423 protein-coding genes, 13 tRNA genes, 3 rRNA genes and 1 other RNA gene (2 of these 440 running past the window's edge) are annotated in these 461,373 nt (G+C 34.7%); 207 read left to right on the top strand and 233 right to left on the bottom strand.

The features are described 5' to 3' along the window. The 5 genes from PGH12_RS09765 to rplK form a co-directional block, all read right to left on the bottom strand. Positions 1-155 carry the 5' portion of a hypothetical protein gene (locus PGH12_RS09765; RefSeq protein WP_267599506.1) on the bottom strand. 280 nt of this gene lie to the left of the window's left edge, so 155 of the gene's 435 nt are visible here — the first part of the coding sequence; its start codon is at positions 153-155; its stop codon lies beyond the left edge, outside the window. Between the two features lie 283 nt (positions 156-438). Continuing rightward, complete coding sequence (rplL, locus tag PGH12_RS09770; RefSeq protein ID WP_267599505.1) at positions 439-807, bottom strand: 50S ribosomal protein L7/L12; 369 nt, start codon at positions 805-807, stop codon at positions 439-441. Positions 808-852: 45 nt separating this feature from the next. Further along, entirely contained in the window at positions 853-1,446 is a 594-nt protein-coding gene (gene rplJ / locus PGH12_RS09775) for a 50S ribosomal protein L10 (RefSeq protein WP_267599504.1), read from the bottom strand. Positions 1,447-1,463: 17 nt separating this feature from the next. Continuing rightward, on the bottom strand, positions 1,464-2,156 hold the full coding sequence (gene rplA / locus PGH12_RS09780; RefSeq protein ID WP_129535973.1) for a 50S ribosomal protein L1: 693 nt from the start codon (positions 2,154-2,156) through the stop codon (positions 1,464-1,466). An 11-nt stretch (positions 2,157-2,167) separates the two neighbouring features. Beyond that, on the bottom strand, positions 2,168-2,611 hold the full coding sequence (rplK, locus tag PGH12_RS09785) for a 50S ribosomal protein L11 (RefSeq protein WP_047444876.1): 444 nt from the start codon (positions 2,609-2,611) through the stop codon (positions 2,168-2,170). A gap of 270 nt (positions 2,612-2,881) precedes the next feature. On the opposite strand from rplK, the gene PGH12_RS09790 reads away from it, so the two are divergent. The 5 genes from PGH12_RS09790 to PGH12_RS09810 all read left to right on the top strand — a co-directional run bounded on the left by PGH12_RS09790 (position 2,882) and on the right by PGH12_RS09810 (position 6,221). After that, positions 2,882-3,262, top strand: a complete 381-nt coding sequence (locus PGH12_RS09790) for a hypothetical protein (RefSeq protein WP_324290988.1) — start codon at positions 2,882-2,884, stop codon at positions 3,260-3,262. A 108-nt stretch (positions 3,263-3,370) separates the two neighbouring features. Beyond that, on the top strand, positions 3,371-3,817 hold the full coding sequence (locus PGH12_RS09795; RefSeq protein WP_267599502.1) for a thioredoxin family protein: 447 nt from the start codon (positions 3,371-3,373) through the stop codon (positions 3,815-3,817). 7 nt (positions 3,818-3,824) lie between these two features. Next, positions 3,825-4,751, top strand: a complete 927-nt coding sequence (locus PGH12_RS09800; protein WP_267599779.1) for an FAD:protein FMN transferase — start codon at positions 3,825-3,827, stop codon at positions 4,749-4,751. A 41-nt stretch (positions 4,752-4,792) separates the two neighbouring features. Next, positions 4,793-5,020: a DUF4266 domain-containing protein gene (locus tag PGH12_RS09805; protein WP_267599501.1), complete on the top strand. Its 228-nt coding sequence runs from the start codon at positions 4,793-4,795 to the stop codon at positions 5,018-5,020. A gap of 31 nt (positions 5,021-5,051) precedes the next feature. After that, positions 5,052-6,221, top strand: a complete 1,170-nt coding sequence (locus PGH12_RS09810) for a DUF3570 domain-containing protein (RefSeq protein ID WP_267599500.1) — start codon at positions 5,052-5,054, stop codon at positions 6,219-6,221. 104 nt (positions 6,222-6,325) lie between these two features. Here the strand turns inward: PGH12_RS09810 and nusG are convergent, their stop codons facing one another. From nusG to tuf, 4 genes are all read right to left on the bottom strand, one after another. Continuing rightward, a complete protein-coding gene (gene nusG / locus PGH12_RS09815) occupies positions 6,326-6,868 on the bottom strand; it encodes a transcription termination/antitermination protein NusG (protein ID WP_267599499.1) in 543 nt (180 codons plus the stop codon). An 18-nt stretch (positions 6,869-6,886) separates the two neighbouring features. Then, positions 6,887-7,090 (bottom strand): preprotein translocase subunit SecE, encoded by a 204-nt coding sequence (gene secE / locus PGH12_RS09820; RefSeq protein WP_267599498.1) that lies wholly within the window; start codon positions 7,088-7,090, stop codon positions 6,887-6,889. Positions 7,091-7,103: 13 nt separating this feature from the next. Then, positions 7,104-7,174: transfer RNA gene (locus PGH12_RS09825), tRNA-Trp, on the bottom strand. A 55-nt stretch (positions 7,175-7,229) separates the two neighbouring features. Next, positions 7,230-8,444 (bottom strand): elongation factor Tu, encoded by a 1,215-nt coding sequence (gene tuf, locus PGH12_RS09830; protein ID WP_047444879.1) that lies wholly within the window; start codon positions 8,442-8,444, stop codon positions 7,230-7,232. Between the two features lie 250 nt (positions 8,445-8,694). Between tuf and PGH12_RS09835 the strand changes: the two genes are divergently transcribed. Next, positions 8,695-10,197 (top strand): DUF4394 domain-containing protein, encoded by a 1,503-nt coding sequence (locus PGH12_RS09835; protein ID WP_267599497.1) that lies wholly within the window; start codon positions 8,695-8,697, stop codon positions 10,195-10,197. A 156-nt stretch (positions 10,198-10,353) separates the two neighbouring features. Here the strand turns inward: PGH12_RS09835 and PGH12_RS09840 are convergent, their stop codons facing one another. The 15 genes from PGH12_RS09840 to rpsU all read right to left on the bottom strand — a co-directional run bounded on the left by PGH12_RS09840 (position 10,354) and on the right by rpsU (position 20,922). Further along, a complete protein-coding gene (locus PGH12_RS09840) occupies positions 10,354-13,455 on the bottom strand; it encodes an efflux RND transporter permease subunit (protein WP_267599496.1) in 3,102 nt (1,033 codons plus the stop codon). 102 nt (positions 13,456-13,557) lie between these two features. Further along, positions 13,558-14,640: an efflux RND transporter periplasmic adaptor subunit gene (locus PGH12_RS09845; protein ID WP_267599495.1), complete on the bottom strand. Its 1,083-nt coding sequence runs from the start codon at positions 14,638-14,640 to the stop codon at positions 13,558-13,560. After that, positions 14,641-15,882 (bottom strand): TolC family protein, encoded by a 1,242-nt coding sequence (locus PGH12_RS09850; RefSeq protein ID WP_267599494.1) that lies wholly within the window; start codon positions 15,880-15,882, stop codon positions 14,641-14,643. It lies immediately after the preceding gene. A 276-nt stretch (positions 15,883-16,158) separates the two neighbouring features. Beyond that, a complete protein-coding gene (locus PGH12_RS09855; protein WP_267599493.1) occupies positions 16,159-17,523 on the bottom strand; it encodes a sensor histidine kinase in 1,365 nt (454 codons plus the stop codon). Then, a complete protein-coding gene (locus PGH12_RS09860) occupies positions 17,524-18,204 on the bottom strand; it encodes a response regulator transcription factor (RefSeq protein WP_267599492.1) in 681 nt (226 codons plus the stop codon). A 292-nt stretch (positions 18,205-18,496) separates the two neighbouring features. Further along, positions 18,497-18,568 (bottom strand) — tRNA-Thr (locus PGH12_RS09865). 40 nt (positions 18,569-18,608) lie between these two features. After that, positions 18,609-18,681: transfer RNA gene (locus PGH12_RS09870), tRNA-Gly, on the bottom strand. 86 nt (positions 18,682-18,767) lie between these two features. Beyond that, positions 18,768-18,848 (bottom strand) — tRNA-Tyr (locus PGH12_RS09875). Positions 18,849-18,868: 20 nt separating this feature from the next. Continuing rightward, positions 18,869-18,942, bottom strand: a tRNA-Thr gene (locus tag PGH12_RS09880). Between the two features lie 91 nt (positions 18,943-19,033). Continuing rightward, positions 19,034-19,106: transfer RNA gene (locus PGH12_RS09885), tRNA-Gly, on the bottom strand. A gap of 85 nt (positions 19,107-19,191) precedes the next feature. Further along, positions 19,192-19,272 (bottom strand) — tRNA-Tyr (locus tag PGH12_RS09890). Between the two features lie 20 nt (positions 19,273-19,292). Further along, positions 19,293-19,366, bottom strand: a tRNA-Thr gene (locus PGH12_RS09895). Positions 19,367-19,473: 107 nt separating this feature from the next. Beyond that, complete coding sequence (locus tag PGH12_RS09900; RefSeq protein WP_267599491.1) at positions 19,474-19,764, bottom strand: HPF/RaiA family ribosome-associated protein; 291 nt, start codon at positions 19,762-19,764, stop codon at positions 19,474-19,476. After that, on the bottom strand, positions 19,761-20,648 hold the full coding sequence (locus PGH12_RS09905; RefSeq protein ID WP_267599490.1) for a tyrosine-type recombinase/integrase: 888 nt from the start codon (positions 20,646-20,648) through the stop codon (positions 19,761-19,763). Before PGH12_RS09905 ends, PGH12_RS09900 begins: the two co-directional genes overlap by 4 nt. Positions 20,649-20,724: 76 nt before the next feature. Beyond that, a complete protein-coding gene (gene rpsU, locus PGH12_RS09910) occupies positions 20,725-20,922 on the bottom strand; it encodes a 30S ribosomal protein S21 (protein WP_034723363.1) in 198 nt (65 codons plus the stop codon). A 158-nt stretch (positions 20,923-21,080) separates the two neighbouring features. Between rpsU and ssrA the strand changes: the two genes are divergently transcribed. From ssrA to pyk, 7 genes are all read left to right on the top strand, one after another. Further along, positions 21,081-21,479, top strand: a transfer-messenger RNA (tmRNA) gene (ssrA, locus tag PGH12_RS09915). Between the two features lie 128 nt (positions 21,480-21,607). Continuing rightward, a complete protein-coding gene (locus PGH12_RS09920; RefSeq protein WP_117584646.1) occupies positions 21,608-21,778 on the top strand; it encodes a lmo0937 family membrane protein in 171 nt (56 codons plus the stop codon). Positions 21,779-22,286: 508 nt separating this feature from the next. Further along, positions 22,287-22,526 (top strand): acyl carrier protein, encoded by a 240-nt coding sequence (locus PGH12_RS09925; RefSeq protein WP_002976354.1) that lies wholly within the window; start codon positions 22,287-22,289, stop codon positions 22,524-22,526. A 29-nt stretch (positions 22,527-22,555) separates the two neighbouring features. Continuing rightward, complete coding sequence (gene fabF / locus PGH12_RS09930; protein ID WP_267599489.1) at positions 22,556-23,800, top strand: beta-ketoacyl-ACP synthase II; 1,245 nt, start codon at positions 22,556-22,558, stop codon at positions 23,798-23,800. A gap of 11 nt (positions 23,801-23,811) precedes the next feature. After that, positions 23,812-24,576, top strand: a complete 765-nt coding sequence (gene rnc / locus PGH12_RS09935) for a ribonuclease III (protein ID WP_267599488.1) — start codon at positions 23,812-23,814, stop codon at positions 24,574-24,576. Further along, positions 24,554-25,027 (top strand): IPExxxVDY family protein, encoded by a 474-nt coding sequence (locus PGH12_RS09940; RefSeq protein ID WP_267599487.1) that lies wholly within the window; start codon positions 24,554-24,556, stop codon positions 25,025-25,027. Before rnc ends, PGH12_RS09940 begins: the two co-directional genes overlap by 23 nt. Next, the gene (gene pyk / locus PGH12_RS09945) at positions 25,020-26,465 is read left to right on the top strand and encodes a pyruvate kinase (RefSeq protein ID WP_267599486.1); all 1,446 of its coding nucleotides are present in this window, start codon (positions 25,020-25,022) and stop codon (positions 26,463-26,465) included. The genes PGH12_RS09940 and pyk overlap by 8 nt, the downstream gene beginning before the upstream one ends. Before the next feature lie 57 nt (positions 26,466-26,522). Here pyk and PGH12_RS09950 read toward each other — a convergent pair whose 3' ends face one another. From PGH12_RS09950 to hutI, 5 genes are all read right to left on the bottom strand, one after another. After that, positions 26,523-27,815 (bottom strand): aldehyde dehydrogenase family protein, encoded by a 1,293-nt coding sequence (locus PGH12_RS09950; protein WP_267599485.1) that lies wholly within the window; start codon positions 27,813-27,815, stop codon positions 26,523-26,525. Positions 27,816-27,942: 127 nt separating this feature from the next. Next, the gene (hutG, locus tag PGH12_RS09955) at positions 27,943-28,857 is read right to left on the bottom strand and encodes a formimidoylglutamase (RefSeq protein WP_267599484.1); all 915 of its coding nucleotides are present in this window, start codon (positions 28,855-28,857) and stop codon (positions 27,943-27,945) included. A gap of 5 nt (positions 28,858-28,862) precedes the next feature. Next, on the bottom strand, positions 28,863-29,177 hold the full coding sequence (locus tag PGH12_RS09960; protein WP_267599778.1) for a DUF695 domain-containing protein: 315 nt from the start codon (positions 29,175-29,177) through the stop codon (positions 28,863-28,865). Between the two features lie 27 nt (positions 29,178-29,204). Next, complete coding sequence (locus PGH12_RS09965; RefSeq protein WP_267599483.1) at positions 29,205-29,972, bottom strand: hypothetical protein; 768 nt, start codon at positions 29,970-29,972, stop codon at positions 29,205-29,207. 2 nt (positions 29,973-29,974) lie between these two features. After that, positions 29,975-31,201, bottom strand: a complete 1,227-nt coding sequence (hutI, locus tag PGH12_RS09970) for an imidazolonepropionase (protein WP_267599482.1) — start codon at positions 31,199-31,201, stop codon at positions 29,975-29,977. Between the two features lie 196 nt (positions 31,202-31,397). Here hutI and ruvB point away from each other — a divergent pair, with 196 nt between their 5' ends. The 4 genes from ruvB to coaE are packed head-to-tail and all read left to right on the top strand — an operon-like array spanning position 31,398 to position 34,547. Continuing rightward, positions 31,398-32,420 (top strand): Holliday junction branch migration DNA helicase RuvB, encoded by a 1,023-nt coding sequence (gene ruvB / locus PGH12_RS09975; protein ID WP_267599481.1) that lies wholly within the window; start codon positions 31,398-31,400, stop codon positions 32,418-32,420. Between the two features lies 1 nt (position 32,421). Continuing rightward, on the top strand, positions 32,422-33,033 hold the full coding sequence (locus PGH12_RS09980) for an FMN-binding negative transcriptional regulator (protein ID WP_267599480.1): 612 nt from the start codon (positions 32,422-32,424) through the stop codon (positions 33,031-33,033). A 15-nt stretch (positions 33,034-33,048) separates the two neighbouring features. Continuing rightward, the gene (locus PGH12_RS09985) at positions 33,049-33,915 is read left to right on the top strand and encodes an MBL fold metallo-hydrolase (RefSeq protein WP_267599479.1); all 867 of its coding nucleotides are present in this window, start codon (positions 33,049-33,051) and stop codon (positions 33,913-33,915) included. Between the two features lie 2 nt (positions 33,916-33,917). Continuing rightward, entirely contained in the window at positions 33,918-34,547 is a 630-nt protein-coding gene (gene coaE, locus PGH12_RS09990; protein ID WP_267599478.1) for a dephospho-CoA kinase, read from the top strand. A 128-nt stretch (positions 34,548-34,675) separates the two neighbouring features. On the opposite strand, the gene PGH12_RS09995 is transcribed toward coaE, so the two are convergent. The 12 genes from PGH12_RS09995 to lpxB form a co-directional block, all read right to left on the bottom strand. Beyond that, on the bottom strand, positions 34,676-39,352 hold the full coding sequence (locus tag PGH12_RS09995) for a fibronectin type III domain-containing protein (protein ID WP_267599477.1): 4,677 nt from the start codon (positions 39,350-39,352) through the stop codon (positions 34,676-34,678). Between the two features lie 322 nt (positions 39,353-39,674). Next, the gene (locus tag PGH12_RS10000; RefSeq protein ID WP_267599476.1) at positions 39,675-42,623 is read right to left on the bottom strand and encodes a reprolysin-like metallopeptidase; all 2,949 of its coding nucleotides are present in this window, start codon (positions 42,621-42,623) and stop codon (positions 39,675-39,677) included. Positions 42,624-42,816: 193 nt separating this feature from the next. After that, entirely contained in the window at positions 42,817-43,479 is a 663-nt protein-coding gene (locus PGH12_RS10005; RefSeq protein WP_267599475.1) for a DUF6048 family protein, read from the bottom strand. Further along, positions 43,445-43,909, bottom strand: coding sequence for a DUF6452 family protein (locus PGH12_RS10010; RefSeq protein WP_267599474.1), 465 nt, complete (start codon positions 43,907-43,909; stop codon positions 43,445-43,447). The genes PGH12_RS10005 and PGH12_RS10010 overlap by 35 nt, the downstream gene beginning before the upstream one ends. A 5-nt stretch (positions 43,910-43,914) precedes the next feature. Then, positions 43,915-46,389: a zinc-dependent metalloprotease gene (locus PGH12_RS10015; protein WP_267599473.1), complete on the bottom strand. Its 2,475-nt coding sequence runs from the start codon at positions 46,387-46,389 to the stop codon at positions 43,915-43,917. A 38-nt stretch (positions 46,390-46,427) separates the two neighbouring features. Then, positions 46,428-47,834, bottom strand: a complete 1,407-nt coding sequence (gene rlmD, locus PGH12_RS10020) for a 23S rRNA (uracil(1939)-C(5))-methyltransferase RlmD (RefSeq protein WP_267599777.1) — start codon at positions 47,832-47,834, stop codon at positions 46,428-46,430. Positions 47,835-47,990: 156 nt separating this feature from the next. After that, a complete protein-coding gene (locus tag PGH12_RS10025; protein WP_271286766.1) occupies positions 47,991-49,583 on the bottom strand; it encodes a TlpA family protein disulfide reductase in 1,593 nt (530 codons plus the stop codon). A gap of 137 nt (positions 49,584-49,720) precedes the next feature. Further along, positions 49,721-50,488 carry a succinate dehydrogenase/fumarate reductase iron-sulfur subunit gene (locus tag PGH12_RS10030; RefSeq protein ID WP_267599471.1) on the bottom strand — a complete coding sequence of 256 codons (768 nt, stop codon included), beginning with the start codon at positions 50,486-50,488 and terminating at the stop codon, positions 49,721-49,723. Positions 50,489-50,512: 24 nt separating this feature from the next. Next, on the bottom strand, positions 50,513-52,525 hold the full coding sequence (locus PGH12_RS10035; protein WP_267599470.1) for a fumarate reductase/succinate dehydrogenase flavoprotein subunit: 2,013 nt from the start codon (positions 52,523-52,525) through the stop codon (positions 50,513-50,515). Between the two features lie 15 nt (positions 52,526-52,540). Continuing rightward, on the bottom strand, positions 52,541-53,203 hold the full coding sequence (locus PGH12_RS10040) for a succinate dehydrogenase cytochrome b subunit (RefSeq protein ID WP_267599469.1): 663 nt from the start codon (positions 53,201-53,203) through the stop codon (positions 52,541-52,543). Between the two features lie 143 nt (positions 53,204-53,346). Continuing rightward, the gene (locus tag PGH12_RS10045; RefSeq protein WP_267599468.1) at positions 53,347-55,149 is read right to left on the bottom strand and encodes a ComEC/Rec2 family competence protein; all 1,803 of its coding nucleotides are present in this window, start codon (positions 55,147-55,149) and stop codon (positions 53,347-53,349) included. Positions 55,150-55,173: 24 nt separating this feature from the next. Then, positions 55,174-56,280: a lipid-A-disaccharide synthase gene (gene lpxB, locus PGH12_RS10050; protein WP_267599467.1), complete on the bottom strand. Its 1,107-nt coding sequence runs from the start codon at positions 56,278-56,280 to the stop codon at positions 55,174-55,176. 109 nt (positions 56,281-56,389) lie between these two features. On the opposite strand from lpxB, the gene PGH12_RS10055 reads away from it, so the two are divergent. Together PGH12_RS10055 and PGH12_RS10060 are read left to right on the top strand one after the other, a co-directional pair. Further along, on the top strand, positions 56,390-56,899 hold the full coding sequence (locus tag PGH12_RS10055; protein WP_267599466.1) for a DUF2480 family protein: 510 nt from the start codon (positions 56,390-56,392) through the stop codon (positions 56,897-56,899). Positions 56,900-57,010: 111 nt separating this feature from the next. Continuing rightward, complete coding sequence (locus tag PGH12_RS10060; protein ID WP_267599465.1) at positions 57,011-57,667, top strand: DUF937 domain-containing protein; 657 nt, start codon at positions 57,011-57,013, stop codon at positions 57,665-57,667. A gap of 56 nt (positions 57,668-57,723) precedes the next feature. Here the strand turns inward: PGH12_RS10060 and PGH12_RS10065 are convergent, their stop codons facing one another. Beyond that, a complete protein-coding gene (locus PGH12_RS10065) occupies positions 57,724-57,840 on the bottom strand; it encodes a 30S ribosomal protein THX (protein ID WP_267599464.1) in 117 nt (38 codons plus the stop codon). 80 nt (positions 57,841-57,920) lie between these two features. Further along, on the bottom strand, positions 57,921-59,315 hold the full coding sequence (locus tag PGH12_RS10070) for an MATE family efflux transporter (RefSeq protein ID WP_267599463.1): 1,395 nt from the start codon (positions 59,313-59,315) through the stop codon (positions 57,921-57,923). 124 nt (positions 59,316-59,439) lie between these two features. Here PGH12_RS10070 and PGH12_RS10075 point away from each other — a divergent pair, with 124 nt between their 5' ends. The 11 genes from PGH12_RS10075 (at position 59,440) to PGH12_RS10125 (ending at position 68,247) form a co-directional block, all read left to right on the top strand. Then, positions 59,440-60,030 carry a DUF2975 domain-containing protein gene (locus PGH12_RS10075; RefSeq protein ID WP_267599462.1) on the top strand — a complete coding sequence of 197 codons (591 nt, stop codon included), beginning with the start codon at positions 59,440-59,442 and terminating at the stop codon, positions 60,028-60,030. Between the two features lie 10 nt (positions 60,031-60,040). Next, entirely contained in the window at positions 60,041-60,589 is a 549-nt protein-coding gene (locus PGH12_RS10080; protein ID WP_267599461.1) for a DUF2975 domain-containing protein, read from the top strand. Between the two features lie 3 nt (positions 60,590-60,592). Then, entirely contained in the window at positions 60,593-60,796 is a 204-nt protein-coding gene (locus PGH12_RS10085; protein ID WP_267599460.1) for a helix-turn-helix domain-containing protein, read from the top strand. Between the two features lie 26 nt (positions 60,797-60,822). After that, positions 60,823-61,248: an ankyrin repeat domain-containing protein gene (locus PGH12_RS10090; protein WP_267599459.1), complete on the top strand. Its 426-nt coding sequence runs from the start codon at positions 60,823-60,825 to the stop codon at positions 61,246-61,248. 108 nt (positions 61,249-61,356) lie between these two features. Continuing rightward, complete coding sequence (locus PGH12_RS10095) at positions 61,357-61,794, top strand: ankyrin repeat domain-containing protein (RefSeq protein WP_267599458.1); 438 nt, start codon at positions 61,357-61,359, stop codon at positions 61,792-61,794. A gap of 164 nt (positions 61,795-61,958) precedes the next feature. Then, a complete protein-coding gene (aspS, locus tag PGH12_RS10100) occupies positions 61,959-63,713 on the top strand; it encodes an aspartate--tRNA ligase (RefSeq protein ID WP_267599457.1) in 1,755 nt (584 codons plus the stop codon). Between the two features lie 205 nt (positions 63,714-63,918). Further along, the gene (locus PGH12_RS10105; RefSeq protein WP_267599456.1) at positions 63,919-64,305 is read left to right on the top strand and encodes a hypothetical protein; all 387 of its coding nucleotides are present in this window, start codon (positions 63,919-63,921) and stop codon (positions 64,303-64,305) included. 57 nt (positions 64,306-64,362) lie between these two features. Then, positions 64,363-65,148, top strand: coding sequence for a non-homologous end joining protein Ku (ku, locus tag PGH12_RS10110; protein WP_267599455.1), 786 nt, complete (start codon positions 64,363-64,365; stop codon positions 65,146-65,148). Between the two features lie 2 nt (positions 65,149-65,150). Beyond that, positions 65,151-65,750, top strand: coding sequence for a DNA polymerase ligase N-terminal domain-containing protein (locus PGH12_RS10115; protein WP_267599454.1), 600 nt, complete (start codon positions 65,151-65,153; stop codon positions 65,748-65,750). A 77-nt stretch (positions 65,751-65,827) separates the two neighbouring features. After that, entirely contained in the window at positions 65,828-67,684 is a 1,857-nt protein-coding gene (gene ligD, locus PGH12_RS10120; protein WP_267599453.1) for a DNA ligase D, read from the top strand. A 29-nt stretch (positions 67,685-67,713) separates the two neighbouring features. Continuing rightward, positions 67,714-68,247 carry a hypothetical protein gene (locus PGH12_RS10125; RefSeq protein ID WP_267599452.1) on the top strand — a complete coding sequence of 178 codons (534 nt, stop codon included), beginning with the start codon at positions 67,714-67,716 and terminating at the stop codon, positions 68,245-68,247. Here PGH12_RS10125 and PGH12_RS10130 read toward each other — a convergent pair whose 3' ends face one another. The 5 genes from PGH12_RS10130 to PGH12_RS10150 all read right to left on the bottom strand — a co-directional run bounded on the left by PGH12_RS10130 (position 68,248) and on the right by PGH12_RS10150 (position 72,674). After that, positions 68,248-68,979 (bottom strand): SDR family NAD(P)-dependent oxidoreductase, encoded by a 732-nt coding sequence (locus PGH12_RS10130; protein WP_267599451.1) that lies wholly within the window; start codon positions 68,977-68,979, stop codon positions 68,248-68,250. It abuts the gene before it with no gap. Positions 68,980-69,129: 150 nt separating this feature from the next. Beyond that, positions 69,130-70,680: a hypothetical protein gene (locus tag PGH12_RS10135; protein ID WP_267599450.1), complete on the bottom strand. Its 1,551-nt coding sequence runs from the start codon at positions 70,678-70,680 to the stop codon at positions 69,130-69,132. A 200-nt stretch (positions 70,681-70,880) separates the two neighbouring features. Further along, positions 70,881-71,240: a preprotein translocase subunit YajC gene (gene yajC / locus PGH12_RS10140; RefSeq protein ID WP_267599449.1), complete on the bottom strand. Its 360-nt coding sequence runs from the start codon at positions 71,238-71,240 to the stop codon at positions 70,881-70,883. A gap of 1 nt (position 71,241) precedes the next feature. Further along, positions 71,242-71,757, bottom strand: coding sequence for a DUF1573 domain-containing protein (locus PGH12_RS10145; RefSeq protein ID WP_267599448.1), 516 nt, complete (start codon positions 71,755-71,757; stop codon positions 71,242-71,244). 11 nt (positions 71,758-71,768) lie between these two features. Then, positions 71,769-72,674 (bottom strand): transcription antitermination protein NusB, encoded by a 906-nt coding sequence (locus tag PGH12_RS10150; RefSeq protein WP_267599447.1) that lies wholly within the window; start codon positions 72,672-72,674, stop codon positions 71,769-71,771. Positions 72,675-72,764: 90 nt separating this feature from the next. Here PGH12_RS10150 and PGH12_RS10155 point away from each other — a divergent pair, with 90 nt between their 5' ends. Both PGH12_RS10155 and PGH12_RS10160 read left to right on the top strand, forming a co-directional pair. Further along, positions 72,765-74,426 (top strand): ABC transporter ATP-binding protein, encoded by a 1,662-nt coding sequence (locus PGH12_RS10155; RefSeq protein ID WP_267599446.1) that lies wholly within the window; start codon positions 72,765-72,767, stop codon positions 74,424-74,426. A 99-nt stretch (positions 74,427-74,525) separates the two neighbouring features. Continuing rightward, positions 74,526-74,861 (top strand): DUF3276 family protein, encoded by a 336-nt coding sequence (locus PGH12_RS10160; RefSeq protein WP_191179159.1) that lies wholly within the window; start codon positions 74,526-74,528, stop codon positions 74,859-74,861. 100 nt (positions 74,862-74,961) lie between these two features. Here PGH12_RS10160 and PGH12_RS10165 read toward each other — a convergent pair. The 11 genes from PGH12_RS10165 to PGH12_RS10215 all read right to left on the bottom strand — a co-directional run bounded on the left by PGH12_RS10165 (position 74,962) and on the right by PGH12_RS10215 (position 85,668). Further along, positions 74,962-75,037: transfer RNA gene (locus PGH12_RS10165), tRNA-His, on the bottom strand. Between the two features lie 36 nt (positions 75,038-75,073). After that, positions 75,074-75,793, bottom strand: a complete 720-nt coding sequence (gene bshB1, locus PGH12_RS10170) for a bacillithiol biosynthesis deacetylase BshB1 (RefSeq protein ID WP_267599445.1) — start codon at positions 75,791-75,793, stop codon at positions 75,074-75,076. A gap of 136 nt (positions 75,794-75,929) precedes the next feature. Then, positions 75,930-77,576: a tetratricopeptide repeat protein gene (locus PGH12_RS10175; protein ID WP_267599444.1), complete on the bottom strand. Its 1,647-nt coding sequence runs from the start codon at positions 77,574-77,576 to the stop codon at positions 75,930-75,932. A gap of 92 nt (positions 77,577-77,668) precedes the next feature. Next, the gene (locus tag PGH12_RS10180; protein ID WP_267599443.1) at positions 77,669-78,538 is read right to left on the bottom strand and encodes a PstS family phosphate ABC transporter substrate-binding protein; all 870 of its coding nucleotides are present in this window, start codon (positions 78,536-78,538) and stop codon (positions 77,669-77,671) included. Positions 78,539-78,542: 4 nt separating this feature from the next. After that, a complete protein-coding gene (locus PGH12_RS10185; protein ID WP_324290987.1) occupies positions 78,543-78,728 on the bottom strand; it encodes a C4-dicarboxylate ABC transporter in 186 nt (61 codons plus the stop codon). A gap of 71 nt (positions 78,729-78,799) precedes the next feature. Then, entirely contained in the window at positions 78,800-79,642 is an 843-nt protein-coding gene (locus tag PGH12_RS10190) for an energy transducer TonB (protein ID WP_267599442.1), read from the bottom strand. A 24-nt stretch (positions 79,643-79,666) separates the two neighbouring features. Next, the gene (locus PGH12_RS10195) at positions 79,667-80,236 is read right to left on the bottom strand and encodes an ExbD/TolR family protein (RefSeq protein ID WP_267599441.1); all 570 of its coding nucleotides are present in this window, start codon (positions 80,234-80,236) and stop codon (positions 79,667-79,669) included. 12 nt (positions 80,237-80,248) lie between these two features. Continuing rightward, positions 80,249-80,857, bottom strand: coding sequence for an ExbD/TolR family protein (locus PGH12_RS10200; protein WP_267599440.1), 609 nt, complete (start codon positions 80,855-80,857; stop codon positions 80,249-80,251). 62 nt (positions 80,858-80,919) lie between these two features. Beyond that, positions 80,920-81,783, bottom strand: coding sequence for a MotA/TolQ/ExbB proton channel family protein (locus PGH12_RS10205; RefSeq protein ID WP_267599439.1), 864 nt, complete (start codon positions 81,781-81,783; stop codon positions 80,920-80,922). Between the two features lie 239 nt (positions 81,784-82,022). Next, positions 82,023-85,010: a leucine--tRNA ligase gene (locus PGH12_RS10210; RefSeq protein WP_267599438.1), complete on the bottom strand. Its 2,988-nt coding sequence runs from the start codon at positions 85,008-85,010 to the stop codon at positions 82,023-82,025. A gap of 184 nt (positions 85,011-85,194) precedes the next feature. Beyond that, positions 85,195-85,668 carry a lipocalin family protein gene (locus PGH12_RS10215; protein WP_267599437.1) on the bottom strand — a complete coding sequence of 158 codons (474 nt, stop codon included), beginning with the start codon at positions 85,666-85,668 and terminating at the stop codon, positions 85,195-85,197. A 147-nt stretch (positions 85,669-85,815) separates the two neighbouring features. Here PGH12_RS10215 and PGH12_RS10220 point away from each other — a divergent pair, with 147 nt between their 5' ends. Both PGH12_RS10220 and PGH12_RS10225 read left to right on the top strand, forming a co-directional pair. Beyond that, positions 85,816-86,568 carry a glycosyltransferase family 2 protein gene (locus PGH12_RS10220; RefSeq protein WP_267599436.1) on the top strand — a complete coding sequence of 251 codons (753 nt, stop codon included), beginning with the start codon at positions 85,816-85,818 and terminating at the stop codon, positions 86,566-86,568. After that, complete coding sequence (locus PGH12_RS10225; RefSeq protein WP_267599435.1) at positions 86,568-87,194, top strand: deoxyuridine 5'-triphosphate nucleotidohydrolase; 627 nt, start codon at positions 86,568-86,570, stop codon at positions 87,192-87,194. Before PGH12_RS10220 ends, PGH12_RS10225 begins: the two co-directional genes overlap by 1 nt. On the opposite strand, the gene PGH12_RS10230 is transcribed toward PGH12_RS10225, so the two are convergent. From PGH12_RS10230 to PGH12_RS10245, 4 genes are all read right to left on the bottom strand, one after another. Further along, entirely contained in the window at positions 87,186-88,421 is a 1,236-nt protein-coding gene (locus PGH12_RS10230; protein WP_267599434.1) for a 3-deoxy-D-manno-octulosonic acid transferase, read from the bottom strand. The genes PGH12_RS10225 and PGH12_RS10230 overlap by 9 nt on opposite strands. Further along, entirely contained in the window at positions 88,418-88,894 is a 477-nt protein-coding gene (locus PGH12_RS10235; protein ID WP_267599433.1) for a DUF1648 domain-containing protein, read from the bottom strand. Before PGH12_RS10235 ends, PGH12_RS10230 begins: the two co-directional genes overlap by 4 nt. Then, a complete protein-coding gene (locus PGH12_RS10240; RefSeq protein ID WP_267599432.1) occupies positions 88,894-89,610 on the bottom strand; it encodes a C40 family peptidase in 717 nt (238 codons plus the stop codon). Before PGH12_RS10240 ends, PGH12_RS10235 begins: the two co-directional genes overlap by 1 nt. Positions 89,611-89,671: 61 nt before the next feature. Further along, positions 89,672-90,319 carry an O-methyltransferase gene (locus PGH12_RS10245; RefSeq protein ID WP_267599431.1) on the bottom strand — a complete coding sequence of 216 codons (648 nt, stop codon included), beginning with the start codon at positions 90,317-90,319 and terminating at the stop codon, positions 89,672-89,674. 129 nt (positions 90,320-90,448) lie between these two features. On the opposite strand from PGH12_RS10245, the gene PGH12_RS10250 reads away from it, so the two are divergent. Continuing rightward, the gene (locus PGH12_RS10250; protein WP_267599430.1) at positions 90,449-90,619 is read left to right on the top strand and encodes a hypothetical protein; all 171 of its coding nucleotides are present in this window, start codon (positions 90,449-90,451) and stop codon (positions 90,617-90,619) included. 56 nt (positions 90,620-90,675) lie between these two features. Here the strand turns inward: PGH12_RS10250 and PGH12_RS10255 are convergent, their stop codons facing one another. After that, entirely contained in the window at positions 90,676-91,509 is an 834-nt protein-coding gene (locus tag PGH12_RS10255; RefSeq protein ID WP_267599429.1) for an OmpA family protein, read from the bottom strand. A gap of 86 nt (positions 91,510-91,595) precedes the next feature. Between PGH12_RS10255 and tilS the strand changes: the two genes are divergently transcribed. The 7 genes from tilS to PGH12_RS10290 all read left to right on the top strand — a co-directional run bounded on the left by tilS (position 91,596) and on the right by PGH12_RS10290 (position 98,748). Continuing rightward, entirely contained in the window at positions 91,596-92,912 is a 1,317-nt protein-coding gene (gene tilS / locus PGH12_RS10260) for a tRNA lysidine(34) synthetase TilS (protein ID WP_267599428.1), read from the top strand. A 1-nt stretch (position 92,913) separates the two neighbouring features. Continuing rightward, positions 92,914-94,977 (top strand): protein-disulfide reductase DsbD family protein, encoded by a 2,064-nt coding sequence (locus PGH12_RS10265; RefSeq protein ID WP_267599427.1) that lies wholly within the window; start codon positions 92,914-92,916, stop codon positions 94,975-94,977. Positions 94,978-95,183: 206 nt separating this feature from the next. Further along, positions 95,184-95,708: a biopolymer transporter ExbD gene (locus tag PGH12_RS10270; protein WP_267599426.1), complete on the top strand. Its 525-nt coding sequence runs from the start codon at positions 95,184-95,186 to the stop codon at positions 95,706-95,708. 63 nt (positions 95,709-95,771) lie between these two features. Beyond that, complete coding sequence (locus PGH12_RS10275; protein ID WP_267599425.1) at positions 95,772-96,287, top strand: hypothetical protein; 516 nt, start codon at positions 95,772-95,774, stop codon at positions 96,285-96,287. A 10-nt stretch (positions 96,288-96,297) separates the two neighbouring features. Then, positions 96,298-97,080, top strand: coding sequence for an alpha/beta fold hydrolase (locus PGH12_RS10280; RefSeq protein WP_267599424.1), 783 nt, complete (start codon positions 96,298-96,300; stop codon positions 97,078-97,080). A 45-nt stretch (positions 97,081-97,125) separates the two neighbouring features. Beyond that, on the top strand, positions 97,126-97,908 hold the full coding sequence (locus tag PGH12_RS10285; RefSeq protein ID WP_267599423.1) for a hypothetical protein: 783 nt from the start codon (positions 97,126-97,128) through the stop codon (positions 97,906-97,908). Positions 97,909-97,956: 48 nt separating this feature from the next. Next, positions 97,957-98,748 carry a patatin-like phospholipase family protein gene (locus tag PGH12_RS10290; protein ID WP_267599422.1) on the top strand — a complete coding sequence of 264 codons (792 nt, stop codon included), beginning with the start codon at positions 97,957-97,959 and terminating at the stop codon, positions 98,746-98,748. Between the two features lie 30 nt (positions 98,749-98,778). Here the strand turns inward: PGH12_RS10290 and PGH12_RS10295 are convergent, their stop codons facing one another. Further along, the gene (locus PGH12_RS10295) at positions 98,779-99,783 is read right to left on the bottom strand and encodes a DHH family phosphoesterase (protein WP_267599421.1); all 1,005 of its coding nucleotides are present in this window, start codon (positions 99,781-99,783) and stop codon (positions 98,779-98,781) included. 203 nt (positions 99,784-99,986) lie between these two features. Between PGH12_RS10295 and rpmH the strand changes: the two genes are divergently transcribed. Together rpmH and PGH12_RS10305 are read left to right on the top strand one after the other, a co-directional pair. Further along, positions 99,987-100,145, top strand: coding sequence for a 50S ribosomal protein L34 (rpmH, locus tag PGH12_RS10300; protein ID WP_034679005.1), 159 nt, complete (start codon positions 99,987-99,989; stop codon positions 100,143-100,145). 157 nt (positions 100,146-100,302) lie between these two features. Then, positions 100,303-101,013, top strand: a complete 711-nt coding sequence (locus tag PGH12_RS10305) for a cell division ATP-binding protein FtsE (protein WP_267599420.1) — start codon at positions 100,303-100,305, stop codon at positions 101,011-101,013. Between the two features lie 122 nt (positions 101,014-101,135). On the opposite strand, the gene PGH12_RS10310 is transcribed toward PGH12_RS10305, so the two are convergent. From PGH12_RS10310 to PGH12_RS10320, 3 genes are read right to left on the bottom strand one after another with little or no spacing between them, the layout of a single operon-like run. Then, entirely contained in the window at positions 101,136-101,831 is a 696-nt protein-coding gene (locus PGH12_RS10310; RefSeq protein WP_267599419.1) for a tRNA1(Val) (adenine(37)-N6)-methyltransferase, read from the bottom strand. Continuing rightward, positions 101,831-103,285: a sensor histidine kinase gene (locus PGH12_RS10315; protein ID WP_267599418.1), complete on the bottom strand. Its 1,455-nt coding sequence runs from the start codon at positions 103,283-103,285 to the stop codon at positions 101,831-101,833. The genes PGH12_RS10310 and PGH12_RS10315 overlap by 1 nt, the downstream gene beginning before the upstream one ends. Continuing rightward, positions 103,275-103,871, bottom strand: coding sequence for a riboflavin synthase (locus tag PGH12_RS10320; protein WP_267599417.1), 597 nt, complete (start codon positions 103,869-103,871; stop codon positions 103,275-103,277). Before PGH12_RS10320 ends, PGH12_RS10315 begins: the two co-directional genes overlap by 11 nt. A 49-nt stretch (positions 103,872-103,920) precedes the next feature. On the opposite strand from PGH12_RS10320, the gene pdxA reads away from it, so the two are divergent. The 11 genes from pdxA (at position 103,921) to PGH12_RS10375 (ending at position 114,516) form a co-directional block, all read left to right on the top strand. Beyond that, entirely contained in the window at positions 103,921-105,012 is a 1,092-nt protein-coding gene (gene pdxA / locus PGH12_RS10325; RefSeq protein ID WP_267599416.1) for a 4-hydroxythreonine-4-phosphate dehydrogenase PdxA, read from the top strand. A gap of 83 nt (positions 105,013-105,095) precedes the next feature. Beyond that, the gene (locus tag PGH12_RS10330) at positions 105,096-105,617 is read left to right on the top strand and encodes a YceD family protein (protein WP_267599415.1); all 522 of its coding nucleotides are present in this window, start codon (positions 105,096-105,098) and stop codon (positions 105,615-105,617) included. Between the two features lie 69 nt (positions 105,618-105,686). After that, positions 105,687-105,893: a 50S ribosomal protein L32 gene (gene rpmF, locus PGH12_RS10335; protein WP_050377526.1), complete on the top strand. Its 207-nt coding sequence runs from the start codon at positions 105,687-105,689 to the stop codon at positions 105,891-105,893. 124 nt (positions 105,894-106,017) lie between these two features. Beyond that, positions 106,018-106,500 carry an acetyl-CoA carboxylase biotin carboxyl carrier protein gene (gene accB, locus PGH12_RS10340; RefSeq protein WP_267599414.1) on the top strand — a complete coding sequence of 161 codons (483 nt, stop codon included), beginning with the start codon at positions 106,018-106,020 and terminating at the stop codon, positions 106,498-106,500. Between the two features lie 92 nt (positions 106,501-106,592). Beyond that, positions 106,593-107,948 (top strand): acetyl-CoA carboxylase biotin carboxylase subunit, encoded by a 1,356-nt coding sequence (gene accC, locus PGH12_RS10345; protein ID WP_267599413.1) that lies wholly within the window; start codon positions 106,593-106,595, stop codon positions 107,946-107,948. 108 nt (positions 107,949-108,056) lie between these two features. Further along, positions 108,057-109,307, top strand: a complete 1,251-nt coding sequence (gene rocD / locus PGH12_RS10350; RefSeq protein WP_267599412.1) for an ornithine--oxo-acid transaminase — start codon at positions 108,057-108,059, stop codon at positions 109,305-109,307. A gap of 1 nt (position 109,308) precedes the next feature. Then, complete coding sequence (locus tag PGH12_RS10355; protein ID WP_267599411.1) at positions 109,309-110,319, top strand: glycosyltransferase family 9 protein; 1,011 nt, start codon at positions 109,309-109,311, stop codon at positions 110,317-110,319. A 4-nt stretch (positions 110,320-110,323) separates the two neighbouring features. Further along, a complete protein-coding gene (locus tag PGH12_RS10360) occupies positions 110,324-111,283 on the top strand; it encodes a WaaS/CpsH family glycosyltransferase (RefSeq protein ID WP_267599410.1) in 960 nt (319 codons plus the stop codon). Between the two features lie 86 nt (positions 111,284-111,369). Continuing rightward, entirely contained in the window at positions 111,370-112,356 is a 987-nt protein-coding gene (locus PGH12_RS10365) for a hypothetical protein (protein ID WP_267599409.1), read from the top strand. Further along, the gene (locus tag PGH12_RS10370; RefSeq protein WP_267599408.1) at positions 112,356-113,300 is read left to right on the top strand and encodes a WaaS/CpsH family glycosyltransferase; all 945 of its coding nucleotides are present in this window, start codon (positions 112,356-112,358) and stop codon (positions 113,298-113,300) included. The genes PGH12_RS10365 and PGH12_RS10370 overlap by 1 nt, the downstream gene beginning before the upstream one ends. A gap of 4 nt (positions 113,301-113,304) precedes the next feature. After that, the gene (locus PGH12_RS10375; RefSeq protein WP_267599407.1) at positions 113,305-114,516 is read left to right on the top strand and encodes a glycosyltransferase; all 1,212 of its coding nucleotides are present in this window, start codon (positions 113,305-113,307) and stop codon (positions 114,514-114,516) included. Between the two features lie 2 nt (positions 114,517-114,518). Here PGH12_RS10375 and PGH12_RS10380 read toward each other — a convergent pair whose 3' ends face one another. Continuing rightward, a complete protein-coding gene (locus tag PGH12_RS10380) occupies positions 114,519-115,409 on the bottom strand; it encodes a glycosyltransferase (RefSeq protein ID WP_267599406.1) in 891 nt (296 codons plus the stop codon). A 328-nt stretch (positions 115,410-115,737) separates the two neighbouring features. Here PGH12_RS10380 and PGH12_RS10385 point away from each other — a divergent pair, with 328 nt between their 5' ends. After that, positions 115,738-116,769 carry a glycosyltransferase gene (locus PGH12_RS10385; RefSeq protein ID WP_267599405.1) on the top strand — a complete coding sequence of 344 codons (1,032 nt, stop codon included), beginning with the start codon at positions 115,738-115,740 and terminating at the stop codon, positions 116,767-116,769. A gap of 146 nt (positions 116,770-116,915) precedes the next feature. Here the strand turns inward: PGH12_RS10385 and PGH12_RS10390 are convergent, their stop codons facing one another. Then, positions 116,916-117,260: a phosphomannose isomerase type II C-terminal cupin domain gene (locus PGH12_RS10390; protein ID WP_267599404.1), complete on the bottom strand. Its 345-nt coding sequence runs from the start codon at positions 117,258-117,260 to the stop codon at positions 116,916-116,918. 92 nt (positions 117,261-117,352) lie between these two features. Between PGH12_RS10390 and PGH12_RS10395 the strand changes: the two genes are divergently transcribed. The 3 genes from PGH12_RS10395 to PGH12_RS10405 all read left to right on the top strand — a co-directional run bounded on the left by PGH12_RS10395 (position 117,353) and on the right by PGH12_RS10405 (position 120,848). Beyond that, positions 117,353-118,261 carry a glycosyltransferase gene (locus tag PGH12_RS10395; protein ID WP_267599403.1) on the top strand — a complete coding sequence of 303 codons (909 nt, stop codon included), beginning with the start codon at positions 117,353-117,355 and terminating at the stop codon, positions 118,259-118,261. Between the two features lie 74 nt (positions 118,262-118,335). Further along, entirely contained in the window at positions 118,336-119,844 is a 1,509-nt protein-coding gene (gene gltX / locus PGH12_RS10400; protein ID WP_267599402.1) for a glutamate--tRNA ligase, read from the top strand. A 47-nt stretch (positions 119,845-119,891) separates the two neighbouring features. Continuing rightward, positions 119,892-120,848, top strand: a complete 957-nt coding sequence (locus PGH12_RS10405; protein ID WP_242803636.1) for an acetyl-CoA carboxylase carboxyltransferase subunit alpha — start codon at positions 119,892-119,894, stop codon at positions 120,846-120,848. A 102-nt stretch (positions 120,849-120,950) separates the two neighbouring features. Here PGH12_RS10405 and PGH12_RS10410 read toward each other — a convergent pair whose 3' ends face one another. From PGH12_RS10410 to PGH12_RS10430, 5 genes are all read right to left on the bottom strand, one after another. Then, positions 120,951-121,286: a hypothetical protein gene (locus PGH12_RS10410; RefSeq protein WP_267599401.1), complete on the bottom strand. Its 336-nt coding sequence runs from the start codon at positions 121,284-121,286 to the stop codon at positions 120,951-120,953. A gap of 87 nt (positions 121,287-121,373) precedes the next feature. Continuing rightward, complete coding sequence (locus PGH12_RS10415) at positions 121,374-121,934, bottom strand: DUF6705 family protein (protein WP_267599400.1); 561 nt, start codon at positions 121,932-121,934, stop codon at positions 121,374-121,376. Positions 121,935-122,128: 194 nt separating this feature from the next. Continuing rightward, positions 122,129-122,689 (bottom strand): DUF6705 family protein, encoded by a 561-nt coding sequence (locus PGH12_RS10420; protein WP_267599399.1) that lies wholly within the window; start codon positions 122,687-122,689, stop codon positions 122,129-122,131. Between the two features lie 188 nt (positions 122,690-122,877). Continuing rightward, positions 122,878-123,447: a DUF6705 family protein gene (locus tag PGH12_RS10425; protein WP_267599398.1), complete on the bottom strand. Its 570-nt coding sequence runs from the start codon at positions 123,445-123,447 to the stop codon at positions 122,878-122,880. 19 nt (positions 123,448-123,466) lie between these two features. Continuing rightward, on the bottom strand, positions 123,467-124,807 hold the full coding sequence (locus PGH12_RS10430; protein ID WP_267599397.1) for a hypothetical protein: 1,341 nt from the start codon (positions 124,805-124,807) through the stop codon (positions 123,467-123,469). 167 nt (positions 124,808-124,974) lie between these two features. On the opposite strand from PGH12_RS10430, the gene PGH12_RS10435 reads away from it, so the two are divergent. Next, a complete protein-coding gene (locus tag PGH12_RS10435) occupies positions 124,975-125,331 on the top strand; it encodes a helix-turn-helix transcriptional regulator (RefSeq protein WP_267599396.1) in 357 nt (118 codons plus the stop codon). Positions 125,332-125,403: 72 nt separating this feature from the next. Here PGH12_RS10435 and PGH12_RS10440 read toward each other — a convergent pair whose 3' ends face one another. Then, a complete protein-coding gene (locus PGH12_RS10440; protein ID WP_267599394.1) occupies positions 125,404-126,093 on the bottom strand; it encodes a DUF6759 domain-containing protein in 690 nt (229 codons plus the stop codon). Positions 126,094-126,242: 149 nt separating this feature from the next. Between PGH12_RS10440 and tsf the strand changes: the two genes are divergently transcribed. The 9 genes from tsf (at position 126,243) to PGH12_RS10485 (ending at position 140,993) form a co-directional block, all read left to right on the top strand. Continuing rightward, positions 126,243-127,070: a translation elongation factor Ts gene (gene tsf, locus PGH12_RS10445; protein WP_267599393.1), complete on the top strand. Its 828-nt coding sequence runs from the start codon at positions 126,243-126,245 to the stop codon at positions 127,068-127,070. A gap of 446 nt (positions 127,071-127,516) precedes the next feature. Beyond that, the gene (locus PGH12_RS10450) at positions 127,517-130,681 is read left to right on the top strand and encodes an FIDD domain-containing protein (RefSeq protein ID WP_267599392.1); all 3,165 of its coding nucleotides are present in this window, start codon (positions 127,517-127,519) and stop codon (positions 130,679-130,681) included. Between the two features lie 140 nt (positions 130,682-130,821). Next, complete coding sequence (locus tag PGH12_RS10455) at positions 130,822-133,650, top strand: T9SS type B sorting domain-containing protein (protein WP_267599391.1); 2,829 nt, start codon at positions 130,822-130,824, stop codon at positions 133,648-133,650. A gap of 113 nt (positions 133,651-133,763) precedes the next feature. After that, positions 133,764-137,183 (top strand): FIDD domain-containing protein, encoded by a 3,420-nt coding sequence (locus tag PGH12_RS10460; RefSeq protein WP_267599390.1) that lies wholly within the window; start codon positions 133,764-133,766, stop codon positions 137,181-137,183. Positions 137,184-137,317: 134 nt separating this feature from the next. Then, positions 137,318-138,106 (top strand): hypothetical protein, encoded by a 789-nt coding sequence (locus PGH12_RS10465; protein ID WP_267599389.1) that lies wholly within the window; start codon positions 137,318-137,320, stop codon positions 138,104-138,106. A 174-nt stretch (positions 138,107-138,280) separates the two neighbouring features. Then, positions 138,281-139,057: a DUF6759 domain-containing protein gene (locus tag PGH12_RS10470; RefSeq protein WP_267599388.1), complete on the top strand. Its 777-nt coding sequence runs from the start codon at positions 138,281-138,283 to the stop codon at positions 139,055-139,057. Between the two features lie 102 nt (positions 139,058-139,159). Next, complete coding sequence (gene trmB, locus PGH12_RS10475; protein ID WP_267599387.1) at positions 139,160-139,837, top strand: tRNA (guanosine(46)-N7)-methyltransferase TrmB; 678 nt, start codon at positions 139,160-139,162, stop codon at positions 139,835-139,837. A gap of 17 nt (positions 139,838-139,854) precedes the next feature. Further along, entirely contained in the window at positions 139,855-140,580 is a 726-nt protein-coding gene (locus PGH12_RS10480; RefSeq protein ID WP_267599386.1) for a DUF6759 domain-containing protein, read from the top strand. A gap of 2 nt (positions 140,581-140,582) precedes the next feature. Continuing rightward, positions 140,583-140,993 carry a DUF6759 domain-containing protein gene (locus PGH12_RS10485; protein WP_267599385.1) on the top strand — a complete coding sequence of 137 codons (411 nt, stop codon included), beginning with the start codon at positions 140,583-140,585 and terminating at the stop codon, positions 140,991-140,993. Between the two features lie 70 nt (positions 140,994-141,063). Here the strand turns inward: PGH12_RS10485 and rpsB are convergent, their stop codons facing one another. From rpsB to PGH12_RS10505, 4 genes are all read right to left on the bottom strand, one after another. Then, positions 141,064-141,831, bottom strand: a complete 768-nt coding sequence (gene rpsB / locus PGH12_RS10490) for a 30S ribosomal protein S2 (protein WP_047445142.1) — start codon at positions 141,829-141,831, stop codon at positions 141,064-141,066. A 208-nt stretch (positions 141,832-142,039) separates the two neighbouring features. Further along, complete coding sequence (rpsI, locus tag PGH12_RS10495) at positions 142,040-142,426, bottom strand: 30S ribosomal protein S9 (RefSeq protein ID WP_267599384.1); 387 nt, start codon at positions 142,424-142,426, stop codon at positions 142,040-142,042. 5 nt (positions 142,427-142,431) lie between these two features. Beyond that, positions 142,432-142,887: a 50S ribosomal protein L13 gene (gene rplM / locus PGH12_RS10500; protein WP_267599383.1), complete on the bottom strand. Its 456-nt coding sequence runs from the start codon at positions 142,885-142,887 to the stop codon at positions 142,432-142,434. A 167-nt stretch (positions 142,888-143,054) separates the two neighbouring features. After that, positions 143,055-143,387, bottom strand: coding sequence for a hypothetical protein (locus PGH12_RS10505; RefSeq protein ID WP_267599382.1), 333 nt, complete (start codon positions 143,385-143,387; stop codon positions 143,055-143,057). Positions 143,388-143,725: 338 nt separating this feature from the next. Here PGH12_RS10505 and PGH12_RS10510 point away from each other — a divergent pair, with 338 nt between their 5' ends. From PGH12_RS10510 to PGH12_RS10615, 22 genes are all read left to right on the top strand, one after another. Continuing rightward, a complete protein-coding gene (locus PGH12_RS10510) occupies positions 143,726-147,073 on the top strand; it encodes a methylmalonyl-CoA mutase family protein (RefSeq protein WP_267599381.1) in 3,348 nt (1,115 codons plus the stop codon). A gap of 108 nt (positions 147,074-147,181) precedes the next feature. After that, positions 147,182-148,252: a LysM domain-containing protein gene (locus tag PGH12_RS10515; protein WP_267599380.1), complete on the top strand. Its 1,071-nt coding sequence runs from the start codon at positions 147,182-147,184 to the stop codon at positions 148,250-148,252. Between the two features lie 15 nt (positions 148,253-148,267). After that, positions 148,268-149,068, top strand: a complete 801-nt coding sequence (locus PGH12_RS10520; protein WP_267599379.1) for a DUF4280 and LysM peptidoglycan-binding domain-containing protein — start codon at positions 148,268-148,270, stop codon at positions 149,066-149,068. 17 nt (positions 149,069-149,085) lie between these two features. Next, positions 149,086-151,143: a M23 family metallopeptidase gene (locus PGH12_RS10525; RefSeq protein WP_267599378.1), complete on the top strand. Its 2,058-nt coding sequence runs from the start codon at positions 149,086-149,088 to the stop codon at positions 151,141-151,143. A 10-nt stretch (positions 151,144-151,153) separates the two neighbouring features. Then, positions 151,154-152,104 (top strand): hypothetical protein, encoded by a 951-nt coding sequence (locus PGH12_RS10530; RefSeq protein WP_267599377.1) that lies wholly within the window; start codon positions 151,154-151,156, stop codon positions 152,102-152,104. A 10-nt stretch (positions 152,105-152,114) separates the two neighbouring features. Next, on the top strand, positions 152,115-152,531 hold the full coding sequence (locus tag PGH12_RS10535; RefSeq protein ID WP_267599376.1) for a hypothetical protein: 417 nt from the start codon (positions 152,115-152,117) through the stop codon (positions 152,529-152,531). 14 nt (positions 152,532-152,545) lie between these two features. After that, positions 152,546-153,691, top strand: a complete 1,146-nt coding sequence (locus tag PGH12_RS10540; protein WP_267599375.1) for a hypothetical protein — start codon at positions 152,546-152,548, stop codon at positions 153,689-153,691. A 310-nt stretch (positions 153,692-154,001) separates the two neighbouring features. After that, positions 154,002-154,310, top strand: coding sequence for a hypothetical protein (locus tag PGH12_RS10545; protein ID WP_267599374.1), 309 nt, complete (start codon positions 154,002-154,004; stop codon positions 154,308-154,310). Between the two features lie 197 nt (positions 154,311-154,507). Next, positions 154,508-155,260 carry a hypothetical protein gene (locus PGH12_RS10550; protein WP_267599373.1) on the top strand — a complete coding sequence of 251 codons (753 nt, stop codon included), beginning with the start codon at positions 154,508-154,510 and terminating at the stop codon, positions 155,258-155,260. A gap of 26 nt (positions 155,261-155,286) precedes the next feature. Continuing rightward, positions 155,287-156,258, top strand: coding sequence for a DUF3828 domain-containing protein (locus PGH12_RS10555; RefSeq protein WP_267599372.1), 972 nt, complete (start codon positions 155,287-155,289; stop codon positions 156,256-156,258). Positions 156,259-156,448: 190 nt separating this feature from the next. Next, positions 156,449-156,748: a hypothetical protein gene (locus PGH12_RS10560; RefSeq protein WP_267599371.1), complete on the top strand. Its 300-nt coding sequence runs from the start codon at positions 156,449-156,451 to the stop codon at positions 156,746-156,748. Beyond that, positions 156,745-157,491, top strand: coding sequence for a M23 family metallopeptidase (locus PGH12_RS10565; RefSeq protein ID WP_267599370.1), 747 nt, complete (start codon positions 156,745-156,747; stop codon positions 157,489-157,491). Before PGH12_RS10560 ends, PGH12_RS10565 begins: the two co-directional genes overlap by 4 nt. After that, positions 157,492-158,034 (top strand): M23 family metallopeptidase, encoded by a 543-nt coding sequence (locus tag PGH12_RS10570; protein WP_267599369.1) that lies wholly within the window; start codon positions 157,492-157,494, stop codon positions 158,032-158,034. A gap of 828 nt (positions 158,035-158,862) precedes the next feature. Next, entirely contained in the window at positions 158,863-159,114 is a 252-nt protein-coding gene (locus tag PGH12_RS10575) for a hypothetical protein (RefSeq protein WP_267599368.1), read from the top strand. 8 nt (positions 159,115-159,122) lie between these two features. Continuing rightward, positions 159,123-159,623, top strand: a complete 501-nt coding sequence (locus tag PGH12_RS10580; protein ID WP_267599367.1) for a hypothetical protein — start codon at positions 159,123-159,125, stop codon at positions 159,621-159,623. A gap of 66 nt (positions 159,624-159,689) precedes the next feature. Next, the gene (locus PGH12_RS10585; RefSeq protein WP_267599366.1) at positions 159,690-159,896 is read left to right on the top strand and encodes a hypothetical protein; all 207 of its coding nucleotides are present in this window, start codon (positions 159,690-159,692) and stop codon (positions 159,894-159,896) included. After that, positions 159,883-160,206, top strand: coding sequence for a M23 family metallopeptidase (locus PGH12_RS10590; RefSeq protein WP_267599365.1), 324 nt, complete (start codon positions 159,883-159,885; stop codon positions 160,204-160,206). Before PGH12_RS10585 ends, PGH12_RS10590 begins: the two co-directional genes overlap by 14 nt. A gap of 3 nt (positions 160,207-160,209) precedes the next feature. After that, positions 160,210-161,172 (top strand): DUF5991 domain-containing protein, encoded by a 963-nt coding sequence (locus PGH12_RS10595; RefSeq protein ID WP_267599364.1) that lies wholly within the window; start codon positions 160,210-160,212, stop codon positions 161,170-161,172. A gap of 433 nt (positions 161,173-161,605) precedes the next feature. Continuing rightward, positions 161,606-161,902 carry a hypothetical protein gene (locus PGH12_RS10600; protein ID WP_267599363.1) on the top strand — a complete coding sequence of 99 codons (297 nt, stop codon included), beginning with the start codon at positions 161,606-161,608 and terminating at the stop codon, positions 161,900-161,902. Between the two features lie 179 nt (positions 161,903-162,081). Further along, entirely contained in the window at positions 162,082-162,351 is a 270-nt protein-coding gene (locus PGH12_RS10605; protein WP_267599362.1) for a hypothetical protein, read from the top strand. A gap of 274 nt (positions 162,352-162,625) precedes the next feature. Beyond that, the gene (locus tag PGH12_RS10610; RefSeq protein WP_267599361.1) at positions 162,626-163,330 is read left to right on the top strand and encodes a Dph6-related ATP pyrophosphatase; all 705 of its coding nucleotides are present in this window, start codon (positions 162,626-162,628) and stop codon (positions 163,328-163,330) included. Between the two features lie 50 nt (positions 163,331-163,380). Continuing rightward, entirely contained in the window at positions 163,381-164,481 is a 1,101-nt protein-coding gene (locus tag PGH12_RS10615; protein ID WP_267599360.1) for a serine hydrolase domain-containing protein, read from the top strand. Here PGH12_RS10615 and PGH12_RS10620 read toward each other — a convergent pair whose 3' ends face one another. Genes PGH12_RS10620 through PGH12_RS10630 form a run of 3 tightly spaced genes read right to left on the bottom strand, consistent with a single transcriptional unit; the run spans position 164,482 to position 166,154 of the window. Next, the gene (locus PGH12_RS10620; RefSeq protein ID WP_267599359.1) at positions 164,482-165,210 is read right to left on the bottom strand and encodes a hypothetical protein; all 729 of its coding nucleotides are present in this window, start codon (positions 165,208-165,210) and stop codon (positions 164,482-164,484) included. It lies immediately after the preceding gene. Between the two features lie 12 nt (positions 165,211-165,222). Beyond that, positions 165,223-165,834: a hypothetical protein gene (locus PGH12_RS10625; RefSeq protein ID WP_267599358.1), complete on the bottom strand. Its 612-nt coding sequence runs from the start codon at positions 165,832-165,834 to the stop codon at positions 165,223-165,225. Next, positions 165,831-166,154 (bottom strand): PadR family transcriptional regulator, encoded by a 324-nt coding sequence (locus PGH12_RS10630; protein ID WP_267599357.1) that lies wholly within the window; start codon positions 166,152-166,154, stop codon positions 165,831-165,833. Before PGH12_RS10630 ends, PGH12_RS10625 begins: the two co-directional genes overlap by 4 nt. Before the next feature lie 88 nt (positions 166,155-166,242). Between PGH12_RS10630 and PGH12_RS10635 the strand changes: the two genes are divergently transcribed. Continuing rightward, positions 166,243-166,770: a 2'-5' RNA ligase family protein gene (locus PGH12_RS10635; protein ID WP_267599356.1), complete on the top strand. Its 528-nt coding sequence runs from the start codon at positions 166,243-166,245 to the stop codon at positions 166,768-166,770. A gap of 49 nt (positions 166,771-166,819) precedes the next feature. Here the strand turns inward: PGH12_RS10635 and PGH12_RS10640 are convergent, their stop codons facing one another. Together PGH12_RS10640 and PGH12_RS10645 are read right to left on the bottom strand one after the other, a co-directional pair. Then, a complete protein-coding gene (locus tag PGH12_RS10640; protein ID WP_267599355.1) occupies positions 166,820-168,184 on the bottom strand; it encodes a T9SS type A sorting domain-containing protein in 1,365 nt (454 codons plus the stop codon). A gap of 2 nt (positions 168,185-168,186) precedes the next feature. Beyond that, positions 168,187-168,666 carry a hypothetical protein gene (locus PGH12_RS10645; RefSeq protein WP_267599354.1) on the bottom strand — a complete coding sequence of 160 codons (480 nt, stop codon included), beginning with the start codon at positions 168,664-168,666 and terminating at the stop codon, positions 168,187-168,189. An 88-nt stretch (positions 168,667-168,754) separates the two neighbouring features. Here PGH12_RS10645 and ruvC point away from each other — a divergent pair, with 88 nt between their 5' ends. The 3 genes from ruvC to PGH12_RS10660 all read left to right on the top strand — a co-directional run bounded on the left by ruvC (position 168,755) and on the right by PGH12_RS10660 (position 170,822). Beyond that, positions 168,755-169,309 carry a crossover junction endodeoxyribonuclease RuvC gene (gene ruvC, locus PGH12_RS10650; protein WP_267599775.1) on the top strand — a complete coding sequence of 185 codons (555 nt, stop codon included), beginning with the start codon at positions 168,755-168,757 and terminating at the stop codon, positions 169,307-169,309. Between the two features lie 135 nt (positions 169,310-169,444). Further along, positions 169,445-170,515: a DUF4407 domain-containing protein gene (locus PGH12_RS10655; protein ID WP_267599353.1), complete on the top strand. Its 1,071-nt coding sequence runs from the start codon at positions 169,445-169,447 to the stop codon at positions 170,513-170,515. Positions 170,516-170,624: 109 nt separating this feature from the next. Continuing rightward, positions 170,625-170,822: a KTSC domain-containing protein gene (locus PGH12_RS10660; protein WP_267599352.1), complete on the top strand. Its 198-nt coding sequence runs from the start codon at positions 170,625-170,627 to the stop codon at positions 170,820-170,822. Between the two features lie 154 nt (positions 170,823-170,976). Here the strand turns inward: PGH12_RS10660 and guaB are convergent, their stop codons facing one another. The 7 genes from guaB to PGH12_RS10695 all read right to left on the bottom strand — a co-directional run bounded on the left by guaB (position 170,977) and on the right by PGH12_RS10695 (position 177,468). Beyond that, complete coding sequence (guaB, locus tag PGH12_RS10665) at positions 170,977-172,437, bottom strand: IMP dehydrogenase (protein ID WP_267599351.1); 1,461 nt, start codon at positions 172,435-172,437, stop codon at positions 170,977-170,979. Between the two features lie 153 nt (positions 172,438-172,590). After that, a complete protein-coding gene (locus PGH12_RS10670; RefSeq protein ID WP_267599350.1) occupies positions 172,591-173,091 on the bottom strand; it encodes a DUF4252 domain-containing protein in 501 nt (166 codons plus the stop codon). A 10-nt stretch (positions 173,092-173,101) separates the two neighbouring features. Further along, positions 173,102-174,370, bottom strand: coding sequence for a DUF4252 domain-containing protein (locus PGH12_RS10675; protein ID WP_267599349.1), 1,269 nt, complete (start codon positions 174,368-174,370; stop codon positions 173,102-173,104). 72 nt (positions 174,371-174,442) lie between these two features. After that, positions 174,443-175,102, bottom strand: a complete 660-nt coding sequence (locus PGH12_RS10680) for a hypothetical protein (RefSeq protein WP_267599347.1) — start codon at positions 175,100-175,102, stop codon at positions 174,443-174,445. Further along, entirely contained in the window at positions 175,077-175,586 is a 510-nt protein-coding gene (locus tag PGH12_RS10685; protein ID WP_267599346.1) for a GFO_1088 family ECF-type sigma factor, read from the bottom strand. Before PGH12_RS10685 ends, PGH12_RS10680 begins: the two co-directional genes overlap by 26 nt. 258 nt (positions 175,587-175,844) lie before the next feature. Further along, on the bottom strand, positions 175,845-177,005 hold the full coding sequence (locus PGH12_RS10690) for a GlmU family protein (RefSeq protein WP_267599345.1): 1,161 nt from the start codon (positions 177,003-177,005) through the stop codon (positions 175,845-175,847). Between the two features lie 211 nt (positions 177,006-177,216). Further along, complete coding sequence (locus tag PGH12_RS10695) at positions 177,217-177,468, bottom strand: type B 50S ribosomal protein L31 (protein WP_047445187.1); 252 nt, start codon at positions 177,466-177,468, stop codon at positions 177,217-177,219. Between the two features lie 255 nt (positions 177,469-177,723). Here PGH12_RS10695 and PGH12_RS10700 point away from each other — a divergent pair, with 255 nt between their 5' ends. The 7 genes from PGH12_RS10700 to PGH12_RS10730 all read left to right on the top strand — a co-directional run bounded on the left by PGH12_RS10700 (position 177,724) and on the right by PGH12_RS10730 (position 184,428). Beyond that, the gene (locus PGH12_RS10700; RefSeq protein ID WP_267599343.1) at positions 177,724-179,136 is read left to right on the top strand and encodes a hypothetical protein; all 1,413 of its coding nucleotides are present in this window, start codon (positions 177,724-177,726) and stop codon (positions 179,134-179,136) included. Positions 179,137-179,138: 2 nt separating this feature from the next. Next, entirely contained in the window at positions 179,139-179,465 is a 327-nt protein-coding gene (locus PGH12_RS10705) for a nucleotide pyrophosphohydrolase (RefSeq protein WP_267599342.1), read from the top strand. A 30-nt stretch (positions 179,466-179,495) separates the two neighbouring features. Then, positions 179,496-180,725, top strand: coding sequence for a carboxyvinyltransferase (locus PGH12_RS10710; RefSeq protein WP_267599341.1), 1,230 nt, complete (start codon positions 179,496-179,498; stop codon positions 180,723-180,725). Continuing rightward, the gene (locus PGH12_RS10715) at positions 180,722-181,162 is read left to right on the top strand and encodes a hypothetical protein (protein ID WP_267599339.1); all 441 of its coding nucleotides are present in this window, start codon (positions 180,722-180,724) and stop codon (positions 181,160-181,162) included. Before PGH12_RS10710 ends, PGH12_RS10715 begins: the two co-directional genes overlap by 4 nt. A 16-nt stretch (positions 181,163-181,178) precedes the next feature. Then, positions 181,179-181,847 (top strand): hypothetical protein, encoded by a 669-nt coding sequence (locus PGH12_RS10720; protein WP_267599338.1) that lies wholly within the window; start codon positions 181,179-181,181, stop codon positions 181,845-181,847. Further along, positions 181,847-182,641 carry an SDR family oxidoreductase gene (locus PGH12_RS10725; RefSeq protein WP_267599337.1) on the top strand — a complete coding sequence of 265 codons (795 nt, stop codon included), beginning with the start codon at positions 181,847-181,849 and terminating at the stop codon, positions 182,639-182,641. The genes PGH12_RS10720 and PGH12_RS10725 overlap by 1 nt, the downstream gene beginning before the upstream one ends. A gap of 212 nt (positions 182,642-182,853) precedes the next feature. Beyond that, the gene (locus PGH12_RS10730) at positions 182,854-184,428 is read left to right on the top strand and encodes a BamA/TamA family outer membrane protein (protein ID WP_267599336.1); all 1,575 of its coding nucleotides are present in this window, start codon (positions 182,854-182,856) and stop codon (positions 184,426-184,428) included. A 740-nt stretch (positions 184,429-185,168) separates the two neighbouring features. On the opposite strand, the gene rrf is transcribed toward PGH12_RS10730, so the two are convergent. The 19 genes from rrf to PGH12_RS10825 form a co-directional block, all read right to left on the bottom strand. Further along, positions 185,169-185,276 (bottom strand): 5S ribosomal RNA (gene rrf / locus PGH12_RS10735). 201 nt (positions 185,277-185,477) lie between these two features. Further along, a 23S ribosomal RNA gene (locus tag PGH12_RS10740) occupies positions 185,478-188,237 on the bottom strand. A gap of 297 nt (positions 188,238-188,534) precedes the next feature. Further along, a tRNA-Ala gene (locus PGH12_RS10745) sits at positions 188,535-188,611 on the bottom strand. Between the two features lie 82 nt (positions 188,612-188,693). Next, positions 188,694-188,767: transfer RNA gene (locus PGH12_RS10750), tRNA-Ile, on the bottom strand. A 219-nt stretch (positions 188,768-188,986) separates the two neighbouring features. Continuing rightward, positions 188,987-190,503, bottom strand: a 16S ribosomal RNA gene (locus PGH12_RS10755). Together the 16S, 23S and 5S rRNA genes with 2 tRNA genes alongside form the textbook arrangement of a ribosomal RNA operon. Positions 190,504-191,351: 848 nt before the next feature. Continuing rightward, complete coding sequence (locus PGH12_RS10760; RefSeq protein ID WP_267596925.1) at positions 191,352-192,029, bottom strand: hypothetical protein; 678 nt, start codon at positions 192,027-192,029, stop codon at positions 191,352-191,354. A 10-nt stretch (positions 192,030-192,039) separates the two neighbouring features. Beyond that, on the bottom strand, positions 192,040-192,900 hold the full coding sequence (rfbD, locus tag PGH12_RS10765) for a dTDP-4-dehydrorhamnose reductase (RefSeq protein ID WP_267596924.1): 861 nt from the start codon (positions 192,898-192,900) through the stop codon (positions 192,040-192,042). A 3-nt stretch (positions 192,901-192,903) separates the two neighbouring features. Beyond that, positions 192,904-193,389, bottom strand: coding sequence for an acyl-CoA thioesterase (locus PGH12_RS10770; RefSeq protein WP_267596923.1), 486 nt, complete (start codon positions 193,387-193,389; stop codon positions 192,904-192,906). Between the two features lie 72 nt (positions 193,390-193,461). Further along, positions 193,462-193,962 carry an OmpH/Skp family outer membrane protein gene (locus PGH12_RS10775; RefSeq protein WP_267596922.1) on the bottom strand — a complete coding sequence of 167 codons (501 nt, stop codon included), beginning with the start codon at positions 193,960-193,962 and terminating at the stop codon, positions 193,462-193,464. Positions 193,963-194,037: 75 nt separating this feature from the next. Beyond that, complete coding sequence (locus PGH12_RS10780) at positions 194,038-194,586, bottom strand: OmpH/Skp family outer membrane protein (RefSeq protein ID WP_267596921.1); 549 nt, start codon at positions 194,584-194,586, stop codon at positions 194,038-194,040. A gap of 4 nt (positions 194,587-194,590) precedes the next feature. Beyond that, complete coding sequence (gene bamA, locus PGH12_RS10785; protein ID WP_267596920.1) at positions 194,591-197,131, bottom strand: outer membrane protein assembly factor BamA; 2,541 nt, start codon at positions 197,129-197,131, stop codon at positions 194,591-194,593. A gap of 26 nt (positions 197,132-197,157) precedes the next feature. Further along, the gene (gene uppS, locus PGH12_RS10790) at positions 197,158-197,907 is read right to left on the bottom strand and encodes a polyprenyl diphosphate synthase (RefSeq protein WP_267596919.1); all 750 of its coding nucleotides are present in this window, start codon (positions 197,905-197,907) and stop codon (positions 197,158-197,160) included. 6 nt (positions 197,908-197,913) lie between these two features. After that, positions 197,914-198,807, bottom strand: coding sequence for a DUF6089 family protein (locus PGH12_RS10795; protein ID WP_267596918.1), 894 nt, complete (start codon positions 198,805-198,807; stop codon positions 197,914-197,916). Between the two features lie 210 nt (positions 198,808-199,017). Next, positions 199,018-201,513, bottom strand: a complete 2,496-nt coding sequence (locus PGH12_RS10800) for an exopolysaccharide transport family protein (RefSeq protein ID WP_267596917.1) — start codon at positions 201,511-201,513, stop codon at positions 199,018-199,020. 2 nt (positions 201,514-201,515) lie between these two features. Beyond that, positions 201,516-202,364, bottom strand: a complete 849-nt coding sequence (locus PGH12_RS10805; protein WP_267596916.1) for a polysaccharide biosynthesis/export family protein — start codon at positions 202,362-202,364, stop codon at positions 201,516-201,518. Positions 202,365-202,393: 29 nt separating this feature from the next. Continuing rightward, complete coding sequence (locus PGH12_RS10810) at positions 202,394-203,524, bottom strand: glycosyltransferase family 4 protein (protein WP_267596915.1); 1,131 nt, start codon at positions 203,522-203,524, stop codon at positions 202,394-202,396. A gap of 104 nt (positions 203,525-203,628) precedes the next feature. Continuing rightward, positions 203,629-204,627 (bottom strand): glycosyltransferase, encoded by a 999-nt coding sequence (locus PGH12_RS10815; RefSeq protein ID WP_267596914.1) that lies wholly within the window; start codon positions 204,625-204,627, stop codon positions 203,629-203,631. A 3-nt stretch (positions 204,628-204,630) separates the two neighbouring features. After that, entirely contained in the window at positions 204,631-205,701 is a 1,071-nt protein-coding gene (locus PGH12_RS10820) for a formimidoylglutamase (protein WP_267596913.1), read from the bottom strand. Between the two features lie 125 nt (positions 205,702-205,826). Next, on the bottom strand, positions 205,827-206,915 hold the full coding sequence (locus PGH12_RS10825; RefSeq protein ID WP_267596912.1) for a glycoside hydrolase family protein: 1,089 nt from the start codon (positions 206,913-206,915) through the stop codon (positions 205,827-205,829). Positions 206,916-207,120: 205 nt separating this feature from the next. Here PGH12_RS10825 and PGH12_RS10830 point away from each other — a divergent pair, with 205 nt between their 5' ends. Both PGH12_RS10830 and PGH12_RS10835 read left to right on the top strand, forming a co-directional pair. Then, on the top strand, positions 207,121-207,795 hold the full coding sequence (locus PGH12_RS10830) for a hypothetical protein (RefSeq protein ID WP_267596911.1): 675 nt from the start codon (positions 207,121-207,123) through the stop codon (positions 207,793-207,795). A 130-nt stretch (positions 207,796-207,925) separates the two neighbouring features. Next, complete coding sequence (locus PGH12_RS10835) at positions 207,926-208,630, top strand: hypothetical protein (RefSeq protein WP_267596910.1); 705 nt, start codon at positions 207,926-207,928, stop codon at positions 208,628-208,630. Positions 208,631-208,753: 123 nt separating this feature from the next. Here PGH12_RS10835 and topA read toward each other — a convergent pair whose 3' ends face one another. From topA to PGH12_RS10855, 4 genes are all read right to left on the bottom strand, one after another. Then, the gene (gene topA / locus PGH12_RS10840) at positions 208,754-211,324 is read right to left on the bottom strand and encodes a type I DNA topoisomerase (protein WP_267596909.1); all 2,571 of its coding nucleotides are present in this window, start codon (positions 211,322-211,324) and stop codon (positions 208,754-208,756) included. A 334-nt stretch (positions 211,325-211,658) separates the two neighbouring features. Further along, a complete protein-coding gene (locus PGH12_RS10845; RefSeq protein ID WP_267596908.1) occupies positions 211,659-215,117 on the bottom strand; it encodes a T9SS type A sorting domain-containing protein in 3,459 nt (1,152 codons plus the stop codon). Between the two features lie 274 nt (positions 215,118-215,391). After that, positions 215,392-216,531, bottom strand: coding sequence for an EpsG family protein (locus PGH12_RS10850; RefSeq protein WP_267596907.1), 1,140 nt, complete (start codon positions 216,529-216,531; stop codon positions 215,392-215,394). Beyond that, positions 216,528-217,538: a hypothetical protein gene (locus tag PGH12_RS10855; protein WP_267596906.1), complete on the bottom strand. Its 1,011-nt coding sequence runs from the start codon at positions 217,536-217,538 to the stop codon at positions 216,528-216,530. The genes PGH12_RS10850 and PGH12_RS10855 overlap by 4 nt, the downstream gene beginning before the upstream one ends. A gap of 188 nt (positions 217,539-217,726) precedes the next feature. Between PGH12_RS10855 and PGH12_RS10860 the strand changes: the two genes are divergently transcribed. From PGH12_RS10860 to PGH12_RS10885, 6 genes are all read left to right on the top strand, one after another. Continuing rightward, entirely contained in the window at positions 217,727-221,380 is a 3,654-nt protein-coding gene (locus PGH12_RS10860; protein ID WP_267596905.1) for an MMPL family transporter, read from the top strand. A 42-nt stretch (positions 221,381-221,422) separates the two neighbouring features. Then, positions 221,423-222,337: a dialkylrecorsinol condensing enzyme DarA gene (locus tag PGH12_RS10865; RefSeq protein ID WP_267596904.1), complete on the top strand. Its 915-nt coding sequence runs from the start codon at positions 221,423-221,425 to the stop codon at positions 222,335-222,337. 2 nt (positions 222,338-222,339) lie between these two features. Next, positions 222,340-223,479 carry a dialkylresorcinol biosynthesis protein DarB gene (gene darB / locus PGH12_RS10870; protein ID WP_267596903.1) on the top strand — a complete coding sequence of 380 codons (1,140 nt, stop codon included), beginning with the start codon at positions 222,340-222,342 and terminating at the stop codon, positions 223,477-223,479. Continuing rightward, positions 223,479-223,910 carry a hotdog family protein gene (locus PGH12_RS10875; RefSeq protein WP_267596902.1) on the top strand — a complete coding sequence of 144 codons (432 nt, stop codon included), beginning with the start codon at positions 223,479-223,481 and terminating at the stop codon, positions 223,908-223,910. Before darB ends, PGH12_RS10875 begins: the two co-directional genes overlap by 1 nt. 148 nt (positions 223,911-224,058) lie before the next feature. Next, entirely contained in the window at positions 224,059-224,502 is a 444-nt protein-coding gene (locus tag PGH12_RS10880; protein WP_267596901.1) for a hotdog family protein, read from the top strand. A 254-nt stretch (positions 224,503-224,756) separates the two neighbouring features. After that, the gene (locus tag PGH12_RS10885; RefSeq protein WP_267596900.1) at positions 224,757-225,026 is read left to right on the top strand and encodes a hypothetical protein; all 270 of its coding nucleotides are present in this window, start codon (positions 224,757-224,759) and stop codon (positions 225,024-225,026) included. A gap of 77 nt (positions 225,027-225,103) precedes the next feature. On the opposite strand, the gene PGH12_RS10890 is transcribed toward PGH12_RS10885, so the two are convergent. Then, positions 225,104-225,466: a helix-turn-helix domain-containing protein gene (locus PGH12_RS10890; protein ID WP_267596899.1), complete on the bottom strand. Its 363-nt coding sequence runs from the start codon at positions 225,464-225,466 to the stop codon at positions 225,104-225,106. 250 nt (positions 225,467-225,716) lie between these two features. Here PGH12_RS10890 and DarG point away from each other — a divergent pair, with 250 nt between their 5' ends. The 16 genes from DarG to PGH12_RS10970 all read left to right on the top strand — a co-directional run bounded on the left by DarG (position 225,717) and on the right by PGH12_RS10970 (position 238,496). Then, positions 225,717-226,121: a flexirubin biosynthesis protein DarG gene (DarG, locus tag PGH12_RS10895; protein WP_267596898.1), complete on the top strand. Its 405-nt coding sequence runs from the start codon at positions 225,717-225,719 to the stop codon at positions 226,119-226,121. Next, positions 226,121-227,116: a BtrH-related acyltransferase DarH gene (gene darH, locus PGH12_RS10900; RefSeq protein ID WP_267596897.1), complete on the top strand. Its 996-nt coding sequence runs from the start codon at positions 226,121-226,123 to the stop codon at positions 227,114-227,116. Before DarG ends, darH begins: the two co-directional genes overlap by 1 nt. 1 nt (position 227,117) lies before the next feature. Then, a complete protein-coding gene (locus PGH12_RS10905; RefSeq protein ID WP_267596896.1) occupies positions 227,118-227,870 on the top strand; it encodes an ABC transporter ATP-binding protein in 753 nt (250 codons plus the stop codon). Next, the gene (locus tag PGH12_RS10910) at positions 227,860-229,122 is read left to right on the top strand and encodes an ABC transporter permease (protein WP_267596895.1); all 1,263 of its coding nucleotides are present in this window, start codon (positions 227,860-227,862) and stop codon (positions 229,120-229,122) included. The genes PGH12_RS10905 and PGH12_RS10910 overlap by 11 nt, the downstream gene beginning before the upstream one ends. Positions 229,123-229,582: 460 nt before the next feature. After that, positions 229,583-230,002: an acyl-CoA thioesterase gene (locus tag PGH12_RS10915; RefSeq protein WP_267596894.1), complete on the top strand. Its 420-nt coding sequence runs from the start codon at positions 229,583-229,585 to the stop codon at positions 230,000-230,002. A 39-nt stretch (positions 230,003-230,041) separates the two neighbouring features. Continuing rightward, positions 230,042-231,175: a beta-ketoacyl synthase N-terminal-like domain-containing protein gene (locus tag PGH12_RS10920; RefSeq protein WP_267596893.1), complete on the top strand. Its 1,134-nt coding sequence runs from the start codon at positions 230,042-230,044 to the stop codon at positions 231,173-231,175. A gap of 9 nt (positions 231,176-231,184) precedes the next feature. After that, positions 231,185-231,724 (top strand): 3-oxoacyl-ACP synthase, encoded by a 540-nt coding sequence (locus PGH12_RS10925; protein ID WP_267596892.1) that lies wholly within the window; start codon positions 231,185-231,187, stop codon positions 231,722-231,724. A 103-nt stretch (positions 231,725-231,827) separates the two neighbouring features. Continuing rightward, the gene (locus PGH12_RS10930; protein WP_267596891.1) at positions 231,828-232,085 is read left to right on the top strand and encodes a phosphopantetheine-binding protein; all 258 of its coding nucleotides are present in this window, start codon (positions 231,828-231,830) and stop codon (positions 232,083-232,085) included. Positions 232,086-232,167: 82 nt separating this feature from the next. Beyond that, positions 232,168-233,364, top strand: a complete 1,197-nt coding sequence (locus PGH12_RS10935; protein WP_267596890.1) for a beta-ketoacyl-[acyl-carrier-protein] synthase family protein — start codon at positions 232,168-232,170, stop codon at positions 233,362-233,364. Beyond that, the gene (locus PGH12_RS10940) at positions 233,364-234,425 is read left to right on the top strand and encodes a beta-ketoacyl synthase N-terminal-like domain-containing protein (RefSeq protein WP_267596889.1); all 1,062 of its coding nucleotides are present in this window, start codon (positions 233,364-233,366) and stop codon (positions 234,423-234,425) included. The genes PGH12_RS10935 and PGH12_RS10940 overlap by 1 nt, the downstream gene beginning before the upstream one ends. 56 nt (positions 234,426-234,481) lie before the next feature. Then, the gene (locus PGH12_RS10945) at positions 234,482-235,231 is read left to right on the top strand and encodes a polysaccharide deacetylase family protein (protein WP_267596888.1); all 750 of its coding nucleotides are present in this window, start codon (positions 234,482-234,484) and stop codon (positions 235,229-235,231) included. Then, positions 235,231-235,857 carry a flexirubin biosynthesis/transport protein LolA2 gene (gene lolA2, locus PGH12_RS10950; RefSeq protein WP_476384859.1) on the top strand — a complete coding sequence of 209 codons (627 nt, stop codon included), beginning with the start codon at positions 235,231-235,233 and terminating at the stop codon, positions 235,855-235,857. Before PGH12_RS10945 ends, lolA2 begins: the two co-directional genes overlap by 1 nt. Beyond that, positions 235,823-236,458, top strand: coding sequence for a flexirubin biosynthesis protein LolB2 (gene lolB2 / locus PGH12_RS10955; RefSeq protein WP_476384858.1), 636 nt, complete (start codon positions 235,823-235,825; stop codon positions 236,456-236,458). The genes lolA2 and lolB2 overlap by 35 nt, the downstream gene beginning before the upstream one ends. A gap of 2 nt (positions 236,459-236,460) precedes the next feature. Continuing rightward, positions 236,461-236,835: an ApeI family dehydratase gene (locus PGH12_RS10960; RefSeq protein WP_267596885.1), complete on the top strand. Its 375-nt coding sequence runs from the start codon at positions 236,461-236,463 to the stop codon at positions 236,833-236,835. Between the two features lie 2 nt (positions 236,836-236,837). After that, the gene (locus tag PGH12_RS10965) at positions 236,838-237,323 is read left to right on the top strand and encodes a hypothetical protein (protein ID WP_267596884.1); all 486 of its coding nucleotides are present in this window, start codon (positions 236,838-236,840) and stop codon (positions 237,321-237,323) included. Continuing rightward, on the top strand, positions 237,324-238,496 hold the full coding sequence (locus PGH12_RS10970; RefSeq protein ID WP_267596883.1) for a DUF2062 domain-containing protein: 1,173 nt from the start codon (positions 237,324-237,326) through the stop codon (positions 238,494-238,496). A gap of 3 nt (positions 238,497-238,499) precedes the next feature. Here the strand turns inward: PGH12_RS10970 and PGH12_RS10975 are convergent, their stop codons facing one another. From PGH12_RS10975 to flxA, 7 genes are all read right to left on the bottom strand, one after another. Then, on the bottom strand, positions 238,500-240,158 hold the full coding sequence (locus tag PGH12_RS10975; protein WP_267596882.1) for a C45 family peptidase: 1,659 nt from the start codon (positions 240,156-240,158) through the stop codon (positions 238,500-238,502). Beyond that, positions 240,148-241,680 (bottom strand): phytoene desaturase family protein, encoded by a 1,533-nt coding sequence (locus PGH12_RS10980; RefSeq protein ID WP_267596881.1) that lies wholly within the window; start codon positions 241,678-241,680, stop codon positions 240,148-240,150. The genes PGH12_RS10975 and PGH12_RS10980 overlap by 11 nt, the downstream gene beginning before the upstream one ends. Positions 241,681-241,915: 235 nt before the next feature. After that, on the bottom strand, positions 241,916-242,800 hold the full coding sequence (locus PGH12_RS10985; RefSeq protein WP_267596880.1) for a lysophospholipid acyltransferase family protein: 885 nt from the start codon (positions 242,798-242,800) through the stop codon (positions 241,916-241,918). 71 nt (positions 242,801-242,871) lie between these two features. Further along, the gene (locus PGH12_RS10990; RefSeq protein WP_267596879.1) at positions 242,872-243,126 is read right to left on the bottom strand and encodes an acyl carrier protein; all 255 of its coding nucleotides are present in this window, start codon (positions 243,124-243,126) and stop codon (positions 242,872-242,874) included. 6 nt (positions 243,127-243,132) lie between these two features. Then, positions 243,133-244,353 (bottom strand): beta-ketoacyl-[acyl-carrier-protein] synthase family protein, encoded by a 1,221-nt coding sequence (locus PGH12_RS10995; RefSeq protein ID WP_267596878.1) that lies wholly within the window; start codon positions 244,351-244,353, stop codon positions 243,133-243,135. An 87-nt stretch (positions 244,354-244,440) separates the two neighbouring features. Beyond that, positions 244,441-245,172 (bottom strand): flexirubin biosynthesis SDR family reductase FlxB, encoded by a 732-nt coding sequence (gene flxB, locus PGH12_RS11000; protein ID WP_267596877.1) that lies wholly within the window; start codon positions 245,170-245,172, stop codon positions 244,441-244,443. A 42-nt stretch (positions 245,173-245,214) separates the two neighbouring features. After that, positions 245,215-246,735: a flexirubin biosynthesis tyrosine ammonia-lyase FlxA gene (flxA, locus tag PGH12_RS11005; RefSeq protein WP_267596876.1), complete on the bottom strand. Its 1,521-nt coding sequence runs from the start codon at positions 246,733-246,735 to the stop codon at positions 245,215-245,217. A gap of 97 nt (positions 246,736-246,832) precedes the next feature. On the opposite strand from flxA, the gene PGH12_RS11010 reads away from it, so the two are divergent. Beyond that, positions 246,833-248,077, top strand: coding sequence for an NAD(P)/FAD-dependent oxidoreductase (locus tag PGH12_RS11010; RefSeq protein ID WP_267596875.1), 1,245 nt, complete (start codon positions 246,833-246,835; stop codon positions 248,075-248,077). Between the two features lie 32 nt (positions 248,078-248,109). Here PGH12_RS11010 and PGH12_RS11015 read toward each other — a convergent pair whose 3' ends face one another. The 4 genes from PGH12_RS11015 to dinB form a co-directional block, all read right to left on the bottom strand. Next, positions 248,110-248,715, bottom strand: a complete 606-nt coding sequence (locus PGH12_RS11015; protein ID WP_267596874.1) for a hypothetical protein — start codon at positions 248,713-248,715, stop codon at positions 248,110-248,112. 51 nt (positions 248,716-248,766) lie between these two features. Continuing rightward, a complete protein-coding gene (gene flxY / locus PGH12_RS11020; protein ID WP_267596873.1) occupies positions 248,767-250,059 on the bottom strand; it encodes a flexirubin biosynthesis putative acyl-CoA ligase FlxY in 1,293 nt (430 codons plus the stop codon). A gap of 123 nt (positions 250,060-250,182) precedes the next feature. Continuing rightward, the gene (locus PGH12_RS11025) at positions 250,183-253,245 is read right to left on the bottom strand and encodes a DNA polymerase III subunit alpha (protein WP_267596872.1); all 3,063 of its coding nucleotides are present in this window, start codon (positions 253,243-253,245) and stop codon (positions 250,183-250,185) included. An 18-nt stretch (positions 253,246-253,263) separates the two neighbouring features. Then, positions 253,264-254,412, bottom strand: a complete 1,149-nt coding sequence (gene dinB / locus PGH12_RS11030) for a DNA polymerase IV (RefSeq protein ID WP_267596871.1) — start codon at positions 254,410-254,412, stop codon at positions 253,264-253,266. 61 nt (positions 254,413-254,473) lie between these two features. Between dinB and PGH12_RS11035 the strand changes: the two genes are divergently transcribed. Both PGH12_RS11035 and PGH12_RS11040 read left to right on the top strand, forming a co-directional pair. Further along, complete coding sequence (locus PGH12_RS11035) at positions 254,474-255,247, top strand: XRE family transcriptional regulator (RefSeq protein WP_267596870.1); 774 nt, start codon at positions 254,474-254,476, stop codon at positions 255,245-255,247. Positions 255,248-255,309: 62 nt separating this feature from the next. Next, positions 255,310-255,726: a hypothetical protein gene (locus PGH12_RS11040; RefSeq protein WP_267596869.1), complete on the top strand. Its 417-nt coding sequence runs from the start codon at positions 255,310-255,312 to the stop codon at positions 255,724-255,726. Between the two features lie 47 nt (positions 255,727-255,773). Here PGH12_RS11040 and PGH12_RS11045 read toward each other — a convergent pair whose 3' ends face one another. Continuing rightward, positions 255,774-256,607 (bottom strand): M23 family metallopeptidase, encoded by an 834-nt coding sequence (locus tag PGH12_RS11045; RefSeq protein ID WP_271286767.1) that lies wholly within the window; start codon positions 256,605-256,607, stop codon positions 255,774-255,776. Positions 256,608-256,907: 300 nt separating this feature from the next. Between PGH12_RS11045 and PGH12_RS11050 the strand changes: the two genes are divergently transcribed. Continuing rightward, positions 256,908-257,678, top strand: coding sequence for a type III pantothenate kinase (locus tag PGH12_RS11050; RefSeq protein WP_267596868.1), 771 nt, complete (start codon positions 256,908-256,910; stop codon positions 257,676-257,678). 53 nt (positions 257,679-257,731) lie between these two features. Here PGH12_RS11050 and PGH12_RS11055 read toward each other — a convergent pair whose 3' ends face one another. From PGH12_RS11055 to PGH12_RS11115, 14 genes are all read right to left on the bottom strand, one after another. Further along, positions 257,732-258,163: a nucleoside deaminase gene (locus PGH12_RS11055; RefSeq protein WP_267596867.1), complete on the bottom strand. Its 432-nt coding sequence runs from the start codon at positions 258,161-258,163 to the stop codon at positions 257,732-257,734. A 53-nt stretch (positions 258,164-258,216) separates the two neighbouring features. Further along, on the bottom strand, positions 258,217-258,765 hold the full coding sequence (locus PGH12_RS11060) for a DUF3575 domain-containing protein (protein WP_267596866.1): 549 nt from the start codon (positions 258,763-258,765) through the stop codon (positions 258,217-258,219). A 54-nt stretch (positions 258,766-258,819) separates the two neighbouring features. Beyond that, on the bottom strand, positions 258,820-259,449 hold the full coding sequence (locus PGH12_RS11065; protein ID WP_267596865.1) for an energy transducer TonB: 630 nt from the start codon (positions 259,447-259,449) through the stop codon (positions 258,820-258,822). Between the two features lie 45 nt (positions 259,450-259,494). After that, positions 259,495-260,418 (bottom strand): helix-turn-helix transcriptional regulator, encoded by a 924-nt coding sequence (locus tag PGH12_RS11070; protein ID WP_267596864.1) that lies wholly within the window; start codon positions 260,416-260,418, stop codon positions 259,495-259,497. 306 nt (positions 260,419-260,724) lie between these two features. Continuing rightward, positions 260,725-261,234, bottom strand: coding sequence for an SMI1/KNR4 family protein (locus PGH12_RS11075; protein WP_267596863.1), 510 nt, complete (start codon positions 261,232-261,234; stop codon positions 260,725-260,727). Positions 261,235-261,254: 20 nt separating this feature from the next. Next, positions 261,255-261,857: a deaminase domain-containing protein gene (locus tag PGH12_RS19150; RefSeq protein ID WP_442867870.1), complete on the bottom strand. Its 603-nt coding sequence runs from the start codon at positions 261,855-261,857 to the stop codon at positions 261,255-261,257. 59 nt (positions 261,858-261,916) lie between these two features. Then, positions 261,917-262,306 carry a hypothetical protein gene (locus PGH12_RS11080; protein WP_267596862.1) on the bottom strand — a complete coding sequence of 130 codons (390 nt, stop codon included), beginning with the start codon at positions 262,304-262,306 and terminating at the stop codon, positions 261,917-261,919. Between the two features lie 7 nt (positions 262,307-262,313). Next, positions 262,314-262,970 (bottom strand): CdiA C-terminal domain-containing protein, encoded by a 657-nt coding sequence (locus PGH12_RS11085; RefSeq protein WP_267596861.1) that lies wholly within the window; start codon positions 262,968-262,970, stop codon positions 262,314-262,316. Between the two features lie 8 nt (positions 262,971-262,978). Then, positions 262,979-264,718 carry a phage tail family protein gene (locus PGH12_RS11090; protein ID WP_267596860.1) on the bottom strand — a complete coding sequence of 580 codons (1,740 nt, stop codon included), beginning with the start codon at positions 264,716-264,718 and terminating at the stop codon, positions 262,979-262,981. 132 nt (positions 264,719-264,850) lie between these two features. Then, positions 264,851-268,966: a hypothetical protein gene (locus tag PGH12_RS11095; RefSeq protein WP_267596859.1), complete on the bottom strand. Its 4,116-nt coding sequence runs from the start codon at positions 268,964-268,966 to the stop codon at positions 264,851-264,853. A gap of 192 nt (positions 268,967-269,158) precedes the next feature. After that, positions 269,159-272,836: a hypothetical protein gene (locus tag PGH12_RS11100; protein WP_267596858.1), complete on the bottom strand. Its 3,678-nt coding sequence runs from the start codon at positions 272,834-272,836 to the stop codon at positions 269,159-269,161. Between the two features lie 308 nt (positions 272,837-273,144). After that, the gene (locus tag PGH12_RS11105) at positions 273,145-273,315 is read right to left on the bottom strand and encodes a hypothetical protein (RefSeq protein WP_267596857.1); all 171 of its coding nucleotides are present in this window, start codon (positions 273,313-273,315) and stop codon (positions 273,145-273,147) included. Positions 273,316-273,643: 328 nt separating this feature from the next. Continuing rightward, positions 273,644-274,681 carry a patatin-like phospholipase family protein gene (locus tag PGH12_RS11110; protein WP_267596856.1) on the bottom strand — a complete coding sequence of 346 codons (1,038 nt, stop codon included), beginning with the start codon at positions 274,679-274,681 and terminating at the stop codon, positions 273,644-273,646. Between the two features lie 84 nt (positions 274,682-274,765). Next, complete coding sequence (locus PGH12_RS11115; protein WP_267596855.1) at positions 274,766-275,266, bottom strand: M15 family metallopeptidase; 501 nt, start codon at positions 275,264-275,266, stop codon at positions 274,766-274,768. Positions 275,267-275,717: 451 nt separating this feature from the next. On the opposite strand from PGH12_RS11115, the gene PGH12_RS11120 reads away from it, so the two are divergent. Beyond that, on the top strand, positions 275,718-278,246 hold the full coding sequence (locus PGH12_RS11120; RefSeq protein ID WP_267596854.1) for a DUF5686 family protein: 2,529 nt from the start codon (positions 275,718-275,720) through the stop codon (positions 278,244-278,246). 317 nt (positions 278,247-278,563) lie between these two features. Here the strand turns inward: PGH12_RS11120 and PGH12_RS11125 are convergent, their stop codons facing one another. From PGH12_RS11125 to PGH12_RS11140, 4 genes are all read right to left on the bottom strand, one after another. Further along, positions 278,564-278,881: a hypothetical protein gene (locus PGH12_RS11125; RefSeq protein ID WP_267596853.1), complete on the bottom strand. Its 318-nt coding sequence runs from the start codon at positions 278,879-278,881 to the stop codon at positions 278,564-278,566. A gap of 80 nt (positions 278,882-278,961) precedes the next feature. Further along, on the bottom strand, positions 278,962-279,321 hold the full coding sequence (locus PGH12_RS11130) for a DoxX family protein (RefSeq protein ID WP_267596852.1): 360 nt from the start codon (positions 279,319-279,321) through the stop codon (positions 278,962-278,964). 66 nt (positions 279,322-279,387) lie between these two features. Then, positions 279,388-280,146: an SDR family oxidoreductase gene (locus PGH12_RS11135; RefSeq protein WP_267596851.1), complete on the bottom strand. Its 759-nt coding sequence runs from the start codon at positions 280,144-280,146 to the stop codon at positions 279,388-279,390. 73 nt (positions 280,147-280,219) lie between these two features. Continuing rightward, positions 280,220-280,396 (bottom strand): hypothetical protein, encoded by a 177-nt coding sequence (locus PGH12_RS11140; RefSeq protein ID WP_267596850.1) that lies wholly within the window; start codon positions 280,394-280,396, stop codon positions 280,220-280,222. 313 nt (positions 280,397-280,709) lie between these two features. On the opposite strand from PGH12_RS11140, the gene PGH12_RS11145 reads away from it, so the two are divergent. After that, entirely contained in the window at positions 280,710-282,320 is a 1,611-nt protein-coding gene (locus PGH12_RS11145; RefSeq protein ID WP_267596849.1) for a helix-turn-helix domain-containing protein, read from the top strand. A gap of 298 nt (positions 282,321-282,618) precedes the next feature. On the opposite strand, the gene rpmA is transcribed toward PGH12_RS11145, so the two are convergent. Both rpmA and rplU read right to left on the bottom strand, forming a co-directional pair. Further along, positions 282,619-282,876 (bottom strand): 50S ribosomal protein L27, encoded by a 258-nt coding sequence (gene rpmA / locus PGH12_RS11150; protein ID WP_034677604.1) that lies wholly within the window; start codon positions 282,874-282,876, stop codon positions 282,619-282,621. Positions 282,877-282,904: 28 nt separating this feature from the next. Further along, positions 282,905-283,282, bottom strand: coding sequence for a 50S ribosomal protein L21 (gene rplU / locus PGH12_RS11155; RefSeq protein ID WP_263002820.1), 378 nt, complete (start codon positions 283,280-283,282; stop codon positions 282,905-282,907). A gap of 162 nt (positions 283,283-283,444) precedes the next feature. Between rplU and PGH12_RS11160 the strand changes: the two genes are divergently transcribed. Further along, a complete protein-coding gene (locus PGH12_RS11160) occupies positions 283,445-283,987 on the top strand; it encodes a hypothetical protein (protein ID WP_267596848.1) in 543 nt (180 codons plus the stop codon). Position 283,988: 1 nt separating this feature from the next. After that, positions 283,989-285,077 (top strand): acyltransferase family protein, encoded by a 1,089-nt coding sequence (locus PGH12_RS11165; RefSeq protein ID WP_267596847.1) that lies wholly within the window; start codon positions 283,989-283,991, stop codon positions 285,075-285,077. 34 nt (positions 285,078-285,111) lie between these two features. On the opposite strand, the gene PGH12_RS11170 is transcribed toward PGH12_RS11165, so the two are convergent. After that, positions 285,112-285,345: a hypothetical protein gene (locus PGH12_RS11170; RefSeq protein ID WP_267596846.1), complete on the bottom strand. Its 234-nt coding sequence runs from the start codon at positions 285,343-285,345 to the stop codon at positions 285,112-285,114. 641 nt (positions 285,346-285,986) lie between these two features. Between PGH12_RS11170 and PGH12_RS11175 the strand changes: the two genes are divergently transcribed. From PGH12_RS11175 to PGH12_RS11195, 5 genes are all read left to right on the top strand, one after another. Then, complete coding sequence (locus tag PGH12_RS11175; protein ID WP_267596845.1) at positions 285,987-286,568, top strand: MiaE family protein; 582 nt, start codon at positions 285,987-285,989, stop codon at positions 286,566-286,568. Between the two features lie 8 nt (positions 286,569-286,576). Then, positions 286,577-287,194, top strand: coding sequence for a DUF502 domain-containing protein (locus PGH12_RS11180; protein ID WP_267596844.1), 618 nt, complete (start codon positions 286,577-286,579; stop codon positions 287,192-287,194). A 77-nt stretch (positions 287,195-287,271) separates the two neighbouring features. Further along, positions 287,272-288,270: a DsbA family protein gene (locus PGH12_RS11185; protein ID WP_324290978.1), complete on the top strand. Its 999-nt coding sequence runs from the start codon at positions 287,272-287,274 to the stop codon at positions 288,268-288,270. A 1-nt stretch (position 288,271) separates the two neighbouring features. Further along, a complete protein-coding gene (locus tag PGH12_RS11190) occupies positions 288,272-289,357 on the top strand; it encodes an FAD-dependent oxidoreductase (protein WP_267596843.1) in 1,086 nt (361 codons plus the stop codon). Position 289,358: 1 nt separating this feature from the next. Continuing rightward, on the top strand, positions 289,359-290,516 hold the full coding sequence (locus PGH12_RS11195; protein ID WP_267596842.1) for a pyridoxal phosphate-dependent aminotransferase: 1,158 nt from the start codon (positions 289,359-289,361) through the stop codon (positions 290,514-290,516). A 113-nt stretch (positions 290,517-290,629) separates the two neighbouring features. On the opposite strand, the gene PGH12_RS11200 is transcribed toward PGH12_RS11195, so the two are convergent. Further along, positions 290,630-291,829, bottom strand: a complete 1,200-nt coding sequence (locus PGH12_RS11200; protein WP_267596841.1) for a PQQ-dependent sugar dehydrogenase — start codon at positions 291,827-291,829, stop codon at positions 290,630-290,632. Positions 291,830-291,937: 108 nt separating this feature from the next. On the opposite strand from PGH12_RS11200, the gene PGH12_RS11205 reads away from it, so the two are divergent. The 3 genes from PGH12_RS11205 to uvrB all read left to right on the top strand — a co-directional run bounded on the left by PGH12_RS11205 (position 291,938) and on the right by uvrB (position 296,325). Then, the gene (locus tag PGH12_RS11205; RefSeq protein ID WP_267596840.1) at positions 291,938-292,309 is read left to right on the top strand and encodes a BlaI/MecI/CopY family transcriptional regulator; all 372 of its coding nucleotides are present in this window, start codon (positions 291,938-291,940) and stop codon (positions 292,307-292,309) included. Between the two features lie 2 nt (positions 292,310-292,311). Then, positions 292,312-294,126 carry a M56 family metallopeptidase gene (locus PGH12_RS11210; RefSeq protein ID WP_267596839.1) on the top strand — a complete coding sequence of 605 codons (1,815 nt, stop codon included), beginning with the start codon at positions 292,312-292,314 and terminating at the stop codon, positions 294,124-294,126. A gap of 207 nt (positions 294,127-294,333) precedes the next feature. Next, positions 294,334-296,325, top strand: a complete 1,992-nt coding sequence (uvrB, locus tag PGH12_RS11215; RefSeq protein WP_267596838.1) for an excinuclease ABC subunit UvrB — start codon at positions 294,334-294,336, stop codon at positions 296,323-296,325. 36 nt (positions 296,326-296,361) lie between these two features. Here the strand turns inward: uvrB and PGH12_RS11220 are convergent, their stop codons facing one another. The 6 genes from PGH12_RS11220 to PGH12_RS11245 form a co-directional block, all read right to left on the bottom strand. Further along, the gene (locus PGH12_RS11220; protein ID WP_267596837.1) at positions 296,362-297,426 is read right to left on the bottom strand and encodes a hypothetical protein; all 1,065 of its coding nucleotides are present in this window, start codon (positions 297,424-297,426) and stop codon (positions 296,362-296,364) included. Then, a complete protein-coding gene (locus PGH12_RS11225; RefSeq protein ID WP_267596836.1) occupies positions 297,426-297,671 on the bottom strand; it encodes a hypothetical protein in 246 nt (81 codons plus the stop codon). The genes PGH12_RS11220 and PGH12_RS11225 overlap by 1 nt, the downstream gene beginning before the upstream one ends. Before the next feature lie 136 nt (positions 297,672-297,807). Further along, a complete protein-coding gene (locus PGH12_RS11230; RefSeq protein WP_267596936.1) occupies positions 297,808-298,062 on the bottom strand; it encodes a DUF3820 family protein in 255 nt (84 codons plus the stop codon). 15 nt (positions 298,063-298,077) lie between these two features. Then, positions 298,078-299,172 (bottom strand): AI-2E family transporter, encoded by a 1,095-nt coding sequence (locus PGH12_RS11235; RefSeq protein ID WP_267596835.1) that lies wholly within the window; start codon positions 299,170-299,172, stop codon positions 298,078-298,080. Next, the gene (locus PGH12_RS11240; protein WP_267596834.1) at positions 299,172-299,906 is read right to left on the bottom strand and encodes a beta-carotene 15,15'-monooxygenase; all 735 of its coding nucleotides are present in this window, start codon (positions 299,904-299,906) and stop codon (positions 299,172-299,174) included. Before PGH12_RS11240 ends, PGH12_RS11235 begins: the two co-directional genes overlap by 1 nt. Before the next feature lie 68 nt (positions 299,907-299,974). Beyond that, positions 299,975-300,697, bottom strand: a complete 723-nt coding sequence (locus tag PGH12_RS11245) for a hypothetical protein (protein ID WP_267596833.1) — start codon at positions 300,695-300,697, stop codon at positions 299,975-299,977. A 47-nt stretch (positions 300,698-300,744) separates the two neighbouring features. On the opposite strand from PGH12_RS11245, the gene PGH12_RS11250 reads away from it, so the two are divergent. Further along, complete coding sequence (locus tag PGH12_RS11250) at positions 300,745-301,722, top strand: aminodeoxychorismate synthase component I (protein ID WP_267596832.1); 978 nt, start codon at positions 300,745-300,747, stop codon at positions 301,720-301,722. After that, positions 301,706-302,332 (top strand): aminotransferase class IV, encoded by a 627-nt coding sequence (locus PGH12_RS11255; RefSeq protein WP_267596831.1) that lies wholly within the window; start codon positions 301,706-301,708, stop codon positions 302,330-302,332. Before PGH12_RS11250 ends, PGH12_RS11255 begins: the two co-directional genes overlap by 17 nt. Positions 302,333-302,495: 163 nt before the next feature. Here PGH12_RS11255 and menD read toward each other — a convergent pair whose 3' ends face one another. Continuing rightward, positions 302,496-304,166, bottom strand: coding sequence for a 2-succinyl-5-enolpyruvyl-6-hydroxy-3-cyclohexene-1-carboxylic-acid synthase (gene menD / locus PGH12_RS11260; protein ID WP_267596830.1), 1,671 nt, complete (start codon positions 304,164-304,166; stop codon positions 302,496-302,498). A 140-nt stretch (positions 304,167-304,306) separates the two neighbouring features. Here menD and PGH12_RS11265 point away from each other — a divergent pair, with 140 nt between their 5' ends. The 8 genes from PGH12_RS11265 to PGH12_RS11300 all read left to right on the top strand — a co-directional run bounded on the left by PGH12_RS11265 (position 304,307) and on the right by PGH12_RS11300 (position 309,310). Further along, positions 304,307-304,759 (top strand): hypothetical protein, encoded by a 453-nt coding sequence (locus PGH12_RS11265; RefSeq protein ID WP_267596829.1) that lies wholly within the window; start codon positions 304,307-304,309, stop codon positions 304,757-304,759. Positions 304,760-304,813: 54 nt separating this feature from the next. Then, positions 304,814-305,473 carry a hypothetical protein gene (locus tag PGH12_RS11270; protein ID WP_267596828.1) on the top strand — a complete coding sequence of 220 codons (660 nt, stop codon included), beginning with the start codon at positions 304,814-304,816 and terminating at the stop codon, positions 305,471-305,473. After that, positions 305,424-306,779, top strand: a complete 1,356-nt coding sequence (locus PGH12_RS11275) for a zincin-like metallopeptidase toxin domain-containing protein (RefSeq protein ID WP_267596827.1) — start codon at positions 305,424-305,426, stop codon at positions 306,777-306,779. The genes PGH12_RS11270 and PGH12_RS11275 overlap by 50 nt, the downstream gene beginning before the upstream one ends. A gap of 5 nt (positions 306,780-306,784) precedes the next feature. Further along, on the top strand, positions 306,785-307,099 hold the full coding sequence (locus PGH12_RS11280; RefSeq protein ID WP_267596826.1) for a hypothetical protein: 315 nt from the start codon (positions 306,785-306,787) through the stop codon (positions 307,097-307,099). A 53-nt stretch (positions 307,100-307,152) separates the two neighbouring features. Next, positions 307,153-307,512: a hypothetical protein gene (locus tag PGH12_RS11285; RefSeq protein WP_267596825.1), complete on the top strand. Its 360-nt coding sequence runs from the start codon at positions 307,153-307,155 to the stop codon at positions 307,510-307,512. Between the two features lie 11 nt (positions 307,513-307,523). Continuing rightward, positions 307,524-307,853: a hypothetical protein gene (locus PGH12_RS11290; protein ID WP_267596824.1), complete on the top strand. Its 330-nt coding sequence runs from the start codon at positions 307,524-307,526 to the stop codon at positions 307,851-307,853. Then, positions 307,835-308,104, top strand: a complete 270-nt coding sequence (locus PGH12_RS11295; protein ID WP_267596823.1) for a hypothetical protein — start codon at positions 307,835-307,837, stop codon at positions 308,102-308,104. Before PGH12_RS11290 ends, PGH12_RS11295 begins: the two co-directional genes overlap by 19 nt. Before the next feature lie 255 nt (positions 308,105-308,359). Continuing rightward, entirely contained in the window at positions 308,360-309,310 is a 951-nt protein-coding gene (locus tag PGH12_RS11300; protein WP_267596822.1) for an isopenicillin N synthase family dioxygenase, read from the top strand. 36 nt (positions 309,311-309,346) lie between these two features. On the opposite strand, the gene PGH12_RS11305 is transcribed toward PGH12_RS11300, so the two are convergent. The 7 genes from PGH12_RS11305 to PGH12_RS11335 form a co-directional block, all read right to left on the bottom strand. Continuing rightward, complete coding sequence (locus PGH12_RS11305) at positions 309,347-310,651, bottom strand: HlyD family secretion protein (RefSeq protein WP_267596821.1); 1,305 nt, start codon at positions 310,649-310,651, stop codon at positions 309,347-309,349. Further along, positions 310,641-312,836, bottom strand: a complete 2,196-nt coding sequence (locus PGH12_RS11310) for a peptidase domain-containing ABC transporter (protein ID WP_267596820.1) — start codon at positions 312,834-312,836, stop codon at positions 310,641-310,643. Before PGH12_RS11310 ends, PGH12_RS11305 begins: the two co-directional genes overlap by 11 nt. Before the next feature lie 283 nt (positions 312,837-313,119). Next, positions 313,120-315,279: a peptidase domain-containing ABC transporter gene (locus PGH12_RS11315; protein WP_267596819.1), complete on the bottom strand. Its 2,160-nt coding sequence runs from the start codon at positions 315,277-315,279 to the stop codon at positions 313,120-313,122. After that, positions 315,279-316,376 (bottom strand): HlyD family secretion protein, encoded by a 1,098-nt coding sequence (locus PGH12_RS11320; RefSeq protein ID WP_267596818.1) that lies wholly within the window; start codon positions 316,374-316,376, stop codon positions 315,279-315,281. The genes PGH12_RS11315 and PGH12_RS11320 overlap by 1 nt, the downstream gene beginning before the upstream one ends. Positions 316,377-316,567: 191 nt before the next feature. Then, entirely contained in the window at positions 316,568-317,365 is a 798-nt protein-coding gene (locus tag PGH12_RS11325) for a CPBP family intramembrane glutamic endopeptidase (RefSeq protein WP_267596817.1), read from the bottom strand. 48 nt (positions 317,366-317,413) lie between these two features. After that, positions 317,414-317,572: a hypothetical protein gene (locus PGH12_RS11330; RefSeq protein WP_267596816.1), complete on the bottom strand. Its 159-nt coding sequence runs from the start codon at positions 317,570-317,572 to the stop codon at positions 317,414-317,416. 9 nt (positions 317,573-317,581) lie between these two features. After that, positions 317,582-317,749 carry a hypothetical protein gene (locus PGH12_RS11335; protein WP_267596815.1) on the bottom strand — a complete coding sequence of 56 codons (168 nt, stop codon included), beginning with the start codon at positions 317,747-317,749 and terminating at the stop codon, positions 317,582-317,584. A 385-nt stretch (positions 317,750-318,134) separates the two neighbouring features. On the opposite strand from PGH12_RS11335, the gene PGH12_RS11340 reads away from it, so the two are divergent. The 5 genes from PGH12_RS11340 (at position 318,135) to PGH12_RS11360 (ending at position 325,407) form a co-directional block, all read left to right on the top strand. Beyond that, on the top strand, positions 318,135-319,790 hold the full coding sequence (locus PGH12_RS11340) for a helix-turn-helix domain-containing protein (RefSeq protein WP_267596814.1): 1,656 nt from the start codon (positions 318,135-318,137) through the stop codon (positions 319,788-319,790). 140 nt (positions 319,791-319,930) lie between these two features. Next, positions 319,931-320,107 (top strand): hypothetical protein, encoded by a 177-nt coding sequence (locus PGH12_RS11345; protein ID WP_267596813.1) that lies wholly within the window; start codon positions 319,931-319,933, stop codon positions 320,105-320,107. An 8-nt stretch (positions 320,108-320,115) separates the two neighbouring features. After that, positions 320,116-322,296: a prolyl oligopeptidase family serine peptidase gene (locus tag PGH12_RS11350; protein ID WP_267596812.1), complete on the top strand. Its 2,181-nt coding sequence runs from the start codon at positions 320,116-320,118 to the stop codon at positions 322,294-322,296. Between the two features lie 3 nt (positions 322,297-322,299). After that, positions 322,300-324,492 carry a lantibiotic dehydratase family protein gene (locus PGH12_RS11355; RefSeq protein ID WP_267596811.1) on the top strand — a complete coding sequence of 731 codons (2,193 nt, stop codon included), beginning with the start codon at positions 322,300-322,302 and terminating at the stop codon, positions 324,490-324,492. A gap of 36 nt (positions 324,493-324,528) precedes the next feature. Further along, positions 324,529-325,407 (top strand): thiopeptide-type bacteriocin biosynthesis protein, encoded by an 879-nt coding sequence (locus PGH12_RS11360; protein ID WP_267596810.1) that lies wholly within the window; start codon positions 324,529-324,531, stop codon positions 325,405-325,407. Between the two features lie 30 nt (positions 325,408-325,437). Here the strand turns inward: PGH12_RS11360 and PGH12_RS11365 are convergent, their stop codons facing one another. The 6 genes from PGH12_RS11365 to PGH12_RS11390 all read right to left on the bottom strand — a co-directional run bounded on the left by PGH12_RS11365 (position 325,438) and on the right by PGH12_RS11390 (position 331,582). Next, complete coding sequence (locus PGH12_RS11365; protein ID WP_267596809.1) at positions 325,438-327,087, bottom strand: DNA repair protein RecN; 1,650 nt, start codon at positions 327,085-327,087, stop codon at positions 325,438-325,440. 62 nt (positions 327,088-327,149) lie between these two features. Then, a complete protein-coding gene (gene porD / locus PGH12_RS11370; RefSeq protein ID WP_267596808.1) occupies positions 327,150-328,049 on the bottom strand; it encodes a type IX secretion system protein PorD in 900 nt (299 codons plus the stop codon). Between the two features lie 119 nt (positions 328,050-328,168). Continuing rightward, complete coding sequence (coaBC, locus tag PGH12_RS11375; RefSeq protein WP_267596807.1) at positions 328,169-329,371, bottom strand: bifunctional phosphopantothenoylcysteine decarboxylase/phosphopantothenate--cysteine ligase CoaBC; 1,203 nt, start codon at positions 329,369-329,371, stop codon at positions 328,169-328,171. Between the two features lie 123 nt (positions 329,372-329,494). Next, positions 329,495-329,818, bottom strand: coding sequence for a DNA-directed RNA polymerase subunit omega (locus tag PGH12_RS11380; RefSeq protein ID WP_050377732.1), 324 nt, complete (start codon positions 329,816-329,818; stop codon positions 329,495-329,497). 41 nt (positions 329,819-329,859) lie between these two features. Beyond that, positions 329,860-330,855, bottom strand: a complete 996-nt coding sequence (locus PGH12_RS11385) for an outer membrane protein assembly factor BamD (RefSeq protein ID WP_267596806.1) — start codon at positions 330,853-330,855, stop codon at positions 329,860-329,862. A 97-nt stretch (positions 330,856-330,952) separates the two neighbouring features. Then, a complete protein-coding gene (locus PGH12_RS11390) occupies positions 330,953-331,582 on the bottom strand; it encodes a TetR/AcrR family transcriptional regulator (protein ID WP_267596805.1) in 630 nt (209 codons plus the stop codon). Between the two features lie 141 nt (positions 331,583-331,723). On the opposite strand from PGH12_RS11390, the gene PGH12_RS11395 reads away from it, so the two are divergent. From PGH12_RS11395 to PGH12_RS11410, 4 genes are all read left to right on the top strand, one after another. Then, on the top strand, positions 331,724-332,350 hold the full coding sequence (locus PGH12_RS11395; protein WP_267596804.1) for a TatD family hydrolase: 627 nt from the start codon (positions 331,724-331,726) through the stop codon (positions 332,348-332,350). After that, a complete protein-coding gene (locus PGH12_RS11400; RefSeq protein ID WP_267596803.1) occupies positions 332,343-333,080 on the top strand; it encodes a tRNA threonylcarbamoyladenosine dehydratase in 738 nt (245 codons plus the stop codon). The genes PGH12_RS11395 and PGH12_RS11400 overlap by 8 nt, the downstream gene beginning before the upstream one ends. Further along, complete coding sequence (gene rnpA, locus PGH12_RS11405; RefSeq protein ID WP_267596802.1) at positions 333,067-333,441, top strand: ribonuclease P protein component; 375 nt, start codon at positions 333,067-333,069, stop codon at positions 333,439-333,441. Before PGH12_RS11400 ends, rnpA begins: the two co-directional genes overlap by 14 nt. A 225-nt stretch (positions 333,442-333,666) precedes the next feature. Continuing rightward, a complete protein-coding gene (locus PGH12_RS11410; RefSeq protein ID WP_267596801.1) occupies positions 333,667-334,278 on the top strand; it encodes a DUF4126 domain-containing protein in 612 nt (203 codons plus the stop codon). 58 nt (positions 334,279-334,336) lie between these two features. On the opposite strand, the gene PGH12_RS11415 is transcribed toward PGH12_RS11410, so the two are convergent. From PGH12_RS11415 to PGH12_RS11485, 15 genes are all read right to left on the bottom strand, one after another. Then, positions 334,337-336,478: a DUF8458 domain-containing protein gene (locus PGH12_RS11415; protein ID WP_267596800.1), complete on the bottom strand. Its 2,142-nt coding sequence runs from the start codon at positions 336,476-336,478 to the stop codon at positions 334,337-334,339. 1 nt (position 336,479) lies between these two features. Then, positions 336,480-336,998, bottom strand: coding sequence for an LPS assembly lipoprotein LptE (lptE, locus tag PGH12_RS11420; RefSeq protein WP_267596799.1), 519 nt, complete (start codon positions 336,996-336,998; stop codon positions 336,480-336,482). After that, entirely contained in the window at positions 336,995-337,690 is a 696-nt protein-coding gene (locus PGH12_RS11425) for a hypothetical protein (protein ID WP_267596798.1), read from the bottom strand. The genes lptE and PGH12_RS11425 overlap by 4 nt, the downstream gene beginning before the upstream one ends. A gap of 5 nt (positions 337,691-337,695) precedes the next feature. After that, positions 337,696-338,979: a sigma-54 interaction domain-containing protein gene (locus PGH12_RS11430; RefSeq protein WP_267596797.1), complete on the bottom strand. Its 1,284-nt coding sequence runs from the start codon at positions 338,977-338,979 to the stop codon at positions 337,696-337,698. A 38-nt stretch (positions 338,980-339,017) separates the two neighbouring features. Beyond that, a complete protein-coding gene (locus PGH12_RS11435; protein WP_267596796.1) occupies positions 339,018-339,818 on the bottom strand; it encodes a tetratricopeptide repeat protein in 801 nt (266 codons plus the stop codon). Beyond that, positions 339,790-340,305 carry a hypothetical protein gene (locus tag PGH12_RS11440; protein WP_267596795.1) on the bottom strand — a complete coding sequence of 172 codons (516 nt, stop codon included), beginning with the start codon at positions 340,303-340,305 and terminating at the stop codon, positions 339,790-339,792. The genes PGH12_RS11435 and PGH12_RS11440 overlap by 29 nt, the downstream gene beginning before the upstream one ends. A gap of 27 nt (positions 340,306-340,332) precedes the next feature. After that, positions 340,333-341,109, bottom strand: a complete 777-nt coding sequence (locus tag PGH12_RS11445) for a Fic family protein (protein ID WP_267596794.1) — start codon at positions 341,107-341,109, stop codon at positions 340,333-340,335. Position 341,110: 1 nt separating this feature from the next. Further along, entirely contained in the window at positions 341,111-342,214 is a 1,104-nt protein-coding gene (locus PGH12_RS11450) for a PDDEXK nuclease domain-containing protein (RefSeq protein ID WP_267596793.1), read from the bottom strand. A 43-nt stretch (positions 342,215-342,257) separates the two neighbouring features. Then, a complete protein-coding gene (gene miaB / locus PGH12_RS11455) occupies positions 342,258-343,694 on the bottom strand; it encodes a tRNA (N6-isopentenyl adenosine(37)-C2)-methylthiotransferase MiaB (protein WP_267596792.1) in 1,437 nt (478 codons plus the stop codon). A gap of 138 nt (positions 343,695-343,832) precedes the next feature. Then, entirely contained in the window at positions 343,833-344,555 is a 723-nt protein-coding gene (locus tag PGH12_RS11460; protein ID WP_267596791.1) for a hypothetical protein, read from the bottom strand. A 191-nt stretch (positions 344,556-344,746) separates the two neighbouring features. Next, positions 344,747-345,979 (bottom strand): MFS transporter, encoded by a 1,233-nt coding sequence (locus PGH12_RS11465; RefSeq protein WP_267596790.1) that lies wholly within the window; start codon positions 345,977-345,979, stop codon positions 344,747-344,749. Positions 345,980-345,990: 11 nt separating this feature from the next. Further along, positions 345,991-347,724: a thiamine pyrophosphate-dependent enzyme gene (locus PGH12_RS11470; protein WP_267596789.1), complete on the bottom strand. Its 1,734-nt coding sequence runs from the start codon at positions 347,722-347,724 to the stop codon at positions 345,991-345,993. Between the two features lie 231 nt (positions 347,725-347,955). Then, positions 347,956-349,155, bottom strand: coding sequence for a diaminopimelate decarboxylase (lysA, locus tag PGH12_RS11475; protein WP_267596788.1), 1,200 nt, complete (start codon positions 349,153-349,155; stop codon positions 347,956-347,958). 254 nt (positions 349,156-349,409) lie between these two features. Next, positions 349,410-350,633: a 3'-5' exonuclease gene (locus PGH12_RS11480; RefSeq protein WP_267596787.1), complete on the bottom strand. Its 1,224-nt coding sequence runs from the start codon at positions 350,631-350,633 to the stop codon at positions 349,410-349,412. Positions 350,634-350,750: 117 nt separating this feature from the next. Continuing rightward, positions 350,751-352,277: a helicase HerA-like domain-containing protein gene (locus tag PGH12_RS11485; protein ID WP_267596786.1), complete on the bottom strand. Its 1,527-nt coding sequence runs from the start codon at positions 352,275-352,277 to the stop codon at positions 350,751-350,753. A 286-nt stretch (positions 352,278-352,563) separates the two neighbouring features. Between PGH12_RS11485 and PGH12_RS11490 the strand changes: the two genes are divergently transcribed. After that, entirely contained in the window at positions 352,564-353,973 is a 1,410-nt protein-coding gene (locus PGH12_RS11490; RefSeq protein ID WP_267596785.1) for an MBL fold metallo-hydrolase, read from the top strand. Between the two features lie 54 nt (positions 353,974-354,027). Further along, positions 354,028-354,327, top strand: a complete 300-nt coding sequence (locus PGH12_RS11495; protein ID WP_267596784.1) for a thioredoxin family protein — start codon at positions 354,028-354,030, stop codon at positions 354,325-354,327. Positions 354,328-354,444: 117 nt separating this feature from the next. On the opposite strand, the gene PGH12_RS11500 is transcribed toward PGH12_RS11495, so the two are convergent. Beyond that, positions 354,445-355,206, bottom strand: coding sequence for a nitrilase-related carbon-nitrogen hydrolase (locus tag PGH12_RS11500; RefSeq protein WP_267596783.1), 762 nt, complete (start codon positions 355,204-355,206; stop codon positions 354,445-354,447). A 90-nt stretch (positions 355,207-355,296) separates the two neighbouring features. Between PGH12_RS11500 and PGH12_RS11505 the strand changes: the two genes are divergently transcribed. The 11 genes from PGH12_RS11505 (at position 355,297) to trpS (ending at position 364,639) form a co-directional block, all read left to right on the top strand. Continuing rightward, positions 355,297-355,737 (top strand): DUF6646 family protein, encoded by a 441-nt coding sequence (locus PGH12_RS11505; RefSeq protein WP_267596782.1) that lies wholly within the window; start codon positions 355,297-355,299, stop codon positions 355,735-355,737. 105 nt (positions 355,738-355,842) lie between these two features. Continuing rightward, the gene (rseP, locus tag PGH12_RS11510) at positions 355,843-357,189 is read left to right on the top strand and encodes an RIP metalloprotease RseP (RefSeq protein ID WP_267596781.1); all 1,347 of its coding nucleotides are present in this window, start codon (positions 355,843-355,845) and stop codon (positions 357,187-357,189) included. 80 nt (positions 357,190-357,269) lie between these two features. Then, positions 357,270-357,343: transfer RNA gene (locus PGH12_RS11515), tRNA-Asn, on the top strand. Between the two features lie 181 nt (positions 357,344-357,524). Next, positions 357,525-357,598, top strand: a tRNA-Asn gene (locus tag PGH12_RS11520). A 232-nt stretch (positions 357,599-357,830) separates the two neighbouring features. Beyond that, positions 357,831-361,229: an isoleucine--tRNA ligase gene (ileS, locus tag PGH12_RS11525; RefSeq protein WP_267596780.1), complete on the top strand. Its 3,399-nt coding sequence runs from the start codon at positions 357,831-357,833 to the stop codon at positions 361,227-361,229. Between the two features lie 59 nt (positions 361,230-361,288). Beyond that, positions 361,289-361,669 carry a TraR/DksA family transcriptional regulator gene (locus PGH12_RS11530; RefSeq protein WP_267596779.1) on the top strand — a complete coding sequence of 127 codons (381 nt, stop codon included), beginning with the start codon at positions 361,289-361,291 and terminating at the stop codon, positions 361,667-361,669. Positions 361,670-361,754: 85 nt separating this feature from the next. Next, complete coding sequence (locus tag PGH12_RS11535; protein WP_267596778.1) at positions 361,755-362,000, top strand: DUF6576 domain-containing protein; 246 nt, start codon at positions 361,755-361,757, stop codon at positions 361,998-362,000. Between the two features lie 57 nt (positions 362,001-362,057). Beyond that, complete coding sequence (locus PGH12_RS11540) at positions 362,058-362,252, top strand: DUF2683 family protein (RefSeq protein WP_267596777.1); 195 nt, start codon at positions 362,058-362,060, stop codon at positions 362,250-362,252. Next, the gene (locus tag PGH12_RS11545; protein ID WP_267596776.1) at positions 362,252-362,890 is read left to right on the top strand and encodes a lipoprotein signal peptidase; all 639 of its coding nucleotides are present in this window, start codon (positions 362,252-362,254) and stop codon (positions 362,888-362,890) included. Before PGH12_RS11540 ends, PGH12_RS11545 begins: the two co-directional genes overlap by 1 nt. 3 nt (positions 362,891-362,893) lie before the next feature. Then, positions 362,894-363,535 carry a SanA/YdcF family protein gene (locus tag PGH12_RS11550; protein WP_267596775.1) on the top strand — a complete coding sequence of 214 codons (642 nt, stop codon included), beginning with the start codon at positions 362,894-362,896 and terminating at the stop codon, positions 363,533-363,535. Between the two features lie 135 nt (positions 363,536-363,670). Beyond that, positions 363,671-364,639 (top strand): tryptophan--tRNA ligase, encoded by a 969-nt coding sequence (gene trpS, locus PGH12_RS11555; RefSeq protein WP_267596774.1) that lies wholly within the window; start codon positions 363,671-363,673, stop codon positions 364,637-364,639. 71 nt (positions 364,640-364,710) lie between these two features. Here trpS and PGH12_RS11560 read toward each other — a convergent pair whose 3' ends face one another. From PGH12_RS11560 to PGH12_RS11580, 5 genes are all read right to left on the bottom strand, one after another. Then, entirely contained in the window at positions 364,711-365,406 is a 696-nt protein-coding gene (locus PGH12_RS11560) for a YjjG family noncanonical pyrimidine nucleotidase (protein WP_267596773.1), read from the bottom strand. A 198-nt stretch (positions 365,407-365,604) separates the two neighbouring features. Further along, complete coding sequence (locus PGH12_RS11565; RefSeq protein WP_267596772.1) at positions 365,605-366,192, bottom strand: RNA polymerase sigma factor; 588 nt, start codon at positions 366,190-366,192, stop codon at positions 365,605-365,607. Between the two features lie 189 nt (positions 366,193-366,381). Then, positions 366,382-366,873 (bottom strand): hypothetical protein, encoded by a 492-nt coding sequence (locus PGH12_RS11570; RefSeq protein ID WP_267596771.1) that lies wholly within the window; start codon positions 366,871-366,873, stop codon positions 366,382-366,384. Between the two features lie 82 nt (positions 366,874-366,955). Further along, the gene (metK, locus tag PGH12_RS11575) at positions 366,956-368,236 is read right to left on the bottom strand and encodes a methionine adenosyltransferase (RefSeq protein ID WP_267596770.1); all 1,281 of its coding nucleotides are present in this window, start codon (positions 368,234-368,236) and stop codon (positions 366,956-366,958) included. Between the two features lie 232 nt (positions 368,237-368,468). After that, on the bottom strand, positions 368,469-369,419 hold the full coding sequence (locus PGH12_RS11580; protein ID WP_267596769.1) for a LysR substrate-binding domain-containing protein: 951 nt from the start codon (positions 369,417-369,419) through the stop codon (positions 368,469-368,471). Between the two features lie 129 nt (positions 369,420-369,548). On the opposite strand from PGH12_RS11580, the gene PGH12_RS11585 reads away from it, so the two are divergent. The 5 genes from PGH12_RS11585 (at position 369,549) to PGH12_RS11605 (ending at position 373,813) form a co-directional block, all read left to right on the top strand. Then, the gene (locus PGH12_RS11585; protein WP_267596768.1) at positions 369,549-371,036 is read left to right on the top strand and encodes a catalase; all 1,488 of its coding nucleotides are present in this window, start codon (positions 369,549-369,551) and stop codon (positions 371,034-371,036) included. Between the two features lie 99 nt (positions 371,037-371,135). Next, complete coding sequence (locus PGH12_RS11590; protein WP_267596767.1) at positions 371,136-371,903, top strand: enoyl-CoA hydratase-related protein; 768 nt, start codon at positions 371,136-371,138, stop codon at positions 371,901-371,903. Positions 371,904-371,938: 35 nt separating this feature from the next. Then, entirely contained in the window at positions 371,939-372,364 is a 426-nt protein-coding gene (locus PGH12_RS11595; protein ID WP_267596766.1) for a deoxycytidylate deaminase, read from the top strand. A gap of 19 nt (positions 372,365-372,383) precedes the next feature. Beyond that, on the top strand, positions 372,384-373,301 hold the full coding sequence (gene xerD, locus PGH12_RS11600) for a site-specific tyrosine recombinase XerD (RefSeq protein ID WP_267596765.1): 918 nt from the start codon (positions 372,384-372,386) through the stop codon (positions 373,299-373,301). Then, on the top strand, positions 373,298-373,813 hold the full coding sequence (locus PGH12_RS11605) for an NUDIX hydrolase (protein ID WP_267596764.1): 516 nt from the start codon (positions 373,298-373,300) through the stop codon (positions 373,811-373,813). Before xerD ends, PGH12_RS11605 begins: the two co-directional genes overlap by 4 nt. Positions 373,814-373,854: 41 nt before the next feature. Here the strand turns inward: PGH12_RS11605 and PGH12_RS11610 are convergent, their stop codons facing one another. The 8 genes from PGH12_RS11610 to PGH12_RS11645 form a co-directional block, all read right to left on the bottom strand. Beyond that, positions 373,855-374,313, bottom strand: coding sequence for a heme-binding domain-containing protein (locus PGH12_RS11610; RefSeq protein ID WP_267596763.1), 459 nt, complete (start codon positions 374,311-374,313; stop codon positions 373,855-373,857). Next, positions 374,313-376,073, bottom strand: coding sequence for an Ig-like domain-containing domain (locus PGH12_RS11615; protein WP_267596762.1), 1,761 nt, complete (start codon positions 376,071-376,073; stop codon positions 374,313-374,315). Before PGH12_RS11615 ends, PGH12_RS11610 begins: the two co-directional genes overlap by 1 nt. A 25-nt stretch (positions 376,074-376,098) precedes the next feature. Next, positions 376,099-377,361, bottom strand: a complete 1,263-nt coding sequence (locus tag PGH12_RS11620; protein ID WP_267596761.1) for a serine hydrolase domain-containing protein — start codon at positions 377,359-377,361, stop codon at positions 376,099-376,101. Between the two features lie 93 nt (positions 377,362-377,454). Next, positions 377,455-378,387: a 2-hydroxyacid dehydrogenase gene (locus tag PGH12_RS11625; protein WP_267596760.1), complete on the bottom strand. Its 933-nt coding sequence runs from the start codon at positions 378,385-378,387 to the stop codon at positions 377,455-377,457. Between the two features lie 111 nt (positions 378,388-378,498). After that, a complete protein-coding gene (locus PGH12_RS11630; protein ID WP_267596759.1) occupies positions 378,499-379,020 on the bottom strand; it encodes an acyl-CoA thioesterase in 522 nt (173 codons plus the stop codon). Then, positions 379,008-379,769 carry an HU domain-containing protein gene (locus PGH12_RS11635; protein WP_267596758.1) on the bottom strand — a complete coding sequence of 254 codons (762 nt, stop codon included), beginning with the start codon at positions 379,767-379,769 and terminating at the stop codon, positions 379,008-379,010. Before PGH12_RS11635 ends, PGH12_RS11630 begins: the two co-directional genes overlap by 13 nt. A gap of 352 nt (positions 379,770-380,121) precedes the next feature. Next, the gene (locus tag PGH12_RS11640; protein WP_267596757.1) at positions 380,122-382,221 is read right to left on the bottom strand and encodes a TonB-dependent receptor; all 2,100 of its coding nucleotides are present in this window, start codon (positions 382,219-382,221) and stop codon (positions 380,122-380,124) included. 224 nt (positions 382,222-382,445) lie between these two features. Then, positions 382,446-383,186 carry a WG repeat-containing protein gene (locus PGH12_RS11645; protein WP_267596756.1) on the bottom strand — a complete coding sequence of 247 codons (741 nt, stop codon included), beginning with the start codon at positions 383,184-383,186 and terminating at the stop codon, positions 382,446-382,448. A 389-nt stretch (positions 383,187-383,575) separates the two neighbouring features. On the opposite strand from PGH12_RS11645, the gene PGH12_RS11650 reads away from it, so the two are divergent. The 3 genes from PGH12_RS11650 to PGH12_RS11660 all read left to right on the top strand — a co-directional run bounded on the left by PGH12_RS11650 (position 383,576) and on the right by PGH12_RS11660 (position 392,042). Further along, positions 383,576-386,356 carry a bifunctional aconitate hydratase 2/2-methylisocitrate dehydratase gene (locus PGH12_RS11650; RefSeq protein WP_267596755.1) on the top strand — a complete coding sequence of 927 codons (2,781 nt, stop codon included), beginning with the start codon at positions 383,576-383,578 and terminating at the stop codon, positions 386,354-386,356. 298 nt (positions 386,357-386,654) lie between these two features. After that, positions 386,655-388,922, top strand: coding sequence for an aconitate hydratase (locus tag PGH12_RS11655; protein ID WP_267596754.1), 2,268 nt, complete (start codon positions 386,655-386,657; stop codon positions 388,920-388,922). A 108-nt stretch (positions 388,923-389,030) separates the two neighbouring features. Then, positions 389,031-392,042, top strand: a complete 3,012-nt coding sequence (locus PGH12_RS11660) for an Eco57I restriction-modification methylase domain-containing protein (protein WP_267596753.1) — start codon at positions 389,031-389,033, stop codon at positions 392,040-392,042. A 171-nt stretch (positions 392,043-392,213) separates the two neighbouring features. On the opposite strand, the gene PGH12_RS11665 is transcribed toward PGH12_RS11660, so the two are convergent. Further along, positions 392,214-393,599: a mercuric reductase gene (locus tag PGH12_RS11665; protein ID WP_267596752.1), complete on the bottom strand. Its 1,386-nt coding sequence runs from the start codon at positions 393,597-393,599 to the stop codon at positions 392,214-392,216. A 216-nt stretch (positions 393,600-393,815) separates the two neighbouring features. On the opposite strand from PGH12_RS11665, the gene PGH12_RS11670 reads away from it, so the two are divergent. Then, complete coding sequence (locus PGH12_RS11670; protein ID WP_267596751.1) at positions 393,816-396,047, top strand: outer membrane beta-barrel protein; 2,232 nt, start codon at positions 393,816-393,818, stop codon at positions 396,045-396,047. A 108-nt stretch (positions 396,048-396,155) separates the two neighbouring features. On the opposite strand, the gene PGH12_RS11675 is transcribed toward PGH12_RS11670, so the two are convergent. From PGH12_RS11675 to PGH12_RS11695, 5 genes are all read right to left on the bottom strand, one after another. Further along, the gene (locus PGH12_RS11675; RefSeq protein ID WP_267596750.1) at positions 396,156-398,855 is read right to left on the bottom strand and encodes a fibronectin type III domain-containing protein; all 2,700 of its coding nucleotides are present in this window, start codon (positions 398,853-398,855) and stop codon (positions 396,156-396,158) included. A 165-nt stretch (positions 398,856-399,020) separates the two neighbouring features. Further along, complete coding sequence (locus PGH12_RS11680; protein WP_267596749.1) at positions 399,021-399,698, bottom strand: RluA family pseudouridine synthase; 678 nt, start codon at positions 399,696-399,698, stop codon at positions 399,021-399,023. A gap of 2 nt (positions 399,699-399,700) precedes the next feature. After that, on the bottom strand, positions 399,701-400,027 hold the full coding sequence (locus PGH12_RS11685; RefSeq protein WP_267596748.1) for a hypothetical protein: 327 nt from the start codon (positions 400,025-400,027) through the stop codon (positions 399,701-399,703). Beyond that, a complete protein-coding gene (panB, locus tag PGH12_RS11690; protein ID WP_267596747.1) occupies positions 400,027-400,842 on the bottom strand; it encodes a 3-methyl-2-oxobutanoate hydroxymethyltransferase in 816 nt (271 codons plus the stop codon). Before panB ends, PGH12_RS11685 begins: the two co-directional genes overlap by 1 nt. A 60-nt stretch (positions 400,843-400,902) precedes the next feature. Next, a complete protein-coding gene (locus tag PGH12_RS11695; protein WP_267596746.1) occupies positions 400,903-401,616 on the bottom strand; it encodes a Crp/Fnr family transcriptional regulator in 714 nt (237 codons plus the stop codon). A gap of 90 nt (positions 401,617-401,706) precedes the next feature. On the opposite strand from PGH12_RS11695, the gene PGH12_RS11700 reads away from it, so the two are divergent. The 8 genes from PGH12_RS11700 to PGH12_RS11735 all read left to right on the top strand — a co-directional run bounded on the left by PGH12_RS11700 (position 401,707) and on the right by PGH12_RS11735 (position 410,646). After that, a complete protein-coding gene (locus PGH12_RS11700; protein ID WP_267596745.1) occupies positions 401,707-404,085 on the top strand; it encodes a heavy metal translocating P-type ATPase in 2,379 nt (792 codons plus the stop codon). Between the two features lie 109 nt (positions 404,086-404,194). Beyond that, positions 404,195-404,422, top strand: coding sequence for a cbb3-type cytochrome oxidase assembly protein CcoS (ccoS, locus tag PGH12_RS11705; protein ID WP_267596744.1), 228 nt, complete (start codon positions 404,195-404,197; stop codon positions 404,420-404,422). Between the two features lie 5 nt (positions 404,423-404,427). Continuing rightward, positions 404,428-406,689, top strand: a complete 2,262-nt coding sequence (gene ccoN, locus PGH12_RS11710; RefSeq protein ID WP_267596743.1) for a cytochrome-c oxidase, cbb3-type subunit I — start codon at positions 404,428-404,430, stop codon at positions 406,687-406,689. A 13-nt stretch (positions 406,690-406,702) separates the two neighbouring features. Further along, entirely contained in the window at positions 406,703-406,900 is a 198-nt protein-coding gene (locus tag PGH12_RS11715; protein ID WP_267596742.1) for a cbb3-type cytochrome oxidase subunit 3, read from the top strand. Positions 406,901-406,994: 94 nt separating this feature from the next. After that, positions 406,995-407,873, top strand: a complete 879-nt coding sequence (locus PGH12_RS11720; protein WP_267596741.1) for a c-type cytochrome — start codon at positions 406,995-406,997, stop codon at positions 407,871-407,873. A gap of 99 nt (positions 407,874-407,972) precedes the next feature. Then, positions 407,973-409,427 carry a cytochrome c oxidase accessory protein CcoG gene (gene ccoG, locus PGH12_RS11725; protein ID WP_267596740.1) on the top strand — a complete coding sequence of 485 codons (1,455 nt, stop codon included), beginning with the start codon at positions 407,973-407,975 and terminating at the stop codon, positions 409,425-409,427. Positions 409,428-409,438: 11 nt separating this feature from the next. After that, entirely contained in the window at positions 409,439-409,891 is a 453-nt protein-coding gene (locus PGH12_RS11730; protein ID WP_267596739.1) for a FixH family protein, read from the top strand. Further along, the gene (locus tag PGH12_RS11735; RefSeq protein ID WP_267596738.1) at positions 409,882-410,646 is read left to right on the top strand and encodes a sulfite exporter TauE/SafE family protein; all 765 of its coding nucleotides are present in this window, start codon (positions 409,882-409,884) and stop codon (positions 410,644-410,646) included. Before PGH12_RS11730 ends, PGH12_RS11735 begins: the two co-directional genes overlap by 10 nt. A 261-nt stretch (positions 410,647-410,907) precedes the next feature. On the opposite strand, the gene serS is transcribed toward PGH12_RS11735, so the two are convergent. The 11 genes from serS to PGH12_RS11790 form a co-directional block, all read right to left on the bottom strand. Next, positions 410,908-412,176 carry a serine--tRNA ligase gene (serS, locus tag PGH12_RS11740; RefSeq protein ID WP_267596737.1) on the bottom strand — a complete coding sequence of 423 codons (1,269 nt, stop codon included), beginning with the start codon at positions 412,174-412,176 and terminating at the stop codon, positions 410,908-410,910. A gap of 96 nt (positions 412,177-412,272) precedes the next feature. Then, positions 412,273-412,782 carry a hypothetical protein gene (locus PGH12_RS11745; protein ID WP_267596736.1) on the bottom strand — a complete coding sequence of 170 codons (510 nt, stop codon included), beginning with the start codon at positions 412,780-412,782 and terminating at the stop codon, positions 412,273-412,275. Positions 412,783-412,815: 33 nt separating this feature from the next. Further along, positions 412,816-414,714, bottom strand: a complete 1,899-nt coding sequence (gene asnB, locus PGH12_RS11750; protein ID WP_267596735.1) for an asparagine synthase (glutamine-hydrolyzing) — start codon at positions 414,712-414,714, stop codon at positions 412,816-412,818. Positions 414,715-414,781: 67 nt separating this feature from the next. Further along, a complete protein-coding gene (locus PGH12_RS11755; protein ID WP_267596734.1) occupies positions 414,782-416,041 on the bottom strand; it encodes an MATE family efflux transporter in 1,260 nt (419 codons plus the stop codon). Further along, on the bottom strand, positions 416,038-417,180 hold the full coding sequence (locus PGH12_RS11760) for a glycosyltransferase (protein ID WP_267596733.1): 1,143 nt from the start codon (positions 417,178-417,180) through the stop codon (positions 416,038-416,040). The genes PGH12_RS11755 and PGH12_RS11760 overlap by 4 nt, the downstream gene beginning before the upstream one ends. A gap of 84 nt (positions 417,181-417,264) precedes the next feature. Further along, the gene (locus PGH12_RS11765; protein ID WP_267596732.1) at positions 417,265-417,753 is read right to left on the bottom strand and encodes a hypothetical protein; all 489 of its coding nucleotides are present in this window, start codon (positions 417,751-417,753) and stop codon (positions 417,265-417,267) included. A 25-nt stretch (positions 417,754-417,778) separates the two neighbouring features. After that, positions 417,779-418,915, bottom strand: coding sequence for a hypothetical protein (locus PGH12_RS11770; protein ID WP_267596731.1), 1,137 nt, complete (start codon positions 418,913-418,915; stop codon positions 417,779-417,781). Between the two features lie 32 nt (positions 418,916-418,947). Continuing rightward, the gene (locus PGH12_RS11775) at positions 418,948-419,733 is read right to left on the bottom strand and encodes a (Fe-S)-binding protein (protein ID WP_267596730.1); all 786 of its coding nucleotides are present in this window, start codon (positions 419,731-419,733) and stop codon (positions 418,948-418,950) included. A 132-nt stretch (positions 419,734-419,865) separates the two neighbouring features. Then, positions 419,866-421,200, bottom strand: coding sequence for a 4Fe-4S dicluster domain-containing protein (locus tag PGH12_RS11780; RefSeq protein ID WP_267596729.1), 1,335 nt, complete (start codon positions 421,198-421,200; stop codon positions 419,866-419,868). Positions 421,201-421,208: 8 nt separating this feature from the next. Then, positions 421,209-422,159: an MlaD family protein gene (locus PGH12_RS11785; protein WP_267596728.1), complete on the bottom strand. Its 951-nt coding sequence runs from the start codon at positions 422,157-422,159 to the stop codon at positions 421,209-421,211. Positions 422,160-422,288: 129 nt separating this feature from the next. After that, entirely contained in the window at positions 422,289-424,430 is a 2,142-nt protein-coding gene (locus tag PGH12_RS11790) for a SurA N-terminal domain-containing protein (protein WP_267596727.1), read from the bottom strand. 256 nt (positions 424,431-424,686) lie between these two features. Here PGH12_RS11790 and lon point away from each other — a divergent pair, with 256 nt between their 5' ends. From lon to PGH12_RS11805, 3 genes are all read left to right on the top strand, one after another. Further along, positions 424,687-427,092: an endopeptidase La gene (lon, locus tag PGH12_RS11795; RefSeq protein ID WP_267596726.1), complete on the top strand. Its 2,406-nt coding sequence runs from the start codon at positions 424,687-424,689 to the stop codon at positions 427,090-427,092. Positions 427,093-427,162: 70 nt separating this feature from the next. Beyond that, positions 427,163-428,275 (top strand): AI-2E family transporter, encoded by a 1,113-nt coding sequence (locus tag PGH12_RS11800; protein ID WP_267596725.1) that lies wholly within the window; start codon positions 427,163-427,165, stop codon positions 428,273-428,275. Between the two features lie 111 nt (positions 428,276-428,386). Further along, entirely contained in the window at positions 428,387-428,764 is a 378-nt protein-coding gene (locus PGH12_RS11805) for a MauE/DoxX family redox-associated membrane protein (protein WP_267596724.1), read from the top strand. Between the two features lie 82 nt (positions 428,765-428,846). On the opposite strand, the gene PGH12_RS11810 is transcribed toward PGH12_RS11805, so the two are convergent. Further along, positions 428,847-430,205, bottom strand: a complete 1,359-nt coding sequence (locus tag PGH12_RS11810; protein ID WP_267596723.1) for an acyl-CoA dehydrogenase family protein — start codon at positions 430,203-430,205, stop codon at positions 428,847-428,849. A 202-nt stretch (positions 430,206-430,407) separates the two neighbouring features. Between PGH12_RS11810 and PGH12_RS11815 the strand changes: the two genes are divergently transcribed. The 10 genes from PGH12_RS11815 (at position 430,408) to PGH12_RS11860 (ending at position 438,924) form a co-directional block, all read left to right on the top strand. Next, the gene (locus PGH12_RS11815; RefSeq protein ID WP_267596722.1) at positions 430,408-431,331 is read left to right on the top strand and encodes a DUF4349 domain-containing protein; all 924 of its coding nucleotides are present in this window, start codon (positions 430,408-430,410) and stop codon (positions 431,329-431,331) included. Between the two features lie 230 nt (positions 431,332-431,561). Further along, positions 431,562-433,202 (top strand): glucose-6-phosphate isomerase, encoded by a 1,641-nt coding sequence (gene pgi, locus PGH12_RS11820; protein WP_267596721.1) that lies wholly within the window; start codon positions 431,562-431,564, stop codon positions 433,200-433,202. A 41-nt stretch (positions 433,203-433,243) separates the two neighbouring features. Continuing rightward, on the top strand, positions 433,244-433,462 hold the full coding sequence (locus PGH12_RS11825; protein ID WP_267596720.1) for a hypothetical protein: 219 nt from the start codon (positions 433,244-433,246) through the stop codon (positions 433,460-433,462). Beyond that, complete coding sequence (locus PGH12_RS11830) at positions 433,452-433,742, top strand: type II toxin-antitoxin system RelE/ParE family toxin (RefSeq protein ID WP_267596719.1); 291 nt, start codon at positions 433,452-433,454, stop codon at positions 433,740-433,742. Before PGH12_RS11825 ends, PGH12_RS11830 begins: the two co-directional genes overlap by 11 nt. A gap of 32 nt (positions 433,743-433,774) precedes the next feature. Continuing rightward, positions 433,775-434,659 carry a bifunctional 5,10-methylenetetrahydrofolate dehydrogenase/5,10-methenyltetrahydrofolate cyclohydrolase gene (locus tag PGH12_RS11835; RefSeq protein ID WP_267596718.1) on the top strand — a complete coding sequence of 295 codons (885 nt, stop codon included), beginning with the start codon at positions 433,775-433,777 and terminating at the stop codon, positions 434,657-434,659. 6 nt (positions 434,660-434,665) lie between these two features. Then, on the top strand, positions 434,666-435,295 hold the full coding sequence (locus tag PGH12_RS11840; protein WP_267596717.1) for a 7-carboxy-7-deazaguanine synthase QueE: 630 nt from the start codon (positions 434,666-434,668) through the stop codon (positions 435,293-435,295). 40 nt (positions 435,296-435,335) lie between these two features. Then, positions 435,336-436,706: an exopolysaccharide biosynthesis polyprenyl glycosylphosphotransferase gene (locus PGH12_RS11845; RefSeq protein WP_267596716.1), complete on the top strand. Its 1,371-nt coding sequence runs from the start codon at positions 435,336-435,338 to the stop codon at positions 436,704-436,706. A 28-nt stretch (positions 436,707-436,734) separates the two neighbouring features. Then, positions 436,735-437,487 (top strand): MlaE family ABC transporter permease, encoded by a 753-nt coding sequence (locus PGH12_RS11850; protein ID WP_047443524.1) that lies wholly within the window; start codon positions 436,735-436,737, stop codon positions 437,485-437,487. Then, complete coding sequence (locus PGH12_RS11855; protein ID WP_267596715.1) at positions 437,487-438,302, top strand: ABC transporter ATP-binding protein; 816 nt, start codon at positions 437,487-437,489, stop codon at positions 438,300-438,302. Before PGH12_RS11850 ends, PGH12_RS11855 begins: the two co-directional genes overlap by 1 nt. Then, positions 438,286-438,924: an outer membrane beta-barrel protein gene (locus PGH12_RS11860; RefSeq protein WP_267596714.1), complete on the top strand. Its 639-nt coding sequence runs from the start codon at positions 438,286-438,288 to the stop codon at positions 438,922-438,924. The genes PGH12_RS11855 and PGH12_RS11860 overlap by 17 nt, the downstream gene beginning before the upstream one ends. A 34-nt stretch (positions 438,925-438,958) precedes the next feature. On the opposite strand, the gene PGH12_RS11865 is transcribed toward PGH12_RS11860, so the two are convergent. Next, the gene (locus PGH12_RS11865) at positions 438,959-439,270 is read right to left on the bottom strand and encodes a hypothetical protein (RefSeq protein ID WP_267596713.1); all 312 of its coding nucleotides are present in this window, start codon (positions 439,268-439,270) and stop codon (positions 438,959-438,961) included. Positions 439,271-439,315: 45 nt separating this feature from the next. Beyond that, positions 439,316-440,119 (bottom strand): M48 family metallopeptidase, encoded by an 804-nt coding sequence (locus PGH12_RS11870; protein WP_267596712.1) that lies wholly within the window; start codon positions 440,117-440,119, stop codon positions 439,316-439,318. 103 nt (positions 440,120-440,222) lie between these two features. Between PGH12_RS11870 and PGH12_RS11875 the strand changes: the two genes are divergently transcribed. Then, positions 440,223-440,768: a DUF4251 domain-containing protein gene (locus PGH12_RS11875; RefSeq protein ID WP_267596711.1), complete on the top strand. Its 546-nt coding sequence runs from the start codon at positions 440,223-440,225 to the stop codon at positions 440,766-440,768. Here PGH12_RS11875 and meaB read toward each other — a convergent pair whose 3' ends face one another. Continuing rightward, complete coding sequence (gene meaB, locus PGH12_RS11880) at positions 440,769-441,752, bottom strand: methylmalonyl Co-A mutase-associated GTPase MeaB (protein ID WP_267596710.1); 984 nt, start codon at positions 441,750-441,752, stop codon at positions 440,769-440,771. It lies immediately after the preceding gene. A gap of 178 nt (positions 441,753-441,930) precedes the next feature. Here meaB and PGH12_RS11885 point away from each other — a divergent pair, with 178 nt between their 5' ends. Then, positions 441,931-442,224, top strand: a complete 294-nt coding sequence (locus tag PGH12_RS11885) for a c-type cytochrome (protein ID WP_267596709.1) — start codon at positions 441,931-441,933, stop codon at positions 442,222-442,224. Positions 442,225-442,351: 127 nt separating this feature from the next. Here the strand turns inward: PGH12_RS11885 and PGH12_RS11890 are convergent, their stop codons facing one another. The 10 genes from PGH12_RS11890 to PGH12_RS11935 form a co-directional block, all read right to left on the bottom strand. Beyond that, on the bottom strand, positions 442,352-442,861 hold the full coding sequence (locus tag PGH12_RS11890; RefSeq protein WP_267596708.1) for a tetratricopeptide repeat protein: 510 nt from the start codon (positions 442,859-442,861) through the stop codon (positions 442,352-442,354). Then, complete coding sequence (gene prfH, locus PGH12_RS11895) at positions 442,848-443,546, bottom strand: peptide chain release factor H (protein ID WP_267596707.1); 699 nt, start codon at positions 443,544-443,546, stop codon at positions 442,848-442,850. The genes PGH12_RS11890 and prfH overlap by 14 nt, the downstream gene beginning before the upstream one ends. Before the next feature lie 212 nt (positions 443,547-443,758). Beyond that, positions 443,759-445,150, bottom strand: a complete 1,392-nt coding sequence (locus PGH12_RS11900; RefSeq protein ID WP_267596706.1) for an RtcB family protein — start codon at positions 445,148-445,150, stop codon at positions 443,759-443,761. 530 nt (positions 445,151-445,680) lie between these two features. Beyond that, a complete protein-coding gene (locus PGH12_RS11905; protein WP_267596705.1) occupies positions 445,681-446,181 on the bottom strand; it encodes a hypothetical protein in 501 nt (166 codons plus the stop codon). Positions 446,182-446,289: 108 nt separating this feature from the next. Next, positions 446,290-448,416 (bottom strand): methylmalonyl-CoA mutase, encoded by a 2,127-nt coding sequence (gene scpA / locus PGH12_RS11910; protein ID WP_267596704.1) that lies wholly within the window; start codon positions 448,414-448,416, stop codon positions 446,290-446,292. A gap of 121 nt (positions 448,417-448,537) precedes the next feature. After that, positions 448,538-450,583: a prolyl oligopeptidase family serine peptidase gene (locus tag PGH12_RS11915; protein WP_267596703.1), complete on the bottom strand. Its 2,046-nt coding sequence runs from the start codon at positions 450,581-450,583 to the stop codon at positions 448,538-448,540. A gap of 443 nt (positions 450,584-451,026) precedes the next feature. After that, positions 451,027-452,112, bottom strand: coding sequence for a peptide chain release factor 1 (prfA, locus tag PGH12_RS11920; RefSeq protein ID WP_267596702.1), 1,086 nt, complete (start codon positions 452,110-452,112; stop codon positions 451,027-451,029). 83 nt (positions 452,113-452,195) lie between these two features. Next, positions 452,196-455,033, bottom strand: a complete 2,838-nt coding sequence (locus tag PGH12_RS11925) for an alpha-amylase family glycosyl hydrolase (protein WP_267596701.1) — start codon at positions 455,031-455,033, stop codon at positions 452,196-452,198. Between the two features lie 345 nt (positions 455,034-455,378). Next, positions 455,379-455,669 carry a hypothetical protein gene (locus PGH12_RS11930; RefSeq protein WP_267596700.1) on the bottom strand — a complete coding sequence of 97 codons (291 nt, stop codon included), beginning with the start codon at positions 455,667-455,669 and terminating at the stop codon, positions 455,379-455,381. A gap of 181 nt (positions 455,670-455,850) precedes the next feature. Continuing rightward, a complete protein-coding gene (locus PGH12_RS11935) occupies positions 455,851-457,458 on the bottom strand; it encodes a fumarate hydratase (RefSeq protein ID WP_267596699.1) in 1,608 nt (535 codons plus the stop codon). 205 nt (positions 457,459-457,663) lie between these two features. Between PGH12_RS11935 and fumC the strand changes: the two genes are divergently transcribed. Next, entirely contained in the window at positions 457,664-459,058 is a 1,395-nt protein-coding gene (gene fumC / locus PGH12_RS11940; RefSeq protein ID WP_267596698.1) for a class II fumarate hydratase, read from the top strand. A gap of 507 nt (positions 459,059-459,565) precedes the next feature. Here the strand turns inward: fumC and PGH12_RS11945 are convergent. The 3 genes in view from PGH12_RS11945 to PGH12_RS11955 are tightly spaced (at most 30 nt apart) and all read right to left on the bottom strand, a layout consistent with a single transcriptional unit that may run on beyond the window. Next, positions 459,566-460,603, bottom strand: a complete 1,038-nt coding sequence (locus PGH12_RS11945) for a porin family protein (RefSeq protein WP_267596697.1) — start codon at positions 460,601-460,603, stop codon at positions 459,566-459,568. A 30-nt stretch (positions 460,604-460,633) separates the two neighbouring features. Then, positions 460,634-461,251: a hypothetical protein gene (locus PGH12_RS11950; RefSeq protein ID WP_267596696.1), complete on the bottom strand. Its 618-nt coding sequence runs from the start codon at positions 461,249-461,251 to the stop codon at positions 460,634-460,636. Next, on the bottom strand, positions 461,238-461,373 hold the 3' end of the coding sequence (locus PGH12_RS11955) for an RNA polymerase sigma factor (protein ID WP_267596695.1). 425 nt of this gene lie beyond the right edge of the window; the window shows 136 of its 561 coding nt (coding positions 426-561); its start codon lies off the right edge, out of view — the gene reads right to left on this strand; its stop codon occupies positions 461,238-461,240. The genes PGH12_RS11950 and PGH12_RS11955 overlap by 14 nt, the downstream gene beginning before the upstream one ends.

The raw sequence follows: 461,373 nt of genomic DNA on the forward strand, positions 1-461,373 counted from the left end.
GCGGGTTCATTCTTTTTTTGAACTTCTGAATTCTGACCATGCAGAAAAGAAAATTGGAAAAAGAATAAAATAATGATGATATGAAAAATCTTTAGTTTTAATGAAAAATTTACAAATCTGTCATTAATAGCAAACGGAAAGAGAATTGTCTTCAATTATAATAATTTATATAACAAAATTAGTTAAAAACATGATGAGGCTCATATTATATTTTTGTTAATCGTATGATATATCTCACATTTGGATTATGCTTCTCGGCTAAATATATAATCTACAATGCCTGAAGTTCTAAATACAACCAACTTCATTCTCCAAAACGGAATGACAATCATCATTTTTTGAAAGCAATCTAGACTTTAATAGTTACATTTTAAACTAACCTAAATAAAAAAGCCTGAGCAAATTGCTCAGGCTTCTATTTCTAATAAGTGAAATGAATTATTTCAATTCTACTTCAGCACCAGCTTCTTCTAATTGCTTCTTAAGAGCTTCAGCTTCGTCTTTAGAGATACCAGTTTTGATTGCAGCAGGAGCTCCATCTACGATATCTTTAGCTTCTTTAAGACCAGCACCAGTTAAATCTTTTACCAATTTAACGATAGCTAATTTAGAAGCACCAGCAGCTTTAAGAATTACATCGAATTCTGTTTTTTCTTCAGCAGCTTCACCTGCACCACCTGCAGCCATAACTACAGCAGCAGCAGCTGGCTCGATTCCGTACTCATCCTTAAGGATAGTAGCTAATTCATTTACGTCTTTTACTGTTAAGTTTACTAGCGTTTCAGCTAAATTTTTTAAATCTGACATTGTTGTAATGTTTTTGTTGATTATTTATTTAATTTTTTGAGAGTCTTATTCAGCAGCTGGCGTTTCGTCAGTGCTTTCTGCAGCAGGAGCTTCTGGAGCCGCTTCAGCAGGAGTTTCTTCTACCGCAGGTGCAGCTTCTTCAGCTGTAGCTTCTGTAGTTTCAGATTTGTTTTGAAGAGCAGAAACAACTCTTTGAATTGGAGACTGAAGCAATCCGATGATTTCACCGATCATTTCTTCTCTAGACTTAATGCTTACTAATGCATCAAGGTTGTTGTCACCAACATAGAAAGTTTCTTGTACAAAAGCAGATTTTAGAGCCGGCTTTTCTTCTTTTTTTCTGAAGTCTTTGATTAATTTTGCTGGAGCGTTAGCCGTTTCAGCAATCATTAATGCAGAGTTTCCTTTGAATGTCTGGAACATTTCAGAGAAATCTACTCCTTCAGTCTGTTCCATTGCTTTTTGCAAAAGTGTATTTTTCACCACTTTCACTTTAATATTTTGCTTGAAAGCCTGTCTTCTGAAATCAGAAGATTTAGCAGCGTTCAAACCGTCTAGATCTGCTACATAAACTACTTTAGCATCCTGAAGCAAATCTTTGATCTCTTGTATTGCTACAACTTTTTGGTCTTTTGTCATTGTCTTAAGGATTATAATTAGTTAACAGATTTACTATCAATTGCAATACCCGGGCTCATTGTAGAAGACAAATAGATGCTCTTCACATAAGTTCCTTTAGCAGCAGTTGGTTTCATTTTGATCAAAGTAGAGATTAATTCCTGAGCATTTTCCTTGATTTTAGCAGCATCGAAAGATACTTTACCAATACCAGCGTGGATAATACCGTATTTATCAACTTTGAAGTCAATTTTACCAGCTTTTACTTCAGTTACTGCTTTACCAATTTCCATAGTTACAGTACCTGATTTTGGGTTAGGCATCAACCCTCTTGGTCCTAATACTCTACCCAATGGTCCTAATTTACCCATAACAGCTGGCATAGTAACGATAACGTCAACATCCGTCCAACCATCTTTTATTTTTTGTAAATATTCGTCAAGACCCACATAGTCTGCACCAGCAGCTTTTGCTTCAGCTTCTTTATCTGGAGTTACTAAAGCCAAAACTTTAACATCTTTACCAGTACCATGAGGAAGAGATACTACACCTCTTACCATTTGGTTAGCTTTTCTAGGGTCTACACCTAATCTTACAGCGATATCTACAGAAGCATCAAACTTTGCAGTGTTCACCTCTTTTACAAGAGCAGAACCTTCTTCAAGGTTATAGATTCTTCCTTTTTCTACTTTGCTTAAAGCTTCCTTTTGCTTTTTAGTCAATTTTGCCATTTCTCTTAGTTTTAAGCGTTAGTTGGTTTAGTTCCTGTTACTCTTAATCCCATAGATCTAGCAGTACCTGCAACCATAGAAAGAGCTGAGTCCAAAGTAAAACAGTTAAGATCTGTCATTTTATCTTCAGCGATTTTTTGAACTTGCGCCCAAGATACAGCACCTACTTTGTTTCTGTTTGGTTCACCGGATCCTCCTTTGATTTTAGCTGCATCCATTAACTGAATTGCTGCAGGTGGAGTTTTAATAACGAATTCAAAAGATTTGTCTTCGTACACTGTAATTACTACAGGTAAAACTTGACCTGGCTTATCCTGAGTTCTTCCGTTAAATTGTTTACAAAACTCCATGATGTTCACACCTGCAGAACCTAATGCCGGACCTACTGGTGGAGATGGGTTTGCTGCTCCTCCTTTTACTTGGAGCTTAACCATTTTAAAGACTTTTTTAGCCATTGTTTGTTTTTTAAAAATTGAATAATTAATGAGTTTGGAAGCATTTATTATTCAGCAGGTTACCGCACTCACATAAAGTAAACCTACTTTTCGGACTGCAAAATTATGAAATATTTTTTAATTAGCAAACACTTAACTCATTAAATTCCAGAAATAACCAAATTTATTTTAAATCGAAAACAATGAAATCAATATTAATTCTAAAGTTTCAGATCAATATTTGTAATCGTTCTTAACAAAAGAATTAATAATTTTGATAGAGTGAAAAAGATGATTTCGATATTGCTGCTATGCTTTTATTTGGTTTCTACAACCGAAGCATATCAGTTTTTGAAAATCCCCGATTTGATTGAGCATTACGTTGAACACAAAGCTTTGAATCATAAAATGTCTTTCGTCACATTTCTCAAAACTCACTATGACCATCCTGCTAAAAATGGAGATTATAATAAAGATAAGAAGCTGCCCTTCGTCATTCACTCGCCACTTCTTACAATATTTTTCACGATCGAAAAGGGATATTGTTTCGAAATAAAAAACGAAAGTTTTCGACTGCGTACATCCCACAAAATACCTTCACATGATGAGAACTTTTGTTTCAAAGGTTTTATAAATTCTGTTTGGGAACCACCAAAAGGCAATCAAATATAACATCACATTCTCACGTTTGATCATTTCTGATCATACAACAAAATCGTTAAGTAAAGTTGATTTTCACCTTTATTAATATTCTTATTTATCAATCAATTTTCAAAAAAAATGAAAACAGTAATTTCAGCTTTGCTACTTGCTCTACTTTCTATAGGCATGCAGGCTCAAAACCGTCTTGAAAATGCTAAGAAAAAAGCCTCAGAAAGCCATGCACTTATAATGCTTAATTTTTCGGGTTCAGATTGGTGCATTCCGTGTATAAAACTTCACAAAAACATTATAGAAACAGAAGATTTCAAAAAAATGGAAACTGAAAAAGTGATTATCTATATCAACGCAGATTTTCCAAGAAATAAAAAAAATCAGCTTCCTTTAGATTTGAAAAAAGAAAACGCTTTGCTTGCTGATCAATATAATTCAAAAGGTATTTTTCCTTACACCATTGTTTTAGATTCGGGAGGGAAAGTATTGAAAAGTTGGGAAGGTCTTCCCTCCGAAAACGCTTTGACTTTTAGTAAAGAAATCAGAGAAATCAGAGAAAATCAAAAAAAGTAATATAATGATGTACCAAGAGTTCAAAAGATCTCAAAAATTAATGGGAAATGCTTTTGAAATTACGGTGGTATCTCATGACGAGAAAAAAGCGAGATATCATATAGATTCTGCGATAAATGAAATCCGTAGAATTGAAAACTTACTGACCACTTTCAGTGAAAAAAGCCAAACCCATCTTATCAACGAGAAGGCGGGAATACAGCCTACAAAGGTTGACAACGAAGTTTTTGAGCTTATCGAAAGAAGTTTGAGAATCAGTAGAATTACAAATGGTTATTTTGATATTTCGTATGGCGGAATCGACAAAAGCTTTTGGAACTTCAATAGAGAAATGAAATCTCTACCAGATCCGAAATCAGTTCTTGATCATTTAAAACTTGTCAATTATCAAAATATTCTGCTCGATAGGGAAAATCAAACTGTATTTCTAAAAGAAAAAGGAATGAGAATAGGTTTCGGAGGGATTGGAAAAGGATATGCGGCAGAAATGGCAAAAAGACTTCTTCAAAAAAGTGGTGTTCCTGCTGGTATTGTAAACGCCTCCGGGGATTTAACGACTTGGGGAAATCAAGCTGATGGAAAACCATGGACTGTAGGAATTGTCGATCCGAACAACAAAAACCAACCATTTTCATATATGAATATTACCGATACGGCAATCGCTACATCTGGAAATTATGAAAAATATGTAGTGATCGATGGCCAAAAACATTCTCATACCATAAATCCAAAAACAGGGATGCCTGTTACGGGTATAAAAAGCGTTACCGTTTTTTGTCCGAATGCAGAAATCGCTGATGCAATGGCAACACCCATTAGTATCATGGGAATAAATTCTGCCCTTCTTATGGTGAATCAAATTAATCATCTTGAATGCATCATTATCGATGAACAAGACAACATTTATTCTTCACAAAATATTAGTTTAAAGTAATTCTGTACTTCAATTAAATTTTAAAAACAAACATAATGAAAATGAAAAATTTCATAAAACCAATAACCATAGTATACCTTTTTGCAACAAGTGTATGCCTCTTATCTTGTACAACCGTAAAAGAATATGAAAAAAACAAACTGAATGATGCCGAAATGGCTCTTGGAAACAGAACAATCGAAAAAACAGAACTAAGTTTCCAGTCTTACCGAGAAGGCTCTTCAGGCGCCAATGCCGGTAAGGTCGGCGGCGGCTGTGGTTGTAACTAAATGCGTAATTGTAAAAGCAACTGTAATTAAAATGAAAAAAATTATAATCAGTATCATTGCTCTTTTCGGTATTTTCAACACAAAAGCGCAAGAGAATACCAGCAACGAACAATCAAAAAAACTGACACTCGATGAAATTAATCTGGTGTCTAGCTATTATAAACAGGACGGTAACAACTCTGCCGTAACAGGCGGAACTGGCTCTGAAAAGCTGACTGACGTTTCTAATACTATAGATGTTACGATGGTAAAATATGACAAAAAATTGCGGAAAAACAAATTTGATTTCAGTGTAGGAATAGATCATTATACATCGGCATCTTCTGACATGATTGATCTTAAAGCCAATTCGTCAGCTTCTTCTGCCGACAATAGAATTTACCCCGCCTTAAACTGGAGCAGAGAAAATGAAAACAAAGGAACTACCATACTAGCTGGCGTTTCATCTTCATTCGAGTATGATTACCAATCATATGGTGCAAATATTGGATTTGCTCAAAAAACTCCTAATAAAATGGGAGAGATTACAGCTAAATTTCAAGCCTTTATGGATCAGGTAAAATTAATTGCGCCAATAGAGTTGCGAACCGGAGAGAGTAATATGACCAGTGGCAGAAACACCTTTGCACTTTCCCTTTCATATTCACAGATTATTAATCAGAACTTTCAAGTGGAACTTTTAGCAGATGGAATACAGCAAACCGGATACCTTAGTTTACCTTTTCATCGTGTTTATTTTACTGATAATTCTGTACATCAGGAGGCCTTACCCGATAAACGTTTTAAAATTCCCTTAGGTGTAAGAGCAAATTATTTTTTGGGTGATAAAATTATTTTGAAAGCATATTATCGTTACTATACAGATGATTGGGGATTGAGATCTAACACAATCAGCCTTGAAACGCCTGTAAAGATCTCTCCATTTCTTTCAGTGAGTCCGTTCTACAGGTACTATTCACAGAGCGCAGCAAACTATTTTGCGTCTTATCAGCAGCATACTGCTTTCGATGATTTCTATACCAGTAATTATGATTTATCAAAATTTAATAGTCATTTTTACGGAGCAGGAATCAGATTAAATCCAAAGAATGGTTTATTTGGAATAGAACGTCTGAATATGCTAGAAATCCGGTATGGTCATTACACAAAATCTATAGGGATGAAGTCTGATATTATTTCATTAAACATAAGATTTAAATAAACTTAATAATTTCTCTTTTGTTTATATCTATTTAACGCCAAGATTCATTAAACAAAAAATACCGCTCATTTCTGAACGGTATTTTATTTTATATAAAAAAAGTATTACACTTTTTCTACTTGCATAAAGCTTAACTCCATCGGAGTTTTTCTTCCGAAGATTAAAACAGAAACTTCTACTTTTTTCTTATCTTCCAAGATTTTCTCAACAGTACCATTGAAACCATTGAAAGGTCCGTCGATTACTTTTACGTTTTCACCAACGATGAACGGAATTTCTGCGTCAGAAGCAAACTCTGAAAGCTCATCCATTCTTCCTAGCATTCTGTTGACCTCAGATTTTCTCATCGGAACAGGATCTCCACCTTTAGTTAAACTTAAGAAAGAAATCACGCCGGGAATATTCTTGATAACGTGAGGAATCTCCCCCATCAGATCAGCTTCCACCATAAGATAACCAGGATAGTAAGGTCTTTCTTTAGGAACTTTTTTGCCATTTCTAAGCTGAATAACCTTTTCCATAGGAATAACTACCTGAGTAACATACTGCTCAAACCCTAAACGTTTGATCTCTGTCTCAATATAGTTTTTCACTTTATTTTCCTGTCCGCTGATTGCTTTCAGCACATACCATTTCAATTCGCTCATTATGGAAAAAATACTTTTTTAGTTGAAGGTATTGATTAATATTCCGATGATGTTGCTGATTGCCTTTGAAAACAACTCGTCAACTCCGAATGTAAACAATGCCAAAATCACTGTAGCAATAGTAACTACGATCGTAGACGATTGCAAATCTGACCATTTCGGCCATTCAACTTTGTGTCTGAATTCGTTATAAGAACCTTTTAAAAATTCTACTAAGCTCATTATTTTCTTTTTGCACGGGCACAAGGATTCGAACCCTGATCAACGGTGTTGGAGACCGGTATCCTACCATTGGACGATGCCCGTAGATTAAAAAAGGTTCCGTAAGTTTCCTTACGGAACCTTTTATATTATTTTAGAATTAATCTAAGATTTCAGTAACCTGACCTGAACCAACTGTTCTACCTCCTTCTCTGATCGCAAATCTAAGACCTACGTTAAGAGCGATTGGTTGTAACAATTCTACAGTGATCTCTAAGTTATCACCAGGCATTACCATCTCTACACCTTCTGGTAAGAAGATCTCACCTGTAACGTCAGTAGTTCTTACGTAGAACTGAGGACGGTACTTGTTGTGGAATGGAGTGTGACGTCCACCTTCTTCCTTAGAAAGGATATAAACAGATGCTTTGAATTTTTTGTGTGGTTTAACAGAATCTTTCTTAGCGATTACCATACCTCTCTTGATGTCAGTTTTTTCAATACCTCTCAACAATAGACCTACGTTATCTCCAGCTTCACCTCTGTCTAGGATTTTTCTGAACATCTCAACTCCTGTAATAGTAGAAGTTAATTTTTCTTCACCCATACCGATGATATCTACAGGATCTCCTGTATTGATAATACCAGCTTCGATTCTACCAGTTGCAACAGTACCTCTACCTGTAATAGAGAATACGTCTTCGATTGGCATCAAGAAAGGCTTATCAGTATCTCTTGGTGGTTGCTCGATCCATTCGTCAACAGCATCCATCAATTGCTCAACAGATTTGAACCATTGGTCATCAGTTTTAGCACCTCCTTCTGCAGTAGCAGCAGTAAGAGCACCAAGTGCAGAACCTTGAATTACCGGAGAGTTATCTCCGTCAAATTCGTAAGTAGACAATAAGTCTCTCAATTCCATTTCAACTAACTCTAACAATTCAGCATCGTCTACCATGTCAACTTTGTTCATGAAAACAACGATTCTAGGTACGTTTACCTGACGACAAAGCAAGATGTGCTCTCTAGTCTGAGGCATTGGTCCGTCAGTAGCAGCACATACAACGATAGCACCATCCATCTGAGCAGCACCAGTTACCATGTTCTTAACATAATCGGCGTGACCTGGACAGTCTACGTGAGCGTAGTGTCTTTTTTCAGTTTCGTATTCGATGTGAGCAGTATTGATAGTAATCCCTCTTTCTTTTTCTTCTGGAGCAGAGTCAATAGATGAGAAATCTTTTTTCTCAGCAAGACCTTTGCTAGCCAATACAGCAGAAATTGCTGCAGTAAGTGTAGTTTTACCATGGTCAACGTGACCAATAGTACCAATGTTCAAGTGTGGTTTGTTACGATTAAACGTTTCCTTTGCCATGATTTAAATTATTTATTTTATTGTTTTATTCAAATTTTCGGTGTGCAAATATAATGAATTTTTAAATACTAAAATCTTTTTATGAAAAAAAGTTTAATATTCAAATCCAAAAACTGCAAACTGCTATTTTCTCTGTAATAGAATTGCAAATTTATAACAAAAAAATGAATTAAAAAAAAACACTTTACAAATCCATGATCATTTTTCTCTCGTATATTTGAGTTGAAACTGTTAATTAAAATAAATATTTATGAAAAAACTATTCAACTTTTGTCTGGCTACATTTGCATTCGTCACGGTATTCTCGTGCGACGACGATGAAAACAGTATGCCCGAAATGTCCGTAACCGGTCCTGATATGATGGTTTACGGATTGACCGAAAACAATCAGCTTGTTGCTTTCAATGCAAACAACTCTTCATCTTTTGCTTCTACAAAAGCAATTATGGGTATTCCTTCCGGAGAGAAATTAATGAGTATCGACTTCAGACCTGCTACCGGCGAACTGTATGCGGTATCGAATGCGAGCAAATTTTACATCATTAATACCTCAACTGCAAATACAAGAGCTGTAAACACAACGGCATTTGCTCCGGTTATTTCCGGTACGATTGCTTCAATAGATTTTAACCCTACTGTTGACAGAATTAGACTGGTTACCAATACAGGACAAAATCTTCGATTGAATCCTGAAACCGGTGGTTTTGTCGCAACAGACGGTAGTATTGCTACAACATCGTCAATTGCAGGTGTTGCATATACAAACAGTAAATCTGGCGCTTCGACTACGATATTGTATGATCTTGATGCAACTTCAGGAAAATTATTTAAACAAGATCCTCCCAATAACGGAACATTGGTAGAGGTTGGAAGCCTGGGTATCACCTTCACAGGTCAGGCAGCATTTGATATTAATCCTGACAATACGGTTGCTTTAATGGCAGCGACTACGGGCTCTCAAAACAATCTTTATACTGTAAATCTTACTAGCGGAAAGGCTACCAACGTAGGAACTTTATCTCAGAAAGTAATTGATCTGGCTATTCCTACCAATCCTGTAGCATACGCAATTGATAACGCAAATGCTCTTCAGATTTTTGATCCGAACAATCCGATACCTGTCACTAAACCGATCACAGGGTTACAATCTGGCGAAGGAGTTTTAGGAATCGATTTCAGACCATTGAACGGACAATTATATGCGTTAGGAAGTTCTAGCAGAATTTACACAATAAATTTAGGCAACGGTGCAGCTACTCAGGTTGGCACAGGAACACTTTCCACTCTTTTGACGGGAACTGAGTTTGGCTTTGATTTTAACCCTACAGTTGATAAGATAAGAGTGGTAAGCAATACAGGGCAAAACTTAAGATTAGATCCTGTAACAGGAGGCGTAACGATGGTTGATATGCCATTGAATCCTACACCTGTATCGGTAGGCGCAGCAGCTTACAGTGACAATTTTGCTGGTACGACGACGACATCGCTGTTTGTGATTGATAACAGTACAGATAAATTATATCTTCAGAACCCGCCAAACAACGGAACTTTAGTTGAAAGAGGTGCTTTAGGAATCAACATAGACGGAGCCAACGGTTTTGATATCGGAAGCACAAGCCAAAAAGCATATCTTGTAGCAGCAGTTGGCGGAACTACAAGAATTTATACAGTAAACACTACAAATGGGTCTACAGCTTCCCTCGCTATCTACCCAAATCCTGTAAGAGGATTCGCGATAGGTTTAGGATTCTAGAAACAGACTTGATTTTCATATAAAGAAGCCCGAGATAGATTTTTCTATTTCGGGCTTCGGCTTTTTATTTATAAAATAATTTTACAAATTAAATTTTTATTAAATGACGCATATTAATTTAATCCTTTTCATATGTTTATCGGAAGTAATTTTCAGTTATTTTGGAAGTTCAATTTTCTTAGTTTTATTAAAAATCCAGAAGATGATCGGGAAGATCAGTAAAGTAAGTATTGTGGCTGTAATTAATCCTCCGATAATGACAATGGCCAGAGGTTTTTGAGATTCTGAACCAATTCCTGTGGAAAGCGCTGCCGGCAACAGACCGATAGAAGCCATCAAAGCCGTCATAATTACAGGCCTTGTTCTGGATTTTACTCCATTAAAAATTGCTTCATCTAAAGGCGATCCCAATTTGACATTCTGATGAAATTCGGTTATTAAAATGACTCCGTTTTGTATGCAGATTCCCAGGAGTGCAATCATTCCTACGCCTGCGGAAATTCCGAAATTCATTTGGGTAAGATGCAGGGCGATAATTCCGCCAATCAGTGCAAACGGAACATTTGCCAAAACCAAAAGTGAATCTTTCATGTTTCCAAAAAGAATAAACAGAAGAAAAAATATTCCCAAAATACTGATCGGGACGATCTCCGTAAGTCTGGATGTTGCTCGCTGTTGATTTTCAAACTGCCCCGTCCAGCCAAGTTTGTATCCTTCCGGCAAATCTATTTTTGCAACTTCTTTCTGCGCATCAGCAATGGTGCCACCCAGATCACGATCGCGAATTGAGAATTTAATTCCGATATACCTTTTTATATCATCACGGTAGATGAAAGCAGCTCCGTTATTCTTCACAATATTTCCTATTTCCTTCAGTGGAATCATAGAGCCGTCCTGCGTAGGAATCATCAGTGAGGCAATATCATTTTCATCTTTTCTGTACTCTTGAGAATATCGTAGACGGATGGGGAATTTTCTTTCACCATCATACATTTCAGAGGCTGTTTTTCCGCCAAAAGCCATTTCAAGAACTGTCTGTGCATCTTCCGGCATCACGCCATAAGCCGCCATCTTATTTCTGTCCCAGACGACATTCACTTCCGGCTGTCCTATATTTTTGATAATTCCTGCATCACGCACACCGTCAACATCCTTTATTGACTTCAGCACCTTATCTGCCAACTGATCTAAAGTCTGCAGGTTGTCTCCATAGATCTTGATTCCGTTTTCAGCCTTAAAACCAGCCACTGCTTCTGCAACATTATCTGAGATTGGCTGAGAATAGTTGAATGTTATTCCCTGATAATTTCTTAGTTTTTTATCTATTTCCTCTACCAACTGATCATAACTGATTTTACGCTTCCATTCATCTTTCGGCTGAAGATTCACCGCAAACTGCACAAAACCAAACCCGTTGGGATCTGTACCGTCATTACTTCTTCCTGTTTGTGCCAAGACATCTGTAACTTCCGGTACGCTCATGATGTCTTTCTTCAAGATATCTGTAGTCTGTAAAGATTCTTTCAAAGAAGAACTCATTGGCATTTCTGCAGTTATCCAAAGCGATCCTTCATTCAGTTGCGGTAGAAATTCTGTTCCCAAAAACTTTCCCGAAAAAAGAGCAACTGTCATGAATGAAAGTGCAACTATCAAGCTCAGTTTTTTATATTTAAATGTAAAACTGAAACCTTTTAAGACAATTCTATCCCAAAAACTGACAAACGGATTATTCTTTTCTTTCACATTTTTATTTAAAAGCAAATGCGTAAGCACGGGAACGAGCGTTAAGGTAAAAATTAAAGCCCCAATCAGCGCAAAGCCCAAAGTAAATGCCAACGGTGAAAACATTTTACCTTCTACTTTCTGAAAAGAAAATATCGGGATCAGCGATGTAATAATAATTAATTTTGAAAAGAAAATTGCTTTTCCCAACCCTGTACCTGTTTGTTTTATCCAGCCAGCCTTTGCCATTTTGTTAAACTTTTCGGGTCCGTATTTTTTTGCTTTATGATCGAGCATTACAAAAATACCTTCCACCATGACAACGGCGCCATCGATGATGATCCCGAAATCTACAGCTCCCAGTGAAAGTAAATTAGCACTCATGCCGGCAAGTTTTAAGCACAAAAAGGCAAAAAGCAATGACAGCGGAATGATGATCGAGACGATGAGTGTCGTTCGCCAATCTGCCATAAAAATCAATACAATAACGGTTACGAGAATGATTCCTTCCAATAAATTGTGCATTACGGTTTCTGTGGTAAAATCCATAAGGTTGTCACGATCATAAAAAGTAACCATTTTTACATCTTTCGGAAGTATTTTCTCATTTAGTTCTTTAATTTTTGCTTTCACGCCTACCAAGACATCGCGCGGGTTTTCACCTTTTCTCATGACAACAATTCCTTCTACAGTATCATCGTGATTATTGAGACCAGCCTGCCCTACTCTCGGGCGTGAACTTTCATGAACCTCAGCTATATATTTTACTAAAATAGGATTTCCGCTGTCACTGTGAATGGTAATATTCCCAATATCTTCCGTAGACTGCACCAGACCAATGCCGCGAACCACATACGCCTGTCCGTTTTTTTCTATGACATCTCCGCCTACATTCAGATTGCTTTTCGTAACAGCTTCATATACCTGCAACGGAGTAAGATTGTATTTGTCTAAAGCTCTCGGATCGATACTCAACTCAAAAACTTTGTCCTGCCCACCAAAAACATTCACATCGGCAACTCCCGGAACTCCTCGAAGCGCCCGATCGATCACCCAATTCTGAAGCGTGAGAAGTTCACGAGAATCTTTATTTTTACTTTCTAAGGTATATCTGAATACCTCACCAGTCGGTCCGTAAGGTGGCTGCACTTCAGGATCTATATTTTCCGGCAAGCTGACGTTTCTCAGCTGATTGTTTACCTGATTTCTCGCAAACATATCGTCAACACCGTCATCAAACAGAATCTTCACGATCGACAACCCAAACATTGTGGTACTTCTTACACTCGTTTTTTTCTGAACAGGACTCATCGTAAGCTCGATCGGCGTTGTGACAAAGCGTTCTACCTCTTCTGCACTTCTGCCATCCCACTGCGTGATGATAACGATCTGTGTATTGGTAACATCCGGAAATGCCTCAATCGGCATATTTTTGAAGCTGATAAAACCTGCAACTGCCAAAACTGCTACCCAAATAAACGTAAAGGCTTTATTTTTAAGCGAAAAAGAAATAATATTTTTGATGAATTTATTCATGCTGAATAAGATTTGATAATAGATTTCAGACAATAAAGATTTAAATTTTACAAATTCTTTATTTTTCTGACTGATGATTTAAATTTAATGTTGAACAGTTACTCACTCATTTAAAGAGCGGTAAATAAGCAGTTGATTATTTGTGATTACTTGCTCACCTTCTTTGAGACCTTCAGCTATATATGTGATATCACCCAGTTGTTTCAATACTTTAATTTCTCTGATTTTTACATCAGTGCGTGATTTAAAAACGACCACAAAACTTCTGTTATCATCAAAAATAATTGCTTTTGATGGTACTGTGATTGCTGTGGAACTGTCAGATTTTGATACTTTGATAGTTGCTTTACTGTCCGGAATGAGTAATCCTGCAGCGTTATCAAGAACCACTCTCGCCTGCATAGCGTTGGTTTCAGGATCGATAATTTTAAATATTTTATCGATTTTACCATGAAAAATTTTATCCGGATAAGATAAAGTGGAAACCTGAGCCGGCATTCCTAGACTTATTTTGTCAATATCTGCCTCATTAATATTCATAATCGCCCAAACGTTTGTGGTATTGGCAACGTCAAAAATATTTTCGCTTCTATCGCTTCTCAGCTGCATGTCTTTATTAATGTTTTTGTGCACAATAAAACCGCTGATAGGCGCAAGAACGCTGTACAAATTACCTTTTTTTACATTGTAAACGGTACTCACCGCCGACGATCTTTGCATCTGATCTTGGGCTTTCTGAACATTGCTTTTCGCTTCCAGAACGTCTCTTTCTGTATTCAGCTTTCCTTCATACATTTCTTTAGCAACCCGTAAGTTATTCTGAGCCACCAGCAAATCATTTTTTGCATCACTGGCATCTTTCTGTATCTCTGCCAGTTCGGTACTTCTTATTGTTGCCAAAACCTGACCTTTTCTTACATAATCGCCCAGTTCTACATTGACACTCATCACATTGCCGCCAACCAAAGGAAAAACATCAATGTATGAATTTTTGTCAGCCGATATTTTTCCGTAAAAACTGTAGACATCTTCAATATTTTTATATTCTGCTTTTGCTGTGGTAATTGATTTTAGCATTGTATTACTAAGTTCAAATCCTTTAGTCGGCGTTTCTTTTTTCACCTCTTTCTGCGAACATGAGATCATCAAAAGTGAGATAAACAAGGGTATAATATTTTTTTTCATTTAAAAGAAAATTTTCGTTTGTATAAGTTGATTGAGTTGCTCGGCAGATTGTATTAATTGATTTTTCATATCGTAAATCTGCAGTGAAGTCTGACGGTAACTTTCCATAAAGTCTGTAAAATCTATCAGATTTACGTTTCCGCTTCGGAAATTCTTCAGCATTCCGTTATACACGAGATCAAGATTATCCAGATCAGTAGATTTTATTTCCAGCAATTGATCATATTGATTCTTCCAGATCTGGAAGGACGACTGTACTTTCGTTTCAAGATTCAGCCTTTGAAATTCTGCATTTTTGTGATTCTGCTGAATGGCATAATTTGCTTTTTGTACATTTCCTTTATTTACTTTCCAGAGCGGTATGGGAATTCCAACTTTTAGGTTGACCTCATTTCTGAATGTTCCCGAATTCTGATCATATTCTGCTCCCACGTTCAGATCCGGAACATTGAGAGATTTTTGCCATTGTGCATAGAGCTTAGAATTATCAATAAGTTTTAAATAAAATAAATAGTCTGCGTTGTTCTCAATAGCTTTTCTCTTCAAATCAGATTCGTCCCCGAAAGGTTGTAATGCAAGAAGGCTTTTAGCATCCACATCAGACATCTCCGGCTCTATATTTTCTGTAATTCCTGTGATAACCTTTAAGCTTTGCTCAAACTCAAGAATATTTTTTGTAATTCCCAGTTTATCATTATTCAACTGAATGACAATACTTTGCAACCTCACCTCGTCTTTTAAAGATACATTTCCTTTGGCAGACTGATTTTTGTAAGCTTTCAAAAGGTCATTCATATAACCTAATTGCTTATTTGTATTTTGAAGTTTTAATTTTTCGTAGTATAGATTGTAATAATTGGTATGTAGTTGAGTTCTCAGCTCAACAAGAAGTTGAGAAAACTGAAGCTGCGCCAATTCTTTATTAGATTTTGCAAAAGCGATCTCATTTTTCTTTTTTCCACCCATGTAGATCAGCTGTGTCACTTCAAAACCTTTTGCTTTACCTGCATCTAATATTTTTCTGTCTTCCGGATTATACGCATTGATGTAGCCGCTCATTTGTGGAAGTTCCCAGATTTTGGCTTGCAGAATATCCGCATCGGCCATGTTGATATTGTACTGCTCGGCAAGAAGCTGAAGATTATTTACCTGAAAGGCATTTTCGCAATCCAAAAGCGTCATTTGCTGTTGCGCTGTTATTATTGTAGATATAACAACGAACAACCCTGCAATTTTGTTCATTCTCTTAATTTTGATGACAAAAGTGCGATTGCTCGATTAAAACGACCTTAAAGGAGACTTAAAAAAAAATTAAATTGATTTTTGATTAGTGGGAAATTTGAAAAGTCTTTTAAAGTTTTAGGACAATTCATTTTTTAAATACAAAGTGAAACAATGTCCTTTTTTTAATTCTATATGAAACTTTTAGGATAAACAATGCCGTTTCACTTAACGAAGTAATACGATTTATTTCTGGGCAAGCTATCTTGATATTCTTAAATCTTAATCTTTTAATACCTATTTATTAAAAGTAACGCTAAATTTATTCATACGTTGTGTGGCCGAACTGTATATAATTTTCGCATTATGATACTCCAGGATTCTTTTTGCAATTCTTAGTCCGAGCCCTGAACCTGTAATATTTTGAGAATTATTTCCGCGCATAAAGGCATCGAATAGTCTTGGCTGTTCTTCTGGTGAAATTGTGTTCCCGGCTGAAACAACGTCAACAGTAAGTTGAGATTCTGTTTCTGTAATTAAAACTTTAGCCTCAGCATTGTCAGAATATACGGCAGCATTTTTAAAAAGATTAATAAAAACTATGTTGAGTAATGACTGAACTCCGTTGATGGTAAGAAAAGATTGGTCAGAAGTATTTTCTGAGATCAGAAAATCCATCGTAAGATTAGGAAAACTTTTTTGAACACGCTCGAAAGCTTCAAAAATCACCTCGTCAATCCTTACTTCTTCATAAATTGTCTGAATATTTTCTTTGTCAAATTTAGTCAGAAGCAAAAGAGAATTCGTAAGATCTGAAAGTTGGTAGACATCTTTCAGCATCTGTTTTAATGCTGATAACGTTTCCGGAGCATGCTGTTCGAGCTTAATTAAATTTTCCAGCTGGAAAGCCATTCTCGTGATCGGAGTCCGAATTTCGTGGGAAGCACTTGCTGTAAAGTCTTTCTGTGACTGAAAAACATCGTTCAGCCGCATGATCATTGTATTAAAAGATCTCGCCAGAATACTTATTTCATCATTCGACTGTTCTACGACAACCTGAGTAGTAAGTTTGTGGGCTGTAATTTCAGAAATTTCATTATTCAGATCTTCCAACGGACGAAGAAACCGTCCCATAAAATAGTAACTGAAAAAACCTATAAGTAAGGTACAGGTAATGTAAGCTGTGATCAAAAGATATTTTAGATAGTCTAATTTTGACTGCCCATTGGTATCAAAAGCACTTGTGAGGATGTAGTAATTTTCACCATTAATGTTTCGTAATGCCGCATAAACTTCGGGATATTTTTTCTCAAGATGTACAGACTTTTTCTGATCTACCTCTTCCAGCAAATGTTTATCCCAAGTGACTTCCCTATCTTTTACCGTACTGTAAATGAGCTCTTTTTTTGAATTAAAAATAAGAATGGTTTCGTTCAAAAGTATGTTATCCGAGTTTTCATTAAAAAAAATAGGAGCTTCTTCCTCAAAATTCTTAGATTTTGATATGAAATTTGTCGTAAAATCTAATCTCCGTACAAATCTTTCACGAAATTCTTCTTTCCTGAAATCATTAAAAGAAACATAAATAATAATGAGAACAATACCAAAAAGTAATGAGAACGAAATGCTGATCGTAAGCGCAATTTTCCTTTTTAAAGACATCTATAAAGGATTTAGATAATATCCGAAACCTGAACGCGTGTGGATAAGCTTAATTTTAAAATCTTTATCTATCTTTTTTCTGAGAAAATTGATATAAACTTCGACCGTATTTGTATTGGTATTAAAATTATGCTCCCAAACATTTTCTGTAATTTGCTGTTTAGAAACCGTTCGCCCTTGTGCTTCTGCAAGATACGTCAGCAACTGAAATTCTTTTAAGGTAAGAGCAATTTCGTTTCCCGCACGAAAAACTTTGTGCTCGGTCTTATTGATAATTAAATCGTCTATTCTGATAATATCCAGATCAGCACTTTCTGACGGCATTTTTCTTCGCAAAAGCGAATTTATTCTCAGCAAAAGTTCCTCAAACTGGAAAGGTTTAACTAAATAGTCATCTGCCAATCTTGTAAAAGCATCTTTCTTATCTGAGAGATCACCATAAGCCGAAATAATAATGATCGGTGTACTCTTATCAAAAGTTCGTATCGTCTGACAAACATCTAAACCGTTAATTTTAGGAACATTAATATCTAAAAGAAAAAGGTCATAGGAATTGTTTTTTATCTGGCGCAACAAAGTTTCTCCGTCATAAATTCTGTCGGTCGAAAAATGGTTTGATTCTAAAAATTTACTCAGTTCTGCGGAGAGAATGAGATCGTCTTCCAAAAGGAGAATGTTCATCAAAAATTATTTGTTACGAATTTAGCAAAAAAAATAATGAAGCATTCGTCAAGAAATCATCTCAACCCCGGAGTTTTTTTGAAATGTTAAAAATTATTATCTGTAGAACTGCCGTCTGAAATACTTTTGCTTTTTGTATTATGATTAATTAAAAAATAATTAAATTTAAAATACGTTTAATAACTTATAAGAATTGACTGTTTTTAAAGAAATTATTTAAGAGGCTCTGCTGCGGAGTGTCATCATCTAAAAATCCTCAAAAAAAAATCCCGAAAAATCGGGATAAGAAGTGAGCCAACTACGGGACTTGAACCCGTGACCTCTTCCTTACCAAGGAAGCACTCTACCGCTGAGCTAAGTCGGCCTTAAATAAAAAATCACACTGAAAGCGTGATTTTTTATTGAGCGGAAGACGAGGGTCGAACTCGCGACATTCAGCTTGGAAGGCTGACGCTCTACCAACTGAGCTACTTCCGCAATTTTGTTTCCAAAACTATTGGTAAACGCTTTGTAAATTTAGGAACAAACCTTTGTATCTACAACATTTTTTGTAATATAAAACGTGGGGAGAGCAGGATTCGAACCTGCGAAGCCGAAGCAACTGAGTTACAGTCAGTCCCATTTAGCCACTCTGGAATCTCCCCAGATATTTTATATTAAATTGAGCCTCCAGAGGGACTCGAACCCACGACCTGCTGATTACAAATCAGCTGCTCTAGCCAACTGAGCTATGGAGGCAATTTAATAAAAACTGAAAGCTATCAGAGAAATTCTACTCTGTGCTGCATCAGCAGTTAAAAAAAATCACGCCAGAAGCGGTGTGAAATTGAGCGGAAGACGAGGGTCGAACTCGCGACATTCAGCTTGGAAGGCTGACGCTCTACCAACTGAGCTACTTCCGCAATTTTGTTTCCAAAATCATTGGTAACGGTCTGCAAATCTAGAAAAATTCTTTTAAACCTGCAAGACTTTTTTTAATATAAAATGTGGGGAGAGCAGGATTCGAACCTGCGAAGCCGAAGCAACTGAGTTACAGTCAGTCCCATTTAGCCACTCTGGAATCTCCCCAGATATTTTATATTAAATTGAGCCTCCAGAGGGACTCGAACCCACGACCTGCTGATTACAAATCAGCTGCTCTAGCCAACTGAGCTATGGAGGCAAAATAAAAAAGATTTCAAAAGATCGATGTTCCTTTTTGCGAGTGCAAATATAGAACAGATTTTTTGAAATCTCAAACTTTTTGGTAAACTTTTTTTACTTTATTTTTTAAGCTAATTCTTTTTTCTTGATTAACAGTTTCTTAGCGGCATCCACGCATTGATCTAAACTTTCTTCAAAACTCGAACTTGTCTTTTTTACTACAATATCTTCGCCCGGAACAACCAAAATAAGCTCTGTTGTTTTGTTGGCCTTATCAGAATTATTTTCAACTTTCAAAAACACTTTGCATTCCTGAATCTTGTCATAAAACGTATTAAGCTTACTTACTTTTTTGTCAACATGTGACTCTAGCGGTTCGTGCGGAGTTAAGCCGATTGCTTGTACTGAAATCTTCATAATTCTTCTTTTTTGACAGCTCTTGGATGAGCCTGATTAAACACTTTTTTCAACTGTTCTATATTGGCATTGGTATACACCTGTGTGCTTGCAAGACTAGAATGCCCTAATATTTTCTTTACTTTAGAAATTTCAGCTCCGTTATCTAAAACATGTGTTGCAAAGCTATGTCTAAGAATATGCGGACTGGTTTTTTCCTTCGAAGTAACAAGACTAAGGTACTTATTAACTACCACATAAACAAATTTCTCAGTGAGTTTTTTACCTTTCTTATTTACAAAAAAATAAGACCTATACTCTTCCAAGGGTTTTCGTATTTGTAGATATTTTAAAAGCAATTTAGCCAAATCTTCGGATATGGGAATGTATCTTTCTTTATTTCCTTTTCCTAAGATTTTGAGCTGTTGAACTTCTAGATTTACACTTTCAAATATTAAGCCACAAAGTTCAGCCTTTCGTATGCCGGTTTGATACAAAACTTCTATGATGCAGCGATCTAATATATCATTACTTTTTTCTAAAATATCGTCCTGAAGATTCTGCATTTCTTCCTGAGACATGGGAATTTGTTTTTCAGCGTAAAATTTCAGAGAGTTGATTGTTTCCAGAGGTGAAATTTCGATTTCGCCCAATCTTAAGAGAAATAGATAAAAACTTCGAAGTGATGACAATTTCCTGTTAATCGTCCTTTTAGAAATACTGTTTTCGCTCAATTCAACAATGAAGTTTCTGATTACTTTTTTATCAGCATTCATTACATTTTCTGAACCTTCTGTTTTAAGGTAAAATGAATAAAAATCGTCGAGATCTCTACGGTAGCTTGTTATAGTATGAGGCGAATACCTCTTTTCGAGCTGTAAATAGTCTAAAAATTTCTCCCGCATAATTATATAAAACAAAAAATCACTTCTCAAATATAACTATTTAAGAAGTGATTTAGTATGTGATTAAGAAAATTTCTTAAGCTTGTTCTTCCTTGCTTAATCCTCTTTGCTTATAAGCTGCTTTCAGTCTAGATTGTCTAAGAGTTACAGAAGGCTTAATAAAAGCTTGTCTAGATCTTAATTGACGAACTGTACCAGTTTTATCAAATTTTCTCTTGTATTTTTTAAGTGCTCTATCGATGGATTCACCATCCTTTACAGGTATTATTAACATAATTTACATCTCATTTTGGATTGCAAAAATATAACTTTTTTCCTGATTACCAAATTATTTTTAAATTTAAATTGATATTATTCGTCATCAATTTAGATAGTATCTTTCAAAATGAAAAAAATTTAAACAAAATATCGTATATTTGCATTGCTAAACATGGGGTTGACTGGTTTCGACAGCAAGACCAATGGGTAAGTAAGCATGCAGAGAACCGTAGCGCGATCTCTTTAATCCCTTGCTACAAACTTTTAACTGGCAACGAAGAGTTCGCTCTTGCAGCTTAATCCGAATAAAGTAAGATTCAAGCGCTTTCCCGAAGATAGTAAGGAAGCAAGATGTCTCACAAATGCTCTGTTCTGCGGCGTTTGATTCTGAGATATAGTAATGCAGAAATAAGGTTTTGGGAGCTTTGACCAAGACTCGAAAATTTCAGAAGCTAAGGTTTAAGTTGGGTGTTTGCTCTCTGCTTAAGCTCGAAAATCAATAGTAAAATAAGCATGTAGAAATCTTATGTATTGCTTGTTTGGACGAGGGTTCGAATCCCTCCAACTCCACATTAAAACTAAAAAGAACTCAGGAAAACTGAGTTCTTTTTTTATCTTATTTTTATCATAATTTAATTATCGTTGTAAAAAAGGCACAGTATATGCTAATATAAAATTATAACACCCAAAAAATAATTATTATGAGAAGTTTACTATGGTTAGTCGCAGTTATTTGTATCATTGTTTGGCTATTAGGAATGCTGAATGTAGTACCTGGAATTGGTACAAGTTCATTAGTTCATGTATTACTGGTAATTGCCATTATTGTGGTTCTTTACAATATTATTAGCGGAAGAAAACCACTTGACTAAGAGTTGAAAGCAAACTAGAACTATTACATTAAAAACAAAAAAATACCAACAGTAATGTTGGTATTTTTTATTTTTAAGATAAAATAGAAAAAGGAATTGCTCATTTTTATAATAAACCTTAATAAGATATAGAATTTCAAAAGCCAGTCTAGTTTAAGATTGTTGAGATTTATATATAGAAAAGAATCTGGTTACTATTAATAAGGTCAACAATGAGCTAAGTATCGAATCCATTACAGATTTCTCTTCACTCAGATGAAGCCCAAAAAAATTAATCCTATTTGAGATTTTAATAAAAATTTAAACTAATATATTTTGCTAGACGAAAAATAAAATTCTGGTACGGAAAATTACATTTAAATTTAATGATAAACCGTTGAAAACGAAAATAATAAAGTTTAAGACAATAAAATAAGCTCTTTTGGAGGACAAAAAAGAGTAAAAAAATGTTTTATCGTCAGGAATTTTATATATTTGCACAATCTAACAATTAAAAAAATAATTTACTATGTCAGACATTGCATCAAGAGTAAAAGCTATCATCGCTGATAAGCTTGACGTTGAAGAAACAGAGGTAACTCCAGAGGCTAGCTTCACAAATGATTTAGGAGCTGACTCACTTGATACCGTTGAGTTAATCATGGAATTTGAAAAAGAATTTAACATTCAGATCCCTGATGACCAAGCTGAAAAAATTACTACTGTAGGGCACGCGATTGCTTACATTGAAGAAGTAGTAAATAAATAATATTCTTCAATAAGAAATTTACAAAGTTTATGGAATTAAAAAGAGTAGTTGTAACCGGTTTTGGCGCCTTAACACCCATCGGTAATAATGCGAATGAATACTGGGAAAACCTTATCAAAGGTGAGAGCGGAGCCGCTCCGACTACTCTTTTTGATGCCACAAACTTTAAAACAAGATTTGCCTGCGAAGTGAAAAACTTCGATCCTTTACAGCACTTTGATAAAAAAGATGCTAAAAAGATGGATCGTAACACTCAACTTGGGATGGTCGCTGCTCGTGAGGCAATTGCTCACTCCAGGATTATGGAAGACAATGTAGATAAACACAGAGTCGGAGTAATTTGGGGTTCAGGAATTGGTGGTTTAGAAACTTTTGAAACTGAGGTTTTAGGGTGGGCAAACACAGATATTCCTAGATTCAACCCGTTTTTTATTCCGAAAATGATTGCGGATATTACACCTGGACATATTTCTATAGAGTATGGTTTCCACGGTCCCAATTATACGACGGTTTCTGCTTGTGCTTCATCTGCAAACGCATTGATTGATTCTAAAATGCTGATCCAGCTGGGAAAGGCAGACGTTATTGTTTGCGGAGGCTCAGAAGCTGCCGTTACAGCAAGTGGCGTTGGTGGTTTCAATGCGATGATGGCACTTTCAACAAGAAATGATGATCCGAAAACAGCATCAAGGCCTTTTGACAAAGACAGAGATGGTTTTGTTTTGGGCGAAGGTGCAGGAGCAATTATTCTTGAAGAATATGAACACGCGTTAAAACGTGGTGCAACGATATATGCAGAATTATTAGGTGGCGGTATGAGTGCTGATGCACATCACATGACGGCGCCGCATCCTGAAGGTTTGGGAGCTTATTTAGTAATGAAAAATTGTTTGGAAGATGCAGGTTTAACTGCTGATGAAGTAGACCATATCAATATGCATGGTACCTCTACTCCATTAGGAGATCAGGCAGAATCTAGTGCAATTTCTAAATTATTCGGTGAGCACGCTTATAACATTCAGATTAATTCTACAAAATCAATGACAGGTCACCTTTTGGGTGCAGCCGGAGTTATTGAGGCTATTGCTGCTTTGGGATCTATCATCCATGGTATTGTTCCTCCTACAATCAATCATTTTACCGATGATGAAAAAATCGACAGTAGATTGAATTTTACATTCAATAATGCTGTAAAGAAAGATGTGAAAGTAGCTATGAGTAACACTTTTGGGTTTGGTGGGCATAATGCTTGCGTTCTTTTCAAGAAAATCTAATTATCAAATGAATGGAGTTACAGAAATACTTTTCTAAATTCCTTCTCAAACAAAGAAAAAAAGTATTAACGGAAAGAGATTACTTTCTGAGCATTGAGCTTAATAAAATTTTAGGCATCCCTGTTCAGAATATAGACTTTTACCGCGAAGCATTTTCTATTAAAAGTTCTTCTAAAAATCAAGACAGTAATTACGAAAGGCTGGAGTTTTTGGGAGATTCTGTTTTGGGTACAATCGTCTCATGCCATTTGTTCAGTACCTATCCTAAAGGAAACGAGGGATATATGACTCAGATGAAATCTAAGATTGTAAATAGGAAAAACCTGAATAAATTAGGAGAAGATTTAAAACTTACCGACCTTTTACAGAAAAACAACAATACTGTTGCTTTAGGAGAAAATATTGCCGGAAATCTTTTTGAGGCCCTGGTTGGTGCTGTTTACTTAGATTTTCAATATGATACATGTAAAAAAATCGTATTGGAAAGACTTCTTACTCCATCAGAAATCAACAAGCTTGAAAACAAAATTGTAAGCTATAAAGGTCTATTACTTGAATGGAGCCAAAAGAAAAAGCTCAACATTAAGTACGAAACCTGTGAAGAAATTCAGGTGAACAAAAGTATTGTTTTCCGCTGTCATGTATGGTTGGGCGAAGAAAAAATCGCCAACGCCACAGAAACTTCTAAAAAGAAAGCAGAAGAAAAAGCAGCGCAGAGAGCATTTTATATTTTGAATAAAAAAGAAAATATACTTGGAAATCCAAAAACTGTATGATCTAGACGATATAGAATTTGAAGATATCACCATAGGTTTGGTGAGATTAGCCAAAAATATACCCGATCACGAGTTTTTTTTCAAAATAAATATCAATAACGATCTTAAATTTTCTAGAATTAAAGATCTCGTTTTTAACGGCATTTACTATGATTATTTTTTTCCAAGATATGAAGGATACCACAAGTATACAAAGACTTGCTTCACATTCATAGCAAACAAATCTTCAGAAAGTAATCAAAAAAAATTACAAACTGAACTCTTCGCAGAAGAAGATAACATTAAATTTTTATTAAATAATCAGACAGAAGTGGAATATATTCTGCACAGTTCGGAACAATTCCCTGATTTTTCCGTAATTTTGCTGCCTGAAAATCTTGTGTTTCCAATTCAAGATTACAATTTGAGTTCCGAAGAAGAACTTTATCAAATAATACAATATTATGAATAAGTATTTAAAGAAGACAAAAATTATTGCAACGCTTGGGCCAGCTTCCTCTTCGAAGGAAGTGATGTTGGGATTGATGAAAGCCGGTGTTGACGTATTTAGAATAAATTTTTCGCACGCCGACTACGATCTTGTTCGTACCAATATTCAAAGCATTAGAGAACTAAATAAAGAGTATGGATATTCTGTTGGTATTCTGGCAGATTTACAGGGGCCTAAACTTAGAGTTGGTGTTGTAAAAGAAGGTTCATATTTGAACCCAGGAGATATCTTGACATTTACAAACGAAAAGATCGAAGGTGACTCAACAAAAGTTTATATGACTTATCAGCAGTTTCCTCAAGATGTAAATGTTGGTGAAAGAATTTTGATTGATGACGGTAAATTGGTTTTGGAAGTTCTTGAAACCAACAAAATAGATACTGTAAAGGCTAAAACGATCCAGGGTGGACCACTGAGTTCTAAAAAAGGAGTTAATCTTCCTAACACCAATGTTTCGCTTCCGGCACTGACTGAAAAGGATATTCTTGATGCCAACTTTATGCTGGATATGGAAGTGGACTGGATTGCCCTTTCTTTTGTACGTCACGCACAGGATATCATCGATTTGAAAGAATTGATTTCTAAGCATCCAAAGGGAAAACTGAAAACTCCTATTATTGCAAAGATTGAGAAACCTGAAGGTGTAAAAAATATTGATCAGATATTACTAGAATGCGACGGATTGATGGTTGCCCGTGGTGATCTTGGAGTAGAGGTTCCGATGGAAGAAGTTCCTGCGATTCAGAAAACTCTGGTTGAGAAAGCGAGATTCTACTCTAAGCCGGTAATTATTGCTACTCAGATGATGGAAACGATGATCAACAGTTTAACACCAACAAGAGCTGAAGTAAATGATGTTGCCAACTCTGTATTGGATGGAGCTGACGCAGTGATGCTTTCCGGTGAAACGTCTGTAGGTAGATATCCTATTCAGGTGGTAGAAAATATGGCGAAAATTGTTCAGAATATCGAACAGACAAATTTTTATCAGCACAAAAACGAGCCGATCGAAAAAGATTTCAACTGTATAGACGAAAGATTTATTACAAACAGAGTCTGCCTTGCTGCCGTAAGAATTGCAAAAAGCACCAATGTTTCTGCAATCGTTACACTTACAAATTCAGGATATACAGCATTCCAGATTTCTGCTCACAGACCCAATTCTCATATCATCGTTTACAGTGCCAACAAGCGTGTTATTACAATGCTAAATCTACTTTGGGGAGTTCGTGCTTATTATTACGACATGCATAAATCTACGGATGAAACTATCATTCAGGTGAATATGTTGACGCACAATCACGGTTATATTGAAACCGGCGACTTTGTCATCAACATTAATGCTACACCTTCGTACGAAGGCGGAAAAACGAATACTTTGAGATTAACAACCATTTAATCTCTTTCTATATAAAAGCAAAACTCTCGAGAATATCGAGAGTTTTTTTTTATATTTTTATTTTCCTAAGATTGTTTTAGCGGTAACAAATTCTTTTAAAGCTAATAAAGAAAGTTCAGTTCCGTAACCTGAAGATTTTGTTCCTCCAAACGGAAAACGAGGGTCAGAGCTGGTCATCCTGTTAATGTTCACAGTTCCAGATTCCAACCCATCGATGAAAAATTTTTGTCTTTCTGCATTTTTTGTCCACACAGAATTTGAAAGTCCAAACGGAATATTGTTTGCCATTTCTAAAGCTTCATCATCGTTTTCGGCAATCATAATCATCCCGAGCGGTCCAAACAATTCCTCTTGCAATATAGGATTTCCTTCTTTCACAGTAATTAAACCTGGAATAAATTCAGTTTCAGAAATTCTTTCTAGAGGAATAATCGCTTCCGCACCATTATCTAAAGCCTTCTGATATTGTTTTTCTAAATCTTCAGCCAAATCAGCTTTTGCCATCCCACCAATCTTTGTATCCTTATTCATAGGATCTGAGGGAACATATTTTTTATATTCTTCAATAAATTTTGGTAAGAAATCAAATTCAATATTTTTCTGAATAATAAATCTTTTGGCAGCTACACAAGTCTGTCCGCAGTTTTGAAGTCTTGCCAAAGCACCAACTTTCGCAGCTTCGTCTAATTCGGCATCATCCAAAATAATAAAAGCATCACTTCCTCCTAACTCCAGCAACGACTTTTTGATTTTCTGTCCGGCAATTGACGCGACTTCTGCGCCGGCTTTTTCACTTCCGGTAAGACTTACTGCTTTAACAGTCGGATGTTCAAGAATTTCTTTTACTTCTTTGTGTCCGACTTCCAGATTTTGAAAAACGCCTTCAGGAAAACCAGCTTTTAACAACGTTTCTTCAATAGCATTTCCGCTTCCAAAACAGATTGAAGCGTGCTTTAAAACAACTGTATTTCCGGCTAAAATTGTGGGTATCGCAAATCTCAGAACCTGCCAAAAAGGAAAATTCCAAGGCATCACTCCTAAAACTACTCCTTTCGGTACGTAGTGAATTTCTGAAATTTGATATTCAGATTCAATCTTATCAGGACTCAAAACATTTTCGGCATTAGCGTAATAAGCCATCATCACAGCACATTTTTCAACTTCTGCAATAGATTGCGAAATGGGCTTATTCATCTCTTTCGTTATTATTGTACCGAATTCTTCAGATCTACTTCTGAACAATTCCGCAGCTTTTGCAATCAGCCTTTGTCGTTCTTCAAACGTTATATTTTTCCATTGTTTAAAAGCACTATCCGCTTTTATCAACTTGCTTTCTATTAATTTTTCCATTGTATTATTCCATTTAAATTCAAATAATGAATTTCTAAACCTCTGGATAAGGCATTATCAAACCAACAAAAGACATTCCTTCATGGTTATCAAAAAGATGATACTATCTATTAAAGAATTACTGAAATTAAATCATCAACCATTCATTCGCAAGACTAGCTGCCAATCTAGCTGTTCTTTCCTGAATATCAAATTGAGGATTAACTTCTGCTACATCCAATGCGACAAGCTTTTCGCTCTTTAAAATATGTTTGTAAAAGTGCATAAATGCAGCATCTGCAAAAATCCCATTGTATGCCGCTGCAGAAACTCCGGGTGCGATTGAAGTATTAAAAACATCCATGCATATAGTAAGATAAAGAATATCTACCATTTCTAAGAGTTCATCAATACGCTCATAAACTGACGGTAGATTTTCAAAAAAAAGTTCGTCTGCCAAAATATATTTCATACCAAGCTGATGAGCGGTATCAAACAATTTTAAAGTATTTGAATTTCTCTGAATTCCAATATGAAGCGTATGATTGTTCTGTTCCTGAGCAATCTGCCAAAATCCAGTACCGGAGGTTGCTCCTACTCCATCTTCAGGTCGTCGGTTATCAAAATGTGCATCAATGTTAATAATCCCTATTTTCTTATCGGGAAAAGCATTCCTAATACCGGAATAGTGAGCAAATGTAACCTCATGACCACCGCCTAAAACCAGAGATCTTGCACCTTTGGCCATTACTTTGGAAACATTTTCAGATAGTTTTTGCTGTGCTTGTTCTAAATCTCCATCATCACAAGTAACATTTCCAAAATCAAGCATCGAAAAATCCGGCATGATGACTGGGAAATTTGCCATATTTTTTCTGATAAGATCGGGAGCATCTTTTGCACCTTCTCTACCTTTATTTCTTATCACACCTTCATCTACTGCAAAACCGTGTAAAACGAAATCATTAGTTATAATAAGATCGTGATTTTCTGCTTCCTGCACACGCTGAAAAAGTCTGTGATATAATGGTTCTTCTCCGTCTAATCTTCCTTGCCAGATCATAATTTTTAATTGTTTTGATTGATGTTATAGCGTTCGAAACTTTGCCAGTATTTGTCTTTGTAAATTTCCAGCGTCATCTTGTATTCAGGATTATCTTTAATTATCTTCTGAAAAACTATGGATGGCTCTCTGAAATCTTTACTTGCAAAATAAGTCTCTTTAATACTATCTGCACTTTCCCTGCCAATGTATAAATGACCGTTTCCATTTTTAAGTTCTGCGATCAGTTTTTCTTCCATATCAGTGAGTAGATCGTAGTCATGCTTCTCGGGAAGACCGTTATTATTTTCTACATTGTAGTGTATTTTCAGAACTGAAATCCACGGATAAGAAGCCTTTGAGTCGTATTATAATAGTGAAGTATTGATTGCAGCAATGAGCGGAAAACCGTTTTGCAGACTCGCTTCAAAAATTGAGAATCTATCTTCTTCGTCGAAGTTTTTAATGTTTTTATATTTCTCTGTAAATTCTCTTTCCCTCCACTGCAAAAAGTCTTTTAATTTAATTACAGGAATGAGATCTTTTGTTGCTTCATTTTTTCCGATGACATTAAATGTATCAATCTGCGTGGCAAAATTTAGTTCACCTAAAAAATTATCTAAAAAGATACAGACTCCTGTTACTGCAGAATTCTTATTTTCGGAATTCAGATGATCGTAAACAAATGTAATGTCGATCTCGTCCGGATAACCTTCGATTTCATTAGCATAAAAATGAATATTTTCTGTAGTAAATTCATGGTCTTCCATCCGAATACCGCTGTCCATATTCATCTCCGGTTTTAGTGCCGTAAATTTCCAGTTATGTAATTTGGGAGCGGCAGCAATAATTTCTTCTGCAAAAACTATATTCTTAATTTCGCCCTCTGCAGTAATAATCAATTCTACGGTCTCATCGTCTGTCATCCCGGCAAGAAAGTAAAAACCCTCATTAATCTTGCGCAGTTGAGCGGCCATCAAATCAAAAAAATCAGTTTCAATACCGATTTGATTTTTCACAGTCTCATGAAAATCTTTTTCTTTCGTTAAAAACCAGTTCCAGAAATCCTGATAGGTTTGAATTTCAGCATCAGCCTCTTCTTCCTTCTTTCCAAAAACTTTATTAAATATTCCCATACTTATTTTGCTTTCACACCATCTATAAAAACATTCTGCGCTTTTAAACTTCCCTGATTGTACAAAACATTCTGAAAATTATCTGTTTTATAGGTCACAAAATCAGCTTTAAGTCCGGCTGCTAATCGTCCTCTGTCTTCCAGACCCAGAGCATAAGCAGAGCGAAAAGTAATTCCCGCCAAAACTTCTGCTGTCGTCAGTTTTTCGAATGTTGCTAAAATAGAAGCCTGTGTAATTAAATTTCCCATCGGAGCAGATCCGGGATTCCAGTCACTTGCGATTGCTAAAATTGCACCTGCATCTAATAATTTTCTAGCAGGAGTAAATTTTTCACCTAAGCCTAAACTTGCCCCAGGAAGCGCAGTTGCAACTGTATCCGATTGAGCCAAAAACTCAATATCTTCATCAATTGTTGCTTCCAGATGGTCTGCCGATTGAGCTCCAACTTCTACTGCTATTCTTGAACTTCCTGCTGTAAACTGATCTGCATGAACTGTAATTTTAAAACCTAAATCTTTAGTTTTCAACAAGAATTCTTTACTTTCCTCCGGTTGAAATGCTGATTTTTCAATAAATATATCTACTCTTTTAGCAAGGTTTTCTTCTTTTACTTTGGGTAAAATTTCATTTAAAATATAATTCAAATAAGCTTTATTATCTCCATCAAAATCCCTAGGTTTCAGATGCGCAGACAAACAGGTAGGAACCAAAGTTGCCCGTGTTTGAGACTGAGCTTCTTTAATGATTCGAAGCATTTTTAATTCATTTTCAACATCCAGACCGTATCCGCTTTTTACTTCAATGGTTGTTATTCCTAAATCAATTAAAATATTTATTCTTTCTAATAAAGTCTTTAATAATTCTTCTTTTGAGGCATTTCTGGTATGTTGTACCGAACTCCAGATTCCTCCTCCGTTTTCTGCAATTTCCAGATAGCTTTTTCCTGCATTCCGCATAGCAAAATCATTCGCCCGGTTTCCACCGAAACAAATATGAGTATGTGAGTCTACAAAAGCCGGAAGAACAATCTGATCACCTTCAACTGCTTCGATTTTTATATTTTGATTTTCTGATTTTAAAGTTTCAAAATTTCCTACTTTTTGGATGGTATTGTCACCGACTATAATTCCTCCATCAATAATAATTTCGAGTTGTTCGTCAGAAAGTTTTCCTCTTAGCGGAAGATTGGCAAGTGTTACAACTTGCTTGAAAGGTCCAATTAATTTCATTAAATTAAGGTTAAGATTGATGTTGAGGCCAAATTCGCAACGCTGAATTTTTCTCTCTCAAAAATACTTAAAATATATCAATTTGCTAAATGATGTGTCTTCAGATTTGTAACCTTAAAATCAGGGAGAATTTTTCTCAATCTCAGTCTCCGCCTAAACCTAAATTCCCTATCTTTGAAGTAAATGAAATGAATTAATGCCAGATTTTTTACATCCTGATAAGGAAAATTTTTCCGATGACGAACTGATACAGGAAGAGAAAATTCGTCCGCAGAGTTTCAAAGATTTTGCCGGACAAAGAAAGACACTTGAAAATCTCGAAGTCTTCGTAGCTGCTGCCAAAAATCGTGGTGGCGCGCTCGACCATGTACTTTTGCATGGTCCGCCGGGATTAGGAAAAACTACGCTATCAAATATTATAGCCAACGAATTGGGAGTGAATTGTAAAATTACTTCTGGTCCTGTCTTAGATAAACCAGGAAGTTTAGCCGGCTTACTGACCAATTTAGAAGAGAATGATGTGCTTTTCATTGATGAAATTCACAGACTTTCTCCTATTGTAGAAGAGTATCTTTATTCGGCAATGGAAGATTATAAGATTGACATCATGCTGGAAACGGGTCCGAATGCAAGAAGCGTTCAGATCAGTTTAAATCCTTTCACATTAGTTGGAGCAACGACCAGAAGTGGAATGCTGACAAAACCAATGTTGGCAAGATTCGGGATTCAGAGCAGATTAGAATATTATTCGATTGAATTACTTTCAACAATTATTATCAGAAGTGCAAGAGTTTTGGGTGTGACGATTTATGAAGATGCCGCAATTGAAATTGCCAGAAGAAGTCGTGGTACACCGAGAATTGCAAACGCTTTATTGAGAAGAGTTCGTGATTTTGCGGAAATAAAAGGAAATGGTGAAATTGAAATTAACATCACTACTTATGCCTTAAATTCTTTAAATGTAGACGAATTTGGTTTGGATGAAATGGATAATAAAATCATGCGTGTCATGATTGAAAACTTTAAAGGGAAACCTGTAGGAATCTCTGCGTTGGCAACTTCAATTGCAGAAAATCCTGAGACTTTGGAGGAAGTTTATGAACCGTTTCTGATTCAGGAAGGATTTATCATCAGAACGCCAAGAGGACGAGAAGTGACAGAAAAAGCTTATCGTCATTTAAATATTGCGATACCGAGAAATCCGGGAGAATTATTTTAATATGTTTATACCTAAAATTTACCGAAGTGAAGATGATCATTTGATGAGAGAAATCATCAAAGAAAATGCTTTTGCTTTATTGATTTCGTCAAAGGATAAAATTAGAGCAACGCATTCTATGATGATGCTTAACGAAGATGATCCAGAGAAAATTTATATTGAAACCCATATTTCTAAAGCCAATCCGCAGGCAAAAATTCTGCTGGATGAGGATGAAGTTCTATGCGATTTTTTAGGAGCGCACACGTATATCTCAAGCAGCTGGTATAATCATTTGAATGTTTCTACCTGGAATTATGAGGCTGTTCAAATTTATGGGAAAATTAAACTCATGAATAAGGAAGAACTTTATAATCATCTTGAAAAACTAACTACAAAATACGAGCAAACTCAGAAATGCCCGGTATTCGTAAAGGATATGGGTAAAGAATTTGTAGAAAAGGAAATGAAAGGTGCTTTCGGAATTAAAATATTTCCTACCGAAATTTATATCAATCAAAAACTGTCTCAAAACAGAAAAGAAGCAGATTATCAAAATATTATTTCTAATCTGGAACAATTCGGCGATGAAAACAGCAGAAAAATTGCTGATAAAATGAAATCAATAAATTAAAATAACAAAAATTATATGAAACTATATCCTATCCAATGCGGAAAATTCAAGCTCGACGGCGGAGCGATGTTTGGAGTCGTCCCGAAGAGTCTGTGGGAAAAAACCAATCCGGCAGACGAGAAAAATTTAATTGAGTTGGGAACCCGATCTTTACTAATTGAAGATGGGAAAAAATTAATTCTCGTAGACTGCGGTCTAGGAAATAAACAGGATGATAAATTCTTTGGCCATTATTCTCTGTGGGGCGATGATACTTTAGATAAGAATCTAAACAAATTTGGTTTTGTTAAGGATGATATTACCGATGTATTTTTAACGCATTTACATTTTGACCACTGCGGTGGCGCGATCGAATGGAATGACGATAAATCTGGTTACAGACCTGCGTTTAAAAATGCTCAGTTCTGGACGAATGAAAATCACTGGAAGTGGGCGACAGAGCCAAACGCAAGAGAAAAAGCAAGTTTTTTAAAGGAAAATATTTTACCAATTCAAGAAAGCGGCCAACTCGGATTTCTGCCACTTCCAGCTAATGGAAATTATGGTTTTTCTCCGGATCTTAAAATGGATGTCATCTTTGTAGATGGTCACACCGAAAAGCAAATGCTTCCCGTGATTCAGTATCAGGAAAAAACGATTGTTTTTGCTGCAGATTTGATTCCGACCGCCGGACATATTCCACAGGTTTATGTCATGGGTTACGACACAAGACCTTTACTAACGGTTGAGGAGAAAGCGAAATTCTTAAAACAATGTGTGGATAACGATTATCTGCTGTTTTTTGAACACGACGCTCATCACGAGCTCGCAAGCCTAAAAATGACTGAAAAGGGTGTAAGATTGGATGAAACATTTAGCTTTAATGAAGTTTTTGGTTACTAAAAATGGAAGAATTAAATACAGAAGCACAAAAAGCTGAACCCGATTCGGGACCGAAAGTCATTGGTCTTACAGGAGGAATTGGTTCCGGAAAAAGTACTGTCGCTAAGTTTATAGAAGATTGTGGTTTTCCTGTTTATTACTCGGATGTAAGAGCTAAAACGATTGTTAATGATCATGATGATTTACGATATAGAATTAAGGATCTTTTAGGAAATGAGTCGTACGATGAAAAAGGCCTTTACAACAGAAAATTTGTAGGTGAAAAAGTTTTTAATAATGATGAATTATTACAGCAGCTCAACGCAATCATTCATCCTGCAGTTCGAAATGATTTTGAACATTGGCTTGCTCAGCAGACAAAATATCTTGTTTTTAAAGAAACGGCTTTACTGTTTGAGCTGAAATTACATCTTCAATGCTATAAATCTTTATTGGTAACTGCCGAAGATAACATCAGAATAAAAAGAGTGATGGATAGGGATAGTAAAACCTATCGTGAGGTGGAATCTGTAATGGACAATCAAATGCCTGAAAAAGATAAAATAAAAATTGCTGATTACATTATTTACAATAATACAAACCTTGACGATCTTCAAGAACAAACCGAAAAAGTTATTTTCGAGATTGAGTAAAAAATAAAATGTAAATGAAAAACTCGCTGATTAATCAGCGAGTTTTTCATTTTGACTATTTGGTTGCCAATAGTAGCAAAAAAAATAAGCTCTCATTTCTGAGAGCTTATTCTATTATTTAGAAGTTATTATTCTTTAATGAATTTCTTCTGTACAGTACCTTTCACGTCTTCTATGTCGATAACATATAATCCGTTGATCAGTCTGCTAACGTCGATCTTATTATTTAAAATCAATCCGCTTGATACCAGTTGACCTGCTGCACTGTAAATTTTGTAATTAGCTTTTTTGCTAATATTTTTCACATTCAGTACAGTCGTCACAGGATTCGGGTAGATTAAAATATCAGTCTGATTAACTGTGTTTGCAACACCTTGTTTAGATATTCTTACTGTATAATCTTCTACTTCGCCATTGTCGAAGTTTGCACAATTTACAGGAATTCCATCTTTTTGCATTGCAACTCTCATTCTTACATATTTGTAATCTGTCATGCTCACAAATGCATCTGCAGGAACACTAAATGTACCACTTGCAGTTGGGTTAGTATTTGGTCCGTCAACAAGGATTCTTTCATTAATATCGAAATATCCATTTCTGTTGAAGTCGATCCAAACCGCTACTCCGGCACTTGCACTATTGGTTAATGTCTTATCAATTGTAATTGAGTTACCATTTGATCCCTGAACCATTTCAATATATTTATTCTGAACAGTAGTGTAGTCAGAATAATTTGAAGCAGTAGTAATATTGATCATTTCTGGTTTACCTGTTGGTGTCACAGTTACTTTTGAAATATATTCTGTAGCAGAATTATTTGATGACATTTGGCAATATACAATTGTAGGAGTAGTGAAATAATAAGGAGGCGTAAAGTTGCCCGGTGTACCCGAACAAATGTTTGCTACCTGCATTTCATATTTAGTTAATTCTAAAAGTCCTGTAATTGTATAAGTGTTTGTGTTAACATTAATAGTCGTCCAGCTAGGAATACCAACCTTTCTATATCTTAAAACATAACTTCCTGTAGCACCTGCACCAGTAAATGCATCCCAAACTACTTCTGCACTTGTAGGTGTCAACGTAGTAATCGTTAATCCTGGAGGCGGTATTTCACAAATTCTGATTGTAGTAAATACCTGAGGATTTGACCATGGGTTTGGTGTAGTTTCACCCACACACTGATTAGCAACCTGTACTTCATAAGTTACATAAGAAGAAAGACCTGTTAATGTCACTGAGTTAGCTGGCGGAGCCGGAGCTACCACAGAAATCCAGGTTGTACTACCTACCGGTCTGTATCTAATTAGGTATGTTGCACTAGGAACAATTGGGTTCCAAGTAACTACTGCCGATGTAGATGTAATGTTAGTAACCGTCACATTTGGAGGTGTAGGATCACATCTTGTCGTGAACAATTTAACTGGAGTATAAGCTCCTAAACCACCTGTTGCACATTTTGCAGCAATTCTAACTTCGTATGTAGTTGCTGGCGTTAAACCAGTAAGTTGTACCGGAGGGTTACCTGTTAACGTTGAAGCATTTACAGTAATCCAAGGTGAAACAGGATTTGTAACTGCTCTGTACTCTAATACAAATGCGATGTTAGTTGGAACAGATGTCCAATTGACTGTCGCTGAATTTTGAGTGATCGGCGTTACAGTAACGTTCGTTGGAGTTACATTGCTACAAGGTCTCAATTTCACTGCATAATCTTCTACTTCACCGTTTACAGGATCAACACACATTACTGATCCGCTACTTCTTTTCAGAATTACTCTAAGCGTAGTAGTAAGCGGTCCTGCGTAGATGGCCGGTCCTGCTTGCGGAACATTAAATGTAACCGTTACAGGAGTAGTAGTACTTGATGCAGAAGTCATGATTTTCTCATTCGCTGCAAAAATTCCGTCTCTGTTGTAGTCAATATAAGCATCAACAGCGTCAGCATATGTAGTGGTTTGCCAAGCTTTTGAAACCGACAATTGATTTCCTGTAGAGCCAACTTCTAAGTTGATTAATGTTGCGGGAGTGGTATAGCTAATATAATTTGTCTGTAACGATGTATTATCCATCACAGGGAAATTCACTGGTGTAATTTTTACATTTGATATGTAGTCGTTAGTACCTGTTCCTACCATTGGACAATATGTCAACGGTGGTGTTGTGAAATTCACAGAAGGACCAAAAGCTCCAGCTGTTCCGTTACAAATTGTTTTAACCTGAACTTCATAGTTTGTTTGTTCAGTTAAACCAGTAATCGTGTAGAAACTTTGACCTGCAGGAATAGTAACGAAACCTGCCGGCTGCTGTTGCCAAAGTGTTTGACCGATCTGTCTCCATCTAACCTGATAAGTTGCTCCAGCAGCAGGTAACCAAGATACATAAGCTGTAGTAGCCGTCATGTTAGCAACTGTAATATTTGATGGTGCAGCGGTAGTACATGGTAATAAATCGATCAATCTTACAGAATAATCTTCTACTTCTCCCCAAGTAAATCCTCCACAAGGGCTAGGAACACCTCCTTCAAGAATGATCACTCTCATTCTTACATTTAAGTTTCCTGCGTAAGCTCCCTGAGCAACTGTTGGTACAGAGAAGTTAGGATTGTTTACAATTGAGGTCGTATTAGAAGGCGAATCAAGAACTAATTCATTTGGATTATCTCCAAAAATTCCATTTCGGTTAAAATCAATCCAAGCTCTTGTTCCAGATGCATACTGGAAATTTGGCCAAACCTTAGTTGCAGAAATACTATTATTAGAAGTTCCTCTGATTAATGTAACTAATCTTGTAGGATCATTCGTATAATCAGAATAGAATGGTGGTGGCGTTGCAGAGTTACTTACCATAGGAGCATATCCTGTAGGAGTAACTGTTACATTAGATATATATTCATAAACCGTAGTACTTGTTGGACCTGAAGTACAATAAGTGATCGCCGGCGTTGTAAATGTAGTACTCGGTGAGAATGCACCTGTAGTACCTCCACAAATTGTAGCAACCTGAACTTCATACGCCGTAAGCTCTAAAAGACCCGGAATTGTATAACTGCTCGTAAGCGGTGCTGTCAAGGTAATTTGATTCCACGCGCCAGAAGGTGCAGTTCTCCATCTAACAATATAAGTAGCTCCTGTTGCAGGAGTCCAAGACACTCCAGCCGAAGTTGGCGTAAGTTGTCCTACGGTAATATTTGTTGGTGGCGCTGTAGTACAAGCCAATAACTGCTGTGCAATTAACTGTATTCTCGGAATATCAGAATATCTTGAATTTGCTGTTGGTGGTGAACTCGGATCAGCATTTACTGTATCGTCGTAATGAAGAATTCCTCTGTTTGCTCCCGCAGCATAATTCCCCCAGTTCTGAGTACAAGAATAACCTGAGGCATTTTCGTCTACTGCAATAACGATATTTGAGGTACCATTCCACACAAACGGAGTTGTTAAAGTAAGTTCTACCCAAGATCCACCTGTCATGTTTGGCAAAGTACCTGTATAAACCTGCTGCATTCCGGATAAAGGAACCCAGTTTGTTGTGCTTGCAAAACTAGCCTGTGTGGTATTACCCATGTAAACAACCCACTGGTTGTAGTTAGCCTGGGTAGTAGCAGTAGATTCTACATAAAATCTAATTTTAGTAATAAAATTATTTGTACCAATTGCTCCACCAACTTCAGCAGCTGTGTAGATTTGCTGAGAATAATTGTATCCATAACATGAATAGATTGGTAGATTTCCATTAGATAATGTTCCAGATCCTATCTGACCAGGAGTAAACGGCGGACCTGCTATCCAAGTACTTTTATCCGTACCAGAACATATTGATCTTACCCACCAATAGTATGTTGTACCTGTGGTAAGTGCATTAATAGGAACCGTAAGTGCTGTTGTTGGAGTTCCTGCTGTAGCAGCTGGTGGAGCTGTATTTGTAGTTGATACAATATACTCATATCCATTTGCCGGCACAGTAGAAGGTGCTGCCCAACCTATCGATCCCGTTACAGGTGATGTGGCACTTGATACCAAACCCGAAGGAGCGAAACAACTTGGAGGAGTCCAAATATAGGTGAGTCCATCAGTAAACATACCAGGAGTAGCTGCTGTAGTACTAAATGCCTGAGAACTGGTATTTACAGCTCCTGCCGTTGAAGCCGTGAAAAGTACTGACGTTGAGTTAGTACGATTATTGTAATCAGCATTTGTTGTACCTCTCAGACCAACCTGAACCGTACTGCTAATTGCTGTAGTACCTGCAAGATAAGATCCTGCTTTATAAACTACTGCAATTGTATTGGTTGTCTCTCTTAACCTGATCTGAAAAGAAAAAGTATAAGCATTTGTTGTAGATGTGGTATAAACTGGTCTAAAATCAGTCCACTGGATTACAACCTCTCTGTTAGGAGCTGTACCCTCAACACCCCAACTAACGTTTCCGAATACATTCGTAACGTTGGCGATTGCATTAAGATCTCTTCCCCAAGCAGAAACTGCACCTGTGTAAGTTTCTGTACTTGAAATAGGAGAATATGTTGCAGTTCCCGGTGCTGTAGTACCAAATGTTATGAAACCATTTGTTGAAACATTTAACGCTGCATAATTCACACCGTTAAAAGAAACATTAAATGGAAGAGTAACAGGATACACAGCATTATCCAACGAGTTGGAAGCAGTTGCCGTTGCCAGCACAGTTGCAGACGTAGTCGGAAGAGCTGTATAAGCTCCTATAGACTGGGCAAAACTGTATGAGCTGACCTGCGCATTTGTTAAATATGCCGTTATAAAGGCAAAAATCAGTAAAATTTTCTTCATCTTATTAATGATTTAAATAGATTAGAATACAAGATTTATACATAATCATAAATTAGTGTATTAGATTAATTGTTTGCGATACGCTGCTAAAACGTGTGAATTCACCTGTAATAGAAGCAAAAGTTAAAAAAGTAAAAAATTTCCTCATAGGCATTTTAATAATTTTAGATTAACTACAAATCTAAACAATTTTTATTATTCATTAATATAATTAGATGTTTTTTTTATCGTAACGTCATCAAAATCCGTGTTATGGTTACATTATAATAAAAAAATCCTCAGGTTTTCCTGAGGATTTAATAGAATTAAAAGCTTTAAATTTTTATTTCTTGATAAATTTAGAGTTAAAGTTTTCTTTTCCTTTATCTTCTATTGAAATTACATATGCACCTTTTACTAGAGATGTTACATTAATTTTACCTCCAATAATATTTCCGCTACTTGCTAACTGACCTGCTGCACTATAAATTTTATAGGTTGCTTTGTCAGAAACTTTAGTAACATTTAAAATATCACTTACCGGGTTAGGGTAAATTTGAATACCATCTTTAACTATGTTTAGTTCGTTTGTACTTAATGCACTACTTACAACCACATTATAATCTTCTGCCTCTCCGTAACTAATTGTTCCACAACCAGCATAATTCGAATTGATAGAGCCTCCTGCGCTAGCTTGTCCAAGATATGCTAATATAACTCTCATTCTAAGTGGCTGATCTACTATTGCAGTAGCAGGAACTGTGAAAGTACCCGTAATTGGTGCTGTAGGAACTGCTACAGGATAATTCAGAACTCTTTCAGAGTTTTCAAAAACACCATTTTTATTAAAATCAATAAATACTACAGCTGCATCATAATCTGGTGTAGTAACAGCAATAGATAAGGAGTAAGAATTATTTACTGCTAAGTTAGATTGTAGAGCTGTATTTGTGGTATAATCTGTGTAGTTAGAAGCTCCCGAAGTATTTGTAAACAAAGGAATTCCATTCTTAGAAAGAGTTACATTAGATATGTACTCAAATTGTGGTGAATTAGTCGCTGAAATAGTACAATACGTTGTTGCAGGTGTTGTAAAATTTGTACTTGCAGAGAATGGAGATTGGGTTCCACAAACTGAAGCAACTTGCACTTCATAAACTGAACTTGCCAATAAACTTGCAAGAACTACATTATTTACATTAGAAGTTATTTGTTGCCATGTAGTTTCGGTAGTTTTCTTATATCTAATTACATAAGAAGAAGCACCAGAAACCGGAGCCCAATCAATAGCAGCTCCTGTAGAAGAAACGTTTGTAATATTAATTCCACTTATGGCAGTTCCGCACGTTACACTTGTTGTGACGTAAACAGATTTCACAGCATAAAAAACATTTCCTATCGATGAAATTCTTAGTTTGATATTTTGATTATTCAAAGAAGTTGGGAATGTAAAGCTTTCTGTACCATCATTTGCAGTAGATGCTAGTAAAACATTCCATGTTGTACCATTATTCAACGTATAATCAATTTTAACGTTTGCAACATTATATGGTGCCGCAGTCGTATTTACAACATCCCATAAGATAGGAGAGGCAATATTTGTATATCCATACTGCATTTGATCGCTCACTTTAAACGGACCGTCAGCTCCCACATTTATAGTCTGAAGAGCAGAATTGGTCTGCTGTTGAGCGGGATTCAGGTTATTATCTCTTACTGTTACAGCAAAACTTGATGTTCTTGCTACGTTCGAAACAGATTCCCAACTGTTATTAGCATTGACCAAAACACCATTCAATACTGATGATAATTTAGGAAAATATCTTGTAGGGCTTGTTGTTGGAGATAATGATCTGAAAGAAGCACCAAAAGTTGTGTTTCCTAAATTGGCTAAAGTGATGGGATCTGCATTAGTATTTGCAGCAACATCCGCTGCATTAAATTGTTCCCAAGTATAAGTCATTGGATCATTTTCAGGATCTGTAGCTGATGCAGTAAGCACAAACGCAGTTCCCTTCGGTATACTGTAAGCAGGTAAAGCTGCAATTGTCGGAGGGTTATTTGTAATTGGAGTTTCAACATCACAAGTTTTACTTGTCAAATTATTCTGAATCTGTACAATACTTGCTACATGAAAATACGGATCAGAATTCATTTGTACATTTGCATTTGTAATACCTGCATATCCCATAATAGTTGATCCAGAACCTGGTTCCATATTAACACCTGCACCTTCTAAAGCATGGGAAAATGTATGATTCCCTCCCAGTTGATGTCCCATTTCGTGAGCAACAAAGTCTATATCAAAAGTGTCACCTACAGGACTTGTACTTTGAGTAAAACCAGACCCCTTAGCAGTCGTGGTAGGTGTTGCAGGGTCAATACAAACACACCCGATACAGCCGGCATTTCCATTGTTACCTGCCGCATTGAATACATGACCAATATCGTAGTTTGCATTCCCAACATTAGCTGTTAACGTCTGTTGTAATTGAACATTCAAATTTCCAGTATAAGGATCTGTAGCAGCATCAGTATAAATAATACCTGGGAAATTTTGAACATTTAAATGTAATGCTAAATCTTTTTCAAAAACAAAGTTTACTCTGGTCATCGTAGCATTAATAGCAGATAATGCAGATGCTACAGTACCTCCGTGAAAAGCAGTATATTCACCAGTAACCGAAATAGCCAATCTCATTGTTCTGTATTTTTTATCAGAATTTTTAGAGAAATTACCCGTTTGATTATTGAATGACTGACCAGAAAGCATAAGCTCTCCCAGTTGCTTCACTGCTGTCGGATCTTCTGAAGAATTACAGTTAAAATCTTTAGCATCTGAAGATTTACTGTGAACACTGTAAACAGTCTTGTCAGACTTTTCAGCATCAATAAACTCATATTGTCCATTAATAATAGTAGTAGATTGAAAATTTGTGGGTGATACTGAGAATCGAAGATATTTATTCGGATTATCAACACTTACACCTACATAAGAGCCTAACTGGTATTGACTAGCTAACTCTTTAGCCATCACAGGAAAACTATAAACTTCAAACTTCTCTAATTTACCTCTAAGGTTAGGCAATAAGATCTGAACAGGTTTCGAATTGGCACCTGTCTCTTGAGCATTTTTTAGTTGACTTTGAATTTTATCAAGATCTAACTTGTATTGAAGCTGCAATTTTGTCGGATCAACATTTGACCCTCTATTTATTGCAGTTGGAGTCCATTGCCCAAAGGCTGAAACTCCAATAACACTACAAAATAAAGCAGTAATGAGTTTTTTCATAAAATTGAATTATTTTTATTCGCCAAATATATGGCTTTTAATGCATTTAAAGCATCAATAAGGATAGTATTTTACAAAAACTATAATTGCGTGAAAAATATAAAAAAAATAACTCAAGAAAATTCCTGAGTTATTTATATTTCTAAAAATTATAGTTTTATATTCTTCTATAATAACTTATCCAGAACCAATATTAAAACTTATAAGCAATGTTCCAGGCAAATCCCATATTAAATTTGGAAGAACTTCTGCCAAAGCCTGGAACAATCATTGGAACTACTTCGTCTTGTTTTGAGGTTGCTACCAAATATCTGGGCTGCATATTGACATCAATAAAAAAGTTTGATTCAAATAACTGCACTCTTCCGCCAATAGCGCCTTCCAGCCAAAAAGAAGTTTGCGAAGATGAAGGTAAAGAGATTGATGAACTGCTTCCACCAAAACCTCGAATAGGAATTGCAAAATATTCCTGATTATAGAAAGAACCGCCTATTTTTACTCCACCATAAAAACCGTTAAATTCATTCTCACGGTCTTTTGCCAACATATAAAGCGCCCCAATCTTGAAAAAAGGTCCGTTTGCAGTCGCGTCATATCCGTTTTTCTCATAAATATTTTTCTCAAAACCAGCCTCTATAATTCCATGGATGTTATCTTTAATTTTGGAAGAAATAAAACCCTGAAACAACTGTCTGTCTGAAAAAAAAGAAACTCCTGTATTAAGTGCATCTACTCCCACCATAAAGTTGGGCTCATACTTCCATTTTTCTTTTTTCTCAGTTTCTTTATTTTCCTGCGCAGAAAATAGCATCGTCAACAGACTAAAAAACGAGGTAAAGATTAGTTTTGTCTTCATTTTGAATAAAATTTTGTCCGGCTTCTACTTTTACAACAGGATTGGTATCAAGCAATTGTCCGCTTACATTTTCATAATTTAATTTTGCTCCACAGCCTGGTGACACGTAGATCGATTTTGTAGTATAACTTACTCTCACTTTTGAAGAATCACCTTTAGCCGTTCTTTTCACAAATAAATCGGTGTAGGGCGATTCGTCAACACGCAATGGTATTAAGATGGAGTCAGCATTTCGAGCCCAGCCAAGATCAACGGTTCTTACACCATAATTAACATATACCTTTAAAGAATCGAGAGTCGTTATTTTATCTGCATTTTTGAACATGATCTTCATTCTGGGCGTACCTTCTCCGCTTTCGCAGATATCGTCGTCTCCGCCACATGAGACCATTACAGCAGATAATATTAAGAATAGCAGTAATCTTTTCATTTTAATTATTTTGGATCTAAAGCCTTTTCTATTCTGAAAACCAAATCTTCATAATGATATTTATTCACCAGATCTGAAGATGTTTTCATCGAAAGTTCTTTTTTTATAGTATTTAAATTTCCTCTCACCAACGCAGAAATATCAGATTTGTCTGAGGATTTATTATCAACGAGTTTTATTAAAGAATCTATATAATTTCTCTGAAGATTTCTTTGATAAATATCTGCATTTTCATTTTTAAGAATTGAAGTATTTAAATCTGTCAGCAATTCAATTACAGAATACGTATTGGCTTCCACTGCTTCCATTTGATACATATTTTGCAAAACCATTGGGCTCAAAATTCTTCCCAGAACACCATTCTGAATTTCCTCGATTGTCTTAACGGGAGTCTTTCCCGTTTTCTCAAAAATATCTTTTTTGATCAGCCAGTCAGGAGTAGTGAAAATATTTTCTTCTAAAAATTTCATGGCTTCTTTCTGATCTTTTTTAGCAACAACTTCATAAACTGCTCCCGATTGTTCAGCTGTTTTCGGAGTTTCCATTTGTCCGCCAATATATTTTGAAACATGCCCCAGATATCTTCTGAATTGTGTGGTAACCTGATCATACATCATATCAAGATTGGCGTAATCTTCGTTTGGAGTTTTCGTCCATTTTTCCAAATGATCAACAATTCTCTCCAAATTTTTGATTCCGTATGTACTTGCAACCATTGCATTGTCACCAACCTGCTCACTTTGTGACCTTGGATCTAAAGGATTACTCTCTGTACCAAACCAAAGTCTTTCATTCTTAAGATTTTTGATCACCCATTTATTAAGATATTCTTTTTCTGACTCGGGAGTTTTATATTGATTAAATCTTTTGTAACCCCACTCGATAGCCCAGTCATCATAATCGCCGATTCTTGGGAAAATACCGGCATCACCAATATTATCTTCCGGTTGTGCAACATAATTAAATCTAGCATAATCCATAATTGAAGGTGTATGACCGTTTTTCTCCAGCCACTTTTTATCTCTCAACTTTTCAACAGGAACTGTAGAGCTAGATCCATAATTATGTCTCAAACCTAAAGTATGCCCAACTTCATGAGAAGAAACAAAACGAATAAGCTCACCCATCAGTTTATCTTCAAATTCAATTTTTCTTGCTCTGGGATCATTTGGAGATGCCTGTACAAAATACCAGTTTCTCAAAAGCATCATCACATTATGATACCAATTAATATGACTTTCAAGAATTTCTCCTGTTCGTGGATCTGCAATTGACGGACCTGAGGCATTCGGAACATCCGAAGGTTTATAGACAATCGCCGAAAATCTTGCATCTTCCAAGCTCCACTCTGTATCAACTTTCGGATCCGGAACTTTTGCAACAATGGCATTTTTGAAACCTGCTTTTTCAAAAGCTTTCTGCCAATCATTTACTCCTTGTATTAAGTAAGGAACCCATTTTTTCGGAGTTGCAGGATCAATATAAAACACAATTGGTTTTGCTGGTTCTACTAATTCACCTCTATTGTATTTTTCGAGATCCTGAGGTTTTGGCTCAAGACGCCATCTTTTAATTAAAGAAATCTTTTTTACTCCCTGAGGATCTAGATCAAAATCTGTGTATCCAACGGTAAAATATCCAACTCTCGGGTCAAAATATCTCGACTGCATTTTGTTCTCCGGAAGAAGTACAAATGAAGAATTGATTTCAACAGTATAATTTCCGCTGATCTTTGGAGCCGGCCTTCCCGGAATTGTCGGAGTTGCAGGTGTTCCTAAAGTTCTTGCGAAAGTTTTAGTAGTATTGATCTCAATATTTGTCGGGAAAGATTTAACGAAATTTACATAAGACATGTCTTTCTGAAAAACTCCGACTCTGTAAGAATCTTTAGACCATACAGAGAAAGAAGTCAGCTCGTTATCAGAATTTAAAACATCGGTCACTTCAATTACAGAAGAGTTTTTATTAACTCCGTAAGCTTTTACATCGAAAGATTTAATGATCGACTGCACGTTGTTTCTCGTTACCGAATTGTACATATCTGAAGTAGAATCTTTGGCATAATCAACGTGAGAAATGGCTCTTAAAAGAATCTTATCTTTTTGACCTTTTTCAAAAGCAATCACCTGCTGCCCTATTTGATCTCCAGCGTAACCGGAAGTTCCGGAACGCATTCCTGCAGCAGCTTTCGTTAATCTTGTTACAAGAAGAAATTCCTTTTTCAGCATTGCATCCGGAATTTCGAAATAATATTTGTCGTCTACTTTATGAACTGTAAAAACTCCCTGGTCAGAAACCGCTTTATCAGTAATGATTTCTTTAAAAGGCTTAATCAGGCTTTTCTTTTTATCGTCTTTTTTTACTTTTGCCGTATCTGTTTTTGCAGCAGCAGAATCCTTTGGTTTCTCTTGCGAAAACAAATTTTGCTGGAAGAAAACTAAAGCTGCTAATAGGAAGAATGCCTTACAGTTCTTTATCATATTCGATATTATTTTGATTTATCTTCAAATTTAAACAATTATTTCTTCACCAATAATGCAATATTTTCCACATGATGTGTTTGTGGGAACATATCTACCGGCAAAATTTTCACTAAAGTATAATGATCTTTCATCAAAGCCAAATCTCTTGCCTGGGTTGCAGAATTACAGCTTACGTATACCACTTTTTCTGGTGCCAATTTCAAGATTTGTTCTACTACTTTCTGATGCATTCCGTCTCTTGGAGGATCGGTAATCAATACATCTGCTTTCGGATGATTTTCCATAAATTCATCGTTGAAAACGTTTTTCATATCTCCACAATAGAATGTAGTATTGGTTAAACCATTCAATTCTGCGTGCTCAATTGCTGCATCAATAGCTTCCTGCACAGATTCTATTCCGATCACATGTTTCGCATTTCTAGCAACATATTGTGCAATCGTTCCTGTTCCTGTATATAAATCGTAAACTATCTCATCACCTTTTAAATCTGCAAATTCAAGAGTTTTTCTGTATAATTCTAAAGCCTGTTTGTAATTTGTCTGAAAGAATGATTTAGGTCCTATTTTAAATTTCAAGCCATCCATTTCCTCCATCAAAAAACCTTCTCCATGATAAATATTTACATTTAAATCATAAATGGAATCGTTCTGCTTTGGATTAAGAGCATAAACCAACGTTTTAATCTGCGGAAATTGCTCTAATAAATAATCAAAAAGTTTTGCGCGGTTGGCTTTCTCTTCTCGGTACAGCTGAAATAAGACCATCCATTCTCCTTTTGAGTTTTGTCTCATCATCAGAGTTCTTAGAAAACCTTTCTGCTCTTTCACATCAAAAAAGTCTAAGCCATTTTCTATTCCGAAATTTCTTACCGCCAGACGAATTGCATTAGAAGGATCTTCCTGCAACCAGCATTCTTTCAAGTCAAGAATTTTACTCCACATCCCAGGAATATGAAAACCAAGTGCATCTCTGCTTCCGAAGTTTTCTTCAGAACTGATTTCGTATTGCGTAAGCCATCTTGCATTAGAGAAAGAAAATTCCATTTTATTTCTGTAGAAATACTGTTCTTCTGCACCCAAAATCGGAACGGTTTCAAAATCATCAATCCCACCGATTCTTTTGATATTATTATATACTTCTTCCTGTTTGAAATCTAGCTGTTTTTCGTAGCTCATATTTTGCCATTTACAGCCACCACAAGTTCCAAAATGAATACATTTTGGTTCTACTCTGAATGGTGATTTTTCAACAATTTCTTTTACTTCGGCCTCAAAATATTTTGACTTTGATTTTTTCACTCTTGCATTCACCACGTCGCCGGGAATTGCTCCGGAAACTAAAACAGTTTTTCCTTCTTCAGTTTTTCCGATGGCAACACCCTTTGCACCTGCGGCAAACAATTTTATATTTTCAAGAATTACATCTTTCTTCTTTCTCATATCAATTTCTATCACAACGAATGTAAGCGCTTTCGCTGTCATCCGTTTATTTTTTATTCTTCTATATTATGAATGACCTTTCAGTCACACTTTGCAAAAATACAATAAAAAAAACCTTATCCGAAGACAAGGTTTTTTTCTATTGTGTAAGTTTTATTATTTTGTCTGAGCCGGTTGCTGAGGAGCTTCCTGAACCGGAGGTGCAGGCTGAGCCGACGGATCCATATTCATTTGCGGCATCATCTGAGGCTGAGGAGCAACTTTAGGAGCCGAAAGACCAGTTTGCTTATCTAAGATCGTGATCAATTCTGGATCACCAAGGTTCACATATGATCTGCTTGCAATTTTACCGTTTTTATCTACGACAATAAAGTTTGGCAACTTGAATCCGTAAACTCCATATTTTTTTGCAATATCAGAATTTAAACCACCGTCTGCATAAACATTCGTCCCTTGAATTCCTTTCATCATGGCATTGCTTGTTTTTACAAATTGATCTTTTGTATCATCTACGTTGACGAATACAAAGTTCATTTTAGATTTGTAAAAATTAACAACTTCTTTAAGTACAGGAACTGTACCTTCAGCGATATAAGGATTCCAAGATGCATAAAACACAAGCATATAAGGCTTCCCTTTATTGTCCCCAAGTTTGTAAGCTGAGCCATCTGCTTTCACTAAAGAAGCTTCAGGAGCATCATCACCGATTTTGAATCCGTTGATTGTAAACTGCATTTTTTTGATATCAGCTTTAATGCCTGAATCTTTAATATCTTCTTCTATAATCTTCTTGATCTTATCTGAAGTTTTTGCAGGTGTTTGAGGATGAATGTCAGACTGAGCCATTACGAATGCCAATAAATAGTCTTTCGTAATCTGAGAAACATCTTTCTGAGATTTTAGATAATCATTAAACAATTCTGAAGTAGTGATATCCGTTTTACCTTTACTCTTTGCTTCAGCATACTTTTGGAAACCAGGACTCATTTTAGTTAAAAGATATTGTCTGTAGAAAGGGCTTGTTTTCACCATTTCGTCATTATTCTCTTTCAATTTATTTTCATAATCTGTAAAGACTTTTCCTAATTTAAAAGAAGGGTTTCCAGACATTTGCTTTTTCGTCATTTCATAATTAACCATAAGATTAAGAATTGCCGTTTTAGCATCTGTTCTTTTCCACTCTACCACTTCTTTACCAGGATTGTATTTTTTTACATTTTCGTCGATATTTTTGTTGATATCCGCTTCGATCTTCTGCATTCCTTTTACATACTTGGCTTCGTCACCCGACATTAATTCCTGAATATTCAATCCCTGTCCGTAAGTAGAAAGAAATTTCTGACTAGCCTGGAAGAAATCATTATCATTTTTGGCATCACCAGTTACCACATACTCAGCAGGAAAAGTAGCTGCAGTTCCTGAGATATTAACGGTTTGTCCGCCCTTCAGGAAAATTAGATTTTGCTTACCTGCATAATTGATCACGTACATTCCGTTTTTTGGAGCTTCAAAAGTTCCTGCGAAATTTCCGTCTTTATCAAGACCCATGTTAATCAAAGGTAAAGTGGCAACCCCGGAAGCTTCCACGAACTCTACTCTTTCCAACGGAGCGCTGCCTGCGATTTTCCCTTTTACTTCAACTTTTTTTGAACAAGACACTGCAAATAGTGCAATGGCAAACAACAAAAGATATTTTTTAATCATTAGTGTAATATTATTTTTTTTGAATGATTGAATCTCCGATTTCATTTTTGATTTTAAATAATTACGCAAAAATAAGTTTTTCAACTCAACATGTTACAGTTTATCAACTTATTTTATGAAATATTTAACTAAAAATCGTCTTCTTAGCAGAAGACGATTTTAATATTTTATAAAGAAACAGATTATCCTCTGTCTGCATAGGCAGCCATATACTCTCTGTTCATTCTTGCAATATTCTCAAGAGAAATCCCCTTAGGACATTCTACTTCACAAGCTCCAGTATTTGAACAGTTACCAAAACCTTCTTCATCCATGGCTTTCACCATATTCAGAACTCTTCTTTTTGCTTCTACTCTTCCTTGTGGCAAGAGAGCGTACTGAGAAACTTTAGCTCCCACAAATAACATTGCCGAACCATTTTTACAAGAAGCTACACAAGCTCCACAAGCGATACAAGCTGCAGCATCCATTGCTTTGTCTGCATCTTCTTTCGGAACCGGAATTGCGTTGGCATCTAATGTATTTCCAGATGTATTTACCGAGATAAATCCACCAGCGGCCATCACTCTGTCGAATGCGCTTCTGTCTACTATTAAATCTTTAATCACAGGGAAAGCTGCACTTCTCCAAGGCTCAATAACGATCGTTTCACCGTCTTTGAACATTCTCATATGTAACTGACAAGTGGTAATTCCTGTATCTGGACCGTGCGCTCTACCGTTGATGTAAAGAGAACACATACCGCAAATTCCTTCACGACAGTCGTGATCAAAAGCGATAGGTTCTTTTCCTTCGTTAATTAAGTTTTCGTTCAGAATATCAAGCATTTCTAAGAATGAAGAATCTGTAGAAACATCCGATATTTTATAGGTCTCAAACTGACCTTTAGTTTTCGTATTTTTTTGTCTCCAAATTTTCAGCGTAAGATGAAGGCCTTTTTTTGCACTCATAATTTTATATTTATAGGTTGGAGATTATTTATAGCTTCTTGCTTTAACTTCGATGTTTTCGTAAACCAAATCTTCTTTATGCAGAACTTCCTGTTTGATATCATCACCCTGATATTCCCAAGCTCCTACATATTTGAAGTTCACGTCATCTCTCTCTGCTTCTCCTTCAGGAGTTGAATGATCTTCTCTGAAATGTCCTCCACAAGATTCGTTTCTGTGTAAAGCATCAATCGCCATCAATTGTCCTAGTTCGATAAAGTCTGCTACCCTGAACGCTTTCTCAAGCTCTGTGTTCATTCCTTCAGTTTCTCCCATTACTTTCACATTCTTCCAGAAATCTTTTTTAACCTCGTCAATTTCTGCAATTGCTTCTCTCAAACCTTCAGGAGTTCTTCCCATTCCTACTTTATTCCACATAATGTGTCCTAATTTTTTGTGGAAATAATCTACCGAATGTGTTCCTTTATTATTGACAAAGAAGCTTACTTTATCTTTTATTTCTTTTTCTGCCTGATCAAACTCAGCTGAAGCTGTAGGAATTGCTCCTGTTCTGATATCTGCAGAAAGGTAATCAGCAATTGTATAAGGAAGAACGAAATATCCGTCTGCCAGACCTTGCATCAATGCTGAAGCTCCCAATCTGTTGGCTCCGTGATCAGAGAAGTTAGCTTCACCAATTACGAAACATCCAGGGATTGTAGACTGCAAATTATAATCAACCCAAACACCACCCATCGTATAGTGAACGGCAGGATAGATCTTCATTGGAGTTCTGTAAGGATCATCTGCAGTAATTTTTTCATACATCACGAATAAATTACCATACTTTTCTTCAATCCAAGATTTTCCAAGATCGTAAATCTGTTGATCTGTAGGATTGTGAATATGCTTCTCTATCGCAGCTTCTTTACCTTTTTTGATAATTTCTGTAGAGAAATCTAAGTAAACCCCCTCTTTAGTTTCATTATTTTCAATTCCGAAACCAGCGTCACATCTTTCCTTACCGGCTCTGGAGGCAACGTCACGCGGAACTAGATTTCCGAATGCAGGATATCTTCTTTCAAGATAATAATCTCTATCTTCTTCTTTAATATTTTCAGGTCTTAATTTCCCCTCTCTGATCGCAACAGAATCTTCAATTTTTTTAGGAACCCAGATTCTTCCTGAGTTTCTAAGTGATTCTGACATCAAAGTAAGTTTAGACTGCTGTGTTCCGTGAACCGGAATACAAGTTGGGTGAATCTGTACATAACAAGGGTTTGCAAAGTATGCTCCTTTTTTATGAATCTTCCAAGCTGCAGAAACATTTGATCCCATTGCATTGGTAGAAAGGAAATATACGTTTCCGTAGCCACCTGATGCAATAACAACTGCGTGTGCAGAATGTCTTTCAATCTCACCTGTAACAAGATTTCTTGCGATAATACCTCTCGCCTTGCCATCAACGATGACCAACTCCATCATTTCGTGACGGTTATACATTTTGATTCTACCTTTACCGATCTGACGGCTCATTGCAGAATATGCACCTAATAATAATTGCTGACCAGTTTGTCCTTTAGCATAAAAAGTTCTTTTTACCTGAACCCCACCGAAAGAACGGTTATCTAACTGTCCGCCGTAATCTCTACCAAACGGAACTCCTTGAGATACACATTGATCGATAATATTTGCAGAAACTTCAGCAAGTCTGTAAACATTAGCTTCTCTTGCTCTGTAATCACCACCTTTGATGGTATCATAGAACAATCTGTATGTAGAGTCACCATCACCCTGGTAGTTTTTTGCAGCATTAATACCACCCTGAGCCGCAATAGAGTGAGCCCTTCTAGGTGAATCCTGATAACAGAATGCTTTTACATTGTAACCTTGCTCTGCTAAAGTTGCAGCGGCAGAACCACCTGCCAAACCTGTACCAATAACAATAATATCAATTTTATCACGGTTATTAGGCGCAACAAGGTTCATATGATCTTTATGATTTTTCCATTTATCCTGAAGAGGACCTGCCGGAATTTTTGAATCTAATTTACTCATATTAGTATAATGATATTATTGAGTTACGTAATGAAAAATTGCAATAAAAATAAATCCTAACGGAATTAAAATTGAATACCAGTTTCCGAAAGCTCTGATCACCGGAGTGTATTTCGGATGTCTAGCACCAACAGACTGAAAAGAAGACTGGAAACCGTGTGCCAAATGAAGACCAAGTAATCCGAATGAGATTACATAAAGAACCACTCTCCACAAATCAGCAAACTTACCATGAAGATCTCCCCAAAAACGAGATTCTTCAATTGGTAACCCATCTACATATTTATAATTCATCTCATGAAACCAGAAATCATACATATGTAAAAAGATAAAAGCTAAAATTACAGCTCCGGAGATGACCATATTTCGGGATGACCATGTAGAATTTGCAGAACCATTGTTCTTATCGTAACCAATCGGTCTCGCTTTCTGGTTTTTGATTTCTAGAACAAATCCCATCACAAAATGGAAAATGACAGCAAACATCAACACGGGTTGCATTACAAACTGAATAAGAGGATTGTACCCCATAAACTGCGATGCATTGTTATAAGCTGTTTCACCGAAAACCGACAATAGATTTACGGAAAGATGCATTACTAAGAAAATCAGCAAAAAGAATGCTGATAATGCCATAGCATATTTTCTACCTATTGTAGAACTTGTTAAACCTGCCATATTGAGTTTAAATTTGATTTTCCACAAAATTAAGGAATGTTAAGAAAACTAAAAAGTGAGAAATCTCACTATTAGTCAGTTTGTAATCTTTCTAAATAACAAGTAAAAACATTTATACTAAAGGAAAACTTAAAAATATAAAATTATTTTAATTCATAAACTTTTTTATTAAATACAACCTTTCCCGTATTGTCCGGAAGCTTTTTAATAAGCACATTTTTCACGCGCCGGGATGTACAATAAGGATAGATGATATATTGCTGAATTTTCATTTGATCTTCAAAATTCTGTATATAAAAACATACATCAGTACCACTTTTTACTGATAGAACATTCTTTTTTTTGTAATGATGTACCAGAATTTCGTTGCTGCTTTCTTCAAATATTGAAAAAGAAATTCTTAGTATGAAAAAAAGGGAAACTGCGATTGTAAATTGAGTAAAATTTTTAATATTCAATTTAATGACAACAAACCTCAATAGATAAACAATTACAAACAATACTCCCGCTTCCCACCAATTCATGGGAATATTTTCAAAGAATAAAGACTCAAATTTCGCAAACCAATGGATAGATTTTAATAAAACATCAATAATAAAATCGTATATCATATCAAACATCCAAAAATCAATCTTCATTGCCAGCAAAACTGTCATTAAAAAAGAAAAGACAATAATTACTTCCGAAAAGGGAATAATAAAAAGATTAGCAATAATTGAAACTGCTGAAAACTGGTGAAAATAACACAAAACCAACGGCATTGTTGCAATCTGTGCAGAGAAAGAAATAGAAATTGTATTGAAGAAAATTTTCTTGAAAAAATTATTCGGTTTAGGTAAAAGTTTTAAAATTGGTTGATTAAGCCAATAAATTCCTAAAACTGCCAGAAAGCTCAACTTAAATCCCACATCAAAAAACTGCTGGCTATCAATAACTAAAATAATGAAAGCAGACAAAGCCAAAGAATGAAGCAGATCTGGTTTTCGCTGTAGCAATACGTAAATAAAATATACGGAAAGCATGATACACGAACGCACAACTGAATTCCCAAAATCTATAAATACTGCAAAAATCCAGATAAAGATTAAGCTTAAAATGATTACACCTTTACGAAATCTTAATGGTAAAAATCTCATCAAAACGTAATAAAGCAATCCGAAAATAATAACAATATGCGTACCTGAAATCGCCAGGAAATGAACCAAACCTGCCTTGTTAAAATCCTGTAAAGTTTCAGAATCTATACCACTACGGTCGGCCAAAATAATTCCTTTAAGGAATTCCTGACTTTTTGATGACATTTTAGACTGATTAATATTCTGCAAAACTTCTAATCTTGACTGACGAATTTTTTCACCCAATGTAAGATCATTTCGTAAAGAAGAACTTATTCCGTCATTAGTATAACATTGATAGTGAATGTTTTTTCGGCTGAGATATCGAGCGTAGTCAAACTGAAAATCAAATTCGGGAGATTGCGCCTCAGCTAAGTAAGCTTTAGCTTTATAATAGTGCTTAAAATCAAGCTCTTTGCTTTCTTTTGGAATAAGTATTACGGAGCTGAAATTTCGTTGATCAACCTCAACAATTCCTTCGTACTTTTTATTTTTTTCGGTTGAATTTAATTTTTTAGAGATCTTAAAAACAATATCTTGATTAGGATTTAAGGAAACCGGAGAAGCTTCGGGAGAATTTAAGTAATGAACACATATTCCTAATCCAAAAAATAAAACTCCCAGAATTACGGAATAAATTCTCGAAATAAGAAACGATTTGATTAATGTGCATATTGCGATAAAAAAGCAGAAAATTGCTACAATTAAGATACAATTTTGCTTAAACGAAAAGTAATCCTGAAATAAAATTCCAAGTATAAAGCAGCAGACTAATATCAGCAATGGCTGTCGGTTCAATTTTTCATCAATTTGTACTACTAAAGTAAACAAAAAATGAAAATAATCCTATAAAATTTATTTTATTTTTAAAATAATATCTGCAGCATTATCACTGGCTCCCATTCCGCCAAGCTTGCCGCGCAGAATTTCAAATTCTTCCAACATGACATTTCTGCCTTCACCTTCGATGATAGACTTCAACTGTTTGACAAGATTATTTGTATTTAATTCGCTTTGAATCAATTCCTTAACAACCTCTTTATCCATGATAAGATTTACCAAAGAGATATATTTAATATGCTTTACCAATCGCTTTGCAATAGCATAAGAGATCTTGCTTCCCCGGTAACAGACTACTTCCGGAACATTTAGCAAAGCGGTTTCCAGAGTTGCTGTTCCGGATGTAACTAAAGCAGCTTTTGAGCATCTCAAAAGATCGTAAGTTTTATTAGAAACAAAATGAACATTTTCATCAACATATTTTTGATAAAAATCTTTTTCCAGACTTGGTGCGCCGGCTATAACAAATTGATAGTCTTTGAAATAAGGTCGTACGGACAGCATAATTTCCAGCATTTTTTCAACTTCCTGTTTTCTTGAACCAGGAAGTAACGCGATGATTTCCTTTTCATTCAAGTCATTTTCCCTCTTAAAATACTCAACATCAATATTTTGCAGCGTCGAAATAGCATCAAGCAAAGGATGACCTACAAAATGTGATTTTACATTATGTTTCAGATAGAAATCTTCTTCAAAAGGAAGAATAACCATCATATCATCAACATATTTTTTGATGATTTCAACCCTTCCCTCTTTCCATGCCCAAAGTTGAGGCGAAATATAATAGACGACTTTAATGCCCAGTTCTTTGGCAAATTTTGCAATCCTTAAATTAAAACCGGGATAATCGACTAAGATCAAGACATCGGGTCTATTGTTTCTGATATCTGCTTTGCAGAATTTAATGTTATTCAGAATCGTTTTCAGATTTAAAGCAACTTCCAGAAATCCCATGAATGCGAGATCACGATAATGTTTTACCAAAGTTCCGCCTTGTTTTTCCATCAGATCACCACCCCACAACCTGAATTCCGCATTTGGATCTTTCTTTTTCAAGGATTTCATTAAATTACTTCCGTGTAAATCTCCGGAAGCCTCACCTGCAATGATATAATATTTCATGAATGATAATTGATATGCGATGACTGATTTTATCTATTGAAAAGACCATTTTCAATCATCAAAATTCAAATTAAAATTAAGTAAATTTGCTTCAAAGATAATGATAAAAATGTCAGAAGAATTTGAAATAAAAAATAAAGTTGCATCCAGCGGACTGGTCAATTTTGATCTTACTGCTTTGGTTCCCAAAGGTGTGCGAAAAGGAATTGATCTTAAAGATTTTCTCTTTATGGAAATGATTCTTAAAGAAAAAGATTTCCGTGAAAAAGTGGCAGCTATAAATATTGAAGAATATCAAGATACTTATGTTTATGTGTACAACTCTGCTGATGCCATCGTTCCGCTTTGGGCTTACTTTTTAATTACGGCTAAACTGACGGATGTTTCTAAAAAGATAGTTTACGGAAATTTAGAAAATTTAGAAATCATATTGATGCATGACGCCATTACAAATCACGATTTCTCTGAAATGGAAGGAAAAAGAGTTTTGGTAAAAGGTTGTTCAGATAAAGAAATTCCTGAAAATGCTTATGTGGAATTGGTAGAGAAATTAAAACCGATTGTAAAATCATTGATGTTCGGTGAGGCATGCTCGAATGTTCCGATTCTCAAAAACTAAAAATCTGTTATTACCGATAATTTTAGATTTAAATGAAAAATCTGCCATAATAATTTGTGGTAGATTTTTTTTTGATAACTTTGATATCTAACAAATATATAAACACAAAAAATGAGTTTAATAGACCTTTTAACAGGAAACACAGGAAATCAGGTTGCAGAACAGGCTGAGAGCAAATTCGGAATTAGCAAGAATCAAATTATTGCACTTTTGGCAGTAGCTACTCCGCTCGTCATTTCTTATCTTAGAAATAAATCTCAGGACGCAAAAGAAGCAGAGGCTTTAAATAATGCTTTAGATAAAGATCATGACGGGAGTATTTTAGATGATACCTCTCAGCTTGACAACAGACAAGACGAAGGAGGATCTATCCTTTCGCACGTTTTCGGAAACCAAAAAAATACGGTAGAGAATCAGCTATCACAAAATACAGGGATTTCAATTGATAAAATTGGTCCTATTCTGGCCATGCTAGCTCCGGTAATCATGGGCTATATCGGTAAAGAAAAACAGCAAAATAATGTGGGAGCCGGCGGTCTTGGTGATCTTTTAGGCGGGATTTTAGGAGGAGCACAAAACCAGGCTCAGCAGCAGCAATCAAGTCCGTTGAATGATATTTTGGGAAGCGTTTTGGGTGGCGGACAATCACAATCATCAGGCAATCCTTTGAATGACATTTTAGGGAGCGTACTTGGTGGCGGTGGTCAACAGCAAAAGCAACAACAAGGTGGCTTAGGAGATATCCTGGGAGGCCTTTTTGGAAAATAAATTTAAATTCTAATGATAAAAAAGACCGAAGATTTGATTCTTCGGTCTTTTTGTTTTTAGCTCTTCGCCTTTTCAGCGGATTGGTTAGATTTAGCAGACTTTCTCGGTCTTCTTTTTCCGTAACTTCCAGAAGTAATCTTTCCTCTTTTCGATTTTTTGTCTCCTTTTCCCATAGTAGATATTTTTTTGGTTGACTACGAAGTTAAAAATATACAGCCAAAAATCAAAGATTCGATTGTTAAATTTTATAATTTTAAATTTTAACATGCTTCCATTTTCCTTTTTTGAATAGGATAAAAGCAACAATAGTAATAAAAGTTTCTGCAACCGGAATAGAGATAAAAACACCTCTCGGCCCCATTTCAAAATATCTGGAAAGGAAATATGCGAGCGGAATCTGAAACATCCAAAATCCAAAAAAATTAAGCCAGGTTGGCGTCCAGGTATCACCAGCTCCGTTGAATGCATTGATCGTAACCATTCCTATTCCGTAAAATATAAATCCGACACTCATGATATGCAATGCATTTTTTGCGTAATCTTTGATCTCCTTTTGTTCGGTGAAAAATCCTACAAGAAAATCGCCAAGAATAAAAAACAACAAGCTCACCAGCAACATAAAAATCACGTTGTATTTTACGGTTTTCATTACCGACTGTTCTGCACGAATCATTTCTCCTGCTCCCATATTTTGCCCTACCAAAGTTGATGCTGCATTGCTGAGTCCCCAAGCCGGAAGCATAAAAAACATCATAAGACGAAGTGCTGTCTGATAACCCGCAGACGCATCTTCGCCACCTGTTGTTGCCACCAGATTTGCAAGAAAAATCCAGCTGCAGGAAGCGATTACAAACTGAAATATCCCAGGCATGGCAATTTTTATGATGGATGAAATCAATTTAAAATCTGGCTCAAAATAAATTATCTTTATCCTAACCAAAGAATCAGCGATAAAAATGTGATATATCTGATATAGAACTCCCGTACTTCTTCCAATAGTTGTTGCAACAGCAGCTCCCGCTAAACCCATTGTCGGAATCGGACTGAGACCTCTTATTAATATCGGACAAAGAATGATATTGGCAATATTAGCAATCCATAAACTTTTCATAGCGATCGCTGCATTTCCAGCTCCTCTGAAAATTCCGTTGATTAAAAACAGAAGCATGATGATGACACTGCTTCCCATCATAATTCTTGTAAAATCTTTTCCATATGCAGCCGCATCGGGTTTTGAACCCATTAAAATTAAGATCTCTTCGGCATAAATAATACCCAGAAAACTTAATATTGCAGTGATCACAAATGATAACGATATCACCTGAGCCGCGCTTCGAGAAGCCTGTTCAGTATTTTTTTCTCCGATTCTTCTCGCCACCACTGCTGTTGCCGCCATACTCATTCCTATCGCAATAGAGTAAATGATTGTGAGCACAGATTCTGTAAGACCAACCGTTTGGATTGCAAAACTACTCTCTTTGAGATGACCGACGAAGTACAGATCAACCAATGCAAAGACAGATTCCATTGCCATTTCAAGCATCATAGGAATTGCTAAAAGCAAAACAGCACTTCTGATACTTATTTTGGTATAATCTGTCTCTTCTTCGCTAAATGCTTTTTTCAGAAAATTTAAATATTTTTTCATCATAAAAATTAATGCGCTTAAAAATACGATTTCAGAAAGTTCTATCAGCAAAATAAATAAATCACATATATTTATCGTAAAACAATAATTAATTATATATTTGCAATAATAAAATATTAAAAACATGAAATTATTAGGACAAAAATCTGCCTCTACAATCATCAGTTATTTATTCTTGGCATTATTTATTATCCTTTTTATTCATTCCGTTTATCAATTATTCGGATTTGGAATAGGGTATTATAACTGGACAACTTCACATCATCTTTTCTCAGAAACTTTTTATGTAAATGATGAAATAGATTATGCATCTTATGAAAAAGGAAAATATGTATTTTTCAGATTTAAATATCCTTTCTCAGAGCAACAGATGCTTACAGGGTTTTTCACTTTAAATACATTTATCTTTCACACCTTTCAAAACATTTTTTTCTGCCTCTTTTTCTTGTATGGATTTAAAACTTCCAAGGAGTTAAGTGAAAAGGAACTGTTTAATGAAACAATTATAAAGCATTTAAAAACCTTCACCGCTATTACATTGCTTTATGCACCACTTTATTTTTTAATCTGGATTTTTATTTTCCGCACTGGCCTTGAATCAAGCATGCTGATGACAACTTTTGCATTCTTATTTCTGGGAATTATTTTACATTTTATAACGGTATTTTTTAAAAAAGGGCTTCAGTTACAGACAGAAAGCGATTTAACAATTTAATATAATAGATATGAAATCAACCTCAAATTTAATAATAGAAATCCTTACCGTTTTCATCTGGATTTATACTTTCGTTTTATGTATTGCCTTAGCTGCACTCATTTTCACATTGATGACTACACTGTTAGGAATAGACATCGGAACGATGAAAGAAATGAAGATCACCATAAATTTAGGAAGCGAAAAAATTACGAATGTACAAGCATTAGGAAAGATAAAAATGATCTTAATTCTAGCATATGCAATTATATCAGGAATCCTTGAATTGCTCCTATTAACCTTTGTCATTAAGATTTTAAGAAAATTTAAGCAGAACCAATATTTTTCAATAGAAATTTACTTTTTGATCTCGAAAATCGCCAAATTTGCTCTGGTAATTGGTTGTATTTCTTTGCTTGCGGTTTTTATTAATCAACTTTTCTCCGGAAGCTTCATAATATCAATGGATGTAAATAATGACAATTTTAAATTTTTCATTTTTGCCGGAATCGTTTATATCATTGCGGAAGTTTACAAAAAGGCAGTTGATATTCATTCTGAAAATGAGCTAACAATATAAATTATGCCAATAATTATAAACGTAGACGTCATGTTGGCGAAAAGGAAAATGCAGTCTCAGGAACTTGCTGAGAAAATAGGAATCACACAGGCAAATCTTTCAATTTTGAAAACGGGAAAAGCAAAAGCTGTAAAACTCGCGACTTTGGAAGCAATTTGCAGAGCGCTGGATTGTCAGCCAGGTGATATATTAGAATTTAGACCTTAAATTAAACTTTAATCAAACATTAAATTATGAAAAAATTATTTTTAGCAATTTCTATGATTGCATTCAGCTTTTTGTCAGCGCAGGAATTATCCACAGAGCATAAACAGATGCTTAAATATGACGATGCTGGAAATTTCACCAAGTTAGTAAGCAAAGAAAATATAAATATATGCTATAAGAACGAAGAGAATTCGTATTCGCTATTGGCATTGTCTATCAAATTAAACAGCAAAAAGGTATTTCAGAAACTTTTAGACGATAAAGCTGATTTGGAAAAAGTGTGTGATGGCAAAACACCACTAATGTTTGCTGCAAAATACGGAAATGCAGAATTTGCAAAAAAACTTCTGGAGAACGGCGCTAAAAAAGAAGCAAAAACCGAAAAAGGATATACCGCATTAGATTATGCTAAAAAGTATGAAAAAAGTGACGTCATCAAACTTTTAGAATAGATCAGAATATTCTTTATTTAATCTTTAATTGTTTGAAAGAACGAACAGTTAGATTAAATATCAAAAAAAATATTTAGATTTGTATATTAAATTGAAAAATAAAATTTTATGAAAAAGATTATATCGGCTACTTTATTTCTTGCAATGTCAATTTTCGCAAACGGATTATTCGCACAGCAGGTTTCTAAAGATCAAATGAAAATCTTCCAAACTGACAATCTTCAGGATTTTAAAAAAGTTTTTAAAAAAGATGACTTTAATAAATGTTTTGCAATTAAGGAAAACTCTTATGATCTTCTTGCATTAAGCGTAAAATATGAAAGAAAAAATATTTTTAATTTCTTATTAAGCAATACTACTGATGTCAACAGAATCTGCAATAATCAATCACCATTGATGGTCGCTGCAAGATACGGAAAGGCAGATATGGCGCAATCTCTACTGAAAAAAGGTGCAGATAAAAATCTAAAAAATGCAAGCGGCGAAACTGCTAAAGATTTTGCAGTAAAATACGAAAAAGTAAATCTTGCAAATATTCTTAAATAGAGATTTACAAAGTTTAAAACTTTACAATATCATTCTAACTTCTTTGGCTCATTGCCGAGGAAGTTTTTTGTTTATAAACTCTCTAAAAATCTTATCTTTGCAAACGAAAAATTAGGCACCGGAGTGTCTAATATCTAAATTCTAATATCTAACATCTAAAACAAATGTTTCGATCGCACACCAACGGAGAATTGTCTCTTAAAAATCTTAATGAAGAAGTTACACTTTCAGGATGGGTACAAACCATTCGTGATAAAGGATTTATGATTTGGATAGATCTTCGGGATCGTTACGGAGTTACACAGTTGGTTTTCGATCAGGACCGTTCTTCGGCGGAATTGATGGAAAATGCAAAAAAACTGGGACGAGAATTTGTGATTCAGGTTACAGGAAAAGTTATCGAAAGAGTCAGCAAAAACCCAAATATTCCAACTGGTGAAATTGAAATTTTAGTTGAAAAATTAGAAGTTCTTAATGAATCTCAACTTCCGCCTTTCACGATTGAAGATGAAACGGATGGTGGTGAAGAATTAAGAATGAAATACCGTTACCTTGATATCAGAAGAGCTCCGGTAAGAGATAAATTAATTTTCCGTCACAAAATGGCGCAGAAAGTGAGAAATTATCTTTCAGACGAAGGTTTTATCGAGGTTGAAACTCCGGTATTAATCAAATCTACTCCGGAAGGAGCGAGAGATTTTGTTGTACCGAGCAGAATGAATCCGGGACAGTTTTACGCATTGCCACAGTCTCCACAAACTTTCAAACAATTGTTGATGGTTGGTGGAATGGATAAATATTTTCAGATCGTGAAATGTTTCCGTGATGAGGATTTGAGAGCAGATCGACAGCCTGAATTTACACAAATCGACTGTGAAATGGCGTTTGTAGATCAGGAAGACGTGATGAATGTGTTCGAAGGAATGACGAAAACCCTGATTAAAGATATTACTGGTCAGGAATTCGGAACTTTCCCAAGAATGACGTTCGCTGATGCAATGCAGAAATACGGAAACGACAAACCGGATATCCGTTTCGGAATGGAATTCGTGGAGTTGAACGATTTAGTAAAAGGAAAAGATTTTAAAATATTTGATGACGCAGAATTGGTTGTCGGAATCAATGTTGAAGGTTGTGCCGATTATACAAGAAAGCAGATCGATGAGCTCGTTGACTGGGTTAAAAGACCTCAGATCGGAGCTTCAGGAATGGTTTGGGCTAAATTCCAGAATGACGGTGTGAAAACATCTTCGGTAAATAAATTCTATAACGAGGAAGATTTAGCAAAAATCATTGAGAAATTTGGAGCGAAAGAAGGCGATTTAATGTTGATTCTTTCAGGAAACGAGCACAAAGTAAGAACCCAACTTTCCGCTTTGAGAATGGAGCTCGGAAATCGTTTAGGATTAAGAAAAGGAAATGTTTTCGCACCACTTTGGGTTGTCGATTTCCCGTTATTGGAATTTGACGAAGAAAGCGGACGTTACCATGCAATGCACCACCCTTTCACTTCTCCAAAACCAGAAGATATCCATTTACTGGAAACTGATCCAGGAAAAGCAAGAGCCAACGCTTACGATATGGTTTTGAACGGAAACGAAATCGGTGGTGGTTCCATCAGAATTTTCGACAGAGATTTACAGTCAAGAATGTTTGACTTATTAGGATTTACAAAAGAAGAAGCAGAAGCTCAATTCGGATTCTTAATGAATGCCTTCAAATACGGAGCGCCGCCTCACGGTGGTTTAGCCTTCGGATTTGACCGTTTGGTAGCGATTCTTGACGGAAATGAAGTGATCAGAGATTATATCGCTTTCCCTAAGAATAATTCAGGGCGAGATGTAATGATCGACGCTCCGGCTGCGATTGCGAATGAACAGCTCGATGAACTGGAACTGAAATTAAATTTAAAAGCATAAATTAGAAGCGGAGATTTTTTCTCCGCTTTTATTATTAATTAAAAAGATTGCTGACGAAATTCTAACTTACAACACTCCAAATTCAGAACAGATTTTAAGAAAAATAAATCAATATGAGTTCAGACGACAATGGAAAAATAATCTCAAAAAAAACAATAAAAATCTTTATTGGGGAATAACATTTATTGTATTTGGAATTATTACTGTGCTTCCTAAAAATTATACTTTTTCAGGTTTCTTTTTCGGATTTGCTTTAGCCTCAGTTTCATCACATTTCAACTATCTGTCTCAATACAAAAAAATTAAAAAAAATTTTCACGATAAATTAGATCAAGAGATTTCCGATCTCAAGATAAATTCCAACGATGTAATTTGGGAATTCACTCCGACACATTTTGGTTTTAAAAATTATAAATCTGAATATAATTTTATCTGGAAGGAAATCACTTACTGTATTTTAGATGACCAATATCTTTATATCACAGCTTCTTCGTTTATTAATTTCATTTTAGATAAAATCAATATTGATGAAGAAAATCTTAAAAAAACGATAGATTATTTAGAAAGCAAGTCGCTTTTAAGAGAAATCTAATCTTAATGCATAATATCCCACGGCACAATCATTGTATTTTCTTTGAAAAGTAAGACAATGAAAGCAATTTGGAACGGTGCCATTGGTTTTGGCCTAGTTAATATTCCTGTGAAGATTTATTCTGCGACGGAAACCAGCAAACTGGATCTTGATATGCTGGATAAATCTGATTTTTCAAATATAAAATTCAAGAGAGTTAACGAAAAAACAGGTAAGGAAGTCAAGTGGGCAAATATCGTAAAAGGTTATCTGATGGACGATAAATACGTCATTCTTGAAGATGAAGATTATGAAGCCGCAAGTCCGGAGAAAACAAAAATTCTTTCTATAGAGCATTTCGTAAAAGAAGTAGAAGTAGATTCGGTCTATTTTGAAACTCCTTATTTTCTAGAGCCACAAAAAAATGGTGAAAATGCTTACCGTCTTTTAATCAAAGCATTGCAACAGACAAAAATGGTAGGCATCGGGACGTTTGTTCTGCGTGATACCGAAGCAATTGGTATGATTCGACCGTACAGTGATGATGTTTTGGTTTTAAATAGACTGCGTTTTGATCAGGAAATAAGAGATTACAAACAACTGAAAATTCCAGCCAAAAAAGCTCCGAAGCCCGCCGAACTCAAAATGGCGAAAAATCTGATCGAACAACTTTCAGAACCTTTTGACCCGAAATTCTACAAGAATACATATTCCGAAGAACTGCTTAAAATCATCAAGAAAAAAGCAAAAGGAAAATCTGTAAAACTCAAAAAATCTGAGCCTGCAAAACAAGGTAAAGTGATCGACTTGATGGCACAATTAAAAGCCAGTCTGCAAACTCCGAAATCTAAAAATGCATCCTGATTATGGCACTAAAAGATTATAACGACAAACGAAGATTCGACGAAACTACTGAACCTAAGGGAAAAACAAAAAAAAGTGAGGACAAACTTATTTTTGTGATTCAGAGACATGCTGCATCAAGACTTCATTATGATTTTAGATTAGAAATGGAAGGAGTTTTGAAAAGTTGGGCCGTTCCTAAAGGTCCGTCTCTAAATCCTGATGACAAAAGACTTGCAATGATGGTTGAAGATCACCCTTACGATTATAAAGATTTTGAAGGAAATATACCAGAAGGTAATTACGGAGCTGGCCAGGTGGAAGTTTGGGATAGTGGGACTTACGAGCCTTTGGACGATCAAAGTAAACTTTCTGATGAGAAAGAATTATTAAAAGAACTTAAAGCGGGTTCATTAAAATTCATATTGCACGGAAAGAAATTAAAAGGTGAATTTGCTTTAGTGAAAATGAAAAATGCCGAAAATAATTCTTGGTTACTCATAAAACACAAAGACAAATATGCTTTAGAAAGCTATGACGCGGAAGAAAATACGGCAAAAAATTCGGAGGTAACGAAATTTTTAGAGGAAAAAAAAAGCCTAAAAAGCAGCAAAAAAAAGTAAATTCTGATCTCAAACCACAATTTCAACGATTTAACTCTTTGGTAGACGAGAAAAAACTAAAGACTTTTATTAAACCAATGCTTGCTAAACCGCACGAGAAAGCGTTTGACGATGAAGATTGGGTTTTTGAAATCAAGTGGGATGGTTATCGCGCGATTGCTGATCTAAGCAAAAAACAACCACTTTTCTATTCCCGAAACGGCATTTCTTTCTTATCAAAATTTGACAAAGTTTCTAATGATTTTGGAAATCAGAAGCATAAGATGATTCTTGATGGCGAAATTGTTGCCTTTGATGAAAATGGAAAACCGAGCTTTCAGATGCTTCAACAAATTGGCGATAATCCTGATCTCGCTTTAGTGTATCAGGTTTTTGACCTGCTCTGGCTCAATGGTCATTCTACGGAAGAGCTTCCGCTTTTACAAAGAAAAGAACTTTTAAAAGATGCTTTAGTAGAAACTGATGTCATTAAATACTGTGATCATATCCCGGAAAAAGGTATTGAATTTTTTGATCAGATGAAGGAAATGCAACTCGAAGGAATGATCGCCAAAAAAGCTGACAGCCAGTATCTTGAAAACAGCAGAAGTACAGATTGGCTTAAAATAAAATTCACCAACACAGAAGAAGTTATCATTTGTGGATTTACAGAGCCGCGTGGCTCGCGGGAAGGTTTTGGAGCACTAATTTTAGGGAAATATATTGACGAAAAACTCACCTATTCAGGACACACAGGAACAGGATTTAATAATGAATCTTTACACGCTCTCCATCAAAGACTTCTAAAGTTGGTAACAAAAAACTCTCCCTTTGAAGAGACACCTAAGACCAATATGCCGGTAACCTGGATAAAACCGGAATTAGTTTGTGAAATAAAATACTCTGAAATTACGAATGATGGAATTTTCCGTCATCCCGTTTTTGTTGCAGTACGCGAAGACAAAAACCCTGAAGAAGTAAACGAAAAACCTAAAGAAATGAAAGCTAAGATTCAACCAAAGAAAAATGAAATCTCTGAAAATGATACAGAAATTACATTGAACCGCCATAAGGTAAAACTTACCAATCAAAACAAAATTTATTTTCCGAAAGATGGCGTTACAAAAGGCGAAATTATAGATTATTATCAATCTGTAGCAGACTATATTTTGCCTCATCTAAAAAATCGTCCGCTTTCTCTCAATCGTTTTCCGAACGGAATTGATCATCAGAGTTTTTATCAAAAAGATGCGAGTGACAACATTCCAGAATGGATAAAAACGACGGAGGTTTACTCAGAATCTAATGATAAGTACATCGATTATATTTACTGTAATGACAAAGCAACTTTGGCTTATCTGAACAATTTGGGTTGTATTGATCTCAATCCCTGGAACAGCTCACTGCCTGATTTGGATCATCCTGATTTTATGGTTTTAGATCTCGATCCCTCGAAGAAAAATAGTTTTGATGATGTGATTGAAACCGCTTTGCAAGTGAACGAGGTTTTAAATTCTATCAAAATTAAAGGATATTGTAAGACTTCCGGGAGTACAGGAATTCATGTTTACATTCCGATGGGCGGAAAATACGATTTTGATCAGGTAAAAGATTTCGCACATATTTTAATGAAACAAGTCAATGAAAAGTTGCCGAAAATCACCACTTTAGAAAGAAGTCTGCAAAAAAGAGATGATAAAAAAATCTATCTCGATTATCTTCAAAACAGAACCGGACAAACTTTGGCAAGCGTATACAGTATAAGACCAAAAGATGGAGCCTCTGTCTCAATGCCTTTAGAATGGGATGAAGTTAAAAAGGGATTGAAGCCGACTGATTTCAATATTGAAAATGCTCTCGAAAGAATAAAAGCGAAGGGAGATTTGTTTAAACCGGTTTTAGGAAAGGGGATTGATATGATGAAGGCGTTGGAATTATTGCAGGATGAAGAGTAAATCTATATTTTTGCAAAAATAAAATGTACATGGTTACTCCTCTACAAATATTTATCACTTTTGATGAAAAAATTGCTAAAAGACAAATGGAAAAATACTTTTTCCATTCCTGGAAAAAGAAATTACCTACCTTAATAAAGAATTTTTTCTTTATAGTTTTATTTTTAAGTATTATTGATAGTATTTTTAAAAGCGATAGAAGCAGGATTGATTTTTTAAGGTTTATTGGGATTTTTGTGGTCATTTTTTGCCTTATCTATCTTTCCATATTCTTATTTAATAAAGCAAACTATAATTCTAAGATACAAAAACACATAGCTGAACTAAAAGAATTTAACCCTATTACAGAACTGTACCTTGATGAAAATTCATTTTATATTAGAAGCGAGCAGTACGATATAAGAAGTATTTGGAAATATGTTTCCTACGAGGTTTCTGGAAAAGCCATCTATATCACTGCGCAAATGGGATCTCCTTTCACTTACATTGTAAACCAAGAAGAAACTGATAAATATCAAAATATCATAGATTTTTTAAAGAACAAATCTACTTTAAAAAAGTAATCACGGCAACTTAGCCACCAAATTCTCCGGCAACATTTTTAAAATAAAGTAAATCATTTTCCATTTAAAATTGGGAACGATAGTGAAAGAATTTCCGGCATTAACGATATGTTTTGCAACATAATCAGGTTCCATCAGAAGATTTTTATTTAAATCTAATCCGGCGTTGATTTTCGTATTAATATATCCGCTCACCAAAACGTTAACTTTAATATTTCTTTGCGCTAATTCCTGTCTTAAACCCGCCAAATAAGTAGTAAAAGCAGCTTTTGTACTTCCATAAACAAAATTACTCTTTCGCCCTCTAACACCTGAAAGCGAAGACAATCCGATAATTCTTTCTAAATTTTTATTGTTTTCGTCCGTGGCAATAATATTCAGAATAGAAACCGCTCCCATGTAGTTGACCGTTATCATTTGTTGAGTGTTTTTAAAATCATTCAACGCGTCTGTATTTTCCACTAAAAATCCGGCAGCGTAAATAACAATATGAGGCTTTCTAGGAAGTTCATTATAAAATCTTTGATGTGAATCAAAATCTGCTGCATCAAAATACAAAACTGTAATTAGCGAAACTAAATTGTTTTTAATGGAAAATTCAAGCAGAGCATCGGTATTTCTGGAAGCTGCAATAACCGCAAAACCTTTTTCGATATATTGTAAAATACACTGCTTGGCAACATCAGAATTGGCACCGAGAATAAGAACGGTTTTATTTGTGTTTTGATTCATCGGGCAAAGATATTTTTTAAAGACAAGTTTAGCAAATCTAAGAAATGATTAAGCAGAAGATTCACATTTTTATTCACAAATAAGCACGAATATTTTACCAGCCTCTTTTAATTTATGTCTGAAAATCTTAACTAATAGAAGTGATTTTAATTATAAAGAAATTTTTAAAAGTTGTTTTTTCGTCCCTTTTCTTCCCATGAAGAAGGTAGAGTTTCCTGAAATGACACCATTTGAAACCATAAAAGGAACTTCATTATCTTCGTCATCCAATATTTCCTGATAATCAAAATCTCCGTTTTCATTAATCTTGATAACATTGAGGTTAGATCTTCTTGTATTTGTCTGCCCAAACTGTATTCGGTCATTGCTGAGTTTCCTTACTTTTTCGCCGGTATTGATAAAAAAGTAAGCATCATTCGCCAACGCAGTTGACGTGTAAGAAATATAAGATTCGTCCCCGCCGGTTTTCTGTCTTTTATTAATGTTTCTCGCCCAAACAATCTCACCATTTTTATTAATTCTCGCAGTTACGATATCATCGTAATGATAAATTGTCTGGGAAGATCCGCCGCCGTAAGGCCCAGTAAAAGTGGAAACCGTTAAATAAAATTCTTCTGCATTAAAAATAATATCTCCGTTGGAAATTGTAATTATTTTCCTGAAAGATAAATTCTTAAGTTCTTTATCTTTGTCTTTTCCATATTTATCTACAATAAATTGCTCGGTAAACGGATTGTATTTTACCTTTTTAATTTCCAAAGTCATCGGATTCAGTTCATAATAGCAAATTCCTTTAAATCTTCTATCTTTTCTATCCGAATAAAATCCGAGACAAACCAAACGGTCATCCAAAACAATAGTTTTTAAAGAAGCTGCAAAATGTTCTTCAGAGTCAAAAACCTGCGTTTTTACACTTCCTTCTGATATACTTGTGAGCTCGTATTGATATTTACCTCCTTCTTTTTTCTTTCGCTGCTCGTCAGTATATACTTTTCCTAAGACATAAATAGTTTTTCCGTCTCGCGAAACATCTATATTTTCATAAACGAATTTTCTGTCTTTGATGTCTCTTTTGAAAGTATAATCTATATTCTTTTTAAGCGACTGATCAAAAACAAACATTTTGTGCGTTTCTACATTTCTGTCTTTAATATCCACCGTCACTGCAAAAGCCGTACGATCTTCATTTACAATCATTCTGGCACCGGAATCACTATCAAAAACTCCGAAGCCAAGAAATGCAAATTGTCTTATTTCCTCACTATCCACATGGAACAATTCAGTTTTCTTGAAATTAAAATCATTAATACTTGCGGAAATTGAAGAGCAAATGTATGCCTTCTGATCTTTTTCGTATATAAAGTCGATAATATGAACTTTTTCGCCATCCATGATGATTCCCAAAACCGAACTTTGCCTTACTACTTTGGAATATTTAATTTCATATTCAAATTCTTTAATGAGTTTTAAATCAGAATTATAATGCTCAAAATAATATCCGAATCCTGTGGAAAAAGTACCGCCGTAATAAGATCTTACAATAACAACTCCACCTTTCCCGTCATCTTCTGCAAGTACGATTGTTGAATTTTCATATTCGTCTTTGAACAGAGCACTTTTTTTAATCTCAAACGGAATTTTCTGGGCGAAAGAAAAAAGGCTTAATAAGATAAAAGCAAGGCAGAATAGATTTTTTTTCATGGTATTGTTAGTTTGTTTTTAAATTGATTTTGTAAAGATATTTTTTTAGGGAGAAGTTCAACCATATTTATTGCTTGTATTTGAATATACTTGAATTACTTCAAATGCTTTAAATCATCAAGTAACAATAGCGTGAAAACAAACGGCGCGGTGACCTTTGGTCACCGCGCCGTTTTGCAGTATTATTTAATTCTGAAAAATTATTTCTTTTCAGTATCGATAACTTCTTTTTTATCAGCAGTTGCTGTAGCTTTATCGCCAAATCTTGCAGCAGTAAACTCTCTCGAAATTGCCGCTTTTTCGAACTTCAATTTTCCTGAAAGCGTTTCAATAACGATACCATCTTCCTGAATCTGAGATATTCTCCCGTGAAGACCAGAAGTAAGCACTACTCTGCTTCCAACTTTCAATTCTTCCTGAAATTTTTTCTCCTGTTTCTGCTTTTTCATCTGAGGTCTGATCATCAGGAAATAAAACCCGACAAACATCACACCCATCATGATCAGCATCATTGGAGAGGATCCTCCAGCTGGTGCTGTCTGTAAAAATATTGTTAACATATTATTTAGGTTGAATGTTCGCATTGAACGTTAACTTGATAGGCGATTTTTCAACATTTGCATAAACGTCTGCAAACTTTTGAACTGCCCCATCAAAACTTGATGAATCAAAGCTTAATGTAATTTTACCTTTTTTACCTGGTAAAATTGGGTCTTTCGTAAATTCCGGAGCAGTACATCCGCATCCTGGTTTCACTTCAGAAATCACCAAAGGATTAGTTCCTGTATTAGTCACTTCATACACGTGATTTACCTTATCACCTTTTTTGATGTTTCCAAAATCAAAATTGCTTTCTGATAATGCAACGGTAGTCAACGGTTGATTAGAAACTGGTGCAGCAGCTTCTCCGGCAACTGAAGTTTCGGTTTTTTGAGGTAGAGAATCTCCAGGCACAGTGCTAAGAGAATCTGGAACAATGGTTTCTGAATTTTGAAGTTCTTTGTTTTCTTCTTTTTTACAAGAAACCAAACCAAAGCCTATGATAGACAAAGCGATAATTGATAACGACTTTTTCATTTTTTATTTATTTATATTCTGTTTAAATCTTTACAATATTTATCTAAAATACCGTTGATGAATATATTCGAACGGTCTGTAGCAAAAACTTTTGCGATCTCAATATATTCATTAATAATAACTCTTGAAGGTGTTAAAGGAAAATTATCAAGTTCAGAAATTGCTGTTGTAAGAATTACCTTATCCATTAAAGCCACCCTTTCTAAATCCCAGTTTTCTAATCTTTCAGATAGTTTCTTTTCATTGGTTTCCCAGTTATTGAGCGTATCTCTCAAAAGTTTGCCCGCAAAAGACTTGTCATCTTCGTCTTTAATCATCTTAATTAAAGTTCGGCTGTCTTCATTTTCTTTGATAAAACCAATCGTTTTCTGAACCATAGAGTTGGCAATATGAATATCATCGGCCCAAGTCAGTTCTCTGTCACTTACATAATCATGGAAGTCTTCGTTTTCCGCAACATATCTCAAAAATAATTTCCCAATAAATTTTTGATCATCATCAAAAGAATAACCTTCTTCTTTCATGAAATCCTGATAACGCTTTCCTGACGTCATTCTCTGAAATGTTCTTACCAAAAAATCATCATGCAAATCCCATTTCAAATCAGCGTGTTGCCCGGAAAAGAAAAGTCTTTCAGGATTTTCTTCCAACTTGATTAAAACTTGATTATTAATGAATTTCTGGTTGGGATTGATTTCAGAATCGGTTTTGAAGTATTTATTCTTCCCAATTTCCATTTGATTTTCTGCAAGATTTTTTAGAGACACTAAAAAATTAAGTTCCAATACATAAAGATTATAGATTTTCTCTATTCCATAGAACATGTTTTTCTCTAAAACATCAAATTTTATTGGATTTTGGTAGTAAGAATACACACTTTCTACTACTTTCTCACGGATTTGTCTTCTTCCTAACATTCAAAGAGCTTTTTATGGGTGCAAAGATACAAAATTTAAAATTTATCAAATTCGTAGTCTGGCTCTATTTTCGTAAATTTGCAAAAGTTTATGAAAGCTTTAAAAACTCTAAACCCATACTTTTGGAAGCACAAAATATTATTGTTTTGGGGCTTACTCTTTATCATTGCCAGCAACTTTTTCAACATTTATAAGGTACAGTTTGTAGGAAAATCTGTGGACGAACTAACGAAAACAGGAAGCCTAGGCTTTAACAAACAAGTTCTTATTTATGTTGCAATCATCGTAGGCTGCTCACTTCTAACCGGATTTTTCACCTTTATGATGAGACAAACCATTATTGTAGCATCAAGAAGAATTGAATATGAACTCAAAAATAAGATCTACAGGCACTATCAGGATTTATCATTAACAGATTACAAAACAACAACCACCGGAGATTTGATGAACCGTTTAAGTGAAGATGTTGTTGCCGTAAGAATGTATCTCGGCCCTGGTGTGATGTACGTTGTTAACTTACTGATTTTATTGACGATCACATGTATCTACATGTTGAAAACTGATGTTTCAATGACTGTCTGGACATTATTTCCATTACCTATTCTTTCGTACATCATTTTCAAAGTCAGCTCGATCATCAATAAAAAGTCTAAAATCATGCAGAAAAGTCAGTCTGCAATTTCAACTTTTGTACAGGACAGTTTTTCGGGAATCCGTGTTGTTAAATTTTTCGCAAAGGAAAATTATATTAAGAAAAATTATAGCTCAAAGGTTACCGACTATCAGGATAAAGCTTTAGATTTAGCAAAAACAGAAGCGTATTTCTTTACCATTATTTTATTCGTAATCGGATTATTAAATGTTGCGATCATCCTGATTGGCGGACAGAAATATATTGCGGGTGAATTGACAGTAGGGAAAATTGCTGATTTTTTCATGTACATCAATATTTTGATATGGCCATTTTCTATGGTCGGCTGGGTAACTTCAGTAAACCAGAGAGCTGAAGCTTCGATGCAAAGAATTAATGAATTTATGGATAAAAAATCTGATGTTATTAATACAAACTTTGAAAAGTACGACATAAAAGGGGATATCGAATTCAGGAATGTATCTTATGTTTACCCGAATACAGGTATTAAAGCTTTAGAAAATTTAAGTTTTAAAATTAATGCCGGACAATCTCTAGCGATAATGGGTAAAACCGGGAGCGGAAAATCTACCATTGCTCTGCTTTTATGCAGATTGATCGACCCAAGTGAAGGTGAAATTTTAGTCGACGGAAAAAACCTGAAGGATCATAACCTTGATAATTATCGTGATTTTATAGGCTATATTCCTCAGGAAAGTTATTTGTTTTCAGATTCTATCGAACATAATATTGGTTTTTCGATCGATAATCCTACGCACGAGAAGGTGGTTGAATATTCTAAAATTGCAGACGTTCACAAAAATATCATCGATTTCAAAGAAGGATATAAAACCATGGTTGGAGAGCGTGGCGTGATGCTTTCCGGGGGTCAAAAACAACGAATTTGTATTGCTAGAGCTTTGATAAAAGATCCAAATATCATCATTTTCGATGATTCTTTATCTGCTTTAGACACAGAAACCGAACAGAATATTCTTGAAAATATAGATACTAAAATTCATAATGCAACTTCTATAATTATCACTCACCGAGAGTCTAGCGCTCAACGAGCTGATAAAATCATTAATCTTACTGAAATTACCAATTCTGTAACTGCTTAGCCAATTTGTTCATAAATGTTAAATAAATCATAAAAAAAATTTTGTGATTAAAAGAAAAATTTTATATTTGTTCTTAACAAGATTAAAAAATATCTAATAATGAGTGAATACAAGGAACGCCATGAGAATGAAATTTTCACGAAGGTGTTAAAAGCAGGAAGAAGAACGTATTTCTTTGATGTGCGCGAGACGAAAGCAGGAGATTATTATCTTACAATTACCGAAAGCAAAAAGAATTTCGGGGAGAATGGAGAGGCTACATTCGAAAAGCATAAAATTTATCTATATAAAGAAGATTTTAAAAGCTTTCAGGAGATGTTTAATGAATCTACAGATTTTATCATCAATGAAAAAGGTGAAGATGTAATATCTGAAAAACATGATAAAGATTTTAAGAGCAAAACCTACACGATCGATTCTGACGACGAGGTTTAGCCGTAACTAAAACCAGATTATATAAAAACACAAGCATCTTTATTAAGATGCTTTTTTTAGGCACAAAAAAACACACTTTCCTAAGAAAATGTGTTTGAGTGGGTGAATGAGGGGTCTCGAACCCCCGACCTCCGGAACCACAATCCGGCGCTCTAACCAACTGAGCTACAATCACCGTTTTTGGTGGTGCAAATATAGGATATATTTTTTAATTACAAAACAATTCCGTCAAAATTTTTCATTGCAATAAGCTTCTCAGTCGTAAATCCCTCAGCATAAGTAACTCCCGACAATCTTCCTAAATCCTGAGCACGATACGTAAGGCTTTCATAAAAGTCTTTAGAAGTGATCGGTGTTTCAGGTTCCTTCGATTCGGGATCGTAAAACTGGGTTTTAAAAGCCATACAGGCTTGCAGCTTTTTATCGAGATGTTCAGATATATCGATAACAAACTCCGGCTTTATATCTTTCCACTGAATATAATGGAAAATCTGTTTTGGTCTCCATACATCTTGGCTTTTCCCATCTATATTTGTCTGAATCTTTCTCAAGCCAGCGAGAAAACACGCATCAGATACTAATTTTGCTGCTTTTGCATGATCTGGATGTCGATCATCGATTGCATTCGCTAAAACTATTTCCGGGCGGTATTTACGGATCATTTTTACAATTTCCATCTGGTATTCTTCAGAATTAATCAAAAAACCATCTTTCATCCCAAGATTTTCTCTCGCCGCGACTCCTAAAATTTTAGCAGATTCCGTTGCCTCTTCATGTCTAGTTTGATCGGTACCACGAGTTCCAAGCTCACCTTTTGTAAGATCGATAATAACGCAAGTTTTCCCTTCTGAAATTAATTTAGCTATTGTGCCGCCACAGCCAAGTTCAACATCGTCCGGATGGGCCCCAAAAGCGAGTATATCTGTTTTCATTATTTTTAATATTTAATGTATCACATTTAAACTTTCCTTAATTGAGATAAATGTGCATATATTCAAATATAAGATTTAAAATAAAAACTTCCCAAACTTAATGAATGGGAAGTTTTAATATAAATAACTTATTAAATTATTTGTTAATTTCTGTATTTAATTTTACAGCATCCTGATAAGTAGGATCTAGTTGCAAAGATTTAGCAACGTAATCTTTAGCTTTTGCAGGATCAGAATCTTTAGATAAGTATGCAACTGCAAAGTAAGCATATGCTAAAGTTTGTTTGTTAGCTTCTACTTCTGCAGGTTTTACTGTTGCAATATATTTTTCGTAAGCAATTTTTGCCGCATCATTATTTGTTGCTTGCTGATAAGCATACCCTAAACTGTAGTAAGCAGGAGCCCAATCTGGTAATATTGCACTCATTTTCTGCCATGTCAGTATAGCACCATTCCAGTTTTTTGCATCCTGATAAGCAGTTGCAAGTTTGTATAAAGCGTCAGAATCCTGAGCATTAGCAGCAACTTGCTTTTTCAATGCTTCGATTTGAGGATTAGTTGGTCCTGAATCAACAGCTGATTGTGATGCTCCACCACCAGCAATTTTCACAAGTTCCATATCCCATTTCATCGTTTCATCTTTTGCCGCTTTAGCAATCGCTACTTTTTGCTGAGCTTCAGTCATTAAAGCTGATTTTTTAGCAGCATCTGTTTCTGTTTTTGCTAAACCAGCAGCAATAAGACCTTGCAATCCTTGGTCAGCAGGCTGAACTCTAGATTTCTCTGCCTGAGAAACAAATGTATCCATGTTCTGCTTTGCTTCTGCATATTTTCCATCTGCGTAATTCACGTATGATCTCAATTTGAATTTGATAGGATCATTAATCTTATCAAAAATCTTATCTAAAATCATTTTTGAATTTGCATAATCTTCGTTTGTAAAATATAGCTTTGCAATTTCTAACTGCGTATAAGGATCTTCATCAGCATATTTCGTATAGTTAATCAAATCCTGAGTAGCCTTTGCATTTTCCTGATATTTAATATCATAAGCCGCTAAAGCTTTGTAAGCTGGCGCATACGTAGGATCTGTTGCAATCGCTTTGTCAATACTTGTCTTTGCCTGCTGCCACTGTTGAGCTGCCATCCAAAGAGTACCAATTCTGGTGTAAACAGAAGCTTTATTTTTTGCTAAAGGCAAAGCTTTGTCATATGCAGACATCGCATCACCAGGAATTCTCTTTAGTCTGTAAGCATCACCTAAAGTATAGTAATAATAAGCTGGAACGTCTTTTTTAGCTCTCTCAATTGCTTTGTTAAGAAATTGAATAGCAAGATCAGGCGAGTTGTTTTTCTCAAATAAAGTTAATGCTTCAGCAGCTCTAAAAAGCACTTCCGCATCTTTCTCCCTTGAATCTTTCACTATTTCCTGAATCTCAGAGATAGCACTTTTATCTCCTTTTCCTAATTTTACAGTTGCTAATCCAAGTCTATTTAAATAACCTTTTTTATCTACTGCAAGACCTTTATTAAAATTCTCGGTTGCTTGTGCAAAATCTGGCTCAGACTGTCTTAAATATGTATTTCCTAAATAGAAATAATTTTCTGCTTCCGGTGCTTTAGCAATCATTTGAGTGAAATTATTTTTTGCCTGTGCAAATTTATCACTGTCAATGCTGTTTATACCATCTTGTAACGTCTGTGCGATCGTAAAATTGCTAAAAAATACAACCGCTGCTCCAAAAGCAATCTTCTTTACATTCATAATCATTATATCTTTCATTATATATTTTCTAAATTTCATCTGTAGTTTATTCACAATTTTCAGACCAAAATACAGGAAATATTCTGGTGGTGAAGCATATTTAATATTATTTAACGCATCTGCACTTCTCTGCGATAAATATTATAAGGCTGCAGACCTTCTTTTTGAACTATTATCTGACCCAATTGTGTACATGAGTATCTTATAAAACCGCTTGCTATGTTGAAATTACCTTCGTTTGTTAAGAAATATAAAACTCTAGTGAACGGATATTTCATTTCTCGCAAGCCCTCGAAGTCAGGAGCGTAAAGTTTACCTTTATTATCCACAGGTAGTATTTTTATAAGTTCTCTTAAATTTTCGGATTCGTTATCGTACGGTCGACTGATTGTATTGAGACCAACTACACCTATTTTGTCGGGATATTTTCCTAGCTCTTTAATAACATTTGCACTTCCCGGAATTATAGAATATTTTAAATCTTTGGGAAGTTTATTTAATTTTTGTGCTACAAAGTTCAAATTACTTGAATTTGCACCATCAAATATAAAATTCTTGCTTTCTGACTGCATTCCCTGAGCTATTTCTTCCATCGTAATACTAGTTCTCGTAGAATTTTTGGGAACGACAAAAACAACAGCATCCGCGGCAAATTTTGCAGGCAAAAATTTCAGATCAGCTTGTTCTTCATACGCTTTTACTTCTTCTGCAGAAAGTTCCTTAGACATCACGACAATTCTCGCCTTGTCATGTAACAGATCTAAAAAACCAAGATCTTCTTTTTTCGATACAACCTTAATTTTTGTATCTGGATAGTTGATCATATATCCATCAGCTAACGCTTCTGTTACGCTTTTAAACGAATCGTCTGTTAATATCGTCATATCACCTTTGTGATAAGAGGGAGATTTATCTTCCTTTTTAGAACAACTTACCGCAAAAGCAAAAAGCAATATGAGCACAAATTTTAATTTACTCATGATCTCATGTATTTTTAATTTTTGAAACAGCTCGCCAAATTCTGAAAACTCCGTACAACATTACCAAACCTCCAAGAGGATAAGCAACCGCAGGTTCCAAAAGTGTAAAAAAGAATTTGTAAACAATAATTACAACACCGAGAACTATATAAAACAATCCTGTAACTAAGGATAACCAATTGAACATCATATAACAAAAGTATTAAAAAAAATAAAAAGAGAAGCTATTGCTTCTCTTTTTTAATAGTATTTAAGATAATCTTAACCTTCAAAATTCATTGTTAATGGTAATCTAAATCTGTAACGAACAGATTGACCATTGATTTTTGCAGGAGTCCACTTATTTTTAATAGACTTTATCGTTCTAACAGCTTCAGAATTAAAGTCTGCATTTTTACCGTTAGCTTTTACGTCTGTAATTGATCCGTCTCTTTCTACAACGAAAGTGATTTCAGTTTTTACAGTCCCTTCATCACCATTCATTGCTGAACCATCGAAGTTCCCAGAAACTTTATTTCTAAACGCATTTATTCCTCCAGGAAATTCAGCAGTCTGCTCTACTTCACTGTACACCTGAGTATCACTCACCTGAGGTTTTACTTCAGCTGTTGAAGCTTTAGTTCCTGTAGATGGCGGCGGTGGCGGTGGCGTATATGCAGGAGCTTTTACTCCTTCCTGAGCTACTAAACCTGTTTGAGTTTCCAACTGCTTAGAGATTGGTGGTGGTGGAGTCTCAATTTTCGGAGCCTTCACCGGTTCCGGAACTACGTTCTGGATAACCTCAATCTTTTCTTCCTCTTTTGGAGGCGGTGGTGGTGGTGGTTCATCTGGTTTAACTTCTTCTATAATAGGATCATCTTCCAAAATTTCCACCAGATCAGCGTTTACTTCTTGTGGAGGTGGTTCGTTCATCTTTTGGATAGTAAGATATATAAAAGGGCTCAAAGCAGCTAGCAAGAACAATGATGTACCGATGATAAAAGATTTTGTCAGTAACCTAGGGTACTGAGTTCTGATATCATATGCACCATAACTTTTATTTCTATTTTCAAATACAATCTCATCTAATGAAAGATTCTGACTGTACGCATTTTCATCTGCCATTGTAATTCAAATTTAATGGTTAAATTACTTTGTTGCAGGAGCAGCACCAGCTGGATTCCCTACTTTTTTGTCGTAAATAGCTTTTTCCCAAGGCTTAAGATCAGTAACACCGTACTGCTCACTTTTGGTAATTGCCATTTCGTCAAGAATGTCTACAAAGTTCTTATACACTGCATCGTCAGTCGGTTTGATAATCACTGTAAATTTAGTTCTATCAGCCGCACTCCTCTTTGCTTGCTCAATGATCTTTCTGATACCTTCTCTATCAAAGCTAGTTTCGTTAAGAGTTTGATCAGTCAGAGATGTATTATCCTGCTGATGCCAAAAAATCTTATTGTCTTTACCTAATAATAAAGAAATTGAATTAGAAAGTTTAATTTCTGTTGGTGGTGGTTTCGGTGTATTCTCTTTCGGTTTTGCCGGAAGACCCAAATCCATAACATTCGGTTTAGAGAATGTGGTTGTGAACATAAAGAAGGTAATCAATAGAAAACCCAAGTCCACCATCGGAGTCATATCGACTCTGGTACTCTGTTTCTTGGAACGTACCTTGCCGCCTTTGGCGCCTTTTTCCTGTACTTGTACTTCTGCCATTTCTAAATGATATTATTCATTAGGTTTACCTTCTTGTGACGTTATCAACCAAAATTTAAGAAAATCGATATCTCTTAAACCCTCAAATAAACTTTTAACTTTAGGATATCCTGTAGTTACATCACCCTTGATTGCTAATTTGTAATCAGGATTAACGCTTAAACTTTGCTCTACCCAGTCAACTAATTGTTTATTAGTACTATCCATAGGAATCCCTGTAGGACTCTTGAAACTCTTCTGCTCATCTTCCGGCAAATTAAGATAGCTTTTCAGCTGGTTCATAGGAACCCCAATTGCCTGAACTCTTTGAAACGCAACTTTTTGTTTGTTGTCAAAAGTAACGCCGTACTTTTGACCCATTTTATCTAAAAGCTGTACTCTTTCTGAACCGTTATCAACAGGCTGGAAATAAAATTTTCCGTCTGGTGTAGCGTTGATAGTCATTAAACTAGCATCAGGAAGTAATTTTTCTGAGATCGAAGATGGCGGCTTAATCTGCTCCACGTCAGGTTTTTTAAACTGAGTGGTCAATATAAAGAACGTAAGTAGTAGGAATGCAACGTCACACATTGCCGTCATATCCGTAACTACCCCATGTCTTTTTGGTTTGACTCTCGCCATTTATTTATATTTATTTTTAATTAAACTTCTTTTTACACTGCAAATATCTTGCTACAAAATTCTTAGTTGAATTCTGCAAAAGACTGCTGGATGCTCATAGCGATCTCGTCGATCTTATAAGTCAATCCGTCAATTTTAGATGTAAAATAGTTGTAAAGCATAATCGCAATTGCAGAAGTACCAATACCTAAAGCTGTATTAATCAATGCTTCAGAAATACCTGTAGAAAGTGCAGCAGCATCAGGAGTACCACCTCCAGAACCTAATGCGAAGAATGCCTTAATCATCCCGATTACTGTTCCTAGTAGTGCGATCAATGTTGCAACTGTACCTAGAGTAGAAAGAATCATCATGTTTTTTTCAAGCATTGGCATTTCAAGAGTTGTAGCTTCTTCGATCGCTTTGTTCAAAGCAACCATTTTTTGCTCTTTGTTTAATGTAGTGTCATTAGAAAGTGCCTTGTAAGTTGTAAGACCTTCTTTTACTACGTTACCTACAGAACCTTCTTGTCTGTCACACTCTTCTAAAGCTTCGTCTACTCTGTTTTGGTTTAGTAAGCTTCTTACTTTTACTACGAAATTATCTAAGTTACCTTTTCCAGCAGCTTTGCTAAGAATAAAATATCTTTCGAAAGAGAAAACGATTACCGTGATCATGAAAGTGATCAAGATCGGTACAATGATCCCTCCTTTGTAGATAATTCCCAAAAACGACTCTGGGTGAATGTCTTTCCCTTCAACACTTGAAAAAGCAACAGAACCACTTCCTAGTTTATCTGCATCTTTAAAATTCCCCGGGCTACCAAGAACGAATAAATAAATACAAATTCCTATAACTAATAGAATAGGAATAATTACAGCCGGATTAAGACCTCCTGCTTTTTTAGCAACTACTTGCTCATCATTTTTTGAAACATTCATTTCCATATTTAACTAAATTATATTGTTTAAAAATTTTAAAGTTGTAAAATAAAGGCAAAATTACTTAAAATGCAATAGTCTTAAATAAACATTTTGTCTTTTTTTGATAACGAAAATTTAATACGATTCCGATATTGTAATTATATGTAAATATTTTACTGATTTTTATCATTAATTGTAAATATATTAAAAAATCAAAAATATTTGCACCTTAATTTTTTGAAATTACCAATGTTAAATTTATTTTAAATTACGATGTTTACGATTTTTTTTGGCACTACGATAATCTTTTTTGGCACATTACCATCCAGAATTTCTTTCATTTTGTCATTTTGAAGCACTAAAACTTCAACTTCTTGTGCCGAAAGTTGCGCAGAAAGTGAAATTTTAAATTTCATCTTACCATTTACGCTTACCGGATAATTAATTTCGTCCTCAATTAAATATTCTTCGTTGAGTACAGGGAATTTTTCAAACTCTATCGACCCGCTGTGACCAAGCAAATTCCATACCTCTTCACAGATATGTGGAGCATATGGGGAGATTATAACGGCTAAAGGTTCTAAAATATTGCGCTTGTTACATTTTATTTTCTGTAACTCGTTGACAGCAATCATAAATGAAGATACTGATGTATTAAATGAAAAATTCTCTATATCGTAAACAACTTTCTTTATTAATGTGTGTAAAATTTTGTATTCCGCTTTTGTTGGCTCTTCTTCAGAAACTTCAAAAGCATCTCCATTAAAATACAGATTCCAGAATTTTTTCAGGAAACCGTAAACTCCGCTAAGACCTTGCGTGTTCCAAGGCTTGGATTGTTCTAACGGACCTAAGAACATTTCATACAATCTCAACCCGTCTGCTCCGTATTCTTCACAGATGTCATCTGGATTTACAACATTGTATTTTGATTTAGACATTTTTCCCTGTTCACTATCTGTAAAGAATTTAATATCTTCAATATTTTTAGCTGAACCATCCCAATTATAAAACTTTTTTTCAGAAAATTTATAATATCCATCAACAGTAATAAATACAGGATTTTTGAAAGTTTGCCAATTGATATACTCTAAAATTCCTTGTTCATTTAAGAAAGCTTCTTTTTCATTATTATTGTAATCCTTAACAAATTCTATAGGAACTGAAAGTTTTTGCAACCAATCTCCTGATACTTGAATATTGAATCCTTCTTTAATTGCCTTCTTATCAAATATCAAATCTCCCAATTCTTCATTATCACTAAAAACTAAATAACTGTTTTTCCCTTGATAAACATGATTGGATTTATGTTGACTTTTATATGAACTTTCAATAATTCCCAAAATCATCCCTTGATTGATCAACTTTTGGAAAGGCTCATCTTGATTAATATAACCTCTGTCTTTTAAGAACATATTCCAAAAACGGGAATATAATAAGTGTCCGGTTGCATGTTCGCTTCCACCAATGTATAAATCTACTTGTCCCCAATAATCCGAAAGTTCTTTTTTAGCAAAAACTTCATCATTATTAGGATCCATATATCTGAGGAAATACCATGAACTTCCTGCCCAACCCGGCATTGTAGATAATTCTAAAGGGAAAACCGTTTTGTCATCAATTAAATCTGTAGCAACAACTTTTTGGTTCCTTTCATCCCATGCGAACGTTTTTGCATTTCCTAATGGCGGATCTCCGTCTTCTGTTGGTAAATATTTTTCAACTTCAGGAAGTTCCAAAGGCAGAGCAGAATTTGGTAAGGTGTAAGGCATTCCTTCCTTATAATAAATAGGAACCGGCTCTCCCCAATAACGCTGTCTTGAGAAAATCGCATCTCGCTGTCTGTAATTTGTAGTTCCGTGACCGATTCCTTTTTTCTCAATTGCATCGATAATTAATACTTTTGCATCATTATAATGCAAGCCGTTTAAGAAATCTGAATTTACACAAATAGAATCTTTAGAATCGAAAGATTTTTCCTGAATGTCTTCATCAGTTTCTACAACTTTTTTAATTTCTAAATTAAATTTCTTTGCAAATCGATGATCACGCTCGTCATGCGCAGGAACAGCCATTACAGCTCCCGTTCCGTAACCCATCAAAACATAATCTGAAATATAGATCGGCATCTTTTCATTGCTGAAAGGATTGATCGCATAACTTCCCGTGAAAGCTCCTGAAACGTTTTTCACATCAGACATTCGATCGCGTTCGGTTTTCTTGGAAGTTTCTTCTATATAAGTATCTACTTCAACTTTTTGTTCTGCAGTTGTAATATTTTCAACCAAAGGATTTTCGGGAGCCAGAACCATAAAAGTTGCTCCAAAAATAGTGTCTGGTCTTGTAGTGAAAACCTCAACGATCTCATCATGACCTTCTACATTAAATTTCACCTGAGCACCCTGCGATTTTCCGATCCAGTATTCCTGTGAATCTTTCAATGGTTGTGGCCAGTCAAGAGTTTTTAAACCTTGTAATAATCTTTCAGAGTAAGCAGAAATTCTCATGCTCCACTGCATCATTTTCTTCTGAAAAACAGGATAACCTCCTCTTTCTGATTTACCGTCTTTTACCTCATCATTCGCTAAAACTGTTCCTAAAGCTGGACACCAGTTTACAGTAGTTTCCGCTCTATAAGCCAAACGGTAATTTAATAAAATATCTTCTTTATCAATCTCAGAAGCATTTTTCCATTCTTCTGAAGTGAAATTTAATTCGTCGTTTTGATTGGCATTTAAACCTGTTGTTCCTTTTTCTTCAAAATGTTTGATTAAGGTTTCGATAGATTCTGCCTTGTCCGTATTTTTATTATACCATGAATGGAACAATTCAATAAAAATCCATTGGGTCCATTTATAATAAGAAGCGTCAGACGTTCTTACTTCCCTGTTCCAGTCGAATGAAAAACCAATTTTTCTCAACTGCTCCTCATATCTCGTAATGTTTTGCTCGGTCGTAATCGCAGGATGCGTACCTGTCTGTATTGCATATTGCTCAGCAGGAAGTCCGAAGCTATCATAACCAACCGGGTGAAGAACGTTAAAACCCTGATGTCTTTTATATCTCGCATAAATATCTGACGCAATATATCCGAGCGGATGACCCACGTGAAGACCTGCTCCGGACGGATACGGAAACATATCGAGAACATAAAATTTTGGTTTATCTGTTTTATCGGACGTTTTATAGGTTTGATTGTCTTCCCAGTATTTCTGCCACTTTTTTTCTATCTGCTGATGATCGTAAAACACTTTTTATAATAGATGTTAGATGTTAGACTTTAGATCTTAGAACTCAGTTTTATATTAATTCTAAATCTAGTTTTCACAAAAATAATGATTTTAAAAGAAATGAAAATTTAATTTTAAACTAAATCTCCCTAAAACAAAAAAATCTCATCCTGAGATGAGATTTTATGCTTGTAAAATTTATTTATTATTGAGCAACTCTTTTGAAAGTGTAGGTCGTCGCCTTGTAAACTGTAGGATCAACATTGTCTTCAATTTTCAAATTCATTGTTTCTGCGGTGAGATCAACGATCTTACCTTTTTGAGTAACAACTGTTCCCTGATATTTTATTTCGAAATTTTTATCAGACTTATTATATGAATAAGAAAAGTTACGCTGATTGATTGTAGAACAAACCAAAGGGTTTCCTGCCTCGTCCTTATCTGTTCTTTTCCCTGAAGAATTATCTGCAAAAACCCATGTAGATTGTTGTTGGCAAGTCGTGTAGTTGATTTGGTCTGAAACACCAACACCGTCTAGATCAACCTCAGTTCTTACTTCTGCGACAGGCTTCCAGGTTCCTACGATTGAGAACTCCTGTACCGTTTCTTCGTCATCTTTACATGAGGTAGTAGCTACCATTAATGATAAACCTGCAAATAATAATGCTAATTTCTTCATAGATCAAATTTTTCAAGGCATAAAATTATGATTTTTTATTAAAAGTCAATCATTTTTTTTGAATTTTGGAATCATAATTTGCATTTTCTTAAAAATACCGCTTTTCAGAGACTATTTCCAAACGCTTATATTTGCAAAAAATACAGAATGCCTGAAGTTTCTATCATTACGCCATGCTACAATTCTTCAAAATTTTTAGAAGAAACGATCAGCTCTATCCAGAGCCAGACTTTCACAGATTGGGAATGGCTGATTACAGATGACAGATCGACAGATCATTCTGTGGAGATTATTCAGAAACTTAATGATCCTAGAATAAAACTTACCGTTTCAGAAAAAAACGGAGGCGCAGGTCATGCGAGAAATATTTCTCTGAAAAACGCAAACGGAAGATTTATAACTTTTCTAGATGCCGACGACTTTTGGGAACCAGAATTTCTTGCAGAAATGGTATCATTTATGAAAACGGAGAATGCTGAAATCGCCTACTCTACTTATGCAAGATGTGATGAAAATTTAGTTCCGAAAATTGAAGATTTTAAAGCAGATAAAGAAGTCACGTTTGATAATTTATTAAAAACCTGCCGGCTTTCTTTACTTTCATCAATGTACGATTCTAAAAGAGTGGGTATAGAATATTTTCCTGAAGGAAGCAAAAGAGAAGATCATGTAATGTGGCTGAATCTTCTTAAGAAAATTCCGGTGGGAAAACCTCTTCCAAAAACGATGGCAAAATACAGAATGCATCCTACAAGTGTTTCGAGAAAAAAGCAGAATATCATAAAGGATCAATATTTGGTATACAAAGATTTCATGAAATTTTCTACTGCGAAATCACTGTATTACACAGCCAATTGGGCGTTTAATGGATTTTTAAAGTACTCTAAAATATTTAATTAATGGAATATTCAAAAGAATTTAAAGCTGCACTGAGTAATTTTTCGGCAATTGAAAAGGACCGTTTGATTTTCCGCTTGTTGAAGAAAGATAAGCTTTTATCAAAAAAACTTTATTTTGAATTAATTGACACCGAAACGACAGATCAGAAAAGAACTCAGATGGAAGAACTGATCGAAGAACGAGTTCTTCTGGCTTCAAAGTACATCGGAAATCCGAAATATTTTTTAGTTTTAATCAGAAAAATAAGTGCCGAAATTACTGAACACGTAAAAATTACAACCGATAAATTCGGAGACATTTATCTGCAACTATTTCTCGTGAATCAAATATTAGAAAGTAATGACAAGCTTAACCATCAAAGATTTGATAATATTTACAAACTCTACATCTATTTGATTAACAAACTTTTAAAAGCTATAATTTCAATTAAAAAAATTGACGAAGATTATTGGATGGAGCTTAATGAAATATTAGAAAGTATAGAATCAAAAATTCACGAAAACAGATATTTAGAAAAGCTGTGTATCAATAACAGTTTTGATTTTAACTGGTTAACGATTGAAAAAATTCCTGATCATTTAGACCTCATCGTAAAAGATATTAAAAATCAGGGATTTCTAAAATGATAGAATTTTCTTCATAATTAATTCTGAAGAATCCGGTTGTTCAGACACAAACTTTCCTGCATTTTCAGACATTGTTTTCAGTTCTTCATTATTATTTAAAAGATAAAGAACAAATTCTGCGGCTTCATTTTCTTGTTCAAAAGATTTTGCGCCACCAAATTTGATTAAATCATCTGCTTCAGGATTTTTCTTATAGTGATCCCCAAAAATTACCGGAACATCAAAAGTGGCTGCTTCAAGAATATTGTGCAATCCTGAGTCGTGAAATCCACCACCAACAACGGCAATATCTGCGAAAGAATACAGTTTCGACAACAAACCTATACTATCAATAATGAGTATTGTTGAGTTGAAAGACTGGATTTTTGGACTGCTCAACTCGCTGTAAAGCATCGCATTTGGAAAAATATTTTTTAAATTTTCTACTCTTTTTAAATCATGAGGAGCGATCATCAGTTTCACATTCTGGTTTTTCTCAAAAATCATTTTTGCCAATTTTTCTTCAGCCTGCCATGAGCTTCCAAAAACGATTGCTTTGTCATGACCAATGAATTTGTGAATAAAATCCACATGATTATCTCGGTTTTTCAGCTTTTTGACGCGGTCAAATCTCGTATCGCCAGTCACCGATGCATTAACTAACCCAATACTTTTAGCCAAAAAATAAGAGTGCTGTGTCTGATGAAAAAACCATGTGATATTGTTTTTCAATTGCTTTACAAACCATTTCCCGTATGACGTAAAAAATGACTGATTTTCATAGAACATTGCTGAAATCACATAGGTTCTAATGTTGTTGTTTTTCAGCTCATTAAGTAAATTATACCAATAATCATACTTCACCGTAAAAAATAGTTCAATATTTAAATAAGAAAGAAAATCGCTAACATCTCTTTTTGTATCAAATGGCAGATAACAAATTACATCTGCAATATTTTTCTTCTTTACGACATTATCATAACCTGAAGGTGAAAAGAAAGTAACTAAAATTTTATTTGATGGAAAGCGTTCTTTCAACTTTTCTAGAACTGGCAAACCTTGTTCGTACTCGCCTAAACTTGCAGCATGCATCCAAATAACCTTATCTGTTGTTGAAAGCTTTGATTTAATTATATCTACGGACTGCTTTCTCCCTTCAATGCCTTTTTTAGTTTTATCATTAAAAAACGAAAAAACCTTCATTCCGAAGATGAGAAGGTGAATGAATATGTTGTAAAGAATACTCAATTTTGAATTTTAGGTGTTGCAGCGTTACTTTCTTTAATCATTCTAAAAATATGAATTCCCACGACAAGGAGTGATAGAAATAACAAGACAAAAACAGCGTTGCTCATTTCCTCCAATTTACCTTGCGCAATAAGAATACTTTCAACAACGGTATCTGCTATTAAAAGCAATATGGGAAGCAATATGCTATAAGCGAAAAACTTTAAACTTTCTTTATTCCGGTAAGATGGTGGAACATTTAGCATTGGCGAATCTATGTTCCTCGGAATACCGACAAGCAACAAAAAGAGAAATGTTGCAATACCCGGTAAGAGCCATATTGCACGCTTTTCACTTTCTCCATCTATATCACCGTTAACTGCAAAATGAGAAGGTACGGTTTCCGGTAAGCCGCTGTAATTAATTCCTATGAAAACCCATATGAACACAAGCAGCAAAATATTTATTCCTAAAAGTATACTCGAAGTTTTCATTAGATAACACTTTTAATCACTCTCAGTTTATGCGTATGTTTATTCAATTCTTTATTAAAAATACCTGTAGAATCAAGTGTATCGATTCTTACTTTTCCGGATGCATGAATGATTTTTTGGTTTTCGAGCATAATTCCTACATGAATTATTTTGCCTTCAGAATTTTCAAAAAAAGCAAGATCTCCTGGCTGACTTTCTTCGACGAAACTTAAAACTTCGCCAACTTCAGCTTGCTGATAAGTATCTCTCGGCAGTTTAATGTTATGAATCTTAAAAACCAACTGCACAAACCCAGAACAGTCTACTGCAAAAAAACTTTTCCCACCCCACAAATAAGGGACATTCAGAAATTCTCTAGCAGTCAATGCGATACTTTCTCTCACATCGTGGCTGCGTCTTGATGCAACGGCAGGATATTCAACTTCAGATCCCATCGAAAGCAAAGTACGACCATCATTGGTCATAATTGATGCAAAATTTTCTGTAATCAGCGTTACTTTCCTGCTTTTCAAATGTTCATCGCTTACATGCTTTATCTGTTTGGTATCCATCCAGCCTTCATAACCGTCGTAGTGCATCTTTATTTTGGTCCAGTTTTTATTCACTTCCAGAATATCTGCACTTTCCCCGAACAAAATCTCTGTAACGATCTCAGCTCTATCAGAATTTTCTGCACGCACAGGCGCTACCGTAACAACGCAAATTCCTATATCCATTTTTTTAATTTTTAGGTTAAGACTAAAGCCAATAATGATGAGCCTAAATCTTTGCCTGAATTTATTTCCTGCGAAGCAGATTTACTCCGTCACGCAAAGGTAAAATAAGATTTTCAAAATCTTCATCTTTCGCCACCAAATCATTCAGTTCTTTAATAATCTGCGTTTGCTTTTGTTTTGGGTTTTCGTCTAAGACTTTCCCGTACCAAAGCACATTATCGAACATTACCACTGAGCCGGATTTTGTTTTAGGCTTTATCAACCTGAAATATTCGGTATAATTTTCTTTGTCTGCATCAATAAAAACGAGATCAAAAATTTCGTCTGTTTCCTTTAAAAATTCTTTCGCATCCTGAAGTTTAAAATGAATCTGATTACAAAATTCGCTCTCGGCAAAATATTTTTTGGGTAAGTAGGCTAAATCTTCGTTTACATCCAAAGTAGTCAACTTTCCGTCTTTTGACAAACCTTCAGCCATGCAAAGTGCCGCGTATCCTGTAAAAGTTCCTATTTCTAAAATATTTTTCGGCTGCAAAATTTTTGAAATGATCGTCAGTAATCTTCCCTGCTGATAACCGGAAATCATGTGTGGCTGCGTGGTCTTCTGGAAAGTTTCTCTCCTCAGTTTCCTAAGAATTTCGGGCTCTGCAGAAGCATGATTTTCCAGATACCGATCCATTTCAGCATTCTTTTCTTCAAAAAAACTCATTCAGATAATTTTAAGATTCAAATTTAAATAAATATAAACAATTTTAAAGAACTGTAATGATCGAAATTATTATTAAATACCGTAAAAACACGGATGCTTTGTAACGGTTTTTAGTGGTAAATTTGCTTTATGGAAAAGCCAAGTCAATTGGTGATGAAAAAAACATTATTCGAGTCGGAGGTAGAAAACAAGTTGATGAAACAAACTGATCCTTCAGGAAAAAAAAATCCTCGAACGAGAGAGCGTCATCCGCTTTTAAAAGCAATTTTCTCAAAGCTTAAAAGAGAAGACGTTGTCTAAAGAAAAATCCCGATAAAAAATTATCGGGATTCTTTTTGTGGTTAATTTTAAGAAATTTATTTCTTTGGAGTAATATCCATCAATTTCATAAACTCATCAAGTTTAGGCATAATGATGATCTCTGTTCTTCTGTTTTCTGCTCTTCCTGAAACACTCATGTTTGTTGCTTTAGGATTGTATTCTGAACGTCCTCCTGCTGTTATTCTTGCCGGGTCTACACCAAATTGACTTTGCAATACTTTCGCAACCGAAGTTCCTCTTAATGCAGAAAGATCCCAGTTGTCTCTCGGTAAATTTGCAGAGCTTAAAGGAGAATTATCTGTATTACCTTCTATCAATACAGAATATTTATCGTAATCGTTGATCACTTTTGCTACTTTACCCAAAACTTCCTGAGCTGCCGGAAGCACATTGTAATCTCCTACTTTATACAACATTTTATCAGAAAGCGAGATCATAACAACGCCTTTTAGAACTTTTACCTGAACATCCTGATCAGCCATATTGTCTAAAGATCTCTTAAGCTTGTTTGATAATGCTAAATTCAAACTGTCATTCTTAGCATTCGCAGAGATAAGCTGCTTGATATACATATTGGATGAGTTGATCTCACCCACCAATTTATCAATATTTGCAGAACTCTTCCCTGTGTTCGAAAGACACGCATCTAATGATGATTTTAGAGCATCATGCTGACTTTTCAATAAATTATTTTCACTGGCCAAACTAGAGTTTTGAGACTTCAAATCCTGAATTTCTCTCTGTCTCTCGCCAATGTTTTCGATACACTGCTTGTAGTTTCCGCTCAACGCGTCATACTGTTTTTTACTTACACAAGATGTTACGCCCAACACCATTGCAGAAACTGCTAAAATTTTAATAATCTTCATAAATAATCTTTTTTTAGACGATTCAAATTTAGGAAAATTCATTTTAAATTAAGGTTTATCTTTGTATAAAAGAAATTCTAAGCGTTATGCTTCAACTGTCAGACTTTAAAAAACAACTTGCAAATCTTACGAAACCCACTGAAAACGAGACATATCTTTTAGCGGTAAGCGGAGGCGCAGATTCTATGGTTTTAGCTTTCATTTTCAAGGCATTAGATTACAGATTTCAGGTTGCTCATGTCAATTACAAACTTCGCGGCAAAGATTCTGATTCCGATCAAAAAGTGGTAGAAGATTTCTGTTTTAAAAATAATATTAAATTTCATTTATACGAAGTTTCAGAAAAAGATCAGAGACCCGAAAATTCTATTCAGCTTTGGGCAAGAGAACTCCGATATGATTTTTTTAAGCAAATTCAGGAAAAAGAAAATTTAGAATTTCTGGTTACCGCTCATCATCTGAACGATCAGCTTGAAACTTTCATTATTAATTTATCTAAAGCTTCCGGAATTAAAGGTTTAAGCGGAATCCCAGCAAACGACCATAAAATTCTCAGGCCGCTTTTGCATTTTTCTAAAGAAGAAATTTATGATTTTGCTAGAGAAAACAATATAGAATACCGCGAAGATCTTTCTAATAAAAAAAATGATTATTTGCGGAATAAAATCAGAAACGAATTGGTTCCAAAACTTTTGGAAACGAATGATCATTTCCTGGAGAATTTTAAAAAATCTCTGTCTTATTTAAATCAAACGAAAGACTTTATACAGCATCAGATTGAAGAAATTGAAAACAGAATCACGATTTCAAACGTGGAAAATAAAATTTTCGACAAAGAAAAACTCAATAATGAAAGCGATTTTGTGCAGTTTGAAATTTTAAAAAAATACGGTTTTGATCAGGAAAACGAGATAAAAAAAATCTTTCAGGCTGAAACCGGAAGTTCTTTTTTTTCTGAACATTATCGACTAATTATTAATAGAAACGATTTGATTTTAAATAAATTAAATCAAGGCAAAGAAGATCATGATGAAATTATTTTAGTGGAAAAAATAAGTGTATTTGAAAACCAAATCTTCATAAATCTCGAAGATACAATTGAAAGCATCGAAGGAATCAATAAAACCGTAAGTTGGGATTTTGATGCAGAAAAACTCGCGTTTCCTATCAAATTACGGAGAAAAAAGGAAGGTGATCACTTCTATCCTATTGGTTTTTCGGGAAAAAAGAAAGTTTCGAAGTTTTTTAAGGACGAAAAATTGTCTATTTTAGCCAAGCAAAAAATCTGGCTTCTGACAGACGGAAACAACAGTGTTTTAGGCATTCTTCCTTTCAGACAAGATAGACGCTACGCAAAAGATGAGGGAACGAAATGCATTCTCACAATTTTTAATGAAAAGTAAAATGAAATTCAAAAACTGGTTTTTACTCATTCTCCTGTTCTTATTCGCAGGAATCAATGCACAAATAAAAAATCCTGTAAAATTCAAATTCACCGTAAACGAATTGGGCAACAATCAGTACGAAGCCGTTCTGAATGCGACTTTGGAAAGCGGTTGGCATATTTACTCAAGAGATATTCCTGAAGATACGGGAATCCCGACCGAATACATTGTTTCGGGGAAAAACATAGAGCTGATCGGGAAATTTCAGGAAGTCGGAAAAAAGCATGAAGAATTTTCTGAAGCTTTCGGCGGAACGATTATTTTTTATTCTAACGCTGCAGGTTTTAAGCAGAAATTTAAATTAAAAGACGGCACAAAACCCGGAGAAGTAGTTGCTGAAATTACTTATCAGACATGTGATGACAGAGTTTGTCTGGCTCCGAATACTTTAGAATTTACTCAAAAAATTACTCCAAAAGGAGTTTCGGAAGATACTGTTACGCCAACTGAAGAAGTAAAAGATTCTGTAAAAACAACTGAAACGGTAGTAGAAAATCCAGCAAAAACTGAAGTTACCGCGACAGAAACTTCGAAACTTGATCCTAAACAATTGAAAATTGCGTCGATAGATTTCAAAAAACCTTTGACAGATTGCGGAACTGAGGCGGTAGTTGCATCTGAAAATTATTGGATGTATTTATTCTTAGGATTCATTGGCGGATTGATCGCTTTATTGACTCCATGCGTTTTCCCGATGATTCCTCTGACGGTTTCGTTCTTCACAAAAGGAAGCCAAAACAAAGCAAAAGGTAAACGAGATGCGTTGATCTACGGATTTTTCATTTTGATGATTTTTGTTTTATTAAGTGTTCCTTTCCATTTAATTGACGGAATTGCAGGAAATATTTTCAACGAAATTTCAACAAGCGTCTGGCTGAATATTGTATTTTTTATCATCTTTATTTTCTTTGCAGGAAGTTTCTTCGGATATTATGATATTTCGTTACCAAGTTCGATTGCGAACAAATCTTCAAAAGCAGAAGAAGCAGGAGGTATTATCGGTATTTTCTTCATGGCACTGACTTTGGTGATCGTATCTTTCTCTTGTACCGGTCCCATTTTAGGAAGTTTGTTAGGAGGATCATTATCGGGTTCATCTCATATTCCGACACTTTTAACTTTAGCTTTAACAGGTTTTGGTTTGGCTTGGGCAATTATTTTCGGACTTTTGGCATTATTTCCACAGGCTTTACAAAGTCTTCCGAAATCTGGCGGATGGATGAATACCGTGAAAGTGGTTTTAGGTTTTATCGAATTGGCTTTAGCTTTAAAATTCCTTTCAAAAGCAGATTTAGTTTCCAAAACATTTTTAATTAAAAGAGAACTTTTCATCGCGATTTGGATCGTTGTCGGGATTGGTTTGGTTTTATACTTATTCGGATTAATCAGATTTCCACATGATGATAAGAAACCGAAAATTTCTTTAACAAGAAAAATTTTGGGAATTTTGGGAATCGGTTTTGTGATATATTTGATTCAGGGATTAATTCCGGCAGAAAGACCGAAAATGCAATTATTAAGTGGAATTTTACCGCCATTGAATGTAAGCTATTTCCATGATGAAAAAGACGGAATTTTGGGAATGAAACCGGAACATGATTTCTTTAGCGCCATTGAATTAGCTAAAAAAGAAAACAAACCTATATTAATTGACTTTACTGGTTACGGTTGTGAAAACTGTAGAAAAATGGAAGAGTTTGTCTGGAGCGAGCCTGACATTTTGCCGCTTTTTCAGAACGATGTGGTTTTAGCTTCATTGTATGTCGATGACAAAGAAGAACTTCCTGAAGATCAGAAAACTAAAATTGATCTGGGTGAAGGACAGGTGAAAAAAGTAAAAACAATCGGTGACCGATGGAGTTTGTTTCAGCAGATAAATTTCAACAACAATTCTCAGCCGCATTATGTTTTAATAACTCCGGACGGAAAAGTTATCAACACCCCGGTTTCCGGATATATGGATAAAAAAGATTTTAAAAAATTCCTTGAATGTGGAGTTAATTATTATAAGAACAGTAAATAACTTCCTACTTAATTACAGAAACTCACATCGAAAGGTGTGAGTTTTTTTTGTCTGAATTTTTCACCTCACAATTATGCGAAACATTTCATTAAATAGATTATAGTTAACAATTCTTAATTTTAGGTATAAACTTTGCATTGATTCTTATAATTAAGAAACAATATATTAATCTTTATCAAAGTTTGTTTAACATAAAAAATACGACCATGGCTGAAATTATCGCACAAGAAAAGCAAGGAGGAAAACAAAAAAAGAAACCAATCAGAGTAGATATGACTCCAATGGTGGATTTAGGATTTCTATTAATTACCTTTTTTATGTTTACCACCAATTTTACAAAACCCAATGTGATGGATCTTGGTTTACCTGCAAAAGATCCGAATCCTAACCCGATAAACATCCCTTATATTGACAATTTAAATCAAGTCACATTCATTCTCGGAAAAGATAATAGAGTTTTTTATCATCAAAGCAATGAGATAGAATTAACTGAAAACAATTTAAAAGAAGCAAGTTTTAGCGGAGTTGAAATTTCCAAAGTTATTTCTGAGGCGTTCAGTAAAGCTCCAAATAAAGAAATTTTCACCATTATTGTAAAACCAACTGATGATGCAAACTATAAAAATTTCGTTGATGTTTTAGACAATATTGCCATCTCCAAAAAAGAGCGATACGGAATTACAGACATCAAACCCTGGGAAAAGAAAGTTTACGAAAACGTAACAAAATAAACTGAAGAGCATTTTTATAATGCTCTTTTTTTATTTAAATTTGAGAATATAATTTATCAATAGATGAAAAAAACTTTAGTAATAGCCATTGCCGGAATTCTTACATTCTCATGTTCTAAAAAAGAAAATCCAACCACGAAAACTACCAATCCCGTAGATTCGATCAATGCGGAAAGAACAAAAATTAACGACAGCATTAAAGCTTTAAACAGCAGAAACCGCTTTAAGGACTTTAGCGGAAGTCATAAATTCGTTTATCAAAATGACAGTTCACCAAAATATTCAGGATCTGTAAATTTCACGAAAATTGAAGATGAACGAGATAATTACAACGTTTCGGGTGATATAAAATCAGGTGCAAATTCTATTACTTTAAAGGGATTTGTAATGGTACTTTCGCCTAAAAGCATGAATTTCACAGGAGAAATCACTCAACGAATTTCAGACAATGACAACGGAAAGCCTTACACCAGAAAAGGCACAAAGACTTTCATGTCAAAAGATGGCGGAAAAACGTATAGACTTCAGGATATGGTAAACGGTTCGGGTTTTGTTGATTACATCGATATTCATTTTTAAAATTTAAACTATGCTCAACTACGAAAAGAAAGGCGACGGAAAAGAAACTTTGGTCCTGCTTCACGGTTTTATGGAAAACCTCAGCATCTGGAGTGACATGGAAGGACATCTTTCAAAAGATTTTACTTTGTTAAAAATTGATCTTCCCGGCCACGGTAAATCTGATATTCTTGCGGAAGTTCATACGATGGAACTCATGGCGGAAGAAGTAAAAAAAGTTGTTGATCATGAAAATTTAGATAAAATTCATCTTCTCGGTCATTCGATGGGCGGTTATACTTCTTTAGCTTTTGCTGAAAAATTTCCTGAAAGCCTTAAAAGTCTGACCTTATTTTTTTCAACTTATTTTGCAGATGACGATGAGAAAAAAGAGCAGAGAATAAAAAGCTACAGAATTATCAAAGATGCATTTGCTCATTATGCAAGAGCCGGAGTTCCAAATTTATTTAATCAAAATGAAAGAGATGTTTTGGAAGGAAAAATAGAAACCGCTTTGGAAACTGCACTTTCAACAAACAATCTTGGTGCTTTAGCTTGCGTAAAAGGCATGGTTGCAAGAACAGATAAGCAGCATATTATGGAAAATCTGGATGCAAAAATTTTAGTTCTTGCCGGAAAACACGACAACGCAGTAAAAACTGAAAATACGATCAAAAATCTCCCTGACAGAACCAATATTAAATCTTACGTTCTCGATTGCGGACACAACGGACATTGGGAAAAACCGAACATCTGCGCAGAAATTATTAATACAGAACTGCTTCACCATCTGCCGAAAAAATTTCTTCTATAAATCATTATGAGAATTTGCATACTTACATTGCTTTTCATCTCACTTATGAGCTGTAAAAAAGAAGCAAAATCTTCTGTCATTCAGAAAAATGATACAGCTTCTTCGATACAAAAAACAACTCAAGATTCTTTAAAACAAAAACCTACTCAGCCGGAAGTCTTTGCTTTCGTTACAGATCTTTGTGACAGCAAAGGTTATTTTGATGCCGAAAAATATTCGCGTGAAGAAATTGAAGGAACTTATAAATTATGGTTTCAAATGGGAGGAGTTTCACTAATTACACCGTCGGTTTTCAAACTAAATGATTTGGAAGAGATCAGAAGAGATAAAGATTTAATTTTAGCAAAACTCGACAAAGATTTCGCTGAAAATAAAAAAACTATTGAAAATCTTAAAGTCGTGAATGTTCCATATTGGCAAAATATCAAAGAATTACATTATAAATCATTGCTGCAGCAATATGAATACGAGAAAATTCATATTGCAAGTTATCCTGATCCTTCTGTGTTACTTCATAATAAATTTACCGGAAAATGTACAAATTTTGCAAAAGCCGTCAATTCAAATGATGAAAACCTGATTGCTGAATGGCGAAAACTTCGTGAAGAAATGAGCAAAAGAAACGGCAGCCCCGAGAGAATTATCACTGAATTTGAAAACCGTCTAAATTCCTCAAACTGGAAAGATTATGCGATGATAGACTTGCTTACTTTCGGATGGGGAAACTGTGCGAATGAATATATTGAAAGGTCTTTGCATGACGAAAAAATGTATAATGAATTCAATGCCTTATTCATTAAAATTGATTCTGAATGTGATGAACCTTAACTTTTATTTTATAAAAAATCTGTATTTTAGTACAGTATAAAATTCTCAATGGGACTATTCTCTTTCAAAAAAAGGAAACCGATAATCGGCCTTACTCTATCAGGCGGCGGAATGCGCGGAATTGCCCACATTGCAGTTCTTAAAGCTCTGGAAGAATATGATCTGAAGCCACAAATAATTTCAGGAACCAGTGCAGGATCTATCGTCGCTGCATTCTATTCTATCGGAACTTCTCCAGACGAGATGATGGAAATCGTCAAAAAAACAACTTTTTTCTCTCGTTCTTATTTAAAACTTTCCAAAAATGGAATTTTCAGCTCGAAATTCATTTTAAAATTGCTGACAGATTATTTTCCGGAAGATGATTTTAAAGTTTTAAAAATTCCGGTTTATGTTGCTGCAACAGAAATGACCCATGGCATTGTAGATTTCTTCTCGGAGGGCGAATTATTCGGTCCGCTTTTGGCTTCATCGAGTGTTCCTTTTGTTTTGCCTCCGGTAAAAATGGGCGAAAAAATTTATGTTGATGGCGGAGTTTTAGACAATTTGCCGATTGAACCAATTATAGACAAATGTGATTTTCTTATTGGCTCACACGTGAACTCCATCAGTTACGACAGCCTTGAAAATATGAGTTTAATGAAAGAATTTGACCGTATTTTGCATTTGGCGATTGCAAAATCTGTTTATTCCAAAGCGCATTCTTGCGATATATTTCTTGATCCCCCGAAAATGACCAAGTTCAGTTTATTCAACAAAAGATTTCTTGATGATATGTTTTCCGAGGTGTATGATTATACCTGTAAAGAGCTTGAGGAAAAGGGCTATCGTAAATTATGAGTTTTGAGTTATTAGCAATAACTTGACTTACTACAAATTCTCTTCAATCAATCTCGCTTTAAAAGTTTCGATCGTATCTGGCAAAGATTCCATAGATTTTCCTCCGGCCGCGTTGATATGACCTCCACCGCTGAAATATTTTCTTGAGAACTGATTAACATCTACATCATCTTTACTTCTGAAAGAAATTTTAATGAAATCTTCATAAAGATCTTCCATGAAAAATGCTGACATTTTTACGCCTACAATGCTTAATCCGTAATTAACAAAACCTTCAGTATCTCCTTTCTGGAAGCCGTATTCCTGAAGTTCATTTCTCGTTAAAGACAAAACAGCCACTTTACCGTCATTCACAACTTCAATTCGCCCTAAAACTAGTGCCAGTAAATGTAAACGCGAAACAGTATTGGTATCCCACGTGTTTGAAGTGATCACAGAAGGATCTGCACCTTTTTCAATTAAATTAGCAACGATTCTATGCGTATCTGCACTTGTAGATCGGAAACGGAAACCGCCTGTATCAGTCATGATTCCTGTATAAAGACATTCTGCAATTTCTTTATTTACTAAATCTTCATCATCCATCGCTTCAATAAAATGATAAATCATCTGGCAAGTTGCCGGAATAATGGTATCTGAATACACAAAATCAAAATCTTCCGGCTGTTGATGGTGATCGATAAGAATTTTTTTCGCTTTGGATCTCATGAGCCAGTCACCAAGAAGGCCAATTCTGGAAGGAGAATTAAAATCTAAGCAGAAAATCACATCAGCCTCGTTTATCATATCAAAAGCCACTTTTCTTTTGTACTCGCCAATGATATTTTTCTTTGCTTCGGGCATCCATTTCAGGAATTTCGGAAAATCGTTTGGAGTAACAACCTCAGCGTCAATTCCTTTTGCGCGAAGATAATGTTTAAGACCTAAACTTGAACCAATAGCATCACCATCCGGATTGTAATGGGTAACAATCACGATTTTATTTTCCGGGATAAGCAGCTGATTGATTTCTAAAAGTTCGGCAGGTGTAAACATTTTCTTTCTTTAAATTTTAGTCTTCAAAGATAAAGTTTTTATACGGATGAATCTCCAAAAAGTAACATTACCTGCATGAAACTTATATCTTATAGTTATCATATTTAAACAAAATAATTTGAGATTATATTTGCACTTAATAAAAATATACATATATTTGCAACCTGAAAATTAATAGATAATTACGACTAAAATATATAGTAATGAGTAAAAGAACGTTCCAGCCATCAGAAAGAAAGAAAAGAAACAAACACGGTTTCAGAGAAAGAATGTCTACGCCAAACGGAAGAAGAGTTTTGGCAGCGAGAAGAGCTAAAGGTAGAAAAAGCCTTACAGTTAGTTCTGCAAGAGCTAAGAGATAATTCTTAACTTTACAATATACAGATTATGCTTGAAAATAAGTTTTTTCAAGCATTTTTTGTTGTTAAATTTTCCTAAATTTTAGGTTTATAAAGCTTCTTTTTTCTATTTTTAAAATCTGAAAAAATATTTTAGAAAAAGCCTCTAAAAATTGAATTTATGCCACATACACATATATCCGGAGACAACATTATCAATCTGCAGCACGCAAAAATTACACAGAAAAATTTTACCGTGCTTACTGATGTTAATTTAAATATCAAAAAAGGCAGATTCTGTTATCTTATCGGGAAAACAGGTTCGGGAAAAAGCTCGCTTTTGAAAACTTTATACGGACACATTCCTTTGGTTGCAGGAGTTGGCGAAGTGGTAGGATTTGATTTAGCAAAAATGAAAGCTTCAGATGTGCCAAATCTGAGAAGAAAACTGGGAATTGTTTTTCAGGATTTCCAATTGCTCTCTGACAGAACGGTGGAAAAAAACTTAAAATTTGTACTTGAAGCTACAGGATGGAAAGACAAAGCGAAAATGGATGAGCGCATCAATGAAGTACTTTCCAGCGTAAATATGAAAGGCAAGAAACACAAAATGCCACACGAACTTTCGGGAGGTGAACAGCAGCGTATTGCCATTGCAAGAGCATTATTAAATCATCCTGATCTGATCTTAGCCGATGAGCCGACAGGAAATCTAGATCCCGAAACTTCAAACGAAATTATGACTTTGCTAAAACAAGTAGCTGCCGATAACGGAGCGGCTGTAGTAATGGCGACGCACGATTATCATATGATTCAAAATTTCCCGGGAGAAGCAATCAGATGTGAAGACGGTAAAGTTTCTGTACTTGATACAGCAGAATTATTTGAATAAAATTAAACCATTAAGGAAATATTTAAGGAGTTAAGAACTATTAAGTTGCATTGATTTTCTTAATTAACCTTAACTCCTTAAATGCTCTTAATGATTCAAAAAAAAATTGTTTTTGCTAAAATCTATTTTCCGAAAACATGAAACTCTTTGGTGAGTTCAAGATAGTGTTCCGAGTATTTTCTCGGACTTTTTTCTATGATAAAATCAGATTCATTAAAAGTTTTATCAGTTAAAGAAAACTCAAGAATCAATCTCTTTATTTTTGAATTTTCTATTCCGTAAATGTTGATTTTTCGGTTAAGAAATAATTGATTTTCTTTAGCCATGTCAATAAAATAATCACCAACTTCAAAAGGAATGATTACAGAAAAAATTCCACTTTCTGAAAGTAATTTCGATGATTTTGAAATCAATTGATGGAAATTCAACTCAATAGTTTGCCGCGCGAGAATATCTTTACCTGAAGAGTTTTCTTCAAAATAAGGCGGGTTTGAAACGATTAAATCAAATTTTTCTTCAGTTTTAAAAGTTTTAAAATCCTGAAGTATATTTTTTAACCTTAATTTAAAAGGAGAATTTTCAAAATTGAGTTTTGTGAGATCTACCGCTTCATTATTAATATCAATTCCTAAAAAATTTGAATTCAAATTTCTTTGAGCCAACATTAGTGAGATCAAACCTGTTCCTGTACCAACTTCCAGTACATTATCAGCCAAATGAATGTTTGCTAAAGCACCAAGCAAAACACCATCTGTCCCCACACGGAAAACGTCTGATGACTGTTGAATTTCAAACTGTTTAAAGTTAAAAGATTTCACTAAAGATTAGTAGGTAGCGTTATGATAAATGTGGAGCCTTTTCCTAGTTCAGATTTTACGGTGATCTGACCTTTATAGTCTTCCACCATTTTTCTGACCATTGATAAACCTAGACCCATTCCGCTGTTTTTTGAGGTAAAGTTGGGTTCAAAAATTCTTTCAAACATATTTTCTGCAATCCCAATTCCGTTATCCTGTACAGAAATAACGACTCTTCTCTGATGTTGTTCAATATCAACATTTACAAGAAGATTTCGATCGTCACTCTGAGCTTGCTGCGCATTTGTAACAAGATTGGTTATGATTCTGGACAAATAAATTTTATCCATATTAATCATGATGTTACTTTTATTTGAATGCACAAATATAAGATCATCATTAAATACCCTTAAAATATCATCAATTTCGGCATTCAGATTTATGATTTCATTATTTTTTTCCGGAAGTTTGGCAAATTCTGAGAATGCTGAAGCTACTGTAGCAATAAGATCTATCTGATCTACCATTGTTTTACTAAGTTGTTTTACTTTTTCGGTAACATTCGGATCTTGCGGATTAAACTTTCTTTCAAAATTCTGAATTGTGAGCTTCATCGGCGTCAAAGGATTTTTCACTTCATGAGCAACTTGTTTTGCCATTTCCCTCCACGCTTCTTCAGAAGCTTTAAACCTGAGTCTTTCGCGCTGATCCTGAATCTGCAGAATCATCCTGTTGTATGCCCGCGCGAGAGCATTAAGTTCGTCATTTTTATAATATTTGATAGGCCGCATTTCATTCTCAAAAAGCGTAATCCTGGTAATCATATCCGAAAATTTAGTAATGTTTTTCGCTAGATTTGCGGAGGTCACCCAGCTCAGCCAGATACTGAAAATGATCAGCAAAATATCGACAATTAAAATATAGACAACATATTTGTGAAGAACATCAAGATATGCAGATTCATTATGATAGAGAGGAATGTAGATAATGCCTATTGGCTCCAGCATATTATTTTTTAGCAAAAGATATGAGGATGTGAAAACAGTATCTTTTGATTCGTCAACTTCCCTGAAATCATAGCGCGATTCGGTCGAGAGAAGTTTGTTGACAATTTTGAGCGGAATTATTTTTTGTTTTACTAAAGCTTTATCTTTATTAGAAAGCAGGTAATTCCCTTTTAGGTCATAAATAATGATATCGTGCTGATTAATATCTGCAATTTCAAAAATTTTATTTTTTAAAACAACAGGAAGATCTTTTGTGCGAACGGTCGACTGACTAACTGCGTAGTCTAAAAACCTCATCACAGCGTTGGTTTTCTCCTGCATATCAATTTTACTTTGCTGTAAAGAGTTTTTTCTCAAAACAAAGTAAGGCACCAGCGAAGAAGCAGCAACACTTAAAAGACATACGAGCAAGAAACCAAAAAATACCCGGTTTCTTAAACTATATCCTTTATATTTATTAAACGACATTCTGCTTGTTAATTAATTTTGCGATGTATTTACCGACGATATCAAATTCAAGGTTTACTTTATCTCCTATCTTAACATTTTTCATATTGGTAAATTCCCATGTGTAAGGGATAATAGCAACAGAAAACTGAAAATCGCCACTCTTGGCTACAGTAAGACTAATTCCGTTTACAGTGATGGAACCTTGCGGAACCGTCACAAAACCTCCCTCCGAATTATACTGTACAGTAACAAAATAGCTGCCATCTTTGTTCTCGATACCAATTATTTCACCGGTTTGATCTACATGCCCCTGAACAATGTGACCATCTAGTCTCCCATTCATCATCATGCAACGCTCCAGATTCACAACGCTTCCAACTTTCCACTTCCCCAAATTGGTTTTCTCCAAAGTTTCATTGATCGCAGTAACCACATACTGGCTTTCTGTAATCTCAACTACAGTAAGACAACAGCCGTTATGAGCAAGACTCTGATCTATCTTTAATTCATGAGTAAATGGACAACTTAAAGTGAAATTAATATTGCTGCCGTTTTCTTCAATCTTTTCAATAACTCCTACCGCTTCAATAATTCCTGTGAACATATTATTTTTTGCTAAATTTGTAAAATTATAATCTTCAAAGATAATCAAAATGAGCCCAAAAAACCATAAAGTACGAGTAGGAATTTCAATTGGTGACTTCAACGGCATTGGCCCGGAAATCATCATGAAATCGCTGAAAGACAAAACTATCACCGACTTTTTTACTCCAATTATTTTCGGCTCAGGAAAATTATTCACTTACCAGAAGAATATTTTTAAGCTAAATTTGAATTTCAACTATATTACAGAAGCATCACAGGCTCAAAACGGAAAGCTTAATATGCTCAATCTTGTAAAAGATAATTCTAATGTAGAATTGGGCAAACCAACAGAAGAATCTACCAGAATGGCTATCGATTCATTGGAAGCTGCAACGGAAGCTTTGATGAAAGGTGAAATTGATGTTCTGGTGACCGCACCGATTAATAAAGACGAAATGGTGAAAATGGGCTTCAAGCATGCAGGTCATACAGGTTATTTTGAAGAAAAATTTAATAAAAAAGGATTGATGTTTCTAGTAACAGACGGTTTAAAAGTTGCCGTTTCTACCCATCATATTCCAATTTCTCAGGTTGCTGAAAATATTTCTAAAGAAAAAATAAAGAAACAGATTAAAGCTTTAAACCAGACTTTGATTGAAGATTTTTCTATTTCTAAACCAAAAATTGCGGTTTTAGGTTTAAATCCACACTCAGGAGATGGCGGCGTCATCGGCAATGAAGAAATTGAAATCATTTCACCTGCGATCAAAGAACTTTCAGATCAGGGAATTCTGGCTTTCGGCCCTTTTCCCGCAGACAGTTTTTTCCAGCCAAGCAAATATAAAAGCTTTGATGCGGTTTTAGCAATGTATCACGACCAAGGTTTGGCACCATTTAAAACTTTGGCTTACGAAGAAGGAGTAAACTACACCGCAGGACTTCCTTTTATAAGAACTTCACCCGATCATGGGGTTGCTTATGATATTGCCGGTCAAAATATTGCAGATGAACAGAGTTTTACAGAAGCAATTTTCACGGCAATAAAGATTTTTAAAAACAGAAGCGATTATAAAGAAATGATGACCAATCGTCTTCAGCCAAGAAGAATGCCATCAGACAACGGAATAGATGAAGATCTTCCTGTGGAAAACGAAATGTAAATCACAGTATCAATTAAAATTAATTTTGTTACCTAATTTATTTGTAATATTAAAATAAATGCATATTTTTGCACACTCATTTTATGGACAAGTTAAGAAACTACGATATAAGCTTTTCCGGACTGAAAATCGGTAAGCACGAGTTCAGGTTTGAGATAGATAAAGAGTTCTTTCAATTATTCGACACTGAACAGGAATTTACAAATCCTAAAATTGATGTAGAAGTATTTTTAAATAAACACACTACATTTTTAGAGTTTGAAGTGAAAGTAGATGGAAAAGTAGAATTGGTTTGTGACATTACAAACGACAATTTTGATTATCCTATTGAAAACGAGATCGGTATTTTAGTGAAATTCGGCGAAGAATATGACGACAGCGAGGAAGATGTTATAACAATTCCTGCAAATGATCATGCTTTCAACGTTGCACATTTAATTTATGAAAATGTGGCACTATCAATCCCGATGAAAAAGATATCACCGAATATCAGCGATGAAGATTTGGCAATTCTTGAAAAATTCAGTCCGAAAGAAATTGAAGAAAAAGAAGAGGAAGTTGACCCGAGATGGGAAGCTTTGAAGAAATTAAAAGATAAAAATTAAAAATAATAATAATATGATGAGATGATGCAAAGATCTCATCGCTCATCAAATTAAAAAAGTTATTACAAAATGGCACATCCAAAGAGAAGACAGTCGTCTACAAGAAGAGATAAGAGAAGAACTCATTACAAAGCAGTAGTTCCTCAATTGGCAAAAGATGCAACTACAGGAGAAATGCATTTATACCACAGAGCACACTGGCATGAAGGAAAATTATACTACAGAGGAAAAGTAGTATTGGAAAAAACAGTAGAAACTGCTTCTGAAGAAAATTAAGAGCTTTTTACCTTAAAAACCTCTATTTTATACAAAAACCACTCATTTTTAATAAAATCGAGTGGTTTTTTGTTGCTTTTTGTCTTTTTTTGGTATCTTTGACGACAAATCAAATATCAATTTTATGGACATTAAAGACATACAGAATCTTATTAAGTTTGTATCTAAAGCTGAGGTTTCAGAAGTAAAATATAAAACTAAAGATTTCGAAATTACTATTAAAACACCACTTGGTGGCAATGAAGTAAGCTATGTTGCTCAACCGCAAATGTATCAGCAAGCTCCACAACAGGCCGCTCCTGGTCACGCTCCTGCTGCTATTTCTCCATCTGCCGAAAAAACTGAATCAGGTTCTGACGATAGTAAATATGTAACGATAAAATCTCCAATGATCGGAACTTTCTACAGAAAACCATCTCCGGATAAAGATGTTTTCATCAATGTAGGTGATGAGGTTTCTAACGGGAAAGTAGTTTGTGTAATTGAAGCAATGAAGTTATTCAACCAAATCGAATCTGAAGTAAGCGGAAAAATCGTGAAAATTTTGGTAGATGATGCTACTCCTGTAGAATACGATCAACCATTATTCTTAGTAGACCCATCTTAAGGAATTTTAGATGAAAAATTATAAATTTTAGATGAAAACTGTTTCATTTAAAATAATTTAAAATTCACAATTTAAAATTTAAAATTTCAGAGATGTTCAAAAAAATATTAATTGCCAATCGTGGCGAAATTGCAATGCGTATTTTACGTACTTGCAAAGAAATGGGAATCAAAACGGTAGCGGTATACTCTACTGCCGACAAAGACAGTCTTCACGTAAGATTTGCTGACGAGGCAGTTTGCATTGGTCCTGCAATGAGTAAAGACTCCTATCTTAAAATTCCTAACATTATTGCTGCTGCAGAGATTACCAATGCAGATGCAATTCACCCGGGATATGGTTTCTTATCTGAAAATGCTAATTTTTCCAGAATTTGCCAGAAAAACGGTATTAAGTTTATAGGTGCTTCTCCTGAGCAGATCGAAAGAATGGGAGACAAAGCGAACGCTAAAGCAACCATGAAAGCAGCCAACGTACCTTGCGTACCAGGTTCTGAAGGTTTAATTGAATCTTACGAGCACGCTGTAAAAACTGCTGAAGAAACAGGATATCCTGTTATGATCAAAGCTACTGCAGGTGGTGGCGGAAAAGGAATGAGAGCTGTATGGAAAGCTGAAGATCTTAAAGAACACTGGGAATCTGCAATTCAGGAAGCTGTAGCTGCATTCGGAAACGGAGGTATGTACATGGAAAAACTGATTGAAGAACCCAGACATATCGAAATTCAGGTTGCGGGAGATCAGTATGGTAAAGCCTGTCACCTTTCTGAAAGAGATTGTTCTGTACAGAGAAGAAATCAGAAATTAACTGAAGAAACTCCTTCTCCTTTCATGACTGACGAACTTCGTGAGAAAATGGGTGAAGCTGCTGTAAAAGCTGCAGAATTTATCGGTTATGAAGGTGTAGGTACGATCGAATTTTTGGTCGACAAGCACAGAAATTTTTATTTCATGGAAATGAATACGAGAATTCAGGTAGAACACCCTATCACCGAGCAGGTTGTAGATTACGATCTTATTCGTGAGCAGATTTTGCTTGCTTCCGGAACTCCAATTTCAGGAATCAATTATTATCCGAAACTACACTCGATCGAATGCAGAATCAATGCAGAAGATCCTTACGCAGATTTCAGACCTTCTCCGGGTAAAATTACAAGTTTAAATATTCCAGGTGGTCACGGAATCAGAGTTGATACTCATGTTTACTCTGGTTATACCATTCCTTCAAATTACGATTCTATGATCGCTAAATTAATCACAACGGCACAAACCCGTGAAGAGGCGATTGCAAAAATGAAACGAGCATTGGAAGAATTCTATGTAGAAGGTGTGAAGACTACCATTCCTTTCCACAGACAGCTGATGGAAGATGAAGCTTATCTTTCAGGAAACTACACGACAAAATTCATGGAGACTTTTGTAATGGATAAAAAATACGATAATCATTAAGATTATTTTTTTTATAAAGATGATTAACCGCTTCATTTGGAGCGGTTTTTTTATGCATTCTACTTTTCTCATATTAAATTATTAACTTTGTAAAAAAGCAAAAAGAATATGTCAACAGCAGAACAAACAAAAAATTCACAATACTTTATTGAACTAGAAGAAAAATATGGTGCACACAATTATCATCCGCTTCCTGTGGTTTTAGATAAAGGTGAAGGCGTATTTGTTTGGGATGTTGAAGGTAAGAGATATTATGATTTCCTTTCAGCTTATTCAGCTGTTAATCAAGGACATTCGCACCCGAAAATCGTGGACGCTTTGGTAAATCAGGCTAAAAAATTAGCTTTGACTTCAAGAGCATTTTACAATTCAAGTTTGGGTGAATACGAGAAAAAAATCACTACCCTTTTCGGTTTTGATAAAGTTTTACCGATGAATTCCGGTGCTGAAGCCGTGGAAACTGCGGTAAAATTAGCAAGAAAATGGAGCTACGAAGTGAAGGGAATTTCAGAAAACGCAGCAAAGATTGTAGTTTGCGAAAATAATTTCCATGGAAGAACAACTACAATTGTTTCTTTCTCAAATGATCCTGACGCGAATAAAAACTACGGCCCTTTTACACCGGGTTTTGTAAAAATTCCATATAACGATCTTGCCGCTTTAGAAGAAGTTTTAAAAAATGACGCTCAAAATATTGCGGCATTTTTGGTTGAGCCAATTCAGGGTGAAGCCGGGGTTTACGTTCCTCATGAAAATTTCCTTAAACACGCATCAGATTTATGTAAAAAACACAATGTTCTTTTCATTGCAGACGAAGTACAAACGGGAATCGCAAGAACCGGGAGACTCATTGCCTGTCACCACGAAGATGTACAGCCCGATATATTAATTTTAGGAAAAGCAATTTCCGGAGGTATGTATCCTGTTTCCGCAGTTTTAGCTAATGACGAAATCATGAATGTCATCAAGCCCGGACAACACGGTTCTACTTTCGGTGGAAACCCAATTGCTTGTGCGGTTGCGGTTGCTGCTTTAAATGTTGTAGAAGAAGAAAACTTATCAGAAAGAGCAGAAGAATTGGGTCAGCTTTTCAGATCAGAAATTGAAAAGTTAATTGAAAAATCTGATTTGATAACAAAAGTAAGAGGAAAAGGTCTATTGAATGCCATTCTGATCAATGATACTCCCGAAAGCTCAACAGCTTGGAATCTCTGTTTACAATTAAAAGAAAACGGACTTTTGGCAAAGCCAACACACGGAAATATTATCAGATTGGCACCGCCATTGGTTATTACAGAAGAACAATTATTAGATTGCGTGAAAATAATCGAAAAAACGGTTTTGGAGTTTGGGAGATAAAATGAAGATTTTAATCATTCAGAAGAAATTTATGGGAGATGTACTTGTGACAAGTTCCATTCTGCCTTTACTGAAAAAAAAATATCCGAAATCTGAAATCAGTTTTCTTTTGGAAGAGAAACATGCTCAAATTTTACTTGGCAATCCTTATATTGATCACTTTATTTATTTTAGCAGCGGACCAAATAAAACACTGTCTGACCTGAAAGATTATAAATTTGATCTCGTAATTGATCTGTATTCTAAAATTGAGACGGCAATCATTAGTTTTTTCTCCGGAGCAAAAACAAGAATCGGTTTCTTCAAAAAATATACTCAGTTTTTTTACAATCATCCCGTTAAAAGATCAACTAAAGTAAAATCAAAAAATACAACTTTAGGAATTGAACATCGTTTACAGATGCTTGAACCATTGGGAATTCCGTTTCAGGAAGTTTTTCCTAAAGTTTATATACAAAAGGGAGAATTAGCAAAGGCTATCCAGATTTTAAACGAAAACGGATTATCACCAAACGATAATTTGGTCATGATAAGTACTTTTGGAAGTTCTGACGACAAAACCTATCCCGTCGAATATATGGAAGAATTGTTGGAGTATATTGCTGCTGATAAACCCTCCGCGAAAATATTATGCAATTTTTTACCTTCTCAAAAAGAGTTATTTGAAAGTCTATATTCAAAACTTTCTTCAGAAACAAAAAATTTGGTCGTAAAAAGTTTTGACACTAAAAATCTACGTGAGTTTGCTGCGGTCACAAGTTTATGTAAGTGTCTGATTGGCAACGAAGGAGGAGCTACGAATGTGAGCAAGTCATTAGACATTCCGACCTTTACAATTTTTTCACCACATATCCGAAAATCAGATTGGGCCTGGACGAGCAGACCGGAAATAGATAAGTTTTTACATGTAACAGATTTTATTAAAGACTCTAAAAGCTATACAGATTTTAAACCATCTTTTCTAAAGGCAGACTTACAAGAATTTTTAGACCAAACCATTTTAACAACTTGAGATAATGCAGGAAGAAGAAGAAAAAGTTGTGCTGCTGATCACCTATGATAATTGGGGATTCAATCAATACATTGCCGATGCTCTTGAGAAAAAAAACTATAAAGTAAAACACATTAACTTTCATAGTTTCAGGTATAAATACCCGAGTTTCTATCACAAAGCACTCAACTTTTTTACAAAAAATTTCGGAATTGCCAATCTAAAACACACTCACTATAACCAGATAATTTTAGATCAGATAAAAGATCTGAAATCGATCGACACAAGCATTTTTATCAAGGCAGACTTTTTATCTAAAAAAACAATTAGAGCAGTTAACGAAAAATCTCGCCAGTCGGTATTGATTATAAGCGATTCTATCAACCGATATCCTAAAACCAAAAATGTACTTTCCCTTTTTGATAAAGTTTTTTCATTTGAAAAAAAGGACTGTGAAAAATTTGGTCTGAGATTTAAGACCAATTTCATCTACAAAACTATTGATGAAATTCCTGCAAAATTTAAATTTAAAGTTTTCAATATCAGTTCGTTTGACAACCGATTTCCAGTTATAAAAAAAATAGCAAAAGCATTGTACGAGATGAAAGTTTATAGTAAGATTATGATTTTCACATCTAAAGAAAATAATGAGCCTTACTTAGAATTCTCAAAAAAACCGATTTCTATCGACGAAAACAATCAGCTATTGATAGAATCTGAAATCATGCTCGATGTAAGTAGAAATGGACAGGAAGGATTGAGTTTCAGGGTATTTGAAAGTTTAGGCCTGAAGAAAAAACTGATTACCACAAATAAAGACATTATAAACTACGATTTTTATAATCCTGAAAATATATTTGTGATCGCCGATTTAGATAACATCATGATTCCTCAAAGTTTTTTTGAAAATGCTTATGTTCCTGTTTCTGAACAAATTTTAAACAAATATCTCATCGAAAACTGGGTTGATGAATTGGTTGAGTAATATAATCGTAATTTTACAAAATAAACGGTATTGAAACTTACCCATATTTCAATCGATGCCGAAAAAAATATTAACTGATTTTCTTTATGATTTCCTATAAAAGCAATTCTAAAATCATCATATTCTGTCCTCCTAAGAAAGTTACGGGCGGTCCGGAAGCGTTGCATCAGCTTTCTAATAAGCTTTATGAATTGAAGTACGATAACGTTTTTATGCATTATGTTCCTCAAAGAGCAAATGCAAAAGCTAAAAACTATGATATCTACAAAACAAAAGAAATAAAGTCTTTTGAAGACAGTTCTGATCATATTTTAATCATTCCTGAATCAATGACATTTTTGATTAAGAAATTCCCAAAAAGCCAAAAAATCATTTGGTGGCTCAGTGTTGATTTTTATAAAATCCTGATGGATTACAGAATCAGGAAACAAAATTTCTTTACAAAACTATTTTACAAACAAGACGATAAAGAATATCATTTTGAGAACCTTCCGAATGTTTTTCAATGGGCACAATCTTACAGATCAAGCGTATATCTGAAAGATCACAACATTCCTGAAAGCCAAATTGATTACGTTTGTGATTACATCAATCCTATATTTTTGGATAAAAACCAGGCAATTAAGAAAGATCTTTCGAATAAAACGATACTTTACAATCCAAAAAAAGGAAAAAAAGAAATTGCAGAACTGATAAAAAATTCTCCCGAATTGACATGGATTCCCATTCAGAATATGAATGCGGGTCAGATAAAAGATTTGATGGCAAAATCTCTTCTATATGTAGATTTTGGAGAAAATCCTGGTCGAGATAAAATGCTACGCGAGTCTGTATCGCAGGATTGCTGCATTATTTCCGGGAAAAACGGCTCTTCAACTTATTATGAGGATTTAATGATTCCTGATGAGTATAAATTTGATTTTAGTTCAGAAAAAATCCCTGCTATTTTAAATAAAATTAAATATGTTTTGAACAATTATCCTTCTCATTTTCCGTACTTTCAAACCTACAAAAATGTTGTTTTAAATGAGGAAGCTGTATTTGAGGAGAAACTGAAAGAAATTTTTAGATAATGCCAAAGAAAATTACATTAATATATCCGTTCGCATACGGATACATCGATTTTGTAGTCAGCGAACTGCAAAGTTATTCTGATGTGGTTGTTACTGATATTAAAACAGATAAGATCAAATTTAAATATCCGAATCTTGCTGTTAAAATAAAGAATGGTATCACAAAGATTTTTGGAAAAAACATCAGGAAAGATTTTTTTAGAGATCAGATTCTTCAGCAGATTACGGAGAAACAGGATATTATTTTCATAATACGTCCTGATCTTTTAGAAATTTCCTTGTTAAAAGATTTAAAAAACAAGACAGATAGTTTTATCGCTTATTATTACGACAGTTGTACAAAATATCCTAAGCAAGCAGAAATCATCAATTTTTTTGATGAAATTTATTCTTACGAAAAAGAAGATATTGATAAATATAATTTTATAGAAACCTCAAATTTCATTTATGACGGAAATATTGAAAAACCTGAACCCAAATACGACATTTTCAATATCTCATCATATGATAGTAGAATCCATGAAATTGATAAAATTTCAAAATTATTACATGATGCAGGTTTGAAAATTCATTTCTTATTATTTTGGTTTGAAAAACTTAATTATCCTCATTTAACCTCAACCACAGAATACGTTTCGCTTTCGGAAACAAAGAAATTGATCGCGCAGTCAAGATCAATGATTGACATCCAAAGAACTGATCAAAAAGGACTTTCCTTCAGAACTTTTGAAAGTCTTGGCTATCGCAAAAAGCTTATTACGACGAATGTTTCTGTGAAAAAATTTGATTTTTATCACCCAAATAACATCCTTGTTATTGACAGTGACAACATCAATATTGACAAAATAAAAACATTTCTCGACCTTTCTTATGTAGAAATTTCTGATGACATTCTTTCTAAATACAGTCTGAAAAATTTCACAAAAAAAATATTTAAACTATAAAACAATGGGAATCAAAAGAAAGATAAAAAATTACATTCATTTAAAAAAATACTATCCCCTATCTGACAAAGTGATTGTTCACGATGATAATAAAAAATCTATTCTTATTCTTGACAATCAAATTCCCATGTTTGATAAAGACTCGGGATCAAATCGTATTACAGAAATTGCTTCTTTTCTCGCAATTAATTACAATGTGTATTTAATGAATTGGTTGAAGCCAATCCCAAGAGTTGAGCAGAAAAAATATATCCAAAACTTCAGCAATCGCAATGTAATTGTTTACACTCCATTTATTAATAAATATGGGATAATGCGAGGTAAAAAATATTTTTTAGACACATTAGCTCCTAAACTCGATTATATATGGTGCCATCGACCAGAGATTTTCGAATATTATCTTGATTTTTTTAGAAAAAAAACACCGCAAGCGCAAATAATATATGATATGGTTGACATTCATTTTTTAAGAATGGAAAGAGGTCAAGAGATAAAATACGATAAGAAAAGAGAGAAGCAAATTGAATATTATAAAAATATTGAAACTGAATTAAGTAAGAAGGCTGATAAAATTGTAGTTATCAGTGAAAAGGAAAAAGAATTCATGATGAATTTTATTGATGAATCAAAGTTATTTACAATAAGCAATGTTCATAATTTAAAAGTTCAGCCAATGGATATGCCATCTTTTGAAAAGAGATCTGGGATTTTTTTTATAGGATCCTTTCTCCACGATCCAAATGTAGATGCGGTGAAGTTCTTATACCATAAAATCCTACCAATTGTTTGGAAAACTTTGCCAAATCTGAAAGTTTTTATCGTAGGACAAGAAGCTCCCGAAGATATTTTAAAAATGGAATCAGAGCTTTTTGAGGTTAAGGGTTTTGTGGAAGACGTAATTCCTTATTATAAAAAATGTTTTGCATCTGTATCTCCATTACGATATGGAGCCGGCGTTAAAGGTAAAATAGGACAGGCTTTAGAATATGCACTTCCTGTTGTAACTACAAATATTGGTGCAGAAGGAATGTTTTTGGAGGATAAAATAACAGCACTAATTTCCGATAATGAAGACTATCAGAAATTTGCCGAAAATATTATAGAAATTTGCTCTAATAAAGAAATTTGGGAAACCTTACATAAAAATTCTGAAAAAGCAATTTTCCCATTTTCAATTGAAGCCCAGAAAGAAGAAATGGACAAGTTATTATCATAAATTTAAACCAGCTTCTTAAACTCACCTTCAAGAACAGCCTTTACTTGAGAGGTAAAGTTTGAGAGATTGGTTGTAAAATTTCCCTTACTTCTAAAAAGTTTCTTTTGTGCTTCATATAAAAATTTTGAAATTAGTTTCTGGTGAGGCAGCTTGTATAGTCTGCATAGAAAGATCCGATTTCTTGTCATATAAAAATTTTGAAATGTATCCTGTTTACTCATTTCATGATAAGCAATCTCTGTGGTAATGATTGCTTGTTTTGCATGTGAAATACTTTTTAATCGGTAACACCATTCAGTTTCTTCAAAATACATAAAAAAATCATCCCTCATCATTCCTATTAGATCTAGAGTTTCTTTTTTAAACATAATTGCACTACCATTAACGTAATCAATATTTGCATTAAACTCAGGAATATCAACTTCGCTTATTTTTCGGCCTCCATTTATATGACTTGCTTCAAAAAAGTCATCTCTATTTACCTTGCCTCCGTCAGAAAAAATATATTCTCGATCAAACTTATCGCAAATTCTAGGTCCTACGAAATATAGATTCTGATCTTTTTTAATAGTATTATATAAATTTCTTACTACTGAATGAGAAATCTCTATATCTGGATTTAATATTAAAAAATAATCTTTATCATCATTCAGAGCTTTTTCAATAGCTAATCTATTTCCTTTTGCATAACCACCATTTTCTTTAGATTGTATAAAATTGAGTTGTTTACTTATAGTGTAATTTTTCAATTTTTTTTTATCATCCTCATTTGACGCATTATCAACAATGTAAAAAGCAGAAGAATCTATTCCTTCATCAATAAGTTCATTTACCTGATGGATGATTTTCTCAGATGAATTATAATTTAATATTATTATTGCTAAATCATTCATATATCAAAAATATATAATTTTACTACAGCATACAAGATTTTATTATGTAACAAAACTGAACTATAAGAATGTCTTAAAGCTATTTTTAATGATCACTGATTTTTAAATTAAAAAAACTAAATTATCATTTTTATTTATTATATTTTTACAAACTTATCAATTGTATTTTTATCATGACTACAATGTTAATATTAATGTTAGGAATAAATGCCATGTGCAGTATTTATTAGATAAGAATAATCATTCTCTATGTATTCAAATTCTTTATTATATTTTACTGAAAATTGTAAAACACCATTTCAAAATTATATACAAAATAATATTTTTTATGTCTCAAAGAAAAATCTACTTTGTTTGTCCTTCGAATGCTACTCCAACGGGTGGGGTGAAACAAATTTACAAAATGGTTGATATTTTGAATAAGAATGGATACGACGCATATGTTTTACACAAAAAAGATGAAAGAGAAACGTGGTTTCACAATAGCACTAGAATCGCCCCCAACCCTTACATATTTAAACTAAAAAAATATATCAACAGCAACAAGCTAAGCATATTCAATAAAATTAAATTAGCCTATCTGAAAAAAATCAGTTTTAATATTGATAAAGATTCAATATTGGTTTTTCCTGAAATTTATAATAAAATTAATAATATAGAGCCTTCAGTGAAAAAAGTAATATTTAACCAAAACTGTTATTATACCTTCAACAATTATTCACTAGATACCAAACTTAGTGACTTACCGTATAACGATAAAAATATAATAGGAACAATCACTGTTTCTGATGACTCCATGAAATATCTTCTTGAAGCTTTTCCTAATTCTAACATTAAAAGAATAAGATTAGGAATTAATAGTGAAATCTTTTATTATTCTGATAAAAAGAAAAAAAAGATCTCTTTTATGCCTAGAAAACTCGCTGATGATATTAATCAAGTAATTAATATCTTCCGATTACGAAATCCAAATTCAGATTGGGAATTTACTCCAATTGATAATTTGTCAGAAGATGAAGTTGCTGAAATACTAAGAAAAAGTAGTATTTTCCTAAGTTTCAACCATAGAGAAGGATTTGGATTACCGCCTGTAGAAGCAATGTCTTGTGGATGTTATGTGATAGGATATAAAGGTCAGGCCGGAAAAGAGTACTTCAATCCAGAATTTTCTTCATCTGTACTAGAAGGTGATATAATTGATTATGTGAAAAAAATTGAAGATGCAATAAAAACTTTTGATAATAATTTTCAAGAAATGATACATAAAGGAAAACTTGCATCAGATTTTGTTCAATTAAATTATAATTCAGAAAATGAAGAAAACGATATTATTAAAATTTGGGAAGATTTCCTACATTGAGAATTCATTCATCTTTATAAAAAATATCAATAAATTTATTCATAAATGATAAATCACCAAAATAAATAGCTAAAATTTTACTTAATAATCGCGGCTATACAAGGATCATGACACGGAGCATAATATCATAGATTCTTTATAAGTAATCAGCTTCTATCATATTCATCCTCCAACCTCACAATATCATCCTCACCAAAATAAGTTCCGGTTTGTACTTCGATAAACACAACAGGTTTTTCAGACAAATTCATGATACGGTGTTTTGCTCCTAATGGAATAAAAATACTTTCTCCGTAGGATAATTTTATTTCTTTATCATCAAGCACAATTGTAGCATCACCTTCAATGATCGTCCATTGTTCCTGTCTTTTATGATGATATTGATAAGATAATTTTTGTCCCGGATTTACTTCTATTCTTTTTAATTTGTAATGAGGTTCATCTGCTAAAACAAAGTATTTTCCCCACGGTCTTTCACCAATTTCTAACATTATCTGTAAACTTTAAGTACAAAATTAAAAACTTAAATCATAAATCTCCTATTATTTAAAAAAAAATAAGATTTTTGCATAAATTTAATAACATGAAAATTAGTGGATACGGCTATGTGAGAAATGGTTTCCAGTATGGTGTTCCTTTTTTAGAATCTATTCAATCGGTTTTACCTATTTGTGACGAATTCATCGCTGTTGTGGGAGATTCTACAGACGGAACCCGTGAAGCTATTGAAAATTTAAACAGCCCTAAAATCAAAATTATTGATACCATTTGGGATGACAATCTAAAACAGCATGGCAAAATTTTTGCCCAGCAATCTAATATTGGCCTTGAGCATGTTACCGGTGACTGGGTTTTCCATATTCAGGCAGATGAAGTTATTCACGAAAACGATTTGCCCAAAATTCTTGAAAATATAAAAAAATACGACAAAAATTCTCTTGTTGAAGGTTTTCTACAGCCATTTCTCCACTTTTGGGGAGATTATAATCACATCAGAAATAGCCGTGCCGTACACAAAAATGAGATCAGAATCTTCAAAAACAATCCTGAAATCAGATCTTACATAGACTCGCAAGGTTTTAGAAAATTTAAATCTAATGAAGGATATCTAAATGGAAGCGAAAAAGGTGAAAAATTAAAAGTTTTGCGTCTTGATGCTCCTATTTATCACTACAATTCTGTAAGATCGACCAAAAAGATGACTTTAAAAGCCAATAATTTTCAATATTACTACGGTCAGAAAGATGAAAAATTAGCTGAAGCTCCGAAAGAAGAATATAATTATCATACGGTAGATAGAGTTGGTAAGTTTTTAGGAACTCACCCAAAAGTAATGACACAGGCGATTGCAGAACACGACTTCGTTTTCGAGCACGATAAATCTCAGGCTATTTGGGACAAAAAAGATAAGTTGGTGCAGCCATTGGAAGATTTACTGAAAATAAGAATTGGAGAATACAAAAATTACATTTTACTTAAAAACATCAAATAGTTTTTCTAAAAAAGATTGGCTTTTACTGATAAACTTTTTTGAAATGCTTAAATTTGCACCTTAATTTCAAAGAAATGAGTAAAGTAAGAGTCCGTTTTGCACCAAGTCCTACGGGACCGTTGCATTTGGGAGGTGTAAGAACTGCATTGTATGATTATCTTTTTGCCAAAAATCAGGGCGGAGAATTTGTATTGAGAATTGAAGACACCGATACTGCAAGATATGTGGAGGGTGCTGAAGATTATATCGAAGAAGCTTTGGAATGGTGCGGAATCATCCCCGACGAAAGTCCAAAAAAAGGCGGAAAATTCGCGCCATACAGACAATCTGAAAGAAGAGATATCTACGACAGATACACTGAGCAGATTTTAAAAACAGATTATGCTTACATTGCTTTTGACACCGCGGAAGAATTGGATGCTATTCGCTCTGAATATGAAGCAAAAGGTGATGTTTTTTCTTACAATAATGTTTCAAGAAACCGCTTAAAAAACAGCATTGCACTTTCTGAAGAGGAAGTTCAAAAACTTTTGGATGCAAAAACTCCTTATGTTGTACGATTCAAAATGCCTGTTGACAAAACTTTAGGTTTGGTCGATATTATCCGTGGAAATTCCGCAGTAAATACAGACACTTTAGACGATAAAGTTTTAGTAAAAAACGATGGAATGCCAACTTATCATTTCGCGAACATTATCGATGACCACGAAATGGAAATTACCCACGTCATTCGTGGGGAAGAATGGCTACCATCTCTGGGTTTACATATGTTATTATACGAAGCAATGGGTTGGGAAGCTCCGGAATTTGCCCATCTTTCTCTGATTTTAAAACCTGAAGGTAAAGGAAAATTAAGTAAAAGAGATGGTGATAAATTTGGATTCCCTGTGTTTCCTCTAAATTTTAAAGATGCCGAAACCGGAAATATTTCTAAAGGATACCGTGAAGAAGGATATCTTCCTGAAGCTTTCATCAATATGGTGGCGCTTTTAGGCTGGTCGCCTGCTGACGATAAAGAAATTTTGTCTTTGGATGAAATGGTAAAAGAATTTGATTTAAATAAAGTTCACAAGGCTGGGGCAAGATTCAATAAAGAAAAAGCTGAATGGTTTAATCATCAATATATTCAATTAAAATCAGACGAAGAATTATTAAAAATTCTAAAAGAGTCAGATTTAAATTTAAATATGGAAGACGAAAAACTACTGAAGATTATTCATCTGATGAAAGAGAGAGCTACTTTTCCAAAAGATATTTACGAAAACGGAAGATTCTTTTTCGAAGCACCAACTTCTTACGACGAAAAAGCGTCTAAGAAAGCCTGGAATGACGAAACTTCAAATCTTTTAACCGAATTTGCTGAAAGTTTTAATTCGCTTAATGATTTTACTTCAGAAAATATTAAACAAAACTTACACGACTTTGCCGAAAACAAAGGTGTAGGAATGGGAAAAGTAATGATGCCGTTGCGTTTAGCATTGGTTGGAGAACTGAAAGGCCCGGACGTTCCAGATATTTTGGAACTCGTTGGTAGAGAAGAAAGTACGGCACGAATAAACAATGCTATCAATAATTTTAAATAAAATTTCATAATTTTTCATACATTTGAAAGATTTAATTTACTTCAAGAATGGAATATTTAAGTTTCGAACTTCCTATAAAAGAACTGATGGATCAGTATCAAACCTGTTCATTGGTAGGAGAAGAAAGTGGTGTTGATGTAAAATTAGCATGCAGTCAGATCGAGGATAAGATTATAGATACCAAAAAACAGATCTATGGAAATCTTACACCTTGGCAAAGAGTACAGTTATCGCGTCATCCGGATCGCCCTTATACGATTGACTATATCAAAGGAATGGTAGACAAAGGCAGTTTCCTGGAGCTTCACGGTGACAGAAACTTTGCTGATGATCCTGCGATGATCGGAGGTTTGGCGACTTTAGACGGTCAAAGAGTGATGATTATCGGTACCCAAAAAGGGAGAACGACCAAAGAAAGACAGCATAGAAGATTTGGAATGCCGAATCCTGAAGGATACAGAAAAGCTTTAAGACTAATGAAATTAGCCGAAAAGTTCAAAATTCCTGTAATTACTTTAGTGGATACACCGGGAGCATATCCTGGATTGGAAGCTGAAGAAAGAGGTCAAGGTGAAGCCATTGCAAGAAATATTTTTGAAATGACGATGCTTAAAACTCCTATTTTCACTTATATTATCGGTGAAGGAGCGAGTGGCGGAGCTTTAGGAATTGGTGTCGGCAACAAAGTATATATGCTTGAAAATACTTGGTATACTGTAATTGCACCGGAAAGCTGTTCTTCAATCTTATGGAGAAATTGGGATCACAAAGAAGATGCTGCGAATGCATTAAACCTGACTCCAAAAGATGCTTTAAGAGAAAAGTTTATTGACGGAATCATTGAAGAACCACTTGGTGGAGCTCATTACGATCCGGAAACAACTTACCTGAATCTGAAAACTTCGATTTTGCAAAACATCAAAGCGTTCTCAAAATTCACAGGCAAAGAACTGGAAACCCAAAGACAAGACAAATTTATTGCGATGGGGCAATTTAAAGGATAAACAAAAAAAAGGTAGTTTAGAATTTCTAAGCTACCTTTTTATTTATTGAATAGTATGTTAATCAATTGACATCTTTAATTTCAAGTTTTGCAGTTTTCAAAATCAGTTCTGTTGCTTCATAAAACTTCCCGTGATATTCTTTTGATATTCCATAAGTATAAACTTTTTTTCAGCATTGCCTTTTTTAAAGTAAATAGAATTACTTCCACCATCTAAAATCCCAACATTGTAATTTTCTTTTTTTGGCAACTCTAACTCCTCTTGTTTTATACTTACAATAATATCAGAAATCTGCTTATACTGTTGATAAGAAATTCTTCTGTTATCAAAATATTCTCCTTTTCTAAAGATCTTTACTATTACAGGTCTCTTTCTGTTCTTGTCAGTAGGAATTAATGTAATTGTTAGCTTATCACCGCCTATTACAACTGCATTCATATGATTAAATTGAATGAACTCAGAACTAATATTTGAGGCACAAGAATTTAAAAGAATAACCAAGCAGATTAATAAAAAACTTTTCATTTATTGTTTTACAAAAATTATATCTGCAGGTTCATATGGTAAATGAATCTTTAAATTTCCTGGATTATTCGGACAATTAATGTTTGTAATACGAATTGATTGTGGGTAATATTTCCATTGAATATGATCTGGGTCAATATATTTTAAATTAATTGTTCCATCTCCTATTCTACATTTTCCACCACCATAACCAAGTAATATCGATCCATCAATAGCTAATCCAAAACTAATTATATTTATCTTCTCATTATTGAAATTTGTAGTATTTTCTATATCATTCCCATTAACAAGAATTTTATACTTTATTAGCAATACATCTCTATAAAATTCATTTGACAAAAGTTTTATATTCCGATCATTCTGTTTAGTGATAAACAAATAAACTTCTTTATTGCCTATAGTTGACTTCCATGTACCGGTATATTTTTCAAGTACAATGTTCGTATCCTTAATATGAGAATTATTAGGTATAGTTTCGTAATCAGTATCTAATGGATAATTCTGTGCTTTACAAGAAATAATTGTTAGAAATAAACAGAATAATAATATTGTATTCTTCATAATAGTTGTTCTTAACATGCTGGTTGTTTTATAGGTGTACCGTTAGAATTAGGAACTACGGGGCAGTGCAGTTGTTCCATTTTCTTCTTCTATCAAATTTAATTTCTCTTCTAATCCCATACTTTTCATTGATTCAAAAAAAAACTTTGCCAAATTTTATCATAATAAAAAACCGCTTTTCAGCGGTTGAATTATTATTGTTTAGTAAAAATTAAATCTGCAGGTTCATAAGGTAAATGAATTTTTAAATTTCCTGGATTATTCGGACAATTAATATTGGTAATAAGAATAGACTGGGGATAATAATTCCATTGAATATGTGTAGGATCTATGTGTTTTAAATTTAGCCTTCCATTTCCTATTCTACACTTTCCACCATCATAACCAAGCATTATTGACTCATCAATAGCTAATCCATAACTAATAATATTAATTTTATCATTAGTAAAATTAGTTGTGTTTTCTACCTCATATCCGTTAATACTAACTTTGTACTTTACTAATAAAACATCTTCATAATGCTCCCTATTTAAAATTTTTATATTCCGATCATTTTGTTTTGTTATATATAAATAAACATCTTTGTTACTAGTAATAGCTTTCCATATACCAGTATATTTTTCTAAAATGTCATTTGTATCCTTAATGTAAGAATTATTAGGAATGGTTTTATAATATGTCCCTAAAGGATAATTTTGTGCTTGGCAGGAAACTAATGCAAATAGTAGCATTAGAAACAATGATATATTTCTCATAGTAGTTGTTTTTAACATGATGGCTGTTTTATAGGTGTACCGTTCGAATCAGGAACTATTGGTGAAGTTGTTCCATTTTCTTCTTCTATCAAATTTAATTTCCCTTCTAATCCATACTTTTTATGGTTTCAAAAAATAATATTGTCAAATTTTATCATAATAAAAAACCCTTTTCAGCGGTTGAGTTATTATTGTTTAGTAAAAATTAAATCTGCACTTTCATAAGGTAAGTTTATTTTTATTCCACCAGTAGGATAATTTGAACAGTTTTTATTTGTAACAGCTGTTGATTCAGGTTGATAATTCCATATAAAATGTGTGGTATCAGTCAATTGCAAATTTATCTCACCCCATCCTACAGTACATTGTCCTCCTGTATATGTAAAGGATACCATATTTTCATTAGAAAAAGTCATATCACTAATAATATTAGAATCTGTAATATTAAAATTCATTGTGCTTTCAACTACATTGCCTTGCGAATTTTTAATAATATAACGAATAAACAACACATCTTGATAATACTTTTTAACATCAAAATTATTTAGATGATGATCTACTTTATCAATTTTTAAAACTATTTCGTTACCATTATAATTAGCTTTCCAATCCCCTACAAAAGGTAAAAGTGCATTACTAATATCTTTTAAGTAGGAATAATTAGGAACAATTTTATAATCACTATCTAATGGATAAGTTTGAGCTTTACAAGCTATCGCTAAGAACATAAATAACTGTAACAATATATGTTTTTTCATAGTATTTGTTTTGAATTTTTTAACAAGGATTTGGAATTGGATTTCCATTTGAATCTTTTTGTATTGTTGAAGTATTTCCATCTTTTTCTTTTAAAAGAGTTATTTTTCCAGTTAATCCAATATTATCTAACAAATTAAAAAATAATTTTTCTAATCCAAAATTAGATAATTTTTGTCCTGGAATTTTATTTTCTTCCTTCAATAATAGCCGGTAATCGGTTTTGTACAATCTAACTAATTTCCTAACATACGCTTCTTCTTGCGCTTCAGTCATTCCAGAAGGCAGATCAGAAATTGTTCCGGTAAAATAAATAAAATAAGTTCCACTATCAGAAACAGTTCCATTGTATGCGTTTCCAAGAGAATTTGCATCTTGTTGTCTTACAATATGTAAAAATGTCATGATATCTTGTGGAGCTAATATACCAATTGTTCCCGGCTGGTGAGTGTGTACTGTTCCTTTAGAATTGATTCCTATTCCAAAAAAGATTTCATTACCTGCTGAGGTAGAACCTGCTTGTATTGTCCCACTTTTCAATTCCTGAAAGCCTTTTTCTTTTTTTGTATTAGTCTGGGCATGGTTTTTAAAACCAGTAAGAGAATCTTGGATTTGTGGATTTTCCAATAATGTTTTCACTTTCTCACAAGGATCTTCCTCTTCCGGAGGTTCAGGATATTCATATCCTGATTCACCTCCTCCACTTCCTGCGCCCATACATTCTCCTGTTGCAGGATCTTCAAGACCCAGACATTGAGAAGCAGGAAGTGCCATCTCCACAAACTTACAGATTGTTTTGGTATTTTCTATTGGATATTGCTCCCCACTGGCTCCTTCTACGTAGCCGACTATAATCGTATATTTTTTGCATACCGATACATTTATTGTACCCGTTTTTTCAAAGGTATCTTTACCATCAGAAGACTCTGCTGCTTTTATTATGTCCCGATCAAAGATTAGCGTTTGAAAAAACTCATTGCTCTCCAAATCATCGGCAGAAAACTGAAAGTACACCCTGTTTTTCACACGGAAAACTTCAAGTATATTTATCACTTTGTTGTTCCTGAGAACAGGCACCATCAGGTAGCTTTCATCAAACTGATCCATCGTTGTCGCATAGTCCCAGTATATTGTTCCATACTTCTGCTGAATATAATTCTCGTTAGCATTTTTGGCATAGACTTCTCTAACCTTGCTAATGTATTTTTCGTCTTCTTCCCAAAGACTTTTTGACGAAAATCGTGCGGCGTTTAGAGTTTCAGAAGGGTTTTCCTGCGACGTGATCTCATCAGAGATACAGGAGTAAAGAGACAACATCACTGTCATCATCAGGCATAGCCTGAGCAATAGATTTTTTTTCATACCAGTTGTGTTTGATTTTTTAATTGGGTTAAATATATAAAATTTTCACGAATCACAATCAAGTGATTATCATTTTTCAAAAATATCTCTAAATTTTAGATTCTCATCCACAAAATTTTGCGTATTTTCGTCAATATTTGAATGACTGTACTCAAAATTCGAAGGTTATGATAGTAGGAGAAAAAATAAAAAAATACCGAACAGAAAAAGGCTTCACCCAATTGGATATGGCAGTAATGCTTGATGTCTCCGAAAACACATACAGAAAGATAGAAAACAATGCCTCCTCTCCGGATATTGTCACCATCGATAAAATTGCAAAATTTTTGGAGAAGGGCTTTACAGATTTATTACCTGATGAATGTATTAATATTACGAATACTGACAATAAAGGAGGAAATAATGGCTACATCATCAATAAGCTTCCGGAAAAGCTGATTGAACAATACGAAGAACGCATCAAAGAATTAAAAGATCAAGTACAAGAATTGAAGGAAGAGATAAAATCTTTCAAGAATAGATAAAGATTAACAAAAAAAGGTAGCTGAGAATCATCATCTCAAAGCTACCTTCTTTTTGTTTGATTTAATTCAGAATCAATCAGCTACATCCAGCTGAATCTCAATATCCTTGCTTATTCTTTTTAAAGAAGAATATTTGGCGTCGCATACCATCGTTGTCAAAACATATTCTCCTTTATCGATAAGGATGAAATTCTGTCCTTTTGCAGGAACATCTAAATTATAATATTTTTTTCCGCTAATTTTAACGATCAGTCTACAGTTTGATCTGTTCTTAATATTGATATAAGCCTCCTTATCGCTGGGATCATCATTAAAAATATGACTGAGCATTGCAGCAGTTTTCTTATTTTTATCACTTACCTCAGATTTTTTACTTGAGCTGCTTACACTTGCAAAATTTACGTTTCTCTCAGGGGATTTATTGATCGCAACATCTTTACCTTTATTCAGTTCATTATTGCTTACAATTTTTTCAATTTTGCTCTTACTTAAGGGCTTAATCGTAGGCTTTGCTTCAGCAGAATTGTCTGCCATAATGATTGTCATCAGTTTCTTCTTAAAAAAATCTGACCTTTGATGACCGGGATTTTGCTTTAGAAATCCTGCAATAATTCTAGGTTCATTGGAAGTTTCGGCTTCTGTTTCTGTATAAATAATGACAGTTTCTTTTTCGGCGACTACTTTTGCTTTGCCTTTTTTCTTCTTCTGTGAGAAACCAAGACTAAAAATAGAAAGGAATATGATTAGAAATATTTTTTTCATGTAGTGAAAATCTTTAAAAAATTTATTAAATAATACTATAACGTGAAAAGTCATTTTTTAGTTTATCATTAAAATCATTATCTTTGCACATCTTTAAAATAAACTATTAAAGTTAATCATAATTTTAAATAAAAAAATAAATAAATATTATGTCTTATTCACCAGCTGCTGCAGACGTAGCAAAATTAAGAAACCAAACAGGTGCAGGTATGATGGACTGCAAGAAAGCTTTAGTTGAAGCAGAAGGAGATTTCGAAAAAGCGGTAGATATCCTTAGAAAAAAAGGACAGAAAGTTGCTGCTAACAGAGCTGACAGAGAATCTTCTGAAGGCGCTGTAATCGCTAGAGTAAATGAAGATAATACTTTAGGTACGATCATCTCTCTAAACTGTGAGACTGACTTTGTTGCTAAAAACGAAGCGTTCATCGAGCTTGCTTACGAAATTGCTGAAATGGCTATTTTCGCTGCTACTAAAGAAGAATTGTTGGCTACAGATTTCCACGGGATGACTGTTGCTGAGAAATTGATCGAGCAAACAGGAGTTATCGGTGAGAAAATCGAGATCGGTGCATTCGAAAGAATTACAGGACCTTTCTTGGGAGCTTACATCCACGCTGGAAACAAAATCGCTTCTATTACTTCACTTTCTGCAAAAGTAGACGGTGCTGATGAAGCTGCGAAAGCTGTTTCTATGCAAGTTGCTGCAATGAACCCTATCGCTCTTGATGAGACTAAAGTTTCTCAGGAAACTATCGATAAAGAATTGGAAATCGAAAGACACAAACTTACTGAAGAAGGTAAGCCTGCAAACATTATCGACAATATCTTGAAAGGTAAAATGCAGAGATTCTACAAAGACAATACTTTGGTACACCAAGATTTCATCAAAGACAGTTCTGTTTCTGTTGCTGATTACGTAAAATCTGTAAACGGTGATCTTACAGTTACAGGATTTGTAAGAGTAAGCTTATCTTAATTAATCTTTCAAAAACATATAAAAACCCCGGTGAAATTTTCATCGGGGTTTTTGTTTGCCCTAATTGCAGCTAAAGTTTTATTGCATATTCATATTATCCTTCATACTAATTATTGGTATTAAATCTTTCTGGGCTTTATAATTAAATAAATCATGAATGATAAGGAAGTCGATTTAATTAATCTGAATATTAAATTATTAAAGTTACGCAACGTGAATTTAAAATATTGATAAATTTAATATGCAACATAATCAGATGAAAAAGACCCAAAATAGGGATTTATTGATATATTTTTCATTGAATTAATATTAATATAAAATTATTAGTTTCGTATTTAGGTTCACTAATAATTAAGAATAGAGAATAAAATTTAAATTTTCTTTAGCATTTATTAACAATATATTAAATATTATTTTAATTTTGTAGAAATCCTAATTCCATAATTATGAAAAGATTTCTACTAAGTTTTGTATTAGTTTTTGCGACGTTCAGTTCTCTTTTTGCTCAAAGAGACACCGATCATTGGATTGCTCCATATTTTGACAGTTCAAGCAGCGGATATAATCAAGCACTATACTTCTCAACAGATTCTGCTACTCCTTTCGAAGTAAAAATATACAGCAACAATATTGAGATCGGTAGTGTTACGATCGCCTTGAATGATCCAAAAGTATTTCATATTCCGACAACAATCATTCCTGGGAATGCAACTTCTGGTAATTTCATAAAAGTAGTCGACAATGCAGACGCATTTACAGTTATTAACAAAGGAATTTACACAAAAGGGGCAAAACCTTATTTTTTAACCATGAGAATGTATATTGGATCACATGGTGAAATCCTTACTTCCAAAGGAAAATCCGGGATTGGCAAAACTTTTTATGCAGCATCTGCGCCAATTACAAACACAACAGCTACAAGTTATAATTTCACGACAGGAATTATGGCAACAGAAAATAATACGGTAGTTACGGTAACGGGATTTAATCCGGCTGTCAGCTTTGTTAACCAACCTACAACAGTACCTACACCTCTTACTTTCACATTAAATAAAGGGCAATCTTATATATTAGCAGGTGAAGCTAATGCTGCTGCGAACGCAACAGGATTTATCGGTGCCAAAATAGTTGCCGACAAGCCCATTTCGGTTACAAACGGTAATGCCAATGGATATTATGCTACAGGTCCAACAGGAACAGATGGTTCAGATTTAATTCTTGATCAATCAGTTCCAATTGATCGTTTAGGAAAAGAATTTGCGATGATACGAACTTTGGGTGCTGTAGGAACAGACTACAACATGGAAGGAGGTATTATTGTTGCTACAGAAAATAATACTGAAATATTTCTTAATAACAACCCAACAGCTGTTGCTACTTTGAATGAAGGGCAATTTTACAGAATTTTAGATTCCGGTTATACTTTACAAGGAACTTTGGGACACTATAACATCTATGTAAGAGCCACTAAAAATGTATATCTTTATCAATTAGTTTCAGGCAACTCGAATGCAAGAAACAATGGCGGATACAATTACATACCACCCTTAAACTGTTTTTTACCTAAAAAAATTGAACAAATTGGTAAGATAAATGAGATGCCACTTACACCAGCATCGCCGCCAGCTACAACAGGAACATCTGGCCAACCGACCAGTACTTTTTTGTTAAAACTAAATATCATCACAGAAGTAGGAGCTACCGTTTTAGTGAATGGAAATCCTCCGACAGCTGCAGAAGGACCTTACCAATTGTTGGGTAATACAAACTGGGTAACTTACGCAATATCGGGAGTTACTGGTAATCTTACAATAACATCTACTAAAGCCGTGACGGCAGGAGTGAATGGAGGATATAGCTCAGCCGGATACGGTGGATATTTCGCAGGATTCTCTTCAATTCCGGTAATCTCAAAACAAGTAGGAGAATGTGTTCCGGGAATCATTCTGGAAGTAGACGACAGCTATGATACCTACCAATGGTATTTGGGCACAACCGCTATAACTGGCGCAACTTCGAACACTTACACGCCAGTTGCAGGTGGAGATTACACCGTTAAAGTAACTATGGGAACTTGCCCTCCGGTTACAACACCTATTTATAAAGTATTTACTTGTTTAACACAGACCACTCAGTCGGTTTATATCTGTGGAACCAAAGTTATCACGCCAACCTTTACAAACTCTACACAGTCACCGTTAGCAAGTACCGTTACCATTTTGACACAGCCTACTCACGGAACAGCCACGATAAACCCTGCAACAGGAGTGATCACTTACATTCCTCAGCCCGGATATTTGGGGCCAGATGTAATTGTTTATAAATTCTGTGGCAATGCTCCTGAGTTTGTAGATTGTGAACAGATTACTTTAAATTTAAATTTAGTTCCGTTTGTGTTAACCGACAGAACGATTAAGGCTTGTCAGTATGCAGGAAAAGGATATTTTGATCTTACTACTGCCAATGTTACAGATAACACAGTACCGACCACAAAAAAATTCTACCCTACCCTTGCCGATCTTAATGCAAGCACTAATCAGATTACCAATCCGACCAATTATTTCTCTGGAGCAGGATCGGTGTTTGTAAGAGTGACGACTTCCGAAGGTTGTGTAGGTACAGCTAAAATTACGCTGGACTTCTATCCTACCCCGGTTGTAAATGAAGCTACACTGATAGTATGTTTTATTGAAAATAATGAAACTAAAGGAGTATTTAATCTTACATCTGCGGTTGTTACCAATGAAACGCCTGTCACAAAAAAATATTATCCTACGTTTACAGATGCAAGCAACGGAACGAATGAAATAATGAATCCTACGCTTCATATCTCTGGAGATGGTTTCGTTTACACAAGAGTATTTAATTCTAACGGATGTTACGCCATTGCTAAGATCAATCTAAAAGTTACACCACCAAAAAGATCAACCATACTAAAAGATAAAGTAATCTGTATTGATGATAGAACGAGCTTAGATGCAGGACCAGGTTATCAGTCTTATGAGTGGAATACGGGAGCTACAACACAATCAATTCAAGGGATTCCTGTTGGAGAATACTGGGTAATTCTTGAAAATGCAGGATGTTTTATTAAACAAACCGTAAGCGTTAAAAAAGCAAACGACCCTGTAGTTACAGCAATTGAAATCTCAAACAGTACAGCTACCGTGACTGTAGAAGGTGGAACTGCACCTTATCAATATGCAGTTGATACACCTACAGCATGGCAGAATTCAAATGTATTCACCAATCTTACGAGAGGTCAACACACATTCTTTGTGAAAGATGCGCTAGACTGTACGCCGATTTCTGTGGAAGTTACAGTTCCTAATCTTGTCAACGCAATTACTCCGAATGGTGATAATGTAAACGACTTTGTAGATTACAGCGAACTGGCTTATAAAGGAAATCTTACATTCGTAATCTATGACAGATACGGAAACAAATTATTCACGGGTGATAAATCAAACAATTACAAGTGGGACGGCAGGTTTGCCGGTAAAGGAATATTGACAGGAACTTATTGGTATCATATAAACTGGACTGAACCAAATGCTCAGAAAACGCCAATAAAATATACCGGATGGATTCTTGTTAAGAACAGAGAATAATTAAATTCAACCATATTAAAAAAGTAGCCACAACAGCAAGTTGTGGCTATTTTCATTGACATTTGCAAGAATATGTTGAAATTTTTCTCAAAACATATTGATTTTTACATTATTTTTGTAAAAATCCTAATTCTACGCTTATGAAACAATTTCTACTTATTTTTCTATTCATGATGACGGGCATCAATGTTTCTGCCCAAAGAGATACAGAGCATTGGATAGCTCCCTTCTATGCTTCTTCCGGTGTAACACAATCTCTTTATTTGTCAACAGATTCTGTTACTCCTTTCGTGGTAACTGTTTACAGCAACAATATTGCTTTAGGCACAGTAACGATCAGCAAAGGTAATCCGCAAACGTACATTGTATCTGCTGCTAATATTTCTGCAACAAGCACTTCTGAAGGTTTTGCGGTAATTAACAAAGGCTTATACCTTAATGGTGAAAAACCTTTTTACTGTACATTAAGAATCGTCAGCAGTACCACTCACGCCGAAATTTTAACCAGTAAAGGAAAGGCCGGGATCGGTAAAGAATTCTTTGTTGCCAACACACCGTCTCCCTTTGTAAGTACCGGAAACAACTTCACTGCGGGAGTTTTAGCTACAGAAGATAATACGACAGTTACAGCTACGTGGAGCAATACCATCACCGTATCTTTTTACGGAGCAACGCCTACTACAAATACACACACCTTTACGCTTAATAAAGGACAGTCGTTTATTTTTGCTGGAGCAGGAAGCCCTGCCTTAAATATGCAGAGCTTTATAGGAGCTAAAATCGTTGCCGACAAACCAATTACCCTTACCAACGGAAATGTACTTGGAAATTTTGGAGCTGCGAGCAGTCAGGGTGCAGATATTATTTTAGACCAGTCGGTTCCTTTAGAAAGGCTTGGAAATACTTTTGCGATGGTAAAAAGCCGATCTCCCAATGCTTCTGACATTGAAGGCGGAATCGTTGTAGCAACCGAAAACAACACACAGGTTTTCTTAAATGGTGCCGCTACCCCTGCAGCAACCCTCAATGCAGGACAATGGTACAGAATATCCGGAAGTGATTACATTTTACAAGGTGGAACTCATCGAAATATGTTTATCAGCAGTTCAAAAAACATCTACCTGTATCAATTGGTTTCTGTAGACGGAAGCAACGCTACTTGTGGTTTCAATTATATACCACCATTGAATTGTTTTTTACCTAGAAAAATCGATGAGATCGGAAAAATCAACGAAATGCCGACGGGAGCTGGAGGAGCCAGCGCAACACCTTCAGGAACTAAGGTGAAACTGAACATTCTTACAGAAGTTGGTGCAACAGTACTTGTAAATAATGTAGCTCCAACTGCTGCAGAAGGCCCATATCCTGTCACAGGAAATACGAACTGGGTGACTTATGCATTAGAAAGTGTAAGTGGTAATTTAACGATCAGCTCAAATAAAGCGGTCACTGCCGGGATTAACGGAGGATACAGCACTTCAGGATATGGAGGATATTTTGCAGGTTTCTCATCAATTCCGCTAATTGCAAAACAAACCGGAGTTTGTATTCCGGGGTTGGTTCTGGAAGTTGATGACAGTTATGACACGTATCAGTGGTTTAGAAATGACGTTCCTATTCCGGGAGCAAACAGCAACTCATTTACTCCCGTGCAGTCTGGAAATTATACGGTAAGAATCACAGTAGGATCTTGCCCGCCGGCAACAACTCCGCCTTATAAAGTATTTACTTGTCTAAAAGAATCTACAGCTGCAAAAACAGTGTGTGAAGGTTATTTAAATATTGTTCCGGCATTTACATCTTCTACTCAGACATTTGTTCCGGGTACAGTTCAGATTATTACACCGCCTGCCAACGGAACAGCCATTATCAATCCTACGACAGGAGTGATCGGCTACGTTCCGAATTTCGGATTTGCAGGTACAGATACAATTATTTATAAATTCTGCGGAAATGCTCCAGAATTTATAGACTGTGAGCAAATCACGCTTACGCTTACTATAGCCGAAAGCCCAACCGTAAATAATGCAACGATAAGAACATGTTTCTTAGAAAGCAATATTGCAACCGGAGAATTTGACCTTACTAACGCCAGTGTTACAGTACAGCCAGGTGTTACAAAAAAATATTACCCTTCATTGACAGATGCCAACAATCAAACCAATGAAATTCTTACCCCTGCAAATTATATTGCGCCAAATGGTGTCGTTTATGTAAGAGTAAGCAACGCAAACGGATGTTACAGAGTAGCAGTCATTACCTTAATCGTTCTCGCGCCGATAAAGTCTACTGTTTTAATTGATAAAGAAATCTGTATCGAAAACAAAACAACTTTAGATGCAGGAACCGGTTTTGATGGTTACAGCTGGAGTACCGGTGCAACTACACAAGTTATTACAGATGTGACGGTAGGTACATATTGGGTCGATCTGAGAACCGGAGACTGCACTACACGTCAGACATTGAACGTTTACCCTACAAAACAGCCTGTTATTTCTACGATCGAAATTACAAATAATGATATTACCGTAATTGTGGTTGGCGGTACAGCTCCTTATCAATATTCAATTGATAATGTAAAATGGCAAGATTCTAATGTCTTCACTGATCTTACAAGAGGGGATATTACCGTTTATGTGAGAGATAGTTTTAGCTGTGCGCCTATTGAAGTAACAGTTACGATTCCGAATATTGTGAATGTAATTACACCAAACGGTGACGGTGTAAATGATGTTTTAGATTATTCTTCGCTCGCCAATAAGCCTAATTTAGTTTTATCAATCTTTGACCGATACGGAGTTAAAATCTTTGAAGGTAACAAAGACACAGGATACAAATGGGATGGCACGATTAATAAAACCAAAAAAGTTTCTACCGGAAATTACTGGTTTAGCATCACATGGAACGAAAATAAAAACAAAACGCCAATGAAATTCTCTGGCTGGATTTTAGTGAAAAACAGGGAATAAATGTCTTTCTGTTAAATAAGATTAAACCACGATCAAAAATCGTGGTTTTTTTGTTTATTTTTAAATGATTCATTGTATATTATTATTAAATTTGTGATAAAATCAAATGCAGAATGAAGAAAATTTTATCTTTTTTTCTTATTTTTTACATATTCTCTATTTCCTTCGCACAGTTGGATAGAGAACATTGGTTTGCGCCAATGGTAGACAGAACAGGAAACCCAAATCCTTATCAGAATCTATATCTTTCCACAAATCGTACAACACCTTTTGCTGTAACCATTTACAACAATAACGTGGTGATAGGAACCGTGACAATCAGTAAAAACAATCCTCAGAAATTTGACGTTTTAAGATCGTACATCATCACAACCCTGCAGACTGATCTTTTCACTCCGGGGACAAAAGGTCTTTATCTAAAAGCTGATTTTCCATTTTACGCTAACTTAAGATTTTCGGTTTATAATCATGCCGAGATTATTACTTCCAAAGGAATACCATCCACAGGCAAAAACTTTTTTGTAGCCAATGCTCCCATTACCGTGAGCAATTCTATTCTTAACTTTATGGCCAGCGTTTTGGCGACCGAAGACAACACCACCGTCACGGTTACAGGTTACAAACCTACAGTGCAATTTTCTAACGGAACTACGGGAGCAACCAATCCCACGATTACTTTTATTTTAAATAAAGGACAATCCTATATCATCGACGGTATAGGAAATATTGCTGGCAATTTAGATGGATTTATCGGTGCAAAAATAACTGCTGACAAAGCTATTAACGTGACTAATGGTAATTTCAACGGTCAGTACTCGGGGAACGTGCCTTTAAGTTCAGACATTCTGATGGATCAGTCGGTGCCGGTTGAGCAGTTGGGAACTCAGTTTGCTCTTGTAAAAGGAAACGGAAGTATCGGCAGCAATATGGAGGGCGCGTTGGTAATTGCAACTCAGGATAACACTCAGGTATTCCTGAATAATGAAGGCTTACCAGCCATTACGCTCAATACAGGACAATATTATATAGTTCCGGACAACAAATATCAACTTCAGGGAACGACTCATTACAACATGTACATCAGAACGACCAAGAATGCTTATGTCTATCAATTTTTGGCTGGAGATTCTGTAAGCGGAACTGAAGTTGCCACTGGGGGATTCAATTTTATACCGGCTTTAAGTTGTTACCTTCCAAAACAGATTAATGAGATAGGATTTATTAATGAAAATTTTGTTCACTCAAATGCAAACCCGTCGGGGATTTTAAATATTCCAACCAAACTAAATTTAATAACTGAACGAGGAGCAACTGTTACAGTAAATGGAGTAACACCTCCTGCCACAACAGGACCTTATGATATGACAGGTCTTACGGCATGGGTAACCTACGGAATCCCGAATACCACAGGAACAATTACAGTCATTTCTTCAAAAGCAATTACCGCCGGAATTACCGCCGGAAGTGATGCAGTAGGATACGGAGGTTTTTTTGCAGGATTTGCTACACAGCCGGTAATCATCAAATCCGGTGGAGATTGTGCACCGGGAATTGTGTTGACAGTCGACCCGATAATTTACGAAACGTATCAATGGTACAGAAACGGAGTGCTGATCACCGGCGCAACAGGAACTTCTTACAGCCCGACACAATCCGGATATTACACCTGCTCTGTGACGATGGGAAGTTGCGCTCCACTAGTGACTGCACAGTATAAAGTTTTAAACTGTTTAAAACAAACAGCGGTAAGTTATGATATTTGTGACACTAAAGTTATTACGCCGACATTTTCAACTTCCTTACAAACTCCTGTAGTTTCTACCGTGGCAATTACAGCGGCACCAACTTTAGGAACAGCAGCAATTAATACAACAAACGGTATTATCACCTACACAGCTACCAATCCTGCGGCTGGCGGAACAGATACTTTCACCTTTACTTTTTGTGGTAATGACCCGGAATTTCCGGACTGCGAGAGTGTAACCGTTACAATCAATATTCAGCCTGTCACAGTTACCAATACAACACTGACTGTATGTAATGTAAATGGTGTAGGCGTATTTAATCTCACAACAGCGAATGTAACTACAAATACCCCAGTCGTTAAAACCTACTACACAAGCTTGGTGGCAGCACAGACAGAAAATGCTACAGGACAGATTCTCGTACCTACAAGTCATTCTGCACCCAACGGAACCATTGTTTACGTTGTCGTTAAAAATCCTACAGGTTGTAAAAACATTGCAGAGATTACTCTTAATTTATTCAATCTGGCAGTAATTACACCAGGAAATTTTGGAGCTCAGTGTGATGAAAATCTTGATGGAACCGTTAATGTAGTTTTATCAGATATTACCCAACTCATATTGAATAATCCTACATTCTTCACAAACGTACGCTATTACGCATTGCTGGCAGACGCAAATTTAGGAAATAATAATACGCTTCCCAATAACTGGAGCTATGCGGTGAACACTACGATATACATTAGAGTAGATTCTCCGAATGGCTGCGCACCCGTAATTCAACCCATAAATTTTACGGTTGGTACAAGATTGCCTTTGCTTACAACTTCTTTGGTAACGACTTTCTGTGACGATGATCTTGATGGAATAAAACCTGTAAATCTTGCACAATTTATTCCTCAGTTTACTACAGATCCCTTGGTAACAGTTACTTATCACGCAACTCTTGCCGATGCCCAAAATGATACAGCTCCCATCAACGGCGCAGTAAACCTTACAGGAACTCAAACGTATTACATAAGATTTGAAAAGGCAGGATTTTGTCCGAATGTCGCAACGTTAAGAGTAACTCTTAAAACACCTAAAAAATCTGATATTTTAACTGACAAACTGATTTGCCCTAAAACTACCACAACTTTAGATGCCGGACCCGGATTTACAGCTTACCTTTGGAGTACTGGTGCCACTACTCCATCGATCACCAATGTTATTGCCGGAAATTATTGGGTAGAATTAACTTTTGACGGATGTATTTATAAGCAATTTGTTAATGTTTCTGAATCTGTATTACCCGTAATTACATCAATTGACATCAACGGAACTACCGTAACGATAGGTGTCACAGGCGGATCTCCTCCTTACGAGTATTCGTTGGATAATAATACATGGCAAAGCTCGAACGTATTTTATAATGTACAACGTGGAAATCACAAGATATATGTAAGAGATTCTCAGCGATGTGATGTTGTAGAAAAAGTATTCGTTATTATCGATCTCATCAATACGATAACACCAAATGGTGACGGCCACAATGATGATATAGATTATTCTGCATTAATGAGTAAAGACAATCTGGAATTCAGAATATTTGACCGTTATGGGGCAGAACTCTTCAGAGGTTCACCTTCAAACAATTTTACATGGGATGGCAAAATGAAAGGAAGACCTGTATCGACTGCAACCTACTGGTATTTTATTTCATGGACAGAATTTGGAAATCTTACCACCGTAAAATACAGCAGCTGGCTTTTGGTGAAAAATAGAAATGACAACTTATGGGATAAATAAATGTACTTTCAGATCGCAATTCATTTTTATAACATTCATTAACAGTTTAAATACAAGTTTTAATATAATTTTAACCAGATTCGTAATACGTAATTCTGATAATGATGCTTTTCTTGTGTAATTTTGCAGATTATATGAAAAAAGTAATTACGCTTTTGTTATTGATTTTTTTAGCTAAAATTAATGCACAGATTTTTTCGGGTCAGGTGTTTTTAAGAGACAATTCTGTTTTGTATCTTAATCAGGTATATGTGACCAACCTTACGACGTACAAAACAGTTCTTACCAATTACAACGGAGACTTCAGCATCCAGGCAAATCCTGAAGATGTAATACGTTTTACATCGATAGTTACAGAAAGAAAAGATTTTAAGCTCACGCCGCAAAGTTTTAATAACCGAAATTTGGTCGAGCTAAAAGTTGCATATCATGACATACAGGAAGTGGTAATCAGCCGTTTCCGCCCGACCGGAAATCTGAGATACGATGTCAATTCTTTAAGAAAAGAAGATAAAGCTTATGCCCTAAAAAAAGTAATCGGTCTTCCGGAACCTAAAGGTGATGGAACGCCTCCGGAACTTCCGGTAGCTGGTTTCAGAGATGGGGGTCTTACATTTAGTTTAGAAAGTATTTTTGATATTCTATCTGGCGAAAGAAAGAAAAAACAGCGATATGTAGCGTATGAAAGGATGACTAATTCTGTGACGCAAATAAAAAATTACCTCGGAAAAGATTATTTCACAAGATTTAAAATTCCTGAAAATCTCATTGACAATTTCCTGCAATTCGTTTATACTTCAGAAAACATTGAAGTTTTTGTACAGACCAATAATTTTGAAGCGATAAAACTTCCGATCGAAAAATATATCCCGATCTACCAACGAAGGTTGAGAAACTCACACCTGCAGGATGTTATAAAGTAAAATTTAGTCATATAAAGATTTTGCTTTTAGTATTCTGTTAAAATTTTAATAGTCAATCTATTTCATTCTTTAAAATAATGTTTAATTTTATCGCTGATAACCAATCACAATTCCGTCAGAACAAAAAAATCATTTGAAGAGAAACTGTCTTCAATCGCCTTAATGTAATATTAAATGAAAAAATTTCTTCTAATCTTTACTACATTGTTATTTACCTGTTTTTCAGCCCAGAAAAAAGGCAAGGATTACAGCAATATTTTAAAAAGCAAAAATATCTATGAGATTAATGCTTTCCTGAGAGACGCACATCCGGACGATCCCAGACGATCGGTACTGAAACCAAAAGTGATGGATCTGATGAAAGAATATATAAAAAATGCAACTCCCGGCGATCAAAAAGTTAAACAGATGCAAGATTGGCTTGCCATGTTAAAGCGTAAACCATCTACGAAAATTACTTTTGACGAGATGAACGCTATCATCAAGAAAAAGCAGATCGCAAAATATCAGAGAGAATTACAAGTGGGCCAGGCTGCCGTTGTTTATACTCCAAGTTCATCTAAAAATGTATTTGAAGCATCACCTGCAGTTGCAAAGGCTACAACAGCGATTGCCGATACAGAAGCCTCGGAATTTAATATGCTGATGGCAGATAATCCGATGGAGCATAAGAATAAGACCGTAAAAATCTTAAATTCACTCTTTGATAATGACCCCAACGCCAAAGAATGCATAATCATGATCGAAAACAAATCTGACTGTAATATTATTGTGAGAATAGAAGGCATAGGAATTACGAAATACAGACTTCCGGTTCCTGCGCATGGCGACAATTCACTTGTAATTCAAAAAGGCGACTATCTGTTGACCAGTATTGTTTGCGGCGCTCAGTATGCTTCACAAAAAACAATTCAAAAACCTTTGATGGTTGCTCTTGGGAGTTCAAAGTAAATCGCTTCAAAAAGCCTGCTTTTTTCAACTGTCTCTTTTAAAAATTAATTTCAGCGAACTGTCTAAATTTTTCGTTAATTTTGCGGGATTTTATTTTTAGAAATGGGCAAGAACAAATTAGCGAGATTCGCAGAGAACAAAATTTTACCGAACGTTATTCAACCAACCAGAGAAGAAGCCATCAACGGTTTTGAACTCAAAGGAAACTGGAGAAAAGATTTCTTTAAAAATGAAAGGCCTATTGTTTTAGAATTAGGCTGTGGAAAAGGTGAATATACGGTAGGACTTGCTAAAACTTTTACTGAAAAAAACTTTATCGGAATTGACATCAAAGGTGCAAGATTCTGGTTTGGTGCAAAAGAAGCATTTGACAGTGGTATGAACAATGTGGCTTTTGTGCGATCTCAAATTGAATTGGTAGACCATTTTTTTGATGAAAATGAAGTTGATGAAATTTGGATTACTTTTCCGGATCCGCAAATAAAATACAAGCGTACAAAACACAGACTTACCCACCCCGACTTCCTTGAGCGCTACAAGAAATTCCTGAAACCTGGCGGAATTATTCATCTGAAAACCGACTCAGAATTTTTGCACGGATATACATTAGGTTATCTTCAAGGTGCCGGTTACGAAATAATTTCGGCCCATCATGACATTTATGGAGCCTTGGAGTACGACCCAAATACACCGCATTTACGAGACATAAAAACCTATTACGAAGAATTATTTTCTGCTAAAGGAAAAACTATAACATACATAAAATTTAGAATTAATTAAAAAGACACAATAATTTGATGAAAAAAAATTCCCTCATCATTTTATTCTTCTCTCTCACTTTGTCATGCACAACCCAAAATGGTAATCATGACGATATTTTAAAAAACACAAACATTACCGAGATTGAAGAATATTTGAAAAAAGCACACCCCGAAGATCCCAAAAAGCACATCTTACAATCTAAACTGATCGCTCTCAAAAATAAAGAGTGGACTAAAGGTGCGCTCACTGCAAAACCTATGGTAATTCGTCCTGTCGTGACAGAAATTCCTCAAAATTTTAAAAATAGTCTTATCAATAAAGATTCTGATGAGTTTAAAAGAATTATGTCTGAGACTTCTTCGGAGCATAAAGATAAGACTGTAAAGCTGCTCAACGCCATGCTAAACGAGGATATCAACAGCAAAGAAGCCATTTTGCTCTTTAGAAATAACTCTGACTGTAATTTGGTTTTAAAGGTTAATGGTAAAAAGTTTTACAATCTGGCAGTTCCTTCTCATGACGAAAATTTTATAATTGTAGAAAAAGATGATTATGCACTATCAGCTAATGTTTGTGACGTAAAATATGCATCGCAAAAGCAAATCAGAAAAAATCTGCAAATTGTAATCAATAATCCTGAGGTGAAGAAATTTAGTGAAGAAAAAGATTCTGATGCCGATATAAAACCAGGTAGGGATATAAATACAAAATCACCAACAAAAAAAAGTAACTTAGCAGCAAAGAAGAAAAAGAAAAGATAAGGATGAAGAAAACACTTCAATGCCTGCTATTAATATTGCTGATGAAAAGTTGTGGTTCTACCAACAACAGTTATCCGGCTGCAAATTCGGCAGCCAACAATGAACGAGAATATCAGGAAGTTTTAAAGAATTATAAATCGGAAACTGCAGATATTCTCACCTATCTGTTAAATGGGGAATCTCCAGAAGACCGCAAAACAGCTTTAACTGTTGAAAACACATCACAGTGTAATATGGTTTTAACGGTTAGTGGTAACAATTATTTAAAGAAAATACCTATTGGAAAAGGCAAGATTGGCTCTGTAATGGTACCTAAGAACCAAGCGTACAAACTGTCGGTTATGGTTTGTAACTCGCTTTACCAAACATCAAAAATTATTTCAGATTCTTATTCTGTAAAGCTTTCTGATTAAAATGGTTTAAACATAAGAAATCCGCTAAAACAAGTTTAGCGGATTCTTTATTTCAAAGATAAATCTTCAATTATTCAGCAGCAGCGTCGAAATCTGCATCTTTATCAGCAGATACTACTTCTCCTTCTTCTTTAGATTTTTCTTTATCAGCTTTTCTTTGAGACTGACCTTCTTTGATAGAATCTGAAACTACGTTTAAGATCATATCGATAGATTTTGAAGCATCATCGTTTCCTGGGATAACGAAGTCTACTTTTCTTGGATCAGAGTTTGTATCAACAATACCGAAAACTGGAATCCCTAATTTCTTAGCTTCAGTTACAGCGATGTGTTCTCTCATTATATCTACAACGAAGATAGCAGAAGGAAGACGCACCATGTCAGAGATAGAACCTAAGTTTTTCTCTAAATTAGCTCTTTGTCTGTCAACCTGTAATCTTTCTTTTTTAGATAAAGTTTCGAACGTACCGTCTTTTTTCATTTTGTCGATAGAGTTCATTTTCTTTACAGCTTTTCTGATTGTAACGAAATTCGTTAACATACCTCCCGGCCATCTTTCTGTAATATAAGGCATATTAAGTTCAGCAGCGTGCTTAGCAACTACTTCTTTCGCCTGCTTTTTGGTAGCTACGAAAAGAACTTTTTTACCTGCAGAAGTTAATTTTTCTAAAGCGCTGCACGCTTCATCCAATTTAACAGCTGTTTTATGTAAGTCTACAATGTGAATACCATTTTTCTCCATAAAAATGTACGGAGCCATATTTGGATTCCACTTTCTAGTCATGTGACCGAAGTGTACACCAGCCTCTAGAAGGTCTTTTACATTTGCTTTTGCCATGTTTTCTGTTTTTGTTAGTTTACTTTCCGTTTCTTAAACAATCAACAACTTCTTTAGATGGGAGAAGTGTTTGGATGCTAAACGTAACGGGCAAAGTTGCTGTTTGGCTGATTGCTTTTGGCAACTGGCTTCCCAGCTTGGGTTAAAAAATAATTTTTTAAAAATTTTTCTAAAGCTATCCGCCATAAGCCAATAGCCATACGCTTTTTTAACGTTTTGAGAACTGGAATCTCTTTCTTGCTTTTTTCTGACCTGGTTTCTTTCTTTCTACCATTCTTGCATCTCTTGTAAGTAAACCTGCAGGTTTCAAAGCTAATCTGAACTCAGCATTGATCTCGCAAAGCGCTCTAGAAATACCTAATCTGATAGCTTCTGCCTGACCTGTATTACCACCACCGAAAACATTTACGGTAACGTCATACTGACCAACAGTCTCAGAAAGGATGAACGGCTGATTTAATTTATAAACCATTACGTCTGTAGAGAAATAAGTTGCAGCTTCTTTACCGTTTACTGTAATAACACCAGAACCCGGCTTCAAATAAACTCTAGCTACAGAAGTTTTTCTTCTTCCGATTTTGTGAACTATAGACATATTAATTATTTAAATTCGTTAACATTAATTGTTTTCGGCTGTTGAGCTTCGTGCTTATGCTCAGTTCCTTCATATAAATAAAGGTTTTTGAACAAAGCAGATCCTAATCTTGTTTTTGGAAGCATACCTTTTACAGATTTTTCCAATACTTTTAAAGAATCTTTTGCAAGAAGTTCAGTTGCCGTTAAAGACTTTTGACCACCAGGATAACCTGTATGCCAAATATAAGTCTTGTCTGCCCACTTGTTTCCGGAAAGTGTTACTTTCCCAGCATTCAAAACAATAACATTATCACCACAATCTACGTGAGGTGTAAAGTTTGCTTTGTGCTTACCTCTCAAAATCTTTGCAACCGTTGAAGCTAGTCTTCCTAACGGCTGTCCTTCAGCGTCTACTACAACCCATTCTTTATTTGCAGTAGCTTTGTTCGCTGAAACAGTTTTGTAACTTAATGTATTCACACGTTTTAGTTAAAGATTAAACATAATTTTCCCCGTAAGGGTGTGCAAAGGTACAAATTAATTTTAGATTGTGAAAACTTATTTAAACTTTATAAATCTGCATCTATATATATGATCAGATTAAAATAGTAAATTACAGTTTTCGAAGAACGATATCTGAAGTGGTATTAATTGCGAAGAGACTTATTAGTCCGGAAACTTGCAATTAAATAATACGCTACAAAAACCGTAGAAAATTTTAGAATAGCAGGAATGGCCAATTCCAGATTAAATATGAATGAGCCCACGAGAACCAAAACTCCCATTGCCGCAAAAGAACTCAGTAACTTTTGCACTAAAGTAAATTTCGGCGTATCAAGGTAGTAAGACAAACCCCACGCTAAGCCGAAAGCAATCGCATAAAAAATATCTAAACCAATATTTTCACTGCTGATGAAAAAATAATTGATCACAAAACTAAGAACCGTTCCCAGTGCGAAATACATCAGTGCTTTCTGCATACTATTTTAATATGACGCAAAAATAACGAATTTTAATCTGAAAGAAAACTATTGAAATTAAATAAGAACTATTCTTTTATTTTATTCATTTCAAACTTGTATTTCGAAAAATAAGTAAAACGCCTTAGTTTATCTTAAGTACAATAGCCTATTTAAGTTCTTTGTCTGCCATTGCGTTTTAATCTCAATGAAAGACAAAGATTTTTAAAAAACTTAAAACAGGAAATATAAATTTTAAAAATTTTAATTAAATACTTCAAAATCAATATATTGAATAATTAAAATAAGTTTTTATTAAATTGTTATATTTGAAAACTTAGAAATTCTCTACAATCAATATGGAAACCCAAAAATATACTCCAACAAACAAAGTAAGAATTGTAACCGCAGCTTCGTTATTCGACGGGCACGATGCGGCCATCAATATCATGCGTCGTGTGATCCAGGGAACAGGATGCGAAGTTATCCACCTTGGTCACGACAAATCGGCTGAAGAAGTGGTAAACACAGCGATTCAGGAAGATGCAAATGCAATTGCCCTGACTTCTTATCAAGGCGGTCACAACGAATATTTCAAATATATCTACGACCTTTTAAGAGAGAAAAACTCTCCGCAAATCAAAATTTTCGGTGGCGGCGGCGGTGTAATTCTGCCGGAAGAAATCGAAGACATTATGTCGTATGGAATCGACAGAATTTATTCTCCGGACGATGGTCGCGAACTTGGATTACAAGGAATGATTGATGATTTGGTGAAAAGATCAGATTTCCCAACTGGAAAAGACGTTAAAGCTGAAGATTTAGATTCTATCAGTTTTGAAAATTCAACCAGCATTGCAAAAATTATTTCTGCAGTTGAAAACTTCTCGGAAGAAAAACCTGAATTGGTAAAAGCCATTGACGAAAAATCAAAAGATTTAAACATTCCGATTATTGGAATCACAGGAACAGGTGGAGCCGGAAAATCTTCATTGACAGATGAATTGGTAAGACGTTTCTTACGCTCCAATACAGATAAAAAAATTGCGATTATCTCAATTGACCCTTCGAAAAAGAAAACAGGAGGCGCATTATTGGGAGACAGAATCCGTATGAACGCGATCAATGATCCGAGAGTTTATATGCGGTCGATGGCGACAAGAGAAAATAACGTTTCTGTTTCGCCGTTTATTCATTCAGCATTAAATGTTTTAAAATTGGCTCATCCGGATGTAATTATTCTGGAAACTTCGGGTATCGGTCAATCAGGTTCTGAGGTTTCAGATTTTGCAGATGTTTCAATGTACGTAATGACTCCAGAATACGGAGCTTCGACACAGTTGGAAAAAATCGATATGTTGGATTATGCAGATTTGGTTGCTTTAAATAAATCTGACAAACGTGGTGCTTTAGACGCACTTCAAGCCGTAAGAAAACAGTTTCAGAGAAACCATTTGTTGTGGGAAAGTCCGTTGGATGATATGCCGGTTTATGCAACGAAAGCGTCTCAGTTTAATGACCACGGAACAACTGATTTATACAATAGATTAGTTGAAAAAGTAAATAATAAGTTTTCTGATTTAAACTTGCAAGGCTTTGTTGAACAAGAAGTTTCTGAAGATATAACGATAATCCCTCCAAAAAGAGTTCGTTATTTATCAGAAATTGTTGAAAATAATAGAATTTACGACGCGAATGTTGAAAAACAGGCAGAATTAGCAAGAAAAATGTATCATATTGAAGGTGTGAAAAAATTCTTTTCTAATGAAACTTTGGATGCTGAATATCAGAAAGCCGAAAAAGATCTTCAACAGGAAAACATCGATTTCTTAAATAATTGGGATGATACGAAACAGGCTTTCAAAGCAGAGTTTTATTCTTATTTCGTTCGTGGAAAAGAAATTAAAGTTGAAACCTCAACAGAATCTTTATCTCATTTAAAAATTCCAAAAATTTCTTTACCAAAATATACCGATTGGGGAGATTTGATTAAATGGAAAGGTCAGGAAAATCTTCCGGGAGGATTTCCTTACACAGCCGGAATTTATCCTTTCAAAAGAACCGGAGAAGATCCAACAAGAATGTTTGCCGGAGAAGGTGGACCAGAAAGAACCAACAGAAGATTCCACTACGTTTCTGCGGAAATGGATGCAAAACGTTTGTCTACAGCATTTGACTCCGTGACTTTGTATGGACAAGACCCTGCTCTACCACCGGATATTTATGGTAAAATCGGAAATGCAGGAGTTTCTATCGCAACTTTAGATGATGCGAAAAAATTGTATTCCGGATTTGATTTGGTGAATGCAATGACTTCCGTTTCAATGACGATCAACGGACCGGCTCCGATGTTGTTGGCCTTCTTTATGAACGCAGCGATCGATCAGAATGTTGAAAAATATATTGCCGAACATAAGCTTGAAGCGAATGTTGAAAAAGCTTTAAAAGCAAAATTCGACGACAAAGGTTTAGAAAGACCAAAATATAACGGGGAATTACCTCCATCAAATAATGGTTTAGGTTTAAAATTATTAGGTATCACTGGAGATGAAGTTATTCCTGCAGAAGCTTATGCTGAAATTAAGGCTAAAACAATTGCGACCGTTCGTGGTACGGTTCAGGCTGATATTTTAAAAGAAGACCAGGCTCAGAATACTTGTATTTTCTCTACTGAATTTGCCCTTCGATTAATGGGTGACGTTCAGGAATATTTTATCACAGAAAAAGTCAGAAATTTCTACTCGGTTTCTATTTCCGGTTATCATATTGCAGAAGCGGGTGCAAATCCGGTTTCTCAGTTGGCATTTACCTTGGCAAACGGTTTCACATATGTTGAATATTATCTATCAAGAGGAATGGATATCAATGATTTTGCACCGAACTTATCTTTCTTCTTCTCCAACGGAATCGACCCTGAATATTCAGTAATCGGCCGTGTAGCAAGAAGAATCTGGGCAAAAGCAATGAAACTGAAATACGGCGCCGACGAAAGAAGCCAGATGTTGAAATATCACATTCAGACGTCGGGACGTTCCCTTCACGCGCAGGAAATTGATTTCAACGATATCAGAACGACGCTTCAGGCGCTTTATGCAATCTATGACAACTGTAATTCACTTCACACGAATGCTTATGACGAGGCGATTACCACTCCGACTGAGCAATCTGTAAGAAGAGCAATGGCAATTCAGTTGATTATCAATAAAGAATTAGGATTGGCGAAAAACGAAAATCCGCTTCAGGGTTCATTCATTATTGAAGAACTGACGGATTTGGTGGAAGAAGCTGTTTATGCAGAATTCGACAGAATTACAGAAAGAGGTGGCGTTCTTGGCGCAATGGAAACGATGTATCAACGTTCAAAAATCCAGGAAGAATCAATGCATTACGAATGGTTGAAACATACCGGAGAATATCCTATCATTGGGGTAAATACTTTCCTTGGAAAAGATGGTTCACCAACGGTTCGTCCGGGAGAAGTAATACGTTCGACTGAGGAGGAAAAGCAGGTTCAGATAGAAACGCTTCATAATTTCCAGAAATCAAATGAAGATAAATCTGAAGCCGCTTTAAAAACATTACAACACGCTGCCATCAATCAGCAGAATTTATTCAATGTAATGATGGATGCCGTGAAATACTGTTCGCTTGGGCAGATTACCAACGCTTTGTTTGAAGTGGGTGGGAAATATAGAAGGAATATGTAGGACTAAATCAGTTCAGAGTTAGAAAATTTAGAATTTTTTTCATAAAATAAAACCTTAAAGAGATTTTTTTAAGGTTTTTTTGTATTTTTATATCACTAAAAACACACAATGAACCTCAGCTTTTCTAATTATAAAGTTAAAGAAAAAGATACTTTAGAATCTGTAGCAGAACAGCTAGGGATTTCATCGGAGTATTTAAAACGATATCATAATACTTATTGTGATCTACAATATCTGATCGGGAAAGATCTTCGGGGAATCAGCGAAATCACGATTCCTCGCCATGAAGAAATTGCAAAACTCAAAGAAAAGCAAGATTTACTTTCTTTACACGACCTTCTTCCTTCCCGTTATCTGAATAAAAGTTTATACGCCCAACATTATGATGTTAAAGAAATTTTTGAGCAGCAGAATAAAGAAAATATCACCATTGATTATTCTTTGGCAGTCAGTTTTCGTGAAAACATCAATAACGGATTTATCACCGAAGTAAAAACTTCCGGTTTTAAAAAAAACGGGCAGGATTCTGATGATAAAATCAGTATGCTTTCTCTTGCATGCATGGAAAGTATTTCACCGATTGCATTTGATATTCCGGTTCAGGGAAAGATAAAAGCATTTTCTGATTATAAAAACCTTGTTTCGAGCTTTGAGAACAAAAGAAATAATCTTGAAGATTTTTTTATCGGAGAAATTTCTGAAGCTTATATTGATCAGTTTTATAAGAATATTTCAGATGAAAATTATCTGCTGACACAATTTCAGTCGGTTTTGCTGTATCAGGTATTATTCCCTGAAATGGAATGGTTTCACAGAAAAAAAGAATGGAAAGAAAGTTTTTTTGTAACTCCTCATTCATTTCCTGTACAATGCAGGTTTAAAACAGCATATGATTTCGAAAACACAGATGATGTGGAAATTATAACAACAGGTAAAATAGAAGAAAATTGCAATTTACAAGAATTGCTGAATGGTTTTAAACCAGAAGAAGAATCAAAAGACAAAATAAACGGAGAAGTAGAAATGCGATATTTCACTTCCAAAAAGACAAAGAAACTTAAACAAGCCGGAGCTCGTATCACTTTATTTAACAAGGAAGAATTATACAGCACGCATCATCTTATTATTAACGCAAAAGAAGAAGAAAAACCCATAAAGAAATTCAGTACTTTAGCCTAATAAAAACACAACCTGATGAAAAAATACACCGCACAAAGAGGCGATTCTCTGGATTCCGTTGCCGCGAAATTCGGAGTGAAAGATGGGCAAACGCTCCGTTCATATCATAATATTTATTGTCCTTTAGATGATTTACTCGGTTATGAACCTGTTCCCGGCAAAGAACTCCTTATTCCTGAAGAGAAAAAATATCTGAAAGAACCGGAAGATGAACATGTTGGTTCATTGAATGGATATGATGAAGCAGCAGAAGACCCTTCCCAAGAACAGCAGGAAGAATCTCAGGAACAAAAAAAGGAAGAAAAGAAGCAACAGTTTCAAAGCAGTTCGAGTGAGCATGACGGTAAATACTTTGTCGTACAGAAAGGCATGTGTCAATGTAATCAGGGCTTTAAGTTTCCAAAATTCAAAGTAACCAGCCACCAGAAACATTACTGGAATGATGCCGAAGGAAAAGCCGATTTTCTTGCGGTAACAGAAGATGATCTCACATTCGACCCTCCTGCAATGCCGTTTGGAAACTGCAAACTAAAACCTTCTTCGGGAGGTTATCTTCCTTGCGCGTATGCACCTTCAGGAAAATGGACAAAAACATACGAAAAGGTAAAAGTAATGGATAAAAGCTGCCTTACAGAGATCTCTGAACTCATGTGCAGTACAGGCGGAAAGATCACGATTTTTAAGCACGGACAACAGAATGAAGCCAGCAAAAGCCAGGTAAAGAATGCTGATACTACGGAACAGCATGTCTATAATCCTGTTATGGATTTTGGGGAGTTCAAGGAAGAAATTAACGAGAATGAAGAAGCCAGGTAATTTTTAAATGATTAATAATGAATAAAAAAGGAGTTTCAGCAGTTTTAGGAAACAGATCTCCGGTAGTAGGAGAAAAACATATATATCATATTGCAGACTGGTATCCCGATACACCCGAGTTGGAAAGAGATCCCGAAAAAGTAATATGGGAGCTTTTCAGAAAACGGAAAAACGGCAAATTTACATCAACCAACATCAGGAAAAAAGGAGACAGCAGTTTTACATTTGGAGAAGCATCTTTAGGAAATACTTATCGCTTGGAAGGCTATATTCATGAACCAGAAGGAGGCGGTCTGATCATAGCACCGAAACAGAATAAGATTCCTCAGATCAGCAAAGCAGAATTATTGTATGTAGATGACACCAAAGGCAGCACCTTCAGCTTTACGGAAAAACTGAGAGCTAAAGCCTATTGCATCAATATGTTTAATAAGGAAGTAGTTTTCACCTTGTGGGAAGATGATGCCAAAGGAGCAGGACACAATAAAAATAATATGCTGGTAGAAACCCAAAAAGCAAGAGTAAACGAGAAAGGTGTTGCCGCTGCAGAATTTAGTCTCTTGAGAGGACTTGTGACTAAGGCGATGCGTGGTGAACATGATGGACAATTGGAGTTTTACGTCACGGTAGAATACTTTAAAACCAAAAAGCATTCAACAGAGAATGTAGAGATTATCTATGATCCTTTCCCACGTCCGAAAAATCCGCCACCTCATTCCCCACCCGCAAAAGAGAAAGGAAAAAGCAAAAAAGAAGAAAAAAGCATTGGAGAAAAGATAGCCGAAACCGGAAAAGAACTTTGGGATTGGTGGGAAAGCAAAGGAACAGCTTCTAATAAACAGGAACCTACAAAACAGAAACCGGACGGGAAATCTACGGTGATGGTGAAGGAGGTGAAGGTGGAAAAACAGACAACGGCTTGTGTCTGTAAAACGCAAGATCTAGTATGGGGAGATAAAATTGGCTGTAATGAAAGAAAAAAAGTTATTGAAGTTGCTAAGAATCTTGAAATTGACCCTAATTGGTTAATGACTGTAATGGCGTTAGAAACGAACGAAACTTTTAGGCCTTCTATTGATAATGGTATTGGATATGTTGGATTGATTCAGTTTGGAAAGGGAGCTGCGCAAGATATCGGTACAACACAAGATGCATTAATAAAAATGACTTTTATTGAGCAGATGACTTATGTAGAAAAACATTTGAAGCCTAGAAAGTCTAAATATAAAACATTAACAGATTTGTATTTATCAGTATTATATCCAAGTGCTTGCGGACATGGTTCCGAGAAGGATTATGTTGTTTTAGATGGAGCAGCATATAAAAGTAATCCCTTATTTTTCAAAGAAAAAGGTGAATGGGAATATGCTGAAAAAACAAATAAAAAAGGCAAAAAAATCAAGAAAAAAGTTCCTACAGATCCCAATGGAAGCACTTATGTTTGGGAGGTAGCAATGGTGGCTCAAGAGATTTTCACTAAGGGATTATCTGTAAAAGAAAATGAATTTGCTTGTGGTGCAGCAAAAGAGTCTCATAAAGATAAAGATAAATGTCCAGATGATTGTTCACAATGTTTTGATTATAATGATGTTGTTGATAATCCTAAAATTAATAATCAAAGCAATAATGTAAATAAGAATAGATTTCATAGAGCGATGAGAATTAATAATGCTCATCCAAAAGGATATTATCATACAGGAGTAGATATTTTAGCATCACTCAATACTTCCCTAAGATCAATGTTATGCGGCGAAGTAACAGAAGCATACAATACTGGCGGCGATTTAGGTATTATTGTTACTGTAAAATCTAGAGATAAGGAAGGTAACTATATTTGGATAAGATACTGTCATTTAAATTCCATTTCTGTAAAAAAGGGACAAAAAATTAAACACGGAACTGTAATTGGATTATCGGGAAATACGGGAAACGCTAAAAATGTTTTACCACAATTTTATCACATTCATATCGAGGCTTCAAAAGATGGCGTGTTTTTTAAAGGAAATACCCGAGTCGATCCAGAAAAGTTTATGAAAACTAAATTTGATGAAACTAAACAAGGCAATGTAATTTAAAATAGCATCAATGAGAAACATATTTCTATACGTATTGTTTACCCTTACTTTGATAAATTGTAAAGGACAGAAAAAAGATGAAATATCAAATTTTAATAAAGTATCCGATTATTATTTTGACAAAGAAGAAAAAATTCCATCAAAATTTAATCTGAATAAAAAGAATGGAGAATATATAATATATTATATTCCAACTGATAGCATAAAAGAATATTACGATAATTTTCTTAAAATAAATAATATAAATCCCGTAATTGATGAATATAATGATACTTATGATTACAAAGAAAATGACAAGAAAAAGATAAATTCATTGCTCAAAAACAAGCTAAATGATGTAAACAATTATAACATCATTGGAAAACACATATCTTCAAAATATTTCCAATATGAAGGAAATGGTAATTATTCAATTGATTACCCTTATATCATAAAATTTTACAAAAAAGATGATGAAAAATGGATCTTTATTAAAGAATTTAATGTAAAAAACTATGATGACAATATTAAGTATTCAAAAAAGGAATTCTTAAAATCACTAATATTAAATACGAATTTTTCTGATAAAAAGAGCATAAATAGTAATAAACAAACTTCTTATTTAAAAGATTGGGAAGGAAGATATTCTCTTACATTAAATGAGGACAGTGATGATTGGAGAAATATTCATGAAATAAAACTGACCATTTCAAAAGATTCAGTAATTTATACCGTTAAAGGTTTTCAATTATATGAATATTATATTCTATCAACTAAAGAAACTCAAAAGTTTATTAATCTACATTATCTAAAAGCTCTTGATAACACAGAAAATATAGGTCATTTAAAAAAAACCAAAGATTTTGGCACATTTACTTTTGATGGGAAAAACTATATTTTAGAAAGCCCTTATATTGATTTGAATTTTAATAATGGAAGAAAGAATAAGTATAAATTGATTAAATCAAATCAGAAAAATTAAATTAAACGTATTGATAACAGAAAAAAACTGTAAAAAAATTTCTGGGGAAATGATGAGTGGTGAAGAGTGTGTTTTTAAAAATTCTCAAATTGAAAAAGTTGATGAATCTAATTATCTATTAAAAAATTTACCTATAGAGAATATAAATATTGATATTAATAAAAATGGTATAATGAAAATTGATTATTCAATTAGTGAAAAAAAGATTAAAATTGATATGGAATATGATGGAGGTCAAACTTTTTGGAGAGATGCTATGAAAGCTTATAAAAACGAAGTTGCATTTGTTACAGAATTAGAAAATATTATATCTATAGGCATAAAATGGAAATTTATTAAAAACTATACATATAAAAAAGGAATTAAAAATACTACAGGCAAAGCATTGAGTGTCCACCAAGATCATTTCCATTTAGGTTACAGATAATTAATTATAAAAAAATGAAAAAAATAATATTTCTTTTTCTTGCTAGCACAAGCTTATTAAACTGTCAAAAGAAAATAACAGTAGATAAAACAGTTGAAAAAAACACAGATATAGAATTAATAAAAAAACATATGAAACTCCAAGAAAAAATTGAACTTTCAGAAAATGATACAAATATTGCCAATCAATATCGCTTGAATGATAGTGATATTGAACTCGGTGGAGAAGTGGTTTTACAAGGAATGAAAAATAGTGGATATATAATTCCTGATCCAAAAGATTTCTCTGAAAAAATAAAAGAAGTTTTTGAAGAAACACCCAATTCTCATAATACGGCGATAAAAAAACATAACATTTTTATTACATTTTTTGTGAGTCCAAATCAGGAAAAAGATTTAGCACAAACTGAATATGATTATACTTATGATCATATTTTCACTTTTCCAAAATATGGAATAATAACTACACTTCCACTGCTGAATGATTTAGCAACTTTAAAAGACAATAATTTGAGCATTCACTTAGATCAAAATACAATCGCGCGAAACAAATATTTGTTTAATAATAGTAAGGGCGATTTAACTTGGCTTTTAGCCAATGATAAGGATTTTTTAAAAAATTTATTAATTTATTTCGGATATGACAAAGAAGAGAAAATAAATGAGATGGTATTAAAAAATTTATTGCACGAATATAGTAACGAAATACCATCTTCAAATGGAAAAATAGGGAATGTATTTTTTGTAAAAGGTTATAATGGAAAATTGCAAATTAGAAAAAATCTTTTAAAATATATTGAAAAAACAATTACAAAAGATTATGATGAATATATTTCTGCACTTTCAGAATATAAAATTTCAATATTATATTCTCCAGAAAATCAATCTTCTTTTAATGATGAGGAAAAAGCAGAAATCGTTGCAAATATTTCCAATATAGAAATTCCCGCATTTAATAAATATAAAGGTCAAAGTGATCAGGCTTGGAATCAAAAAGCAAGTACTTTATTTTACTTACAGAGTAAAGATGCAATGAATCTTCCCGAAATTTTAGATATTTTAAAAAGGCATAATTATTTTGGCTTTAGTTATCTGAAAAATTATATTGAAAATGGTCAACTGGAAGATGAAAATCCCACTTCACCACAAGGAGACGAATAAAATCAACATTGATAATAATATTTTAAGGTAAAGAACTGGATTAGTAGGTAACGGTAGAATACGACACTGCAAAAAAGCATTCAACAGAGAATGTAGAGATTATCTACGATCCTTCCCACGTCCGAAAAATCCGTCACCTCCTTCCCCACCCGCAAAAGAGAAAGGAAAAAGCAAAAAAGAAGAAAAAAGCATTGGAGAAAAGATAGCCGAAACCGGAAAAGAACTTTGGGATTGGTGGGAAAGCAAAGGAACAGCTTCTAATAAACAGGAACCTACAAAACAGAAACCGGACGGGAAAAGTCCTGCTATTGTGAAGGAGCAACCAAAACAGGAGGCAAAGCAAGAAAATGGAAAGTGTCAACGGTGTGAAAAATTAGCCAACGAAGAATTAAAGCAAATATTTACTAGCGCATCTGAAACAACATTAGAACAAGTTGTTGCAGCATTCAATGAAGTAAACATAAAGCTAGGAATAGATACGTGTCAGAAAAAAGCTCATTTCTTTGCTCAAATTAGGGAAGAATCAGGATCAAAACTTACACCTCATGAACCAGAAAGTATTAATTACAGTGCAAGAAGACTTAAAAATGGAGACTATGTAAAAGGAACGGATGGGTAAAAGATTGAAGGAATGGAGGTCATTATTCTTCAGGAACATGGAAAGAAGGACCGTTTTCATATTTTAAAAGAAATCCATCAGAAGCTGATTTATATGGCAGAAAAGATTTAAATAAATATGGAGATGGAGGGATTCAAAAGGCAAATCAAGAAGCTATAGCAAATAGAGCTTACGCAAATAGAAATGGAAATGGAAATGTGACAAGTGGGGATGGATGGAAATATAGAGGACGGGGATTAATACAATTAACGGGCAAAGATAAATACAAATTAGTTAATGATAAATTAAAACAAAAAGGAATCAATTTAATTATTGATGGAGATAATGTAAATAACAATAGAGAAGGAACCATTGCGTCAATGGCTTATTGGGCAGCAAATGGATTAAATGAAAAAGCAAAAGCAGGAAATGAAAACATGCACGTTGATGCTATAACGAAAGTCATAAACTCTGCTACAGATTCTTATACTGCGAGACAAAATCATTTTAAAAATACATATAAAATTTTTAATGTTGATAAATGCGGATCCAAATTAAAAAAGAAAAAAGAAGAGCCGAAAACAAAAAAGAAAGGAAAATATCATATTGATGCCGCCGTTACCTATATTATTAATAATGCAGAACCAAAATCATTGGGTAAATGTGCAAAATATGTGAGGTTAGCCATTAATGAGGGAGGAATAAGTAATATATATGGACATGCTACCGAATATTATGATACAGACAAATTAGTAAAATATGGATTTACTAAGATTGGAACAAATTTAGACTCCATACAGTTGGAAAAAGGAGATATTGCAGCTTTTGGTTCTGTTAAGGGGCATAAATATGGTCATATTGCAATGTGGACTGGAAGTCAATGGGTTTCTGATTTCAAACAGAAATCTTTTTGGGTAGCAAATCAATATTCTATTGAGAAAAAATATGCAATTTACAGATGGGACGAATAATAACTCACATATAAAATATAAATTTTATGAAAAAATTAATCTGTTTTCTTTTAATAAGCATGCTTTTATTAGGATGTAAACAAGAAATAAAGGCAACTAATACAATTCAGAATTATGATAGTTTGCAGACGAAAAATGACACAGAAAAAGCAATCAAGTTCTTAAAAGAATTCTATTTTTCAGTTTATGGCTCTGACGAAAATAATGAAATATTAAAGAAAAAATATTTGTCGGAAAGAGTTTTAAAAAGAATAGACAGCCTTACTTCAAATGAAAATGATCTTATTTTAGATTATGACCCTTTTATTCAGGGGCAGGATTATAATGGTAGCTCGATAAAAAAAACACTTAAAATAATATCTTTAGGTAGCAAAGACAAATTTAGAGTAAGTTTTTTATTATTTGGAAATAAAGATGAAAAACGAACAAACATAGATATTGCTTTACAAAAAAATAAAAAAGGAAACTATTTGATAAATTGTATATTGAATGATGAATATTTAAATTTTAAAGATAATTTTTCTCAAGAAGAACAAAACAAATTTTATGTTTTGGATAGTGCTAATTTAAAAATGCAAAAAAATACTTATAAAATATCTGTTTTAGAAAAAACTGAAAATAAGAATAAGGAAAATGTGCAACATAATTCCAATCCAATTATATTATATAAAAATGGAAAAAAAATTGCTCAAAGCAACAATCTTATATACCCTTATAATGATAATTGTCCTGCTGATGGTTTTCAGCGTTTAGTTTCAAAAAATAATTATTTTACCATTGAGCAATCATATTGTAAAGAATTTTTATTTGTTTCTTCCTACACAACATTCAAAATAGATGAAAAATCAGGGTATATTTTACTCCACAAATATGGAGAAATATATACAGATAGAAGTAACCCAGATGAGTCTATTTCTGATAAAACATTGACCGCAAAAGATTTTGGAGTTATAAAATTTGAATATGTGACGGAAGAGCTTTTATTAAAATTATTATAAACATTACTATTATTTTAAAAAAGTTGAGGACTCTCAGCAGAGCATTAACCACCAAGCAAAAAAGAAGAAAAAGGCATTGGAGAAAAAATAGCCGAAACCGGAAAGAACTTTGGGATTGGTGGGAAAGCAAGGAAACAGCTTCTAAAAAACAAGAACCTACAAAACAGGAACCGGACGGGAATCTACGGTGATGGTGAAGGAGGAGAACGAAGGGATCTGTGTTTGCAAAGAAATCAAGCTTTATTGGGGGAAAAAATTCACCTGTCAAGAAAGGAAGAAAATTTTTGAAATTTCCAGACGCCTTAACTGTAGTCCTGACTATTTAACTTCTGCAATGGCTTTAGAAACGGGTGGAACTTTTGATCAAGGTATTGTTAATAGTTTAGGTTATACCGGATTAATACAGATTGGTTCTACTGCGGCAGATGATATTAATAGAGGAAAGGGACGAATGTATCTGCGGGAAGTAAAGGAAATTTGCAAAATATGACCAAGCTTGAACAATTAACTTCTGTAGAATACTATCTTGAGCCATTTAAAGGAAGATTGAACACTTTGGCAGATTTTTATTTAGCCATTTTAATGCCTGTAGATTGTGGAAAGGGAAATCTGAGAAATCATGTAGTTTTTGATAAAAATATAAAATTGGATTACAATGCTAAAGGCGAAGTTATACAAAATACAAAATGGGTAAGACAAAGTGCTTATGCTCAAAACCCAGTATTTCATAAACAAGGAAAAAATGAAGATGGAAAAACCTATGTATGGGAAATTGCAGAAGAAATAGAAAAATGGTACAACAAAGGAGAAGCTAATGCAGAGTCAAGCTTTTCTTGTCAAAAATCATCAGCTCCTGCAAAAGCTGAAAAGAAAAGTGGTAAATGGCACGATCCTGTAGACAACCCTAGATTAACAAAATATAATTATTCGGGAAATATAAAGCCTTCCAGTGGAACTTATGGCTGGTGCAGAAGAAAATCTGATGGTTCCAAAAAATATCATTCTGGTTTTGATTTTTTTGCAATTCCTGGAAAAGACAAAGTATATGCTTGCTTAAAAGGAAATATTCATCAAGTTAAATATTCAGCGACTGCAGGTTGGATTGTGAGAGTTAAGATTCAAAATGTAAAAGATTTATTAGAGCAGGAAAAAAAAGTAAATTATAAAACTCAGTTCACAGACGAATTAAAAGGAATCAACATCAAAGAAACAGATGAAGTATATTTCATTTAGATGCATTTAGACAGTGTTTCTGTTACAGAAGCAGACGCAAATGCTAAAAAAGAAGTTCACGCCGGAACGGTTTTAGGATACGCCGGAGTTTCAGGTTCTATTGCAAGCGGCGGTAAAGCTCCGCATTTACATTTAGAAATTGCTACCGTTTTAGATGCTTATGGACATGGAGAATCTGTTAGAACAAATCCTGCAAGATTTGTAGCACTAATCCAAAAAGCTTCCGATGATTTTGCCCAGTGGAAAGGTAATTATTATGCAAATTTTGAGATATCGAGAGCCGAAGGAGATTTTCAGATAAAATATACTATTAGAATTTTAAGCATAGATGACATTTCCATTATAGAGAAAATTAATAATGAGGATAATAATATTCAAGATATATTTATAGAATCTGTTTCTGCTGATAAAATTGTCTTTAAATCGAAATCAGACAAAAATTTAGAATATATAGTTAGTAAAATTAAAGGTGCATATTATTTAATGGGAAGCACCATATACCTTTTAAATCCACCTAATGATAAATATCTTTTAAAGAAATAATAGTTTTTACAAAAAAAACTTGGAAAATATGGAAAATTGACTACCTAAATCTAGGAAAGAATATTTCTGATACTTTAATCCACACTATTACAAAAAAAGTTGAGGAAGTCAATAATCATGATGAGTTCATATCTGTTTCTTTGTTCGAAAAATGGAAAGGTAAATATAATTTAAAGCAAGAAAATCTAACGGACGGTTGGGGGAGAGAATCAATCTTTTTCAGAAATACTCCTTATTAAGCCTTATAGTCGTGTTTTCAAGAGTTGGCTCGCTGATGATGACGAAGTAAGGTATACGAAAGATGATAGTTATCAAGAATATGTTGGAGGAATTTACGCAACCGCAAACAGAGGTTCTATAGAATTTTATACTAAAAGAGTTGTAATTGGTGGAAAAAATTCTTTATCACCATTATTAACATTGATTAGAAGTAACGAAAATTATTTTATTTATAGTTTGACAACATCACCACCCAATAATGGAATCGTTGAAATGCCTATCAAAAAAATAAAATAATGTATACTGACTAAAGCCATGCAAGGCGAATCCGATCCCAAACAACTGGATTTTATATAACGGCGGAATATGCTGCAAAAAAGCATGCAACTGAAAATGTAGAAATAATCTACAATCCTTTTCCGTAAAGGAAAAAACGTACCACTTCCACCGCCACCCGCAAAAGAAAAAGGAAAAAGAAAAAAAGAAAAAAGCATTGGAGAAAAGATAGCCGAAACCGGAAAAGAGCTTTGGGATTGGTGGGAAAGTAAAGGAACAGCTTCTAAAGACCAAGAACCTAAAAGACAGAAACCGGAAGGGAAATCTACCGTGATGGTGAAGGAGGTGAAGGAGGAGAAGAAAGAAGGAACTTGTGTCTGCGAAAAATATGATTTAGTTTGGGGAGGACATCCAAATGTATCTTGTGAATTTAGGAAAAAAGTGGTTGAAATTTGCTTAGATCTTTGGGGAGAAGAAAATAAAATAAAAATGGCTAATAATTTAATGGCTGTTTTTAGATGGGAAAGTGGAGGAACTTTTAACCTGATGTTCCTAATCAGGCAAATTCTGGAGGAACTGGTTTAATTCAATTTATGCCAAGTACTGCAAAAGATCTTTTGAAAAAAGAAATTACAGTAGAAATTGTCAAAAATTATTTTGGACAGAAATACAATAAGAAAAGTAAGAAAAAAGAAGATTGGTATCTGAAACGGGTAAAAGAGTTTGCAGATATGACAGCAGTGAAACAATTAGATTACGTAAAGCAGTATTTTGAACCATTAAGAGGAAAATCTGTTGAGTTTGTTGATTTTTATTTACAAGTTTTATTTCCCGCTTCATCGCTAAAGGATGAACATATAGTTTTTGCATCATCATTAAAAAAAATAACTACAAGAACTTCAGAATCTGAAAAACTTAGAAATTTGAGGGTTAATGCATATAGTCAAAATCGTTGTTTAGATGTAAATAATGATGGTGTTGTTTGGAAATCCGAAATCAAAACTAAAGTCCAAGTATATATTACAGAAGGACTTGCCAACAAAGGAAAAGATTTTGAATGTGGAAAGAAAGAGGATAAACCTAATACATCATAAGTATCAAAATGCCCAGAAGATTGTTCGCAATGTGTTGACTATGCGGATGTAGTTTCAAATCCTAAAGTGACTAATCAAAGTGGAGATAAAAATCATAATAGATACAATAAAGCTCCGAGAACAAGAAGCAACGGAACAAAATATTATCATACAGGAACTGATATTCTTGCTGTTGTTGGAACGGAGGTTTGCTCAATGACGTGTGGTGAAGTAATTCATATAAGAAAAGATCTTCCACAAAATGATTTTGTTAAAGGATATGAAAATTGCTAATAGTTATGGCAATACTGTTACTATTAAATCTAAAGATGCAAGTGGTAACACTGTTTATATCTTTTATGCACATTTATCTCAAGTAAAAGTAATTGCCGGACAAAAAGTTAAGCACAATGATGTTATAGCATTATCAGGAAGTACAGGCAATGCAATGCATGTTGAAGTGAAATATAGACACGTACATGTAGAAGCAGGTAAATCGTATATTATATATGGCGGAACAAGCGGACAATTAAAATGTAGATTAACAGAACGGTTAAATCCGGAAGATTATATGAAAACCAAATTTAATGATAACGGAAATTAGATTATGAAATTAATAAATAACAGAATAAGATTATTGTTTAGATTATTTTTAATCTTTATGCTTATATCGTGCAGAGAGCAAGAAAAAAAAGATAATAATATAAAATCTATAAAGGAAGTGAAAATCCCTGATTTTCTCAGTCAAAAATATTTTCATGGATATCAGCTAAGTCCCAACTCTGATTTTCCTATATATATGCATACTGACAATAGTATAGGAGAGTTTACTGTAAATTTTTTAAATAAAAACACTGAAAAACAAAAAGAGTGGTTTGATTTTGACGCCAAAAACAATGTGTTTTCTGAAGATGAACAAGACGATAACTACTTTAAACAAATTAATTTATTAATAAAAAAAAGACTCGAAAACAATCTTTCTGAATATAATATGATAACTGAATATATTCCGAAGAAGTTTTTTACTAAAAAAAATGAATATAAATATCCATATAAAAAATATTTCTATTTATATGTTTCCAGTAATAAATCTTGGAAATTAATAAATACTAAAACAGTAAAAAATGTGAATGAAAATATTACTTCCCTCCAAAATTTTAATTCTTTAATTAAAAATTTAACAACCAAAATTCAACCCTTACAAACAAATACAAGTCAAATAAGCAATTGGAAAGGAGTTTATCATGTAGATATTGATTATGGAAAATTAGATAAATTCTCTGAAATTTCTATTAATTATTCTATTGAAATTAAAGATTCGGAATGTACTTTTTCGGGAATGGGATATAAAACATATTTTATTGATTTGTGTAAAATAGAGCCTAAAAATGATACTTTAGTCTTGAAGTATCTAAAAACTATTGATGGAGATGGTTTCACTAATCATTCAGATATTGATGTTTTAGGTATAATAACCCATAAGAATAATGTGTATTATTTAAAAAGTCCTATCGTAGGAGATTTAAAATGGAATTATAATACAAACTTGAAATTAACTAAAACGAAATAATTTGAGATAAAAATTCCAAACATCACTTTACGATAAATTTTTACCAAAATTAGGATTTACAGAAATTACTACTACAAGTTATACTCCTGTAAAAGGTGATATTCGGTTACACAAAGTATTCCAGGTCATGTTCACGGGCATATTTGTATGTATAATGGCAATCAATGGTTATCAGATTTTAAGCAAAGAGACATGTGGCCGGGTCCTGGATATAGAAAAAATCCCCCAAGATATAATATATATATATATAGATGGAAATAAAATTAAATAAAATGAACATTAAAAGTTACTCATTCTTCTTCTAATCAGTGTTTCACTACAAGCATGCAGTCAAACACCAACTAGTAAGCCAAGCTCGAAAATTATAATTTCACAAAATAATAATGAGATAGTAAAAGAATTAACAATTTTCTATAACAAGTATTTTTCCGAGATGGAAAACACCGGTAAAGCAAGTGAGAAAAATCTTGATTTACTTCGGCAGAAATATCTGTCTCAAAAATTATATGAGAAATTAAAAAATATAGATTTAGACTATGACGCTATTATAAATGGTCAGGACATTGATCCTAATTGGAAAAAAACGCTTAGTATTAAATATATAAAAGAAGAAAATTTATATGAGGCTTGTACAGTAAACGGTTTTGATAATTCAAAAAATTGCACACTTTTAAAAGTAGAAAAATCTAAACCGGATACAAAATTTATGATATTAAAGTCAAAAATATAAGTAGTCTATTAAGTTATTCAGATGATGGGGAAGAAAATGATAATATAAATGAAAATGTTAATGCGGAATTCTCTGTTAATGGTGAATGGCGAATAAATTGCGGAGATGGAGTCGCCAGTATAACAATTAAAGATAAGGAAGCTTCTCTGGTTGTTTTATCTAATCAAATCTATATCAAATTGGTTGAAACTAAAAGATATGATTTTGAAAAAGGTATTGCCTACAAATTAAAAATAATCCCTGAAGACAGTGGTAATTTCGGGGCAAAATTACCTTGGAATGAATATTTAAATGATCAGTCTATTGCTTACATAAAAGTAGTTGATGAAAACACACTTAAATTTTATTGGTATGGTTTCTATAATAAAAAGACAAAAAAAAGAGAAATGACGGACTGTGAATTTATTCAAGAAAGTAACAATAAAGAAGTTATTTTAAAAAAAATGTGAAGATTGATATTCAAATTAAAATAAACTCATTGCAACTACAGATTCCAACGCAAAAAGAAAAATGAAATAATACTGTAACAACAGTATGATCCTCAGCAAAGCATTGACTTCACAAGATGTAAAGAAAACAGGTTTTGAAATAGAAAGTTAAACCTCATTTTTTTTATATGCTTCTTATATACACATAAAAGTATATCAAGAATTATAGTAGTTTTTAGATTATTGGAGACAAAAATAAAATTCTTCCTATTTTGCGAGCATCTATTTAATCAATATGAAACCAAAAGCCATCTTCAACTGGAGCAGCGGAAAAGATTCTGCGCTTGCTCTGTACAAAACTTTGAAAGAAGACAAATTTGAGATTACTTCTTTGCTGACAAGCATTAATAAAGAATTTCAGAGAATTTCTATGCACGGCGTTCACGTTTCGTTATTGGAAAAGCAAGCCGCAAGTTTAGATTTCAAATTAATTAAAATGGAACTTCCACAGGAACCGTCTATGGAAGAATATTCCGAAATTATGAATAAAACGATGACCGAAATAAAATCTCAAGGCGTTACTCATTCTATTTTTGGCGATATTTTTCTGGAAGATTTAAGAAAATACCGAGAAGATCAGTTAAAAACAATCGGGATAGAAGCCGTTTTCCCACTTTGGAAAAAAAATACATCAGACCTCATCAGAGAATTTTTAGATCTCGGTTTTAAAACCATTGTCACCTGCGTCAACGAAACCTATCTCGACAAAAGTTTTGCCGGAAGAATTATTGATGAAAATTTCATTAAAGATTTACCCAAAAACGTAGATCCGTGCGGCGAAAACGGAGAATTTCACACGTTTACTTTCGACGGACCAATTTTTAAAAATCCGGTTCATTTTAAAATTGGTGAAATAGTAAAGAAAACTTACCCAAAACCGAAGTCCGATGTACTCGATGTCGATGGAGAATATGTGTTTTGGTTTTGCGATTTGATTTAAGATCTAAAGAAATCTTTATCTTTACCTCTATCTTTAAAAACAACAAATTAATGATCAAAAAAATCTTTTTTTTCTTTCTGATTGCCGCTACAATTTTTTCCTGCCAAAAAACTGAAATAGCACAGTCAAAAATAGTTGATAAAAATGCGATCGCTGATTCAGCGGTCAATGTCTACAAAACAAAACTTTACAAAAAACAGATTGATTCAGTTTTTGGTAAATACAATTTCAATGGAAGTGTGGCCATTTTTAAAGACTCAGTTACACTATACAGGAAAAATAATGGCTTTTCAGATTTTAAAGTAAAGAATAAGATTGACAATCAGACGATTTTTGCAATCGGATCTGTTTCCAAACAATTCACAGCTGTCATGATTTTGTTGGAAATGGAAAATGGAAAGCTGAGTTTAGAAGATAAAGTGTCGAAATATTTAAAAGAATTTCATTCTAATGGATATGAAAATATCACCATTCATCAGCTTTTGAATCACACTTCGGGATTAAATAATTTTGGAGAAAAACTCATTTTTAAAATTGGTTCAGGTTTTAATTATTCCAATGATGGTTTTAATGCTTTAGGCAAAATCATTGAAAATGTTTCCGGGAAATCTTATGATCAAAATGTGACAGATCTTTTTAAAAAGGTCGGAATGAAAAACTCTTCAACAGGAAATATATTTGAAGGTGAGAATTTCGCCGGAGCCTATCTTGGAAATGCTAAAAATTTTGAGAAAATCGCCAATATGCCGAAAAGATTAGGAAATAAAGAAATAGGAATTGCCGCGGGCGGAATTCTTTCAACAATCGATGATCTTCATCTGTGGAACAACCTGCTGTATTCGGGAAAAATTATAAAACCCGAAACTTTAAAAAAATTCTTAAACAAAAGTGCTGAAAGACAGCATCAGATTTTTGGGAAAATGGGTTATGGTTACGGAATTATGATGAACATCGGAAAACCTTTAGCTTATTTTCACAGCGGATATATTAAAGGATCACCTTCGCTAAATATTTATTATCCGGAAACAAAAACTTCGGTGATTATTCTATCGAACATTGCCGATGAAGAAAAAGGAAAAAGCGCAACTTTTAAACCTCATCGTGAGATTAAAAATTTCACGGATATGATGGAAAATGTTTCTCTAGATTAATTATTCAGCTTCTGAAAATTTGATATAATCCTGAATTTTTTCTAAAGCTTTGTTATGCTCAAATAAATTAATTGATCCAAAAATCAACATAATATGTGCTAAAAAAGGAATTAAAATCGTCAGTATAACAGTTATATGATCAACAGGCAAATCAGTTCTAAAAAAGTTATACGCAGAAGTACCATTATGCATAATAATCTGTGCCGTTGAAGAAATACAAGCGATAAGTATCATATTATTTTGCTGATACATCGTATAAAATGATTTACCTCTATACTTATTATCTATTCGAAAAAACTTTCTCTTATTGTAATGGAAAATCCAGAGTGCGAGCGGAACAGCGAAGACTAATCCGTTTTGTATTTTAAATAGAATTCCATAAAACTCCGGAGTTTTCGAAATATAAATAGCAAATAAATTAACAATAAAAAGCACAATAGCAATTAGGATTGACCTTTTAAGAATACTGTTAAACTTTGCTTTTACAATGTTTTTTTCCAATACAGATACTTCTCCTGTATAAAACATAAAATACTTCGTCATTTTAAATTCCGGTTCCCATGCGATTTTAGTTTTAAAAAAAGCCTCATCGAAACTCAGATTTTCACGAATCTGAAGATCTGACACCTGTGAAATCATATGATCGCGGACTTCTAACAGAATATCAAGTGGAAGTTTGTTTAAAATAAGATAGTCTTCTATTTGCTTTTGCTGCGCCGAGTTTATCATTTCTAAAAACATTTAAATTAAAACATTTACTTTTTTACTTCTGAAATACAACAATTGAATTTGTACCAACATGCCGTACATTGTAAAAACTTTGGCCATTCCGAAATCGTAGAAATATAAATTTTGAGAAAAATATCCTACTGCTAAAAATAAAATACATCCTACAATAAGATTTCTTATAATCAAAGGATGAAAACTTACTTCAATATATTCTCTGAACTTCATTTTTTTTAATGCAAAATTGTACAAAAGCATAGAAAAACAAAATACAGCTAAACACGCTTGGATGATGTAGAAATAATCATTTAAAAATAAAAATGCACCCAAACCAAGCATAGAAAGACTAATTGAAGATAGAATAATGTTTCTAAATCTAGACTTTAAAACTGTTTTTTCAATTCTGGCGATTCTTTTGAATGACAAAATATCAGCCTTTACCATTTCCAGCTCGTATTGCCAACCGATTTTAGTTTCTAGAAATGCTTCCTGAAAACTAAGATTAGTTTGCATCAATGCTAAGATCTGAACCACAAAATGATCATAAATTTCATTAAAAATAGCAGAACTCAACTTTTTTTTCTGAAGAAAAGCTTTTATCTCGTTTTCCTGATGAATGGTTATCATATATTAAAAATGGTATTTAGATTAAATAAGTAAGTTTTCATTTCGGTTTCCTGCGCAGCCTGTTGCTTTTTTCCTTTTTCGGTTAACAGATAATATTTTCGGTCTCTTCCGTTTATTTTCTGAATTTCGGAAGTAATTATACCGTCACCTTCCAATTTATGAAGTAAAGGATATAGTGCTCCTTCCGTCATTTCCAACTCGCCTTCCGTGAGTTCTTTTGCGCGTTGAGTCATTTGGTAGCCATACATTTTCACCTCTTTTGAAAGTAATTTCAAAATGATATTTTGTAATGTTCCTTTGTAAAGACTATTTTTTTTCAAATCTTATTTTTATACATAACAAATCTATGTATAATTTTCTTATGTATAGAATTTTAATCAATAATTTTAAAAAGTATATTTTTACAGCATGAAAAAAATGTATTTCATCGCCATTTATCCGCCTCAGAAAATCATTGATGAAGTGAAGGTTTTCAAAGAAGATTTAGCTTTAAATTATAATAATTCAAAAGCATTAAAAAATGATGCTCACATCACTTTATTTCAACCTTTTGAAAGAGAACTGAATTTAGAAAATGATATTCATGTGGCATTTCATAAAATTGACACCAACATTTCGCCTTTTGAAATTACATTAAATGGTTTTGGAAGTTTCCCCAATGCTAAAAATCCTGTTTTGTATGTAAAGCCCGAGGAAAATGAGCAGTTAAAAGATTTACAATTAAAGGTGAAAGAGATATTTAGTTATAAAAATTATTCTTTTCATCCTCATGTTACTGTTGGTTATAGAGACTTAACCTGGGAAAAATATATGGAAGCGTGGGAAGTTTATAAGGAAAAAGAATTTAAAACTAAATTCTTCGTTGACAAGATAATTTTGCTTCGCCACGATGGAAAATGGGTTCCTGTTGCAGAAAAGAAACTCTCAAAAGAATAAAAAAACCGACCTGTGAAAAGTCGGTTTCTTTTTATTAATTTTAAATTTTTTATTCTTTAATGATCTTCTGAGATATTATTAAACTTTTATTCTCAGTTGCAGCCATCGTATAAACTCCGGAAGGAAGATCTGCAATATTAACGTAGATCGTTTTAGAATCTTTCAGTTCAAATTGTACGGCAATCATTTTTCCTGATGCATCATAAAGATTTATTTTTAAACTTTTGTTAAAATCAGATTTTCCTCTGATGAAAAATTCTGTATTTGCAGGATTCGGGTAAATTGTAAATCTTCTTTCTTCTGATTTTATCTCAGAAGTACCCAAGCTGCCTTTATTTAAAGTCCAGGAAACGTTGGTAAAATGCACCGTATTGTGACTGTCGGTTTTCACCAGCGCAGTGTTATCCGTGACCGAAAAAAGAAGCGTGTTATTTCCCGTATTGAGCTGAGCCGGAGTAATCGTTAAGGTACTAGCTGTTGCCGGAAGAGAAGTTCCGTTCAGCGTCCACGTATTAACTAAGGTATTGGGTATCGGAAGAATTTCGTTTACCGTAAAAGTAATATTTGAATTTGCACTCACGGTGCTTGTATTAGCAGGAGTGTAAGAATCTACAGGCGAAACCAGTGAATGAATTTTTTCGATAATTCTCTCTTTACAAACCGAGCAAAATTGCTGATTGAGATATCTCATCTCACAGCTTTGATGAGGTCTGAACCAAGATGGGCTTTCGGTGTAAGGATAAACTCCGATCGAATTTAAACCCACCCAGTTTTTCCATTTTATAGTGGCAGGGTTTGAAGTTTGGGTTTTATTTGGGGATTCGCCGGAACCTGCGAACCAATATTCATCGGCCAGATTTCCAAATGAGTGACCTAGCTCATGCACAACGATTTCGTTTGCTGCCGTAGCCAATGACGCAAAAGCATACGTACCGCCACAACCGCCATATTCTGTAGAGTTTCCAAGAACGTAGGTGATGTCATAATCCGGAACATTGGCGGCTAAAACCTGAGCAACTTTATTTGGTGTATAGCTGTAAATACATCTGTGAACATTAACATCAAATGTAGATCCTAAATAATTGTTAGGATTTGATACGGGAATTATCGGCTCCGTAACATCAGTAGCCGTGCCGGGATGCTTCACTCCTGTATCTGTAGAAATTACTTTCACAGCATACGCATTAAAATAATTTTTATATTCTGTGTAAGGACTTTTTGTAAAAAGATAATCAACCGTATTTTGTGCCGAAGTTACAAAAGCGGGGAGTTGAGCGACCGTAAAACCATCTCCCAAAACAGCGATATTGATTCTCTTATCATTTGATCCGCTCTGCAATAACGGTACAGTGTCGAAAGTCTGAGAAAAGCACAGTGAGCTGCTCATCAAAAGAATTGGTAAATATTTTTTCATGATTAAAAGTTTTGGATGAACAATAATTTCTTGGAAGAATCAAAAATCTTCTCAATTTTCACAGATTTTGTTTCTTTTGAGAAAGGAAATCTTACACTAAATTCAGTTTCTTTGAGCGTAAGTTTGTGCCTTTCGATCTTGTCACCAAAGCTTTCCAATTCAGGATTTAGAGGATCTTCTATGATTTGCTGCGCAATCATTTTCCCGCCAGAGTCGACCAATGTGATTAATAAATCACCATTTTTTGCATTCTCTAAGCTTAATGAAGGGATCGATTTCATTTTTCCGGCAACCGTTTTCTTTTCTACAAAAGTGATCTTTTCCGGCCGTGAATCTTGTTTAGCGATTTTGAAAAAGAGATATGAAATCTGGTTATCACTTTGTACAGCAGGATTGATTGCTTTGTGAGACTGCCCTTTGTAGTGATGATTTCCATATAAAAACAAGACACTGACAGTCAATAAATTAATTAATTTTATCATGGTATTTTTTTACTAATTTATAAAAAGTATAGATACGATAATATAAATATTTAATAAAAAATCAGAATGTCATATCTTTGACACGATGATAGAAGCAGAGAAAATAATTTTAGGGATTGACCCGGGAACAGCTATAATGGGTTTTGGTCTTATTTCAGTCAAAAAAGGAAAGATGGAAATGATCTCTATCCATGAACTTATTTTAAAGAAATACCCAAATCATGAGACGAAACTTAAATATATTTTCGATAAAACTCTTGCTCTGATTGATGAGTTTCATCCTGATGAAGTGGCATTAGAAGCACCTTTTTTTGGTAAAAATGTACAGTCTATGCTGAAATTGGGTCGTGCTCAAGGCGTTGCAATGGCTGCAAGTCTTCATAGAAATATTCCTATTACAGAATATTCGCCGAAAAAAATAAAAATGGCAATCACGGGAAACGGAAACGCCAGCAAAGAGCAGGTTGCCGGAATGCTTAAGAATCTTCTCAATCTAAAAGAATTTCCCACAAAATATCTGGATGCTTCCGACGGATTGGCTGTCGCTGTATGTCATCATTTCAATTCCGGAACTCTTACAAATACAAAATCTTACACCGGCTGGGAAAGTTTTTTGAAACAGAATCCTGATAGATTAAAATAATCTCAATCTGAAAACAAACTCGTAAATCATTGGTAATCAAACTAGACAATGTTTAATGATATATACTTGGTAAAACATATTACTATTTGTAACAATGGTATGATTTTTAATACTAATTTTGTATAAATTTCTATCATGAAAAATATTCAACAAACTATAAATCAGAACAGTCATCAGATTAATTGGTTTCAGAAATTTCTGATGATCTGCTCAGGAGGGAACATACATATCCTCAGAAAAACACCCAGTGAATGGAATAAATTCTCCGGAATTGGCGGCATTGTTTTATTTACCGCGATTTTTGCTACACTTTCAGCGGGCTATGCGATGTACACCATATTTGATGATCTATGGATCGCTGTAGGATTTGCAATTTTATGGGGTTTAATGATCTTTAATTTAGACAGATACATTGTTTCTTCCATTAAAAAAACAGGAACTTGGTGGAATCAGATTTTAATGTCTATACCAAGGCTGATTTTGGCTACGTTTTTAGGAATTATCATTTCTAAACCATTGGAACTGAAGATTTTCGAAAAAGAAGTCAACAAACAACTGAATACCATTATTCAAAGAAATAAAAAACAGCTTCAAGGCGAGATGAACGGGCGGATTCTGCAACAAAGCGGTCCTTTTGATACAGAAAAAAAGCAAATCTCAGATAAAATCGCTCAATATCAAAAATCTTACGATTCGGCTGCGGTAGAACTTGAAAAAGAGATTTTGGGTAAACAATCCGGTTTAACGAGTGGTAAAGAAGGATTCGGCCCGAACGCAAAACGTAAACAGGAACTTAAAGAGCAGCGAAGAATTGATCTGGAAAATTACCGAAAACAGGCTGCCCCAAGATTGGAATATTTAGATAAAGAGATTTCTAAAGTATACACCAATCTGGAAACCGAAAGAAAATCAACCGAAACCATTGAGGATAAATTTAACGGTTTTGCTGCGAGACTTCAGGCGTTAGATGAATTAGGGAAAAACTCAGCCATTATTGCAACTGCTGCTGCATTTATCATGGGACTTTTTATTTGTTTGGAAATTTCGCCAGTGTTGGTGAAGCTGATTTCTCAGGTTGGGCCGTATGATTATCTTCTGGAAAAAACCGAAAATGATTTCAGACTTTACTCCAAAGAAAAAATAGAAAAAGGTAATTTTCTGACAGATTTTCGGATCGACGATTTTAAAGACAATCTCAAAAAATAATTACAATCTAAGCCTTTCAGTTTTTTGAAAGGCTTTTTTTTGCTTTAACGAAACTAATTCCTGCATCTTAAATTTTAATGAAAGGAATATTATTTGCAGAAAATAAATCATGCCATCAAGTGTTGTCAAACAATACAGTTATTATCCTGAGACCGAAATATTAAGAATCATATATCAGTCGGGTTCTGTATATGATTACGTAAAGGTTCCGCAGGAGATTTTTGATAAGTTTAAGGAAGCAAAATCGAAAGGGCAATTTCTAAATGCGGTAATTAAAAGAAAATTCAGATTCAGAAAAATATCCTGAATTGAATATGGGTAAGAATATCAGATAAATATTCGTTATTTAAGAAAAAGGAGACAAAAAATTCCATTATATTCTTTGTACTGCAATTTTGTTTTAATAAAAAAACTCACAGAAATTTCTGTGAGTTTATATTTATTTTTGAATTACATTTCTCTTATAAAGAATAATTCGGAGCTTCTGAAGTGATGATAACATCGTGAGGATGAGACTCTTTCAGTCCACTTCCTGTGATCATGACCATTTTGGTGTCTTTCTGTAAAGCTTCGATATCTTTTGCTCCACAATAACCCATTCCGGCTCTCAAACCTCCGGTTAACTGGAAAATAACATCTTCTAATTTCCCTTTATGCGGAACTCTTCCTTCAATTCCTTCCGGCACAAATTTCTTCGCTTCACTCTGGAAATATCTTTCTTTTCCGCCTCTTTTCATTGCAGAAAGACTTCCCATTCCCTGATAAGCTTTAAATTTTCTTCCCTGGTAAATAATTTCTTCACCCGGAGATTCGTCAGTTCCTGCTAAAAGTGAACCTACCATTACAGCTCCTGCTCCACTTGCTATTGCTTTTACAATATCACCTGAAAGTTTTACACCTCCATCTGCGATAACGGTTACATTTTTAGATTTAGCATATTCGTACACGTTATAAATCGCTGATAATTGAGGGACTCCAACTCCTGCAACCACTCTTGTTGTACAGATAGAACCAGGACCAACGCCAACTTTAAGCACATTCGCGCCAGCTTTGATCAAATCTTCGGCAGCTTCAGCAGTTACGATATTTCCACCAACCAGATCTAAATCCGGATATGCTTTTCTTATTTCTGCAATCTTGTATAAAACTCCCTTAGAATGACCGTGTGCAGAATCAATAGCGATAATATCAACTCCGGCTTTCACCAAAGCTGCAATTCTATCCATTGTATCTTCACCTACTCCAACTCCGGCTCCAACGATCAAACGACCGTTTTCATCCTTATTAGCATTTGGATATTCTAATTGATTGTCAATATCTTTAATCGTAATTAAACCTACAAGCTTATATTCTTTATCTACAATCGGAAGTTTTTCAACTCTGTTTTTTAGAAGAATTTCTTTGGCTTTTTCAAGGTTTGTGCTTTTATCAGAAGTAATCAAATGATCTTTTGTCATGATTTCTTCAACTTTCATATCAAGGTTTTCCTGATATTTCACATCTCTGTTGGTAATAATTCCGATTAAAACATTGTCCGGATCCACAACAGGAAGACCAGAGATTTTATATTTAGCCATTGTTTCTTTAGCCTGAGCCAAAGTATGATCTTTTGTAAGAGTCACAGGATCAGAGATCATTCCGTTTTCAGAACGCTTTACACGATTTACCTGTGCAGCCTGCTCAGCAATCGTCATGTTCTTGTGTATGAAACCTAAACCACCAACTCTTGCCAATGCAATCGCCAAATCACCTTCTGTCACCGTATCCATAGCAGCGGAAACGATAGGAACATTGAGCGTAATTTTATCGGTAAGTCTTGATTTTAATGAAACCTGATTAGGTAAAACTTCAGAATAAGCAGGGACTAGAAGCACGTCATCGAAAGTGATGGCTGTCTCTACAATTTTGTTATGAATAGACATCTTTACTTTCTTGCAAAATTAAGAATTTTTAGCGAGATACGAAAATCCATTTTAATAGTTTAAATAAAACTTAATAATCAATTATATTTATTAAAAAAGTCGCAATCTTAACGACTACGACTTCTCACAATATAAAATAAGTTAATATGAATTTTACTTATCTGAAACCTGGCTGATCATCCGGGAAATATCCTCGGGTGTAAAACTACCCTTAACATCCACAAAAACCAGATCTTTATCAGAATTGAGGGTAATCAGCATATTTTTGATTGATTCACCATTTTGTTTCACTCTGATATTGACGTTATTTCCGTCATGTTTTATGGTTGCCCAATCTTCATAATTATTATCATTTAAATAACTTGCGTAGTCTTTCAGCATCTTTTTGTTTCCGTTTTCTACCGTGAGAACTTTTATTTTAGAAACTTTTTTCACCAATGCAATCACAGCTTCGTTTTCACCTTCATCTCGTAACGCTTTTTTAATATAAGGTTTAGCTAGAAACAAAGGTACGTTGATACTCACGAATTTCGCTCCTTTGTAATCATATTCTGATTTTGAGAAAAATGCCATATTCGGTTTTTCTGAAACGATACATGATTGCATCAGAAACATCATAAAAATGGTAACGAAGATTGTTTTAAAGATTTTCATGGTTTTGGTATTAGTTGATTGATGAAAGACTTCCTCCAGACATTTTGCTGATATCAGAGTCAATTTTTGGATTTCCTTTGTACTTTACCGATCCTCCTGATGACGCTTTCACTTTCATTTTATCCTGTACATTCACTGAAGCGCTACTTCCGGATGTAGATTCTATTTCTGCAACATTTACTCGAAGATTTTCAGCTTTTACTACTGCACCACTGCTTACGTCAATCATTCCAATATCTGCATTTCCTTCTACAATAGCACTTGCACCGCTTGAAGTTTTCATCATTATTTTCCCGGAAGTGATGTTGGCTTTCACATTAGAACCCGAACTTACATTGAGATCTGTAGTATTATTAATTATAAATTTTCCAACAATGCTTGATCCGGACGATGCATCAACTCGCAAATTATTTTCTTTAATTGAATTTACAACTGTAAAAGTAGACCCTGAAGATGTTTTGATATCATCCATTTTCGGAGACGAAATATTGACACTCAGATTTTTAAATTTCATCTTTTTTGCACCTTTATTATCTACATAAACCTTCAAAACTCCATTTTCTACTTTAGTAATAACATTTTGAAGTTTATCTGAATCTGCATAAACTTTTATATTCGTAGAATTTTCCTGTTTGAAAACCACATTCACACCCGTGCTCACTTCAATTCCTGAAAACTCACCTACATTTCTGTTTTCTCCGTTTAAGTAAGACGAATTTTCTTCTGAATTAAAACTGTTTCTAACCGTAGTTGTATTTGAAGATCTTGTCTGCGTTTCTCCGGAGTTGATTATTTTGTTAACATCATCCATTGAAAGTTTCCCGTCAAGCATCACAAGAATACTTTCACCGTTTCCGCTATCAATTCTTAGTAGAATGTCTTCAAGAATTCCGTTTTTTGCTTCAGAAGAAAGAAATTTCACTTTACTGTCTCCATTTTTCACAGACATCATTTCGCTGTAATTCATGTTTTTGAGATAAGAAGTTATTTCTTTGTTTAATTGATTTAGATTATTAGGAGACTTTCCATTTTCGGGATTTTCGGTAATCAAAACTTTTAATCCGTTGATTTTCGCCAGTAAAGGTTTTATCTGATCGAGTTCAGAATCTGCAATATTCAGATTGCTAAGCATCCCAAACATCGGCTTTGCAATTTTGATGGATGTTACTCCTTCCGTTTCCTGGTATTTATCAAAAAGCTGATCTAGTTTTTCTTTTTGCCCGTACACAGTAAAAAAATGTGAAAAAGCGAGCGCGAATATGATGAATATTTTTTTCATGACTTAATTAAAATTTAAATTAGTTGACTACAAGCCGCCTGATCAGTTGCGTAATCTATATTGATTGTTCTATTAGTATTCTACGTTGTCCATTACTTTTGGCTGAGATAAAGCCTGATTCATATTGCCGGCCACAACCTGAAATGAATATTTTGTAACGTTAATGGCCTCTTCCATGTTATCTATTCTTTTTCCGTTGACGATGACATAAGAATCTTTGTATCCTGTGGAATCTTTTATATTTTTAACAGCCGTATTGCTGACGTATCTTGGCTTTGTTTCCTTCTTAATTCTACTTCTTTTTGATAGAATTTTATCTAAAACATCAACTTCAGCTATAGAATTCTCCTCAAAAATAGAATCTCTTTTTTCCACAGAGATCGAATCGTTGCTTAAAACTGCAACCCGAGTCTGATGCTCTTGATTTTCTTTTATAAAATCAGATTTTTGCTTTTGAATTTCAGTAGCGACCAATTGCGCCTGGTTTTCTACATCTGCATTTTGATTATCATAAAAAAACAATCCGACACTGAAAAGCAAAACCAGGCTTGCTGCCATCCAAAACCATTTTGGGAACGAAGGCTTAGCTTTGGTGATAGGAATAATGTCATCGCTGTCATTACGATTACTTTCTGCCTTTTGAAGAAAATCCTCAAAATCCCAGTTCATTTTTTCTTCCTTTAAGTCTTTGAAGACTTCTTTATATTTATTTTGATATTGATCGTTGTTCATAGCTCATCAGTTGTGAGATTTGTTCTTTTACTTTTTGTCTTGCGCGCATAAGATTTACTCTTACTGCATTTTCTTCCATTTCCAGCATTTCAGAAATTTCCGACACATCATACTCTTCTACATCTTTCAAATGGATGACCATTTTCTGTTTCTCAGGAAGCTGGTTGATAAAACCAATAATATGCTCCTTGAGATTATTCACATCCATACTGTAGAGTTCCGATCGGTGAAGCTGCAGATCTGCAAAGCCCAACTTCACGTCGTGGTGTTTCAATCGGTTGAGGCATTCGTTTTTTACAGATTTTAATGCGTAGGATTTTAAATTTCCAAAATTTTGAAGTTCTTCTTTTTTCTGCCAAAACTTGATCATTAAATCCTGCACCACATCTTCTGCCTCATCACTGCTCATGACAAATCTTTTCGCAAAACGATACATCTCATCTTTGAGTATGAAAACCGTATTCTTGAAAATCTCTTGGGTCATAAGTTTGTTTCTATAAGTAAGACATCTAAAAACTCAAAAACATTACATCTAAAACAAAAAAACTTCAAAAAAAATTGAAGTTTTATTTTTAAATTGAAAAAACAATTCGATTTTAAAACATTAAGGCATTGGAGAATTTTAGATTTTTTAAGCTGAGCTTTGCTTTAAGACGCATCGCTTACTGATTATCTCAGATAATTCCCTTAAAAAACTTAAGTACTTAAGTCATCTTAATGGTTCAATTTCTTTTCACTATATTTAATAATTATCAAAAATATGTTTCAAAATCGCCTTATCATCTCCTGTTAAAGGCAGTTTTCTTCTGGCCATTACTTTCTCGGCAACTTCGTAGGCTTTATCTAATTTAAATCGTTCATCATCTTTAAATCCGCCCCAAGAAAAGTTTTCAATCAGATTAGGAGGAAATCCTTCCCTGAAAATATTCGAAGCGACACCAATGACGGTTCCTGTATTCAATTGTGTATTAATAGCAGTTTTAGAATGATCACCCATAATCAAACCAGCGAACTGTAAACCTGTGTCTTCAAAATGTTTGGTTCTGTAACTCCAGAGTTTTACGTTGGCATAATTATTTTTAAGATTAGAAGAATTGGTATCTGCACCCAGATTACACCATTCACCAATCACCGAATTTCCAACAAAACCGTCATGACCTTTATTAGAATATCCGAAAATAATAATATTATTGACTTCGCCACCTACTTTACAATGCGGACCAACCGTAGTTGCGCCATAAATTTTTGCTCCTAAATTAAATTTAGATTCTTCACACAATGCTATCGGGCCTCGAAGATTACAACCTTCCATCACTTCTGCATTTTTGCCGATGTAGATTTTTCCGGCTTTAGTATTAATGGTTGAAAATTCGATTTGCGCACCTTCTTCAATGAACAAATCTTTTTTGTCGCCTAAAAATCCGTTTGTTGAAGACAATTCCTGCGAGATTCTTCCTTTCGTCAATAATTTAAAATCGAAATCGATGGCTTTATCATTATAATTAAAAAGATCAGTTGGCTTTTTAAAGAAAATTAATTCTTCTTTGATATCGGTCATTTTCTCGATTTGATTCAGAGAAAAACCTTTCATATTGATTTTTGCAGCGATCAGTTCATCTTCATAAACCAAAGCTTCACCCAATTGTAGATCTTTAATTTGCTGAGTGATTGTTTCAGTGGGTAAAAAATTAGTTACCAGAAAAAGACTTTCAATATTTTCCGGATTTTTAAATTTTTCCTGAAGATAATTTTCAGTGAAAAAAGAAACATCTGTGTTTTCTAAAATTTTCTGCCATCTCTCTGAGAAAGTCAGAATTCCGCATCGCATTTCTGCAACAGGACGGGTAAAAGTAAGCGGAAGAAAATCTTCCCAATATTGTGCATCTGAAAATACTAATTGCATTTGATAAGAAGTTAGATGTTAGAGACTAGAAGCTAGAGAATGAAAGAGGAGAGTTCCGAAAAAACAACCAATCGCACTTCCATTTTCTAATTAAAGCAAAAATACAAATCCTGAAACTAAATTCTAATATCTAATGTCTAAATTCTCATTAATACAAATAAAAAAGTCTCCCAAAATTTTGGAAGACTTTAAATATTTTTAAAACAAAAAATTACTTAGAGAATTTCTTGTATTTATTCATGAACTTGTCTACTCTACCTGCAGTATCAACTAATTTAGTCTTTCCTGTGTAGAAAGGGTGAGAGCTAGAAGAGATTTCCATTTTAATTAATGGATACTCTACACCTTCGTGCTCGATAGTGTCTTTTGTGTCAGCAGTAGATTTTCCTACAAATACCTCGTCGTTACTCATATCTTTGAAAACAACAAGTCTATAATTTTCTGGGTGAATTCCTTTTTTCATAATACAATTTTTTAAAAAAATTAAAGTTTGCTTTCGAAATAGTAATGGTATTTCTCTGCTAAATTTTAGGTTGCAAAAATACAATATTTTTTATAATATACAAATAGTTGAGCAATAATTTTTTAGAGATCACCAATTACTGGTTTAAATGAATTTAAATCACTAGAATGAACCGATTACAGAAACAATAAACAGTAACATATGAAAATTGAAGTATTTTCGTTAAATTTGAAATCTATATTAAATTCAAATTCGATGAAATTTAAATTACTTCTGTTTTGCTCTTTCTGGATGTTGGTTTTTGCTGTTTCCTGTAATAAAGATGAGATTTCCTTTGATGCTCCTTCCCAGGAACTGAGCTTTTCGAGAGATACGGTATTTTGCGATACGGTTTATCATCAGGTAAGATCCGAAACCTATGCTGTAAAAGTTTATAACAACGAAGACAAAGACATCATGATTCCGAAGATCAACCTTGAGAAAGGATCTGCTTCTTTATATAAGATCAATGTTGACGGAAAAACCGGGCATGAATTTACAAATGTTCCTTTAAGAGCAAAAGACAGTCTTTATATATTTGTAGAGATCGCCCCGCAGGCGACAGGGCCTGAAGCAATAGCTGAAGATCGTGTCATTTTCACAAGTCCTGCAGGTAAGCAGCATGTGACTTTATTTTCTGTGGTTCAGGATGCTGAATTTTTTATTCAGACTCCATCCAATCCAAATATTTTAACAAATAACACAACCTGGTCAAACAATAAGGCTAAAATAATTTACGGGAATCTTACCGTAGATCAAAGTGTTACGTTAAATATTCAGGCTGGAACGAAAGTATATTTCCACAAAAACAGCGGAATGAAGGTGGCTGCAGGAGCAACATTAAATATGAATGGAACGCAAGCCGATCAAATCATCGTTCGTGGAGACAGAAATGATACTTATTATGACACGATTCCAAAAAACTGGAATTCTATTAAAATGGAAGCAGGTTCTCTTTTAAACATGAATCACACCAGACTTTTCGGAGGAACCAGAGGTCTCGATTTAAAACAAAGTACTGCTACGATCAAAAATTCGTTTATTCATACCTTTCAGGAATATGGTATTTATGCGGTGGCGTCAACCGTTACTGCAAATAACCTGGTCATGAATAATTGTGGTGAATCTGCCATAGGAATTTTTAAAGGCGGAAATCACTCTTACACACATGCTACCATTGCCAATTATTCAGGAACAATGGGATCGCTGAACCGTATGGGAATATTCGCAACCAATGAATGGAAAAATGACAGCGGACAAACCGAACAAGGCGCCCTTCAGAATCTGAGTATTTTGAATAGTATTGTATACTCAGACCGAGATAATTCAATAAGTTTTGAGCAGACACCCGGACAGCAGTTTCAGTTCTTAATTCAAAACTCATCAATAAAATATGCTGGAGCTTCTGGTGCTGGATTTACTTTTGATAATAACCCTATGAATGTAATTCAAAGTTATAAAAATGAAGATCCTAAGTTTACTAACTACTTTATCGCCCAAATGAATTTACGTGTGAAAGCAGATTCTCCGGCAAGAAATAAAGGTGCCGTTTCTATTGCTGCAACAGTTCCTACAGATATTGTTGGAGTTACGAGAACTTCAAATGTTACTTTGGGAGCTTATCAATAAATATGGAAATCACTAATCTTCAACAGCAAGTCGACGAATGGATCAAAACAATTGGCGTTCGTTACTTTAATGAACTGACCAATATGGCTATGTTGACGGAAGAAGTTGGGGAAGTCGCAAGAATCATTGCAAGAAGATACGGCGAGCAAAGCGAAAAGGAAAGCGATAAAACCAAAGATCTGGGTGAAGAATTAGCTGATGTACTGTTTGTTACTCTATGTCTTGCCAACCAAACCGGAATCAATTTACAGGAAGCTTTCGACAAAAAAATGAAGGTTAAAACTGATCGTGATAAAGACCGTCATCAAAATAATCAAAAATTGAAATAAGAGATCAAACGTCTTGAATCTGAAGAAATAATGAAGCTAGAAAAATCAAAATTATCAGAAAATAAAACAATACAAATTAGCGGTTCGAAAAGCATTTCGAATCGTTTGTTGATTTTGGAAAGTTTATTTTCAAATATAAAAATCGGGAATTTATCTAATTCTCAGGACACTCAATTACTTAAAAAAGCACTTTCAACAAACTCTGAAACTGTTGATATTCATCACGCGGGAACGGCGATGCGCTTTTTAACTTCATATTATTCAATTCAAGAAGGAAAAACGACAATTTTGACAGGTTCCGGAAGAATGAAAGAACGCCCGATTAAAAATCTGGTAACAGCTTTGCAAAATTTAGGAGTTAAAATTGAATATTTAGAAAATGAAGGTTTTCCACCTTTGAAAATTACGGGAAAGAAAATTACTAAGTCGAAGGTAGATGTTCCGGCAAATATTTCGAGCCAGTTTATCACTTCTCTTTTATTGATTGCGGGAAAATTAGAAGACGGTTTAGAAATCAATTTGGTGGGCGAAATTACTTCGAGATCTTATATTGAAATGACTCTCGATATTCTTACAAAATTCGGAATTAAAAATACTTTTGAAGGAAACACTATTAGAGTTGAAAATTTTAAAGTCAACGATCAATCGTCAATTGTCAATTATGAAGTAGAAAGCGACTGGAGTTCGGCCTCATACTTTTATTCATTCTCTGCGATTGGAAGAGAAACGGTTCATCTGAAAAGTTTTTACAAAGAATCTACACAGGGAGATTCAGCTATTGTTAATCTTTATGAAACGTTTTTCGGAATTAAAACTACTTTCACGGAAGAAGAACAAAAAATAACACTTCAACCGATTGACAATTTCAAATTCCCTGAGAAAATTGTTTTGGATATGAATAACTGTCCGGACATTGCTCAAACACTTTGTGTGACAGCAGCAGCGTTGAAAATCTTATTTGAAATTTCAGGTCTGGGAACTTTAAAAGTAAAAGAAACAGACCGACTTTCAGCTTTACACAACGAGTTGAAAAAGCTTGGAACAGAAACGGAAATTACAGATTTGACCATAAAATCTTTGGAATTTAAAGATGCTGAAGAAAATATTTCCATAAAAACCTATCAGGATCACAGAATGGCCATGAGCTTTGCTCCGTTTTGTTTGATTAAACATTTAAATATTGAAGATGAAAGTGTGGTGGAAAAATCTTATCCGATGTTTTGGGAGGATTTAGTAGAGATTCTTTCTGCTACATCATGAAAAAAGTATTAATTTATACTTTTTCAACACTTTTCTTAATAATCGTAATATGTTTGGTCTTATTTAAAAAAGACTACCAAGTTGTTTACGCAGAATTTAATGAGAAAAATGTTCAAGGGTATGCTCCTGATGGCTATATTAAATTTGATAATAAATCTTATTTAACAACAAACCGATGGATTTACAAATGGAATTTTTTAACTAAACGAATTGTTCCCCATGGTGAAAGCATTTTAGTTTATAAATTTGATTTTTTTGATAATCATTATTCTAAAATTGAAGATGGATTTAGATTTTTATTTTTAAAAGAAGAAAAAGATCATATTGAATATAATGGCCAATCTTATAAAGTTAATCACAAAAAAGGCGATTCATTATTCTCCAAAATAAATAAAAATGAAATCATTATTTTTATAAACTCTGAGAATTTAGATTAAAAAAGTATAAATGCAAATGAAGAATGTCTTATCATTAATCACAATTTTTCTCTTCACGATTTTTTATTCTCAGGAATTGAAAAATTTTATTATACCAAAAGGTTACGAAAAAATTCTAGAAGTCAAAGGAGATTTAGATAAAGACGGAAAGGAAGAAAACGTTGTGGTTTTCAACACCAACATACAAACAAAGTCTGAAGGTGTGGAAAGAAAATTTTATATTCTAAAAAAAATCGGCGGAATTCTAAAAATCTGGAAAGAAAATTCAACCATAATTTTACCAAAAGAAATTGGATTTTCACCAGAATCTAATCCTTTGCCGGAAATAACAATAAAAAAAGGAATTTTGATTATTACACAATCATTCAGCACAAACTCAAGACATACACAAACTTACAAGCATACCTATCGTTATCAAAACGGTGATTTTTATTTGATCGGTTCACTTCAGAACTTTGATGACACTTGCGAATTCAATATGTATGATGAAATTAATTTTTCAACTGGAAAAGCAATCGTAGATCAAAAATATTATCCTTGTTTTCCGGAAGACAAAACAGCTCCGGCTGAAGATTTTCATAAAGAATTTAATTACAAGCTTAAAAAACTTATAAAAATGAATAATTTTAAGCCTGGAGAAAATTCAATTAGAATTCCTAATTCAGATAAACATTTACAATACTAATGTCACAAACAATCATCATCACCGGAACTTCCTCAGGAATAGGTTTCGTGCTCGCAGAATATTTCGGAAAAAAAGGTCATAAAGTTTATGGTTTAAGCCGAAAGTTTACCGAAAGTCAATACTTTAAATCAATTCCGACAGACATTACAGACAACGATGCAGTTCAGAATGCGATTTCAGAAGTTTTGAAAACAGAAAGCAGAATTGACGTTCTTATCAACAACGCCGGAATGGGAATGGTAGGTTCTGTAGAAGACTCTACAAAAGAAGATATTTTGAAACTGTTTAATCTGAACCTTGTTGGTTCAGTGCAAATGATGAGTGCCGTTTTACCTAAAATGAGAGAGAATAAGTTCGGAAAGATCATCAACGTTTCCAGTATCGGAAGTGAGATGGGATTGCCTTTTCGTGGATTTTATTCGGCTTCAAAATCAGCTTTGGATAAAGTTACAGAAGCGATGAGATATGAAGTTTACCCTTGGAATATTGACGTTTGTTCGCTTCATTTAGGTGACATCAAAACAAATATTGCTGATAACAGAGTAAAGACAAAAGTTTCCGAACCTTACAAGAATGTTTTCGACAAAGTCTATGCTTTAATGAATTCTCATGTTGGCGATGGAACCGAACCGTTGGAAGTTGCAGAATATATTGATCAACTTTTAACTAAAAATAAGTGGAAAGCTCATTATTATTTCGGTAAATTCGGACAGAAAATAGGAGTTCCTTTGAAATGGATTTTACCGCAGGGAACTTATGAGAATTTAATGAAGAAGTATAATAAACTGGCTTAGATTCAGTTATTAAACAAATTTAAATACAATTAAATATTTTTTGAACCATTAAGAAGGTTTAAGGAATTAAGTTTTTATTAAAAAAATCAATAGATTTTATGATCAACATTATTCTAAAAAGCGAAGCTTAACTTAAAATTCTTAACTCCTTAAATCTTCTTAATGGTTTAAATTTAAAAAAGTTGAAGTTATTTCTAAACATATTTTTTGTCATGTTTTGCGTTTTTTTACAAGCGCAGAAGAAGCACTATTTTCTGATCGATTCTGAAACAAAGGTCAAAAAAAAGGTAAAAGACTCACTTTCTGCCGCTAAATTCCTTGACTCATTGGCGCAAAGTAATTATTTTTTTACTGAATTAAAAGATGTAAAAATTAAAGGCGACAGCACAGAAATTTTTTATGACAAAGGGAAAAACTTTAACGAAACATTTGTTCAACTTTCAGATTCTATAGTTAAAAGACATAAACTTGAAGGAGATTTTTTTACTAAAAATTTAGATTCGACAAAAAAAGTAATCAATAAAAAATATATTGACGAAGGTTTTGCATTCAGTAGAATTAAATCTAAATATAAAGGTCAGAAAAATGGTTTTCCGGTTGTAGAACTCGATATCAATAAAAATGATAGACGTACGATCGATGGTTTTGTAGTAAAAGGATACTCACGAGTTCCCAAAAGATTTATGAAAAACCTTGAGAAAGAATTTAAAGGAAAAACGTACGACGATAAAAATTTAGTTTCTATTAATAAAAATTTTCAAAGTCACGCATTTGTAAGTTTAGAGCGGCCGCCACAAACTCTTTTCACCAAAGATTCTACGCAGATCTATCTTTTCATGGAAAAGAAAAAGACGAATAGTTTTGATGGTGTTATTGGCTTTGGAAATGATAAAACAGAAAAATTCACGTTAAATGGAACATTAAATGTGAACTTTAGGAATATGTTTAACGGCTTTGAGACTGTAAATCTTTATTGGCAAAGAAACCCGGATAAGGGACAGAATTTTGATCTTCAGGCAGACATCCCTTATCTATTTAAGTCTAATGTCGGTTTGAATATGAAAATAAATATTTTCAGACAAGATTCTACTTTTGCCAATGTAAAAGCACTTCCTGCGTTTTACTATCACCTGAATAGCCGCAATAAGATCGGTTTGAGAGGAACATTTGAAAGCTCAACAATAATTGATTCACTCTATGTTCAGGGAAAAGATTACAACAAAAAAGGTATAGGTATTTGGTTTGAGATGGTGGAACCCACTGATATAGATCTGTTTCTGTACAAAACGAAGATAAACGGTGGTTATGACTATCTGACAACGGTTTACACCAAAGATAATATTACAGCCCCACAAAATCAATTTTATTTTTTCGGAGAACATAATTATCATATCAACGGAAATCATTTTCTGAACATTAAAGCTGAAGGTGCGATGATGAATTCTAAGGTGGACTTCTCTGCCAACGAGCTTTATCGTTTTGGTGGCTGGAATTCTCTCCGGGGCTTTAACGAAAGTTCTCTTGCCGCAGATTTCTACTATTACGGAGGTCTGGAATACCGATATCTCATCGGAAATCAGGCATTTTTTGATGTTTTCGGACAGTATGGGCAGCTCAATAACAAATCGCTCAATGTAAAGCCTAAATTGTACAGCGTCGGGCTAGGTTTTAATTTTTTTATTCCGATTGGTTTAATGAGTTTCCAATTGTCAAATGGTAACGAATTTGGAAATCCATTTAAATTTAATGATATTAAAATACATTGGGGAATTCTCAGCAGGTTTTAGTTCGAAATCTTTTTTATATTTTAATAAGTCTTCGCTTAAGCCTAAATCTATTTTAATCAACAAATACTTTGGTTTACAACGTATCTAACTTGCTTTCACATTTACTTACTAGCATTTTCCAATAACGACCAAAAATATTTCTTTCTTTTGAATGCTTTCGTTTATATTAGGACTAATACTATCTATAAAGTACAGTCAAGTATTAACCATGGCAGTTAATTACTATTAAAAACTCAAAAAGAACAATAATTCCGAATAGAAAGGCTAAAAAACAGGAGTTGTGAAGAGTATTATGGACAGTCTTAAGTTGTAATTTTGTCAGATGAAAGTAGACGATCGTTTATAACATATTGCCTTAAATCAAATATCTCATGAAGTACATTCATAAGCTGAAACGAAACATTAACAATCTAACTTTACATTAGATAGTTGTAATGATTACTCCATGCTTAAATATGTATTAGACTTGAAGTTTAAATAGCTGTCTTCTCAAACAATAGTAATATTTGATGTATTCTAATTGTAGTCAGCGCTTTATACTTAGAATAATTGATTCGGATGTAAATGCTAACCGCAATCAAGCGTTATCGCGAACCAAGTTCTATGATGTTTTGCCTGGAACTAATATTTGCTGGAATCAGAATGAAGTTAATAGCTGTTATTACAAGTACATTTAACTTCAATAGAGTATTTATCAAAAAAAAGCTCCTTTATCGGTTGATAAAGGAGCTTTAAAAAAAGACTGGCGGCGACCTACTCTCCCGCTTTCGCAGTACCATCGGCGCTGGTGGGCTTAACTTCTGTGTTCGGAATGGGAACAGGTGAGCCCCACCGCTAAAACCACCCTAAAGGCGTTTATATAAGAGGTGAGATTTTAGTTCTTAGAGATTAGTCCCTGACTAACTTCTAATATTCTAGATTCTAACTTCTAGTTTATCGATAAAAACAGTCACAAAGAAAAAACCTTTCTTGCACTTGCAAGCGATTTGAGATAGGTTTATAATTTTTTAAATGATTACTCATTGATGATTATATTTATTCCTGTAATAGGCTATAAATCTACGGGTAATTAGTACTACTCGGCTATGCTGTTACCAACTTTACACCTGTAGCCTATCAACGTCGTCATCTCCAACGACCCTTAAAAGATGTCTCATCTTGAGGCGAGTTTCGCACTTATATGCTTTCAGTGCTTATCTCTTCCAAACGTAGCTACTCAGCGGTGCTCCTGGCGGAACAACTGATACACCAGAGGTTTGTTCAATTCGGTCCTCTCGTACTAGAATCAAGCCCTCTCAAACATCTAACGCCCGCAATAGATAGAGACCGAACTGTCTCACGACGTTCTGAACCCAGCTCGCGTGCCACTTTAATGGGCGAACAGCCCAACCCTTGGGACCTTCTCCAGCCCCAGGATGTGACGAGCCGACATCGAGGTGCCGAACCTCCCCGTCGATGTGAGCTCTTGGGGGAGACTAGCCTGTTATCCCCGGAGTACCTTTTATCCTATGAGCGATGGCCCTTCCATACGGAACCACCGGATCACTATGTCCTGCTTTCGCACCTGATCGACTTGTAGGTCTCACAGTCAAGCACCCTTATGCCATTACACTCTACGCACGGTTACCAAGCGTGCTGAGGGTACCTTTGAAAGCCTCCGTTACTCTTTTGGAGGCGACCACCCCAGTCAAACTACCCACCACGCAGTGTCCTTCTAAAAGAAGTTAGGCTCCAAGTAAGTAAAGGGTGGTATTTCAACGTTGACTCCACAAACACTAGCGTGCCTGCTTCAAAGTCTCCCACCTATCCTACACATTACTTACTCAAAGTCAATACGAAGTTATAGTAAAGGTTCACAGGGTCTTTTCGTCCCATTGCGGGTACTCGGCATCTTCACCGAGACTACAATTTCACAGAGCTCATGGTTGAGACAGTGCCCAGATCGTTACACCATTCGTGCAGGTCGGAACTTACCCGACAAGGAATTTCGCTACCTTAGGACCGTTATAGTTACGGCCGCCGTTTACTGGGGCTTCAGTCAAACGCTTCGCATTGCTGCTAACGCCCTTCCTTAACCTTCCAGCACCGGGCAGGTGTCAGACCCTATACAGCATCTTTCGATTTAGCAGAGTCCTGTGTTTTTGATAAACAGTCGCCTGGGCCTCTTCACTGCGGCCAGCATTGCTGCTGGCGTCTCTTCTTCCGAAGTTACGAGACTATTTTGCCTAGTTCCTTAACCATGATTCACTCTAGCACCTTAGGATTCTCTCCTCGACTACCTGTGTCGGTTTTGGTACGGGTTGCTTCACTTCGGCTTTTCTTGGAAGCACTTTCCTTACAGCAACTTCGCCCGAAGGCTAGGTCTTGACTATTCCGTCAGTCTCCAGTAAGTACGGCACTCCGTCCCCTTTTTAGTGTGAGCAAGTATGGGAATATTAACCCATTGTCCATCCACTACCCCTTTCGGGTTCGCGTTAGGTCCCGACTAACCCTCAGCTGATTAGCATGGCTGAGGAAACCTTAGTCTTTCGGTGAGCGGGTTTCTCGCCCGCTTTATCGTTACTTATGCCTACATTTTCTTTTCTGTACGCTCCACAATGGCTCGCGCCACTGCTTCTGTGCAAACAGAATGCTCCCCTACCAGATACAACCCTAAGTTGTAAATCCATAGCTTCGGTACTCTATTTATGCCCGATTATTATCCATGCCGGACCGCTCGACTAGTGAGCTGTTACGCACTCTTTAAATGAATGGCTGCTTCCAAGCCAACATCCTAGCTGTCAATGCAGTCCAACCGCGTTGCTTCAACTTAATAGAGATTTGGGGACCTTAGCTGTTGGTCTGGGTTCTTTCCCTCTCGGACACGGACCTTAGCACCCGCGCCCTCACTGCCGTGGAACATTTATTAGCATTCGGAGTTTGTCAGGAATTGGTAGGATTTGACTCCCCCGCATCCAATCAGTAGCTCTACCTCTAATAAACTTATACACGACGCTGCACCTAAATGCATTTCGGGGAGTACGAGCTATCTCCCAGTTTGATTGGCCTTTCACCCCTACCCACAGGTCATCCGAAGACTTTTCAACGTCAACCGGTTCGGTCCTCCACTTTGTGTTACCAAAGCTTCAACCTGCCCATGGGTAGATCACAAGGTTTCGCGTCTAATACTACTAACTATGCGCCCTATTCAGACTCGCTTTCGCTCCGGCTCCGGACCTGAAGTCCTTAACCTCGCTAGTAACATTAACTCGTAGGCTCATTATGCAAAAGGCACGCCGTCACCCAACTTGTGGGCTCCGACCGCTTGTAGGCGTACGGTTTCAGGTTCTATTTCACCCTTCTATTCGAAGTGCTTTTCACCTTTCCTTCACAGTACTTGTTCACTATCGGTCTTTCAGGAGTATTTAGCCTTGGAGGATGGTCCCCCCATATTCAGACAGGATTTCACGTGTCCCGCCCTACTCATTTATCATCTAAATATACCTTTCAAATACGGGGCTATCACCCTCTATGGCTGTTCTTTCCAGAACATTCTTTTAAATATATAAAGACTTTTGGGCTAATCCGCGTTCGCTCGCCACTACTTACGGAATCTCTTCGATTTCTTTTCCTCAGGGTACTTAGATGTTTCAGTTCTCCTGGTTTGCTCTCCTTGCGGAGTGACTGGTCTTCAACCAGACGGGTTGCCCCATTCGGACATCTCGGGATCAATTCGTGTGTGCCGATCCCCCGAGCTTTTCGCAGCTTACCGCGTCCTTCTTCGCCTCTGAAAGCCTAGGCATCCGCCATACGCCCTTAACGATTTCTTTCCTATTTATTTCTCAAGCACTCGCAAGTGCTCGGTTTTTTCTTTGTGATATTTTTACCGTTAATGTCAATGATCTTAATGTCTTTCTGCTCGTCTGATAAATGGATATTTGTTTTGGCTCTATCCATCTTACTTTTAAATCAAACTTACAAAACTGTGGAGAATAAGGGAGTCGAACCCTTGACCTTCCCGATGAATCGGGTCGCTCTAGCCCCTATCGGCTAAAATCCTTTGTTTATTCTTTAAATAACTTCTGTGCTCGTTACATCTCTGTAACTTTTTTATTACTTCTCAGTAATGGTGGAGAATAAGGGAGTCGAACCCTTGACCTCCTGCGTGCAAGGCAGGCGCTCTAGCCAGCTGAGCTAATTCCCCTCTAGGTGCTTCTGGCGATTTGCTTCTTGCTTCCAGCTTTCTTGCCATCAGCTATAAGCCATTTGCCATCCGCTTCAATTAGTAGTCTCGGGCAGGCTCGAACTGCCGACCTCTACATTATCAGTGTAGCGCTCTAACCAGCTGAGCTACGAGACTTTGTTTAGATGTTAGATTTTAGACACCAGATGTTAGACTAATCTCTAACTTCTAATTTTCTAACCTCTATTTTCTAAATCTCTCCCTCTGATACTAATTTCTAGTGGGTTTGTATTTTTATAATATAAGCAACCGAGTAAAAAACTAAAACGTTTTCTTTTAAGTAAGTACATGGTACATTAAAGTACCTTTATTTGTTTAACGTCGAAAGACGCTCTAAAATGAGATGTTCCAGCCGCACCTTCCGGTACGGCTACCTTGTTACGACTTAGCCCTAGTTACCTGTTTTACCCTAGGCAGCTCCTGTTACGGTCACCGACTTCAGGTACCCCAGACTTCCATGGCTTGACGGGCGGTGTGTACAAGGCCCGGGAACGTATTCACCGCGCCATGGCTGATGCGCGATTACTAGCGATTCCAGCTTCATAGAGTCGAGTTGCAGACTCCAATCCGAACTGAGACCGGCTTTCGAGATTCGCATCTATTCGCATAGTAGCTGCCCTCTGTACCGGCCATTGTATTACGTGTGTGGCCCAAGGCGTAAGGGCCGTGATGATTTGACGTCATCCCCACCTTCCTCTCTACTTGCGTAGGCAGTCTCACTAGAGTCCCCAACTGAATGATGGCAACTAGTGACAGGGGTTGCGCTCGTTGCAGGACTTAACCTAACACCTCACGGCACGAGCTGACGACAACCATGCAGCACCTTGAAAATTGCCCGAAGGAAGGTCTATTTCTAAACCGATCAATTCCCATTTAAGCCTTGGTAAGGTTCCTCGCGTATCATCGAATTAAACCACATAATCCACCGCTTGTGCGGGCCCCCGTCAATTCCTTTGAGTTTCATTCTTGCGAACGTACTCCCCAGGTGGCTAACTTATCACTTTCGCTTAGTCTCTGAACCCGAAAGCCCAAAAACGAGTTAGCATCGTTTACGGCGTGGACTACCAGGGTATCTAATCCTGTTCGCTCCCCACGCTTTCGTCCATCAGCGTCAGTTAAAACATAGTGACCTGCCTTCGCAATTGGTGTTCTAAGTAATATCTATGCATTTCACCGCTACACTACTTATTCCAGCCACTTCTACTTTACTCAAGACCCGCAGTATCAATGGCAGTTTCATAGTTAAGCTATGAGATTTCACCACTGACTTACGAGCCCGCCTACGGACCCTTTAAACCCAATAAATCCGGATAACGCTTGCACCCTCCGTATTACCGCGGCTGCTGGCACGGAGTTAGCCGGTGCTTATTCGTATAGTACCTTCAGCTATCTACACGTAGATAGGTTTATCCCTATACAAAAGAAGTTTACAACCCATAGGGCCGTCGTCCTTCACGCGGGATGGCTGGATCAGGCTCTCACCCATTGTCCAATATTCCTCACTGCTGCCTCCCGTAGGAGTCTGGTCCGTGTCTCAGTACCAGTGTGGGGGATCACCCTCTCAGGCCCCCTAAAGATCATTGACTTGGTGAGCCGTTACCTCACCAACTATCTAATCTTGCGCGTGCCCATCTCTATCCACCGGAGTTTTCAATATTAAATGATGCCATTCAATATATTATGGGGTATTAATCTTCCTTTCGAAAGGCTATCCCCCAGATAAAGGTAGGTTGCACACGTGTTCCGCACCCGTGCGCCGCTCTCAAGATTCCGAAGAATCTCTACCGCTCGGCTTGCATGTGTTAGGCCTCCCGCTAGCGTTCATCCTGAGCCAGGATCAAACTCTCCATTGTATGTTTGTCTGACTCACTCAAAGTTTTGACGCTTTAGTTTTTCCTTACTTGGTTGTTATATCTATTTTTCAATGATCTCTTCTCTTACGCTTTCTCAGCTGCCCTTTTCTGTCGTTGGGCGTTGCCGTATTTGCGTGTGCAAAAGTAAAACTTTATTTCTAATTAGCCAAATGTTTTTTGAAGAAATTTTAAAGTTTTTTAAGTAACCCTAAAACCTTCTCTTAACCCTCAACCTCTCTACTCCTGCGCTCCCCGTATCGGGACTGCAAAGATAAAAACTTTTTCTAATTACACAAAATTTATCTAAATAAATTTTTATGATATTTAATATCATTTCTACCGGAGTTTTTTTTTGTTCCTGCCTATCTAAAGGCGCTTCTGCGCTACCGATCTACTCTCGTTTTTCAGTGGGGCAAAAGTAGTACGTTTATCCCCATACTTCCAAATATATTTAACATAATGTTCATTTTTAATTCATATCCGAACTTAACCCTTTGAAGATCTGAGAGAAAAATTTCTAATCCCTCCGGTGGGTTTTAATGAGGTCATATGTTCGGCACTGTTTTTTGATGAAAAGAATGGCTTCATTATATAAAGTTGGTTTTCTGAAGGGTTGATTTTGACTCATGAAACAAAACGCTCATCCGAAGATCGCTCCCCTAGCCCCGATTGCAACGGCATCCTTTTCCGGGATGGGCGAAGCGAAGCGTAGGGCTTCCCGGAAAAGATATAGTGGAGAGCGGGAGAAAGCTCCTGAGGAAAAACCTTCTTTTTATAATCGGTCTTTAAAACAAAAATACCTCTGATTTTTTCAGAGGTATCCTATATGTATTTATTTTTCTTGAAAATTATTTCATTTCCTGATATATTAAACTTAAAAATTCAGCGAATGACTTCTCCAAACCGACAATATCGCCAGATTTCAAGTGGAGTGTGCCATCGTTTTGACTACTGTTGCCTAGTCGCGCTGATGATATCCGGTAATACTGATCATTATTTTTGGGACTTTTCTGAATTTTGATCGTTGATCCTAAAAGCTTTTTAGTTGAAACAGTATAAATTTCTCCTGCAACCATCGGTGTTTTGAGATAAGTACGTGGAGATAAAATGTAATCTTTTTTATTAATACTTATTTTCTGATCCTTTTGAGAGGAAGCAAAAAGATACAAATTTCCTTCTTCGCTAGGAAACTTATCTGATGGCACGTAGAGAAGCTTCAATATGTAATGAGCAGCATCAAATTTTTGTGAGCCGCCATTGATTGCTTCAAATGGTTTTAACATAAATGCATTTGCGCCAATTTCTTTTGCTTTCTTATAAATCTGTGAAAAAACTGCTGTATCGTCTTGTGAAAAGCCTTGAACTTCTATCTCACCAAGATATTCTGCCTCGTTAATTTCCTGATCTAAATGAAACAGAAACTTATCTTTGTTACTGCTGGTTTTTTCAACTTTATTCAGGTAAACGTTCTGGGCAAAAATAAATTGTACTGAAAAAATAAAGATGGCCGTAAAAAATTGTTTCATATACTTCATATTATTTAGAAAGTATATTAACACATTCTTCAAGACTGTTTTCCCAATGTTTAGTATCGATTTTATAAACTTCTTCAATTTTATCTAAACACATGGTACTTCTCTTTGGCCTTTTTGCCGGTGTAGGATATTGTTCGGTAGTCAATGAATTTAATTTAACAGAAGATCCTGAAAATTCAGCGATCTTTTTAGCAAATTCAAACCAGGTAGTTTCAGGATAATTTGAGAAGTGAAAAATTCCGAACGTCTTTTTGGGGTTTTCAATGATTTCCATAATTGCTTCTGCAAGATCATTTGCATTGGTGGGTTGACCAAATTGATCACCAACAATTCCCATTTCTTCCTTTTGAGAAAACAAAGACAACATTGTTTTTACAAAATTTTTATTGAATTCTGAATACAACCATGATGTTCTAAGAATAATCGTTTGAGGATTGGCTTCCAAAGCCAGCTCTTCTCCTGCTCTTTTTGACTCACCATAAACACCAATCGGGTTTGTGAAATCGTCTTCGGAATAATCTAAGTTAGTTTCGCCGTCAAAAACATAATCTGTGGATACGTGAACAAAAATAGTTTTGTTCTCACAACATGCTGATGCAAGATTTTCTACACCATAAGCATTTACAGCAAATGCTTTTTCTTTTTCCTGCTCGGCTAAATCTACTGCGGTGTACGCAGATGCATTGATGCAGTAATCTGGTTTATGTTCAGAGAAAAATTCTTTAATTTGATCTTCATTGGTAATATCTAGAGTTTTTGAATCTGTAAAGATAAATTCATAATCCAATTCAAAACTGGGCGCCAATTTTTTTATGCAATTTCCTAACTGGCCATTGCTTCCTACTACTGCTATCTTTTTCATTAACTATGAATTTTTCGCGTTTTGCGATCTTAAAAATTTAACTCTTGGTTGAAAATCCTTCTGTTCCAAATTTACAAAGAATTTGTGAAACGTATCTTTTATATCTTGGGGGTGAACCTCGGATTTTCTTGTCTTAATATTAAAATAAATAACCGTCACCCATAATACTGCATGAACGGTTTTTTCGTCAAGACTTTTCATCAGAATTTCAACTTTTGCAGTTCTGTCCTGAATCTCAATCGTTTTGCTGCTGATGACAACCTGAGTATTGTATCTCACTTCTTTCAGATATGCAATTTCATTCTGAATAGCAATCCAGGTGCAGCCAGTTTTTTTGGTATATTCTTCATAGGTAAAACCATAAAATTCTTCCACATGATCTTCTCTTGCATTGAACATGTAGTCGAGATATTTAACATTATTTAAATGTCCGATCGGATCGCAATCGCTGAATCTGACTTTTACCGTGGTTGAAACTTCTTTTTCCATAGCGCAAAAATAAAAAAACCACTCCTAATAGAAGTGGTAGTTTTTACAAATCTTTTGTTAATATCTCTATTATTAAAGACCTAATTCTTTTTTAACAGCTGGAGTCGCATCTGGACCTGCTTTATAAACAAGACCTGTAGAGTTAGCATCCATGATATAATCATAACCGTTTGCTTTAGCAACTTTAGTTACAACATCCATCAATTTTTTCTCGATAGGTTCGAAAAGAAGATCTTGCTTTGCAGTTGCATCTTTTCTCATTTTCTCTTCCATCTGCGCCATCTCTTCCTGAAGTTTCTGCATTTCTTCTCCTCTAGCTTTGTTTTCAGCTTCTGTTTTTGTAGGAGCTTCTTTAGTATAAAGAGCATACTTTGTTTGTGCAGCTTCAGCTTTTTTCTTCATTTCAGCTTGCTTTGCGTTTACAAACGTTGTAATTTCTGTATCAGCTTTTTTCTTTTCTGGCATTGCATTAAGAATACCTGCGACATCCAAAGTAGCAATTTTCTGAGCTTTTGCCATACCTACAGACACAACCATCATCGCTGCTGCAAATAATACACTTAATTTTTTCATAACTGGTAATAAATAATTAATTTGTTTTTAGATTTTAAATTTGGGTAAAAGTTAATTCGGAAAAATTAAATTTTACTATTTTTTATTAGTTTTCTTTTCTTTTTCTTCGGTTCCTTTGAGCAATATGGATAGTACTTTGTCTGTATAGTCATATCTTTTCTGAAGAAAAATCACATTAACGTCATTGCTTTTATCAAATACGATACCCAATCCGTTTTTCTCAGACATAGTCTTTATGGCTGTCCAGATCTGATCCTGGAATGGCTCAACTAAATTTGCTCTGAGCTGACTTATTTCTCCTGTTTTCCCGAATCTTAAACTTGTAGTGGTTTTAATATTTTTATCTAAATCCATCACTTCTTTTTCTCTAAGCTTCAGCTGATCTCCAACTAAAAGAACTTTTTCGTTTTCGAAAGCTGCTCTTTTTTTATCAAATTCTGCCTGCATTCCCTGAAGCTCCTGCTCCCATGTATCAATCTGCGAATTTAATCTCGCTTCGGCTTCTTTATACTGTGGCATCATATCCAAAATATAATTGGTATCAACAACGCCAATTTTTTGTGCGTTTCCAAAGCTGAAAAGCAAAAGTGCTAAAGATGTAAAAAATATTTTAAAATTCTTCATATTATTATAAAGATTGGTTCATTAGGAAGTGCGTTTTCGTTCCAGACGGCTCTGTTCCTAGAACAGTTTTGTCAAATCCGTAAGCGAAATCAAATCCAATCAAACCAAATGCTCCCATATAAACTCTTACCCCAACACCAACTGATCTTTTCAACTGGAAAGGGTTGTACTTGCTCCAAGAGTTCCAAACGTTACCTCCTTCTGCAAAAGTAAGAGCGTAAATTTTGGCGGTTTGGTTCATTGAAATCGGATATCTTAATTCTAACGTAAATCTGTTATAAATAGTACCTCCACCTTTTTGAGTAATATCATCAACAGTACCTCCGTAAGTAGATGCATTTTCATAACCTCTTAAAGGAATTAATTCTCTACCATCAAATCTACCACCGAAAAGTCCTGTACCACCGACGTAGAATCTTTCAAAAGGCGGCGCACCAAGTTCTTTATTGTAACCATCCATGAATCCCATTTCAGCAGAAGATCTCAAAACCAATTTACCTACAACTTCGTTATAAACGTCAGCTTTGAATTTGATTTTGTAAAATTCCATCCACTTATATTTTTCAGTAGGAGCCAATGTAGAGTAATCTTTATTACTAAACAATGAATATGGTGGTGTAAATTTCCCAGATAATTCAATATTTGAACCCGTTGTAGGGAAGATTGGGTCAATACCTGCAGAGTTTCGGCTTAAACCTACATTTAAACTTAAGTTATTTGCATTTCCGTATAATTCTGTAGTATCTCCAAATTCAAAAGGATAATTACTGAAGTTATACTTTTGGAACTGAATCCCTGTGTACAATGAGAAATAATCATCAGGCCATCTCAAATATCTGTTTAAACCAACCGTTGCAGAGAAAATATTTAGTCTCTGATCCGGACCGCTTACCTGACTATAATTTACTCTTGAGTTATTTAAACTTACAGAAAGTGCAGTTGGTTTTGTCCCAAACAACCATGGCTCAACAAATGAAATACCATAATTTTGGAAATACTGACCTGCCTGTGCAGTGATTGATAATGTCTGGCCGTCACCTTGAGGAACCGGTCTGAAATCTTTGAATTTAAGGAAGTTCCTAAGAGAGAAGTTATTAAATGTCAATCCTAAAGTCCCGATAAAGCTGTTACCACCGTAACCTGCCTGCAACTGAACCTGAGAAGATCCTTTTTCCACCAATTTCCAGTTAATATCTACTGTATTATCTTGTTGATTTGGCTGAATATCCTGACCGATCTGCTGCGGATCAAAGAAAGTCATTCCTGCTAAATCAAAATAAGTTCTTTTAATTTCTGTCTTTTTAAACAATTCTCCCGGCTTTGTTCTCAAAGCTCTTAAAATAACGTGGTCATGAGTCGTAGTGTTTCCTTCCCAAGTTACTCTATTCCATGTAGCCTGCTCACCTTCATTGATTCTAATCTCAAGATTAATTCTATCTCCGTCAACAGATTTTTCGACAGGTGTCACATTTGAGAAAAGGTAACCGTTATTCATATAGTTCGACTTGATATCAGAATCGTCTTCCTTACCGCCGTCTTCACCAACTTTTTTGTTAAATCCTACTGCATCGTAGATATCTCCTTTTTTGTATCCTAAGATTCTCTGAAGATATTCTGTAGAGTAAACTGTATTTCCGGTAAAAGTAATATCACCAATGTAATATTGTTTCCCTTCACTCAGTTTTACGTTGATTTCGTAATTATTTTTCTTATTTCTCCAAACGGAATCAGAAACGATTTGTGCGTCTCTGTATCCTAAAGAGTTATAATAGCTGATAAGGCTTTGCTTATCTTCCTGATATTTTTCTTCAATAAATTTAGATGACTTCAAAATACCACCAATTCCGAATCTCTTCTGCTTGGTTTCTTTGAAAGCCTTTTTTCTTAATTTAGCATCGGTAACGCTTTGGTTGCCTTCAAACTCGATATGGCTGATCTTTACTCTTCTGCCTTTGTCGATATTGATCGTCCAGTCAACCAAATTAGGATCGCCTGCATTTACTTTATCTTCAATACTGATTTTAGCATCAGCAAAGCCTTTTTTCACATAATCCTTCGGGATATTTGTTTTAAGGCTCGAGATAAGGTTCTGAGTGATCTTCGTCCCTGGTTTCAGGTTATTGTCTTTAGCTAATTTTTCATTTTTAGATTTACCTATCCCTTTTCCTGTGAATTTTACTTCACCAAGATCCTTTAAATCTTCAAGATAAAATTTTAAAACTACTGTTTTACCTTCAATACTTTGAATGTATACTTCTACTTCAGAGAAAGATTGTGTGTCCCAAAGTTTTTTGATGGCACCACTGATTTTCTGTCCCGGAATATCTACCTCCTCTCCTTTTGTAAGACCCGTAAATCTTAAAATCTGAGCCGGTGTATATTTTTTTACCCCATCAACAACAATGTCTTTCAGAGTGTAAGTTCCTGTTTGATTTTCCGCAAGAACAGAGGTGGTATTAACCGCTGTGCTGTCTTGTGGCGTCACCTGTCCATAAAAATGTGCAGAAGCAGCAAACATAATGATGGGTAATAGTCTAAACTTCATTTTATCTTAATCTTTCTTTTCTTAAATTACTGGATTTGTATCTGTTCGCCTGTAAGGCCATATCTTCTTTCCTTGTTTTGATAATCTACAATACACTGGAAAAAAATATCTTTTGTGAAATCTGGCCACAAAACATTCAGAAACTGAAGTTCTGCATAAGCGATCTGCCAAAGCAGAAAATTGCTTATTCTAATTTCGCCACTGGTTCTAATCAACAAATCTACAGGTGGAAAATCTTTTGTATAGAGATAATTCTCAAATAATTTTTCATCAATATTTTCTACATCAAGTGTACCTTCTTTCACGTCGGTACTGATGTTTTTAACTGCATTAAGGATTTCGTTCTGCGAACCGTAACTGATAGCCAGAACCAAATTTCCTTTTGTGTTTTCTTTTGTAAGTTCTACAACTTTAAGAAGTTGCTCTTTTACTAATATTGGTAATTTATCCAAATTACCAATCACATGCATTCTTAAACCTTTACTGAAGATTTCTTCTGCCTCCAAAAGCAAAGTTTCGGTGAGTAAACTCATTAATGTGTTCACTTCGTCGGTAGGTCGTTTCCAGTTTTCTGAGGAAAAGGTATACAGAGTGAGATACGGAATATTAACTTCATTACAAGCATTGATAGCATTTCTTACGGCATCAATTGCATTCTTATGACCAAACGTTCTTTCTTCACCGCGAGATTTTGCCCATCTTCCATTGCCATCCATAATGATGGCTACATGTTGCGGTAAATTCTCGGAACTTATTTTTTCTTTAATCAATGACATACTAAATTAATCACAATAACATGGTGGTCTTCCGAAAGAATAGGTCAATCCTAAACTAAAGGTATTCATCCAATCTCTTGACTCCAGATCACCTATATTTCTACTTCCTATAAAGGCAGCTTCTCTTTCTTTTGATACAATAAAGTAATCGCCAGTCTGCAATAGCGATCCTCCGGTAGCAGGACTTAAAATATCTGCATTATAATTTGAAACAACATCTTTAGCAAGTACTTTGCTATGATCAAGCTGATCTGTCAATGCAAGTCTGAATGTAGCTTCTGCAAAGACTGCCCAACCGTGATTAAATTTATATTTTAATCCAACTCCAAAAGGGATATGCGCTACGGTTTTCCTACCCATTGTATATTCTGTAGTCGTCACAAAATCTAATTCATCAATAGGAGCCTGTGCTACTCCGTCTGCATTTCGTCTGAAGTCGTGATTCAAAGTTGCCTTGGGTGCATCAAACATTATCCCTCCAATTCCTCCAAAAATGTACGGACTTATCATACTTAATTGCTCATTATTCACAGGAAACAAATTATATTCGAAAACTACACTTGCTTCATAAACATTGTTTTTCCCATATGAATTTCTGTTTCTTCTATACTCTTCTTTTGCAGCCTTGTCACTAAACTGAATCTGATTGTAACCTAAATCTACTCGTACAGTCTGATGAGGGTTAAAATTAAATCTATATAACAAACCACCATAAAAAGGAAATCCCCATTCTGAAGCTCTATCCAAATCCAATGGTTGCTGCAAAATGTAATTGGTATTCCCTATATCGCCTACTAAATTACTCATGCCAAGACGAATTCCCAATTCATTTCTTTGTGCCTTTACACTTACCATTGTACCTAAGAGGGTAAGAAAGCTAAACAATAATTTTTTATTCATAGAAGAATATGGATTTATGGTTATTTTAAAAATTAATTTTTGCAAATATAAAACATTTTTATATTAATGATAATCTTAATGTTTCGTTAAAAATAAACAAAAAAACATAATTTGTTATAAACTAAACGACAAAGTGGCGAAATTATTCTTTTTTTAACAGAATTGGGTCTTTTAATAGCAGCAAACCCATTATGTATGGGTTTGCAACAATTATTTTCTGTCAAGATATGCTTTTACAAAATTCCTTATTTTAATTAAAAACGGTTCTTTATAATTTTTGTCTTCATCAAAATACCCATAACCGTATCCATAACCGTATCCGTAACCGTATCCATAGCCATAACCTTGTTTCACTATGTAGTCATTATAAACAAAACCAAGGTGTTTGATCTCTTCATTATGATATTTTTCAGTGATCATTTTCAACATGTATTTTTCTGTGTACTCATGACGCACGATATACAAATTGGCGTCTGAGTATTTCATCAAATCATAAGAATCTGCAACCAAACCAACTGGTGGAGAATCTATAATAATAAAATCATAACGTGTTTTCAGTTCTTCAATCAATTTAATATTTCTTTCACTCATCAAAAGCTCAGATGGGTTTGGAGGAATCGGTCCGGCCGTTGCAACATCAAGATTAGGAATCTTTGTTTTGTTGATAATCTGATCAATGGTAACCTCACCCGTAAGATAATTTGAAATACCGTTTTTATTATCAATATTAAAATCTCCAAAAATTTTAGGCTTCCTAAGATCCATTCCCAGCAAAATTGTTTTTTTATCACTTAAACCCAATACAGAAGCCAAGTTGATAGAAACATACGTCTTGCCTTCGCCACCTACAGATGATGTAATCAAAATAACTTTACTTTTTCCATCTTCACTTGCAAGGAATCTCATATTAGCCCTAATGCCTCTGAAAGCTTCCGAAACAGACGATTTTGGATGATCTAAAACCGTAAGCATATTTTCATTAGTGTTATTTCCTATTACTCCAAGCAACGGAATTTTTGTAGCACTCAGAAGTTCTTTAATATTTCTTATTTTACTGTCTAAAAGGCCACCAATTAAGATTAATACAAACGGAAAAGCAAGCATTCCTCCTATTATCGCCATTTTTGTACCTTTAACATTAGGCCCTATCGGACCTTGTCCCAAATTCTTAGCAGGATCAATAACAGTAATGTCGGGTTGGTTGGTTGCCAATCTCATTTTACTATCATTCTGTCTGGTAAGCAGACTGTTGTACGTTGCCTCAATCATATTATATCCGCGCTCAGCATCGAGATATTTCCTTTGCTTTTCAGGGTATGTAGATAAATCTGAATTGGCTACCCCGATTTGCTGATCGATTTTTCTAAGCTGATCTGTATATACATTATAGATATTTCGTAAAGAACCTGAAGAGTTTTGCTTCGCATCATTAATGAGCCTGTTGATCTCTTTCATTGGCTCAGAATTCTGAGTGTAGATTGTAGCTAACTCTCTTCTTTTTAAATATAAAGCCTTGAGTTCTGTAACAGAAGCCGAAAACATACCATCATCAAAACCTGCAGCAGATGGGCTGATCATCTTATCAAAACTTTGTGTTTCCACAGAGTTTCGAATATTACTCAGCGAAGTCATTTTACTCAAAATATCGGCTTTGTTAGTTTCCAGTTTTTTGATTTCTTCTAAAGATTTTTCATCGCGGTTTTCTATATCATACAATTTTTCAGAAGATTTCAAATAATTAAGAACATTTCCACTAGAATCTAATTGTTTTCTGATGCTTGTAAGACTTTCTTTCAGATATTCTTCTGTATTTTTATCAACCGTATTTTTATCAATAAATCTTTTTTTCTGTAATTCTTTAACAGATTTATTCAAAAAGTTGACTGTACTATTAAGATTAAAACCCGTTTTGGAGATAATCATAATTGTATTGATTTCTTTATCAAAATCTACACCCACCGTAGAAACTATACCATTTACAGTATCATTAACTGTAGATAAACTAACTATTACATTTTCGAACTTAATTGGTTTAGCAATAGGATTCGGAATTAATCTAAATCTTAAGTTGGGAGTAGTATACCATTCATTTACGTTAATAGTTTTGTTTTTTGGTCGTGCAAAACTGTTAATACTCTGAAAACCCTCATAGTCGTATGAATATAGATTTGTAGACTCACCTTCATCCGGCAAAACAATTTCGTACGAATTGCCACCTTTCGGAATTATTGTGATTGGATAATTTACTTGCTGTAAATGCTTCTTATCAACCTCAAGAAAAACCGGAGAATCATCTTTATCGAGGTAAGTAGACTTTATGAGGCCCTTCGTCTGATAATTTACAAATAGATTAAGTTCCTGAACCAAAAACTCGTTATGAGATCGTGATAAGAGCATTTTTTTTAAGTATACCCCATCCTGATTACCACCTTGCCCCCAAATAAAATTAATAGATTGATTGGGAGTAAAATAGCTTGCTGTGCTGCTGGAAATGCTTAAAGACAGATTGGAGGAATATATGTTTTGCGCATAATATTTAGCATAAAACCATGAGATTCCATAACCAATGAAAAACATGAATGCAAACCAATACCAATTTTTTAAGAGCTTTCTTAAAAAATGTTCTATATCAAATAAAGCAAAAGTTCCGAATTTTTCTTTTTGAGCTGCACTTTTATCAACCGATACATCTTTTCCTGGAATCATAATTAAAGGTTTTTTAGAAGTAGATAAATTGATAATGCTGTAGTAATTATTGAAACTCCACTTACAACAGTTTGTAGAGGATCTTTTCCGAATCCGTTTAAGCTACGTCTTTGGGTAGTTAAAAATATTTCATCACCATTTTGTACATAGTAGTAAGGAGAATTCATCACATCTTCGCGGGTAAGATCTATCTGGGCCTTTTTAATACCTTCAGGGAATTTTCTATAAACAACAATATTCTTGCGGTCAACAGTTCTGTTGAGTCCACCATTAATTGAGATAGCTTCAGTAAGAGTCAGCGTATTTTTATGAGCTTTTTTTTCTCCGGTAATTCCGACAGTTTCTATGTCACCTAATACATAATATGTGATACCATCAATATTGAGTCTAACTTCAGATTTGCCTTCCTGAAAATTTTCATTTACCTTTTCTTGAATTTCCTTAGCAAGATCTTCAATAGTTTTTCCTTCTGCCTTTAGATAGCCGATCCCGAAGACATAAATATCCCCATTAGAATCGACTTTTAAACCATTTGTATAGAGATATGCATTACCTCCGCCACCTGCACCTGCAGAGCCTGCTCCAGTAGTGCTACCTCCCCCGGAGCCACTAGAAGCATTTAAACTAGAGTAAAACTGTGCAGCATCACCTTTAGGAGTGGTTACAATATTCAAAATAAACATATCGTTTTTTGTGATTCTGTAAATAGGAATATTGTACGGGATCAGTCCTTCTTCGTTAAGAACGAGACTTTCACTTGGTTGCATATATTTAACATCTTTTGTTGTAATACAAGATGTTAGGAATAATGTTAGGAGTAGGAACAGAGGGTATTTATAAAATTTCATCATAAATTAATATAGTTTGCAAAAATAGAAATTTAATTATTATGTTTTAATCTATTATTTCTAAGCGAGTATATGAAATCGGGCAGATAAGCGCCGGCAAAACCAAGTGCCAAAACTATCCCTAATAACAGATTTACATTCGTGTGCCTAAAAATATAGGCTGTACCAACAATAAATAGATAGTAGGATATGATATAAAAACTTGATCTTTTATGAGTTATATCGAGTCTTAACAACTTGTGATGAATGTGATTTTTATCTGCTAAAAAAGGAGATTTTTTATTCCATAAACGAATAAGAATTACATTCAAAGTATCTACAATCGGCAAAATCAAAATTGCAACAGCAATAACAGGGGCAGATTTCAGATGATATTTTGGCACGAAAGGCAGCTGTCTGTCAATAAAAATATCTATAAAACAGATACATGTAAAAGCTAATAGAAACCCTAAAAGCATTGACCCAGTATCCCCCATAAATATTTTTGCAGATCTGTAATTTGTAAGATTATAATACAGAAACGCAAGAACCGACCCAATGATAATTACTGATAAAACTACCAGAGGAAAATTATACGGTCCCAATCGGTAATAACTAATACCAAAAAGTGCACTGCAAATCAGAGAATAGCCTGCGGCCAAACCGTCTATGCCGTCAATAAGATTAAATGCATTGATTAAAATAATAAAAGTAACAATTGTAAATATGACGCTGACGAGATAGTTGATCTGATAGATTCCGCAAATCCCGAAAAGATTTCTAATTCTTACATCTGAACCGATTACGATACAAGCAGACACAATAATCTGAGCTACAAGCTTTTTATAAGCACGCATCACGACAATATCATCCATCACACCTACATACAGCAGAATAACCAGTGACGCAAATAGAAACTTATACAAATCGAAAAGCTCATATGCAAACACAGAAGTGCAGATTCCTATTGAGTAAAATATTGCGATACCACCCAGATTAGGAATTTTCCGCATGTGCGAACTTCTCACTCCCGGCTCATCCATCAGGTTTTTTCTTCTGGAAATTTTAGTAATAGTGGGAATAGAGAAAAAGGTGATTAAAAAAGAGAATAGAAAACCCAAGCCTATTTTCATGTAAAAAATAGAAATTCCAGAGTGATCTAAGAACAGTTCAAAATTCTTCATTTTTTTTCTATTTAAGTACTTATTCAGGCTTAGTTACCCTCAAAGTCTTAACGAAACCATTGTCAGTCTTTTTATCAAGTTGACAAATTGCTTTCCATTTGTGTTTAGATTAGTTTTCTTATCAATTTTTTCTGTCCGGAAAAAAACAGCAGATAAAAAATTTTTTTTTTCAGTGGCAAAGATAAAAGATAATTCCTATCAAAACGACTGTAAACCAATATATCTTTAAATTTAATATTTCTTTGCTGCATAAAAATCTTCAAATGGTGTGACATTTTGAAGAAAATTGCCTCATCTTTTACGTAAGCCAAATAAGCTAAAAACGTGTAAACACCTTCCAGAATCTGAAAATTTTTGAGCTCTTTTTTATTTGATGCATAAGATGATTTTGCAAAATAAACCTCCACATTTTCTACCGCTCTCAGGATATCAAGACCTTTTTCTGTATGGCTTTTAGAAATAGAATCTGTACGCTCCAGATATTGATAATGAAAATTTTGCGTTTGTGCCAGCGTTTTGCATTCAAGCAACAACTGCGGAATCAACTGAATATCTTCAAAATGAATACCTTTTTTGAATCTTTTCTCAGCGAAAAGTTCCTTCCTAAACAATTTATTGCAGGCAAAATAGCTTAAATCTGAAAAGACCGAAAAGTGCGCTGCCAAATCAATTTTTTCGGGCATATTCGGAATTTGCGTCAGCTTTTGAGTAACATTTCCTTGCTCGTCTACCTTTTGAATATTACAAATAGCCATCTCAGCATGATGTTTTACAGCTAAATTCAGCATTTCCTCAAACATGGTTGGCGCCACGTAATCGTCACTGTCTACAAAACCAAAATAATCTCCAGCCGCTCTGTCAATCCCGAAATTTCTGGCATCACTTAGTCCGCCGTTTTCCTTTGAGAAAGCTTTGATCTTTTTCGGGAACTTCTGAGCATAATCCTGAATTATTTTCTCCGACCGATCACTGCTTCCGTCATTTACGACGAGAATTTCAATATTATGAAACGTTTGATTTACCAAAGAGTCGAGACACTTCGCCAAATAATTTTCGACATTATAAACAGGAACGATGATAGAAATTAAAGGAAAATTTGCCATCTATCAGCTTTTTGTAAATCTTGCACTCAGCCAGCCTTTTTTGGCTTCATCAAAATCTTTTCTGGAGCACGGAATACAGTTTTCAATGTTTTCATCGTCGCCAAAATACCAAAGATTGCTGAATGTATCGCGCTTAAAAGCATATTGTCTGTCTTCTATTAAAACATAAAACATTTCATAATGCCTTTCTTTAGGATGAGATTGCTGTATATTAATTCCTTCAATCAAATACCAGATCATCTGCGCGAGAAGTTGATGATTAAGCTGATTTTCAGTATAAATATTGTAATTAAAAATTCCTACCGATTTCAGATTTTCGCTCAAACCGATTTCTTTCATGAAGGCACAGATTTCTCTTCTGTTTAAACCGTTCACCTGCGGATTCATCGAAAAAGCATCACTGAAACTTTCGATCGCATCACAATTTACCGTAACCAGATCTGCTTTTCTAAAAAAAGGCTCAGTTTTTTCAGTAGTATTCATCATTTCTGCCAAACGGATGATATCAAATTCAACTTCTTTGATAAGCTTCACAGAATCTGCTTCATTTAGATGTTTCTGATAGCCCAAATGATGATAATTTTTTATGGTGAAATTTTTTGAACCTAAAATTTTGCTCAAAAAAGTATGTTCGTCAATACGCTCACCCTGTTTTAATGAAATAATATTGCTTATTTGAGTATAATTAATATTTTGCTGATGAAAATTTAATCCTGAAAATAGAGAGAAAGCAAAATCATTTGATCCGCCAACGATAACCGGGATGGCTCTTTTAGAATGACATTCAGACAATACCTCCTGCAGAATATAATGAGAATCTTCCACAGATTTTCCGGAAACCAAATCTCCCAGATCCACGATCGGAATTTCAAAATCTAATTTTGAAAGTTTGTAAAATTCATTTCTTACTGCTGTAAAATCCTGCACTTCTGCATCACCATTGGCGCCTCTGTAATCTGAAACAAAAAGCAAAACGATGCTGTCTTCTTTTATTTCTTTGGTAATCCGATTCCCGATCTGCCAGTTTTCTGTTCTGAAATTTCTTGGGGAAATAATAAAATCTTCAAAATTCATGTACTCACATACTTATTAAGGGTCAAAAATATTAAAATAAAATGAGTAAGCAGACTTATGAGTTTATATTTTGCAATTCAGACCTACATCTGGTATAAAATCAATTGTTGGGTGTGATATAAATTTCATGTATTCAAAATCTCAAACACAAAAGTCGTAGAAGTCTCAAACTTTCCACCCTGCGTGGCTCCGAATAAAAACTGAGGTCTTTTCCCATCTTTACTCATCAGAATCATCGGTCTTTCAAGTCTTCCGAATCTTTTCAAATGTTTCGGCGGTGTTGCTTCTTTAATATAATGCTGCATATTGAGATAGGCAATTTCAGGTTTCGTCCAACTTATACCGTCTTTTGTGGTTAAGTGCAAACCGTATTCATGGTTAAAAAATCCCATGTCGCGCGCAATTATATGAAATTTTCCGTTTTGTTTCCAGATAAATGCGTCTTCCAACTGAGCGTTGTTGGGCAAAGAAGAAAAATCAATCACCGGATTTTCCGATACTTTTTTATAAGGTCCGGCTGGAAAATCTGCTTTTGCCAAACCATACTTTCGGTTTCCTCGCACGGCTCCTCTTTGGGTTTCGTATTCCTCGGTATTCCATGATTTATAGAACAGCCAGTATTTTCCGTCATTTCCTTTTACAAAAGCGGGATTTGTGGTGCAATGGTCATCCCACGCACCTTTTTCTCCGGGAAGAAGCAACGGTTTTTCGGGTCTTTGCCAATCTCCGTCGAGACTTTTTGAAGTTGCCAGGCCAATTCTTTTGGTATTCGTTTTTCCATTTGAATTTCCCATGAAAAAAAGATAATACTGATCATCTACCTTTTTGATTAAAGGATTATGGCAGGTTGTTGCATCCCAAAATTCATCACCTCTTGGCTCCAGAACAATTTGTTTATGTTTAAATTCTTCAAAAGGAGAATTGGCTTCTGCACGGCAGATTTCAGAACCATTGAGCCAGCCACCCATTCCTTTTTCTTTTTTCCAGCGGGAATAGAATAGATGCACTTTCCCGTCTTCACCCCAAATCGGGGAAGAGCACCAAATGTAGTAACCTTCTAATTCTAGTGATCGTCCGATAGGTTTTAGATTAAAATAAGGTTTGCCTTCTGAAGATAATAATTCTGTAAATGAAGAACCAAAAAACACCGCCGCCACACCTAATCCAGCAAGCTGTATAAATTCTTTACGTGAAAAGTTTTTCGGCTGTCCCATATCATAAAATTCTCTACAGCCAAGGTAATGGGATTGACTGTGCAGAGCATCCTGCACTTTCGGGTTTTCTTAGAGTAAGTGATTTGAAGAAATTTTTCTTTTATTTAAATTTGAGTTTTATGATTATATTTGGATGTTGAGCATCAATCACTTTTGATTTATTTAATAAAACGAATCCAGCTAAATCAAACTTAAAAAAGTACACATGAAATCATTTTTAAACTTTATCCTTCTTATTCTTTTTGTGAATTTTTCAGCACAGAATTATTATCCTAAACTTAACAACTTGTGGTTTGACAAAGATGGAGTTATCGATCAAACCGAACAAAACCATTTGGTAACTGAAATAAAAAGGATTTCAGAGAAAATCTTCTATAAAAACTATCAATTTTCGGGAGCTACCAACACCAGTTCTTTTACAAGTATACAGATTATTCCTAAAAAAGATTCAATTCAAAACATATTCAAATCTCCTATTACGGTAATTTTTGACAGAGAAGCAAATCAAAAAGCAGAAGGTATCCCGATGACCTATACTCAAAACGTGAATATGGAAAACAAAACCCTCAAGTCAAATCTCGTTGTTGATAAAGGTGGATTTAATCTGTGGATTCCGGAAAAACTCTTCAGAGACACGGCTTCTAAAAAGAACCGATTAATGTTCAATATAACTGGTGCAGATATAGAAATTAATAAAGAAGCTACGCAAATAAAGTTTACCGGAACTTTTCCTGACGAAATTAAATTCAAACGAGCTCAGACACAAGAAATCAATACAATTTCTCTTACTTACACCAAAAACAAAATAACATTAAGCGTTCCTTATGTGGACAAAAAAGATAAACAACAAAACAGGATTCTCTTTGAAGAAAACTATTAGTAAATGATAAAACATTTTTTGTGATTTTTGAAAATTTTCACTGAAATTTTTTAAAGTTTCTTTGATAATGGTTACGAGTGAGACACTCGCACAGGCAGATGATGTTTTTAATCCAAAATTCCTGAATATTATGAATTTTAAAACTAAAATAGTTATGATTTTATTATCCTCCTTATTACTTACGAATTGTAAGGAGGAAGTGAAAAAATGTGTAAGTCAATCAACCGATACTAATGTAAAACTATATAATGATTTAACAGATCAGTTGATACCTTATTTTTTTAGAGAAGATTATTTAGGTGAAAAAAGATATTTTGATAGTTTAAGAGTTCACGATGATGATTTATATATCGAAGAGAAGACAAAAGCGCACAACGAAATTTTTAATAATCCTGAAAAATTTTGCAATTTGTATATAGATTCTACTAAAAGTAAAAATACAGATTTTGCTACAGGTAGTAAAAATTTTATTACAGGTCATCCCGAAGCTCATATAAATTCCATAAAAATAAGGAAGGAGTTTTTAAAAGAATTTTCCAGTAATACAGATATTATTAAAAAATTAAGCACACGAAGTACTATAAAAGCTAATCAATTTAATTTGTGTACCGCAAAAGTTCTAGATCTGGCAGAGTATGATAAGCGTACAAATGAATGTGAGATAGGTGTTGTCTATTTTTCAGAGATTGTATTCGATACTTCAAAAAAAAGAGCATTAGTTTTTGTTGACCATCGTATAAAAAAAGATTATTACGGTAGAACTGCTGTATTTAAACTAAGATTGCATGATAATTATTGGGAAATAGAAGATTTTATGTTAGCGTCAACTTCCTAATTTTATTTTGGATTACACAACGCTGGTGCGAGCGACCCTCTCGTGCCAATTGCATAAAATACACATGCACGCAACAAAAAAAGCACAGACCAAAAATCTGTGCTTTTCATTATTTAAAACTAATTATTTCTTAGCAGCTGGCTTCTTAGCAGGAGCTTTCTTCGCTGTAGTTGCTTTTTTTGCGGCAGGCTTTTTCGCTGCAGGTTTCTTCTTTTCAGCAAAAGCTTTTGGATCTTGTGCAGTAATCCACTTTTTAACCTCATCGAGAGTGACTTCTTTCAGCTCGTCTGCTTCAAATTTGGTATCATCTTTTTTCTTTGGAATTTTGAACATAGCTTTTCCAAATTTGATGAATGGTCCCCATCTTCCGTTTTCAAGAGAGATTTTCTCTTTTTCCCACTGTTGGATGTATCTGTTGGCTTCTTTTTCCAGTTTAGCTTCTACCAGTTCATTGATGTCGCTTTGAGAAAGATTTTCGAAATCATATCGTTTCGGAACATTGATAAAGATGCTTTGATACTTGATAAAAGGCCCAAATCTCCCGGTTCCTTTAGTAATCGGTTCACCTTTAAAAGTTGCAATAGGTGCATCTGCAAGTTTCTTTTCTGCGATAATTTCTTCTGCACGTTTTTGATCTACAGAAAGCGGATCCTCACCTTTTGGAATACTGATGTAGGTTTCTCCCCATTTTACATAAGGCCCAAATCTTCCGACACCAATGGTCACCGACTGATCTTCGAAATCTTTTAATTCGAATGGCAGTTTAAACAATTCTAAAGCATCGTCAAGATTGATGGTGGCAATATTTTGCCCTGCCATCAACGATGCGAAAACCGGTTTTTCTTCATCATCCTGCTCACCAATCTGAATCATGGCCCCAAATCTTCCGATTCTTGCATACACATTTTTTCCTGTCTTAGGATCAACTCCAAGCAGTCTTTCTCCGTTGGCGCGGTCTGCATTTTCTTCTACATCTTCAATTCTGGGATGGAATTTTGAGTAGAAATCGGTCATCATTTCTTTCCATTTCTGGTCGCCATGAGCGATTTCGTCAAAACTTTGTTCTACTCTCGCTGTAAAACCGTAGTCTAAGATTTCGGCGAAATTATCTGTTAAGAAATCGTTGACTACCTCACCGATATCTGTAGGAACAAATTTATTTTTATCGCCCCCGAATTTGTCTTCAAGAACTTCTTTTTTGATTTTATCTTTAGTCAAAGAAATTTTAACCACTTCACGAATCTGTGGCTCAAGCTCTCTTTTGTCTACGTATTCGCGATTCTGAATGGTCTGAATAGTCGGCGCATACGTTGACGGGCGACCAATCCCCAATTCTTCCAGTTTTCTCACCAAACCAGCTTCTGTATATCTAGCGCTTGGTCTGGTAAATTTTTCTGTTGCCGTAATTTTTTTATAGTCTAAAACTTCACCTACTGTAACTTTCGGCAATAGTTTTTCGTTGCTTTCTTCGTCTTCATCTTCAGTTTTTACGATTCCGTATGCTTTAAGGAAACCGTCAAAGATGATCACTTCTCCTTGCGCTTCAAAATGCTGAGGAAGTTTTGCATTCCCGATTTCGATTACCGTTTTCTCTATCTTAGCGTTGGCCATCTGCGAAGCCAGTGTTCTTCTGTAAATTAACTGGTATAATTTGCTTAGCTGAACATCACTAATTGATTTAACAGAAAAATCTGTCGGACGGATCGCCTCGTGAGCTTCCTGCGCTGAAGAAGATTTGGTAGTATATTTTCTCGGTGCCGAATATTCTGCCCCGTATTCTGATACAATCTGATTTTTAGCCCCGTCAATCGCTTCCTGAGAAAGGTTTACCGAGTCGGTTCTCATATACGTAATGAATCCTTCTTCATATAATCTCTGTGCCAGACGCATCGTGTTGGTCACATTATAACCTAACCTTGAAGAAGCTTCCTGCTGTAATGTAGAAGTTGTGAACGGTGCAGAAGCAGACCGCGTTCCGGGTTTAGTTTCAACATTGAGAACTTTGAACTCTGTAGTTCTTGCTAGTTCTAAAAAATTCTCTGCATCTCCTTCCTTTTCAAAATCTTTTTTGAGTTTGGCAGAAATTTCCTGCGCTGATTTATTTAAAAATACGCCGTCAAGTTTAAAACTTGCTTTTGGTGTAAACTGACGAATTTCTTTTTCTCTTTCAACGACCAGTCTTACTGCAACCGACTGCACTCTACCTGCTGACAATCCCGGTTTTACTTTTTTCCAAAGTACAGGAGACATTTCGAAACCTACGATTCTGTCGAGAACTCTTCTTGCCTGTTGGGCATTAACTAAGTTCTGATCAATATCTCTCGGATTTTCTATTGCTTTAAGAATAGCATTTTTGGTGATTTCGTGAAAGACAATTCTTTTTCTGTTTTCTGGCTTCAGTTTTAATTCATCTGCCAAATGCCAGGCGATTGCTTCACCCTCGCGATCCTCATCGGAAGCGAGCCAAACCATTTCGGCTTTCTTTACGGCAGATTTTAGTTCTGTTACCAGTTTCTTCTTGTCGGCAGAAACTTCGTAATCCGGACTGAAGGTGGCAAGGTCAATCCCCATTCCTTTTTTCGGAAGATCACGGATGTGCCCGAAGCTCGATTTGACTTCGAAATCCTTCCCTAAATATTTCTGAATAGTTTTTGCTTTTGCCGGAGACTCGACGATTACTAAATTTTTCGACATCCTCTAAATTTTTGCAAAAGTAAAGCTTTTTTATTAGATGAATTTTTTCGAGATCATTTAATTGTGATAATTCTTATGGTATGGGCATGATGGAAATAAGAAAAAATGTTTATTAATAAAATCTGAAGTCTGTCTGGATACTGATTTAGATAACTTAATATCATTAAATGGAGTGACGAGTAGATTTTATAACCTACAAAAAAGTGTTACTAATAATAGATTTTATCAGTTATTCAATTTAGTGTTTCAAATAAGACGAATAATATTTTAATTATAAAAAAAGCAAAACAGATGACTGTATTGCTTTTAATTCATTTAAGATCTGTTCGATGAATTATCTTTTAATAATTTTCACAACCGTTTCAGCATTATTTACCCTAACTAAATAGACACCAGAAACTAATGAAGAAATATCTGTCTGACTGTTTTCAAATTTTCCCGATTTAACCATTTGACCAGATGCATTATAAATTTGGTAATAGTAATCTCTACGATCGGTAGCTTTAATATAAAGGATATCTTTTACCGGATTTGGAAATAATGTGATCCTATCCTCTTTTGCAATTTGAGAAATCTCTTTTTCGGTGAAAATATTGCGTGCTTTTACCGTTGAGCCTGCAGTAACCGGAATGGCAGGAATTGGCCCGGCCTCGTTTCCATTTTGATCGTATTTAATTTTAACACATCGGCAATTCATTCCAAAATAAGGATCATTATTATCATGAAAGGCAATCATGGCATTTGAAGATGCATTAAAAAGCAAATTGATTGGTCTGCCAATATAATTTGAATTTAAAGCTGCAGTCCAGATACCGGAATATTGGAAATTATTTAAAGTAAAAGTTCCCTGAGCTGTTTGATTAGCCGTTACACTTCTCATACCACGCGAACCGGAATTTGGGTAGCTTCCCACAGAATAACTTGCGTCATTAAAAGTATATCCTATCGTGGAAGCTGATGAGTTTTGAATTCTTATGCCTAAATAATCATTAAGTATGCTATAACTGGTTGCTGCTTTCTTATCTTTTTTATACCAAGGCGAAAGACCATAATCACGATTGGTAATGATTGCGACTCCCGTAACGTCAGGAATTCTCCAACCTTCCGGACAAGGGTCAAAAGGAGACTTCTCACCGCCTCGTCCCCAACGGTCTGCTGCGGCATTAGGCTCGTTCAGTAACCAATCGGTTCCATTTGTGTAGTTTGGAACGGCTGTATTATATGGTGCTAATGAACTAGGAATTAAATAAGACAAAGGATTTCTCACTGAATACGACAATACTTTTGCTATTTTATCCGCAGTTTTATCGGTAGACAAAACATTTGCATTAGATGCGTTGGTGTATGTATCGTAAGGGATAATATAAGAACCTGAAAGATTATTATATGCTGACGGAGTAAGTGTAGTGTAAGCCACAGCACCATTCGCATCCACATTTCCTAAAAAGATATTATACGGATCGCGATTGTCGGCAAATTGAAATGACGGTATAGGATCTTTTCTTCCCCACTGATATTGTAATCCTGTAGACGCTCTAATTTTTTCATACTCTTGTGGAGTTGGAGCAAGTGGGTTTGCAACGATTGGGAATGCATCAGTTGCCCCGAGATTCCTGTCCATAAATTCCGTCTTTAAGATTTCGCCTAAAGGTGTATAGTTGATATAATTGGTAGCGACAGCATTTGGAAGTTCTGTTGTATAATTGTAGGAACCCACCGCTGTATCTGTCACCCAAATATGCCATGACCAATATATAGGGTTTGATATGCTTCCGTTATGCAAAGTAACCACTGCATTTCCGCTTTGATTTGGATTTAATGATACCAAAATTTTAGAATTGCTGAGACCTGAGACGGAAGCTGGGGAAGGATTTGTTACTGAAACTGCATTAATCAAAGTAGCATTGGTAGACCATAAAACATTTGCTTTAAGATCATTAAAACTTGCCGGGTTTAATATTTGAGAATTATTCAAAAGCTGACTTTGAACAGAAAAGGCTTTTGACACAGGGATTTCCACAGTAGTCGCAGTTGAATTTTTTACTAGCTGATATGTATTCGGATTTTTTAAACCTTCCGTATATTCTGTATTTGTATTTATATATTGTGTTGGAAAATCGTATCCGTTTACCACATATAGAGGATCTTTTATGCATCTGCATCCATTAGCATCCGAAGTTTTTCCGGTCGCTGTCGGCTGATACCAATATCTTCCTTTGATAGTAGGATTTGCGGAATCTGGAATATCATTTTGATATTTATCCGGCAACATAAATAATGCTCTTGCACTTACCGCAGGAGTTGTGTCAAAAAAACGGGTTAATGTAGCAGTCCACAAAGCAACGTGATGCTGGTCAGTATATTGCCCTCCCTGAGCATTAATCGCCAACTGTCCGGTGCCGGGATATGCGCCCATATTATTACCACCGACATTAGACAGATCAAAACCGACATTTGCATACAATTTAAATCCTGTCATAAAAGCAGGAACATTGGTATCATTTGGCTTAATGATATGATATCCATTTGTTTCAAAAGCACTTTTACCTAAAGTTGTTTGCACTCCGAAAGGCGAATAATCTATCCTGATATCGTCAATATATGAACCTGAAGCGAGATTGGGAACCAACATCGAAGGAATTCTCCATCCATTGGGACAAGGATCAAAAGGCGACTTATCCCGATAAGGTGCATTGCTGCTGGAAAGATTATAATTTGTCGGCAGTTTACCTTTCGAGTTATCAGACCAAAGATTAAGCTCAGTTAACTTACTGTCTACAAAGCTTGCGGATCTTCCAAACCAATTGACCATCAGATTGGCGTTATTATTATAGTACGCCGGACCAGAATTATCATCCTTATTCACATAAATTAAGCTTAAAGGATTTTTGACGGAAAGTTGGATATTATTATCTAATGTTGCATTAGACAGCAGCACAAATTTTCTGAGTGCATCAAAATTTATTGCCTGATTAAAGTTTTTTGCACCACGATGCCGTACTTTACCAATAGATCCCGAAACTTCGTAAAAGTCGTTACCCCTCAAAACTAAAGGCGGGATGGGATCTTTTCTTCCCCATTGGTAAAGCAGTCCTCCACTTCTGTTCCATTCGCCTCTTGTATTGCTGTTAGTAATGGCACCTAGATTTCTGTCCATCCATTTCCATTCGGAATCGGGAATATTTTCAATCACTCCGTCACTTCTTTCTCTTCTTACGGCTGAAAAGCTTTTGTAAGTTGAGCCATTCGTCGGATCATCTGTTACCCAAATATGCCACGACCAAAAAATTTCTCCATTAAGTCTGAAAGCTACGACAGCATTTCCTTTTTTGGCTTTATTGATCATGACCTTTATTTTGCCATTTTCCCCCGAGTCTATTATTTCAAGATTATAATTTGTTCCTGATTTTATAAGTCCAGGGACATCTTCCCATAGAACATCAGCTGTCATTTTACCCTTAATTGTTCCTGCGCTAGCCAGATATTTGTAACTGCGCCACATTTCGTAAGCTTTTTTCACAGGAATGAAAAGTCCTTCACCGTTTTGTGCAGGGTCAAAAATATAGCTATTGGGCGCTTTTGTATAGTCTAAAACTGCTCCTGCGCGCAAAAAAATTTCAGTGGCTTCATCGCTCCTACCTGAAACTTGATCGATCGTATCGCTCTTTTTATAACCATGTATTTCTTCTTTGGCAGAAAAAACATTCTCGGTTCCTAAACTCACTTTAGAAAACGCACGAGTAGATACTAAGCAAAATAATGCTACAAGGCTGATGTTTACTTTATTATTCATGACCTAAGATTGTAATTATTAAACCATTTCTCGTATTTAACTAAACTTAACAATAATGTAATTATAATAAATATTGACGTAACATTAAATCTTTATATTATTAAATATTTAATCGTAATCCAATATTCATACATATTTGATTTCATAAATATACAACAAAAGTACCATAACATGTGAATAATATGTTATGGAGAAAGTCAATTTTATTTAACATTAAAAAATTGAGCCTGTCGAAAAAATTTTAGAATAAAGTAAGCAGAAAACTGATTAATAATTAAGGCAGAATATAGTTTTTATAGAGATCAATCGTATATCTGCCACCGATGATGTTTTGGAAACTTGAAAAAACAACAAAGTTAAAAAATACCAGTGCAATAATAAAGGTGTAAATTAATTTTTTGGTATTTGCTTGCACTACATACATCGCATTGATGATGATGATATAAGAAAAGCCAATGAATGCTCCCGCAAGCCTTGAAGAAAAGATAGGATTATTTTTGAATATAAAATACAGACAGATTCCCATTACTACATAGACTCTGTGATATTCGTAATAAGGATATTCTTTAACCATCTTATCATCAAAAACAAACAGAAAAAATGTAATGATCATCAGCATGACTTCAGGAATACCAAAACCACCATTTAACCTTTGAGAAGATTCATCCATATATCCGTTAAAACCATCAACAAGCATACTTTCAGAAGACATATTAGTAAGAAAATCGCCGAAAACCCTGTAAACTTCGAATGGTGAGGCAAAGACCGATGCAATAATCAGCACCAGCATTATCGTTTTATTTAGAGGAATCCTTACGAGCCAATACATCGGTAAAAAAAGGTAACATACATTATGAATTCCGGTAGCTATAAACATCCAAAACAAATATAGAAGAAGCTTCCTTTCTTTGATGAATCTTAGTGAGAAGTAAACGATGAAAGTTCCCAAATTTTGCCTGATCTGCCCACTTTCGCCAATAAAAAAGTTGGGAATAAACATAAAAAGCGTAAAAGTAAAAGGATAAAACGTGTTATCTTCGGTATACTCAACTTTAAAATAGATGGCAAAAATTGCGATCACAAAAGTAAGAATGTAGTATGGTGCGTTAAAAACATTTAGCAACACCTTATTTATCAAAGCATAAAGCCATTCTAAATCTACATTTTCTGAACCTTCAAGGTGTAGTGCTTTTAAGAAAATATTGATATATTCTTTCGATCCGGAGTAGAAATAAATCATCTTATAACTTCCGTAATCTGGCCCCACATTATCACGAAAACCCGCGAGTACAATCAAATAAACGCCCAAAAACCAAAACCATTTTTTCTCGACCTTATTGCCAAAAACCTCCTGAATGCTAAAAAAAAGCATATAGATAATTGCTATAATAAAGTAAGGATGCAGTAAACTCATGGTTTTGTAATATAGTTTTTAAAATCGTGGCACGCTATGATAGCTCCTGTGAGGATGAGTGGTAAAAAAAGTCTGATTTCCCAAAAAAGCCCAACCAATGTTATCATACCGAGATAAGGTAGAGAAAAAAACAAATACTTCTGCAAGACAATCTTGTTTTCATTAATGATGCAGAGTTTAAACATAAAATGAAGAGCGATCACCGAAAAAATCAATCCAGCGAGATTGAATGGACTCGAAAAGTTCTGGACAATATAAAAACCTTCCACGAAAGTTGTCTCACTGTTTTTTAAAATCATTCGCAGACCCAGATAAGGAAGCAAAAAGGCAATAATCAACGGAATAATTTTCCAGATAAACTTTAGACTTCCCTTCCTAAAATGGTTTAAATCGAACGTGACCGCCGCAAAGAAAGCTATATTCAGACATGCTGTCTCCCGAACAAAAGTAGACAACATGATGAGAAATACCAATATATAATAAAACTTCTGATTCCCTGTATGAAGATATTTTAAAGTAAGCAAAACTCCTGATAGATAACAGAATAATGCAATCATATCACAGTTTGACGGAGTATATTGTGTAAGAATGATAAGAAATATCAGTAAAAGATGCACTAAACGTTTAACATTCACATCAAGCACACCTGAATTAGGAAAATATCTTAAAGTAACATTTAATAGAATTGAATTTAAAATCAGGAAGAATAGATTCATCAAAAAAAGACCGTGGTAAAAGGGCGTTCCGTTCTTCACTAGGAGGCTTTTAAGAGACGCCAAATGATTATTGATCATATATTCCATAAAATCAGTCATATAGATACTGAGCTGATTGGGAATAACGCGGTAAGAATAAACAGAAGTAAATAAAAAATCCGGTGGTCTCTCAGATGTTTTAAATTTCGTATACGAAGATTCGAAGCCATAATATGACATCACGAAAAGCAGAAATGGAAGTATTACTACAAACAGAAATCCGTTTAATTTTTCATCAAATGTTTTCAACATACAAAGCAGTTCCCAGATTAAGAATAATTTCGTGTTTTATAATAAGTAGATAAGAAGGAACTTTTGCAAAAGTAAAAGATTTTTTCATTTTAAATGGAATATTTTATTGATTTTCAATGAAAACTTATTATAAATGTTTTAAAACTACTCGATAAAAAATTAAATTTGCAAACCTGATTTCGGATCTCATGCATCGCTTTTTCATTTATTTATATTATCTGATTGCCAAAAACAGATTTCTTTCTATCGCAGCAGCTTTAGGAATTTCACTTTTATGTCTTTTTTTTGCTTCGAAAATTAATTTTGAAGAAGATATTAATCAAATTATTCCCAAAAGCGAAAAGTCTGATCTTACCGCAAAAATCCTTAAACAACTTAACTTTTCAGATAAAATCATCGTCATCATCGAAAAAAAATCAAATGACGATCAATTTCAGTTATCCGAAACGGCTGATCATTTTTTAGAAAAAACGAAACCTCTGGCAAAATATATCAATTCGGTACAGGGGAAAGTAAATGATAGTGAGATTTCAGAAACTTTTGATTTTGTGAATCAGAATCTCCCTTTGTTTTTAGACGAAAACGATTACAGAGAGATTGAAAGAAAACTTGATAAAGACAGCATCGCAAAACAGGTTGAGAATAATTATGTTTCGTTGGTTTCACCGACCAGTCTGGTGACGAAAGATTTCATTAAAAAAGATCCGCTGGGAATCACATTTTTAGGAATCAAAAAACTAAACGCGCTCAATATCAGCAAAGATTTCAAACTAGAAGACAACTATGTCGTAACTAAAGAAGGGAAAAATCTCCTTCTTTTCATCGAACCCAAAAATAAAAGCAACGATACCAAAAACAACGAGTTTTTTGTTAATCAACTCAATCAAATTAAAGACAACCTCAACAAAGAATTCAAAGGAAAAACGGAATTGAGTTATTTCGGCTCACCGGTAATTGCGGTGGCAAACGCTCAACAAATTAAAAAAGACATTCAGAATACGGTTATTATTTCGATGACAGTTTTACTGATTTTGTTGATCTATTATTTTAGAAGTTTTTTTACGCCCATCATTATTTTTCTTCCTACTTTATTTTCAGTGTTGCTGGCGTTGCTGGTTTTGTATTTTATTAAAGATAAGATTTCGGCCATTTCATTGAGCGTTGGAGCAATTTTGATTGGAATCACAATTGATTACGCACTACACATTCTCACGCATTACAAGCACAACAATAATATTGAAGAGCTTTATAAAGAAATTACCCAACCCATTATTCTGAGTAGCGCGACGACCGCTGTTTCATTTCTGTGCCTGGTTTTTGTACGATCAGAAGCGTTGAAAGATTTGGGACTTTTCGCATCGATAACAGTTTTGTTTTCTTCGGTTTTGGCATTAATTATCGTTCCGCAACTGTATCATCCAAAGGAGAAATCGGATAAGTTAAACACCAATTTCATTGATAAAATCGGGCATTATCCTTACGAGAAAAACAAAACTTTGATTATTGGCTGTTCGCTTGTAATTGTTGCGTGTTTGTTTGGGTTTAAACATGTTGGTTTTAATGAAGATATTGGCGATTTAAATTACATTCCGAAAGATTTAAAAATAAGTGAGGCAAAACTAGAAAAGCTTTCCGACATCACTTCAAAATCTATCTACACAATTTCTTACGGAAATTCGGAAGGAGAAGCTTTGACAAAAAATTCGGATCTCAGTCGGTTTTTAGAGAAGGAAAAACAGGAAGGCAAAATTCTAAGCTACAATTCTCTTGGGAATGTTGTTTTATCCAAAGAAGATCAGCAAAAAAAAATACAGATCTGGCAAAACTTCTGGAATAAAAATAGAAAAGAACAAGCCGTTTCCGAATTGGCCTTCAATGGAAATAAATTTGGTTTCAATTCTTCAGCTTTTGATCAGTTTAATGAAAATTTAAATAAAACTTACTCCACTCTAACTTTAAACGATTACGAAAAAATAAATGCACTTCAGATCTCAGAATTTCTCAGTCAGGAAAATGGTTTTTACACTGTTTCGAATGTGGTAAAAGTAGACGAGAAAAAAAGAGATGAATTTATTAAAGATGTTGAAAAGAAACATGATGCCATCGCCATCGACCGTCAACAGATGAATGAGAACTTTTTGGGCTTGCTGAAAAGAGATTTTAACACATTGATTAATTATTCATTGCTGGCAATTCTGCTTACAATTATTGTTTTCTTCAGAAATTTCGAATTGACTTTGCTTACCATGTTTCCGATTGTCTTAACCGGAGTTGTGACAGCAGGAATTCTCTATTTTCTCGGTTTAGAATTAAATATTTTCAGCACCGTTGTCTGTACTTTGGTATTTGGAGTTGGAGACGATTTCAGTATTTTCCTGACTCAGGCGATGCAAAAAGAGCATACTACAGGAAAAAATCAGCTTCCTACTTATAGAATCTCGATTATTTTGGCAGTTTTTACAACGATTTTATCCATCGGCTCTTTAATTTTTGCCAAACATCCAGCTTTACATTCTTTGGCTTTGGTAGCTTTGATAGGAATGCTTTCTGTGATCATCATTACATCAGTTTTATATCCGTTCTGGTTTAGATTCTTAATTATTAACCGGGCTAAAAAAGGACTTTCGCCAATTACTTTAAGATTATTCTTACACTCTGTAATGCTCTTTATTTATTACGGTTTGGGCGGATTGATTTTTTCGGTAATCGGAAGCATTTTCGTGAAAAACTCAAAAGGAAAAACTTTAGATATCATTAAAATAATTTTAGCTAAATTTTTAACATCAGTTTTATACGGAAACCCATTTGTAAAGAAGAAAGTTCTTACCAATCCTAAAGAAGATTTTAGTAAACCTGCCATAATTATTGCAAATCACACTTCTTTTTTAGACACTTTAGCGATCGCAATGGCAACTCATAAAATTGTGTATTTGGTAAATGATTGGGTGTACGACTCCCCGGTTTTTGGAAAATTGGTAAAAGCTTTAGGATTTTATCCGGTTTCTCAAGGCATCGAAAATGGAAAAAATAAATTAAAAGAAAAAATAGATCAGGGATATTCTTTAGTCGTTTTCCCGGAAGCCGAAAGATCTTATAAAAATGACGTAAAACGATTTCACAAAGGTGCTTTTTATCTGGCCGAAGAATTTGGTTTAGATATTTTACCTCTCTACATTCATGGAAATTCTGAGGTTTTGCCAAAAGGTGACTTTATTATTTATGACGGTAATATTATTGTAAAAGTCGGCGACAGAATTAGCAAGGATGATCTATCATTCGGAACAACTTATAAAGAACGGGCGAAAAATATTAATTATTATTTCAGAAGTGAATTTGCCAAACTGCGAAACGAAATTGAAGACGAAAATTATTTTAAAAAGAAACTGTTTCTAAGCTTTCTTTACAAAGAGACGGAAGTTGTAAAAGAAGTCAAAAATGATTTCAATATAAATAAATCAGCTTATTTTGAGCTGAACAAACATATTCCGAAAGATGCCAATATCTTACATATCGCAGATGATTTTGGGCAGAAAGATATTTTACTTACACTTCAGGAGGCAGGACGAAGAATTTTCAGTTTAATTAAAAATGAAGAAAAAAGACAAATTGCACAAAATAATTATATTGTTAAAAGAAGAAAAATAATTCACATTCAGAACCCTTCGGAGATCACCAGAAATATTGATGTTCTATTAATTTCTGACGCAACGTTTGATTCAAGCAAAATAGATAAGCTTCCGAATATTATTGTTTTTCTGACTGCAGAGAATGTCGTTTTTACAAACCCTGCATTTAACTTAGTGCCTACTTCTGAATCAATAAGAGTATTCCTACACAAATAATAAATTTTAAAAGCATATTTTTGTAATCCTTAAAGAATATTAATGCAGAAAAACGTACTTGTTCTCTATTATACACAGACTGGTCAGTTGGAGGATATTATGAAAAATATTGCCCAGCCGTTTGAGGATAAAAAAGACGAATATCTAGTCACTTACTACAACATTCAGCTGATAGAGGATTTTCCTTTCCCTTGGCCGAGTGATGTTTTTTTCAATACTTTCCCCGAATCTTATTTGCAGATTCCGAGCGAGATTCTTCCGCCACCAGAAAATGTGCTGAATAAAAAATATGACCTTATCCTTTTCGGATATCAGGTTTGGTACCTTACTCCTTCTATTCCTATTATTTCATTTTTGAAAAGCAGTTATGCAGAAGGTTTATTAAAAAACACACCCATCGTTACCGTTTCCGGAACCAGAAATATGTGGATGCTTTCTCAGGAAAAATTAAAAGTTTATTTAAAAAATTTAAACGCCAGTTTAGTCGGAAACATCGCATTGGTAGACAGACACGATAATTACACAAGTGTTTTAACAATTCTTCGCTGGCTGACAACCGGACAAAAAGAAAAATCAGGAATACTGCCTGCAGCCGGAGTTTCAGATGAAGAAATCAACGGTGCCGGAAAATACGGTAAGATCATTGAAAATCATTTCGACGACAATGATTTTGCAAATCTACAGCCCGATCTGGTAAAAAACGGAGCCGTAGAAATCAGACCATTTCTGGTGCGTGTAGAGAAAGTAGGCAACAAAATCTTTACAGTATGGAGTAATCTGATTATCAAGAAAAAAGAAAAACGACCTTTGCTGATCAAATTCTTTAAAGTATATTTGATGGCAGCAATATGGATTATTTCACCTATTGTTTTGGTTTTTCATATATTATTAGCGCCCCTTTTGTGGTCTAAAAGACAGAAACAAAAAGAATATTTACAAGGAATTAATTTAAAATAGAAATGCAAGACGTATTTATAACAAAAGCTTCAACATACTTCCCGAATGAGCCGGTTTCGAATGACGAAATGGAAAGCTATCTTGGATTGGTAAATAATACACCTTCTAAGGCAAGAGCCTTAATTCTAAGGAACAATAAAATAAAAACCAGATACTACGCTTTAGATAAAGAAGGCAAACCAACACATACCAATGCCCAAATCACTGCAAAAGCAGTAGAAGGACTCTTCGATGAGCATTTTAAAAAAGAAGACATGCAGCTTTTGTCTTGCGGAACATCTTCGGCAGATCAGATTCAGCCATCACACTCTTCAATGGTGCATGGCGAACTGAATATCGGCAAATCTGTAGAAATCAATACGGCAACAGGTCTTTGCAATTCTGGGATGAATGCATTGAACTATGGTTTTCTAAATATCAAAGCAGGTGTAAAAGACAACGCTGTCTGTGTAGGTTCTGAAAGAATGTCTGCATGGATGACCGCTGATAAATTTAATCATGAAGCTGAAAATTTAAAATTGCTGGAAGAAAGACCCATCGTAGCTTTCAAAAGAGAGTTTTTGAGATGGATGCTTTCTGATGGTGCCGCTGCGTTTTTATTGGAACCAAAACCAAGAGAAAACGAGACTTCACTGAAAATAGAATGGATTGATTTCTATTCATATGCACACCAAATTGAAGCTTGTATGTATTCAGGTTGTGAAAAGCAGGAAGACGGGAGTTTAAAATCATGGGCAGAATATCCTGCTGAAGAGTGGCTGAACCAATCTATCTTTGCTTTAAAACAGGATACTAAAATTCTTGATAAATATATTCTTGTAAAAGGCGCCGAAAGTTTGAGAACTTCATTCGACAAACATCAGCTTGATCCGGACACAGTAGATCATGTTTTGGCACATATTTCTTCCGGTTACTTTAAAGAAGGTTTAAAAGAAGAATTTGCCAATGTTGGATTAGATTTCCCATGGGAAAAATGGTTCTATAATCTTTCAGAAGTTGGAAACGTAGGCGCAGGATCTATCTTTATCGCTGTAGAACAGTTGATGAATTCAGGAAGACTGAAAAAAGGAGAAAAAATACTTCTTTGTGTTCCTGAAAGTGGAAGATTCGCTTACTCTTGTGCATTGCTAACGGTTTGCTAATGGAAGTTGCATTACCGAATTCCGATCAAAATTTTGTGGAAAAACTGATTCCCCAGAAAGCTCCTTTCGTTATGGTGGGCGAGGTTTCAGAGTATTCTGAAAATCATGTCATCTCTGGATTTACCATTCAAGAAGACAATCTTTTTGTACACGAAGGAATATTTCAGGCGTCTGGTTTAATCGAGCATCAGGCTCAGACGGTAGCTTTACATACTGGTTACAAATATTTTCTTTTAGGAAAAGATGCTCCCACAGGTTATATTGGTGCTATTAAATCTTTTGAAACCGATGTTTTACCAAAAGTTGGTGATCAGTTGATTACCGAAGCAACGATTCTGAATGAGATGCTGGGCGTTACTTTAGTTGAAATCGTCACTAAAATAAACGATACCGTAATTTCAAAATCGCAAATGAAAACGGTTGTAAAATAAAATTAAAAACAAATTCGTCAGTTCGAGTAAAATTGTGCAAGAATTTGTATCGAGAATTTTAACACAAACCTTCTCAATACGATTTTTTTTTAAAAATCTACTTGAAGGTGACGAAATGATAAAATAAAAGTTTTTAGAAGAAAATTTAATGGAGTTAAAAGAAGAAAACCTCATCAACATTCATCATTTTTTACCACATCGTGAACCGATGCTGATGGCTGATTACATTCTTGAGCTTACTCCGGAAAAGGTGATTACTTCTTTTGAAATCAAATCTGAAAACATCTTTGTTCACAACAACCATTTTGCAGAAGCAGGTCTTATCGAGCATTCAGCACAGACTTCATCCTCAATTCTCGGACAGAGTTTTTTTGCAAATCCGGAGTCAAATACGAAGGTGATCGGCTTTATTACCAATATTAAAAAAATTGAAATTTTCGCCTTGCCAAAAGTTGGTGACACGATTATTTCTAAAGCTTCATTGATTTCGCAGTATGAAAACATCTGCCAGATTTTCTGCGAAACATTTTTAGGAGATGAATTACTGATTCGTACAGAGATAAGTTTGTTTATTCAGGAACTGAAATCGTAGAATATTGTTTTTAAAATATACATGCCGACTCTTTGGGTTGGCTTTTTTCATTTTTCTAAATTGTAACTAAATGTTTAACATTGTCAATTCGAGTAAAATTCTGAAAGAATTTGTATCTAGAACCTTTGACCAAAGCTCTTAATTAACATAATCTCGTTCGTCGTTCATTGATTCTCGGTACAATTTTCTTCGAAAAACACCCGAATTGACGCAGCGACTAGACAATTTAAGTTATATTTGATCAAAATAAAGTTATGAGCGTTAAAGTAAGATTTTATTCCTACGATATTGAATTTGATTTTGAAAACTCTGTGGAGTTTCCGATTGCCCCCGCAATTGGTGATGAGGTGAATTTGATTTCATTTTTTAAATACAAAACTTCTGAAAGATTAGAATATGTCAACAATATGGAAGATCTTTATCTGTACGAAAACGCCTTGGTTACAGAGAGAACATGGTGCAAGGATATAGAGAAAGATGAGGTGTATCTGTTGATACACTTAAAGTACAAAAGGAGGAAATAATTACTCCTTACCAGTAAAAGTCCAGAGGAAAAGCTGCAATATGAGCAGCTTTTCCTTTTCATTTTTGTGGAACGAAATTAATCTCTAATTCCCAAAGCCGATTTGTAAATTTTTATTTTCTTTTCCAAATCAGTGATTGTCATTGTTTTGTCTCTCAGTTCAGATACCAACTTTGATTTTTCATTGAGCGAAATAGTTGCAGGGTAATAATTGAGCAATTCTGTCAAAAAATCATGCTCTAATGCGATTCCTAAATTCCACAAGATCCCAAACTGCAATGAAGAATTTTGTAAATACTGAGCCATTGACGACGAAGTTACATTCATCTTTCTTGCTAACTCTGCCTGAGAAACTCCCCTTTTAACCATTACTTTGCGAACCATTTCCCCAATATGCGGATGAGGAGAATTACTTTTTTCCTGATACTTTCTTAAACTCATTTGTGTTATAATTTCTAGATAAAATTAAAAATTAAACGGATTAGATAGATATTTTACAACAGATTATGTTTACGATCTAATACGAAATCTTTACGAATTAAAGAAAATCTGCAGTATTTCTATGCTATTTGAATGCAAATATTACATTATCCTATGTCCTGCATTTTTATTATTTTAGCGCATTGGAAAACCAATTTCAGAGCGGACGAAAAAAATTCATCTGCTTATCAAAAAACATCAATCTTTTCAGGTGAAAAAACAAGATATTCCTCAAGACGAAAGTAATCTACAGTCCGCAAATATGACAGAAATGTTGTACGTGACTGATGAAAACAATAATTATACAACCGCTCAAAGCATTGGCTGGGAAGCAAAAAAGGCTGCACTCGACGAATCAATGGAGCTTATCAACGAAAGAATAAATGAAGCAAAACAAAATGTTGCCAAAAATTTGGTAAGCCCGATCGTGTATTTTATGGAATTTAATAAGATGGATGTACAGGTTTTGGCAGCGTATGTAGACAAATGGCAATGGACGGTAAAAAGACATTTTAAGCCAAATATTTTCAAAAAATTAAACGATTCTACCCTTAAAAAATACGCCGATGCATTCGGAATTTCAGTAGACGAACTAAAAAATTTCGACGGTAAATAATGAAATTGAATTTTGAACACCATCAGACAGCTCACTGCGAAAACGGTGTTGCCTCCAATTTACTACTAAACAAAGGTTTAAAACTTAGCGAACCAATGATTTTCGGAATTGGTTCCGGATTATTTTTCGTGTATTTACCTTTCCTAAAAGTAAATTTCGCACCAGGATTCAGTTACCGTCCGATGCCCGGAGCTATTTTCAGCAAAGCGGCAAAACGTTTAGGAATTAAAATTAAAAGACAACGATTTTCAAGTCCTGAAGAAGCTCAAAAAGCTTTAGAGAAAAATTTAGAACAAAATATCCCAACAGGTTTACAGGTAGGCGTTTTTAACCTTACTTATTTCCCTGAAGAATATAAATTCCACTTTAACGCCCACAACTTAGTGGTTTATGGAAAAGAAGACGGAAAATTCCTCATCAGCGACCCTGTAATGGATTTTGCAACTACTTTAACGGAAGCTGATCTTGAAAAAGTTCGTTATGCAAAAGGCGCACTTGCTCCGAAAGGTCATATGTATTTTCCTACGCACATTCCGGAAAATGTAAATTTGGAAGAAGCCATCAAAAAAGGAATCAAAGACACCTGCAAAAATATGTTGGCTCCCGTTCCAATTATCGGCGTAAAAGCAATGCGTTGGGTCGCGAAAAGCATTCCGAAATGGGCAGAGAAAAAAGGAACAAAAGTGACTAATCATTATCTCGGACAATTGATTAGAATGCAGGAAGAAATTGGGACCGGCGGTGGCGGATTCAGATTTATTTACGGTGCTTTTTTACAGGAAGCCGCTGTAATTCTTAAAAATAACGAGCTAAAGGAATTATCTAAAGAAATTACAGCAATCGGCGACCTTTGGAGAGATTTTGCCGTGGATATTGCAAGGGTTTATAAAAACAGAAATTCGAAAAGCGACATTTACAATCAGCTTTCAAAATCAATGTTGCATATTGCTGATTTGGAGGAAGCTTTTTATAAGAAATTGAGAAAAGCAATATAGTTTGGAGAATATCATCGAAATAAAAAACCTCTACAAGAAATACAAAAACTCGGAAGACTTTTCGGTTAATGATATTTCTTTGAACATCGATAAAAACGAAATCTACGGAATTCTCGGCCCCAACGGTGCGGGAAAAACCACATTGATTTCTATGCTTTCAGGTTTAATTAAGCCGACTTCCGGAAGTTTTACCATCAACGGTTTGTCACCTAAAAAGGACAGTTCAAAAATCAAACAAATCATCGGCGTTGTTCCGCAGGAATATGCGCTCTACCCAACTTTGACAGCGAAAGAAAACCTTCTGTTCTTCGGAAGTCTGTATGGTTTGAAAAACGATTATCTTCACAAAGCAATCGATGAAGCTTTGGAATTGATGGGATTAACCAAATTTGCCAATAAAAAGGTCGACCAGTTTTCAGGCGGAATGAAACGCCGTTGCAATCTGATTGCGGGAACACTTCATAACCCTAAAGTTTTGTTTCTGGATGAGCCGACCGTTGGCGTGGACGTTCAATCGAAAAAAGCAATTATCGATTATCTTTTAGATTTAAATAAAAAAGGGACGTGCATTATTTACACATCACACCACCTTTCTGAAGCAGAGGAATTTTGTACAAAAATCGCTATCATCGACCATGGAAAAATCCACGCGACAGGAACTCCGGAAGAATTGGTTGAAAGAGTTGCCAATGCGGAAAACCTGGAGGATGTTTTCATTTCATTAACCGGAAAAGAATTGAGAGATGTTGTATAAATTGTGGAGAAGTTTCATCAAAGAAATTCAGTTATTGAAAAGAGATTCAGGTGGAATTGTCATCATTTTTCTGATGCCGTTGCTTTTGATCATTACCATTACTTTAATTCAGGATTCTACATTCAAAAACCTGGAAGGTTCAAAAATCCCGATTATTTTCATTGATAATGATAAATCTGAAGTTTCAAAAGTCATCAAAAAAGAACTGGAAACCAGCAAAACATTCGAACTGATTACCGATTACAACGAAAAATCGGCCGAGAAAGCCGTGTTTACGGGAGATTATCAAATGGCCATTGTCATTCCGGAAAATTTAACGAAAGATTTAAATTCAAATATCGATTCCAAAGTTCAGACCGTTGTCAGCTCGTTTGGTTTAGAAGCCGATTCAACTGCGACAAAAACTGTTGCCTCAAAAACGAAAGACATTCATCTCTATTTCGACCCAGCTACCAACGCAGGTTTCAAAAATTCCGTAATGAATGCCATCAACAAAATGGTTTTCGAAATCGAAAATAAAAAAATCTACAAAGCCTTCCAGGACCAACTAGGAACGACGGAAGACCTTGAAAATAATAGCTTAATTACCTTCAAAGAAATCACACCCAACAAAGGCAAACTGGATGTAATACCAAATTCCGTTCAGCACAACGTTCCGGCGTGGGCATTGTTTGCGATTTTCTTTATTGTGGTGCCCTTGTCGATTAATTTAGTGAAAGAAAAAAGTCAGGGAACGAGCGTGAGAATCCGTACGAGTCCGACGCCGTATTTCATTCATATTTTAGGAAAAACTTTCACTTATTTAATCATTTGCGTCATCCAGTTTTTGCTGATGGTTGCAGTAGGAATCTGGATTTTTCCGCTGATGGATTTGCCTCAATTTGATGTTTCTGGAAAAATATTCCATCTTTTAATAGTCACTCTTTTCGCCGGATTAGCAGCGATAGGATTTGGAATTTTAATCGGAACCGTTTCCAACACACAGGAACAGTCGGCGCCGTTTGGAGCGACTTCGGTAGTTGTTTTGGCAGCAATTGGGGGAATCTGGGTTCCCGTTTTCCTGATGCCCGAATTTATGCAGAAAATTGCGCAGTTTTCCCCTATGAATTGGGGCTTAAATGCGTATTACGATATCATTTTAAGAAACAGCGGCATTGGCGAAATTGCCAAAGAACTGATTTTCTTATTTTTATTTTATATTGCGATGGTCACTGTTTCTTTACTTTACGAAAGGAAACAAAATAGTGTTTAGTTCATTTTTAGAAGCCGGGAACCTGCTGTCCACTATATCTTTTTTGTTTTTCTCACGCCAGTCATTTTAAAACAAACGTGTCGTTAAAAAACAAAAAAGGATGCCGTTCCCATCAGGGCTAGGGATTTCGTGGGAAATTCACGTTTAGTCAACCCTATCAAAAGTCAGGAAACTGTACCAAAGTTTGGAAATTTGGTACAGTTGAAAGATAAATTAACAGTTCGCTCCTCTGGAGCTTTGTTTTTGGGGCTTCATTTTTTTCCTACTAACAGTAAGTCCCGATGGGACTTTGCAAAGCTTCATTAGAAACAAACTGTTAATAGCAAATAGATATTGATAGGATTAAAGTTCTGGAAGAGCGACCTGATAATTGTATTTTAATTTTTTATCAGACAATAATATATTTGATTATAATTCGTGAAAAACTTTATGCCCTTTGTGGTTAAAAAAACAAAACAAAATGCAGTCTAAAAACATAACCTGTACCGAAGAAGTACGAGTCCGGTTCAACGAAACAGATCCACTGGGAATCGTCTGGCACGGGCATTACATCGTTTATTTTGAAGACGGAAGAGAAGCTTTCGGAAGACAGCACGGTTTAACCTATCTCGACATTCAGAAAGCCGGATTCGTAACACCGATCGTGAAAACAACTACGGAGCATTTTCTGCCTTTAAAATATGGCGAAACATTCAACATCGTTACGACTTTCGTGAACTCTGTTTCAGCGAAATTAATTTACAAATACGAGATTTTCAATCAGCAAAATCAATTGGTTTGCAGCGGAGAAACCATTCAGGTTTTTTTGGATGCTGAAAATAATTTATGCCTGTACAATCCGGAGTTTTTTCAGGCTTGGAAAGATAAAATGGGATTTTAGTTGGCTTTTCAAAATATGAATCGAACAATTCATTAATTAATGAACAAAGAAATTTACATTACAGATTACAACTGCGTCACGCCTTTGGGTTTTGATGTGGAATCAAACTGGACAGCGATTCTGGAAGGAAAATCCGGCGTGGCTTTGCATAAAATTATCGATGATCATGACACATTTTTTGTTTCTAAAATTCATTCTGAGAAATTGGATGAGGAATTTAATAAACACTTTGATAATAAAAATTTCACGAGACTTGAAAAAATGTTTCTTTTGAGTCTAAAACCTTTGGTAGAAAGACATCAGATTTCAAATGATACCGGTTTTATTTTATCAACAACCAAAGGAAATATCAGTTTATTAAAAAATGAAAGCACTTTACCGGAAGGCATTTACCTCTCAAAATTAGCCCGAAAACTGGCTGATTTTTTTGGATTTAAAACCAAACCGATTGTGGTTTCCAACGCTTGTGTTTCCGGAGTAATGGCGATTTCTGTTGCGAAAAATATGATTCAGACAGGAAAATACAAAGATGCTTTTGTAGTTGCCGGAGATGAGATTTCTGAGTTTGTAATTTCGGGTTTCAATTCTTTTCAGGCGATTGGAAGCGAACCTTGCAAACCTTACGATAAAAACCGAAACGGTATTAATCTGGGTGAAGCAACAGCAAGTGCATTCATCACTTCTACCCCATCAGAAAACGAAAAGTTTAGATTTAAAGTTCTCGGTGACTCCGCAATTAACGATGCAAATCACATTTCCGGACCATCAAGAACCGGCGACGGATTGTTTTTGAGCGTTAAAAATGCAATGAAAGAAGCAAATGTTTCATCAGAACAAATAGATTTTATTTCCGCTCACGGAACCGCTACGCTTTACAACGACGAAATGGAAGCCATCGCTTTCAACAGAATGGATTTGCAAAATGTTCCGCTCAACAGTATGAAAGGTTTTTACGGTCATTGTCTAGGCGCATCTGGTTTATTAGAAAGCATCATTTCTATGGAATCGGCTTTGAAAAACACTTTAATTCAATCTAAAAATTTTAAAGAAATGGGTGTTTCTCAGGATTTGAATATCATTAAAGAAAATCAATCGGCAGAAATCAGATATATTCTGAAAACGGCTTCTGGTTTTGGCGGATGTAATGCCGCAATTATTTTGGAGAAATGTTAAATGAAAACAATGAAGAAAACAGACATTTGCACCATAGAAAACTCAAAAATAATCGTTAACGAACAAACTATTTTTGAAACTAAAACCGAAAATTTCTCAGATTTCGCGAAAGAAGCTTATAAAAATTTCGAACTAAATTATCCTAAATTTCATAAAATGGATAATCTGAGCAAATTGGCTTTTATGGCTTCCGAAATGATTCTGAAAAATGATGATCACAGCAATACCGCATTGGTTTTTGCCAACAAATCCTCAAGCCTCGACACTGATTTTAAATATCAGGTAAGCATTAATTCTCAGGAAAATTATTTCCCGAGTCCTGCCGTATTTGTGTACACTTTACCCAACATTTGCGTGGGCGAAATCAGTATTAAACATAAAATGCAGACCGAAAATGCCTTTTTTGTCTTGGATGAATTTGATGAAGAATTTTTGAATTCATACGCGGCACAGATTCTGCAATCAGGGAAAGCTGAAAAAGTCTTGTGCGGCTGGGTCGAACTATATCAGGAAAGTTATAAAGCTTTTGTATATTTGCTGACTTTGTAATATAACAATTTAACAATGTAAAAGTTTACCAATACTTAAATACCTTGAAATAATTGGTAATTGCTAAACCGATACATTGGTACATTATAAATGAAATTTATTTATGGACGATTTAAAATTAGAATTAAAAAACAAAATTATAGAAGTTCTTAATCTTGAGGACGTTACAATCGAAGAAATCAAAGATACGGATCCACTTTTTGGCGGTGGTCTTGGTTTAGATTCAATTGATGCATTAGAGTTGATTGTAATGCTTGACAAAGACTACGGAATCAAATTGGCAGACCCAAAAAAAGGGAAAGAAATCTTCCAGTCAATTGAAGTGATGGCAAAGTACATCGACGAAAACAGAACAAAATAAATTAATTTATCAATCTAACAATGTAACAGTCTGGCAATTACTGGTAAACTGTTACATTGCTACATTGTTACATTTGTAAAAGATGAGTCAAAAAATTGCCATTACAGGAATGGGCATTATTTCCTCCATTGGTAACAATGTCGAGGAAAATTTTATTTCGCTCACGACTGGTAAACACGGCATTTCAGATATCGAAATGTTTGAAACACGCCACGCCGGAAGCATCAAAACAGGCGAGATAAAATTGTCTAACGAAGATCTTATCCGAAAACTTCAGCTTCGTGAAGATAATAATATCACGAGAACCACCTTATTAGGAATGATCGCTGCGAAGGAAGCTGTTGAAAGCTCCGAAATTTCGAATATCAATGAATATAAAACCGGACTGATCTCTTCCACAAGCGTTGCAGGAATGGATTTTACCGAAAAATATTTCTACACCTACGAAGATTTTCCTGAAAAGCAAAAATATATTGACTCGCACGATGCCGGAAATTCTTCTTTGGCGATTGCAGAATTATTGGGTCTGAAAGGAATGGTTTCTACCATCAGTACCGCTTGTTCTTCAGCCGCAAACGCCATTATGATGGGAGCAAAACTCATTAAGAATGGCGTTCTTGACCGTGTAATTGTTGGTGGTGCAGATTCGCTTTCGAAGTTTACTTTGAATGGATTTAATACGCTGATGATTTTGACGGATTCTTACAATACACCTTTTGATAATAAAAGAAAAGGTCTGAATCTGGGTGAAGCAGCGGCTTTTCTCATTTTGGAATCTGATGAAGTGGTGAAAAAAGAAAATAAAAAAGTCCTTGCTTATCTTTCCGGATATGGAAATGCCAACGATGCGCATCACCAGACCGCTTCTTCGGAAAACGGACAAGGCGCGTTTTTAGCAATGGAAAAAGCGTTGAAAGTTTCTGGTTTAAATAAAGAAAACATCGATTACATCAACGTTCACGGCACAGCGACACCTAATAATGATTTGTCTGAAGGTGTTGCAATGATTCGGATTTTTGGCGAAAAGCAAGTTCCGGAATTCAGTTCTACCAAAGCGTTTACGGGTCATACTTTGGCAGCAGCAGCAGGAATTGAAGCCGTTTACTCGATTTTGGCGATGCAGAATAATGTGATTTTTCCAAATTTAAATTTCAAAACCAAAATGGAAGAATTTGATTTGACACCAGTTACCGAACTGAAAGAGAAAAATATCAACCATGTACTTTCCAACTCATTTGGATTTGGCGGAAACTGTTCAACTTTAATTTTTTCTAAATAATGCGTGCAGTTTACATCAACAGTGCCGCCTGCATCTCGGTTCAGGACACTTTAAACGAAAATTTTTTCGATACTTTAAAAGCTGCTAATTCGGTTCAGGTTCTAAAAGCGATTGAGCCCAATTACAAAGAATTCATTCCGCCTGCAATGATCAGGAGAATGTCTAAAACAGTGAAAATGAGTTCGGTAGCTTCCCATTTTGCATTAAAAGAAGCAGAAATAGAAAAACCGGATGCCATTATTGTAGGAACTGGAATGGGATGTTCTCAGGATTCTGAAAAGTTTCTGAAAAATGTGATTGATAATCAGGAAGAGTTTCTCACGCCGACTTTCTTCATTCAATCCACGCACAATACCGTTTCCGGGCAAATTGCTTTGGGATTGCAGTGTCACGGCTATAATTTTACTTACGTGAATTGTTCGTCCTCGCTCGAATTTTCAATGCTGGATGCAAAACTTCAGATTTTGGATGGAGAATCTGAAAATGTTTTGGTAGGTTCAACAGACGAACAAACTGACCGGACGATGGAATTATACAAATTGAATCATTCCATTAAAAAAGAAGAAAATCTTCCAGTTGATTATTTAAATTCAATAACAGAAGGCGTGATTTGGGGTGAAGGTTCCAGCTTTTTTGTTTTAGGAAAAGAAAAAACCGAAAATTCTTACGCTCAATTAAAAGATATTCAAATCATTAACACATTAGAATTAGACGAAACTCAACAATTCATTGAAGATTTTTTAGCAAAGAATAATTTAACCAATCAAGATATTGATGCTCTGATTTTAGGTTTCAGCGGAGATTCAAAAACTGATGTTTATTACAAAAACGTGATTCCTGTTTTTGAAAATTCTTCGTTATTGTATTACAAACATTTGAGTGGAGAATTCAATACAGCAAGCGGTTTTTCAACATTTATGGCTTGTCAGATTTTGAAGAATCAAGAAATTCCGGAAGCGATGATGATTAACGAGGTAAAAAAGGAAAGCATCAAAAACATTCTTCTCTATAATCATCTTAAAGGAAAAGATCATAGTCTTGTTTTGTTGGAAAGAGCTTAAATACCTTAACTTTAATAAAAAAGTAAAGCCGTTGAGTTAATCCAAAACCATTACAAATGAAACATTACCCATTCATCATCTTTTATATTTTCTTAAATGTCTTCATCTACGCATTTCAGGGGACAATTTGGGTTTATATTTACTGTTTCCTCCTGTTTTCAGCAGTTGTAGTTTGGGGTTCGTTTGATATTGAATTAGGCTATTTTATTAAAAGTATTACACATAAAAGAACCAAAACAAAAGAAGTTGCGTTGACTTTCGATGACGGATCGACAGAACTTACTCCGAAGTTTTTAGATTTATTAAAAGAAAACAACATCAAAGCCACCTTTTTCTGTATCGGAAAACAGATTGAGAAATATCCCGAAACTTTCCAAAGAATCATTGCAGAAGGCCATTCAATCGGCAATCACACTTTTTCACATTTAAATAACACCGGATTTTTATCAGCTTCAAAAATGATTGATGAAATTCAAAAATGTGATGAAGTGATGTTGAAAATTGGAAATATCAAAACTGATTTGTATCGACCACCTTTTGGAGTTACCAATCCGAATATTGCAAAGGCGATCAAAAAAACAAATAAGAAAAGTATCGGCTGGAATGTCCGATCGTTGGATACAGTAATTGAAGACGAGAAAAAAATATATAACAAAATCACTAAAAATTTAAAAAAAGGAAGCATCATTCTACTTCACGATACTTCACAAAAAACTTATAATGTTTTGGTGGAATTATTGTTATTTTTGGAGCGTAAAAAATATTCAACTTTCACGATTGATTCAATCATTAAATCAGAAAAATAATGTTTAAAAATATAGCTTTCTTATCATTTTTCTTAATTTCTAGTTTCATTTTTGCTCAAAACACAGTAATGACGAGCGCAGAATCAAAAGCATTTGTGATGAAGATTTCTACTGAATCCAAACAAATTAAAACTTTGCAGAGCGATTTTATTCAAACCAAAAAGATGGATTTTCTGGATAAAAACATCGTAACTTCAGGCAGAATGTCTTTAAAATCGCCCAACACTTTAAGCTGGAAATACACAAAACCTTATCAATACAGTATTATTTTTAAAGACAACAAAATTTTTATTAACGATCAGGGAAAAAAATCTTCGGTTGATACGAAAAGTAAAACCTTTGAGAAAATAAATAAATTAATCGTGGGAAGTTCCAACGGACAGATGTTTAGCGATCCGGAATTTTCAGTGGTTTACTTAAAAAATTCAAGTTCAAACATTGCTAAATTCACTCCGAAATCTGCGCAATTGCTGAAATATATTAAACAGATCGAGCTTCATTTCCCTAAGAACCAAACGACAGTTTCACAGGTAAATATGACAGAAGCTTCTGGCGACACCACAAATATCGTTTTCAAAAACACCAAAATAAATGCGCCGATTCCTGCTTCAGAGTTTTCTTTATAGCCTGATTTTTCTAGCTTTTATTTCGTGTAAAACGTTTGAGCTAAAAAATGCAGAAATGGTTTCGAACTCCAAAAAAGAGATTGAAAATCTGTACTTTACGTCAAATGAAGATTATGTTTACAAATGCCAAATGGAAGTTTACGGCAATGACATCAGCGGAATTTTGATCGTCAAAAAAATATCCGAAACAAAACACAGAGTTGTGATGACCTCAGATTTCGGGAACAAAATGATTGATTTTGAAATCTCTGAAAGTGATTTCAAAATCAACTATGTTTTGGAAGATTTAAACAAAAAAATGGTCATTAATTTTTTCAAAAACGACTTTCGGGAATTACTAAGAAAGAAATATTCTGTTGTCGAAAGTTTTGAAAATGAAAAATCAAATATTTTCAGGTCAGAATTGGACAAAAAAAATTACTATCTGTCTTTCAGCAAAGAAAATTCTCTGCTTACACAAATTGTTTATACAAGAAATAATAAGGAAAAAATCAATTTTAGTTTTGAAGCTAAAAAACCTACTTTTGCAGAGACGATTCATCTTGAACACAAAGATTTCAAGATCGATATCAAACTATTTCAGATAACCGAAACAGAATAAAAATGCAAACCATACTGACAGATTTTTACACTTTAGAAAACTACGAAAAATCAGAAACCGGAAGTTTCACAGCTCATATTAAATTAAATCAGGATCACGATATTTTCAAAGGTCATTTTCCGGGAAATCCTGTTACGCCAGGCGTTTGTATGATGCAAATTGTAAAAGAACTGAGTGAAGAATTTACAGGAAAAAAACTATTTTTAAAAACGGCTTCCAATGTGAAATTTATGGCGATTATCAATCCTTTTGAGACACCTGATTTAACACTTCAACTGGATATTAAAGAAGTCGAAAACGAAGTGAAGGTAAAAAACACAACATCTTTTGGCGAGACTATTGCACTGAAAATGTCTGTTAATTACACAAAGATTTAATTATGAGACTTCTATTTTCATTCATAACGGCTTTATTTTTATTTTTTCAGAACGGAGATTTAGATGGTTTAAGAAACGCTTATTCCAAAGCTAATTCATCCAACGATGGCGCAAAAAACTTCATTCAGCTGGCTGATAAAAATTCCTCTTCCGATCCTTTGGTTAAAGGGTATAAAGCTGCTGCAAAAATTCTCGAAGCCAAAGTGACTACAGAAAAAAACAAGAGAAAATCTTTCGTAAAATCTGGTGCAACTGATCTTGAAGCCGTTATAAAATCAAACCCAAACAACGTAGAACTGCGGGTGATCCGAATGAGTGTTCAGGAAAACATCCCTAAAATTGTTGGCTATTCTAAAAATCTGAAAGAAGACAAAACTTTTATTTTAAATAATTTTTCTAAACAGAATTCTACTCTGAAAACCTACATCAAAAAGTTTGCAATGCAGTCTAAAACGATGACTGCGACGGAAAAAAATGCATTAAAATAAATGACACTTTCGGAAGTACAGAATTCAATTTCTGAGCGAAAAATCTGCGTTTTAATTCCTACTTTCAACAATGGCAAAACGTTGAAAAGAGTCATTGAAGGCGTTTTGGAATACACACAGAATATCATCATCGTCAACGACGGTTCTACTGATTCCACTTCAGAAATTCTAACAAGTTATTCCCAGTTGAGCATTATCAATTTGCCTCAAAACAAAGGAAAAGGAAACGCGTTAAAGTCGGGTTTTAGGAAAGCGACAGAACTTGGCTACCATCACGCCATCACCATCGATTCTGATGGACAGCATTATCCGGACGATATTCCTGTTTTTGTTGAAGCCTTGCAGGAAGAAAACGAAGATGTTTTACTGATTGGAAACCGAAATATGTCCCAAGACGGAATTCCAAAAAAAAGCAGTTTTGGAAATAATTTTTCCAACTTCTGGTTTTGGTTTGAGACGGGAATCAAGCTCCATGACACACAATCCGGCTACAGACTTTATCCGTTAAAAAAAATTCCGAAGAAATATTTCACCCCAAAATTTGAGTTCGAAATTGAAATTATCGTAAGAACTGCCTGGCGTCACGTTCAAATAAAAAATGTCCCGATTAAGGTTTTGTACGATCCTGCAGAACGCGTTTCTCACTTCAGACCATTTAAAGATTTTACGAGGATCAGCATTCTGAATACCATTCTCGTTGCAATCACGCTGACTTATATTATTCCCCGAAATTTCATTAATAACTTCAGAAAAAAAAGTTTTAAGAGGTTTTTAAAAGAAGACATTTTGGAAAGTGACGGAAGCAATCGTGTTAAAGCATTTTCAGTAGCTTTAGGTGTTTTTGTGGGATTCTCTCCGTTTTGGGGTTTCCACACTTTACTGGTGATCTCGCTATCAGTCTTATTTAAACTGAATAAAGTTCTTGCATTTGTGGCTTCCAATGTCAGTTTGCCGCCGTTTATACCTTTTATTATAGTTGCCTCATTATTTTTAGGCGCACCTTTTGTGGCTGGCGATAGCGATATTTTTAATCAGGAATGGAACTTCGACTTAGTAAAAAATCATCTCTTGCAATATATCATCGGAAGTTTTATTTTAGCTGGCACAATGTCTGTGATCATCTGGGTTATTACGTTTATATTTTTAAATAAGGTAAATCCTGATAATAAATAATTGCTACAACTTTTTCAAGGTCTTTTTCAGATATTTCTCAATATTTTCTTTGTCCGGAATCGTGGTAATCTCTTTGGTTAAAGCTTTTTCAAATTCAATTTTTGCCTGGGCATATTCTTTGTGTTGATAATAATACTTCCCCGCTAAATAATAGACCAGCCAGAAATCTGGATTTAAAGCCTGAAAGTGAAGAATGAAATCCCGATTTAATAGAACTCCGTCATCATCAATGGCTTTCTGAAATTTGCTGCTTTCAATCCTAAATTCCTCATAATTTTTAAACTCCTGAGTCTTCAAAAAAGGATCTTGTGCAATATTCAGTTCAGATTTTGCAAACTCGCCGCTCTTCAATCTTCGGTCAGAAAATATTTCGTTAAGATCGTAGCATACAAATTCTCCCAACTGATAAGGACTTGATGATACCCAAACCAATCTTTTATTTGGAGAAAATATGACAGCGTGATGCGCAAGAAGCTGATTAATAGCCTTTTCATTCCCGTAGCCTATGCTTTTGTCTTTTGAGCCAAACTTGTCCCGTAAAATCGAAGCCATTTTTTCAGGGTTCAGCTTTGTATTTTTCTCTAAAAGCTCCTGTAATTTTTCATAGCGGTATTCAGAATGGCTTTCTAAAATTTGCTTTTGATTTCGCTTATCGCTTTTATAAGCATCAGACTGAAAATGATTGGTGCAAAAAACTTTACTGGAATTATTAACGTCATGAACACCAAAATTACCCGGAGAAACCTCAATAATCACAGCTTTTTTATCATTTGCGCTACCCACCAATATAGATTCTGAAACAAAGACTTTACGCTTTTTCGCAATTGTGATTGCTTCGTCAATGTTTTTGGCATATTGCAGAATTTCTTTCGTAAGCAGAGAAATCGGAGTTTTTGCCGTCATAGGAATTTTTGATTTTCCGGCATTGATCGTCACAGTAAGTCCTTCTTTATTCATACCCGAAACCACACCAATCATTCCCGGCCAACTGACTGATAGATAAGGAATCCCATCCTCTGGCTCTACAAAACTGACTACTTTATTTTTTGAAAATTCGTCTCCCACATAGAAGTCAAAATTTCTTCCGATCAGCAGATTGCCGTCTTCAGTATTCTCATTCCATACCGCAAGGGATGTGCATCCTACGACCATCAAGTCCTGCATAGCATGACCGATATCGTGCGCGCCGTGCAAATACATGATCCGTCTGAATTTGGGAGCAATGAAATTATATTGATATGAAGAATATTGAGACAATCCGTACAATTCTGCCTGGTCATCATCTCTTACATTCAGATACATTTTTCTGTTGTACCACTTGAGTAAACTTCGTAAAAGATTCTGTTTAAATTTTGACGGGACAAATGTTTCCACTTTTGAAAAGAAAATTTGCTCCTGATGCTGCATTAAATCTTGAGTTAAAGCACCATTATTATAGCCAAGCTGCAAAGGATTTCCTTTGATGTATATTTCCCAAAGGCTCTGCTTATTTTTTGTGAGATAATTTTCCTTAAAGTGAAAAGTAGAATCATTAATTTTCTTTATTTCAGGAATTTCCAGCGAATACTGCTCTATTTCAGGAATATGCTGTACCGATTTTCTCGTCCCGCATGAAACAAGATGGAAAAACAAATAGAGAAAAAATAAATATTTAACTTTCATGGGTCTCCTGAAATTTGCTCAAACGTTCATCAATCAAGTTTTTTCCTAAAATCTCTGCACAAGTATTGAATGCGCCAATCGTACAACCTAAAATCCCATGCATATTTATAGATTGCCCTGTAAGAAAGAGATTGTCTATTTTGGTTTTAGGAGAAACCATTGTTTTTAGAGGATTTTCAGAAGTTTTTGCATAGCCGTACATATTACCGTCGAAACTTCCTATATAATCTCTGTACGAAAGCGGAGAAGAAGTGTAAATTTTTTTAATATAATTTCTCAGATCAGGAATTTTCTGCGCTAAAGCATCAATCATTTTTTCGGCTTTTTCAAGTTTAAATTTTTCGTACGCCTCGCCTCGCTCATGCTCATCTGCAATTGTATTAAACGTATTTTGCCACGCTCTCACCTCATCAAAATTCATATACGAAATTGCGGTAAGACTTTCTGCAAATTCAGGTTGTCGATTTGACGGCGTGCACGAAAGCATGTAGGTTTCCGGCCAGTTTTCTTCTGAATATTCACAGGCCTTCCAAACTAAATTTTTAGACGAAAAGTGATAGCTGTTATGATTGAAGTGGTGAAAAGAATGTTCTTTTAAAACTAAATAAACGCTAAAGCAAGATGTAACTGGCTCCCAGCTTAGAATTCTATTATAAAAAGATTTTTTCAGTCTGTTTTCTCCAATTAGTTTTACGGTAGAGCGAATCTCTATATTAGAAATAAATTGTCTGGCAAAATATTCTTTTCCCTCTTTAGTTCTTACTGTTGTTAACGAATTATTATCATTAAATACAAACTCATTAACTTCTGAATGCTTGTAAACATCCGCACCGTATTCCCGTAATTTTTTTATGAGTAAACGTGAAATCTGGCTACCACCTTTCAAACATTTATAAGCACTTTGAATGTAAGAATTTACCGTTAAAGCATGAACGTAAAACGGCGTATTTTCAGAATCACCACCGTACAGAAAATTAGATCCCAATAAAACTGCTTGAAGTGTTTCGTCTGAAGTAATTGATTCTATGAATCTTTTTGTATTGAGATGAAGGATTTCTTCATTATACTGGTCCTGACCGATCACATTGTATCGGGGGAAATAATTGCAGATCCGCTGAATTTCTTTACAGTAATTCTGTAAGTTTTCTCTTTCGTCAGGAAAATAAACCGAGAGTTGATCGACAAAATTATCATAACCCTGAGCATGAGGATATTCTACAACATCATCTCCGAATGAGATTTTATCATACTGGTTTACATCCATTCTCTTAAGATCAAGATCGTTGATAATTTCAAGATATGAAAAAAAATGATGAAGATTCTGCCCTTTTGACAGCCCGCCAAGATAATGAACTCCGGTATCGAAAATTAGTTTATCACGTGAAAATGTCTGTAAGTTTCCGCCATATTGATTATTTTTTTCCAGCACACAGACTTTACATCCTTCTTTAGCTAAAATAAGCGCAGAAACGAGCCCTCCGAGACCACTGCCGATAACTAATATGTCGTATTCTTTTTTCAATGAGAGAATGGCGTTTTTAAATAAAGAGTATGGATTAATATGTTTCGGCTTCGCGTAGCAAAGTACATAATATTTTGCAATTTAAAGCATAGAATATTAGCAGCCCGACTTGAATGCAGTTCTTTTGTGTAACGAAACGAAACGAAAAAGCGGAGCCCTTCGGCTGGCTTAGGATAAATTACAGGTGGATAAGCTACCAAACATGATGCAGTGATTCGACCCAGTAAATTAGAAATCACTCTTCATCATCCCAAAAATCAAAATAATTGAACCATTGCATAGGATATTTTCTGATCATCGATTCTAAATTTTGAGTATAGGATTCTAAAAGTCCCTGTGCATCACGCTTTTTAACCTTTTGAGCAATTCTGGCGTATAAATGATAATGCAGATTTTTCTCCTTCATCACGTAGACATATACAACGGGAACTCCCAATCTTGAAGCAATAAGAAATGGGCCTGCCGGAAATCTTGCACTTTTACCAAGTAAATCAGCTTCCAAAAACTTTGAGCCTTCGAAATAACGATCGCCTGTAAAACAAATAAGTTCATTTTTTGACAATGCTTCGTTGATATCAAAAATGTGCGACATATCTTCCTTCACGTAGATGAATTTGATGTTGCTTTGCTTTACAGAAACACTTTCAAGGTATTCTTTAATAACTGTAACCTCATGATCTGTAGTTACTAAATTGATCTGACAGTCAAAATCTATATCGGCGAAAAAATGTTCAGCAATTTCAAAATTCCCGATATGAGCACTGATAAGAATGCCTCCTTTTTTTTCTTCCAGAAGATTTCTCAGGTTTTCAATTCCGTCAAATTCGTACGTAAATTGATTTCTCAATCCTCCAGAAATTGCAGTTTTATCAATCAAAACCTTCCCAAATGTAAGATAACTTTGATATCTGGAAATTAATGTCTTAGAAAAGTTATAATTAAGCCTTTTTTTGAAATAATATGATAAATATCGGTTGCTCCTTTTTTCGAATAAAAAGTAATAAGCAGCTACGAAATAGAGGACAAAATAGGAACTGCGAACGCCAAGATTCTTAATGCACCAGACGAAAATTCTGTATCCTAAGATGGTGCCTTTTGACTTGCCTTTCCATTTATTCATAATAGCAGTTTAACAATGCATCCCTGCAAGAGGATAAGAAACATTATTCAGAAGTAAATTTTAATCGATAATTATTCGCTTTTTTCGGTGATTTTTTGTTGAATAGCTGAGTAAAAATCTTCGAAAGTGATAATGTTTTTGAAATCTGCCTCGCCTAATTTCACACCAAAATTCGATTCGATAACTACCACCAAATCAATATAATCTAAACTGTCTAAACCCAAAGTCTTCTTGAAGTGGGCATCATTGCTGATCTCATCACCATCTACCTCAAACTCATTGATTAAAAAATCATTAGCAATGGCAACAATTTTTTCTATTTCCATGTTTTTTTATTCAAATTTTTTAACGATTAATGCAGAATTTGTTCCCCCGAATCCGAAAGAATTTGACAAAAATACGTCAATTTTTTGGTTTTTGGTTTCAGAGATTAGATTTATCTTTTTTGCATCTTCATCGGGATTTTCCAGATTGATATTCGGAGCTACAAAATCGTTCTGCATCATAAGAATCGAGTAAATTACTTCGCTTGCTCCCGCCATCCAACATTCGTGGCCGGTCATTGATTTTGTGGAACTTACCGGAACTTTATTTCCGAAAATTTCGTGAATCGCTTTTGCTTCGTTCGCATCACCAATCGGTGTAGAAGTTGCATGTGCATTGATGTAATCAATATCTTTCACATCTAATCCAGATTGCTTCAAAGCTCGGTTCATTGCCAAAGCCGGGCCGTCAATATTTGGAGTAGAGATATGTCCGCCATTTGAAGAAAAGCCGTATCCAACAATTTCCCCTAAAATAGCAGCACCTCTTTTTTGAGCTGATTCTAAACTTTCAACAACGAGAGAAGCTGCTCCACCACTGGGAATTAAGCCATCTCTGTCGGAATCAAAAGGTCTTGAAGCTTTCTGAGGTTCGTCTTCTTTTACTGAAAAAACGCCCAAAGCATCGAAGCTTGCCATCGAATACTTATTTGTTTCCTGAGCGCCGCCACAAACGATAATTTCCTGAAAACCATTTTTTATCATCATAAAAGCAAGTCCCAAAGAATGCGATCCGCTTGCACAAGCAGCACTGACAGTTAAATTGATCCCTCTTAATTTAAAAATAGTAGAAAGATTCATCGTGACTGTAGAATTCATTGATTTGAAAATCGCTCCGGAACCCATCAGAGTTGTATCTTTCTTTTCTCTGGCGATGTCGATAGATTCTACTACAGCTTTTGATACGCTGTCGTTTCCGTATAAAATTCCGACCTCGTTTTGGTCTAAAAAGTTTTGATCAATATTGGCGTGTTTTAAGGCATCAAGCGTTGCGATATAAGCGTACTCACTTTCTTCGCCCATGCTTACGCGCTGACGTCTGTTGAGAAGATTTTTAAGATCCGGTTTTGGAACAACGCCTGAAAGGCCAGATCTGAAACCAAATTCTTTCCGCTCTTCTACTAAAACAATTCCGGATTTACCTTGATACAGGGATTCTTTCACTTCTTCCAAAGAAGTTCCGATGCAAGAATAAATTCCCATTCCGGTAATGACTACCCTATTTTCCATCTTTTTAAATTTAACAATGTATCAGTCTAGCAATGTAACAATCTTAAACATTGATAAACTCATATATTCTTATATTGGTACATTATTTTATGAATAAATTCCTCCGTTAATATTAATAATTTCTCCAGTGATGTACGAAGATTTTTTTGAGGCTAAAAATGCGACCAAATCTGCCACTTCTTCTGCTTCGCCAAAACGGTTTGCAGGAATCATAGCTTTCAACTCATCTTCATTAAAATCCTGTGTCATATCTGTTTTGATAAAACCAGGAGCTACTGCATTTACTGTAATATTTCTTTTGGCTACTTCCTGAGCCAGGGCTTTTGTAACTCCTACCAAAGCACCTTTTGCGGCTGAATAATTAGTTTGTCCGGCAGTTCCTTTCACTCCGGAAACCGAAACCATATTAATAATTCTGCCATATTTATTTCTTAATAATTTCTGAATAAAGAAATTGGTAACATTATAAAATCCATTTAAACTCGTGTTAATCACCGAGTTCCAGTCTTCACTTGGCATCCACATAAATAATCCGTCTCTTGTAATTCCGGCATTGTTGACAATGACCTCAACAATTGATTTAGGATTATTATCCTGCCATTCATTTAAAACTTTCAAAGTTTCTTCAGCATTTCCTACATCAAATTTCAGAATTTCTCCTGTAGAGCCCAATTCTTCAACTTTGGCTAAAGTTTCCTTAGCTGCAGCATCATTGGAAGTATAATTGATTAAAATATGATAATTTTTCTCTTCTGCGAGTTTTATACAGATTGCTCTTCCGATACCTCGGGAACCGCCCGTTATGATTGCACATTTCATCGATACTTGTTTTTATAATAAGAATTTATAAAGCCTTAATTGTTACGTCGTCTTTAAATATGTTTTGACCTTTTCTAAATACGGATACATCACCATATCATTTGAAAATGCAGGAATTATTTCTCGAACACGATTGTAAAGTTCTTTTGTGGAAGATGAAATTTTATCCTGATATTCAAGAAATTCAATCGCCTGCACAATTGTAATAGCTTCGATAGCCAAAACTTCAAAAGCGTTTTCAATTACTTTTCTGCAAATTACCGCAGCATTGGTTCCCATACTTACAATATCCTGATTATCATTATTATTAGGTATACTGTGAACATACATCGGGTTAGATAACATCTGGCTTTCTGCCGTGGTAGAAGTTGCCGTAAACTGAACTCCCTGCATGCCGAAATTGAACCCTAATTTACCTAAATTGACAAAAGGAGGCAATATCTCGTTGATTTTAGAATTTAAAAGATAATTTAATTGCCTTTCCGCTAGCATCGTCAGTTTTGTCACCACAATCTTCAGCTTGTCCATTTCTAACGAAATATAATCTCCGTGAAAGTTTCCGCCGTGGTAAACATGCTGATTTTCAACATCGATGATCGGATTATCGTTCGCAGAATTAATCTCATTTTCAAGAACTTTTTCTGTATATTCTAAAGTATCCAAAACAGGTCCTAAAATCTGAGGAACACAGCGAATAGAATAATATTCCTGTACTTTTTCTTTAAAAACCTTTTCCTGTTCTTCAAAATGGGTATATAAATGATCGGCTCTTTTTCTCACCAGCTTACTGTCGGATAAATGCGCTCTCATTTTTTCAGCAATTTTTTGCTGTCCAGAATGTAGTTTCGTCTGATTCAAAGCTTCTGACAAATGGTCGTCATATGCCAAAACTATCTCATTGATCGCACAAGAAAGTTTTAAGGAAATATCAATTAATTGATTGGCTTTGTAGGCATTAACAACACCTATTCCCGACATCACAGAAGTTCCGTTCATCAAACCTAAACCTTCACGAATCTCAACTTTAATAGGCGTTAATCCTTCAGTCGCAAAAACTTCTTTCGTAGATTTTCTTTCACCTTTATAAAAAACTTCTCCTTCACCAATTAAGACCAAAGCTAAATGTGCCAACTGAACCAAATCTCCGCTTGCTCCTACACCGCCGTGTTCAAAAATCAATGGCGTAACATTTCTGTTTATCAACTCTTTAAGTAAATTGACAACTGAAACATGAATTCCTGAGTTTCCTCTCGAAAGCGTATTCATTCTTGCCAGCATACAGGCTTTCACCTCATCAGCAGGCAAAGGATTTCCAATACCCGAAGAGTGACTTCTGATTAAATTATACTGAAGCTGATGCGTATCTTCATCACTGATCTTAAATTGAGCCATTGGCCCAAAACCAGTATTCACACCATAGATTACTTTATTTTTTGAAAATTCTTTAAGAAAAGAAAAACTTTCATTCACACGATTGAGAAGTACCTCATCGAGCTCTATGGTTTCATTTTCTATAATGATCTTCTGAAAATCTCTCAGTTCTAAAAAGTTATTTATTTTCATCAATTAAAAGTAATAATATATAATTTTGTAAAATATGATTAATTGTCACTAATTTTGCGGCAAAGATATAAGTTATTATTAAAATAAAAAATCAAAGATGACCAAAGAATTTGTTGATGTTCTCGTAATCGGAGCTGGACCTTCCGGATGCGTATCTTCTGCTTATCTGAAGAAGAATAATATCAACGTGAAAGTTGTTGAAAAAACAAAATTCCCAAGACTCGTAGTTGGTGAAAGTTTGATTCCTAGAGTGATGGATCATTTTGCTGAAGCAGGTCTTTTTCCGGCTCTTGATAAAATGGGATTCGAAAAAAAACTCGGAGCACGTTTTTTGAGAGGGAATGAAGTTTGTCTTTTTGATTTTAGTAATAAATTTGGTGAAGGATGGGACTGGACCTGGCAGGTTCCGAGAGCAGATTTTGATCAGGCGTTAGCGAATGAAGTCATCAATCAAGGTGTAGATCTTGAATTTGAAACCGAAGTGATCGGAATAGAATTCAACGGAACAGATTCTATTACCACCGTAAAAAATAAAGAAGGCAAAACTAAGGAAATTCATGCCAAATTCGTAATCGATTCCAGCGGTTACGGGAGAGTTTTACCAAGACTTTTAGATTTAGAAAAACCATCCAAACTTTCGCCACACTCCGCAATTTTTGCTCATGTGGAAGATATTAACAGAGAAAAAGGTACGGAAGGAACTTTAATTTCTTTCGATATTATTGAAACAGAAGTCTGGCTTTGGGTAATTCCGTTTTCGAATGGAAATACCAGTGTCGGGATTGTGGGACCAACTGAATATATTATTCAACTTTCTAAAAACGATGATACAACAGAAGCTTTACGAAAAGCTATTTCACTTTCAGATTATTATGTGAAACGTTTCGGAGACGTGGAATTTTTATTTGAACCAAAACATTTAAAGGATTATTCATGCTCAGTAAAAAAATTATTTGGAGACGGATTTGCTTTAACCGGTAATGCTTCAGAATTTCTCGACCCCGTTTTTTCATCAGGAATGGCATTTGCCACCGAAGGCGGAATGACAGCAGCAAAACTGGCAATCAGACAATTAAACGGAGAAAAAGTTGACTGGCAAACAGAATTTTCAGATTATATTTTATACGGAGTCAACGTTTTTACGACGTACGTGAAAGAGTGGTACACCGGAAATCTTCAGGAATTATTTTTTCATCAGCCGGAAAATCCGGACGTAAAGAGAAAAATATGCGCTGTTTTAGCGGGTTACGTTTGGGATAAGAAAAATACTTTTGTAAGAATACACGATACTGCGATTGTAAATCTGGCAAATTTCATTAAAACAGAAAAGCAACAAGCATAAAAAAGCGGTCTGAGAATTTTCAGACCGCTTTTTTATTTTAAAGCACTTTTGATTTCTGTGCCAAGTTTTTTTCCAGTAATGAGATATGCTGCAGCAATTCTTCCATATTCCCAAGAAAATTGATCATTCATTTTCTTACCCTGAATTTTATCTGCCGTCAGTTTCATTATAACATTTGTTGGATTATCTGTTTCTACAAATAGCAAGTCTGCTGTGAGCTTTGCTTCTTGGGAACCAATCATACCCCCGTACCAACCAGCGTAAATCCATTTTGCATCAATGATCAAAGTATATTTTGCTTTAACATCATTATTAAATTTTATTTTTTTTGATTTTGAATTGATTCCCTCGTAGAAATATTTCAAATATTCTGAAGTTTTAAATCTTTCCCATTGGTATGTCCAATTTTCCCAAACCTTCACTCCTTTTCTTGCCGTAATATCTGTTTTTCTACTTTCAATATACTGTGCTTCCGTTAAATTTTTCTCTTGATAGGTTGCCTTATCAAATTTTAGCTGAACATTTATTTCCGTCTGATCTTTTAGAAAATCAAAACTTCCCTGAGTAACATTAATTTTGTTTTGTGAAAAAACTGTAGACGCAAGAGCGAAAAACAGCACTAAAAATATTTTCTTCATAGTTTAATTTTAAGTCAGCAAAGATAACATTACTGTACGAATTTTACTAAACTACCTTAAATCTAAAAAATTAATTGGCTTTCTACTATTCGGATTAAAAACAACTTTTGACAAAACATCAAAATCTATCATCTCAATTTTCGGACTTACTCTCAATTTTGCCCTGAAATGATCTCTTACTTCGCTTTCGAAGTTCTCTTCTCCTCTATTTGTGCTGAGTTTAATGATAATCTCATCTAAACCAATCTCATTTGACTGAATCACAATCTGATAACACAAAATCCCATCAAAATCATTCAAAATATCATTCATCGCAGGTGGGTACAAAGTTGTGCCCTTATATTTAATCATCTGCTGCTTTCTTCCTACAACCGGACCTAATCTCATCGTATTTCGGCCACACTGACAAGGCTCGTAATGTGCTTTAACTAAATCTCCCGTTTTAAATCTCAATAACGGAAGTGCTTCAACACCTAAAGTAGTGATTGTAAGTTCTCCGCTTTCGCCTTCTTTTACAGGATTTTCGTTTTCATCCAGAATTTCGGTAATGATTAATTCCGGATGTTGATGTCCGCCAATCTGAAATTCGCATTCTGTAAAAGCTGTACTCATTTCTGTTGAAGCGTAAGTTGAGAATAATTGAATATTCCATTTCTCTTTTATTTTCTTTGAAAGAATATTGTCTGAGAAATCCTGATTTTTGATGCTTTCACCGATACAAATTGCTCCGTAAACACTTGAGTTTTGATAATCAACCCCATGTTTTTCTGCATAATCGATCATTTTAAGTAAAAATGACGGCACTGTGATTAAATATTTTGGCTTGTATCTGAAAATGGAATCCCACTGCAGCTCGGGAATTCCCGGCCCCATTCTTATCACACTTGCGCCCATTTTTCTTAATCCTAAAAAATACGCCAGCCCAGCCATGAATCGTTTATCAATCGTGGTGATCATCTGTACTACGTCGCCCTTTGAAATACCTGCACAGACAAATGAAATTGCCTCGTTGTAAGCTAATCTTTCCAAATCAGAATCTGACAAACCGAATGTCACGGGATCACCCAAAGTTCCGGAAGTGGTGCTGTAATCTACAATCTGATTTTGCGGAATGCAGAAAAAATCATCATTATTCTGTTGAATATCATTTTTCGATGTTGTTGGGATTTTCTGTAAATCTTCCAACGTCTGAATATCAGAAATCTCAATATTATTTTCTGTGAATAATTTCTGATAGAAAGGCGAATGATTACCAAGGTAAGCAATAAGCTCCTGAAGTTTTTGCTCCTGAAAAATTTTGATTTCCTGAACGGTTGATTTTTCGATTAATGGATAAAGTTCCAATAGTTTAAATTTAGATGACAAATTTATTTAATTAAAATTAAGTTCGATAATTTATGTTGAAAAGCTTTCATTAAACACTACTGTTAATGTAAATGTAAGAAATAGAAGAGGTGATTCTGGAAACTACTGATTGGCAATATGGTGATGTCTAGGCAATCCGATTTCATGTTCCTGAGGATAAGGTTTTCTGAAGGTCAAACTTACATCTTCTTTTATTTGCTTATGAATATCATATTGTTTTTCTTTATCATACGCATATCTGGGATCAGGAATCATCCGCATATGCGCCATTTTGTGAATGGTAATCGTTGGAAAATGAAAATCCACTTCCACGGTCCCTAACAAAAGATAACACCCACCGCCCTGGAAAGGATAATTTTTCAGATTATCCGGAAAATGAGCCGTATCAAAATAATCACCATTTACATCTATCCACGTTCCAAAATACATTTTTCCTTTTTTGGTGGGAACTTCTTTTCTTGCAATAAGATAAGCCAGCATTTTCACTTGCCTTTTATGATACTTCAGTAAGTCTTTTACATAAACAGAACCTCTGTACTTTGTTTCCAATAAATCGAAAGAGGTGCAGGAAATTGGGAAACCAATGATCTCAATCTCATCGAAAGCATCCTCAAACTCTTCTCTTTTTAACTTCGGAAGATGAAATTCTTCTACAGGTTCTTCAAAAAGCATTAGCTCTTTATTTTCAGGTTTAAAATTAACAAGCAGCAATCTGGCTTCTACCAGAAGTACATTTTTAGGTTTATCTGTAAATCTAAATGCTCCGATAAAAATTAGAATCTGCAGCGTTTCAATACCAATCGGGATTCGCTTAATAAAATCTTCTAATGATTTATAATTACCGTTTTTTTGACGTTCCTCTACAATAGCATTAGAAATTCTATCTTCGAAATTCTCTAAATTCATAAACCCCAAATAGATTTCTTTACCTTTTAAGACAGTCTGAAATTCGCTGTTGTTGACACATGGTGTTCTAATGATACCACCAGACATTTTTGCCTCATGAATGTAAACTTCGGTGCGGTAAAAACCACCCTGATTATTAATCACAGAAACCATAAACTCCAAAGGATAATAGACTTTTAAATATAAACTCTGGTAACTTTCTACTGCATAAGAAGCCGAATGAGCCTTGCAGAAGGAATATCCTGCAAAAGATTCAATCTGTCTGTAGGCTTCAGCAGTGAGCTGAGCCGAGTGACCTAATTTTCTGCAAGACTCAAAAAAATCACTTTTTACTTTCTGTAGCGCAGACAGAGATCTTCCTTTGCCACTCATCGCGCGGCGAAGAATATCACCATCTGCCAAAGATAGTCCTCCGAAATATTGGGCAATTTTAATAACGTCTTCCTGATACACCATAATACCATATGTATCAGATAAATGTTCTTTAAAAATCGGATGAAAATATTCAAATTTATCTGGATTATTGTGCCTGTAGATATATTCGCGCATCATTCCGCTTTGCGCTACTCCCGGTCTGATAATAGATGATGCTGCCACCAAAGTAATGTAATCTTCGCATTTCAGTCTTCTTAAAAGTCCCCGCATTGCCGGAGATTCTATATAAAAACACCCTATCGTCTTTCCCTGAGATAAATGCTCATTGCATTTTGATTCATTCTTTGAAATTGAGGTATCCCGGATATCAACATCAATTCCTCTCGTTTTTTTTATGAGTTTTACGGTATCATTGATCGTTCCGAGCCCTCTCTGAGAAAGAATATCAAATTTTTCCAGACCTATTTCCTCAGCAGTATGCATATCAAACTGAACTATAGGAAAGCCTTTCGGTGGCATCTCTAATGCTGTGTAAGTAGTGATGGGCGCTTCACTAATGAGAATTCCACAGGCATGCATACTTCTCTGATTGGGAAACTTTTCCAAAAGTTTAACACATTCATGAATTGATTTAACAACAGAATTATGGTCATGAATTTCCATTGATTTTTTTGTGAGTTCATCTAATTCTTCTTTAGGCAGACCAAATACCTTTCCTACTTCTCTAAATTTTGATTTATATTTAAACTCTACATTGGTTCCGCAAAAAGCAACATGGTCTTTCCCATATCGATTAAAGATATATTCTAACATTGTATCCCGATCCTGCCAACTCCAGTCGAGATCAAAATCCGGCGGAGTTTTTCTGTTAAGGTTAAGAAAACGCTCAAAATAGAGATCAAGCTCTATAGGGCATATGTCTGTGATTTCCAGACAGTAACTCACAATACTATTGGCTCCGCTTCCACGCCCCACATGCATAAAGCCAGCACTATTACTGTATCTTATAATATCCCAGGTGATCAAAAAATAAGCACTGAAATGAAGATCATCAATTACTTTCAGTTCTTTTTCGACCCGCTTTTTGGCTTCTGCATGCTCAAGACCATATCTTTTTTTTAATCCTGCATAGGCTAAATTTCTAAGAAGTTTAAGATCATCTTTTTTTGACCCTGTATAATATTTTTTATTTTTTACTTCTTTAAAATCAAATTCAAAACTGCAGGAATTTAAAATATTATTGGTATTTTCAATAATCTCAGGATATCGTTGAAAATCATCCTGAATATTTTTTGGAGATTTAAAATATTCTGATTTACTACAAATCTCTTTTTTCGTCAGTTTTGAAAGAAGCGTATTATGAGCAACGGCTCTGAGAACACAGTGGAGTTTATATTCTTCCTTCGTGCTAAAAGTAACAGGCTGAAGAATAACCATCTTAGAAATAAGTTTTTTAAATTCCGGACGCACCAAAAGATTAAGTTCCGTTTCTCTGATTCCTATATATTCATCTTTTTTTAATATTGCGGGAATATTATCTATCGGATAAACAACAAATACCTGATCAAATTCGGGAGCTGTTTCCGAAAGATCTTTGCCATCACAATGATATTCACTTAGGATTTTATTGACTTCCCCAATACCGCTGAAGGTTTTTGCAATAGTAATGTATAAAAGTTTGTTTTCTTTTCTTACCTCAATTCCGGCAATGGGCTTTATCCCATATTTTTCACATTCTTTTTTAAAATCATAGATTGCAGTCACGGTATTAATATCCGTAAGAACCAATACTTTTACTCCTAATTCATATGCTTTTTTTACCAATCCTTCAACCGATAAAGTACCATAACGAAGACTGTGAAAAGAGTGACAATTGAGATACATTGATGAAAATTTAAAAAATTACTTTCCGAACTCAAATCCTGAAGCTCGCCCTACAGCATCTGACCCGAACCTGTTTTTGATATAATCCATTGTTTGATATAAATTCATTTGTTCTTCTGTATCTTCAAAAAGATTCATCTGGTGATTCCCATGAACCAGATCAGTAAAACGCAAACCCACGAGCCTGATACGCATTCTTCTTGTATAAACTTTCTCAAAAAGCTGCAATGCCACTCTGGAAAGAGTATGATCAGCAGAAGTATAAGTAACTCTGCTTTGTTTGGTCTCAGTATCAAAATTTGCATATCTGATTTTTATAACAACGGTTGACGTGAGCCATTTTTCACGTCTTAATTGATAGGCCAGCTTTTCGGCCATACCGGATATCAATCTTTTTAGTTCGGCGATATCCATAGTATCTGCAGCAAATGTTTTTTCTGTTGAAATAGATTTTCTTTCAGAGTAAGGCACAACGGGATTCTCATCAATGCCATTTGCCTTTTTCCAAAGTTCTTTCCCATTGATACCAATCATTTGCTGAAGAACGAGTACTGGCATTTCAGACAAAGTATGAATGGTACGAATCCCGATTCTGGAAAGAAGCTGAAACGTTTTATCACCCACCATCGGAATTTTTTTTATCGATAAAGGGCTTAAGAAAGGTTTTATTTCAAGTTCTTTAATTTCTAATTTCCCAACAGGTTTAGACTCTCCTGTGCCGATTTTAGAAACGGTTTTATTGGTAGAAAGAGCAAAACTTATCGGAAGTCCTGTTTCTTTATTAACTGCTGATGCAATTTCTTTTGTCCATTGATAACATCCAAAAAACTTGTCCATTCCTGAAAGATCGAGGTAAAATTCATCAATACTTGCCTTTTCCATCACGGGTACTTTTTCCTGAATAACTTCCGTCACCAGATGAGACAGATTAGAATACAGTTCATAATCGCCCCGAATCACCTTTGCATCAGGACAAAGCCGAAGTGCCATTCTTATAGGCATTGCCGAGCGTACACCAAATTTTCTAGCTTCATAAGAGCAAGATGCTACAACTCCACGATCTCCACCGCCGATGATGAGAGGAATTCCTTCAAGCTGAGAATTGTTTCTCCTTTCACAGGAAACAAAGAATGCATCCAAATCCATATGTACAATTGCCCTATTCATTTTACAAAAATAGATACATTATGAAACAAAATCCATATATTTGTTGTTACAAATTGAAACAATGTCATTTTTTGCAGATAACATAAGGCTTCTGAGAGGAAAGAAAAAAATCAGTCAGGCAGAGCTGGCTGCTCAGTTAATTATTACTCGCTCTGCATACGCTGCATACGAGAGCGGAAGAATTCAGCCGGGCGCAGATATTTTAATCAAAATTTCTAAACATTTTAACATAAGTATAGATCTTCTGCTTACGGTCGATATTGGAAAATATCCGTTAGAAGATGTTTTAAAACTTCAAGATAATAGAATTGTTCTTCCCATTGTGGTTGATAAATTAGGAAACAACAGCATTGAAGTTATTCCGCAGAAAGCATCAATGGGATATTTATCCGGCTATAGTGACCCCGAATATATAGAAAGTTTACAAAGAATCTCATTGCCATTTCTTACCAACGGAAAATACAGAGCATTTCCTGCAAAAGGAGATTCTATGCCGCCTTTCAGAGACGGCTCTTATATTATTGGAAAATATATTGAAAACATAGAGGATCTTAAACCTAATAAAAGTTATATTTTCGTAACCTTAAATGATGGAATTTCTTATAAAAGATTAAAAGAAAAAAGCAAAAAAAAGATAACTGTATCTGCTGATAATTCGTTTTATGAGCCTTATGATATCTCGTTAGGAGAAATTGTAGAAATATGGCAATATGCCTCAGGAATTTTTCCTGAAGATTTTGAGGCAGATCAACTTGATAGCTATCATTTAAAGGATATGTTTTTAGAACTGAGAAAAGATATTAGAGGATTGGATGATAAAATTTCTAAATTATAACTGAAACTTGGATCTGTTGCATAATTTAACGTATTACACCACGATTGGACAACACTAAAATAATGACTTATAAATACTCCATATATTTTCCCGATAAAGAGAAAATTGCATATAAAAACGAAGTATTATCCGCAAATGAAGCATTTGATATCGCAAGAAATCATGCCTGGAAAGAATATTTAGTACTCACAGAAAACTCAGATATCAATTCCATTTACTACAATCCATCATTGGATTTTACTTGTATAGAAAATGGAAAAAGTTTTGGTTTAACTGCTGATTTTAACAAAAATAAAGAGATTGAATTTTCATTATGGTACAAAAGACCTCAAAAGGCAAAACTTCTCTTTGGTCTTTTAGTCAAAGAAAAAATGGTTTTAGATGATATTTGGTCAATCGATTTTGAAAATTCCTTAAATCACCTTCAACATTTTGTATCAGGCAATTATTCGGTTCTTGAAGAATTATTTCAAAAGTAATAAGGTAAATTTATATTGTTAAAAGCCTTTATGGATTTGAAATCAAATTAATACGCTCTCGAATACGACTTTTTCTCCTCCAAAAATTCTACTTTCTTTCCGTCTCCGGTTCTGAAAAGAGTTTTAATTGTAATCCTGTTTTTATCACCAGTCGCACTTGGCAAAAATGTAACGAAATGTAAATGCGGACCATTGCTCCAGCCCGTGTTACCGCTTAGTGCGATCGGCTGGCCTTTGGATACGGCATCACCAATCTTCACTTTTGCACCGTTTTGCTGCAAATGATAATACTGTGCAATCGTTCCGTCTGGATGGAGAATCGAAACATAATTTCCGAAGGGAGCACAGCTTCTTGTTGGGCAGCTTTTGTTATTGCTCTGCACAACTTCAATAACTAAACCTTCTCGTGAAGCCAAAATTTCTGTTCCTTCAGGCATTACAAAGTCTAAAGAATTTTCGTTTTGATGAGAAAATGTACCATTGTAGCCTTGATACATCAAAAATGCTTTTCCTTTTGCGAAAGGCAGATCATATTGATAAGTACTGTCGTAATTTTTTATGGTAATATCGCCGATATACATTAAATAACCGGGCATTTTTTTGATAGCCCAGCCTTTCTTTTTATCGTTAACCACAAAATAAGTTACCCTTTTTTTTGATGTTTTAGCAGGAATTACCTGAGTGGTCTTAAACAGTTCGGGTTTCTTCAGATTTTCTGTTTCTGGTTGACCGCTGAAGACTAGCGAAACAGGATAAATCTCCTGATTATCTACATAAAAATTAATAGAATCTCCCTTTCTCTCGTTGTACATTTTGACATTTTTCTGAGAAAAAATAAAGCAAAACTGACTGATGAATATGAGAATTAAAAATTTTTTCATTCTTAAAGCTTTGTTTGAAATTTTAGTTTTTAAACCATTAAGAGTATTTAGTTTTTAAGTAAAAAAGCAATTTAGATTTTTTTAAGATTTACAAAAGTAAATGATTAAGCAGTGTGCTTAAATAAATATAATTGATGCTTAATAATTCTCAATCGCTTATATTTCTTAATGGTTGAAAAAGTTTTGAGAACAATTTTAAAACACTCATTAAAATCTTTTTACAATGATAAAACATTTTTACAGATATTAAAAGGTTCTTGTTTATGAAAATTGTTAAATTTACCATCGAAAAGCTACTCAATGAATTCTATCGTAATCAATGTTGGAAACAGCAATATCAGATTTGGTCTTTTTGATGATGACAACTGTGATATCTCGTGGGTAATCAATACGAAGCCTTATCGTACTGCAGATGAGCTGCACGGTCAGATGTTGATTTTATATCAAACCTATAAGGTTGATCCAAAAAAAATTGAAAAAATCATTATTGGCTCGGTGGTTCCGCAACTGACAAGGGAAATAACTTCTGCGATAAGAAAAATTCACGGGATCGTTCCTGTAATGGTAGACAGAACGACATCTTCGGAAGTGATTGCAAAATCTAAACAGATGGGAACAGATATTTATGCAAATCTGGTAGCTGCGCATAATCTCTATCCCGACAGAAAGAAAATTGTATTAGATTTTGGTACCGCACTTACAGCAAGTTGTGTAGCTGAAAATGGCGAAACTTTAGGCGTCATCATCGCTCCGGGAATCGTAACTTCTCTAAATTCTCTGATCAGCCAAACTGCTCAACTTCCTGAGATTGAACTGGTAAAACCGAAATCTGTACTAGGATTAGATACCATTACCTGTATGCAAAGCGGAATGGTGTATGGTTTTCTGGGCATGGTAGAAGGCTTTATCGACCGTATCAATGATGAGGTAAAAGATGACTGTTTCGTCATCGCCACCGGCGGAGTTTCCCATGTCTACAAGCCTCTTACTGATAAAATACATATAGCAGACCGACTTCATACTTTGAAAGGATTGTATTTTTTAGGAAAAGATTTTAAGATTAAGGCTTAGGTTAATGTTGAGATCTGTTTTAGCGTAACATCAACCTCAGCCTTTACCTCAATCTATCTCTTAGATTTAAAAAACTCTTTCACGATAGAAGAACACTCGTTTTCCATAATTCCGGTTACGATTTCTGTTTTTGGGTGAAGACTCAAATTTTTATTGATAAATCCTCGTTGTTCGTCTCTCGCTCCGATTACGACTTTGGAAATCTGTGACCAAGACAGTGCTCCGGAACACATCACACAAGGTTCTAAAGTCACATATAAAGTGCAGTTGATTAAATATTTTCCACCAAGAAAATTGGCTGCAGAGGTTATTGCCTGCATTTCGGCATGAGCCGTAACGTCATTTAAAGTTTCAGTAAGGTTGTGAGATCTTGCAATCACCCGATTGTTGGAAACTACTACACAACCGATGGGAACCTCATCTTTTTCAAATGCTGCTTCGGCTTCATTTAGAGCCATTTTCATAAAATATTCGTCGGTAAACATAAAAATAAAAGCTTAGCACAAAACTAAGCTTTTCATTAAATATATTTAAGAATTTAGAATCTATATCCGACCCCGCCCATTATTTTTCCTGTAACAGGACTGATATCATATTTATCAAAATTACCAAACCTTCTGGCAATTCCTCCACTTGCTTCTATCACCAATCGGTCTTTTATGATCCACTTTCCTCCTACTCCGAAACCAATTCCGACAGTTGTAGAATTGTTTTTTGCATCGTTTACATAAGAGTATGTATTTGTAATATCATCATAACGGTAACTGTAGTAAGCATCGTTTTGCACCGTAACGGGTACAAATCCTTCGAAGAAAAATCCCGAAGCATACTTTTTTCCCATATAATATCTGAAATAGGGCGAAAATTGTTTAAAATCATCAACTTCATCACTCAAAGTGATCATGGCATTAATACCAATTCCCATATCTTTAGCGATAAGTCTTTCGTAAGAAACATTGGCCAAAGGTACCGCAATCAACAAAAAAGGATCTGCGAGAATGTCGTTCTTTCTTTGCTTTTCAGTTTCCTGTGCATTGATGCTTACTATTCCCAACACAAGGGTAATTCCCAGTAAAAATTGTTTCATGTAGTTTTTTCCAAAAATAGTGATTAAATCGATATGGAAATAAAATATTTAAAACTACTCAATATTTAACGTTAAAGGAAGTCTGAAACGGTATCTTACAGGATCGCCATTGATCACGGCCGGAGAAAATTTCTCCGAAAGAGAATACAGAGCAATCTCTGCCTGTCGGTTGAATGTGAAATTATCGCCGTCGGCCTTTACATTACTGATTTTGCCATTTTTCTCTACAACAAATGCTACGTTAGTTTTTACAGGATTGGTCTCAGAATACACTCCGTCACTGTAGAAAAGCCTTGCTACTTCCTGTCTTAAGGCATTGATGCCACCGGGATAATCTGCAGTTTTATCTGTATAAGGGAAAATTTCGTTTTGATCTTTGGAAGGATTTAGTTTTTTGTTTACCTCTAAATTAGATAAATCTTCAGTATTTCTCACTTTCAGTAAAGCTCCGACGAGGGCAGTGTTTTCAATACTGTCCATTTTTTTCATAAAGAATAAAAAATCCTGCTTGATGGACGTCTTAATAACGTTATTTGTTTCTGCATCGAATTTCTTTTTAAACTCATTATTCAGCATACTTCTGTGCTGATTGTAGTAGTTTTTTACCTGTCTGAATTCTTCCGTCTGCTGTGAAAAGCAAACAGTACAACTGAAAAAGAAAAGAATAAAAAACAGTGATTTCAATCTTCGATATTTATGTAAATGTAGTCAAAAAATGAATAGACAAGATCATAATTCTTCTGAATAATTGCCCAAAGAAGATTGCAAATGCGCACGAATCTCATCAACTAAAGTTTTAGGTTCTAAAACAACAACTTCTTTTCCATACGACAGGATTTCCTGCATAAAGTCGTAAGTCGGGTGAAGAAAGAACTCAAAATAGATCTCTTCCGTAGTTTCTTTGGTTTCTTTCTGCGATTGATGTAACGCAAAACTTCTGATGTATTCGCCCTGATGCCGGCTGCATTTCAAAACAATTCGCTCAGGATTTTGCTCGGAAAGATTCATGACGCCAAAAGCATTTTTAAAATGCTCTCTGAAGTTGAATTTATATTTTTCCCTGAATTTATTTTTGGTAACATCCAGATAATTAATTCTGTCTAAACCGAATGATTTTAGGGCTTTATCTTTGGTGTCAATTGCAATGAGATACCATCGGTCTTTTGATTCTTTCAAAGCAAGAGGATGAACTTTTCTGGAAGTCATCAGTTTGTTTTTATAATTGTAATGCTCAAAAGTAACGACTCTTTTATTACGAATGGCAAAGAAAAGATCATAAAAATGCTCAACTCCTGTTGGTTTTCTGCTTTCAAAAAAGATAAAATCTGCAAAATCGGGATGTACGTTTAATGCGTTGCTTACCTGGAAAGATTCGAGAAGTTTTTGGTTGTATTCATCGACTTCCATCATTGGTCGGCTTTCGATATAATAACGGTTATCACCCTTTTTTTTGTTGTGAATGGAAAGATTAAAAAGATTTGAAATCTCACGGATATCCCTTTGCAAAGTACGGATAGAGTAGCTTTTAATATCTGCATCCTGAAACTCGAAGGAGTTGAGCAGATATTCCTCCAACTGTGAATAGTTAGCGGGAGCACTTTCCAGTTTCTTAATAATTAAGGCATATCTTGTAAGGTAAAAATCTTTTTTCATGTTTGAATTTTCTAAAACAAATATAGATTCTTAATGCGACAAAAGGTGTCGTGTTTTATTTTTGTGGATAAGTTTTTGGAATTTCTTGTATTTATTTTGGATATATACGTCCAGCCAACCCACAACTGCAAAGCTTATGAAATATAATCCTTCAGAATTGTGAAATTTGTAATTGCGGCTCATCTTTCTGTTTTTTATAAAGATAAAACTTTTGTAAGAGTTTGTAAAAATAAAAAGCCACACGATATAATCGTGCGGCAGCAAGCGAAAACTATCAGTTACCGTTGGTTTAAATATTATAGAATGTTAGTTTAATGCGTTAAAAGGATCTTTCCCATATTCTAAGTATAATTCGAAAAATTCTAATAAACTATTTGTAAGTTTTGGAAAAGAGTTATTTTCCTGACCTTCAACATATCCATAAACTGGAGGATTCTCACCTTCATTAAGTTTGAAAAAAGCAAAAATATAACCTTGCGATGAAAAAAAGACAAAAACATTATCATTTACTTGTGAAATTAGGCTTGTTTTACCATCTTCTTGCAATTGCTCTAATAGACCATCTTTATTGGTGTGATTTCCGTAGATATTATCGTAGAAAATAGATTCGCCTTGGAAACCAGTGTAATCGTAAAAACCTTCTTTTACATTAATAGCATCCGTTGTTTCTCCAAATTTTTCTAAAAATTCTTTATAACACAAAGGCAGCTTCTTATTTAATGATTGCTCGAGTGAATTAATTTTATTTTTATCCACACCCTTTATAATTATTTTATTTTTAGTTAATTTTTCTACTATTTTGTTTAAATATATCATTTTCTATGTTTTTAATGAATTTATAATTTTTCTTTTACCCAAACTTTAACTACCTCAATATTTGGAAAATCTTTTTTAAATCTGAATATAATGTCGTCACAATTTCTACAAATTTTTAAATCCGAAACAATTTCTATTTTACCTTTTACATTCTTATCAAGCTTAAACATATTGTACAAATATTCAATTTGTTTTTGTTCAGTGTGGTATTCGTAATAAGGAATAGGACCATTTTTATAATGATAATTTTCAGGTTTTAGTTGTGTAAAATTATCAAAATTCTTTGGATTTCCTTTTGGTTCTCCACTCCGAGAATATAAATCTATTTTTTTACCTCCGACTTCACCTTTTGTAAAAGCTACATTTTTACTTTTACCCGCACCAAATCGGGTTCTAATTTTTGCTAACTCATCAATATCTAACTGTGTAGGTTTTCGAGATTTAGTTTTGAATAGGTTATCTAAATACTCATTCGCCGTTTTTCCCTCTTTTTTTGCTTTTGCCTCAATATCTTTAACAAGATCATCTAAACTGTCCTCTGGTACGTCATCAAAATAAGTAATATTTCCGTCCTTATTTTTAATAGAACAGACCTTCTTACCATCTTTACTTTTAGAGCTAATTTAAAACAAAAAAAATACGGCAACTTGTGATTGCCGTTATAAATATAAATTCTTTGAATTTAATCTAAACCATTATAAAAATCAGTATTGCTATTTCGCTTAACAACTCCGTTTTCTCTCTTTTCATGAACGAGATCCCCATTAAAATCAAAAAAATAATCTTCTTTTGGATAAATTTCTTCAGTAATTTTGTGTACTATTTTAAGAATAGATTTTCTAAATGATATAGGTTCAGCATCTTTTTTTAAAACTCTAAACATAATTTCTGAAACACTTCCTAAATCTAAATTAATTTCATAATCGTCAAAATAACTTTCTACATATGGAAATGTTGGAGAATATAAATCTGAGATTGTGAAGAATTTATTGTCATGATTTTCAATCATTTTTTTTAACTCTGGTTTTTCTTCTAAATTTCTTGTAAATTTTAAATAATATGTAAGTGCCATAATTAGTTTATTTTGTTAGCTTTAAATGATTTATTTTACCGTCTTTTGTTATATACATAATTTCCTCTAATCCTTCAATAGCCCAATCTGAAAACTGCTGTTGAAGTTTTACTATATCTCCTTCCCAAATTTTAAGGTTTAGTATTATTCTTTTAGTTTGCTCTTCTTTAATTTTTTTTGCAACTTCTGACCAAATATTTCTCACACTTTTATTTGGCTTATTAGGAGAAAAGCAATCAAAAATTTTGCCTTCAATTTTATAATCAGGATTTTTTACTCCCGAAACGAATGGATTTTGTTCTATATCAAAACCATTTTTTGCTAAAATTTCTGCCGCTTCATTTTCTAATTCCAAAGAAAGTTTAGTCGCATCATCTGCAATTTTTGGAATCTTAGTAATAATTCCTTTAGGTTTTGCAAATGGGTTTTTAGATTTACTTGGTTTTGTTCTGTTCTTTAATTCTGATAATTCATCTAAATACTCATTGGCTGTTTTACCCTCTTTTTTTGCTTTTGCCTCAATATCTTTGACAACATCATCTAAGCTTTCCTCCGGTATATAATCAAAATAAGTAATATTTCCGTCCTTATTTTTAATAGAACAGACCTTCTTACCATCTTTTACTGTGGTGTCTAATATAATACAATTCCATAAATTTCCCATAGCTTCATTTATTTTATTGGACACATATTAAATACACCATTTTCATACTTGGTAGGGCGAAGACCTATCTTCTCAAAGTAATCCCGTACTTTCTGGCCAAAGAAATCTTCGTACGCTTCTTTAAGAAAGTCTCTCAGTTTCTTTCCTACATTAAAGATTTCTTCTATCCAGATTTTTAATTCGTCAAATAAGGCTTTAGCTCCTTTTTTCAATTTGGTAAAAATCATGTTTACAAAATCTATCAAAGAAGCCAATATACCATCTGTAAAACTGATTCCCGCAAATAGGGCTTCCTGCATTTTTTTAAGAGGATTTCTCATAAATTCGAGGGTTTTATCAATTAATTTAACAACAGTAGAAGTCCCTCCAGTAAGTAAAGTCTCCAAGATAATGTCTATGATAAGGCCTATAATGTATCCTAAATAGTAAAAAACCTCTTCAAGAGATACATTCATTGCCTGTGCAGTAATCCACTTATATATTTTTTGAGTTATAGTTATCTGAAAGCTTACCCATTCGAATAGAAATTGATCTATCTCGAATTTTTTCATTGCTTCGGCAAGCTGCTCAAAAAACTCTAAGACATAATCTGCGACAATCGAAGGATCTTTATGAATATCCTGCAAAAGAGCCAATCCTTTAAAAAGAAGAGATATAATTGAGAAGATACCAGCAATAATATCTATTAAACTATTGTAAACTCCACATAAAAAAGCATTTACACAGCTAATTGATTTAGCAGCTAAAAATTGCAGATATGGAGTGTACTGCTGAAGCTGTCCTTTTAGAGAATCTAATCCGCTAAGAAAGTTTTGCGAAATTTCATGAACTGTAGTGGACAAATTTTGCGGAAGTTTATTTTCAATTTTAGAAATAATTTGTGTAAACATTTCCTTTTTACTATCAACTGCTTGAAAGAAATTATCGAATACTCCTTTAATAATATTCTCGCCCGCATTAAAATTCTTTTGGGGTTCGTCATAAACAGAATGGTGATAAAAAGGTTTTAAATTATCCCAAATTACTGGAGGAACTATAAAAGGTTTATAGTTTTCTGAAGCAGGATTCCAATCAGCTTCTTCTAATTTTAATTTTTGAATGCTTTTTGCAATATCTTCTTCAAAAAAGTCTCCTAAACTGTCAAATAAGACATCCTGAAAAAAAGTACAGATGTTTTTGTATGTAGAATCTTTAATTTTTAAAACCCAAGCGAAAAATGATTCTCTATTGGCAATTGCTTTTTCTTCAATAAGTTCTTTAAATGTTTCTGCTGTAATTCTTACATTGTTCATATTGGTAATATATTGCAGCTTGACAATTGGTATTGCAGATACATTTTTGATTTGTTCTGATACCTTTACTCTCATAATGGTATTTTTATTAAACTCACTGTCTATTTCTAGAAAAATATTTACAGATTTTTCTACAGGGACTAAGCTGCTATACATATTAAGAAGCTGCAATCCATTTTTGGACATATAAATATTAACTGTTATTTCATCGAATTTTGATGTATAATTAGGTATGAAGACAGTGTCAATATTTTTTTCATAAATAGTAAGAGCTTCGTCATCTGTATAAACGTTATATTTATTTGAAGAAATATCTGCGACTCCTGCATAAAACTTTTCACTTAATTCTTTTTCGGTGTAAGTTGTGAACGGCTTTTCTTCTTGTTGTTTGGAAAATTCTTTCCATTTATTTTTTGAAAATTTATTAAATGAAGGACGATTTATATTATTTTCCATTTTCTTTGTTTTTTAGTTTGTTAAACATTTCTCATTAATCTTTTCAAATGCATTAGGATATAAGGCAGCACAATAAAGTGCTGCCCAATAACCTCGGTCTTACCCGATAAATGATTTGAAAAATTTAAAAGATTAGACTAAAAATTTAGAAAGCGGAGCCTGATTGGTGTACTCATCTGTAGTAAGTGGCTGCCCGTCTTTATCCAAAATTTTCTCTATTCCAAATTGTAGCACTGGCGATGTAACTTTCAGATAGGTATCTGAATCAGTAGTGAAGGCTAATTTCTTTTCTTCCGGATCAGCATTTACTTCCGAGAAATCAAAGTTTTTAATAAGTCTTGCATTCACCTTAAAGGTGATGCCGTTTTCTCCTGTAGGATATGCTTCAACGCCTTCAATCTGTGAAACCTCTTCGGAAATTCTCTTATAAATCTTTATGGAAGATTCGGATTCATCAAATTCTTTTTCTATTTCAAATGAATTCCCCAGACAGGTATATGTTTTAGGAAAGTAATCCACTTTAACATAATCAAGAATTGTTTTGAATGAATTATCATGCATCTCATTAAAACTGATTTGTACCCATTTGTCAGCTGATTGACCAATCTGGTTGTTATTCAATTCAAAATTGCTTCCGCACATTTCGCCTAACTGATCGTCAAACTTCACTCCCGGTTCGCAGTTACAAGGCAAAGCTTTTTCTACTCTTAGGCCGATAGAATCTGCCTGAAGTATGGTAAGCGAGGTTGGGATTTTCTCTCTCCACGGTTCTCCTTGTTTTTTACCTAACGCAGAACGCATTTCGTCTACAATGGATAAGAACATTGGGTCGTCGATTACAGGAACTTCACCACCATTCCAGATTTGTCCGGTTGCCAGGAAGTGTCTTACTGCTTCTTCAAAACCAGGTCTTACGGTAACAATTACTCTTGCCATACCAGACTGCATAAACGCTCTGAAAGTAGGGTCGTTGTCATCAAATTGATACATGTCTGACCATCTGTCTCTTTTACCCCAGTAATAAGGATAGAAATAATAGCTCATAATATCCCACTCAAAAGCCTGTTCCATAAATTTCACAAAAGCGGCATATTGATCTAAACCTGAATCTAATTTAATTTCGGTATTAGTAAAGCTTTCGGTTGCATTATCGGTTTGATAATATTTGTTCTTACCAAACGTCAACGCAGCTCCAGGATTCTGATCAATCATGTAAGAAATACAATTCTTTCTTAATACTGTATTTTCTATTTTTCTGTAGAAACCTGGGTTGGAACCTTTGATCTGTACACCTAATGCTTTTGCTTCTGATAGAGCTTGGTTGTATTTTTCTAACTCAAGTTCATAGGCTTCGATGATTTTGTTGAAAGTTTTTCGAAGCCAAGCATTTTTAGCTTCCAAAGTTAGGTTTAGGTTAATCGTAAAATTTACCGTTCCTGAAAATTGATTATAAAATGTGGTTGATATAGGAATTAGTTGAGAATATGGAGAACTGAATGCTTGAGTCGGCTCTCCTGCTAGTTGACCCCAGCTTCCTTTAAAATAAAATCCTGCATTTCCTAATAAAGCACTTACACTAGAACCATCACCATCAGAAGTAGCTGTATATTGAGCACTTCCGGATACAGCAACATAGTTTTCTGGAATTTGGATTTCATCTTTTAAGGCCACATTTTCTATCTCCGAAATATTATTAGAATATTGACCTCCTAGTGACTTGCCAATGCTGAAATTAGATAAAGGTTTATCATCTATTTCCACATTAAATTTACTCGACCAAAAATTTAATGTGACATCATTATTTAGTGCTGTAAAATCTTTCATTTGCATGTGAGCTGCATCAAGACTTCTTGGATCAATAGGTTTTACCAATTGTTGAGAACTGTCAATCATTTTTACTCCTAAAGTATGAAGTTTAGCAGGTTCTGGAATCATAAACTCAAACATCATTCGCTTACCATAATTGTAGATTTGGTTTTTCACTACTTTATCTACCCAACGATAAACTCCTACTACATGACTGCTGCCTTTTGTATTGTCGAAACCATGTTTGTTGTTTTCTTCGTATTCTTCTAAAACTTTGTCAATACGTTCTTCTTTTACTTTGGTTACAATTCTGTCTAAAGCTCTCGCTGTAATGTCTTTTGCTTCTGTAACGGCTTGTCTATTACTTTCTTCTTTGGAGTTATGAGTGGCATAACTTGCGTTGGCACTTAACCCAAACTTAACGCCTCCTGTTGTAGCACCTCCCCAGCTTGCATTAAATCCAGCTTGTGCTGCAAAATCTTTAGATTCTTGTAAGATTTTAGAAATCTCACTTTGCATTTCGTGTCTTTCTGTAGTTGTTGTGTCTGTCAGTTTTTCTTTTTCCGACTCTGTAGACTTTGTAGTTTGAGATTCACTTCTCTTTAATCTTCTGGTAGCACGCTCTTTGTATTCACGCGCCATGATGTTTTCGATATGGGCAACATCTCCTTCTACATAGCAATACGTACTTTGTTCTACTTTTAAATAATCTGCAACCCCGATGTTTTTCATTCCAAATCCTGAAGGGATGAATGAAGAAGTGTCCGTAGGATTGTAAGTTGGTGTTTCTGGATTTCCCGGATTGGTTGGTGTTTCAATTGGTGGAATTTCAACAGGTAAACATCCGGCGTCACCTCTGAAATGATATTGTTTAGTCCTTAAGTCTAAATCATTCGGATCTTTAATTAATGTAACACTTAAAGTATAAGTATTGCCATCACTTAGTTTTACTTCTCCCTGTAAAATAAAACCACCCATTCCTGAAGTTTGGGAAACTAAAATTCTAGGCAAATCAAATAATAAACATGATCCTGCACCCATTGAAGAAACACTCGTAGAAGGATAATCTACGCTATTTAATACTATTTTGTAATTTGCAGAAATAACCTCCATATTATTACTTAAAGCTAAAAGTAAACTCCACTCTGTTGAGCTACGTGCGTAGGTTTTTACACTGAAAGGAATATAGTTTGAATTGGAGGTATTTTTACTCACAGGAATTATAACCCCTCCAACATTTGTAGAAACCTGTTGATTAAGTACCGTGTTGTTTAAAACTGTTTGCTGTAAAGATTGATTACTTTGAGTAATATTCTGACTAAGCTCATCAAATGAAGAAATATCTGATAAAGCTTCTGTAAGGCTTGATGACCCAAGAATTCTTAACAATGCGTTTTGATCGCTGACGCTCATTGTTCTGCCCAATTTAGCGATATCAATTTCCGTAGTTTCAAATTTGAAATCAAATTCAGGGATTTCTATTTCCGGAGTTGTGATTTGCATGATTTCGTCCTTGATACGGTGAAGCTCCATATCCATCTCGCTATTTGCATAAAACTTTTCGGGATCGGCCACACTAAGCTGAGTAAGATAATTGATTCTGTTTTCTAAAATCTGTTTTTTTCTGTCTGCTTCTGAAGCTTCTTTTTGTGAAGATTTTAAAAGAGGCTTTATCGTATTTTGATATTCATTATAAGCTTCTTTGTAAGCTGCATCATGTTGCTTTTTGTATGTTTTTTCTAATTTGGAGAGAGAATCTACTAAGCTTTGATTTTCCTTTAAACCAATGGTTGCTTCTGCAAATTTCATTGCTTTGTCATCGTACATCGTTTTTTGGGTAAGAGAAGAACCTGCACTGTTGAAATCGCTTTGAGAAACTTTGAATAATTCTTTAGGCAAAACTACTTTTGCTCTTTTCATATCTTCAAAAGATTCTTCGGATTTGTCGTAGACGGTAAGTATATGATTTAAATGCAGATATTGCATAATAAGTTCTTTTGCATAGAAATCTTTTTGAGTTACGACCTGATAAACTAAATTGTCCCAAATTCTAGTACGCTCTGGTAAACCTAATTGAACAACATTGGGAATACCATTATATTCATCAAATTTTTTATCAAATTCTTCTTTTGTAGAAGTTGATTTATTTCTTGCAACCCAGACAGCGAGATCATAAAAGTTACTTCCATAAGTGGTTTTGAGGTTAGCTTCTGTGTAAATTAAGGTAATCGAACCTGGATTTTCATCTACATCTCTGCAAATAGTTTGTAATGTCCCTCCAGATAAAAGGCGGGTATCAAAAATGCTTTCGTCAGCAATAGCCTTCTCTCTAAATATAAATCTCCTTTCTAAATTTTTCGGATCAGACAGTTCTGGGTTTCTCATTGCCGCAAATCTGAATAGCGTCTGCGAAGAGTTGTTTGTGTTTAAATTTGTTGACATTTTAAAATTGTTTTTTGTTTAAGATTAAAAATTGTGGAAAATTCTTTTTAAGAGAATATTGTCCACGTAGTTTTGTTTTACTGTTTTTAGCATAGTAGATAACCACTCTGATTGTTTTTATCAGTGCTTATCATTTGATTATTGATAATTTTTTTTGTGAATCTTCACAGAATTGCGGAAGAAAACATTTGTTTAAATTAATAGCTGAGCACTTTTATAAGTCCCTTTTTTAACTAACCTATTTTCGTCTTTGGTGATGTAATATTCTGACGTTTCGAATTCAAAAATCCGGTCAATAGTCTCCCCGTCGCGACTCAGTTCAATCGCTTTCTTACTTAAATTTATGATGCTTATGTAGGACTCAGGAATTAATTCTTCGATTAATTCTAAAGGATTTCCCGAGTATTTATCGGTGATAATAACGGTTGTAAACTCATTTCTAATAGCAAAAGCAGGCGGGTCTACAATTTCTCCTTTAAGCTCATTAATTTTTGATTCAACAAATTCATAAGGAGCATAATTTTGAGATTGCACCCAAGATCGGGTAGCAACAGGTTGATTATTCACTGTTACAGTTCCGCCCAACGGAGCAAGATTAATATTATATAACTGTGAACCACCATCAAACCTTTGCGGTTGAAGCCATAGGTCGCCTGTATTGCTATTGTGTCCAAATGCAGTACCCCACAATCCGTTGTCTCCGGATAATAACAGACTTGCAGGATTGGCATTTCCAGCGATCGGTGAATTTCCTGTAACACCTGTTCCGGGATTTATTTTGATCTTTCCCTCTACTGTACCTCCCGATTTTGACAAGAAGTTTGCTGATGCCCAAGCATGTGTCGCGGCATTGCTTACTAAATCATTCCACTTGTTGATATCATCTTGAGAAAAATCTCCATCGCTCCACATCTTATACCAATCAGAAGACCATTTGTCATCAATCCCTTTTCTTAGCTTTAGCATTGGTACGCCCTTACCATTTATTCCTGTCTGATTGGCAAAAGCCAATTGATATGACGAATCTCCCGTGGAGGCAGAAGTACCATCCCATGGCGAGTACGTCATAATGCCAGCATAGTTGCCAGAGCCTTTAACCGATGAAGCGTGCGCAAAATCAAATCTTGCTCTATGACCGTTTTCAGCCGGGTTTATATCATCTGGATTTCGGGATCCATCCCGAGATCCTACAAAATTATTGGTGATCTGTACCGAGTTGCCGTTTGTTAAGGTTACTGTCTGACCAAGGTTAGTTTCATCGTTTGCTGATAAAGCTTGATTAGGGAAGTTTGAGGAAACCCACGCTTGTGCAGCATAACCAGCTGTAGCATGATTACCCCAATTGTACGCAGTATTCCAGTTATTCATTAATGATGCACTAACACTATTTGCTGCGTGAGATGTTGATACAGAATCTGTAATTCCGTAACCTGCTAATGTTGTTGGTTTTGAAGTTAATGACGCAAATGAATGAGTATGCGTACTATTTACAGCCTTTGTTATAGTGACCTCTTGCTGAATAGTAATTGATGAAAGATCGGTCATTAATTGAGTAGTCCAATCACCAGTTGCCATTAACAATGACCCTCCCTCATACTGATTAACAACCATTTGCGGATATGACCATACTTTATCAACATCATTTATTATCAAACAACTTCTGTTGTCTGCCAGCTTTCCTATTCTTAATCGACTTACAGCATCCACCGCCCCTGTATTATTAGATAACAATGCCTTACTATAAGCTAAAGAGCCATAAGTATTTATCTGTAATTTTTGATGAAGATTCGCCCATTGAGTGTCGACAATGTCTATATCAAAATTATTCTGATATATAAATTGAGATGGAAGAATAATAACTATTGCTCCCGTAGGATTACCCCAAAATGAATATTCTGTTGGATTAGTTCTCCGATTTAAATTACCATAACCATTACCTATAGTTTTTGTGATTCCTTTTTGAGCATCAACAGTATTTAAAAATTTAGCTTTTGTGATTGCAGAAAAAGTTTTATCTCCCACAATTGTTTGTGGTGTTTCAATAGTAAGATAATTGGCAGGATTGAAATTCCCTGAATGATATAGAGTATACCAAGGCAACCAGGCACTACCTTTCATCTGTCTAAATTGAAAATCACTTGAATCGCCATTCATATCAATACGAATCTGTGAACCCCAACCTGCACCATCTTGTTCACCATTTCTATGTCTAATATTAATTAGGTGCCACCATCTGTTGCCATCAGCAGGTGTGTATATAGAGCCAATTTGGGTTTTATTAACTAATGAGTCAAAATTATTAATATTATTACCTTCATCACCTCTTATTGCATCTACTTTTGCATTTAGTTGGGAGTTTAAAGCTGATTGTGTAACATAATTTTTTAATTGGGTGTTTAAGTTGTTAACCACCCAACCTTTTGTAGCTACTACATCCGTAGGTAGAGTAATGATATTAGGACCATATTGGTTTATATCAGTTTCTATTGCATGAGTCCAACCTTGACTCCAATCCTGAGTATAGTTAATAAAATGAGTTTGTACTCTAGCTACTTCAAAAGAGAAATAACTATTCCAGAATGTATCTGGTTGTCCTAATAAAATACTAACAAATCCATCACTACCAATTCCTACTCTTGCAACATTAGTAGGAAAATTTTCTGTTACATTGAATATACATTTGGCTCCATTTGGAATAATTAAGCCAGAAACATACTTATAAAATGATACATTTATTTTGCCTATATACGAAGATTCATAACCGTAAATATTAATATCAATACTGAACATAACTTGGTCTGGAGAAGCTTGTGGAATCTTTAAAACCAACATACCTGTAATTGGTGACCCATTAGGATAAGCACCTTGGTAAACTTTTTCAAATACCTGAGTTTGATTCTGAATTTTAGAAGTTGCTCCACTTGGTCGTATTTTGAATGTCTCTAATTGATCATTATCTACTCCTATAACGAAGTCATTTCCTAATGCTCCCACACTCCAGTTAGTTTGACCTGGGATATTTTTAAAACCAATTCTTGAATAGTATTGTCCACTACCGTAGTCTTTGTACCCAAGTAGAATACTGTTATTACCTGGTGTACTTACAGATAGCGGTCTTGCATCAGAACTAAATAACCCATCTGGATCGTAATTAGTATAACCTACTTTAAATATTTTTTTACCAATTAAAGTTTGATCTGTATTAAGAGTTGCATAATCGTTTAATTGTGTAGATAATGCAAAATCCGACTTAACCTGAGTACCACCTCCTGCTAAAACAATATGATTATTATCAGAACCATCAACGATATAACCTCCTGCTTTAACCGGAAAATACCCTATCCAATCTCCGTTTACAAAATGAAAACCACCTCCATCAAAACCTAATTGTCCAATATTAGCTCCTTCTTTATAAAAAGTCATACTGGGATTTACAGGGGTGTTGGCATAAGTTATTAATGAATTGTCTGCCCAATTAGCACCTTGAGTATAAAAGAACTTTCTGTTTGTTACGTTTTGTACTGTATTGGTAGTCATCAGAAACTCATCAGAATTCAGCTGAATATATTCCGAGCCACTCCATCTGAACTGAGAGTTGTCATTTGTAATAAGATAAATTTTGCCCTTTTCTCCGGGTCTTGGTAAATTTTCAACAGTTTCAAACTCCAGAACATCATCCACATAACTCGGAAGTTGTGACGCAGGCACTTTTCCGCCAATTAAATCAGCCTTTTTTTTAAGAGAAACTTCTGTGCTTTCCGGAAATTCTCTGTTATGATGCCAATAATTTTCCATATAAGTCCAAAATCCATCAGATATAGGAACGTCTTCTGTGCTAAAGCCAGATTCAAATTCTTTATTTTCATCCATATTTAATTATTTATAAATTTTTTAATATTAATCTTCGAAGCTTCTTTTTATTAGAATCACTTCAGGTCAGCCTTATTTTTTAAGGTGGTTTCCGGCAAAAGATATCCACCGCATTTTTTAATATTTGGGATCATTTATTTGTATTTTTAGTTGTTGATTTTTTAACATATTTCTAGCTGTTCAGCATTTGCGAATGGTGAATTCAAAGGCTTTTCGTGAAAGTTTGAGTGATTGCTTTTGTGTTTTTATTTATATCCCAAAAGTAATGGTGAGAAGCGACAAAACTTGACGTGTTTTTTAAATTTAATTTAAATAATATCGTCTTCAAGGATATCATTCTCAAAATCTTCTCGGAAGAAATTTTCTATTTCGTCGAGATAATTGTCATAATCAATTTCGGTGTTTTCGATGTCGCTCCAATTGATGCTATAGATTTCTTTTTCAAAGATTATATCTGTAATGTGATTTGGTGTTTCCATGTTGTGTTTGATATTGGGGTTAAAATTTGAACATATTTCTGGCTGTTCAGCATTCGTAAATGATGAATTTAAAGGCTCCTAAAAGTTTTTAATGATTGTTTTTTGTGTCTTTATTTATATTTCAAAAGTAATACTGGGAAGCGACAAAACTCGTCGTATTATTTTTTTTCATTTTCAATTTTTCAAAATTTGTGTTTTTGTTTTCAACTTATTGATAAGGCAAAAGTAATTCTCATAAGCGTCAAAACTTGACGTGTTTTAATTGTAATTTAATGACTTCAAAATATAATTCATTTAGCTTATATCAAGTATTTATAAGTAAAAAAGCTTATATTTTATTTTTAATCAATTTCTGAACAATTTGGTTTAATACTTCACGGTTATCGTCGATATAACTCAATCCTGCCTGAATCAAGTTTTCAATATTTGATCTTCTTACATTGTCCATTGACGGAGATGCATTTTTTAAAGAAGGGTTTAATCGATAATAATTTTTTTGATTTCTCAAGCCTAAAGTCTGAAACATCTGACAGAGCTGATAATCTACAGTTTCTGCATTTGCCGACATCAAAATATCAATAATAGGCGTCACCCAGCCTATTTTTCCCGCTTTTTCCATCTTTCGGAAAGAGTAGCTTTTAGATTCAATACCTGTTCCGATGGAAACGATAATCATATCATTTACAGTGGGATGATTGGCTTTCTGATGGTTTTTTAAAACTTCTGCAAACGGAATTTTTCTTGCTTCAGCATACGCACAAAGTCCGGGATTATTGGCAAACATACCTCCATCAATCAAACTGAAAATCTGCCCGTACATCGATTTGATCTGTACCGGACTGAAATATGTGGGAGCCGCCGAAGTTGCTCTGCAAACATCTTTTACATAAAAATTATCTGTATTTACAGTTGCTTTCCATGAATTAAAAAGTTTAGCTCTTCGGTTTTCAATGTCGTAGCTGGTGATTACACATGGTTTTATTAATTCTTTTAATTCCAGTTTTCCAAAAAAATCATTTAGGTTTTTCTCCAAAGCTTCCTGCGAAATTTTTTCATTCAGTAATCCGAACGGATTGACCAGCTTCTCCCAAAAAGAAACCTGAAAGATGTCGCCACCTTTTTCAGCATAAAGTTCCAATCCTTTCTGAATCGAATATTTTGCTTTTCGGTGCTCATCAGGACAAAGAATAATAGACGCAATCAACGCTCCGGTGCTGCTTCCGGCAACAAGATCAAAATAGTCTCCAAGTTTCGCATTAGGTTTATCATAATATTGTAATTGTTCTTCTAAATAGCGCAAAATGATACAGGTAATAATGCCTCTTATTCCGCCGCCGTCCAAAGATAAAATGGTTGTCTTTTTCATTTCTTCTACTTTTATTTGGTATAGTAAAGGTATGATTGGGAAGCGACAGAACTTGACGTGTTATATTTCATTTACCTAATATTTCTAAAAAACCACATATCCATCCTTACCTTTTTCCATCTTCAAAAGTGTTCTCCAACCTGTTTTTATCAATCCTTTTTTAGTTAAAATATTCTTCTTTTCAAAGTGGGGAAGATCTTTAAAGGTTTTCCAGTTTCCGCCCCAATCCCAACCGTATTTTGCAAATATTTTCACACATTCGTACCAATCGGCAACTCTGTCGTTATCCCAATCTTTTACAGTGTCCCAACTTGCAGTTTTCCCATCGATCATCATACAGATATCTACGGCAAGACCATAGTTATGAATGCTTTGTCCGGCTTTTGCATTGGTGACTTTTTTTCCGCTTGTGATTCTTCCGATGGCGTATAATTTTTCCTGTTCTTCGAAACTTCGCAGTCCTTGGGTAATTCTCACTTTGGCTTTTCCTGTAAGTGCTTCATCACATTCTTTGATGATTTTTTTCACTTCTTCTCTTACTACAGGATGCAATTTTTCAATTCTTTGTAATGTTATTTTATCCATATCATTAATTTTTTGGTTTAAAAAGCTAATATCAATACAGGACACGACAAAAGCTGACGTGTTTTTTTGAATTAAATTACAAATTTTAAATTTTGATCTTTGCTCGCAGGCTTTTTTATTATGATGAAAAACCTACCGGAAAAATGTTTCAAGTACCGATTAACGTTTTAAGTGTGTTCTGTAATCACCACAAATTATTAATAAATACATGAGGATATTTTTAATCAACATTCAAGAGATGTGCACGTCATATAATTTTTAAAGACTTCTGAAATTTCACTTAAACATAATTATCAGATTGTAATTTTTATCAGTGTCTGAACGAATTATTCATAGGTTAAATTTCATTACATTTGCATTTTGAAGGACAATCATTGAAGTCTTTAAAAAACTTTTAAATTTTAATAATAAACAGCACAATTTTTGTTTAGCTAAATGCTTGAAGATACGAATGATGTCAACCAATCAATTTAAATACGGTTTCCTATATATTTCCCTCTTAGTTACCAGTCTTTTTCATGCTCAAAACGCAGCAACCGGAAGAATTGTAGATGCAAAAACCAATAGAGAAATCACGGCTGTCGAGATCTTTATCAACGACAGCAATACACCATCAATTACAACAAAATCCGGAAGTTTTACGGTGCAGTCTGATAGTATTATTTACAAACTAAAGTTTCAGAAAAAAAATTACGCACTGGAAAGTGTAGAAATAACTGCCGCTAACAGCAATAATATTATTGTAAAACTTTCTGGCGAAAAAGTTAGCAGCATAGAAGAAGTTGTGATTCACAACGAAAAAACAAAATTCAAAAACAAAAAAGAAAATCCTGCTTACAGAATCATGCAGGAAGTATGGAAACGCAAGAGAAATAACGGTCTCGATAAATTTGATACTTATACGTACAAGGAATACGAGAAGATTCAGTTTGATGCCAATAATCTCGACAGCGCATTCATGAACAGAAAAATCTTCAACAAATTAGATTTTATCTTTGATTATGCAGATTCTACAGCACGAGGAAAAATGGCCCTGCCTATTTTTTTAAATGAATCTGTCTACAACAATTTTGGCGAAAATAAGCCCGGAAAAAAGACTAAAAAGCTTTTGATTGCACAAAAAACCTCAGGGTTTCAGGATAATCAGGTAATTGCGATTACGGCAAAAAATCTCTACCGCGATATTAATATTTATGATAATACTTTAAACTATTTTGACATCGGATTCCCAAGTCCTGTAGGTACAGATGGTTTCAGCACGTATGATTATAATCTGATTGATACCGTATCGGTGCGCGGCGAGCAGGCATACAAAATACGTTACCAGCCTAGGCGAACTGAGGTTCTTGCCTTTCAGGGATATTTATTCATAGATACCGATTCGTATGCCGTGTTGGGAGCGACTCTGAAATCAACAAATAAAATCAATGTCAATTTCATCAACGCTATATCGACCGAACTGGAATATGATAATCCTGACGATGAGACATTTTTGCCCAAAAAGTTTATTACAGAGATTGAAATGACGCCTTTCTCCAAGAAGAAAACAGCCAAAGGACTGGTCGCCAAGCGAACCGTAGATTATTCTGAATATGAATTTAATAAACCTCTTGACAACTCTGTATTTACAAGAAAAGAGGAAGAATATGACGCTGAATTCGTAGATAAAGATGATGCTTATTGGGTAAAAGCGAGGCCAGATTCGCTGTCAAAATCAGAACAGGGCGTTTACGAAATGCTTGAGAAGCTACAGCAAACTCCTAAATTCAACCGTATTGTAAAACTTTACGAAACGCTTGCTTCACAACACTATAATATTACGAAAGGTATTGACATCGGTCCTATTTTTTCAATTTACGGTAAAAATGATGTGGAAGGTGACAGAATAAGATTGGGAGCAAGAACGTATTTTGGGCAAAACGATCCTTGGAGAATTCAATTTTATAATGCTTATGGTTTTAAAGATAAGCAATTTAAATACGGCGTTGAAGGTCGATATATGTTCAACAGAGTCAACCGTTTTATGATTGGAGCGGGAACTAAAAGAGATATTACTCAACTCGGCGTACAGCTGACCACAGAAGACGGCATTATGTCGCGCTCATTTGCTTCTTCAACGGTTTTTGCAAGAGGAGAAAACGCTTCTTTAAGTTCAGTAAACCAAACCAGTATCTTTACTTCTATTGAACCTTGGAAAAATTTTCAGGTAAGAGTTGACGGAACGATGCAAAGTATTAAATCTGCCAATCCTTCAGGTTTTAGCCTGATGTATTACAGAAATGGTGATTTAAGAAAAACAACCAATGATTCTCACGTTACGATCAGCTTAATTGCAAGACCGGGAGCCAAATTTTCTCAAACCGGAGTAGACCGATACGAACACGGAACTCTTGCACCAACGATTGTTTTAAAATATACGAGAGGTATAGAAGGCTTATTTAATGCAGATTTTAATTACAATAAGCTCCAGTTTATGTTTTACAAACCTATTCTTTTAGGAAGCTGGGGTAAAACATTGCTTAATTTTGAAGCCGGAAAAAACTTTGATACCGTTCCATTGGCTTTACAAAATGTAATTCCGGGAAATCAATCTTATGGGTTGGTTCCGAATACTTTTGCCCAGTTAAATTATTATGAATTTGTAGCAGACACCTATTCTACCCTTCATATTGAGCATCACTTTAACGGCAAAATACTGTCTTTTATTCCGTTGATTAAGAAATTGAAATTGAGGGAAGTTGCTTTCATAAGAGGTGCATACGGATCTCTGAGTGACGCTTCAAAAAATATTAATGTTGAAAATTTAAAGTACTCTGCACCGAATGAGCAGGTTTATTACGAATATGGTTTTGGTATTGAAAACATCGGTTTTGGAAACATTAGAATCTTACGTGTAGATTTTAACTGGAGAGGAAATTACCTTGATCGTCCGGATATTTCAAAATTTGGAATTAAAGCCGGTTTTCAGTTTAATTTTTAAGACAGAATATTATCTTACTTTTTGAATCTTTTAAATATTCTCTTATACTTCTTCAGCTATCAGATGTTGTTTAGTCGTTCGCTATTTCCGCTGTGTTTCTGTAGAATAAATAAGTATTAGAAAAGATTTTGACTGAAATTAGCTTTTGCTCAACATACAAGATTTGGCAATAATTTTTTAGCAGGTACAATAGAAAATTAAGTATTAATCAGAGAATTAAACTTAGCTTTTATAAACCCTTTGCATCTAAATACAAAAAAATCTCTATCACTAGAGATTATATATTATTAAAAGTTATGAAATAGTTAAAGTCGTAATTAGTTGCTCTGTCCTATATCCAAACGGTCAAATTTACCATCTGCATTTTGATGAAACTTGAAGAAAACTCCAAATGTACCCCAGTTGCCTGCTTTAAAATTCCCAAATATAGATTTCCCCTCGTCTTCTATTTTATCAATACTCAAGAATTTTTCAGATCCTAAAGCTTTTGCAAAAAAGCTTTTAAAATCTACACTATTGCCGTCATCGGTCATTACTGCATCTTCGGTAAAATAGGAGTACCACACTTTATCGCCCGATTGCAATGCTTCAATTGCTTTTTTAACGTTTACATCAGTAATTTTATCAATATTCATAGGTTGTGTTATTTGTTATATTTTCTTTTCACCTTTTCTTATACCAAAAAAGTTTATAATTTTAAAACAAGAAATGCTATTTATAAAAGAGATCCTGATTTAAAAGGATGCTGTAAGTAAATGATGATCAGATTAATCAATAAAAATGGAAGTTCTACTAAAACTCCTTTTAAATCTCTATCTAAAAGGTGGAAACAAATAATTAGTAAAATTCCGGCAGCCATCAAAAAATTTCCCCATACAAAGGTCTTGGGAAAAATAATCATAATAGCAGAAATGATTGTGATTGCGCCGTTGGCGATGAGACCTATTTTAGTAAATCCCCATTTACCGAACATTTCGGTCATTTCGGGTTTTCCGGAAATCATCGCATATCCTTGTTTCATTCCCATACATATGGCAACAAGTATCAATATGGAATTGATTATTCTTACGATCATAATTTTAAGATCAAATAAAATGGATAACTGATTAACAAAAGAAATCAATTATCCATTTTTAATTAATTATTTAGTAGTATATCCTCCGTTTGCAAGAATAGTTTGTCCCGTAATCCACCATCCGTCAGTAACCAGGAAAGTTACTAATGGTGCGATATCGTTGATATTCGTCAATCCGCCCAAGGCCGATGCAGATTTATGATAATCTACTGCTTCCGGAGATTCTTGACCGTAGAAAAATGGTGTATCCATCGGTCCTGGCGCAACAGCCGTAACTGAAATTCCTCTTGATCCAAACTCTTTTGAAGCGGCTCTTGTGAAATGCTCAACTGGTGCTTTTGCTCCTGCATAGGTAGAATATAATCCTGTATATGCTGCCAGTAATGACGTTACAATGGTACAGATTTTACCATTATCATTCAGTTTTTTACCAGCTTCCTGCAAAAAGAAATAGGCTGATTTAGAATTAACTCCGAACATCAAATCGTATTCTGCTTCAGAAGTTTCTACGAATGGCTTTTTGAGCACCATTCCTACTGTATTGACCGCGACATCAATTCCTCCGAATTTTGAAATAGTCTCGTCGAAAAACTTTGTGATATTTTCTACTTTAGTAAGATCTCCCTGAAACAAAAATGCTTCTGCTCCTAATGCCTGAACTTCAGCCAGTGTTTTTTCGCTTTCTGCACGCGAACTTTCGCTATTGTAATGAATTGCTAATTTTGCGCCCTTTGCAGCAAAATCTTTGCTTAATAATCCACCAAGATTTTTTCCTCCTCCGGCAATTAATACTACTTTCCCTCTTAAATCGTTTTGTGTTGACATTGTATAAAATTGTTTGTTAATGATTCAATTATTATTTTGATTTGTAATATGTTTTAATATTTAATTCTCTTTTTCATAATGTACTTGTAGCGGGAGAAGGACGGTAACCTAAGCTACCGCCCTTGGGAATTGCACTCCCTTTAGCTACAAAAACTATTAAGTGAAGAAGTAAGAACAAAAACTCACCTGAAAAATAAACAGGAAAATTATTGCTCTTATAATTTAATTTCTTCATTTGAATAGCTTTCATTATGTATATTTTGTGTTTTGCTTCTTATAACAGGATTTGAATCTCAACTTAGTAAAAAACGAATCTATTACAATATTATCATGATTATGACTAACTACAAAAAGGTACATGTATTAAATTCTTAATTTATCTCTCATTTTTCATGTTATTTTTCGGCAATGCAAATTGTTAATAAATAACTTACAACTTCGTTATAATAATCTACACACCAATAGATTAAATAGTATTACATTTGTAACAATTTCTGAATATATTACACTTATTTATCAGAATTATTATTATCTAAAACTGACCGTCTTGAAACCTACTCAACATGATGAAAAAAACACTTCTTTTATTACTTTGCATATTCTTCGGTTGCTACAGCGCACAGAACAGCAACAGAACAATTACCAAAGAAAGCATTGACAGAGAAATAGTTTTAGGGAAGAAAAAGGCTATAGACCACAACGAAGCTATCACTACATTTTTAGAAATAAATAAGAATGCAGAAAGTATTAATTACAAAAAGGGAATTTTAGAAAGTACAATGGTTCTTATGGCCAAGTATTTTGATGTAGGAAATTTCAAAAAAGTCATAGAGCTTAGCGACAAGGCTGAAAAATTAGCTGCAGAAGCTGAAGACAATATTCATTTATCAAATACATACAGGCTAAAAGCTTCTGCACTAACTGAATTAGGATTTAATGAACAAAGTATTATTGACTTTAAAAAATCATTGGATATTGCCGGGAAGATCGAATCTCAAAATGATAAAAACTATCTCACCGCTCTTATATATACTGGCATTGGAACGTATTATGCTCACATCGATGCTCCGATAGACACAATTTTTCTTTATGAAAAAAAATCTATGGAAAGCACCATGAAAATTCAGGAAAATAAAGATTTCATTAATAAAAAATACCACAATCTGGCGCTCTCTTACATGAATTTAGGAATGATGAGCGTTCATATAAACAAAACAAAAGATGCTGAAATGTACCTGTCAAAATCTTTGGATATCTGTCGTAATAATAAATACAGCATCAATAAAAATCTTGAAATTACAGTTTTAAACGAATTTGCTTGGTTTTATTATGATCAGAAAATGTATAAAGAAGCGACAGTTTATGCAGCACAAGCTGAAGCATTGGAAAAAGGAATGAGTACTCCGTATATTCGACGTGATATATATGAGGTATACTTTAAATCTTTTGTAGAACTCGGGGACAAAAAAGATTCACAAAAATACATGAATCTTTACACGAAACTAAATGACAGTCTTGTAAATACCGAAAAGAAAACAATCAACACTCCTGTTAAACAAATCGTCAATGAACAAGGGAAAATTCATAATGACGACATTAAAAAGATTATTTTTATTGTATGTGCCATCATTATTGCTCTCTTATTAGCCGGCTGGTTTTTCTGGAAGCGTAACCAAAATCTGCTCCACAAAAAGTACAAAGCAATAATAGATACGATTGAAAGCACGAATAAAACGCCTCAAATCGCCAAAATAATACCCATTGAGAGTACACCAGACAAGAACATTGGTATTACGGACGATACGGTAAATGCAATTCTGCTTAAGCTTAACAAATTTGAGAAATCCCAAAAGTTTATTAGAAAAGACCTTACACTCACGTCTATCGCCAATGAGCTTAATACGAACACAAGGTATCTTTCAGAAATAATAAAGCAGCACAAGGGTAAAAACTTTAATAATTATCTCAACAGCTTGAGGATCGAGTATATCACAAACAAACTTTATGAGAATGCTGTTTATCGCGAATACAAAATCAGTTACTTAGCAGAAGAAAGCGGCTTTTCATCAAGAGTGGTTTTTGCGAAAATCTTCAAACAAGAAACGGGTGTTACCCCATCTTACTTTATTGAGAGCCTGAAAAAAGATTTTGCCGAGCAGCAGGTTGCACTTTAAGATTGCAGATTACTTTAAGCTCATATTTATTTAAAACTTTTCTTTCGATGAGCAATATCTCATAGTCGACACAAGTGATGTAGACTAAAAAAACTTTACTGAACAGAAATGACGTCGCGAAACTAAATGCAGACAGCAAAATATTTACGCGGCTTATCTAATTATTTTCCTTATAGAAAAAAGAATGCAACTATTATCTATATGATCAGATTTACATTTTGCTCTACTAAATTTAAAGCACAAAAAATCCTCAACAAAATGCTGAGGATTTTTATTTTTATGAAACGCTAATCTAAGACTATGCGTTTGGCTCAATAGATACGTAAGATCTGTTGTTTGCTTTCTTTCTGAAAACTACTTTACCGTCAACAAGTGCATGCAAAGTGTGATCTTTACCCATACCAACATTCTCACCTGGGTGATGTTGAGTACCTCTTTGTCTGATAATAATGTTACCAGCAATAGCGTCTTGTCCACCGAAAATCTTCACACCTAATCTTTTAGAATGAGATTCTCTACCGTTTTTGGAACTACCAACTCCTTTCTTGTGTGCCATTTTATTTTAAGGTTTTTTGGTTTAACAATTATTCTGCGCTTTCAGCGTCAGCTTTTTTAGTTGTTTTTTTAGCAGGCTTCTCTGCTTTTTTACCTTCAAATCCTGTAATACCAGTAATTTGAATCTGAGTTAAAGATTGTCTGTGACCATTCTTTACTTCATAACCTTTTCTTCTTTTCTTTTTGAAGACGATTACTTTATCAGCTTTTACGTGGTCAAGGATCTCTGCCTCTACAGTGATACCGCTTACAGCTGGGGCGCCTACAGTGATTGCTCCGTTTACAGTAAGTAAGATTTTATCGAAAGATACTTTTCCTCCTTTATCTCCTTTCAAACGGTTCACAAACAACTTCTGGTCTTGCTCAACTTTATATTGAAGCCCTGCTATTTCTACAATTGCAAACATTGTCTATAAATTTTTAGTTAATTCGAGGTGCAAATGTACTGATTTTATTTCAATTAAATAATACATATTTCAAATTTTATAAGATTTTTCACCAAACCTGACTAAAAACTTAATTAGAGAAAATATTATTGCTAATAAATTGTACTTTTGAAAAAAATACCCATGAGATATTTATTATTTTTCTTTAGCCTTATTTCGCTGACTTCATGCACTGTATATGGTGTAACGAATGACTATAAAAAATTGTCTGACGAAGAAAAAACTCAAATCGTTCCGCTGAAAGATTTTTCAAATATTGACAATACCAAAATTTATAAAATCAACGGACAACAACTGAAAACGGAATTAGCCAAACACCCAAAATCTATGGTTTACATTTTTACAAATGGCTGCACTTCACAATATTGTCTTCCGATGTCAAATTATGAAAGATTTGCAAAAGAAAACGATTACAAACTTTTTCTTGTAATGGAAGGCTATTCTCATCTTCAAAAGACAACTGATCAACGTTCGGAGGTTTTCAAAGAGCCACTATATTCAATTGATAACGATTCTTATAAATCTTGGTATCCTGTACGATATCACAGACTTTTCGCAAATGAATTACGAGGAATCGAGAAAAAAGCAAAACCGGATTGGGAAGGAAGCTTATATTTCTTCAACTACGACAAATTAGAAAAAGTTACACGCGATTTACCTCAATAGTATGAACAGAGATCTCTACATTGATTTTGCGAAAGGTTTAGCCACACTTTCTATTATATTTATTCATACCGCTTTTTGGTCTGGGCAGTTTTATATAATTCCTGAGATAAGAGTTTTTTCTTTGGTTTTTGACGTTGCGCTTTTTTATGCTTTAAGCGGAATTACGTCCGGATCAAATATCGAAAAGACCTTATACAGATTACTAAAACTACAGATTACGTACATGATTTTCGTAACGCTGCTGTTTTTCTTAGATTATTTTTTTAAAATATTCGGGCTCGCCTTCTTTTCTCTGGAATGGCTGCAGAAGTTCTACTCTACTTTCGGAACAAAATATTCTGCAACCAACATTTCGACAGCTCCGCAATGGCAGAATCTCGGAAATTGGTATCTTCACGAATACTCAAATGCAGATACTTTTCCTGTTGTAATGGGAAGCTTTTGGTATCTTAAAGTATATTTCATTTTAACGGTTTTCGGAGTTTTAATCCTAAAATTTTTTCCAAAACATATCAATTGGTTTATCGGAATCTGTATTGCATTAACGTTAATATTTAATATTTTTCCGGACATTTATCCCAGCGGACAAGTAGGTTACGTAGCTTTTTATATGGCTGTCTTTCTGGTAGGAAACAGAATGCGGGGCAAAAAAATCCCGACAAAAATGATCCCCGTACTTTACGGATTAGTTGCAGCCGCTTTGGCCTGGATGTTCTGGTATTACGGAAATGAAGTGTTCTTTAAAATTAATAAAAAGAAATTTCCACCGCAAACAGCTTACATCATCTGGACTTTCTTTTCACTCACCACTTTATTTGTTTTTTACAACAGACTGAAAATCGCAAAAGAAAGTTTCGTCACTTATATCGGGAAGAATGCGATTTTCTTTTATTTCGGACAGGGAATCAGTTCGTCACTCGTCTATTTTTTAGTCGTTCCGATGAAAGATCTAATGCCTTGGTGGGTTTTGATGATCATTATTTACATTATTAACGTTATTCTAGCGTTCGTCATAGCAACAGCATTAAAGAAATTCGATACTCTTGGATGGAATTTTTTAGAATTTTTAAGAAAAAAAACCGCTCAGTAATTTACTGAGCGGCAATATTTTTTTACAAACAAGTTTAGTCTCTTGTTCCTCTTCCGCCACCACGTACCAGCAACGCGATTACCACGATCAAAACAACTCCACCAATGATAAGATAGGTAGGATCCATATACCATTCTTCAGTTGTTGTAGTTTTTGTTGAGGTAGTTACAGGAACAGAATCTTGAGCCCAAGATGCGATACTGATGAACATAGCAAGCATTGTAAATGCGAATTTTTGCAAATTTTTTGTAATTAATGTAGTATTCATGATTTAAGATTTTAATGTATTTTTTCTTAATCCAACATTATGCCACAGATGATTACGATCATATAATTCTACAAATAGAAATTCATTAGAAATAAATGATTATGTGTATTAAAACTGCCTTACATTAGTAAAACGGTATCTTTTACAATCATTTATTTTCACACGCTTCCTCGCCCGCATGATCACTTGATTTAAGTTTAAGAACATTCAACGCCACACTCAAATTAGCACAGTAAAACGCCAGTAGATGTGGGTTTATCATAACAGTTATTTGTACGGCGGCACTTCGTTACGCATTGCATTATAGTCTTGTTTACAGATGCTACAGCTGGCTTGGTATCAAATATAAGTATCTTAAGATTCTCGACTGTACTATTTGAAATCTCCTTATTTCCATCAGTTGCGTAGTACGTAGCTATAGGTTTTTCGTTTTTATCTAATACCACATTAAAATAAAAGCCTTGCCCTAACGAATTTTCTTTAAACATTTTTGATAATCATTGTTTTGATCACGATAACAAAATTTTAAATATCTTTGTTACATACAAATAGTAGATAAAAATTGGTCAAAAAGACTGAGACTAAGAAAAAGACGAACAAATTGCTTTATTAAAGAGTCTTTTAGATAAAAAATAAAAATCATGTTTAAGTTGAAACTTCCCACCGATCCAAGGTGGGCAAACATTGCAGAAGACAACATTCAGGAAATTCTGACCGATCATGCGTGGTGCGAACAAAAAGCTGCTACCAATGCTATCGGACTGATCACTATGCTGCCGGAACGTCCGGACATCGTGACCGAACTTTTGGCAATTGCCCAGGAAGAGTTGGAACATTTCGGACAGGTTTTAGAAATTATTAAAAAACGCGGTTACACTTTTGGACGTACGAGGAAAGACGATTATGTGAACGAATTGGTGAATTTCATTCAAAAAGGAGGACACAGAGATACTTTAATTGTTGATAAAATGCTTTTTGCAGCGATGATTGAAGCAAGAAGCTGTGAGAGATTTAAAGTTTTAACAGAAAATATTAAAGACGAAGAATTAAAAACATTTTATAAAGAATTAATGATTTCTGAAGCAAATCATTACACCACATTTATAGGTTTTGCAAGACAATTGGGTAAGCCCGAAGCAGTAAATAAGCGCTGGGAAGAATGGCTGGAGTATGAAGCTAAAATCATTAAATCTTACGGTAATAGAGAAACAATCCACGGATAAGTACAACATTGAAAAAACTTACATTTGAAAATCTGACCAATTTCTTCCTGAAAAACTTCTTTCAGGGACTTTTAATTATTGGCCCCATCGGATTAACAATATTTGTAATTTGGTATGTTATCTCATCCATCGACAACATTATACCTTCTGTAGCTAGAGAAATACCGGGATTGGTATTTGTTTCAACGCTTTTAGTTACCGCAATTTTAGGGTATCTCGGAAACAAATTTGTGGTCGGTAGATTCTTTGTAGACGCCATTGATCGCGTCTTAGAAAGAACTCCGGGTATCAAACACATCTATTCACCCACAAAAGACGTAATGTCTTCATTTGTAGGTGATAAGAAAAAATTTAACGATCCTGTCTGGGTAAAAACCAATGAAAATCCGGAGATCTGGAGAATTGGCTTCCTCACGCAGAAAGATATGTCAGACGTTCATAAACATGATTTCGTTGCGGTATATCTTCCGCATTCTTACGCAATCTCGGGTTGGGTAATTGTAACCGCCGAGAAAAACATCAAGCCTGTAATTGGCATGACGGCTGCCACAGCAATGAAATTTGCAGTAAGTGGCGGTGTAGCAGGTTTTCATTCAGACGACAACGTATTTAAAGCTCCGGAGTAGATTTAATATAATATCAGTAGATTTGATTTCGTATCATTTCTTTCTTTAATTATTATGTTAAATCAAAATTCTTTACGATGGATACAGCTCTCATGACAGTTCTGTCTATACTTCTTAATTTTTTTAATGCTAATCATTTTACTACTATGAATAATAATCCTCTTCTCAATTGTGACTACGAAAAAGGTGTGTGCGAAATTCTCGAAACACCCACTGACGAATCGTCTTCCGCTGAATTTACAACAGCAAAAACCGATAAAATCAAAATCATTTATTATACAGATCCTATCTGCTCATCTTGTTGGGGAATCGAAGCTCAACTCAGAAAATTTAAGCTGGAATATGGCGATGCCGTTGAAATTGATTACAGAATGGGCGGACTTTTGCCTTCCTGGGATATCTACAATTCTGGTGGAATAAGCAAACCGAGTGATGTTGCAGGACATTGGGAAGAAGTAAGCCCTCATTACAAAATGCCAATCGACGGCGGAGTCTGGATTGAAGATCCTTTAAACTCTTCATATCCGCCATCAATCGCTTTCAAAGCGGCACAAATGCAGGATGAAAAGAAAGCCATCGTATTTTTACGAATTCTTCGCGAAATGGTTTTCTTAGATAAATTAAATATCACGAAAGATGAACATCTCGAAAAAGCTGCAGCTTTAGCAAAACTAGATGTTAGCCAGTGGAAAGATGATTATGAATCTAAGGCTCAAATCGAATTTAAAAAAGATCTTGATCTGGGAAAACAATTGGGCGTAAGAGGTTTTCCTACTTTGATCTTCGTTAAAGATGACGAAATGCTGGATGTTCTTTATGGTTTTAAACCTTACGAAGAATTTGAGAAGAGAGTAAAAAAGATCGATCCTGCAACAAAGAAAAAAGACTATTCTAAAGATTGGCAAAATTTGTTTGCAGTTTACCCGACATTGACAACACAGGAATTTGCAGTACTTTCTAATATTTCATTCGAAAAATCTCAGGAGTTTTTATTGAATTTAAATACCGAAAAAAAATTGGAAAGAAAACAAATCAAAAATGGTGATCTGTGGATTTTAAATGTAAATTCTAACTAAAATGAGCAAAGTTGCAATTGTAGGAGCCGGCGTTTCAGGATTAAGCATGGCCAATTATTTAGAAAAAAATAATATCGACTACCATCTTTACGAAAGACGTACAAAAGACGACTTAAAAGGTCACGGATTTATCCTGCCAAAAGAAGGAATCGAACATCTTTCAGAAATCATTGATATCAACGATCTTTATACCAAAGGCAGTTTTCTGAAAAAATACATTCATTACTGTCATAAAGGAAACGTTCTGTCAGAGAAAGATTTAGACAATGTTTTTGTCATTTCGAGAAGCACTTTGATAGAAGTTTTAAGTCAAAACATTCCGGCTGATAAAATTTCTTACAAAAATACGCTTAATTTCACAGGTTTTACTGAAGGAAAAGCCGAACTTGAATTTGAAGATAAGACAAAATTACAGGCAGAAGTTGTCATCGCATCAGACGGTTCAAGAAGCAGAATCAGAAGAGCGATCTTTAAAGACGAAGTGATGAAAGCGGTAAGAGAAAATGAGGTAGTCAACATTATCGAAAACGAAGAAATTGCCAGTCAGATAGAAGGTAATTTTCATAAATTTCACCATGAAGATGGCGGATTGACTTTCGGAGTTTTAAAATTGTCTCCAACCAAGATTTTATGGTATTGCCAGTTTGATACTTTTAAATACACCATTAACGAAAACGATACGCCGGAAGAAATTAAGCAATTTATGCTGACTAATTTCGGAAACTGGAATCCTTTGGTTTCTTCAATTGTCAAAGAATCAAGCTACGAAAATGCGCACATATGGAGAGTTTATGAATTGGAAAAACTGAATCCTTTTTATCACGAAAATATTGCATTTTTGGGCGATGCAGCCCATCCTTTGATTCCTTTTACAAGTCAGGGAGTAACTTCGGCTCTGAAAGATTCTTTTATTCTTACACAGCTTTTATTAGAAAACAAAGAGCTACAGGAAACCTTTGAAAAATATGAACAGGAAAGAAAACCTGAAATAGAAATTCACATCAAAAACGGAAGAATATTACTTGAACAGTTTTTGCTGCCAGTGAACGAACAACCAAAAGATTCTTTACCAATATCTTACAAATAATATGTTTAATAATACAGATATAAATTTTGAGGCTCTCAAAAAAAAGGCCTACAACGGAAGATGGGCAACTTTAGAAGACGGAATTATCCCTCTTACAGCTGCCGATCCGGATTTCAGAATGTCTACCGAAATTGAGCAAGGCATTATAGAATATATAAAAGACGGATACTTGAGTTACGGTCCGTTTTCAGGATTACCTGAGTTTAAAAAAAGTGTTTCAGAACATTTTAACACAGGGAAAAACGGAAATTTCGTTCCCGAAAATATATTGGCAGTCAACAGTGCCGCAATGGGAATGTTTATGGTTGCTAAATATGTCTTAAATCCGGGAGATGAGGCAATTATCTTTGATCCGGTTGATTTTTTATTTAAAAAAACGGTCGATGCGGTTGGCGGAGTTTTAAAACTATGTCCGGTTGATTCTCAAACAGGAGATATTGATTTTGAGACTTTGGTCTCATTAATCGGTCCAAAGACGAAATTAATCAGCATCTGCAATCCTCACAATCCGGTAGGACGAGTTTATTCTAAAGAAATTTTGAAGAAAATATCTGAAATTGCATCAGCTCATGATCTTTGGGTAATGAGTGATGAGATCTGGAGTGATATTGTTTACGATAAAAGAGAATTCAATACGTATTCATCTGTTTCTGAAGAAGCTAAAAAGAAAAGTTTTACCGTTTTTGGATTTTCAAAATCATTTGGAATTGCAGGCTTAAGAATTGGTGCGGTTTTATGCAACGATCAGGAATTGCTGGATGATTTCACAGAAAAATCTCACTTCAATTCTACGATTGAAGGTGTTTCTACTTTGTCACAAATTGCTGCAAGTGTAGCGATAGACCGAGCAAAACCTTGGTTTAATGATTTCCTGACGCATTTACAACACAACAGAGATTTGGCTCACAGCATATTAAGCAATTCAGGGATTTTAACGCCTAATCTTCCCGAAGCCACTTTTGTTATTTTCCCAAAAATTGAAAACGGAATGTCGAGTGACCAGTTTGCTCAACACGTTTTACAGCAAGGAAAAGTCGCCATCGTTCCCGGTTCTGAACGCTGGTTCGGAAAAGGCGCAGAAGGTCATATCAGAATCTGCTTCTCTACTTCCAGAGAAATTTTGGAAGAGGGTCTGAATAGAATTATTAAAAGTTTTTAATTAATTCTAAAAATTAAAATGGTGTAACATCTTGAGATTTTACACCATTTTTTTGTTATTTATGAATAGGATTATATCCTATTCTTTGTTAAATCGTCCCTTCGGGACTGAAATTATTTCTTAGAGACTTTGTAAAGTTTTCCGCTGTCGGTAATCCCATAAAGATTACCATCAGAACCATTCAAAACATCTCTGAATCTTTCTTTTTGATCTAAAAGCAATCGTTCTTCACCGACCACTTTATTGTCTTTCATCACGATTCTGTTGATGTGTTGTCCGCTCAAACAGGCGATAAAAAGATTGTTTTTCCATTCCTCTATATTTCCTGTGTAGAAAGTCACTCCACTTGGTGAAACTACAGGATCCCAATAGTAAACAGGCTGTTCTGTTCCTTCTTTTTGAGTGGTTCCATTGTTAATTTTCTGTCCGGAATACTCAATTCCATAAGTAACATCTCCCCAACCATAATTTTTTCCTGGTTTTATTAAGTTAATTTCATCTCCACCTCGCGGCCCCATTTCGATGTCCCAAAGATTTCCTGAAGGATCAATTGCCATACCTTGCGGGTTTCTGATTCCATATGCATAAATTTCAGGTTTAAATCCAGATTTTCCAACGAACGGATTTCCGGGAGCCGGTTTTCCATCTCTTGTAATTTTTAAAATTTTACCTAAGTAATTATCAGTTTTCTGGGCGTAAACTCTTGTTTCTTTATCTGATCTTTCGCCTGTACTTACAAACAGATTTCCGTCTTTATCAAAAACAAGGCGGCTTCCGTAATGTTTATCACCATCATAAGTAGGTGTCGCTCTGAAGATTACTTGCACCTGAGAAATACTTTTTATATCTGCAGATAATTTTCCCTTGCCGACCGCAGTGTGATTTCCGTCTCCAGAAGGTTCAGAAAAAGAAAAATAGATCATTTGATTTGTCTTAAAATCAGGATCTAAAGCCACATCAAGCATTCCACCCTGACCTTTATCGTCAACTTTAGGAAAACCTTCAATTTTAGAAACCTGTTTGCCATCCGCAGAAACGAGATTGATAAAACCGGATTTTTCCGTGATCAAAAATTTTCCGTCTGGCAAATTGATAATTCCCCAGGGTTTTCCTAAGTCTTTATTTAAAATTTCAATATTGTAAGGTGTGGTTGTTTTAACAGCTTTTATTCGGGTTTGCCCTTCAAAAGCAGGTTTATAATCTGTATTTGCTTTTTCCTGTGTCGCGGCCGGCTCGCTAGGTTTCCCTTTTCCCTGACATGAAACGATCATCGTAGCAGAAACTAAAAAAACGGGTAGGAGTATTTTTTTCATAAATAATATTTAGTTGGTTATGAGATGAATGTAAAAATAATGCCATAAAAATTTGCTCAGTTAAATTTTTATTCTACATTTGTAGAACTAAATATAAATAAGTAGAACATGAAAGAAATAAAGCTTACAGATTCAGAAGAAGTCATAATGGAAATGCTTTGGGAAAAAGAGAAACTTTTTATGAAAGAGATTTTAGAATCTTATCCTGAACCAAAACCAGCATCTACAACAGTCGCAACATTGCTGAAGAGAATGCAGAACAAAGATCTTGTGGGATACAAACTGTATGGAAATTCAAGAGAATATTTTCCTAAGGTTGCCAAAAGTGAATATTTCAAGGAAGAAATGACTTCTATGATTGACCGATTTTTCAACAGTTCGGTGACTCAGTTTGCATCGTTTTTTACTTCCAATACAAAATTGAGTCAAAAGCAGTTAAAAGAACTTCGTGAAATTATCGACAAAGAAATAAAAGAATAGCCATGGAAACCATAATATTAAAAATAATTCTTTGTTCAGGAATTGTACTTGGTCTCTACTATTTATTTTTGGCAAAAGAAAAAACTCTTACCTTCAATAGATTCTACTTGTTATTTGGGCTAGTTTTCTCATATTCAGTGCCTTTTTTAGCAATTCAGACAGAACAGACTGAGAAGAAAAAACCTGCTGTTTTTTTTGAACAAGAAATTCAACAGCAATTCGAACAAACTCCGGTTGCCGCTCAAAACGACGCTTTTGATTACTTTCAATTACTTTGGATCGCTTACTTTATCATATCAGCAATCCTTGTTTTGAAAATAATGTATTTGATTATAAAAATCAAATCATTAAAAGGTAGAAAAATTATATATCAGAACAGAACTGTTGTTTTACTTGAAAAACAGATCTCGCCTTTCAGTTTTCTTAATGTCATTTACATTTCAAAGAATTATTACAAAGACGGAAAAATTGATGACAGAATATTTCTTCATGAAGAGATTCACGTAAAGCAAAAACATTCATTAGACGTACTATTTATAGAGTTTTTGAAAGCATTTTCATGGTTCAACCCAATTATTTATTTCTATAAAAATGCAATGATTACCAATCATGAATTTTTGGCAGATGAAGAAGTGATCCTTAAAAACGCAGGCATTAAAAATTATCAGGAGCTCATTCTGAAAGAAGTCCTTAAGCAACAGAATTTAAATTTAACACACCAATTCAATTTCAATAACACTAAAAAAAGATTTATTATGATGACAAAAACAAATTCAAAATTTGCGAAAGCGAAAAAATATTTGGCTATTCCTGCATTTGCAGTTTTGACGGTGGTCTTTGCAGAAAAAGTTTACGCGAATGATTCATCGTCAGAAAATTTAGTTGAAAGCAATATACTTTCTGATGATCCATATACTGAGTTTAAAAAGATATTATCTAAATACTCAAAACTACTTGAAAAGAAGGAATACGCTGAATTTGAAAAGAAAATTTCAGATGAAGAGAAGCAGAAACTTGCTGAACTCTATGGCAAACTTAGTGATCAACAACAGAACGAACAACCTATTATATTTTTAAATCTATCTGATTACAAGAAGATAGTTCCCACAGCAAAAGAAATCATTGATTTTTCAAATGCGCGAAAATATTTAGTCGTAATTAATGGTAGACAAGTTGGTAATGCAGAACTAGCAAAGTACAAAAGCTCAGACTTTTCATATTATTCGATAACCGAAAGCAGTCCAAAGCCATTCTCTGTGACTTTAATGACTAATGCTTATTTTAAAAAATATGTTGAAGAAAAAAAACCTGTTATGGCTTTCATAAGTTCTGATATAACTTCTCCAAGTAGTAGAAAATCATTGTCACAGGATACAATTACACCACGGAAAACTGTAGATGTAAAATTGATTGAGCAAAAGTCTGCAACTTCTACTTCTGATGCAAGATATGTACAGGATTTGGCTATTGACCCTCCTGTAAAGGTTTCAAACGAATATACAACTACACCAGAATATCCAGGTGGAATTAATGCTATGCGAAATAAAGTTTCACAGAATTTCAATGGTTCCATTCTTAAAGGTGATGAAGGAATTGTACGATCAGATATTCAGTTTGTTATTGATGAAAATGGAGAAGTCTCTAATATAAAAACAATGGGCAACAATGAAATATTTAATAACGAAGCATACAAGGCTGTAAGGCTGGCAAACGAAAATATCACATGGAAGCCTGCAACAAAAGACGGGAACCCTGTCAAATACATATTCAAACTTCCATTAACAATGAAATTTGAGTCAGCAATAAAAACACAGTAATTATAAATTTCACTATTGATGTGAAGCCTCACCGTAAAGTTGCAACTTTACGGTGTTTTTTATCTAAATGAAAAATTTAAACTAAATACGCTATCAAACAAGGCACAAAAACAGCAATGATTTTATCAATCGTGATGAATTAAAATTGATGTAATATTTATGATCGCACTCCTCTTCTCAGCATTTTTTATTTCATAAATTTGATGTATGAAATTTACGCTTCAATCAGAATATAAACCAACCGGAGACCAACCAACAGCCATTGAAAAACTGACCGAAGGTTTAGAAATCGGTGAAAAATATCAGACTTTACTCGGGGTGACAGGTTCCGGGAAAACTTTTACCGTTGCCAATGTTATTCATAATACCCAAAAACCAACTTTAGTTTTAGCACACAATAAAACTTTAGCAGCGCAGCTTTTCATGGAGTTTAAAGAATTCTTCCCCGAAAACGCTGTTGAATATTTTGTGAGTTACTATGATTATTATCAGCCCGAAGCTTACATCGCAAGTTCAGGAACTTATATCGAAAAGGATTTGAGTATCAATGAAGAGGTAGAAAAACTGCGACTTTCTGCGATTGCAAGTTTGCTCTCAGGGAGACGAGATGTTTTGATCGTTGCTTCAGTATCATGTATATATGGTGTCGGAAATCCCGCAGAGTTTCATAAATCATTAATTTCTTTACAAATTGGTGAGAAGACAACCAGAACTTCTCTTCTACACTCTTTAGTTAATGCTTTATATTCCAGAACGTTGGCAGACTTCTCAAGAGGTACGTTTCGTGTGAAAGGTGATGTTGTCGACATTTTCCCCGCTTACGCTGATAATGGCGTGAGAATTCAGTTTTTTGGGGACGAAATTGAGAAGATTCAAAGTTTTGATCCCGTTTCAGGAAATACAACTGCAAATTTTGATCAGATTCAAATTTATCCTGCAAACCTATTTGTGACTTCAAAAGAAACTTTGAATGGAGCGATTAGAAATATTCAGGACGACATGGTAAAACAGGTCGATTTTTTCTCTGAAATAGGGAAACCTTTAGAATCAAAAAGACTTCAGGAAAGAACAGAACTTGATCTTGAAATGATTAAAGAATTGGGTTACTGCTCAGGAATTGAAAACTATTCGCGTTATCTTGATGGTAGACTTCCAGGCTCAAGACCTTTCTGTCTTTTAGATTATTTCCCGAAAGATTACCTGATGGTGATTGATGAAAGTCACGTTACCGTACCGCAAGTTCATGCTATGTATGGCGGTGACAGAAGTCGTAAGGAAGCTTTGGTAGAATACGGATTCCGACTTCCCGCCGCGATGGATAACCGACCTCTCAAATTTGAGGAATTTGAAGCCATTCAGAATCAGGTTATTTATGTTTCTGCAACTCCTGCAGATTACGAACTGGAAAAAACGGGCGGAGAATATATCGAACAAATTATTCGTCCAACAGGACTTTTAGATCCCATTATTGAAATTCGTCCTTCTTTAAATCAGATTGATGATTTAATGGAAGAAATCAGAAAACGTGCAGAAATTGACGAACGAGTTTTAGTCACAACTTTAACCAAAAAAATGGCTGAAGAACTGACTAAATATTTTACAAAGTTCGGAATAAGAACACGATACATTCACTCCGATGTTGAAACTTTAGAACGTATTCAGATCATGCAGGATCTTCGTCTCGGAATTTTTGATGTCCTAATTGGTGTCAATTTGCTAAGAGAAGGTTTAGATTTACCGGAAGTTTCTTTAGTAGCCATATTAGATGCCGACAAAGAAGGAATGCTGAGAAGCAGAAGATCAATGATTCAGACGGTCGGAAGAGCAGCAAGAAACCTAAACGGAAGAGCTATTCTCTATGCAGATAAAATCACAAAATCAATGCAGTCTACCATTGATGAAACCGAATATCGCCGACAAAAACAGATGGCTTACAATGAGGAACACGGTAAAGTTCCGATGGCATTAAACAAAAAGATTTCAGAAAATTTGGTTGGAAGAAGCAAAGATTTTCCTGACGAAAAATATACACAGAAACAAATTTTGCAAAAAGTTGCAGATGTGAAAGCTACTTACGCTACTGAAGATGTTGAGAAACTTATTGCCCAAAAGCAAAAGGAAATGGAAGGCGCGGCGAAAAATTTAGATTTTATAAAAGCTGCACAATTGAGAGATGAGATTGCTGCCTTGAAAGGATAATTTAGATTAAATTTTGTTAGAGTAAAGGAAATCTTGTTATATAATGTCAAATATTCTAAGTTGTATAAAAGATATAAAACTTATTATAATGATATATAGAATAAGTGTAATCCAATTATTACTTCCAGATGTAATTGTAATATTTGATGAGTTCGCATTATTTCTCCAAAATAAAATGCTATATAGAAAAGCAGTCAAAAAGATTATATTAATAACCCCAAATAATATTCCACTTAAAATTACAAAAACTTGACTATTTAAATAAATCCAAGGCAAAATCAAATTGGTGACTAAACATAACATGAAAAATAAAATAACAAATTTTTCTTTACGTCTTTGACTTTTTGAAGTACTTTTCTCAATATATCTTAAATTTAAATTATATATTTTCTCAGCCGGTATATGGAATATACTACTATTAATTGGCACAAAAACTTGTGAAGAATTTGAATACCTTCTAACAGCTGTAAGAAATATTGATTCTAATTTATTTGTAGTTTTACAAATTGTATATTGAGAAAAGAAACCTGAATAGAGTACATTTCTATCGCCATTATTTACAACAACATCAATTATAACTTCCTCAACTCCATTTTTACCTAAAAGATTAGAGTTGGATGCATTTTCAAACTCTTTTCTTGTAATTATTTCTCCCGAGTAATAATAGTACCAATAATTTGCAAATCTAAAAGCACTAGTGTAATGGTCAAGATGTAAAAATCTTACAAGTAGATACCCTAAAAAACCTAATGTAAAAGGAACAGTTACCAAAAGTGAAAAATAAACTAATAGGGGTAGCGAATCTTTATTATCTAAACTTAATTTAAAGGGTTTATCTGATTCTTCATTAAAACTATTTGTTAAATTACTAATAAATTCAAAGTCAACGCTGTTATCAATTGTTCGATTGTATATCAACAATATAAATATTTGCGCTATGCATCCCCAGAAAAAAGTTGTTATTATTCTATCTGAAAAATCTCCTTGACTAAATTGCTTAGTGAATTCACCTCTAAAATAAGATCTTTTTAAAATAATTCCAGGAAATAAAATAAAAAACACAAGTAGAAAACTACTTAAAGCAAATTTAACGCTTTCCATTATTCTGAAAAGGTATCTTCTACATATAATGTAAATGAATCATGATTTTTAAGTTCAACTTCAATACTTGATTCTTTACTATTACGTAATTCTTCTAATTTTTGAAGATAAGTATTTCTGTCTTCGGGATCCCTTAAAATTCTTTTCTTTTCGATATCTGAAATATCCATATCGTTAAAAAAAACATTCCAGATATCTCCAAATGAAATAAATATAGACGATAGTGATTTGATTACTGAATCCATAATTTTAATTTTTAAAGATTTGAAATATTATTGTACAAATATATAACTTTTATCAATTCCGACTTAATCTTGTTTATATTATCAAAATTATTTAATGTTAACGCCAAAACATGTCGTATTAAAAACAATAATACTTTTAAAACTTATAAACCTTCGTTAGGGGTTTGTGATACTCTACTTTTCCACCCCGAAGTGGCGTAAGCAAATCCATCAAACCGTTCAGTTTTATTTCATAAACTGTAGACAGTTGCATTCCTAATTTTCCTTTAGGCATTCCTTGCCTGTGAAACCATTCGAGGTAACTTATAGGCAGATCGGCCAAAACCGTATTCTGATATTTTCCGAACGGCATTTTTACCACACAGATCTCCTGCAATATTTCCGGATTTATTCCCTGCTCCATTTTTTAAACAATTAAATCAATTTTTTCTTCGAGTTCTTCATTTTTATCTTTACTGGAAAGTTCGAGCTCAGGTATATCATCTTCTGAAAATTCATTTCTATAAACCTGAATCAGCAAAAGTGTGAAAGACACCAGAATTGGCCCAAAGACAAGCCCCATGAAACCGAAGAGTTTCATTCCCATAATAATTCCAAACACCGTATTTAGAGGATGAATATCTTCGAGTTTTTTTAATAAAGTGAAACGCAGAATATTATCCGTAAGACCAACAACAATCACACAGTACGCTCCCAAACCAATACCTTGCCCAGTCTGACCTTCTGCAATCATAAAAATACAGATCGGAGCGTAGATAATTGCCGCCCCCACAATTGGAATCATTGATGCAGCTGCCGTTAAAGCGAAAAGTAAAATGGGACTTGGCGCACCGAAAATAAAATATCCTATCAAAGCAATAATTCCCTGTCCTAAAGCGACAACCGGAATTCCGATTGCATTTGCCATGATGAGTTTACGCATTTTTTCGCCTATTAAAGACACATTAGCTCTTTTCAAAGGTGCAGCTGAAGCTAAAATTCTCTCAAATAATCGGGGCCTTTCAAACATAAAATAAAGAATGAAATACATCGACATAATTACAGTCAATGTATTGAAAGTACCACTCAGCGCTGTAGTAGAAAAACGACCGGCAGTATCTTTCACCTTTGTCATGTTTTCTTTACTTAGCAAATCAATTTTTGTTTTATTGTACACAAAATCGTGAATCTTATCTACAAAAATATTAAATTTTTGCATGTAAGCCTGTGCGTTCCCGAGTTTCTCAATTAAAAGATCTGCTATGAAATAAATTGGCAGAATGATAATTATTAAACTTGCAAACATCAAAAGCAATGATGATGCCCAGGGTTTCCACTTTTTTTCTTCCTGCAAATAAAAATTATATTTGCGGCAGAGCACGTAAATCGTTACTGCGCCCAAAACAGCCGGAATAAAAAGTGCAAGATTAAAACAGATTAATGCTGTTAAAATTAAAATAATTGCAAGCAATGCGATTTGCTTGATAACAACACTGCTGATTTGTTTTTCGTTGTGTGACATTATTTATATGTTATTTGTCTTGGTTTTCCCAAATATGCGCAATAAGTAGAATACATTACGACTGTAAAAAATGGTAATGTAAAAATTATACCAACACAACATAAAACGATTCCGAGCACGCTTATTATTATCCCTAAAAGTGCAGCTCCCAAAAATACACCGTAGTTTTCTTTAGCAATACTGTATGTTTTGGTTAAAGCTTCCATTGCGGTAGCATTTTCAAACAGCAAAATAGGATAGCCCAACAAAAACAGCGGATATATGAAGAAGAACGGAATAACACACATGACAAGCGAAATCCCCAGGATAATATTTGTAATTAAACTATACAGCAGAATGTTTCCCAAATTCTGACGATAACCAATAAACAGATCTGAAAATTCTACAGGAACCTTGGTGTTAAATTTATTTGTAACATAAATAAAACCCACAAATAGCGGCGCCATTAAGATTGATACTATACCTGAAAAAGACGAATAAGTAGAAACTCCCGGCCTATTCCAATAACTGTAATCTGTGTAATCACCATCCATATTCCGAAAATCACTAAACCCGCTCCAATAATGAAAACCGCTAATCGACTGAATAATAAAATCGGCGATGTAATAAATAATAGATACTACTACAACATAAAGAATTACGCCTTTATACATCTCAAATGCATGAGAAATGATGGAGCCTGTATTGCGATCAGGAGCAGATCCCTGCTGATCAAATTCGTTAAATTCTGACATGGTGTTATTTTTTTAATGTTTCTCAAATTTAATTTTTTTCGAGAACAAAACTGCCACCATCCTTAAATTTAATTTTTTTCTTCGAAAATGCTTTTGTAAAGCGAATAAATCATTGCGTTCCAGAAAGGGAAAGTTAATAATCCACCTACAAAAAATAATGCAAAACCAATATATTTAAATAAAAATGCAACAATTACGCAAACAAATATTTCTATAAAATACATTTTCAACGCTTTCCAGTTTAGAGCAATTCCCTCAAAAATAGTTTTGTTTTGGAAAAACATCAATGGCGCAACGAAAAGCGTTATCATTACCCAAATAACCGGAAGTATCACAGTCTGAGCAATTAAGCTATAAAAGAAAAACCAAAAGATAAAATAGCTCATATATCTAAAGAAATTCAACCCTCTATATCCTACAAATAAATCTGATAATTCAGTAGGTTCTTTTAAATCCAACTTCTTAAAAATTTGGTAAAATCCTAAGTTTAAAGGATAAAGAAAAATAATTGTTCCTAAAACAGAATAGACAAAATTAACAGCGTTTTCTGTCTTTCCCAACTCTTGAGATTTTTGCAGATACTCGTTAAATCCTTTTTGTAAAGCTATTTGTAACTCATCATTGAATTCAAAAATTCCAAAATAATCAGCAAAGAAAAATATTGAAGAAAAAAACAAAGCAAAATAGATGATTGAAAACATCAATTGATACAGCAAAGTCCTGTTCCAATAATAAAATGCCTGTTTTAAGATAAAGTCGAGTCCTGGTTTTTGTGGGTATTTCTCCTGCATTGAAAATATTTTGTGCAAAAGTAAGCATCAATAACTACTTTTGTGAAATGTTTTCTCAGAATCATCAAAAATTTATTGAAATGGACGAACTTTCACAAAAGAAAGTTCCTTTTTTCTTCGTTATAGATTTTCTCGGAAACAAGGTGGAAATATATAATGAAAAGCAATTAGAAGAAAATAGCTTGATCGTTGATTTTCAGTCGTTTTCAAACACAAAGAAGATCGAAGCATTAGATAAAAAAACAGAATGGAAATCTTTTCCGGAAAGCCTGGAAAGTTTTAAAAAAGGATTTGAAAACGTTCAGGAAAACATCAGATTAGGAAATTCTTACCTTGTTAATTATACCCGAAAAACAAAAATTGAGACCAATCTTAGCTTAGAAGAAATATTCTATCATTCTAAGGCAAAATACAAGGTTTTATATAAAGATTTTTTCGTATTTTTTTCTCCTGAAACTTTCGTCAAGATAACCAGTGATAAAATTTTCACATATCCGATGAAAGGCACTATTGATGCATCTCTGGAGAATGCCGAAGAAGTTTTGAAGAACGATAAGAAAGAAAAAGCCGAACATTACACTGTTGTTGATTTGCTTAGAAATGATCTCAGCATGGTTGCAGATGAGGTAAAAGTTGACAAATTTCAGTATATTGATTTTCTTAAAACCCATCAAAAAGATCTTTTTGCGATGAGTTCTGAGATTTCGGGCAATTTAAAACCTGAATTTAAAGGTAAAATAGGAAGCATAATGCAGAAACTTTTACCTGCAGGATCAATTTTAGGAGCGCCAAAACCTAAAACTTTAGAAATCATTTTGAAGGCAGAAGGTTTTAACAGAGGTTTTTACACCGGAGTTTGTGGTTGGTTTGACGGCGAAAACTTAGACAGTTGTGTGATGATTCGCTTTATCGAAAAAGAAGGCAATCAACTGTATTTCAAGAGCGGCGGCGGAATCACGCACATGAGCAAATTAGAAGACGAGTACGAAGAAATGAAAAATAAAATCTATGTCCCAATTCATTGAAAGCATTAAAGTAGAAGATCAGGAAATGTTCCTGTTAGAATTTCACCAAAAACGCGTCAACGATACTTTCTCCCATTTCGGGAAAGAAGGTTCTATTGATCTGGAAAAAATCTTTAAAAACCTGAATCACGACGAAGACGGTTTGTACAAACTCAGGCTCACATACGATCTTGATAAGAAATTCAGAACGATGATGATTCCTTACGCTATACCGGAAATACAAAGCTTTCAACTGGTTGAGAATAATATCTATGATTATTCTTTCAAGTTTGAAGATCGTAAAGAACTGGAGAAAATGAAGATGAAATCTAAATCTGAAGAAATCATCATTGTCAAAAACAATCACATCACCGATACTTCTTTTTCTAATCTTCTGTTTCAAAAAGGTAAAGAATGGTTCACGCCATCAACATATTTGTTAAATGGAGTTCAAAGGCAAAATCTTCTAAAGAAAAAGAAAATAAAAGAGGCAGAAATTACTTTACAAAACATCAAGGAATATTCACATTTCCAACTCATTAACGCACTGAATGACTTTGACGATATGTTTATATATCCGATCCATAAAATCACCAATCTTCCGGGAAATGATGATTATTTAGATCTTTAGAATTGAAATATTTTCGCAGATTAAGCGGATTTTGCAGATTTATAAGATAATAAATCTGCATATTTATTTTATATCGTGAATTTAAACTTGCAAAAAAATCTATGGATTTTCTTAAAAGAACTCAAAGATTTAATTCACTTAATTGTTTAAAACCTTATAAATTTTACTTTAAAAAATTAAAATACGCTTTCAGAACATCTGCATTGTTTTTTCCTTGTGTAAAAACCTCGATAATTTTTGGCTGAACGTCTGGTTTATAAAAATTATCTAAAACACGGTCTAGCGTTCCGTCATCTTCTACTTTTGTATAAGTAAAACCAAAATGCTTCGCTAAAAACTCGGCGTTTTTGTGATGTTTTGTCGCGATAAATTCATCTAAAGTATTCGGGTTGGCATTTCCCGGCCCCGGAATAATTTTAAAAATATTTCCTTCACCATTATTGAAGATCATTATTCTAGTAAATGGCGGAATGTATTGATTCCACAGACCGTTAATATCATAGAAAAAGCTAAGATCTCCTGTAATCAAAAGCGTCGGATTTTCATTTTTGATAGCAAAACCCATCGCTGTAGAAGTAGAACCGTCGATTCCGCTTGTACCGCGATTACAATAGATTTTTCTTTTTCCAAAATCGAATAACTGCGCATATCGAATTGCAGAACTGTTGCTGAAATGAATATTATAATTTTCAGGAATACTTTGTGAAGCTTTATTGAAAAAATAGAAATCCGAAAACTCAATAAGATTAAGAAATCCAGAATGTTTTTTATCTTTTTTATCTCTCAAAACATCCCAAAGATTGAAATATGGTTTTGGCTCTAAATTAATAAAGTTCAGCAATTTAGAAAAGAACACTTCAGGTTTTACTTCAATCTTTTGAGTCAGAGCGAAGTAAGTGTCTGGTTGCCATACTTCGTCCAGATGCCAATGTGCTTTCGGATTCGCCTTTCTTAAAAATTGCTTTACTCTTTTAGAAACTACATTCTGTCCGACAGTAATTAATAATTCCGGAGCATACGTTTTATAATCTTCTTCGGAAAAATGCGTAACATAACGATCAATATGCCTGAAAAACTTATCATGATGAAGATTTGAATTGACTTCACTTAAAACTACAACGGTATGATTTTTAACCAATTGAGTTAGCTGATTTTCGAGTTCCGGACTGTAATCTTTTGTCCCAACCAAAAGCATGATTCGTTGTGAAGTATTCCAGTCGGCAACTAAATTTGAAGGAATTTCGTATTCTTTCTTTTTGATCGTTTTCTCAATCACAGGAAATTTCGGCAATTCTGAAACCAAATCATACAATGGCTCTTCCAGTGGAATATTGATATGAACCGGACCTTGTTTTTCAAAACAAAGCTCGATTGCTTTTTTAATGATATCGGAGTTAATATCTTCCGCGTTGTCTTTACTGTCTTCCAACAGTTCAAAATCACCGTAAGAATGCTGATGAAAAATATTCTTCTGTCGAATAGTTTGTCCGTCAAAAAGATCGACATAATCCGTTGGTCTATCAGCAGTTAACACCAAAAGCGGAATATTCGAATAAAAAGCTTCTGTAACGGCAGGATAATAATTTGCTGCCGCAGAACCGCTTGTACAAGTGATTGCAACAGGTTTTTTCTCGCTTATTGCCATTCCAAGAGCTACAAATGCTGCACTTCTTTCATCAACGATACTGAAACAGTTGAAGTCATCCAATTCCGAAAAATGAATCGCCAGAGGAGCGTTTCTTGATCCCGGAGAAATGACAACGTCTAAAATTCCGTATTGCTGAAAAAGATTGGCAAGTACCTGAATACTTCTCTTGGAGGAATATTTTTTCATAGGACAAAATTAATGGTTTTTGTTGAGTTCTTAAAGTAAATTTTAACACGACAAGTTTTGTCGTTACCTGCCTCTACATTTGTCTCAAAGAAAAAAAAGAACAAATGTAAAACCAAAACAGAACGACTAAAACAAATAAAATGGAAAAATTTGATGACGAATTTGGGGATTTATCCGCATACAAAATATTGTCTTTCGAAGAAATAACTAAAGGCTTTGAAGGGAATAAAAATCCGTTGCAGGGACTTTCAGGAATACAAAATTCTAAAGAAATCCAAACTAAAGATGATGAATACATCAATCTTACCAAATTGCTAGGAGATATAAAATCCAGCTATAGCGAAGGGAAAGGAAATCTGATGCAATATGTGTTTAATGACTATTTTCAAGATATAGCCCAAACCTATATCATGGATGGACAAAAGCATATTGATGTTTCCGCTAAGATTTACCTCAAAAATGGAATAGTAAAAGTTTCTCAAAGAGTAGGAAGCGACAAACCTCGTATGCAAATGTTTTTCGATGAAAATGATAAGCTTACCTATCTCTTACATTCCGTTACGAAGATACAATGCAGAGTGCTATACAAGTAAGGACACATTCTTATGTAGAATACAAAAATCTTTTATTGTATTTGGGTTACGGAGATGTGGAAAAAAGATTACGAAGCTTCTTCCTATTTTATCAAGGAGTTTACATATTTTTTGAAAGACCCTAAAAATAAAGTAGCTGATTTGCACAAAGTATATGCAGATTTGCCCAAAAGCTTTGTCCTACATATACATCTTCCCACAGAAACTGTAGTAAAACATCTAAATATACTTACGAAAGAAGATGATACAGGATGGTTTAGCTGGGCAAAAGACACAAGTTCCTTGCTGATTACTGTATTGGCAATGTTTCGAGATTATGACAAGGTAGTAGATTATTTTAATGAGAACCCGAAATTAGTGAATGAGATTTATGATAATCTTGATGGACATTCTGAAATTTTGGGACAGCCAATTTCTAACCGAATACTATTTGCTTCTACATTAAATGTGTTTACACAAAAAGATAAAGATGCAAAAACAAAAATTACCAATGTTCTCACAAGCAGAGATGGTTATTTTATAGAGTCGAATATTTTAGAATTGAATGACACCCTCAATACCATTAAAGGAATCGTAAGCTTCGATTGGGATTTCGATTACAAAGATGCTATTTTCTTACAGCAGAAAAGGGCAACTACGACCATCCTTGAGCAACAGGAAACCGATGAATTCGGAAAAGGTGGGACAACTAGAAGAGACCAGAACCGAAAATGAAGACATAGATCCCGGTTATTTTTATAACCCAATGAGCCCAGTGATTTACTTAGGCGAGGAAGGAGAACCAAAGTTGATAACCGCCTTATTTATAAAAGCCATTGCCGATGAGAAAGAATGGGCACGAGTAATGCAAAACATACGCATTGGAGGAGATATTTTTGCCATCATTTTAGGAGTGATAACATTAGGGGCTACTTCAGAATTTTCTGCATTGGCAATTGCAGATCTTGCTTTAGCAAGCGTAGATTTATCATTAATGAATGAGGATGTACAAAAATGGCTGTCTCAATATCCGGAAGGAAAATGGTTTGTAGAAAACTGGGACTTAATCTATGCCCTTGTGGGCGCAGGAATAATGAGCGTAGTGATGATTGAGGGAATCCTTACTCATGGTCCTGCACTTTTGGAAAGAGTAAAAAATCTTAAAAACATAAAAGAAAATTATCTTATTTTTACAAAACAGCTGGAGAAACTAATTGCAGAATTAGATATCTATAAAGCCAGAACTGCTACCAATATAATAGAGGAAGTAGTAATTACGGCTAAGAAAAATGCATTGTTAGAGAAGCTACTGAAACCATTTTTAAGTTCCGATGCCAATCTAGAATACATTATAGAGCAACTAGCCAAAAGAAAAATCTCAGTAAAAAAAGCAGGAGATAATCTTTATGAAATTTATTATAATGGTAAATTAGTTACAGCAACAGATGCCAATGAAGCGGGAGTCTTCCTAAAAGATAATTTTTGGAAAACAGAAAAGCAATTGCAAGAGGTTGCAAAGATGGCAAAACCTCACGATATTGATAAGTACTTGGGAGGGAAAATTTTAAAAGAATCACAAATCAGAAAATTTAGAGGAGACTTAAAGAAAAGAGGAACAGCATTAATTTTAGAAGAAGATATTTTATTAAATAAATCGGGACAAATTACCAACAAGGCTGTTGTCAAAAACTTCAAGCCTGTGATTTTAGATAGATTTAAGTTTGATAACATATACGATTTGTATAATTATCTACGAAGAAAAGGTTATGCAGGATTATTTGATCATCAAAATAAACAGATTATCTTAACAAAAAATCCAACAGAGTATTTGATATTTCACGAGATGGGGCATTTAAAACATTTAGAAGAAATAAAAGATATTTATAAAACACTACAGCCTTGGCAAAGAGAAACTTATGTGTTTGAAGAAATTTGGAAACAAAGACACCTTTGGACGAAAAAAGAGTTGCAACACGCATTAAATTATGTGAATTTCGAGAGAAAAAATGCTGGTCAATCATTAATAATAAAAAAATTATAATCAATATGAAGCATACAAAAGAACAAATCATAGCAAGAGCCAAAGAAATAATGAAAGATTTAGATGGTAAATATTATTTTGAAGAATGTGTAGATGGAGCTTTTTACGATGAAAATCATAAAATTATTTCTGGAAAAAATGAAGGTAAAAGTTATTCTATGTGGGTAATAAGAATTATTGCCTTAATGGATAATTCAGATTTTTTAACAATCTCTGACGAAACAGGTGAGCCTTTATATTATCAAAACTTCAATACTTTTGTTTTTGATATAGAAAAAGACGAAAAAGGATATTTCCGCGTAGGTTTGCCAAGAGATTAAAATTAATATAAAGAGGTTATCAAACGATAGTCTCTTTTCTTTTACGAAACAGCTTGATATTCAGTAAAAAAGCAGGAGATAATCTTTATGAAATTTATTATAACGGTAAATTAGTTACAGCAACAGATGCAAATGAAGCGGGAATTTTTCTAAAAGATAATTTCTGGAAAACGGAAAGGCAGTTGGAAAAAACGGTAAAGGAAATAGAAAAAAAAGCAGGCTCAAAAATTAGAAAAATTGTTGAATCTGATGGACTTAGGGGAAATAAAGCACTAACTATCAATGAGAAAAAGGAAATATTTAATTATGCTAAACAATATTTTTCTGAAAATGCTGAGGAACTAATCCAATTTGCAGATGAGATGTCTACTAATAACACTGGATATATGGCACTTATGGAGTCTTATATATAAACACTGATATCATGCCTGGAACACTAAATACTGCAAATTCTCGGCTAGGTTGGAAAGCTGCAATTGCACATGAATTAGAAGGACATCGTTTTGCAGCACTTACCGATAAAACTTTCTTCGATCCAAATATTTCTGCTTATGCAAATGATTTATTAGAAGAAATTCAAGCTAGTGTAAGAGCTAGTAAAAATGGTAAAAATTTATCAAAAATTGACAAAGAAGATCTTCTACAACATGCTTTGGAAAGATATACAAATCACAAAAGATTTTTGGAGGGAACTGAATATGTGTCATTAACTTTTGAACAAATAATTGAAAAACTATGGACATTAAAATATTAAAAATAGAAACTGTATTAAAATTAAAAAATAAAATTCTTTACGGTGTAATTTTGAAAGATAATACAGATTATCAGTTAAATGATATATTTAACTATCTTAAAAATAAAAAAATTAGTTATGGACAGCACGTTGCTAACATTGTAGATTTGGACGGGTATAGGTCTAAAAATAATCCAAATATAATTAATATTTTCTTTACATTAAGTAGTAAAACGTGTTTAAACATAGGAGATGATATAGAGATATCTTAAATACCAAGGCATCACAAAATTATATTGTAAAAGCAGGAGGTGATTTTAAAATGGATTTTCCTAGAATGGCTTCCCGATGCCGCACGATTGTATCGTGTGGCTTTTTGTTTTAACTTTCGAATAACCACATGAATACTCTCGTTTTGTTACAAGGAATATTTTTTCATAAAGCAAATTTAATTGATAAATGCGTAACACGAAATAAATTTTAATTCAAAAAATCTGTAAATTAGCCCCACGTAAAATTTCTATAAAATGGATAAAATACCTAGTGTAGACCTGCGTGATTTCCTTTCGGGTGACCCGGAACGCAAACAGAAATTTGTAAATGAAATCGGAAAAGCTTACGAAGAAATTGGTTTTGTTGCCTTAAAAGGACATTTCCTTGATGACCAACTCGTAGATGATCTTTATGAAGAAGTGAAAAACTTCTTTGAACTTCCTACAGAAACCAAACAAAAGTACGAGATCCCCGGAATTGGAGGACAGCGAGGCTATGTAGGTTTTGGAAAAGAAACTGCAAAAGGATTTAAAAAAGGTGATTTGAAAGAGTTTTGGCATTTTGGACAATACGTTTCGGATGACTCAAAATACAAAAGCCAATATCCTGACAATGTAACTGTTGATGAGCTTCCAAAGTTTAATGAAGTCGGAAAAGAAGCCTATCAAATGCTTGAAAAAACAGGGAAATATGTTTTGAGAGCTTTAGCGTTGTATCTTGGTCTTGATGAGTTTTATTTTGACGATAAAATTGCAGAAGGAAATTCTATTTTAAGACCTATTCACTATCCGCCAATTACTCAGGAACCGGATGATGCGGTAAGAGCAGCTGCTCATGGAGACATCAACTTAATTACTCTTTTGATGGGTTCTCAGGGAAAAGGTCTTCAGGTTCAAAATCACAAAGGCGAATGGATTGATGCGATTGCAGAAACGGAGGAACTGATGATTAACGTCGGAGATATGCTTTCGAGACACACCAACAATAAGCTGAAATCTACAATTCACAGAGTGGTTAATCCACCAAGAGAATTGTGGGGGACTTCAAGATATTCCATCCCCTTCTTTATGCATCCGGTAAGCGAAATGTCACTGAATGCGCTTGAAAATTGTGTGGACGAAAATCATCCTAAATTGTATGAAGATACAACTGCAGGAGAATTTTTACATGAACGACTAATCGAATTGGGACTAATAAAAAAATAATTTAAGCCGGGCATTGAGTCCGGTTTTTTTTCATTTTTAACTTTGATACCCCAACAATTTTCTAATCTGATAGAAAAACCTTTCAATCAACCTCAAATCTTGGGTGACGATTTCAGCATTTCCCCTCAGTTCTTTATCAAACTTTAGGGTTTTATTGTAAGACGTTTTTAAACCTTTAGGCAAAACAACATCAACATAATAATTTCCTTTATCGTCGGGAATCAGAGAGATATTCTGAACTTTCCCTTCGATGATTCCGTATTCCTGAAAGCGGTAATTGTCTAATTTAATTAAAACTTTTTGTCCGGTTATAATTTTGCCGGAGTTTGCCGTTGGTACAGACATTCTTCCCACCAATTGCTCAGTATGATCCGGCAAAATTGAGATGATAGGATCACCTGCTTTTACAAATTGATTTTCACCGTAAAACTGCTGAAAACTTGCCATTCCATTGGTAGAAGAAATAATGAGATAAGTTTGTTCCCACTGTTTCAGTGATTTTCTCAACTGCTCAAACAGCTGCAAAGTTTGTGAAGAATAGGTGATTTTATCTTTTTCTGTATTGATTGCGGTTCCGCTTTTTGTTTTATTGAGATTCGAAATACTTTCCTGCATCTGAGATAAAGAAATACTGATGTTTTCTAAATTCTGCTGAGCCTGAAGATATTTTAGTTTTTCACCTTCAAGTTCTACTGCCGCAATTACGCCCTGATTGAATAATTCCTGTGAACGCTTATAATTTTTTAGAGTAAGTTCTGTTTTCGCAGCTTCAAGATTTCTTTGCTGCTTTAAAGCGATGATTCGACTTCGGGATTCTGATAAACTTTGATTAGCTGCCAGATTTTCAGGAGCATACGGTTGCAATCTCGTAAATAAATTCTCATCCTGAAAAGCTTTCGCAAAACTGTTGTAATCACTTTGCAATTCGCCCAATTTATAATGAGAAACATCATTCACGGGAAAAGAAAGCAGTTGATCTGAAGCGATAGAATCTACTATTTTTTTTAATTTTAACACATCCTGATAATTTGCTGTAGACTGCAAAACCAGCATCACCTCGCCTTTTTTTACTTTCTGATGATCCTTTATAAATATCTTTTCGATTTTCGAGCTGCTCCTTGCCTCAATTTTCTCAGGCGGATTTTGTGACGTAACAATGATTGGAGCCGGAACAAATTCAGGATATTTAATGATATAACTCATCGCCAAAATCATTAACAAAATGATCAATATAATCGTGTTGCCCCAACGAAACATCCAATGTGGCGGTTCTGTGAGAATATCCTGAACGCTTTCTGAGCGGAGTTCTATGTTGTCTAAAATGTCTTTTTTAGTTTCCAAGTTCTAACTGATTTTTAACGAGTCTGTAATATTCACCTTTTAAAGATACCAATTCCGCATGATTTCCTTCTTCCACCACTTTTCCCTTATCTAAGACAATTATTTTATCGGCATGTTTTACGGTGGACAATCTGTGAGCAATCACGATGGCCGTTTTACCTTCAAAAAACTGTTCCAGATTTTCCATGATTACTTTTTCATTATTTGCATCTAAAGCACTTGTTGCTTCGTCAAAGAAAATATATTCCGGAGATTTGTAAACCGCTCTTGCGATGAACAATCTTTGTTTTTGTCCGCCACTTACGCCAAGTCCTTCGTTTCCGATCTTCGTATTGTAACTTAACGGTAGTCCTTCAATAAACTCTTTGATATTGGCAATTTCGACTGCTTTTCTAAGTTTTGTTTTATCTACATAATCTTCACCAACAGCAATATTATTGGCAATCGTATCATTAAAAACATAACCTTCCTGCATCACAACGCCGCACTGATCTCTCCAGAATCTCGGTGAGATGTTTTTCATTTGGGTATTCCCTATTTTTATTTCTCCCTCGTTGGGTTCATAAAATTTCATTAATAATTTCAGCAGCGTCGTTTTACCACTTCCACTAGCTCCGACAATGGCTGTTGTTTTTTGATAAGGAATATTTAAACTTAAATTTTCAAAAACAGGAACATCCGAACCGATGTATCTGAAAGACATATTGCTGATCTCTATATCTTTTTCAGGGATTTCGGTAGCATATTGCTCATCTTTGCTTTCTTCATCTTCCTTATCGTGAATTTCGCCCAATCTTTCCAAAGAAATTTTAGCATCCTGAGTTTGTTTGATGAAATCTATTAGTTGTAAAAGCGGACTGTTTAATTGTCCGATAATGTACTGAACAGAAAGCATCATCCCCAAAGTAAGGTTTCCTTCCAAAACCAATTTGGCAGAAAGAAAACTCACCAAAATGTCTTTCATCTGATTGATAAAGTTTCCACCAACGGATTGCCATTGCTCAAGTGAAAGCGATTTTATTCTGAGTTTAAATAATTTAACCTGCAAAAACTCCCAATCCCAACGTTTTTGTTTTTCGGCGTTGTGCATTTTGATTTCCTGCATTCCATTGATCAGTTCAATGACTTTGCTTTGCTCTTGGGAAACCTGTGAAAATCTTTTATAATCGAGTTCTTTTCGTTTTCCGAGGAAAAAAGTGATCCATCCGATATATAAAATCGCCCCAACAAGATAAACAACAAATAATCTGTAATCGTAAAACAGTAAAACGATACTGAAAATAATCAGATTGACTAATGAAAACAGTGTATTTAAAGATGAATTGGTCAAAAGCTGCTCAATTCTGTGATGGTCATTGATTCTCTGCATGATATCTCCCGTCATTCTCGTATCAAAGAAACTTATTGGAAGTTTCATTAATTTAATAAAGAAATCTGAGATGATCGAAATATTAATTCTCGTGGATAGATGAAGTAAAATCCAGCTTCGGATGACTTCAATTCCCATTCTGCCAAGAAAAAGCATGACTTGAGCCAATAAAACCAAATAGATAAAATTAAGATCTTGATTCTGAATTCCCACATCCACAATACTTTGGGTAAGGAAAGGAAGGATAAGCGACAATAAACTTCCTGCTAATAAACCCACCGCCAACTGAACAATCAATGATTTATACTTAAGCAGGTATTTAGAAAGAAAAGAAAAACTGGCTTTACTTTCATGATCATCAAATTCGGTCTGGAAAAAAGCAGGTGTTGTTTCTAGAATCAAAACAATTCCTTCTTCTGTGTTTTCGCTGGCATTTTCGCCGATCCATCGTTTGATAAATTCTTCTCTTGTGTACGTAATCAAACCATAGCTAGGATCAGAAATGTAAACAATGTTATTTTTATCAATTTTATAAATAACTACAAAATGATTTTTGTTCCAGTGTACAATACACGGGAAAGGAACTTCTTCAGCCAAAGTATTAAAATCGATCTGCACTCCCAAAGAACGGAAGCCCAAATCTTCAGCAGCATCACTCAACCCAAGCAAACTGCTTCCTTCTCTTGTCGTTTCTGAAAGGTTACGGATCTGTTGTAGCGAAATGCTTTTTCCGTAATATTTGCTGACTATTCTGAGACAGGTAGGACCGCAGTCTTTGGAATCCGGCTGAAGGTAAAAGGGGAATTTTTTTTTCAAAATTTATGCTGGTTAAACAACACTCAAAAATAGTGATATATTTTTTATATTTTAAAATGAAAAATAAATAATTCATTATTACTAAAAAAAAGTATGTGAAGCATTTCCTGAAAACTTGTTATCGCTTTTAGCCTGTCATTGAAGATCTCTTATCACATTTCGTTCGAGAAAGTATTATTGAGTTTTCGTTTATAAATTTTGACAAATCTGAAATGAGGCTAGAAATCCTAATATTAATAAAAAAAGTTTCATTACTAAATTAATCATAATACATTATTAGAGGTTAATTAAAATTCGTGCCCTGCTTTTCCCACATAGATTTGTAAGCAGAATCTTTGGATATCAAATCATTATGACTTCCTTGTTCTATAATTTGCCCTTCTTTCATAACCAAAATAGTATCAGCATTAGCAATAGTACTTAGACGGTGGGCTATTACGATCATTGTTTTGCCTTGATTTCTAAATTCCTGTAATGTGTTTTGGATGACCTGCTCAGATTCTGTATCCAGTGACGAGGTAGCTTCGTCCAATATCAATATTTCAGGATTTTTATATAAAGCTCTTGCTATTGCTATTCTCTGTTTTTGTCCACCAGATAATAAAGCTCCATTCTCACCTAAGTATGTTTGAAATCCGTTTGGCAACTTCTCCACAAAACCAAGTATTCCCAGTTTTTTTGTTATATCTAAGATATGTTGGATATCTGGAAAATCTTCACCAATAGCAATGTTTTCAATTACATTTCCTGAAAACAAATCTATCTGCTGTGGCACCACTGATACTAAATTCCTAAGCGAATAATTAGATATGTAGTTTATATCATAATCTCCAATGAGTATTTTACCCGTTTTGAGAGGATACAAATTTTGAATTAAAGAAGCTAAAGTAGTTTTACCACTACCGCTTTCTCCAACGAGTGCCGTCGTTTTACCTTTTTCAATAACGCAGTTAAAACCAGTAAAAACATCAGTTCTGCTTCCGTAGCTGAAGAACACCTCCTTAAATTGTATGTTCCCAATATTTTCAGTTTTAAGGTCTATTTTTTCGGTATTCTCTTCCCGTTCCAAATCCATGATTTGAAAAAGGCGGTCGGCAGCTATTAAAGCATTTTGGATGGTTTTATTCATCCCTATTAATTGTGAAACAGGACCGGTAAAATATCCTATTAATGCATAAAAAGATAATAACTCACCAGGCGTTATCGTTCTGTCAATAACATATCCCGATCCTGCCCAAAGCAATACAATAGTAAAGACTCTTGATAAAAATTCAGAAGAGTTACCGGAAAAAAACGCATTCATTGCAGAGATATAAATAGTCTTTAAAAGCTTGCTAAATGCATTATCAGTCTTATTATTGGCAAATGTCTCTATCCCAAACTGTTTAATGGTTTTTACAGATGTTATTGATTCTACCAAATGAGATTCTAACTCTGCGCTTTCTTCCATTAATTTTCTTTCTACTTTTTTATTCAATTTATTGGTAATCAAGTATACAAAAAAATAGAATGGAATTACCAATGCTGTAATAAGTGCCAACTTCCAATAATAGCTAAACATTAAAGCAAATGATAGAATAATAATGAAAATGTTTACAAAAATCTGTATGGAAACATCATTAATAAAAGTCCTTATTTTAACAGCATCATTTACTCTCGATATGATTTCCCCCACTTTCATTGTATCAAAAAAACGCTGAGGAAGTTTTAATAAATGCTTATAATATCCTAAAATGAGGTGCTTATCCATTTTTTGACCCGTCTGCAATACCAGAACAGATTTCATAGTCCCTATAAAAATCTGAAATAACAAAATAACTATCATTCCTACTGAGAGTAGATTCAAAAGTCTCTTGTTACCATCTATCAAGACATAATCTGTAATTTTCTCAATATAAATAGAGGTGGAAAGTCCTAAAATAGTATACACAAGCGCACCCAATAATGCCTGAATTAAGATACTTTTGTGGGGCTGTACTAAGTTCCAAAATCTTTTATAAATGCTTGTTTTTTCATCTTTCTGCTCAAAGTACTCATTAGGCTCCAATAGAATAAGAACTCCTGTCCAAGTTTTAGAAAAATCATCAATAGAATATTCTTCTATTTTTCCAAAAGCAGGATCCATCACTTCTATTTTTCCCTTGGAAGCTTTGTAAATAACTACATAATGATGGTATTGTTCTTTGGTAATAATGTGCGCAATAGCAGGAAGCGGAATTTCTGGCAAAGCATCTGCACCGCCTTTTACCCCCTTAGCATTGAATCCCATTTTCTCCAAGCCTTGCACCATTCCCAATACGTTTGTTCCTCGTGTGTCGGTATGACTTAACTGGCGGATTTTTGCAATCGGCATTTTTAGCCCATAATGCGCAGAAACAGAAGCCAAGCAAGCAGCACCACAATCTTTCAGATCGTGTTGTTTTATTAATAAATCTTTCTTCATTATTTTAGTTTTGGATTAAACCAATCATCTACTCTGTCAAATAATAGTTGCCATAATGTGCGGTCTATTAAATGAAAGCGAGCCGTAAAACTCATTCCTTTTCCAATATTCCCTTTATACCCACTTTTTAGCTGTAGATAATTTCTATCCATTATACAAAGAACTCTAAAAGATGCTTCCCCAGTTTGTTCATTAATTTTTATATTCTGCTCAATTTCTTGCACTTTTCCTTTTAGTAATCCCCATTGATTGTAATTATAAGTATCAATCTGGAATTTGACTTTTTGTCCTGAATGAATAAATCCTATATCTTTTGGAGAAACCAGACATTCCGCAATGAGTGACTGCTCAGGTGAAATTTGTCCTATGGGAGTTCCTTGTACCAAAAAATTTCCTTTCTGGATTCCTGAAAAATTAATCAGCCTTCCTGAAACCGGAGCCGTTATAATGTAATTTTTTTGTTCTTGATCGATACGCTGTATTTCTGACCCTAAAGAACGTATTTGTCTTTCAACCTCTCTTTTTTGTGTTTGCCACTGAGCAATCTGTTGTTCTCTTATACCGGAAATTTGTTTTTTTAAACCTTGATAATCATAATAGTATTTATCGTATTCTGCTTTAGGAATTACACCTTGATTATAAAGAGTTGAAGTTCTTTCAAAGTCTTTCTGTGCCAATGATAATTGTGTTTGTATCTGTGCGATTTTTTCGTGCATCGCTGATAGCTCTCTCTGAAATTGCCCGGTTTGCAGTCCTGAAATTTGTCCTCTCGTCAATTTATTTAAATCTTGTAGCTGTGCTGAATAATCTGAACTTTGACTGTTTTGAAGATTTTTTTGAGTATCAAGTTGCTCTGCGGTAATTATTAGAAGAGTATCACCCTGTTTTATTTGCTGATTATTTTTATCAAGTTTACTAAATATTATTTTTCCTGAAACAACAGAAGAGATTTGTGTATTCTCGTGTACTGAACGTACAATGCCTCGTGAAGAGGAAGAAATGGGAATGTAAATAAAAGGTAATGAAGCTAAAACTGCAACGATAAAGAAGAGAATGCAGATATATATTGTATTTTTCATTTGTTTTTTAGTTTCCAATAAACAAAAATTAAGATTAATGAAGTAGTAAATTGTCTAAAAAGCTTTTGATTTTTAATAATAGGAAGCATGACAAATTAGAGTTGAAATTCCGTCGATAAGATAAATGATCCGAAGATCCGGAAAATATATTTACATTTTGAAGAATTCAGATATGTGTAATAACTAATTTTTTCATAAACAATAAATAGTTATTTTGAAAAAGTAGCAGATTTAATTAAAACTAAACTGAAAATTGAAAATACTAAAGTGGTTATTATAGAACCTTCAAAACCAAAATCAACACCCGTTAAAATTTTGTTATTTGATATAAAACTATAATTAGATATACCATATATTTTTAAGCCACTTATATTGCTGCCATAGATACAACCAATTAAAAAATTCCATAAAAAATGAACGATGGTAGATATTATTATAGAATTAGTTTTTAGATAAATTAGACTTAAAAATATACCTGCAACAAAAATATTTATTAGTCCAATAATATTAAAATTTGGATTAAATAAATGGAAGCAGCTAAATATTAATGATGTTAAAAGAACATTCTTAAGCGAAAGTTCGTTCTTTAATATATTGTAAGGAATAAATCTAAAAAATATTTCTTCCATAAATGCGGATAGTAGTAATAAGAAAAAAAATGTAACAATCTCTAAGTAATCAATATCCTTGATTAAGTTTGTGTTAATTAAATTTAAGTAATTTAATATAAGACTAATAGCTGTTGGAATAAATATACCTACTGAGATTATTTTGAGATTTTTGAATGACCAAAACTTTGAAAGTAAGTTAGCCTTAAAGGCTTTTATTAAGTTTAGCTTATAAAGGAAATATATTCCACAAATTAATTCTGGGAAAAATGAAGAAATCCATAAATTAACTGTAAATGCTTTTTTAGGAAAATCTTTAAAAGCTATAAAGAAAAAAGGTATGGAAATAATAAATTGTAAAAAGAATATTTTTAGAAATAATGGAATTATTTTATTCATAATAGATAAAAATTAGGCATGAGCAATAGTACTCATGCCTGTTATTAATTATTGCTTCATTGCCTGTCCTCCTGGAAGGTGTATTTCTCTTTCATGTTGAGCTGCAAACTCTGCACAAGCTCCTACAAATCCAATGATAGCTCCAATCAAAGAACCTCCATTTGTGTTCTTTAATTCTTTTCCTGTTAATTCTACTAAATTTTTCATATTCTATTATTATCTATTTTTAATAAATGCTTGCCCTGCAGCATAACCTTTTTTAATATCATCTTGAGAAAAAGCAATTTCATAAGCAATTTCTGCAAGTACCCACCAAAACCCTCCTTCTATTGTAGTTAGTTCATTATTATTTAACTCAACCACGTTTAAATTTTTTAAATTCATTTTGTTTAAATTATAAAATTAATTAATATTTTTTGTCATACAATCCCTGACATGGGCTTTTTGCTGATCAGCGTTTCATATTTATACTTTTGTACTGTACACATACAAAAAATAAACATTTGTGTTTTTGTTGAAGCAAAGATGCGGGCTCTTTTTTGGTGATACAAGAAAAGCATCTCGAAATTTATAAATTTTAGCATATTGTTATACAGGATTTATAAATCTTGGGAGTTATATAGATTTTAAAACATTGATTATAAGTTATTTAAAATAAGCGTTTATCTATATAAAAAAGATGTATTTTTGCATTTGAAAAAAAAACATGCACAAAACTTTCCTCATTCTTTTGTTTCTTTTCTATCAAAGTCTATGCTTTCCGCAAAGTATGAAGCAATTTAGTATTCCAGATTCATTGAAAACAAAAAGTTTTGAACTATTGGAAAAATCCTATAGAAAAATATTACCCTTAAATAAAACTAAAGCAGCAATTTATGCTAATAGTATTCTTCTAAAAGGTAAAGTAGAAAATAGTGATGTAAGAATAGCCGATGGATATTTAATGTTATATCAACTAAGCAGTGATAAATCAGCATTATTGTATTTAGATAGTATGAGATTAGTATCTAGAAAAATGAATAATTCTCAATATTTAGCTAATAGTTATAAGTACAAAGGGAATTATTATTACATAAAAGGGGAATATCCAAATGCATTAACTAATTATTTAATAGCAAGAGACTATTCAAAAGGTGATAGTGAAACATTTCATATTCTCAATTTCAATATTGGGTTATTAAAACTTGAACTAAAAGAATATCAATCAGCCACACAACTCTTTTTAGGTTATAAACAATATTTGGAAAAAAATAACGCAGAAAAGTCTTTTGATTACCTGAGTTCTATATATGCGTTGGCATATTCTTATAGTTTTACAAATGAGTTAGACTTATCAGATCAATATATAGAGCTTGGTCTGAAAAAAAATCAAGTAATAAAAGATGATGAAAGCAAAGCTAATTTATTAATGGTTTTAGGGATAAATGATTATAAAAGGAAAAACTATAAAGAAGCATTGAAATCTTTAAAAAGTGCGTCTAAATTAATGAGGGATAATTATTATTACCCTCAAAATCTAGCTATTAGTGAATATTATATTGGAAGAATTTTATATAATATGAATAATGTAGATTTTTTAAGCACATTTGAAAAAGTTGATTCTATAATTATTAAAACTAAAAATGTTACAAATGAATTAAGAAATACATATCCATTATTGATTGAATATTATAAAAAAACAGGGAACAAAGAAAAACAACTATATTACATTGAACACTTATTATCCGTGGATAGTATTTTAAACAGGAACAATAGCTTTTTATCAACAGAGATCAATAAAAAATATGATACACCTATTCTTCTAGAAGAAAAAGAAAATTTAATTGCAGATTTAAATTCAAAGAATTATACATTATTTTGGTTATTAGGAATAGGAGGCGTGCTTTTAGTGAGCCTATCAGTACTACAGGTAAAAAATAGAAAAAAAATAAAGCTATACCAAAGCAAAGCAGATTTACTCATCCAGTCTTCAATTCCAATTGAAAACATTGATCCTATTGATATAGTAGCTATTGATGAGGTGAGAGATGATACCAAAAAAGAAAGATCGAAGAACACTTTATCAGATGATAAGCTTAAGCAGTTAAATATAATGTTAAAAGAGTTTGAAAATGGAAAGCGTTTTTTAGATAAGACGATAAATTTAGAGGTTTTATCTAAAGAATTAAATACAAACAGGGCTTATTTATCAAAATCCGTGAACAACCTGAAAGGATTAAATTTCCCTCAGTATCTTAATCAATTAAGAATTAAATATATTATTGAAGAATTAAAGAAAAATAAAAGCCTTCAAAAATTAACAATAGTAGCTCTTGCGGATGAAGCAGGATATAATAATGTAGAGTCTTTTACTAACGCTTTTAAAAAAATAACAGGTACTTTACCTTCATATTTCATAAAGGCATTACAAGAAAATATCAATTAATTATTATTTTTAAATAACACATTACCAATTGGTTGTAAGTTTATTAACACGGAATTTATAAATTTTGGGTTGTTTTTTTTGACTAGTTCTATATTTTATTTCGTTATTTGCAAAACATTTACAATAAATACAACAGACAAATGAAACAAAAAAAACAAACTGAAAAAAAATTATCTTTAAGAAAATTACAAATGGCTAAAATCAATAATCCTCATATGATAAAAGGAGGTGATGGTAGTAGCGTTTGTAAAACTACAGCGTTTTTTGGGCTGGATGAAAATGATGGTGGACATACTGGAACAAGACCAACCAAGTAAACAAGAAAATGATTAAGTCAAATCTAATCTTCTATGTAGCTTTTGTTTTTGTTGGAATGATAAATGCTCAAAAAACTAATTTAGCACCCTCTACACCATTCACTGACGAATACTTTGGAACTAAAATAGTTGATGAGTACAGAAACCTAGAAAATTTGAAAGACCCTTTAACAGTTCAATGGATGAAGGATCAGACACAATATTCTATATCTATTCTTCAAAGTATACCCAACAGAAAATATTATATTGATAGAAGACTAGAATTTGATAAGAAAAAGTCATTTTCCGTATCTAATATAAATATTACAGAAAATGACTTTTATTTTTATTTAAAACAAAAGCCTGAAGAAAATAACACAAAAGTTTTTTTCAAAAAAGGATTTGACGGAATTGAAAAGGAAATTTTTAATCCTCAAAACTATAAACCTGAAAATAAAAAAGATTATCAAATAAATTATATAAAGCCTAATTATGATGGCTCAAAGCTGGCAATTGCTTTAACTGAAAGTGGCAAAGAAATTTCAGAGATGGTAATCTATGATTTAATACAAGACAGATTACTGCCTCATATCATTACTAATTGTTGGCCTTCAGATAGTGGAGGTATATCATGGCTTCCAGATAATAATAGGTTTATATATCTCTATTATCCCGTTATTGATAGTAATTCACCTTCATTTTTAAAAGATATGGAGTCTGTTATTTATAGAATTGGTGATGATCCTCAAAATCTAAATATCCTTTTGTCTAAGAAAAATAATCCAAACTTAAATATCAAATCTGAAGACTTTCCTGACGTATCGTTACTTACAAAAAGTAGTAACTATTTATTTGGATATATATCAGGTCCGGTAAAATTTATGGATACTTATTACATATCTGCGAAAGATATTGATAATAAAAATAAATGGAAATTTTTATTTAGCAAAGAAGATAAGATTACGGACTTTATTACTAAAGGAGATAATATTATTTATATTTCAGAAAAGAATGGGACTAATGCTATATACAGTACTTCATTACAGAATCCTGATTTCAAAAATCCGTCTGTAATTGTGCCAAATATTCCTGATGAAATTATTAATGATATATCCAGTATAAAAGATGGATTTATCTTTTATAGTTCTAAAAATGGAGTAGAAGCAAAGTTATATTTGTATAAAGAAGAAAAAATAGAATCATTAAAGCTACCGATTCCAGCGGGAGACATTTTAATTACTACTAAGAGCGACCTTTCAAATGATTTCTGGATTTCTTGTAGTGGTTGGAAAAATGATTCTGAAAGATTTAAGTATAACTTTTTAACCAAAAAATTTGTTGCCGAAAATTTAGCACCAATTGTTGAGTATCCGGAATTCAAAGACGTTGTTATTGAAGAAATTACTGTAAAATCCCATGATGGATTAGATATTCCTCTTTCTTTAATTTACAGTAAAAATATTATAAAGAATAAGCACAATCCTTTAATTATTGATGCTTATGGAGGGTACGGATATAACAATAGTCCATATTTTGAGAAAACATATTTGCTTTGGGTCCTGCAAGGAGGTATTGTTGCTATTGCTCATGTAAGAGGTGGAGGTGAAAAAGGTGAAGAATGGTATAAAGGGGGATATAAAACTACCAAGCCGAACTCTTGGAAAGATGTAATCTCTTGTGCAGAATATATGATAAAGCAGAATTACACATCCCCTGAAAATATTGCTATTTGGGGAGCAAGCGCAGGAGGTATTACTATAGGAAGAGCAATGACTGAAAGACCTAATTTATTTAAAGTTGCAATAATTAATGCGGGTGTAGTCAATGCATTAAGAATGGAATTCACACCAAACGGCCCAAATAATGTGAAAGAATTAGGCACAGTTAAAGTTCAATCTGAGTTCAAATCATTGCTGGAAATGGATGCTTATCAACATGTCAAAAAAGGAATTAAATACCCTGCCTCTTTCATTACCGGAGGAATAAATGATCCTAGAGTAATCCCATGGATGCCAACAAAATTTGCAGCAAAGCTGATCGCTGATAATACTTCAGACAATCCTATTCTTTTAAAAATCGATTATGAAGGAGGACATGGAGGTGATATCCCATTATTACAGAAGTATGATAACTTAGCTGACATCTTTGCCTTTGCCTTTTGGCAATTAGGACATCCTGATTACCAACCAAAAGAAGAAATTAAAAAGTAAATAATGTCCCAATTCCCTTATCGCTTTTTTGAAGAGTATATTGTTCGTACTCCTTTATTTTCACATAAAAACTTTAGACAAAAATTTAATACTGATGAAATTTCACATCTTGAGTTAAAAGAAATTTGCGCAGATTTAGTTTTTCAGGAAGCAATCTATTTGGCATCTCCTAATTTATATAAAGAATTAAAAAACTGGTTAGATTCAGAAAAAAAAATATCCCCAAGTCAATACCAAAAACTTAAAAACACCATCTTAAAATACTATATCAGAATGAGTACACGATGTACGCCATTCGGACTATTTTCAGGAGTTGGCTTGGGGAAATTTAATTACGAAAACAACAGTCTTTACGAAAATGAATTATTAAAAGTAAGAGATACCAAATTGGACATGCATCTTTTGGTTTCTCTTGCAAAGACTTTAGAAAAGAAACCAGACATTAGAAGACGACTTCTATATTTCCCCAATAATAGTATTTACAAAATAGGGAAGAAAATCCGTTATGTTGAGTACGAATATAAAGAAGGAAAAAGAGATTACATCATTTCTTCTGCTCCAATTTCTGACGAGCTTTCTCAGATATTAAATTTCACAAAACAAGGGAAAACAAGCTCCCAGATTGCAGAAATTCTTATAGGTGATGAAATAAACTATGAAGAAGCAAATTCATTTATAAAAGAATTGATTGACAATCAGGTTTTAGTGAGTGAACTGGAATCCACTGTTTCAGGATGCGATTTTTTAGATACGCTAATTTCTGTTCTAAATCGAATTGGAGCTATAAATGAGACTAAAAATTTAGTTTTAATAAAAGAAAAACTGAATCAATTAGATTTTAAGATAGGAAATCAAGTTTTTCTATATTCAGAAATCGAAAATCTGATTAAATCTTTCAAAACAGATTATGAGCAAAAATATCTTTTCCAGACAGACCTTTATTTTAGAAATGAATTTACAATTTCAGGTCATTGGAAAAAGGAAATCAAAAAAGGCTTGATTTTCCTCAATAAAATCACTTTACTCAGCAAAGACAACCCATTTGAAAATTTTAAGAAAGCATTCTATGAGCGATTTGACACTCAGGAAATGCCCTTATCTTATGTTTTAGACACGGAAATAGGAATTGGCTACCTTCAGAATAAAAATGCTAAAGGAATTCATCCGTATTTGGAAGATCTGAAACTTCCGCATTCTCAAAAAAAACAAAATCTTCAAATTCATCTTACTCCATTTCAAAAAATTCTTAATGAAAAAGTACAGGAAGCTTTATTAGAAAATCAATTTACTATTTCATTGAATGATGATGATATCAAAAAGTTTGAAGAAAACTGGGATGATTTGCCAGACACTTTATCTGTAATGGCAGAAATAATATCCGAAAATAATGAAGAAAAATTGTCCCTTGGAAGTGTTGGAGGAAGCAGTGCTGCAAATCTCTTAGGTAGATTTTGTTCTGAACAATCTAATGTTCAAAATCTTACAAAACAAATTACAAAAAAAGAAACAGAACTGAATTCTGATTATGTTTTGGCAGAAATTATACATCTTCCGGAAACCAGAATTGGAAATATCATCAGAAGACCAACGCTTCGCGAGTATGAGATTCCGTATTTAGCTGCGTCTGTTTTGCCGAAAGAGAACCAAATTCCTGTTGATGACCTGTACATTTCTTTGAATAATAACAGAATCATTTTACGGTCGAAAAAACTCAATAAAGAGATCATGCCGTTTCTTACAAATGCACATAATTATTACTCTAACACTTTGCCTTTATATCATTTCCTATCAGACCTGCATTCTCAAAACACTCGCACAGGTTTATACTTCGAATGGGGAGGTCTTTCACAGATTTACAAGTTTCTGCCAAGAATAGAATATAAAAAAATTGTAATATCTAAAGCCCAATGGAATGTCGTAGAAAGAGAGATCTTATCAATAGATTCAAACTCTAACAATAAAGCTGAATTCCTTGAACTCATGAAAAAATGGAGAACCAAAAGACAGGTTCCGAAATGGATTCAATGGGTAAAATCTGACAATACCTTGCCGATGAATTTAGAAAATTATGATCTGGCAAAACTATTTATTGAAACCGTAAAAAGTGAAAAACAAATCATGATTGAAGAATTTTTGTATCATGAAAAGGATGATTTTAAGCGTGAATTTATTTTTCCGATGTACAAATCCAACTAAAATGTTTGAGGAATATTCATGAAAAAAAGATAGGTTATGACAGTAATAAGAAAATTCGCCCCGGGAACAGAATGGCTCTACCTGAAAATTTACACTGGAGTAAAAACAGCAGATCTCATTTTAGAAGAAGCAATACAATCAGTAGCGCAATATTTTCTCGGTAATAATGAAATTTCAAAATGGTTTTTTATTCGCTATCATGATCCTAAACCACATTTGCGAGTAAGATTTTGCTTACATAATACTGAGGATTATTTTACTGTTCTTAACAAAATAAACGAAGAACTCCAAGAATTTACCGACAGTGGAGAAATTTCCAATATTTTAATTGAAACATATAATAGAGAAATCGAACGTTACGGACAAAACACCGTAGAAGAAGCGGAAACATTATTTCATAAAAATAGCGAATTTACTTTATTGTGTCTTCCGTACGACGATGAGGACAAGCTTATTTTCGGCATTTTTCTAATTGATCAAATATTGAATAAGCTTAATCTTGAAATTACTGAGAAATTAGCTTGGATTAGAAATTTTAATGATGCTTTCAAAGAGGAATTTAATGCTGACAAAAATCTCAACAGCCAGTTAGACAAAAAATACAGAGAGTTCAAACCAAAATTAATCAACTTTATACAGTCGGATGAGTTTTCGGATGAAAGAATTGCAATTGTTCTTCACACAGAAGAATGCGATGCTGCATTACAAAATATTCTTCAGCACCATCAAAACGATGTGTTGGGTATTTCTTTGCAAACTTTCTTTTCAAGCATATTCCATATGAATATCAATAGACTATTTGTTTCAGATCAAAGATTGTTCGAGATGGTTATTTATGATTATTTGTTGAGGTATTATAAATCATTGGCGTTCGCAACCATCAAAAAAAACGAATCTTTCCTTATCACTCAATAATAAAATTATCAAATTACATGAACACCAAATCTACCCAATCAACTCCTTCGCCTGCGCCATCGCAGCCTCCGTAATTTTACTTCCGGAAAGCAATTGCGCAATTTCGTTCAACTTTTCTTCTTCATTCAAAGTAATGATAGTCGACTGCGTTTTGCCATTAATATCTTCTTTTACAACTTTATAATTATCATTTCCTTTTGCGGCAACCTGCGCTAAATGAGAAATGACGATCAACTGCATATCCTGAGACATCTCACGCATCAGATTTCCGATTTCTTCGGCAACTTTTCCGGAAACTCCGGTGTCGATTTCGTCTAAAATAAGCGTAGGAAGCATATCGCTTTCCGCAATGATTTTCTTTACCGCCAACATGACACGCGATCTTTCTCCGCCCGAAATAGCAGTCTGGATAGGCTTTAAAGGAAAACCTGAATTTGCCTGAAACAAAAGCTGAATATTTTCTTTCCCATATTGATTAAATTCCAGAGCGTCTACTAAATCTATATCTACTTTCGCTTTTTCAAGACCCAGTTTTTTAAGCAGATCTTCTGCTTTTTTAATGAAAACGGGAATGCTTTTCTTTCTGTTTTTTGAAAGTTTTTCGGCTAAAGACTGTAGAGATTTTTCTTTTTTGGCTATATTAATTTCAATCTCCGCAATAGATACTTCAATTTCTGCCGTTCCTTTTTGTTCTCCGGATAGCTGATCTCTGATTTCTTTCAATTCATTCAGATCCGAAACATTATGTTTAAGAAATAAAGCATTGATTTTATTATTCAGCTCAGAAAGTATAGCCAGATTTTCAGGATTAATTTCAATATTTTCGGTTTCATCTTCCAACTCCTGAAGAATATCTTTTAACTCAACGAAAGACCCTTCCAGTCTTTCATTCAGTTCAGAAAACGAATGAGAGACATCTGCAATTTTTGAAAGTTTATTTTTAGCTTCATTAAAGAAAGAAAGAATCCCTATTTCTTCCTGATGAAATCTCGATAGAATCTGTGCAATATTTTCAGAAATCATCCCGGCATTTTCCTGCAAAGAAAGTTGATTTTGAAGATCATCATAATCTACATCATCCAGTTTCAGATCTTCCAACTCATTTAAAAGAAACTGTTTGTAGTCGCTTTCTTTTGTGTTTTCCGATAGTTGAATCTGGAGTTTTTTTAGCTGAGCCTTTAAACTTTGAAACTCTAAAAAATCATGTTGATATTCTTCAATAAGTTTTTTATTTTCTGAAAGTCCATCAATTATTTTAAACTGATAATCTGCTGTAAAAAGATTTGACGTTTCAAACTGAGAATGAATATCGATCAATTGCGAAGTCAGCTCTCTCAAAACATCCAGCGTTACAGGAACGTCATTGATAAATGCTCTGGATTTTCCCGAAGGTAAGATTTCTCTTCGGATAATTGTCTGATGCTCATAATCGAGATCATTTTCGATAAAGAATTTTTTAAACTGATTATTCAGCTCAAATTCTGTTTCGACGATACTTTTTTCTTCGGTTTTTGAAATCGATTTTAAGTCTGCTCTTTCGCCCAATATCAAACGAAGCGCGCCCAAAATGATTGATTTTCCGGCACCTGTTTCTCCTGTAATGACCTGTAAACCATTTTTTAAGGATACATCAAGTGCATCAATAAGCGCAAAATTTTTAATATATATTCTCGAAAGCATGATCTTTAGCAGATATTATTGTGACTGCAAATATAAATTTTAGAATTCAAAAATCCTGCCTCTTATTTCCATTTACTCCATTTGGTGTCGGTAAATTTTGGCGCGAATGTAATCATCAGCTGTTTCAGATCTCCGATTGCGATACCACCATTATTATTAGAATCAAAAATATTGAAGATTTCGTCATTTTTGGTAGTAATGAAAGTATTGAAAAAATAATTTTGCTGAAAAGAGTTCTCGTATTTTTTAAGCTGCATCAGTGCATCAAAGATAATCTTCTTCGATTGGGTCTGATCCTGATTAAACATTCCATCTAATCCTGCTCTGTGATACGTATACATTGTCTGACGGAGTTGCGCCATATTCGGATTCAGAATTTCACCGATCAAAATAGAACGACTGCGCGGATCATTGATTTGTCCCCAACCTTCGTAACCACGATTTTGAGAATTCTGTGCAATCTGCTGTGCTTTTGTAAACCATTGTGTACCACCAGATGCCTGAAAACTATCCGCGTCGTAACCTAAAATAAGGTAAACGTAAAAGCTGATTACATCGATTAAATTTTTTCCTGAAAACTGTCTTTCATTAAAAATTAAATTCTCATTTTCTACATATTCAAATGCGAATTTTGTATCCTGAAGGTTGATTAGCGGAGATTCGTAAGACGAACTAAAAACCGGACGAACTGCCTGTACCACAATACTTCCCTTATATCTGTTGCCGTCTCTCTCACTTAAAATGATTGCGAAATTTGATTTTACTTTTTCAAAATTTTGAAGTTTTTTACCGGTCCAACTTGTATTATTAATAAAATCTTTTAAACTTTTTTCTAATGCTTTAAAAGCCTGCTGGTTACTTCCTCCCAATTGTTGAGCATTCACCTGCACAACAGACAAAAGTTCCTGAGAAAAACTAATGTTGAATAAAAGTAGAAATAATAGTATCGTATATTTTTTCATATAATTCGTTAATTTTTTTTAAATGATGACATCGCCGTTAATCATCAGCAATTGCAATTTACGATAGATCTTGATAATTTTGTCATAATTTAAATCTTGAGAACGTTAATTTATCAAAATTATTTTAAAATTTGTTCTTCAATGCAATCAAGAATGTCTTTTGCAACATTTGCCTTTGATTTGAGATCAAATTCTATCTTGTCTGTCTGAGTCAATATTTTTATCTTATTGGTATCTTGTTTAAAACCTGCGCCTTCGTCACGAAGTGAATTAAGAACAATCATGTCAAGATTTTTCTTTTTAAGTTTTGCTATTGCATTTTCTTCTTCATTTTGAGTTTCAAGAGCAAATCCTACCAGAAATTGATTTGCTTTTTTCTCACCCATGGTTTTCAGAATATCCGGATTCTTGATAAACTCTATCGTTAAACTGTCATCGTTTTTCTTAATTTTTTCTGTAGCAACTTCTTTGGGAGCGTAATCTGCAACGGCAGCACTTGCAATACCAATGTCAATTTGATCGTAAAACTCGAATACTTTCTCGAACATTTGTTTTGCAGAAGTCACTCTGTAAAGCTGAATATTCTCATGTTTTGAATTCAGAACACTTGGTCCAGAAACTAAAATCACATTTGCGCCACGTTTTGCAGCTTCTTCAGCTAAAGAAAATCCCATTTTTCCGGAAGAATGATTTCCTATAAATCTTACAGGATCTATTGCTTCATACGTTGGCCCGGCTGTAATTAAGACTGTTTTGCCCTGTAACGATTTCTTTTCATTTAAAATAAAAAAATCCTCAACAGTTTGTGAAATTGTTTCCGGCTCAGCCATTCGTCCCTGACCGACCAAACCACTTGCTAATTCACCATTTTCCGCAGGAATTACAATATGACCATAGTCTTGAGCAAGTTCCAGGTTCTGAAGCGTTGACGGATGCTGATACATATCCAGATCCATCGCAGGAGCTATGAATACAGGACATTTTGCAGACATATAAGTAGCGATCATGAGATTATCACAAATCCCGTGAACCATCTTCGCTAAAGTATTGGCGGTACAAGGTGCCATAATAATAACATCTGCCCACAGTGCCAATTCTACATGACTGTTCCATGTTCCGTTGTCGCCATAAAATTCTGTATAAACAGGATTTTTAGATAATGTAGAAAGACTCAGCTTAGTCACAAAATTTTCCGCATCAGGAGACATAACCACCTGAACCTCTGCTTGTTTCTTTATAAAATCTCTGATAAGAAAATGTATTTTATACGCAGCAATTCCGCCAGAAACGGCAATTAGAATCTTTTTCCCGGAAATATTCATGTAGATTATTTTTAAAGCACTAAAATACTTCTTTTTTCTAAGAGTAGAAACCTATAGCAACAGCAAAGGTCATAAAGAAAATAATTTCTTTATGACCTTTATTTATAAAAATCACTCTCGTGATTAGTTTCTCTCTTCAGTCTTTCTAAAGTAAACTTCACCATCTAGCCATTCCTGGATAGCGATAGAAGTTGGTTTTGGAAGTTTTTCATAATGTTTAGAGATCTCAATCTGTTCTCTGTTTTCGAAAACTTCTTCCAATGTGGAATTGTGAACTGCAAATTCGTCTAATTTATTATGTAATTCAGTACGAATTTCTGCATTAATCTGCTCAGCTCTTTTCCCCATGATAACAATAGCTTCATAGATTGAGCCTACGTTTGCTTCAATCTTATCTTTATCGTAAGTAATCGTGTTTACTTCTGCTTTGGTATCTTTTACGCTCATTTTCAGAAAATTATTTAATTATAAGATGGCAAATTTACGAATTATCTTTGGATTCTGAAAGTCGCCGCCGGTGGAGGTGTTTGCAACGCTGCACTATCGCGCTGAATCTGCATTGCTTTCTTTTCATTATCTACCTGATCCTTGATCTGTTGCTCCGTTTTAGAATCTTCAGCAAGTTTATCTGTCAGCTTTTTTTGTCTTGCTGTAAGTACTGCAATTCTTTCTTCAGTTTGTTTTTTTACGATAACAAAATCCTTTTTTTCTTTCTCCAGCTTTTCTCTCAGATCTAAAGCTGTTTTAGAATACTCTGTATTGGGAAGTTCTTTTTCAACTTGTCTTGTAAAGGCCAGTGCACTTTCAATACGCTCATCTTTAAGATCATAAACAGAATTTTGTGCTAAAAAATAGCGCGACTTCATCATGTAATCATATATTTTCGGACGAAGTTTTGTACTCGGAAAATCTTCTAAAACATTTTCAAAAGCGGTACTGGTAGACTTATAATCTGCCATTTTATAATACTGCTTGGCATTCTCATAAGCTTTGAATTCTAATTTATAAGAAAGCTCCTCGATCAAAGTATTAATGTTTTTTGATCTTTCAGAATTAGGATAATTAGTCAGGAAATCCTGAAGTTCGTTGATGGCCAATTCTGTACTTGTCTGATCTAGGTTATAATCCATAGAACCGTTATAATAACACAAAGCAGACATATAAGAAGCCTCTTCTTTTCTATTATCCTGAGGAAAACTTACGGCAAAGTTTTTGAACTGGTGACCGGCAAGTTTGTAGTTTTTATCGTAGTAATTGGCATACGCAGAATTGAAAACCACGTTAGGAGCATCATCTGTACCCGCAACAAGGTTTGGAAGTCTGTCGTATAGAGCCAAAGCATTTTTCCATTTCTTTTTAGCGAAATTTTCGTTGGCAGTTTTCAGGATAAATGTTTTATCCGCGCTTTTCATCGCTTTATCTTGCTGACTTGTGCATGCCGAAATGACAGCTATGGCAAAAATACCTAAAATATATTTCTTCATATAAGATATAACAGTTTTCGGTTTTACCGACCTATTAATTTGCAAAAATATAACTTTTTTGCTAAAAGATTTTTTTTTATGATTATTTAACGCAAAATTAGTCTGCAGCGTATCCTAAAACTGCAAAAACATTCATTAAAAGATTCATTCTTACTTTTCTTTCTGCTTCTTTGGTGTAGGCTTCCTCATCTTTGTGAGGAACGTAGAGCTCGTAAAAATTTTTATTTCGAATAACAAAAAGTGTAGAGCCAATGATGGTTGTAAGTATATCTTCAGGTTTTGGAGTAAAGGTAAAGACTCCCGATGTCACTCCTTTTTTGATCACTTCATCAAGTTTTCTTACAAATAGCTGATAAAAATCGAGAAGTTCATCTTTTAGATTTTCCGTGTGGCGCAGTTCCTGAGTTACAAAGCCGTGAAAATAATTATATTTAAAAAGTTGACCAACAATATATTTAATCATCTCTTTCATCTGCATTTCGGGTTTTCCGTCTTTAATGGTATCTGCAAATTCAGAAAAATTTTCTCTGGTTTTCAGCACGCGATATTGATAAAGATAAGACATCATCTTTTCCTTAGAGCCAAAATAATATGAAATCATCGCAACATTTATATTCGCTTTAGAAGAAATATCTCTTACAGAAGTGCCTTCATAGCCTTTTTTTGCAATTAATTCTTCGGCGATATCTAATATATGAATCTGTTTGTCAGTGAATTTTTTCCCCATACACCTGTTGTTGTTTTAGTAAAGTTAAGAATTTTTTAACACATTTATAAACAAACGTTTAATAATTTCAAAAAAAGTTCCGGTTTTTTTTTAACCTTATCAATATGATGATCGCAAAATTTAATTATCGTATTTTTGATCATGGATTTTTTTGATTTTCATCACCACAAGAGAAATAAAAGCAACGGAATTTATAACTTAGATTTACAAAAAACACCTCCCGACTTTTACTTTTCAGCAGGAATTCACCCGCAAGACATTCAACCAGAAAACGCTGATAATCAATTTAATTGGCTGGAATCTGTTATAAATGAAAATTGTTTCGCGATCGGAGAATGTGGTTTGGATGGATTGGTTCCTATTGGTATGAAAATTCAGGAAGAGTTTTTCTTAAGACAGATTCAGTTGGCAAACGAATTTAAAAAACCAATAATCATTCACTGTGTGAGAAAATTTTATGAAGTCATTTCTTTCAGAAAAAAAACTGAACAGGCAATGATCATTCATGGCTTTAATAAAAAACAAAGCGTTGCAGATGATCTTATAAAGAATAATTTTTATCTGAGTTTTGGAAAACCTGTTTTGTATCATCTATCTTTGCAGGATACATTGAAAAACGTTCCTTTGGATAAATTTTTTTTAGAAACCGATAATGATGATTTTAATATTGAAGAATTGTATCAGAAAGTTTCAGAAATAAAAAAAATATCGATAGAACAACTTCAACAACAAATTTTAGAAAATTTAGATTCAATAAAAAATGGATAAGTTTTGGCTGGAAAGAACTGAACTTCTGATCAAAGAAGAAGGCATTGAAAAACTGAGCAATGCAAATGTTCTCGTAGTAGGTTTAGGCGGTGTGGGATCTTTTGCAGCAGAGTTTCTGGCAAGAGCCGGGATCGGTAAAATGACCATCGTAGACGGCGACACTGTAGATATCACTAATATCAACAGACAGCTTCCTGCACTACATTCAACCGTAGGAAAACATAAAGTGGAGGTAGTTTCAGAACGATTGATGGATATTAATCCGAAACTAGAACTGATAAAAATAAATGAATTTCTGAATCCGGAGAGAATGGCGGAAGTTCTGGACGGGGGGAAATTTGATTATATTTTGGATTGTATCGACAGCATCACGCCAAAAGTAAGTCTGATTATTGCCGCAAAGCGAAGAAAAATAAAAATCGTCAGTTCTATGGGTGCCGGCGGAAAATCTGACCCTTCTAAAGTATTGGTAAGAGATATTCATAAAACTGCGGAATGCCATTTGGCAAAACAGGTGAGAAAAAGACTGAAGAAGGAAAAAATTGACAAAGGAATTCGCTGTGTTTTCTCAACAGAAATTCAGGATGAAGAAAGCCTGAAAATGACTGATGGAAGCAATTATAAACGATCTTTTTACGGAACGATAAGCTTTATTCCGGCAATTTTCGGATTGTATGCTGCTGCGGAAGTCATTAATCAATTAGTGAAAAAGACGGATGCAGAATTTTAAATATCCTAAAGAAGAAAAACTCAAAAAAAAGGATGAGATCACTTTGCTTTTTGAAAAAGGCAAATGGAAAAACAGCGGGAACCTAAGAATTATCATCCTGAAAAATCATCCTGATCTTTTGACTGAAAATGTAAAATTAGGAGTTTCCGTTTCTAAAAGATATTTTAAAAAAGCTGTCCACAGAAATCGTATTAAAAGACTTCTGAGAGAATGCTATCGCCTCAATAAAGATTTATTTAAAGAATATTTCGGACAGAAAACTATTGCCATGTTGTTTTGGGTTTCTGCGGAAATGCCTGAGAAATTTCAGAATGTTGAGGCGCAGTTTATCAAATTGTGTCAGTCGCAGAAGAAGGCTTGATTTTATTTCGCACAGATTTTCTTTTTGTGCTAAAAACTTATATTCTTTTTATCTCACAAATTGAGCTGATTAAGCAGATTTTATTAACAATCTGCGTCATCTGCTTGACCTGCGAGATATTTAAATTTATTGTTTTCATATTTTATTTAAATATTTAAAATAATAATTTCTGATTTACGTTTTTATAATTTTTTGTAGCTTTAAGCAAACAATTGACGAAATAAAATGTTAGATCAAATTCCTTATTTACCTTACGTTCTAAGTGCTTTCATCGGCATCGGTTTAGCTGCAGCTTCGGGTTTCAGAGTGTTTTTACCGATGTTTGCGGTAAGTTTATCCTCATATTTTCATTGGATTCCTATGAGCGAAAGTTTTGAATGGATTTCTAGTCTGCCGGCTTTAATCACTTCCGGAATTGCCATGATTGCAGAGATTTTAGCTTATTATATTCCATTTGTAGATCATCTTCTGGATACTATTTCTATACCGATGGCCACAGCTGCGGGATCAATATTGTTCGCCAGCCAATTTACCGAATTGGGAACATTTCCACAATGGGCTTTGGCTTTAATTGCTGGCGGCGGAACAGCGGCAACGATCAGTTCGGGGTTTGCCGGAATTCGGGCGGCTTCCACAGCGACTACTGGCGGATTGGGAAATTCTGTAGTAGGAACCACGGAAACTGCAGGAGCAGGAATCATGGCGATTTTAGCAATGGCAGCTCCTTTTATTGCAGTAATTTTCGCCGTGATCACTTTGATTCTTGTAATTGTATTTGGCAGAAAAGCATGGAGAATATTGAGACAAAGAAAACAGTTGAATTCTGAAAATTTATAGAAAAAACAAAAGCGGCAGAAATTTAATTACTACCGCTTTTGTTTCTTATGTGAAAAACTTAATTTTTGTTTCTGCTGTCTTTGATCTCCTGAATTTTTTCTTCGAAATATTCCTTTTTATCGGGAAATTTATTTGATAGAATTAAAAATGCATTGACGGCTTTTGAGTACAATTTTTGCTCAATATATAAATTGGCCAGTGTCTCCGTCATCAGATGAGAAATATCGTCTGTCTTTTCTTTTACAACGAAATTCACCTCATCTTTTAACTGACTGATTTTCGGATTATTTTCAATAAATGATTCGATCACTTTATTTTTAATGTCAGTTTTATCGACTGGTACATCTTCTGCACGATCGATCTTCAGCCAACTTTGCCATGTGTTGATAAATCCCGGTACATTGCTATCATCTGCTTTTTGCTGAGCAATTTTCTCTTCCAATTCTCGGGCATCGGCTTTTTCCTTTTGATCAGATTTAAATGACAAACCAAGACTTGCAATATCAGATCCGAAGAACGAAACATTCATCACAGGCACTTCACCATTTTTCTCAGGATTTTCTTCCGCCTGAATTTCTTCTATCTCATCAGATCCGTCTGTATTTTCTACGGTTTGCGGTATGCTTTTAAGTTCATTTTTTTGCAGAATATCTTCAGCTTCGGATTGTAATTTTTTTTCAACTTCATGAATTTCTGATTGAGCAACTTCAGGTGTTTTGTTTAGTAAAGAATCCGGACGGCTTGCTTCAAAACTCATCGGCTTCCATGAAGAATTTACAGCAATTTCCTGGTCAACAATATCATCTTCGACGTCAAAGCTTTCAGATTTTTTCTCTTCAAGGTTCTCTTCAACAATCGACTCAGCTTCTTTTACAATCACTTCTTCCGCCGTTTTTTGCTCTTCTCCTACGTGAAACGCCTGGGTTTCTGCAAAACTGATGTCGTGATTTATTTCCTCATCTTTAATGTCTACCTTTTCCGGCGCGTTCTCTTTTCTTTCCTTCATCCTTTTCTCCACTTCCTCAATCAAACGGCGCATTTCATCTTCATGCTTGTTGACATTTGATTTTGGAGTTTCAGCAGGTGTATTTTCTTCGGTTTTATGTGATTCTATTTTCACTTCGGGAAGGAAAGAATCTGTTCCATGAAAACTTAATTCAGAATCATTATTGATTTTTTCAGAAACGTCTTCTGAATCTATTTTTTCTTCTTCAATAATAACTTCAGCATTTAAAACTTCTTTTGATTCCTCGGTTTTAGTATGATCAGATTCTATTGAAGATCGGATTATTTTTTCTTCATTTTCAGTTTCTCCAGAGAAAGATTCGACTTTTTGAAAACTTATTTCATCTTCGTTATTGATTTTCTCTTCAACTTTTTGAGAATCTATTTTATCTTCATTAATGATAACTTCGGATTTCGGAGTTTCTGGTTCTGCAGCATTACTTACTTCAGATATAGTTACAATTTCTACTAAGTTTAATTCTGCATTATCTGTAATTTCTTCTACTTGTGATTCAGGCAGTTCGTCAGATGCACTAAGATTCTCTTCAGAAGATGTTCCTGCTAATTCTTCAGCAAAAACAGCTTCATCTTTATCTTTATTAGTAAGACTATTCTTAGCTGATAAAGATTTCTGAGTAACAATAACACCTGATTCTAAGGTAGATTCAAGATCAATCGTTTCATTATTATCTTCATCTAAGAAGTTTTCTTCACCTTCGAATAAGATTCTGTTTCTTTCACCAGCAACAACGAGGTGAATAATTTCCGGCTTTTCGGCGATTAATCCTTCTGAAGCAGCTTCATAATCATGATCTGAAAAACTTTTCGGCTCAGTTCTTACAACATTTTCTGCCTTGGTGTGATTTTCTTCAACATTTTCGATTTCTAAAACTGAATTTTCACTGACCTTTTCATCCACATTTGCCTTATCCGGCTCTGGCATTTGAGGTTTTATCTGCTGAATTTTACCATTAATAAGCTGATAAAGAATCTTCTTATCAGTAGTATACGCAGCTGTTGAAGAAAGTGCTTTCTGATAATTTTCTTTGTCGTAGAGGTGAACACCATAAAGATGTAAGGCTCTGATATTCTGAACATAGGGGAAAGAATTAATTTCCTCCTTCAAAAGATTAAGATCTTCTGATTGAATATTTTTCGGATTTTTTAATAATTCTAAAACTCGAGTATTCATCATTTTACCAATTCGCTACGATGTCATTAAATATTTTGTTGATTATTCTGTCGGTCGCAATTTTCACCTGAGAGGTTTCAATCTGACTTTGAGAAAGACTGCTGTTGAAAACCGCCTCATCACTGTAAGTTCTGTCAAAACTTACATCAGGATGAAGTTTGTTTTCATAATGCACTTTTACGGTGATCGTCAGTTTATTCTGAGAATCCTGAATTACTCCGGCAGCCGTATTCTGCGTTGTGGAACTTATCGTGGTCGGCGTAATAGAATAATCGGTGATTTCGCCTTCGATGAGAATATCAGGATTTGTTTTTGTACCCTTCAAAGTGGTTCGCTGAAGAAATCTATTCTGAATATCTGTAGAAAACTGTTGTGATAAGGTAGGATTTACCAATGCAGAATTATTAGGAAATTCGTTGATCTGAACCGTTTTTTCATCTTTCAACGATGAGCCGGTAAAGGTGTAGCATTGTTGCAACAACGTCAGAATAACGATCCCAACAATAACTTTTATCTTACTCATATAATCCTGCTTTTTTGATTTTGGGTATATAAAACATCTTTGAAGCTGACATATTTTATACAAATTCCAATTGGTACTGTAAATAATAACCCTACTCCACATACAATAATACCTAACTGAGATATTATTCCAACTATAATACTAAAGATTAAAATCATAAAAAAATTCTTCTTTGAAATTTTCCATGAAAGTAAATATGCCTGCCTTACACTTTGAATTTTATGTAAAGAAATAATCGGCTGTACAAAATAAAGTGATACAGTAAATGCAAATATAAATAGCAAAAACAAGACAAACCATATACCCATTCCTCCGAACAACATTGCGATATTGATATTTTCACCTGCTCCTTTTGCAGCAGCAATAATTGGAATAATTGTAATCTGCACAGGAATCATTAAGATAATAACTGCAAGCAAAACCAGAAAAAATAATTTGAAATACATCCAAAAATCTGTAAAGTCAAAAATATCACCAGCCTGTACAGATTGTCCTTCGTCTACTTTTTTACAAATTTTATAAAAATTTCCAACAGCTAAAAGACTACAAAACGGAATAAAACTCATTACAATAGCAAGTAGTGTTGCGATGATAAATCCTCCTATATCTTTTTTAAAAAGTGTAAAGCCTTCAGAAATGTATCTTCCTATATTAAAATCATAGCCTTGGCTAATTAATTTGTCAAAATTCATAATTTTTAGTCTTCCAAGTTATATTGTTTTATTTTTCTGTATAAAGTTCTCTGCGAAATACCAAGCTCGTCTGCAGCTCTGTTTCTTCTTCCGTTATGCTTCTCTAAAGCTTTGATGATCAAATCTTTCTCGTTATTTTGAAGAGATAAGGATTCGGGTCTGTTTTCCTCAACTTCGATGTCTTCAAAATCTTCATAATGATCATCGGAATTTGATATGATTGTCGGATTCTGAACATTCTGACTGTTGTTATTTTCAAAAAACAACAAAGAGTTCGGACTCGTATTCTGCTGCGGCTCAGGCGTGTAAATTCGATTGATCAAATTCTTTTCCTGATTGCTTAGGTCTGAAGTTCCTCTGTTTTTTATGAGTTCCGAAGTTAAGGATTTTAAATCATTAATATCATTCCGCATATCAAAGAGAATTTTGTACATAATCTCTCTTTCATTGCCAAAATCGCTCTGTTTTTGTGCATTCGGATTATTGACGACCATTGGCAAATGAGAATCCATCGGGATATATTCAGACAGTTTTCCTACCGTCACATTTCGCTCAGTTTCTACCACCGTCATTTGCTCAACCAAGTTTCTCAACTGTCTCACGTTACCGGGAAATGTGTAATTTTCGATATAGTGAACAGCACTTGCTTCAAGTTTCAGTTCGGGCATTCTATATTTTTCAGCAAAATCGATCGCAAATTTTCTAAAAAGCAAATGAATATCTCCTTTTCTCTCTCTTAAAGCAGGCATATCAATCTGAACGGTATTCAGACGGTAAAAAAGATCCTCCCGGAATCTGTTATCCCGAATTGCCTTCATCATATTTACATTGGTTGCTGCAACGATTCTTACATTGGTTTTCTGAACCTGCGAAGAACCTACTTTCATAAATTCACCGCTTTCTAAAACCCTTAAAAGACGAACCTGCGTTTGCAAAGGCAGCTCACCTACCTCATCCAGAAATATGGTTCCGCCATCTGCAACTTCAAAATATCCTTTTCGGGTTGCCGTTGCTCCTGTAAAAGCACCCTTTTCGTGTCCAAAAAGTTCAGAATCAATCGTCCCTTCAGGAATCGCACCGCAATTCACAACAATATAAGGCTGATGTTTTCTTTTTGATTCTGAATGAATAATTTTTGGAATAAATTCTTTCCCGACACCACTTTCCCCGATAACCAGAACGGAAATATCAGTTGGTGCCACTTGTATAGATTTTTCGAGAGCACGATTCAAAGCCGGAAAATTTCCGATAATCCCAAAACGTGCTTTTATAGATTGTAAGTCTGCCATTTTTATTGATTTAAATTTAAAAATTAAAGATTTAAAGTTTACAGTTCTTCAATCTGTGTTCTGTAAACTTTGTTAAAATGATGAGTGTAGACATCTTTCATGGTTCTACCTTCATCGTAGCGTGTCAGAGCCATCTTTTTTAAATCTAAATAATCTTTATTTCTAATTTTTGCAACCTTACTTTTAAAATAAATATTTTCAGCAAAATCGTTTTGTTTGCTTTGTTTTTCGAAATTCTTTAAAGCTATATCGTACTTACCAAGCTCAAAATAAGTAACACCAAGTTGATAAAAATCGTAAAGACCAATGTTATGATCTTTTTTTGCCAACTGATTTTCAATCAGGGAAATTGCTTTTTCTTTTTTCCCTAAAGCCGAGTAACAAAGCGCTTTCGCAATATGCAATTCGTAATCGCCATTCTGAGAATATCCTAAATAACCTGTGGGATAAATTTTCTCTAAAGCCTCGATATCCGAAATCGCACCTTTGTAATCTCTCAGAAATTGATATTTGCACCAACCTCTATAACCAAGATGTCTATGTGGATCAAGTTCTACAGCTTTATCAATCAGTATTTTCCATGTAATAAAATCTCCTCTTTTCAAATATGGAACAGATTTTTCCATGTATGCGTTTGAAAAATTAGGACATAGTTTAATTGCTTTATCAAAACCCTCCTGAGATTCTTTGGAGCCTTGATACTCTCCCCAATAATTATGTAATTCACAAGCTTTTTTGCAATCGTCACTTTGCATGACATTGCAATTTACCTGTGATTGTAAATTAGAGTAAACAACCAGAATTAGAAGGCTAAGGTAATATTTCTGAAACTTTTCCATTCTCAATTTTATAGGTTAAATATTGGTAATAATCCCTGTTTTTACCATTAATTTTCATCGGGATCCAGCCACCTAAATTTTTTGTAAAACTAAGAAGCTGATCTGAAAATGTTTTATCATATTTTATTACTTTATACTTCTCATCCATTTCCTGAACTCTGAAGTATCCGCTCCTTCCTTCGCAATTTACCAAAAATCTTACCGTAATATATCCATTTTCACTATTAGACGATCCAATTTTTAATTTTTCTAAATTCTTTATAATCGCAATTTTCTCACCTCTATATTGTATTGAAGCTGAACTCGGACCACTGTAATATTGAATTCCAAGATCATTTCCATCACATCTTTTAAAATTTGGATCATCTTTTTTTTCATCAAAAACAATGTCTTCCACATGACTCTGATAGTTCGAAGCCGCAGATTTCTCTGTCTGACAGTTAATCAGGAGAGGAACCAGCAATATAAAGAGGAATCCATTTTTCATTTTTGTGTCTTTATTTAAATTTTAAAATTAAAGTTCGAAAGATTTTGGCAACATACTTAAAAAATCTAAGGATTTCGAATAGTCTAATACATCATATTCTAAACCTAATTTTCTGATATTTTTATAGTATAATTGATGATTTTGATAATACATTTTTTCACTTTGCAGAAACCAAGCCTTCTCACCTAATTTTTCTGCAATAAACCATTTTTCCAAAAGCCTTCCTAATCTACCATTTCCGTCATTCATCGGATGAATTTTTACAAAAACCAAATGAATGACTGCTGCATAGAAAAAAACGTCTTCAGCAGAAAGTTTTATTTGCAACAGCAAGTCTACCTCGGCAAAAAAGCTTTTCATCTCATTTTCAACCTCAAACGGAGACGCGGCAACGTATTCAATCTGACCACTTTCTGTTAAAACATACATATTTGATTTTCTGTAAACTCCCTGCATATGTTTTTTCAGAATATTTGCACTCAAAATCTCATGAGCTTTAAGCACATTTTTTTCTTTTAAAAAATTCTGTTTTGCAAAACTATACGCTTCATACAGATCATCAATTTTCTTTGTATAATCCGGTAATAATTCTATACCAAAATTTTTGTGTTTAATATAGCTGTCGAGATCAATATCTTCGCCTTCAATTTTACTAGAAAACACCGAAGAAACAGAAGTATAAAAGCTGAAATTTTCTGACGAGATTTCAGCTTCTCTTAATCCATGAAATTTTTCCGAAATATCTAACGTTTGATCGATATATTCAGAATACAATTTCTCTTTGATGGATCTTAGTTTCATCATTTCAATTTTCCTCTAAAATTTTAATGAAATCTTCCTTACTTGGCAATACCGTCAGATATTTGCTTGCAAAAATCTGCTCATTTTCTTCAGGTAAAGTATAACGGACGAGCGCTTCGCTTTTATCCTGACAAAGAACAATTCCTATCGTTTTGTTTTCGTCTTCTAATTTGACCTCTCGATCATAGAAATTAACATACATCTGCATTTGTCCGATATCCTGATGTTTCAGTTCGCCAATTTTTAAATCAATTAAAACAAAACACTTCAAGATTCTGTTGTAAAAAACTAAATCGATTTTAAAGTGTTTTTCATCAAAAGTAATCCGTTTTTGCCTTGCTACAAATGTGAAACCTGTTCCCAATTCCAGAAGAAAGTGTTCCAATTTATCAATTAAACCACTTTCAAGATCATTTTCAGAATAACTAGATTGTTCTGGTAATCCAAGAAATTCCAGAATGTAAGGATCTTTGATAAGATCTTTTGGTTTTTCAAAAATTTGTCCTTTTTCTGAAAGCTGGAGAATTTCTTCCTTATTTTTACTTATTGACAATCGGGAATATAATGCAGAATCGTACTGGCGTTGCAGTTCCCGCAAACTCCAATTGTTTTTAAATGATTCAATTTCATAAAATTTTCTTTCATTTAAATCTTTGATTCTCATTAATTTGAGATAGTGAGACCAAGAGAGATTGAAATTAACAGACAGTGTCTGTGATATTTTTAAATTCGTCAAAGGTGTTGACGAAATTTGATTTTCAGAAATCCGAGACAGTGTTTCGGATTTTTCTTCAATCAATTTCCGAGACGCTGTCTCGGAAATTGATTTATCTGAATATGAGATGTAAAAATTTCTCATATTTGAAAGGTTATCTTCAGAAAAGCCTTTTCCAAATTTTTCCGTTAGGTGGACAGACAAATCCTTTAGCAGAGCTTTTCCGTACTCCGCACGATTCTCACCGTTCTGCTCATCTTCAACGATCATTCTGCCAATTTCAAAATAGGTAAGAACCATTGTATGATTAACAGCAACAACAACTTTCTTTCTGGCATTTTCTAATAATGCAGAAATATTCTGAAGAAGCTCTTTTGATTGCAGATTGCTCATTAATTATTTAAAATTAATTTAAAATTATAACTAAAACTTTAAATTATTTCACGGTCTCCCCGATAAGTGTGCCTTGCGTATTACTATACACAAAAACATCCACAATGTCACCCAGTTTCTGACCTTCAAGCATATCAAAAACGCAAACTGCATTTTGAGAGTTTCTGCCTTTCCACTGGTTTTTATTTTTCTTAGAAATTCCTTCAATCAAAACGCTGTGAACTCTTCCTACATAACCCTCCATTCTCTTTCTGGACAATTCGCCTTGCAAAGCAATTACTTCTGCCAAACGTCTCTGTTTAACATCCGAAGAAATATTGTCTTCCATTTTTTTGTGAGCCGGAGTTCCAGGTCTTTCAGAATACGAGAACATATAACCGTAATCAAATTCTACTTCTTTCATTAAGCTTAAAGTATCCTGATGATCTTCTTCGGTCTCGTTGCAAAAACCAATGATCATATCCTGAGAAAACGAAATATCCGGAACGATTTCTTTCGCTTTTCTTATTAATTCTAAATATTCTTCACGGGTATGTTGCCTGTTCATCGCTTCCAACATTTTGTTGCTTCCACTTTGTACCGGTAGATGGCAATAATTACAGATATTATCGTGTTTTGCCATCGTTCTGAAAACATCAAGACTCATGTCCTGAGGATTTGAAGTAGAAAATCTGATTCTCATCTGAGGAACAGCTTTGGCAACAGAATCAAGAAGTTTCGAAAAATCAACAGCTGTAGCTTTCTGCATTTCTGAAGCTTTGGCAAAATCTTTTTTGGGACCGCCACCGTACCATAAATATGAGTCAACGTTTTGTCCGAGAAGTGTTATTTCTTTGTAACCGCTTTCCCAAAGACTTTTACATTCTTCTAAAATTGAGTGCGGGTCGCGGCTTCTTTCTCTACCTCTCGTAAAAGGCACGACACAGAACGTACACATGTTGTCGCAACCTCTCGTGATCGTCACAAATGCTGTAACACCATTTCCGCCTAAACGAACCGGATTGATATCTGCGTAAGTTTCTTCTTTTGAAAGGATAACATTAATGGCATCTCTTCCGTCTTCTGTCTCCTTTAAAAGATTGGGCAAATCTCTGTAGGCATCGGGACCCACAACCAAATCGACCAATTGCTCTTCCTCTAAAAATTTAGTTTTAAGCCTTTCAGCCATGCAGCCCAAAACACCAACCGTCATATTTGGGCGCTCTTTTTTTAGATTTTTAAACTGTGCGAGACGCATTCTCACGGTCTGCTCAGCCTTTTCACGAATTGAACATGTATTTAATAAAATCAAATCTGCCTCTTCTACATTCAGAGTTGTATTGTAACCCTGATCATTTAGAATAGAAGCAACAATTTCAGAATCAGAGAAATTCATCTGGCAGCCGTAGCTTTCCAGAAAGAGTTTTTTAAAATTTCCGGTTTTCTCGGCTATGGCAAATGCCTCTCCTTGTTTTGTTTCGTCTATATATTTTTCCTGCACGGTAAGTCTGTTTTAGGTTTAAAATTAATCACCAAAAACATTTGAATAATTAAATTTTAAACTCATTGAATTTGCAAAGATACAAAATATTGTGACAGAATGTCAGGAGTTTAAAGCATACTTCGCAGCGAAATCTGTTTAATTTCCTGCAAATTTAATTGGCATTCTAAAGACCTGTTTAACCGGAACTCCTTTGTAAAAGCCGGGTTTCCAAAATGATTTTTTTGTATTTGATGCGCATTGCACCACCATCTCATTGAACTTTTCTAAGTTTGACTGATTCTCGATGTAGAAAAACCCGGCTTCTCCCTTTGTATCTACATCAAAGTTGATTACAAAAGAATAATCTCCAATTGGGCGGTAACGGTTTGCATCAAAACATTTCACGAAATTTTCTCTAAACTTCATAATATCACTTTCTTTATCTTTGTGCATGTAAACAGGTTTAGAAAATGCTTCTTCATCTTTTATATTGCCCAATAAAAGGTCGTCGGAAAACAGAGCGCAAAACATCGCAGGTATTTTCTTACCATCAACTTCTGCGGGTTTCCAGTTATTTACATTTTTTATTAGTTCAAGTACTTTATCTTTTAGGCATTTATTGTTTTCAACAGCACTCACATCAGCATCAGCAACATATTTCACCTTTCCATCCGGATAAACAACAAATCTCATGAATAAAGCTTCTGTTTTGTCGCATGGCTTAATACTATTTTTTAAAGCAAGATCTTGTATTTCTTTGTAAAGACCTTTTCGTCCACCTTCATAAAAATCCTGATTCTTCGGATAGTTATATAAAATCTGTGAACTCACGTAACCGCACATAACTAATAACGCAGCAGTAAAAAATTTAAGTATCATATCAAAAATTAAAATTTGTTGTAAATAAATAGATAAAGCAAACTACAATTCGTATTTCCAGAGAATCATAATATATTTCCGTTCCTCTAAATTGTAAAAATTTCTGACACAAATATAAAATTTACCTCATTTATAAAAAACAAAAACCTCACACCTGTGTGCAAAGTTTTGTTCATATAGCATTGAAAAGATTACGCTGTAATCAATTGACTTTTTGCTTTTTCTCCTGTTTCTTTTAACATGAATGAAATTAAAATTGCCAAAACAATTCCTGCAATCCAAAATAAAACAGAATGCTCAAAATGTAAATTTCCTGAATTGACATCCAAACTTTTACCAAACCATCTGCTGAAAATAGGACTCAATAAGGTAGTAACTCCGAAAGTTATAAAGTTGATCGCTCCTGTCGCACTTCCTTTTACATAATCAGGATTGGTTTCTTTTATGACAGAATAAGGTATCATTGCCGCTCCGGAACCAACTCCAAAAATAAACATACTGATTTTCGCAGCATATAGATCGGGAAGATAAATCATTTGAATAAAACTTAGAATCATCAATAATGCTCCACCTATTAAAACAGGTTTTCTCCGACCTATTTTATCAGTAATAAAACCTAGTAACGGACAACCAAAAGCCCAACCAAAAGCCACCATCGCACTGGTAATCGTTGCCTCACGGAAAAGAAACTGTTTGTCTGTCTCGAAAAAAGCAACTGCCCACGTCATTGCAAAAATAGTTGTTGGAGCAAAAAGTAATCCGGAAATAATTCCACATAGCCAAGATTGTGGATTTTTAAAAACCACTTTATACGTGTCTAAGTAACCAACTGAATGATGAGGTTTTTCTTCCGCCACATCAGTCTGATCATCTTTTGGAGTGAAAAAGTAAAGTAAAACCGCAGTTATAATTGTGATAATTCCCGACCAGAGCCAAAAACTGTTGATGTTAATTCCTTCCTCCACCCACGGCCCTACCAAGAATTGTCCGGCAGTTCCTCCTAACATTCCGATACATTGCGTTGCTCCGATTGCGGTTGCCAAAGACTTTGACGAAAAACCTTTACTCGCAAGATAAACGCAGCCGGGAAAAGCAAAAGCACATCCCGCACCTTGTAATAATCTGCCGGTAATTCCGGCGGTCTGACTTGAAATTAAAAATAATAAACATCCTACTCCTAAAATCAAGCATCCTGCAAACAACGATCTTTTTCCACCAAATTTATCTAAAGCAATTCCGGCAATCAAACTACAGGTAGAATAGGTGTAATAATACGTTCCCACCATGCTGATCAGCTTCAACTCAGTAGTTTTAAAATTACTGACTAATTCCGGAATCATTACCGCCGGTGCCGACCTGATCACATAATCTAAAAAATAAAAAATAAGACCAAATACCCACGCAATGACATAAAATTTCTTCAAAGAAGCACTCATTATAATATTTCCTTGATATGTTTATAATTACTTTTTACAGTGTCTAAGGCTTCTTCCATTTTTCCGCCCAACATCAGTTGCGCCATAGATTTTGTCATCCCGATTACTTGTTCAAATTCAATTTTCGGAGGTAAAGCCAATGCATTTGGATTAGTAAAAATATTAAGTAAATACGGACCGTCATGATTTAAACAGTCTGTAATAGCTCCTACAACGTCTTCTGGTTTATGAACATTTTTTCCGGGATAACCCATTGCCTGTGCAATCATCGCAAAATCCGGATTAATCATATCGGTCTCATTATCTGGCATTCCGCCGACTTCCATTTCCAGTTTTACCATCCCAAGACTTCTGTTGTTGAAAACAATAAGTTTTACAGGAAGCCTATACTGAAAAATGGTTGCCATATCGCCCAAAAGCATCGACAAACCGCCGTCACCACACATTGCAATGACCTGTCGTCCGGGATAGGCCAATGAAGCTCCTATCGCCATTGGCATTGCATTCGCCATCGATCCGTGGTTAAATGATCCCAACATTTTTCGTTCACCGGTTCCTGTAATAAATCTTGCGCCCCAGACACAGCACATTCCGGTATCTACCGTAAAAATCGCATCATTTTTGGCTATCTGATCCAAAGTATGGGCAACATATTCGGGTTGAATATTATCTTCTGTCCCAGATTCTTTTACATAAGTCAATTGATGTTCTTTTACTTTTCCGTAAAATTCCAATTGCTGATTGAGGAAGTTTACATCTGTCTTTTCTTTTAATAATGGAAGTAAGGCTTTGATGGTTTCTTTCACATCACCTGTAAGACCCAATTCCAGTTTTGCCCTTCTGCCTAATCTTTCCGGACTTTCGTCGATCTGAACAATTTTATTTTTTACAGGCATAAATTTTTCATAAGGGAAATCTGTTCCCAATAGCAGAACAAGATCAGCCTCGTGCATTGCGTGATAAGCTGATGGTAATCCCAAAAGACCTGTCAAACCCACTTCATTAGGATTATTTGGCTGAATAGACATTTTTCCTCTGAAAGAATATCCAACCGGAGCTTTCAAAAATTTTGCTAATTCTACAACCTCAACATTTGATTTTTCGGCTCCGATACCACAGTAAATCGTTACCTTTTTGCTTTCATTAATTAAATTTGCCAAATGAGTTAATTCTTCATCGGAAGGACGAATCACAGGATTTGTTTTGAAAATCTGATTAGAAGTTGTTGCCTCTTCAGCATCAAGTTCAGAAACATCACCGGGAAGTCCGATCACGGCTACACCTTTTTTAGAAATAGCATGCTGAATTGCCGTCTGCAAAGTTCTCTGAACCTGCTCTGGTCTTGTAATCATTTGATTATAATAACTGCAATCGTCAAATAATTTGATGGTGTTTGTTTCCTGAAAATAATCCATTCCCATCTCATTACTCGGAATTGTAGAGGCAATCACCAACATCGGAACATGTGAACGGTGCGCTTCGTAAACACCATTGATTAAGTGAACGTGGCCTGGACCGCAACTTCCGGCACAAACAGCAAAACCATCCAATTCCGCTTCGGCTGCTGCTGCGTAGGCTCCGACCTCTTCATGCCTCACATGAATCCATTCGATACTGCTTTTTTTCACAGCAATATTCAGATGATTCAAACTGTCGCCTGTAACAGCATAAATTCTTTTCACATTGGCATTTTCGAGCATCTCAACAATTTGCTCTGCGATATTTTTAGCCATAATTACTATTTTTTTTGATTAATTTGGTTCTGATATTAAATTTGAATCATATGACTCTCAGTATTTTTCCAAAAAACAATGAGTAATCAAATGTAGTCATTAAAAGATTCTAAAAGAAGCATTGATTGTGTTTTTATTCAACTTCTTATTTTTCAGTATAAAGCAAAAAATACTCCGCAATTTCTCACGGAGTATTTTTTTATTAAAAATTATATTATCTTAAAAAGGCTATTATAAAACTTCAATCTGATTTCTCAAAAGATCTTCAAATTCATCTCTTTTTCTGATCAGATGAGCTTTTCCGTCTAAGAAAAGAACTTCCGCCGGTTTTAGTCTCGAATTGAAATTCGTACTCATCTCAAAACCGTAAGCTCCCGCAGTATGGAAAGCCAAAACATCGCCTTCTCTTACCTCATTCAGCTTTCTGTCCCAAGCAAAAGTATCTGTCTCACAGATATTTCCAACTACCGTATAAATTCTTTCCGCACCTTTTGGGTTTGATAAATTTTCGATGGTATGATAAGAATCGTAGAACATAGGACGAATCAAATGGTTGAATCCCGAATTTACTCCAACAAAAACAGTTGCCGTAGTTTGCTTGATGACATTAGCTTTCACTAATAAATAACCACATTTCCCAACGAGAAATTTCCCAGGCTCGAACCAAAGCTCAAACTTCTTTCCTGTTTCTTTAGAAAAATCAGCAATTGCTTTTTCAACTTTTTTGCCTAGAGATTTCACATCAGTTTCCATATCGCTTTCCTGATAAGGAATTTTGAAGCCGCTTCCCATATCGAGATATTTCAGATTCGGAAAATGTTCAGACAACTCAAGCATGATTTCCAGTGCCTGTAAAAACACTTCAGGATCTTTAATTTCGCTTCCTGTGTGCATATGAAGACCTTCTACATTCAGATTGGTGCTTTTCATCACACGCTCAATGTGACGCATTTGATGAATAGAAATTCCGAATTTAGAATCGATATGTCCTGTAGAAATTTTATGATTTCCGCCCGCATAAATGTGCGGATTGATTCTTACAAAAATAGGATATGTATTCCCGTATTTGTTCCCGAACTGCTCAAGAATTGATATATTATCAATGTTGATATGAACACCGTGCATCATCGCCTCTTCAATTTCAGCTAAATCAACACAATTGGGAGTAAATAGTATTTTATCTTTCGTAAAGCCAGCCTTTAAGCCTAATTTTACTTCGCTGATGGAGACACAATCCAAAGAAGCGCCAAGATTCTTAATGTATTTTAATATATTGATGTTCGTTAAAGCCTTTGCAGCATAAAAGAACTTGGTATGTTTCAGAAAAGAAGACGTAAGTTTCTCGTATTGATTTTTAATAGATTCGGCATCATAAACATATACCGGTGTGCCAAATTCCTGGGCAATCTTCAATAATTCTTTTGGGTTCATAATTTCAATTTAACATAAAAAAAGGCAGATCCTTCGAAAAGAGTCTGCCACATTCATTATTTTTATGCAAGGCAAACTTCTAGGTATTCCAAACCTTTGAAAACTTTACAGCTCCCTTCTTTCCGGTTTGTTTTTGTTTAAAATTCTGCATTGCCATTTTTAATTCTATTGCAAAAATACTATTTATTTTGAGAAATTAAATCTGAAAAGTGTTTTCTTCCGAATAAAAATTCATCTGATGATAAAATGTTCTCTTATTTCGGTAATGCCAGCGTTTCAAAATCCCCACGAAGCAAGGCCAGTTGCAATTCGTTGTTCATATCTGCCGTAGAAAGCGGTAAATCTAATTTTAATTTTGAAATTTTACTTAAAGTCTGAATTTGAGTAAACAAATCATAAAAGCCATAGGAAACCACTCGTCCGTTTTCGATGATCAAAAATAATTTTTCACCCAGTTTTCTTCCTGCGCCCAACCACATTTCGTTTCTCTTTTTAAAATCAATCTTCTTTTTAAAAACCTCAACATCAGCATATTCTTCAAATTTCGCAATATACTGTACCGCTTTAGAACCCTGTGTAAAAGATCTGAATTTTAGGATTGGCTTCTCATTTTTGTTAAGGGTATTTTTTTCTACGATATATTTATTATTCCTAAAATAAAGTCCGTAAGCAAGCGTTTCTCGCTTCTTAATATTTTTAGAATTCTGAATTAGTTTAGCAATAATATCTGTTCCCGTCAGTTCAAAATGAATCTGTTCCACTTCCTTTTGAATCTCAACAAACTTCTTTGATTTTGAATTAAAAAGTTTCTTCGAAAACCTGTTGATATCCTGAACGTAATCTGAAAAAATAATTTTCCCCGATTCGTTCTGAAAATAAACAAACCCTTTTTCTCCGGGTAAATCCTGAGTTAAAACCTTTATCTTATTAATGTAAGTTTTCGCATTTGTTTCCTCGTGCTGTTTCTGAATAATTTCATTCTCGGTATCTTTAGAAACCAGCAGTCTGAATAATTCTAAAGTAGCCCTCGCATCACCTTCTGCCCTGTGTGCATTAACCAACGGAATCCCCAATGATCGCACAAGTTTTCCTAAAGAATAACTTACCTCATCCGGAATCAGTTTTTTCGCTAAAGGAATTGTATCTAAAGTATTGATCTTATAATCGTAACCCAACCTCTGAAAAGATTGCCGAAGCATTCTGTAATCAAAATCGATATTGTGCCCCACCAAAGTTGTACCTTCTGTAATTTCAATGACTCTTTTTGCCAATTCATGAAATTTTGGGGCAGTTTTCACCATATTGGGTGTAATATTCGTCAGTTTCTGCACAAAAGGGGTAATATCGCTTTCCGGATTTACGAGAGAGATAAACTGGTCGACAATTTTATGACCATCGTATCTGTAGATGGCAATATCTATAATGCATTCTTTCCTGAAACCTGCACCATTACTTTCTATGTCTATTATTGAATACATTTAATCTTACCTGAGCTTTACATCAAAAATTACAACTTTTTTGAAAATGCTGTTTTTTAAAAAGGGAATTTTGCTAAAATAATGAAAATACATTAAATAATGCAAAAAGAAAGAGTCTTATCTTTTTCTGCCTCCCAAACCGAACATTCCCAGAATAGCTTTTGCCCCTTCTCTCATCAAAGTGTTGGCAAAAGTTCTGCCAGCTCGGCTTTTTAAAACCTGCTCAAACATTCCTGGTTCTTCCTTTATGGGTTTTGTCTTTTGCGTTGGTGCAGAATTTTGAACCGCCTTCTCCATTCTTTCAGCTAAAATTTCATACGCAGATTCGCTGTCGATAGCCTTTTCGTATTTTGAAACCAATTCAGAATTTGAAACCAGATCAGAAACTTCTGCATCATTCAGAACATCCATTCTTGACTCTGGAGAGATTAAATAAGTATGAACAAGCGGTGTCGGAATTCCTTTTTCATCCAAAGCAGTGATGAAAGCTTCACCAATTCCGAGATTTTGAATCAATTCAGAAGCATTGTAAAACTCTGTAGTCGGATAATTTTCAACAGCTTTAGAAATTTCTTTTTTATCTTTTGCAGTAAAACCTCTCAGCGCATGCTGGATTTTTAAACCTAATTGCGAAAGCACATTTTCCGGAACGTCACCCGGAATTTGGGTAATAAAATATATTCCGACTCCTTTCGAGCGTATTAATTTTACCATGGTCTCAATCTGAGAAGCCAGCGCTTTGGAAGCCTCATCAAATATTAAATGTGCTTCGTCGATAAAGAGAACCAATTTCGGTTTTCCGCTGTCGCCTTCTTCTGGAAACGTCATGTAAATTTCAGCAAAGAGAGAGAGCATAAATGTCGAAAACAGCTGAGGTTTACTTTGAATATCTGCAACTCTTAAAATGTTGACAACACCTTTACCATCTCTTTTTTCAAGTAAATCGTGAACATCAAAACTCAATTCTCCAAAGAAATCTGCTGCTCCCTGCTGCTCCAAAGCAACAATTGATCTTAAAATTGTTCCCAAAGAAGCCGAAGCGATAGATCCGTAATTGGCCGACAATTCTGCCTTACCTTGCGGATTATCGGTAACATACTGCAAAACTTTTTTTAAATCATTTAAATCAATTAAAGGCAAACCTTTGTCGTCACAATACTTAAAGACGATTGACATGATGCTTTGCTGAGTATCATTTAACTCTAAAATTTTACTTAACAAAACAGGACCAAATTCTGTCACCGTTGCTCTCAACTTCACACCTTTACCGCCGGAAATACTCATTAATTCTACCGGAAAAGCTTGTGGATTGTAAGGAAGTTTTGTTTTTGCGTAGCGCTCTTCGATGATTGCATTCATTTCTCCACTTGCTGCAATACCAGAAAAATCCCCCTTAATATCTAAAACCAAAGAAGGAACTCCCGCGTGTGAAAGCTGTTCTGCAAAAACCTGAAGCGTTTTGGTTTTTCCGGTTCCTGTAGCGCCGGCAATCAAACCATGACGGTTGATTGTTTTTAAAGGAATCGTAACATTTACTTCTGTGACGACATCGCCATCTAGCATTCCCTTTCCGAGAATAATGTGCTCACCTTTTGGAGTATATCGTTTTGAAAGTTCGTCAATAAATTTTGTTTTGTCTGCCATTTGATATTTTTAACTCTTAAAGGTAAATATTTTTATAAAAGATTTGAGTGTTGAAGCTAATTTCTTAATAATTTAAATTTAAAAACTGTTTCCTTCCGTATGATATAAAACAGTTCAAATTATTGTACCAAGAAGCCGATACACTTCTGTTTGAAACTTAACCTGTTGAAACTATTTTCTGACAAAGCAAATTTTTGAGATTGAGAAAAACTATCGTGCATAATTATCTTTTCTTTATAATTAATCCATTACTTTGTATCTTTATAATCATTTTAAATAAGAATCAATGAAAATTGAGCAAATATATACCGGCTGTTTAGCACAAGGCGCATACTATATCGTATCGGAAAACGAAGCCGCAATCATAGACCCATTGAGGGAAGTAAAACCTTATCTTGACCGTCTAGAAAAAGACAATGTAACCTTAAAATATATATTTGAAACTCATTTTCATGCAGATTTTGTTTCCGGACATTTAGATTTGAGCAAAAAAACAGATGCTCCGATTGTATACGGACCCACCGCAGAACCAGATTTTGAAGCAATTATTGCTGAAGACAATCAGATTTTCGAAATAGGAAAAGTAAAAATAAAAGCGCTACACACTCCGGGTCACACGATGGAAAGTACAACTTACCTTTTGATCGATGAAAACGGAGTTGAAACTGCAATCTTCACAGGAGACACTTTATTTTTAGGTGATGTTGGCCGTCCTGATCTTGCTCAGAAAGCAGGAAGTATGACTCAGGAAGATCTTGCCGGAATTTTATACGAAAGTTTACACAGCAAAATTTTACCTTTAGACGACACCGTTACGGTTTATCCGGCTCACGGCGCAGGCTCGGCATGTGGAAAAAATATGCAGAAAGAAACGGTTGACATCCTAGGTAATCAAAGAAAAACGAATTACGCTCTCAATCAACCGGATAAAGAATCATTTATTAAAGAAGTTCTTGACGGATTAACAGCTCCACCGAAATATTTCGGGATGAATGTAGCAATGAATAAAGGAGGTTATGAGAGTCTGGACGACGTTATGACAAAAGGCTTAAACCCAATTTCTGTTGAAGATTTTGAAAGCTTTGCAGAAGAAACCGGAGCTTTGATTTTAGATACGAGAAGTCCGGGTGAATTTCATAAAGGTTTTATTCCAAACTCTATAAATATTGGCTTGAAAGGCGATTTTGCGCCGTGGGTAGGAAGTCTTATTGTTGATGTAAAACATCCTTTATTGCTGGTTTCAGATGAAGGAACTGAAGAGGAAGTGATTACGAGATTGAGCAGAGTTGGTTTTGACAATGTTTTGGGATATTTAAAAGGTGGTTTTCAATCCTGGAGAAATTCAGAAAATGAAATTGATGAAATAAAAAGAATTTCACCTGAAGAATTCGCAGAACAGTTCATTCCCGAATCTAAAGTGATCGATGTAAGAAAAATCACTGAATATTCTTCGGAACACATAAACAATGCATACAATAAGCCTTTGGATACGATCAGTGACTGGGTTTCTACGATTGATGATTCTGAACATTTCTTTTTACATTGTGCCGGAGGCTACCGCAGCATGATTGCAGCAAGCATTCTTAACTCACATGGTATCAGAAACTTCACAGAAATAGAAGGTGGTTTTAACGGAATAAAAAAAACAGATAAATTTCCGACTTCAGATTTTGTTTGTCAGTCAAAAACTCTTTAAAATCTCAGATTTATTTGGAATTATTCTTGCAGCAAATTGATTAAAAATATAGTAATGTCACAAAAATTTCAAGAACTTATAGAATCAGAAAGACCTGTTTTAATTGACTTTTTCGCAACTTGGTGTCAACCTTGCAAAGTGCAGTCATCGGTTTTAACGACAGTAAAAGAGAATGTGGGCGAAGGCGCAAGAATTGTAAAAATAGATGTAGATCAATATCCTGCGATTGCTTCTCAATACGGCGTACGAGGAGTTCCGACATTAGCGGTCTTCAAGAAAGGCGAACTTCTTTACAAAGAAAGCGGCGTACATGATGTAAATCGGTTGACTCAACTTTTACAACAGTATATTTAATTACGGTTTAGATTAAATTTGTATAATTTTCCCCGTCAGATTTCCCGGGGAGAATAATAAATATCTGAATATTGGCGTAGTCTTTAAAAATTGAACTGCTTTGCCTTAGCCTTAAACTTAGCCTACAATCTCAAAATCATCTCTATCATTCAAGAACTGAAAATGATTTCTAAAATCTTTCAATTCTGCTAAATTCAATTCTGCGGAGACCAAATTTCCGTTCTTATTGGCAATTTCTTTTCCGTCAGCAAAAAAGCAGTGAGAACTTTCTTTATAGAAAAGATCATTCCCGTCAGTTCCGATTCTGTTTAAACCAAAAACATAGGCTAAATTCTCAATCGCTCTTCCTTTTAACAAATGCTCCCACGCGTCTACTCTCTTTTCCGGCCAATTGGCAACATATAAAATGACATCATAATCATCATTATTTCTTGCAAAAACTGGGAATCTCAAATCATAGCAGACCTGCAGCAGAAAACGGATCCCGAGATATTCTACAATCACTCTATCTTTGCCGGGAGTATAAACTTTGTCTTCGCCCGAAAAAGAAAACAAATGTCTTTTATCATAAAAAATAATTTCAGAATCTGGCTTTACGAAATACATTCTGTTAAAAAACTTACCATTAACTTCCACAGAAGCACTTCCGCAAAATGCAGCGTTTTTCTCGTTCGAAATTCTTTTCAAAAACTCAAGAGATTCTTCATTCTTATCCGAAATCTCAGCCGCATCCATGCAAAAACCCGTCGAAAACATTTCAGGTAAAAGAAACAGATCGGCCTCCTGATTTTGAAGCTGATTTTCTATTAAATTAAAATTTTCGTCTTTATTTTTCCAGATAATATCTTGATTTAATGCTGTAATTTTCATAATTCTCATTCAAAACTTCCCTAAAATTACTGTTTTTATTTGATTTCGGTTTTATATTTGCTGCAAATTGTCATTAGTAATAATTTAAAAATAAAATCTATGAAGAAATTGGTTTTTATGCTAATGTTTGTTCTTACAGGAACTGCAGTAAGCGCACAAGCCTGGACAGGAAAGGGAGATCAGAAGGTAAACTTAGGCCTCAACGCATGGGGATATGGAACCGGAATTACCGCTACTTACGATTACGGACTGAATCAGCTTTTGTCTGTAGGTGCAGGAGTTAATGCTTACTTCGATGGCTACAAAGACAATGATAAAGACAATAGAGTTTTTATTTTCGGAAGAGTAAATTTCCACCTGAAAGAAGCTTTGGATCTGCCGGAGCAGCTAGACATTTATCCCGGAGTTGATCTAGGAGTTCTTGGAAGAGACTTCGGAATTGGCGCACACATTGGCGCGAGATATTTCTTCACAGATAAGGTAGGCGTTTTTGCCGAAATCGGAAACAACGGCAGTCTCGGTGTTTCTTTTAATTTCTAAAATCAAGCCACAATATATGACAAAGCTTCTCATTTCGAGGAGCTTTTTTGTTTGGCATCCTTTTGATAATTGTTACCTTTGCAAATTAAAATCTAAAAACAATTAATGGAATTAGCAATTAAGATCTTTCAATTTATATTAAGTATATCTATCTTAGTAATTCTTCACGAACTTGGGCATTTCTTACCCGCAAAATATTTTAAAACAAAAGTTGAAAAATTTTACCTCTTCTTTGACCCTTACTTTTCTTTAGTTAAGAAAAAAATTGGTGAGACAGAATATGGTATCGGCTGGCTTCCTTTCGGTGGATATGTGAAAATCGCCGGGATGGTAGACGAAAGCATGGATACTGAGCAGCTGAAGCAACCTGCACAGCCTTGGGAATTCCGAGCAAAACCAGCTTGGCAGAGATTAATCATCATGATGGGTGGAGTAACAGTAAACTTCTTTTTAGCCTGGATCATCTTCGGATGTCTTTCATACTTCAACGGCGAAACTACTTTTGATACCGCGAAAGTTGATGCTCCTATGAATTATACAAGCGTTGCAAAAGGAATGGGTTTTCAGGACGGAGATAAAATCTTAAAAGTTGATGGTAAAACTCAGAATAACCTTGATAAACTTGCTTTAGACGTTTTATTGAGCGACGAAGTCACAGTTTTGAGAAAGGGAAAAGAGGTAACATTTCCTACTAATGATGATGGTAAAGCAATGGCTTTCAGTGACGAAAATCCAAAAGCATTTCTTACTCCAAGAATGCCTGCTATAATTGATTCTATCTACAATCCTAAAACTGCACAAGCGGGATTAAAAGTTGGCGACCAGGTAGTTTCTGTAGATGGTAAGAAAATTACTTATTACGACGAATTTCAAGAAACCGTAAGAAACAACCCGGGGAAAAATCTAAAAGTAGATGTAATAAGAGCAGGTGCCGTTCAGCCGCTTATATTACCTGTATCAAAAGAAGGTACATTAGGATTAGCATCGTACAAGCAACTTAAAAAATTCTACGAAACAAAACATTTTACTTTCGGAGAATCCATTGGAAGAGGTTTCACAAGAAGTATTGAAAGTTTAACGTATCAGGTAAAACAGTTTAAACTGATCTTCAACAAAAAAGTTCAGGGCTATAAAAAAGTGGGTGGTCCATTAGCAATTATCAAAAATATGCAGGTAGAAAAGGCCAAAGACGGAAGTCTTTCTATTGACTGGACTTGGTTTTGGAGTTTTACAGCTATGTTTTCTGTATGGTTGGCATTTTTAAACTTAATTCCTATCCCGGGATTAGACGGTGGACACGTTATTTTCACTTTATATGAAATGATTGTAGGAAAACCAGTACCACAAAAGGTTTTAGAAAATGCCCAGATGGTAGGAGTTATCTTCCTGTTAGGCTTAATGTTACTGATTTTCGGCGCAGATATTTTTAAAATCGTTACCAATAAATTTTAATTTTTTCTAAAAATTTATTTAAAAAACTTGCGTGGTTTAAATATCAGTCCTATATTTGCACCACCTAAAAATAGGGACATTCCTCCTTAGCTCAGTTGGTTAGAGCATCTGACTGTTAATCAGAGGGTCCTTGGTTCGAGCCCAAGAGGAGGAGCAAAAAAGACTTACAGCAATGTAGGTCTTTTTTGATTTTAATACATTTGTTTTTTAATTAATTTAAAAATTTAAATTCCTGAAAAATAATCTGATAGCATGCTTCACGCAATTTTGCTCAAAAAATATTTGCTTGATATTACTTTTCATACTATCTTTGCACCACCTTAAAAGAGGAACATTCCTCCTTAGCTCAGTTGGTTAGAGCATCTGACTGTTAATCAGAGGGTCCTTGGTTCGAGCCCAAGAGGAGGAGCAAAAACCACAATCTACAACGATTGTGGTTTTTTTATGTGATGAAGTTAAATCATTACTCGGTTTCTAATTCAAATTTTCCAAAACCTTCTTCGGTACTTTTTTTCTTAAAAACAACTTTAATTTTCCCCCTAAATTTTATAATATTCCTCACAAAATAAAACATATATTATAAACCGACAAAAATCACTAAATTTGCCAACTTGATTAATCAACGAAATTGAGAAATTACAATGAGCCAATTTAAAGAATATAAAAACCTCAACCTGATAGACGTAGCCGAGAATGTTGCGGAATTTTGGAAAGCCAATAAAACCTTTGAAAAAAGTGTTGAAACACGTGAAGGAAATCCTGAGTTTGTGTTTTATGAAGGTCCACCTTCCGCAAACGGAATGCCCGGAATTCACCACGTTATGGCGAGAGCGTTGAAAGATATTTTCTGTCGTTACCAAACACAAAACGGGAAACAGGTTTTCCGTAAAGCGGGTTGGGATACGCACGGACTGCCCGTAGAACTTGGAGTTGAAAAAGAACTCGGCATCACGAAAGAAGATATTGGCAAAAAAATTTCGATTGAAGATTATAACAAAGCATGTCGTGAAGCGGTAATGCGTTATACCGATGTTTGGAATCACCTGACCGAAAAAATCGGATATTGGGTCGATCTTGAAGATCCGTATATCACGTACAAATCAAAATACATGGAAACCGTTTGGTGGCTTTTGAAGCAATTGTACAGCAAAGATCTGTTGTATAAAGGTTATACTATTCAGCCTTATTCTCCAAAAGCAGGAACCGGACTTTCTTCTCACGAAGTAAATCAACCCGGAGCTTACCGTGACGTTACCGACACAACGATTGTTGCACAATTTAAAACGCTGTCGGAAACATTGCCTGTATTTTTACAAGGTTTTGGAGACGTACATTTCTTAGCATGGACGACAACTCCATGGACTTTACCTTCGAATACTGCCTTAACTGTCGGACCTAAAATTGATTACGTTTTAGTTAAAACTTTTAACCAATATACTTTTGAGCCTGTCAATATTGTTTTGGCTAAACCTTTGGTTGGAAAACAGTTCGGGAAAAAATTCGTTGAGGGTACGGATGAGGATTTTGCAAATTACACTTCATCAAGCAAAACCATTCCTTTCCAAATTCTTGGAGAATTTAAAGGTTCTGATTTGGTTGGAATTAAATACGAACAACTTTTACCATACGCTTTACCGTACCAAAACCCAGAAAATGCTTTCAGAGTAATTTCCGGAGACTTTGTGACGACAGAAGACGGTACAGGAATCGTTCATACAGCACCAACTTTCGGTGCGGACGATGCGAAAGTTGCCAAAGAAGCGAAACCAGAAGTTCCTCCAATGTTGGTTTTAAATGAATTTGGAAATCCGGTTCCGTTGGTAGATTTACAAGGAAAATTCACTTCGCATATGGGAGATTTTGCTGGTAAATATGTAAAAAACGAATATTATGATGCAGGAACAGCACCCGAAAAGTCTGTTGATGTAGAAATTGCTATCCGTTTAAAAGAAGAAAATAAAGCTTTTAAAGTTGAAAAATACGTTCACAGTTACCCACACAGTTGGAGAACTGATGAGCCGCTTTTATATTATCCTCTGGATTCCTGGTTCGTGAAAATGACCGCGGTAAAAGACCGTTTGGTAGATTTAAACAAAGAAATCAATTGGAAGCCAAAATCAACCGGAGAAGGACGTTTCGGCAACTGGCTGGAAAACGTCAACGACTGGAACCTTTCCCGTTCAAGATATTGGGGAATTCCTTTGCCAATCTGGAGAACTGATCCTTCGACAGGCTCAGCTCAGGAAGAAATCATCATTGGTTCTGTTGAGGAATTATACAACGAAATCGAAAAATCTATCGCAGCAGGATTGATGAAAGAAAATCCGTTCAAAGGATTTGAGATCGGAAATATGTCTGAAGAAAATTATTCTTTAGTTGATTTACATAAAAATATCGTTGATAAAATAGTTTTGGTTTCAGAATCTGGGAAAGCGATGAACCGTGAGAGCGATCTGATCGACGTTTGGTTCGATTCGGGTTCTATGCCTTATGCGCAGCTGCATTATCCGTTTGAAAACAAAGAATTAATTGACAATAATAAAGCATTCCCTGCAGATTTCATTGCGGAAGGCGTTGACCAGACTCGTGGATGGTTTTATACACTTCATGCTATTGGAACCGCAGTTTTTGATTCAGTTGCCTATAAAAATGTGATGAGTAACGGACTTGTTTTGGATAAAAACGGTCTTAAAATGTCAAAATCTAAAGGCAATGCAGTTGATCCGTTTGAGACCTTAGCCGTTTATGGACCGGATGCAACACGTTGGTACATGGTTTCGAATGCAAACCCTTGGGAAAACCTGAAATTTGACATCGAAGGAATTGACGAAGTAAGAAGAAAGTTCTTTGGAACGCTTTACAACACGTATTCATTCTTCACTTTATATGCCAATGTTGACGGATTTAAATATGCAGAAAAAGACATTGAAAACCGTCCGGAAATCGACCGTTGGATTTTATCTGAATTGAATCTTTTAATTAAAGAAGTAAAAGCATTCTACGAAGATTACGAGCCTACAAGAGTTGCAAGATCAATCAGCACTTTTGTAAATGACAACTTAAGTAACTGGTATGTAAGATTATGCAGAAGACGTTTCTGGAAAGGAGATTATTCTGATGACAAAATTTCTGCTTACCAGACTTTATACACGTGTCTTGAAACTGTTGCGAAATTATCTGCACCAATCGCTCCATTCTTTATGGATCAGTTGTATCAGGATTTGAATGCAGCTACCGGAAAAGAAACATTTGAATCAGTTCACCTGACAGATTTCCCGGTTGCCGATGAAAGTTTAATCGATCAGGATCTGGTTGAGAAAACGCATTTAGCACAAAGCATTACAAGTATGGTTTTCTCTTTGCGAAAAAAGGAAAATGTAAAAGTGCGTCAACCTTTACAGAAAGTGTTGATTCCAGTTCTGGATAAGAAAACTGAAGAGCAGATTTTAGCGGTTTCAGAATTAATTAAACAAGAAGTTAACGTTAAAGAATTGCAGTTGATTAATGCTGAAGAAGCATCACATTTAATTGTAAAACAGATCAAACCAAATTTCAAAACATTGGGTTCCAGACTTGGAAAAGATATGAAAGTGGTTGGTAACGAAATTGCTAATCTTACTTCAGAAAAAATCTCATCTCTAGAGAAAGAAGGAAGTCTGGAAATTCAAGGTTATGAAATTACTACTGCTGATGTTGAGATTTCTACAAAAGATATTCCAGGGTGGACGGTAACTTCAGACGGAAAAACAACTGTGGCATTAGATTTGAAGATCACTGATGAGTTAAAATCTGAAGGTATTGCAAGAGAATTTATCAACAGGATCCAAAATCTCAGAAAAGAGAAAGATTTTGAATTAACAGATAGAATTAGCATCATTTTGGAAGAAAATAGTCCTTTTTTGGATCAAATCAAGCAAAATGAAGACTATATTTCATCTGAGGTCTTGTCGAATACAATAGAAATTGTACCTTCACTTTCAAGTTTTAACGAAATTGATATTGATGACATTAATTTTAAAGTAAATGTTGAAAAAAATTAACGTATAGTTATTGTTTTTTCAATTTCCAATTCATAATTTTATTAAAAAAGAAAAAGACCATGCAAGACGAAAGAGTAAGATATAACGATGCTGATTTACAGGAATTTAAAAAAATAATCAGAGAAAAAATAGAGAAAGCAGAAAAAGATCTGCAATTGATCAGAGAAAGTTTCATTAATGACCAGAATAACGGAACGGATGATACTTCACCTACTTTCAAAGCTTTTGAAGAAGGCGCAGAAACTCTGAGCAAAGAGCAAAACTCTATTTTGGCAGGAAGACAGGAGAAATTTGTGCGTGATCTTAAGAATGCTTTGATCAGAATAGAAAATAAAACCTACGGTGTTTGCAGAGTTACAGGAAAGCTTATTCCAAAGGAAAGACTTTTGGCTGTTCCACACGCTACTTTGAGCATCGAAGCTAAAAATATGCAGAGATAAAATTTTTATCTTATTTTTGTAAATAAATTATTGGGTTTATGAAATGTTGAATTACATTTCATAAACCTAATTTTTAATTATATCTATGAGCGAATATTTGATTTTAGGAATTATTATTATCGCCATTATATGGTTTTTAAACAGAGATAGGATCAAAAACAGATTCTATCCCGACAAACCAAAAAATCTGACGATAGATCAACAATTTAATTCTGATAAACGCGAAAGAGAAAAGGAAATCGACCGTCTTCTCAGTAAAATGGGTAAAAACGGAATCAATGATCTGTCTGCAAAAGACAGAAAAAGATTAGACGAACTTTCTAAACATTAATATTAAACACAAAGCGTTGCTAAAGTTTTGGCTTTAATACGTTTCAAATACATTAAAATGGAAGCATTAATTGTACACCCAAAAAACCAAATGGAGCTGAATGCGCTGAAAAGCGTAATGAAAGATATGGGAATTCGCTATGAAAAATTTCATACAAGAGGAATGAAAACTCAAACAGTAGAGAGAAAAGCTCCTGCAAAAAAAGAAAATCCTGTAAAAAACTTTAAAGACAAACCAAAGACCAATCTGTAATGAAAAAGATCTTAGCTATCACATTTCTTATATTATTTATAGATCAGGCTTCAAAAATTTATATTAAAACACATTTCAGTTTAGGCGAAAGTGTTTCTGTTTTACCATTTTTTAAACTTACTTTCGTAGAAAATCCAGGAATGGCTTATGGGCTACATTTTGGTGGCCTCATTGGAAAATACCTTCTTGTGGTTTTAAGACTTTTCTTAATCGGAGGAATGATTTATTTATTCAAAAAATGGCTGGCGCAGGGAGCATCAAACTATTTGATCATTCCGATGTCTATTATTTTTGCAGGAGCCATCGGAAATATCATTGACGGAATGTTCTACGGATTGATTTTCGACAGCGGAACAGTTTATGACGAAAGTATCGGCAGATGGATTGATTATGGTGGAATTTCTAAAATCACTTCTTTCGGGGACGGTTATTCTAATTTTATGAAAGGTTGCGTTGTTGATATGCTTCATTTCCCGTTGGTTGACTGGACAGTTCCTGAAAACTGGCCGGTAATTGGAGGAAAACACATCGAATTTTTTAAGTATATCTTTAATATTGCCGATTCTGCAATTACGGTTGGAGCTGCATTATTATTGATCTTCAGAAAGAAAGCTTTCCCGAATGGATTAGAATTTTAATCAATGAAAATTTTAAAAAAAATATTTTTTATCGGACTGATATTCCTAGGAGTATCAGTTCTTTTTATTTTCTGGGCCAACTTTAAGATTGATTCGGAATCAGAAGATTATGTGACTTCAGATTTATCAAAACTACCGAATAAGAAAACAGGCCTTTTGTTGGGAACAAGCAAGACCCTTTCAAACGGAAGTCCAAATGCTTATTTTTTCAATAGAATAGAAGCTGCAGTGAAATTATATAAATCCGGAAAAGTTCAAAATATCATTGTAAGCGGAGATAATTCTAAAAAAGATTACAACGAGCCCGAAGAAATGAAAAATGAGCTCATCAAAGCTGGTGTTCCCGCAGAAAGAATCTTCGAAGATTTTGCAGGTTTCAGAACTTTGGATTCTGTAGTTCGAGCGAAGGAAATTTTCGGACAAAATTCTTTTATTGTCATTTCACAAAAATTCCACAACGAAAGAGCAGTTTATCTTGCACGAAAAAACGGCATCGAAGCTTACGGTTACAATGCCGCAGATGTAAATAAATATGCCGGAATCAAAACTAATGCGAGAGAAAAATTAGCACGAGCAAAAGTTTTTTGGGATTTTATTTTTGGAGTAGAACCGAAATATGGAGGAGATAAGATTTTAATTCGTTAAAAGTTTACGCTCTATTTTAATCCTTCTTAAACCCTTTAATAGGGCAAAGCAAGAAATAAGTATTCCTTTTTTAGTAAACTTAAATAGTTTCCCTAAATTTGCAGTTCATTAATTTTTTAAAATATTTTAAAACAAATGTCAAGAATTCTTACCGGCATACAAGCCACCGGAACTCCGCACCTTGGAAACCTTTTAGGTGCTATTATTCCTGCTGTTGAATTATCAAAACAGTCTGGAAACGAATCATTTTTATTCATTGCAAATCTTCATTCGCTTACGCAGATTAAAGATGCAAAAGAACTTAAACAAAACACCTACGAAATTGCTGCGGCTTGGCTTGCTTGTGGATTAGATACAGAAAAAACATTCTTTTACAGACAGAGCGACATCCCTGAAACCTGTGAACTATCTTGGCATTTATCATGTTTTTTTCCTTATCAGAGACTGACTTTAGCGCATTCTTTTAAAGATAAAGCAGACAGACTTCAGGATGTGAATGCAGGTTTATTTACCTATCCAATTTTAATGGCAGCAGATATTTTGTTGTATGATGCAGAAATCGTTCCCGTAGGAAAAGATCAGCTTCAACATTTGGAAATTGCACGTGATGTCGCTTCAAGATTCAATAATCAAATGGGAGAAGTTTTGGTTTTGCCTCAGGCTGAATTGCAGGAAGACACCAAATATGTCCCTGGGGTGGACGGTCACAAAATGTCAAAATCCAGAGGAAACATCATCAATATTTTCTTACCTGAAAAGGAATTGAAAAAACAGGTCATGAGCATCGAAAGTGATTCTAAATCTTTAGAAGAACCAAAAGATCCGTCTACAGATAAGACTTTTGCTATTTTTGAATTAATTGCTACACCGGAACAGACTGAAGAATTAAGAGCTAAGTATTTAGCAGGAAATTTCGGTTACGGTCATGCTAAAAAAGAACTTTTGGATTTAATTCTGACAAGATTTGAAAAAGAAAGAGAACTATTTTCTTACTATATGAACAATCTTGATGAACTGGAATCAAAACTTCAGGAAGGCGCAGTAAAAACAAGAGCAATTGCTACTCAAACCATTCAGCGAGTACGAGAAAGTTTGGGAATTTAATCTGAATACTTCTAATAAATAACGTTTCGGCGGCACCCTTTGGTGCCCCGAAACTGTTTTTCAATATGGTTTTATAAATATTCTTTAATTTGTAAAAGATGTTCAATAACTTTTAAATTTTCACGATCTGGATTTTCATTTAAAACATTAAAGAAAATCACATCTATTCCAAAATTCTGTGCTCCAACCACATCAGCAACCCAGTCGTCGCCAATCAATATACTTTCATCTTTTTCAGCTTTCGCAAGATTTAAAGAATATTCGAAAATTTCAGGATTTGGTTTTCTAATTCCTACAGAATCTGCACTGGTGATGGTGTTGAAGTAGTGATCAATTCCGGACAAAATACATTTTCTCTCCGTCACTTCCTGAAAGCCGTTTGATATAATGTGAAGCGTATAATCTTTAGATTTTAAATAATCTAAAATAACCTCCGCACTTTCTACCAAATGATTATAATTAAGAATTTTATCTAAAAAATGTTCTTCAAAAAACATCGACAATGTCAAATCATCAATTTCGAAACGTTTGAAAGTATCGTAGAAACGGTGTTTTCTGAGATATTCCTTATCAATTTCACCGTCTCTTATTTGCTCCCAAAGTCTTTCATTGATTTCGTGGTAAACAGAATGAAATTCTTCAAAATCAATGTTGTATTTTAATGTAATTTCTTCCTTTTCAAAAAGATCTTTGATGGTAAGATAAGCGTTTTTACGGTGATCCCAGAGTGTATTATCGAGATCAAAAAAAATGTGCTGAATTTTCATACAGCACAAAATTAATGATTAATTTTTTGAAATGTGACAAAGATTACTTTTGGTCTTTATCACATCAAGATTTTTTGAGAAACTTAGCAAAAAATCAATGGTTTGTTTTTTGGGTTTCAAACTTTTCATTTTTAAAGAATCGTTATTTTTCATAGGCAAAAATTGTTTTTTCTTTAAAACGAAGAAGTAAGTGAATTATTATCTTGTTAAGATAATATTATTTTCCTCCATGATTTTTCTTAAGTTAATTAATGCGTACCGAACACGTCCTAAAGTCGTATTAATACTCATATCTGTGTGTTCTGCGATTTCTTTAAAACTCAACCCGTCAAAAAACCTGAGTTTTATCACCTCTTGCTGATTTTCCGGAAGACACTGCAACATTTTAAGCAAATCTTCCTGAATTTGTAAACTCACCAGCTGATCTTCGATATTTTCTGATGGCTCCCGAATGAGATCAAAAATCGAAAACTCCTCATTATCGAAGGTCGTCTCCGAAACTTTTACATTTTTAGATTTTGCTCTGAAATGATCAATAATAAGATTTTGGGCAATTCTTTTCGCCCAAAGAATAAATTTACCTTCTTCATTATAACGACCTTCTTTCAGCATAATAATGATTTTAATAAATGTATCCTGGAAAACATCATTTGCCAAATCTTCATCATTTATTTTGTAAAGAATAAATGAAAAGAGGTCTTTCTGATGACGATGTATAAGGGTTGATAATGCTTCTTCGTCTCCTTGTTGGTAAAGAGATATTAATAGGCTATCTGTTGACTTCATGACTTTTCTTCTCAGTATTTATCTTGTAGACTTACAGTCTCCCAACATTCTGTTAGGTTTTTTGTCAGCTACAAGTTGTATTAGAGTAAAGTCGTGTCAATAAGCATTTTAATTATGTTGTAAATATAAATAAAATTTTAATAACTGTTAACAATTTATTAAATATTTAGAACAAATTTGTAAAAAAATCTACTTAAACATATCATGTAAGAATGCTGTCGGTAGATTTAGTGTGAAATTAATATTTAAACCTTTTAATTCTTTACCATTTAATGTGCTATCTGCTATTGAAAATGCATAACCACCCGTCAAATCTAAAAGACCAAAAAGCGAAACTCCGATTTTGGGAGCAACATATTTATTTGTTCCTTCAACTCCTGCCAGAAAATAATAAGAATGCTTAAAGTCAACGTTTTTTTCAAAATTCAACAAAACATCGGCATTCACTTTTGGCATGATCGCAAATTCAGAATTGGCAGATCCCATCAACGCAGATGCTCCCAGACGGTAAATGACGTCGTCAGTTTTAAGAAAAAGCAACTTCCCTCCTACTTCTCCGAAGCTTTGATTTTGATAAACATAGCCTACATTCACCATTTTATGTATCGTAACCTGAGCTTTTGAAAAAGCATTTAAAAAACATATACACACGATTGCCGCTACCCAACGAAAGTTCTTCATCCTATTTTATTTAAAACGTAAATTTAAAAAAAACTGCCTTATCTCATGAAGATAAAGCAGTTTATATATCTAAAAGAAAATATTAAATTCCGAAAGCGGATTTAATTTCTTCTACTTTGTCTAATTTTTCCCAGGTAAAGAATTCCAGACCTGTAAGAGTTAGTTCATTTTTATGACCTTTATTGAAAGTTTTATCAGCAACAAAATGCTCTCTTCCCATGTGACCGTAAGAAGCAGTTTCCTGATAAATAGGATTTCTCAACTTCAAATTTTGCTCTATTGCATAAGGTCTAAGATCGAAAATTGTAGAAACTTTTTTAGCAATTTCTCCATCATTCAAATCTGTTTTTGAAGTTCCGTAAGTGTTGATGTACAAACCACAAGGTTCAGCAACACCAATTGCATAAGAAACCTGTACCAAAACTTCATCTGCAACACCTGCAGCTACTAAATTCTTAGCAATGTGTCTTGTTGCATAAGCAGCACTTCTGTCAACTTTTGAAGGATCTTTTCCAGAGAAAGCACCACCACCGTGAGCTCCTTTTCCACCGTAAGTATCAACGATGATTTTTCTTCCTGTCAAACCTGTATCTCCGTGAGGACCTCCGATTACGAATTTTCCGGTTGGATTGATGTGATATTTAATTTGATCGTTGAATAAAGCTTTGATTTCCTCAGTCTGCAAAGCAACAACTCTAGGAATCAAAATATTTTTGATGTCTTCTCTGATTTTATTCAGCATTTCCTCTTCAGCAGCAAAATCATCATGCTGAGTAGAAACTACGATAGAATCAATTCTTACCGGTTTGTGATCGTCAGAATACTCGATTGTTACCTGAGATTTCGCATCCGGACGAAGATATTTTATTTCAGAATCTTCTCTTCTTATCGCAGAAAGTTCTTTAAGAATTGTATGTGCCAAATCCAAAGCCAAAGGCATATAATTTGCCGTTTCGTTGGTTGCATAACCGAACATCATTCCCTGATCGCCAGCTCCTTGTGCATTTGCTTTAGCTTCGAAAGACTCGTCATTTACAGCTCTGTCGACACCTTGATTAATATCCGGAGATTGCTCATGAATTGCAGAGATCACCCCGCAAGAATCACCATTGAACATATATTCACCTTTTGTATAACCAATTCCGTTGATTACTTCTCTTGCAATCGTCTGTACATCGAGATAAGCACCAGATTTTACCTCACCTGCCAAAACTACCTGACCCGTAGTCACCAAAGTTTCACAAGCTACTTTTGAAGTTTTGTCGTATGCTAAAAAATTATCGATTAGTGCATCAGAAATCTGATCGGCAATTTTATCCGGATGACCTTCTGAAACTGATTCAGACGTAAATAAATAAGACATATTATTCTTGTATTTTTAAATTAAATGTAGAAGAAAAAAATGAATAACTGCCCAGAAAAAGCTAAAAAGAATATACTGTTTTAGCATTTTTTTAGAGAGGTTGCAATCAGGTCAAATTTTTCCTCGTTAATAACGATGGCAAATTTAAGCACTATTTTCGTAATACTCAAAACTTTTGCCAGGTAATTGTAATTTTCTTGAAATTAATGATTTAGATCAGTTCTGATCAGGATTACTGAGGTTTGATGCTCACGTAATCTTTAGGATTTTCATTATAATTAAGCTTTTCGGAAAGTGAATTTTTTATAAATGTTCCTAATTCATCAATAATTTTCTGCTTAAAGGTCGGCTTATAATAAATGATACTGATTTCTCTGTAAGGGAAAGGCTTTTTAAACCTGAAAACTTTGCTTTTTTGCTCTTCAGACAATTGATTTAAAGCTAATTCCGGCAAAATACTGATTCCGCCAACTTTATCAACCATGTGAACTAATGTCTGAATATTAGAAGCTAAGAAATCAAGATTTTTTGGCTTTAATCTGTTTTCTTTTAGATGGCAGATATTTTCAAACTGATTTCTCAGGCAGTTTCCTTCTTCTAAAAGCCAAACTTTTTCAACATTCAATTCATCGGGAACGATAAATGTATTTTTCTTATTCGCTTCGGTGTCTGAACTGTAAATCATCAGCTCTTCATTAAATAAGAAATCCTGATAAAATTCGTTGGCATTATCGTAAGGAGTAGAAATTATTCCTGCATCTAATTCACCAGACTTTAAGGCTTTAATAATATTATCTGTGGTCATTTCTTTCACATTCATCAGAATTTTCGGATTCTCTTCGAGGAAATGAAAAATTTCTGTTGGTAAAATAAATGATGAAACGGTCGGGATAATCCCCAAGTTAATAGTTCCGCCCAAAATATTATTCAATAGATTGGCCTTATTTTTAAGCTCATTGACGGCTTCGATAATTACCTTTGCCTGATCTATGATTTGTAACCCTACATCTGTGGTGCGGATTGGGTGAGTTGTTCTGTCAAAAACCTTCACATCCAGCTCATCCTCAAACTTCTGTATCATTGCACTTAACGTTGGCTGGGTTATAAAACAAGCCTGAGCAGCTTTACCAAAATGTTTGTACTTATCGACAGCGATAAGATATTCCAATTGCTGAATGTTCATTTGATTAATATTATCTATGACAAAGATATGATGTTTTTGGCAGAACCAATTAAAAATTCGAGTAAATTTGATAATTATTAGGCTGATTACAGCTCTTTAAATTATCAATAATGATCAAAATATAATTCTATGGATTCTAAGAAATTAACTTCAAGCAGCGGTGCACCTTATTATGAGCATCAAGACTCACAAACTGTAGGTTCCCGAGGTCCTGTTTTGCTGCAAGACTTCATTCTACAGGAAAACCTTGCTCATTTTGTGAGAGAAAGAATCCCGGAAAGAATAGTTCACGCCAAAGGAAGCGGTGCTTACGGAAAATTTACGGTAACCCATGATATCTCAAAATATACAAAAGCAAAACTTTTTTCTCAGATCGGAAATTCTTGTAAAATGTTCGCACGTTTCTCAACCGTTGGTGGTGAAAAAGGAAGTGCAGACACTGCAAGAGATCCTCGAGGATTTGCTCTTAAATTTTATACTGAAGACGGAAACTGGGATTTAGTAGGTAATAATACGCCCGTTTTCTTTATTAAGGATGCTAAAAAATTTCCAGATTTTATTCATACTCAGAAAAGAGTTCCGAAAACTAATCTTAAAAGCCCGACCATGATGTGGGATTTCTGGAGTCTGAACCCGGAATCACTTCATCAGGTTTTAATTTTAATGTCTGAAAGAGGAACGCCTTACGGTTACAGGCACATGCACGGATTTGGGACTCACACATTCTCGATGATCAATGCTGGCAACGAAAGAACTTGGGTGAAATTTCATTTTAAAACAAAGCAGGGTATAAAAAACTTCACCAACGAAGAGGCTACAAAAATGGCAGGTGAAAACCCAGACTTTGCCCAGGAAGATCTTTGCAATGCCATTGACAGCGGCGACTTCCCAAAATGGACGATGTATATTCAGACGATGACCGAAGAACAGGCAAACGAATTCAGATGGAATCCTTTTGACATTACAAAGGTCTGGTCTCAGGCAGATTTCCCACTTATTGAAGTAGGTGAAATGGAATTAAATGAAATCCCAAATAACTTTTTTGCGCATGTGGAACAATCGATATTCTCACCAAGTAATTTAATCAACGGAATCAGTTTCTCACCAGATAAAATGCTTCAGGGAAGATTGTTTTCTTATCCCGATGCTCACCGATACAGAGTTGGAGTGAATGCACACTTATTAGAAGTTAATAGATGTCCTTTTGCTGTAAATAATTATCAGAGAGACGGTTTTATGGCAGATTCCAGCGAGTATCAGGACAAACCAAACTATCATCCTAATAGTTTTGACGATATTCAACCGGATTCTTCATATAAAGATTTCGAATATGAGCTAGACAGTAAGCACGTAGCGAATTTTAATAGAAATGAAAATGATGATGACCACTACACGCAACCAGGATTGTTATATACAAAAGCAATGAATCAGGAAGACAGAGATCACTTGGTAAAAAACATCATCGATCATATGAGCGGCATAGACGGCCCAAAAAGAGATGAAATCATCAACCGCCAGCTTTGTCATTTTTTCAGAGCAAACATTGAACTTGGGATGAAAGTAGCGTCTGGTTTGAGCATCAATATTGATTCTAATATGATGAATCACACAAAATAAATTAGATAAAGTAATAGAAAAAGGGAAAAAATATATTTTTTTCCCTTTTTTATGCAAAAAAATCTTTAATTTGCAGGTTATTAAAGATATAGGCACTTAATGAGCTACGATAATATAATATTAGAAAAAGAAGATAAAATTGCGGTTGTGACGATTAACAGACCTGAAAGTCTGAATGCTCTGAACGCAAAGACAATAAAAGAAATAAGTTCTGCGTTAGATTTAATAGCTGCTGATGACGAAGTAAGGGTATTAATTTTAACAGGAAGTGGTGAAAAATCTTTTGTAGCAGGAGCCGATATCAAAGAATTCAGTGATTTTAATCAGGAAAAAGCAGAAGAGCTGGCGAAAAACGGACAGGAAATTCTATTTAACAAAATTGAAAATCTTTCAAAACCTGTAATTGCAGCGGTAAACGGTTTTGCATTAGGTGGTGGTCTAGAATTAGCAATGTCGTGTCATATAAGATACGCATCTGAAAATGCGCGCATGGGACTTCCTGAAGTTACATTAGGCCTTATACCGGGATATGGAGGAACTCAGAGACTTCCCAAGTTGGTAGGAAAAGGAATAGCCAATGAGATGATTTTCTCAGCAAAGATGATTCCTGCGCAAAAAGCAAAAGAAATCGGTCTTGTAAATGAAGTTTATACAATCGACGAACTTTTAACAAAAACGAAGGAACTGGCAAAGGTGATTTCTAATAATTCTCCTATGGCAATCTCTAAAGCAATACATGCGACCAATCTATCAGACACAGATAAAGGCTTTGAAACTGAAATTAAATATTTCGGAGAGCTTTTTGAAATGGAAGATAAAAAAGAAGGAGTTTCGGCTTTCCTTGAAAAAAGAAAACCGAATTTCTAAATATATCATATCACAAATTATTTCGAAATCAATTGATGCAGACGTACAGTAAGTTTGACAAAGCTTATCTAAAAATGGCTCTCGAATGGGCAAAACTCTCCTACTGCGAAAGAAAACAGGTAGGTGCTCTTATCGTAAAAGATAGGATGATTATTTCAGATGGTTACAATGGTACCCCTTCAGGATCAGAAAACTGCTGCGAAGATGAAAACGGAAAAACACATTGGTACGTTTTGCATGCAGAAGCAAACGCAATTTTGAAATTAGCCGGATCTACCCAATCAGCAAGCGGAGCTACATTATACCTCACGCTATCACCCTGCAAAGATTGCAGCAAACTGATTTTACAGGCCGGGATTAAGAAACTTGTCTACATCAACGCGTATTCAGACAATGAAGGAATAACATTTTTACAAAACCACGGAATAGAAATAATACAAGTATCAGAAAATGAATTATAAATAAAAAAAACACAACACAATGACTTGGGATGAAAAAATTAAAGACTTTGAAATTTTTCTACGATTCGAAAGAAATTTCTCAGAAAACACACTTGATGCTTACGTAAGAGACATCAAAAAACTTAAAGAATATGCAGAAGAAGATCTGGAAAACATCGGCCCCGATGTTATTTCTTACGATAATCTTCAGGAATACATCTTTAAACTATCCAAACAGAAATTCAGCGAAAGATCTCAGGCGAGATGGATCTCTTCTATCAAAGCTTTTTTCAGATTTCTGCTGGAGGACGAGATACGAGAAGACAATCCGTCATCACTTCTGGAAGGTCCAAAATTAGGACTTTATTTACCTGACACATTGAGTCTTACCGATATCAATAAAATCATCGATGCAATTGATATGAGTACAGATCTCGGACAGAGAAATCACTCTATTGTAGAAGTACTCTACGGCTGTGGATTGCGTGTATCAGAGCTTATTGACGTTAAAATCTCGAATATCAACTTTAAGGAGAATTACATTAAAGTAGTAGGAAAAGGAAATAAAGTACGTTTTGTCCCTTTGGCTCATTACACTGCAGATTTACTAAAATCTTACATTCGCGAGGCTCGTTCGAAAATCAAGATCAACAAAAAGCATGAAGATACTTTGTTTCTAAACAGCAGAGGAACATCAATGTCTAGAGTGATTGTTTTTCTTATTATTAAAGAATTAACGGACAAAGCCGGTGTAAGCAAAAAAATATCTCCTCACACTTTCAGACATTCATTTGCAACGCATCTAATGCAGAATGGTGCAGATCTTCGTTTTATACAGGAAATGCTGGGACATTCCAGCATTACAACAACGCAGGTATATACGCATTTGAAGACTGAAGAACTTCGTGATGTGATATTAACCTTTCACCCTAGAAACAAGACTAAAATTGTTGAATGAAAATATTGAAATTTTGCCCTAATTGTGGCAAAGAATCATTGAATTGGGACGGCGAAAAAAAATGGAGCTGTCCCAATTGCAATTTCACCCTACACAGTAACGTTGCAGGAGCAGTTGCTGTTGTGATAAGGTTCGGGGATGAAGTTTATCTTACCAGAAGAAATCAGGAACCCAAAAAAGGTAAATTAGATTTGGCAGGTGGTTTTGTAGATCCTAAGGAAAGTGCAGAGCAAACTTGCAAACGCGAACTTTTTGAAGAGCTGCAGCTTGATATAGATATTGATAAGCTCAAGTATCTCACAAGTCTTCCCAATGTGTATCAATACAAAGAGATAGATTATAATACGATCGATCTTTTCTACGAATACGAAGTTTCGGAAAAATTTGAAGTAAATTTAGCGCTCTCCGAAATCTCGGAAACACATTGGATTTCCTTACAAGAACTCAATCCGGATGATATAGCTTTTGACTCTCAGAAAATATTTTTTAAAGAATATTTAAAAAAATTCTAAAAAAAAAACTCCCGCATTTTATTAATGTGGGAGTTTTAATTTTAATAAGATTTAGTTTCAATAATTTCTTCAAAATATTTGACTAAAACTTTCCGATCTGCATCAGATAAATTGGCATCTTCGTGATAAATAATGTACGCCGGCAAAGGCATCGATTTATTCTCCAGCGTCTGAACAGTTTTCTTCAGCATACTTTCCTTTAATTCTTTATTATAGGAACTCCAAACCGAGAAGTTAAGATGTTCCCGACCTTCGTTGATATGATCTTTAACAGACCACGAAAAAGGAGCAATATAAGCGTATTTGGGATAAACTGTTTCATTTGAATGACAATCATAACAAGCATTTTTTAGTAATGCTGCAACCTTGGGTGGCGATTTCTTGACGTCAATAAAATTAACTGATTTATTGATTGGCTGGTTAGTCTTATCAACGGGGATAAACTGAATGATCGCAAAGGAAACAAAAATCCAGAAAACTACTTTTTTGAATGTTTTCATTATCGGGTTAATTGTCTCGTGTTATTTAATCTCGTACTGTTATTCAAATTTGTACTGTTGTTATTATTATTATTCAAATTATTCTGATTGGTCTTGTTATCCTCTTTTTCAGTAGGCTTTGGTGCTTTTACACCTTCAAATACTCTTTTATCATTAAGATCCCAGGTTTCTTTTGTTTCCCATAAAGGCCTTGCAACCACCATTTTGTAATAGATATAAGAATCTTCTGCAAAAGTCTCGTTTACAAAATCTGCCTCATCCCAATGATTATTTTCATTGTTATCTACCAAAATTCTGACAATATAATCGCCAGGTTTTACAATACTAAAATCAGCCTGTGCGCCGCTAGTATATTTTTGATAAACAGCTTTTTCCGAAGAGTCTAAAAGCTGAATCCAATATTTTGTCTTTGGCTCATTCGTAAGAGTAAAATTGAGACTACCATAATTTTCAACTTTATCAGCCTCAAAATCAAATCGTTTCGATTCTGCATTTTTTTCGTAAAAAGAAGAAACCGTGGTTTTAGGAATTGTCAGTTGATATTTTTTACCCGCTACAAAATCAGACTGTACCAAAATTTCATAAGGATTTGAAGATGAAACTTTTGCCGTAAAATTCTGACTGATGCTATCTGTCTTTAACGTCCACTTTTCGGAGTCAATCTTATCTACAACATAATTTGAGATCAGCCTGAAATCTGTCTTAGGAGGCAAAAGCGAGCCGCCGATATTATTATCGACCGTCATTTTGTTTTTAGTGTTGTATTTGTAGAACACCGATGTAGAATCTTTTTTGCCGTCAGCTTCGTAGCCAAACTTGAGATTTTCGGTTACTGTTTGTCCGACATCACTTTTTACGGCATCAAACCATATACGTACAGAATCAGATTTTGATCTGTGTGTAACTTTAAAATCCTGGAGTTTTTCGTTTCTAGAAGTCACTTTCACATCTGTAGGATTTCCTTCAAATGCCATGAGGATTCCACCCGGAATTTCCTTTAATTCAGGTTTTTTAAATGCTTTTTTGGAAGGATATAATTTTAAATTTAAACCTGAAATTGATTTCTCAATATTGACTGTATCTTTTCTGAAGCCTATCTTTTCTTTCCCCGGATCGTAGGTAGAGTTTCCGTTTTCATCATCAAACGCGATGATTTTATATTTTCCGGGAGCCAGATAATTCAGTTCGTAGTAACCGTCATCATCGACTTTGGTAATGTAATAAGGTTTCTTTTTATAGTCGATCGTGTCTTTTAGCTGATAAAGACCTACAACCATTTTGTTTTCGCTGTTGTTCTGTTTTGTAATTGCAAAAGCATCTTTCACCTCGCCGCTCATGTACAGATCATCCAGCTTTTCGCCTGTAGAAAAAGCGAAATTAAAATATCTGAGTATATTTCCTTCACTATTGTCTGCAATTGAATTTCCAAAGTTAAAATTGTACGTAGTATTGGCCTGAAGTGTGTCTGACCATTGAATAATCAAAAACTTATTGGCAATATTTGAAGGAAGGATTCTGGTAACATTCTCAATTGGCGGAGAAATGTTGAGGTTTTTACTCACATCTTTCAGCGTAATATATTCATCAAAGTCTATTCTCAGTTCCTTGATATCTCTCTTTATATTAATTCTCGTCGTATCAATATTTGAACTTAAAAACCTTGGAGCTATCGTATCTTTCGGTCCGCCGATAGGAGAACCCACTCTCGCACATGAAAGTACAAGAAAACTGGCAATCAGTAAGAGAAAAATTCTTTTCATGAATATATTTGAACAAAAATAAACATTATTCTCCAAAAACTTCCGTTCCTGTTTTTAATGTATCTTTATTATCATTCATAATATGTATCAGCTTATCTTTTTGCGGTGGAAAATCTTCAAATAAACCTGCCAGAGCAAGAGCTGTATACACTTTCCCGGAATATTTATTCCCAATTGCAACGATGGTAACTTTAGATTTTAAAAGATGAGCAAAAACAGAATTTGTGCCGTGCCACCAACCATTATGATAAGTCAGTTTTTCTCCGTTATCAAAAATTTTCATTCTGAATCCTAAACCATAATTATTCTGCCCGGCTTTTTCGTTGCTGTATGGTTCGAATATCATTGCTTTTAATTCCGGTTTCAGAAAATCTTTCGAAAACATTGCTTTTGAAAATGCATATAAATCTCTTGGCGTCGTATACACATTTTTGTCACCATAAATTAAATCTAACCGGTCTAAAGGATACAATCTGTTTCCACCATAATAAAATGACTGAGCTGCTGTCGGAATATCTTTTTCTTGAAAAATGTAGCTGTTCGTCATTTTTAGAGGAGTGAAAATCATCTCTTTCATCGCCTGAGGAAAAGGCGTTTTTGTCACTTTCTCAATCAGTAGAGCCAAAAGAGCAAAGTTGGTATTGCAATACATAAAGCCGGTATCTGTCTCACGTGCAAGATCTGGTTTGTATTTGACAAGCATATTCAAAACATCCTGATTGGTAATATATGTTTTTGAAAGCTCTGCCGGAGCCGGCTGTATTTTTGTGATGAAATATTCGTATTTCGGCAGTCCGCTTCTTTGATCTAATAAAGTCTGAACCGTAACATTCGGATACGGAAACCCTGGAAAAAACTGAGTGAGATGATCAGATAATTTTATCTTTCCTGCTTCCACCAATTTCAGCATTGCCATTGCCGTCAAAGTTTTTGAAACTGAAGCTACATGCAAAGGTGTATTTTTATCAATAGGATTTTGATTTCCCTCTCTCGCGAAACCACGATAGTTTTCAAATAAAATCTCGTTGCCTTTTGCTACTAAAACGCCACCGCTGAGATCTCCGCTTTCCCAAACTTTCTTATAATACTGATCAATGTAGTTGGTAATAAAATCTTTATTCGACAGTACTGCATCTTCAGGAGAAAACACTTTTCCCAAATCTACATTACCGTAATTCGGAAGATTGGTGCTGTTTTCTATAAGAGATTCTTTATTTTCGGATTTGTTTTTACAAGAAAAAAGAAATAAAAATAAGGTTGCAGCGAGTACAAAAGTAAGCTTCTTCATGAGTTTCAAAAATGAGTGGCAATTTAATAAAACTCAAAATGATTCCTGAAAAATCATTACAAATTATGAATTATTTAACATAATCACAAATAACTAATTGCAATAAGACCCCAAGATTTTATCAACAATAACCTTCGCTAATTTTTGCTTGCTCTGATGTGTCCAGCCAGCAATATGAGGTGTTACGATGGTTTTTTCTGAATGTAAAAGATAATTTAAATCTTCATTTTCTGTCTCTAAATTCTCAAACGATGCTTTCTCGTATTCCAAAACATCAAGACAAGCTCCCTTAACTTTGCCTGATTCCAAAGCTTTAACTAAACTTTTCGTTTCCACATTCTTTCCTCTTGCCGTATTCACAAAATAGAAATTGTTTTTCATTTCAGAAATAAATATATCATCTATTAAATAATTTGTAGAATCCGTCAAAGGAATGTGCAAACTGAGTACCTCAGCCTCATTTTTCAATTCTTCTAAAGAAACCTGCGTTGCATATTCATCAGAAAGATCAGTTAAAATATCATGAAAAATCACTTTACAACCAAAACCGGAAAGTCTTTTTGCCGTAGCTTTTCCCATATTTCCGTAACCGATTAATCCTACTGTTTTCCCCAGCAATTCGTCACCTCGGTTTTCTTCACGCAGCCAAATTCCGTTTTTCACTTCGTTGGATGCGATGAAAAGTCGATTCATTAAAATTAAAAGCATTCCAACAACATGTTCGGCGACAGAATCTCTGTTACCTTCTGGAGAATTAATTAACTGAATTCCTAATTTTTCGGCAACAGGAATATCGATATTTTCCATTCCGGCTCCTACTCTTGCAATGAATTTCAGATTTTTCGCTTTCTCTAAAAAGTTTTTATCTAAAGGAATTCTGCTTCTGATAATTACTCCATCATACTTTTGAATCTTAGCGCAGACCTCATCGTAAGAAGAGGTAAAATCTTCTTCCAGAATAAAATTTTTTGCTAAAAGCTGTTCGGTGATAAGTGGATGGTTTTTATCTAAAAGTAGAATTTTCATTTTTCAAATATTAACTATTGACATTTCGTCTTAAAATACAAAACTCTGCACAGATTGATTGTTTTGTATGTTATCAAGCTGGGCAGATTCGTAAATCACCATTAATTTATCTTAAATAGGATCTTGGAACAATTTTTTAAGTTCCACAGATTCAGAAGGTTTCATTCTTCCTGAAAGAATCAGAGAAAGCTCTTTTCTTCTTAAAGCAGCATCAAATCTTTCCACTTCAAGTTCGGTTTCAGGCTCCATTGCAGGGATTGGAATCGGTCTATTGAATTCATCAACTGCTACGAAAGTATAAATTCCTTTATTGGTCTGTATTTTTTTATGATTGATGGGGTCGTCTAGCCAAACATCCACATAAATTTCCATTGAAGTAGAAAATGCACGAGAAACTTTAGATTCCATAACGACAATTCCGCCTTCGGGAATTGGGTGATCAAACGAAACATGATTTACAGATGCGGTAACTACTCTTCTTTCACAATGTCTTGTTGCAGAAATTGACGCACAACGATCCATTCTTGCCAACAATTCTCCTCCGAAAAGGTTCCTCAACTGGTTGGTATCATTGGGAAGTACAATATTCGTCATGATCGTCAACGAATCTGACGCTTTTTTTATTTTTGCCATCTTGATTTTCTTTTTTTGTACTTGGGTCTCCAAGTTTTTGCTGCCTTTTTGATAGAATCTGTTTTCAGAGAATCTGTTTTAAAAGCTTTAATAGAATCTGCTTTTTTAATCTGCGCCGAATCAATTTTTACGGGAACTTTCTTTTCAATTCTCTTTGTTTTAGTCTGTATAGAAACATCATCAAAAGATTTTTTTCCAAAGATCAAATCTTGCTGAGTGTATGCTAAATACAACATTCCCAAAACCGGAACAATAAAAAGGAAAATCCAGAGGATCGATTTGTTGAACATATAATCTTTCTCGGTATTTTTTGGAGTTTCAAAAGTTTCACCTTTGTTAAAATCTGAAAAATGTATTTCTTCCAACCCATAAAAATCGGGATGATCAGATTCCAGACGGTTTCCTTTAAAATGAAGTTGTCCGTCTTCTATAAAAATTGTTCCGAGATTCTGAATCTCCAAAACCTGCTCAGCCTGAATTTTTTTCTTCCAAAAATCGGTCTGAATCTGCAATTCGCTCTCTGCAACTTCCTTGGAAACAGATTTCTGACTCGCTATAAACTGCGCCAAATCATCAGACAAAATCTGATAATCTGAATGAAATGCAATTTTTGTAGATGGCGGAAGAATGCTTCCGTTTTCTGAGTTGATGACTGCTTTAGAATTTTCCAGGGAAAACACACCAAACATAGGAACAGTAACTGTTCCAAATTGTTTCAAATAGTCTAAAATGTAGGCTGAAATATTCATTTGGTCGCAAATTTATAACTTTTTCATGACTTTTTCAGAGATTTGTTTGTGTCATATATTATGAAGTGAGCTTCCCGAAGATTACAAAGATCTGTGTAGAATTTTTTGTCTTTGTTTGCGATTATTTAACGCAAAGAAAGACAAAGCTTTTTTCAGTAAGCAACATTTAGATAAAGAGAAACAAAGGCATTTCATTTAAGAAAGAAAAACCATGTATATTACCTAGATTCAAAACTAAAAATAAATTAAAATGGGTCAATAATTATAAATAAAAAAAGGCCGCCGAAGCAGCCCTCAAAAATTTAATCTGAACTTAACTGAAATATAATAATATGAATGGTGTCTGATCTAATTATTGAATTTTCCAGCTGATCCCGAACATAAAGTTGGTTCCTGCCTGAGAAAAATAAATCGGTCCGTCATAAACGTAACCGTTGTTTACGTATTTCTGATTAAAAATATTATTGACCAAAAGTTTCAAAGCGACATCATGCTTTGCAACTTTAAACTGATACTGAGCATTAAAATCCGTCAGAAGATAGTCTTTCAACTGTAAGTCCTGAGTTTCCGTGTTGTCTAAATACTGTTTCCCAACATATTGATTCATCAGCGCAAACTGGAAATTTTTATTAGGATTAAATTTCAATCCTAAGTTGGCAATAACGTTGGGTGAAAAAGAGATTTCTGTATTTCCCAATTGATTAACGACCGTTTCGTTTTCAATTCTGAAATCAAGATTTCTGTTTTGGCTTACACTTACATTTCCCGAAATCTCCCATTGTTTTGAAAGTTTTGCCAAAGCTCCGACCTCAATTCCTCTTCTGTAGCTTTTCCCGGAATTGGTTCTGATGAATTCTCCGATATTGCTGATCTGCCCGTTTAAAACCAACTGATTAAGATAATACATATAATAAAGATTGGCTGTGAACGCAACTTTTCCGAACTGTTTTTCGATTCCAGCTTCAAAATCGTGAAGCTTTTCAGATTTCACGTCATTATTTGCGATCAAATCATCCCGATTCGGTTCTCTTTGCGCATGAGCGTAAGAAATGAATACTTTTCCGTTGCCTAATTTATAATTTACGCCCGCTTTTGGATTAAAAAACAGCCAGTTTTTATTTAAATCTGCACCTTCGCCATCACCTTCCACTAATATTTCTGTGTCGTAATCGATGTTTCTTAATTGTAGATCTAAGAAGAAATCAAAGTCATTTACTTTCAACAAACCCTTAGCAAAACCAGCCACTTCATTTTTCACGGAACGGTTTCTGTAATATTCATGCTCCTGAATCTGAGGAACAAAAACATCGGTTACATTTCCATAATGTCTTCCGTAATATTGATTTCCGACAACGCCGAAATTCAGATCAAGATTGTCAAACTTTCCGTATAGCGTTGAAACAATCCCGTAGAAATCATTATTCAGCCATTTTTTTCTGATAAAATCTGAATATTCTTCACCGTTGAAATCAGGCAGAGCGTATCTTGCATAAGGATCTCCCTGCTTGTAGTTTTCGTAATATCCTCTTCCTTTTGTGTAGTGCAAAGTGGTTTCTAAATTCCATTTTTCATTAAGACCTTGCTCCCAAAGTAATTGATAATGATTTTGTCTATAATTATCGGTTTCATTATCGTAAAATCCAGAAATATCTCCGTTTGTATCATAAATTGCTCCAGAAGGATTGAATCTTGGATTGGTTTCCCAGGTTTTTCTATCAACACCGTTCCAGGCCTGATATGTTTTTTCTTTTCCACCAAAAGCCATCAGACGAAGTTTTGTTTTTCCTTCTTCAAATAGAGCGGTAAAATTGTAAGAATTTAAATCTGAAAAAGCTCTGTCGATATATCCGTCTGAATGAATATTGGTATATCGTCCCATTACAGAAAGTCGGTCTTTCCAGAATTTTCCCGAGCCAACCTCAGCAGAGTATTTGTAGGTATTGAATGATCCGTAGCTGTCATCTGTTTTAAGATAAAACTTCTCTTCCGGATCTTTTGAAATCACATTAATACTCGCTCCAAAAGCAGAAACTCCATTGTTTGAAGTTCCGACACCTCTCTGGATAACAATTTGCGATGCAGAACTCGTCAAATCCGGAACATTGACAAAAAAAGTTCCCTGACTTTCAGAATCGTTAAACGGAACGCCATTCATCATGACATTAATTCCTCTTCCGGCAACTCCCCGAATTCTAAAACCCGTGTAGCCTACTCCGTTTCCGGCGTCAGAAGTGGAGATAATGGAAGTTTGATTTTTTAAGAGAATTGGTAAATCCTGACCAAGATTTCTGGTGTCGAGATCTTTTTGTACATTAATGATTTCTTTGGCGACGGGAAGTCGTTTTGTAAAGTTGACAGCTTCAATTTCTCTGATTTTCAGAGAATCTGTGTTCTGAGTTTGTGCTAAACCCAGAGAACTTGCGGTAAGTCCTAAAAAAATAAATCCTTTCATTCTTATAAATTTTAAAAATTTAATGGAATAAAAGGGGCGATTATGATGAAGAATGAGTAATGTTTAATATTTAGAGAATTACTTATTCTAATTACTCATTGCTCATTTTTTAACTTCCCTAAACAGCATTATCTGTTCCAGGTTCATTGGGTATAATCTCAGCCCCCGTTGGAGCACCCCTTTAATTTCAGCGCGAAATTACAAAAATTTAATGATCTTCCAAATTAATAAGACTTGTTATCGGTATCAATGTAATAATAGTTGATATCGTCTTTGGTAACTTCGAACATTTTTCCCAGTTTCCAACTGTAATTCCTTTTTATATCGGAATATTCGAAAGGAATAATGATATTATTGTTGACATCAATGACACCAAATTTATCTTTGTGAGAAGCCACAATCATCGGATTGAGAAGATCATCGCTCTCCAAGATATGTAAATATTGATATTTCGGATAAATTCTAAACTGTGAATGATCAGATGGGTTGCTAAATTTTGAATCTTCAATTACTCCGTACAAACCGTTTAAAATATAGGCGTGGAAAAGCTGCTTTGTAAACGCTGTCTGACATCTTCCTAAATCTTCATTTCTGTATTGATAGACTTTCCGACCGGTTTGATCGATCCTGTAAGAAATATTGTTTTTTTCAACGGTAGCATATTTTGACGTACCAAATTTTTTAGCTTTAGGATTAGTAGAATTTAAAAGATTACAGTCTTCAGCAAAAAACATGGCAATATGATATTCCGGTGTGATGATGAATTTGCCTTTCTGGTTCACATATCCGTAGCTATCGTTCTTTTTTTGAGGAATCAGCAGCGGAACATTTTCTTTAAGAGCAATGAGATTACTTTCAGGAGCCTTAATTGTAGGATGTTTTGTTTTATTATTCTTTAAACTTTTAGACTGCGAAAACAGACTTAGAGACAAAAGGATAAAAATAACATCAAAAACTTTCTTCATAACCGGTTGTGTTCAAAATATCTGCCAAAAATAGAAAATATAAAATTCATATTTATATAGAATCTAAATAATTTAATCTTGAAAAAATGTTAAAAATTCGTATTTTTGGACACATTTTTAAATGAATGATAATTTCGAAACGGCTTAAAGACATCTTTTGTTCTCTATTGGCTCAAAATGATGATAAATCGTTTTCTATAAGAGAGTTCTTGTGACAGAAACAGACCATTCTGTATGCCACTTACTTATTCAGCAGAAATCCTTATTTTCTCACTTTAGGGACTGAATGTAACTTATATATTTAAAAATGATGCAGATTATAATAAATAGGTCAAATCAGATCACGATTAAAATCTGCAATTAACTTAGAAAAAAAAGAACTTCTATTTATGAATATTTATCAGGATTACATCCAAGAGATTGAAGAAAGAAAAACTCAGGGTCTTCACCCGAAACCAATTGATGCTGCAGAACTTTTAAGCGCTATCATTACACAAATAAAGGATAAAAATAACGAATACAGAGCAGACTCTCTGAAATTTTTTATCTACAACACTTTACCGGGTACAACTCCCGCGGCAAGTGTGAAAGCTCAATTTTTAAAAGAAATCATTTTAGGTGAATCCGTATTAGAAGAAATATCTCCGGCTTTTGCATTTGAGTTATTATCTCACATGAAAGGCGGTCCTTCGATCGAGGTATTGTTGGATTTAGCTTTAGGTAATGATGCTAATATTGCTAAAGAAGCTGCAAACGTTCTAAAAACTCAGGTTTTCCTTTACGAAGCTGACACTGATCGTTTAAAAGAAGCATTCCACAACGGTAACGAAATCGCAAAAGAAATTATTGAAAGCTACGCACAGGCAGACTTCTTTACAAAACTTCCCGAAGCTCCGGAAGAAATTAAAGTGGTTACTTATATTGCTGGTGAAGGTGATATTTCTACCGATTTATTGTCTCCGGGAAATCAGGCGCACTCAAGATCAGACCGTGAACTTCATGGTTTATGCATGATGACTCCTGAAGCTCAGAAAGAAATTCAGGCTTTGCAGGCACAACATCCTGACAAAAGTGTCATGTTGATCGCTGAAAAAGGTACAATGGGTGTTGGATCATCCAGAATGTCTGGTGTAAACAACGTTGCACTTTGGACAGGTAAGCAGGCAAGCCCTTATATTCCATTCGTAAATATTGCTCCGATTGTAGCGGGAACAAACGGTATTTCTCCGATTTTCCTGACTACGGTTGATGTAACCGGTGGAATTGGCATCGACCTTCAGAACTGGGTGAAAAAGCTGGATGCAGAAGGTAATGTGATCCGTAACGAAAACAACGAACCTATTCTTGAGGAAGTTTATTCTGTAGCAACCGGAACTGTTCTTACGATTAATACAAAGACTAAAAAATTATACAACGGCGATCAGGAATTGAAAGATATTTCCAAATCATTTACGCCGCAAAAGATGGAATTCATCAAAGCGGGTGGTTCTTACGCTATCGTTTTTGGTAAAAAATTGCAGACTTGGGCTTCAGGGATTTTAGGAATTGAAATTCCTTTGGTTTACGCTCCATCAAAAGAAATTACAAAAGAAGGTGTTGGTCTTACGGCTGTTGAAAAAATATTTAATAAAAATGCTGTTGGTTTAGCTCCTGGAAAAGTTTTGCATGCTGGTTCAGATGTAAGAGTTGAGGTAAACATTGTTGGTTCACAAGATACAACCGGTTTGATGACTGCTCAGGAATTAGAATCTATGGCTGCGACGGTGATTTCTCCAATCGTTGATGGTGCGTACCAATCTGGATGTCACACTGCTTCGGTTTGGGATAAAAAAGCTCAGGCAAACATTCCTAGATTGATGAAATTCATGAATGATTTCGGTTTGATCACTGCAAGAGACCCGAAAGGCGAATATCACGCAATGACTGACGTTATTCACAAAGTACTAAATGATATTACGATTGACGAATGGGCAATCATCATTGGTGGAGATTCACACACAAGAATGTCAAAAGGTGTTGCTTTTGGAGCTGACTCAGGAACGGTAGCTTTGGCTTTAGCGACTGGTGAAGCATCAATGCCAATCCCGGAATCTGTGAAAGTGACTTTCAAAGGCGATATGAAACACCACATGGATTTCCGTGATGTGGTACACGCAACTCAATTACAAATGCTTCAGCAGTTTGGAGGAGAAAATGTTTTCCAGGGTAGAATTATTGAGGTTCACATCGGAACACTTCCTGCTGATCAGGCATTTACATTCACAGACTGGACTGCAGAAATGAAAGCAAAAGCGTCAATCTGTATTTCTGAAGACGATACTTTGATCGAATCATTGGAAATTGCAAAAGGCAGAATCCAAATCATGATCGACAAAGGAATGGATAATCACAATCAGGTTCTTCAGGGATTAATCAACAAAGCGAACAAGAGAATTACAGAGATCAAATCTGGTGAAAAACCGGCTTTAACTCCGGATTCAAATGCAAGTTATTATGCAGAAGTAGTTGTTGATCTAGACATGATTGTTGAGCCAATGATCGCTGACCCAGATGTAAACAACGAAGATGTTTCTAAAAGATATACGCACGACACGATCAGAGACCTTACTTATTATGGAGGTGACAAAAAAGTTGATCTTGGTTTCGTAGGATCATGTATGGTTCACAAAGGCGATTTAAAAATCGTTTCTCAAATGCTAAGAAATATCGAAAAAAGAGACGGTAAAGTTGAGTTCTTGGCACCACTTGTTGTTGCAGCTCCTACTTACAACATCATCGATGAGCTAAAAGCTGAAGGTGACTGGGAATTGTTAGAGAAATATTCAGGTTTTGAATTTGACGACAATGCTCCAAAAGGTGCAGCACGTGTTGAGTACAAAAACATGATGTATCTTGAGCGTCCGGGATGTAATCTTTGTATGGGTAACCAGGAAAAAGCTGAGAAAGGAGATACTGTTTTAGCAACTTCTACCAGACTTTTCCAGGGAAGAGTAGTTGAAGATTCTGAGCGCAAAAAAGGAGAATCTTTATTGGCATCAACTCCTGTTGTTGTGCTTTCAGCAATTATGGGTAGAATTCCTAATATTGCAGAGTACAAAGCAGCAGTTGAAGGTATTGACTTAACGACTTTTGTTCCATCTATCAAAGAATTGGTTACCGTTGGTCACTAATAGATTTTAAATTTAGTCGAAAGACTTTGTTATATATAAAATGGAAGATTTCTTGCGAAGTCTTCCATTTTTTTGTTTAGAACATTTCTATTTAAGCCGCAATCAAAATTATTTTGACTTAAATCAATAACTGAAATTTTATTTATTCATAACTTGATAGAAATAAAACATGCTCGTGATTCATTAGTATTATCCTTTATGTTGATTGAAGGAACAGAATTTGATGGAAATGAGTATGATCCGTTTTTATTAAATATAAATCGGATAATTTACTGGAATTAGAAAAAATAAATTAGATATGACTTTCGACATTGACATGATCAAAAAAGTGTACGAACGTTATCCTGAACGTATTGCAGCAGCAAGACAAATTACAGGAAAACCGTTGACGCTTTCAGAAAAAATTCTTTACACACACCTGTGGGAAGGAAACGCAACAAAAGAACATGAAAGAGGAAATTCTTATGTGGATTTCGCTCCGGACAGAGTGGCGATGCAGGATGCAACGGCTCAGATGGCTCTTTTACAATTTATGCAAGCCGGGAAACCTAAAGTTGCCGTGCCTTCAACCGCTCACGCAGATCACCTGATTCAGGCGAGAGTAGGCGCAGAATCAGATTTACAGGAAGGTATTAATAAGAACTCTGAGGTTTTCAACTTCTTGGGTTCTGTTTGTGATAAATACGGAATCGGTTTCTGGAAACCGGGAGCCGGAATTATCCACCAGGTTGTTTTAGAAAATTACGCATTCCCGGGAGGAATGATGATCGGAACTGACTCACATACTGTAAACGCAGGAGGATTAGGAATGGTTGCCATCGGAGTTGGTGGTGCAGATGCCGTTGATGTAATGGCAGGAATGGCCTGGGAATTGAAAATGCCTAAATTAATCGGTGTAAAATTGACCGGTAAAATGTCTGGCTGGACTTCCGCAAAAGATGTTATCCTGAAAGTAGCAGGAATTCTTACCGTGAAAGGCGGAACAGGCTGTATCGTAGAATATTTCGGAGAAGGAGCTCAGTCTCTTTCTGCAACCGGAAAAGGCACAATCTGTAATATGGGAGCTGAGGTTGGTGCTACCACTTCGACTTTCGGATATGACGATTCTATGAGAAGATATCTGGCTTCAACAGGAAGACAGGATGTGGTAGATGCTGCCGATCAAGTTGCTGAACATTTGACAGGTGATGCAGAAGTTTATGCAAATCCGGAACAATACTTTGATCAGGTTATTGAAATCAATTTATCTGAATTGGCTCCTCATTTGAACGGACCTTTTACACCAGATTTAGCAACTCCAGTATCAGAATTCAGAGAAAAAGCAGTCGCAAACGGATGGCCAATTGAAGTAGAATGGGCACTGATCGGTTCTTGTACCAACTCTTCGTATGAAGATTTATCAAGAGCTGCTTCTATTGTTGAAGATGCAGTTGCAAAAGGAGTAAAACCTAAAGCAATTTTAGGTATCAATCCAGGTTCAGAACAGGTAAAATTCACTGCAGAAAGAGACGGATTCTTAGATTCTTTCAGAAAATTTGAAAATGCAAGAATTTTCACCAACGCCTGCGGACCTTGTATCGGGCAGTGGGATAGAGAAGGCGCTGATAAAGGCGAAAAAAATTCAATCATTCACTCTTTCAACAGAAACTTTGCGAAAAGAGCAGATGGAAACCCGAATACTCACGCATTCGTAGCTTCACCGGAAATGGTGGCAGCGATTGCAATTTCAGGAAGATTAGATTTTAATCCAATTACCGATACTTTAACAGCTGAAAACGGCGAGCAGATAAAATTAAATGAACCAAGCGGCTCTGAGTTACCTTCAAGAGGTTTTGACGTTGGAGACAATGGTTATCAAGCGCCATCAGAAGATGGGTCAAATGTTGAAGTAAAAGTAAGTCCAACTTCTGACAGACTTCAGTTATTGGAAGAATTCCCTGCTTGGGATGGTAAAAATATTACGGGAGCGAGAGTTTTAATTAAAGCGTTCGGAAAATGTACGACTGACCACATTTCAATGGCCGGACCGTGGCTGAAATACAGAGGACATTTAGATAATATTTCAAATAACATGTTGATCGGAGCTGTAAATGCCTACAACATGGAAACCAACAAAGTGAAAAACCAGTTAGACGGCACTTATGGTGAAGTTCCTGCTGTACAGAGAGCTTACAAAGCTGCGGGAATTCCTTCTATTGTTGTGGGAGATCAGAACTATGGTGAAGGTTCTTCAAGAGAACACGCCGCGATGGAACCGAGACATCTTGGTGTAAAAGCGGTTCTTGTAAAATCGTTCGCAAGAATTCATGAGACCAATCTGAAAAAACAGGGAATGCTGGGATTGACTTTCGCTGATGAAGCAGATTATGATAAAATTCAGGAAGATGATGTGGTCAATTTCCTTGATTTGGATCAGTTTGCTCCGGGAAAACAACTGACTTTAGAATTCATTCACACAGACGGAACGAAAGACATTGTTTTGGCAAATCACACGTATAACGATCAGCAGATTGATTGGTTTAAAGCAGGTTCTGCCTTAAATTTGATTAAGCAACAGGAGAATTAATCATATAGTTTTATTAAGATAAAATTAAAAAGTTAATATCATTCCGTCCGATTTTTTCGGGCGGAATTTTTGTTTAAAATAATTATCTTTACGGCATAGACACAAGATATGCCGCTTTTCCAGAAAACGATCATCAACAAATATTTAAAGACTCAAAACACAAAAGAACTTCAGCAGAAATGGGAAGTTTTTCATCAGCATTTTCACAATCCTGTAATTCAGGAAAATATTAGAAATTCTAAAGAAGAACAGTATCAGGGAGAGTTTCTTATTGATCTTTTTGTGAATGTTTTAGGCTACATCAAAAACCCTGTGCCAGATTTTAATCTGACTACAGAATATAAAAACGTAAAAGACAGCAAAAAAGCTGACGGAGCTATTGTTATCAACAGTAAAGTAGCCGGGATCATTGAGCTGAAAGGAACTAATACAACAGATCTTTCTAAAATAGAAGACCAGGCTTTCGGATACAAAAACAATCAGAAAGACTGCAAATATGTGATCACTTCCAATTTTGAGAAACTCAGATTTTATATAGACAATGCCATCGAGCATTTAGAATTTAATCTTTTTGAGCTTACGCAGGAAGATTTTGAACTGCTCTATCTCTGCCTCGCTTTCCAGAATATTTCAGCAGATATTCCCGCGAAAATAAAGGAAGAGTCTCTCAGTCAGGAAGATGTGATTACTAAAAAGCTGTATAAAGACTATTCACTTTTCAAGCGCGAACTTTTTCAGAATCTGCTGGTGCTGAATCCTGAGATTGATCAGCTCGAGCTCTTTAAAAAATCTCAAAAACTGCTCGATCGTTTTCTATTCTTATTTTTCGGTGAAGACAGCGGTTTACTTCCACCCAACTCGGTGAGGATGATCCTTGAGCAATGGGACAAACTGCGTGATCTTGATGAATACGTTCCGCTTTACGACAGATTCAGGAAATATTTTACCTACCTGAATACCGGATTCAAAGGAAAACAATTTGATGTATTTGCCTACAACGGAGGATTATTTAAACCCGATGAAATTCTCGATACTATAAAAATTAACGATCAGATACTTTATACTCACACTTTAAAACTTGCAGAATACGATTTTGAAAGTGAAGTAGATGTGAATATTTTGGGTCACATTTTTGAAAATTCCCTTAACGAAATTGATGAAATTAAAGCTCAGCTTGCCGGCGAAGTCATTGATAAATCAAAAACCAAACGTAAGAAAGACGGCGTATTTTATACCCCGAAATACATTACAAAATACATTGTAGAAAATACCGTTGGGAAACTCTGCACAGAAAAGAAAGCTGAGATAAAAATTGTAGACGAAGAGTATTTTACGGATAAAAAACGACAGACAAAAACCAAAGAAGCACTTTTGCTGAAACTCAAAACGTACAGAGACTGGCTTCTTCAAATAACCATCATTGATCCTGCCTGTGGAAGCGGTGCTTTTCTGAATGAAGCCCTGAATTTCCTGATGGCAGAACACCAATATCTTGATGAGCTGGAAACCAAACTTCTGGGCGGCGGTTTTGTTTTCCCGAATATTGAAAACAGCATTCTGGAAAACAATCTTTTTGGCGTAGATCTCAATGAAGAATCGGTAGAGATTGCCAAGCTTTCGCTGTGGTTGCGCACTGCCCAGCCTTACCGAAAACTCAATGACCTGAACAACAACATCAAATGCGGAAACTCTCTGATAGACAACCCTGCAATTGCAGGTGACAAAGCCTTCAACTGGGAACAGGAATTCCCGCAGGTTTTTGTGAAAGGTGGTTTTGATGTGGTGATTGGGAATCCGCCGTATGGAGCATATCTTAATGATTTCGAAAAATTATACTTAGAAAGTACTTTCAGTGTTTTTGAATATCAAGTAAATACTTATGTCTTATTTTACGAACAAGGGATTAAAATTCTGAAACAAAATGGTTTATTAGGTTTTATCACTCCTGCAACTTTCCTTTCTCAATTTTATTTCAGAAAACTGCGAAATTTCCTCCAACAATTTTGCTTATTGTCCATCGCAAAATATTCTTACGAGGTATTTAATGACGCTGATATAGGAGATGCTGTTTCATGGATTATGAAAAAATCTTCAGAAAACATAAAAGTAGAAATATCTAACTTTAAAAATCTACATGAAGCTGTGGAAGCAAAAATAGATTTATTTGAAATCAACGATATCATAAATGAAGACAAAACATATAATATTAATTCAGGTTTACTTAATTTCAGTAAGTTTAAAAACGCAGAATTTGTTGATTTATCACAAATAGCGAACATAATTGTAGGTATTAAACCATATCAAAAAGGCAAAGGCAAACCTATGCAATCTGAAAGCGATGTGATAAATAAAAATTTTACAGCAATTTACCAAGTCGATGAATCATATATTCCCTGTATAATTGGAAAAGACTTCCACAGATATAAATTTTTAAGTGAACCAGAAATGTATTTAAGTTATGGTGTTTGGCTGGCAGAACCAAGACAATCAGCGCCATTTTTTGAGGAAAAGATTATCATTAGACAAACAGCTGATTCTCTCATATGTAACTTAGACTTAAATAAAAGAATAAATCTAAATAATGTTTATAATGTTGGACTGCTTAATAAAGATTTTGATCTTAGATATTTATTATCACTATTAAATAGCAAAATTTTGAATTTATACTATCAAAATATTTCTCAAGAAAAAGGAAGACTATTTGCTGAAGTAAAAAAAACTTATTTAAGTCAATTACCTATCAAAAAAACTCCTTTAGAATCCCAGCAACCTTTCATCGCAAAAGCCGACCAAATGCTTTCCCTCAATAAAGAATTGCAGGAAGTCAACGGGAAATTCCAACGAAATGTAAAACGTGAGTTTTCACTTGAAAAACTCAGCAAAAAACTGGAAGGCTGGTACAAATTACCGTTTTCAGATTACCTTACAGAACTTAAAAAACTAAAAGTGGAACTTACGCTTTCCCAAAAAGCAGAACTCGAAGATTATTTCATTAAAGAACAGCAAATAGCAACCGCCCTGCAATCTGAAATCACAAAAACCGATGCCGAAATCGATCAAATGGTGTATGAACTCTATGGTTTGACAGAAGAGGAAATCCGTATTGTAGAAAAGGATTAGTGAAACAGATTAGAAAATATAAAGATTGAACAAATTGCTTTCGTGAAAGGTGTACAATATTCACTGCAACTCATCAATTTCTCTATATTTTTTATGTAAGTTTCATAGTTTCAAACAAAGAAATTCTTTAGACTGATCTTGTAAAAAGTTATAACTAACAACTATGATAAATTATTCCAGCTCACCAAAAAGGGTGTTAAGAGATTCAGAATAAGTAGGATGTGAAAACATAAAATTCTCCAGGTCTTTGGCAGGAATATTACCTTTCATCGCCATTTGAATCACAGTTGCGATTTCTCCGCCTTCGCTGCCGATGATGGCGGCACCTAGAATTTGTCCGGTCTTTTTATCTACAATTGCTTTCCATAATCCTTGAACTGTGGCAGATTCTATTCCTCTTGTGATTCGCTTTCCGGGAATTTTTACTACTGAAAAATTCAGTTCTTTTTCTTTGGCCTGCTTTTCAGAAAGACCAATTCTACCAACCTGCGGATCCGTAAACATCGTGTAAGGAATAACTCTGTCTTCAATAGAAATATTTTTTTTGTCTAAAATATTTTCCGAAACTACCACGTAATCATTATAAGCAACATGTGTAAACTGAGGCCCACCTTTGATATCGCCCAATGCATAAACGCCATCAATATTTGTTTCTAATGCTTCAGTCACCGTAATATAGCCTTTCTGATCGGTCATGATACCCGCTTTGTCGAGATCTAAGCTGTCGGCATTTGATTTTCTTCCGGTTACGACAAGAAGATGAGTTCCTTTTATTTTTTCTTTTTCATTGTTTTTGGTAATCGTTACCGTGATTTCGCCTTTGCTTTCCTCTACTTTGTCGACATTGGTATTAAGGTAGAATTTTAACCCTTCATCTTCTAATATCTTCTGCAGATCTTCTGCGACATCAGCATCTTCATTAGCCATGATTTGCCCCTGCTTTTCCACAATAATCACTTCACTTCCGAAACGACTGTACATCTGCCCTAGCTCCAGACCAATATAACCGCTTCCAACGACGATCAATTTTTTGGGAATTTCTTTCAGCTCCAGTATTCCGGTAGAATTATACCATTTCACAGTTTCCAAACCATTGATTTCCGGAGTTGCAGGTCTGCACCCCGCATTAATAAAAATACACGGTGCTGTAAATTCCAAGGTTTTCTGGTCTCCCTGATCAACAGAAATGGTTTTTTCTCCGCTGAAAGATGCTGTTCCGAATACCACTTCCAGATTTTCTGCTTCACATAAATTTTTCTTTAAACCTTTTTTCGATGCCTTTACAATCACCTCCTTTCTTTCCTGAGTGTTTGTGAAGTTCATTTTTACATCTGATACAGAAATTCCGTGCTTATCGGAAGTTTTTATAGTATGCATTATTTTAGCGGACGCAATCAATGTTTTACTCGGTGTACATCCCACGTTGACGCAGACACCACCCAACATTTCTTCAGATTTTTCTATTAAAACTGTTTTCCAGCCTGCCGCAGCTAATTTTATGGCAAGCGGATTTCCTGCCTGTCCGGAACCGATGATGATCGCATCTTTTTTTATCATTATTCTGATATTTTATTTAGTGAAAAGGAATTCATTCAACGTTTCAATTACCATTCCTTTATGCCTCAATTGCTAAAAGATATGAAAGTTTATTTAAATCATAAAATAGTTGTAACTAAATAAATATTTTATCCTGCTGTTTTCTTAACCGTTTTCTCCTCTTCTGTGTAACAAAATCAATCTTTATGCGTCTAACAGATTAAAGTAAATCCCATAATGAAGAAAATCCTACTTTCTCTTTCTGTATTGCTGTCGGCGATGGTAATAGCACAACAAACGAATGAAACTACAAATTCTAAAATTAAAGAAAAGGAAATTGAAGGTGTGGTGATGACGAAAACCAAAAAAGCCGTTGAGCAAAAAGCCGATCGTACAATTTTTGATTTTTCGGAGCAGGCTCACCTCAACAACGGTAATGTTCTGGAAGGCATTAAAAAACTTCCGGGTCTTGTCGCCACAGATATTGCAGGGATGATGTATCAGGGAAAAATACTTGATGTCTATCTCAATGGGAGGCCTTTAAATATCAGCAGCAATGAGCTTAATTCTTTTCTGGAAGGAATGCCTGCCAATTCTGTTGAGAAAATAGAAGTGATTACTCAGCCAGGCGCAGAATTTCCTGCTACTTCCGGCGGTGCGATCATGAATATTATCACCAATAAGAATGCGAATAAATATTTGACCGCAACCTACTCCGGAAACTATAATTTTTCTAATGAAGACAAACTGAGAAGCCGTACAAGCAACTCTTTAAACTTAAATGCGAGAAACAAACTCTTTGGCTGGCAATTGAGCGTGGGGCAAAATTACAGAGAAAGTAATCTCAATTCTAACCAAGATAATCTGATGTTTGCCAACACCGACAGAATCGGGCGAGGTTATTTTGCCAAATCCGGACTTACTTTTGATCTTGGCGAAGACCGATTACTTTTGAATTATGACATTTACCATAACAAGAATGATAATTACACTTCCAGCAATGGTTTGGCCGATATTTTAACAAAAAAAAATCCTGACGTTTATAGAGAAGTGAGATTTAATGCTCTTGATGCCGCAGATACCAACAATCTTAGACAGGAAGGCGTACTGACTTACCAGAAAAGGTTTGCAGATGATAAATCTAAAAAGCTTGATTTCCAGTTTGGATATACAAAATCTGACAGTAAATTCGGACAGGATAATATCTTCAGAACCGGCTTCTTTACAGACAGCAATCTTGGTGAACCTTATGACTTCAGCGCCGGTAGTGTTTTGGAAAACAGTTCAGATATGAGAATCGCCAACTTTAAAGTAGACTATTCTCAACCTTTAAAAATTCTTGATGAAGGCAAAGTGAGTTTTGGAGGTTTATATGAAAAGCAAAATTTTGATACTGAAAGTAAAGGCCTAACCAATCTTGAATATCAAAGACAAACCGCTTCCACTTATCTTGAGTTTCAGGCAAAACTGAAAAAATTTGATTTTATCGCGGGTGCAAGAGCTGAAAACTACGATATTTCGGGAATTACCCGAAGAGATAGTTCCAACACAATTATTCAGGAAAATCTGATTCCTTTTAAAAAGTTTAAAATTTTCCCAAACGCAAGCGTACAATACAACGTGATGAAACAGGTTTACGCATTGGCGAACTATAATAAGAAGATCAATCTGCCCAGTATTTCTGCCCTAAACCCAAACAACAATACTTTTCAGGGTCCAAATACTCAGGTGACAGGAAATCCTTTTCTTCAACCGACGATTTTTGATAATTACGAAGTGAAAATTTCAGCATTTGATTATGCGTTTATTGGGTACAGCGTGAGTAATGCGAAAAATCAGGTGGCGCAGATCATCAGAAGAGAAGGCAAAAGCATCTTTAACGAACAGGTGAATATTTCTAATATGAAAATTCATAATTTTAATGTCGGACTTCCTATTCCGTTTATGATTTTTACAAAGCCATTGAGCGAGATCATGAAGTTTGATTTTAATCCTGACAAGATAAATTTCATGTATCTGTATGCAGGTTATCAGAAACATGATATTGATAATTTAAAGAACAACGGTTTCTGGATTTTTAATCTAATGACTCAGATTCTCCTTCCAAAAGATATTAAGCTAACAGCAAATTACAGTTATCTGACGCCGAGAGCAGGATATTTTTATTTCACTGCAGAAAAACCATTCAATAATTCTGTAGATATTACTTTAACCAAAAAATTTATGGATAACCGTTTGACGGTTTCTATTTTCGGAAACGATATTCTGAACGGTCAGGTAATGCAGATCAGAACCAATAACCCGACAGGTGGCGAAAGTCTTTTCATCAGAACAAAATATGACAGCCGAAATTTTGGTCTTTCAGTGAATTATAAAATTCCTACAAAGAATAAACTGGCCAAAGAAGATCAGAATATCCTTAATAATAAAAAAGAAGAAGCCGGTGGTGTTTTACAGCAAGGGCAATAGAATATGAGTAATGAGTGATAAGTTATAAATAATTATACTTACTTCTAGAAAAAGATCGGCTCCGAATAAATTCGGAGCCGATCTTTTTATTTAGAAATTATTATAAAACTATTTCTTTATGATTTTAATAGTCTGTTTAGTACCATCTTTCATATCAAGCTGAAGAATATACATTCCTGCTGATAAATCCTGCAATCTCAAAACAGATTCTGGCTTATTGATTGTTTTAATCAATTTACCTGAAAGATCACTGATAATTATTGTTTTTACTAAATCATATTTATTGATCGTTATAAATTCTGAGAATGGGTTTGGATACACTTTCACCGAATCTTTTTTATCAATTTCTGAAGTAGAAAGGCAGTTGGTATCTACTGTAGCAGTAACCATGGTTCTCGCTGATTCACATGCTGATGCAATCTTCCAGTTGTACAGATAATAGTAGTAACCAGTAGTGGTAGATCCTGTGATCACGCAGACACTCGGAAAAGTGTATGGATAGTTAAAATTTGAAGTTTCGCTTTCTCTCAAGAAGTTTGAAATGGTAGCTGATTTACCAGTCACCACAAGTTTATATCCTGTTCCTGCGGGTACAGCAAAATTTAGCGGAACTGTATTTAGCGCTCCTGCAACACTTACTGTAACGTTTGCGGTAATTGTTTGAAGTGTAGCATTAGAAGCATCTTTCAGCTCAATCGTTATAGTTCCGGATGTGTTGGTGGCGTGCATAGGATAAACATCAACGGTTTCTATGGTCATTGGTCTCAAGGCATCAAAGATTAATCCCAAACTTGCTACACCAGAGTTCCCACTTGTAGAGATCGGAGCAGGCAATCCTATGTATCCTGTGGTAGGAGTCGCAGCAGAAACCCAATAATCTGTAGATGTACTAAGACTTGGAGTATTAAATGTATTTCCGGTTGCTAATGATGTACCTCCCGAAGATGCACTATACCAATTCATTACTGCGCTTCCTGCAGTTGCTGATAATGTTGCAGGCTGATTCGGGCAAACAGTTGCGCCAGTAGTGGAAGTGATCACCGGAGCCTGGCAATTTGTATAAAAAGTAACAATCTGAGTACTCCAACTGCTGAAATCTGTAGCTGAACATCTTGATCTTATCCATACATAATAACTCGAAGCTGGACTAAGTGAGCCAACAAGCTGAGAAGTTGAGGATACACCCGTCAATGTAGGAGTAGTAGACGAAGTGGGAGCAACATTATTAGTGCTTACATAAATATCATAACCATTTGCAGGAGTACTTACAGAGGCATTCCATTGTAGATTAACTGAATTTGACGTGATATTACTTGTCACAATATTGGCAGGTGCAATACATGAAGGTTTTGCTTCCCAGTACACATCGTCGTAATAGTGTCCGGCTGTGGATGTTCCGCTATTTCTGATTGCCAATCTTGCATTTGCAGGAACCGATGATGGTACAATTACACTGTATTCTGCATCCTGAGCCGTGTAAGATGTATTTAAAATATTTAAAGTTTGAATATTAACGAAGGTAGAAGCATCTGCTATATTCGTAACATAACCAACATCCAAAGATCCTGGAGCAACGGTAGTTCTAGCTTTAAATCTTAACCAATGCGTTCCGGCGTTTATATTACTGAATTCCGGAAGAACTACAACCGTAGCATTCGCTGCACTGGATGTCACCTGATAAAGATTTCTTGTTCCTGATGCAGGAGTTGCCGAACTGATCGTCTGAGCAGTGTTGCTTCCTCCAACTATTCTTGCCCAACAATCCGGAACTATATTTCCTGTTGCGTAGCTGTCAAAATTTTCAAACATAGAAGTTGCAGGCCCGCACAATGTTTTAAAAGTGTAAGGACCTTTCCATAAACTGTTACCGTTGGTTCCACCACAAGCTGCTCTTACATAAAACTCATAGTTAGTATTGGGTATAAGTGTGGTAGGGTTTAATGTATTGGTTGTTGAGTTGGCAAATGTCGTAGGAACTCCCGCTCCGGCTGCCTGAATAGAATAGTCCCAAGAAGTTTCTGATCCGCCCGCAACCCAACTGATATTTACGCTGTTTTGAGTAACTGCAGAAGTCACAATATTTGTTGGCGCTGGACAAGGAACAGGATAATCAAAACCAATATATGGCCTTCTGGAATTTGTTGAAGCCAGTGATGTTGGTAATGTTCCTGTGGTATTGTTACTGTATTTAGTTTCCAGACCAGAACTTGAGCCGCTTACACAAGGGCTTGTGTATTCGTAAGACCATGAGACAGCGTTACTTGCCGTAGGGTTTTTATATTCAACAAAAAGAGCTAAATTTTGAGTTCCGGAGTAAGCAAAAGTAGTGGACAAAGGAATTTGCTTCCATCCGCCGGTAGTACCAACAAAAGGCGCAGGATTACCGTCAAACACCAACGTCGCTCCGGTAGATGCAGTTGCCCAATCCAATGCTCCTGATCCCCAATCTAAATTGGAAACCTCTTTCAGATAAACCTTAAGATTTGGAGTACCCAAAATTCCTCCAGCATTGCCAGCTCCTGTATGAAAATAAATACTGGTCAGCGTTTGCGAAGCAATTCCTGTAAGCTGCGACGACGGATAAATAGAGGTAAGTCTGTTGGTAGCATTTGCCGTGGCTGTGGTGTACATCGGCCCATAAGTATTACTTTGCGTAGAACCCGGCATACCAGAACATACATTGATGGTCCAGATCTGAGATTTCACAGAAATATTTCCCGCAGAAAGCAATGCGACACCCAATGCCAGATTTTTCACACACGAAGTGATTTTTTTCGGGAGAGAAATTAGATTGTAAAAATGTTTCATATAAGTTTGAATTAGTTTCAAACAAATATAAAAAAATTTTCATTAAAATTAAATAAAACTTAAATAATCAATATTATAATCAAAATAATGACTATAATAATAAACACTTATCATCATTTCTAGATATTGATTCAATATTAAGCAATAATGAAATACATACAAGGCTTAGTCTTCACATGCTCTCCAAATGGCATCATTTTGTGGAACTTGTGCCGTTATTGTGATATTTTCTTTAGTAACCGGGTGAATAAATTCCAGCTTTCTCGCATGAAGGTTTATTCCGCCATCAGGATTAGAACGCGACGCTCCGTATTTCAAATCACCCTTAATAGGAACTCCAATTTTTGACAACTGAGCGCGAATTTGATGATGCCTTCCTGTTTCAAGATCTATTTCCAAAAGAAAATAATTATCTAAAGTTTTGATGATGTTATAGGTGAGAATAGATTCTTTGGCACCATCGGTAACTTTAGTAAAAACAATCGCCTTATTATTTTTCTCGTTCTTTTTTAAATAATGAACAAGCCTTTGACTTTGAGAAATCATTTCTTTCGCAACAACTGCCCAATATGTTTTTTTGATTTCTCTGTTTTTCACCATCTGCGTCAGGCGGGAAAGTGCTTTAGACGTCTTCGCATAAATCACCAAACCGGAAGTCGGCCGATCAATACGGTGAACCAAACCAAGAAAAACATTTCCCGGTTTGTTATCTCTTACTTTAATGAAATTTTTAATTGAATCTAAAAGCGGCTCGTCACCAGTTTTATCTCCCTGAACCAATTGGCCAACTTTCTTATTGATCACCAAAAGATGGTTATCTTCATACAGAATCTGCTCCTTCATACTTACTGACGCGTCGCTGATCTATTTGTAAAGGAAATAATTACACCGCCCAGCAGACCAATTGTCTTGATGAATGACAAATTTGAATCAATAGGTAAAAACGCTCCTGCAATACACAATGCAGCGGCCGCATACATGGGATATTTAAATTTTTCGTTCGCCAGGAAAGGCGCCTGCAAAATAAAACTCAACCCTATCAGAAGATAAAACAGTTTTCTTGAAAGGATATCATTAATTTCGGGTGAAAATAAATGAAACCACCCCACTACTAAACATAAAATTGCTAGAACAGAGATCACTCCCTGAGCCATTTGTAAATTATCTCTCATTAGTAACTTTCATTTTGGTTAGGGAAATCAGCACTTTTCACATCCTTTACGTATTGTGCTACTGCTCCCGTTATCTCTGTATAAAGATCGAGGTATCTTCTTAAAAATTTCGGCGAAAAACCTTTATTCATTCCTACCATATCATGATAAACAAGAACCTGACCGTCGCAATCTGGCCCTGCGCCTATTCCGATTGTCGGGATATTGATACTTTCTGAAACTTTTTTGGCCAAATCTGCCGGAATTTTCTCCAAAACAACCCCAAAACAGCCCAATTCTTCCAAAAGCTGAGCATCACTGATCAGTTTATCTGCTTCTGCCTCATCTTTAGCTCTTACTTTATACGTCCCAAACTGATAAATAGATTGAGGCGTCAATCCTAAATGTCCCATCACCGGAATTCCGGCATTGATGATTTTTTTGATGGATTTTGAAATTTCCTTTCCTCCTTCGATCTTTACAGCATGAGCTCCACCCTCTTTCATCATTCTCACAGCAGATTGCAATGCTATATCAGAATTACTTTGATAAGTTCCGAAAGGCAGATCAGCGATCACTAAAGCTCTGTCTATTCCTCTCACCACACTTTGGGTATGATAAATCATCTGGTCTAGTGTGATCGGCAAAGTAGTTTCGAAACCCGCCATTACATTCGCAGCAGAATCTCCGATCAGGACAGCATCAATTCCGCCTGCATCCACCATTTTTGCGGTCGTAAAATCATACGCCGTAAGCATGGTTATTTTCTCCTTATCGAATTTCATTTTCCGTAAAGTTTCCGTAGTAACTCTTTTTATTTCAGAATGAACAGACATAATATGTTTATTATTTAAAAGTTAAAAAGTCGGCTTGCGCCGACTTGTGTTGTATATGATTTATAAAACTACGTGACCGAGTTTCATGAGTTTATCGTGATTCAGAATCTTAATGTTTCGACCATCCACTTCGATGAGGCTGTCACCTTTAAATTCAGAAATTAATCTGATGGCACTTTCTGTCGCTGTACCTATAATATTGGCGATTTCCTCCCTTGTTAACGATATTTTGATGAAACCTTCAGGATCAGTACCCAATTTTTGTTCCAGCAGAATAAGGATCTCAGCCAATCTTTCTCTCACAGTTTTCTGAGCCAGGAAAGTGATCGTATTGGAAGATTCTCCTAATTCATAAGAGATTTTCTGAAGCATGATAAATGATAACTGAGGATCAACTTCAAGAAGATCCATAAAAATATCTGCCGGAAGAAAAGTGCATTCTATATCAGTCATTGCCTCAGCTTTTGCCTGAAAATTTTCACCACAAAGTAAAGCACGATAACCGATGATATCGCCCTCTTTGATGAATCTTAGAATTTGATCTTTACCAAAAGAGCCGGATTTCGACAATTTTGCCGCACCCTTTTCTATAACGTAAACTCCTTTAGGAATTTCACCATCATCGAAAATGATATCATGTTTCTGAAAACTCATTTTCTTTTTGGCATTCATGTACCTTTCAAAATCAGTATTGGAAAGCCTCTCTTTGAAGGATTTATCATTAAAAACCCTTGCAAATCTTTCTTCAATAGCAATCTGTTGTTCCTGCGACATTTTAATATGACATTTATCACAAAAATAGAACATTTTAACTCGATAAACAAAAAAAATTGTTATAATTTTGTCAGTCAATAATTTATGAAGGTGAGCGAGAACTGTTTTCATTGCGGACAAGACATAGAAAAAGAGAGAATTTCTTTTGATGAAAAAATTTTCTGTTGCAACGGTTGCAAATCTGTCTATGAGATTCTGAATATCAACAATCTCAGTAATTTTTACGAATTAAATAAAAGAGCCGGAATACGACCAAGCGACGAAAACTCTTCTCAGTTTGATTATCTTGATACTCCGGAAATTTTTGAAAAAATTACAGATTTTTCAGAAGGCAACACAAGTCTAGTTACTTTTAAAATTCCGGTAATTCACTGCTCATCCTGCATCTGGCTTTTAGAAAGCCTTCATACTTTACACAAAGATATTAAGTATTCTCAGGTCAATTTTACGAGAAAGACCTTACAGATATCATTCAACCATAACGATTTAAAATTAAGCGAATTAGCTAAATTTTTAACAAACTTAGGTTACAAACCCGCCATCAGTTTAGAAACCGCTGAAAAAAACGAAGATCATTTAGATAAATCTTTACTTATCAAACTGGCAATTGCCGGTTTTGCTTTCGGTAACGGAATGTTCCTTGCCTTCCCGGAATATATCGGTGGTGAAGATTACTGGATGGATCAATATAAAGGCCTTTTCAGATTTCTTATGTTTTTACTGGCAATTCCGGTTGTTTTTTATTCTGCCTCAGATTACTATAAATCAGCATGGTACGGATTAAAAAACAAAATCGTGAATATTGATGTGCCGATTGTTTTGGGAATATTTGTGCTTTTTGGACGAAGCGTTTATGAAGTAGCAACAGACTACGGACCAGGATATTTCGATACTTTATGTGGTCTATTATTCTTTATGCTTTTAGGCAAAATGTTCCAGAAAAGAACGTACAGTTCGTTGTCTTACGACAGAGATTACAAATCTTTTTATCCGATTGCCGTTACGAAAGTTGATTTTGGAGGAAAACAGGAAAATATTTTACTTTCTGAAATTAAAATCGGAGACCGAATTCTGGTAAGAAATCAGGAAATTATTCCTGTAGATGCAGTTTTAATTAATGGTGAAGGAAATATCGACAACAGTTTTATTACCGGAGAAAGCGAAAGCATCAGCAAGCAACCTGGAGACAAAATTTTTGCAGGAGGAAAACAGATCGGTTCATCCCTTGAACTCGAAGTAATAAAAAATGTAGATCAAAGTTATCTTACCCAACTTTGGAATAAAGAAGCGTTTAAAAAACATGAAACCGGATTAGACACGTTAATCAATAATATCAGTAAATACTTCACATTCATTATTTTAGGAATTGCTTTGATCTCTGGAATTTACTGGTCGTTCATTGATTTAGAAAAAATGTTTCAGGTGATTTCTGCAATTTTGATCATTGCATGTCCGTGTGCACTGGCACTTTCGTCTCCGTTTACTTTCGGTCATATTATGAGGATTTTAGGCAGGAATAAATTTTATGTAAAAGATACGTTGACGATTGAAAAAATTTCAAAAATCAACGCAATCGTTTTCGACAAGACCGGAACGATTACCCAAAGAAAAAAAACAAACATCAAATTTGAAGGCTCAGAAATACCCGAATTTGATTTAATAAATATCAAAACTTTACTTAAAAATTCGAATCATCCTCTTTCAAAATCATTGTATGAATTTTTAGAAATCGATGATGAATATTTTCCAGTAGAAAACTTCGTGGAAATTTCAGGAAAGGGTTATGAAGCAACCGTAAGAGGAAATATCTACAAAATCGGATCTGCAAAATATAATGATCAGCAGTCTAAAAATCTTGAAACTGCAGTTTACATCAGCAAGAACAATGAATTTTTGGGAAAATTTATTTTTAAAAATGAATACCGCGAGAACTTAAAAAATCTTTTTGCCAAACTAAATTTCTACAAAATATTTATTTTAAGCGGAGACAATTCTTCAGAGGAAAATCAGCTGAAAACGATTATTCCAAATGTGAGCTCGATGGCATTCAACCAAAGCCCTGAAGACAAACTGAATTACATTCAAAACTTACAAAACGACGGCATGAAAGTAGCCATGCTCGGTGACGGACTGAACGATGCAGGAGCTTTGAAGCAAAGTAATGTCGGGATTGCGATTTCTGATGACACCAACAGCTTTACGCCATCTTCAGACGTTATTATGAACGGCGAGAAAGTGTCGCAACTTGACCATTATCTGAACGTCTGTAAAGGATCAATAACGATTGTAAAATTAACATTCGTAATCAGTTTTCTTTACAATATCGTTGGATTAAGTTTTGCTGTTACCGGACATATGTCTCCATTATTTGCAGCGATCTTAATGCCGCTGAGTTCAATCACGGTGATCTCATTTACCACACTTTCGACCTGGCTCCTTGGTCGGAAATATTTTAAAAAAGCCGCTTAAACACCCTTATTTAGACTGGTTTTAAATTAGCAAGAACGGCTATTTCGTGATTAATGTCATTATTTTTCACTAATTTTGAACCCCGAAAATAGGTTAATTTTGTTGTCTAATGGATATTCTATATTTAATGATCTTATGCAGTGCTTCTTTAGCTGCAGTTTTCCTGATCGTTTTTATAGTAAATGCGAGAAAAGGGCAGTTTGAAGATGATGAATCTCCTGCTGTTCGGATACTTTTTGAAGACGAGGTAAAACCCGAGAAAAAGGAAATTTCTGGCAACAAAAACGATAAAGAGGAAAAAGGAGAAAATAATAAAATTGAAGAAAAAAGTGAATAGTTAATATGGAGACACAAAAGTTTAGTTATGACAACAGTATTGTTCGGGCATTCCTATATGCGACCATAGTTTTTGGAATTATAGGATTTTTGTTCGGTCTTACTGCGGCATTAATGCTTTTCTACCCTGAACTACCTGAATTTTTATTCGGGACGGATGATACGACGATCAAAAGTCTGTCATCTGGAGATATTCAAGGTTTGATCAACACCCATGGCGCGTTCGGATTCGGAAGAATCAGGATGTTGCATACCAATACGGTAATTTGGGCATTTGTATGTAATATCGTTTATACCGGTATTTATTACTCATTACAAAGATTATTAAAATCAAGAATGTACAGCGATACATTATCTTGGTTACATTTCTGGACTTGGCAGTTTATGATCATTGCTACGTTTATCACATTCTTTATGGGAATCAATACTTCCAAAGAATATGCTGAACACGAGTGGCCAATCGATATCTTAATTGCGTTCTCCTGGATTATATTTGGTGCAAACATGTTCCTTACGATCGCAAAAAGAAGAGTAAGACACTTGTATGTGGCAATTTGGTTCTACATCGGTACCTGGATTGCGGTGGCAATGCTGCACATCTTCAACAATCTTGAAGTTCCTTTATCATTTACAGGATTTAAATCTTATTCAGTTTATGCAGGGGTAAAAGATGCTATCGTTCAATGGTGGTATGGTCACAATGCGGTTGCATTCGTCCTTACAACTCCAGTTTTAGGTTTGATGTATTACTTCTTACCAAAAGCGGCTGACAGACCTGTATTTTCTTACAAGCTATCAATTATTCACTTCTGGTCATTAATTTTCGTTTATATCTGGGCAGGACCTCACCACCTTCAGTACACAGCTCTTCCGGCTTGGGTACAGGCGGTTTCTACAGGTTTCTCTATCATGCTTATCGCACCATCTTGGGGCGGTATGCTAAACGGACTTCTTACATTAAGAGGTGCTTGGGATAAAGTAAGAGAAAACCCGATATTAAAATTCTTCGTAGTTGCAGTTACCTGTTATGGTATGGCAACTTTTGAAGGACCACTTTTGGCCACAAAGAACATCAACAAAATCGGTCACTTTACTGACTGGGTTATTGGTCACGTACATTTAGGTGCATTAGGATGGAATGGTTTCATGGCATTCGGTGTGATCTACTATTTGGTACCGATCATGTGGAGAACAAAAATTTGGTCTGTAAAATTAGCTAACTGGCATTTCTGGTTAGGTACTTTAGGAATTATTTTCTACGCAGTGCCAATGTATATTGCAGGATTCACTCAAGGTTTGATGTGGAAACAATTCAACCCGGATGGAACATTATTATGGAAAAACTGGTTGGATACCGTAACTGCAATTATTCCTTACTATAAATTGAGATTCGTAGGAGGTTTCCTATATCTTTCCGGAGGTTTATTGATGGTAGTAAACGTATTTGCTACGGTTAGAAAAGGTTCATTCCAAAAAGAAGTTCCTGCAGAAGCTCCGGCTTTGGCAATTATCAGCAAAAAGAGAAAAGAAGGAGAAGGTACTCACCTTTGGTTAGAAAGAATGCCGGTATTATTAGGTATTTTATCTTTCATCACGATATCAATTGGTAGTTTAATTGAAATTGTTCCTACACTTTCGCTAGATAAAAGTGTACCGACAATCTCAGCAGTAAAACCTTATTCTCCTTTAGAACTTGAAGGTAGAGATATCTACATCCGTGAAGGGTGTAATGCTTGTCACTCTCAGATGATCAGACCGTTCAGAGACGAAATTGTAAGATTTAACGGTAAAAACGGACAGTATTCTAAGGCAGGAGAATTTATTTATGACAGACCTTTCCTTTGGGGATCTAAAAGAACTGGTCCGGATTTACATAGAGAAGGTGGTAAAAACCCAAGTTCTTGGCATTACAAGCACATGTATAACCCGAGATCTACATCTGCCGGTTCTATCATGCCTCGTTACCCTTGGTTGATTGCTACAAACCTAGACAGATCTAAGATGGTTGATAAGATGACGTTGATGAAAAAGTCTTTTGAAGTACCTTATACTAAAGCTCAGATTGACTCCGCAGATAAGTGGGCAGACAATCAGGCGGCTAAAATTGTAAAAGATATCTTCTCTGAAGCAGCCGATTTAAAAACGGAATATGCAAAGAGACCAGATGTAAAACTTGAAAAGAAAGAAATTGTAGCATTAATTTCTTATCTTCAGAGATTAGGTACAGATATTAAAACGACGGAAATAAAAACTGCGAGTAATAACTAAACATTAACCTGTCATGATTCCTCAGAACTTTAAAGACATCTTATCCAATACCGAAAATGCAGGTTTGTATCAAACTTTGGCTCTGATATTCTTTATGTTGTTCTTTATCGCCCTAGTAATATATGTTTTTAGCAGACCTAAAAAATATTACAGAGAAGAAGAACACGCACCTCTCGAGGATGACGAAGATGATTTTAATTTAAAAGATTAAACTATTTTTTATTCAATCGCTGCCACTGTCATTTAAAAAAATTACTTTAATGGAACAGAGATTGGATGAGATAATAAACAATAAACACCTACTTATGAAACAAAGAACACCGGTTTTTGTAAACATCTTGATAATAACAGGACTGCTGATCGTTTTTTATTATCTGTTTGTACAAAGCTACTCGTTTTTAGCTTCGCCATATTTTTGGGGAACTGTAGTGATCAGTGCTATTTTAGCGTATATTCATAGTGCTATTGGGGATTTGATTGAAAACAACAAATTCAAAAAACTTAGTGCAGAAGAAAAAGCAGCCTATCTCTCTGAAAAGAAAATTCCTTTTTTAAAGAGACAATATGATGCTGCATTCAAGAAGCAATCTGAAACTGAAGAAAAAGACATTCTTATCGATCATGGTTTTGACGGTATTATGGAGCTTGATAATCAACTTCCAAAATGGTGGGTAGGATTATTCTGGTTCGGAACCGTATTCTGTGCAGTTTATATATCAGCATATTCATTCACAGACTTTGCTCATCCACTGACTGAGTATGAAGTAGAATATAAAGAACAAATTGCAAGCATCGCAGCTTACGAAAAAGATCAGCCGCAGGTTACTATTGAATCAGCAGTTTTCGCTGAAGACAATATTGCAGCAGGCGAAGAGGTTTTCAAAACAAACTGTGTATCTTGTCACTCAGAAGGTGGTAAAGGAGGTATCGGACCAAACCTTACAGATAACTTCTGGCACAACCAACCTGAAAAAACATTATTCAAAAACGTATTCCACGTTGTAGAAAATGGAGTTACAGGAACTGCAATGCAGGCTTGGGGTAAAAATGGTGTACTTACAGGGCGAGATATTCAGAATGTAGCTGCTTATGTATATCACATTAATCAGGAACAACCACCGATTACTCCGGCACAAGGCGGCGCACCAGCTTACGGTGACGAAGCGAAGTGGGAAAAACAGTAAAGTAAATAAAACTTAAAATATATGATAAAACATAATTTGTTATTAAATTAAAAAATAGTAACGAATTATGTTTTTTCTTTTTTTATAACAAAACTAAAAATGTCAGATAAAGAAGTAGAAATTCTACGCGGCGGACAAGGGCAGGTTTTAGATCCTGAAACTTATAGAGATTCTATAGGTACAATGGAACAATCCGGTAAAAGAAAATGGGTTTTTCCTAAGAAACCAAAAGGTAAGTATACCAATTACCGAAACATCGTCAGCTATATTTTGTTAGCTATATATTTTATCGTGCCGTTTATCAAAATCAACGGCAATCCTTTCTTTCTATTTAATGTAATCGATAGAGAGTTTTTCATCGTTGGACAACCATTTTATCCACAAGATTTTTTCATTCTGACGTTGGGAGCGATCGCCTCACTGTTATTTATTATTATTTTTACGATTGCATTCGGAAGAATTTTCTGCGGGTGGATTTGCCCTCAGACAATTTTTATGGAATCTATATTTCGTAAAATAGAATATCTAATTGAAGGTGACCGAAACAAGCAGATGAAGCTTGACAGACAAGAATGGAATAGCGAGAAAATCTGGAAGAGAAGTTTGAAATGGTCAATCTACGTTATTATTTCATTGATCATCACTCATTTCATGTTTATGTATATTGTCGGTTATGAGCAGGTGTTGGATATCGTTTCTGACGGACCATTTGCTCATCCTACCAATTTTATTGTAATGATTCTTTTCACTGCGGCATTCTATTTTGTTTTTACATGGTTTAGAGAGCAGGTTTGTACATTAGTTTGTCCTTACGGAAGATTACAAGGAGTCTTGATTGATAAGGAAACAATTAATGTCTTCTACGATTTCAACAGAGGTGAAAACCGTTCAAAATGGAGAAAAGGTGAAGATCGGAAAGCTGCCGGAAAAGGCGACTGTATCGATTGCTACCAGTGCGTTGTGGTGTGCCCAACGGGAATTGACATCAGAGACGGTCAACAGTTGGAGTGCATTAATTGCACAGCTTGTATCGATGCGTGTGATGAAGTAATGGAAAAAGTTGGATTACCGAAGGGCTTGGTACGCTACGCGTCAGAAAAAGAAATAGAAACCGGAGCACCTTATAAGTTCACCGGAAGAATGAAAGGTTTTGCAATAGTTTTGGTTTTTCTAATGGGCTTTTTAGGCTTTTTATTATCAAGCCGAGGTGAGATGGAAGCTAAATTTATCAAGCCCGCAGGAAGTACATTTTTTGTAAGAGACGGTAAAATCACCAATACCTACAACTATACTTTTCTTAACAAAACCAACGATAAAAAAATCGTTACCATTAAAGTCATTGAGCCAGCGAAAGGCGAAATCAGCTCTAGTGGATCAAGCAAAATTACAGTGAATCGTGATAAAATCACAAAAGGTACCATCAATATCAGCTTCCCGGAAAATGCAATGAAATTGTCTAAACAAAATATAAAAATTGGAGTTTATGACACTAAAGGAGAGCTTATAGATTCTTACGAAACTTATTTCGAAGGACCATTTAAATTACAATTTTAATTTTTTAAAAAATGAAAAACTTCACTTGGGGACACGGCGTATTTATCGCTCTAGGATCATTTATTATATTTATTTTGTCAATGCTATTTCTGTTTCCAAACGGACAAAAAAACTCTGAAATGGTAACAGATAAGTACTACGAAGAAGAACTGGAATATCAAACCGTAATTGATGCAAAAAGAAGAGCAGATACTTTGCAAGACAAGCCCGTCTATTCTCAGAATGCAGACGGTATAAAAATGACCTTTCCAAAAGATATTAACAACGCAAATTCTAAGATAAAATTTGTACTCAACAGATCAGATGATCAGAATTTAGACATCAAAAGATCTGAACAACTCGACGCCAATCAATCTTTTACGATTCCTGCAAAAGTTTTGACAAAAGGAAATTACACGTTACGATTGATGTGGACTACCAACAAAACAGACTACCGACTGGATTATGATGTGATATGGAAATAGCACTTGTAATATCGGCAATCGCTTTAGGTTTTGCTTCCGGTTTTCACTGTATCGGAATGTGCGGCCCTATTGCATTGTCAATGGGATTGACAAAAAAGCAGGCAACCAATTTCTACCTTCAAAATTTAACCTATCAATTCGGCAGAATTTTCACTTACGCTTTATTAGGTGGAATTCTAGGAATTATCGGTGAAGGTTTTGAAATGGCAGGTTTTCAACAGTATTTGACCATTGCAGTTGGTGTTTTATTAATTGTAATGGCTATATTCTCATTTGGAGGAAGAGATTTTGCTTCAAAAATTCCATTTTTTTCTAAATTTTTGTTTAAAGTCAAATCAAACTTAGGCAAACTATTACAAAAAGCAGATTACCGCTCAAGATTTACCACCGGAATCCTCAACGGATTTCTTCCCTGCGGAATGGTTTACATGGCTCTAACCGCAAGTTTAGCATCAGGCGGAATTTGGCAAGGAGCTTCTTACATGGCTTTATTCGGATTGGGCACACTTCCTTTCATGTTTACAGTAGTTCTCGTCGGAAATCTTATGAATCAGGCTTTCAGGCTTAAAATTTTAAAAGCCGTTCCTGTGATTATGATTATCCTTGGCGGATTATTTATCGTAAGAGGTTTAGAATTGGGAATTCCATACATTTCTCCAAGAGCTGAAGCGATGACCATTTCTAAAGATAATAATGGTGAATGTCATTTGCCTGGAGATCATAGCACGCATCCGCATAATGCGAATTGTCATTAAAATTTAATAAATCAAATTATAAATCATGAATTGCGATTATAGTTTGGACAATCGCTTTTCTGTTACCAGTGTCCTTCTATCTGTTTCAGAATCCACACACAAAGGGAATTAGTCTTGTTGATTAAAAATCTGTTTAATCATTATATAATTGGAATTATTATTTTGCTCACATTCAAAAAGTTGGCAAATATTATCAACAGATAACAATGAAACAAAAAACCACCGAAGTGTTCGGTGGTTTTATTATATAAATTTAGAATTTTAATTAATTAACTCAAACTTCGCGTATTCAGCGATTTTCTTTGGAAGTTTAATTCCTTCTTCAGTCTGATTGTTCTCCAGCAAAGCGGCCATAATTCTCGGTAAAGCCATCGCAGAACCGTTTAAAGTATGAACCAATTGAGTTTTTCCGTCAGATTTGTAACGACACTTCAATCTGTTTGCCTGGAAGGTTTCAAAATTTGAAACTGAACTTACTTCAAGCCATTTTTCCTGAGCAGCGCTCCAAACTTCAAAATCATACGTCATTGCAGATGCAAAACCTGTGTCTCCACCACAAAGTCTCAAAACTCTGTATGGCAATTCAAGATCAGTCAGAATTTCTTTGATGTGTTCTACCATTTCTTCCAAAACTGCATAAGAATTTTCAGGCTTCTCCAATCTTACAATTTCTACTTTTTCAAACTGGTGAAGACGATTTAACCCTCTTACATGAGCACCGTAACTTCCCGCTTCTCTTCTGTAGCATTGAGAAAAAGCTGTGTTTTTAATCGGAAGATCTTTTTCATCCAACAAAACATCACGATAAAGATTAGTCACAGGAACTTCCGCTGTCGGAATTAAATACAATTCATCTGCATTAATATAATACATCTGCCCTTCTTTGTCCGGCAACTGACCCGTTCCATATCCTGAAGCTTCATTTACAACGTGGGGCGGATTCACCTCAAGGTAACCGGCATCAACATTTTTATCTAAAAAATACTGAACCAAAGCCCGCTGCAATCTTGCTCCTTTCCCAAAATAAACCGGGAAACCTGCTCCAGCGATTTTTACACCTAATTCAAAATCAATTAAGTTATATTTTTTTGCTAATTCCCAATGTGGAATTGCACCTTCGCCCAAACCTTCAACGTCATGAGACTGATAAATAATTTCGTTATCGTCCGCAGAAATTCCGGCTTTTACCAATTCGTACGGCACGTTTGGAATTTGATATAAAATATCCAATAATTTCTTCTCAATCACCTCCAACTGTGACTTCAATTCGGTGCTCGACTCTTTGAACTGTGCTGTTTTAGATTTTGATGCTTCAGCTTCTTCTCTTTTTCCTTCTTTCATTAAAATACCAATTTCTTTGGAGATTTTGTTGATTTCGGAAAGTTGAGAATCTAATTCAAACTGAATTTTTTTTCTTTCCTCGTCAGTAACGATCGCCTCGTTTACCAACTCAGGATTTTTGAATTGTCTCTTTTGAAGACCTTCTAAAACGCGTTCTTTGTTTTCGCGCAAAAAATTGACTTGTAACATAAAGTGTTTTATAGTTTTAGATTCATTATGTAAAGTTTAAAAATCAAAATTTAGACAATTAAACCTCAAAAAGAACTGTTGATGCAAATTTAAAGATTATTTTGTGATTTTCACGACATTGCGGCTTTCAGAATCTTTATTGATCGGTAATTCTGATTTATTATACAGAACTCTCGAAACCTCAAAAACTGAAGGTGTCCAATGGTAAAAAATCTGTAAAGTATCATTATCAACTTCAGCGAATGTAGTGTCTGTAAGTTTTTTAGTAAGCGCAACTCTAATCTGAGAACGATACATTCTGTTATCACCATCTCCGCCGCTTTCCAGCTGTCTGGTCGCTCCAGCGATATATTCAATGTAACTCACAGAGTCAGAAATTGATTTAAGCGAATTTGAAACCGGAGCATTATCTGTTGTCGCCAGCAGATCGTTCATCGCCACGCTTGTAAATGATCCTATCTTATTTGGAATCAGAAGATTTTTACCATTTGCATCCTGAATATAAAAACTCATGATCTGATCAATTTTCTGAATAGAATCTTCATCGCTCCTACATCCCATAAGCGCAAAACATCCGAATAAAATTCCAAAAAGCAGATTTTTCATAGTACAAAGGTAAAATATAAAATGAAACTGATTTTACTGATTTTCAAAATATTTCTGATACCAAAGTTCAAAAGTAACCAATTGCCAGATTTTAACATAATCATACGCATCACTTTGGTTTTTCCACCAATCATCAATAATTTCGTTATTAAAAAAATTCCTTTTTTTAAGACGCTCTAAGTTCTGAATGATAAAATCCTGAATCTTTTTTTCGTTTTTAATAAAATACGCCAGCGGAAAAGAAAATCCTCGCTTTGGCATATTTAAAACTTCAGAAGGCAAGTAACTCGCAGCAACTTTTCTTAACAAAGGTTTATTTTGAATTCCATTAAATCTAAAATTTTCGGGTAAAGACGACACATAGTCGATAAGATCATTGCTTAAATACGGATATCTAAACTCAACGCCATATTTCATTGCACTGAGATCATCACGGAAAACATGATGAGAAGAGAGAGAATACTTCATATCATATTCGAACAGTCCGTTGTAATTCTTTTTTTCTGACATGTGATATTCTTTTAAATCTGAATTGATCTCACTATAAATTTCTTTCCTGAAAACTTTTTTTGCCTGCAGAGGCTTCATTCCGACTTGGCTTTGCCTGAAAAAATCGAACACAAAATCCTGCGAAAAATAGTTTTTTACCTTTGATGAAAATTGGTCTTTTGTCCATATGAAATTTCTTAAAAAATTAAAATTCTTCATCAAAATCCATTTATTTAGTTTTAAGCTGTGAGAATATCCTGCGAACAATTCATCGGCACCGTTTCCGCTGAGAACGACTTTAAAACCTAAATCTTTAGCATATTCTGCAGCATTCATTAGAACTTCCAGACTGCTGTATGGCTCCTCAAAATGCTGAATATTTTCTTTCAGCTGATTTAAAATTTCGTCATCTGAAACTTTTTTAATGTGATGCGAAATATCGATTGTTTCAGCAACCAAAGACGCATTTTTCAATTCATCTTCAGAAAACGGATAAGCTATTGTGAATGCGTTGATGTCATTTTTGTATGGTTTTGATTTGCTTGTAATCAAAGTAGAATCTATTCCTCCACTCATCATGCTTGCAACGGGAACGTCTGCATAGAGTTGATTTTTAACACTTTCCGAAAGCAATTCGTCAATTTTCGCCACTGCTTCATTTTCAGAAATATCATCTTTTTGATCAGGAAAATTCCAGTAAAATTCTTTTTTGGTTGTAAAATCACTTAAATCGAGCGTCATAAAAGACGCAGGTTCTAATGAAAAAATATCTTTGAAACATGTTTCCGGAGCCAAAGTGGTCTGAAAAAGAAAATTAGTATAAACACCTTGCCAATTGATTTCAGGCTTTAAATTTGCATTTTTGAGAAGAGACTTTATTTCGGAAGCCCAAAGAATTATATCTTGGTTCTTATAGTAAAAAAGAGGCTTTAAACCAATTCTGTCCCGAGCCAAAATTATTATTTTTTTATCTAAATCTGCCAGAGCAATGGCAAACATCCCATCAAATCTGGCAAACATTTCATTTCCCCATTCTTGATATGATTTTAAAATAACTTCGGTATCTGAACTGCTTTTAAATTGATAACCTAAATTTTCAAGTTCTTTTCTGATTTTTTTAAAATTGTAAATTTCCCCGTTGAAAGTAATCGTAATTTTTTCGTCATCTGAAAGCATCGGCTGATGACCGTTTTCGGATAAATCTAAAATAGAAAGCCTGCGAAAACCCAGAGCTAATTTGGATTTTTCATCTTTTAAAACTGGAAATATTTCTTTAATTTTCTGAGTGGAATCGTCTCCCGAAAAAGATTTCCCCGGAAAACTGTCAGAAAGCCAAAAACCCTCATCATCCGGGCCACGGTGTTTGATGGCCTTATTCATTTCTAAAATATTCTTAGAAGAAATTTCTTTCTTAAATGAATAATAACCGCAGATTCCGCACATATATCTGATTTTTAAAATGTAAAAATATAAAATGTTTTAAGGAAATTACCTTTTGACTTTTCGGAACTCACTTATTATTTTTAAATCTCTCCAAAAAAAACATAATCTCATTTTTCGAAAACATAAAATCTTTAAAACTGAAATCATTTGTTCGGTAAAATTTCCAGAACAGTATTGCTGCGGAAGCGCAGTAGGAAGTTGTTGTAACTATACAGACTCCTACAATTCCCCATTTCGGAATCACAAGAAAAGAAAGCAAAACCGTGATGATTAATCCTACAATAGATTTAATATTCAGAATTCTGAGTTCTCTTATTCCTGAAAAAAAATATCCTATCATGTCACTGACTGCAATTGCAAAAATTCCTGGTGAAAGAAGCAGCATTATTAGTTTGGTTTCGCCAAACTCACTTCCGAAAATCATCTTGTAAAACTGAGCGGGAATAATGATAATTCCACAAATGAATACAAACATTAATAAAACCGAAAGTCTAAGGGAAGATTTTGTTTTTTCGACCGATTCCTGTAGATTTTTGCTGTTGACGACTTCAGAATAAAGCACCACCGCAATACTTCGAGTGATCGTCCAGATTGCTTCAGAAAACGTAATTCCGATAGAAAATATTCCTACCGCTGTAATTCCTTGAAAATATTCTAAAAAATAAAAAGAAAGTCTGTAATTCAAAAACTGAATAAATGCGCTCAACTGGGTCTTCCAACCATATTCAAACATGCTGCGAAATTCAGATGCGGAAAATTTAAACTCAGAAAATCTGCTTTTTTTTGTGATTTGATAAAAACTAATTAAAGATAAAACAGCCAGACAAAATATCTGAGCCAAAAAGTATACAGAAACATCTTTTATATCCACAAAATAGATTAAAACTGCAAGAAAAACCACATGCAATAGCTGCTGCAGCACGGTGTACAAGTTAAAAAGTTTAATATTCTGCGTACCTACAAAAAGGCTGACATTGGTCGCAAGTAAAGATGATAAAATAGAAATTGCTATCAAATAAAACAAAAAATGATGGTCAATCGATGTAAAACTGAAAATTAACGGAATGGTAAACCCCGTTACGATAGACCAGAGATACGAATATGAAAGAATCTGTTCTATTTCAAATTTACTCGCAAAATAGGACGCGCTGCTTCCCGAGAAAATACTGCTGAAGAAACTCACGATGGCAACATTTGCGATCACTATTGAGATCGTTCCTTTTCCCTCGCTGCCCCACATGTTGGTAGAAAAAATTACTAAGCCAAAGCTCAGAAGGAGAATCAGAAAACGGGAAAGAAATGTCTGAACAACTTTTAGCTGCTTCATTCTGTGTTTTTAGGGAGCGATTTAGAGATAAATTTAACAAAAGTATCTCGTATAACATTCCAGTTATATTTTTCCTGAAAAGATTTTACTGCATTATCTGAATGAAGATTATAAAGTTTAGGCTCTTTAATATATTTTTCTATATAATCAGCGATTGCTTCAGCATCTTCCGGATCGACGAGAAAGCCGAAATCAAAAGGTGAAATATGTTGTCTGATACCTTTTAAATTTGAGTAAATGACCGGTTTTCCGGCTCCCAGATAATAAAATAATTTAATCGGCAGCGAGTGGTGATTTTCAAAATTAAAGGCTCTCAGGTCGAAACAAATATCTGCGTCAGAGAATGATTCTGAGAATTTTTCGTAAGCAGCAGGTTTTCTTATTTCAATACTTTTAAAAGAATATCTGGAAAGTAATTCTGAAAAATAGATTTCATCTTCCGCTTTTCTTGCAGATCCTACAATCAATATTTTTACTTGCAGATTCGGATTACGCTTTTTCAGAATGTCAACGGCTCGAAAAAAACGTCCTATTCCTTTATCTTCTGAAATGGCTCCCGTATAACACAGTGTAATATTTTCAGATCTAAAGCTTTTTTTGCTTTGTAAAACATATTTTTCATCAGGATAATACGGAATCGTCACTGATTTCTTAAAAGGAAAAAAATAATATAGAGGAAATTTCTTAGTTTCTTCCCCGAATATAAAATGATTACTCAAAAAACCTGCATACAACTGAATCAGAAAAAATTTAACTCCCTGTACGAGCTTTTTTACAGGATTAAAATCCCGAAGCATTGACATCGCGGGATACCATTCTGTAATGTCATAAATGATGGTCACCTTCTTCTTTTTGCGAAATTTAGAGGCCGCAAACACGGGAATTGGTTCTGAACAAATGATACAATCTGGTTGATAAGACTCGCAAACTCCGAGCAACTTATTGATTTTATATGCAGAAGACTTTTCTAAAGCAACTATGGATTCTATTTGAATACTATTGATCTCGCCTATAAAATCTGATGACAGACTGCATATTTTCACTTCATAATTCATTTTTACAAGCGCTGTTGCCTGATGAAAAAAGATGCGGTCATCATTGTAATGGTGTGCAGTAGTTAAAAACAGAATTTTTGACATCTCAAAAGTATCTTGACAAAAAAATCCTCGTAAGTTTCAGCAATAAGGAAACATAGAGGAAATGATAATATTTTTAATCTGAAATTATTTGATCCCGGCCGCCCAACTTCTGTTAAAAGGCAAAAGGAAATTTCCTAAGAATTCAAGATAAGTATTTTTTGAAAAGTCGAAAACATCAATATCTTTTGATAATTCCCCACTTCTTATTTTATTTTTAAAATCTATAAGTTTAAGGGTTTTTACTTCACCGTTTTCAAGAAAACTCGCCTTCATTCTGTCAAATAATTCCAATTGATATTCTTCGTCAATTTCCCGCATAATTTTCCCCAATGCATCGATGCTGCATCCTGAAGCCATTTCTTTCTCTTCATCCACACAAATAATGATAAATTGATTTTTTTCAATTTTAAATGAAGAAGAAAGCGGTTTACCATGAGCTGCCCATCCTGCAAGAAAGTCATACAGTTTCTCAGTAATTACCTTTGCTTCTTTTGTTGTGAAAGATCTTGACGCAGGATAAATAATCACTCTGTAATCTTCGGCTTCAACTATATTTGATTCTTCGATTTTCATTTTAATTTATTTGAATACAAAATTACTAATTTCTGTTGAGTTTAAACCCATTATACCTTTCGCTCAGTGAATACATTAATACCACAAAAAGCAAAATAATAAAGCCAAAAAAGAATCTTACACTCGCCGAGTCCGGGAATATTAAAAATTTTATAAAAATATTTGCAAAAAGAAAAACCGAAATCATTCTCACCCATAAATTTCTCGAAAAATAAAATATCATCCCAAGAATAGCTGTTGATGCGAGACTAACTTTTTTAAAATTGATCAGTTTATTAAAAAGAATATTTAAATAATCATTAAAAGAAAAATTCGGCAATTGTGCTGAAATGAGTGGTCTTCTTTGAATAAAAGTGTCGTAAAACAGATCTTTCCAGCCTGGATATTCGTAGTAATTTACAATGCATAAATAAATTCCTGCTAATAATACACCCTGAAAAATACTACTTAGATCTATGTTTTTATTTAATTTAATGAATTTAAACAAAATCTGCATGAAGAGATAAGTCAGTGCAAAAATAATATAATCGGGTCGAATCAATACGGTAATAAGTAAAATGGAAAAAATTATCCAATGATTCAATTTTTTGATGATCGCCAAAATGAAAAGTAGCAAAAAAACAAAACCCAGCATATCCGGACTTGGGCTTTTTGACATGAATCTCGCAGTTGGCAATAAAAGAATTCCTAATGTTAATAACGGAGCTAAAATGTAATTTTCAGGAAAAATTACTTTAAATATGCAAAATAGCACGAAACCAGAGAAAAAATAAGAAAAAATACTAACCAATAACACAGAATGTGGCCCAGATACACCTAAGTTATAAAATATAGAAACAACAAAATTATAACCTACCTTTATCTTATAATAAGGAATCTGCTCTTCTAAACCTTGTGCATTTTTTTCAAAAAACTGAATTGCTTTATTGGGAATAACAAGTCCCGATATATCTTTGTATTGCTGAGCAGAAGCCTCCTTTTTTATAGAATGATAAGTTAGAAGATGTACTTTCTCTGAAGAATTCGGGTAATCTAAAGAATATAAACACGCTAGATAGCCCGGCAAATCCCAGTCGTAAATTCTATTTTTATAGCTGTTAATCGTAAGAAAAGCCAATGCTGAAAGCATCACTAAAAAAGAAATTCCCCACTTTGCTTTCATCACAGATACTATAAAGACGAAGTTCTATTCTTCTACAAATCTTCTGCCTCAGCTAAAAGCTCAACAATATCTTTGACCTCTACCTCAGTATTTTTGTTGAAGTGCTTTACGCCATCAGTCAGCATTGTATTACAAAACGGGCAGCCTGTAGCGATAATTTTTGGTTCAAAAGACAATGCTTCTTCAGTTCTTTCGATATTCACATCTTTATCACCTTTTTCAGGTTCTTTAAACATTTGTGCTCCTCCTGCTCCGCAACATAAACCGTTGGCTTTGCAGCGTTTCATTTCGACAAGTTCAGCATCTAGTTTTTCCAAAAGCATTCTTGGTGCTTCATATTCACCATTTGCTCTTCCAAGATAACAAGGATCGTGGAATGTTATTTTTTTTCCTTTAAAAGCTCCACCTTCAATTTTCAGCCTTCCATCTTCCATCAATTGCTTCAAGAACTGAGTATGATGAATTACTTCATAGTTGCCTCCTAAACTTGGATACTCATTTTTTAAGGTATTGAAACAATGTGGACAAGCCGTAACAATTTTCTTAACCTCGTAAGCGTTGAGAACTTCAATGTTCGTCATTGCCATCATCTGGAAAACAAACTCATTACCTGCACGTTTTGCGGGATCACCTGTACAGCTTTCTTCCTGACCGAGAACAGCGAAATCAACTCCGATTTTGTTCAGAATTTTGCAGAATGCTTTGGTGATTTTTTTTGCTCTGTCGTCAAAACTTCCGGCACAGCCAACCCAAAATAAAACTTCAGGTGATTTTCCTTCGGCAGCGTAATCTGCCATTGTTTTTATAGTGAAATCCATGATTTATTAATGATAAGTATTGATTGATAATTGATTTAATTTTCAAATTACCACATTTGCAAATTTTTATAACAACAATGAACAATATTAAATTAATTGTTACTTAGCCATAATTACAAATTAACAAATAAATTAGTCTTTTGCCCAATTCAAACGATCGGCCTGGTTGTATTGCCATGGTGCAGCATTATTTTCCACATTTGTCATCATCAAATTCAACTCTTGTGGAGCCGCAGACTGTTCCATTACCAGGAATCTTCTCATTTCAAAAATGATAGATAAAGGATCAAGCAAAACCGGACAAGCCTCTGTACAGGCATTACAAGTTGTACAAGCCCAAAGTTCCTCTTTCGTAATATAATCGTTCAGTAATTTCTTACCGTCGTCTTCAAATTTTCCATTCTTGTCGATGTTTCTTCCAACTTCTTCCAAACGATCTCTGGTTTTCATCAAAATCAATCTCGGAGATAGTTTTTTACCTGTAATGTTTGCAGGACAAACTGAAGTACAACGACCACATTCTGTGCAAGAATAAGCATTCAGAAGCTGAACCTGATTCAAATCAAAAACATCTTCTGCGCCAAATTTTGACGGAGCTTCTGTAACAGCACCTTCTGCCGGAGCAGCATACGGATCTGCATTAGGATCCATCATTAATTTGATTTCAGCTGTAACGGAATCTAAATTATTGAATTTTCCATACAAATTTAAGTTCGCATACCAAGTGCTTGGAAACGCTAAAATAATATGTAAATGTTTAGAATAATAAAGGTAATTCATGAAGAAAAGGATTCCAACAAAATGTAACCACCATGCAGCTCTTTCGACAAAAACTAAGAAACCACTATCAAAATTGAATATATCAAAAAATGGAACTAATGTCATTTGACTAATAGGAAAACTTCCATGCTCAGCCAGAACACCTCTCTGTTGCAAAATCAAATCTGATGAATTCATAGTGAAGAAGAAGACCATCAAAGCGAACTCAATAATTAAAATCCAGTTGGCATCGTTTTTTGGCCATCCAAAAAGCTCCTTCATCGTCAATCTTTTAACTCCGTAAAAATTTCTTCTGATGAAAAACAAAACCACACCGATGATCACAAGAATTGCTAAAACTTCAAGAGTCGCTGTAAATATATTGTAAAATGTGTGTCCGAAAATGGTCGCAAGAAAACGGTGAGTTCCAAAAATTCCGTCGACAATAATTTCGATTAGTTCGATATTAATGATCACGAAACCTACATACACAAAAAGGTGAAGAATACCTGCTACAGGTCTTTTCACCATTCTGCTTTGTCCCATTGCTACACGAGCCATTGTTTCCCAACGTTCAGCTTTTCTGTCGCTACGGTTGATTTCTTTTCCTAATCTGATATTTCTATAAATCTTAAGAAGGCTTTTTCCGAATAACCCAAAACCCGCAACTAAAAGAATCAGAAAAATAATATTGTCAAGATATTGCATAAGGATAATTAGTCTTTACTGTTCTTACCAAATACCGAAAAATTAACATATTTCTTAGGATTGGCCTTCAAATCTTCAATCAAAGAATTCAGATTAGTAGATGCCGCATTCAGATTGTTGTATAATTGGTCATCTTTCATGATTTTACCAAGACTTCCTTCGCCTCTGTCAATTCCTGAAACAACTTTATTAAGTTGGCCAACTGTATTATCTAAGTTAGCAATTGTAGCATTCAACTTTTGCGTATCAATACTTTCTGCTAAATTACCATATTTGTCTAACGTGACTTTACCGCTCTTCATTGTAAGACTCGCCTCATCAAGAACTCTTTGAAGTTTCGGATCGTTATTCCCAACCAATGTATTTACACTTCCCGCCGTTGTTTCTAAAGCACCAACGGTTTTATTAAGGTTATGAAGCAAAATCTTGATCTCTTCTCTGTTTTGTTCGTTCATCACCTGATTAGCATTTGCCATCAAAGAATCTACTCTGTGTAAAACAGTTTGTAGCTGATCCTTTACCGGACCAACCTGAGAAGAAAGACTATTCATCATTCCTAATTTGAAAGCACCTTTTAAAGTATCGCCATCTTTTGCAGTAGGACCGCCGTAAAATAAATTGACTCTCATCTCTTTACCTCCCATTAAACTTGGCTCAAAAATTTCAAGGTTTGAATTTCTAGAAAATTCAAAATTATCATCAACAGTAATTTTAACGATAAAATGAATTTTACCGTCTTTTGATGTCTGTGGTGTGATTTTGTCTACCTGACCGACCTTTAACCCATTAATTGAGACCGGTGATGACTGCGTAAGACCTTCAACGTTATCATATTTTGCATAAAATATATTATCGGTAGTAAAAAGGCTTCTGCCTTTCATGAATTGGAACAAAACGACAAAGCCGACAACAGCTAAGATCGCTATTAAACCAGCTTTTAATTCTTTACTGAACTTCACTTTTTATATTTTTTCTAATTTAGCAAATATAGTACATTTAAATTAATGTTTTTCTGAATTGCTATGGGTTAAACACAAAAAAAAGTGGCAAAAACTCTGCCACTTTTTATATTGTTGATTTTGGATATCTTATTGTTGATTTCCAAGTTTGCTCCAGATTTCGATTCTGTAATCGTCGATGTCTGCATTATCTTGTAAACTCTTCAGCCAAGCCTGCCCAAACATCCCTGCATTTCTCTGAGTAACAGATTCTGTGAATTGCTTAGCATCTCCCGGCTGTTTATTCATGCTTTCGTTCTTTTTAACTAAAACATAAACTCCTGTTCCACCTTCGATAACGTTTGAAATCGCTCCTTTCTTAACACCGAACGCAGCTCCTGCCACTTTTGGTTCCATCGCACCTGCTACAGATGGATTAAGCAAATTAACCTGTGCAGACTGCTTGGTTGTTCCGAAAGTTTTTGCAATCTGATCCAGGCTTGAAGGTTTTCCAATTTTATCAGAAATCATTTTCGCAGCCTTCTTATTCATTACGATCGTCTCGATCTGATCTCTCACAGATTCAGGATCAGCAAGACCTTTTTCCTGTTTTCCGTTTAAGTAAACAACGATTTTATCTCCTGTACCGTCAACTGTAAAAATTTCAGAATCTCCTTTCTCTCTTTTCTTATCAAAAGCCCAAGTAAGGATTTCTGCATCTTTTTCAGTTCCTAAACCTTGCAACTGACCGTCAAATCTCTTTGCAGATTTTGCATTTGAGTATTGGTAGTTTGATTTTTTAGCAATATTCACAAAATCATTGAATGATTTCCCTTGAACCTGCTGAATAAATCTTCTTGAATTTTTATCTACAACTGCTTCTGTAGCATCAGAAGGCTTGATTGTCTTTACTAAGTGAGCTACTTTGTAACCCATTGTACCAGCTTTCTTATCTTCAACATTGATGATGTGGTAACCAAAACTTGTTTCAGTCAAACCAGTAGCACCTTTAGCATTGTTTGCAAGGAAAGCTAAATATGGAGGAGCAAATTGGCTTTGAGGAGTCGTCCAGCCAACACTTCCGTTTCTTTCAACAGCATTTGGCTCGTCAGATAATTTAAGACCTTCTGCAAATTTCGCAGGATTACCTTTAATAACTGCCATCAAACTGTCAGCAATTTTCTTCGCTTGTTCTTTTGTTCTTGTTGCTGTAGATCTTTCTGCACCTTTATAAGAAATCAGAATATGCTTAGACAAAGTAGAATCTGAAGCTTTTTTATCAACTAATTTAGAAACAACATATAAATTTTGTTCTTTATACGGACCAAAAGTTTGTCCTACTGTAGCCGTTTCAATTTTACCCTGTAAACCTTGCGGCATTTGATTAGCCGGAACGTATTGATTATTGAAAGGAATATCAGAATTTGCCATTACAAACATAGAATCGTTTGTAGTGTTCATGAAGTTTTCTTTCCCACCACTTTCGTCTGTTCCTACTGAGAAAATTTTCGTAATATCTTTCAAAACAGCAGCATCATCCGCAGGACTTGGCTGTGAAGGGAAAAACACAATTCCAAGATTTCTGCTAGGCTCAGTTTTAAACATTATAGGATGCTTATCGATATACTGTTTTAAATCGTCAGTCGTAACTTTAATTTTATTTTTCTGAAGGTAAGATGCGTAATCAACTTTCACGAAATCAATATCAGCAAGCTGATCTCGTTCTTTCATTAATTCTTCTGCCTCTTTTTTGCCCGTAGTAATTCCTGTAGAAACATTTGCAAATACCTGTCTTGCCATGATTCTGTATTCAATTGTTTTTCTGGTTTTCAACCACTGGCTGTAACCTTGCGGGTTTGTGCTTTGTAAAGTTTCGATCTCTTTCTTCAGTTCCTGAAGTTTGAAATTTCCTTTTTCATCAAAAAGCTGTTGATTCTGAGCAAACATCTGATCATACTGAATCTGATTCCAGAACAGATCGTCTGTCATTTCAAATCCCATTTTTTCAAATTGCTGCTTTACCAGCTTTGATTGCACAAGCAGTTGCCAAGCCTGCTCTTCAAGTCCGCTTTTTGGCTGTTGCTGTTGCTCAGCTTGTTGCTGTAGTATGAAAAGCTGGTCATTATATTCCTCACGGGTAATTTTTTCACCATTTACTTTTCCTAAAACATCAGGATTTTTCCCAAAAACTTTATCGAGACTTTCCGGGTTTACCAAAAACGCTAAAAGCGCCAATGCGATCATTCCCATCAAAAGCCAAGGTCTACTCCTAATCTGTCCTAAAATTGCCATTTTATAATATAGTTTTTATATCAGTGTGCGAAAATACACATTTTTAAGAAATTACAGAAATATAAGATGGTTTTTTAATTTTTAAAATTCAAATACATATAAAATGGAAATTTTGACCGTATTTCTTATGAAAAAACAAATGGCATAGGTATTGCGAAAATTAGGTACACATCATATGTAAAGCATTTTCTAAACATATTTTGATTTATCCTTTAACGATTTAAACTATAAATGACAATTTGTCATTCAACTTATTATGACAGAATTTGAAGATATAAATTTTGATGAAATCTTAGGCGAAAGCTTCGATATTGTAGCCGAAGAAATCAATCTTTCAGATATAGACGAAAGTCAGAAAAATTCTGAACAGATTATTTTCCCGATCCTTCCGGTGAGAAATATGGTCATGTTTCCGAACGTCGTAATTCCTATTACTGCAGGAAGAAAAACATCCATCCAACTTCTTGAGGAAGCTCAGCAAAACGGTGATTTAATAGGAATTGTAAGTCAGAAAAACTCTGACATCGAACAGCCTTCAGAAAAAGACTTTTATCAGATCGGAACTCTGGCGAAGATCATCAAGATCATCAAACTTCCTGAAGGAAATGTTACTGCAATTACAAAAGGTTTTCAAAGATTTAAAATAAAAAAAATCACAGGTAATCAACCTTATTTTAAAGGTGAAATTACGAGACTGAAAGATTCTAAGGCCAAAAATAAAGAAGAATACGAAGCCTTACTTGAAAATGTAAAAGATTTAGCTCTAAAAATTATTGAGCTTGATCCGAACATTCCAAACGCAGCCAATTTTGCGATTAAAAACATCAATAACAACGATGATTTATTGAATTTTATCTGCACAAACGCTAATTTTCCTTATTCAGAAAAACAAAAACTGCTTGAGGAGAAAAGCCTGATGGAAAGAGCCAATAAGTGCTACGAAATGATGCATGAAGATTTCAGAAAATTAGAATTGAGAAATCAGATTCATCAGAAAACTTCAAAAGATCTCGACAAACAGCAGAGAGAATATTTCCTTAACCAGCAGATCAGAACTATTCAGGACGAATTGGGAGGCGGCCCGGAAAGTGATGTTGAAGATTTACTGCAAAAGGCAAAAAATAAGAACTGGAAACCTGAAGTTGAAGAACATTTTCAAAAAGAAATAGGAAGACTTCAACGCCAGAACCCAAATTCTCCAGACTACAACGTTCAGAGAAATTATCTGGATTTCTTCACAGATCTTCCCTGGGAAACCTTTACTAAAGACACTTTTGACATCGAAAAAGCTGAAAAAGTTTTAGATAAAGCACATTTTGGCTTAGAAGACATCAAGAAAAGAATTTTGGAACATATGGCTGTTCTGAAGCTGAAAAACAACATGAAATCCCCAATTTTATTACTGGTAGGGCCTCCGGGAGTTGGTAAAACTTCCTTAGGAAAATCAGTTGCTGATGCTTTGGGAAGAAAATATGTACGTGTTTCTTTGGGTGGATTGCATGACGAAAGTGAAATTCGTGGTCACAGAAAAACTTACATCGGTGCGATGGCCGGAAGAATCCTTCAATCTATTAAAAAATCCGGAACTTCAAATCCTGTGATTGTTTTAGATGAAATTGATAAAGTAGGAAAAGGAATGCATGGCGACCCAAGTTCAGCTTTACTTGAAGTACTTGATCCTGAACAGAATAACGCTTTCTACGATAATTTCCTTGAAATGGGTTATGATTTGTCTAAAGTAATGTTTCTGGCTACTGCAAACTCTCTCTCAACTATTCAAACGCCGCTTTTGGACAGAATGGAAATCATCCAGATTGCAGGCTACACTTTAGAGGAAAAAATCGAAATCGCCAAGAGACACTTAATTAAAAAACAGCAGGATGAAAACGGTTTGACGGCAAAGTCTTTCAAACTCGGAAATCCCGAGCTGAAACATATTATAGAAGCACACACATCTGAAAGCGGTGTGAGATCTTTAGAAAAAAGAATCGCAGGAATTGCTCGTTGGGTCGCCCTGCAAACTGCTATGGTAAAAGATTATGATGCAAAAATCACGGTTGAAAAAGTAGATGAAATTCTCGGTGTTCCGAGGCCGAAAAGTTTATCTGAATTAACAGACGTTCCCGGTGTTGTAACCGGATTGGCCTGGACAAGTGTTGGAGGAGACATTTTATTTATAGAAAGCATTACCAGCACCGGAAAAGGAAATCTCACCATGACCGGAAATTTGGGAACAGTAATGAAAGAATCTGCAACGATTGCATTAGAATATATAAAAGCGAAACACGAAGATTTAGGAATTTCTGAGGATGATTTGGAAAAGAAAAACATTCACGTTCACGTTCCTGAAGGCGCAACACCGAAAGACGGACCTTCTGCCGGAATTGCTATGCTGACGTCAATGGTTTCTACATTCAGAAATAAAAAAGTAAGGCCTCATTTGGCGATGACAGGAGAAATTACTTTAAGAGGAAAAGTGCTTCCTGTAGGCGGAATTAAAGAAAAATTGCTGGCCGCAACAAGAGCAGGAATTAAAGAAGTGATCTTATGTGAAGCGAACAGAAAAGATGTGGAAGAAATAAAGCAGGATTATCTTAAAAACCTGAAAGTAAACTATGTAAACTGGATGACCGAAGTTCTGGAACTCGCGATCGAAAAATAAAATTTTATTAATAATATACAAAACCTCATCATAACGGTGAGGTTTTTGTTATGTTTGGAAAAACTTTATCATGAATTTCTTTAAAATTCCTTTTCTTCTGAAACTTGCACTTGCTGTAATCTCAATCATCGGAATAGGATATCTTATCAACCTCGGGCAGAGTATTTTAGCTCCGTTTTTTTTAGCTTTTTTGATGGCAATGCTTTTTTTGCCAATTGCTAATTTTTTTGAGAAAAAACTCAGATTTCCAAGATCAATTTCTACTATAATTTCTGTTACGATGATGCTTGTCATTTTAACAGGGCTCATCTATTTTTTCGGATCCCAGATTTCAAGCTTCAGCAGAGATATTCCGCAACTTACAAAACAGTTTAACACTGTTTTTCACGATCTGCAAAAATGGGTTTCACGCACTTTTAATGTAAAAATTGATGAGCAGTTTACGTATCTCGATCAGGGATTAAATAAGATTTTATCTTCATCAGGGATAATTTTGGGATTCACGTTCGGTATTTTTTCGTCAAGTTTGGGGTTTTTAGCATTTTTTATTCTTTTCTTCATTTTTATTTTAAATTACAGAAGAATTTTAAACAACTTTATCGTCAATGTATTTAATGAAAAGCACAAAGCAAGCGTACAGGAAGTGGTTTCTGAAGTAAGAATCATGACCAAAAGATACATCATCGGTCTTTGTCTTCAAATCATTATTGTATCAGTTCTTACCACAACGGTTCTAACTATTTTAGGAGTAAAATATGCAATTTTATTAGGCGTTTTAACCGGATTATTAAACGTAATTCCATACATAGGAATCTGTATTTCGCTTCTCATTTCATGCTTTATAGCGTTTGCGACCGGCACGGTTTCCACATGCATTTATGTTGCGATCGGCTATGTAATTGTTCATGTAATTGACGGAAATATTGTTCTTCCATTTGTTGTAGGTTCCAAAGTAAAGATCAATGCCCTTTTTTCATTTATCGGAATTCTTATAGGAGAACATCTTTGGGGAATTTCGGGTATGTTTCTCTGTATTCCGGCAATAGCAATTATTAAAATTATTTTTGAACGAGTGGAAGGACTACAGCCTTGGGGACGACTTTTGGGAGAAGATGAGAAGCCGAATAAGAAAAAGAAAAGCTATAAAATATCTAAGAATATTACTTTGAAAGAGATGGATTAGAAGATGAACAATAAGGAATTGGTAATGATAAATTAACATTCTGATTTAAAATTTATCTAAGTTTTCATCAATGAATTAAATTTTTATTTAAATTTGATAAAAATCAATACCATGAAAATTATAAAATTCATTATCAGTTTATTGTTTGGATTAATGTTTATCAATGCCGGTTTAAACAAATTCCTTAACTATATGCCGATGCCAAAACCTACTCCTGAACAAATGAAGCTTTTTGAAGCATTCGAAGAAATCAGTTGGTTAATGCCTTTAGTCGGAGCCGTAGAAATTGTTGGCGGCTTATTGTTTATCTTCCAAAAAACAAGAGCTTTAGGCGCAATCATCATTTTACCTATAATGGTTGGTATTATTCTTCACAATTTTACAATAGACAAGTCTACCACAGGAATGGCAATTTCAGGAGTTTTATTTTTAATTAACCTTTGGATGATTATTGATAATTCAGAAAAATATAAAGCTTTAGTTAAATAAAAAGTGGATGGTGAATTGTCAATTCGCTTTGCTCGTTAATGTAAAATTCACTTGCAAACCAAAATTCGCAATTCACCATTTATTATACAAATGCGCTAAATCCCGTAATTGATCTTCCGACGATGAGTGAATTGATTTCTTTTGTTCCTTCGTAAGAATAGATTGCTTCGGCATCGGCTACAAATCTTGCCACATCATACTCAAGCAGAATTCCGTTTCCGCCCAATACTTCTCGCGCTCTGGAGACAATATCTCTGGTTCTCATCGTACAGAAAACTTTTGCTAAAGAAGCGTGCTCATCCTTCAAAATATCCTCATCCTGCATTTCAGAAAGTCGGAAAACCATCGTCTGCATTGCTGTTAAATTAGACAACATTTCTACCAAATGTCCCTGAATCATCTGAAAAGAAGCGATAGGCTTCCCGAATTGTTCTCGTTTTCTCGTATAATCTAAAGCACTTTCATAAGCTCCTCTTGCACAACCAGTTGCCATCCACGCGACTCCAGCTCTTGTCATTCTCAGAACTTTAGCGGTGTCTTTAAATGAATTGGCGTTCTGCAATCTGTTTTCCTCTGTTACGATACAGTCTTTCAAAGTAATTAATCCATTTTGCACTATTCTAAGCGCCATTTTTCCTTTTATTTTCTCAACTGAATATCCCGGATTATCTTTTTCAACTATAAAACCTTTCACTTCACCATCATCAAGATCTCTTGCCCAAATTATAATTAAATCTGCAAAAGTGGCATTTCCAATCCATTTTTTCTGTCCGTTCAATATCCAGCCTTCAGGAGTACTTTTGCAAGTCACCGTCAAACCTCCAGCCGCGCCGGATCCTACTTCAGGTTCTGTCAATCCAAAAGCTCCTATTTTTTCAAATTTCTGCATTTGAGGAAGCCATTTTTGTTTCTGTTCTTCCGAGCCGCAAATGTAGATTGATCCCATCGACAAGCCAGATTGCACTCCGAAAAACGTAGCAATAGATGCGTCTACTCGTGCCATTTCCATTGCAATGACACCTTCCATTAAAAAAGGCATTCCTTTGCAACCGTAACCTTCATACGTAACACCGCAAATATCTAATTTCTGAAATTTGGGAATTAATTCGTGCGGAAATTCATCTCTCAGCCAGTAGTGATTTACCAAAGGTTTCACTTCTTTTTCCATAAATTCCCTCACTTTAGACTGAACTTCTCGCTGCTCGGGAGTCAACGTATGATAAATATCGTAAAAATCACCATCTATTACGGGAAGTTCTTTCTTCTTTTTATTCGGATCAAGCATTTTCATCATTCCGCTCAACTGTTTATCATCGAGTTTAGAAAAATTTTCCATCAGTTTTGGAAGATTTACTTTTTGTGAAATTTCACCCAACTGATCAAAATCGATTGATTTAAACAATTCTATGGCGTTTCTGATTTTGGAAAAAGTAGTAGACATAATAGTGGTGTGATTTAATTTGTAAAAACCAAGCAAAAATCAATCCGAATACCACATCCTATACAAACTGAATTTTACAAAGTGTTGATTTTTAATAATTTAAACTGAAAAATCATTTACAAGCCTTTTACCTGTCATTTTCAAACATTACGATTGATTCCTTACGAACTTTGAGGTAAGCAAACATTAAAAAAATCTAAATATGAAAACTACTTACATCAAATTACCACTGGCCACAATTCTTTTATTAGGAATTTATTCATGTAAAAAAGGAGAAGCAAGCGCAAATGACTACTCACTTTCTACAAGTGCCGATTCTGCAGCGGTAGTCTCTGAGGATATTTCTTCTGTAGCGACCATGAAGGTAAAAGACAAGCAGTTCATCAAAACTGCGAACTTGGATATGGAAGTTAAAGATGTTTATGAAGCCACAATTTCGATCGAAAAATCAGTTCAGGAGTTAGGAGGCTTTGTGAGTAACAGCAATTTGCGAAGTAATGTAGTTTCGGAAGAGACCTTCAATACATCCAATGAAGAAGCAACACTTGTGAAAAAATATCAAACTGAAAATTCTATGCAGGTGCGCGTTCCTACGGAAAAGCTGGGAGAATTATTAACACTCATCAATAATAAAAAGCTTTTTCTAAATGTAAGAATTATCAATGCGGAAGATGTGACCTCAAATATCAAATATGCAGAACTGGAAGGAAAAAGAATTGAGAAAACCGGGGAAAATATTTCTGAGCTTAAAACAAATAAAGATAAAGTAAAACTGAGTGATGATAATATGTCTGAAGAAAATCGACAAAAGCTCGCCAATTTGGATATTAACGACAACCTTAAATATAGTACGGTTGACATTTTCATCAAAGAACCACAACTTCGTGTTGCGGAGATTGCTGTGACAAACACAACCAATATTGACAATAAATATAAGTTCGCTTTTTTCTACAGTGCAAAAAACGCTTTTGTGGAAGGCTATTATTTAATCCAAAGAATAATTGTTGGGTTAATTATGATTTGGCCGATACTTATAATTGCAGGACTGGGATTTTACTTTTATAGAAAAAATCAATCTAAAAAGAAAGTTAATCAGACTTTTGAAGAACAAAATACGGCATCCTAACTTTCGGGTTATTCATATAAATATAATTTTGATCTCTGCAGTTTTGCAGAGATTTTTGTTTTAAATTTTCCTTATGTAAGCCAATTTCAGATTTTCGGGAAGTCTATTTTTAATCAACAATTAACTTCTTTGTGCGAAAATTCCGTAAATTTGTAGATTCAATAATAACAAATATTATCTGAGAATTTACTTAATGTAAATTCTTTAAAATCTTGCAATCACTATTTCATATGTTATCAAAAATAAATCCTACACAGACAAAAAGCTGGGAAGCACTTGAAGATCATTTCGCCAACAACGATCTTGAACTGAGAAGCCTTTTCCAATATAATACAGAACGCTTCAATGAATTTTCTTTAAAAGGAGAAAATTTTCTTTTCGATTATTCTAAAAATTTAATAAATGCCAAAACCAAAGAGCTTTTCTTAAATTTAGCAGAAGAATGTCAGTTGAAAGATGCTATTTCTAAAATGTTTTCTGGCGATAAGATCAACGAAACAGAAGGAAGAGCAGTTTTACATACCGCTTTGAGGGATTTTTCTGATAAAGAAATCTTGGTAGATGGTGAAAATATTAAGCCTCAGATCAAACGAGTTCTTGATCACATGAAAGCTTTTTCTGAGAATATTATATCAGGAAATCACAAAGGTTTCAGCGGAAAAGAGATCACCGATGTTGTGAATATAGGAATCGGAGGTTCAGATTTGGGACCTGTGATGGTAGTTTCGGCTTTGAAACATTTTAAAACAAGATTAGATGTGCATTTCGTTTCTAACGTAGACGGTAATCATATTGCTGAAGTTGTAAAAGATTTAAATCCAGAAACCACTTTATTCATTATTGCTTCTAAGACATTTACGACTCAGGAAACGATGACGAATGCCAACTCTGCGAAAGACTGGTTCTTAAAAGCAGGAAAACAGGAAGATGTGGCAAAACATTTTGTGGCTTTATCTACTAATATTCAATCAGTTAAAGACTTCGGAATTGCAGAAGAAAACATTTTCGAATTCTGGGATTGGGTTGGCGGCAGATATTCACTTTGGAGTGCCATTGGTTTAAGCATCGTTCTTTCTGTTGGATATGAAAATTTTGAACAATTATTAAAAGGAGCTGAAAATACGGATCAGCATTTTCAAACAGCAGACTTCTCCGAAAACGTTCCTGTTTTGATGGGACTTTTAGGAATATGGTATCGCAATTTTTACGCAGCAACTACCTATGCAATTCTTCCTTACTCACAATATCTGGACAGATTCGCAGCTTATCTACAGCAAGGCGACATGGAAAGCAACGGAAAATGTGTTGACAGAAATGGTGAGTTTGTAGAATATGAAACGGGACCAATTATTTGGGGTGAGCCGGGAACAAACGGACAACACGCTTTCTACCAATTGATTCATCAGGGAACTGAATTGATTCCTGCTGATTTTATAGCATATGCAAAAAGTCCGAACCACGTTTCTGATCATCAGGATAAATTGTTAGCTAACTTTTTTGCTCAAACAGAAGCACTTGCGTTCGGAAAAACTGAAGATGAAGTTGAGGAAGAATTAAAATCTGCCGGAAAACCTGACGAGGAAATTGATTTCTTATTAAATTATAAGGTCTTCCATGGAAATACTCCGACAAACTCGATCATTTTCAATGAATTAACTCCATTTTCTTTAGGCCAATTGATTGCGATGTACGAACACAAAATATTCGTTCAGGGTGTGATTTGGAATATTTTCAGCTTTGATCAGTTCGGTGTTGAATTAGGTAAAGTTTTGGCCAATAAAATATTGCCGGAATTGGAGAATAGTGAAGCAATCAGTTCGCATGACAGTTCTACGAATGGATTGATTAATTATTATAAATCAAACAAATAAGTCTTAGGGATTTTCATTAATTTTGATTAAAAATAAAAGACATGACACAGATTATCATTAACCTAAATAACAAGGAAGAAGAAACTTTTGTGGAAACTTTTTTAAAAAAAATGAAGATTAGCTTTGAAAAAAATGAGGATGAGCTTGACTTGACGGATGAAATGAAAAGATTAATTGATGAAAGATTAGCAGAAGATGAAAGCACTTATGTAGACGCTGAAGAGTCTTTAAAAAAGATTTCTGAAAAATATGATATATAAAATTGTTTTATCTCCAAAAGCAGAAATAGAAATTGACGATGCTATTCAATATTATAATCATTTTTCGAAGTCAGCAGCAAAATCATTTAAGAAACAACTTTCGAATTCTTATAAAAAAATTCGGCTGAATCCTTTTTTTGAAAAAAAATATAACAATGTAAGATTCTTACCTTTTTCAAAGTATCCCTACATTGTTTTATTTTGGATTGATGAAGTAGCAAAAAAGGCTTTTGTACTTTCCGTTTTTTGCACTCATCAAAATCCGGAAAACTATCCTTAGAAATCTAATAATAAAAAGTAATAAAAGTAAAAATGGCAGAAATTCTTGACGGATTAAAAGTTTCCAAAGAAATAAAAGCAGAAATCAAGGTTGAAGTTGATAAAATCTTAGAAAGCAAAAGAAGGGCACCTCATTTGGTTGCGATTCTTGTTGGAAATAACGGAGCGAGCAAGGCTTATGTAAATGCTAAAGTAAAGGACTGCGAAGAAGTTGGTTTTCAATCTAGCTTAGTTAAATTTCCAAGCACAGTTTCTGAATCTGAATTATTGGAAAAAATTGAGGAACTTAATAAAGATAAATCTGTAGACGGTTTTATCGTTCAATTACCTTTACCAGACCAGGTTGATCAGGAGAAAATCATCAACGCAATCGATCCAAGAAAAGATGTTGACGGTTTCCATCCTACAAATTTCGGAAAAATGGCTTTAGAAATGGATACTTTCTTACCTGCAACGCCTTTCGGAATTTTAACATTATTGGAAAGATACAATATTGAAACAAAAGGTAAAGATTGTGTGATCATTGGTAGAAGTAAAATCGTAGGAAGACCTATGAGTATTTTGATGGGCAGAAAAGATTTCCCGGGAAATTCTACGGTGACACTTACGCATTCTTACACAAAAGATATCGAAGAATATACAAAAAAGGCAGACATCGTAATTACCGCTTTAGGAGATCCTCACTTCTTAAAAGGTGAAATGATCAAAGACGGAGCAGTAATCGTAGATGTAGGAATTACAAGAGTGGATGACGATTCTCCGAAAGGGTATTATCTGGCAGGCGATGTAGATTTTGACAGCTGTGCAGAAAAAGCAAGCTGGATTACTCCGGTTCCTGGAGGCGTAGGTCCCATGACAAGAGCAATGTTGATGAAAAACACCATTATTGCTTACAAAACTTCGGTCTATAATGACTAATTTAAAATGGATTTAGTAGAAGATATATTATTAAAAGAAGGTAAAATGCTCCCGGTGATGGAGCATTTTTACACTATTCAGGGGGAAGGTGCGCATACCGGAAAAGCAGCTTATTTTATAAGATTGGGCGGTTGCGATGTCGGCTGCCATTGGTGTGATGTGAAGGAAAGTTGGGATCCCATGCTTCACCCTTTAATGAATGCTGAGGAAATTGCAGAAACCGCTGCAAAACATTGCAAAATCGTTGTTTTAACAGGCGGAGAACCATTAATGTGGAATCTTGATGTATTAACCGGGAAGTTAAAAGAGCTGGGATGTACAGTTCACATAGAAACTTCGGGAGCATATCCGATGAGCGGTCAACTGGATTGGATTACACTTTCACCCAAGAAAACAGGTTTACCTCAAGAAGAAATTTATCAAAAGGCTCACGAATTGAAAATGATCGTTTTTAATAATAATGATCTAAAATTTGCTGAAGAGCAGGCTGCTAAAGTTTCAGAAAACTGCAAATTGTATCTTCAGAGTGAATGGAGTAAAAGGGATGAAATTTACCCTAAAATTACAGACTTCATCCTTGCAAATCCGCGTTGGCAGGCATCAGTTCAGACCCACAAATATCTTAATATCCCGTAAAATTTCCTTAATTTAGCCTCTGTTCCTACATTTTCGATAGATGCAAAGAATTCGGTATTCAAGATATTTAAAATCAATTATTATCCTGCTCGACCTTTTGGTGATTGCAGGTATTTTCATATTGTATTTCGTCAGCCAAAATCCTGACTTGTTCAGAAATGACGAACTTATGTCACAAAATTCGTTTCTACTCCTTCTTATATGTTCCTTTTGGATCTTATTGAGCGGAAGAACGAAGATCTATAACATTGCAAGAAATCTCACTTTTATTACTTTTGTGGAGCGGGTGATCATTCATCTACTTCTGTTTGTAATTGGTCTAATTTTGATAAGAAAAGTGAGTAATAATCAGTTTTTCAGTTCAGAACTTACCTGGTTTTCGTTATATCTGTTTTCATCGATTATCGTCGTCAAATCGATTGTTTATTTTATTATTAAATATCTTCGTTCTTTGGGTATCAACCACAGAAATGTAATGTTTTTATATGAAGACGATTCTACAAAAACCCTGAAAGATATTCTAAAAGGAAGAAAGGATTACGGATATAAAATCTTCAACTACAATTCAGACGAAATTAAAGAAGATGAACTGATAAAATTCTGGAAATCAAACGGTATTCACACTCTCTTTATACCGACAGAAAATCCTTTTTCAGATCACACAACAGATGCAATTTTCAGATTGGCAGAAGCACACAAAGTACATATTTCATTAATTCCGAATATCTCTCAAAACGACTATTTCTTTTTTGATCTGGGTTATATAGAAACTCAACCAGTTTTAAATCAAGTTAAATATCCTTTAGACTACTATTCCACATTTCTGCTAAAACGTACTTTTGACATTGTATTTTCTATATTGGTCTTAGTTTTGATTTGTTCATGGTTGTTTCCCTTGATTGCATTGTTGATTAAAAGCAGCTCAAAAGGTCCTGTTTTCTTTGTACAGAAACGATATGGCTTTCATGAAGAAGTCTTTAACTGTATAAAATTCAGAACAATGGTTTTAAATGAAGAATCGTCAACAAAAACCACCGCTGAAAACGACAAAAGAATCACAGGGATCGGCAAGTTCTTAAGACGAACGAGCTTAGACGAAATGCCACAGTTTATAAATGTATTAAAAGGCGAAATGTCTGTTGTAGGACCAAGACCTCATATGCTTGCAGTTGATAATTATTATAAACCGAAAATAGGAAGATATACTTTGCGAAGTCTGGCAAGTCCCGGAATTACTGGTTTGGCACAGGTAAGCGGCCTTCGCGGAGACAGCGGAAATGTAGACGTAGAAATGAACAAACGCATTCTTGCAGACGCTTTCTATATCAGAAACTGGAGTTTTGTAATGGATCTCGTTATCATCTTAAAAACCATTGGCTTGGTAATAGTTGGTGATAAAAATGCAAAATAAAATAAATAAAATAGTCTAATTTAGCAGAATGTTAAAAAAGTTTTTTACAGCCATAGGTGAATATATGATCCTGATCGGTAAATCTCTACAGAAACCCCAGAAAATGAGAGTTTTCTGGAAGTTATTTATGAGAGAAATCAATGATTTGGGCGTCAACTCTTTTGGATTGGTAACCTTCACATCCATATTCGTGGGTGCTGTTGTTGCCATTCAGATGTTTAATAATTTTGATGCATCATCATTTCCCATACCAACATCTTTTGTAGGATATGCAACCAAGGCTGTTTTAGTTCTTGAATTTGCGCCGACAATTATCAGTTTAATTCTTGCCGGAAAAGTAGGATCTTATATCGCATCAACTATCGGTACAATGCGTGTTTCTGAACAGATTGACGCGCTGGATATTATGGGAGTCAACTCGCCCAACTTTTTAATTTTACCTAAAATCATTGCCTGCCTCATCTTTAATCCGATCTTGATTGCAATCAGCATTGTTTTCGGTATTGGCGGTGGTTATATCGCAGGAATGCTTACCGGAAACTGGACTACAGCAGATTATATTACCGGGATTCAAATGTATATGCCAAATCTTTTTATTTATTACGCATTTGCTAAAACCATTGTATTTGCATTTGTAATTGCAACGGTTCCTTCTTACTTCGGATATTTTGTAAAAGGAGGTTCATTAGAAGTAGGTAGAGCAAGTACGCAAGCGGTGGTTTGGACGATGGTTTTCATCATTATTTCCGAATTAATCTTAACACAATTAATATTAAGCTGATGATTGAGGTAAAAAATCTTAAAAAGAGTTTTGGTGATGTTGAAGTGCTCAAAGGAATTTCAACGAATTTTGAAAAAGGCAAAACAAACCTGATTATCGGACAAAGTGGATCCGGAAAAACCGTATTCCTGAAAAGTCTTTTAAACGTTTATCAGCCATCCTCAGGAGAAATATTATTTGATGGAAGAGACATCAATGTAATGAACAGAGAAGAAAAGCAACAACTCCGTTCAGAAATCGGAACTCTCTTTCAGGGAAGTGCACTTTTTGATTCTTTGACGGTGGAAGAAAACATCATGTTTCCTCTGGATATGTTTACAAATCTAACTTTTCGAGAAAAGAAAAGAAGAGTTTTTGAAGTGATCGGGCGTGTACATTTAGATAAAGCAAACCGAAAATTCCCTTCGGAAATCTCTGGTGGAATGCAGAAACGTGTTGCCATTGCAAGAGCTATCGTAAATCATCCTAAATACTTATTCTGTGACGAACCCAATTCGGGATTAGATCCTTATACATCAAATGTAATTGATGATTTATTGTTAGAAATTACAAAAGAATATAATACAACAACCATTATTAACACTCACGATATGAACTCAGTAATGACAATCGGTGAGAAAATTGTTTATCTACGATTGGGTATTAAAGAGTGGGAAGGTAATAAAGATATTCTAATTACCGCAGGTAATAAAAATCTGATTGACTTTGTTTATTCATCAGAATTATTTAAAGAATTGCGAGAATATTTACTCGAAAATAACAAAAACGTAGAAAATACAATCACTAAAATAGAAGACAATGAAAAAGATAGCTAGTATCGCATTATTAAGTTTTTCAGTAATTGCATCTGCTCAGATTTCACTTGCAGCAAAAGCGAATGTACTGATACCGACAAGCTCTGCATCTTGGAAAAACCTTAAAACCGCCGCTACAAATGCCGTAGAGCAAAAAGGAAAAAACATTACCGGTTTCAACATTGGTTTATCAATGAAGATAGATTTGCCGACTGCTTTGTATTTAATGCCGGAGGTTTATTACAGCAATTTCAGTAATGAAGTTACTGTCGCGAATGAAATTAGTGCTGAAGCAACAACTATTAAAGCTAAAAGCAGTAGAATTGACGTTCCTGTTCTAGTTGGAGTTAATGTTTTGGGAGATCTTCTTAGCGCGTATGCCGGACCTGTAGGAAGTTTTAATCTGGCAAAAGGTGATAACTTTGGTAGCTTTGTTCAGAAAGTTGATGCTAAAGAATTTACAGTAGGATATCAGTTAGGTTTCCAGAGTGAGATTAAAAAACTGATCATCTCTGCAAAATATGAAGGTGCTTTTTCTAAAGATCAGAGAAAATTCATCAACAGTGTTGCAGGCTCTAATCAGGAGATTGATTATGACAACAGATCAAGCCTTTTTATGCTTGGTTTAGGATATAAATTCTAATTTATTTTATTCTTAATATAAAAAAATCCTCAAATTAAATTTGAGGATTTTTATTTTGATATTCTATTTCAGCTTCCCGCTGTGCGATTATAGCAGCCTGTTTTTCAAGCTCTTCTTTATCTTTTTGCAGTTGTCTGAATTCCTTTCTTTGTTGCTCTGCTTTGATCGCAGAACCTTTGCTCACATAGCCTATCAGTCCGCCAATGATGAGACCAATTCCTATACCTGCCATTACTCCCATTACATGGGAAATTGTTATCTTTTCTACAGTGAAATCTGTAGTAAGATAAAAAAGCAAAGCTGAAACAGCCAAAAGTATAAGTCCTGTAATTGAAATACCTTTCATGAGATTGTGTTTTTATGTAATGAATTTTAGCTTTAAAAAATTAGCTTAAACTTTTCCTCCAGCTGCTCTGTAGTATTCCAGTGCTTTAGGAAGATTTTTATTTATGTCTCCAACTCTCGATCCCGGACTTGGGTGAGTAGATAAAAATTCTGGCTGCCTTGCTCCTGAAGATGAAGCCTCCATTCTGTTCCAGAACGGAATCGCCTGTCTAGGATCATAGCCCGCCATCGACATCAAATACAATCCCATCTGGTCAGCTTCCAATTCTTGATTTCTACCATATTTTAACAAAACAACCTGCGAACCAATAGGATAAACACTTTGGAAGATCGCTGCTGTTCTTTCATTTTTAATTGCTAAACCTGAGGCTGTTCCTAATCCCTGAGCAATCATTGACTGCGAAATTCTTTCGTTACCGTGACCTGCCAAAGCGTGAGAAACTTCATGTCCCATTACTACTGCTAATCCTGTATCATCTTTTGTAATTGGAAGAATACCAGAATAAACAGCAACTTTTCCACCTGGCATACACCACGCATTTATTTGTTTATCCTGCAAAAGATTAAATTCCCACTTATAATTTGCGAGATCTGCACCACGTCCTATACTCGCGTAATATTTCTCGGCAGCATTTTTTATTCTGTTACCTACATTTTTTACGCTTTGAGCCTGAGATCCCGTTACTACTTTAGATTCTGTCAATGTTTGCTTATATTGTTGCAAAGCCATTGCCTCAATTTCAGAATTGTTTGCAATCTGTAAGGAAGATCTTCCTGTAATTGGGTTGGTCGTACAAGCTGCAAGAGACAAAACTGTAGCTCCTATTCCTAATAGATGTGTTATTTTCATTGTATTGCGTATATAACTTGAACCTTACAATATCTATTCCAAAATAATGAGCCCTTAAGATTTGCATAGATTTTGCTATTTAAATTTACTAATTTTAATGATTATGAAAAAGTTTATCAATATAATATCTGTGTTTGGTGTACTCATGTTTTTTCAAAGTTGCACAGCACAAAATACTTCAGATGCTACGGTTGTAAATTCTTTAGTGAGCTCAGAAGAATTCACATTTCATGCAGAGAGAGCCAATCCTATGAATTATGATGTCATCAATGTATTAAATGGAATTCCAAATAATCCTTCCACGAGAATTCTACAATTGGATGCGGGAACTTATACAATAGAGCTTAAAAAAGATAAAATGGAAGTGGTGCTTCCGTACTTCGGAAGAGCATTTAATGCCTCTTATGGAAAAGATAACGGTTACCGATGTACATCTAAAGATTACACGATTTCGAAGTCTCAAACTAAAAAAGGAAACTGGGTTTTTAAAATCAAACCAAATGATGTAAATAATGTATCGGACATTAATATTGAAGTTTACAAAAACGGAAAAGCATTTACCTCAGTAAGAAGTAACGACAGACAGCCAATTACTTATGATGGATATATTTCTAAAAATGAAGAAATTAAGGTAAAAAAAATGGAATAATTAGTCTTTATTTAAAAATTTCTCAACAAATAATTTTGCTTCGGTGCTCGGATTAGAAACCAACGCTGAAGCATTTTTTTTATGCTGATTATAAGCTTCTTCCAAAGATTCATCTCTCTTCATCATATTCAAAATATACTCTTGAACCCAATATTCAAAGCGTTTTTCAGATTGCTGTTTTCTTATGATATCAAAACGTTCTGTTTTCTTTTTTAAAGAAATAAATTCATCAATTTTGTTATAAATCTCATCTAAACCTTCATTATTTAGTGCAGAACCAAGTAAAACAGGAACTTTCCAATCTTTTTCTTTTGCAGGAATAAAATCCAGTGCACGTTTGAGTTCAAGCCTTGTATTTTTTGCTTTCTGAAGATTATCCTTATCTACCTTATTGATGAAAACCACATCTACCATTTCCATGATTCCTCTTTTGATGCCTTGCAGCTCGTCTCCGCCACCAATTATTTTTAAGAACAAAAAAACATCTGTAATATCTGAAACCAAAACTTCAGATTGCCCAACTCCCACGGTTTCAATTAAAATATAGTCATATCCTGCGGCCTCACAGATCAGCATAGTTTCAAAAGTAGTATTTGCAACACCTCCCAAAAATCCCGAACTCGGTGAAGGCCGGATGAAAGCATTTTCTTCTCTCGCCAATTCTTCCATTCGGGTTTTATCCCCCAAAATACTTCCTTTATTAATCGCTGAACTGGGATCAATGGCTAAAACAGCCACTTTTTTATCATTTGCAATGGCTAATCTTCCGAAATTCTCAATAAAAGTAGATTTTCCGGCTCCGGGAACTCCGGTAATTCCCACACGAATAGAATTTCCCGTCAAGGGCATTATTTCTTTTAGTAAATCTTCCGCCTGCAATCTGTGTTCAGATTTTTTGCTTTCAATTAAAGTAATAGCTTTTGCAATCAGTCGCTTATCGCCCGATTGGATGCCATCTTTCAACTGTTGTATAGAAAATTTCAATTTATTTTTCTGGTTTTACACAATTTTGAACATTGCTATTTCAGTAAATCAAAAATATAAAAATAACCCGCAAAATCAGAAGAAATTAGATTATTAATTTTAATGCTTCTAAATTGAATACGTTTAGATGATGCTAATTGGGAATTGTCTATTTTTGTTGGTACTCAAATAAAACCATATGAAAAAATTGATTGCTGCTGCATCTTTCACCGCTATTTTACTAGCTTCATGTACTCCTAAAGCTTCAACGCCAGTTGCGCCGGCAGGACCTTCAACTTCTACTGCCGAGCAATTGGCTCAGGGAAAAACAATTTTTGAAAATTCTTGTAAAAGATGTCACGGTCTTCCGGACCCTACAGAATTTACATCTGTGCAGTGGGTCGGAATTATGAATTCTATGGCTCCAAAGGCAAAGCTGACAGACGAACAGCATCAGTGGGTTTATAATTATGTAGTTTCTGTGAAAAAATAATTTTATTGGAATTAAAGAAATTAAGGTTCATGCGAAATTTTTTTATTGAACACAATTCATAAATGTGTTTCTCAGTAAAATTGGTAGAATCACATCGATTTTTTTTAACTTTATAAAAAAAGGAGACTTATTTAGTCTCCTTCTTACTTTTACATTTCTTAGGCATCTTAGATTTTATAAATTTCTTCCGACTTTTCATGCAATCAAGACTTTGAGAATTGAAACAATATTTTTCTGCTTCTTTCAAAAACTTTAGCGCATTTGGAAAACTTCCTCTTATCTCGGAAAGCAACGATCTGTAATACCATAAAACAGCCTTATCAATTCCTTTTATTTTTAAAGAATAATTGATCAGCTTTTCCGCTTCCTGCAAATCTTCGTTATCCAAAAGACATTTTATGTAGTATTTTGGCGTATTCAGATTCGTTACATCACATTGCATCGCTTCCTCGAAATAGAGTTTTGCTTTTTCATAATCAATGAGCATTTCGCTGTAGATTCTTCCCATCAGACAAAGCGAATCTGCATCTTCAGGATCGTAGGAAAGCGCATAATTCAACGCTTCCAGACAATCCGGCAAGCTGTATGGATAATTATCCAGCGCTTCAAAATAATATTTACTTTTAGTTAAGGTCATTTCTGTAATTTTTTAATTCATTTTTCAGTTGATATCTTTCTTTTTTGAAAGATTTTTCCTGATGATTCTTTTTAAAATCGGTTCCCGAAAAAGTACGAATCGGATTTCCTCGCTGAACATTCAAATGATTGTTCCACGTTTCCTGCATTTGTTTTTCCAGTTGCTGAATATGAAATTCCATCACTTTTTCTTTTAGTCGAATAGTGGAAAGTTTCTTATTCTCCAGTTGCGAACGGGAATCCTGCACGAAAACAATTTGTCCGGTTTTTGGATAGGTTGCACGAACAGCAGTTTCCACTTTATTCACGTTTTGCCCGCCACTTCCCTGACTTCTCGTCGTCTGAAACTGAATTTCTTTTTCATTAAATTCAATTTTCTCCAACCCTTCCAGTTCAAAAATCCCAATAAACCAATTGCTTCGTTTATGAAATTTCCGAAACGAACTTTTACCGATCCAAAGAATGCTTCCAAGCCAGGTTTTCAGAAATTCATTGACTTCTTTTCCTTTTAAAAGTAAGGTTGCAGATTTCAAAGTAAGGTTCTCATCGCCATTTTCACGGTGGATGATTTCGTAATCGATTTTGTTTTGTTTTGCTTCCTCAAGAAAGACCTTCAGAACTTTGGCAACTACCCATTGGCATTCTAAAGGTCCTCTTCCCGAGGTGATTTGTATTATTTTGTCCATTGTTTTTTAGGAGCTTACTCCCGCTTTCCGCTGTATCTTTTTTTGCCATCGCTTTTTTCAAGCCAACGCAAAAAAAGGATGCCGCTGCAATCGGGGCTATGGTTTTTCTCCTTTTTATTATTATTTGTTATAAATTATTTAATGATTTTCGAAAGAATTAAAATGCAAGTATTTTACATCAAACACCAACATCCCGCATCTAACATAAATCACTATTTGTCCATCCTAACAATTCGAGGTTGAAAAGTTCCGAGAATATCCACCAATTCACTTTGCGCGTTCATCACTTCGTTGATGTCTTTGTACGCCATCGGTGCTTCTTCCGCATTTCCGCCCATCAGGGTGACATTTTTGAGTTTTAATTCTTTCTTAATGTCATTCTGAGTAAAACGGTTTCTGCATTCTCCTCTCGAAAAAGCTCTTCCCGCGCCGTGTGAAGCCGAGTTCAGCGAATCCGGATTTCCTTTTCCACGGACGATAAAACCTTTTGCCGTCATTGAACCGGGAATCATTCCCAACTCATTTTCGTTGGCCGGAGTGGCACCTTTCCTGTGAACTACCACTTCTTTTCCGTTGTGGATTTCTTTCCACGCAAAGTTGTGATGGTTTTCGATTTTGGCTTTCACTCTTCCGCCGACAGCTTTCACCAGTCTTCTGTGAATGTCGTCGTGACAAGCTGAAGCATAATCTCCTGCGAGATTCATAGCTGTCCAGTATTCTAATCCTAGATGCGTGTTCAAATCCAGCCAAGCGAAGTTTTGTGCTTCTTTTGGTAACGGACATTGTTCTGTCGCCACTCTCGAATAATACTGAGCGATTTCTGCTCCCAATCCACGTGAACCGCTGTGCGAAAGGATTCCGAGATATTTTCCTTTTGGAAGATTGATTTGTTCATCTTCTTCCGTAATTTCCACTTCTCCGAATTCCACAAAGTGATTTCCACCGCCGGAACTTCCCATTTGTTTGATGGCCTTTCCTTTCAATCTTTTCAAAATCGGAATTAAATCGAACGTATCTCTGTCGAAAATTTCGTGGTCGACGTGAGATTTGTGCGTTTCGTACATTCCGAATTTGGTGTGGTCAGCAAGCGCTTTTTCATATTTGTCTCTTGCGCCGTCCAGATATGAAATTGGTGTATCCAAAATACTGAGCGACATTCTGCAACCGATATCCATCCCGACTCCGTAAGGAATTACTGCGTTTTCTACGGCGAGAACTCCACCGATCGGAAGTCCGTAACCGCTGTGTGCATCGGGCATTAAAGCGCCTTGCGTTGCAATTGGCAATTTCAATGCGGTGTACAATTGGTTTTTTGCTTGATCTGAAATGTTGTTTCCGAAAATCTGAAAAGAAGCCCGGTTGGTGTTGAGCATTCTTTTCTCTGTTTTCTTTGATGAAATCAAAGCTTCTGCGATTTGTCCGAAGGTTAAATCTTTCTCGAAGTTCTCCGGATTTTGCTGGATTTCCTTGAGAAGAGATTTTACATAATGAATGTTTTTGGTTGCAAAATTTCTTTTCATTACTTCCAATGCAATGTTGACGCTCTGGTTGTTTGGATAGCCTAATTTTAATATATCTTTTCCTTTTAGTTTTAAATTTCCCATCTTTTTAGATTTTAGATAATAGATGTGAGATGTTAGACATTCTCGCACCGAATATTTGAACCAACTAAATTTTTAGTTGGTTATTTGTTGTCAAGATATTTTTATGACAATAGTTGATTTGGAGCGAAAAACCCTAGCCCCGATTGTAGTGGAAATCCTTTTTTGCTAAAAAAAGATTGCAACGAAAAGCGGGATTAAGCTCCTAAAAAATTGATTTCGGGGAAACTGTTTTGAGTTTGAAATATCACACAATAAAAAACCCGAAATCTTACGACTTCGGGTTTTGATATATCATTGTACTGTTATTCTAAGAATGTACCAAACCACGAAGCCTTACCACCATGAGTGGCAAACCGAAAGGAGAATTATGATCTAATTTGAACATTGCTTCGCTGTTTTTTAATTGGTTAAACTTGATTTTCAGGTGCAAAGATAGATTAATTTTGATTCTGACAAATATTTTTCGAGAAAATTCATAAAAAACCCTGAATAAATATTTTTATTCAGAGTTTATATTGTAAAATTTAGTTTTAATCTTTAGAACCAAGATCATCCATCGTATCTTCCATTCCTCTGGATTTTGTACTGTATGTTCTTTCGGAGTCTAAGAAGTATAAATTATGTCTTGCTTTAGCGATAATTCCGTTGTATACATCTTCCGGAAGCCCAGCTGTATCTGGTTTTTCTTCGCTAAAAGATGGTTTGTTATAAATCTTCAAAGCACCGGATTCATCAAGAATTTTTTTCGCATTTTGTGCTTCTGTGATATCTGATGTATAGACGATCAGGTTAATTTTCCCGACGCTCTCTCTGCTATATGCATCCAACATTTCGTTATCACTTACAAAAACATGATCCCAAAAACTTTTCGTCTTTTCATCGTCCTGATAATTGTCTGCTGTGGAATCGTCTTGCAGATTAGATTTAGAAACAATGATATCCGCTTCATTAAATCCGTTATTCATTAATTTTGATTTGATTTCCTCTGTATTTACACCTGACGGAAATACTGAAACTACTGTATAAGCCATAATAATTTGTTTTGGTTATGCCTAACAGTACAAAACCTATGCAAAAGAGCTTCTCAAAAAATATCTTAACTTAAATTTAATTTTTTATATGATTGTAGATTTCACTATTTAATTAACTTCACTTAAAAACCTATTAAGAATATCTACTGCACATTTTGGAAGATTCGTTCCGGGACCGAAAATAAAATCTGCTCCATTTTGGTAGAGAAACTCATAATCCTGTTGTGGAATTACTCCGCCAACAACAATGGTAATATCGTCTGCCCCAAGTTTTTTCAATTCTTCAACGACTTGCGGAACCAAAGTTTTGTGACCCGCTGCCAATGATGAAACTCCCAGAATATGGATGTCATTTTCTACCGCCTGCTTAGCAACCTCTTCTGGAGTCTGAAATAAAGGAGCTACATCAACGTCAAAACCCATATCAGCGAATGCAGTGGCAACTACTTTCGCACCACGATCATGACCATCCTGTCCCATTTTTGCGACCATGATTCTTGGGCGGCGACCTTCTTCTTCCTCAAATTTCTGTGTGAGCAAAAGCGCTTTTCCAAAATATTCATTTTTACCTGCATTCATAGCGTAAACTCCCTGTATTGTTCTGATGTTGGCTTTATAACGTCCGAAACTTTCTTCCATCGCGTCACTCATTTCACCTAAAGTAACTCTTCGGCGGGCTGCCTCAATGCATAATGCCAACAAGTTTTTGTCTCTGCTGACTGCGGCATTTCTTATTTCTTCAAGAATTTCTTCAGCTTTTTCCGGATTTCTTTCTAATTTAATTTTTTCCAGTCTTTCGATCTGTTTTCTGCGAACTTCAGTATTATCAATGTCTAAAATATCGATTGGGGTCTGCTTTAAACTTGACCTGAAAGAATTGACACCAATAATAAACTCTTCGCCGCTGTCTATTTTTGCCTGTTTTCTTGCGGCTGCCTCTTCAATTCTCATTTTTGGAATTCCGGCTTCGATGGCTTTGGTCATTCCGCCTTCTTTTTCTACCTCATCGATATACTTCATGGCTTCTTCGATCATCTGCTGAGTCATGGCTTCAACCAAATTACTTCCACCCATCGGATCTACCACATCACAAATTCCGCTTTCCTGCTGTAGAATAATCTGAGTATTTCTAGCAATTTTTGCTGAGTAATCTGTAGGAAGTGCAATTGCTTCGTCCAAAGCGTTTGTATGTAAAGACTGCGTCCCTCCTAATGCTGAAGATAAGGCCTCAATTGCAGTTCTGGTAATATTATTAAAAGGTTCCTGCTCGGTTAAAGACCACCCGGAAGTTTGGGAATGTGTTCTTAAGGCCAAAGATTTAGGATTTTGAGGATTAAATTGCTTTAAAAGTGTCGCCCAAATATATCTCGCCGCGCGCATCTTAGCAATTTCCATAAAGTGATTCATCCCGATTGCCCAAAAAAATGAAAGTCTCGGAGCAAAATCGTCGACGTTCATGCCAGCTTTTATTCCTGTTCTTACATATTCTAAACCATCAGCAAGTGTATAAGCCATTTCCAAAACCGGTGTTGCTCCTGCTTCCTGCATATGATATCCTGAAATAGAAATCGAATTGAACTTTGGAATATTCTGAGCCGTATATTCAAAAATATCTGCAATGATTTTCATGGAAGGTTCCGGCGGATAGATATAGGTATTTCTTACCATAAATTCTTTCAGAATATCATTCTGAATAGTTCCTGAAAGCAAATCATGAGCAATACCCTGCTCTTCTGCGGCAACGATATAAAATGATAAAATCGGCAAAACGGCACCATTCATTGTCATAGAAACCGAAATTTCATCTAAAGGAATCTGATCAAACAAAATTTTCATATCTTCCACAGAATCAATCGCAACTCCGGCTTTTCCAACATCACCTACCACTCTTGGATGATCAGAATCATATCCTCTGTGCGTGGCGAGATCAAATGCAACCGAAAGTCCTTTCTGCCCTGCAGCCAAATTCCTTCTATAAAAAGCATTAGACTCTTCAGCCGTGGAAAATCCTGCATACTGACGAACCGTCCACGGTTTTTGCACGTACATTGTAGAATATGGTCCTCTTAAATAAGGTGCAATTCCCGGAGAAGTCTGCGTAAGAAATTGGTTTTTAACATCTTCTCTCGTGTAAGAAGACTTCAATTCTAATCCATCTTTTTCAAATGGATAGATTTCTGTCTGCTTTTCTGATATACTAAATTGGGGATTTTTGTTTTGAATTTCCCTTCTCATGAGTTCTGATTTAAGATTTTAAAAATAAGCATTTTTGGGATAACAAATCTGTCTTAGTTTTCGTATAAAAAAGCGACTTTGCATCGCTGCAAAATCGCCTTTTAATTCAGTTATGTTGTAATTATTTTTCAAGCTTTTTAATTCCCATTTCGAACAAAGCAAAAGAAATAAGATCTGCATTTTCACTGATAACCTGATCGGTCGCCCTTCCTGCTCCATGACCAGCGTTCTTCTCAATTCTAACCAAAATCGGGTTTGCACATTTCTGTTTTTCCTGTAATTCTGCACCGAATTTAAATGAATGCGCCGGAACTACTCTATCATCGTGATCACTTGTGATAATCATTGTTGAAGGGTAGCAAGTTCCTGTTTTTACGTTATGAACGGGAGAATACGATTTAAGATAATCAAACATTTCTTTATTATCTTCAGCAGTTCCGTAATCGTAAGACCAGCCTGCGCCTGCGGTAAATTTATTGTATCTTAACATATCTAAAACGCCAACTCCCGGGAAAGCAACTCTTGCCAAGTCAGGACGCAGTGTCATCGTTGCACCAACTAAAAGTCCACCATTCGATCTGCCGGAAAGTGCCATATATTCTTTTGAAGTATACCCTTTGGACTGTAAATATTCACCAGCTGCGATGAAATCTTCAAATACATTTTTCTTTTGAAGTTTGGTTCCTGCATCATGCCATTTTTTACCATATTCACCACCGCCTCTGATGTTTGGAACGGCATAAATCCCGCCATTTTCCATCCAGATTGCATTGACTACTGAGAAAGATGGTTGCAAACTGATATTGAAACCTCCATAAGAGTACAGCATCGTTGGATTTTTACCGTCAAGTTTGATCCCTTTTTTGTAATTGATCATCATTGGAACTTTTGTCCCGTCTTTTGACGTGTAGAAAACCTGTTCTGAAACATAGTCTTCAGGGTTAAATTTCACTTTTGGCTTTTGATAAACTTCAGATTTTCCGGTATCTGCATTAAATTTATAGGTCGTTCCCGGCGTAATATAATTGCTGAAAGAATAATACATTTCCTTCTCTTTTTCTTTACCGCCAAATCCGCCGACATTACCTTTTCCAGGCAAAGATATTTCTCTGATCAGTTTTCCGGTTTTGTCGAATTGTTTTACTTTATCAATCGCATCAACCATATAGGTTGCAAAGAAATAACCACCACCCGAAGAGATTCCCAATACGTTTTCTGTTTCAGGGATAACATCTTTCCATGTTTGCGGAGACGGATTTTGGATAGTCGTTTTAACCAAACGCATATTCGGAGCATCTTTATCTGTAAAAATAAAAAGATTGTCGCCTTCTGTATCCACCAAATTTACGTTGATATCAAAGCCTTTGTTGATTTGAACGAAATCACCGCCTTTCTTTAAATCTTTAATGTATAATTCATTTCCATTAGTAGCATTCGCTGCCGAAATGATTAAATATCTCTGATCTTCAGAAACACCTGCTCCCAAATATCTTCGTGGCGTTTTATCTCCCCCGAAAATCAATTGATCTGCTGATTGTTTTGTGCCTAATTTGTGGAAGAAAACTTTATGTTTATCGGTCATTCCTGATAAAACTGTTCCTTCTTTCGGCTTGTCGTAACTTGAATAGTAGAAACCGTCATCACCCAACCAGGAAATTCCGCTAAACTTAACGTCTACGATGGTTTCATCGATTTGTTTTTTTGTAATTGCATCGATGATGATGATTTTATTCCAGTCGCTCCCACCTTCTGAAATTGCATATGCCGCTAAATTTCCTTTTTTGTTGAAAGACAAACTTGAAAGCGACGTTGTTCCTTTTTCTGAAAATTTATTTGGATCTAAAAAAACTTCAGTATTTTTTGTCTTGTTATCTGTTCTGTACAAAACAGATTGCGCCTGAAGACCGTTGTTCTTATAATAATAGGTATAATCTCCTTCTTTAAAAGGCGCGCCAATTTTTTCGTAATTCCAGATGTCTGTCAACTGATTTTTAATTTGCTCTCTGAATGGAATTTTTGACAGATAATTCTGACTGAAAGCTACCTCTTCATCCACCCATTTTTTGGTAGCTTCAGAATCGTTTTCTAAATCTCTATACGGATCTGCAACGGCAGTTCCAAAATATGTATCTGTTTGATTTCCTTTTACTGCTTTAGGATAATTCATTTTTTGAGAATAAAAAGTGGCTGAAAACAATACTCCAGCTGTTAATAAGAATGGTTTGAAATTCATTATGACGGGTTTTCTCAAATTTAAGAAAAGTTAGGGGAATAAAAAAAATAGAAAATAGACCAACCTATTTGAGTGAATTTTTTTAAATCAACAAAATCTGTTAGTTGAATTATAACTAAATTAAGCATTTTGCATTCCGACATTTGTTTTGTAATCAAATAACAATACCGAAAGTCTTACCGAGTCGATTTGAAACAAATCATACTATTGTTTTGTTTCCCACAGTTGTTTTGTAACAAAACAAAAACGACGAAAGTCTTGCCGAATTAGTTTGAAACATATTAAAAAGTTGATTCGTTTCCCACAGTTGTTTTGTAACAAAACGAAAAAAAGCTCCCGATTTCTCAGAAGCTTTACAATATTTTTAAAAGAAAAAATTAATAATTCTCCTCTTCACCTTTCATTTTCTCAGCATTTTCTGCCATAATTACAGCATCAATCATTTCTCCAATATCTCCATTCATGTAGGCATCAAGATTGTACATCGATTTGTTGATTCTGTGATCGGTAACTCTTCCCTGCGGATAGTTGTAGGTTTTGATTTTTGCAGAACGGTCACCGGTAGAAACCATCGATTTACGCTGTGCAGCAATATCTCCGACAGATTTCTGAACTTCAATATCATATAATTTGGTACGAAGCATTTCCATTGCCAACTCTCTGTTGGCCAACTGAGAACGAGCCTGCTGACAAACAACCACCATTCCTGAAGGTTTGTGCGTCAATTGTACTTTTGTTTCAACCTTGTTTACGTTCTGTCCACCCGCTCCACCAGAACGTGAAGTCTGCATTTCGATATCGGCAGGATTTAGTTCAAAATCAATTTCTTCAGCTTCCGGTAAAACAGCAACGGTAATTGCCGAAGTATGCACCCTTCCCTGAGATTCGGTTTCCGGAACACGCTGTACACGGTGAACTCCAGATTCAAATTTCATGATTCCGTAAACACCGTCACCTTCGATCTTTAAAATCAATTCTTTATAACCTTTCGCGGCTTCGCTGGAATCTGTGATTTCATGTTTCCAGCCTTTTGTTTTAAAGAACATTGCATAAGCTCTATAGACATCTTCCACAAAAATAGCAGCTTCGTCGCCACCTGTTCCGGCACGAAGTTCTACGATGACGTTTTTATCATCTGTAGGATCTTTGGGAATCAAAAGAACTTTTAACTCTTCTTCCAAACCGGGAAGTTTTGCCTGAGCTTCTACTTTTTCTTCTTTAGCCATATCTACCAAGTCTCTGTCTGAACCATCTGCAATGATTTCCTCAGATTCTGCAATATTATCTAAAGCACCTTTATATTGATTGTAAACGTGTACAATTTTTCCTAAATCGCTGTATTCTTTATTGAGTGAAGAATATTTTTTCTGATCCGAAATTACGTCTGGCTGTATAATAAGGTCTGCAACCTCATTATATCTTTGTTTTATAGCTTCTAATTTTGGAATTAATGACTTAGACATATTAAAAATTTAGTATGCAAAGATACGGATTTGATGATTAATAAAAAAAGCTCATTTTCATGAGCTTTATATTGTTTTTGATTTTACTGAACAATCATTTTCTGAATGGCAACTCCGTTATCTGTTTTTAGATGAACAAGATAAGTTCCTGCAGGATAATTGGTTCTTAACTCATAGATTCCGTCTTCATTTTTTAATTTAAACGAATCCATCTTTTTACCACTCATATCGTATATGGCGATTTCTCCGTTTTTAGCTTTGTGATAAATTAATTTAGCTAAACCGTTTTTCACAGGATTATCTGCAATCTGAAGAGACAATCTTTTATCTAAATTTTCTTCAGCAGTAGATAAAGTAGTAAACGGATTTCCAAAAATTCTGAATTCTCCAGGCTGAAGTGTAATCGGAGCAGTTGTGGAAGTAACATTGAACGCTGTATTATCCATTAAATTCTGCCATTGCCCTACAAAAGGAAAATAAGGAACGACATTTTTTGCCGATGTATCATAGTTTGCCAAAACAACTACATTTTTAACTCCCGCTGTCAGCAAAGGATCATTGATATAAATTCTGGTAATCAAACCATTCGGGTCGTTGGCCAGATTATTAGACTCAACAGTATATGTTTTTGATTTAAAAACCGGATGAGAATTTCTGATATTAATAATCTGCGCCCAAGTATTGTAGATTGCTTTTCTGTTGGTATTGGTATCATAACCCAAGGTGAATGCAACAGGTTTTTCATCTGTACGGCAATTGTTATTAATCGCACCATCTGCACATCTGTTGATGCTGAATTCGTAACCCAATTCTCCAAACTGCCAAATCATCTTAGGACCAGGAATCGTAAAAAATGTAGCTCCGAAAGTTTTCATTCTTTCTAAAGACGTATTCAGATTGGTCACATTATATCCTCCGTTTACCGCTCCATAAGCAAGATTTTTAAACATTAATCTTTCCTCATCATGACTTTCACCATATCCAACTGCATGCATATTAGAAAAACCGTGGAGCTCGTGATCCATTCGATCAAAATTACTGTTCTGGCTATATCCCATTGTGTTCTGATTATAAGAACCCGTCTGATTATTCCATAGCATCACGCCTTTTCCTTCTGCCACTCTATAATTTGCCCACTGCTGCTCTTCGGCATCGGTTCCAAGATGTTCAAAAATCATGTATGAAGTAGGATCGATAGCCCATTGTTTGTCTGCGTAGTCTTTCAGAATATCAACTCTGTCCTGCTGATAAGCATTGGTACAAGTTTCATCGTTTGCGGTACAGTTTTGCGTAAATCCTTTAGTTAAATCCCAACGGAAACCATCAATTTTATATTCAGTTAACCATTGTTGTAAAGTTCTTTCCACATAATATTTCGTAGCCAAACTTGTATGGTTAAAATCATTAAAAACATTATAAGAATGCTTAGGAACGGTATTGAAATATGGATTATTTGGTGCAACATCACCGTAACCGTCACCATCCGGATCTACATTCCAAAGTCTAACCAAAGGAGATCTTCCTGTTGCATGATTAAAGGCAACATCTAAAATAACAGCAATCCCATTTTGATGGCACAAATCGACAAATTCTTTAAATTTCTGTGGCGTTCCGTAAGCTTTGTCTAATGCATAGTGGAATGACGTATTATATCCCCATGAAAGATTTCCTTCAAATTCCATAATCGGCATCAATTCAATTGCATTGATTTTCAAATCTTTAAGGTAATTGATTTTATTAATTAAAGACTGCCAGTTTTTTTCCTGTGTGAAATCTCGCAATAATAATTCATAAACGATTAAATTCTCTTTATTGGGTCTGGCAAAATTCGTCACCTGCCAATTGTAAGGAGTTTCTCCTGTTTTAAACATTGAAACTTCAAACCCTTGTCCCGAAGGAAACGTAGGCAAAGCCGGATAAGTAGTTGCAGAAATAAACTGATCATCATAAGAAGACAAAATCTGCGGAGAAAAAGGGTCTGCCACCTTTCTCAAATCGTTGGTTCGATATTGAAAAGTATATAATTGCTGCGGAGTTAATCCGCTCAGTTCGATCCAGTACAAATCAGGATTTGTGGTGTCTCTTTTCATTAAATAGGCATCATTCACCGCCCAGTTGTTGAAACTTCCGATCACATGCACGAAACTTTTAAAGGGAGCATATAAAGCCAAACCAACTTTTGTATTGTCTGTAGGATTATAATTGATCCCCTGTCTGATCCAGCTCGGAATCGCCTGCGAAACAACATTTCTCGGAACCTGTAATATAAAAGTGGAATTTTTTACCGTTGAACCCGCAGTCGCGATCAATTCCATATTTGCATCTGCTGCAACCGTGTAGCTGTAGCTGTAAGACGATGACGGTGTTGAGGTAGAATTTACTACGGTTCCATTTGCTTTTAATTGAAAAGTAGCATTAATACTGGTGGTCGCCGTAATGTTGATTGCATTTCCTGTAGGAACTGAAGTCAAACTATTTGCTGCAGGATTTGTTAAATTTAAATTTAACGTTCCGACATTCACAAAAATATCGGGTGAAGTCTGGTGATTTCCTGTTTTTGTTTTTAAGAGAAAACCAAATCGCCCAATCCCTGTTCGTCCATAAAAGGTTGTTGGGGTAAATGTTAAAGAATAAGTATCTGTTCCTGAATTATAAGACAGCTTGTTTAATTCGTTAGAGTTCGTCCAGCTCCCATTGGTAGGGCAGTCCTGACTGTTTGCATAGTTCTGATCTAATGACCACGACCAGATGTAAATTGCATTATTGGCAACTCCCCACGCGGTTTCATCAATCTGATTACCGGGAACAGATAATGTAATCTGATCGGTTTCGTTAAAAGGATTAGGCGTAATCGTATAAGTTATCTGTGCCGATAGTACACTCGTTATCAACAGATAAAATAAAAAATATAGTTTTTTCATTTAGTTTAATTTTAATAAAAATAGAATAAAATACTTAACAAAATGATAAAAATTTAGATTTTATTATTCGATGAATACAAAAGCCTGAAAAATCAATGAAAGGATAATGCATTATTATACCATTATCCGTTACATTCACAAAATAAGAATACTTAAAGCTCCATAATAGTTGATTATCAATTAAATTTAATGATAAAAAAAGTATTTAAAACTTCAATACGATCATAATAAACTATCACGTCTTCATTAAAAAGAAAAACCACCGATAAATCGATGGTTTTATATATGTTGTTTTGCTATGATATCACTTTTTCAGAATTAAGGTGAAAAAGCGATGACATTCAATTAATGATGTCCGTGATTGTGCCCGTGGCTATCGTGTAAGAAAGGACCGTGACCTTTAGGTTGGTTGAAAATTACTTCAGCGCCTTCTTGCTCTGTAATTAGTTTTCTTCTGATATCTTCAGGATCGAAAGGCTTTACCTTACCGAAATATTCCTTTAAACCTTCTGTTAACCACAATGGGATCACAAAACCAAAAAACATAAAAATACACCAGAATCCCACTAGGAACATTGTAACAAAGTAAATTGTCCAAAGGAACTGATAAAACGGCCAAAATGCTGATAACATCATCTTTCTTATAGATTTTAGGCAAAAATAGGACTTTTTTCTTTTTCATCAAAAGATATAGAACCTAAATTTTGCAATTTATTATTATTTTAAACTAATTAATGTAGATATTAGAAGTTAGATGTCAGATGTTAGACTACAATTGCTACTCTAAAATTGCTGCATATAACTTTTAAACCTAAATTTAATGCGCAAGATTTGCGAAGAAGTCATTTCCTTTATCATCGGTAATGATGAAAGCAGGGAAATCTTTTACTTCAATTTTTCTTACTGCTTCCATTCCTAATTCAGGGAAATCAACCACTTCGACTGACAGAATATTTTCTTTCGCCAAAATAGCAGCGGGACCACCAATTGAACCGATGTAGAAACCACCATATTTATGACATGCGTTCGTAACGTCTGCTGTTCTGTTACCTTTTGCGAGCATCACCATACTTCCGCCGTGACTTTGGAATTCGTCTACGTACACATCCATTCTTCCCGCAGTTGTAGGTCCAAAACTTCCTGATGCCATTCCTTCCGGCGTTTTTGCAGGTCCTGCGTAATAAATCGGGTGGTTTTTGAAATATTCAGGCATTGGTTGTCCGCTGTCTAATAATTCTTTGATTTTTGCGTGAGCGATATCTCTTGCAACAATCAATGTTCCGCTTAATTTTAATCTAGTTTTGATTGGATATTTTGAAAGTTCAGCTAAAATCTCAGACATTGGTTTATTCAGATCAATATCAACTGCTGCCTCCAAATGTGGCGGTGTTGCAGGTAAGAATCTTTTAGGATCCTGCTCCAATTGCTCTAAGAAAATGCCTTCTTTGGTAATTTTCCCCTTAATATTTCTGTCTGCCGAACAAGAAACTCCCATCCCAACCGGACAAGAAGCCGCGTGACGAGGCAATCTGATTACCCGAACATCGTGTGTTAAATATTTCCCGCCAAACTGAGCACCGATTGCACTTTCCTGACAGATTTTCTGAACTTTTGCTTCCCATTCCAAGTCTCTGAAAGCCTGTCCCGCTTCATTTCCTTCGGTCGGAAGATTGTCATAATATTTTGCTGACGCTTTTTTAACCGCTGCTAAATTTGCTTCGGCAGAAGTTCCTCCAATTACCAAAGCCAAGTGATAAGGCGGACAAGCTGCTGTTCCTAAATCAGAAATTCTCTCTTTCACAAACGCTTCAAGAGATTTTTCGTTTAGTAAAGATTTTGTCTTTTGATAGAGGAATGTTTTATTTGCAGAACCTCCACCTTTCGTTAAGAATAAAAACTCGTAGTAATCTCCTTTTTTAGCATAAATATCAATTTGCGCAGGAAGATTTGAACCTGAATTTTTCTCGTCAAACATCGTCAAAGGCACAACTTGAGAATATCTTAGGTTCCTTTTTTGATAAGTATTGTAAATTCCTTTGCTTAAATATTCGCCGTCTTCAACCCCGGTGTACACATTTTCACCTTTTTTTCCCATCACAATCGCCGTTCCTGTATCCTGACAAGAAGGCAAAGCACCTTCCACGGCTACAGCAGCGTTTTGCAATAAATTATAAGCAACGAATCTATCGTTATCAGTGGCTTCAGGATCATCAATAATTTTTTTCAAACTTGCCAAGTGCGAAGAACGAAGCATAAAAGAAACATCCGCCATCGCTTCTTCAGCCAATAGCTCAAGACCTTTCGGATCGATGGTTAAAATTTCTCTTTCGCCATGTTGCTCAACTTTCACATAGTCTGAAGTCAATTTTTTATAAACCGTATCATCTTTTAGAATCGGATACGGATCCTGATATTTAAATTCCATGTTGCTTTTATTTCGGTGCAAAAATACAGCTTACTCAAAAAAACATGATTAAAAATCATTAGTTGAAATTGATATTTATAATGATTATAAATTGCGAGGTTTTTATTCATTGTTTAACTTTATCAATTGAGGCGAAGGTCGAGATTAAGTTTCAAATCAATCTTAAACTCAACCTTAGATCAACCTTTAATAAAACAATTTCACAATGAATTACAGAATAGAAAAAGACACCATGGGTGAAGTGCAGGTTCCTGCAGACAAGTTTTGGGGCGCACAGACAGAGCGTTCGAGAAACAATTTCAAAATCGGTCCGGAAGGTTCTATGCCCCATGAAATTATCGAAGCGTTTGCATACTTAAAGAAAGCTGCAGCATTTACAAATTCAGATTTAGGAGTTCTTTCTGCTGACAAAAGAGATATGATTGCACAGGTCTGCGAAGAAATTCTTGAAGGAAAATTATACGATCAGTTTCCTTTGGTAATTTGGCAAACCGGTTCCGGTACACAGTCGAATATGAATGTAAATGAGGTAATTGCCAATCGTTCTCACGTAAATGCCGGTGGAACTTTAGGCGACAAAACTGAAGTTCACCCAAATGATGATGTGAATAAATCTCAGTCTTCCAATGACACGTATCCTACAGCAATGCACATTGCAGCATATAAAAAAGTTGTTGAAACGACCATTCCTGCGGTTGAAAAACTAAGAGATACCTTAAAAGAAAAATCAGAAGCTTTTAAAGATATTGTTAAGATCGGAAGAACGCATTTGATGGATGCAACACCCTTGACTTTGGGTCAGGAATTTTCAGGATATGTGGCTCAATTGAATTACGGCGTAAAAGCTTTAAAAAACACATTACCACATCTTTCTGAGCTTGCTTTAGGCGGAACCGCAGTTGGAACTGGTTTAAATACACCTCAAGGTTATGATGTGAAAGTAGCAGAATACATTGCGAAATTCACCAATCTTCCTTTTATCACGGCAGCAAATAAATTTGAAGCTTTAGCAGCTCACGACGCGATTGTAGAATCTCACGGCGCCTTAAAACAACTGGCGGTTTCTTTATATAAAATTGCTCAGGACATCAGATTACTGGCTTCAGGACCGCGTTCCGGGATTGGGGAAATTCATATTCCTGAAAATGAGCCGGGTTCTTCCATCATGCCTGGGAAAGTAAATCCTACACAGAACGAAGCCTTGACGATGGTTTGCGCGCAGGTTTTAGGAAACGATACTACGATCTCATTTGCAGGAACTCAGGGAAATTATGAACTCAATGTTTTCAAACCGGTGATGGCTTACAATTTCTTACAATCTGCTCAGTTGATTGCAGATGCATGTATCTCGTTTAACGATCATTGTGCAGTCGGAATTGAACCTAATATGGAAAGAATCAAAGAGCTCGTAGACAAATCTTTAATGTTGGTAACAGCTTTGAACACGCACATCGGTTACGAAAATGCTGCTAAGATTGCAAAAACTGCACATAAAAACGGAACGACTTTAAAAGAAGAAGCGATCAATCTTGGCTTTGTCACTTCTGAACAGTTTGACGAATGGGTGAAACCCGAAGATATGGTGGGAAGTTTGAAATAAAATTTTAACCTAATTTTGAAACATTAAGGAAAGTTAAGTGGTTAAGTTTTATTTAAAAAAAAAATCAAATAGATTTAGATAAGTAACCTCCTTAATGATAAAATTAATAATTAATAAAAACTCCGTGGAAATAATTTCTACGGAGTTTTTTTTTAGTTTAAAAATTCAAAAATCATTACAAAACTGTTTATGTTCTCGGAAATTCTGCCGAAGGTTCAAAACAAACTGTTTGGAACCAAATGCACTTTACTTTTGTTTAAAAACGATCGTTTTGTAACCAAACACAATTTAGTTTTATTTAAAAACACTCCGTTTGTGACTAAATGCAATTTACTTTTGTTTAAAAACAATCGTTTTGTAACCAAACGCAAAGTAGTTTTGTTTGAAAACGATATGTTTGTAATGAAATGCAGTTTATATTGATAGATATACAACTAATTACAAACAAAAACAATTGATTTTAAATAAAATCAATTGTTTCTTTGTTAATATGAAATTCTATGAAAGTTATAATCCTATTCCTATTCCGAAAACGAGTGCTTTATCGTTTTGAAAATAAGAATCTTTGAAGAAATTGCTGAAATCTTTCTTCACGAAAAGACTGATATTATCATAAGAAACGGTAAACTGAGCACCATAAACAAAAGGATTTACCTGATAATTACCTCTGTCTCTGAAATCTTCACGATCACCACTTACAATATTGTTGCTAGACATTTTTACTCCACCGTACATGTTTGCAGCAATTCTAAAACCATCAGAATACGGCCTGTACTGAATATCCATTCCTGCATTTTTTAGCTTAGAGAAATTATATTGCAATCCCAGAGGAACCATAATATAACCTGTTCTCAGTTTACTTTTATCAGTATTCCCTTGGTAATTTGCTACAGAAACATCTGCATTGGCATCTTTGGCAAAGATCATATTGTTGTCTAAACGTAGGGTTCTCCATGAAAATCCGATTCCTGAAATTAAACCCCAAGGACTTGTTCTGTTAAACTGATAATTAAATTTTAAACCGAACTCAAGATTATTGGCATAACCTAAATTTTTATCTAAATCATTGTCTGCTTTATCATTCGTCAGCGTCATAATACCGTAAGAGAAATAGCCATGAAGATTTTTTGTAGCACGGAATTTCTTCAGCAATTTCGCTTTCAATTCTTCATTTGAAGTCACATCAGAATTCAAAAGAGAATATTTTACCTGCTTCTGGATCACCGTATCAAGATCAAAACCTAAAGCTTCAATTTTTTGATCGATCTTGTCTGAATAACGGTCGGCAACTTCAGCTTTCTGTTTGTCGAATTCTGTTTTCTCCAAATTTTTAGACTGAAGAATCAGAAGTTCAGCTTCCATCAGCTTTTTTTCTTCCTGAATGATGGCATCGATCTTCTTTGCATATTCATCTACTTTTTCTTTTACGATCGGGCTTACTTCGGTATCTTCCTTTGACTGTAGATTTAGTTTTAGTCCTTTTTGTGCATTTACAGTGGTTGCAACAAGGCACAACATTCCTGCGATGATAAATTTCTTAATCATAGTATTATTATTTTTAAAGTTTAAATTAAATTATTTGGAATTCAGATCGATGGTTGCCACGTTGCTTCCACCTTTTGTTTTTTCGATAACGTCTTTATGTTCCACAGAGAAAAGCAAAGTTGAAGGATCTACATATCGTTTCTTTTTCACTTGAGTTTTTGTAGAATCTGTTTTTGCTAAAATCTTTTCTGCCGGAATTTGGCTTATCTGTGCCGCAATCTCCTTGGGATTTTCTTTAATGATCGGAAGTTCTTTCGCCTCAACAATCACTTCCGAAGGTTTAATTTCAGATTTCGTTGAGGCTAAATTTTCTACTTTATTAAATTTTTCCTGATTTTGCTGAATGACCTCAGACGAATTTGGCACCACTGTCTTTATAGAATTTTCTTTCAAAACTTTTGTGCTGTTCGTTTCTGCGACTAGCACATTTGGTTTAGAATCCTGATCAAAAAACAGAACGGCTCCTAAACTTAAAGTCAAAACCAAACACGCAGCGACCAAAAACCAATTGACTTTTTTAGTCTTAGAAATGTTCTCAGTCTGAGTTTTTACTTCAATTTCTGACCAAAGATCTCTTGAAGGAGTAATTTCTCTTTCATCAATCTGTTTTTTGATCTGATATTCGATATTATTTTCAGAGGTGTTCATTTTTCAGTTTCTTTTGTTGTTGAAAGTAGATGTTTCTCAGTTTTTCTTTCGCTCTGAAGAGTTGCGTTTTGCTTACTGCAGTAGAAATATTCAAAGTATCTGCAATTTCCTGATGCGAATAT

Origin of the sequence: Chryseobacterium sp. CY350, assembly GCF_027945075.1 — a bacterium.
GTDB lineage: Bacteria > Bacteroidota > Bacteroidia > Flavobacteriales > Weeksellaceae > Chryseobacterium.

Coding starts and splice junctions, on each gene's coding strand:
- PGH12_RS10455 (WP_267599391.1), top strand. CDS start 130,822: ATGAAACAATTTCTACTTATTTTTCTATTCATGATGACGGGCATCAAT.
- panB (WP_267596747.1), bottom strand. CDS start 400,842: ATGTCTGTTCATTCTGAAATAAAAAGAGTTACTACGGAAACTTTACGG.
- yajC (WP_267599449.1), bottom strand. CDS start 71,240: ATGTTAACAATATTTTTACAGACAGCACCAGCTGGAGGATCCTCTCCA.
- PGH12_RS09810 (WP_267599500.1), top strand. CDS start 5,052: ATGAAAAAAATTATAATCAGTATCATTGCTCTTTTCGGTATTTTCAAC.
- PGH12_RS10010 (WP_267599474.1), bottom strand. CDS start 43,909: ATGAAAAGATTACTGCTATTCTTAATATTATCTGCTGTAATGGTCTCA.
- PGH12_RS10245 (WP_267599431.1), bottom strand. CDS start 90,319: ATGAGTTTTTTTGAAGAAAAGAATGCTGAAATGGATCGGTATCTGGAA.
- PGH12_RS11075 (WP_267596863.1), bottom strand. CDS start 261,234: ATGATATATTTAAACAAAATAGTAGAAAAATTAACTAAAAATAAAATA.
- PGH12_RS11610 (WP_267596763.1), bottom strand. CDS start 374,313: ATGAAAACATTCAAAAAAGTAGTTTTCTGGATTTTTGTTTCCTTTGCG.
- uvrB (WP_267596838.1), top strand. CDS start 294,334: ATGAAATTTACGCTTCAATCAGAATATAAACCAACCGGAGACCAACCA.
- PGH12_RS11800 (WP_267596725.1), top strand. CDS start 427,163: ATGAATTTCTTTAAAATTCCTTTTCTTCTGAAACTTGCACTTGCTGTA.
- darH (WP_267596897.1), top strand. CDS start 226,121: ATGAAATTGAATTTTGAACACCATCAGACAGCTCACTGCGAAAACGGT.
- PGH12_RS11665 (WP_267596752.1), bottom strand. CDS start 393,599: ATGATAAAAAAAGATGCGATCATCATCGGTTCCGGACAGGCAGGAAAT.
- asnB (WP_267596735.1), bottom strand. CDS start 414,714: ATGTGCGGAATCTGCGGTTATTATTCATTTAAGAAAGAAATTTCTTCT.
- PGH12_RS10025 (WP_271286766.1), bottom strand. CDS start 49,583: ATGAAATCGGAGATTCAATCATTCAAAAAAAATAATATTACACTAATG.
- PGH12_RS09835 (WP_267599497.1), top strand. CDS start 8,695: ATGAAAAAACTATTCAACTTTTGTCTGGCTACATTTGCATTCGTCACG.
- PGH12_RS11950 (WP_267596696.1), bottom strand. CDS start 461,251: ATGAACACCTCTGAAAATAATATCGAATATCAGATCAAAAAACAGATT.
- PGH12_RS10250 (WP_267599430.1), top strand. CDS start 90,449: ATGGAAAAGCCAAGTCAATTGGTGATGAAAAAAACATTATTCGAGTCG.
- PGH12_RS11395 (WP_267596804.1), top strand. CDS start 331,724: ATGGATTTTTTTGATTTTCATCACCACAAGAGAAATAAAAGCAACGGA.
- PGH12_RS10720 (WP_267599338.1), top strand. CDS start 181,179: ATGAAGAATGTCTTATCATTAATCACAATTTTTCTCTTCACGATTTTT.
- PGH12_RS10290 (WP_267599422.1), top strand. CDS start 97,957: ATGGGACTATTCTCTTTCAAAAAAAGGAAACCGATAATCGGCCTTACT.
- PGH12_RS11070 (WP_267596864.1), bottom strand. CDS start 260,418: ATGAAAAAAGATTTTTACCTTACAAGATATGCCTTAATTATTAAGAAA.
- PGH12_RS10810 (WP_267596915.1), bottom strand. CDS start 203,524: ATGAAGAATTTTGAACTGTTCTTAGATCACTCTGGAATTTCTATTTTT.
- PGH12_RS11860 (WP_267596714.1), top strand. CDS start 438,286: ATGAAAAAGATAGCTAGTATCGCATTATTAAGTTTTTCAGTAATTGCA.
- PGH12_RS10845 (WP_267596908.1), bottom strand. CDS start 215,117: ATGAATAATAAAGTAAACATCAGCCTTGTAGCATTATTTTGCTTAGTA.
- PGH12_RS11135 (WP_267596851.1), bottom strand. CDS start 280,146: ATGTCAACACAAAACGATTTAAGAGGGAAAGTAGTATTAATTGCCGGA.
- PGH12_RS11615 (WP_267596762.1), bottom strand. CDS start 376,073: ATGAAAAGAATTTTTCTCTTACTGATTGCCAGTTTTCTTGTACTTTCA.
- PGH12_RS10805 (WP_267596916.1), bottom strand. CDS start 202,364: ATGATGAAATTTTATAAATACCCTCTGTTCCTACTCCTAACATTATTC.
- ccoG (WP_267596740.1), top strand. CDS start 407,973: ATGTCAGATAAAGAAGTAGAAATTCTACGCGGCGGACAAGGGCAGGTT.
- pyk (WP_267599486.1), top strand. CDS start 25,020: ATGAATAAGTATTTAAAGAAGACAAAAATTATTGCAACGCTTGGGCCA.
- guaB (WP_267599351.1), bottom strand. CDS start 172,437: ATGTCTATTCATAACAAAATTGTAGAGACAGCCATCACTTTCGATGAC.
- PGH12_RS11415 (WP_267596800.1), bottom strand. CDS start 336,478: ATGATGAATACTCGAGTTTTAGAATTATTAAAAAATCCGAAAAATATT.
- PGH12_RS09905 (WP_267599490.1), bottom strand. CDS start 20,648: ATGCGGGAGAAATTTTTAGACTATTTACAGCTCGAAAAGAGGTATTCG.
- PGH12_RS10885 (WP_267596900.1), top strand. CDS start 224,757: ATGAGCGTTAAAGTAAGATTTTATTCCTACGATATTGAATTTGATTTT.
- bamA (WP_267596920.1), bottom strand. CDS start 197,131: ATGAAGTTTAGACTATTACCCATCATTATGTTTGCTGCTTCTGCACAT.
- PGH12_RS11495 (WP_267596784.1), top strand. CDS start 354,028: ATGTCACAAAAATTTCAAGAACTTATAGAATCAGAAAGACCTGTTTTA.
- PGH12_RS09790 (WP_324290988.1), top strand. CDS start 2,882: ATGATTTCGATATTGCTGCTATGCTTTTATTTGGTTTCTACAACCGAA.
- rpsU (WP_034723363.1), bottom strand. CDS start 20,922: ATGTTAATAATACCTGTAAAGGATGGTGAATCCATCGATAGAGCACTT.
- PGH12_RS10620 (WP_267599359.1), bottom strand. CDS start 165,210: ATGATAAACTCGGCGCAGCAAAAGCAAATAGAAGACTATCTTATTTTA.
- PGH12_RS11280 (WP_267596826.1), top strand. CDS start 306,785: ATGAAGCATACAAAAGAACAAATCATAGCAAGAGCCAAAGAAATAATG.
- PGH12_RS11815 (WP_267596722.1), top strand. CDS start 430,408: ATGAAAACTACTTACATCAAATTACCACTGGCCACAATTCTTTTATTA.
- PGH12_RS11400 (WP_267596803.1), top strand. CDS start 332,343: ATGGATAAGTTTTGGCTGGAAAGAACTGAACTTCTGATCAAAGAAGAA.
- PGH12_RS11645 (WP_267596756.1), bottom strand. CDS start 383,186: ATGAAGAAAGTTTTTGATGTTATTTTTATCCTTTTGTCTCTAAGTCTG.
- PGH12_RS10135 (WP_267599450.1), bottom strand. CDS start 70,680: ATGAAAAAAAATCTATTCTGCCTTGCTTTTATCTTATTAAGCCTTTTT.
- PGH12_RS10150 (WP_267599447.1), bottom strand. CDS start 72,674: ATGTTAGGAAGAAGACAAATCCGTGAGAAAGTAGTAGAAAGTGTGTAT.
- rnpA (WP_267596802.1), top strand. CDS start 333,067: ATGCAGAATTTTAAATATCCTAAAGAAGAAAAACTCAAAAAAAAGGAT.
- PGH12_RS11090 (WP_267596860.1), bottom strand. CDS start 264,718: ATGGAAAATAATATAAATCGTCCTTCATTTAATAAATTTTCAAAAAAT.
- PGH12_RS11035 (WP_267596870.1), top strand. CDS start 254,474: ATGTCATTTTTTGCAGATAACATAAGGCTTCTGAGAGGAAAGAAAAAA.
- PGH12_RS09805 (WP_267599501.1), top strand. CDS start 4,793: ATGAAAAATTTCATAAAACCAATAACCATAGTATACCTTTTTGCAACA.
- PGH12_RS10975 (WP_267596882.1), bottom strand. CDS start 240,158: ATGAAAGTTAAATATTTATTTTTTCTCTATTTGTTTTTCCATCTTGTT.
- PGH12_RS10125 (WP_267599452.1), top strand. CDS start 67,714: ATGGTTACTCCTCTACAAATATTTATCACTTTTGATGAAAAAATTGCT.
- lpxB (WP_267599467.1), bottom strand. CDS start 56,280: ATGAAATATTATATCATTGCAGGTGAGGCTTCCGGAGATTTACACGGA.
- rseP (WP_267596781.1), top strand. CDS start 355,843: ATGGAATTAGCAATTAAGATCTTTCAATTTATATTAAGTATATCTATC.
- PGH12_RS11190 (WP_267596843.1), top strand. CDS start 288,272: ATGAGCAAAGTTGCAATTGTAGGAGCCGGCGTTTCAGGATTAAGCATG.
- PGH12_RS10800 (WP_267596917.1), bottom strand. CDS start 201,513: ATGATTCCAGGAAAAGATGTATCGGTTGATAAAAGTGCAGCTCAAAAA.
- PGH12_RS09985 (WP_267599479.1), top strand. CDS start 33,049: ATGAAACTATATCCTATCCAATGCGGAAAATTCAAGCTCGACGGCGGA.
- PGH12_RS10555 (WP_267599372.1), top strand. CDS start 155,287: ATGAAAAAATTAATCTGTTTTCTTTTAATAAGCATGCTTTTATTAGGA.
- PGH12_RS10725 (WP_267599337.1), top strand. CDS start 181,847: ATGTCACAAACAATCATCATCACCGGAACTTCCTCAGGAATAGGTTTC.
- PGH12_RS11905 (WP_267596705.1), bottom strand. CDS start 446,181: ATGGCTTATACAGTAGTTTCAGTATTTCCGTCAGGTGTAAATACAGAG.
- PGH12_RS11440 (WP_267596795.1), bottom strand. CDS start 340,305: ATGAAAAATGGATTCCTCTTTATATTGCTGGTTCCTCTCCTGATTAAC.
- PGH12_RS10540 (WP_267599375.1), top strand. CDS start 152,546: ATGAAAAAAATAATATTTCTTTTTCTTGCTAGCACAAGCTTATTAAAC.
- PGH12_RS11245 (WP_267596833.1), bottom strand. CDS start 300,697: ATGCAGGAGAAATACCCACAAAAACCAGGACTCGACTTTATCTTAAAA.
- PGH12_RS10220 (WP_267599436.1), top strand. CDS start 85,816: ATGCCTGAAGTTTCTATCATTACGCCATGCTACAATTCTTCAAAATTT.
- PGH12_RS10200 (WP_267599440.1), bottom strand. CDS start 80,857: ATGGCGAGAGTCAAACCAAAAAGACATGGGGTAGTTACGGATATGACG.
- PGH12_RS11220 (WP_267596837.1), bottom strand. CDS start 297,426: ATGGAAAGCGTTAAATTTGCTTTAAGTAGTTTTCTACTTGTGTTTTTT.
- PGH12_RS10580 (WP_267599367.1), top strand. CDS start 159,123: ATGCCAAGTACTGCAAAAGATCTTTTGAAAAAAGAAATTACAGTAGAA.
- PGH12_RS10705 (WP_267599342.1), top strand. CDS start 179,139: ATGGAAATCACTAATCTTCAACAGCAAGTCGACGAATGGATCAAAACA.
- PGH12_RS11185 (WP_324290978.1), top strand. CDS start 287,272: ATGGATACAGCTCTCATGACAGTTCTGTCTATACTTCTTAATTTTTTT.
- PGH12_RS11290 (WP_267596824.1), top strand. CDS start 307,524: ATGCCTGGAACACTAAATACTGCAAATTCTCGGCTAGGTTGGAAAGCT.
- PGH12_RS10635 (WP_267599356.1), top strand. CDS start 166,243: ATGAAAAAAATGTATTTCATCGCCATTTATCCGCCTCAGAAAATCATT.
- PGH12_RS09995 (WP_267599477.1), bottom strand. CDS start 39,352: ATGAAGAAAATTTTACTGATTTTTGCCTTTATAACGGCATATTTAACA.
- PGH12_RS11085 (WP_267596861.1), bottom strand. CDS start 262,970: ATGGGAAATTTATGGAATTGTATTATATTAGACACCACAGTAAAAGAT.
- PGH12_RS10185 (WP_324290987.1), bottom strand. CDS start 78,728: ATGATGTTCAATTGGTTATCCTTAGTTACAGGATTGTTTTATATAGTT.
- tilS (WP_267599428.1), top strand. CDS start 91,596: ATGCTTCAACTGTCAGACTTTAAAAAACAACTTGCAAATCTTACGAAA.
- PGH12_RS10305 (WP_267599420.1), top strand. CDS start 100,303: ATGCCACATACACATATATCCGGAGACAACATTATCAATCTGCAGCAC.
- rplJ (WP_267599504.1), bottom strand. CDS start 1,446: ATGACAAAAGACCAAAAAGTTGTAGCAATACAAGAGATCAAAGATTTG.
- PGH12_RS11810 (WP_267596723.1), bottom strand. CDS start 430,205: ATGTCTACTACTTTTTCCAAAATCAGAAACGCCATAGAATTGTTTAAA.
- PGH12_RS11685 (WP_267596748.1), bottom strand. CDS start 400,027: ATGAGAGATAATTTACAAATGGCTCAGGGAGTGATCTCTGTTCTAGCA.
- PGH12_RS10295 (WP_267599421.1), bottom strand. CDS start 99,783: ATGTTTACACCTGCCGAACTTTTAGAAATCAATCAGCTGCTTATCCCG.
- PGH12_RS10590 (WP_267599365.1), top strand. CDS start 159,883: ATGAAAATTGCTAATAGTTATGGCAATACTGTTACTATTAAATCTAAA.
- PGH12_RS10855 (WP_267596906.1), bottom strand. CDS start 217,538: ATGTTGAAAACATTTGATGAAAAATTAAACGGATTTCTGTTTGTAGTA.
- PGH12_RS09925 (WP_002976354.1), top strand. CDS start 22,287: ATGTCAGACATTGCATCAAGAGTAAAAGCTATCATCGCTGATAAGCTT.
- PGH12_RS10680 (WP_267599347.1), bottom strand. CDS start 175,102: ATGAACAACGATCAATATCAAAATAAATATAAAGAAGTCTTCAAAGAC.
- PGH12_RS10645 (WP_267599354.1), bottom strand. CDS start 168,666: ATGATAAAATTAATTAATTTATTGACTGTCAGTGTCTTGTTTTTATAT.
- PGH12_RS10625 (WP_267599358.1), bottom strand. CDS start 165,834: ATGATAACCATTCATCAGGAAAACGAGATAAAAGCTTTTCTTCAGAAA.
- PGH12_RS10480 (WP_267599386.1), top strand. CDS start 139,855: ATGAAAAAAAATTCCCTCATCATTTTATTCTTCTCTCTCACTTTGTCA.
- PGH12_RS11900 (WP_267596706.1), bottom strand. CDS start 445,150: ATGGGAAATTTAAAACTAAAAGGAAAAGATATATTAAAATTAGGCTAT.
- PGH12_RS10670 (WP_267599350.1), bottom strand. CDS start 173,091: ATGAAAATCTTTAAAACAATCTTCGTTACCATTTTTATGATGTTTCTG.
- PGH12_RS11850 (WP_047443524.1), top strand. CDS start 436,735: ATGTTAAAAAAGTTTTTTACAGCCATAGGTGAATATATGATCCTGATC.
- menD (WP_267596830.1), bottom strand. CDS start 304,166: ATGAAAAAATATTCCTCCAAGAGAAGTATTCAGGTACTTGCCAATCTT.
- PGH12_RS10730 (WP_267599336.1), top strand. CDS start 182,854: ATGTTTTGCGTTTTTTTACAAGCGCAGAAGAAGCACTATTTTCTGATC.
- ku (WP_267599455.1), top strand. CDS start 64,363: ATGAAAGCAATTTGGAACGGTGCCATTGGTTTTGGCCTAGTTAATATT.
- PGH12_RS11830 (WP_267596719.1), top strand. CDS start 433,452: ATGATATATAAAATTGTTTTATCTCCAAAAGCAGAAATAGAAATTGAC.
- PGH12_RS10320 (WP_267599417.1), bottom strand. CDS start 103,871: ATGTTCACAGGAATTATTGAAGCGGTAGGAGTTATTGAAAAGATTGAA.
- PGH12_RS11210 (WP_267596839.1), top strand. CDS start 292,312: ATGGAAACCATAATATTAAAAATAATTCTTTGTTCAGGAATTGTACTT.
- secE (WP_267599498.1), bottom strand. CDS start 7,090: ATGAGCTTAGTAGAATTTTTAAAAGGTTCTTATAACGAATTCAGACAC.
- PGH12_RS11295 (WP_267596823.1), top strand. CDS start 307,835: ATGGACATTAAAATATTAAAAATAGAAACTGTATTAAAATTAAAAAAT.
- PGH12_RS11765 (WP_267596732.1), bottom strand. CDS start 417,753: ATGAAAATCGAAGAATCAAATATAGTTGAAGCCGAAGATTACAGAGTG.
- rlmD (WP_267599777.1), bottom strand. CDS start 47,834: ATGAGAAAGAAGAAAGATGTAATTCTTGAAAATATAAAATTGTTTGCC.
- PGH12_RS10935 (WP_267596890.1), top strand. CDS start 232,168: ATGAGTCAAAAAATTGCCATTACAGGAATGGGCATTATTTCCTCCATT.
- PGH12_RS11945 (WP_267596697.1), bottom strand. CDS start 460,603: ATGATTAAGAAATTTATCATCGCAGGAATGTTGTGCCTTGTTGCAACC.
- PGH12_RS11110 (WP_267596856.1), bottom strand. CDS start 274,681: ATGAAAAAGACAACCATTTTATCTTTGGACGGCGGCGGAATAAGAGGC.
- PGH12_RS10710 (WP_267599341.1), top strand. CDS start 179,496: ATGAAGCTAGAAAAATCAAAATTATCAGAAAATAAAACAATACAAATT.
- ileS (WP_267596780.1), top strand. CDS start 357,831: ATGAGCCAATTTAAAGAATATAAAAACCTCAACCTGATAGACGTAGCC.
- PGH12_RS11045 (WP_271286767.1), bottom strand. CDS start 256,607: ATGAAAAAATTTTTAATTCTCATATTCATCAGTCAGTTTTGCTTTATT.
- PGH12_RS10570 (WP_267599369.1), top strand. CDS start 157,492: ATGCATTTAGACAGTGTTTCTGTTACAGAAGCAGACGCAAATGCTAAA.
- lon (WP_267596726.1), top strand. CDS start 424,687: ATGACAGAATTTGAAGATATAAATTTTGATGAAATCTTAGGCGAAAGC.
- PGH12_RS11775 (WP_267596730.1), bottom strand. CDS start 419,733: ATGGATTTCACTATAAAAACAATGGCAGATTACGCTGCCGAAGGAAAA.
- PGH12_RS10060 (WP_267599465.1), top strand. CDS start 57,011: ATGAGTTTAATAGACCTTTTAACAGGAAACACAGGAAATCAGGTTGCA.
- PGH12_RS09965 (WP_267599483.1), bottom strand. CDS start 29,972: ATGGGAATATTTAATAAAGTTTTTGGAAAGAAGGAAGAAGAGGCTGAT.
- PGH12_RS10655 (WP_267599353.1), top strand. CDS start 169,445: ATGAAAAATATTCAACAAACTATAAATCAGAACAGTCATCAGATTAAT.
- PGH12_RS10485 (WP_267599385.1), top strand. CDS start 140,583: ATGAAGAAAACACTTCAATGCCTGCTATTAATATTGCTGATGAAAAGT.
- PGH12_RS10205 (WP_267599439.1), bottom strand. CDS start 81,783: ATGGAAATGAATGTTTCAAAAAATGATGAGCAAGTAGTTGCTAAAAAA.
- accB (WP_267599414.1), top strand. CDS start 106,018: ATGGACATTAAAGACATACAGAATCTTATTAAGTTTGTATCTAAAGCT.
- PGH12_RS11445 (WP_267596794.1), bottom strand. CDS start 341,109: ATGATGAAACTAAGATCCATCAAAGAGAAATTGTATTCTGAATATATC.
- PGH12_RS10530 (WP_267599377.1), top strand. CDS start 151,154: ATGAGAAACATATTTCTATACGTATTGTTTACCCTTACTTTGATAAAT.
- PGH12_RS10280 (WP_267599424.1), top strand. CDS start 96,298: ATGCTCAACTACGAAAAGAAAGGCGACGGAAAAGAAACTTTGGTCCTG.
- PGH12_RS10640 (WP_267599355.1), bottom strand. CDS start 168,184: ATGAAAAAATATTTACCAATTCTTTTGATGAGCAGCTCACTGTGCTTT.
- PGH12_RS11825 (WP_267596720.1), top strand. CDS start 433,244: ATGACACAGATTATCATTAACCTAAATAACAAGGAAGAAGAAACTTTT.
- PGH12_RS10410 (WP_267599401.1), bottom strand. CDS start 121,286: ATGAATGCAGTTGTAATAGGCGGTGATAAGCTAACAATTACATTAATT.
- rfbD (WP_267596924.1), bottom strand. CDS start 192,900: ATGAAAAAGATAGCAGTAGTAGGAAGCAATGGCCAGTTAGGAAATTGC.
- PGH12_RS11430 (WP_267596797.1), bottom strand. CDS start 338,979: ATGGCAGACTTACAATCTATAAAAGCACGTTTTGGGATTATCGGAAAT.
- prfH (WP_267596707.1), bottom strand. CDS start 443,546: ATGGACAAAATAATACAAATCACCTCGGGAAGAGGACCTTTAGAATGC.
- PGH12_RS10595 (WP_267599364.1), top strand. CDS start 160,210: ATGAAATTAATAAATAACAGAATAAGATTATTGTTTAGATTATTTTTA.
- PGH12_RS10850 (WP_267596907.1), bottom strand. CDS start 216,531: ATGAGTTTACTGCATCCTTACTTTATTATAGCAATTATCTATATGCTT.
- PGH12_RS11540 (WP_267596777.1), top strand. CDS start 362,058: ATGGAAGCATTAATTGTACACCCAAAAAACCAAATGGAGCTGAATGCG.
- PGH12_RS10930 (WP_267596891.1), top strand. CDS start 231,828: ATGGACGATTTAAAATTAGAATTAAAAAACAAAATTATAGAAGTTCTT.
- PGH12_RS10695 (WP_047445187.1), bottom strand. CDS start 177,468: ATGAAAAAAGGAATTCACCCAGAAAATTATAGACTTGTTGTTTTCAAA.
- PGH12_RS10065 (WP_267599464.1), bottom strand. CDS start 57,840: ATGGGAAAAGGAGACAAAAAATCGAAAAGAGGAAAGATTACTTCTGGA.
- lolA2 (WP_476384859.1), top strand. CDS start 235,231: ATGTTTAAAAATATAGCTTTCTTATCATTTTTCTTAATTTCTAGTTTC.
- PGH12_RS10175 (WP_267599444.1), bottom strand. CDS start 77,576: ATGAAAGATATAATGATTATGAATGTAAAGAAGATTGCTTTTGGAGCA.
- PGH12_RS10565 (WP_267599370.1), top strand. CDS start 156,745: ATGACCAAGCTTGAACAATTAACTTCTGTAGAATACTATCTTGAGCCA.
- PGH12_RS11200 (WP_267596841.1), bottom strand. CDS start 291,829: ATGAAAAAAATACTCCTACCCGTTTTTTTAGTTTCTGCTACGATGATC.
- PGH12_RS11770 (WP_267596731.1), bottom strand. CDS start 418,915: ATGAAAGCAAAGTGGGGAATTTCTTTTTTAGTGATGCTTTCAGCATTG.
- PGH12_RS11890 (WP_267596708.1), bottom strand. CDS start 442,861: ATGACCTTAACTAAAAGTAAATATTATTTTGAAGCGCTGGATAATTAT.
- PGH12_RS11015 (WP_267596874.1), bottom strand. CDS start 248,715: ATGAAGAAAATATTTTTAGTGCTGTTTTTCGCTCTTGCGTCTACAGTT.
- PGH12_RS11680 (WP_267596749.1), bottom strand. CDS start 399,698: ATGAAGGAGCAGATTCTGTATGAAGATAACCATCTTTTGGTGATCAAT.
- PGH12_RS10180 (WP_267599443.1), bottom strand. CDS start 78,538: ATGAGTAAATTAAAATTTGTGCTCATATTGCTTTTTGCTTTTGCGGTA.
- PGH12_RS09840 (WP_267599496.1), bottom strand. CDS start 13,455: ATGAATAAATTCATCAAAAATATTATTTCTTTTTCGCTTAAAAATAAA.
- PGH12_RS10910 (WP_267596895.1), top strand. CDS start 227,860: ATGTTGTATAAATTGTGGAGAAGTTTCATCAAAGAAATTCAGTTATTG.
- nusG (WP_267599499.1), bottom strand. CDS start 6,868: ATGAGCGAATTGAAATGGTATGTGCTGAAAGCAATCAGCGGACAGGAA.
- PGH12_RS11010 (WP_267596875.1), top strand. CDS start 246,833: ATGACCAAAGAATTTGTTGATGTTCTCGTAATCGGAGCTGGACCTTCC.
- PGH12_RS09845 (WP_267599495.1), bottom strand. CDS start 14,640: ATGAAAAAAAATATTATACCCTTGTTTATCTCACTTTTGATGATCTCA.
- PGH12_RS11885 (WP_267596709.1), top strand. CDS start 441,931: ATGAAAAAATTGATTGCTGCTGCATCTTTCACCGCTATTTTACTAGCT.
- PGH12_RS10375 (WP_267599407.1), top strand. CDS start 113,305: ATGGGAATCAAAAGAAAGATAAAAAATTACATTCATTTAAAAAAATAC.
- PGH12_RS11325 (WP_267596817.1), bottom strand. CDS start 317,365: ATGAATAAAATAATTCCATTATTTCTAAAAATATTCTTTTTACAATTT.
- PGH12_RS11425 (WP_267596798.1), bottom strand. CDS start 337,690: ATGAATTTTGACAAATTAATTAGCCAAGGCTATGATTTTAATATAGGA.
- PGH12_RS10115 (WP_267599454.1), top strand. CDS start 65,151: ATGGCACTAAAAGATTATAACGACAAACGAAGATTCGACGAAACTACT.
- PGH12_RS10875 (WP_267596902.1), top strand. CDS start 223,479: ATGGAAGTTGCATTACCGAATTCCGATCAAAATTTTGTGGAAAAACTG.
- gltX (WP_267599402.1), top strand. CDS start 118,336: ATGAGTAAAGTAAGAGTCCGTTTTGCACCAAGTCCTACGGGACCGTTG.
- PGH12_RS11330 (WP_267596816.1), bottom strand. CDS start 317,572: ATGAAAAATTTAGTAGAATTAACAGGAAAAGAATTAAAGAACACAAAT.
- PGH12_RS10155 (WP_267599446.1), top strand. CDS start 72,765: ATGAAAGCTTTAAAAACTCTAAACCCATACTTTTGGAAGCACAAAATA.
- PGH12_RS10015 (WP_267599473.1), bottom strand. CDS start 46,389: ATGATAAAGAACTGTAAGGCATTCTTCCTATTAGCAGCTTTAGTTTTC.
- PGH12_RS11130 (WP_267596852.1), bottom strand. CDS start 279,321: ATGATCGTAAGAATAATCAATTCCATATTGATACTTGTTGCCATATGT.
- PGH12_RS10960 (WP_267596885.1), top strand. CDS start 236,461: ATGCAAACCATACTGACAGATTTTTACACTTTAGAAAACTACGAAAAA.
- PGH12_RS10160 (WP_191179159.1), top strand. CDS start 74,526: ATGAGTGAATACAAGGAACGCCATGAGAATGAAATTTTCACGAAGGTG.
- PGH12_RS11490 (WP_267596785.1), top strand. CDS start 352,564: ATGAAAATTGAGCAAATATATACCGGCTGTTTAGCACAAGGCGCATAC.
- pgi (WP_267596721.1), top strand. CDS start 431,562: ATGTTATCAAAAATAAATCCTACACAGACAAAAAGCTGGGAAGCACTT.
- PGH12_RS10195 (WP_267599441.1), bottom strand. CDS start 80,236: ATGGCAGAAGTACAAGTACAGGAAAAAGGCGCCAAAGGCGGCAAGGTA.
- PGH12_RS11640 (WP_267596757.1), bottom strand. CDS start 382,221: ATGAAAGGATTTATTTTTTTAGGACTTACCGCAAGTTCTCTGGGTTTA.
- PGH12_RS11805 (WP_267596724.1), top strand. CDS start 428,387: ATGAAAATTATAAAATTCATTATCAGTTTATTGTTTGGATTAATGTTT.
- PGH12_RS11560 (WP_267596773.1), bottom strand. CDS start 365,406: ATGAAAATTCAGCACATTTTTTTTGATCTCGATAATACACTCTGGGAT.
- rplL (WP_267599505.1), bottom strand. CDS start 807: ATGTCAGATTTAAAAAATTTAGCTGAAACGCTAGTAAACTTAACAGTA.
- PGH12_RS11660 (WP_267596753.1), top strand. CDS start 389,031: ATGCCGCTTTTCCAGAAAACGATCATCAACAAATATTTAAAGACTCAA.
- PGH12_RS10940 (WP_267596889.1), top strand. CDS start 233,364: ATGCGTGCAGTTTACATCAACAGTGCCGCCTGCATCTCGGTTCAGGAC.
- PGH12_RS11345 (WP_267596813.1), top strand. CDS start 319,931: ATGAAACAAAAAAAACAAACTGAAAAAAAATTATCTTTAAGAAAATTA.
- PGH12_RS09920 (WP_117584646.1), top strand. CDS start 21,608: ATGAGAAGTTTACTATGGTTAGTCGCAGTTATTTGTATCATTGTTTGG.
- PGH12_RS11925 (WP_267596701.1), bottom strand. CDS start 455,033: ATGAAAAAACTATATTTTTTATTTTATCTGTTGATAACGAGTGTACTA.
- PGH12_RS10865 (WP_267596904.1), top strand. CDS start 221,423: ATGCAGAAAAACGTACTTGTTCTCTATTATACACAGACTGGTCAGTTG.
- PGH12_RS09800 (WP_267599779.1), top strand. CDS start 3,825: ATGTACCAAGAGTTCAAAAGATCTCAAAAATTAATGGGAAATGCTTTT.
- PGH12_RS10970 (WP_267596883.1), top strand. CDS start 237,324: ATGACACTTTCGGAAGTACAGAATTCAATTTCTGAGCGAAAAATCTGC.
- PGH12_RS11480 (WP_267596787.1), bottom strand. CDS start 350,633: ATGTATTCAATAATAGACATAGAAAGTAATGGTGCAGGTTTCAGGAAA.
- PGH12_RS10575 (WP_267599368.1), top strand. CDS start 158,863: ATGGTGAAGGAGGTGAAGGAGGAGAAGAAAGAAGGAACTTGTGTCTGC.
- rpmH (WP_034679005.1), top strand. CDS start 99,987: ATGAGTAAAAGAACGTTCCAGCCATCAGAAAGAAAGAAAAGAAACAAA.
- PGH12_RS11620 (WP_267596761.1), bottom strand. CDS start 377,361: ATGAAGAAGCTTACTTTTGTACTCGCTGCAACCTTATTTTTATTTCTT.
- PGH12_RS11670 (WP_267596751.1), top strand. CDS start 393,816: ATGAAGAAAATCCTACTTTCTCTTTCTGTATTGCTGTCGGCGATGGTA.
- PGH12_RS10660 (WP_267599352.1), top strand. CDS start 170,625: ATGCCATCAAGTGTTGTCAAACAATACAGTTATTATCCTGAGACCGAA.
- coaE (WP_267599478.1), top strand. CDS start 33,918: ATGGAAGAATTAAATACAGAAGCACAAAAAGCTGAACCCGATTCGGGA.
- PGH12_RS11630 (WP_267596759.1), bottom strand. CDS start 379,020: ATGGCAAAAATAAAAAAAGCGTCAGATTCGTTGACGATCATGACGAAT.
- PGH12_RS11095 (WP_267596859.1), bottom strand. CDS start 268,966: ATGTCAACAAATTTAAACACAAACAACTCTTCGCAGACGCTATTCAGA.
- PGH12_RS10880 (WP_267596901.1), top strand. CDS start 224,059: ATGGAGTTAAAAGAAGAAAACCTCATCAACATTCATCATTTTTTACCA.
- porD (WP_267596808.1), bottom strand. CDS start 328,049: ATGAAAAAATATACGATACTATTATTTCTACTTTTATTCAACATTAGT.
- ruvB (WP_267599481.1), top strand. CDS start 31,398: ATGCCAGATTTTTTACATCCTGATAAGGAAAATTTTTCCGATGACGAA.
- PGH12_RS11550 (WP_267596775.1), top strand. CDS start 362,894: ATGAAAATTTTAAAAAAAATATTTTTTATCGGACTGATATTCCTAGGA.
- PGH12_RS09900 (WP_267599491.1), bottom strand. CDS start 19,764: ATGAAGATTTCAGTACAAGCAATCGGCTTAACTCCGCACGAACCGCTA.
- PGH12_RS11105 (WP_267596857.1), bottom strand. CDS start 273,315: ATGGAAACACCAAATCACATTACAGATATAATCTTTGAAAAAGAAATC.
- PGH12_RS11385 (WP_267596806.1), bottom strand. CDS start 330,855: ATGAAGAAATATATTTTAGGTATTTTTGCCATAGCTGTCATTTCGGCA.
- PGH12_RS11470 (WP_267596789.1), bottom strand. CDS start 347,724: ATGGCTAAAAATATCGCAGAGCAAATTGTTGAGATGCTCGAAAATGCC.
- PGH12_RS10780 (WP_267596921.1), bottom strand. CDS start 194,586: ATGAAGAATTTTAAAATATTTTTTACATCTTTAGCACTTTTGCTTTTC.
- PGH12_RS10285 (WP_267599423.1), top strand. CDS start 97,126: ATGAGCTGTAAAAAAGAAGCAAAATCTTCTGTCATTCAGAAAAATGAT.
- PGH12_RS11125 (WP_267596853.1), bottom strand. CDS start 278,881: ATGAATATTGATAAAATTACTGATGTAAACGTTAAAAAAGCAATTGAA.
- rpsI (WP_267599384.1), bottom strand. CDS start 142,426: ATGTCTATAGTTCACAAAATCGGAAGAAGAAAAACTTCTGTAGCTAGA.
- PGH12_RS10915 (WP_267596894.1), top strand. CDS start 229,583: ATGCAGTCTAAAAACATAACCTGTACCGAAGAAGTACGAGTCCGGTTC.
- rnc (WP_267599488.1), top strand. CDS start 23,812: ATGGAGTTACAGAAATACTTTTCTAAATTCCTTCTCAAACAAAGAAAA.
- PGH12_RS10055 (WP_267599466.1), top strand. CDS start 56,390: ATGTCAGAAGAATTTGAAATAAAAAATAAAGTTGCATCCAGCGGACTG.
- flxA (WP_267596876.1), bottom strand. CDS start 246,735: ATGAAAATAAATAACTTTTTAGAACTGAGAGATTTTCAGAAGATCATT.
- PGH12_RS10985 (WP_267596880.1), bottom strand. CDS start 242,800: ATGAATAAATGGAAAGGCAAGTCAAAAGGCACCATCTTAGGATACAGA.
- PGH12_RS11240 (WP_267596834.1), bottom strand. CDS start 299,906: ATGTCAGAATTTAACGAATTTGATCAGCAGGGATCTGCTCCTGATCGC.
- PGH12_RS11935 (WP_267596699.1), bottom strand. CDS start 457,458: ATGGAATTTAAATATCAGGATCCGTATCCGATTCTAAAAGATGATACG.
- PGH12_RS11590 (WP_267596767.1), top strand. CDS start 371,136: ATGAGCTACGATAATATAATATTAGAAAAAGAAGATAAAATTGCGGTT.
- PGH12_RS10095 (WP_267599458.1), top strand. CDS start 61,357: ATGAAAAAGATTATATCGGCTACTTTATTTCTTGCAATGTCAATTTTC.
- PGH12_RS11315 (WP_267596819.1), bottom strand. CDS start 315,279: ATGAAGAAAGATTTATTAATAAAACAACACGATCTGAAAGATTGTGGT.
- PGH12_RS10920 (WP_267596893.1), top strand. CDS start 230,042: ATGAACAAAGAAATTTACATTACAGATTACAACTGCGTCACGCCTTTG.
- PGH12_RS10190 (WP_267599442.1), bottom strand. CDS start 79,642: ATGGCAGATGAAAATGCGTACAGTCAGAATCTTTCATTAGATGAGATT.
- ccoN (WP_267596743.1), top strand. CDS start 404,428: ATGGAGACACAAAAGTTTAGTTATGACAACAGTATTGTTCGGGCATTC.
- flxB (WP_267596877.1), bottom strand. CDS start 245,172: ATGAAATGTGCAATCATAACGGGCGGTTCCCGAGGTATCGGAAGAGCA.
- PGH12_RS11735 (WP_267596738.1), top strand. CDS start 409,882: ATGGAAATAGCACTTGTAATATCGGCAATCGCTTTAGGTTTTGCTTCC.
- PGH12_RS11170 (WP_267596846.1), bottom strand. CDS start 285,345: ATGAATACTACATTAATTACAAAAAATTTGCAAAAATTCGCATTTACA.
- PGH12_RS10085 (WP_267599460.1), top strand. CDS start 60,593: ATGCCAATAATTATAAACGTAGACGTCATGTTGGCGAAAAGGAAAATG.
- PGH12_RS10070 (WP_267599463.1), bottom strand. CDS start 59,315: ATGAAAAAATATTTAAATTTTCTGAAAAAAGCATTTAGCGAAGAAGAG.
- bshB1 (WP_267599445.1), bottom strand. CDS start 75,793: ATGAAAACAGATATACTCGCTTTTGGGGCCCATCCGGACGATGTTGAA.
- trpS (WP_267596774.1), top strand. CDS start 363,671: ATGTCAAGAATTCTTACCGGCATACAAGCCACCGGAACTCCGCACCTT.
- PGH12_RS11390 (WP_267596805.1), bottom strand. CDS start 331,582: ATGGGGAAAAAATTCACTGACAAACAGATTCATATATTAGATATCGCC.
- PGH12_RS09950 (WP_267599485.1), bottom strand. CDS start 27,815: ATGGAAAAATTAATAGAAAGCAAGTTGATAAAAGCGGATAGTGCTTTT.
- PGH12_RS10925 (WP_267596892.1), top strand. CDS start 231,185: ATGAAGAAAACAGACATTTGCACCATAGAAAACTCAAAAATAATCGTT.
- PGH12_RS10215 (WP_267599437.1), bottom strand. CDS start 85,668: ATGAAGAAATTAGCATTATTATTTGCAGGTTTATCATTAATGGTAGCT.
- fabF (WP_267599489.1), top strand. CDS start 22,556: ATGGAATTAAAAAGAGTAGTTGTAACCGGTTTTGGCGCCTTAACACCC.
- PGH12_RS10235 (WP_267599433.1), bottom strand. CDS start 88,894: ATGAAAACTTCGAGTATACTTTTAGGAATAAATATTTTGCTGCTTGTG.
- PGH12_RS10255 (WP_267599429.1), bottom strand. CDS start 91,509: ATGAAGATTATTAAAATTTTAGCAGTTTCTGCAATGGTGTTGGGCGTA.
- PGH12_RS10560 (WP_267599371.1), top strand. CDS start 156,449: ATGGTGAAGGAGGAGAACGAAGGGATCTGTGTTTGCAAAGAAATCAAG.
- tsf (WP_267599393.1), top strand. CDS start 126,243: ATGTCTTATTCACCAGCTGCTGCAGACGTAGCAAAATTAAGAAACCAA.
- PGH12_RS11760 (WP_267596733.1), bottom strand. CDS start 417,180: ATGTCAAAAATTCTGTTTTTAACTACTGCACACCATTACAATGATGAC.
- PGH12_RS10035 (WP_267599470.1), bottom strand. CDS start 52,525: ATGAGTAAATTAGATTCAAAAATTCCGGCAGGTCCTCTTCAGGATAAA.
- metK (WP_267596770.1), bottom strand. CDS start 368,236: ATGTCTTATTTATTTACGTCTGAATCAGTTTCAGAAGGTCATCCGGAT.
- PGH12_RS10145 (WP_267599448.1), bottom strand. CDS start 71,757: ATGAAAAAGTCGTTATCAATTATCGCTTTGTCTATCATAGGCTTTGGT.
- hutI (WP_267599482.1), bottom strand. CDS start 31,201: ATGAAATTAATTGGACCTTTCAAGCAAGTTGTAACACTTGCCAATCTT.
- rpmA (WP_034677604.1), bottom strand. CDS start 282,876: ATGGCACACAAGAAAGGAGTTGGTAGTTCCAAAAACGGTAGAGAATCT.
- trmB (WP_267599387.1), top strand. CDS start 139,160: ATGGGCAAGAACAAATTAGCGAGATTCGCAGAGAACAAAATTTTACCG.
- PGH12_RS11120 (WP_267596854.1), top strand. CDS start 275,718: ATGATGTCAACCAATCAATTTAAATACGGTTTCCTATATATTTCCCTC.
- PGH12_RS11605 (WP_267596764.1), top strand. CDS start 373,298: ATGAAAATATTGAAATTTTGCCCTAATTGTGGCAAAGAATCATTGAAT.
- PGH12_RS11635 (WP_267596758.1), bottom strand. CDS start 379,769: ATGAATATTTCAGCCTACATTTTAGACTATTTGAAACAATTTGGAACA.
- PGH12_RS10390 (WP_267599404.1), bottom strand. CDS start 117,260: ATGTTAGAAATTGGTGAAAGACCGTGGGGAAAATACTTTGTTTTAGCA.
- PGH12_RS10775 (WP_267596922.1), bottom strand. CDS start 193,962: ATGAAAAAATTAAGTGTATTATTTGCAGCAGCGATGATGGTTGTGTCT.
- fumC (WP_267596698.1), top strand. CDS start 457,664: ATGAATTACAGAATAGAAAAAGACACCATGGGTGAAGTGCAGGTTCCT.
- PGH12_RS11595 (WP_267596766.1), top strand. CDS start 371,939: ATGCAGACGTACAGTAAGTTTGACAAAGCTTATCTAAAAATGGCTCTC.
- topA (WP_267596909.1), bottom strand. CDS start 211,324: ATGTCGAAAAATTTAGTAATCGTCGAGTCTCCGGCAAAAGCAAAAACT.
- PGH12_RS11930 (WP_267596700.1), bottom strand. CDS start 455,669: ATGATGTTATCAGCATTTTGGCCGTTTTATCAGTTCCTTTGGACAATT.
- coaBC (WP_267596807.1), bottom strand. CDS start 329,371: ATGAATATTTCCGGGAAAAAGATTCTAATTGCCGTTTCTGGCGGAATT.
- PGH12_RS10315 (WP_267599418.1), bottom strand. CDS start 103,285: ATGTCGTTTAATAAATATAAAGGATATAGTTTAAGAAACCGGGTATTT.
- PGH12_RS11715 (WP_267596742.1), top strand. CDS start 406,703: ATGATTCCTCAGAACTTTAAAGACATCTTATCCAATACCGAAAATGCA.
- ccoS (WP_267596744.1), top strand. CDS start 404,195: ATGGATATTCTATATTTAATGATCTTATGCAGTGCTTCTTTAGCTGCA.
- PGH12_RS11060 (WP_267596866.1), bottom strand. CDS start 258,765: ATGAAACAATTTTTACTGGGAATTACCCTTGTGTTGGGAATAGTAAGC.
- PGH12_RS10515 (WP_267599380.1), top strand. CDS start 147,182: ATGAACCTCAGCTTTTCTAATTATAAAGTTAAAGAAAAAGATACTTTA.
- PGH12_RS10420 (WP_267599399.1), bottom strand. CDS start 122,689: ATGAGAAATATATCATTGTTTCTAATGCTACTATTTGCATTAGTTTCC.
- PGH12_RS11545 (WP_267596776.1), top strand. CDS start 362,252: ATGAAAAAGATCTTAGCTATCACATTTCTTATATTATTTATAGATCAG.
- PGH12_RS10360 (WP_267599410.1), top strand. CDS start 110,324: ATGCAGGAAGAAGAAGAAAAAGTTGTGCTGCTGATCACCTATGATAAT.
- PGH12_RS11040 (WP_267596869.1), top strand. CDS start 255,310: ATGACTTATAAATACTCCATATATTTTCCCGATAAAGAGAAAATTGCA.
- PGH12_RS10700 (WP_267599343.1), top strand. CDS start 177,724: ATGAAATTTAAATTACTTCTGTTTTGCTCTTTCTGGATGTTGGTTTTT.
- PGH12_RS11500 (WP_267596783.1), bottom strand. CDS start 355,206: ATGAGAATTATGAAAATTACAGCATTAAATCAAGATATTATCTGGAAA.
- PGH12_RS10355 (WP_267599411.1), top strand. CDS start 109,309: ATGAAGATTTTAATCATTCAGAAGAAATTTATGGGAGATGTACTTGTG.
- PGH12_RS10820 (WP_267596913.1), bottom strand. CDS start 205,701: ATGAATTTTGAAGATTTTATTATTTCCCCAAGAAATTTCAGAACAGAA.
- PGH12_RS10675 (WP_267599349.1), bottom strand. CDS start 174,370: ATGAAAAAAATATTCATCATATTCGCGCTCGCTTTTTCACATTTTTTT.
- PGH12_RS11335 (WP_267596815.1), bottom strand. CDS start 317,749: ATGAATTTAAAAAATTTAAACGTGGTTGAGTTAAATAATAATGAACTA.
- PGH12_RS09860 (WP_267599492.1), bottom strand. CDS start 18,204: ATGAACATTCTCCTTTTGGAAGACGATCTCATTCTCTCCGCAGAACTG.
- PGH12_RS09795 (WP_267599502.1), top strand. CDS start 3,371: ATGAAAACAGTAATTTCAGCTTTGCTACTTGCTCTACTTTCTATAGGC.
- PGH12_RS11755 (WP_267596734.1), bottom strand. CDS start 416,041: ATGAAGCAGCTAAAAGTTGTTCAGACATTTCTTTCCCGTTTTCTGATT.
- PGH12_RS11570 (WP_267596771.1), bottom strand. CDS start 366,873: ATGAAGAACTTTCGTTGGGTAGCGGCAATCGTGTGTATATGTTTTTTA.
- PGH12_RS11235 (WP_267596835.1), bottom strand. CDS start 299,172: ATGTCACACAACGAAAAACAAATCAGCAGTGTTGTTATCAAGCAAATC.
- PGH12_RS10450 (WP_267599392.1), top strand. CDS start 127,517: ATGAAAAGATTTCTACTAAGTTTTGTATTAGTTTTTGCGACGTTCAGT.
- PGH12_RS10520 (WP_267599379.1), top strand. CDS start 148,268: ATGAAAAAATACACCGCACAAAGAGGCGATTCTCTGGATTCCGTTGCC.
- PGH12_RS10460 (WP_267599390.1), top strand. CDS start 133,764: ATGAAGAAAATTTTATCTTTTTTTCTTATTTTTTACATATTCTCTATT.
- ligD (WP_267599453.1), top strand. CDS start 65,828: ATGCTTGCTAAACCGCACGAGAAAGCGTTTGACGATGAAGATTGGGTT.
- PGH12_RS11535 (WP_267596778.1), top strand. CDS start 361,755: ATGAGCGAATATTTGATTTTAGGAATTATTATTATCGCCATTATATGG.
- PGH12_RS10825 (WP_267596912.1), bottom strand. CDS start 206,915: ATGGGACAGCCGAAAAACTTTTCACGTAAAGAATTTATACAGCTTGCT.
- PGH12_RS11025 (WP_267596872.1), bottom strand. CDS start 253,245: ATGTATCTCAATTGTCACTCTTTTCACAGTCTTCGTTATGGTACTTTA.
- PGH12_RS11865 (WP_267596713.1), bottom strand. CDS start 439,270: ATGAAAGGTATTTCAATTACAGGACTTATACTTTTGGCTGTTTCAGCT.
- PGH12_RS11080 (WP_267596862.1), bottom strand. CDS start 262,306: ATGGCACTTACATATTATTTAAAATTTACAAGAAATTTAGAAGAAAAA.
- PGH12_RS10690 (WP_267599345.1), bottom strand. CDS start 177,005: ATGCAATTAGTATTTTCAGATGCACAATATTGGGAAGATTTTCTTCCG.
- PGH12_RS11195 (WP_267596842.1), top strand. CDS start 289,359: ATGTTTAATAATACAGATATAAATTTTGAGGCTCTCAAAAAAAAGGCC.
- PGH12_RS11160 (WP_267596848.1), top strand. CDS start 283,445: ATGAGATATTTATTATTTTTCTTTAGCCTTATTTCGCTGACTTCATGC.
- PGH12_RS10860 (WP_267596905.1), top strand. CDS start 217,727: ATGCATCGCTTTTTCATTTATTTATATTATCTGATTGCCAAAAACAGA.
- PGH12_RS11845 (WP_267596716.1), top strand. CDS start 435,336: ATGCAAAGAATTCGGTATTCAAGATATTTAAAATCAATTATTATCCTG.
- PGH12_RS10835 (WP_267596910.1), top strand. CDS start 207,926: ATGAATTTTAAAACTAAAATAGTTATGATTTTATTATCCTCCTTATTA.
- PGH12_RS11855 (WP_267596715.1), top strand. CDS start 437,487: ATGATTGAGGTAAAAAATCTTAAAAAGAGTTTTGGTGATGTTGAAGTG.
- PGH12_RS10525 (WP_267599378.1), top strand. CDS start 149,086: ATGAATAAAAAAGGAGTTTCAGCAGTTTTAGGAAACAGATCTCCGGTA.
- PGH12_RS11530 (WP_267596779.1), top strand. CDS start 361,289: ATGCAAGACGAAAGAGTAAGATATAACGATGCTGATTTACAGGAATTT.
- PGH12_RS10610 (WP_267599361.1), top strand. CDS start 162,626: ATGAAACCAAAAGCCATCTTCAACTGGAGCAGCGGAAAAGATTCTGCG.
- PGH12_RS11205 (WP_267596840.1), top strand. CDS start 291,938: ATGAAAGAAATAAAGCTTACAGATTCAGAAGAAGTCATAATGGAAATG.
- lptE (WP_267596799.1), bottom strand. CDS start 336,998: ATGAGTAAGATAAAAGTTATTGTTGGGATCGTTATTCTGACGTTGTTG.
- PGH12_RS11720 (WP_267596741.1), top strand. CDS start 406,995: ATGAAACAAAGAACACCGGTTTTTGTAAACATCTTGATAATAACAGGA.
- scpA (WP_267596704.1), bottom strand. CDS start 448,416: ATGAGAAGGGAAATTCAAAACAAAAATCCCCAATTTAGTATATCAGAA.
- PGH12_RS10470 (WP_267599388.1), top strand. CDS start 138,281: ATGAAAAAATTTCTTCTAATCTTTACTACATTGTTATTTACCTGTTTT.
- PGH12_RS10430 (WP_267599397.1), bottom strand. CDS start 124,807: ATGAAAAAAAATCTATTGCTCAGGCTATGCCTGATGATGACAGTGATG.
- PGH12_RS10225 (WP_267599435.1), top strand. CDS start 86,568: ATGGAATATTCAAAAGAATTTAAAGCTGCACTGAGTAATTTTTCGGCA.
- prfA (WP_267596702.1), bottom strand. CDS start 452,112: ATGTCTAAGTCATTAATTCCAAAATTAGAAGCTATAAAACAAAGATAT.
- PGH12_RS10370 (WP_267599408.1), top strand. CDS start 112,356: ATGCCAAAGAAAATTACATTAATATATCCGTTCGCATACGGATACATC.
- rplK (WP_047444876.1), bottom strand. CDS start 2,611: ATGGCTAAAAAAGTCTTTAAAATGGTTAAGCTCCAAGTAAAAGGAGGA.
- tuf (WP_047444879.1), bottom strand. CDS start 8,444: ATGGCAAAGGAAACGTTTAATCGTAACAAACCACACTTGAACATTGGT.
- PGH12_RS10030 (WP_267599471.1), bottom strand. CDS start 50,488: ATGAGTGCAAAAAAAGGCCTTCATCTTACGCTGAAAATTTGGAGACAA.
- PGH12_RS11270 (WP_267596828.1), top strand. CDS start 304,814: ATGTGGAAAAAAGATTACGAAGCTTCTTCCTATTTTATCAAGGAGTTT.
- PGH12_RS10365 (WP_267599409.1), top strand. CDS start 111,370: ATGATTTCCTATAAAAGCAATTCTAAAATCATCATATTCTGTCCTCCT.
- PGH12_RS10795 (WP_267596918.1), bottom strand. CDS start 198,807: ATGAATAAAAAATTATTGTTTAGCTTTCTTACCCTCTTAGGTACAATG.
- PGH12_RS11790 (WP_267596727.1), bottom strand. CDS start 424,430: ATGGCAATTTTAGGACAGATTAGGAGTAGACCTTGGCTTTTGATGGGA.
- PGH12_RS11410 (WP_267596801.1), top strand. CDS start 333,667: ATGTTAGATCAAATTCCTTATTTACCTTACGTTCTAAGTGCTTTCATC.
- PGH12_RS11100 (WP_267596858.1), bottom strand. CDS start 272,836: ATGGATGAAAATAAAGAATTTGAATCTGGCTTTAGCACAGAAGACGTT.
- serS (WP_267596737.1), bottom strand. CDS start 412,176: ATGTTACAAGTCAATTTTTTGCGCGAAAACAAAGAACGCGTTTTAGAA.
- PGH12_RS11175 (WP_267596845.1), top strand. CDS start 285,987: ATGTTTAAGTTGAAACTTCCCACCGATCCAAGGTGGGCAAACATTGCA.
- PGH12_RS11505 (WP_267596782.1), top strand. CDS start 355,297: ATGAAGAAATTGGTTTTTATGCTAATGTTTGTTCTTACAGGAACTGCA.
- PGH12_RS09850 (WP_267599494.1), bottom strand. CDS start 15,882: ATGAACAAAATTGCAGGGTTGTTCGTTGTTATATCTACAATAATAACA.
- PGH12_RS11780 (WP_267596729.1), bottom strand. CDS start 421,200: ATGCAATATCTTGACAATATTATTTTTCTGATTCTTTTAGTTGCGGGT.
- PGH12_RS10465 (WP_267599389.1), top strand. CDS start 137,318: ATGAAAAAAGTAATTACGCTTTTGTTATTGATTTTTTTAGCTAAAATT.
- PGH12_RS11255 (WP_267596831.1), top strand. CDS start 301,706: ATGTCCCAATTCATTGAAAGCATTAAAGTAGAAGATCAGGAAATGTTC.
- lolB2 (WP_476384858.1), top strand. CDS start 235,823: ATGCGCCGATTCCTGCTTCAGAGTTTTCTTTATAGCCTGATTTTTCTA.
- PGH12_RS10000 (WP_267599476.1), bottom strand. CDS start 42,623: ATGAAAAAACTCATTACTGCTTTATTTTGTAGTGTTATTGGAGTTTCA.
- PGH12_RS10415 (WP_267599400.1), bottom strand. CDS start 121,934: ATGAAGAATACAATATTATTATTCTGTTTATTTCTAACAATTATTTCT.
- PGH12_RS11225 (WP_267596836.1), bottom strand. CDS start 297,671: ATGGATTCAGTAATCAAATCACTATCGTCTATATTTATTTCATTTGGA.
- PGH12_RS10395 (WP_267599403.1), top strand. CDS start 117,353: ATGAAAATTAGTGGATACGGCTATGTGAGAAATGGTTTCCAGTATGGT.
- PGH12_RS11835 (WP_267596718.1), top strand. CDS start 433,775: ATGGCAGAAATTCTTGACGGATTAAAAGTTTCCAAAGAAATAAAAGCA.
- PGH12_RS10385 (WP_267599405.1), top strand. CDS start 115,738: ATGTCTCAAAGAAAAATCTACTTTGTTTGTCCTTCGAATGCTACTCCA.
- hutG (WP_267599484.1), bottom strand. CDS start 28,857: ATGATCTGGCAAGGAAGATTAGACGGAGAAGAACCATTATATCACAGA.
- PGH12_RS10005 (WP_267599475.1), bottom strand. CDS start 43,479: ATGAAGACAAAACTAATCTTTACCTCGTTTTTTAGTCTGTTGACGATG.
- PGH12_RS11055 (WP_267596867.1), bottom strand. CDS start 258,163: ATGTTTACCGACGAATATTTTATGAAAATGGCTCTAAATGAAGCCGAA.
- PGH12_RS10965 (WP_267596884.1), top strand. CDS start 236,838: ATGAGACTTCTATTTTCATTCATAACGGCTTTATTTTTATTTTTTCAG.
- PGH12_RS11580 (WP_267596769.1), bottom strand. CDS start 369,419: ATGAACATTCAGCAATTGGAATATCTTATCGCTGTCGATAAGTACAAA.
- rpsB (WP_047445142.1), bottom strand. CDS start 141,831: ATGGCAAAAGCAAATGTAAAAGACCTTCTAGAGGCTGGTGTACACTTC.
- rpmF (WP_050377526.1), top strand. CDS start 105,687: ATGGCACATCCAAAGAGAAGACAGTCGTCTACAAGAAGAGATAAGAGA.
- PGH12_RS10270 (WP_267599426.1), top strand. CDS start 95,184: ATGGCTGAAATTATCGCACAAGAAAAGCAAGGAGGAAAACAAAAAAAG.
- pdxA (WP_267599416.1), top strand. CDS start 103,921: ATGAGCCCAAAAAACCATAAAGTACGAGTAGGAATTTCAATTGGTGAC.
- PGH12_RS10770 (WP_267596923.1), bottom strand. CDS start 193,389: ATGGAAAAAGAAGTTTCAACCACGGTAAAAGTCAGATTCAGCGATTGC.
- PGH12_RS11565 (WP_267596772.1), bottom strand. CDS start 366,192: ATGAAGTCAACAGATAGCCTATTAATATCTCTTTACCAACAAGGAGAC.
- PGH12_RS11350 (WP_267596812.1), top strand. CDS start 320,116: ATGATTAAGTCAAATCTAATCTTCTATGTAGCTTTTGTTTTTGTTGGA.
- PGH12_RS11380 (WP_050377732.1), bottom strand. CDS start 329,818: ATGAGCGTAAAAGATACCAAAGCAGAAGTAAACACGATTACTTACGAT.
- PGH12_RS10760 (WP_267596925.1), bottom strand. CDS start 192,029: ATGAAACAATTTTTTACGGCCATCTTTATTTTTTCAGTACAATTTATT.
- PGH12_RS11625 (WP_267596760.1), bottom strand. CDS start 378,387: ATGAAAATTCTACTTTTAGATAAAAACCATCCACTTATCACCGAACAG.
- PGH12_RS11745 (WP_267596736.1), bottom strand. CDS start 412,782: ATGAAAAATCTGCTTTTTGGAATTTTATTCGGATGTTTTGCGCTTATG.
- PGH12_RS11460 (WP_267596791.1), bottom strand. CDS start 344,555: ATGATACTTAAATTTTTTACTGCTGCGTTATTAGTTATGTGCGGTTAC.
- PGH12_RS11435 (WP_267596796.1), bottom strand. CDS start 339,818: ATGGAAAAGTTTCAGAAATATTACCTTAGCCTTCTAATTCTGGTTGTT.
- PGH12_RS10510 (WP_267599381.1), top strand. CDS start 143,726: ATGGAAACCCAAAAATATACTCCAACAAACAAAGTAAGAATTGTAACC.
- uppS (WP_267596919.1), bottom strand. CDS start 197,907: ATGTCATTGATTAAAGAAAAAATAAGTTCCGAGAATTTACCGCAACAT.
- PGH12_RS10685 (WP_267599346.1), bottom strand. CDS start 175,586: ATGACCCAAGAGATTTTCAAGAATACGGTTTTCATACTCAAAGATGAG.
- PGH12_RS10240 (WP_267599432.1), bottom strand. CDS start 89,610: ATGGATATAGGAATTTGCGTTGTTACGGTAGCGCCTGTGCGTGCAGAA.
- xerD (WP_267596765.1), top strand. CDS start 372,384: ATGACTTGGGATGAAAAAATTAAAGACTTTGAAATTTTTCTACGATTC.
- PGH12_RS11450 (WP_267596793.1), bottom strand. CDS start 342,214: ATGAGCAATCTGCAATCAAAAGAGCTTCTTCAGAATATTTCTGCATTA.
- PGH12_RS11360 (WP_267596810.1), top strand. CDS start 324,529: ATGACAGTAATAAGAAAATTCGCCCCGGGAACAGAATGGCTCTACCTG.
- PGH12_RS11875 (WP_267596711.1), top strand. CDS start 440,223: ATGAAAAAGTTTATCAATATAATATCTGTGTTTGGTGTACTCATGTTT.
- PGH12_RS10990 (WP_267596879.1), bottom strand. CDS start 243,126: ATGGAAATAGAAAAAATTGTTGCCATTGCTAATGATTTTTTAATCAAT.
- PGH12_RS09855 (WP_267599493.1), bottom strand. CDS start 17,523: ATGTCTTTAAAAAGGAAAATTGCGCTTACGATCAGCATTTCGTTCTCA.
- PGH12_RS11915 (WP_267596703.1), bottom strand. CDS start 450,583: ATGAATTATCCTAAAGCAGTAAAAGGAAATCAAACAGATACATATTTT.
- PGH12_RS10080 (WP_267599461.1), top strand. CDS start 60,041: ATGAAATCAACCTCAAATTTAATAATAGAAATCCTTACCGTTTTCATC.
- PGH12_RS10830 (WP_267596911.1), top strand. CDS start 207,121: ATGAAATCATTTTTAAACTTTATCCTTCTTATTCTTTTTGTGAATTTT.
- PGH12_RS10615 (WP_267599360.1), top strand. CDS start 163,381: ATGATCAAAAAAATCTTTTTTTTCTTTCTGATTGCCGCTACAATTTTT.
- PGH12_RS11145 (WP_267596849.1), top strand. CDS start 280,710: ATGATGAAAAAAACACTTCTTTTATTACTTTGCATATTCTTCGGTTGC.
- PGH12_RS11650 (WP_267596755.1), top strand. CDS start 383,576: ATGAATATTTATCAGGATTACATCCAAGAGATTGAAGAAAGAAAAACT.
- dinB (WP_267596871.1), bottom strand. CDS start 254,412: ATGAATAGGGCAATTGTACATATGGATTTGGATGCATTCTTTGTTTCC.
- PGH12_RS10405 (WP_242803636.1), top strand. CDS start 119,892: ATGGAATATTTAAGTTTCGAACTTCCTATAAAAGAACTGATGGATCAG.
- PGH12_RS11840 (WP_267596717.1), top strand. CDS start 434,666: ATGGATTTAGTAGAAGATATATTATTAAAAGAAGGTAAAATGCTCCCG.
- PGH12_RS10435 (WP_267599396.1), top strand. CDS start 124,975: ATGATAGTAGGAGAAAAAATAAAAAAATACCGAACAGAAAAAGGCTTC.
- PGH12_RS11165 (WP_267596847.1), top strand. CDS start 283,989: ATGAACAGAGATCTCTACATTGATTTTGCGAAAGGTTTAGCCACACTT.
- PGH12_RS11115 (WP_267596855.1), bottom strand. CDS start 275,266: ATGGATAAAATAACATTACAAAGAATTGAAAAATTGCATCCTGTAGTA.
- PGH12_RS10265 (WP_267599427.1), top strand. CDS start 92,914: ATGAAATTCAAAAACTGGTTTTTACTCATTCTCCTGTTCTTATTCGCA.
- PGH12_RS11730 (WP_267596739.1), top strand. CDS start 409,439: ATGAAAAACTTCACTTGGGGACACGGCGTATTTATCGCTCTAGGATCA.
- PGH12_RS11340 (WP_267596814.1), top strand. CDS start 318,135: ATGAAGCAATTTAGTATTCCAGATTCATTGAAAACAAAAAGTTTTGAA.
- lysA (WP_267596788.1), bottom strand. CDS start 349,155: ATGAACCCAAAAGAATTATTGAAGATTGCCCAGGAATTTGGCACACCG.
- PGH12_RS10380 (WP_267599406.1), bottom strand. CDS start 115,409: ATGAATGATTTAGCAATAATAATATTAAATTATAATTCATCTGAGAAA.
- PGH12_RS10330 (WP_267599415.1), top strand. CDS start 105,096: ATGGACAAGTTAAGAAACTACGATATAAGCTTTTCCGGACTGAAAATC.
- aspS (WP_267599457.1), top strand. CDS start 61,959: ATGTTTCGATCGCACACCAACGGAGAATTGTCTCTTAAAAATCTTAAT.
- PGH12_RS11050 (WP_267596868.1), top strand. CDS start 256,908: ATGAATTCTATCGTAATCAATGTTGGAAACAGCAATATCAGATTTGGT.
- PGH12_RS10090 (WP_267599459.1), top strand. CDS start 60,823: ATGAAAAAATTATTTTTAGCAATTTCTATGATTGCATTCAGCTTTTTG.
- PGH12_RS10815 (WP_267596914.1), bottom strand. CDS start 204,627: ATGGCAAATTTTCCTTTAATTTCTATCATCGTTCCTGTTTATAATGTC.
- PGH12_RS10130 (WP_267599451.1), bottom strand. CDS start 68,979: ATGAATCAAAACACAAATAAAACCGTTCTTATTCTCGGTGCCAATTCT.
- accC (WP_267599413.1), top strand. CDS start 106,593: ATGTTCAAAAAAATATTAATTGCCAATCGTGGCGAAATTGCAATGCGT.
- PGH12_RS10890 (WP_267596899.1), bottom strand. CDS start 225,466: ATGAGTTTAAGAAAGTATCAGGAAAAAAGTAATTCTCCTCATCCGCAT.
- PGH12_RS11870 (WP_267596712.1), bottom strand. CDS start 440,119: ATGAAAATAACACATCTATTAGGAATAGGAGCTACAGTTTTGTCTCTT.
- PGH12_RS10715 (WP_267599339.1), top strand. CDS start 180,722: ATGAAAAAAGTATTAATTTATACTTTTTCAACACTTTTCTTAATAATC.
- darB (WP_267596903.1), top strand. CDS start 222,340: ATGCAAGACGTATTTATAACAAAAGCTTCAACATACTTCCCGAATGAG.
- PGH12_RS10275 (WP_267599425.1), top strand. CDS start 95,772: ATGAAAAAAACTTTAGTAATAGCCATTGCCGGAATTCTTACATTCTCA.
- PGH12_RS11275 (WP_267596827.1), top strand. CDS start 305,424: ATGAATTCGGAAAAGGTGGGACAACTAGAAGAGACCAGAACCGAAAAT.
- PGH12_RS11300 (WP_267596822.1), top strand. CDS start 308,360: ATGGATAAAATACCTAGTGTAGACCTGCGTGATTTCCTTTCGGGTGAC.
- PGH12_RS10945 (WP_267596888.1), top strand. CDS start 234,482: ATGAAACATTACCCATTCATCATCTTTTATATTTTCTTAAATGTCTTC.
- rocD (WP_267599412.1), top strand. CDS start 108,057: ATGTCAACAGCAGAACAAACAAAAAATTCACAATACTTTATTGAACTA.
- PGH12_RS10425 (WP_267599398.1), bottom strand. CDS start 123,447: ATGAAAAAACATATATTGTTACAGTTATTTATGTTCTTAGCGATAGCT.
- PGH12_RS11140 (WP_267596850.1), bottom strand. CDS start 280,396: ATGAAAGCTATTCAAATGAAGAAATTAAATTATAAGAGCAATAATTTT.
- PGH12_RS11695 (WP_267596746.1), bottom strand. CDS start 401,616: ATGTCGCAGGAACAACAGATTGCTATTGAAGAAAGATTTGCAAGGGTT.
- PGH12_RS10505 (WP_267599382.1), bottom strand. CDS start 143,387: ATGCAGAAAGCACTGATGTATTTCGCACTGGGAACGGTTCTTAGTTTT.
- PGH12_RS11675 (WP_267596750.1), bottom strand. CDS start 398,855: ATGAAACATTTTTACAATCTAATTTCTCTCCCGAAAAAAATCACTTCG.
- PGH12_RS10600 (WP_267599363.1), top strand. CDS start 161,606: ATGGAAAACACCGGTAAAGCAAGTGAGAAAAATCTTGATTTACTTCGG.
- PGH12_RS11585 (WP_267596768.1), top strand. CDS start 369,549: ATGGATTCTAAGAAATTAACTTCAAGCAGCGGTGCACCTTATTATGAG.
- PGH12_RS11250 (WP_267596832.1), top strand. CDS start 300,745: ATGTTTTCTCAGAATCATCAAAAATTTATTGAAATGGACGAACTTTCA.
- PGH12_RS10440 (WP_267599394.1), bottom strand. CDS start 126,093: ATGAAAAAAATATTTCTAATCATATTCCTTTCTATTTTTAGTCTTGGT.
- PGH12_RS11365 (WP_267596809.1), bottom strand. CDS start 327,087: ATGCTTTCGAGAATATATATTAAAAATTTTGCGCTTATTGATGCACTT.
- rplA (WP_129535973.1), bottom strand. CDS start 2,156: ATGGCAAAATTGACTAAAAAGCAAAAGGAAGCTTTAAGCAAAGTAGAA.
- PGH12_RS11265 (WP_267596829.1), top strand. CDS start 304,307: ATGGAAAAATTTGATGACGAATTTGGGGATTTATCCGCATACAAAATA.
- PGH12_RS11485 (WP_267596786.1), bottom strand. CDS start 352,277: ATGGCAGACAAAACAAAATTTATTGACGAACTTTCAAAACGATATACT.
- PGH12_RS09980 (WP_267599480.1), top strand. CDS start 32,422: ATGTTTATACCTAAAATTTACCGAAGTGAAGATGATCATTTGATGAGA.
- PGH12_RS11655 (WP_267596754.1), top strand. CDS start 386,655: ATGACTTTCGACATTGACATGATCAAAAAAGTGTACGAACGTTATCCT.
- PGH12_RS11355 (WP_267596811.1), top strand. CDS start 322,300: ATGTCCCAATTCCCTTATCGCTTTTTTGAAGAGTATATTGTTCGTACT.
- PGH12_RS10040 (WP_267599469.1), bottom strand. CDS start 53,203: ATGGCAGGTTTAACAAGTTCTACAATAGGTAGAAAATATGCTATGGCA.
- rplU (WP_263002820.1), bottom strand. CDS start 283,282: ATGTTTGCAATTGTAGAAATAGCAGGGCTTCAATATAAAGTTGAGCAA.
- PGH12_RS10995 (WP_267596878.1), bottom strand. CDS start 244,353: ATGGAAAATAGGGTAGTCATTACCGGAATGGGAATTTATTCTTGCATC.
- PGH12_RS10075 (WP_267599462.1), top strand. CDS start 59,440: ATGAAATTATTAGGACAAAAATCTGCCTCTACAATCATCAGTTATTTA.